This is a genomic window from Enterobacter sp. Ap-1006, assembly GCF_011752835.1.
Classification (GTDB): domain Bacteria; phylum Pseudomonadota; class Gammaproteobacteria; order Enterobacterales; family Enterobacteriaceae; genus Cedecea.
Genome location: NZ_VWWU01000004.1, coordinates 1 through 461,373, shown reverse-complemented (window position 1 = coordinate 461,373; position 461,373 = coordinate 1). Strand labels below are relative to the sequence as shown.

Annotated in this window: 422 protein-coding genes, 7 tRNA genes, 1 other RNA gene, 4 pseudogenes, 1 riboswitch and 1 other annotated feature (1 of these 436 only partly in view); of the genes and pseudogenes, 256 read left to right on the top strand and 178 right to left on the bottom strand. The window is 54.8% G+C overall.

All coding sequences use genetic code 11. The features are described 5' to 3' along the window. A protein-coding gene (gene frdA / locus F3J28_RS15060) for a fumarate reductase (quinol) flavoprotein subunit (protein WP_166877400.1) crosses the window boundary here: on the bottom strand, positions 1–1,031 show its 5' portion. The gene continues 763 nt to the left of window position 1, outside the view; 1,031 of the gene's 1,794 nt are visible here — the first part of the coding sequence; its start codon is at positions 1,029–1,031; the stop codon falls past the left edge of the window. A gap of 332 nt (positions 1,032–1,363) precedes the next feature. Here frdA and F3J28_RS15055 point away from each other — a divergent pair, with 332 nt between their 5' ends. The 3 genes from F3J28_RS15055 to epmA all read left to right on the top strand — a co-directional run bounded on the left by F3J28_RS15055 (position 1,364) and on the right by epmA (position 4,252). Next, positions 1,364–2,137, top strand: a complete 774-nt coding sequence (locus F3J28_RS15055) for an isocitrate lyase/PEP mutase family protein (protein ID WP_166877397.1) — start codon at positions 1,364–1,366, stop codon at positions 2,135–2,137. Beyond that, positions 2,124–3,170, top strand: coding sequence for a bifunctional transcriptional activator/DNA repair enzyme AdaA (locus F3J28_RS15050; RefSeq protein ID WP_166877394.1), 1,047 nt, complete (start codon positions 2,124–2,126; stop codon positions 3,168–3,170). The genes F3J28_RS15055 and F3J28_RS15050 overlap by 14 nt, the downstream gene beginning before the upstream one ends. 104 nt (positions 3,171–3,274) lie before the next feature. Continuing rightward, a complete protein-coding gene (gene epmA, locus F3J28_RS15045) occupies positions 3,275–4,252 on the top strand; it encodes an elongation factor P--(R)-beta-lysine ligase (RefSeq protein ID WP_045781084.1) in 978 nt (325 codons plus the stop codon). Between the two features lie 56 nt (positions 4,253–4,308). Here epmA and F3J28_RS15040 read toward each other — a convergent pair whose 3' ends face one another. Continuing rightward, the gene (locus F3J28_RS15040; protein WP_166877391.1) at positions 4,309–5,337 is read right to left on the bottom strand and encodes a threonine aldolase family protein; all 1,029 of its coding nucleotides are present in this window, start codon (positions 5,335–5,337) and stop codon (positions 4,309–4,311) included. Between the two features lie 193 nt (positions 5,338–5,530). Between F3J28_RS15040 and F3J28_RS15035 the strand changes: the two genes are divergently transcribed. Both F3J28_RS15035 and F3J28_RS15030 read left to right on the top strand, forming a co-directional pair. Continuing rightward, positions 5,531–6,061, top strand: a complete 531-nt coding sequence (locus tag F3J28_RS15035) for a GNAT family N-acetyltransferase (protein WP_166877388.1) — start codon at positions 5,531–5,533, stop codon at positions 6,059–6,061. 74 nt (positions 6,062–6,135) lie between these two features. Then, a complete protein-coding gene (locus F3J28_RS15030; RefSeq protein WP_008453726.1) occupies positions 6,136–6,765 on the top strand; it encodes a LysE family translocator in 630 nt (209 codons plus the stop codon). 57 nt (positions 6,766–6,822) lie between these two features. Here F3J28_RS15030 and yjgA read toward each other — a convergent pair whose 3' ends face one another. Continuing rightward, complete coding sequence (gene yjgA, locus F3J28_RS15025; protein WP_008453724.1) at positions 6,823–7,377, bottom strand: ribosome biogenesis factor YjgA; 555 nt, start codon at positions 7,375–7,377, stop codon at positions 6,823–6,825. A 99-nt stretch (positions 7,378–7,476) separates the two neighbouring features. Between yjgA and pmbA the strand changes: the two genes are divergently transcribed. Both pmbA and cybC read left to right on the top strand, forming a co-directional pair. Beyond that, a complete protein-coding gene (gene pmbA / locus F3J28_RS15020; protein WP_166877671.1) occupies positions 7,477–8,829 on the top strand; it encodes a metalloprotease PmbA in 1,353 nt (450 codons plus the stop codon). 58 nt (positions 8,830–8,887) lie between these two features. Next, on the top strand, positions 8,888–9,274 hold the full coding sequence (gene cybC, locus F3J28_RS15015; protein ID WP_008453720.1) for a cytochrome b562: 387 nt from the start codon (positions 8,888–8,890) through the stop codon (positions 9,272–9,274). Positions 9,275–9,311: 37 nt separating this feature from the next. On the opposite strand, the gene F3J28_RS15010 is transcribed toward cybC, so the two are convergent. Beyond that, the gene (locus tag F3J28_RS15010) at positions 9,312–9,944 is read right to left on the bottom strand and encodes a CatB-related O-acetyltransferase (RefSeq protein WP_166877386.1); all 633 of its coding nucleotides are present in this window, start codon (positions 9,942–9,944) and stop codon (positions 9,312–9,314) included. Positions 9,945–10,329: 385 nt separating this feature from the next. On the opposite strand from F3J28_RS15010, the gene mdcA reads away from it, so the two are divergent. From mdcA to mdcH, 8 genes are all read left to right on the top strand, one after another. Beyond that, a complete protein-coding gene (gene mdcA, locus F3J28_RS15005; protein WP_166877383.1) occupies positions 10,330–11,985 on the top strand; it encodes a malonate decarboxylase subunit alpha in 1,656 nt (551 codons plus the stop codon). Next, a complete protein-coding gene (locus F3J28_RS15000) occupies positions 11,985–12,854 on the top strand; it encodes a triphosphoribosyl-dephospho-CoA synthase (protein ID WP_166877380.1) in 870 nt (289 codons plus the stop codon). The genes mdcA and F3J28_RS15000 overlap by 1 nt, the downstream gene beginning before the upstream one ends. A 10-nt stretch (positions 12,855–12,864) precedes the next feature. Then, a complete protein-coding gene (mdcC, locus tag F3J28_RS14995; protein ID WP_166877377.1) occupies positions 12,865–13,164 on the top strand; it encodes a malonate decarboxylase acyl carrier protein in 300 nt (99 codons plus the stop codon). After that, positions 13,157–13,990 carry a biotin-independent malonate decarboxylase subunit beta gene (locus F3J28_RS14990; protein WP_166877374.1) on the top strand — a complete coding sequence of 278 codons (834 nt, stop codon included), beginning with the start codon at positions 13,157–13,159 and terminating at the stop codon, positions 13,988–13,990. The genes mdcC and F3J28_RS14990 overlap by 8 nt, the downstream gene beginning before the upstream one ends. Then, a complete protein-coding gene (gene mdcE / locus F3J28_RS14985; RefSeq protein WP_166877371.1) occupies positions 13,987–14,787 on the top strand; it encodes a biotin-independent malonate decarboxylase subunit gamma in 801 nt (266 codons plus the stop codon). The genes F3J28_RS14990 and mdcE overlap by 4 nt, the downstream gene beginning before the upstream one ends. Before the next feature lie 127 nt (positions 14,788–14,914). Next, positions 14,915–15,874 carry an AEC family transporter gene (locus tag F3J28_RS14980; protein WP_166877368.1) on the top strand — a complete coding sequence of 320 codons (960 nt, stop codon included), beginning with the start codon at positions 14,915–14,917 and terminating at the stop codon, positions 15,872–15,874. A gap of 3 nt (positions 15,875–15,877) precedes the next feature. Continuing rightward, the gene (locus F3J28_RS14975) at positions 15,878–16,498 is read left to right on the top strand and encodes a malonate decarboxylase holo-ACP synthase (protein WP_166877365.1); all 621 of its coding nucleotides are present in this window, start codon (positions 15,878–15,880) and stop codon (positions 16,496–16,498) included. After that, positions 16,495–17,403: a malonate decarboxylase subunit epsilon gene (gene mdcH, locus F3J28_RS14970; protein ID WP_166877361.1), complete on the top strand. Its 909-nt coding sequence runs from the start codon at positions 16,495–16,497 to the stop codon at positions 17,401–17,403. Before F3J28_RS14975 ends, mdcH begins: the two co-directional genes overlap by 4 nt. Here mdcH and F3J28_RS14965 read toward each other — a convergent pair. Next, positions 17,387–18,325, bottom strand: coding sequence for a LysR family transcriptional regulator (locus F3J28_RS14965; RefSeq protein ID WP_166877358.1), 939 nt, complete (start codon positions 18,323–18,325; stop codon positions 17,387–17,389). The genes mdcH and F3J28_RS14965 overlap by 17 nt on opposite strands. A gap of 402 nt (positions 18,326–18,727) precedes the next feature. On the opposite strand from F3J28_RS14965, the gene F3J28_RS14960 reads away from it, so the two are divergent. From F3J28_RS14960 to F3J28_RS14915, 10 genes are all read left to right on the top strand, one after another. Next, a complete protein-coding gene (locus F3J28_RS14960) occupies positions 18,728–19,030 on the top strand; it encodes a glycine dehydrogenase (protein ID WP_166877355.1) in 303 nt (100 codons plus the stop codon). 17 nt (positions 19,031–19,047) lie between these two features. Continuing rightward, entirely contained in the window at positions 19,048–19,410 is a 363-nt protein-coding gene (locus F3J28_RS14955; protein ID WP_008453696.1) for an SFCGS family glycine-rich protein, read from the top strand. Positions 19,411–19,412: 2 nt separating this feature from the next. Next, positions 19,413–19,709 carry a DUF4312 family protein gene (locus tag F3J28_RS14950; protein WP_039289594.1) on the top strand — a complete coding sequence of 99 codons (297 nt, stop codon included), beginning with the start codon at positions 19,413–19,415 and terminating at the stop codon, positions 19,707–19,709. Between the two features lie 149 nt (positions 19,710–19,858). Next, positions 19,859–20,635 carry a DUF4311 domain-containing protein gene (locus tag F3J28_RS14945; protein ID WP_008453692.1) on the top strand — a complete coding sequence of 259 codons (777 nt, stop codon included), beginning with the start codon at positions 19,859–19,861 and terminating at the stop codon, positions 20,633–20,635. A gap of 11 nt (positions 20,636–20,646) precedes the next feature. Beyond that, positions 20,647–21,288, top strand: coding sequence for a DUF4310 family protein (locus F3J28_RS14940; protein ID WP_008453690.1), 642 nt, complete (start codon positions 20,647–20,649; stop codon positions 21,286–21,288). Positions 21,289–21,343: 55 nt separating this feature from the next. After that, positions 21,344–22,477: an amidohydrolase/deacetylase family metallohydrolase gene (locus F3J28_RS14935; protein ID WP_166877352.1), complete on the top strand. Its 1,134-nt coding sequence runs from the start codon at positions 21,344–21,346 to the stop codon at positions 22,475–22,477. Next, on the top strand, positions 22,461–23,573 hold the full coding sequence (locus F3J28_RS14930; RefSeq protein ID WP_166877349.1) for a DgaE family pyridoxal phosphate-dependent ammonia lyase: 1,113 nt from the start codon (positions 22,461–22,463) through the stop codon (positions 23,571–23,573). Before F3J28_RS14935 ends, F3J28_RS14930 begins: the two co-directional genes overlap by 17 nt. 2 nt (positions 23,574–23,575) lie before the next feature. Beyond that, positions 23,576–24,316, top strand: a complete 741-nt coding sequence (gene dagF / locus F3J28_RS14925) for a 2-dehydro-3-deoxy-phosphogluconate aldolase (RefSeq protein WP_166877347.1) — start codon at positions 23,576–23,578, stop codon at positions 24,314–24,316. 267 nt (positions 24,317–24,583) lie between these two features. Further along, the gene (locus F3J28_RS14920) at positions 24,584–25,735 is read left to right on the top strand and encodes a lactonase family protein (RefSeq protein ID WP_166877344.1); all 1,152 of its coding nucleotides are present in this window, start codon (positions 24,584–24,586) and stop codon (positions 25,733–25,735) included. A gap of 46 nt (positions 25,736–25,781) precedes the next feature. Continuing rightward, the gene (locus F3J28_RS14915; RefSeq protein WP_166877341.1) at positions 25,782–27,692 is read left to right on the top strand and encodes a BglG family transcription antiterminator; all 1,911 of its coding nucleotides are present in this window, start codon (positions 25,782–25,784) and stop codon (positions 27,690–27,692) included. 145 nt (positions 27,693–27,837) lie between these two features. On the opposite strand, the gene dolP is transcribed toward F3J28_RS14915, so the two are convergent. Genes dolP through F3J28_RS14895 form a run of 4 tightly spaced genes read right to left on the bottom strand, consistent with a single transcriptional unit; the run spans position 27,838 to position 31,513 of the window. After that, entirely contained in the window at positions 27,838–28,413 is a 576-nt protein-coding gene (gene dolP / locus F3J28_RS14910) for a division/outer membrane stress-associated lipid-binding lipoprotein (RefSeq protein ID WP_008453679.1), read from the bottom strand. A gap of 32 nt (positions 28,414–28,445) precedes the next feature. Continuing rightward, entirely contained in the window at positions 28,446–29,036 is a 591-nt protein-coding gene (diaA, locus tag F3J28_RS14905) for a DnaA initiator-associating protein DiaA (protein ID WP_008453676.1), read from the bottom strand. A gap of 21 nt (positions 29,037–29,057) precedes the next feature. Then, positions 29,058–29,453, bottom strand: a complete 396-nt coding sequence (locus F3J28_RS14900) for a YraN family protein (protein WP_166877338.1) — start codon at positions 29,451–29,453, stop codon at positions 29,058–29,060. Further along, entirely contained in the window at positions 29,411–31,513 is a 2,103-nt protein-coding gene (locus F3J28_RS14895; protein ID WP_166877335.1) for a penicillin-binding protein activator, read from the bottom strand. The genes F3J28_RS14900 and F3J28_RS14895 overlap by 43 nt, the downstream gene beginning before the upstream one ends. Positions 31,514–31,574: 61 nt before the next feature. On the opposite strand from F3J28_RS14895, the gene rsmI reads away from it, so the two are divergent. Both rsmI and F3J28_RS14885 read left to right on the top strand, forming a co-directional pair. Then, positions 31,575–32,441 (top strand): 16S rRNA (cytidine(1402)-2'-O)-methyltransferase, encoded by an 867-nt coding sequence (gene rsmI, locus F3J28_RS14890; protein WP_166877331.1) that lies wholly within the window; start codon positions 31,575–31,577, stop codon positions 32,439–32,441. Positions 32,442–32,583: 142 nt separating this feature from the next. Then, a complete protein-coding gene (locus F3J28_RS14885; protein WP_286178235.1) occupies positions 32,584–33,201 on the top strand; it encodes a hypothetical protein in 618 nt (205 codons plus the stop codon). A gap of 50 nt (positions 33,202–33,251) precedes the next feature. Here the strand turns inward: F3J28_RS14885 and F3J28_RS14880 are convergent, their stop codons facing one another. From F3J28_RS14880 to kbaZ, 8 genes are all read right to left on the bottom strand, one after another. After that, positions 33,252–35,141 (bottom strand): alpha-galactosidase, encoded by a 1,890-nt coding sequence (locus F3J28_RS14880; RefSeq protein WP_166877325.1) that lies wholly within the window; start codon positions 35,139–35,141, stop codon positions 33,252–33,254. A 22-nt stretch (positions 35,142–35,163) separates the two neighbouring features. After that, complete coding sequence (gene kbaY / locus F3J28_RS14875) at positions 35,164–36,042, bottom strand: tagatose-bisphosphate aldolase subunit KbaY (RefSeq protein WP_166877322.1); 879 nt, start codon at positions 36,040–36,042, stop codon at positions 35,164–35,166. Between the two features lie 10 nt (positions 36,043–36,052). Next, positions 36,053–37,210: an SIS domain-containing protein gene (locus F3J28_RS14870; RefSeq protein ID WP_166877319.1), complete on the bottom strand. Its 1,158-nt coding sequence runs from the start codon at positions 37,208–37,210 to the stop codon at positions 36,053–36,055. Between the two features lie 348 nt (positions 37,211–37,558). Then, positions 37,559–37,993 (bottom strand): PTS galactosamine/N-acetylgalactosamine transporter subunit IIA, encoded by a 435-nt coding sequence (gene agaF / locus F3J28_RS14865; protein WP_008453658.1) that lies wholly within the window; start codon positions 37,991–37,993, stop codon positions 37,559–37,561. Positions 37,994–38,005: 12 nt separating this feature from the next. After that, positions 38,006–38,875: a PTS N-acetylgalactosamine transporter subunit IID gene (gene agaE, locus F3J28_RS14860; RefSeq protein ID WP_166877316.1), complete on the bottom strand. Its 870-nt coding sequence runs from the start codon at positions 38,873–38,875 to the stop codon at positions 38,006–38,008. Continuing rightward, positions 38,865–39,647 carry a PTS N-acetylgalactosamine transporter subunit IIC gene (agaW, locus tag F3J28_RS14855; protein ID WP_008453654.1) on the bottom strand — a complete coding sequence of 261 codons (783 nt, stop codon included), beginning with the start codon at positions 39,645–39,647 and terminating at the stop codon, positions 38,865–38,867. The genes agaE and agaW overlap by 11 nt, the downstream gene beginning before the upstream one ends. Before the next feature lie 10 nt (positions 39,648–39,657). Further along, a complete protein-coding gene (agaV, locus tag F3J28_RS14850; RefSeq protein ID WP_166877313.1) occupies positions 39,658–40,131 on the bottom strand; it encodes a PTS N-acetylgalactosamine transporter subunit IIB in 474 nt (157 codons plus the stop codon). A 24-nt stretch (positions 40,132–40,155) separates the two neighbouring features. Next, entirely contained in the window at positions 40,156–41,448 is a 1,293-nt protein-coding gene (kbaZ, locus tag F3J28_RS14845) for a tagatose-bisphosphate aldolase subunit KbaZ (protein WP_166877311.1), read from the bottom strand. A gap of 251 nt (positions 41,449–41,699) precedes the next feature. Between kbaZ and F3J28_RS14840 the strand changes: the two genes are divergently transcribed. Continuing rightward, positions 41,700–42,509, top strand: a complete 810-nt coding sequence (locus F3J28_RS14840) for a DeoR family transcriptional regulator (RefSeq protein WP_166877308.1) — start codon at positions 41,700–41,702, stop codon at positions 42,507–42,509. A gap of 59 nt (positions 42,510–42,568) precedes the next feature. Continuing rightward, positions 42,569–42,945: RNase P RNA component class A (gene rnpB / locus F3J28_RS14835), an RNA gene on the top strand. A gap of 548 nt (positions 42,946–43,493) precedes the next feature. Here rnpB and F3J28_RS14830 read toward each other — a convergent pair. Next, positions 43,494–44,420, bottom strand: a complete 927-nt coding sequence (locus F3J28_RS14830; RefSeq protein WP_166877305.1) for a bifunctional helix-turn-helix transcriptional regulator/GNAT family N-acetyltransferase — start codon at positions 44,418–44,420, stop codon at positions 43,494–43,496. Positions 44,421–44,700: 280 nt separating this feature from the next. Here F3J28_RS14830 and F3J28_RS14825 point away from each other — a divergent pair, with 280 nt between their 5' ends. Then, positions 44,701–45,798 carry an AAA family ATPase gene (locus tag F3J28_RS14825; RefSeq protein ID WP_166877302.1) on the top strand — a complete coding sequence of 366 codons (1,098 nt, stop codon included), beginning with the start codon at positions 44,701–44,703 and terminating at the stop codon, positions 45,796–45,798. 41 nt (positions 45,799–45,839) lie between these two features. Here the strand turns inward: F3J28_RS14825 and F3J28_RS14820 are convergent, their stop codons facing one another. From F3J28_RS14820 to F3J28_RS14795, 6 genes are all read right to left on the bottom strand, one after another. After that, positions 45,840–46,634 carry a hypothetical protein gene (locus F3J28_RS14820; RefSeq protein ID WP_166877299.1) on the bottom strand — a complete coding sequence of 265 codons (795 nt, stop codon included), beginning with the start codon at positions 46,632–46,634 and terminating at the stop codon, positions 45,840–45,842. A 16-nt stretch (positions 46,635–46,650) separates the two neighbouring features. Next, positions 46,651–47,814: an MFS transporter gene (locus F3J28_RS14815; RefSeq protein WP_008453640.1), complete on the bottom strand. Its 1,164-nt coding sequence runs from the start codon at positions 47,812–47,814 to the stop codon at positions 46,651–46,653. Positions 47,815–47,895: 81 nt separating this feature from the next. Continuing rightward, entirely contained in the window at positions 47,896–48,687 is a 792-nt protein-coding gene (locus F3J28_RS14810; RefSeq protein ID WP_166877297.1) for a hypothetical protein, read from the bottom strand. 3 nt (positions 48,688–48,690) lie between these two features. Beyond that, complete coding sequence (locus F3J28_RS14805) at positions 48,691–50,139, bottom strand: radical SAM protein (RefSeq protein WP_166877294.1); 1,449 nt, start codon at positions 50,137–50,139, stop codon at positions 48,691–48,693. After that, positions 50,139–52,778, bottom strand: a complete 2,640-nt coding sequence (locus F3J28_RS22500; protein ID WP_286178231.1) for a glycosyltransferase — start codon at positions 52,776–52,778, stop codon at positions 50,139–50,141. Before F3J28_RS22500 ends, F3J28_RS14805 begins: the two co-directional genes overlap by 1 nt. Positions 52,779–53,950: 1,172 nt before the next feature. Then, complete coding sequence (locus tag F3J28_RS14795; RefSeq protein ID WP_166877288.1) at positions 53,951–54,652, bottom strand: pirin family protein; 702 nt, start codon at positions 54,650–54,652, stop codon at positions 53,951–53,953. Positions 54,653–54,757: 105 nt separating this feature from the next. On the opposite strand from F3J28_RS14795, the gene F3J28_RS14790 reads away from it, so the two are divergent. Next, the gene (locus F3J28_RS14790; RefSeq protein ID WP_166877286.1) at positions 54,758–55,648 is read left to right on the top strand and encodes a LysR family transcriptional regulator; all 891 of its coding nucleotides are present in this window, start codon (positions 54,758–54,760) and stop codon (positions 55,646–55,648) included. A gap of 46 nt (positions 55,649–55,694) precedes the next feature. On the opposite strand, the gene mscM is transcribed toward F3J28_RS14790, so the two are convergent. From mscM to rsgA, 3 genes are all read right to left on the bottom strand, one after another. Then, entirely contained in the window at positions 55,695–59,033 is a 3,339-nt protein-coding gene (mscM, locus tag F3J28_RS14785) for a miniconductance mechanosensitive channel MscM (protein WP_166877283.1), read from the bottom strand. Between the two features lie 145 nt (positions 59,034–59,178). After that, positions 59,179–60,138 carry an archaetidylserine decarboxylase gene (asd, locus tag F3J28_RS14780; RefSeq protein WP_166877280.1) on the bottom strand — a complete coding sequence of 320 codons (960 nt, stop codon included), beginning with the start codon at positions 60,136–60,138 and terminating at the stop codon, positions 59,179–59,181. A 77-nt stretch (positions 60,139–60,215) separates the two neighbouring features. Continuing rightward, a complete protein-coding gene (gene rsgA, locus F3J28_RS14775) occupies positions 60,216–61,271 on the bottom strand; it encodes a small ribosomal subunit biogenesis GTPase RsgA (RefSeq protein ID WP_205247199.1) in 1,056 nt (351 codons plus the stop codon). 113 nt (positions 61,272–61,384) lie between these two features. On the opposite strand from rsgA, the gene orn reads away from it, so the two are divergent. From orn to F3J28_RS14755, 4 genes are all read left to right on the top strand, one after another. After that, positions 61,385–61,930 carry an oligoribonuclease gene (gene orn / locus F3J28_RS14770; RefSeq protein ID WP_166867206.1) on the top strand — a complete coding sequence of 182 codons (546 nt, stop codon included), beginning with the start codon at positions 61,385–61,387 and terminating at the stop codon, positions 61,928–61,930. A 185-nt stretch (positions 61,931–62,115) separates the two neighbouring features. Next, positions 62,116–62,191: transfer RNA gene (locus tag F3J28_RS14765), tRNA-Gly, on the top strand. Between the two features lie 37 nt (positions 62,192–62,228). Beyond that, positions 62,229–62,304, top strand: a tRNA-Gly gene (locus F3J28_RS14760). 36 nt (positions 62,305–62,340) lie between these two features. Next, positions 62,341–62,416, top strand: a tRNA-Gly gene (locus F3J28_RS14755). Between the two features lie 272 nt (positions 62,417–62,688). On the opposite strand, the gene queG is transcribed toward F3J28_RS14755, so the two are convergent. Continuing rightward, positions 62,689–63,828: a tRNA epoxyqueuosine(34) reductase QueG gene (gene queG, locus F3J28_RS14750; RefSeq protein ID WP_166877274.1), complete on the bottom strand. Its 1,140-nt coding sequence runs from the start codon at positions 63,826–63,828 to the stop codon at positions 62,689–62,691. Here queG and nnr point away from each other — a divergent pair. From nnr to F3J28_RS14675, 15 genes are all read left to right on the top strand, one after another. Further along, a complete protein-coding gene (gene nnr, locus F3J28_RS14745) occupies positions 63,827–65,338 on the top strand; it encodes a bifunctional ADP-dependent NAD(P)H-hydrate dehydratase/NAD(P)H-hydrate epimerase (protein ID WP_166877269.1) in 1,512 nt (503 codons plus the stop codon). The genes queG and nnr overlap by 2 nt on opposite strands. A gap of 4 nt (positions 65,339–65,342) precedes the next feature. Beyond that, positions 65,343–65,804, top strand: coding sequence for a tRNA (adenosine(37)-N6)-threonylcarbamoyltransferase complex ATPase subunit type 1 TsaE (gene tsaE / locus F3J28_RS14740; RefSeq protein WP_008453617.1), 462 nt, complete (start codon positions 65,343–65,345; stop codon positions 65,802–65,804). A gap of 13 nt (positions 65,805–65,817) precedes the next feature. Beyond that, the gene (gene amiB / locus F3J28_RS14735) at positions 65,818–67,143 is read left to right on the top strand and encodes an N-acetylmuramoyl-L-alanine amidase AmiB (RefSeq protein WP_166877267.1); all 1,326 of its coding nucleotides are present in this window, start codon (positions 65,818–65,820) and stop codon (positions 67,141–67,143) included. Positions 67,144–67,152: 9 nt separating this feature from the next. Beyond that, a complete protein-coding gene (gene mutL, locus F3J28_RS14730; RefSeq protein ID WP_166877264.1) occupies positions 67,153–69,030 on the top strand; it encodes a DNA mismatch repair endonuclease MutL in 1,878 nt (625 codons plus the stop codon). After that, positions 69,023–69,967 carry a tRNA (adenosine(37)-N6)-dimethylallyltransferase MiaA gene (gene miaA / locus F3J28_RS14725; protein ID WP_008453610.1) on the top strand — a complete coding sequence of 315 codons (945 nt, stop codon included), beginning with the start codon at positions 69,023–69,025 and terminating at the stop codon, positions 69,965–69,967. The genes mutL and miaA overlap by 8 nt, the downstream gene beginning before the upstream one ends. Before the next feature lie 101 nt (positions 69,968–70,068). Further along, a complete protein-coding gene (gene hfq / locus F3J28_RS14720; protein WP_008453608.1) occupies positions 70,069–70,380 on the top strand; it encodes an RNA chaperone Hfq in 312 nt (103 codons plus the stop codon). Positions 70,381–70,455: 75 nt separating this feature from the next. Continuing rightward, positions 70,456–71,736 carry a ribosome rescue GTPase HflX gene (hflX, locus tag F3J28_RS14715; protein ID WP_166877261.1) on the top strand — a complete coding sequence of 427 codons (1,281 nt, stop codon included), beginning with the start codon at positions 70,456–70,458 and terminating at the stop codon, positions 71,734–71,736. 210 nt (positions 71,737–71,946) lie between these two features. After that, the gene (gene hflK, locus F3J28_RS14710) at positions 71,947–73,206 is read left to right on the top strand and encodes an FtsH protease activity modulator HflK (RefSeq protein WP_166877258.1); all 1,260 of its coding nucleotides are present in this window, start codon (positions 71,947–71,949) and stop codon (positions 73,204–73,206) included. Positions 73,207–73,208: 2 nt separating this feature from the next. Further along, positions 73,209–74,213: a protease modulator HflC gene (gene hflC / locus F3J28_RS14705; RefSeq protein WP_166877255.1), complete on the top strand. Its 1,005-nt coding sequence runs from the start codon at positions 73,209–73,211 to the stop codon at positions 74,211–74,213. 62 nt (positions 74,214–74,275) lie between these two features. After that, positions 74,276–74,473 carry a DUF2065 domain-containing protein gene (locus F3J28_RS14700; RefSeq protein WP_008453600.1) on the top strand — a complete coding sequence of 66 codons (198 nt, stop codon included), beginning with the start codon at positions 74,276–74,278 and terminating at the stop codon, positions 74,471–74,473. A 102-nt stretch (positions 74,474–74,575) separates the two neighbouring features. Further along, complete coding sequence (locus tag F3J28_RS14695; RefSeq protein WP_008453598.1) at positions 74,576–75,874, top strand: adenylosuccinate synthase; 1,299 nt, start codon at positions 74,576–74,578, stop codon at positions 75,872–75,874. Positions 75,875–76,051: 177 nt separating this feature from the next. Then, complete coding sequence (gene nsrR, locus F3J28_RS14690; RefSeq protein WP_008460383.1) at positions 76,052–76,477, top strand: nitric oxide-sensing transcriptional repressor NsrR; 426 nt, start codon at positions 76,052–76,054, stop codon at positions 76,475–76,477. A 38-nt stretch (positions 76,478–76,515) separates the two neighbouring features. Then, positions 76,516–78,963 carry a ribonuclease R gene (rnr, locus tag F3J28_RS14685; protein WP_166877252.1) on the top strand — a complete coding sequence of 816 codons (2,448 nt, stop codon included), beginning with the start codon at positions 76,516–76,518 and terminating at the stop codon, positions 78,961–78,963. Positions 78,964–79,077: 114 nt separating this feature from the next. Further along, positions 79,078–79,809 carry a 23S rRNA (guanosine(2251)-2'-O)-methyltransferase RlmB gene (gene rlmB, locus F3J28_RS14680; RefSeq protein ID WP_008460387.1) on the top strand — a complete coding sequence of 244 codons (732 nt, stop codon included), beginning with the start codon at positions 79,078–79,080 and terminating at the stop codon, positions 79,807–79,809. Between the two features lie 108 nt (positions 79,810–79,917). Further along, positions 79,918–81,552: an isovaleryl-CoA dehydrogenase gene (locus tag F3J28_RS14675; RefSeq protein ID WP_166877249.1), complete on the top strand. Its 1,635-nt coding sequence runs from the start codon at positions 79,918–79,920 to the stop codon at positions 81,550–81,552. A 15-nt stretch (positions 81,553–81,567) separates the two neighbouring features. Here F3J28_RS14675 and yjfN read toward each other — a convergent pair whose 3' ends face one another. Next, positions 81,568–81,843 (bottom strand): DUF1471 family protease activator YjfN, encoded by a 276-nt coding sequence (yjfN, locus tag F3J28_RS14670; protein WP_039289719.1) that lies wholly within the window; start codon positions 81,841–81,843, stop codon positions 81,568–81,570. Positions 81,844–82,000: 157 nt separating this feature from the next. Continuing rightward, on the bottom strand, positions 82,001–82,330 hold the full coding sequence (gene bsmA / locus F3J28_RS14665) for a biofilm peroxide resistance protein BsmA (RefSeq protein ID WP_008460390.1): 330 nt from the start codon (positions 82,328–82,330) through the stop codon (positions 82,001–82,003). Positions 82,331–82,496: 166 nt separating this feature from the next. On the opposite strand from bsmA, the gene yjfP reads away from it, so the two are divergent. Then, complete coding sequence (yjfP, locus tag F3J28_RS14660) at positions 82,497–83,225, top strand: esterase (protein ID WP_166877246.1); 729 nt, start codon at positions 82,497–82,499, stop codon at positions 83,223–83,225. A gap of 3 nt (positions 83,226–83,228) precedes the next feature. Here the strand turns inward: yjfP and ulaR are convergent, their stop codons facing one another. Both ulaR and ulaG read right to left on the bottom strand, forming a co-directional pair. Next, positions 83,229–83,984, bottom strand: a complete 756-nt coding sequence (gene ulaR, locus F3J28_RS14655; RefSeq protein ID WP_166877243.1) for an HTH-type transcriptional regulator UlaR — start codon at positions 83,982–83,984, stop codon at positions 83,229–83,231. 118 nt (positions 83,985–84,102) lie between these two features. Then, a complete protein-coding gene (gene ulaG / locus F3J28_RS14650; protein ID WP_166877240.1) occupies positions 84,103–85,167 on the bottom strand; it encodes an L-ascorbate 6-phosphate lactonase in 1,065 nt (354 codons plus the stop codon). Between the two features lie 359 nt (positions 85,168–85,526). On the opposite strand from ulaG, the gene ulaA reads away from it, so the two are divergent. Genes ulaA through F3J28_RS14620 form a run of 6 tightly spaced genes read left to right on the top strand, consistent with a single transcriptional unit; the run spans position 85,527 to position 89,934 of the window. Beyond that, the gene (gene ulaA / locus F3J28_RS14645; RefSeq protein WP_008460399.1) at positions 85,527–86,927 is read left to right on the top strand and encodes a PTS ascorbate transporter subunit IIC; all 1,401 of its coding nucleotides are present in this window, start codon (positions 85,527–85,529) and stop codon (positions 86,925–86,927) included. Positions 86,928–86,939: 12 nt separating this feature from the next. Further along, entirely contained in the window at positions 86,940–87,254 is a 315-nt protein-coding gene (gene ulaB, locus F3J28_RS14640; protein ID WP_008460400.1) for a PTS ascorbate transporter subunit IIB, read from the top strand. Next, positions 87,254–87,721 carry a PTS ascorbate transporter subunit IIA gene (gene ulaC / locus F3J28_RS14635; protein WP_166877237.1) on the top strand — a complete coding sequence of 156 codons (468 nt, stop codon included), beginning with the start codon at positions 87,254–87,256 and terminating at the stop codon, positions 87,719–87,721. The genes ulaB and ulaC overlap by 1 nt, the downstream gene beginning before the upstream one ends. A 12-nt stretch (positions 87,722–87,733) precedes the next feature. Then, positions 87,734–88,384: a 3-keto-L-gulonate-6-phosphate decarboxylase UlaD gene (locus F3J28_RS14630; protein WP_166877234.1), complete on the top strand. Its 651-nt coding sequence runs from the start codon at positions 87,734–87,736 to the stop codon at positions 88,382–88,384. Positions 88,385–88,393: 9 nt separating this feature from the next. Further along, positions 88,394–89,248, top strand: coding sequence for an L-ribulose-5-phosphate 3-epimerase (locus tag F3J28_RS14625; RefSeq protein WP_166877231.1), 855 nt, complete (start codon positions 88,394–88,396; stop codon positions 89,246–89,248). Next, positions 89,248–89,934: an L-ribulose-5-phosphate 4-epimerase gene (locus tag F3J28_RS14620; RefSeq protein WP_166877228.1), complete on the top strand. Its 687-nt coding sequence runs from the start codon at positions 89,248–89,250 to the stop codon at positions 89,932–89,934. Before F3J28_RS14625 ends, F3J28_RS14620 begins: the two co-directional genes overlap by 1 nt. A gap of 139 nt (positions 89,935–90,073) precedes the next feature. Here F3J28_RS14620 and yjfY read toward each other — a convergent pair whose 3' ends face one another. After that, positions 90,074–90,349, bottom strand: coding sequence for a DUF1471 family protein YjfY (yjfY, locus tag F3J28_RS14615; protein ID WP_008460405.1), 276 nt, complete (start codon positions 90,347–90,349; stop codon positions 90,074–90,076). A 347-nt stretch (positions 90,350–90,696) separates the two neighbouring features. Here yjfY and rpsF point away from each other — a divergent pair, with 347 nt between their 5' ends. The 4 genes from rpsF to rplI are packed head-to-tail and all read left to right on the top strand — an operon-like array spanning position 90,697 to position 92,138. Continuing rightward, entirely contained in the window at positions 90,697–91,092 is a 396-nt protein-coding gene (gene rpsF, locus F3J28_RS14610) for a 30S ribosomal protein S6 (RefSeq protein WP_008460407.1), read from the top strand. An 8-nt stretch (positions 91,093–91,100) separates the two neighbouring features. After that, a complete protein-coding gene (priB, locus tag F3J28_RS14605; RefSeq protein ID WP_008460409.1) occupies positions 91,101–91,415 on the top strand; it encodes a primosomal replication protein N in 315 nt (104 codons plus the stop codon). Between the two features lie 4 nt (positions 91,416–91,419). Further along, entirely contained in the window at positions 91,420–91,647 is a 228-nt protein-coding gene (rpsR, locus tag F3J28_RS14600; RefSeq protein WP_000135199.1) for a 30S ribosomal protein S18, read from the top strand. A 41-nt stretch (positions 91,648–91,688) separates the two neighbouring features. Further along, positions 91,689–92,138, top strand: a complete 450-nt coding sequence (rplI, locus tag F3J28_RS14595; protein ID WP_008460412.1) for a 50S ribosomal protein L9 — start codon at positions 91,689–91,691, stop codon at positions 92,136–92,138. A gap of 69 nt (positions 92,139–92,207) precedes the next feature. On the opposite strand, the gene F3J28_RS14590 is transcribed toward rplI, so the two are convergent. Next, positions 92,208–92,801 carry an OapA family protein gene (locus F3J28_RS14590; protein ID WP_166877225.1) on the bottom strand — a complete coding sequence of 198 codons (594 nt, stop codon included), beginning with the start codon at positions 92,799–92,801 and terminating at the stop codon, positions 92,208–92,210. Positions 92,802–93,072: 271 nt separating this feature from the next. Between F3J28_RS14590 and bamJ the strand changes: the two genes are divergently transcribed. Both bamJ and cycA read left to right on the top strand, forming a co-directional pair. Beyond that, complete coding sequence (bamJ, locus tag F3J28_RS14585; protein ID WP_166877223.1) at positions 93,073–93,693, top strand: BamJ family beta-barrel-assembly machinery protein; 621 nt, start codon at positions 93,073–93,075, stop codon at positions 93,691–93,693. Positions 93,694–93,971: 278 nt separating this feature from the next. Next, positions 93,972–95,384, top strand: a complete 1,413-nt coding sequence (gene cycA / locus F3J28_RS14580; RefSeq protein WP_166877220.1) for a D-serine/D-alanine/glycine transporter — start codon at positions 93,972–93,974, stop codon at positions 95,382–95,384. 65 nt (positions 95,385–95,449) lie between these two features. On the opposite strand, the gene ytfE is transcribed toward cycA, so the two are convergent. Next, positions 95,450–96,115 (bottom strand): iron-sulfur cluster repair protein YtfE, encoded by a 666-nt coding sequence (ytfE, locus tag F3J28_RS14575; protein ID WP_166877217.1) that lies wholly within the window; start codon positions 96,113–96,115, stop codon positions 95,450–95,452. 245 nt (positions 96,116–96,360) lie between these two features. On the opposite strand from ytfE, the gene F3J28_RS14570 reads away from it, so the two are divergent. Continuing rightward, positions 96,361–98,016, top strand: a complete 1,656-nt coding sequence (locus F3J28_RS14570; protein ID WP_166877214.1) for a methyl-accepting chemotaxis protein — start codon at positions 96,361–96,363, stop codon at positions 98,014–98,016. 63 nt (positions 98,017–98,079) lie between these two features. Here F3J28_RS14570 and F3J28_RS14565 read toward each other — a convergent pair whose 3' ends face one another. The 3 genes from F3J28_RS14565 to F3J28_RS14555 form a co-directional block, all read right to left on the bottom strand. Further along, positions 98,080–99,045, bottom strand: coding sequence for a DMT family transporter (locus F3J28_RS14565; RefSeq protein ID WP_008460419.1), 966 nt, complete (start codon positions 99,043–99,045; stop codon positions 98,080–98,082). An 80-nt stretch (positions 99,046–99,125) separates the two neighbouring features. Further along, positions 99,126–99,947, bottom strand: coding sequence for an AraC family transcriptional regulator (locus tag F3J28_RS14560; RefSeq protein WP_166877211.1), 822 nt, complete (start codon positions 99,945–99,947; stop codon positions 99,126–99,128). 78 nt (positions 99,948–100,025) lie between these two features. Beyond that, complete coding sequence (locus F3J28_RS14555) at positions 100,026–100,874, bottom strand: SDR family oxidoreductase (protein ID WP_166877208.1); 849 nt, start codon at positions 100,872–100,874, stop codon at positions 100,026–100,028. Between the two features lie 92 nt (positions 100,875–100,966). On the opposite strand from F3J28_RS14555, the gene F3J28_RS14550 reads away from it, so the two are divergent. After that, the gene (locus F3J28_RS14550; RefSeq protein WP_008460422.1) at positions 100,967–101,362 is read left to right on the top strand and encodes a winged helix-turn-helix transcriptional regulator; all 396 of its coding nucleotides are present in this window, start codon (positions 100,967–100,969) and stop codon (positions 101,360–101,362) included. A gap of 5 nt (positions 101,363–101,367) precedes the next feature. On the opposite strand, the gene F3J28_RS14545 is transcribed toward F3J28_RS14550, so the two are convergent. Then, positions 101,368–103,299 carry a bifunctional 2',3'-cyclic-nucleotide 2'-phosphodiesterase/3'-nucleotidase gene (locus F3J28_RS14545; RefSeq protein ID WP_166877205.1) on the bottom strand — a complete coding sequence of 644 codons (1,932 nt, stop codon included), beginning with the start codon at positions 103,297–103,299 and terminating at the stop codon, positions 101,368–101,370. 201 nt (positions 103,300–103,500) lie between these two features. Between F3J28_RS14545 and cysQ the strand changes: the two genes are divergently transcribed. Further along, positions 103,501–104,247 carry a 3'(2'),5'-bisphosphate nucleotidase CysQ gene (gene cysQ / locus F3J28_RS14540; RefSeq protein ID WP_166877202.1) on the top strand — a complete coding sequence of 249 codons (747 nt, stop codon included), beginning with the start codon at positions 103,501–103,503 and terminating at the stop codon, positions 104,245–104,247. On the opposite strand, the gene F3J28_RS14535 is transcribed toward cysQ, so the two are convergent. Beyond that, on the bottom strand, positions 104,237–104,794 hold the full coding sequence (locus tag F3J28_RS14535; RefSeq protein ID WP_166877200.1) for a YtfJ family protein: 558 nt from the start codon (positions 104,792–104,794) through the stop codon (positions 104,237–104,239). The genes cysQ and F3J28_RS14535 overlap by 11 nt on opposite strands. Before the next feature lie 325 nt (positions 104,795–105,119). On the opposite strand from F3J28_RS14535, the gene F3J28_RS14530 reads away from it, so the two are divergent. After that, positions 105,120–105,326, top strand: coding sequence for a DUF1107 domain-containing protein (locus F3J28_RS14530; RefSeq protein ID WP_008460430.1), 207 nt, complete (start codon positions 105,120–105,122; stop codon positions 105,324–105,326). A gap of 58 nt (positions 105,327–105,384) precedes the next feature. Here F3J28_RS14530 and paeA read toward each other — a convergent pair whose 3' ends face one another. After that, positions 105,385–106,722, bottom strand: a complete 1,338-nt coding sequence (paeA, locus tag F3J28_RS14525; protein WP_008460431.1) for a polyamine export protein PaeA — start codon at positions 106,720–106,722, stop codon at positions 105,385–105,387. 317 nt (positions 106,723–107,039) lie between these two features. Here paeA and F3J28_RS14520 point away from each other — a divergent pair, with 317 nt between their 5' ends. Next, positions 107,040–108,374 carry a hypothetical protein gene (locus tag F3J28_RS14520; protein WP_166877198.1) on the top strand — a complete coding sequence of 445 codons (1,335 nt, stop codon included), beginning with the start codon at positions 107,040–107,042 and terminating at the stop codon, positions 108,372–108,374. 50 nt (positions 108,375–108,424) lie between these two features. On the opposite strand, the gene msrA is transcribed toward F3J28_RS14520, so the two are convergent. Next, the gene (msrA, locus tag F3J28_RS14515) at positions 108,425–109,060 is read right to left on the bottom strand and encodes a peptide-methionine (S)-S-oxide reductase MsrA (RefSeq protein WP_166877197.1); all 636 of its coding nucleotides are present in this window, start codon (positions 109,058–109,060) and stop codon (positions 108,425–108,427) included. A 214-nt stretch (positions 109,061–109,274) separates the two neighbouring features. Between msrA and tamA the strand changes: the two genes are divergently transcribed. From tamA to F3J28_RS14500, 3 genes are read left to right on the top strand one after another with little or no spacing between them, the layout of a single operon-like run. Further along, a complete protein-coding gene (gene tamA, locus F3J28_RS14510) occupies positions 109,275–111,011 on the top strand; it encodes an autotransporter assembly complex protein TamA (RefSeq protein WP_008460440.1) in 1,737 nt (578 codons plus the stop codon). Then, positions 111,008–114,784 carry an autotransporter assembly complex protein TamB gene (tamB, locus tag F3J28_RS14505; RefSeq protein WP_166877195.1) on the top strand — a complete coding sequence of 1,259 codons (3,777 nt, stop codon included), beginning with the start codon at positions 111,008–111,010 and terminating at the stop codon, positions 114,782–114,784. Before tamA ends, tamB begins: the two co-directional genes overlap by 4 nt. 2 nt (positions 114,785–114,786) lie before the next feature. Next, positions 114,787–115,131, top strand: coding sequence for a gamma-glutamylcyclotransferase family protein (locus tag F3J28_RS14500; RefSeq protein ID WP_008460443.1), 345 nt, complete (start codon positions 114,787–114,789; stop codon positions 115,129–115,131). A 119-nt stretch (positions 115,132–115,250) separates the two neighbouring features. On the opposite strand, the gene ppa is transcribed toward F3J28_RS14500, so the two are convergent. Continuing rightward, positions 115,251–115,781, bottom strand: coding sequence for an inorganic diphosphatase (gene ppa, locus F3J28_RS14495; RefSeq protein ID WP_008460444.1), 531 nt, complete (start codon positions 115,779–115,781; stop codon positions 115,251–115,253). 283 nt (positions 115,782–116,064) lie between these two features. Here ppa and F3J28_RS14490 point away from each other — a divergent pair, with 283 nt between their 5' ends. Next, on the top strand, positions 116,065–117,618 hold the full coding sequence (locus F3J28_RS14490; RefSeq protein ID WP_166877193.1) for a methyl-accepting chemotaxis protein: 1,554 nt from the start codon (positions 116,065–116,067) through the stop codon (positions 117,616–117,618). 48 nt (positions 117,619–117,666) lie between these two features. On the opposite strand, the gene fbp is transcribed toward F3J28_RS14490, so the two are convergent. Continuing rightward, positions 117,667–118,665 (bottom strand): class 1 fructose-bisphosphatase, encoded by a 999-nt coding sequence (fbp, locus tag F3J28_RS14485; protein WP_008460446.1) that lies wholly within the window; start codon positions 118,663–118,665, stop codon positions 117,667–117,669. Between the two features lie 175 nt (positions 118,666–118,840). Here fbp and mpl point away from each other — a divergent pair, with 175 nt between their 5' ends. Further along, on the top strand, positions 118,841–120,226 hold the full coding sequence (mpl, locus tag F3J28_RS14480; protein ID WP_166877191.1) for a UDP-N-acetylmuramate:L-alanyl-gamma-D-glutamyl-meso-diaminopimelate ligase: 1,386 nt from the start codon (positions 118,841–118,843) through the stop codon (positions 120,224–120,226). Between the two features lie 50 nt (positions 120,227–120,276). Here the strand turns inward: mpl and F3J28_RS14475 are convergent, their stop codons facing one another. The 11 genes from F3J28_RS14475 to F3J28_RS14425 all read right to left on the bottom strand — a co-directional run bounded on the left by F3J28_RS14475 (position 120,277) and on the right by F3J28_RS14425 (position 127,602). Then, a complete protein-coding gene (locus tag F3J28_RS14475; RefSeq protein WP_008460449.1) occupies positions 120,277–120,648 on the bottom strand; it encodes a DUF805 domain-containing protein in 372 nt (123 codons plus the stop codon). 104 nt (positions 120,649–120,752) lie between these two features. Next, positions 120,753–121,745 carry a glutathione S-transferase family protein gene (locus tag F3J28_RS14470; RefSeq protein ID WP_166877189.1) on the bottom strand — a complete coding sequence of 331 codons (993 nt, stop codon included), beginning with the start codon at positions 121,743–121,745 and terminating at the stop codon, positions 120,753–120,755. A 73-nt stretch (positions 121,746–121,818) separates the two neighbouring features. Continuing rightward, entirely contained in the window at positions 121,819–122,211 is a 393-nt protein-coding gene (locus tag F3J28_RS14465) for a DoxX family protein (RefSeq protein ID WP_166877187.1), read from the bottom strand. A gap of 247 nt (positions 122,212–122,458) precedes the next feature. Then, a complete protein-coding gene (locus F3J28_RS14460; protein WP_008460455.1) occupies positions 122,459–122,749 on the bottom strand; it encodes a YqjK-like family protein in 291 nt (96 codons plus the stop codon). Then, complete coding sequence (locus F3J28_RS14455) at positions 122,746–123,144, bottom strand: phage holin family protein (RefSeq protein WP_008460458.1); 399 nt, start codon at positions 123,142–123,144, stop codon at positions 122,746–122,748. Before F3J28_RS14455 ends, F3J28_RS14460 begins: the two co-directional genes overlap by 4 nt. Before the next feature lies 1 nt (position 123,145). After that, positions 123,146–123,451 (bottom strand): ElaB/YgaM/YqjD family protein, encoded by a 306-nt coding sequence (locus tag F3J28_RS14450; RefSeq protein WP_008460461.1) that lies wholly within the window; start codon positions 123,449–123,451, stop codon positions 123,146–123,148. Positions 123,452–123,501: 50 nt separating this feature from the next. Next, on the bottom strand, positions 123,502–123,870 hold the full coding sequence (locus tag F3J28_RS14445; RefSeq protein WP_166877184.1) for a DUF1090 domain-containing protein: 369 nt from the start codon (positions 123,868–123,870) through the stop codon (positions 123,502–123,504). Positions 123,871–124,044: 174 nt separating this feature from the next. Continuing rightward, positions 124,045–124,422 carry an EnvZ/OmpR regulon moderator MzrA gene (gene mzrA / locus F3J28_RS14440; RefSeq protein WP_166867124.1) on the bottom strand — a complete coding sequence of 126 codons (378 nt, stop codon included), beginning with the start codon at positions 124,420–124,422 and terminating at the stop codon, positions 124,045–124,047. 9 nt (positions 124,423–124,431) lie between these two features. Beyond that, a complete protein-coding gene (yqjA, locus tag F3J28_RS14435) occupies positions 124,432–125,094 on the bottom strand; it encodes a DedA family general envelope maintenance protein YqjA (RefSeq protein ID WP_166877181.1) in 663 nt (220 codons plus the stop codon). 319 nt (positions 125,095–125,413) lie between these two features. Then, positions 125,414–126,190 carry a transcriptional regulator ExuR gene (gene exuR / locus F3J28_RS14430; protein ID WP_166877178.1) on the bottom strand — a complete coding sequence of 259 codons (777 nt, stop codon included), beginning with the start codon at positions 126,188–126,190 and terminating at the stop codon, positions 125,414–125,416. Positions 126,191–126,300: 110 nt separating this feature from the next. Further along, entirely contained in the window at positions 126,301–127,602 is a 1,302-nt protein-coding gene (locus F3J28_RS14425; protein WP_166877176.1) for an MFS transporter, read from the bottom strand. 376 nt (positions 127,603–127,978) lie between these two features. Here F3J28_RS14425 and uxaC point away from each other — a divergent pair, with 376 nt between their 5' ends. Both uxaC and F3J28_RS14415 read left to right on the top strand, forming a co-directional pair. Beyond that, positions 127,979–129,391 (top strand): glucuronate isomerase, encoded by a 1,413-nt coding sequence (gene uxaC, locus F3J28_RS14420; RefSeq protein WP_166877173.1) that lies wholly within the window; start codon positions 127,979–127,981, stop codon positions 129,389–129,391. 7 nt (positions 129,392–129,398) lie between these two features. Then, on the top strand, positions 129,399–130,886 hold the full coding sequence (locus F3J28_RS14415) for a UxaA family hydrolase (RefSeq protein ID WP_166877170.1): 1,488 nt from the start codon (positions 129,399–129,401) through the stop codon (positions 130,884–130,886). A gap of 136 nt (positions 130,887–131,022) precedes the next feature. On the opposite strand, the gene sstT is transcribed toward F3J28_RS14415, so the two are convergent. From sstT to F3J28_RS14395, 4 genes are all read right to left on the bottom strand, one after another. Then, complete coding sequence (gene sstT, locus F3J28_RS14410; protein WP_166877167.1) at positions 131,023–132,267, bottom strand: serine/threonine transporter SstT; 1,245 nt, start codon at positions 132,265–132,267, stop codon at positions 131,023–131,025. A 266-nt stretch (positions 132,268–132,533) separates the two neighbouring features. Further along, positions 132,534–133,502 carry a TerC family protein gene (locus tag F3J28_RS14405; RefSeq protein ID WP_166877164.1) on the bottom strand — a complete coding sequence of 323 codons (969 nt, stop codon included), beginning with the start codon at positions 133,500–133,502 and terminating at the stop codon, positions 132,534–132,536. 243 nt (positions 133,503–133,745) lie between these two features. Then, positions 133,746–134,744, bottom strand: coding sequence for a Gfo/Idh/MocA family protein (locus F3J28_RS14400; protein ID WP_166877161.1), 999 nt, complete (start codon positions 134,742–134,744; stop codon positions 133,746–133,748). Positions 134,745–134,792: 48 nt separating this feature from the next. Beyond that, positions 134,793–135,293 (bottom strand): M48 metallopeptidase family protein, encoded by a 501-nt coding sequence (locus F3J28_RS14395; RefSeq protein ID WP_039289830.1) that lies wholly within the window; start codon positions 135,291–135,293, stop codon positions 134,793–134,795. Positions 135,294–135,377: 84 nt separating this feature from the next. On the opposite strand from F3J28_RS14395, the gene rlmG reads away from it, so the two are divergent. After that, positions 135,378–136,514 (top strand): 23S rRNA (guanine(1835)-N(2))-methyltransferase RlmG, encoded by a 1,137-nt coding sequence (gene rlmG, locus F3J28_RS14390; RefSeq protein ID WP_166877158.1) that lies wholly within the window; start codon positions 135,378–135,380, stop codon positions 136,512–136,514. On the opposite strand, the gene F3J28_RS14385 is transcribed toward rlmG, so the two are convergent. The 6 genes from F3J28_RS14385 to lsrK all read right to left on the bottom strand — a co-directional run bounded on the left by F3J28_RS14385 (position 136,511) and on the right by lsrK (position 145,114). Beyond that, a complete protein-coding gene (locus tag F3J28_RS14385) occupies positions 136,511–138,529 on the bottom strand; it encodes an NADPH-dependent 2,4-dienoyl-CoA reductase (RefSeq protein ID WP_166877155.1) in 2,019 nt (672 codons plus the stop codon). The two genes, rlmG and F3J28_RS14385, sit on opposite strands and share 4 nt — an antisense overlap. A gap of 132 nt (positions 138,530–138,661) precedes the next feature. Then, positions 138,662–139,852: a cytochrome c biogenesis protein DipZ gene (locus F3J28_RS14380; RefSeq protein ID WP_166877152.1), complete on the bottom strand. Its 1,191-nt coding sequence runs from the start codon at positions 139,850–139,852 to the stop codon at positions 138,662–138,664. Positions 139,853–139,980: 128 nt separating this feature from the next. Then, positions 139,981–141,294 (bottom strand): sensor histidine kinase, encoded by a 1,314-nt coding sequence (locus F3J28_RS14375; protein WP_166877149.1) that lies wholly within the window; start codon positions 141,292–141,294, stop codon positions 139,981–139,983. Continuing rightward, the gene (locus F3J28_RS14370) at positions 141,291–142,031 is read right to left on the bottom strand and encodes a response regulator (RefSeq protein WP_008460492.1); all 741 of its coding nucleotides are present in this window, start codon (positions 142,029–142,031) and stop codon (positions 141,291–141,293) included. The genes F3J28_RS14375 and F3J28_RS14370 overlap by 4 nt, the downstream gene beginning before the upstream one ends. An 80-nt stretch (positions 142,032–142,111) precedes the next feature. Then, positions 142,112–143,095: an alpha/beta fold hydrolase gene (locus F3J28_RS14365; RefSeq protein ID WP_008460493.1), complete on the bottom strand. Its 984-nt coding sequence runs from the start codon at positions 143,093–143,095 to the stop codon at positions 142,112–142,114. Between the two features lie 438 nt (positions 143,096–143,533). Beyond that, a complete protein-coding gene (gene lsrK, locus F3J28_RS14360) occupies positions 143,534–145,114 on the bottom strand; it encodes an autoinducer-2 kinase (protein WP_166877144.1) in 1,581 nt (526 codons plus the stop codon). A gap of 169 nt (positions 145,115–145,283) precedes the next feature. Between lsrK and lsrF the strand changes: the two genes are divergently transcribed. Both lsrF and lsrG read left to right on the top strand, forming a co-directional pair. Beyond that, a complete protein-coding gene (gene lsrF, locus F3J28_RS14355; protein WP_166877141.1) occupies positions 145,284–146,174 on the top strand; it encodes a 3-hydroxy-5-phosphonooxypentane-2,4-dione thiolase in 891 nt (296 codons plus the stop codon). Then, positions 146,171–146,461, top strand: a complete 291-nt coding sequence (lsrG, locus tag F3J28_RS14350; RefSeq protein WP_008460496.1) for a (4S)-4-hydroxy-5-phosphonooxypentane-2,3-dione isomerase — start codon at positions 146,171–146,173, stop codon at positions 146,459–146,461. The genes lsrF and lsrG overlap by 4 nt, the downstream gene beginning before the upstream one ends. Before the next feature lie 228 nt (positions 146,462–146,689). On the opposite strand, the gene ygjG is transcribed toward lsrG, so the two are convergent. Further along, positions 146,690–148,087 (bottom strand): putrescine aminotransferase, encoded by a 1,398-nt coding sequence (gene ygjG / locus F3J28_RS14345; protein WP_205247198.1) that lies wholly within the window; start codon positions 148,085–148,087, stop codon positions 146,690–146,692. Positions 148,088–148,562: 475 nt separating this feature from the next. On the opposite strand from ygjG, the gene F3J28_RS14340 reads away from it, so the two are divergent. Continuing rightward, on the top strand, positions 148,563–149,462 hold the full coding sequence (locus F3J28_RS14340; RefSeq protein ID WP_166877136.1) for a diguanylate cyclase: 900 nt from the start codon (positions 148,563–148,565) through the stop codon (positions 149,460–149,462). Positions 149,463–149,466: 4 nt separating this feature from the next. Here F3J28_RS14340 and F3J28_RS14335 read toward each other — a convergent pair whose 3' ends face one another. The 6 genes from F3J28_RS14335 to proP all read right to left on the bottom strand — a co-directional run bounded on the left by F3J28_RS14335 (position 149,467) and on the right by proP (position 156,502). After that, positions 149,467–150,189 (bottom strand): ABC transporter ATP-binding protein, encoded by a 723-nt coding sequence (locus tag F3J28_RS14335; protein WP_166877133.1) that lies wholly within the window; start codon positions 150,187–150,189, stop codon positions 149,467–149,469. Further along, positions 150,176–151,009 (bottom strand): ABC transporter ATP-binding protein, encoded by an 834-nt coding sequence (locus F3J28_RS14330; protein WP_166877130.1) that lies wholly within the window; start codon positions 151,007–151,009, stop codon positions 150,176–150,178. Before F3J28_RS14330 ends, F3J28_RS14335 begins: the two co-directional genes overlap by 14 nt. Then, on the bottom strand, positions 151,002–151,835 hold the full coding sequence (locus F3J28_RS14325; protein ID WP_166877127.1) for an ABC transporter permease: 834 nt from the start codon (positions 151,833–151,835) through the stop codon (positions 151,002–151,004). The genes F3J28_RS14330 and F3J28_RS14325 overlap by 8 nt, the downstream gene beginning before the upstream one ends. Beyond that, positions 151,835–152,878: an ABC transporter permease gene (locus tag F3J28_RS14320; RefSeq protein WP_166877124.1), complete on the bottom strand. Its 1,044-nt coding sequence runs from the start codon at positions 152,876–152,878 to the stop codon at positions 151,835–151,837. The genes F3J28_RS14325 and F3J28_RS14320 overlap by 1 nt, the downstream gene beginning before the upstream one ends. Before the next feature lie 85 nt (positions 152,879–152,963). Next, positions 152,964–154,532 carry an ABC transporter substrate-binding protein gene (locus F3J28_RS14315; RefSeq protein WP_166877121.1) on the bottom strand — a complete coding sequence of 523 codons (1,569 nt, stop codon included), beginning with the start codon at positions 154,530–154,532 and terminating at the stop codon, positions 152,964–152,966. A gap of 464 nt (positions 154,533–154,996) precedes the next feature. Further along, positions 154,997–156,502 (bottom strand): glycine betaine/L-proline transporter ProP, encoded by a 1,506-nt coding sequence (gene proP, locus F3J28_RS14310; RefSeq protein WP_008460508.1) that lies wholly within the window; start codon positions 156,500–156,502, stop codon positions 154,997–154,999. Positions 156,503–156,806: 304 nt separating this feature from the next. Here proP and F3J28_RS14305 point away from each other — a divergent pair, with 304 nt between their 5' ends. The 5 genes from F3J28_RS14305 to F3J28_RS14285 all read left to right on the top strand — a co-directional run bounded on the left by F3J28_RS14305 (position 156,807) and on the right by F3J28_RS14285 (position 161,791). Then, positions 156,807–158,327, top strand: a complete 1,521-nt coding sequence (locus tag F3J28_RS14305; protein ID WP_166877118.1) for a methyl-accepting chemotaxis protein — start codon at positions 156,807–156,809, stop codon at positions 158,325–158,327. A 223-nt stretch (positions 158,328–158,550) separates the two neighbouring features. Beyond that, positions 158,551–160,482 (top strand): PatA/PatG family cyanobactin maturation protease, encoded by a 1,932-nt coding sequence (locus tag F3J28_RS14300; RefSeq protein ID WP_166877115.1) that lies wholly within the window; start codon positions 158,551–158,553, stop codon positions 160,480–160,482. Positions 160,483–160,564: 82 nt separating this feature from the next. Then, positions 160,565–160,714: a hypothetical protein gene (locus F3J28_RS14295; RefSeq protein ID WP_166867083.1), complete on the top strand. Its 150-nt coding sequence runs from the start codon at positions 160,565–160,567 to the stop codon at positions 160,712–160,714. A 171-nt stretch (positions 160,715–160,885) separates the two neighbouring features. Beyond that, positions 160,886–161,224, top strand: a complete 339-nt coding sequence (locus tag F3J28_RS14290) for a hypothetical protein (protein WP_286178226.1) — start codon at positions 160,886–160,888, stop codon at positions 161,222–161,224. A gap of 72 nt (positions 161,225–161,296) precedes the next feature. After that, on the top strand, positions 161,297–161,791 hold the full coding sequence (locus tag F3J28_RS14285) for a hypothetical protein (protein ID WP_166877112.1): 495 nt from the start codon (positions 161,297–161,299) through the stop codon (positions 161,789–161,791). Between the two features lie 119 nt (positions 161,792–161,910). Here the strand turns inward: F3J28_RS14285 and F3J28_RS14280 are convergent, their stop codons facing one another. Beyond that, on the bottom strand, positions 161,911–162,600 hold the full coding sequence (locus tag F3J28_RS14280) for a response regulator (protein WP_166867080.1): 690 nt from the start codon (positions 162,598–162,600) through the stop codon (positions 161,911–161,913). Between the two features lie 11 nt (positions 162,601–162,611). Further along, the gene (locus F3J28_RS14275) at positions 162,612–164,228 is read right to left on the bottom strand and encodes an ATP-binding protein (protein WP_166877109.1); all 1,617 of its coding nucleotides are present in this window, start codon (positions 164,226–164,228) and stop codon (positions 162,612–162,614) included. Between the two features lie 305 nt (positions 164,229–164,533). On the opposite strand from F3J28_RS14275, the gene F3J28_RS14270 reads away from it, so the two are divergent. From F3J28_RS14270 to tssD, 15 genes and pseudogenes are all read left to right on the top strand, one after another. Beyond that, a complete protein-coding gene (locus F3J28_RS14270; protein WP_166877106.1) occupies positions 164,534–165,898 on the top strand; it encodes a 2-hydroxycarboxylate transporter family protein in 1,365 nt (454 codons plus the stop codon). Between the two features lie 23 nt (positions 165,899–165,921). After that, positions 165,922–166,791, top strand: coding sequence for a fumarylacetoacetate hydrolase family protein (locus tag F3J28_RS14265; RefSeq protein WP_166877103.1), 870 nt, complete (start codon positions 165,922–165,924; stop codon positions 166,789–166,791). 4 nt (positions 166,792–166,795) lie between these two features. Next, positions 166,796–167,848 (top strand): [citrate (pro-3S)-lyase] ligase, encoded by a 1,053-nt coding sequence (citC, locus tag F3J28_RS14260; protein ID WP_166877100.1) that lies wholly within the window; start codon positions 166,796–166,798, stop codon positions 167,846–167,848. 15 nt (positions 167,849–167,863) lie between these two features. Beyond that, positions 167,864–168,157: a citrate lyase acyl carrier protein gene (gene citD, locus F3J28_RS14255; protein WP_008460521.1), complete on the top strand. Its 294-nt coding sequence runs from the start codon at positions 167,864–167,866 to the stop codon at positions 168,155–168,157. Then, positions 168,154–169,029: a citrate (pro-3S)-lyase subunit beta gene (citE, locus tag F3J28_RS14250; RefSeq protein ID WP_166877097.1), complete on the top strand. Its 876-nt coding sequence runs from the start codon at positions 168,154–168,156 to the stop codon at positions 169,027–169,029. Before citD ends, citE begins: the two co-directional genes overlap by 4 nt. Before the next feature lie 10 nt (positions 169,030–169,039). After that, positions 169,040–170,572: a citrate lyase subunit alpha gene (gene citF / locus F3J28_RS14245; protein ID WP_166877094.1), complete on the top strand. Its 1,533-nt coding sequence runs from the start codon at positions 169,040–169,042 to the stop codon at positions 170,570–170,572. Further along, on the top strand, positions 170,569–171,108 hold the full coding sequence (citX, locus tag F3J28_RS14240; protein ID WP_166877091.1) for a citrate lyase holo-[acyl-carrier protein] synthase: 540 nt from the start codon (positions 170,569–170,571) through the stop codon (positions 171,106–171,108). Before citF ends, citX begins: the two co-directional genes overlap by 4 nt. Next, the gene (gene citG / locus F3J28_RS14235; protein ID WP_166877088.1) at positions 171,086–171,931 is read left to right on the top strand and encodes a triphosphoribosyl-dephospho-CoA synthase CitG; all 846 of its coding nucleotides are present in this window, start codon (positions 171,086–171,088) and stop codon (positions 171,929–171,931) included. The genes citX and citG overlap by 23 nt, the downstream gene beginning before the upstream one ends. A gap of 86 nt (positions 171,932–172,017) precedes the next feature. Then, positions 172,018–173,049: an NADPH-dependent curcumin/dihydrocurcumin reductase gene (gene curA / locus F3J28_RS14230; RefSeq protein ID WP_166877085.1), complete on the top strand. Its 1,032-nt coding sequence runs from the start codon at positions 172,018–172,020 to the stop codon at positions 173,047–173,049. A 363-nt stretch (positions 173,050–173,412) separates the two neighbouring features. Further along, positions 173,413–173,625, top strand: a complete 213-nt coding sequence (gene cspE / locus F3J28_RS14225; protein WP_008459989.1) for a transcription antiterminator/RNA stability regulator CspE — start codon at positions 173,413–173,415, stop codon at positions 173,623–173,625. 256 nt (positions 173,626–173,881) lie between these two features. Further along, the gene (gene uxuA, locus F3J28_RS14220; RefSeq protein WP_166877082.1) at positions 173,882–175,066 is read left to right on the top strand and encodes a mannonate dehydratase; all 1,185 of its coding nucleotides are present in this window, start codon (positions 173,882–173,884) and stop codon (positions 175,064–175,066) included. Positions 175,067–175,140: 74 nt separating this feature from the next. Beyond that, on the top strand, positions 175,141–175,923 hold the full coding sequence (gene uxuR / locus F3J28_RS14215) for a Uxu operon transcriptional regulator (protein WP_166877079.1): 783 nt from the start codon (positions 175,141–175,143) through the stop codon (positions 175,921–175,923). Positions 175,924–176,221: 298 nt separating this feature from the next. Continuing rightward, a pseudogene (locus F3J28_RS22495) lies at positions 176,222–176,353 on the top strand (DUF2778 domain-containing protein); the annotation flags it as partial. Positions 176,354–176,663: 310 nt separating this feature from the next. Then, positions 176,664–176,930: a hypothetical protein gene (locus F3J28_RS14210; protein ID WP_166877076.1), complete on the top strand. Its 267-nt coding sequence runs from the start codon at positions 176,664–176,666 to the stop codon at positions 176,928–176,930. A gap of 19 nt (positions 176,931–176,949) precedes the next feature. Continuing rightward, positions 176,950–177,316 (top strand): annotated as a pseudogene (gene tssD / locus F3J28_RS14205) (type VI secretion system tube protein TssD). A 38-nt stretch (positions 177,317–177,354) separates the two neighbouring features. Here tssD and F3J28_RS14200 read toward each other — a convergent pair. The 5 genes from F3J28_RS14200 to F3J28_RS14180 all read right to left on the bottom strand — a co-directional run bounded on the left by F3J28_RS14200 (position 177,355) and on the right by F3J28_RS14180 (position 181,036). Beyond that, positions 177,355–178,152, bottom strand: coding sequence for an anti-sigma factor family protein (locus F3J28_RS14200; RefSeq protein ID WP_166877073.1), 798 nt, complete (start codon positions 178,150–178,152; stop codon positions 177,355–177,357). Then, the gene (locus F3J28_RS14195; protein ID WP_166867057.1) at positions 178,149–178,697 is read right to left on the bottom strand and encodes a sigma-70 family RNA polymerase sigma factor; all 549 of its coding nucleotides are present in this window, start codon (positions 178,695–178,697) and stop codon (positions 178,149–178,151) included. Before F3J28_RS14195 ends, F3J28_RS14200 begins: the two co-directional genes overlap by 4 nt. Further along, entirely contained in the window at positions 178,675–179,211 is a 537-nt protein-coding gene (locus tag F3J28_RS14190) for a tetratricopeptide repeat protein (RefSeq protein ID WP_434082320.1), read from the bottom strand. The genes F3J28_RS14195 and F3J28_RS14190 overlap by 23 nt, the downstream gene beginning before the upstream one ends. 16 nt (positions 179,212–179,227) lie before the next feature. Further along, positions 179,228–179,818, bottom strand: coding sequence for a cytochrome b (locus F3J28_RS14185; RefSeq protein WP_205247197.1), 591 nt, complete (start codon positions 179,816–179,818; stop codon positions 179,228–179,230). Positions 179,819–179,941: 123 nt separating this feature from the next. Then, positions 179,942–181,036, bottom strand: coding sequence for an adenosylhomocysteinase (locus F3J28_RS14180; protein WP_166877660.1), 1,095 nt, complete (start codon positions 181,034–181,036; stop codon positions 179,942–179,944). 221 nt (positions 181,037–181,257) lie between these two features. Here F3J28_RS14180 and F3J28_RS14175 point away from each other — a divergent pair, with 221 nt between their 5' ends. Continuing rightward, on the top strand, positions 181,258–181,842 hold the full coding sequence (locus tag F3J28_RS14175) for a histidine phosphatase family protein (RefSeq protein WP_166877070.1): 585 nt from the start codon (positions 181,258–181,260) through the stop codon (positions 181,840–181,842). 57 nt (positions 181,843–181,899) lie between these two features. Here F3J28_RS14175 and F3J28_RS14170 read toward each other — a convergent pair whose 3' ends face one another. The 3 genes from F3J28_RS14170 to F3J28_RS14160 form a co-directional block, all read right to left on the bottom strand. After that, positions 181,900–183,573 (bottom strand): carbohydrate porin, encoded by a 1,674-nt coding sequence (locus F3J28_RS14170; protein ID WP_166877067.1) that lies wholly within the window; start codon positions 183,571–183,573, stop codon positions 181,900–181,902. An 89-nt stretch (positions 183,574–183,662) separates the two neighbouring features. Beyond that, a complete protein-coding gene (locus F3J28_RS14165) occupies positions 183,663–184,985 on the bottom strand; it encodes a PTS sugar transporter subunit IIC (RefSeq protein ID WP_008460011.1) in 1,323 nt (440 codons plus the stop codon). Positions 184,986–185,117: 132 nt separating this feature from the next. Next, the gene (locus F3J28_RS14160; protein ID WP_166877064.1) at positions 185,118–185,432 is read right to left on the bottom strand and encodes a PTS sugar transporter subunit IIB; all 315 of its coding nucleotides are present in this window, start codon (positions 185,430–185,432) and stop codon (positions 185,118–185,120) included. Between the two features lie 195 nt (positions 185,433–185,627). Here F3J28_RS14160 and F3J28_RS14155 point away from each other — a divergent pair, with 195 nt between their 5' ends. From F3J28_RS14155 to F3J28_RS14145, 3 genes are all read left to right on the top strand, one after another. Then, complete coding sequence (locus F3J28_RS14155) at positions 185,628–186,335, top strand: GntR family transcriptional regulator (RefSeq protein ID WP_166877061.1); 708 nt, start codon at positions 185,628–185,630, stop codon at positions 186,333–186,335. Between the two features lie 358 nt (positions 186,336–186,693). Beyond that, positions 186,694–187,587 (top strand): beta-glucoside kinase BglK, encoded by an 894-nt coding sequence (gene bglK, locus F3J28_RS14150; RefSeq protein ID WP_166877058.1) that lies wholly within the window; start codon positions 186,694–186,696, stop codon positions 187,585–187,587. 10 nt (positions 187,588–187,597) lie between these two features. Continuing rightward, on the top strand, positions 187,598–189,028 hold the full coding sequence (locus F3J28_RS14145) for a 6-phospho-beta-glucosidase (RefSeq protein ID WP_008460019.1): 1,431 nt from the start codon (positions 187,598–187,600) through the stop codon (positions 189,026–189,028). A gap of 50 nt (positions 189,029–189,078) precedes the next feature. On the opposite strand, the gene F3J28_RS14140 is transcribed toward F3J28_RS14145, so the two are convergent. The 6 genes from F3J28_RS14140 to F3J28_RS14115 are packed head-to-tail and all read right to left on the bottom strand — an operon-like array spanning position 189,079 to position 194,890. Beyond that, positions 189,079–189,843, bottom strand: a complete 765-nt coding sequence (locus F3J28_RS14140) for a cysteine hydrolase family protein (protein ID WP_166877056.1) — start codon at positions 189,841–189,843, stop codon at positions 189,079–189,081. Beyond that, positions 189,843–190,271, bottom strand: coding sequence for a cupin domain-containing protein (locus F3J28_RS14135; protein WP_166877052.1), 429 nt, complete (start codon positions 190,269–190,271; stop codon positions 189,843–189,845). Before F3J28_RS14135 ends, F3J28_RS14140 begins: the two co-directional genes overlap by 1 nt. Before the next feature lie 3 nt (positions 190,272–190,274). Further along, on the bottom strand, positions 190,275–191,216 hold the full coding sequence (locus tag F3J28_RS14130) for an ABC transporter permease (protein WP_166877050.1): 942 nt from the start codon (positions 191,214–191,216) through the stop codon (positions 190,275–190,277). Next, positions 191,213–192,328 (bottom strand): ABC transporter permease, encoded by a 1,116-nt coding sequence (locus F3J28_RS14125; RefSeq protein WP_166877047.1) that lies wholly within the window; start codon positions 192,326–192,328, stop codon positions 191,213–191,215. Before F3J28_RS14125 ends, F3J28_RS14130 begins: the two co-directional genes overlap by 4 nt. Beyond that, positions 192,312–193,868, bottom strand: coding sequence for an ABC transporter ATP-binding protein (locus F3J28_RS14120; protein ID WP_166877045.1), 1,557 nt, complete (start codon positions 193,866–193,868; stop codon positions 192,312–192,314). The genes F3J28_RS14125 and F3J28_RS14120 overlap by 17 nt, the downstream gene beginning before the upstream one ends. 14 nt (positions 193,869–193,882) lie before the next feature. Then, on the bottom strand, positions 193,883–194,890 hold the full coding sequence (locus tag F3J28_RS14115) for a BMP family protein (RefSeq protein ID WP_286178216.1): 1,008 nt from the start codon (positions 194,888–194,890) through the stop codon (positions 193,883–193,885). Between the two features lie 124 nt (positions 194,891–195,014). Here F3J28_RS14115 and F3J28_RS14110 point away from each other — a divergent pair, with 124 nt between their 5' ends. Next, positions 195,015–195,914, top strand: a complete 900-nt coding sequence (locus tag F3J28_RS14110) for a LysR family transcriptional regulator (protein ID WP_166877042.1) — start codon at positions 195,015–195,017, stop codon at positions 195,912–195,914. A gap of 27 nt (positions 195,915–195,941) precedes the next feature. Here the strand turns inward: F3J28_RS14110 and F3J28_RS14105 are convergent, their stop codons facing one another. Further along, entirely contained in the window at positions 195,942–196,760 is an 819-nt protein-coding gene (locus F3J28_RS14105) for a creatininase family protein (protein ID WP_166877039.1), read from the bottom strand. A 430-nt stretch (positions 196,761–197,190) separates the two neighbouring features. Here F3J28_RS14105 and F3J28_RS14100 point away from each other — a divergent pair, with 430 nt between their 5' ends. The 5 genes and pseudogenes from F3J28_RS14100 to F3J28_RS14080 all read left to right on the top strand — a co-directional run. Further along, positions 197,191–197,640, top strand: a complete 450-nt coding sequence (locus tag F3J28_RS14100; RefSeq protein ID WP_166877036.1) for a cupin domain-containing protein — start codon at positions 197,191–197,193, stop codon at positions 197,638–197,640. 296 nt (positions 197,641–197,936) lie between these two features. Then, on the top strand, positions 197,937–199,628 hold the full coding sequence (locus tag F3J28_RS14095) for a methyl-accepting chemotaxis protein (RefSeq protein ID WP_166877033.1): 1,692 nt from the start codon (positions 197,937–197,939) through the stop codon (positions 199,626–199,628). A gap of 154 nt (positions 199,629–199,782) precedes the next feature. Next, positions 199,783–200,592, top strand: a complete 810-nt coding sequence (locus tag F3J28_RS14090; protein WP_166877032.1) for a CatB-related O-acetyltransferase — start codon at positions 199,783–199,785, stop codon at positions 200,590–200,592. Positions 200,593–200,854: 262 nt separating this feature from the next. Beyond that, positions 200,855–201,177: pseudogene (locus tag F3J28_RS14085) on the top strand (DUF1889 family protein). A gap of 786 nt (positions 201,178–201,963) precedes the next feature. After that, positions 201,964–202,155, top strand: a pseudogene (locus tag F3J28_RS14080) (DNA-binding transcriptional regulator); the annotation flags it as partial. 143 nt (positions 202,156–202,298) lie between these two features. On the opposite strand, the gene F3J28_RS14075 reads toward F3J28_RS14080, so the two are convergent. Beyond that, a tRNA-Ile gene (locus F3J28_RS14075) sits at positions 202,299–202,374 on the bottom strand. A gap of 126 nt (positions 202,375–202,500) precedes the next feature. On the opposite strand from F3J28_RS14075, the gene mug reads away from it, so the two are divergent. Beyond that, positions 202,501–203,007: a G/U mismatch-specific DNA glycosylase gene (gene mug / locus F3J28_RS14070; RefSeq protein ID WP_166877025.1), complete on the top strand. Its 507-nt coding sequence runs from the start codon at positions 202,501–202,503 to the stop codon at positions 203,005–203,007. 234 nt (positions 203,008–203,241) lie between these two features. Here mug and rpoD read toward each other — a convergent pair whose 3' ends face one another. From rpoD to rpsU, 3 genes are all read right to left on the bottom strand, one after another. Next, positions 203,242–205,086, bottom strand: coding sequence for an RNA polymerase sigma factor RpoD (gene rpoD, locus F3J28_RS14065; protein WP_008460031.1), 1,845 nt, complete (start codon positions 205,084–205,086; stop codon positions 203,242–203,244). A gap of 150 nt (positions 205,087–205,236) precedes the next feature. After that, positions 205,237–206,982 carry a DNA primase gene (dnaG, locus tag F3J28_RS14060; RefSeq protein WP_008460032.1) on the bottom strand — a complete coding sequence of 582 codons (1,746 nt, stop codon included), beginning with the start codon at positions 206,980–206,982 and terminating at the stop codon, positions 205,237–205,239. Between the two features lie 153 nt (positions 206,983–207,135). After that, positions 207,136–207,351, bottom strand: a complete 216-nt coding sequence (gene rpsU, locus F3J28_RS14055; RefSeq protein ID WP_001144069.1) for a 30S ribosomal protein S21 — start codon at positions 207,349–207,351, stop codon at positions 207,136–207,138. Between the two features lie 376 nt (positions 207,352–207,727). Between rpsU and tsaD the strand changes: the two genes are divergently transcribed. Further along, positions 207,728–208,741, top strand: coding sequence for a tRNA (adenosine(37)-N6)-threonylcarbamoyltransferase complex transferase subunit TsaD (tsaD, locus tag F3J28_RS14050; protein WP_039300165.1), 1,014 nt, complete (start codon positions 207,728–207,730; stop codon positions 208,739–208,741). 44 nt (positions 208,742–208,785) lie between these two features. On the opposite strand, the gene F3J28_RS14045 is transcribed toward tsaD, so the two are convergent. Further along, positions 208,786–209,232 (bottom strand): cupin domain-containing protein, encoded by a 447-nt coding sequence (locus tag F3J28_RS14045; protein ID WP_166877022.1) that lies wholly within the window; start codon positions 209,230–209,232, stop codon positions 208,786–208,788. Positions 209,233–209,425: 193 nt separating this feature from the next. Between F3J28_RS14045 and trpC the strand changes: the two genes are divergently transcribed. Together trpC and F3J28_RS14035 are read left to right on the top strand one after the other, a co-directional pair. Then, complete coding sequence (trpC, locus tag F3J28_RS14040) at positions 209,426–210,220, top strand: indole-3-glycerol phosphate synthase TrpC (protein ID WP_166877019.1); 795 nt, start codon at positions 209,426–209,428, stop codon at positions 210,218–210,220. A gap of 149 nt (positions 210,221–210,369) precedes the next feature. Further along, a complete protein-coding gene (locus tag F3J28_RS14035; protein WP_166877015.1) occupies positions 210,370–210,600 on the top strand; it encodes a hexameric tyrosine-coordinated heme protein in 231 nt (76 codons plus the stop codon). 78 nt (positions 210,601–210,678) lie between these two features. Here the strand turns inward: F3J28_RS14035 and plsY are convergent, their stop codons facing one another. Beyond that, entirely contained in the window at positions 210,679–211,299 is a 621-nt protein-coding gene (gene plsY / locus F3J28_RS14030; protein ID WP_008460038.1) for a glycerol-3-phosphate 1-O-acyltransferase PlsY, read from the bottom strand. Between the two features lie 107 nt (positions 211,300–211,406). Between plsY and folB the strand changes: the two genes are divergently transcribed. After that, positions 211,407–211,775, top strand: coding sequence for a bifunctional dihydroneopterin aldolase/7,8-dihydroneopterin epimerase (gene folB, locus F3J28_RS14025; RefSeq protein WP_166877013.1), 369 nt, complete (start codon positions 211,407–211,409; stop codon positions 211,773–211,775). A 114-nt stretch (positions 211,776–211,889) separates the two neighbouring features. Then, entirely contained in the window at positions 211,890–212,711 is an 822-nt protein-coding gene (gene bacA, locus F3J28_RS14020) for an undecaprenyl-diphosphate phosphatase (protein ID WP_166877009.1), read from the top strand. A 12-nt stretch (positions 212,712–212,723) separates the two neighbouring features. Here bacA and F3J28_RS14015 read toward each other — a convergent pair whose 3' ends face one another. Together F3J28_RS14015 and F3J28_RS14010 are read right to left on the bottom strand one after the other, a co-directional pair. Continuing rightward, a complete protein-coding gene (locus F3J28_RS14015; protein ID WP_166877006.1) occupies positions 212,724–213,965 on the bottom strand; it encodes a multifunctional CCA addition/repair protein in 1,242 nt (413 codons plus the stop codon). Positions 213,966–214,046: 81 nt separating this feature from the next. Beyond that, the gene (locus F3J28_RS14010; RefSeq protein ID WP_008460042.1) at positions 214,047–214,667 is read right to left on the bottom strand and encodes a TIGR04211 family SH3 domain-containing protein; all 621 of its coding nucleotides are present in this window, start codon (positions 214,665–214,667) and stop codon (positions 214,047–214,049) included. A 235-nt stretch (positions 214,668–214,902) separates the two neighbouring features. Between F3J28_RS14010 and F3J28_RS14005 the strand changes: the two genes are divergently transcribed. From F3J28_RS14005 to hldE, 3 genes are read left to right on the top strand one after another with little or no spacing between them, the layout of a single operon-like run. Further along, positions 214,903–216,201, top strand: a complete 1,299-nt coding sequence (locus F3J28_RS14005; RefSeq protein ID WP_166877003.1) for a CYTH domain-containing protein — start codon at positions 214,903–214,905, stop codon at positions 216,199–216,201. A gap of 23 nt (positions 216,202–216,224) precedes the next feature. After that, a complete protein-coding gene (glnE, locus tag F3J28_RS14000) occupies positions 216,225–219,083 on the top strand; it encodes a bifunctional [glutamate--ammonia ligase]-adenylyl-L-tyrosine phosphorylase/[glutamate--ammonia-ligase] adenylyltransferase (RefSeq protein WP_166877000.1) in 2,859 nt (952 codons plus the stop codon). 49 nt (positions 219,084–219,132) lie between these two features. After that, on the top strand, positions 219,133–220,560 hold the full coding sequence (hldE, locus tag F3J28_RS13995) for a bifunctional D-glycero-beta-D-manno-heptose-7-phosphate kinase/D-glycero-beta-D-manno-heptose 1-phosphate adenylyltransferase HldE (RefSeq protein WP_166876997.1): 1,428 nt from the start codon (positions 219,133–219,135) through the stop codon (positions 220,558–220,560). A 47-nt stretch (positions 220,561–220,607) separates the two neighbouring features. On the opposite strand, the gene F3J28_RS13990 is transcribed toward hldE, so the two are convergent. Continuing rightward, the gene (locus tag F3J28_RS13990; RefSeq protein WP_008460050.1) at positions 220,608–221,951 is read right to left on the bottom strand and encodes an NCS2 family permease; all 1,344 of its coding nucleotides are present in this window, start codon (positions 221,949–221,951) and stop codon (positions 220,608–220,610) included. Positions 221,952–221,967: 16 nt separating this feature from the next. Continuing rightward, positions 221,968–223,755: an adenine deaminase gene (locus tag F3J28_RS13985; protein WP_166876994.1), complete on the bottom strand. Its 1,788-nt coding sequence runs from the start codon at positions 223,753–223,755 to the stop codon at positions 221,968–221,970. Between the two features lie 134 nt (positions 223,756–223,889). Here F3J28_RS13985 and F3J28_RS13980 point away from each other — a divergent pair, with 134 nt between their 5' ends. Together F3J28_RS13980 and F3J28_RS13975 are read left to right on the top strand one after the other, a co-directional pair. Beyond that, positions 223,890–224,816: a LysR family transcriptional regulator gene (locus F3J28_RS13980; RefSeq protein WP_166876992.1), complete on the top strand. Its 927-nt coding sequence runs from the start codon at positions 223,890–223,892 to the stop codon at positions 224,814–224,816. Between the two features lie 20 nt (positions 224,817–224,836). Continuing rightward, positions 224,837–225,577 (top strand): CDP-diacylglycerol diphosphatase, encoded by a 741-nt coding sequence (locus tag F3J28_RS13975; RefSeq protein WP_008460056.1) that lies wholly within the window; start codon positions 224,837–224,839, stop codon positions 225,575–225,577. A 209-nt stretch (positions 225,578–225,786) separates the two neighbouring features. On the opposite strand, the gene F3J28_RS13970 is transcribed toward F3J28_RS13975, so the two are convergent. The 6 genes from F3J28_RS13970 to F3J28_RS13945 form a co-directional block, all read right to left on the bottom strand. After that, positions 225,787–226,299: a YjjA family protein gene (locus F3J28_RS13970; RefSeq protein ID WP_166876989.1), complete on the bottom strand. Its 513-nt coding sequence runs from the start codon at positions 226,297–226,299 to the stop codon at positions 225,787–225,789. 139 nt (positions 226,300–226,438) lie between these two features. Continuing rightward, entirely contained in the window at positions 226,439–226,867 is a 429-nt protein-coding gene (locus F3J28_RS13965) for an organic hydroperoxide resistance protein (protein ID WP_166876986.1), read from the bottom strand. Positions 226,868–226,962: 95 nt separating this feature from the next. Beyond that, complete coding sequence (locus tag F3J28_RS13960; protein WP_166876983.1) at positions 226,963–227,409, bottom strand: MarR family winged helix-turn-helix transcriptional regulator; 447 nt, start codon at positions 227,407–227,409, stop codon at positions 226,963–226,965. Positions 227,410–227,476: 67 nt separating this feature from the next. Further along, complete coding sequence (locus tag F3J28_RS13955) at positions 227,477–227,950, bottom strand: threonine/serine exporter (protein WP_166876980.1); 474 nt, start codon at positions 227,948–227,950, stop codon at positions 227,477–227,479. Next, a complete protein-coding gene (locus F3J28_RS13950) occupies positions 227,941–228,717 on the bottom strand; it encodes a threonine/serine exporter family protein (protein WP_166876977.1) in 777 nt (258 codons plus the stop codon). The genes F3J28_RS13955 and F3J28_RS13950 overlap by 10 nt, the downstream gene beginning before the upstream one ends. A gap of 98 nt (positions 228,718–228,815) precedes the next feature. After that, positions 228,816–229,730, bottom strand: coding sequence for a DMT family transporter (locus F3J28_RS13945; RefSeq protein WP_166876974.1), 915 nt, complete (start codon positions 229,728–229,730; stop codon positions 228,816–228,818). A gap of 119 nt (positions 229,731–229,849) precedes the next feature. On the opposite strand from F3J28_RS13945, the gene F3J28_RS13940 reads away from it, so the two are divergent. Continuing rightward, the gene (locus F3J28_RS13940) at positions 229,850–230,650 is read left to right on the top strand and encodes an AraC family transcriptional regulator (RefSeq protein ID WP_205247196.1); all 801 of its coding nucleotides are present in this window, start codon (positions 229,850–229,852) and stop codon (positions 230,648–230,650) included. A gap of 37 nt (positions 230,651–230,687) precedes the next feature. On the opposite strand, the gene F3J28_RS13935 is transcribed toward F3J28_RS13940, so the two are convergent. Further along, positions 230,688–231,146 carry a YbaK/EbsC family protein gene (locus F3J28_RS13935; protein WP_166876971.1) on the bottom strand — a complete coding sequence of 153 codons (459 nt, stop codon included), beginning with the start codon at positions 231,144–231,146 and terminating at the stop codon, positions 230,688–230,690. A gap of 209 nt (positions 231,147–231,355) precedes the next feature. On the opposite strand from F3J28_RS13935, the gene F3J28_RS13930 reads away from it, so the two are divergent. Together F3J28_RS13930 and F3J28_RS13925 are read left to right on the top strand one after the other, a co-directional pair. Continuing rightward, entirely contained in the window at positions 231,356–231,661 is a 306-nt protein-coding gene (locus tag F3J28_RS13930; protein WP_039290026.1) for a PTS sugar transporter subunit IIB, read from the top strand. A gap of 13 nt (positions 231,662–231,674) precedes the next feature. Beyond that, a complete protein-coding gene (locus tag F3J28_RS13925) occupies positions 231,675–233,021 on the top strand; it encodes a PTS cellobiose transporter subunit IIC (protein WP_008460071.1) in 1,347 nt (448 codons plus the stop codon). 42 nt (positions 233,022–233,063) lie between these two features. On the opposite strand, the gene fhuF is transcribed toward F3J28_RS13925, so the two are convergent. Further along, complete coding sequence (gene fhuF / locus F3J28_RS13920; protein WP_166876968.1) at positions 233,064–233,855, bottom strand: siderophore-iron reductase FhuF; 792 nt, start codon at positions 233,853–233,855, stop codon at positions 233,064–233,066. Between the two features lie 129 nt (positions 233,856–233,984). Next, the gene (locus F3J28_RS13915) at positions 233,985–235,049 is read right to left on the bottom strand and encodes a GGDEF domain-containing protein (protein ID WP_166876965.1); all 1,065 of its coding nucleotides are present in this window, start codon (positions 235,047–235,049) and stop codon (positions 233,985–233,987) included. A gap of 228 nt (positions 235,050–235,277) precedes the next feature. On the opposite strand from F3J28_RS13915, the gene F3J28_RS13910 reads away from it, so the two are divergent. Further along, positions 235,278–235,553 carry a DUF1435 domain-containing protein gene (locus tag F3J28_RS13910; RefSeq protein ID WP_166876962.1) on the top strand — a complete coding sequence of 92 codons (276 nt, stop codon included), beginning with the start codon at positions 235,278–235,280 and terminating at the stop codon, positions 235,551–235,553. Positions 235,554–235,592: 39 nt separating this feature from the next. Here the strand turns inward: F3J28_RS13910 and F3J28_RS13905 are convergent. The 4 genes from F3J28_RS13905 to rsmC form a co-directional block, all read right to left on the bottom strand. Continuing rightward, positions 235,593–235,679 (bottom strand) — tRNA-Leu (locus F3J28_RS13905). A gap of 47 nt (positions 235,680–235,726) precedes the next feature. Further along, positions 235,727–235,813: transfer RNA gene (locus F3J28_RS13900), tRNA-Leu, on the bottom strand. Positions 235,814–235,844: 31 nt separating this feature from the next. After that, positions 235,845–235,931 (bottom strand) — tRNA-Leu (locus tag F3J28_RS13895). Positions 235,932–236,052: 121 nt separating this feature from the next. Then, positions 236,053–237,084, bottom strand: coding sequence for a 16S rRNA (guanine(1207)-N(2))-methyltransferase RsmC (rsmC, locus tag F3J28_RS13890; protein ID WP_166876960.1), 1,032 nt, complete (start codon positions 237,082–237,084; stop codon positions 236,053–236,055). A gap of 107 nt (positions 237,085–237,191) precedes the next feature. Here rsmC and F3J28_RS13885 point away from each other — a divergent pair, with 107 nt between their 5' ends. From F3J28_RS13885 to yjjJ, 14 genes are all read left to right on the top strand, one after another. After that, positions 237,192–237,611 (top strand): DNA polymerase III subunit psi, encoded by a 420-nt coding sequence (locus F3J28_RS13885; RefSeq protein WP_166876958.1) that lies wholly within the window; start codon positions 237,192–237,194, stop codon positions 237,609–237,611. Further along, a complete protein-coding gene (gene rimI / locus F3J28_RS13880; RefSeq protein WP_008460078.1) occupies positions 237,580–238,023 on the top strand; it encodes a ribosomal protein S18-alanine N-acetyltransferase in 444 nt (147 codons plus the stop codon). The genes F3J28_RS13885 and rimI overlap by 32 nt, the downstream gene beginning before the upstream one ends. A gap of 18 nt (positions 238,024–238,041) precedes the next feature. After that, entirely contained in the window at positions 238,042–238,719 is a 678-nt protein-coding gene (gene yjjG, locus F3J28_RS13875) for a pyrimidine 5'-nucleotidase (protein WP_039290052.1), read from the top strand. A 100-nt stretch (positions 238,720–238,819) separates the two neighbouring features. Beyond that, positions 238,820–240,409, top strand: coding sequence for a peptide chain release factor 3 (prfC, locus tag F3J28_RS13870; RefSeq protein ID WP_166876955.1), 1,590 nt, complete (start codon positions 238,820–238,822; stop codon positions 240,407–240,409). A 315-nt stretch (positions 240,410–240,724) separates the two neighbouring features. After that, entirely contained in the window at positions 240,725–241,336 is a 612-nt protein-coding gene (osmY, locus tag F3J28_RS13865) for a molecular chaperone OsmY (protein WP_008460085.1), read from the top strand. Between the two features lie 133 nt (positions 241,337–241,469). Next, positions 241,470–241,631, top strand: a complete 162-nt coding sequence (locus F3J28_RS13860) for a DUF1328 domain-containing protein (RefSeq protein ID WP_007373037.1) — start codon at positions 241,470–241,472, stop codon at positions 241,629–241,631. Positions 241,632–241,923: 292 nt separating this feature from the next. Continuing rightward, a complete protein-coding gene (locus tag F3J28_RS13855; RefSeq protein WP_166876952.1) occupies positions 241,924–242,997 on the top strand; it encodes a patatin-like phospholipase family protein in 1,074 nt (357 codons plus the stop codon). Further along, on the top strand, positions 242,994–243,770 hold the full coding sequence (locus F3J28_RS13850) for a TatD family hydrolase (protein ID WP_166876949.1): 777 nt from the start codon (positions 242,994–242,996) through the stop codon (positions 243,768–243,770). Before F3J28_RS13855 ends, F3J28_RS13850 begins: the two co-directional genes overlap by 4 nt. Before the next feature lie 171 nt (positions 243,771–243,941). Continuing rightward, positions 243,942–245,219 (top strand): NupC/NupG family nucleoside CNT transporter, encoded by a 1,278-nt coding sequence (locus tag F3J28_RS13845; RefSeq protein ID WP_166876946.1) that lies wholly within the window; start codon positions 243,942–243,944, stop codon positions 245,217–245,219. 345 nt (positions 245,220–245,564) lie between these two features. Further along, the gene (gene deoC, locus F3J28_RS13840) at positions 245,565–246,344 is read left to right on the top strand and encodes a deoxyribose-phosphate aldolase (RefSeq protein WP_166866954.1); all 780 of its coding nucleotides are present in this window, start codon (positions 245,565–245,567) and stop codon (positions 246,342–246,344) included. A gap of 182 nt (positions 246,345–246,526) precedes the next feature. Then, positions 246,527–247,849: a thymidine phosphorylase gene (deoA, locus tag F3J28_RS13835; protein WP_166876943.1), complete on the top strand. Its 1,323-nt coding sequence runs from the start codon at positions 246,527–246,529 to the stop codon at positions 247,847–247,849. A 52-nt stretch (positions 247,850–247,901) separates the two neighbouring features. Continuing rightward, positions 247,902–249,125, top strand: a complete 1,224-nt coding sequence (deoB, locus tag F3J28_RS13830; protein WP_008460097.1) for a phosphopentomutase — start codon at positions 247,902–247,904, stop codon at positions 249,123–249,125. 59 nt (positions 249,126–249,184) lie between these two features. Continuing rightward, a complete protein-coding gene (deoD, locus tag F3J28_RS13825; RefSeq protein ID WP_008460099.1) occupies positions 249,185–249,904 on the top strand; it encodes a purine-nucleoside phosphorylase in 720 nt (239 codons plus the stop codon). Between the two features lie 149 nt (positions 249,905–250,053). Then, a complete protein-coding gene (gene yjjJ, locus F3J28_RS13820; RefSeq protein WP_166876940.1) occupies positions 250,054–251,382 on the top strand; it encodes a type II toxin-antitoxin system HipA family toxin YjjJ in 1,329 nt (442 codons plus the stop codon). Here yjjJ and lplA read toward each other — a convergent pair. Together lplA and F3J28_RS13810 are read right to left on the bottom strand one after the other, a co-directional pair. Beyond that, the gene (gene lplA / locus F3J28_RS13815) at positions 251,379–252,395 is read right to left on the bottom strand and encodes a lipoate--protein ligase (RefSeq protein ID WP_166876937.1); all 1,017 of its coding nucleotides are present in this window, start codon (positions 252,393–252,395) and stop codon (positions 251,379–251,381) included. The genes yjjJ and lplA overlap by 4 nt on opposite strands. Positions 252,396–252,469: 74 nt before the next feature. Beyond that, complete coding sequence (locus F3J28_RS13810) at positions 252,470–253,105, bottom strand: YtjB family periplasmic protein (protein ID WP_166876934.1); 636 nt, start codon at positions 253,103–253,105, stop codon at positions 252,470–252,472. Positions 253,106–253,309: 204 nt separating this feature from the next. On the opposite strand from F3J28_RS13810, the gene serB reads away from it, so the two are divergent. From serB to F3J28_RS13790, 4 genes are all read left to right on the top strand, one after another. Continuing rightward, complete coding sequence (serB, locus tag F3J28_RS13805; protein WP_166876931.1) at positions 253,310–254,287, top strand: phosphoserine phosphatase; 978 nt, start codon at positions 253,310–253,312, stop codon at positions 254,285–254,287. Between the two features lie 14 nt (positions 254,288–254,301). Beyond that, positions 254,302–255,684, top strand: coding sequence for a DNA repair protein RadA (gene radA, locus F3J28_RS13800; protein WP_008460107.1), 1,383 nt, complete (start codon positions 254,302–254,304; stop codon positions 255,682–255,684). A 46-nt stretch (positions 255,685–255,730) separates the two neighbouring features. Then, positions 255,731–256,966 (top strand): multifunctional transcriptional regulator/nicotinamide-nucleotide adenylyltransferase/ribosylnicotinamide kinase NadR, encoded by a 1,236-nt coding sequence (nadR, locus tag F3J28_RS13795; protein ID WP_166876928.1) that lies wholly within the window; start codon positions 255,731–255,733, stop codon positions 256,964–256,966. Positions 256,967–257,202: 236 nt separating this feature from the next. Continuing rightward, the gene (locus F3J28_RS13790) at positions 257,203–257,589 is read left to right on the top strand and encodes a type II restriction endonuclease (protein ID WP_166876925.1); all 387 of its coding nucleotides are present in this window, start codon (positions 257,203–257,205) and stop codon (positions 257,587–257,589) included. Between the two features lie 30 nt (positions 257,590–257,619). Here the strand turns inward: F3J28_RS13790 and ettA are convergent, their stop codons facing one another. After that, positions 257,620–259,287 (bottom strand): energy-dependent translational throttle protein EttA, encoded by a 1,668-nt coding sequence (gene ettA / locus F3J28_RS13785; protein ID WP_008460109.1) that lies wholly within the window; start codon positions 259,285–259,287, stop codon positions 257,620–257,622. Between the two features lie 242 nt (positions 259,288–259,529). Here ettA and sltY point away from each other — a divergent pair, with 242 nt between their 5' ends. Both sltY and trpR read left to right on the top strand, forming a co-directional pair. Then, complete coding sequence (gene sltY / locus F3J28_RS13780) at positions 259,530–261,464, top strand: murein transglycosylase (RefSeq protein ID WP_166876923.1); 1,935 nt, start codon at positions 259,530–259,532, stop codon at positions 261,462–261,464. Positions 261,465–261,519: 55 nt separating this feature from the next. Then, positions 261,520–261,858: a trp operon repressor gene (gene trpR / locus F3J28_RS13775; protein WP_045781281.1), complete on the top strand. Its 339-nt coding sequence runs from the start codon at positions 261,520–261,522 to the stop codon at positions 261,856–261,858. On the opposite strand, the gene yjjX is transcribed toward trpR, so the two are convergent. Further along, positions 261,855–262,382: an inosine/xanthosine triphosphatase gene (gene yjjX / locus F3J28_RS13770; protein WP_166876920.1), complete on the bottom strand. Its 528-nt coding sequence runs from the start codon at positions 262,380–262,382 to the stop codon at positions 261,855–261,857. The genes trpR and yjjX overlap by 4 nt on opposite strands. A gap of 52 nt (positions 262,383–262,434) precedes the next feature. On the opposite strand from yjjX, the gene gpmB reads away from it, so the two are divergent. Next, positions 262,435–263,082 carry a 2,3-diphosphoglycerate-dependent phosphoglycerate mutase GpmB gene (gpmB, locus tag F3J28_RS13765; RefSeq protein WP_039290109.1) on the top strand — a complete coding sequence of 216 codons (648 nt, stop codon included), beginning with the start codon at positions 262,435–262,437 and terminating at the stop codon, positions 263,080–263,082. Here the strand turns inward: gpmB and robA are convergent. After that, positions 263,079–263,948 (bottom strand): MDR efflux pump AcrAB transcriptional activator RobA, encoded by an 870-nt coding sequence (gene robA, locus F3J28_RS13760; protein WP_008460114.1) that lies wholly within the window; start codon positions 263,946–263,948, stop codon positions 263,079–263,081. The two genes, gpmB and robA, sit on opposite strands and share 4 nt — an antisense overlap. 211 nt (positions 263,949–264,159) lie before the next feature. Here robA and creA point away from each other — a divergent pair, with 211 nt between their 5' ends. Both creA and F3J28_RS13750 read left to right on the top strand, forming a co-directional pair. After that, positions 264,160–264,633 carry a protein CreA gene (gene creA, locus F3J28_RS13755; RefSeq protein WP_008460116.1) on the top strand — a complete coding sequence of 158 codons (474 nt, stop codon included), beginning with the start codon at positions 264,160–264,162 and terminating at the stop codon, positions 264,631–264,633. A gap of 141 nt (positions 264,634–264,774) precedes the next feature. After that, on the top strand, positions 264,775–265,677 hold the full coding sequence (locus F3J28_RS13750) for a LysR substrate-binding domain-containing protein (RefSeq protein ID WP_166876917.1): 903 nt from the start codon (positions 264,775–264,777) through the stop codon (positions 265,675–265,677). A gap of 129 nt (positions 265,678–265,806) precedes the next feature. Here the strand turns inward: F3J28_RS13750 and F3J28_RS13745 are convergent, their stop codons facing one another. Then, positions 265,807–266,106 carry a CBU_0592 family membrane protein gene (locus F3J28_RS13745; protein WP_166876914.1) on the bottom strand — a complete coding sequence of 100 codons (300 nt, stop codon included), beginning with the start codon at positions 266,104–266,106 and terminating at the stop codon, positions 265,807–265,809. 192 nt (positions 266,107–266,298) lie between these two features. On the opposite strand from F3J28_RS13745, the gene F3J28_RS13740 reads away from it, so the two are divergent. The 5 genes from F3J28_RS13740 to F3J28_RS13720 are packed head-to-tail and all read left to right on the top strand — an operon-like array spanning position 266,299 to position 273,306. Beyond that, a complete protein-coding gene (locus F3J28_RS13740; protein WP_166876911.1) occupies positions 266,299–267,888 on the top strand; it encodes an ABC transporter substrate-binding protein in 1,590 nt (529 codons plus the stop codon). Then, complete coding sequence (locus F3J28_RS13735) at positions 267,888–268,835, top strand: ABC transporter permease (RefSeq protein WP_008460122.1); 948 nt, start codon at positions 267,888–267,890, stop codon at positions 268,833–268,835. The genes F3J28_RS13740 and F3J28_RS13735 overlap by 1 nt, the downstream gene beginning before the upstream one ends. A gap of 3 nt (positions 268,836–268,838) precedes the next feature. Next, positions 268,839–269,669, top strand: coding sequence for an ABC transporter permease (locus tag F3J28_RS13730; RefSeq protein ID WP_008460123.1), 831 nt, complete (start codon positions 268,839–268,841; stop codon positions 269,667–269,669). After that, positions 269,666–271,288 carry an ABC transporter ATP-binding protein gene (locus F3J28_RS13725; RefSeq protein WP_166876908.1) on the top strand — a complete coding sequence of 541 codons (1,623 nt, stop codon included), beginning with the start codon at positions 269,666–269,668 and terminating at the stop codon, positions 271,286–271,288. The genes F3J28_RS13730 and F3J28_RS13725 overlap by 4 nt, the downstream gene beginning before the upstream one ends. Next, the gene (locus F3J28_RS13720; protein WP_166876904.1) at positions 271,285–273,306 is read left to right on the top strand and encodes a CocE/NonD family hydrolase; all 2,022 of its coding nucleotides are present in this window, start codon (positions 271,285–271,287) and stop codon (positions 273,304–273,306) included. The genes F3J28_RS13725 and F3J28_RS13720 overlap by 4 nt, the downstream gene beginning before the upstream one ends. 57 nt (positions 273,307–273,363) lie before the next feature. On the opposite strand, the gene arcA is transcribed toward F3J28_RS13720, so the two are convergent. Further along, positions 273,364–274,080, bottom strand: coding sequence for a two-component system response regulator ArcA (gene arcA, locus F3J28_RS13715; protein ID WP_008461663.1), 717 nt, complete (start codon positions 274,078–274,080; stop codon positions 273,364–273,366). Positions 274,081–274,176: 96 nt separating this feature from the next. Between arcA and yjjY the strand changes: the two genes are divergently transcribed. From yjjY to F3J28_RS13680, 7 genes are all read left to right on the top strand, one after another. Beyond that, positions 274,177–274,317 (top strand): YjjY family protein, encoded by a 141-nt coding sequence (yjjY, locus tag F3J28_RS13710; RefSeq protein ID WP_001541509.1) that lies wholly within the window; start codon positions 274,177–274,179, stop codon positions 274,315–274,317. A 401-nt stretch (positions 274,318–274,718) separates the two neighbouring features. Beyond that, the gene (locus F3J28_RS13705; protein WP_166876901.1) at positions 274,719–275,405 is read left to right on the top strand and encodes a tRNA/rRNA methyltransferase; all 687 of its coding nucleotides are present in this window, start codon (positions 274,719–274,721) and stop codon (positions 275,403–275,405) included. Positions 275,406–275,601: 196 nt separating this feature from the next. Further along, positions 275,602–275,670 carry a thr operon leader peptide gene (gene thrL, locus F3J28_RS13700; protein WP_071530522.1) on the top strand — a complete coding sequence of 23 codons (69 nt, stop codon included), beginning with the start codon at positions 275,602–275,604 and terminating at the stop codon, positions 275,668–275,670. Then, positions 275,609–275,726: a sequence feature (Thr leader region), on the top strand. It overlaps the preceding gene by 62 nt. 25 nt (positions 275,727–275,751) lie before the next feature. Continuing rightward, on the top strand, positions 275,752–278,214 hold the full coding sequence (thrA, locus tag F3J28_RS13695) for a bifunctional aspartate kinase/homoserine dehydrogenase I (protein WP_166876899.1): 2,463 nt from the start codon (positions 275,752–275,754) through the stop codon (positions 278,212–278,214). Position 278,215: 1 nt separating this feature from the next. After that, positions 278,216–279,145 carry a homoserine kinase gene (gene thrB, locus F3J28_RS13690; protein WP_008461668.1) on the top strand — a complete coding sequence of 310 codons (930 nt, stop codon included), beginning with the start codon at positions 278,216–278,218 and terminating at the stop codon, positions 279,143–279,145. A 3-nt stretch (positions 279,146–279,148) separates the two neighbouring features. Next, the gene (thrC, locus tag F3J28_RS13685) at positions 279,149–280,435 is read left to right on the top strand and encodes a threonine synthase (RefSeq protein WP_008461670.1); all 1,287 of its coding nucleotides are present in this window, start codon (positions 279,149–279,151) and stop codon (positions 280,433–280,435) included. Positions 280,436–280,647: 212 nt separating this feature from the next. Beyond that, on the top strand, positions 280,648–280,908 hold the full coding sequence (locus F3J28_RS13680) for a DUF2502 domain-containing protein (protein WP_166876896.1): 261 nt from the start codon (positions 280,648–280,650) through the stop codon (positions 280,906–280,908). 46 nt (positions 280,909–280,954) lie between these two features. Here F3J28_RS13680 and yaaA read toward each other — a convergent pair whose 3' ends face one another. Both yaaA and F3J28_RS13670 read right to left on the bottom strand, forming a co-directional pair. Next, positions 280,955–281,728 carry a peroxide stress protein YaaA gene (yaaA, locus tag F3J28_RS13675; protein WP_166876893.1) on the bottom strand — a complete coding sequence of 258 codons (774 nt, stop codon included), beginning with the start codon at positions 281,726–281,728 and terminating at the stop codon, positions 280,955–280,957. Between the two features lie 72 nt (positions 281,729–281,800). Then, the gene (locus tag F3J28_RS13670; RefSeq protein ID WP_166876890.1) at positions 281,801–283,240 is read right to left on the bottom strand and encodes an alanine/glycine:cation symporter family protein; all 1,440 of its coding nucleotides are present in this window, start codon (positions 283,238–283,240) and stop codon (positions 281,801–281,803) included. 217 nt (positions 283,241–283,457) lie between these two features. On the opposite strand from F3J28_RS13670, the gene tal reads away from it, so the two are divergent. The 3 genes from tal to F3J28_RS13655 all read left to right on the top strand — a co-directional run bounded on the left by tal (position 283,458) and on the right by F3J28_RS13655 (position 286,544). Beyond that, the gene (gene tal / locus F3J28_RS13665) at positions 283,458–284,411 is read left to right on the top strand and encodes a transaldolase (RefSeq protein WP_008461680.1); all 954 of its coding nucleotides are present in this window, start codon (positions 283,458–283,460) and stop codon (positions 284,409–284,411) included. A 109-nt stretch (positions 284,412–284,520) separates the two neighbouring features. Then, positions 284,521–285,108 (top strand): molybdopterin adenylyltransferase, encoded by a 588-nt coding sequence (mog, locus tag F3J28_RS13660; protein ID WP_085541382.1) that lies wholly within the window; start codon positions 284,521–284,523, stop codon positions 285,106–285,108. A gap of 125 nt (positions 285,109–285,233) precedes the next feature. After that, complete coding sequence (locus tag F3J28_RS13655) at positions 285,234–286,544, top strand: MFS transporter (protein WP_166876887.1); 1,311 nt, start codon at positions 285,234–285,236, stop codon at positions 286,542–286,544. Between the two features lie 51 nt (positions 286,545–286,595). Here F3J28_RS13655 and satP read toward each other — a convergent pair whose 3' ends face one another. Then, positions 286,596–287,162, bottom strand: coding sequence for an acetate uptake transporter (satP, locus tag F3J28_RS13650; protein ID WP_166876884.1), 567 nt, complete (start codon positions 287,160–287,162; stop codon positions 286,596–286,598). A 297-nt stretch (positions 287,163–287,459) separates the two neighbouring features. Here satP and dnaK point away from each other — a divergent pair, with 297 nt between their 5' ends. The 4 genes from dnaK to nhaR all read left to right on the top strand — a co-directional run bounded on the left by dnaK (position 287,460) and on the right by nhaR (position 292,930). Next, positions 287,460–289,382: a molecular chaperone DnaK gene (gene dnaK, locus F3J28_RS13645; RefSeq protein WP_039300308.1), complete on the top strand. Its 1,923-nt coding sequence runs from the start codon at positions 287,460–287,462 to the stop codon at positions 289,380–289,382. 84 nt (positions 289,383–289,466) lie between these two features. Beyond that, positions 289,467–290,600: a molecular chaperone DnaJ gene (gene dnaJ / locus F3J28_RS13640; protein ID WP_008461691.1), complete on the top strand. Its 1,134-nt coding sequence runs from the start codon at positions 289,467–289,469 to the stop codon at positions 290,598–290,600. Positions 290,601–290,797: 197 nt separating this feature from the next. Beyond that, on the top strand, positions 290,798–291,970 hold the full coding sequence (gene nhaA, locus F3J28_RS13635) for a Na+/H+ antiporter NhaA (RefSeq protein WP_166876881.1): 1,173 nt from the start codon (positions 290,798–290,800) through the stop codon (positions 291,968–291,970). A gap of 66 nt (positions 291,971–292,036) precedes the next feature. Then, positions 292,037–292,930, top strand: a complete 894-nt coding sequence (gene nhaR, locus F3J28_RS13630; protein ID WP_166876878.1) for a transcriptional activator NhaR — start codon at positions 292,037–292,039, stop codon at positions 292,928–292,930. Between the two features lie 64 nt (positions 292,931–292,994). Here the strand turns inward: nhaR and rpsT are convergent, their stop codons facing one another. Beyond that, positions 292,995–293,258 (bottom strand): 30S ribosomal protein S20, encoded by a 264-nt coding sequence (gene rpsT, locus F3J28_RS13625; RefSeq protein WP_008461694.1) that lies wholly within the window; start codon positions 293,256–293,258, stop codon positions 292,995–292,997. A gap of 326 nt (positions 293,259–293,584) precedes the next feature. Between rpsT and ribF the strand changes: the two genes are divergently transcribed. The 13 genes from ribF (at position 293,585) to folA (ending at position 309,642) form a co-directional block, all read left to right on the top strand. Continuing rightward, the gene (gene ribF, locus F3J28_RS13615; protein ID WP_166876875.1) at positions 293,585–294,517 is read left to right on the top strand and encodes a bifunctional riboflavin kinase/FAD synthetase; all 933 of its coding nucleotides are present in this window, start codon (positions 293,585–293,587) and stop codon (positions 294,515–294,517) included. 32 nt (positions 294,518–294,549) lie between these two features. After that, on the top strand, positions 294,550–297,366 hold the full coding sequence (gene ileS, locus F3J28_RS13610) for an isoleucine--tRNA ligase (protein WP_166876872.1): 2,817 nt from the start codon (positions 294,550–294,552) through the stop codon (positions 297,364–297,366). Further along, complete coding sequence (lspA, locus tag F3J28_RS13605) at positions 297,363–297,869, top strand: signal peptidase II (protein ID WP_039290186.1); 507 nt, start codon at positions 297,363–297,365, stop codon at positions 297,867–297,869. The genes ileS and lspA overlap by 4 nt, the downstream gene beginning before the upstream one ends. A 3-nt stretch (positions 297,870–297,872) precedes the next feature. Further along, positions 297,873–298,343: an FKBP-type peptidyl-prolyl cis-trans isomerase gene (fkpB, locus tag F3J28_RS13600; protein ID WP_039300323.1), complete on the top strand. Its 471-nt coding sequence runs from the start codon at positions 297,873–297,875 to the stop codon at positions 298,341–298,343. Next, positions 298,324–299,274 (top strand): 4-hydroxy-3-methylbut-2-enyl diphosphate reductase, encoded by a 951-nt coding sequence (ispH, locus tag F3J28_RS13595; protein WP_166876868.1) that lies wholly within the window; start codon positions 298,324–298,326, stop codon positions 299,272–299,274. The genes fkpB and ispH overlap by 20 nt, the downstream gene beginning before the upstream one ends. A 71-nt stretch (positions 299,275–299,345) precedes the next feature. Beyond that, positions 299,346–300,263 (top strand): ribonucleoside hydrolase RihC, encoded by a 918-nt coding sequence (gene rihC, locus F3J28_RS13590; protein ID WP_166876866.1) that lies wholly within the window; start codon positions 299,346–299,348, stop codon positions 300,261–300,263. Between the two features lie 159 nt (positions 300,264–300,422). Then, positions 300,423–301,244, top strand: a complete 822-nt coding sequence (gene dapB / locus F3J28_RS13585; protein ID WP_166876863.1) for a 4-hydroxy-tetrahydrodipicolinate reductase — start codon at positions 300,423–300,425, stop codon at positions 301,242–301,244. Positions 301,245–301,702: 458 nt separating this feature from the next. Beyond that, positions 301,703–302,851 carry a glutamine-hydrolyzing carbamoyl-phosphate synthase small subunit gene (gene carA / locus F3J28_RS13580; protein WP_166876860.1) on the top strand — a complete coding sequence of 383 codons (1,149 nt, stop codon included), beginning with the start codon at positions 301,703–301,705 and terminating at the stop codon, positions 302,849–302,851. A gap of 18 nt (positions 302,852–302,869) precedes the next feature. Then, positions 302,870–306,094: a carbamoyl-phosphate synthase large subunit gene (gene carB, locus F3J28_RS13575; protein ID WP_008461705.1), complete on the top strand. Its 3,225-nt coding sequence runs from the start codon at positions 302,870–302,872 to the stop codon at positions 306,092–306,094. Between the two features lie 139 nt (positions 306,095–306,233). Beyond that, positions 306,234–306,467: a YgdI/YgdR family lipoprotein gene (locus tag F3J28_RS13570; RefSeq protein ID WP_166876857.1), complete on the top strand. Its 234-nt coding sequence runs from the start codon at positions 306,234–306,236 to the stop codon at positions 306,465–306,467. Between the two features lie 104 nt (positions 306,468–306,571). Next, entirely contained in the window at positions 306,572–307,102 is a 531-nt protein-coding gene (gene kefF / locus F3J28_RS13565) for a glutathione-regulated potassium-efflux system oxidoreductase KefF (protein ID WP_166876854.1), read from the top strand. After that, positions 307,095–308,957, top strand: a complete 1,863-nt coding sequence (gene kefC / locus F3J28_RS13560) for a glutathione-regulated potassium-efflux system protein KefC (protein ID WP_166876851.1) — start codon at positions 307,095–307,097, stop codon at positions 308,955–308,957. The genes kefF and kefC overlap by 8 nt, the downstream gene beginning before the upstream one ends. A 205-nt stretch (positions 308,958–309,162) precedes the next feature. Further along, complete coding sequence (gene folA, locus F3J28_RS13555; RefSeq protein ID WP_008461713.1) at positions 309,163–309,642, top strand: type 3 dihydrofolate reductase; 480 nt, start codon at positions 309,163–309,165, stop codon at positions 309,640–309,642. Between the two features lie 36 nt (positions 309,643–309,678). Here folA and apaH read toward each other — a convergent pair whose 3' ends face one another. From apaH to lptD, 6 genes are read right to left on the bottom strand one after another with little or no spacing between them, the layout of a single operon-like run. After that, the gene (gene apaH / locus F3J28_RS13550) at positions 309,679–310,530 is read right to left on the bottom strand and encodes a bis(5'-nucleosyl)-tetraphosphatase (symmetrical) ApaH (protein ID WP_166876848.1); all 852 of its coding nucleotides are present in this window, start codon (positions 310,528–310,530) and stop codon (positions 309,679–309,681) included. Between the two features lie 4 nt (positions 310,531–310,534). Continuing rightward, the gene (apaG, locus tag F3J28_RS13545; protein WP_008461718.1) at positions 310,535–310,912 is read right to left on the bottom strand and encodes a Co2+/Mg2+ efflux facilitator ApaG/CorD; all 378 of its coding nucleotides are present in this window, start codon (positions 310,910–310,912) and stop codon (positions 310,535–310,537) included. 3 nt (positions 310,913–310,915) lie between these two features. Beyond that, positions 310,916–311,740, bottom strand: coding sequence for a 16S rRNA (adenine(1518)-N(6)/adenine(1519)-N(6))-dimethyltransferase RsmA (gene rsmA / locus F3J28_RS13540; protein ID WP_166876845.1), 825 nt, complete (start codon positions 311,738–311,740; stop codon positions 310,916–310,918). Beyond that, entirely contained in the window at positions 311,737–312,726 is a 990-nt protein-coding gene (pdxA, locus tag F3J28_RS13535) for a 4-hydroxythreonine-4-phosphate dehydrogenase PdxA (RefSeq protein WP_008461723.1), read from the bottom strand. The genes rsmA and pdxA overlap by 4 nt, the downstream gene beginning before the upstream one ends. Beyond that, positions 312,719–314,011: a peptidylprolyl isomerase SurA gene (gene surA, locus F3J28_RS13530; RefSeq protein ID WP_008461725.1), complete on the bottom strand. Its 1,293-nt coding sequence runs from the start codon at positions 314,009–314,011 to the stop codon at positions 312,719–312,721. The genes pdxA and surA overlap by 8 nt, the downstream gene beginning before the upstream one ends. A 58-nt stretch (positions 314,012–314,069) precedes the next feature. Continuing rightward, complete coding sequence (gene lptD / locus F3J28_RS13525; RefSeq protein ID WP_166876842.1) at positions 314,070–316,484, bottom strand: LPS assembly protein LptD; 2,415 nt, start codon at positions 316,482–316,484, stop codon at positions 314,070–314,072. A gap of 181 nt (positions 316,485–316,665) precedes the next feature. Here lptD and djlA point away from each other — a divergent pair, with 181 nt between their 5' ends. Then, the gene (djlA, locus tag F3J28_RS13520; protein ID WP_008461730.1) at positions 316,666–317,484 is read left to right on the top strand and encodes a co-chaperone DjlA; all 819 of its coding nucleotides are present in this window, start codon (positions 316,666–316,668) and stop codon (positions 317,482–317,484) included. Between the two features lie 30 nt (positions 317,485–317,514). Here djlA and rluA read toward each other — a convergent pair whose 3' ends face one another. The 3 genes from rluA to polB all read right to left on the bottom strand — a co-directional run bounded on the left by rluA (position 317,515) and on the right by polB (position 323,800). Beyond that, positions 317,515–318,174, bottom strand: a complete 660-nt coding sequence (gene rluA, locus F3J28_RS13515) for a bifunctional tRNA pseudouridine(32) synthase/23S rRNA pseudouridine(746) synthase RluA (protein WP_166876839.1) — start codon at positions 318,172–318,174, stop codon at positions 317,515–317,517. A 136-nt stretch (positions 318,175–318,310) separates the two neighbouring features. After that, the gene (rapA, locus tag F3J28_RS13510; protein ID WP_166876836.1) at positions 318,311–321,217 is read right to left on the bottom strand and encodes an RNA polymerase-associated protein RapA; all 2,907 of its coding nucleotides are present in this window, start codon (positions 321,215–321,217) and stop codon (positions 318,311–318,313) included. A gap of 222 nt (positions 321,218–321,439) precedes the next feature. Further along, positions 321,440–323,800: a DNA polymerase II gene (gene polB, locus F3J28_RS13505; protein ID WP_166876833.1), complete on the bottom strand. Its 2,361-nt coding sequence runs from the start codon at positions 323,798–323,800 to the stop codon at positions 321,440–321,442. A 198-nt stretch (positions 323,801–323,998) separates the two neighbouring features. Between polB and F3J28_RS13500 the strand changes: the two genes are divergently transcribed. Further along, positions 323,999–324,766: a DedA family protein gene (locus F3J28_RS13500; RefSeq protein ID WP_166876831.1), complete on the top strand. Its 768-nt coding sequence runs from the start codon at positions 323,999–324,001 to the stop codon at positions 324,764–324,766. Here F3J28_RS13500 and thiQ read toward each other — a convergent pair. The 4 genes from thiQ to sgrR all read right to left on the bottom strand — a co-directional run bounded on the left by thiQ (position 324,763) and on the right by sgrR (position 329,855). Beyond that, on the bottom strand, positions 324,763–325,461 hold the full coding sequence (gene thiQ, locus F3J28_RS13495; protein ID WP_166876828.1) for a thiamine ABC transporter ATP-binding protein ThiQ: 699 nt from the start codon (positions 325,459–325,461) through the stop codon (positions 324,763–324,765). The genes F3J28_RS13500 and thiQ overlap by 4 nt on opposite strands. Continuing rightward, complete coding sequence (gene thiP / locus F3J28_RS13490; protein ID WP_166876825.1) at positions 325,445–327,055, bottom strand: thiamine/thiamine pyrophosphate ABC transporter permease ThiP; 1,611 nt, start codon at positions 327,053–327,055, stop codon at positions 325,445–325,447. Before thiP ends, thiQ begins: the two co-directional genes overlap by 17 nt. Continuing rightward, positions 327,031–328,014, bottom strand: a complete 984-nt coding sequence (gene thiB / locus F3J28_RS13485; RefSeq protein WP_166876822.1) for a thiamine ABC transporter substrate binding subunit — start codon at positions 328,012–328,014, stop codon at positions 327,031–327,033. Before thiB ends, thiP begins: the two co-directional genes overlap by 25 nt. 31 nt (positions 328,015–328,045) lie before the next feature. After that, positions 328,046–328,147: riboswitch (TPP riboswitch) on the bottom strand. Between the two features lie 49 nt (positions 328,148–328,196). Continuing rightward, a complete protein-coding gene (gene sgrR, locus F3J28_RS13480) occupies positions 328,197–329,855 on the bottom strand; it encodes an HTH-type transcriptional regulator SgrR (protein WP_008461747.1) in 1,659 nt (552 codons plus the stop codon). A gap of 87 nt (positions 329,856–329,942) precedes the next feature. Here sgrR and sgrT point away from each other — a divergent pair, with 87 nt between their 5' ends. Then, entirely contained in the window at positions 329,943–330,122 is a 180-nt protein-coding gene (gene sgrT / locus F3J28_RS13475) for a glucose uptake inhibitor SgrT (protein WP_008461749.1), read from the top strand. A gap of 112 nt (positions 330,123–330,234) precedes the next feature. After that, the gene (locus F3J28_RS13470) at positions 330,235–331,413 is read left to right on the top strand and encodes a sugar efflux transporter (RefSeq protein ID WP_166876819.1); all 1,179 of its coding nucleotides are present in this window, start codon (positions 330,235–330,237) and stop codon (positions 331,411–331,413) included. A 36-nt stretch (positions 331,414–331,449) separates the two neighbouring features. Here the strand turns inward: F3J28_RS13470 and leuD are convergent, their stop codons facing one another. The 5 genes from leuD to leuL form a co-directional block, all read right to left on the bottom strand. After that, entirely contained in the window at positions 331,450–332,055 is a 606-nt protein-coding gene (gene leuD, locus F3J28_RS13465; protein ID WP_166876816.1) for a 3-isopropylmalate dehydratase small subunit, read from the bottom strand. A gap of 11 nt (positions 332,056–332,066) precedes the next feature. Then, positions 332,067–333,467 carry a 3-isopropylmalate dehydratase large subunit gene (gene leuC, locus F3J28_RS13460; protein ID WP_166876813.1) on the bottom strand — a complete coding sequence of 467 codons (1,401 nt, stop codon included), beginning with the start codon at positions 333,465–333,467 and terminating at the stop codon, positions 332,067–332,069. Between the two features lie 2 nt (positions 333,468–333,469). Beyond that, positions 333,470–334,561: a 3-isopropylmalate dehydrogenase gene (leuB, locus tag F3J28_RS13455; RefSeq protein ID WP_166876809.1), complete on the bottom strand. Its 1,092-nt coding sequence runs from the start codon at positions 334,559–334,561 to the stop codon at positions 333,470–333,472. Then, a complete protein-coding gene (leuA, locus tag F3J28_RS13450) occupies positions 334,561–336,138 on the bottom strand; it encodes a 2-isopropylmalate synthase (RefSeq protein ID WP_008461762.1) in 1,578 nt (525 codons plus the stop codon). The genes leuB and leuA overlap by 1 nt, the downstream gene beginning before the upstream one ends. A 90-nt stretch (positions 336,139–336,228) precedes the next feature. Then, positions 336,229–336,312 carry a leu operon leader peptide gene (gene leuL, locus F3J28_RS22555; RefSeq protein WP_139827388.1) on the bottom strand — a complete coding sequence of 28 codons (84 nt, stop codon included), beginning with the start codon at positions 336,310–336,312 and terminating at the stop codon, positions 336,229–336,231. A gap of 428 nt (positions 336,313–336,740) precedes the next feature. On the opposite strand from leuL, the gene leuO reads away from it, so the two are divergent. The 20 genes from leuO to lpxC all read left to right on the top strand — a co-directional run bounded on the left by leuO (position 336,741) and on the right by lpxC (position 359,912). Beyond that, a complete protein-coding gene (gene leuO / locus F3J28_RS13440) occupies positions 336,741–337,685 on the top strand; it encodes a transcriptional regulator LeuO (RefSeq protein WP_166877648.1) in 945 nt (314 codons plus the stop codon). 405 nt (positions 337,686–338,090) lie between these two features. Then, complete coding sequence (ilvI, locus tag F3J28_RS13435) at positions 338,091–339,815, top strand: acetolactate synthase 3 large subunit (protein WP_166876806.1); 1,725 nt, start codon at positions 338,091–338,093, stop codon at positions 339,813–339,815. A gap of 2 nt (positions 339,816–339,817) precedes the next feature. Then, positions 339,818–340,309, top strand: coding sequence for an acetolactate synthase small subunit (ilvN, locus tag F3J28_RS13430; RefSeq protein ID WP_008461768.1), 492 nt, complete (start codon positions 339,818–339,820; stop codon positions 340,307–340,309). A gap of 176 nt (positions 340,310–340,485) precedes the next feature. After that, positions 340,486–341,490, top strand: coding sequence for a catabolite repressor/activator (gene cra, locus F3J28_RS13425; RefSeq protein ID WP_008461770.1), 1,005 nt, complete (start codon positions 340,486–340,488; stop codon positions 341,488–341,490). A gap of 562 nt (positions 341,491–342,052) precedes the next feature. Continuing rightward, positions 342,053–342,511 carry a division/cell wall cluster transcriptional repressor MraZ gene (gene mraZ, locus F3J28_RS13420; protein ID WP_008461772.1) on the top strand — a complete coding sequence of 153 codons (459 nt, stop codon included), beginning with the start codon at positions 342,053–342,055 and terminating at the stop codon, positions 342,509–342,511. A gap of 2 nt (positions 342,512–342,513) precedes the next feature. Then, positions 342,514–343,455, top strand: coding sequence for a 16S rRNA (cytosine(1402)-N(4))-methyltransferase RsmH (gene rsmH, locus F3J28_RS13415; protein ID WP_039300407.1), 942 nt, complete (start codon positions 342,514–342,516; stop codon positions 343,453–343,455). Beyond that, on the top strand, positions 343,452–343,814 hold the full coding sequence (gene ftsL, locus F3J28_RS13410) for a cell division protein FtsL (RefSeq protein WP_008461776.1): 363 nt from the start codon (positions 343,452–343,454) through the stop codon (positions 343,812–343,814). Before rsmH ends, ftsL begins: the two co-directional genes overlap by 4 nt. Before the next feature lie 15 nt (positions 343,815–343,829). Continuing rightward, complete coding sequence (gene ftsI, locus F3J28_RS13405; RefSeq protein WP_166876803.1) at positions 343,830–345,596, top strand: peptidoglycan DD-transpeptidase PBP3; 1,767 nt, start codon at positions 343,830–343,832, stop codon at positions 345,594–345,596. Beyond that, positions 345,583–347,070, top strand: coding sequence for a UDP-N-acetylmuramoyl-L-alanyl-D-glutamate--2,6-diaminopimelate ligase (gene murE, locus F3J28_RS13400; RefSeq protein WP_008461780.1), 1,488 nt, complete (start codon positions 345,583–345,585; stop codon positions 347,068–347,070). Before ftsI ends, murE begins: the two co-directional genes overlap by 14 nt. Next, entirely contained in the window at positions 347,067–348,425 is a 1,359-nt protein-coding gene (murF, locus tag F3J28_RS13395) for a UDP-N-acetylmuramoyl-tripeptide--D-alanyl-D-alanine ligase (RefSeq protein WP_166876800.1), read from the top strand. Before murE ends, murF begins: the two co-directional genes overlap by 4 nt. Continuing rightward, positions 348,419–349,501, top strand: a complete 1,083-nt coding sequence (gene mraY / locus F3J28_RS13390) for a phospho-N-acetylmuramoyl-pentapeptide-transferase (RefSeq protein ID WP_039290277.1) — start codon at positions 348,419–348,421, stop codon at positions 349,499–349,501. Before murF ends, mraY begins: the two co-directional genes overlap by 7 nt. A gap of 2 nt (positions 349,502–349,503) precedes the next feature. After that, entirely contained in the window at positions 349,504–350,820 is a 1,317-nt protein-coding gene (gene murD, locus F3J28_RS13385; protein WP_166876797.1) for a UDP-N-acetylmuramoyl-L-alanine--D-glutamate ligase, read from the top strand. Beyond that, entirely contained in the window at positions 350,820–352,064 is a 1,245-nt protein-coding gene (gene ftsW, locus F3J28_RS13380) for a cell division protein FtsW (RefSeq protein ID WP_039290282.1), read from the top strand. Before murD ends, ftsW begins: the two co-directional genes overlap by 1 nt. Further along, positions 352,061–353,128 carry an undecaprenyldiphospho-muramoylpentapeptide beta-N-acetylglucosaminyltransferase gene (murG, locus tag F3J28_RS13375; protein ID WP_166876795.1) on the top strand — a complete coding sequence of 356 codons (1,068 nt, stop codon included), beginning with the start codon at positions 352,061–352,063 and terminating at the stop codon, positions 353,126–353,128. The genes ftsW and murG overlap by 4 nt, the downstream gene beginning before the upstream one ends. Positions 353,129–353,198: 70 nt before the next feature. Next, on the top strand, positions 353,199–354,674 hold the full coding sequence (gene murC / locus F3J28_RS13370; RefSeq protein ID WP_166876792.1) for a UDP-N-acetylmuramate--L-alanine ligase: 1,476 nt from the start codon (positions 353,199–353,201) through the stop codon (positions 354,672–354,674). Then, positions 354,667–355,587 (top strand): D-alanine--D-alanine ligase, encoded by a 921-nt coding sequence (locus tag F3J28_RS13365; RefSeq protein ID WP_166876789.1) that lies wholly within the window; start codon positions 354,667–354,669, stop codon positions 355,585–355,587. The genes murC and F3J28_RS13365 overlap by 8 nt, the downstream gene beginning before the upstream one ends. A 1-nt stretch (position 355,588) precedes the next feature. Beyond that, entirely contained in the window at positions 355,589–356,425 is an 837-nt protein-coding gene (gene ftsQ, locus F3J28_RS13360; protein WP_166876787.1) for a cell division protein FtsQ, read from the top strand. After that, on the top strand, positions 356,422–357,678 hold the full coding sequence (gene ftsA / locus F3J28_RS13355; protein ID WP_008461798.1) for a cell division protein FtsA: 1,257 nt from the start codon (positions 356,422–356,424) through the stop codon (positions 357,676–357,678). Before ftsQ ends, ftsA begins: the two co-directional genes overlap by 4 nt. A 63-nt stretch (positions 357,679–357,741) precedes the next feature. After that, entirely contained in the window at positions 357,742–358,893 is a 1,152-nt protein-coding gene (gene ftsZ, locus F3J28_RS13350; protein WP_008461800.1) for a cell division protein FtsZ, read from the top strand. Positions 358,894–358,994: 101 nt separating this feature from the next. Continuing rightward, positions 358,995–359,912, top strand: a complete 918-nt coding sequence (gene lpxC, locus F3J28_RS13345; RefSeq protein ID WP_085541415.1) for a UDP-3-O-acyl-N-acetylglucosamine deacetylase — start codon at positions 358,995–358,997, stop codon at positions 359,910–359,912. 8 nt (positions 359,913–359,920) lie between these two features. On the opposite strand, the gene F3J28_RS13340 is transcribed toward lpxC, so the two are convergent. Beyond that, positions 359,921–360,436: a DUF721 domain-containing protein gene (locus F3J28_RS13340; protein ID WP_166876784.1), complete on the bottom strand. Its 516-nt coding sequence runs from the start codon at positions 360,434–360,436 to the stop codon at positions 359,921–359,923. A gap of 22 nt (positions 360,437–360,458) precedes the next feature. Between F3J28_RS13340 and secM the strand changes: the two genes are divergently transcribed. From secM to mutT, 3 genes are all read left to right on the top strand, one after another. Further along, the gene (gene secM, locus F3J28_RS13335) at positions 360,459–360,965 is read left to right on the top strand and encodes a secA translation cis-regulator SecM (RefSeq protein ID WP_166876782.1); all 507 of its coding nucleotides are present in this window, start codon (positions 360,459–360,461) and stop codon (positions 360,963–360,965) included. A 63-nt stretch (positions 360,966–361,028) separates the two neighbouring features. Then, complete coding sequence (secA, locus tag F3J28_RS13330) at positions 361,029–363,734, top strand: preprotein translocase subunit SecA (protein WP_008461809.1); 2,706 nt, start codon at positions 361,029–361,031, stop codon at positions 363,732–363,734. Between the two features lie 62 nt (positions 363,735–363,796). After that, positions 363,797–364,186, top strand: coding sequence for an 8-oxo-dGTP diphosphatase MutT (gene mutT / locus F3J28_RS13325; RefSeq protein ID WP_008461811.1), 390 nt, complete (start codon positions 363,797–363,799; stop codon positions 364,184–364,186). On the opposite strand, the gene yacG is transcribed toward mutT, so the two are convergent. Genes yacG through coaE form a run of 3 tightly spaced genes read right to left on the bottom strand, consistent with a single transcriptional unit; the run spans position 364,183 to position 365,753 of the window. Next, entirely contained in the window at positions 364,183–364,380 is a 198-nt protein-coding gene (yacG, locus tag F3J28_RS13320) for a DNA gyrase inhibitor YacG (RefSeq protein ID WP_008461812.1), read from the bottom strand. The genes mutT and yacG overlap by 4 nt on opposite strands. Positions 364,381–364,389: 9 nt before the next feature. Next, positions 364,390–365,133, bottom strand: a complete 744-nt coding sequence (zapD, locus tag F3J28_RS13315; protein WP_008461814.1) for a cell division protein ZapD — start codon at positions 365,131–365,133, stop codon at positions 364,390–364,392. After that, positions 365,133–365,753 carry a dephospho-CoA kinase gene (gene coaE, locus F3J28_RS13310; RefSeq protein WP_166876779.1) on the bottom strand — a complete coding sequence of 207 codons (621 nt, stop codon included), beginning with the start codon at positions 365,751–365,753 and terminating at the stop codon, positions 365,133–365,135. Before coaE ends, zapD begins: the two co-directional genes overlap by 1 nt. 387 nt (positions 365,754–366,140) lie before the next feature. Between coaE and F3J28_RS13305 the strand changes: the two genes are divergently transcribed. Then, positions 366,141–367,184: a GMP reductase gene (locus tag F3J28_RS13305; RefSeq protein ID WP_166876777.1), complete on the top strand. Its 1,044-nt coding sequence runs from the start codon at positions 366,141–366,143 to the stop codon at positions 367,182–367,184. 29 nt (positions 367,185–367,213) lie between these two features. Here the strand turns inward: F3J28_RS13305 and hofC are convergent, their stop codons facing one another. The 4 genes from hofC to nadC all read right to left on the bottom strand — a co-directional run bounded on the left by hofC (position 367,214) and on the right by nadC (position 371,322). Next, complete coding sequence (gene hofC / locus F3J28_RS13300) at positions 367,214–368,422, bottom strand: protein transport protein HofC (protein ID WP_166876774.1); 1,209 nt, start codon at positions 368,420–368,422, stop codon at positions 367,214–367,216. Beyond that, positions 368,415–369,794 (bottom strand): type II secretion system protein GspE, encoded by a 1,380-nt coding sequence (gspE, locus tag F3J28_RS13295; RefSeq protein ID WP_166876772.1) that lies wholly within the window; start codon positions 369,792–369,794, stop codon positions 368,415–368,417. Before gspE ends, hofC begins: the two co-directional genes overlap by 8 nt. Beyond that, positions 369,791–370,246, bottom strand: coding sequence for a prepilin peptidase-dependent pilin (gene ppdD, locus F3J28_RS13290; protein WP_166876769.1), 456 nt, complete (start codon positions 370,244–370,246; stop codon positions 369,791–369,793). Before ppdD ends, gspE begins: the two co-directional genes overlap by 4 nt. A 185-nt stretch (positions 370,247–370,431) precedes the next feature. Next, a complete protein-coding gene (gene nadC / locus F3J28_RS13285; protein WP_166876766.1) occupies positions 370,432–371,322 on the bottom strand; it encodes a carboxylating nicotinate-nucleotide diphosphorylase in 891 nt (296 codons plus the stop codon). Positions 371,323–371,405: 83 nt separating this feature from the next. Here nadC and ampD point away from each other — a divergent pair, with 83 nt between their 5' ends. Further along, positions 371,406–371,969 carry a 1,6-anhydro-N-acetylmuramyl-L-alanine amidase AmpD gene (ampD, locus tag F3J28_RS13280; protein WP_166876764.1) on the top strand — a complete coding sequence of 188 codons (564 nt, stop codon included), beginning with the start codon at positions 371,406–371,408 and terminating at the stop codon, positions 371,967–371,969. Further along, on the top strand, positions 371,966–372,820 hold the full coding sequence (ampE, locus tag F3J28_RS13275) for a beta-lactamase regulator AmpE (RefSeq protein WP_166876761.1): 855 nt from the start codon (positions 371,966–371,968) through the stop codon (positions 372,818–372,820). The genes ampD and ampE overlap by 4 nt, the downstream gene beginning before the upstream one ends. 49 nt (positions 372,821–372,869) lie before the next feature. Here ampE and aroP read toward each other — a convergent pair whose 3' ends face one another. Further along, a complete protein-coding gene (gene aroP / locus F3J28_RS13270; protein ID WP_166876758.1) occupies positions 372,870–374,240 on the bottom strand; it encodes an aromatic amino acid transporter AroP in 1,371 nt (456 codons plus the stop codon). Between the two features lie 537 nt (positions 374,241–374,777). On the opposite strand from aroP, the gene pdhR reads away from it, so the two are divergent. The 6 genes from pdhR (at position 374,778) to yacL (ending at position 385,790) form a co-directional block, all read left to right on the top strand. Next, on the top strand, positions 374,778–375,542 hold the full coding sequence (gene pdhR, locus F3J28_RS13265; protein WP_039290334.1) for a pyruvate dehydrogenase complex transcriptional repressor PdhR: 765 nt from the start codon (positions 374,778–374,780) through the stop codon (positions 375,540–375,542). Between the two features lie 145 nt (positions 375,543–375,687). After that, positions 375,688–378,351, top strand: a complete 2,664-nt coding sequence (gene aceE, locus F3J28_RS13260) for a pyruvate dehydrogenase (acetyl-transferring), homodimeric type (protein WP_008461826.1) — start codon at positions 375,688–375,690, stop codon at positions 378,349–378,351. 14 nt (positions 378,352–378,365) lie between these two features. Continuing rightward, positions 378,366–380,255 (top strand): pyruvate dehydrogenase complex dihydrolipoyllysine-residue acetyltransferase, encoded by a 1,890-nt coding sequence (aceF, locus tag F3J28_RS13255; RefSeq protein ID WP_085541982.1) that lies wholly within the window; start codon positions 378,366–378,368, stop codon positions 380,253–380,255. Between the two features lie 175 nt (positions 380,256–380,430). Then, entirely contained in the window at positions 380,431–381,855 is a 1,425-nt protein-coding gene (gene lpdA, locus F3J28_RS13250; RefSeq protein ID WP_008461828.1) for a dihydrolipoyl dehydrogenase, read from the top strand. A 781-nt stretch (positions 381,856–382,636) separates the two neighbouring features. Continuing rightward, positions 382,637–385,234, top strand: coding sequence for a bifunctional aconitate hydratase 2/2-methylisocitrate dehydratase (gene acnB / locus F3J28_RS13245; RefSeq protein ID WP_008461831.1), 2,598 nt, complete (start codon positions 382,637–382,639; stop codon positions 385,232–385,234). 193 nt (positions 385,235–385,427) lie between these two features. Continuing rightward, positions 385,428–385,790 (top strand): protein YacL, encoded by a 363-nt coding sequence (yacL, locus tag F3J28_RS13240; RefSeq protein WP_008461832.1) that lies wholly within the window; start codon positions 385,428–385,430, stop codon positions 385,788–385,790. Positions 385,791–385,883: 93 nt separating this feature from the next. Here yacL and F3J28_RS13235 read toward each other — a convergent pair whose 3' ends face one another. Beyond that, positions 385,884–386,231, bottom strand: coding sequence for a YacC family pilotin-like protein (locus F3J28_RS13235; RefSeq protein ID WP_008461833.1), 348 nt, complete (start codon positions 386,229–386,231; stop codon positions 385,884–385,886). 144 nt (positions 386,232–386,375) lie between these two features. Here F3J28_RS13235 and cueO point away from each other — a divergent pair, with 144 nt between their 5' ends. Then, positions 386,376–387,968 carry a multicopper oxidase CueO gene (gene cueO / locus F3J28_RS13230; RefSeq protein ID WP_166876756.1) on the top strand — a complete coding sequence of 531 codons (1,593 nt, stop codon included), beginning with the start codon at positions 386,376–386,378 and terminating at the stop codon, positions 387,966–387,968. 36 nt (positions 387,969–388,004) lie between these two features. Here the strand turns inward: cueO and F3J28_RS13225 are convergent, their stop codons facing one another. After that, positions 388,005–390,398, bottom strand: a complete 2,394-nt coding sequence (locus tag F3J28_RS13225; protein ID WP_353620579.1) for a glucose/quinate/shikimate family membrane-bound PQQ-dependent dehydrogenase — start codon at positions 390,396–390,398, stop codon at positions 388,005–388,007. Between the two features lie 193 nt (positions 390,399–390,591). Here F3J28_RS13225 and hpt point away from each other — a divergent pair, with 193 nt between their 5' ends. Beyond that, positions 390,592–391,128: a hypoxanthine phosphoribosyltransferase gene (gene hpt, locus F3J28_RS13220; RefSeq protein WP_008461837.1), complete on the top strand. Its 537-nt coding sequence runs from the start codon at positions 390,592–390,594 to the stop codon at positions 391,126–391,128. Between the two features lie 66 nt (positions 391,129–391,194). On the opposite strand, the gene can is transcribed toward hpt, so the two are convergent. Beyond that, positions 391,195–391,875, bottom strand: coding sequence for a carbonate dehydratase (can, locus tag F3J28_RS13215; protein WP_008461838.1), 681 nt, complete (start codon positions 391,873–391,875; stop codon positions 391,195–391,197). Positions 391,876–391,972: 97 nt separating this feature from the next. On the opposite strand from can, the gene F3J28_RS13210 reads away from it, so the two are divergent. The 4 genes from F3J28_RS13210 to F3J28_RS13195 all read left to right on the top strand — a co-directional run bounded on the left by F3J28_RS13210 (position 391,973) and on the right by F3J28_RS13195 (position 395,555). Next, positions 391,973–392,899 (top strand): ABC transporter ATP-binding protein, encoded by a 927-nt coding sequence (locus tag F3J28_RS13210; RefSeq protein WP_008461839.1) that lies wholly within the window; start codon positions 391,973–391,975, stop codon positions 392,897–392,899. After that, entirely contained in the window at positions 392,896–393,666 is a 771-nt protein-coding gene (locus tag F3J28_RS13205) for an ABC transporter permease (RefSeq protein ID WP_008461840.1), read from the top strand. The genes F3J28_RS13210 and F3J28_RS13205 overlap by 4 nt, the downstream gene beginning before the upstream one ends. Positions 393,667–393,781: 115 nt before the next feature. After that, entirely contained in the window at positions 393,782–394,213 is a 432-nt protein-coding gene (locus F3J28_RS13200) for a PTS sugar transporter subunit IIA (RefSeq protein WP_166876751.1), read from the top strand. 91 nt (positions 394,214–394,304) lie between these two features. Then, on the top strand, positions 394,305–395,555 hold the full coding sequence (locus tag F3J28_RS13195) for a polysaccharide deacetylase family protein (protein WP_166876749.1): 1,251 nt from the start codon (positions 394,305–394,307) through the stop codon (positions 395,553–395,555). A gap of 70 nt (positions 395,556–395,625) precedes the next feature. Here F3J28_RS13195 and panD read toward each other — a convergent pair whose 3' ends face one another. From panD to thpR, 9 genes are all read right to left on the bottom strand, one after another. After that, entirely contained in the window at positions 395,626–396,006 is a 381-nt protein-coding gene (gene panD, locus F3J28_RS13190; RefSeq protein ID WP_166876746.1) for an aspartate 1-decarboxylase, read from the bottom strand. A 92-nt stretch (positions 396,007–396,098) separates the two neighbouring features. After that, complete coding sequence (gene panC / locus F3J28_RS13185; protein WP_166876743.1) at positions 396,099–396,953, bottom strand: pantoate--beta-alanine ligase; 855 nt, start codon at positions 396,951–396,953, stop codon at positions 396,099–396,101. Positions 396,954–396,966: 13 nt separating this feature from the next. Then, the gene (gene panB / locus F3J28_RS13180; protein ID WP_166876740.1) at positions 396,967–397,761 is read right to left on the bottom strand and encodes a 3-methyl-2-oxobutanoate hydroxymethyltransferase; all 795 of its coding nucleotides are present in this window, start codon (positions 397,759–397,761) and stop codon (positions 396,967–396,969) included. 44 nt (positions 397,762–397,805) lie between these two features. Continuing rightward, complete coding sequence (folK, locus tag F3J28_RS13175; RefSeq protein ID WP_166876737.1) at positions 397,806–398,285, bottom strand: 2-amino-4-hydroxy-6-hydroxymethyldihydropteridine diphosphokinase; 480 nt, start codon at positions 398,283–398,285, stop codon at positions 397,806–397,808. After that, positions 398,282–399,682, bottom strand: a complete 1,401-nt coding sequence (pcnB, locus tag F3J28_RS13170; protein WP_353620578.1) for a polynucleotide adenylyltransferase PcnB — start codon at positions 399,680–399,682, stop codon at positions 398,282–398,284. Before pcnB ends, folK begins: the two co-directional genes overlap by 4 nt. A 56-nt stretch (positions 399,683–399,738) precedes the next feature. After that, a complete protein-coding gene (gene gluQRS / locus F3J28_RS13165) occupies positions 399,739–400,623 on the bottom strand; it encodes a tRNA glutamyl-Q(34) synthetase GluQRS (RefSeq protein WP_166876732.1) in 885 nt (294 codons plus the stop codon). A 71-nt stretch (positions 400,624–400,694) separates the two neighbouring features. After that, positions 400,695–401,150 (bottom strand): RNA polymerase-binding protein DksA, encoded by a 456-nt coding sequence (dksA, locus tag F3J28_RS13160; protein WP_008460361.1) that lies wholly within the window; start codon positions 401,148–401,150, stop codon positions 400,695–400,697. 191 nt (positions 401,151–401,341) lie between these two features. Then, on the bottom strand, positions 401,342–402,046 hold the full coding sequence (sfsA, locus tag F3J28_RS13155; RefSeq protein ID WP_166876729.1) for a DNA/RNA nuclease SfsA: 705 nt from the start codon (positions 402,044–402,046) through the stop codon (positions 401,342–401,344). Then, entirely contained in the window at positions 402,047–402,586 is a 540-nt protein-coding gene (thpR, locus tag F3J28_RS13150) for an RNA 2',3'-cyclic phosphodiesterase (protein ID WP_166876726.1), read from the bottom strand. It lies immediately after the preceding gene. A 73-nt stretch (positions 402,587–402,659) separates the two neighbouring features. Here thpR and hrpB point away from each other — a divergent pair, with 73 nt between their 5' ends. From hrpB to fhuB, 6 genes are all read left to right on the top strand, one after another. Continuing rightward, complete coding sequence (hrpB, locus tag F3J28_RS13145; RefSeq protein ID WP_166876723.1) at positions 402,660–405,095, top strand: ATP-dependent helicase HrpB; 2,436 nt, start codon at positions 402,660–402,662, stop codon at positions 405,093–405,095. Positions 405,096–405,242: 147 nt separating this feature from the next. Further along, the gene (gene mrcB / locus F3J28_RS13140) at positions 405,243–407,801 is read left to right on the top strand and encodes a bifunctional glycosyl transferase/transpeptidase (protein ID WP_008460368.1); all 2,559 of its coding nucleotides are present in this window, start codon (positions 405,243–405,245) and stop codon (positions 407,799–407,801) included. A 254-nt stretch (positions 407,802–408,055) separates the two neighbouring features. Beyond that, complete coding sequence (gene fhuA / locus F3J28_RS13135; RefSeq protein ID WP_166876720.1) at positions 408,056–410,293, top strand: ferrichrome porin FhuA; 2,238 nt, start codon at positions 408,056–408,058, stop codon at positions 410,291–410,293. Positions 410,294–410,341: 48 nt separating this feature from the next. Continuing rightward, complete coding sequence (gene fhuC / locus F3J28_RS13130; protein ID WP_166876717.1) at positions 410,342–411,139, top strand: Fe3+-hydroxamate ABC transporter ATP-binding protein FhuC; 798 nt, start codon at positions 410,342–410,344, stop codon at positions 411,137–411,139. Beyond that, positions 411,139–412,038, top strand: a complete 900-nt coding sequence (fhuD, locus tag F3J28_RS13125) for a Fe(3+)-hydroxamate ABC transporter substrate-binding protein FhuD (RefSeq protein ID WP_166876714.1) — start codon at positions 411,139–411,141, stop codon at positions 412,036–412,038. The genes fhuC and fhuD overlap by 1 nt, the downstream gene beginning before the upstream one ends. After that, complete coding sequence (fhuB, locus tag F3J28_RS13120) at positions 412,038–414,014, top strand: Fe(3+)-hydroxamate ABC transporter permease FhuB (protein ID WP_502706907.1); 1,977 nt, start codon at positions 412,038–412,040, stop codon at positions 414,012–414,014. The genes fhuD and fhuB overlap by 1 nt, the downstream gene beginning before the upstream one ends. 96 nt (positions 414,015–414,110) lie before the next feature. On the opposite strand, the gene hemL is transcribed toward fhuB, so the two are convergent. Further along, complete coding sequence (gene hemL, locus F3J28_RS13115; RefSeq protein ID WP_166876711.1) at positions 414,111–415,391, bottom strand: glutamate-1-semialdehyde 2,1-aminomutase; 1,281 nt, start codon at positions 415,389–415,391, stop codon at positions 414,111–414,113. 177 nt (positions 415,392–415,568) lie between these two features. On the opposite strand from hemL, the gene clcA reads away from it, so the two are divergent. Continuing rightward, positions 415,569–416,990: a H(+)/Cl(-) exchange transporter ClcA gene (gene clcA / locus F3J28_RS13110; protein ID WP_166876708.1), complete on the top strand. Its 1,422-nt coding sequence runs from the start codon at positions 415,569–415,571 to the stop codon at positions 416,988–416,990. A gap of 80 nt (positions 416,991–417,070) precedes the next feature. Continuing rightward, entirely contained in the window at positions 417,071–417,418 is a 348-nt protein-coding gene (gene erpA / locus F3J28_RS13105) for an iron-sulfur cluster insertion protein ErpA (RefSeq protein ID WP_008456903.1), read from the top strand. 50 nt (positions 417,419–417,468) lie between these two features. Here the strand turns inward: erpA and F3J28_RS13100 are convergent, their stop codons facing one another. Genes F3J28_RS13100 through mtnN form a run of 3 tightly spaced genes read right to left on the bottom strand, consistent with a single transcriptional unit; the run spans position 417,469 to position 419,603 of the window. Then, the gene (locus tag F3J28_RS13100) at positions 417,469–418,089 is read right to left on the bottom strand and encodes a TRIC cation channel family protein (protein WP_166876705.1); all 621 of its coding nucleotides are present in this window, start codon (positions 418,087–418,089) and stop codon (positions 417,469–417,471) included. Between the two features lie 22 nt (positions 418,090–418,111). Continuing rightward, positions 418,112–418,912, bottom strand: a complete 801-nt coding sequence (gene btuF, locus F3J28_RS13095; RefSeq protein ID WP_166876702.1) for a vitamin B12 ABC transporter substrate-binding protein BtuF — start codon at positions 418,910–418,912, stop codon at positions 418,112–418,114. Beyond that, the gene (gene mtnN / locus F3J28_RS13090; RefSeq protein WP_039296490.1) at positions 418,905–419,603 is read right to left on the bottom strand and encodes a 5'-methylthioadenosine/S-adenosylhomocysteine nucleosidase; all 699 of its coding nucleotides are present in this window, start codon (positions 419,601–419,603) and stop codon (positions 418,905–418,907) included. The genes btuF and mtnN overlap by 8 nt, the downstream gene beginning before the upstream one ends. Before the next feature lie 94 nt (positions 419,604–419,697). Here mtnN and dgt point away from each other — a divergent pair, with 94 nt between their 5' ends. Beyond that, positions 419,698–421,212, top strand: coding sequence for a dGTPase (gene dgt / locus F3J28_RS13085; RefSeq protein ID WP_166876699.1), 1,515 nt, complete (start codon positions 419,698–419,700; stop codon positions 421,210–421,212). 142 nt (positions 421,213–421,354) lie between these two features. Beyond that, positions 421,355–422,800, top strand: a complete 1,446-nt coding sequence (gene degP / locus F3J28_RS13080) for a serine endoprotease DegP (RefSeq protein ID WP_008456911.1) — start codon at positions 421,355–421,357, stop codon at positions 422,798–422,800. A gap of 57 nt (positions 422,801–422,857) precedes the next feature. Here the strand turns inward: degP and F3J28_RS13075 are convergent, their stop codons facing one another. From F3J28_RS13075 to map, 4 genes are all read right to left on the bottom strand, one after another. Continuing rightward, the gene (locus F3J28_RS13075) at positions 422,858–423,247 is read right to left on the bottom strand and encodes a DUF3461 family protein (RefSeq protein WP_008456913.1); all 390 of its coding nucleotides are present in this window, start codon (positions 423,245–423,247) and stop codon (positions 422,858–422,860) included. Between the two features lie 110 nt (positions 423,248–423,357). Next, a complete protein-coding gene (dapD, locus tag F3J28_RS13070; RefSeq protein WP_166876696.1) occupies positions 423,358–424,182 on the bottom strand; it encodes a 2,3,4,5-tetrahydropyridine-2,6-dicarboxylate N-succinyltransferase in 825 nt (274 codons plus the stop codon). Positions 424,183–424,279: 97 nt separating this feature from the next. After that, positions 424,280–426,952: a bifunctional uridylyltransferase/uridylyl-removing protein GlnD gene (glnD, locus tag F3J28_RS13065; RefSeq protein ID WP_034808526.1), complete on the bottom strand. Its 2,673-nt coding sequence runs from the start codon at positions 426,950–426,952 to the stop codon at positions 424,280–424,282. Between the two features lie 64 nt (positions 426,953–427,016). Beyond that, positions 427,017–427,811, bottom strand: a complete 795-nt coding sequence (map, locus tag F3J28_RS13060) for a type I methionyl aminopeptidase (protein ID WP_039300527.1) — start codon at positions 427,809–427,811, stop codon at positions 427,017–427,019. Between the two features lie 314 nt (positions 427,812–428,125). On the opposite strand from map, the gene rpsB reads away from it, so the two are divergent. The 21 genes from rpsB to F3J28_RS12955 all read left to right on the top strand — a co-directional run bounded on the left by rpsB (position 428,126) and on the right by F3J28_RS12955 (position 452,177). Further along, positions 428,126–428,851 (top strand): 30S ribosomal protein S2, encoded by a 726-nt coding sequence (rpsB, locus tag F3J28_RS13055; protein WP_008456923.1) that lies wholly within the window; start codon positions 428,126–428,128, stop codon positions 428,849–428,851. A gap of 256 nt (positions 428,852–429,107) precedes the next feature. After that, positions 429,108–429,959 (top strand): translation elongation factor Ts, encoded by an 852-nt coding sequence (gene tsf / locus F3J28_RS13050; protein WP_008456925.1) that lies wholly within the window; start codon positions 429,108–429,110, stop codon positions 429,957–429,959. Between the two features lie 147 nt (positions 429,960–430,106). Then, a complete protein-coding gene (gene pyrH / locus F3J28_RS13045) occupies positions 430,107–430,832 on the top strand; it encodes a UMP kinase (protein WP_008456928.1) in 726 nt (241 codons plus the stop codon). Positions 430,833–430,970: 138 nt separating this feature from the next. After that, a complete protein-coding gene (gene frr / locus F3J28_RS13040) occupies positions 430,971–431,528 on the top strand; it encodes a ribosome recycling factor (RefSeq protein WP_008456929.1) in 558 nt (185 codons plus the stop codon). A 170-nt stretch (positions 431,529–431,698) separates the two neighbouring features. Then, on the top strand, positions 431,699–432,898 hold the full coding sequence (gene ispC / locus F3J28_RS13035) for a 1-deoxy-D-xylulose-5-phosphate reductoisomerase (protein ID WP_166876693.1): 1,200 nt from the start codon (positions 431,699–431,701) through the stop codon (positions 432,896–432,898). Positions 432,899–433,084: 186 nt separating this feature from the next. Further along, the gene (gene ispU, locus F3J28_RS13030; protein WP_008456932.1) at positions 433,085–433,837 is read left to right on the top strand and encodes a (2E,6E)-farnesyl-diphosphate-specific ditrans,polycis-undecaprenyl-diphosphate synthase; all 753 of its coding nucleotides are present in this window, start codon (positions 433,085–433,087) and stop codon (positions 433,835–433,837) included. Positions 433,838–433,855: 18 nt separating this feature from the next. After that, a complete protein-coding gene (gene cdsA / locus F3J28_RS13025; RefSeq protein ID WP_008456935.1) occupies positions 433,856–434,713 on the top strand; it encodes a phosphatidate cytidylyltransferase in 858 nt (285 codons plus the stop codon). Positions 434,714–434,724: 11 nt separating this feature from the next. After that, positions 434,725–436,077, top strand: coding sequence for a sigma E protease regulator RseP (gene rseP / locus F3J28_RS13020; protein WP_008456937.1), 1,353 nt, complete (start codon positions 434,725–434,727; stop codon positions 436,075–436,077). Between the two features lie 33 nt (positions 436,078–436,110). After that, entirely contained in the window at positions 436,111–438,516 is a 2,406-nt protein-coding gene (bamA, locus tag F3J28_RS13015; RefSeq protein ID WP_166876690.1) for an outer membrane protein assembly factor BamA, read from the top strand. A 123-nt stretch (positions 438,517–438,639) separates the two neighbouring features. Further along, complete coding sequence (gene skp / locus F3J28_RS13010) at positions 438,640–439,140, top strand: molecular chaperone Skp (RefSeq protein WP_008456940.1); 501 nt, start codon at positions 438,640–438,642, stop codon at positions 439,138–439,140. Positions 439,141–439,143: 3 nt separating this feature from the next. Further along, entirely contained in the window at positions 439,144–440,169 is a 1,026-nt protein-coding gene (gene lpxD / locus F3J28_RS13005; RefSeq protein WP_008456942.1) for a UDP-3-O-(3-hydroxymyristoyl)glucosamine N-acyltransferase, read from the top strand. A gap of 148 nt (positions 440,170–440,317) precedes the next feature. Further along, on the top strand, positions 440,318–440,773 hold the full coding sequence (gene fabZ / locus F3J28_RS13000; protein ID WP_039290428.1) for a 3-hydroxyacyl-ACP dehydratase FabZ: 456 nt from the start codon (positions 440,318–440,320) through the stop codon (positions 440,771–440,773). Between the two features lie 3 nt (positions 440,774–440,776). Then, a complete protein-coding gene (lpxA, locus tag F3J28_RS12995) occupies positions 440,777–441,565 on the top strand; it encodes an acyl-ACP--UDP-N-acetylglucosamine O-acyltransferase (protein WP_008456945.1) in 789 nt (262 codons plus the stop codon). Further along, entirely contained in the window at positions 441,566–442,714 is a 1,149-nt protein-coding gene (gene lpxB, locus F3J28_RS12990; RefSeq protein WP_166876688.1) for a lipid-A-disaccharide synthase, read from the top strand. Continuing rightward, complete coding sequence (gene rnhB, locus F3J28_RS12985; protein ID WP_166876685.1) at positions 442,711–443,307, top strand: ribonuclease HII; 597 nt, start codon at positions 442,711–442,713, stop codon at positions 443,305–443,307. The genes lpxB and rnhB overlap by 4 nt, the downstream gene beginning before the upstream one ends. A gap of 34 nt (positions 443,308–443,341) precedes the next feature. Beyond that, the gene (gene dnaE, locus F3J28_RS12980; RefSeq protein ID WP_166876682.1) at positions 443,342–446,824 is read left to right on the top strand and encodes a DNA polymerase III subunit alpha; all 3,483 of its coding nucleotides are present in this window, start codon (positions 443,342–443,344) and stop codon (positions 446,822–446,824) included. A 12-nt stretch (positions 446,825–446,836) separates the two neighbouring features. Further along, complete coding sequence (gene accA / locus F3J28_RS12975) at positions 446,837–447,796, top strand: acetyl-CoA carboxylase carboxyl transferase subunit alpha (protein WP_008456951.1); 960 nt, start codon at positions 446,837–446,839, stop codon at positions 447,794–447,796. 115 nt (positions 447,797–447,911) lie between these two features. Then, positions 447,912–450,053 (top strand): lysine decarboxylase LdcC, encoded by a 2,142-nt coding sequence (locus F3J28_RS12970; RefSeq protein WP_166876679.1) that lies wholly within the window; start codon positions 447,912–447,914, stop codon positions 450,051–450,053. Positions 450,054–450,110: 57 nt separating this feature from the next. Further along, positions 450,111–450,500, top strand: a complete 390-nt coding sequence (locus F3J28_RS12965; protein WP_166876676.1) for a VOC family protein — start codon at positions 450,111–450,113, stop codon at positions 450,498–450,500. Between the two features lie 61 nt (positions 450,501–450,561). Beyond that, positions 450,562–451,869 (top strand): tRNA lysidine(34) synthetase TilS, encoded by a 1,308-nt coding sequence (tilS, locus tag F3J28_RS12960; RefSeq protein WP_166876674.1) that lies wholly within the window; start codon positions 450,562–450,564, stop codon positions 451,867–451,869. After that, complete coding sequence (locus tag F3J28_RS12955) at positions 451,866–452,177, top strand: c-type cytochrome (RefSeq protein ID WP_166876671.1); 312 nt, start codon at positions 451,866–451,868, stop codon at positions 452,175–452,177. The genes tilS and F3J28_RS12955 overlap by 4 nt, the downstream gene beginning before the upstream one ends. Before the next feature lie 55 nt (positions 452,178–452,232). On the opposite strand, the gene rof is transcribed toward F3J28_RS12955, so the two are convergent. Both rof and F3J28_RS12945 read right to left on the bottom strand, forming a co-directional pair. Next, positions 452,233–452,493, bottom strand: a complete 261-nt coding sequence (gene rof / locus F3J28_RS12950) for a Rho-binding antiterminator (RefSeq protein ID WP_008456962.1) — start codon at positions 452,491–452,493, stop codon at positions 452,233–452,235. Beyond that, entirely contained in the window at positions 452,480–452,680 is a 201-nt protein-coding gene (locus tag F3J28_RS12945) for a YaeP family protein (protein ID WP_008456963.1), read from the bottom strand. Before F3J28_RS12945 ends, rof begins: the two co-directional genes overlap by 14 nt. A 198-nt stretch (positions 452,681–452,878) precedes the next feature. Here F3J28_RS12945 and F3J28_RS12940 point away from each other — a divergent pair, with 198 nt between their 5' ends. The 3 genes from F3J28_RS12940 to nlpE are packed head-to-tail and all read left to right on the top strand — an operon-like array spanning position 452,879 to position 454,566. Continuing rightward, positions 452,879–453,421, top strand: a complete 543-nt coding sequence (locus F3J28_RS12940; RefSeq protein WP_008456965.1) for a YaeQ family protein — start codon at positions 452,879–452,881, stop codon at positions 453,419–453,421. Beyond that, positions 453,418–453,840: an alternative ribosome rescue aminoacyl-tRNA hydrolase ArfB gene (gene arfB / locus F3J28_RS12935; RefSeq protein WP_166876668.1), complete on the top strand. Its 423-nt coding sequence runs from the start codon at positions 453,418–453,420 to the stop codon at positions 453,838–453,840. Before F3J28_RS12940 ends, arfB begins: the two co-directional genes overlap by 4 nt. A 36-nt stretch (positions 453,841–453,876) precedes the next feature. Then, a complete protein-coding gene (gene nlpE / locus F3J28_RS12930) occupies positions 453,877–454,566 on the top strand; it encodes an envelope stress response activation lipoprotein NlpE (RefSeq protein ID WP_166876665.1) in 690 nt (229 codons plus the stop codon). A 49-nt stretch (positions 454,567–454,615) separates the two neighbouring features. Here the strand turns inward: nlpE and proS are convergent, their stop codons facing one another. The 6 genes from proS to metN all read right to left on the bottom strand — a co-directional run bounded on the left by proS (position 454,616) and on the right by metN (position 460,190). After that, entirely contained in the window at positions 454,616–456,334 is a 1,719-nt protein-coding gene (gene proS, locus F3J28_RS12925; protein WP_008456972.1) for a proline--tRNA ligase, read from the bottom strand. A gap of 110 nt (positions 456,335–456,444) precedes the next feature. Then, complete coding sequence (tsaA, locus tag F3J28_RS12920; RefSeq protein ID WP_166876662.1) at positions 456,445–457,152, bottom strand: tRNA (N6-threonylcarbamoyladenosine(37)-N6)-methyltransferase TrmO; 708 nt, start codon at positions 457,150–457,152, stop codon at positions 456,445–456,447. Continuing rightward, positions 457,149–457,553 (bottom strand): envelope stress sensor lipoprotein RcsF, encoded by a 405-nt coding sequence (rcsF, locus tag F3J28_RS12915; protein ID WP_008456976.1) that lies wholly within the window; start codon positions 457,551–457,553, stop codon positions 457,149–457,151. Before rcsF ends, tsaA begins: the two co-directional genes overlap by 4 nt. Positions 457,554–457,666: 113 nt before the next feature. Beyond that, positions 457,667–458,482 carry a MetQ/NlpA family lipoprotein gene (locus tag F3J28_RS12910; protein WP_008456978.1) on the bottom strand — a complete coding sequence of 272 codons (816 nt, stop codon included), beginning with the start codon at positions 458,480–458,482 and terminating at the stop codon, positions 457,667–457,669. Between the two features lie 30 nt (positions 458,483–458,512). Continuing rightward, complete coding sequence (locus F3J28_RS12905; RefSeq protein ID WP_008456980.1) at positions 458,513–459,166, bottom strand: methionine ABC transporter permease MetI; 654 nt, start codon at positions 459,164–459,166, stop codon at positions 458,513–458,515. Next, positions 459,159–460,190, bottom strand: a complete 1,032-nt coding sequence (gene metN / locus F3J28_RS12900; RefSeq protein ID WP_008456982.1) for a methionine ABC transporter ATP-binding protein MetN — start codon at positions 460,188–460,190, stop codon at positions 459,159–459,161. Before metN ends, F3J28_RS12905 begins: the two co-directional genes overlap by 8 nt. A gap of 188 nt (positions 460,191–460,378) precedes the next feature. Here metN and gmhB point away from each other — a divergent pair, with 188 nt between their 5' ends. After that, complete coding sequence (gene gmhB, locus F3J28_RS12895; RefSeq protein WP_166876659.1) at positions 460,379–460,945, top strand: D-glycero-beta-D-manno-heptose 1,7-bisphosphate 7-phosphatase; 567 nt, start codon at positions 460,379–460,381, stop codon at positions 460,943–460,945. Positions 460,946–461,373 lie beyond the last annotated feature (428 nt).

The window sequence follows — 461,373 nt, the reverse complement described above, 5'->3', positions numbered from 1 at the left end:
GGGTCAACGCCCACGTAGGCTTTGGCCAGTTCGCAGATGAACGGCAGGCGCTCGAGCAGTTTTTTCTCGCCGAGGTGGCGCAGGTCGAGGTACACCACGTCGCCGCGTGGGGTGGAGATCGTGTTGCCTTTGCGCCATTCGTGCCAGAAGGCCTGAGACACTTTGTCGCGCGGGCCGAGTTCCATGTATTTGTTCTTCGGCTCGCCGAGCGGGGTTTCCGGCCCCATGCCGTAATTCTGCAGGTAGCGATAGCCGTTTTTGTTCACCAGAATGCCGCCTTCACCGCGGCAGCCTTCGGTCATCAGGATGCCGGAACCCGGCAGCCCGGTTGGATGGTATTGCACAAACTCCATGTCGCGCAGCGGCACGCCGTGGCTCAGCGCCATGCCCATGCCGTCCCCGGTGACGATGCCGCCGTTGGTATTGTAGCGATAGACGCGCCCTGCGCCGCCGGTGGCCATCACCACCGCATTGGCGCGGATCTGCACCAGCTCGCCTTCCATCATATTCATAGCGACGACGCCGCGCGCCTGGCCGTCATCAACCAGAATATCGAGCACGAAATGTTCATCGAAGCGTTGAATTTGCGGGAACTGAAGGGAGGTCTGGAAGAGTGTGTGGAGCATATGGAAGCCGGTTTTGTCGGCGGCGAACCAGGTCCGTTCGATCTTCATCCCGCCGAAGCGCCTGACGTTGACGCTGCCGTCCGGGCGGCGGCTCCACGGGCAGCCCCACTGCTCAAGCTGGGTCATTTCGGTAGGGCAATGGTGAACGAAGTAGTCAACCACATCCTGCTCACACAGCCAGTCGCCTCCGGCAACGGTGTCGTGAAAATGGTAGTCGAAGCTGTCGTGATCCTGCGCGACGGCTGCGGAACCCCCTTCGGCAGCAACCGTGTGGCTGCGCATCGGGTAGACTTTGGAAATCAGAGCGATTTTTGCCTGTGGATTAGCCTGGGCCGCCGCAATGGCTGCTCGTAGGCCTGCTCCGCCGGCGCCTATAATGGCGAGATCGGCTTGAAAGGTTTGCACGACATTCCTCCAGATTTTAGTAATTCGCAAAGCTATACGACCAAAGGGTATTCACTGCCTGAAAGGCGGTGGCTGCGAAAGGTGTATCCCTGCTCCTTTTTAGGTAGGGAAAGTATAACCGGAGGGATTTTAGGGAAATTTGATTTGTTCGATTTTTTTGCTGTTCTACAGGTCGATTAATTACCGCTCTTAATGAATTGCGTCACAAAAATGAATGTTTAAATGGTGTAATGCGAACAAAAAGCGGCGAAAAATAGTCGTCTGTTTTTCGGTTGTTGCCTCCCCGGCTGGAGCTCAGAATCTTTTACATTCTATAAAAGCAGGGGATAAAAATGAGCTTCAGTCAGATGCATTATCAGAGCACGCCATTGCTGCTGGCTAACGTTTGGGATGTCAGCAGCGCTCAGGCGGCACAGGACGCGGGTTATCAGGCGCTGGGCACCTCAAGCGCGGCAATCGCCGATATGTTGGGCTACAAGGATGGCGAAGCGCTGCCATTTTCTGTACTTCTTGCTCTGGTGGCCCGCATACGTGAGCGCGTCAGCTTGCCGCTTTCCGTCGATATGGAAGCCGGGTATGGGGCAGACACCGAAACGGTTGTGAGCCAGGCCAGTCAGCTGGCACAGCTGGGCGTTGTCGGCATTAACCTTGAAGACAGCAAAGTTGAACAGGGAGCGCGTCGTTTACTGGATGCCAGACACTTTGCAGCCCGCCTGAGCGCGATCAAAGCAGGGCTGGATGCCGCGAAAACGCCGCTCTTTATCAATGCCAGAACCGATGGCTTCTTGCTTGGTGAGTTGGATGCGCTGAATCAAACGATCGCCCGCGGCAGGCTATATCAACAGGCGGGGGCTGACGGCTTCTTTGTGCCCTGCGTGACCTCACCTGAAGATATTCAGGCGATTGCCGGCGCAGTTGATCTGCCGCTGAATGTGATGTGCATGCCGGGTCTGCCCGATTTTGAACAACTGGCGACGCTGGGGGTGAAACGTATTTCAATGGGGAATTTCGTGCACGCCGCGCTGAACCGTAAGTTACAGCATCTGTTGTTTAGCCTCCGCCAACGGGGCGCATTTGACGAGATCTTTGCCAATGAAAATCCTTGATATCGAGCAGTGCAATACCTGGTACGAGGCGCTGGTGGCGCGCTCTTCCGAGCATGTCGGCGTTTTTTTCGTGGGCGTGAAAACCACCGGCGTGTTCTGCATTTCCAACTGTCGCGCCCGTAAGCCTAAGCGGGGTAACGTTGAGTTTTATGACGACTTCAAATCCGCGCTTCACGCGGGCTTTCGTCCCTGCAAGATCTGCCGCCCCACTGAAAACGCCTTCTCTGCGCCGCCCATAGTCGAGCAGGCGATTGCCCTTTTCAGGGCGAGCAGTGAGAACCGGGTCAGCGATGGTGAGCTGCGTGAGCACAACATCAGCCCTGAACGTCTCCGGCGCTGGTTTGTGCAACACCACGGGATGACTTTTCAGGCCTGGCAGAGAATGCTGCGTGTGAATGTGGCGTTGCAGGAGCTCAGGCGTGGGAAAAGTGCGACGGATGCGGCGTTTAGCAGCGGCTACGACTCGCTGAGTGGGTTTGGCTATACCTGCAAAAAGCTCACTGGCGATGCCCCCAGTCGGGCGGCAGATATCATCGTTATTCACCGTTTTACCACACCCATCGGGCCGATGTTTGTGTGCGCCACCGAGATGGGCGTCTGCCTGCTGGAATTTGTTGACCGACGTGCGCTGGAGCGGGAATTTGACGATCTGCAGTCGCGGCTCAATGCCCGTATCATCGCCGGGGAAAATGATCATACGCGGCAGGCGGAAAAAGAGATCGGGGAATACTTTGCTGGAAAAAGGCAGCAGTTCACTCTTGCACTGCATACACCGGGCAGCGCGTTTCAGCAAAAAGTCTGGCAGCAGCTCGATACCGTACCTTATGGGGCAACCTCTCACTATCAGGCGCTGGCGATAAAAATGGAGAATCCAGATGCCGTGCGTGCGGTGGCCGGAGCCAACGGCGCGAACCGGGTTGCCATCGTCATTCCGTGCCACAGAATCATCGGTAAAAACGGGACTATGACGGGATACGGTGGCGGCATTGCACGGAAAAAATGGCTGCTTGAGCACGAGAAAAAGTTTGCGTAACGCGGGCCATAAAACGCTCAGAACAAAATTCTCTGCACAAAATTTGTCTCCTTTCTGTGATGCGGGTAGACTTCTCGGCCTTGCATAAATACGGAGACTTTCTCATGAGCGAAACGGCCACCTGGCAGCCGAGCGCATCCATCCCCAATTTGTTAAAACGCGCCGCCATTATGGCGGAGATTCGGCGCTTCTTCGCCGACCGAGGCGTTCTGGAGGTGGAAACACCCTGCATGAGCCAGGCGACGGTAACCGATATTCATCTGGTGCCGTTTGAAACCCGTTTCGTCGGCCCTGGCCACTCTCAGGGCATGAATTTGTACCTGATGACCAGCCCGGAATACCACATGAAACGCCTGCTGGCGGCGGGCTGTGGCCCGGTGTTCCAGCTGTGTCGCAGTTTCCGTAATGAAGAGATGGGGCGCCACCACAACCCGGAATTCACCATGCTGGAGTGGTATCGCCCGCATTACGACATGTACCGCCTGATGAATGAGGTGGACGATCTCCTGCAGCAGGTGCTGGAATGCGGCGCCGCAGAAAGTTTGTCTTACCAGCAGGCCTTCCAGCGCCATCTGGATATCGACCCGCTGTCAGCGGACAAAGCGCAGCTGCGTGAAGCGGCGGCGAAGCTCGACCTAAGCAACATCGCCGACAAAGAAGAAGACCGGGACACGCTGTTGCAGCTGTTGTTCGCGATGGGCGTCGAGCCACAGATTGGTAAAGACAAACCGACCTTCGTGTATCACTTCCCGGCAAGCCAGGCCTCTCTGGCGCAGATCAGCACCGAAGATCACCGCGTGGCGGAGCGCTTTGAGGTTTACTTCAAAGGTATCGAGCTGGCGAATGGCTTCCATGAGCTGACCGACGCCCGCGAACAGCAGCAGCGTTTCGAGCAGGATAACCGCAAACGCGCGGCGCTTGGCCTGCCGCAGCAGCCGGTGGACATGAACCTGCTGGCGGCGCTGGAAGCCGGCATGCCGGACAGCTCCGGCGTAGCGCTGGGCGTTGACCGCCTGATTATGCTGGCGCTGGGGGCTGAAAGCCTCGCCGAGGTCTTAGCCTTTACGGTGGACCGCGCTTAACGCCCGAAGAAAAATGGCCCCTATGCGGGGCCATTTTTTTATCTGCTGGCGAACGGTTAGCGGCTCGCTTTAGCCATCAGTTGGTGGAACAAGTTTAAAACGGTCTCGTTGCCTATCGGCAGCATGTTGTCGCCTACATACCATTCCGTTTTACACCAGCCCGGTACTTCGGCCTCTTCCAGCGCATTGAACAGCCAGTATCCCTCCTGCCTGGCTATTTCATCCCTGGCGCTGAGTAATGTTTCTTTATCCGCATCGAAATAAACATGCAGCATGTTGACCTGAGGTCTGCGGGGCAGGATACGAATGCCCGGCACGGCCTCCAGGCTGGCGGCGAGACTGAGGGTGCGCTGATAGCAGCTCTCAAGGATGGCCAGCCGTTTTTCTAAGCGCATTGCCGTGGAAACCACCGCGGGACTTTGCGTCACCACGTTACCGCCTAATCGTCTGAGCCAGACGCGAGCCTGGCGGATAAAGTCTTCATCGCCAGCGAGTAACGAACCTGAAATACCCCCGAGGCCCTTGTAGACGGAAACATAGACTGAAGAAAAACCCTCAGCAATTTCAGCCCAGGTGCGCTGGTAATACGCCCGGCTCTCCCAGAGGCGAGCCCCGTCCATATGCAGCGGCGTGCCAGCTTCTGCGGCTGCGGCTTTCAGGGCTTCCAGCTCGTCCCACTCTGGGAGTTGCCCGCCAATCTCACGCGCGGGAAGTTCAACTACAAGGCAGCTTAAAGGCTCCGCTATGGCGGTAAAATCACTGGCAAGGATAGGCCGTAGTTTATGACCTACGACGACACCATGCATCTTCACCAGGGCCTGAAAAGTTTGCTGTTCATGAATCAGCAGGTGCGATGTCGCGTGCGCGCCAAAGCGAGGCAGGCGGTTACGTTCGCTCCAGATAATGACCGCTATCAGCTGCGCCATCACTCCGGTAGGAATAAATATTGCCGCTGGTTTACCCAGTAGCTGAGCGATTTTGCTCTCAAAACCCGCGATAAAATCCCCCACGCCGTAGCTGTCATGGGCGACTTCATTTTCCCTGGCCCAGTCGGCCATCTCCTGGAATTGCTCCGCAGGTGTCATTTCTTTAAATCCTCTCAGCTCGGTTTTACAGGCAAGCTTAAGAGCGCGTCGTTGGGCATCGATATCTGGCATCAAAGCAGAGAACCTCTATCTGGACGGGTTAAGTCAAAGGGGAACGTAGGGCATTAGCGCAATGTGAATAAGCTACCCGAAATGGCGTTCGTAAAGTGTATACATTTGATAAACTGCACTCATGCTAACGATAAAACGAATTACCGACCGCAGCTCCCCGTATTTTGAATGCGTGGACGAGCTGTATGAAAGCGCCTTTCCGCGGCATGAGAAACGCCAGCCTGCCGCAAAAATTAGCGCACTTTCTCACCCGAATTACAGCCTGCAGGCCTGGTTCGACGGCGAGCAGTTTGTCGGCATGATCGGCGCGTGGGATTTTGGTGATTATGCCTATATTGAGCACCTCGCCGTGAACGGCCAGCTGCGTGCGCAGGGCTACGGCAAGCGAATGCTGAGCCAGTTTTTGCGGCTTTACCCGCAAACTATCCTCGAAATCGATCCGCTGACCACCGAGATCGCCCATAAGCGGCTGCGTTTTTACCAAAGCCTCGGCTTCTGCGAAAACGACTATGTGCATCACCATCCGACTTACCATGCGGACATCCCCGATCATCAGCTGATAGTGTTGAGTTATCCGCAGCCCATCGATGACGCTCAGTATGGCCGCTTTTTTGACGATCTTTGCCGCGTCGTGATGGAACGCCCGTTTTAATCTAAACGTTTTAAAAGTACCCGGCAGGCAGTAGCCGCCGGGCGCTAATCTATTTTTTTACCAGGACTGAATAGATGGATATCACCACGCTGTTTCTTTACGTCATCGCCGTTAGCGCGGTCATGGTGACGCCAGGCCCGTCGATGCTTTTAGCGCTCAATAACGGAGCCACCTACGGGATGCGCATTGCGGGCTACGGCTTTCTCGGTGCGGTGCTGGCGGACCTGCTGCTGATTGGCGCGGTGGGCTGCGGCCTGGGCGCGTTGTTGCAGGCTTCTGAACAGCTGTTTGCAGTGGTGAAATGGGGCGGCGCGCTTTACCTGGTCTATCTGGCTTACGTGCTGTGGCGCGCACCTGCTAAGGCGCTAAGCGTGAGCGCTTCGGCTGCGGTGGCCACGGGCAAAACGGCGTTTCTGCGATCGCTGATGGTCGGCTTATCCAACCCCAAAGGGCTGCTGTTCTTCTCGGCATTTTTACCGCAGTTCATCCGCCCGCAGGAGCCGGTGGCGATGCAGTACATGATTCTGGCGCTGGTCAGCGCGATTATTGACTGCATCATGATGACGATTTACGCCTGGGGTGGCCGCCACGCGATGCGCAAATTCTCCGCCAACGTGATGCGCTGGGTGAACCGCAGCTGTGCGGGTATGCTCGCCGTGCTGGCGGTGGGCGTGGCGCTGTATCGACGCAGTAATTTGACCTGAGAAAGGTCAGAGGAAATTGGGCGCTGGCCGGGGAGAAAACAGGCCAGCGCTAACGTCTTAGCTTTCCTGCTCTTCGGCGAGTTCGCGAAGGTAAGAGAAGATCTGACGGTAGGACTTAGGCGGCTTATTGGCCGCTTTTTCTTTTTGCGCGTTACGGATCAACACGCGCAGCTGCTGGCGGTCCGCCTGCGGATAAAGTCTCAGGACTTCGCTCATCGCGTCATCGCCTTCTTCAACCAGACGGTCGCGCAGGGCTTCCAGCTTGTGGAACAGCGAAACCTGCTGGTTGTGGCGGTTCTTCAGCTTGTCGAGCGCCTGACGGATTGGATCCATGTCGCGGGAACGCATCATCTTGCCGATCAGCTGCACCTGGCGGCGGCGGCCTTCTTTCTTGATGCGCTGCGCCAGCTCAATAGCGGCACGTAAATCATCGTCGAGCGGGATTTTTTCCAGGGCATTTTTGCCCAGTTCCATCAGCTCAACGCCCAGGCGTTTTAGCTCTTCGGCGTCGCGCTTAATCTCACTTTTACTGACCCAGATAATTTCATCATCTTCGTCTTCATTTTCATCATCGGGCACGTCGTCGAGCCAGTCTTCGGGCTGCTTGGTCATATTAGGCTCCTTAAAAAGTTGACGCGGATATTACCAGCAATGGGCCTGCACTGCGAAATTGTTCTGATCCTGTTAGACTTGAACGACTCACCTTACATTATGGCAGTAGCGATGAAAGTAAACACGCAAGTAGCACAACAACGTCAGGTTCTGGAGCAGGCGGTTTCACAGGCGCTGGAGCTGGCAAAGGGCAAGTCAGACGGCGCGGAAGTGGCGGTCAGTAAAACCACCGGTATCAGCGTCAGCACCCGCTACGGTGAGGTGGAGAACGTCGAATTCAACAGCGATGGTGCGCTGGGCATCACCGTTTATCACCAAAACCGCAAAGGCAGCGCTTCGTCCACGGATCTGAGCCCGGACGCCATTGCCCGTACCGTACAGGCCGCGCTGGACATCGCTCGCTATACCTCGCCTGACCCTTATGCTGGCGTGGCGGATAAAGAACTGCTGGCCTTTGATGCACCCGATCTGGATCTCTTCCACCCAACTGAAATTGACCCGGAGCGTGCCATTGAGCTTGCCGCGCGAGCGGAAAACGCGTCCCTGAACGTGGATAAACGTATCACCAATACCGAAGGCGGCAGCTTTAACAGCCATTACGGCATCAAAGTATTCGGCAACAGCCACGGTATGCTGCAGAGCTACTGTTCCACCCGCCATTCCCTTTCGAGCTGCGTCATTGCCGAAGAAAACGGTGATATGGAGCGCGATTACGCCTACACCATCGGTCGCGCGATGGAAGACCTGAAATCACCCGAGTGGGTAGGAGCCGACTGCGCGCGCCGTACGCTGTCTCGCCTGTCTCCGCGTAAACTCTCTACGATGAAAGCACCGGTGATTTTCGCTAATGAAGTGGCGACCGGGCTGTTTGGTCACCTGGTTGGCGCGATTGCGGGCGGTGCGGTATACCGCAAATCAACTTTCCTGCTGGATTCCCTCGGCAAGCAAATTTTGCCGGACTGGATGACCATTGAAGAGCATCCGCACCTGCTGAAAGGCCTGGCTTCCACGCCGTTTGACAGCGAAGGTGTGCGCACTGAACGCCGCGATATCATCAAGGACGGCGTGCTGCAGCAGTGGCTGCTGACCAACTATTCCGCACGTAAGCTGGGGCTGAAAAGCACCGGTCACGCGGGCGGGATCCACAACTGGCGCATTGCTGGCCAGGGCCTGGGCTTTGAGGAAATGCTGAAACAGATGGGCACCGGGCTGGTGGTCACCGAGCTGATGGGGCAGGGCGTGAGCGGCATTACCGGCGACTATTCTCGCGGTGCGGCGGGCTTCTGGGTTGAAAATGGCGAGATCCAGTATCCGGTGAGCGAAATCACCATCGCCGGCAACCTGAAAGACATGTGGCGCGAGATAGTTACTATTGGCAACGATATAGAAACACGTAGCAACATTCAGTGTGGTTCAGTCTTACTTCCGGAGATGAAGATAGCCGGTCAGTAAAGCAATGTGGCGCGTCCTGCCGCGCCCGTTTCTCATATAAAAAAGATAAGGTGAGTAAATGCGTAAGCAACTGATTGCAATGTTAGCCGTATCATCCGTGTTACTGTCCGGCGCTGCGTTTGCCAAAGATGTCGGTGACGACATGGACATTATCGCGAAAAACTACAAGACCGTGCTGAGCACCAAAGATGCCGCCGAGCTGAAAACCTCACTGGGCAACATGCGTGAAGCGGCTCTGGATGCGCAGAAAGGCACCCCGCCTAAGCTGGAAAATGAGGCTGCCGACAGCGCCAACATGAAAGAGTACCGCCACGGGTTTGATATTCTCGTGGGCCAGATTGACGGTGCCCTGAAGCTGGCCAACGAAGGCAAAGTGACAGAAGCTCAGGCTGCTGCCGCAGACTTCAAAACCACTCGCGATACCTACCACAAGAAGTTTCGCTAAGATTTAACAACGGGCGGGTTATTCCCGCCCGCTTTCTTTACCGCAGTGATCCCACCGCTTGCTCCAGCGCAGCAATATTGTTATTGCTCAACAGGGGCCGAATAGCCTGAAAATGCTCGTCGCTTAGCTGGTAAATGTGCAGCTTCAGCAGCCGCTCAATCACCTCGGGTTCGAAACGCAGGGCGATTGGTTTGGCCGGGTTACCGCCGACGACGCTGTAAGGCGCGACGTCTTTTGTCACCACGCTGCCAGCGGCAATAATTGCGCCTTCACCGATGGTCACGCCGGGCATGATGATTGCCCTCATGCCTATCCAGCATCCGTCTCCGAGCGTGGTATCGCCTTTGGCGCGGTAGGCGTCTTTGATGGTTTCGATAAAGGGATAAAGAGAGAACCAGTCGCCTCGGTGCGTGTGGTTGCCGCCCATCAGGATCACCGCCTCGGCGGCGATACAGACGTAATCACCTATCCACAGCTGGTCAAGCTCGCCAATGGGTTCCCACTCCCGGCTCACCGCGTCACCCTGCAGGTAGCGCACCACGCTTCGCTCAAAACCGCTATCCCAGCAGTCGCTGTAATAACTGTGCTGGCCTTTGATATGAATATTGGGGTTGGTCACCGTTTCGTGCAGGTACTCGACCTGAGACCAGTGCTTTTCAGTCTTTGACATGTTTTTTCTCACAACAAAAGTGTGCCAACGGAACAAGGTTCCGTTTCAAATTGCAGACGGGAATGTGTGAGCGCGCTAAGCGATGCGCGGCTGTTTTAGCAGAGGATTGTTGAGTACGGCGACGAGCAGCATGACGTTAAAACCTGTATTTAAGACTCGACAACCTTAACATCGGGGGCAGCGGAGTACACCTTTTTCCTCCTTCATCCGTGTAGCGCACCCTGGTCATCTTCGCCTTCTACCCGGATCACAAAACGATAAACCCATTATTACTCTAAGGCTAATGATTAACGCCTGAGCTTAATTGATAGCCAACCCCGCGTGGCGCACACTTTTAACCAGACTAAAGCTAATCAAAATGATGCGCTGAATCAGGAGGTTAATAATGAGTGCTAGCCAAACGCCTGCCCGCGTCTGGAACACGCGTCGCACCGAGAAGCAGCGACGTATGGCGTCCAGTAACGTACAGGGCAAGGTGATCCCGACCGGGGACCTCGTCGAAGTGATGGAAAAGCTGATTGCACCGGGCGACCGGGTAGTGCTGGAAGGAAATAACCAAAAACAGGCCGATTTTCTCTCCCGCATGCTGGCAGAGGTCAGCCCGCAAAAAGTACACGATCTGCATATGATTATGCCGAGCGTCGGCCGCAGTGAACACCTTGATATTTTTGAAAAAGGTATCGCCCGCAAGCTTGACTTCTCTTTCTCCGGCACCCAAAGCCTGCGTATTTCTCAACTGCTGGAAGACGGGCTGTTAGAAATTGGCTCGATTCACACCTACATCGAGCTTTATGCGCGCTTGTACGTCGATCTTGCGCCTAACGTCGCGCTCATCGCCGGTTATAAAGCCGACCGCAAAGGAAACCTGTACACCGGGCCGAGCACTGAAGATACGCCTGCATTGGTTGAAGCTGCCGCCTTCCATGACGGGATTGTTATCGCCCAGGTTAATGAACTGGTGGACGATGACTGCGATTTGCCGCGCGTGGACATTCCCGGATCCTGGATTGACTACGTGGTGGTTGCCGACAAACCCTTCTTTATCGAACCGCTGTTTACCCGTGACCCGCGCCTGATCAAGCAGGAACACATCCTGATGGCGATGATGGCCATCAAAGGCATTTACGCCGAACACCAGGTTCAGTCGCTGAACCATGGGATTGGCTTTAACACCGCCGCCATTGAGCTGCTGCTGCCGACTTACGGCGAACAGCTCGGTCTGAAAGGTAAAATCTGCAAACACTGGACCCTGAACCCGCACCCGACGCTGATCCCGGCGATTGAAAGCGGCTGGGTCGAGAGCGTGCACTGCTTCGGCGGCGAGCTGGGCATGGAAGAGTACATTCGCGCTCGCCCGGATATCTTCTTTACCGGTGCCGACGGCTCTATGCGCTCCAACCGAGCCATGTGCCAACTGGCCGGGCAATACGCTGTGGATATGTTTATTGGTTCCACCCTGCAGGTTGATGGCCTGGCTAACTCTTCAACCGTGACGCGTGGCCGCTTATCGGGCTTCGGCGGCGCGCCAAATATGGGGCACGATCCGCACGGTCGTCGCCACGCCACGCCGGCGTGGCTGAACATGATCACCGAGCCCGATCCGATGCAGCGCGGTAAAAAGCTGGTGGTGCAGATGGTCGAAACCTTCCAGGCGGGCGTGAAGCCCACCTTCGTGGAAACCCTGGATGCCGTAGAGGTGGCCAAAACCTCCGGCATGCCGCTGGCCCCGGTAATGATTTACGGCGACGACGTCACCCACGTGCTCACCGAGGAAGGCATTGCGTATCTCTACCGTGCGGAGAGTCTGGAAGAACGCCGTGCGATGGTAGCGGCGGTCGCCGGTATCACCGACATCGGCCTGGGCGTGGACGCTAAACGTGTCGCCGCACTTCGCCAGAGCGGCAAAGTGGCTTACCCGGAAGATATGGGGATCCGCCGCAGCGAGGCGACCCGTTCTCTCCTGGCGGCAAGCAGCGTGGCCGATCTCGTCGAATGGTCCGGCGGTCTTTACAACCCGCCAGCGAAATTCCGGAGCTGGTAATGAAATTACATCCACAGAAAGGCGTCGAGGCCGAAGCGGGCTGGCTGGCAAGGGCTGCGACCCAAAGCCTGATCGAGGAAGCCCGCCTGAGCCCGAAACCCGGTCTGGTGGACAGCCGGGGGAATGGCGCCCATCACGACCTCAGCCTGGCGCTGATGGAGCGATCGGCCCTCAGCCTGACCCCGACATTTCATGCTCTGGCATTACAAAGCTGGGAACGTCCGGCAGACATCGCGCTGCGCCAGATGGTAGGGCGCCTGGGGCGCGAAGGTGAGCAACAGATGATGGCGGCAACCGGGGGAGTGAATACCCACCGGGGAGCCATCTGGGCGCTCGGCCTGCTGATTTCCGCCGCCGCTATGCACGGGATGAATGGCAGCAGCGTGGAGATCGCCGCTACGGCAGCGCGACTTGCAGCACTTCCTGATGAAGCCGCGCCAAAAAGCTTCAGTAAAGGGTTAAGAGCCACAAGACGCTATCGCGTGCCGGGTGCACGAGAAGAGGCCCAGCAGGGTTTCCCTCACGTGATGTGCCTTGCGCTGCCCCAGCTTCGCCGTAGCCGCCAGTCCGGGGCAACGGAAGGCGAGGCCAGGATTGACGCTTTGATGGCGATTATGACTTCACTTTCAGATACTTGTGTGCTTTCTCGTGCCGGTTTACCTGGTCTGGAAACCATGCAGAACGGTGCCCGCAGCGTGCTGATGAACGGGGGGATTTCGCGCAAAGAAGGCCGTGATGCGCTGGATTTGCTCGACCGCAATATGCTGGCGCTGAATGCCTCTCCGGGCGGCGCGGCTGATTTGCTCGCCGCCACGCTCCTGCTGGACCGCATCGATAACGATGCCACTCCGCTTCACTCACTTAATTAACGAGGGCGTTATGGAACACATTACGTTGTCATTTCCGGCAACCCGCACGGCCACAGGCAAAGCTCTGACTGGCGTGGTGGGCTCCGGCGATATGGAAGTCCTGTTTACTGCCGCACAGGGGCAGATTCTGACCATCGACATTACCACCTCCGTCGATAACAGCGAAAAACGCTGGAAAGCGCTTTTCGAGCGCCTGGCCGCGCTGAGTCACCTGCCTGCCGGGCAAATGCACATTCATGATTTTGGCGCGACGCCGGGCGTGGCGCGTATCCGCATTGAACAGGTTTTTGAGGAGGTGGCTCATGCGTGACGACAGCAGTTTTATTGAATTAAGAGCCCGCGAGCGTGCCCGTCTGCTGCTTGATGAAGGCAGCTACCGCGAACTGCTCGATCCTTTTGAGGGCATTATTTCGCCATGGCTGGGGCCTCAGGGCATTGTGCCTCAGTCCGACGACGGTATGGTCGTGGCCAAAGGTACGATCAACGGTGGTCCGGCAGTGGTGATTGCCATCGAAGGCGCATTCCAGGGCGGCAGTATGGGTGAAGTCTCCGGGGCGAAAATGGCCGCCGCGCTTGAGCTGGCGGCGGAAGACAACCGCAACGGTATTCCGACGCAGGCGGTGCTTTGCCTGGAAACCGGCGGCGTGCGCCTGCAGGAGGCTAACCTCGGCCTGGCGGCGATTGCCGATATTCACGCGGCGATTGTCGATCTGCGTCGCTATACCCCGGTGATTGGCGTTGTCGCTGGAACCGTGGGTTGCTTTGGGGGGATGTCGATTGCCGCTGCACTTTGCAGCTATCTGATTGTAACTCGCGAAGCGCGCCTGGGCCTCAATGGTCCTCAGGTTATCGAGCAAGAAGCGGGCATTGAGGAATACGATTCCCGGGATCGGCCGTTTATCTGGAGCATGACCGGTGGCGAAGTTCGCTACCAGAGCGGGCTGGTGGACGCGCTGGTTGGCGACGGCGTTCACGCAGTCAAGCAGGCTGTCAACGAAGCCATCGCCAAAGGCGTTCCGGTACGGCATCGCACCGATAACTACGCGTGGTATCTGGATCGCCTGACCCATTTCGACACCAGTCAACAGGCTGATGCCGAACAAATCAAACAGCTTTTTGGGGAGAAACGCTCATGAGCCAGAAACTGAATCGTGCCGCTGTTTGGCTGGACACTCTGGTCCCGGATGCACCACGTATGGCGGGGCTGTGCGCCTCCGTGCAGGTCGCCGACGGTAACGTTGACGGAAAACCTGCACGCTTTATCGCTGTGGTGCCCGATGCCAATAACCATTACCCCCGGGCTGCTGGCGGCGAAGTCGGGCTGTTAGAAGGCTGGACGCTGGCAAAAGTGGTCAGCGAAACCATCGCTGAAGATGCCGACAAAGCTGAAAAGCGAGCCATCATCGCCGTTATTGATGTCCCTAGTCAGGCCTATGGTCGCCGCGAAGAGGCATTCGGTATTCACCAGGCGCTGGCAGGTGCCGCAGGCGCTTACGCCAACGCTCGTCTGGCCGGGCACCCTGTTGTGGGCCTGATTGTCGGCAAGGCGATGTCCGGGGCCTTTCTCGCTCACGGCTACCAGGCTAACCGACTGATCGCTTTTAACGACCAGGGCGTAATGATTCACGCGATGGGGAAAGAGTCCGCCGCGCGGATCACCTTACGCACCGTCGAGGCGCTGGAAAAACTGGCCGCGACCATTCCTCCAATGGCCTATGACATCAGCAATTACGAAACCCTGGGTCTGCTCTCGACGCTGCTGGATATCCATAATCCGGATGAGCCGAAGAGTGACGATGTGACGAAAGTACAGGCTGCCCTGAGTACGGCAGTGAAAGAGGCGCGGAGCGATACTTCGCTGAAATGTCGTCTGTTGGCGAAAAATCGCCACAGTTCGGCGCTGGTTCGTGAACGTATGCGCGCCAGCTGGTAAGAAAAAAGACAGACCTGCCGGATGCTATAACCAGACACGGTGCGCCGTGTCTGAATAAAAAGACGTCCGAAAAAAATAATAAATATCGCGACCGTGCTAACTCTCTTTATTGACTCAAGGTGAAGTTATGACTTACGTGATCGTTCATGCTCTGGCCCCTATTTTTGTCATCATGCTGCTGGGATTTTTCGCCGGCAAAGCGAAAATGGTCGATAACAAAAATGTCTCGCTGCTTAATATTTTTGTCATGGACTTTGCTCTACCCGCCGCGCTGTTTAGCGCGACAGTACAAACGCCGTGGCTTGGCATTGTTCAGCAGTCACCGCTAATCGTGGTACTGGTGCTTTCGATGTGGATTACCTATGCGGCGATTTACTTCCTGGCGACCAGCGTATTTAAAAAGTCGCCGCAGGATGCCGCCGTGTTGACGCTTACCGTGGCGCTGCCTAACTATGCCGCGCTTGGCCTGCCGATTTTAGGCAGCGTGCTCGGGGAAGGCTCCTCGACTTCGCTTTCCGTCGCGGTGTCGATTGCCTGCGGCTCCGTCCTGATGACGCCGTTCTGCCTGCTGATTCTTGAACGTGAAAAAGCACGTGCGGCAGGGGAAAACACTGGTTCAACGCTGACAATGTTGCCTGTACTGATGTGGCGCTCGGTGAAAAAACCTATCGTGTGGGGACCGTTGCTGGGGGTTGTACTGTCGGCTGTCGGTGTCCGGATGCCTGACTTGCTGCTGGCTTCTATTAAACCGCTGGGCCTGGCCGCTACCGCAGCCGCATTGTTCCTGACCGGCGTGATCCTGTCTGCGCGTAAGCTGCAGATCAACACTATGGTTATCACCGCGACCGTTACCAAACTGCTTATCCAGCCGTTTATCGCCTGGGGCATCGTGCTGGCGCTCGGCCTGACTGGGCCGGTGGCCATTACCTCCATTCTGATGATTGCCCTGGCCGCCGGCTTCTTTGGCGTAGTTTTTGGCAACCGGTTTGGTGTGCAATCGCCGGATGCGGAAGCCGTGTTGTTGCTGAGCTCGGTACTCTCTATCCTGTCGCTACCGCTGTTTATTACGCTGACTTCAGGAATTTAACCTATGCCGACATTACGCCCCCACGATCTCCTTTGGCTCACCGACCGCGAAGCGCTGGAGGGGGTTAGCGAGGAGTGGATAGCCAGCCAGTGGCGTCCTGCGCTACCGGTAGTGGTACGGCGTGATGTCGAACGTGACGGACGTGTGCCTGTAGGCGTGCGGGGGATGCGACGCGACCAGCGAGCGGCGGGCTGGGTAAGTACGGCGAGCGTTAAACGCGTTGTTAGCCCTGAAGCGTTATCCAGCCGTGAACTGCTACTCAATTCCCCGTTTGTTTCCATGCCGCCGGTGCAGGGCGCTATTCAGCTGGCGAGCCGCCCGTGGGCATGGTGCTGGGGTATTACCGGGAGCGTAGGTTACGCGCTGGCAACAGAAGTGCCTGTGATGCATGCCGCGAGCGATCTGGATGTGCTTATTCGCAGCCCACAGCCGATATCAAAAGAGGCGCTGACAGAGTGGCAGAGCCTGACCGGGCGACTGCTGTGCAGGGTTGATACGCAAGTCGAAACGCCTTACGGCGCTTTTGCGCTGGCGGAATGGCTAAGAGAAAAACGCGTGTTGCTGAAAACGAATCAGGGGCCGCTGCTTGTGACCGACCCCTGGTTGCCGGAGAAAAACGGATGAAAATACTTTTTACTTTTCCCGGGCAGGGAACCCAGCGTGTGGGCATGCTACAGGATCTACCCGAGCGCGACGCCATCCTGACGCAGGTCAGGGCGGTCTTAGGGGACGAAGCAGGCCAGTTAGATAGTGCTGCTGCGCTGAGGCATACTCGTGCCGTACAGCTTTGCCTGCTAATCGCAGGTGTCGCCTGGGCGCAGGAGCTTGAGCGTAGCGGCGTAAAACCAGACATGGTCAGCGGACTGTCTATCGGCGCGTTTCCGGCAGCCGTAGTCGCCGGCGTTATTCCCTTTTCAGATGCGCTGCGGCTGGTGGCGCTTCGCGGCGATCTGATGGAGCAGGCTTATCCTGAAGGCTACGGCTTAACGGCTATCGTCGGGCTGCGTCTGGAACAGGTGGAACTCCTGGTGACGGGCAGCGGCACTTACATCGCGAATATTAATGCTGAACAGCAAATCGTCATCGCCGGTAGCGAGGAGGCTATGGCGAAGGTTGCGGGTAGGGCGCTTGAGCAGGGGGCTCAAAAAGCCCGGCAGCTGGCGGTTAGCGTGCCCTCTCACTGTGCCTTGCTGAATGCGCCTGCGCAGAAGTTAAAACAAGCATTTGCTGATGTGGCGCTAATTCGTCCCAACTGCGCTTATCTCAGCGGCAGCACGGGCCGGGTACTTTGGCAACCAGAGCTAATTGCGGAAGATCTGGCGCTGAATATGGCCCGCACGGTGCGGTGGCGAGAGGCGATGATTGCCGCCAACGAGCGCGACGTGCGGCTGGCGATTGAAATGCCGCCGGGTAGCGTGCTTTCAGGTCTGACGCGGCAGGCGTTTCGTGAGGGGATCACCGTTTGTCGCGAACAAAACAGCGTGGCGGCCATTCTCCACCTTGTGGAAAAAACTAGGGCGGCGCGTTAGGCGTATCGATGAACGTGCGGGCGTACATTCGCCCCTCGGCGGCCAGCGCCAGTAGGTTCGGGTCATGTTCACGGTTGCGGGCAAAGACGATAGCGATGGTTTGTTTCATCTGATATTGCTCGGCCAGCCTCAGCAGCTGCACTGAATTTTCATACACCTTCTTCATTCTTCCGGGCATCAAGGTTAGCCCTACACCCGCCTGTACCAGGCTGACCATTGAGAAAATGTCGTTTACCCGAGTAACGATTTCCGGCTCGAAACCGGCGACGTTAAAGGCTTCCTGAAATCCTGCATAGGTGGCAAAGCCTTCCGCCAGAGAAACGAATTTCTCGGCGTGGAACTCGCGCAGATCTGCCGGGTGTGAGGTGTCCAGCGGGAAGCTGGCCGGTGCTGCCAGGAAAATATCGTCTCTAAACATGGGCAGGACTTCCAGCCTCGAGCGATCCACTTCACCTTCAGAAATGGAAATCAAAATAGCGTCCAGTACGCCGTCTTCCAGCATATTTAGCAGCACCTGGTTTGAGCCCATGGTGAGATCCATTTCCAGCTCCGGCCGCCTGAGCTTCATGCCCATGATAAGTTTCGGAACGGTTTCGAGCGTCAGGGAATAGAGGGTGCCGATACGCAGTCGCCCCTGACCTACGCCTGCCGCCTGGCGGGTTTCATCGATGCCGCGCGCCATCAGCGCAACCACTTCTTTGCTGTGCTCCAGCAGGGTAAATGCCGATTCGAGCGGTACCAGGTTGCGCCCTTTATGAATAAACAGCGGGCAGCGCACACCTTCCTCCAGGGTATGCAACGCGCGGTGCACGCTAACCCCGCTAATACCCAGCGCTTCGGCGGTGCGCGCAATGTTCCCTTTCTCCATAAACTCCATGAATATCTCAAGCTTGCGGAAAGTGATTTCAGCGTCGATTTTCATTACCCGGCGATAACCCCAGTCGGAAAAATTATGCCATTAAGGTATAGCAAACGAGACCAGACGGCACTGATGAGCCGCAATAAGCAGCAGGATTTACCGTTGCGCCACGAACGTATCCATCATAAGCAACGCCAATGATGGCGCTAAAACGGTCCTTTCATCACACTTTCAAACAAAAAGCGCCGCTGGAAAAACGGCCTTTTATCACCCGGTTATGTGAGCCAATTCACGGTAAGCCAGCGGAAAAGCGCTATTCCGGCTCTTTATGTGGAACAGATCACTATTGCCGCCGCGATTTCCACTTCGAAGTGGAAAACAACTCGCTACAAACCTTTCCCCCCGCCAGGTAGCTTAAAAAACAGATTAGTTAACGAGGTACCCAGGGTGAATAACGGAGCGGTAATGGTTAATGAAGCCGAGGAGTTAACGGCGCGCATTCAGGGTTTTATTGACGCGCTGTTCAAAAGTAAGCACATCACGCCTAACGGGGTACAGGAACAAATGCTGGCCTCTCACGTGAAGGCGATGATTCATCGCTCTCTGACCGGAGAGCCGTTACCAGAAGTGGAAGAGAGCTTGTTCGAGGAGATCTCCGCGGAGTCGATGGAAATGGCGCAGGCGGTGGTCGATCAGTTCGGAAATCTGCCGGTAGAAGAAGCGTGGTTGCTGTCAGTGCATTTCGAAGTGGCGAAAGACAATCTTTGAATAATCAGGAGAAAACAATGGAACAAATTACCGTAGTCATTGGTGACCGTCTGGGCAAAGGCCAGAAAGTTGCAGCAGGGATCGAAAAAGCGGGCGGTCGCGCCGTGGTTATTCCAGGCGTCGCCGCCGACATGAAGCTGGGCGACGTGATGAAAGCGGAGAATGCCACCTTTGGTATCTCCTTCTGCGGCAGCGGCGGCGCAGGTGCTATCACCGCACAAACCAAACACGGCTACAAAGCTAAGTACGGCATGCGCTCCGTTGATGAAGGCGTGACGGCGATTAACGAAGGCAACAACGTGCTTGGCTTTGGCTTTATGGACAAAGAAGAGCTGGGTGAGCGCCTGGTACAGGCGTGGAACAAGAAGTACGGCAGTTAAGTATGAAAGAAAAATTCGCTACCACGGTGCGAGTTAGCGGGCGCGGCGATACCAAAGCCAAAGCCTTTTCCGACGCCCTGAATCACGTTCAGGGCACGGTGCTTAAATCCACCAACCACATTCTTCTGCGCATCGAGCCACAGGACGTGCAGGTTGTTCAGGCGCAGGTCAGGGTGCGCAAAGAAGCTTTTCTGTTCTTCTTCCTGCGCCGGGAAAGGCGGAGCTACAGCGTGGAGCTGGATGTTTCCGTCAACGTGACGGCTCTTAACCTCGATGAGGTGGATTTCGTCTCTAATTAATTCAAACATTTATACCCAATTAGCTGGTGTTGTAGCAAGGCAGCAAGGGAAGGTGGTCCGATGAGCTTACTTGGGTAAGTGATTCGGGTGACTGAGCGCAGCTCACGCGGCTACAGCGACAGATAAGCAGGGTAGAAAAGGGCAGATACATGTTCTTAATCATATTATTCAAATCACTCATTATCGGCGGCCTCGTCGGTGTGGGCGTTGGTGCCGGGGCCGCGCGTATGTTCCATGCGCCGACCTCCCAGGGCATGGGCGCATTTCGTACACTCGGCGAGCTGAACTCCTGTGAAGGGGACCCGGCTTCTCACTTCTCCTTTGGGCTTGGCTTCTTCTTTAACGCCTGGGCATCTTCCGTCGCGGCGGGGGCATTCACCCAGGACGTTGACCACCGCATCATCCCTAACTGGGGCGCGGCTGCTCTGATGGTGAAGAACCGTAACGTGGCGGAAACCCTCCACGACCCGAAAAAAATGGCTATCGCCTGCGGCATCATCGGCATGATCGTGGTGGCGTTCCTGAACTCTACGGCCTCTGCGGTGCCGGCGGCACTTCAGGTCACGGCAGTCAAAGTGCTGGTGCCTGCGGCTAACCTGCTGGTGAACACCGTGATGCCGGTTATTTTCTGGCTGGCGGCTATCGACGCGGGCAAAAAATCCGGCTTCTGGGCAACCATTTTCGGCGGCGCAGCGCAGCTGATCATGGGCAACGCCGTGCCGGGACTGGTGCTGGGTATCCTGATCGGTAAAGGCGTTGAAGAAAGCGGCTGGCACCGCGTCACCAAAGTGATGATGACGGCTATCGTGGCCCTGTTTGTGCTGAGCGCCTTCTTCCGCGGGTTCGACATGAAGATGATTGAGTCTTTCCACATGACCGTGCCGAACTGGCTGGATCTGCTGCATAACTCGCTGAGCGGCAAATAAGGGGATAACGCATGGAACAGAATAAAGGCTTTTGGTACGCGGACTGGTCATTCCCGATCTTTGTCGGCCTGCTCTCCTCCGGCGTGTTTGCCGGGACACACATGTACTACCTGTACGGCATCGGCGCGTTTAACGAAGTCGCCTTCGTGGCGATGCTGAAGTCCGGGATTGATACCGGCGTTTACGGCGCGGTGGCGGCGTTTGGCGCCAGCTTCCTGTTTGCCCGCATCATCGAAGGCTCTCTGGTCGGGATCCTGGATATCGGTGGGGCGATTCAAACCGGCGTAGGCCTCGGTGTTCCGGCGCTGCTGCTGGGCGCGGGCTTTGTCTTCCCGGTGGCAAACTTTGCCGCATCGCTGGTGACTGGCCTGGTGATTGGTCTCGCCATTGGCTACATCATCATCCTGGCACGTAAGTTCACCATCAATCAGAGCGACTCGACCTACGGGGCGGACGTCATGATGGGCGCGGGTAACGCCTCCGGCCGCTTCCTTGGGCCGTTGATTATCCTCAGCGCCATGACGGCTTCGATTCCCATCGGCATCGGCTCGTTGATCGGCTCTCTGCTGTTTTACCTCTGGGGCAAACCGATTACCGGCGGGGCAATCCTGGGCGCAATGATTTTAGGTTCCATTTTCCCGGTAGCGTTGTAAGCAGCATTTCCAGGGCGGACGGGCTGTGGCTCGCCCGCCAGTTAAGGAGAAAGATATGTTTGACCTGATCCTGCGCCAGGCGCGGCTGGTGGACGATACCGTGATCGATATCGCCCTGAAGGACGGCAAAATTGCCGCCTTAGGCAAAATAACCGGCGAGGCAACTGAAGAGCGCCAGCTGAGCGGCGAATACTACGTCAGCGCCGGCTGGATTGACTCCCACGTTCACTGTTACCCCAAGTCCCCTATTTACCACGACGAACCTGACAGCGTAGGGATTCATACCGGCGTGACAACCGTCGTTGATGCCGGAAGCACCGGGGCCGATGACGTCGACGATTTCTATCAAATCACCCGCAGCGCAGCGACCGAAGTTTATGCGCTGCTGAACATCTCCCGCGTGGGCCTGATTGCCCAAAACGAACTGTCCAATATGGCGAATATTGACGCTGACGCCGTGCGCGGCGCGGTGAAGCGCCACCCGGACTTTATCGTGGGCTTAAAAGCGCGCATGAGCAGCAGCGTGGTAGGTGACAACGGCATTACGCCGCTGGTGCGCGCCAAGGCTATCCAGAAAGAAAACGGTGATTTGCCGCTGATGGTGCACATCGGCAACAACCCGCCGGACCTCGATGAAGTGGCCGAGTTGCTGACCAGCGGCGATATCATCACCCACTGCTACAACGGCAAGCCGAACCGCATTCTCAATCCGGCCGGGCAACTGCGAGCCTCCGTGGCGCAGGCTATCCAGCGCGGCGTGCGTCTGGATGTTGGGCACGGCACCGCCAGCTTTAGTTTTGACGTGGCGCGTGTCGCTATCCAGCAGGGCATTCTGCCGCACAGCATCAGTTCGGACATTTACTGCCGCAACCGCATCAGCGGTCCGGTGCATTCACTCGGCGCAGTGATGTCGAAATTCCTCTCCATCGGCCTGTCATTGCCTCAGGTGATCGACTGTGTGACCGCGCACGCTGCGGATGGATTACGTCTGAAAAATAAAGGCCGCCTGGCCGTGGGGCTGGATGGCGATCTGACCGTCTTTGAACTGCGCCGCCAGCCAACGGTATTTACCGACGCAGAGCAGCAAACGCTGACGGGTGACCAGGCGCTGGTGGCGCTGGCCGCAGTGCGCGCCGGGAAATGGTTTGACTGCGAACAAGGGAAAGCTGAACATGTCTTCGATCTATGAAAAATACAATTTAAAACAGGTGATTAACGCATCTGGCCGCATGACCGCTCTCGGTGTGTCTACGCCTCGCCCGGAAGTGGTGGATGCGGTCACCACCGGCATGAATCACTACTTCGAAATGAAGGATCTGGTCAACAAGACCGGCGCCTACATTGCCGGGCTGCTCGATGTTGAAGCGGCGACCGTGGTGTCCTGCGCTTCTGCCGGTATTGCCCAGTCCGTAGCTGCGGTGCTGGTTAAAGACAATCAATGGCTGATCGAGAACCTACACGCGGCCCCATTGGAGAACAACGAGATCGTGCTGCCGAAGGGCCACAACGTTAACTTCGGCGCGCCGGTCGGCACGATGGTGAACCTGGGCGGCGGCAAAATCGTTGAAGCGGGCTACGCCAACGAATGTTCGGCGGACCAGCTGGCCGCAGCTATTTCTCCGCGCACGGCGGCCATTCTGTACATCAAATCCCACCATTCGGTACAAAAAAGCATGCTCAGCGTTGAGCAGGCCGTTGTCGTGGCGCGTAAGCACAATCTGCCGCTGATTGTTGACGCTGCGGCGGAAGAAGATTTGCAGTGCTACTACCGCGCCGGGGCAGACCTGGTGATTTACAGCGGGGCGAAAGCTATTGAAGGCCCAACCAGCGGGCTGGTGATCGGCAAAGAGCAGTACGTCGAGTGGGTTAAGCTGCAAACTGGCGGTATCGGCCGCGCGATGAAAGTCGGCAAAGAAGGCATTCTCGGTCTGACCTGCGCGATTGAACATTACCTGAGCGCGGCCAAAGAGAGTGGGGCCGAAATGGTCGCCAAAATGACACCGTTTATCGACAGCCTGAACACGCTGAATGGCGTTACCGCGCGCGTGGTGTGGGATGCCGCTGGCCGCGATATCGCCCGCAGCGAAATCAAGTTCGATGAAGCGACCGTCGGCATCAGCACCGGCGAGCTGGTCGGTAAGCTGAAGCAGGGCGAATACGCCATCTACTTCCGTGGCTACAAGGCCAACGAAGGCATTATTGAAGCGGATGTGCGCAGCGTAAGCGCGGCACAGCTGGAGATTATTTACCGCTGCATCAAAGCGCTGGTAAGCAAGGAGAAATAAGCATGAAACTGACCCCGAATTTTTACCGCGATCGCGTGTGCCTGAACGTCCTGGCTGGCTCCAAAGAAAACGCCAAAGAGATTTACCAGGCGGCGGAAGGCCACGTGCTGGTCGGCGTGTTATCCAAAAACTACCCGGATGTAGCAAGTGCGGTCGCCGACATGCGTGATTACGCGGCGCTGATCGACAACGCGCTGTCCGTTGGCCTTGGCGCAGGCGATCCCAATCAATCTGCCATGGTGAGCGAAATCTCCGGCCAGATTCAGCCCCAGCACGTCAATCAGGTGTTTACCGGTGTGGGCACCAGCCGCGCGCTGCTGGGCCAGACTGACAGCGTAGTTAACGGCCTGGTTTCGCCGACCGGCACCGTCGGGAGGGTAAAAATCTCCACCGGCCCGTTAAGCTCTGGCGCGCCGGACGGCATTGTACCCGTCGAAACAGCGATTGCGCTGCTGAAGGATATGGGCGGCAGCTCAATCAAATATTTCCCGATGGGCGGGCTGGACTGCCGCGAAGAGTACGAGGCGGTAGCGGAAGCCTGTGCGAAGCATGATTTCTGGCTGGAGCCGACCGGCGGCATCGATCTTGATAACTACGAGGAGATCCTGAAGATTGCGCTGGATGCCGGTGTCAGCAAAGTGATCCCGCATATTTACAGCTCAATTATCGACAAGGCCAGCGGCAATACGCGCCCGGCGGATGTTGCCACTCTGTTGGCGATGACGAAGAAGCTGGTGGGGTAAAGTGCTCGCTGTTTCCCCTCACCCCGGCCCTCTCCCCAAAGGGGAGAGGGGGAAAAGAAAGGCCGGTTCTCCTTCGAGGGAGAGATTGATGCGAAAAAGAAAAGTCCCCTCTCCCTTCGAGGGAGAAAGATTGATGCGAAAAAGAAAAGTCCCCTCTCCCTTCGAGGGAGAAAGACTGATGTGAAAAAGAAAGATCCCCTCTCCCTTTTAGGGAGAGGGTTAGGGTGAGGGTATAATCCTCATCAACCACTCTTCGAGGACAAACGCATGTCTGCACGCACTCTGCTTGTTGCTTCATTTGCCTTACTTGCCGCCGGCAACAGCGCGGCGCAAAGCCACTATGCCTGGGTTGGCACCTACAACCCCAACGGCGAAGGGCTTTACCGCTTCCAGGTTGACGCCAAAACCGGCGCGCTTAGCGAGAAAACGCTGGTCAGCTCGCTGCCGAATGCCGCACAGCTCACCGCGTCGCCGGATGGAAAAACGCTATACGTAGCCAGCGAAGCCGAGAAAGGCGTGGTAGCGGCATTGCGTGTGGGTGATAACGGAAGTGTGACCGAACTGAATCAGGTCTCTTCCGGGGGCGCTGGCCCGGTCTATCTGTCCCTGACGCCACAGGGTAAGCACCTGCTGGTGGCTAACTATGTGAGCGGTTCAATTACCGTATTGCCGATTAATGCAGACGGTAGCCTGCAGGAAGCCAGCGACAAGCATCAGGACAGCGGTGAGCCGGGCGCGGCAAAACCAGAAGCTGCGGTAGAAGGTAGCTTTGCCGCCAGCGATCATAACGGCCCGCATGCCCATATGATTGCCGCCGATCCGAGCGGCAAGTTTGTCTTCTCCACCGATCTTGGCCTGGATCGGATCTACCAGTATCGCTTCGATCAAAGCAAAGGCGTACTGGAGCCAAACGATCCGCCGTTTATCGCCGCCTCTTCAAAAGGCGCGGGGCCACGCCATTTTGTCTTTGCCGCAGACGGCGCGAGCCTGTGGTTGATTAACGAAGAAGCTTCTACGCTTACCCATTACAAGCTCGACCGTGAGAAAGGCACGCTGACAGAAGGAAAGACGATTTCTTCCCTGCCAAAAGGCTATAAGGGCACAAGCTTTGCCGCTGGCCTGGTACTCAGCCACGACGGTAAGCAACTGTATGTGGCCAACCGCCTGCATAACAGCATTGCGCATTTCAGCGTGGGCGCTAACGGCGAGCTTACGCATCAGGACGATATCTGGACCAGAGGCGACTATCCGCGAGGCCTGACGCTGGATAATACCGGCAAACATCTTTATGCCCTGAACCAGCGCAGCGACAACATTACTCGTTTTAGCGTGGCCCCGGGCAGCGGTAAATTAACTTTTATCGAGGATTATACGGCGGTGGGAAGCCCGTCACAGATGGTCTTCACCCCGTTTAAGTAAAGCAGGACGGGGCGCTTAAATGCCCCGATAACCAAAGGAAGCGGTAGTGAGATTCCCCAATCAAAGGCTGGCTCAGCTTTTTGAGATGCTGCAAAACGAAACGCTGCCCCAGGATGAACTGGCGCGGCGTTTGTCCGTTTCTACTCGTACGGTTCGGGCCGATATCACGGCGCTTAATGCGCTGATGTCAGGCTTCGGGGCTCAGTTTACGCTTACCCGCGGTGCGGGATATCAACTGAATATCGAGGATACTGAGCGTTACGGCGAGCTGGTGCAGCATCGTCCGCGTCAGCTTCGTATTCCTCGTACTTCGCCAGAACGCGTGCATTACCTTGTGGTGCGTTTTTTGACGGCGGCGTTTTCACTGAAGCTGGAAGATCTGGCCGAAGAGTGGTTTGTCAGCAGGGCCACGCTGCAAAGCGATATGGCCGAAGTACGGGAGTGGTTTAACCGCTATCATCTGACCATTGAGACACGCCCGCGCTACGGCATGAAGCTGTTCGGCAGCGAAACGGCTATACGCGCCTGCCTGACTGACCTGCTGTGGCAGTTAACCTTAGAGGACAGCGAAAATCCGTTATTGACGGAAGAAGCGCTGAACGCGGGTGTCCCGGAGTTGCTCGCCGGTTCGCTGCACGATTGTTTTACCCGCTGCCACATCCGCCTGACCGATGAAGGCGAGCAGTTTATTCGCCTCTATTGCTCGGTGGCGGTTCGTCGCATCAGCGAAGGCTATCCGCTACCGGAATTTACGGCCGATAGCGTTGATGTCCAGGTGAAAGAGGCAGCCAGACAGATTGCCGCTCTTCTTCAGCAACTGGCGGGGAAGCCGCTTTCCGAAGCTGAAGAGCAGTGGCTGCAGGTTCACATCGCCTCGCGGCAGGTGCAGGAAGTGGCGCCGAGCGCGATCAGCGCCGACGATGATGAGGCGCTGGTTAACTACATTCTGCGCTACATCAACACCCACTATAACTACAATCTTCTCAGCGACGAGCAGCTGCACGCCGACCTGCTGACCCATATCAAGACAATGATCACCCGGGTGCGCTACCAGATAAACATCCCGAATCCACTGCTGGCTAACATCAAACAGCATTACCCGCTGGCTTACGACATGACGCTGGCGGCGGTCTCAAGCTGGGGAAAATATACCCCTTACGCTATCAGCGAAAACGAAATTGGTTTTCTGGTGTTGCACATCGGTGTGGGTCTGGAGCGTCATTACAACATTGGCTACCAGCGCCATCCTCGCGTGCTGCTGGTTTGCGATACAGGGAATTCGACGGTGCGTATGCTGCAGGCCATGCTGCTGCGTAAATATCCGCAGGTGGAAGTGACCAACATTATCTCTCTGCGCGATTATGAGCAGCTTGAAACCGTGGATGAGGACTTTGTAATCAGCACGGCGCGCATAAATGAGAAAGAAAAGCCGGTGGTGGTGATGGCGCCGTTCCCGACGGATTATCAGCTCGAGCAGCTTGGTAAGCTGGTGCTGGTGGACAGAACAAGGCCTTACATGCTGGAGAAATTTTTCGATGCCAGCCATTTCCGCATTATCGACCAGCCTATGACTCAGCAGCAGCTGTTCCTGACGCTCTGCGAGCAGCTGGAGCGGGAAGGCGTGGTTGATGCAGACTTTCACCCGTCGGTGGTGGAGCGCGAGGCCATTGTCAGCACCATGCTGGGCGAAGGCATTGCGCTGCCGCACTCGCTGGGCCTGCTGGCGAAAAAAACGGTGGTTTACACCGTGCTGGCGCCGCACGGTATTAGCTGGGGGGATGAAACGGCGCACGTGATCTTCTTGCTGGCGATTAGCAAAAGCGAATACGAAGAGGCGATGGCGATTTACGACCTGTTTGTGACCTTCCTGCGTGAGCGAGCGATGGTTCGGCTGCGCGAGAGTAAGGATTTTGACAGTTTTAAAGCCGTGGCGATGGAGTGCCTGAGTAAGCTGTAATCACAGTTGACCCTCATCCAGGAAGGGAGAGGGGGAATTCTGTGGGCAACGTTTACTTCGCCAGAATGAAAACTGGCGGAAATTCAATCGACTGGCTGGTATTATCCCCTCTCCCTTGTGGGGAGAGGGTTAGGGTGAGGGGCCGTTATTTCAGGATCGTGAACGCGGTGGTGACGTGCTTCACGCCGCTAACCCGGCTGGCAATATCCGCCGCGGCTTTACCTTCACGTTCGGTTACCAGGCCGAGTAGGAATACCTCGCCATTCTCGGTGGTGACTTTCACGTTAGACGATTTTACCTGGTCGCTGGTGAGCAACTGAGAGCGAACTTTTGTGGTGATCCACGTATCGCTCGACGCTACGCCCAGGCCGACCGGAGCCATAATTCGAATCTCGTTATAGACTTCGGTTGCGCCGTCTACGCCCAACGCAATTTGCTTCGCACGAGAGGCGAGGTCTGGGTTAGGAGACTGACCAGCCAGCAGCACTTTGCCCTGGTAAGCCGTCACGTTAATACGCGCTTCTTTCTTGATCTGCTCATCCTTGTTGAGCGCGCTGTTCACGCGTAATTCAAGCGTGCCGTCATCAACCTGTGTCCCGACGGTGCGTGGGTCTGTCGCAGTTTTTGTCGCCACGGCGGCGCTTCCCACAACAACGGCACCGACGCAGCCCTGCAGCAACAGCGCGGAAATAAGAACTGCGACTGGCGTAATGGCCTTCATGTTCATTCCTTCTCCTTTCTCAAAATTAGCTATTAGCCATCCTGGTGGGGAAATAGCGTATTGTCGATCAGATCGCATAAACAGTTCACCGTCAGCATATGCATCTCCTGGATGCGGGCGCTGCGATGAGAAGGGATTCGGATTTCAACATCCTGTGGCCCCAACAGTCCTGCCAGTTCGCCGCCGTCATAGCCCGTCAGCGCGACGATGGTCATGTCGCGGGTGACAGCGGCCTCAACCGCTTTGACAATATCACGGCTATTGCCTCGGGTGGAAATCGCCAGCAAAACGTCCCCGGCGTGGCCCAGCGCACGAACCTGTTTGGCATAAACTTCTTCATGCAGACGGTCGTTAGCGATCGCGGTTAAGACCACATTATCTGCATTAAGTGCAATGGCCGGTAAACTAGGGCGCTCTGTTTCAAAACGGTTGATCATGCTGGCAGCAAAATGCTGTGCGTTGGCGGCGGAGGTGCCGTTGCCACAACAGAGGATTTTGTTGCCGTTCAGTAAAGACTGAACCAGCGTCATCGCTGCACGGGAGATGGCGTCCGGCAGGGCTTCCGCTGCGGCAATCTGAGTTTGAATACTTTCCGTGAAGCAGACTTTGATTCTTTCGAGCACGTTGATTCTACCTGGAGTTTTTTAGATATCGGCGGCAAACGCGTTGGTCAGCCACGCTATTTCATTGCCGGTGAAAGCTAACACATCGAAACGGCAATCTACAGTATCAAAACTTTGTCCTTTGCCGCTAAGCCAAACCTGAGCGGCATGCAGCAGGCGCAGCTGCTTGTTGCGCGTCACGCTGGCGGCGGCTCCGCCGAACTTATCGTTACGCCGAAAACGCACTTCCACAAAAACGATAACCTGCTGCTGTTGCATAATAAGGTCGATTTCGCCGCCGCGAACATGCACGTTCGCGGCCACAAAGCGCATTCCCTCGCGCTCAAGATAGCGACGCGCCTGCTGTTCATAGCGCGCGCCGCGTTGCTTGCGGTTCAGGAGACCGGAACGATCTGGCCCTGACTGAATTGCAGCCAATTTAACTTCCTGTTAATGACGCAGTCCTGGCTGGCGGTCAGCTGCCCGGTGTTGCCGTTTACCTGATAACCCGGCACCTGGCGTATCTGCGAGAAGTGGCTTGCCAGCGTCCAGGCATCAACGCCCATGGCATACAGACGCGCCAGCGAGTAGTCATTATTGACGCTGCTTAACGCCTGCTGCATCAGCTGTGGATTACCGCCGGAAAGCATCGGGATTTCGCTAAACTGCAGGCCTTCCATTTCCAGTCGGTAGTCCGGGCCGTTCACGCCCTGCGAGCTGCGCGAGCTGGCATACAGCTGAGCGCTGCCGCGGCTGCCGGTGCGCATCGCAATCATTGGTTTGATCAGCGCCACTTCTTCGGAGGTCGCAATAATGTAGACCGCGTCTACGTTGCCGCTGCTGCCTGCGGTAATTTGCGCATCCGTAGGTGCTGCCGGAATAGTCAGTCCGCCAATGGTGACGCCTGGCGGCGTATTGGACGGCGTACTTACCGGGGTGCCGGTCAGGGCGATGCCGGAGCCGCTGTTAATCCCGCGCTTCAGGTCGCTCACTGAACCAAATTTCTGCTGCAGTACCAGACCGCCGCCGAGTTTCTGCCATTCGGTGGCAAAGGCTTTCGCCACTCGGTCGCCCAGAGCGTTAGAAGGGATCAGCATCAGCGGATTACGGTGATTTTGCTGCCAGATGTGATCGGCGGCGTCACGGGCTTCGTCTTCTGGCGAAAGGGCGAAATAGCAGATGTTAGGGCGATTCTGCACGTTTTCAGGCTGGTTTAGCGCCAGAATATTTAACGGGCTGTTGGTGCTGGCTAACTGGTCAACATTGTTTTTTAGCAGCGGGCCAACGACCAGCGTGGCGCCGTCCTGCTGCGCCTGAGCCAGAACCTGAGAGAGCGGCTGGCTGCTGGTGTCGTAAATCTTAATTTCTGCCGAAGGGTTCGCGGCAACAGATGGCGCGGTTTGTGCGTCAGGCTGGGCAGACGGCGTTGCTGGGGCTGCGGTTTGCGGCGTTGCCGCCTGTGCCTTCTGGTCTGTTAAATCGCTGACGGACGCACTTGCCGGGCTCACTGCAGCATTAGGATCTGCGGGGGCCTGGGACGCTTGCGGCTGAGGCTCTTCTTGAGGCGGCGCCGCCTGTTGTTGCGCATTAGGATCTACGGGCTGGGCGGCAGGCTGAACTGTTGCAACCGGCGCGACGCCGTTGTTTTTCGCCGCTTCAAACCCTTGCTCAATCGCGCGGCCAAACACCGCAGCCTGGCCGTTGAGCGGCAGCAGAAGGGCGATTTTACCGGTTGAGGCTGGTTTGAAGTTTTGAACATTCACTAACTGAGTCGGCAACGTTTTTGAGCCTGGATTATTCGGGTAGCGCGTTTGCCAGTCCTGAATTCCGGCTTTCAACATGTTAGGATCGTTACGGTTATCGCTCCAGACGTGCTGCAGATCCAGCCAGCCCTGCAGGGTATTTTCGTCGGCGTTAATCACCAGGCTGTTCATTTGCTCTGGGGAGAACTGCGACAGAACCTGCCAGGTGCCATCAATGTTCTTTTGATGAGCATCGCCTTTCAGCAGCGGCTCCTGAGCAATGTACGCGCGCAGCAGCGCTAAAGACGGGCGTCCCTGAGAAGCGTCAATCACAGCCTGGTAATAACGGCTCTGTTGGCCCTTGTCGAGTGCGCTCGGGTCAATCTTTTCCAGCAGGGCAGAGGCGGCGCTGAAGTCTTTCTGTGCAATCTTCACTTCCGGCACCAGCAGCTGTTGCTCACGCGCTTGCGCATCGTTGAGCTGCTGCGGCAGTTGGTTATACAACGCCACGGCCTGTTGAGGTTTGCCTTCTTTTAGCAGGGAACGAATGGCGAGTAATTGCCAGTTGGTCTTGCTATCATCTGTACTTTGCTGCATTTGCTGCAGATAGTAAGCGGACCCGGCGGTGGTGTCGCCCTGCAGCAGCGTGGCGGACTGATCCGGCGCCTGGGTTGAACAGCCGGCAAAAATCAGCGCCGCAAGCAACACAGGCAGGCAGCGCCCGGCTTTTGAACGATTCAAGGTTGAGGGTAGCATTCTGTATCCAGTGGTTTTATTTCCCAATGTACAATATTAAATCGGCAATACGGATGAAACAATGAAACAACACGAAACGGCGGCGATTTCAGCCAGTACGCTTTACATCGTCCCGACGCCTATCGGCAACCTCGGGGATATCACCCAGCGGGCCCTCTCAGTGTTGCAAAGCGTTGATCTGATTGCCGCAGAAGATACCCGTCATACCGGACTTTTGCTGCAGCATTTTGCGATTAATGCGCGACTCTTCGCACTTCACGATCACAATGAGCAACAAAAAGCTGAAACGCTACTGGCGAAACTGCAGGAAGGCCAAAGCATTGCGCTGGTGTCCGACGCCGGTACGCCGCTGATTAACGATCCGGGTTACCACCTCGTGCGTACCTGCCGTGAGGCGGGGATTCGCGTCGTGCCGCTGCCTGGCCCATGCGCCGCTATCGCTGCACTCAGCGCAGCTGGCTTGCCGTCCGATCGTTTTTGCTATGAAGGTTTTCTGCCTGCAAAATCCAAAGGCCGTCGCGACGCGCTGAAGGCGATTGAGCAGGAACCGAGAACGCTGATTTTCTATGAATCCACTCACCGCCTGCTCGACAGTCTCGATGATATCTGCACTGTGCTTGGCGAATCCCGTTACGTGGTGCTGGCGCGCGAGCTGACCAAAACCTGGGAGTCGATTCACGGCGCGCCCGTAGGCGAGCTGCTGGCATGGGTGAAGGAAGATGAAAACCGCCGCAAAGGCGAAATGGTGCTGATTGTTGAGGGCTTTAAAGTCCAAAGCGATGATGAACTTCCCGCCGAAGCGCTGCGTACGCTGGCGTTGCTGCAGGCTGAGTTGCCGCTGAAAAAGGCTGCAGCGCTTGCCGCAGAAATTCACGGCGTGAAAAAGAATGCCTTGTACAAATATGCGTTAGAAAACAACGAGAAATAGTTTTCTCAAGCCGGCTCCTGGTTTTCATATCGCAACGCGGTTAGCGTTTAAAAAACGAACTCCCCGGTGTTAATTTATGCATGACTGAATGACTTTAAGGGAGTTAAAGTTTATGCCGGTATTGATACCAGGAGATTCGAATATGGTTGTGATGCCTTTTTCCTATAGCACGGCGTCGATAAAACGCTCGTTCGAGGTGATTGAAGAACTGACGTTTGCAGGTCAGCATTTCCTTATCATTTTTGACAGGTCTACCCCGAGGGCTGCAATCATTAAGGCCGAGCCTGAAGGAAATGAAAAAGATCGCCGGCACGCTGTCGTCGCCATGCTTGAGCTCAAAAATCAAAAAACGATTGGTGACAACGTTATTTCAGTAGATCGTTTTTGGGAGGATCAAAGCGTTCTGCAGGTTGAAGGCGTTTGCGTCGAGAAGCCGCTTCAGGAAGCTGGCTTAGCCACACAGCTATATGAGGCGCTGGTGCTCAAGTGTGGCGTGATTTTAATGAGCGATAATATTCACTATGCCGGGGGCAAGGCGCTTTGGCAGAAAATAGCCAGAAACTCCACTCAACTTGCGGTTTTTATTTCGGATTCAGATGATGGGCGATTCTATCCCTTTGACGGTACGAAGGCCGCATACGATGGTGTCAGCATTCCGGAAGAAAAAATCTGGAGCACGCACCCTGATAAAGAGCATTTTGGCATTATCCTGATTGCCGAAGATAAAAGGCGGGTTGCTGCGCTGACATCAGGTAGGTAAACGCTATTAAGAAGCGTAGAAAGAACGAGCCTTCTACGCTCCATTCTCGTTTAGTTGACCGGCGTGGCCTCAATCACCAGCGTTTCCAGCGGTTTCAGCGTCACAACCAGCGGTTTACTGTAGTCGTTGGCTACGGTCTCGTTCTTGCCGTAAACCTGCTTCAGCGTAAAGCGCGTGGTCTCGCCGTTCGGGACTTCAAAGCTTTTGCTCAGGTCGAGATAGTAGCTTTGTGATTTATCCGACGGGTTACGCAGGCCCAATATTGCTTTCTCTTTACTCCACGATGCCCAGCCGTAAACCTCCAGCTGCGTCGGATCGCCGCCAACCCAGTGGCTGTCAACCAGCACGTTGCTGTTCGTCCGTGACCATTTCGCCGCTTCGGCAAGCGTGTCCCATTTGGCGTTGTTCAGCATTGACGGCGTGATGTACAGCTCCTGCAATTGCGTGCCGGTGGCGAAGTAGCTCCAGGCCTGATCGGCAAAATCCTGGTCCGTTTGGACTTTCTCCAGCCCAAAGTAGGCATGTTCCGCGCTGACGATACCGTGGTACATCAGTGAGTTAATCGGGAAAAGCGGGCCTTTACGCACGATGGAGCGATAGGTTTCCGCGTCGCGATAGGTTATCCACTGCTGCACAGGCGAACCTTTGCCGTAAACGTTGATGTCATCGCCCTGGCGCCAGATTGAGTCGGCGTAGAACAGCCAGGACGGGCTGGCGTTGGTGCCGGTCGTCAGGTTGATAAACAGATCTTTGTTGGCGGCACGCATGTTTTTGATTAGCTCGATGGAGGCATCAAAATCAGAGGCATAGGGGCTGCCTTTGATGTACGAGTTGGCGTTGCCCATGCCATCGAGCTTAAACGAGGTGATATGTTCGTTTTTGATGAGCCCGATAATTTGCTGATTAAAATTGTGGAAGTAGTTGGGGCCTGAGAGCGCAAATTTGCCATCCACGGTTTCAAAGCCGTTCTCTTTGGCGTGTGAAACGCGCACGTCGCGTGGTTTGTTGTAGCCACCCCACGGTGAGAGCCACAGCCCCACGGAAGTATGCAAACTGTCCGCTTTTTCTTTGATAACACCAAAGCCATGCTTAAACGCCGGACTAAACAGCCACTTCCCGGTCAAATCGTCCCAGCCGTCATCCAGCAGGAAGCCGTCGAGCTTCACGCCCCGCTTGCTTATCAGTTCGCTGGCGTATTCATCCATGCGGGTCAGCACGTCCTTCTCGGTGTAGGGCGTAAAGAAACCGATGTCCATCCAGCTGTTGTAGTGCAGGTAAGGCTGGTAAGGGCGCGGGCGCATGGCGTTGATAAATTCATTAAAGCTACGGCGAAGCTGGTCTGTTGCTTCAAACGTGCCGAAGTAGACCGTATAGGTCACCGGGGCGTCGGTTTTAATCGGTGTTTTGAGCTCAACGTTCAGGTTGGTGGTGGTTTCGTAGGCGTAGGTATTCACGATCGGTTTTTGCGGCAGCATATAGAAACTGTCCGCCACGATGGGGGAACTGTTGATGGCGCCGTTGACATAAGGTGCCTGAGCCTGGCCTTTGGTCGGGAAGAAGGTGATCTTTGTGACATCACGAGGCTGGCCTTTTGCCTGCAGCGTATAGTCCACCGCCGCATACTTGCCCTTCAGCAGCTTCAGGGTAACATTGACCGAGAAGTCGTCTCGCTCGTAATCAATCTGAATGGCGTCTGCGGTTTTGCTGACGTTTTTGAGTTTAAAGTCGGCGGTATGGATAACTTTTTCGTCCGGCAGCGTCAGGAAAAACAGCTCGATGGGCGCCAGTTTGTGGTCGGATAGCCGGTCTTGCACCACCACCGCCGAGCCTGAATCGTCGAAAGAGACGGCAAGGTTGGTGTTTTCCAACTGGTACTGAGCCGCCAGCGCTGCGTTGCTCATGAACATAATAAGCAGGGAGCTTTTTATTATTGTCTTCATCAGATGTCCTTACACCAGGGGGTTAAAGCGCCGCTTCTGATTCCGGCAGCAACTTATTCGCCGAGCCGCATACAGCGACTTTGCTACGCACCACTTCTTTCATCGCGTCCATGCCGACGCGCATGTAAAAGCGTGGGTCGTTGCCTTCCGGGTTAGCGCCAAACCATTTTTTCACCGCGTCCGCGAAGGCGATTTTTAATTCCGTCGCGACATTCACTTTGCAGACGCCAAGCTCGATAGCACGGCGTACAAACTCGTCAGGCACGTCACTCGCGCCGTGCAGCACCAGCGGGACGCTGACGACGTTGCGGATCTCACCCAGCCGTTTGAAGTCTATTTTCGGGAGTTTGGTATACAGGCCGTGTGCGGTGCCAATGGCAACCGCCAGGCTATCGACGCCGGTGAGCTCAACAAAGCGGCGCGCTTCCTGCGGATCGGTCAGAAAAGCGCTTTCTTCATCCACATCCATATCGTCTTCCACGCCGCCGAGTCGGCCTAGTTCGGCCTCGACGCTGCAGTCGTTGCGGTGGCAAAACTCGACCACGGATCTCACCAGCTTCACGTTGTCAGCAAAGGGGAAGTGGCTGCCGTCAATCATGGCGCTGCGCACGCCAGCGTTAACTTTGCGGCTGATGTCCGCCAGGCTTTCGTGATGATCGAGGTGCAGCGCTAGCGGTATGCCGTAGCTTTCGGAATAGGCGTGACACAGTGCGTAAATCTCTTCGAAAGCGATATGTTTAAAGGTGCCCGGCGTGCCGGCAAGGATCACCGGGGAATGCATCTCTTTGCACACCTCAAGAATCGCCTGGATGGTTTCGGCATTGTGGATATTAAAAGCCGGTACCGCATAGCCTCTGGCCTGCGCGTCCTGAAGCAGATACTTCGTGGAGATAATGCTCATGATGAACCTCTCAGCCTTTCCAGGGATGAATAACGACGCCTTTAACTACGCGATTAACCGTGCCGCTGGCGGAAGGCGTGTCCGGCGTAATGCCTGCTTTAACGGAGGAGGTGAGGGCGAAAACCTGGGCATACATCAGGAAGCAAAACGCCTGCTCAACGTCGAGGAACGTCCGATCTGCCGCAGGCAGCAGGATATGCGGGCCTGATGCGATCTCGGGGCTGGAGGAGGCTGAAATGGCGATCGTTTGCATAGCCAGACTGTCCCGGCGCAGCTCCGCCAGCAGATCCAGATCGTACTGGCGAGTGTACGGATCGCTGGAGACCAGCACGATCGCCAGCGTCTTACTATTGACCAGGGATTTTGGGCCATGCCTGAAGCCGGTTGGTGTGTCATAAAACGCCGCCAGCTTGCCAGCCGTGAGTTCAAGCACCTTCAGAGAGGCTTCTCGCGCCACGCCCTGCAAGCCACCGCTGCCCAGGTAGACCACGCGTTCGTAGGGAAGATCGCCAAACGGAATTTCGCTGAAATCGCCCTGCGAATGAATAATTTGGGCACAGCGGTGAGCGACATCCTGAAATGACTGCGTATTGATGACATCCGGGGCGAAAACCGCAAGGCAGCTTGCCATCATGGTCGTGATGCTGCTCGTCATGGCAAAACCGCGATCGTGCGTTTCCGCAGGCATCAGCAGCGGCAGTGAGCGGTTGTCCTCCAGCGCGCTGCGGTAGAGGCTACCGCCCTCGTTACAGGTGATGGTGATGTGATAGCAGGATTTCACGAGCTGGTTGGCAAGTTCCACCGCAGCGACGCTCTCGGGGCTGTTACCGGAGCGAGCGAAGGAAACCAGCAGCGTGGGCTGTTCAGGGGAGAGATAGTCCAGCGGATTGGTCACCAGATCCGTGGTGGGCACGGCAACAAACTGTTTGCCGGTGTGGCGAGACAGCCACGGTGCAATGATGTCGCCGATAAACGCCGAGGTTCCAGCGCCAGTAAGGATAATTTTTAACTTGTCGTTCGCAAGTAGTGGATTCAGGAAGGCGGAGATCTCATCGCGCGCGCGGTCTATCTGTTGCAGGGAACGGATCCAGCTCACGGGCTGCTGACGGATCTCTTTTTCAGTCCAGGTCGTGTGGCTGCGATCTGTGGCCGTGGAAGTTTCACTCATGACTCAGTCCTTAGCATTACAGCGTCAGATGTCGGCTTTTTATCGCCCATAATCTTTCGTTTTGTTTCATTTAATGGTTTTTAGTGCTTTATGAAAATTTATAGAAAGGAATCGACAAGATCAATATGAAAAATGAAATAAAACGAAAATCATGATGTGGATCTTTGTTTATGCATAACACTTTGTTTTATTTGGTTTTCATTGAAAATAAAACAATTAAGAAAAGAAAAAGAAAGGCCCGTGGTGGATCTCGCCACAGGCCAAAGTGATGCATAATGAAAGCAGCAGGAGCCGCCGCCTGCATTAAACGGGGTTCGAAACTGGAGATAAGCAATCCAGTCTTTTACTTCAGATGCCTTCTTCGCTGGCTTCCGTTGCCCGGTGGCGCGCCATTTCGTCGACCAGGCTGGTCAGGCCGCGATGCCCGCATTCCAGCGCCATCTGGCGAAACTCGCTGCCGTTTAGCCCTTCGCGCTCGAGTACCATCTCCAGCAGTAGCTGCAGATTGACGCCAGTAACAACTTCGCGTCCCGGCTTCTCAAGCGCCAGCGTTGAGGCAACACGGAAAGGCGTACCGCCCAGTAAATCCGTCAGAAAAACTAAACCTTCGCATTCATCCAACTGGCCGATAGCGGCTTGAAATTGTTCCGTCAGCCGTGCCGTGGAGGAGGTTTCTGGAAAGTCGATGGCAATAATCTGCGGCTGCTCGCCGAGGATCTGTTTCATTGCCTGCTCCATCCCGCTGGCAAAACCTCCGTGGCCGCTCAAAATGATGCTCAACATCTGCTTTTCTCCTTAGAGGAAGTGAAGGAACTTCCCAACAACGGCTAAAACGACGGTGATGCAAATCAGGCGCAAGGGGCTCCAGCCACGGCGGACCAGGGCGAACATTGCCAAGGTATAGACCAGCGGCAAAAACGCAGGCATCAATTTGTCGATGACGTCAGCCTGAAGCTTAACCACCGCATCCCCGGCCGTAATTTCAAGCGTAGTGGACAGGCGAACATAGGTGGCAACGAGAGCGCCGATAACGGTCATCCCGACGATGGAAGCGGCATGCCCTACTTTACGTGTATTAGCCTTAATTAACGGAATAGCTGCCACGCCCATGCGGTAAGCGTAGTGCGCCAGGCCGAAACGCAGGCCCAGATGCACCACGTTAAATAGCACGATAAACACGATGGCACCGAGTATCGACCCCTGAAGCGCCAGGCTGGCGCCGATACCGCCGCAGATTGGCAGCAGCGTCAGCCAGAACATCGCATCCCCGATGCCACCGAGTGGGGCACCAACGGCAATTTTTGTGCTCTGGATACTGTTTACATCCTGCTTCGAACGTTCCATCGCCAGAATAATGCCGATCACAAAGGTGACCAGGAAAGGATGGGTATTGAAGAACCCCATGTGCCCCTGCATCGCCCGCGCCAAATCGCGTTTGTTGGTGTGGATCTTTTTCAGGGCGGGTAGCAGGCCATACAGCCAGCCGCAGGCCTGCATACGCTCGTAGTTAAATGAGGCCTGCAGCAACATCGAACGCCATGCTACACGGTTGATATCTTTTCGGGTTAGCTCTGCGCCAATGGTCTGATCTTCATAAATCGTATCATTGGCAATGATGTTCTCAGACTCAATGGCCTGTGAAAGCGTTTGGGTATCAGATGCCATCTTCGAATTCCTCTTTCTGGACGCGAGCGGGCTGCGGTGGAGTAGGGTCTTTACGCATCAAATCCATCAGGGCCAGCGCTAGCGCGGCGGCGGCAATTGCCAGCACCGGTAATTTCAACCAGGCTGCGCCAACAAAGCCGATGATGAAGTAGGGGATATAAACGTTTTTCATCATGATTTTCAGCAGTACGGCAAAACCGATAGCTGGCATGATGCCCCCGGCGACGCCCAGCCCGTCAATCAGTCGCGCTGGTAACATATCGATGGCTGTTTTGGCATGTTCGGCCCCAAAATAAATGGGTAAGAAGGCGCAGAGAAAATAGAAGATGCCGAGTGCGAGCATCGCCAGGTAGTTAATGCGCTCAATGCCATTGGTGTCGGCGTTCGCCGCCATGCGGTCGGCACGTGCCATGACGCCGGACATAACGGAGAACAAGAAGGTGATGCCCATCTGTACCGCAACCGCAAAAGGCACTGCGACGCCGACGGCGACTTCGGGCTTCACGCCGGTGGTAATGGCAAAAGTCGTGCCGACGATGGTGCCGATAATGACGTTAGGCGGCTGCGCGCCGGCGAGCGGAGCCAGGCCCATCCAAACCAGTTCCAGCGTGCCGCCGGTGAGAATACCGGTGTGTAAATCGCCAAGAATAAGGCCAACCAGCGGGCCAAGGACGACGGGGCGGTGCATATGGGTCAGGCCGTTGAACATATCCAGACCGGCGATAAAGGCCAGCAGGCCCAGGGCTATCGCTTGCAGTAAGCTGATTTCCATAGCAAATACCTCAGAGAAGTTTATAGAGATCCTTAGCTGATTCCGTCGGTACACCTTGCACAAAACATTCGACGCCGGCCTGTTTCAGGCCGGAGAAGGCGGCAATGTCTTGTTCATCAACCGACACGGTTTTAGCCACCTGCTTTTTGCCTTCGACGTAGTGCATGTTGCCCACGTTGATGCGCGTTACCGGCACGTTGCCGTTCACCAGGGTGAGGAAATCCCGCGGGTTTTTACAGACCAGCAGGATCTTCTGGCGATCCGCCGCGCGGTGAATGTTGTCGATGACTTTTTGCAGCGGCCAGAAGCGCACCGCAATTCCTTCTGCCAGCACCATCTCCATCAGGTTCTGTTGGATGGGATCTTCCGCCACCTCATCATTGGCGACCAGAACCAGGTTTGCGCCGGAAAACCCGACCCACTGCACGCCAACCTGACCGTGGATCAGGCGCTCATCAATGCGGCTTAAGACAATATTTGGCATGGTATTTCCCTTATTATCATTGTGTTAATGAGGAGATGACTCACCGTGACAGGCCGCGTGATACTGGCGCAGCACATCCTGAATATGGTCGATAATCAGCTCATGAGGTTTGGCTGCTAGCTGTGCTTCCCGCACTTTGGCGTACTGAAGCGGCAGGTACTGGCTGATTAACGGCAGTGGAATAGGTTCGTGGGCAAGGTTCCTGACCAGCACATCGTAAGCCTCATCGATATCGCGATCCGGCCAGTAGTAGCGCACCCGGTCAGAGTAGCTATAGCCGCGTGCCAGACGTAGCGCATCGCCGTTGCCGTGATAGTGCTGCTGCCAGTGCTCCGGGTGGTCAAGCATCACGCTTTCCAGGACGTCCCTCAGGCCGGAGCATTTGTGTGCCGGGAGCAGTTCTCGCTCAATGGCTGAGAGGGAAAAAAGGGCTTCACGCAGGGCAAAAGTCAGGGCCGGGCCGACTTTTAGTATCGCAAAGTGATCTTCCACTAACTGATGCAGCGCCTGCGTGGTCTGATAATCCGTTGAATGTGCTTCAAAAACCATCGTTGGCGAATCTGAAATAAGTTTGCTTAGCGCCCTGGCTTTTTCTGGCTGGTAGTCAATCACCTGGGTGTGGTCGAACTCGACGCCGGGTTGAACAACAAGGCCAATAATGCGCGGCCAGATTTCACTTAGCCCCTGTTCAGCAAAGGCCTGGCGGTGAGCTTCCAGCGTAGTATTTGCGGCCTGCGGCGTGGTGACGGCGAGCTCAGCGAGAGTTTCATGGGCACCGCCAGGGACCGGCACTTCGGTGCCGATGATGTACACCAGATCGGCATGGCCAAAGTGGTCGATACAGGTTTGCTCAGCAATCAGCGCCAGCCTGGCTGCTCGCCCGGCAACGACATGATCCGTGAGCGGCACGGGATCGTCCACACAAGACATACTGCAGTCGAGGTGTATTTTCTTGAAGCCTGCGGCGACATAGCTACGGATCAGCTCTTCGGCATGGGACATCGCCTCTTCGGCTGGTCGGGTTTGCCAGCGGTTTGGCCCAAGATGATCGCCGCCGAGTATCAGGTTGGCATAAGGAAAGCGGTGTTGTTCCGCGAGTTGATAAACGAAACCGCAGAAATCCGCAGGCGTCATTCCGGTATAGCCGCCGTACTGGTCCACCTGGTTAGAGGTCGCTTCAATAAGCAAGCTGGTGCCAGCTTCGCGAGCGTGGCGCATGGCGGCCTCAAGCACCAGCGGATGCGCGGAGCACACGGCAAAGATCCCGTACTGGTTGTTCCGTTTGTGGTTAGCGACAAATTCGATCAACTGTTTCACTTTCCTCTCCACGGCGATGGGTTAAAACATTTTCTTTCGATTCATTTCATTTAATCGTGCCTGAATGGCGTTTGAGAATAAAAAGAAAGATACTGGAATTGAGATCTGTTTCGCAAAAGAAACATAATGAAAGGCATTGGTGCGCTTACTGCGCCTTTTGAACGAAGATTCCTGGGGCTTGCTTTCTGCTAAAAGAAAGGTGTTAATAGGCAAATAGAAATGAAACGAAAGATATATTGAAAGGTTACCCTATGAGCAACAGCGATACCGCAACGGACAAACGTATTCCGGGTACCAGCGAAAGGCGCGAGCAGATTATTCAGCGCCTTCGCCAGCAGGGAAGCGTACAGGTTAATGATTTATCTTCTTTTTTCGGTGTTTCTACCGTCACCATCCGCAACGATCTCGCGTTTCTTGAAAAGCAGGGCATTGCGGTTCGTGCCTACGGCGGAGCGCTGATTTGTGAGCCCGGCAGCGTGGTAGCAGAGCCTTCGGTGGAGGATAAAAGCTCGCTGAATACTTCACTGAAGCGCAGCATCGCGCGCGTGGCTGCGGACTTGATCCAGCCCGGGGACAAGGTGATTCTGGACTCCGGCACCACAACGTATGAAATCGCCCGGCTTATGCGCCAGCATAAAGAAGTGATCGCCATGACCAACGGCATCAACGTGGCTAATGCATTGTTAGAAGCAGAAGGGGTCGAGGTGCTGATGACCGGCGGGCATTTGCGCCGTCAGTCGCTATCGTTTTACGGCGACAGCGCGGAACAGTCGCTGCAAAATTATCATTTCGACATGCTGTTCCTCGGGGTAGATGCTATCGATCCGGAACGCGGTGTGAGCACCCATAACGAGGATGAAGCGCGTCTCAACCGCAAAATGTGCGAAGTCGCCGAGCGCATTATCGTGGTGACAGATTCCAGTAAATTTAACCGCTCCAGCCTGCATAAAATCATCGATATCCAGCGCATTCACCGGGTAATCACCGATAAAGGCATTCCGGCAGATAGCCTGATCGCGCTGCGTAAGAGCGGGATTGAGGTTGTGCTGGTGGGCGACTAGCTTTTCGTTTCTGGCGGGCCCGCGTGACAGGGGAGATGAAACCCTCTATACTGCGCGCCGAAGCTGACCAGACAGTCGCCGCTTCGTCGTCGTCCTCTTCGGGGGAGACGGGCGAGGGGGAGGAAAGTCCGGGCTCCATAGGGCAGGGTGCCAGGTAACGCCTGGGGGGGAAACCCACGACCAGTGCAACAGAGAGCAAACCGCCGATGGCCCGCGCAAGCGGGATCAGGTAAGGGTGAAAGGGTGCGGTAAGAGCGCACCGCGCGGCTGGTAACAGTCCGTGGCACGGTAAACTCCACCCGGAGCAAGGCCAAATAGGGGTTCACATGGTACGGCCCGTACTGAACCCGGGTAGGCTGCTTGAGCCAGTGAGCGATTGCTGGCCTAGATGAATGACTGTCCACGACAGAACCCGGCTTATCGGTCAGCTTCAACTCATTCATATTGAAACGCCCCGCAGGTGCAAGCCTGTGGGGCGTTTTGCATTCAGAGACAGCAAGATGAATGACTGTCCACGACACTCTTCATGAAAAGAAAGCGGCTTATCGGTCAGCTTCAACTTCCTAATAAACGCCCCGCAGGTGCAAGTTTGCGGGGCGTTTTGCATTCAGAGACAGCAAGACGAATGACTGTCCACGACACTCTTCATGAAAAGAAAGCGGCTTATCGGTCAGCTTCAACTTCTTAATAAACGCCCCGCAGGTGCAAGTTTGCGGGGCGTTTTGCATTCAGAGACAGCAAGATGAATGACTGTCCACGACACTCTTCATGAAAAGAAAGCGGCTTATCGGTCAGCTTCAACTCATTCATATTGAAACGCCCCGCAGGTGCAAGCCTGTGGGGCGTTTTGCATTCAGAGACAGCAAGATGAATGACTGTCCACGACACTCTTCATGAAAAGAAAGCGGCTTATCGGTCAGCTTCAACTTCTTAATAAACGCCCCGCAGGTGCAAGTTTGCGGGGCGTTTTGCATTCAACACATACTATTCCAGCGTTTTAAGCATGCAGATCTCGCAGCTGTTGTGGCCGGTGTTGCCCAGGCTGCCATCCAGGTGTTTGAAACCGAATGCTTCGTAGAGTGAGACCGCCGAGCTAAGCTCATCGAGCGTTTCCAGGTAGCAGTAACGATAGCCGAATGCTTCGGCCTGTTGTATCGCCAGCGCCATTAGCCGTCTTCCCAGCCCTATGCCCGTCACGCTGCTGTCCAGATAGAGTTTCTGTAATTCACAATATTCTTCACCTGCGCCCTGCAGCGGGGCGATGCCAACGCCGCCTAAAATCTTGCCTTCGTGCTCAACTACCCAGTAGCCAGACCCGGGTTTTTGGTAGGCGCTGGTCAGGTCATTCAGCGCCGGATCGTGCAGGCTCACGCCTTCGAGATGATCGATTTTATTATCGCGGAAGCTTTGGCGGATCACGTCGGCAATAGCGAGATTGTCCCCTGGGTGAATAGGCCGGATCTGAACCTGAAGATCCCGTTGGCTACGGGCATTTACCAGCGCCCGGGTCAGCGATTTGACCGACTGATAGATCTGCTGCTTTTCGCTGTCTGATGCCAGAGAAAGGGCCTGGGCCGTGAAGTCGTTGGCGTGTTCGGTGAGATCTTTAAGCGCGACAACTCCCTCGTGGCTCAGGTTGAACACAGTGGCTCTCCCGTCGCTTTCATCCTGCGTTCTTGCCAGCAGATTGGCACTTTCAAGGCCGCGAAGCGTTCTGCTAATGCTGGATTTTTCCACGCACAGGCGGCGGGCAAGCTCCGTTACCCCGGCGGGTTCGCGATCGAGTTCGATCAAAATATGGCTTTGTAACGGCGACAGATCGGTCCCGCTGCTTTTCCTGTTCAGCATGCCCAGCTCGCGCACCATCTCGCGCAGCGCGGCGCGGAATTCTTCAATTTCGTTGGTCTGCATAGCAACTCACATCAATGAGGGAAATGTATTTGGTTAACACTGTTAACTAGTTTGTGTATCATACCGAAATTAAACAGGCAGGCAAGTGACCAGGAGGGCAGGATGCAAAGCAGAGAACCGGATACAACGGACAGAAGGATTGTGATCGGCACGATCGTTGCCGTGCTGTGCTTTTACATTGCGGTTGCGGTGGGATCGCTTTGAGCCTCTGGCGGCAAATAAGTGCGCTTTGGCGAGTATTTGCCATAATGGCCCACAAGTTTCACTGTGGCGAAAAATCATGATCAAATCCCTCTACATCGACAACTACCGTTCCGTGCGCAAGCTTTCCATTGATTTGGGCAGGCTGAACGTGGTGTTTGGGCCCAACGGGTGCGGTAAGTCTAATATTTATAAGGCGATCCATCTGATCCACGGTGCGGGGAGTGGGCAACTGTCTCACTGGCTTTCTGATGAAGGTGGGATCCAGAAAGCGATGTGGGCGGGCGATCGCGCCCGCGGCTACGCCAGCGCGCCGCGCAGGCTGACGCTGGCGGTAGAAACGGATACGTTTGAATATGAGCTGCAGGTGGGCTTTCCCGAGCCGCTGCCGTACCCGACAATGTTTGGCCTCGATCCCATTGTTAAAGAGGAGCAAATCTGGCTCAGCGGCTACCGGCGGCGCCCTTCGTCGTCGGTCATGCAGCGGCGTAATCAGACGGTTTTCCTTAATAACGTCAACGGCGAAAAGGTGACTCACGCCGCCACGCTGTACGAAAATGAATCCCTCTTCGGCCAGCTTGGCGAGCCGCATTTGTACCCGGAAGTCTCCAGCGCCAGGGAGACGCTGCGTAACTGGCGTTTCTACCACGAGTTCGATATTTCCAAAGGCGCTGGCCTGAGGCTGCCGCAGGTGGGCTACCGCTCCCCGGTGCTGTCTGGCGATGGCCTGAACCTGGCCGCCGCGTTTCAGACCATCGTCGAAATTGGCGACAGCGAGCTGATGTTTACCGTGCTGGAGCAGGCTTTCCCGGAATGCACGTTTTTCTGCGATAACAGCGGCGGGCGGTTCCAGATGATGATGAACCGACTGGGGATTAATCGCCCGCTGGAGTCCGCGGAGTTTTCAGACGGCACGCTGCGTTTTCTTTGCCTGACGGTGGCGCTGCTCAGCCCGAGACCGCCGCAGTTTATCGCCCTCAATGAGCCTGAAAATAGCCTGCATCCGCAAATGCTCCCGGCGCTTGCCCGCCTGATTGCTGAGGCAAGCCGCTACACCCAGATTTGGCTTACCAGCCATTCTCCTGAACTGGCTAACCTTATCGAAAAATATACGGCGTTTACGCTGTACGAGTTAGGTATTGAGAAAGGGGAAACCACGATGACCCAGCTGGCCTGACGCCGTTTTCCCTTCCCCGCGAGGAGAAGGGAAGCGTAAGGTTACAGGCTACCGGCAATGGTGATGTAGTCGGTATAAAGCTGCGGGGCGCCGGAGAACGAAGCCAGTTCGCGCCATTCGTCGTACATCCTTTCGCTTTCCTGATGCTCCTTCACAAACTGCAGCGATTTCTCCGTGGAGACGTCCAGTTCCGGGTGGAAAGAGTTCAGCGAGGCCAGGCTTTCTATCTCCAGCATCACCAGATATTGCTCGATGCGGTTGCCGCCGGTGCCTTTCAACATATGGAATTTCCAGCCCGGGTAGTCGTCGATACGGTGAACGTTGTCGCGGATAAACGTATCGAAAGTCTGCGGGGAAACACCTGAACGCAATGCCAGATTATGCAGCCCGACCACGCGTTTAATCGGTTCCTGCCCGTCTCGCAGCTGGTAGTTTGGCCCTTCTGCCAAAGAGCTATGTTCGTTTTCAGCGAGCTGCTGATAGGTGGAGAAAATCGTTGGCAGCTCGCCAAACGTCGCGAAGGTTTTCCAGGTGTTGATAAGCTCAATGCCTGCAGGATGATCGCGCCAAAAAGTACGCGCCTGCTCCGTTTGTTCCCCCTGGCTATCAATATAGCACGCGTAGCTGTCGGCATTTTCTGCTTCGTACAGCATCAGATATTGGTTCTGACGCTCGCCGCGCAGGCCTTTCAGCAAGGTCCAGCGCCAGCCCGGATAGGCCGGGATGTGCACGCCTTTGGCCTGCACAAAGGCTTCGAACGTCTCTTCGGTGACGCCCTTTTTCAGGTTAAGACCTACATAGTGAAGGCTGAATACTGCCGGTGATGAGTGACTCATACAAACTCCTGTTTCATTAACGCTGGCGAGAAATAAACGGCGAACCTGAAGCCACAAACAAAAGCAGCAACAGGGCACCGCTGAAGGTCAAACTGAGCCCAATGTGATGGGCGATAAAGCCAATCAGCGCAGGCCCCGCGAGCAGGCCGCTGTAGCCAAAAAGCGTGACGGCAGGGATCGCGAAATCCGCTGAAACCCCCGGCTGGTTACCGGCGGAGGTGAATAGAATGGGAATAATGTTGGCGAGCCCGGCTCCGGCCAGGATAAACCCCGGCAAGGTGCCCCAATGGGTGAAGACGAGCAGGATAATCCCGATGCCAGCAATAGCGCAGCCGAGGAGCAGCACGAGTTTGCCGCCCAGGGCACTGACCAGACGATCGCCGCTGAGGCGCCCAAGGGTGACGGTGATGGAATATAAGGTGTAGCCGAAGCCCGCGAGCGAAGCGCTCATGCCGCGTTCCGAGGTCATAAATACCGCCGACCAGTCCAGCATGGCGCCTTCAAGCATGAAGACGAAAAAGCAAAGTATCGCGATGGCCAGCACGGGCGGATGGCTAAGCACGCGTAACGTCTCGCCTTTGCTGCTCGTGGCTTTATTTTGTTTGGGCAAAATATTCCGGGCAGAGGCGGCGAGCAGTAAAGTCAGAAAAACAGTGATGGTGCACACGGCAAGCAACGGTGTAGCCCCCAGCCACAGAAAGAAGCTGACGAAGCCTGCGCCGGCAATGCTGCCGATACTGTAAAAGCCGTGAAAGCCGGACATTTTTGCCTGCTCGCTCTCCTGTTCGACGACCACGGCGTGAGCATTCATGGCGACGTCGAGCATGCCGTTGAAGGTGCCGAACAGCAGCAAAGCCAGCGCCATGGCTTCACGCTGGTCAAACAGCATTAGCAGCGGTAAATCCGCGGCAAGCCCCAGCACGCTGAGGATCATCAGGCGGCGGCAACCAAAGCGAGCGATCAGCCGGCCGGTAAACGGCATGACGAGCATCGAGCCTGCGGCGATGCAAAAGAGCAGCAGCCCTAAAGCGCCGTCGTTAATAGCCAGCCGCGCTTTAGCGAAAGGAATTAGCGGGGCCCAGGACGACATGGCTAAACCGGCCATAAAAAATATGGCGCGTGTGGCATGCTGTTCCCGCGACTGTACGTCCGCCAGGGTTGGGGTTGAGTTAATCGTCATAGTAATTTTGTGACTCAATGTGTGAATTCACTCGCGTGAATGCGTCGTGCCCGGTCCTTCGAGCACGCGCGGTGGTAAGCGTTAATTGAGGCTTTCTGCTACCGAGAGGTAATCGGTATAGATTTGTGGCGACCCGGAAAACGAGGCGAGTTTTTTCCATTCCTCGTACATTTGTTTGGTATCGCGGTGCGCCAGGGCGAATTTGGCCGCTTCGTCGGTAGCGATATCCGGTTCGGGGTAAAAGACATCCAGCGCCTCCAGGCTGGCGATTTCCATCAGCACCACATACTGATCGAGCCGGTTACCTCGCTCCCCTTTCAACAGCCGGAATTTCCAGTCCGGGTAATCTTCAATCCGGTGATGGTTGCCCTCGATAAAACGTTCAAACTGTTCGGCGCTGACGTTGGGGCGCAGCGCGAGGTTGTGAATACCAATCACCCGAGCAACCGGCGGTTGCTTCTGGTAGCGGGGACCCGGCTGGACGGTGCTTTTCTGATTTTCGGCCAGCAGGCGATAATCGGTGAACAGCGTTGGCAGTTCGCTGAAAGTGCCGTAGCTGCGCCATTCGGCCAGCAGCGCTCCCGCTTCAGGATGCTGCCGCCAGAACTCGCGCGCCTCTTCGGTCTGGTTGCCGTCTGCGGCCATATAGCGATCCCGCATTGCCGCATTTTCGATTTCAAACAGCATCAAATATTGCCCGGCACGTTCGCCGCGTAGTCCGCGAAGCAGCGTCCAGCGCCAGCCCGGATAGCAGGGAATATGTACGCCTTTATTTTGCACAAAGGTTTCAAACGCCTGCTGGGTGATGCCCGCTTCGGTGTCGATGGCGATGTAAAACAGGCTGAAAACCGGCGTGGTTGAAGAGTGGCTCATCAGTTACTCCTGCTCTGCGTCGGCTGAGATGAATTGGGTGTTAATGATGGCTTCAACCAGCGTGACGCCGATGGGCGTCAGCGTGACCACGCCTTGATCAATCACCACGAGTTCTTTTGCCTGCAGCTTTTCCAGCGTTGGTTTGATGATGCGGTTTTCAAAAAAGCTGTTGCCGTTGAAGCGTGCCGCGAACACGGTATCGTCAACCGGAATGAGCGTGGAGAGGGCCATTTTGAAGGCGTTAACTTCGCGCTGTTCCGGTGAAATGCCGTGGCTTTCTTCGATAGGCAGGCGGCCTTCATCGAGGAACTGCTTGTATTGTTTATAGCCGGTGATATTGATGGCTTCGGCGCGGGTGCATTTCGAACTGCCGCCCAGGCCGATGGCGACCTCGGGATATTGCTTGTCCAGATCGGTAATCAGCCCTTTCCACTTTTCCGCTTCCAGGTGGTTCTGGTGGAAATACATCGTAGGGTGTTCGCGATAGCCCTCGGTGAGGTATTTCTCCACCAGCTCGCGCATTTGATATTGCTTGCCCAGCCCAGGGAACGTCATGTTGTTCATGTTGATCAGCCCTTTTTTCTGCCACAGGCTTTCACGTTCGCCGGATACGCCGGTGCGCGTTTTCATGAACTCTTCCATGTGCAGCTTGGTGCAGACGACGTGGGAGAGATCCAGCTCCAGAGTGCGCTCCATGTCGTACTTCACGTCATCCACGGTTTGACCCAGCATGCCGTAGATAAGATCGACGCTGACCCAGTCAATGCCCTGTTCCCGCGCGCTGCGGATGGTTTCTTCACACTCGTCGGCGGTGTGCTGGCGGCCACAGGCGGCAATAATGGCGTCGTTAAAAGATTGGGTGCCGAAGCTGATTTTGCTGAAGCCCAGCTCTTTCAGAATGCCGATGTATTCGCGGTTTAATGTCCCTGGTTCGCCTTCAAAGCGAAGCGTTGCCGCCGAGAAGTTAAAGTGGGTGTAATAGAAGTCCATCAACCGACGCAGTTCCGGCTCCGGGAGCAGGGAAGGCGTGCCGCCAAAGATATTGAATTCTCCAATTTCCGCTTTTGACAGGCTCGGTACTTTTTCCAGCCACATCTTCGCTTCTTTGATGTTGTAGTCCACCAGATCCCGGAAGACGCCTTCCGCCGAAGGCGATTTCGGGTTGAGAATCACCGTTGGATACTGGCAGAAGTGGCAGCGGTAGCGGCAGGTGGGGATATAGGCCCACAGATGGATCTGTTTCGCGGCCCGAATGTCGTGCTCCATATCGGCAAAGAACGACGCCAGCGGGTAGTGCTCAATGTCACCGGGAAAAACATGGCAGCCAAAAGGATCTTTATGGACGTAGTCCAGAAAAGCCTCGTTCTCAGGCTGGGAGAGGAAGCCGTAAACTGCCGGAACCGGATAGGCCGGGTCGAGATCTTTTAAGGATGCGAGAGCTTCGGTATTCATCAGAAAACACCTCCGTTGGCAAAGTAGTTGTGGGCTTCACCGGACTCGCGATCTTCACAGAAGTACCAGACAAAGCGTTCGAAATCTTTTTCCGCGACGCTGTCAAAGCAGGCCGGAAGCGGCGGTGCAAAGCCAATGTCCTCCCCGACGGCGTTGCGCAGCGCGGTGAATATCTCGTGGCGGAACTCGAAATAGAGCCGGTAGGCTGGCGTTTTGTAGCTATGGATCGGCTTAAAGTCGATGATGCTCATTTCATGCTTAATGGCGTGAATGCGCTGGTAAAGCCGCTCTGCAACCTGCGGGGAGAAAAAGGCACGTACCCGCTCGTTCTCCAGCAAGATGTGCGGATTCAGCAAGGCTGGAAGCACGATGTTTTTCGGGATGTAGTCTTTGATGGAGTATTCCCAACCCTGCCGGGCCTGCTCTTCGGTGAGGTCAATCAGCGTGTTTTTTTGGATTGAGACGTCCGGGCGCACATCTTTCATGATGATGATGCCGTCGCTGCCGTAGGCGATGCCGCTGATAACATCGTCAATAATGGTGTCCACGCGGCGGCTGTTGATTTCCACAAAGGATTCTTTGGCGTAAACCGGCTTGCCGCCGCAGGCGATGATCTTGATGCCGAAATCCCAGTCGTCGGAAAGGTGTTCTACGAAGCGGCCTTTTTCCAGCTGGTAGAAGATCTCGATGCCGCCAATTTTTTCGTACAGGCCACGCTCCACGGCGAAGCCTTTTCCATCCGGGAAGCCGCCGAACAGCGAGAACGACACGTCGCGGCAGCGTAGGGTTTTTTGAATTTCACGGAAGAGGTTGGGGCGCTGCTGGAATGCTTCGCGGTCGTAATAGTAATTGCAGGTCCCGAGATCGCCGTCGTCGGCAATCATTTTTTCTATCAGGGTATGCAGCCAGTAAGGATCCACGGTGCAGTCGGCATCGGCGGAGACAATATAGTGTTTATTGCTTTTGCCCAAGCGGGCATCACGTGCCCTTGAGCGCAGGGCGGCGTAATCCATACCGCATTTACGGGCCGAAGAGACACCCTGAATCTTCTCCTGAATAATGTGCACATCCATCGCCGGATGTTTTTCTTTGAAGCGGTTTATCTTGGCCACGGAATCATCGCGGGAGTTGTTATCCACGATGATCACTTCATAAGCGTCATGGGTTACCAATCGGCCATGCGTTTGTTGGCCAAATAATGAGGCTAAAACTTCATCAATTCGGTCGCTTTCATTGTAAACAGGCAGCACTACCGAGACGAAAATGTTATCGCGCATATCTACTCCTGGGGCGGTGATATTCAGAATGTCCATCACGTTGTTAGAAAGGATGTTTTTGCCGATGGCGAAGTTCTTCGCGGCTATACGCTCCATCTCAGGTTTATTGGTAAGCAGTAAAAAAACTTCGTTGATGAAGGCTTCGTCAGGCAGGCCGTCTTGTCCGTCAGAAATAGGCATCACTGGGGCTTCAAAGCCGTGCTGGCCGTAGACTTCCGGATAATATTCGTAGCGGGTGGTGATGTAGCAGCGCTGGCTGCTGATCGCCTCCCCAATGGGGTTACCGTAGCTGTCGTAGTCCCATGAGGTCAGGAACGACACCAGGTCACAGGAATGGTAGAGATCCTCGATGGTGATTTTTCCCAGGCTTTTGGGCATGAAGTTATGGTGCAGCGGGCCAAGAAACTTCACATAGGGCGTAATGTCCAGCTCCTGTGCCAGTTGCTCCAGCTCGCCTGCATGCGTGGCGTGCTCACGGGTATCACCGGCGATCAAAAGCCAGACGGTTTTATCAATATTGTGCTTTCTGAACAGGTGGTTAAGGCGCTGTACCAGCAGTACGTCACGGTCCAGGCGCTTCTGTGGAATGATGCGCGTCGTTCGGGCAATAACTATGTCATCGGCGGAAATATCCAGGGATGACCGGATGTTTTTCAGCGCCTGTTGGCCGGTAAAGCTGTAGGTATTTTTTACTACGTGAATATCGACTTCCCGCTGGCACCAGTGTTCCAGCTTTTCTTTGAGATCGTTATTCAGCGTTACGTAGCTAATAAAAGGGGATTTGACCGGTTTAATGGCATGGTTGTACGGCGGTAAACCATACTTCATGATATTTTTCTCGCTGTTCCACATGAGGTCGTGATCGCGCCAGATAACAAAATTTCCTAACTGGTGACGGTGGCCGTATTGTTCTATAGCGAGATAAAGTGCGCGGGTATAAATTATATTCTCTGGCAGCGTACCGTTTTCGACAATCACGGTGCAAATTCGAAGCTGTTCCCATTGAAGTAAAATTCTTTCGGCCAGACTTTGGGCGGAATATTCAACGGCGCGGATTATTTCTGCTTTTTCTTCAAATGAAACAGAAAGCCTTTCGCTGATAAGTACGGCGTGTGCTTTTTCAATAAACTCTGGGGAGTAATGAGGTACAGATGTAATCCCACTGATGCGCGTTAAGGTAAAAGCATCGCGATAAATTTCGGGCTCATGATCGTAAGGCTTATTAAAATTGCCTTTGTCAACCTTAATATCGTACCCAAGATCGAGATAAGAGTTGATGCCTTTTTGTTTAAGGCTTTGTGAGACTTTTAATGCTTCTACCGTAATACCCGAGACGGCAACAGCATCAAAAGAGATAAACATGGCATATCTTTGACCATAAACATCCATGGCGACTACCCCTTTGAAGCGAAACTGCTACGCTTATTTGTTGTAAGCAATTGATACATCCTGAATGACTGAGCTTTCGATAACGCCCGAAGCCATTCGGAACCGGCAAAATCAGAAAACATCGTCAGCAGCCGTGCCGGTGCTGACTTTCAAGTGCTGTATGTATCAAAGTGCCTGCAAGAATAAGCTTGCGGGATAGGTAAACGCTTTGGCGTTTATCAGTATTATATTTTTTCTTTTTAGGTCGAGAGCGATTACCGGTTTTATTTAATTTTTCGGCTCGCTTTATCTGGCATTTTTCTGATTTTGTAATTATCAGTTTTTAATTTTTTTATTGATGTTTGTTGGCTTTCCAGAGTGGTTCAAAAGAGAGGCCAATCTTAAACATCTCCTTTTTTTTTCGTAAAGTGGGAACGTTCCAGTTGGTGAGCGTTATCACACATTCTTATTTTGTTTTTAAAGTTTAATTTTTAATAACCGGACGAGCATTAATATCCATTTTAGGACTTTGAAATAATGAATTGTGTAAACGTTCAGATACTGGTTTTAAAAAGTGGCAAGTGTTGGGAATGTTCCCAGTGTGGTGCGAGTTTACTCATTCTTTGCCTGCTGTTCCTACTTCAACAAGGCTAATATTTGCAGAATATAAAAGGTAATTTATCGCTTTATCCTAATAAAAGAGCGCTCTCAGGTATACTGAACCCTTAACTTTGGTATGGGAAGAGTAAAACTCACACCAGGTATTCGTAACTCATTATAAATATTAGGTTATTATTTAAGTCATGATAAATAGTAAGGGCTAGAGGAAACGCAGCCCTTAAATATTTACTTACTATATGGGGCTTTTACAGAAGCGGAACTGGTAGTCTACGCGCGCGCTGATTGCAAGATTGAATGATGATTTATCGAAATATTTGAATGAGTTAGCGGTTGCACCGACCATGCAGGTGAGCATTAATCAAAGTAATAAAGCACCAAAACCAACGAGAATATATCGGGGGATGTTATTCGTAGGCATGGCAATATTTGGCCGTATGCGGCTTGTGTCCTGGATGAGGCGGTTTTCTACAGAATGAATTTTGCGGAGAAATACCCAGGGATAGAAGGATGCTGCCCCTTTCAGGACGAAAGAGGCAGGCGGTAGGTTAGACCGGTAAGTCGATCAGCAGGCCGCGCAGCGGCGTATCGGCGACCAGGGTGATATTCGCCTCATCACGAATAAACGCGCCATCGCCGCATGTGAGCGCTTCTTTCTCTTCTGATGGCGTCACCGCATGCACCGTGCCGTGAATTGACTGCAGATAGGCCCGTGGGCCATGAAGCTGGAAGCTTAGCTGCTCGCCCTTTTGCATCTCAATATGGTGGATCCACACCTGCTGGCGGAGCTGCAGGCTGTGATTGCTGCCATCCGGCGAGGCAATCAGCTGATGAGATGTTCCCGCTAACGGGATCTTTTGTACCAGCGGATTTTCACGATCCGGGCAGGCATCCAGCCACAGCTGCATACGCGTCAGCGATTTCTCTTTACTGAGGTTGTGCTCGCTATAGCTGATCCCCGGCTGGGTGGAAAGCAGCAGGACCTCACCGGCGCTGGCCTGGATATGGTTGCCTTCGCTGTCGCGGTATTCCGCTTCCCCTTCCAGAATCAGGTTGAGGATGTCTACTTTCGGGTAGCCGCGCGGTTGAAACGAGGCTCCAGGGGCCAGAACTTCCTGGTTGAGCACGCGCAGAGAGGCGTAGCCCAGCAGTTTCGGGTCGAAGTAGTGTCCAAAAGAAAAGGTGTAGCGAGCCTGCAGCCATCCGTAGTCAGCTTTACCACACTGTTTGGCTGTTCTTGTCGTAATCATAATTCTTGACCTCTCTTTACACTAAACCCATGTTAAGGGTCTGGACGCTGCATTGTTAGCCAGTTAATCTGCTCGGTATGTTCAAATTTCCTGAATGAGAACGAAATGGCGAAAGAAAGGGCGTTGACGCTGGAAGCGTTAAGGGTCATGGATGCGATCGACAGGCGCGGGAGCTTTGCCGCTGCGGCCGACGAGCTGGGACGTGTACCGTCCGCGCTCAGCTACACCATGCAAAAACTGGAAGAAGAGTTAGATGTGGTGCTGTTTGACCGATCGGGCCACCGCACCAAATTTACCAACGTGGGGCGTATGCTGCTGGAACGAGGGCGCGTGCTGCTCGAAGCGGCGGATAAGTTGACCACTGACGCGGACGCGTTGGCGCGGGGCTGGGAGGCAAACCTGACCATCGTCACCGAAGCGCTGGTGCCGACGGAAAAACTGTTCCCGCTGGTGGATAAGCTGGCCGATAAAGCTGACACCCAATTATCTATTTTCACCGAAGTGCTGGCCGGGGCCTGGGAGCGCCTGGAGCAGGGCAGGGCGGATATTGTTATCGCGCCGGATATGCACTTCCGCAGTTCCTCGGAGATTAACTCCCGCAAGCTTTACAAAGTGATGAGCGTTTATGTTGCCGCGCCGGATCACCCGATTCATCAGGAGCCGGAGCCTCTTTCTGAGGTGACCCGCGTGAAGTATCGTGGCGTGGCGGTGGCCGATACCGCCCGTGAAAGGCCGGTGTTAACGGTGCGTCTGTTGGATAAACAGCCGCGCCTGACGGTGAGCTCTATCGAAGAGAAGCGGCTGGCGCTGCTGGCCGGGCTTGGCGTGGCGACGATGCCGTATCCGCTGGTTGAGCAGGATATTGCCGAAGGCCGCCTGCGGGTGGTTAGCCCGGAATATACCAACGAGATTGATATCATCATGGCGTGGCGGCGCGACAGCATGGGCGAGGCCAAAGCCTGGTGCCTGCGTGAACTGCCTAAACTGCTGAAATAAAAAAACGCGTTGGTTTTTTGCCAACGCGTTTTGCCCTTCCTTGAAATTACAGGCTGCCAGGCGTTCTGGCGGCTCTGCCCGCGGATTTAATCGTCTTACTGCTACGTTGCCCGCCGAGGCTCTCCAGACGCATCTGGAACGGTGGGAACGGCATCTCGATGTTGTGCTCGCGGAAGCCCTGCAGAATCAGCTGGTGGATTTCGTGGCGCAGCGGCATTCGATGGCCCATTTCCGCCGCGTGAATACGCAGTTCGAACATCTGGATACCTTGCTGGAGATCAACCAGGAAGGCTTCTGGCGCTGGCGTATCGAGCACCAGCGTGCAGCGATGTGCGGCTTCCAGCAGGACCTGGGTGACCTCTTCCGTATTTGCTTCTGACGGAGCAGGAATCGTGAGCACCACGCGCGTGACCGAGTCCGAAAGCGACCAGTTGATGAACTGTTCGGTAATAAAGGCCTGATTCGGCACGATTATTTCTTTGCGGTCCCAGTCGCTGATGGTTGTCGCGCGGGTGTTAATTCGCGTGATGGTGCCCGTCAGATCGCGGATGGTGACCGTGTCGCCGATGCGTATCGGCTTCTCGAACAGAATAATCAGGCCGGAGACGAAGTTGGCAAAGATTTGCTGTAAACCGAAACCTAAGCCTACGCTGAGCGCCGCCACCAGCCACTGCAGTTTGGACCACTCAATCCCCACCATCGAGAAGCCAACCAGCCCGCCGATCAGCAGCAGCAGGTACTTCGTGATGGTTGTGATCGCATAGCCGGTGCCGGGGGTTAAGTTCAGGTGCTGGAGAATCGCCAGCTCCAGCAGCGCGGGCAGGTTACGCACCAACTGGGTGGTAATAATCAGCACCAGAATGGCAATCAGTACCGCGCCAAGCGTTATCGGCTCGATGCTTTCCACACCCTGAACCGTGGAGGTGACATCCCACAGCGTGATGTTACCGAGGAAGCCAAACGCCGAGTGGATTTCCGACCACAGAACGATCACCGACAGCAGGGCGATCAGCGTCAAAATCGAGCGAACCAGGCGCAGGGACTGGGCGCTGATGGTATCCAGATCGACTTCCGGTTCGTCCACGGTTTCGGCCGATCCTTCAGTGCTGTTGGCATGCGCCGTCTCTTCTTCGCCACGCGCTCGCTGAGCAAGGATTTCAGCCCGACGGTGTTTGGCGCGGTCAAAGGCCAGGCGGCGGCGCTGAATCAGCATCCAGCGGCGAATAATGTGATAAATCACCAGCAGCAGGAACCAGATAGCCACGGAGGTTTCCAGACGCGCCAGTAGCGCCTGAGCCGTCGCCAGATAGCCGACGACAGCCGCCAGAATGGCCATCAGCGGCGCGCAGAGCAGCAGGTTCCACAGGATGGTATTGACGATGTTGTCGCCATTGCCCTGTTTGTCGAGGTAGAGCGGCAGCCCGGCGCGCTTAAGGCTAAGCGTCACGATAGCCAGCGCGCCGCAAATCATGATGAAGCAAAGCCTGCCCAGCGAGGCAGAAAACTCTCTGTCGTTGAGGTTATCGAACATAATCAGCGCCATGATCAGCGGCACAATCAGGCCGATGCTCATGATGTAGTAGCGCATGGCCCGGCCTACGCGCTCGCGCGGCCAGCCGAAATGCACCACAAACAGCCCGGTAGGGCGGGCGAAGGTCGCACAGATCATCACCCCCCAAAGCAGGGGAACCGTGGCGGTAACACCGTCGCCAATCGCCACTGCGATAGGGTAAGGCCATGCCTCCTGCAAACCATAGCCGAGCGTCGCCCACAGCACGGGGAGCGGAGAGGCGACCAGAATCGACCAGAACACGGTGCGTAGCGTCAGGCGGAAGTGATCCTGGGTCACTTTGCCGACTTTGGCGCTCGAACGTTCCAGGAAGGCGGTGAAGTGTCGGCGCGAGCTAATGCTAAACCCGACCAGAATCAGCGCGCCAAAGAGCGGCAGCAGCGTCTCTTTGCTGGTCACCATCATGATCGCGGCCTTGCCCAACTGGCTAAAGGTATCCAGCGACACCAGACGCCGCAAATCCTGGACGATTTCCAGCGGCCAACTGATGCCTATCGGGCTGACGTCCGATGTCCAGAAAAGGTAGCGGTGGGTCGCCTCGTTCACCTCTTTCAGGGCATCTTCCAGTTGGCTGTTGGCCACTTTCAGCTTGGTGAGTTCAAGGATCAGGGTATCGCCGCCCTGCAACAGCGAATTCAGCAGCTCTCGCTGGGTGCGAAGCTGGGCCTGCAGGATCTTATTTTGTTCCGGCGTTAACGGGCTGCCGTCTGCCTGGCGAACCTGTCGCAGTTGAGCATGCTTATTGAGCAAATCTTCATAGTGCAGGCGCTCTACGCGCAGCTGAGCCAGCTCGGTATCCAGCTGCTGCGGTTTGGGCATGTCCGGTAGCCGGGCGACCTGGGCACGAAGCGCTTCACCCAGCACGTTGGAAACGCCGAGCCACTGGGACTGTTCGCGGAGCGTATTCAGCGCCTGGCGGACCTCCAGCGTCTGGTTATTGGCCTGACGCTGCTGAGAGGCGACCAGATCCATACGCTGAGCTTGCTGATTGAGTGCCTGGGAAAGCTCGCGGTTATTTTTGAACTGCTCGACGATTTCCGGCGGCAGGTTAGCGCTGGTTTCCGCCAGCAGTTCGGTGCTTTCCAGCGCCTGTTCCGCCTCACGTTGGCGCTGGCTATTGAGCTGATTTCTCAACGCCTGGAGATAGGCATCCAATTGGGTGCTTTGCTTTTGCGCCAGTTCGGCGCGCATGCGCGAAAGCTCCTGGCGGTTGTTAGCGGAAAGCTGCGCCAGTTCGAGTTCATCAACCTGCGCTTTCAGGCGTGCGGATTCGGCCTGCAGCAGGAAGTGCTGGGCCTGGGCGAGCGGGGTACTGCCGCTTTGTTGGGCACCGGCGCGGCGCTCGATGTCGTTAAGCTGGCGGCGCGCATCCGTTTGCTGCTGAGGGAGCTGGCTTAACGAATCGCTGATATCCCGGGTTCTTTCCTGTTCCTGCTGAGCAAGGCGGCTTTTGTCCAGAAGCTGGCTGCTGACCTGCAGGATCTCCTGGTTCAGCGCGTCGCTGCTCATGCCCGGGGAAACTTCCTCGGGTTCATCGCGCAGGTTGGTCAGTTGCTTACGCAGGGTTTGCGACAGTTTAGGGAAATTATCAATGACTTGTTGGTATTGTTCGGCGCGTTCGAGCGAGGCTTTACGCTCGTCCAGCGCATTCAGTGCCGACTGGAGTGCTTCTACAATTTCCGCCTGGTTAGGCGTGTTTTTGGCGGCCTTAGCCTGCTCCAGTTCCTGCGAGATTTGTTTTGCATCGGGAGCTGTCGCTGCGTATGCCCCCAGGCTGAGGCACCAGGCCATCAGGAAAGTGATAATCAGGCGCACGTCAGTTACCTATAACGTTGCTGGAAAAGAGGGAAAACCATGTCTCCCTCTTGGATGTTTTAGCAGAAAATCAATGGGTTGATTTTCGTGGTTAAGTGCTGTGAGCTTGCAGGCTCCGGGGTGACCGGTCGCCTGATTTTAGACGTTATTCTGCGGTTTTTGGCGCTTCGGGTTCGTCTGCTTTGGTGTCCAGCACCTCGGCAGGAATTTCGCTCACCGGAACTTCAGGCTCAATGACGGGTTCGCTTGAGACTGCCAGCACTTCGCCGATTTTGGTGACGGACAGGTTTTTCAGCTGCTCTGCCAGGTTTACTTTACCCGGCGCAAAGAGGTTAATCACCGTGGAGCCCAGCTTGAAGCGACCCATTTCCTGGCCCTTAAGCAGTGCAACGGCACCTTCACTTTCGCCTGCAGGCCATGTCCAGCGTTTAATCACGCCTTCACGTGGTGGCGTAATGGTGCCAGCCCAGACAGTTTCAATGCTGCCAACAATGGTAGCACCAACCAGAATTTGCGCCATTGGGCCAAACTCGGTGTCGAACAGGCAGATCACGCGTTCATTACGGGCAAACAGGTTCGGGACGTTTTGCGCCGTCAGGTGATTGACGGAGAAAAGGTCACCCGGAACATAGATCATTTCACGCAGAATGCCGTTACACGGCATGTGCACGCGGTGGTAGTCGCGAGGTGAAAGATAAGTTGTGACGAAGCTGCCGTTGCGGAACAGGTCGGCCATCAGATAGTTACCTGCCAGCAGCGCTTCCAGGCTGTAGTTATGGCCTTTTGCCTGCAGGATTTTATCTTCTTCGATGCGGCCCAACTGGCTTATCACACCGTCGGCAGGCATCACCAGCACGTTAGGATCGGTATTTACCGGGCGTACGTCATCGCGCAGTGGACGCACAAAAAAGTCATTGAAGGTGCGGTAAGCGGCGGTGTCCGGCTTTTGCGCCTCATTCATGTCGACTTTGTAGTATTTGACGAACAGATCGATGACCAGTTTGGTCAGCCAGCAAGCACGTTTGCTCGCGCCCCAGCCCGCCAGGCGAGTCAGCCACAGTTTTGGCAGAATGTACTGCAGCGAAAGTTTAATGTTGTCTAACAAAATAGCCTCCTGGCTAAATGCCCTGCATGTGGGCCGATACAGAAAAGGGGCGATTCTAGCGGCGCCCAGCTTAATTGTCAGTTGTCAGTATCAGAAAAGCTTTTACGCGTTTTTACCTGCGCCATGCTTTCCAGAATGCGGTGGTAGTTTTCGAAACGTGTTTCAGCGATCTGGCCTTGTTCCACGGCTTCTCGCAGGGCACAGCCTGGGTCATTGTCGTGGCGGCAGTCGCGGTATTTACAACGGCCTAAGTAATCATGGAATTCGACAAACCCTTGGGTGATTTGTTCAGGCTCGAGGTGCCAGAGGCCAAATTCACGCACGCCGGGGGAGTCAATGACATCGCCGCCGCCCGGGAAGTGATACAGGCGGGAAGCCGTGGTGGTGTGCTGGCCAAGCCCGGAGACGTCGGAAACGTCATTCACCAGAATTTGTTTATCGGTGAAGCCTAACAGGTGATTCAGCAGGCTTGATTTACCCACACCGGACTGGCCCGCAAAGATGCTGATGCGGCCCACGAGCTCGGCTTCAAGCTCTTTAAGCCCTTCTGCTTTATAGCTGGAAACCATCAGCACGCGATAGCCAATTTTGCGATAGATATCCATCTGCTCGTTAACGAAGGCCCGGCCTTCATCGTCCAGCAGATCGGTTTTGTTCAGCACCAGCAGCGGCTCAACGTCGAGGGTTTCGCAGGCAACAAGATAGCGGTCGATAATATTCAACGACAGCTCCGGCAGAATGGCCGAAACGATAATGATTTGGTCAATGTTTGCCGCAATCGGTTTTACGCCGTCGTAAAAGTCCGGGCGGGTCAGAACGGAGGTACGCTCATGCACGGCCTCCACAATCCCTTTTTTCGAGACGCCTTCGGCGGCCTCTTTCGCCAGGCGCCAGACTACCTTGTCGCCGGTAACCAGCGAACGAATGGTGCGACGAATGTTGCAGCGATGTACCGTGCCTTCATGCGACTCGACGTCCGCATGCTGGCCAAAGCGGCTGATGACCGTGCCTTCGCGCGGTTCACCAAACTGGGCATCGTCATAGTCGGCTTTCTCCACGGTTTTTGTCAGACGACGCTGGTGGTTCGCGTTGACGCGGCGCTGCTGTCCTTTGGAGAGTTTATTTTTGCTCAAGCGTACTGGCTCCTGGTCGCCCCTGGGGGGCAAAACCTCTATGATACACACTATTTTATACGAATTAACCCATCGTCAAGGGTGGGCGACGCACAAGAAGGGTGGAAAATAGCATGAGTGGAAACGAAAACAATCTGATTTGGATTGATTTAGAAATGACCGGTCTGGATCCCGAGCGGGATCGCATTATTGAGATTGCTACCCTGGTGACTGATGCCAACCTGAACATTCTGGCAGAAGGGCCAACCATCGCGGTACATCAGTCTGATGCACAGCTAGCGCTAATGGATGACTGGAACGTTCGCACCCATACCGCAAGCGGGCTGGTTGAACGGGTGAAAGCAAGTCCGCTTGATGACCGTGCTGCGGAGCTGGCGACGCTGGCGTTCCTGAAGCAGTGGGTGCCTGCGAATACTTCCCCAATTTGCGGGAACAGCATCGGGCAGGATCGTCGCTTCCTGTTTAAATATATGCCTGAGCTGGAAGCCTACTTCCATTACCGTTACCTCGACGTGAGCACGCTGAAGGAGCTGGCGCGCCGCTGGAAGCCGGAAATTTTGCCAGGCTTTAAAAAACAGGGAACCCACCAGGCGATGGACGATATTCGCGAGTCGGTAGCGGAGCTGGCTTACTATCGTGAGAATTTTATTAAGCTTTAAAAACAGTCCCCTTGCCGAAAGGCGAGGGGAAAATAACCAAAGCAGACGATAAAATAATCATCATGGCGATTTAACCAGCAGTCAGACAAAAATCGCGAAAAAAAACGTTTGAGGGCTTGCGACAAAAACGAATTCTCGTATAATGCGCCTCCCGTACCGATGCAGAATTTGCAGCGTTACACAGAGCGGGAATAGCTCAGTTGGTAGAGCACGACCTTGCCAAGGTCGGGGTCGCGAGTTCGAGTCTCGTTTCCCGCTCCAAAATTTGATTTGGCTTTTACAGCCATGCACCACCCAAGCGGGAATAGCTCAGTTGGTAGAGCACGACCTTGCCAAGGTCGGGGTCGCGAGTTCGAGTCTCGTTTCCCGCTCCAAAATTTGATTGGCTTTTACAGCCACGCACCACCCAAGCGGGAATAGCTCAGTTGGTAGAGCACGACCTTGCCAAGGTCGGGGTCGCGAGTTCGAGTCTCGTTTCCCGCTCCAAATTTTCCTTTCAAGCATAAATTATCCACAACGTGCAGCAAGCGCTGTAGGTGATATTTTGCTATCTTGCAATACAACTATGAACAGACTTATCCACAGCCTTCTGTCGTTCCTCGCGTCTTCTACAAATGTAATATTTATTACACCAATATTTTAATGCATTGATAATTAAGAACTTAATTTAGTGTCGAAATATTAATGTAATGCTTGCAGAAATTTTGACACTTGAATGACAACGTGTTTTTGAATGTTATGCACACGCTGTGGACATATCACGCGTCGCGCGGAAGCCCTTTCTCAATCACCCTCACCAAACGCTGTTTCTTCGGTAACTGAACCTCAACGGCCTGCTCGCTTCGTCTGGCTAATTGTTGCGCAATCGCCCATTCAATGTGCTCATCCAGAAGTGGGTGCTCACCTTGCCTCTGTTCAAGCGCGACGAGGTTCGCCTCATTCCAGGGAGCATTGCCCAGCGCAACGGCGATATTACGCAGCCAGCGAAGGTGGCCGATGCGACGGATCGCTGAGCCTTCGGTCACGCGCAGGAAGTGCTGCTCACTCCAGGCAAACAGCTCGATCAACGGCGGAGAATGGAGTGCCTTACGAGGGCTGAAGTCATCTTCTTCGCTAAGCTGCGAGTAGCGGTTCCACGGGCAGATTAGCTGGCAGTCATCGCAGCCGTAGATGCGGTTGCCGATAAGCGGCCGTAATTCTTCCGGGATTGCGCCTTCAAGTTCTATGGTCAGATAGGAAATACACCGTCTTGCGTCCACCGTGTAGGGCTCGACGATGGCGTTGGTCGGGCAAATGGTCATGCAGGCTACGCAGCGGCCACAGCCTTCCTCAACCGGGGAATCAATCGGCAGCGGAATGTCGACCAGCAATTCGCCGAGGAAGAAGAACGAACCCGACTCGCGATTAAGGATAAGTGAGTGCTTACCTGTCCAGCCCAGCCCGGCTTTTTCGGCCAGTGGGCGCTCAAGAAGCGGCGCGGAGTCGACAAAAGGTCTAAAATTCAGCGTGGAGCAGTGGGACTGAATCATTTCCCCCAGCTTTTTTAAGCGGTTACGCAAGACTTTATGGTAATCACGGCCCAGCGCGTAGCGGCTGACGTAACCTAGCTGCGGGTTTTTCAGCGTTGAGGCGAAGGCGGCGTTGGTTGGAAGGTAATTCATGCGAACGCTAATGACCCTAAGCGTACCGGGCACCAGTTCGTGCGGGCGCGCGCGCATCATGCCGTGCCGGGCCATCCAGTCCATTTCACCGTGATATTGCTTGTCGAGCCATTCCTGCAGCTGCGGCTCGCTGGCGGTGAGATCGGTATCGGTAATACCGACCTGCTGGAAGCCAAGATCTTTGCCCCATTGTTTAATGCTTTGCGCTAACTGATTGTAATCGAGGGGCTGTGACATGACGGACCATAACCTGAAAAAGTACGTCAAAAGTATACCACATTCGGTCTGGCCGGCAGACTGGCTGCGTAATGCTGAAAAAGACGCAGCCGATAGCCTGGGTATTACGCTTTATGAACTGATGCAGCGTGCCGGTGAAGCGGCATTTCAGATTGCCCGCACGCGCTATCCTGACGCTCGCCACTGGCTGATTGTCTGTGGGCACGGAAATAACGGCGGGGACGGCTATGTCGTTGCCCGGCTGGCGCAGGCGGCTGGTTTTCAGACAACGTTGCTGGCGGTAGAAAGCGATAAGCCCTTACCCGAAGAAGCCGCTCAGGCGCGTGAAGCGTGGCTTAATGCGGGCGGCGTTCCATATAGCCTTGAACACGTCTGGCCTGCTGACGTTGATTTAATTGTCGATGCCTTGCTGGGCATTGGCTTAAACAGCGCGCCGCGCGAAAATATCGCGCAGCTTATCAAGCAGATGAATGATCACCCTGCACCGGTTGTTGCGTTGGATATTCCTTCTGGTCTGCTGGCAGAAACGGGTGCTGTGCCCGGGACGGTGGTTCAGGCGGCGGATACGGTGACGTTTATCGCACTTAAACCAGGTTTACTCACAGGGAAGGCGCGAGATGTGGTTGGCAGGTTGCACTATGCCGCTCTGGGGCTTGAACCCTGGCTCGAAAGGCAGATCGCGCCCATTTCCCGGTTTGATGTTCAGCAGCTTGCCGGGTGGATTAAACCGAGGCGGCCGACTTCGCATAAAGGGGATAACGGGCGGCTGGTACTGATTGGTGGCGACAGCGGCACTGCCGGAGCCATTCGTATGGCCGGCGAAGCTTCGCTTCGTGCAGGCGCTGGTCTTGTCCGGGTACTTACTCGTGCTGAAAACGTTGCGCCACTGCTTACTGCTTGCCCTGAATTAATGGTTCATGAGCTGACGCCACAATCGCTTGATGGGGCTCTGGAATGGGCGGATGTGGTGGCCATTGGGCCGGGGCTTGGGCAGCAGGAATGGGGCAAGAAAGCGCTGCAGAAAGTCGAAAACAGCCGTAAACCGATGCTTTGGGATGCGGACGCGCTTAACCTTCTGGCAATCAACCCGGATAAACGTCAGAATCGCGTGATTACGCCTCATCCCGGCGAAGCGGCACGGCTGCTAAATTGCGCTGTGTCACAAATTGAGAGTGACCGCTTACTTGCAGTAAGGCGTTTGGTCAAACGTTATGGCGGAACCGTGGTCTTAAAAGGTGCCGGCACGCTGGTTGCCAGCCACGATCGGCTGGGCGTTATCGACGTTGGCAATGCCGGGATGGGAAGCGGTGGAATGGGGGATGTGCTGTCGGGGATCATTGCCGCATTGCTGGCACAGAAGCTTACCCCTTATGATGCTGCCTGTGCAGGCTGCGTGGCCCACGGCGCGGCGGCTGATGTTTTAGCTCGCCAGCGAGGCATGCGCGGCATGCTGGCAAGCGACCTGCTTTCAACGCTTTACCTGTTTGTTAACCCGGATTTGAATACCTGAAGCCATGATGAATCGAGTTATTGCATTACCTGAAGAAGCGGCAACCTTAGCGTTGGGCGAACGCCTGGCACAGGCCTGTGAGGGCGCGACGGTGATTTACCTTTATGGCGACCTCGGCGCGGGCAAAACCACCTTTAGCCGTGGTTTTTTACAGGCCCTGGGGCACAAGGGCAACGTTAAAAGCCCAACCTATACATTGGTTGAGCCATATCAGCTTGATAACCTAATGGTTTATCACTTTGACTTGTATCGTCTGGCAGACCCCGAAGAGCTTGAATTTATGGGGATCCGTGACTACTTCACCAACGACGCAATTTGCCTGGTGGAATGGCCGCAGCAGGGGACAGGTGTTCTCCCGGACCCGGATGTCGAAATTCACCTGAGCTACGAGGCGCAAGGTCGCGAAGCGCGCATTGCCGCCGTTTCCTCATCTGGTGAAGCGTTACTGGCGCGGTTAGCCAAATAGCAAGGATGACGGGATGATCTATCGCGTGAAAGGTTGGTTGATGGCTGGATTCCTGCTGCTGTGCTGTGCACAAGCGGGGGCGGCGGCGCTGTCTGATATTCAGGTTTCCAACGGTGAAAATCAGGCACGTATCACTTTTAGTTTTATGGGCGACCCGGAATACACTTTTTCACAGGATAATAAGCGAAGCGTTGCGCTGGATATCAAACAAACCGGCGTGATTCGCGGGCTGCCTTTGCAGTTTAGCGGCAGTAATCTGGTGAAAAGCATTAGCGCCGGACAGCCAAAAGACGATCAATCTTTGCGCCTGGTCGTCGATTTAACCCAGCCTGGTAAAACCCGCGCGGTGAAACAGCAAAACGGTGCCAACTATACCGTTATCTTTACAATCAACGCTGATGCACCTCCACCACCGCCGCCGGTTGTGGCTAAGCGCGTTGAACCCGTTGCCCCCGTTCAGGTTCCAGATCCTGCCCGTAATCCCTTTAAGCCTCAGCAGGTCACCGGCGCGATAGGTTCTAATACCGTGACTCGCCCGGCGGCTCGTGCAAAAAACAGCGGCCCGTCGGATACCGTTGTGGTCGCCATTGATGCCGGTCACGGCGGTCAGGATCCCGGTGCGATTGGCCCTGGTGGTACGCAGGAAAAGAACGTCACTATTTCTATCGCGCGGAAGCTCAAAGCCCTGCTGAATGATGACCCGATGTTCCGCGGCGTACTGACTCGCGATGGGGATTACTTTATCTCGGTCATGGGGCGTTCAGACGTAGCGCGTAAGCAGAATGCAAACCTGCTGGTGTCTATTCATGCGGATGCAGCGCCGAATCGCGATGCCACTGGCGCATCCGTTTGGGTGCTTTCTAACCGCCGTGCAAACAGTGAAATGGCGGGCTGGCTGGAGCAGCACGAGAAACAATCTGAGTTGCTGGGCGGCGCGGGAGATGTGCTGGCAAATAGCCAGGCCGATCCCTACCTGAGCCAGGCTGTGCTGGATTTGCAGTTCGGTCATTCTCAGCGCGTCGGGTATGATGTAGCGACCAAAGTGCTGGCTCAGTTACAGCGCGTAGGCTCTTTGCATAAGCGCCGCCCGGAACACGCGAGCCTGGGCGTGCTGCGTTCACCGGATATTCCTTCTCTGTTGGTTGAAACGGGCTTCATCAGCAACAGTTCCGAAGAGCGCCTGCTTGGCAGCGACTCTTACCAGCAGCAAATAGCTCAGGCCATTTATGAGGGGCTGCGTAACTATTTCCGCGAGCACCCGCTGCAGTCTGCTCCATCGAATGAGCAAACTGCCCGTAGCCAACTGGGTTCGCCGCAGCAGGTCGCGGTGACCAACTAAGGAGATAACATGCCGATTCAGGTTCTGCCGCCGCAGCTTGCGAACCAGATCGCCGCTGGCGAGGTTGTAGAGCGCCCTGCGTCGGTAGTAAAGGAGCTGGTTGAGAACAGCCTTGATGCCGGGGCCACGCGCATAGATATCGACATTGAACGTGGTGGCGCGAAGCTCATTCGTATTCGGGACAACGGCTGCGGTATCAGGCAGGAAGAGCTGGCGCTGGCGCTGGCTCGCCACGCCACCAGTAAAATTGCTTCGCTTGACGATCTGGAGGCCATTATCAGCCTCGGGTTTCGCGGCGAAGCGCTGGCAAGTATCAGCTCCGTTTCCCGCCTGACCCTGACATCGCGTACCGCAGAACAAAATGAAGCCTGGCAGGCCTATGCCGAAGGGCGTGACCAGGCTGTGACGGTCAAACCAGCCGCGCACCCCGTTGGAACAACGCTCGAAGTGCTCGATCTGTTTTACAACACGCCTGCGCGCCGTAAGTTCATGCGCACCGAAAAAACCGAATTTAATCATATTGATGAAGTGGTGCGCCGCATTGCGCTGGCGCGGTTCGACGTTTCTATCACGCTTAATCACAACGGAAAAATGATCCGCCAGTACCGTGCCGTACAGGAAAGTGCGCCACGCGAGCGTCGCCTGGGGGCCATTTGCGGTACGCCGTTTCTTGAACAGGCGCTGGCCATTGAGTGGCAGCACGGTGACTTGACGCTACGTGGCTGGGTTGCTGAGCCTTCTGCCACCACCTCGGCCCTGGCGGAGATCCAATATTGTTATGTTAACGGGCGCATGATGCGCGACCGCTTAATTAACCATGCGATTCGCCAGGCCTGTGAAGACAAACTTGGCGTGGATCAGCAGCCAGCCTTTGTGCTGTATCTGGAGATCGACCCGCATCAGGTGGACGTTAACGTTCACCCTGCGAAGCATGAGGTGCGTTTCCATCAGTCACGGCTGGTGCATGACTTTATTTATCAGGGCGTGATCAGCGTACTTCAGCAGCAGGGTGAGAACGCCCTGGCGCTGGAAGAAACGGCGGAAACGCCCGTTGAGCGCTGGCAGCCGGAGAACCGTGTTGCCGCCGGGCGCAATCAGTTTGCCACGCCAGCCGTCGCGCGTGAGCCCCGTGAGGCTGCGACAAGGCAGATTTCGTCTACATCTGGCAGCGGTGGCCGTCCAGCCGGGGCCGGAGGCACGCCGCTTTGGCCACACGCAGCGCCTGGCTATCAAAAGCAGCAGGGTGCCCTTTATCATCAGTTGCTTGAGACACCCGACGTCGAGCCAAAACCTGCCGTTCGTGCTGAAGAGCCGGCTGCGTTAGAGGGCCACTCGCAAAGTTTTGGCCGGGTGTTAACGGTTTTACCTCCGGATAAAGCTTTGCTGGAGCGACAGGGCAAACTTTCGCTGCTTTCGCTGGTGGTGGCCGAACGGTGGCTAAAACAGGCGCAACTGGCGCCGGGGAGTGAAGGTCTGCGTGCTCAGCCGCTGCTGATTCCGCTCCGGCTGAAAGTCAGTCGCGAAGAACATGACGTATTGGTTAAATATCAGGCGCTTTTGAAAGAAATGGGCATTGAGTTTGATACTGATGCCCGGCAGATAACAATTCGCACGGTACCTTTACCTTTACGGAAACAAAATTTACAAATCTTGATTCACGAACTGCCAGGATACCTGGCGCAACAGGCGGACGTTTCGGCGGGCCAGCTGGCTTTGTGGATTGCTCGTCATTTGGCAAGCGATCACGAACAGTGGAGCCAGGCTCAGGCGATTACCCTGCTGGCAGACGTTGAACGTCTTTGCCCGCAGTTGGTGAAATCTCCACCCGGCGGTTTACTGCAACCTGTTGATTTACAATCGGCGATGAACGCCCTGAAAGATGACTGAAGATAAAAAAAGGCCACAGGCGATTTTTTTAATGGGGCCAACGGCCTCAGGTAAGACGGCACTTGCTATTAATTTGCGTAAAACTTTGCCGGTAGAGTTGATAAGCGTAGATTCGGCCCTCATCTATCGTGGAATGGATGTCGGTACCGCTAAGCCAACGGAACAAGAGCAAGCCCAGGCGCCTCACCGGTTACTGGACCTGCTTGACCCGGCTCAGGCGTACTCTGCGGCAGATTTTCGCCGCGATGCGCTGGCCGAGATGGCTGAAATTACCGCCGCCGGGCGTATTCCGCTGCTGGTCGGCGGCACTATGCTCTATTTTAAAGCGCTGCTGGAAGGGCTTTCGCCACTTCCGTCGGCGGACCCGGAAGTCAGGGCAAGAATAGAGCAACAGGCGGCAGAGCAAGGATGGAATGCGCTGCATCGTCAACTGGAGGAAATCGATCCGGTTGCCGCTGCCCGGATTCATCCAAATGATCCGCAAAGGCTTTCCCGGGCACTGGAAGTTTTTTTCATTTCGGGTAAAACTTTAACGGAACTGACGCAAACGTCAGGAGAAGCTCTGCCGTATCAGGTGCATCAGTTCGCCATCGCCCCGGCGAGCCGTGAACTGCTCCATCAGCGAATTGAGCAGCGTTTTCATCAGATGTTAGCTTCAGGTTTTGAAGCAGAAGTGCGGGCGCTTTTTGCTCGCGGAGATTTGCATACGGAGATGCCTTCCATCCGTTGTGTGGGCTACCGCCAGATGTGGTCTTATTTGGCCGGTGAAACGTCATACGATGAAATGGTTTATCGAGGTATTTGCGCGACGCGTCAATTGGCTAAGCGTCAGATGACCTGGCTGCGTGGTTGGGAAGGTGTTCACTGGTTAGACAGTGAAAAACCTGAGCAGGCATACAGCGAAGTGCTACAGGTTGTTAGTGCGAAGCATGGGTGAATGTGTACAATTGAATCGTCAGCGTGCGCAAATTTTTACGCAGTTTTTCAGAGCTAATCGCTCTTGAGTGACAAACAACAAACATATAAGGAAAAGATAGAATGGCTAAGGGGCAATCTTTACAAGATCCGTTCTTGAACGCACTGCGTCGTGAACGTGTTCCAGTTTCTATTTATTTGGTGAATGGTATTAAGCTGCAAGGTCAAATTGAGTCTTTCGATCAGTTCGTGATCCTGTTGAAAAACACGGTCAGCCAGATGGTCTATAAGCACGCGATTTCTACCGTTGTTCCGTCTCGTCCGGTTTCTCATCATAGCAATAACACCGGCACCGGCGGTTCTGGCGGCTACCATCACGGCGGCAGCGCGCAGGCTGGTTCTGCGCCGCAACAAGACAGCGAAGAAACCGAATAAGGTTGCTTGCTGTTTTCCCGGTCGGGGGACCAGTTCAGCTGCGTTCCCCGCTGGTCTTTTTGAGAGGTTATACGCTTGTTTGACCGTTATGATGCCGGTGAGCAGGCGGTACTGGTTCACATCTATTTTTCGCAAGACAAAGACATGGAAGACCTGGCGGAGTTTGAATCCCTGGTCTCTTCAGCCGGTGTCGAAGCGCTGCAGGTGGTAACCGGTAGCCGCAAGTCCCCGCACCCAAAGTATTTTGTTGGCGAAGGCAAAGCCGTTGAGATTGCCGAGGCCGTTAAGGCCACTGGGGCGTCGGTTGTGCTGTTTGATCATGCGTTATCGCCCGCCCAGGAACGTAACCTGGAAGCCCTGTGCCAGTGTCGTGTTATCGACCGCACCGGGTTAATTTTAGATATTTTTGCCCAACGTGCACGTACCCATGAGGGTAAATTGCAGGTAGAGCTGGCCCAGCTTCGCCATTTGGCTACGCGCCTGGTTCGCGGCTGGACTCACCTTGAGCGCCAGAAAGGCGGGATCGGTTTACGCGGTCCAGGGGAAACCCAGCTCGAGACGGACCGTCGTCTGCTGCGCAATCGTATTATGCTGATCCTTTCGCGTTTAGAACGTGTAGAAAAACAGCGCGAGCAGGGACGTCGTTCACGTAATAAAGCAGATGTGCCGACGATTTCATTGGTGGGCTACACCAACGCCGGTAAATCCACGCTATTTAATAGAATTACCGCGGCCGATGTTTATGCCGCGGATCAGCTATTTGCCACACTCGATCCTACACTGCGCCGTATTGACGTCGCCGATGTGGGCGAAACCGTGCTGGCAGATACTGTCGGTTTTATTCGTCACCTGCCTCACGATCTGGTAGCGGCGTTTAAGGCCACTTTGCAGGAGACACGTCAGGCCACGCTGTTGTTACACGTGATTGACGCGGCCGACTTCCGGATGCAGGAAAACATTGCAGCAGTCGATACCGTACTGGAAGAGATTGAGGCGAATGAAATCCCTACGCTGTTGGTCATGAATAAAATCGATGCGCTGGATGCGTTTGAGCCGCGTATCGACAGGAACGACGAGAATGTGCCGATCCGCGTCTGGCTTTCCGCACAGACCGGTGCCGGTGTCCCACTGCTTTTCCAGGCTCTGACGGAGCGTTTGTCTGGTGAAATTGCGCAGCATACGCTGCGTTTACCCCCTCAGGCAGGGCGTTTGCGGAGCCGTTTTTATCAGCTTCAGGCAATAGAAAAAGAGTGGACAGAGGAAGACGGATGCGTGGGGTTAGAAGTTCGTATGCCTATCGTGGACTGGCGTCGCCTCTGTAAACAAGAACCGGCACTCGCGGATTACATCGTTTAGATGTCATCAGACTGGTTCATATACCCTAAATAATTCGAGTTGCAGGTAAGCGACAAGGCCGAGAGTCCCCAGGGGCATAGTCTAACTATGTGACTGGGGTGAGCGGGCGCAGCCAACGCACCTGCGGCTTGAAGTATGACGGGTGTAAATGTCCTGAAGACTATTTCCCCCTCGGGGGATATCACCGCACAACAAATATGGAGCATAAACATGGCGTGGAATCAGCCCGGTAATAACGGACAGGACCGCGACCCGTGGGGAAGCAGCAAGCCTGGCGGCGACTCTGGGGGTAATAAAGGAGGGCGCGATCAGGGGCCACCTGATCTGGATGATATCTTCCGCAAGCTGAGTAAAAAACTCGGCGGCCTTGGCGGCGGGAAAAGCGGTGGCAGCGGCGGTGGTAATGCATCGCAGGGGCCGGGCAATCCTATTGGCGGTCGAGTGATCGGTATTGTGGCTGCAGCCGCGGTCATTATCTGGGCCGCAACCGGGTTCTATACCATTAAAGAAGCCGAACGCGGTGTTGTGACCCGCTTTGGTAAATTTAGCCATCTCGTTGAGCCGGGTCTGAACTGGAAACCGACGTTTATCGACAGCGTTCAGGCAGTGAACGTTGAGTCGGTACGTGAACTTGCGGCGTCCGGTGTGATGCTGACTTCTGACGAAAACGTCGTGCGCGTTGAGATGAACGTGCAGTACCGCGTGACCGATCCACAGCGCTATCTGTTCAGCGTGACCAGTGCGGATGACAGCCTGCGTCAGGCCACCGACAGCGCGCTGCGAGGCGTTATCGGTAAATACACCATGGATAAGATCCTCACCGAGGGTCGTACCGTAATTCGTAGCGATACCCAACGTGAGCTTGAAGAAACCATCAAGCCTTACAACATGGGTATCACGCTGCTGGACGTAAACTTCCAGACGGCACGTCCGCCAGAAGAAGTTAAGGCCGCCTTTGATGATGCGATTGCCGCTCGTGAGAACGAACAGCAGTACATTCGTGAGGCAGAAGCTTACAGCAACGAAGTACAGCCGCGTGCAAACGGCCAGGCTCAGCGTATTCTGGAAGAAGCGCGTGCTTATAAAGCACAAACCGTTCTGGAAGCGCAGGGGGAAGTGGCTCGCTTCGCTAAGATGCTGCCAGAATATAAAGCCGCACCGCAGATTACTCGCGAGCGTCTGTATATTGAAACCATGGAAAAAGTCCTTAGCCACACCCGTAAAGTGCTGGTTAACGATAAAGGTGGCAACCTGATGGTGCTGCCGTTGGATCAGATGTTGAAGGGCGGCGCTCAGCAGCCGGCCGCGAAGAGCGATAACAGCGCAGCGAACAATTTGCTGCGTCTGCCGCCAGCTTCCAGCTCAAGCAGCAGTGCCAGCACCTCTTCGTCCTCCTCGAGTGGCGATATCATGGATCAGCGCCGTGCCAACGCACTGCGCAACGATACCCAGCGCGTAGGGAGTGAATAACGATGCGTAAGTCTTTTGTGGCAGTAATTATCATCGTGCTGGTCGTGATCTACACCTCGCTGTTTGTGGTGCATGAGGGCGAGCGCGGCATTACATTACGCTTCGGCAAAGTCCTGCGTGATGATGAAAACAAACCGGTCGTGTATGAGCCAGGTCTGCATTTCAAGATCCCGTTCATTGAAACCGTGAAAACTCTGGATGCGCGTATCCAGACGATGGACAACCAGGCCGATCGCTTTGTAACCAAAGAGAAAAAAGACCTGATCGTTGACTCCTACATCAAGTGGCGCATCAGCGACTTCAGCCGTTACTACCTTGCCACCGGTGGCGGCGATGTTTCTCAGGCAGAAGTCCTGTTGAAGCGTAAGTTCAGTGACCGTCTGCGTTCTGAAATTGGTCGTCTGGATGTGAAAGACATCGTGACCGATTCACGTGGTCGCCTGACGTTGGACGTCCGTGACGCTCTGAACTCCGGTTCTGCGGGCACCGATGATGAAGTCGCAACGCCTGCAGCTGACGATGCCATTGCTTCCGCAGCGGCGCGTATTACTGAAGAGACCAACGGTAAAGTGCCGGTGATTAACCCGAATAGTATGGCTGCGCTGGGTATTGAAGTGGTGGATGTGCGTATCAAGCAGATCAACCTGCCGACAGAAGTGTCCGAGGCGATTTACAACCGTATGCGCGCAGAGCGTGAAGCGGTTGCCCGTCGTCACCGTTCACAGGGTCAGGAAGAAGCTGAGAAGCTGCGTGCAACCGCAGACTACGAAGTTACCCGTACGCTGGCAGAAGCCGAGCGTGAAGGGCGTATCTCTCGTGGTGAAGGTGATGCTGAAGCCGCGAAGCTGTTTGCTGATGCGTTTAGCCAGGATCCAGACTTCTACGCCTTTATCCGTAGCCTGCGTGCTTATGAAGCCAGCTTCCAGTCTAATCAGGACATCATGGTACTGAGCCCGGACAGCGACTTCTTCCGCTACATGAAAACGCCAGCCAATAGCTCACGCTAATCGCTGAATAATGTCTAAGAGCCGGTTTACCGGCTCTTTTTTTATGCCGGTAAAGGATGATTATGAATTCAACAATCTGGCTGGCGCTTGCGCTGGTTTTGGTACTCGAAGGCCTGGGACCGATGCTTTATCCGCGCATCTGGCGGCGAATGATTCTGGCTATGGCGCAATTACCGGACACGTTATTGCGCCGTTTTGGCGGCGGTCTTGTGGTTGCTGGCATCGTTATCTACTACATGTTGAGTCGCGCCAGTAGCTGAGTGAAATTTATCCGGCAGAAACTGATTTTGTATACTAAAAGGGCTGTTCATCTGAGAAACCGATGGTAGAATCCATTTTTAAGCAAACGGTGATTTTGAAAAATGGGTAACAACGTCGTCGTACTGGGCACCCAATGGGGTGACGAAGGTAAAGGAAAGATCGTCGATCTTCTGACTGAACGGGCTAAATATGTTGTGCGCTACCAGGGCGGTCACAACGCAGGTCACACTCTCGTAATCAACGGTGAAAAAACCGTTCTTCATCTTATTCCATCAGGCATTCTTCGCGAAAACGTCACCAGCATCATCGGTAACGGCGTTGTGCTGTCTCCAGCTGCGCTGATGAAAGAGATGAAAGGTCTGGAAGACCGCGGTATTCCAGTACGTGAGCGTCTGCTGCTGTCAGAAGCTTGCCCGCTGATCCTTGACTACCACGTTGCGCTGGACGTTGCGCGTGAAAAAGCTCGCGGCGCGAAAGCTATCGGTACTACCGGTCGCGGTATCGGGCCTGCTTACGAAGACAAAGTGGCCCGTCGTGGCCTGCGCGTTGGCGACCTGTTCGACAAAGCCACCTTTGCAGACAAGCTGAAAGAAGTGATGGAATACCATAACTTCCAGCTGGTGAACTTCTACAAAGTTGAAGCCGTTGACTACCAGAAAGTGCTGGACGATGCGATGGCGGTTGCCGACATCCTGACCAGCATGGTTGTGGATGTCTCTGACCTGCTGGATCAGGCGCGTCAACGCGGCGACTTCATCATGTTCGAAGGTGCTCAGGGTACGCTGCTGGACATCGACCACGGTACCTATCCGTACGTAACCTCCTCTAACACCACCGCAGGTGGCGTTGCGACCGGCTCCGGCATTGGTCCGCGCTATGTGGATTACGTTCTGGGTATTATCAAAGCTTACTCCACTCGCGTGGGTGCTGGTCCGTTCCCAACTGAACTGTTTGATGATATCGGCGAATTCCTGTGCAAACAGGGTAATGAATTCGGGGCTACTACCGGGCGTCGCCGTCGTACCGGCTGGCTGGATGCGGTTGCCGTGCGTCGTGCCGTGCAGATCAACTCCTTGTCCGGCTTCTGCCTGACCAAGCTTGACGTCCTGGACGGCCTGAAAGAAGTGAAAATCTGCGTAGGCTATCGTATGCCTGATGGTCGTGAAGTGACCACCACGCCAATGGCTGCGGATGACTGGGAAGGTATCGAACCGATTTATGAAGTGATGCCTGGCTGGTCTGAAACCACTTTCGGCGTGAAAGAGCGCAGCGGTCTGCCGCAGGCAGCGCTGAACTACATCAAACGCATTGAAGAAGTCACCGGCGTACCGATTGATATTATTTCAACCGGCCCGGACCGTACTGAAACCATGATTCTGCGCGATCCGTTCGACGCATAATGATGTCACGGGGTGTGGTTTCACACCCCGTATCGCTTTCTTCCCGCCGCTTTATTCATCATTCCAATCAAATAAATTAGCTGGCAACCATATGGCTGGTTTATCATCAATATGTACCTGCTTTAAGGTACAACTTGCCTTACGCAAAGCGTTTCCCCTCCCACCCATGAGGTTGATGTGCAGTTAACGAGTTTTACTGATTACGGTTTACGTGCTTTGATTTACATGGCTTCTCTTCCCGAAGGGAGAATGACCAATATCTCTGAAGTCACAGAGGTGTACGGCGTGTCCCGTAATCACATGGTGAAAATCATCAATCAACTCAGCCGCGCGGGCTATGTTATGGCCGTGCGAGGAAAAAATGGCGGCATTCGCCTTGGTAAGCCAGCGGAAACGATCCGCATTGGCGACGTGGTGCGCGAGCTGGAGCCGCTCTCATTGGTGAACTGTAGCAGTGAGTTTTGTCATATCACCCCCGCCTGCCGACTCAAACAGGCTTTGGCTGAGGCGGTGCAGAGTTTCCTTCAGGAACTGGACAAGCACACGCTGGCCGACCTGGTGGACCAAAACCAACCGCTCTACAAATTACTGCTGGTGGAATAATCACGATTCCATCTGCGGATGACAACGGAGGACCCGAAATGTCAAAAGATCCTTTCCAGGAACGAGAAGCCGAAAAATACGAAAACCCGATCCCAAGCCGGGAGTTTATTCTCGACCATCTCTCAAAACGTGAAAAACCGGCCAGCCGCGAAGAGCTGGCGGAAGAACTAAAAATCTCCGGTGAAGAACAGCTTGAAGCTTTGCGCCGCCGCCTCCGTGCGATGGAGCGTGATGGCCAACTGGTTTTCACCCGCCGCCAGTGTTACGCGCTGCCGGAACGCCTGGATCTACTGAAAGGTAAAGTGATCGGCCACCGCGACGGATTCGGTTTCCTGCGCGTTGAAGGGAGTAAAGACGATCTCTATCTTTCATCCGAGCAGATGAAAATGTGCATGCATGGCGATCTGGTGCTGGCGCAGCCGCTCGGCGCGGACCGTAAAGGCCGCCGCGAAGCGCGTATTGTGCGAGTGCTGGAGCCAAGAACCGGGCTGATTGTTGGCCGCTACTTTACCGACGCTGGCGTAGGTTTCGTGGTGCCGGACGACAGCCGCCTGAGCTTCGATATTCTGATCCCGCCGGAAGCGCTGATGGGCGCCCGTATGGGCTTTGTGGTGGTGGTCGAGCTGACCCAGCGTCCGACCCGTCGTACCAAAGCGATCGGTAAGATTGTTGAAGTGCTTGGCGATAACATGGATACCGGCATGGCCGTTGATATGGCGCTGCGTACCCACGAAATTCCGCACGTCTGGCCGAAAGAAGTTGAAGCCCAGGTTGCAAAACTGAAAGAAGAAGTGCCGGAAGAAGCCAAAATCGGCCGTGTTGATCTGCGCTCCCTGCCGCTGGTGACCATCGACGGCGAAGACGCGCGTGACTTTGACGATGCCGTATTCTGCGAGAAAAAACGCGGCGGTGGCTGGCGCCTGTGGGTCGCGATTGCCGACGTAAGTTACTACGTTCGCCCTCCTACGGCGCTGGATAACGAAGCTCGCAATCGCGGGACGTCAGTTTACTTCCCGTCGCAGGTAGTACCGATGCTGCCGGAAGTGCTTTCAAACGGCCTGTGTTCCCTCAACCCGCAGGTTGACCGCCTGTGTATGGTCTGCGAGATGACCATCTCTGCGGCAGGGCGTCTGACGGGCTATAAATTCTATGAAGCGGTGATGAGCTCCCATGCGCGCCTGACCTACACCAAGGTCTGGCATATGCTGCAGGGCGATCAGGAACTGCGCGAGCAATATGCGCCGCTGGTTAAGCACATCGAAGAGCTGCATAACCTCTACAAAGTGCTGGAAGTTTCTCGTGCTCAACGCGGCGGGATCTCGTTTGAAAGCGAAGAAGCGAAGTTTATCTTCAACGCCGAGCGCCGCATTGAGCGCGTCGAGCAGACCGTGCGTAACGATGCACACAAACTAATCGAAGAGTGCATGATCCTCGCTAACATCTCGGCGGCGCGTTTTGTCGAGAAGAATAACGAGCCAGCGCTGTTCCGCGATCACGATCGCCCAAGCAACGATGCGATCACCGCGTTCCGTTCGGTGCTGGCTGAGCTGGGCCTTGAGTTGCCAGGCGGGCAAAAACCAGAACCGCGTGATTACGCCGATCTGCTGGAATCTATCGCCGATCGCCCTGACCACGAAATGCTGCAAACCATGCTGCTGCGCTCGATGAAGCAGGCGATTTACGATCCGGAAAACCGGGGGCACTTTGGCCTGGCGCTGCAGTCCTACGCGCACTTTACTTCGCCAATTCGTCGCTACCCGGACTTGTCCCTGCACCGCGCCATTAAATACTTACTGGCAAAAGAGCAGGGGCATACCGGGAACAGCACCGAATCGGGCGGCTGGCACTACAGCATGGAAGAGATGCTGCAGTTGGGTCAGCACTGCTCGATGACCGAACGCCGCGCTGACGAAGCGACTCGCGACGTAGCGGACTGGCTGAAGTGCGACTTTATGCAGGATCAGGTCGGCCAGGTATTCAACGGCATTATTGCCAGCGTAACAGGCTTCGGTTTCTTCGTGCGTCTGGACGATTTGTTTATCGACGGCCTGGTTCACGTCTCGACGCTGGACAACGACTACTACCGCTTTGACCAGATTGGTCAGCGCCTGATTGGCGAATCCGGCGGGCAGACTTATCGTCTGGGCGACCGCGTTGAGGTTCGGGTGGAAGCCGTGCACATGGACGAGCGCAAGATCGACTTCGCGTTGATCTCAAGCTCGCGTGCGCCGCGTGGCGAAGGTAAAACGGCAAAAGACAAAGCGAAGCGAGGCGGAAAGGGTGGTGCGCCATCTAAGCGCCGTCAGGCAGGCAAGCGCGTAAACTTCGAGCCGGACAATGCTTTCCGTAAAGAGAAAGACGGAGCGAAAGCAAAGAAAGAGAAGGCTGGAAAGAAACCGAAGAAAGCCAAAGCGCCGTCTGACAAAACCCGTAAAATAGCCGCAGCAACGAAGGCGAAGCGCGCCGCGAAGAAGCAGGCGAGCTGATATTACCTTTATCCTAACCCTCTCTCTTAAGGGGAGAGGGCCGGCATGAGGGGCAAAATACAGATTATGAACAAACCAACACGGGCGAACCCTCGTCCGCAATGAGTGATATCGATGAGTGAAATTATTTACGGCATTCACGCCGTCCAGGCCCTGCTTGAACGTGCTCCGCAGCGTTTTCAGGAAGTCTTTATCCTGAAAGGTCGCGAAGACAAGCGCCTGTTGCCGCTGATCCACGCTATTGAAGCACAAGGGATCCCGGTGCAGGTGGCAAATCGCCAGTGGCTCGACGAGAAAGCCGAAGGCGCGGTACACCAGGGCATCATTGCCCGCGTGAAGCCGGGCCGCCAGTATCAGGAAAACGATCTGCCTGACCTGATCGCCGAACACGAACGTCCGTTCCTGCTGATCCTGGACGGTGTAACAGATCCGCATAACCTTGGTGCCTGCCTGCGTAGCGCAGACGCGGCCGGTGTGCATGCAGTTATCGTCCCGAAGGATCGTTCCGCGCAGCTGAATGCGACGGCAAAAAAAGTTGCCTGTGGTGCAGCGGAGAATGTGCCGTTGATCCGTGTCACCAACCTGGCCCGCACCATGCGTCTGCTGCAGGAAGAGAACGTCTGGATCGTCGGCACCGCCGGTGAAGCGGACCATACTCTGTTCCAGAGCAAATTCACTGGCCCGATGGCGCTGGTTATGGGCGCAGAAGGTGAAGGCATGCGTCGTCTGACTCGCGAGCACTGCGATGAGCTGGTCAGCATTCCAATGGCCGGGACCGTTTCTTCTCTGAACGTGTCCGTTGCCACCGGCGTTTGCCTGTTCGAAATCGTGCGTCAGCGCGGTTAAGCCGCATCATCTGAATGGGGTGGAAACACCCCGTTTGTGATCCCCCTCCGCGCAGAACCCGCATCTCCGTCCATACTTACTGGCATTGCCACAGATGGAGGGAACAGCATGCGCTGGCAAACTCACACCGTTTTTAATCAACCCAAACCCCTCAGCAACAGCAATCTTTTTCTTTCAGACATCCCGTTGCGAGAAGCTGTCGTCCGTGAAGGTGCTGGCTGGGATGTTGAACTGCTGGCCAGCATCGGCCAACAGTTGGGATCTGCAGAATCTCTGGAGCTGGGCCGGCTGGCAAACATCAATCCGCCGGAGCTGCTGCGCTTTGACGCCAGCGGAGAGCGCCTGGACGACGTGCGTTTTCACCCCGCCTGGCATTTGCTGATGCAAGGCCTGTTTGCTAATCGGGTTCACAACCTGGCCTGGCAAGAAGATGCTCGTCAGGGCGCTTTTGTTGCCCGTGCGGCTCGGTTTATCCAACATGCTCAGGTTGAAGCGGGCACGCTTTGCCCGATTACGATGACGTTTGGGGCAACGCCACTGCTGCTACAGCACTTACCCAAAGTATTTGAAGGCTGTCGCAAGCCCTTGCTGAGCGATCGCTATGACGCACATTTGCTGTCGGGTGAACAAAAACGTGGTTTGCTGATCGGTATGGGAATGACTGAAAAGCAGGGTGGATCTGACGTGTTGAGTAACACGACTCGCGCGGAACCGCTGGCTGGCCGAGGGGCCGGTGAGGCTTACCGGCTGGTGGGGCATAAATGGTTTTTCTCCGTGCCACAAAGCGATGCGCATCTGGTGCTTGCTCAGGCTAAGGACGGGCTATCGTGTTTCTTCTTGCCGCGTATTCTGCCGGACGGCCAGCGCAATGCCGTTCGTCTTGAACGGCTCAAGGACAAGCTGGGCAACCGTTCAAACGCCAGCAGTGAAGTCGAGTTCTGTGATGCCACGGCCTGGCTTATTGGTGAGGAAGGCGAAGGCATTCGTCATATTTTGAAGATGGGCGGATTTACCCGCTTCGACTGTGCGCTGGGGAGTCACGGTCTGATGCGGCGAGCACTCTCCGTGGCCTTGTGCCACGCCCTTCAGCGACAGGCCTTTGGCAAAACGCTTATCGAACAGCCGATGATGCGTCAGCTACTGGGAAAAATGGCGCTGCGGCTTGAAGGCCAGACGGCTTTTCTTTTCCGTCTGGCGCGAGCGTGGGAGTCGCCGGGCAATGCTCTACAGCTGGCCTACAGCCGTTTGTTTACCCCGGCCGCGAAATTCAGCATCTGTAAAGCAGGGATCCCTTTTGTGGCAGAAACGATGGAGGTTCTGGGTGGCGTGGGCTACTGCGAAGAGAGCGAGTTGCCTCGGTTATATCGTGAAATGCCTGTAAACAGCATCTGGGAAGGATCTGGCAATATTATGAGCCTTGATGTGCTGCGTGTGTTCGCAAAACAGCCTGCGGCAATGGAGATGCTGTGCAGCGAATTTGATGAGGTTAAAGGGCAAAACCGGCATTTCGATCGCAGCTGGCGGCAGTTACAGCAGCGTTTGCGGAAGCCTCAGGAGGAGAGAGGCAGAGAAATTACGCAGCAGCTGGCTAATCTCGCCTGTGGGGCACAATTACTTAAATCACTTTCACCCCCGACAGCGGAAGCCTGGTGCCGTATGATGCTGGATGAACGGGGAGAATCGCTTTTGCCCGAGCAGGTCATCAATGACGTGCTGCTGCGGGCAACGGGAGGCGTGGCTTAATAAGATCGCGGGCCTTTACGCGTAGAGAATGGCCTGCGCTCGCCAGCTATCGGCCAGAGAGTTTTCCTGCATCTGAATAATGCGGTACCAGGAAGCGCCTTGCTCGTCAGCTTTCAGCGCGATCATACGTTCGACGTCCTGCGGGCTGCCGGCAATGTCATTGACTGAAATTAATCCGATTTCATTGAGGCCCGTTACGCAGTCCGCGCTGGCAAACTCGGCGGACTGCGCCAGAGTCGGAATGAGGCCAACAGATAACAGCAGTGTCGTTAAGGCAAGGGATCGTTTCATTGTCAGTTCCTTATCATTTTACCCCGAAGTTACAGGGCAATCCTTCGCTTACTCAAAGCTGACCCCGCTTCCTGAGGGCGAGGTCCATTGTGCATAAGAAACGATCAAGCGGCGAAAAGCTGTGTAAATATCAATAAATAACGGCTATCGGCCTGGGCTATTTTCGATACAAAATAGCCTGTGAATACCACTGGCCTGGGATAACCGTCTCATCATTCATAATGATGAGATAATAATCGGCTTTTGCTGCTGCGGCTTTCTTCTTAATAATGGCTTCTGAGTCCATCGGAGAGCCACGTACCACGGCGGTCACGGTGCCTATTTTTGTTAATTCCGCAGTCTGAGTGCGCTGTACTTCCTGCGGATAATTCGTCGGCGACGGTGCTGGCTGCGGTGTACCCTGAAGCACGCTGCAGGCGCTGAGTAAGGCTGCCAAAAATAGTACGGATAGCCGTGGCATGATGGTTTCTCGTTTCTTGACGATCATAGTGTAGTTCCGGGTTTGGCCGTGCAAAGGGGGAATGTTCCCGATTTGTTATCTCAGGCGCGCTTTTGGCTGACTTTCGAATGAAAATCGATAGCTAGATCTCATCGTTACAATAATCCCTAATCTGCGTTACTTTCCCTGATATTTCGCCGGAGGAGAAGAGAAGATGATCGAAATTTATAATGAGCGGTTTGCCGATGTTGAAGTGCTGCACGCGGTACCTGCCAGAATGAAGCAGTCCCCGCTGCCGACGGTTATTTTCTATCACGGGTTCACCTCTTCAAAACTGGTCTATAGCTATTTCGCTGTGGCGCTGGCGCAGCGGGGATTTCGTGTTGTCATGCCTGATGCGCTCGATCATGGCGCTCGATACAGCGGTGACGCTCATGCTCGCCTGCAGAAGTTCTGGCCGATTTTAAAAAACAGTATTGATGAATTCCCGGCTCTCTATCAGGCATTAATCAACTCCGGCGGTGTTGCTGAGGGCAGACTTGCCGTGGGAGGGGCTTCTATGGGGGGGATGACGGCGCTGGGGATTATGGCGCGGCAGCCTGAAGTCCGCTGCGTTGCCTGCCTGATGGGGTCTGGCTATTTTACGACGCTCGCCCAGACGCTGTTTCCACCTTCGGTGGAGGTACGTGACAAGATTATCGTCAGCCTGAAGGATTACGATGTTGGCGAGCAGCTTGAAGCGCTAAGCAACAGGCCGCTGCTGCTCTGGCACGGTGAAGAAGATGATGTTGTGCCCGCCGTCGAAACGTTCAGGTTGCAGCAGGCGCTGGGGGCGAACAAGCTGGATAAAAACCTGACTTGCGTATGGGAAGCGGGCGTCAAACATCGTATTACGCCCGAAGCGTTAGATGCCACAAGCCAGTTTTTTGCCCGGTACCTGTAAGCACTAAACCAGGATGACTTTGATGCCACGTTCCTGAAGTTTTAGTACGACTTCAGGATCGGCCTGCTTGCCGGTAATGACCAAATCTATTTGATCTGTGCGGCTGAACAGCATTCCAGCCCGTTGCCCGACTTTGCTGCTGTCAACCAACACCACCAGTTTGCCTACCACTCCCAGCATCTTCTGCTCTGCCATTGCGGTTAGCATATCGGTTTTATACAAACCTTCGGCGGTCAGTCCCTTGCCACTGGTAAACATCCAGTGTCCGGCATACAGCGACGTTTCATTCTCCTGTGGCCCGAGGGTGATAGAGTGGCTTTTATTGTACTGCCCCCCCATGATAACCACGCTGTCATGCTCCTGTTCGATAAGATAATTTGCCAGCGGCAAGTAGTTGGTAATGATTTGTACCGGTTTACTACAAATCTGTTGGCCGAGCAGAAAGGCTGTGGAGCCGCAGTTGATAACAATGCTTTCACCTGGGCTGACCAGCTGAGAAGCCGCGCGGGCAATCCGTACTTTTTCATCATGGTTTTGAGCCTGATGAATGTTCATCGGCGACCAGCGCGGGCGCTGCTCACTAACGGCTTCCGCACCGTTGCGGACTTTTTTCAGTTTGCCGTTCTCGTCGAGTTTATTGATATCACGCCGAGCCGTTGCGGGAGAGATTTCCAGCCGGGATATCACTTGCTCCACGGTGACAAACCCCGTCTGTGCAAGCAAATCCAGTAAAATTTGATGTCTTTGCGCTTCCGTCATGAGCAAATCCGATTAAAAGTGATAAGCAAAGATAATATTTAAAATCAGATGAAAATACTAATGTGGACGGGAAGAATTTCCGACGAGCGGCTTGTATTGACCGCCCGCCGGAGACATCTTACAGGAAGGACTTAAAGGGCAGATCGGGTTCCAGGGTGAAGCAGTCATCGAACCCGCGTGGATAGTGGTATTCGTAGTTGTCTTTGTCCAACGGCCAGGTGAATTTCCCTCCAACCTGCCAGATGAAGGGCTTAAAGTGATATTTCAGCCGATCTTTCTTCATTTCCCACAGCACGCGGATTTCCTGTGGGTCGGCCTGGAAATTTGACCAGATATCGTGATGGAACGGGATGACCACGTTGGCGTTCAGTGATTCGGCCATACGCAGGATATCCGCGCTGGTCATTTTGTCGGTAATACCGCGTGGGTTCTCGCCATAGGAGCCCAGAGCCACATCGATTTGGTGCTCGTTACCGTGTTTTGCGTAGTAGTTGGAGTAGTGAGAATCACCGCTGTGGTACAGCGTGCCACCCGGCGTTTTGAATAAGTAGTTCACTGCGCGCTGGTCCATCCCGTCCGGCAGCACTCCCGCAGCTTTTTGATCGACCGGTAACGTGATAAGCGCGGTACGGTCAAACGCATCGAGCGCATGGATTTCAATATCTTTTATTTTTATAACGTCGCCAGGTTTTACCACGATGCAGCGTTCTTTCGGTACACCCCAGCCAATCCACAGATTAACGCAGGTTTGCGGGCCGATAAACGGTACGTCTTCAGCACAGTTCTGCATGACTGCGGCGGCAACGTTCACATCAATGTGATCATTATGATCGTGCGTGGACAGTACGGCATCGATCTGGCGAATGGCGAATGGATCCAGAACAAACGGTGTAGTACGTAGGTTGGGTTGGAGTTTCTTCACGCCCGCCATGCGTTGCATCTGATGGCCTGTTTTCATCAGCGGGTTGCCGTGACTTTGCTTACCTGTTCCGCACCAGAAATCGGTGCAAATATTGGCCCCGCCTTCTGATTTCAGCCAGATGCCTGTACAGCCTAGCCACCACATGGCAAAGGTGCCCGGCGCAACCTGCTCTTGTTCAATTTCTTCATTCAGCCAGCTACCCCATTCCGGAAAGGTACTCAGAACCCATGATTCACGGGTGATCGTGTTCACTTTATTCATCGTTTTCACTCCTTTTTAATTCAAAATAAATCACAATGTGAGTGTATTTGATTTAATGTGGCACTATTTGATTCGATTTGCAATAACACTGATAGTGATGTTTCGACTTGAAAACGGCAGGGGAAATCTATCTTTATGTTGTTTTGATATCATGGGTTTGTAATTATAACATTGAATTTAATAGTTTATTTTCTTAGTTATGAACAGTAGTGATAATCCATTCTCATCCTATGGAAATAATTTGCGTGATGTATCACAAATAATCAAATTTGATCTTTTTGTGATTATTTGTGATTGCTAGAGTGATGATACCCACCACGAAGGGATTGCCCCTCGCGTTCTTATTTCTGGAGAGAGTTATGGAGATCCTCTACAACGTCTTTACCGTGTTCTTTAATCAGGTCATGACTAACGCCCCACTGTTGCTGGGTATCGTGACGTGTCTGGGCTACATCCTTCTACGCAAAAGCGTCAGCGTCATCATTAAAGGCACCATCAAAACCATCATTGGTTTCATGTTGCTGCAGGCGGGTTCCGGCATTCTGACGAGCACTTTTAAGCCCGTGGTGGCAAAAATGTCGGAAGTGTATGGTATCAACGGCGCGATCTCTGACACCTATGCGTCAATGATGGCAACTATTGAGCGTATGGGTGATGCCTATAGTTGGGTGGGATATGCCGTACTACTCGCGCTGGCTCTGAACATCATTTACGTTCTGCTTCGCAGGATCACAGGCATTCGCACCATCATGTTGACCGGCCACATCATGTTCCAGCAGGCGGGGTTGATTGCCGTTGCTTTCTATATCTTCGGCTACCCAATGTTGACGACGATTATCTGTACTGCAGTGCTGGTGTCGCTCTACTGGGGCATTACTGCCAATATGATGTTTAAGCCGACGCAGGAAGTGACTGACGGCTGCGGTTTCTCCATTGGCCATCAACAGCAGTTTGCCTCCTGGGTTGCTTATAAAGTCGCGCCGTATCTTGGTAAAAAAGAGGAGAGCGTTGAAGACCTCAAGCTACCGGGCTGGCTGAATATTTTCCATGACAACATCGTCTCTACGGCGATTGTGATGACCCTCTTCTTCGGTGCCATTTTGCTCTCCTTTGGTATCGACGTTGTCCAGGCGATGGCGGGCAGCACCCACTGGACGGTCTATATCCTGCAAACCGGTTTCTCGTTCGCCGTGGCTATTTTCATCATCACTCAGGGCGTGCGTATGTTCGTCGCCGAGCTGTCCGAAGCGTTCAACGGTATTTCTCAGCGTTTGATTCCTGGCGCAGTGCTGGCAATTGATTGTGCCGCTATCTATAGCTTTGCCCCAAACGCTGTAGTTTGGGGCTTTTTGTGGGGCACTATCGGCCAGTTGATCGCCGTCGGTATTCTGGTGGGCCTCGGTTCTTCCATTCTGATTATTCCGGGCTTTATCCCGATGTTCTTCTCGAACGCCACCATCGGCGTCTTTGCTAATCACTTTGGCGGTTGGCGTGCTGCGCTGAAGATTTGTCTGGTGATGGGGATGATTGAAATCTTTGGCTGTGTCTGGGCGGTAAAACTCACCGGCATGAGCGCCTGGATGGGGATGGCAGACTGGTCAATTCTTGCACCGCCAATGATGCAGGGCTTCGCCTCTGTCGGACTGGTCTTTATGGCCGTCATCATTCTGATTGCTCTGGCTTATATGTTCTTCGCTGGCCGTTGTTTGCGAGCGGAAGAAGATGCGGAAAAACAAACAGCAGAAGTTTCTGCTCGCTAAGGAGTCTCGATTATGACCGTACGTATCCTGGCCGTGTGTGGCAATGGGCAAGGGAGTTCCATGATCATGAAGATGAAAGTGGACCAGTTTTTAACTCAGTCAAATATTGACCATACGGTAAACAGTTGCGCGGTGGGGGAATACAAAAGTGAACTCAACGGCGCGGACATCATCATCGCATCCACGCATATCGCGGGAGAAATCACCGTAACAGGCAATAAATATGTTGTGGGGGTGCGCAATATGCTCTCGCCAGCTGATTTTGGGCCAAAGCTGCTGGAGGTGATCAATGCGCACTTTCCACAGGATGTGAAGGAGGGCAGCTAATGAAACTACGTGATTCGCTGGCAGACAATAACACCATACTTTTACAGGCTGAGGCCCGTACCTGGCAGGAAGCGGTAAAGCTGAGTGTTGATCTGTTGGTTAAGGCTGACATTGTTGAGCCGCGTTATTACCAGGCCATTCTTGATGGTGTTGCGCAGCATGGTCCTTACTTTGTGATTGCGCCAGGGCTGGCGATGCCGCATGGCCGCCCGGAAGAGGGGGTCAAGAAAACCGGCTTCGCGCTGGTGACGCTAAAAACGCCTCTGATGTTCAACCATGAAGATAACGACCCGGTCGATATTCTTATCACCATGGCGGCCATTGACGCCAGCACCCATCAGGAGGTGGGCATCATGCAGATCGTCAATCTGTTTGAAAATGAGGCTAATTTTGACCGTTTACGTGCCTGCCGCACCACGCAGGAAGTACTCGATTTAATTGATAATGCCACTGCGGCGGCTGTTTAAAAGGAGCATCAAATGTCATTACCAATGTTGCAGGTTGCGCTGGATAATCAATCAATGTCTTCCGCATATGAAACAACCCGCCTGATTGCCGATGAAGTGGACATCATTGAAGTTGGTACCATTCTTTGTGTAGCTGAAGGTGTACGCTCCGTTCGCGATCTGAAGTCGCTCTATCCGCAAAAAATTGTGCTGGCTGATGCCAAAATTGCCGATGCCGGTAAAATTCTTTCCCGCATGTGTTTTGAAGCGAATGCCGACTGGGTAACCGTTATTTGCTGTGCGGATCTTAACACCGCCAAGGGCGCACTGGATGTGGCGAAAGAGTTTGACGGTGACATACAGATCGAACTGACAGGCTATTGGACGTGGTCGCAGGCGCAGGCGTGGCGTGATATGGGCATCGCGCAGGTGGTTTATCACCGTAGCCGTGATGCACAGGCGGCTGGTGTGGCGTGGGGCGAAGCAGATATCAATGCCATTAAACGTCTGTCTGATATGGGCTTTAAGGTCACCGTAACCGGCGGCCTGACGCTGGAAGATTTGCCGCTTTTCCAGGGGATTCCGATTCACGTCTTTATTGCCGGTCGCAGCATTCGCGATGCGGCTGCACCTGCGGAAGCGGCGCGGCAGTTTAAACGTTCTATTGCCCAGCTGTGGGGCTAAGGAGCGGCTATGCTGTCGAAACATATTCCGCTTGGCATCTATGAAAAAGCACTTCCCACCGGGGAGTGCTGGCTGGAACGCCTGCGGCTGGCGAAAACACTCCTTTTTGACTTCGTCGAGATGTCGGTTGATGAAACTGATGCCCGATTGGCTCGCCTGGACTGGCGCAAAGAACAGCGCCTCGCTTTGGTCAACGCGATTGCCGAAACCGGTGTGCGTGTCCCTTCTATGTGCCTCAGTGCTCATCGACGTTTTCCGCTCGGTAGCGAAGACGATGCGGTACGGAACCACGGTCTGGAGATCATGCACAAGGCGATTCAACTGGCACAGGATGTGGGCATTCGAGTTATCCAACTGGCGGGTTACGACGTTTATTATCAGGAGGCCAATGACGAGACGCGCCGTCGTTTTCGCGAGAGCCTTAAAGAGTGCGTCAAAATGGCAAGCCGCGCGCAGGTGATGCTGGCGATGGAAATCATGGATTACCCGCTGATGAATTCAGTCAGTAAGGCATTGGGCTATGTCCATTACCTGAATAATCCGTGGTTCCAGCTCTATCCTGATATTGGCAACTTGTCCGCGTGGGATAACGATGTGCAGATGGAGCTACAGGCCGGGATGGGGCATATCGTCGCAGTGCATGTGAAGGATGCAAGGCCGGGTGTGTTTAAAAACGTGCCGTTTGGTGAAGGCGTGGTTGATTTCGAAGGTTGTTTTGAGACTCTTCAACAGAGTGGCTATTGTGGCCCCTACCTGATTGAAATGTGGAGTGAAATGGCCGATGACCCGGCAGCAGAAGTGGCGCGCGCGCGCGATTGGGTGAGAGCGCGGATGGTGCGGGCTGGACTGGTGGAGACATCATAATGCAAAAGCTCAAACAGCAGGTTTTTGACGCTAACATGGATTTACCGCGCTATGGTCTGGTGACCTTCACCTGGGGCAACGTGAGTGCCATTGACCGCGAGCGTGGGCTGGTGGTCATTAAACCCAGCGGCATAGCCTACGAGATCATGAGTGTGGACGATATGGTGGTGGTGGATCTGGAGGGCAATGTGGTGGAAGGTAAGTTCCGTCCTTCTTCCGATACGGCTACGCATCTGGCGTTGTATCGCCACTATCCGCGTCTTGGCGGCGTGGTGCATACCCACTCGACGCATGCTACGGCCTGGGCGCAGGCCGGTCTTGCCATTCCTGCGCTGGGCACAACTCATGCGGACTACTTCTTTGGCGACATCCCGTGTACCAGAGTGTTAAGCGCCAGTGAAGTTGAAGAGGATTACGAGCTGAACACCGGACGGGTGATCATTGAAACGCTGGGCGTAATGGAGCCACTGCATACGCCGGGAATTGTGGTGTATCAACACGGGCCTTTTGCCTGGGGCAAAGATGCTCATGATGCGGTGCATAACGCGGTCGTTATGGAAGAAGTCGCCAGAATGGCGTGGATTGCTCGCGGCATTAACCCCCTCCTTGGCCGCATGGATGATTACCTGATAAACAAGCATTTCATGCGTAAGCATGGTCCGAATGCCTATTACGGGCAAAAGTGAACGCGTGTGTTGGATGTTAAAGCCGCTGTCACCAGCGGTATTGGGGCGTTATCCAAAAAAAGCCCCCGCAAGCGGGGGCAAGTCAAACATGGATTTTTAGGTCGTGGTGTCTTCTCTGGTGTTTACGCGTACTCTCAAGCTACCGGTAGATGTCAGCGCTGACGTGCATATTGCCGTTGCTGCCCGGTTCTCTCATGATTATCGTGTGATAAAACTTCGCGTTGTGCTGGTCAGCATCCTGTTGAATGGCCGATTCCGCTTCAGAAACGGTAGCGAAGTTGTGGTTGATATAAATAACGCCCAGGCTCTGAACGTCGTCCATATTTCTGGCCTGGCGGGCGTCGATTTTTATAGCTGCAGCCGCATTTGCGCTAAAGAGCAGTACAGCGGCAAGGGCAATAACGATATTTTTCATGATGCGCTCCACTACAACAAACCTGAAATCCGTGGTCGTCGCTCCTGTTAATGGCTGTGGCGGCCTGTTATCAATAAGTGTAATTCCTGATGGCTGAATAAAAAGTGACCATTTCTGATGGTCTCTTTCAAAATATTTTGACGATCAGCGGCTTTGTTTTGAAATTCACAGGCTTAGCCATTCCCCCTGTCATAAAGAGAATTTATTTGCCTACGGCCTTGAGTTTAGGTGCCTGGGTAAGTATGATTACGCGTCAATTTTTCAGCCGCAATTCAAACACGTTCCTTGCTTCCATGGGCCGCGGCTGACCCTGACAGGAGGCTGAATAATCCGTAAGGAGCAATTCGATGCGTCATTACGAAATCGTTTTTATGGTCCATCCTGACCAGAGCGAACAGGTTCCGGGCATGATCGAACGTTACACTGGTGCAATCACTGCAGCAGCAGGTACGATCCACCGTCTGGAAGACTGGGGCCGCCGTCAGCTGGCTTACCCGATCAACAAACTGCACAAAGCTCACTACGTTCTGCTGAACGTTGAAGCTCCGCAGGAAGCGATCGATGAGCTGGAAACTAACTTCCGCTTCAACGACGCCGTTATCCGCAGCATGGTTATGCGCGTTAAGCACGCGGTTACCGAAGCATCTCCAATGGTTAAAGCGAAAGACGAGCGCCGTGAGCGTCGCGATGATTTCGCTAACGAAACCGCTGATGATGCAGATGCTGGGGATTCTGAAGAGTAATTCTGATGATGGCCAACCGCCTGGCGTTGTCTGGCACAGTGTGCAAGACGCCCCTTCGCAAGGTCAGCCCCTCAGGAATTCCTCACTGCCAGTTCGTGCTTGAGCACCGTTCTGTGCAAGAGGAAGCCGGTCTTAACCGGCAGGCGTGGTGCCGAATGCCAGTGATTGTTAGCGGGCACGCGAACCAGGCCATTACTCACAGTATAACGGTCGGTACGCAAATCACGGTTCATGGGTTCATTACTTGTCATCAGATGAAAAATGGCCTGAACAAAGTGGTCTTGCATGCCGAGCAGATTGAATTGATAGATTCTGGAGACTAGCCATATGGCACGTTATTTCCGTCGTCGCAAGTTCTGCCGTTTCACCGCGGAAGGCGTTCAAGAGATCGACTATAAAGATATCGCTACGCTGAAAAACTACATCACCGAAAGCGGTAAGATTGTCCCAAGCCGTATCACCGGTACCCGTGCAAAATACCAGCGTCAGCTGGCTCGCGCTATCAAACGCGCTCGCTACCTGTCTCTGCTGCCGTACACTGATCGTCATCAGTAATCGGTCACGGTCCATTAATACGACTTTGAGAGGATAAGGTAATGCAAGTTATTCTGCTTGATAAAGTAGCAAACCTGGGTAGCCTGGGTGATCAGGTTAACGTTAAAGCGGGCTATGCTCGTAACTTCCTGGTACCACAGGGTAAAGCTGTTCCTGCTACCAAGAAAAACGTTGAGTTCTTCGAAGCACGCCGTGCAGAACTGGAAGCTAAACTGGCTGACGTTCTGGCTGCTGCTGCAGCTCGCGCTGAGAAAATCAACGCACTGGAAACCGTAACCATCGCGTCCAAAGCTGGCGACGAAGGTAAACTGTTCGGTTCCATCGGTACTCGCGACATCGCTGACGCTGTAACTGCAGCTGGCGTTGCTGTTGCTAAGAGCGAAGTTCGCCTGCCGAACGGCGTTCTGCGCACCACCGGTGAGCACGAAGTGGACTTCCAGGTTCACAGCGAAGTATTCGCTAAACTGACTGTAAACGTTGTAGCTGAATAAGTTTTTATTCACTGCTCGTAAAAACGCCAGCCTCGTGCTGGCGTTTTGCTTTTCTGAGGCTGGACGCGTTTACTGCGCGCGAATAAAGCTGCCGTTCGGCTGGCGGGTAAACAGCACCTGCTGATCGTTGCCGATATCGATGGTTAAGCCCGTCACCACACCGTTGGCATTCTGCCTGATCTGCACCATTTGCCCGGTCTGTAGGTTGCTCAGCGGCTTGCTGTCACCTTCTACCTGCGCCATGGCGTAAACGTCCGCTGGCGGTAAATTATGATCGCGGAACAGCTGGGCCATCGTCTGGCCAGCCGCTACGCGATAAGAGCGCCACTGCTGCTCAATATCATTGTTGTCATGGGGAACGGGAGCCTGGGTTTGCTCCTCCACGCGTGGAGGCTCAACCGGCGTCGCAGGAACATTGCTATTGGTTGAAGGCGTCAGTTCAGCCTGCATCGGTGACTGAGATTGTACGGAGAGCTGTGCATCGCGTGAGACCGGGCGACTATCGTTATCTGCCCCTGGCAGGAGAAAGCCGAGAATGACGCACGCGAAGCCAAGGATAATGCCTCGGCGGTGCAGGGGAGGTAACGGATCCAACAAGCGGATATGCTCAGGTGCATGCCAAATCCGCGTAAGCCATGGTTTAACAGCGAATTGCATGGGCAACCCTCCTCAAAAGAATACTTTCCAGTATAGACTCGTCCTGCTTCAAGCTGCCGATGTTGGCTGCAACTCGAATTATTTAGAGTGTAAACGCTAACTGTTTGATGCCTGTGGCAATCCCGGTTTCCGTGACGGTAAACCGCAGTTTTGCGCCCGCTTAAGCTATTGTTCCCGTTTCGTTTGCATTTGTCACCTTTCCTCCAATGTCATTTACCCTGTGGATTGACGCTGTTATGCTTCGGGCTTGCTTTTAAACATCATGAAAGGAAAATCCATGACAACCCCTTCTTTTGACAGCGTCGAAGCACAAGCAAGTTACGGTATTGGTCTGCAGGTAGGCCAGCAGCTGAGCGAGTCCGGCCTGCAAGGTTTACTGCCAGAAGCGCTGGTCGCTGGCCTCCGTGACGCGCTGGAAGGGAATGCCCCTGCCGTGCCTGTTGACGTTGTACACCGCGCTCTGCGTGAAGTTCACGAACGTGCGGACGAAGTGCGTCGCGAACGTCAGAAAGAGCTGGCGGTAGAAGGCCAGAAATACCTGGCTGAGAACGCAGAGAAAGAAGGCGTGAGCAGCACCGAATCTGGCCTGCAGTTCCGCGTTATCACTCAGGGCACTGGCCCAATTCCTGCCCGGAAAGATCACGTTCGCGTGCATTACACCGGTAAGCTGATCGACGGCACCGTTTTCGATAGCTCCATCCAGCGTGGCGAACCGGCAGAGTTCCCGGTAAGCGGCGTTATTGCTGGCTGGATCGAAGCGCTGACCCTGATGCCGGTTGGCTCCAAATGGGAACTGACCATTCCGCACAACCTCGCTTATGGTGAGCGCGGTGCCGGTGCGTCTATCCCACCATTCAGCACCCTGGTGTTTGAAGTCGAGCTGCTGGAAATTCTGTAAAGCGCTCAGAACCCCGCCAGGTGCGGGGTTTTGCATTGCCTAATAATAAACTAGCGTGATTTTATCTTGCATTAACCTGTTTTACGGGTATTTTTGTGAGCCATATCGCGCAGTGAATGCGATTTCACACTCAAATTAAACAAAAAATTAACATTACCCTTGTGCTTATTATTTATCCCACCGATTCTTACCTCGTATCACACAAAACAACATCACGTAAAAACAGTTCACGGGCCAGTAGAGCCTGAAAAAACAGACAGGTACAGGAAAATACAAACATGGTAGATCAGGTCAAAGTCGCGGACGACGCTCAGGCGCCGACCGAGCAGTCGCTGCGGCGTAATTTAACAAACCGCCATATTCAGCTTATTGCCATTGGGGGTGCCATCGGCACCGGCTTGTTCATGGGGTCAGGGAAAACCATCAGCCTTGCGGGGCCGTCCATCATCTTCGTCTACATGATCATCGGCTTTATGCTGTTCTTCGTGATGCGTGCGATGGGCGAGCTGCTGCTATCGAATCTGGAATATAAATCGTTCAGCGATTTTGCCGCAGATTTGCTGGGGCCGTGGGCGGGATATTTCACCGGTTGGACGTATTGGTTCTGCTGGGTGGTGACCGGTATGGCGGACGTCGTGGCGATAACCGCCTACGCCCAGTTCTGGTTCCCCGGGCTTTCCGACTGGATCGCCTCGCTGGCCGTTGTGCTGGTGCTGCTGAGCCTGAACCTGGCCACCGTGAAAATGTTCGGTGAGATGGAGTTCTGGTTCGCGATGATCAAAATCGTCGCTATTGTGGCGCTGATCGTCATCGGCCTGGTGATGGTGTTGACCAGCTTCCATTCCCCGTCTGGCGTTGAGGCCTCCTTCAACAACCTCTGGAACGACGGCGGCTGGTTCCCGAAAGGCATCAGCGGCTTCTTTGCCGGGTTCCAGATAGCGGTCTTTGCCTTTGTGGGCATCGAGCTGGTGGGCACCACGGCCGCGGAAACCAAAGATCCTGAAAAATCACTGCCGCGGGCGATTAACTCGATCCCGGTGCGTATCATTATGTTCTACGTCTTCTCGCTGATCATCATCATGTCGGTGACGCCGTGGAGCTCGGTGGTGCCGAACAAGAGCCCGTTCGTTGAGCTCTTCATGCTGGTCGGCCTGCCGGCTGCGGCAAGTATCATCAACTTTGTGGTGCTGACTTCTGCGGCTTCCTCCGCGAACAGCGGCGTGTTCTCCACCAGCCGTATGCTGTTCGGCCTGGCGCAGGACGGCGTGGCGCCTAAAGCGTTCGCTAAGCTTTCCAAACGTGCGGTACCGGCGAAAGGGTTAACCTTCTCCTGTATCTGTCTGCTGGGCGGCGTGGTAATGCTTTACGTGAACCCGAACGTAATTGCGGCTTTTACTATGATCACCACGGTTTCCGCGATTCTGTTCATGTTCGTCTGGACCATCATTCTTTGCTCGTATCTGGTGTACCGCAAACAGCGTCCTCATCTGCACGAGAAGTCCATCTATAAAATGCCGCTGGGCAAGCTGATGTGCTGGGTGTGCATGGCGTTCTTCGTCTTTGTGATTGTCCTGCTGACGCTGGAAGATGATACCCGTCAGGCGCTGATCGTGACGCCGCTGTGGTTCATTGTGCTGGGAGCTGGTTGGCTGTTCATCGGTAAGAAACGTCTGGCAAATATCGGTAAGTAAGCGCGCAGTATAAATGTTAAAAAACCTCTCCTTTCCTGGAGAGGTTTTTTTGTAAGGCGAACTACTTATTTTTCCCCGCTCAACGCGCGTGGAAACAGGACGTTATTCTCCAGACTGATGTGGTTCATCAAGTCTTCAATCAGTTCATTAATCCCGTTATACATCGCTTTCCACGTCGTGCAGGCTTCCGGCGGAGGCGTGACGTTATTGGTGGTGTGCTTAATCACCTCCAGCAGTTCGCCCGCATCATTATGCTCGCTTTCCATCACGCTAATCGGGCCGCCGGCCTGAGTGCCCATGCCTTGTTTAATCATCGGGAACAGGATTTGTTCCTCTTTCATCATGTGGCTGCTCAGTTCCTGATGCAGCATGGTGAGGTATTTCGCCAGCCCTTTCGGCACGTTGGGCTTATCGGCATGGACGCGCTCGACTTTGGTTGCCTGCAGAATCAGCTCCGGCAGCTGCTCACGGTGGCGGTCGTGGAAGCGCACAATAATGTGGTCGATGATTTCTGCCAGCGGCGCAGCGCGCCAGTCTTTCTCTATGGGTTGTTCAGCTAATGCGGCCAACTGAGCTTCAATCTTTTCGAGATCCAGCTCCTTGCGCGTTGCCGCCCGCAACAGCGTCTGTTTCCCGCCGCAGCAAAAATCCAAATCCAGTTTACGAAACAGCGCGGAAGCGCGTGGAATAGTCAGCGCCAGTTCACCTAAAGGTTGATCGCGGTAGGCCATAGCTTGATTCCTCATCATGAAATATAAGATGTATTTTAAATGCATCTTTATGTGGGCACTATAACCCTTTCGGGGCAGCGATCATAGCGAGATGTGGATCACAAAAAATGTTTTCTGCTTAACATACTGAATGATTACAAAAAATCCCCAAAAATGGTGGTTTATTGATAGACGAAGCATAAATAACCAGGAGGTACTGCCGATAGTTAGACGTCGGACAATATCTGCATAAGAAAAGGCTATACATGTTTAAAAGAATGAAAGTTATCACCTTACTGGTCACCGTGTTAATTGTGCTGGGGCTCATGCAGCTGCTGTCAGCCACGGTTTTCATCAATGCCCTCAATAACGATAAGAACAACTTCACCGTCTCCCAACTCTCCAGCCAGAACGTGGCTGAATTTACCGATGCCTGGATCGGCCTCAACCAGGCTCGCGTCACGCTGAACCGTGGCATGCTGCGAATTCAGGGCAGCATGGCGAATCAGATCAACGGTGGGCAGCTCCAGGAGTTAGTCGCCACGGCTAATTCACTGCTGGCGGAAGCGCAAAGCCATTTCGAAAAGTATCAGGCGTTACCCGATACCCCAGGTTTACGTCCACACCTGAGCGATGAGCTGGAAGCGCAATACCATAACTACGCTTCAACGCTTGCCAAAATGAACACCTTCCTGGCCCAGGGCAACCTCGAGCAAATGTTCAAGCAGAATGCGGAACAAAAGCAGGTGGCGATGCAGAAGGTCTACCGTGAATGGCGCGATGAGCAGGCCGAGCTGTCCAGCCAGGGCGTGCGCGATAATCAGGCCGACTACCAGCGGATTCTGTGGATCCTCTGCGTCGTCATGCTTGGCGTCATCGGCGTGATTGTTGTGAGCTGGGTTGCGATGCGTCGCGTCCTGCTGATGCCGCTGCGTGAAGTGATGGATCATATTCGTGCCATTGCCGCAGGTGACCTGACCAGGCCTATTGAGGCCGAAGGCAAAAACGAAATGGCCCTGCTGGCTAATAGCGTGAAAGAGATGCAAACCGCCCTGGCAAATACCGTCAGCGTAGTGCGCGACGGTGCCGACACTATTTATACCGGCGCCGGTGAAATCTCTGCCGGCAGCAACGATCTCTCTTCCCGTACCGAGCAGCAGGCGGCTTCGCTGGAAGAAACGGCGGCCAGCATGGAACAGCTGACGGCGACGGTGAAGCAAAACGCCGACAACGCACGGCAGGCTTCTCGTCTTGCGCTGGACGCTTCCACGACCGCGAAAAAAGGCGGCAACGTGGTCGAAGGCGTGGTGCGGACGATGGATGAAATTGCCACCAGTTCAAGCAAAATCGCCCAAATCACCAGCGTTATTGACGGTATTGCTTTCCAGACTAACATCCTGGCGCTTAACGCTGCGGTAGAAGCGGCCAGAGCGGGTGAGCAGGGGCGTGGGTTTGCCGTGGTCGCGGGTGAAGTGCGGACGCTTGCCCAGCGCAGTGCCCAGGCGGCAAAAGAGATTAAAGCGCTGATCGATGATTCCGGCGAGCGCGTTAACGCAGGCTCAGATCTGGTGAATGAAGCCGGTAAAACGATGGCGGAAATCGTCAGCGCCGTAACCCGGGTTACCGATATTATGGGTGAAATTGCGTCCGCGTCGGACGAGCAAAGCCGGGGTATCGACCAGGTCGGGCAGGCCGTGGCGGAGATGGACCGCGTAACCCAGCAGAATGCCTCGCTGGTCGAAGAGTCCGCGGCCGCAGCTGCTGCCCTTGAAGAGCAGGCTTCGCGTCTTAATGAAGCGGTAGCGGTGTTTAAAATCAGCCGTCGTACGCCGAGCCTCGCAAAAGCAGCTCACGTAAAAACGCCGCAATTGAAAACCAAACAGGTGATGCCGGTTTCGGACGCGAACTGGGAAACCTTCTAAAAAAATCCCGGCGATTTCAAGCCGGGATCTTCTTCTCGCTGGCCGGGCTAAACCCCGGCTTTTTTATGCCTCGGAAACCTGAACCACCGTTGCTTTCTCCGGTTTGGATCGCACCGCGAGCACCACGCCAATCGTCAGGCACAGCACCCCGCCTAGCGTCAGCAGCGGCGGCCAGCTCTGGCGAATCATAAAGGTATAAGCCAGGCCGGCTAAGGTCTCAAAGACGATCAGCGGGCCGACAATGACCGTCGGCAGGCGCTGGCAGGCAATGTTCCAGCACAGATTACCCAGCCACGAACAAAGAACGGCAATCGCCAGCATCAGGGTGATAAAGACTTCCGGGCGCGGGCCGAAGGGCAGGGTAAAGCCTGAATCATGACTGCCCATCCAAATGCACACGGCGACATAACCGATAAGCGAGAAGGGCAGCGTGGAAAGCCCCTGAACCGTGGCCCACATCATTGGGTTTTTATCCGGATTTTCCCGAAGCCAGCGGGCATTGCGCAGGGCATACCAGGCCCAACAGGCCACCGAAACAAAGGCCAGCAGAATACCGCTGGCGTAGCGCCACCAGCTGAAATCGGCCTGCTCACCGCGAAGCTCGGCGGTATTTACCATAATTAATCCGGCGGCAATCACCACCAGCGCCGGGGCAAGGCGTCGCCACGGCAGCTTGCCGTCTCTTTTGCTGTACAGCAGGTTAGCAAAAATGGGGATCACTACCGGCAGCGTGCCGATGATCATCGTCGCGATAGGCGCCCCGGTACGCTGAATGGCGCTTGCCAGGCAGACGTAATAAATCAGGTTCCCGACGCTCGAGAGCTTCAGGGCGGTAAACCAGTCCTGGCGGCTCAGCTCGCGCAGGCGCTTGCGCCCAAGCCAGGCAATGGGAATCGCAATCAGCCCAAGGGCCAGATAGCGCCCGGTCGACTGCAGGGCAGCCGGATAGTCCGGGACGATAATTGGCCCCACAAAAATTAATCCCCACATCAGCCCCGCCAGCAGGGCGTACAGCACACCACTTAACATCGTTATTTCCTGCAACAACACAATTTAGCGGCAGTGTAGGGGGATCGTGCTGAGGCGTATTGTACCAGGTTGCTGTCTTGTTAGCGGGCGACCTGCTTTTGGTAACGCCCGGGAGTAATGCCATAGCGCTGGGCAAAGGCGCGGGTCAGGTGCGCCTGGTCCGTCAGGCCGCTGGCGGCGGCAACCTGGGCCGCGGGCATGCCGTTAGTGAGGAATTTTTTGGCGTGCCACAGGCGAATCGCCATCAGCATCTGATGCGGGGTGACGTGATAACAGGCTTTGAACTGCCTTTGGAAATGGTAAGGACTAAGGGACACCAGCCCCGCTAAATCTTCAAGGGTGATGGTGTACATATAGTTGTCGTAAAGGTATTCGCGGACTAGGGTGAAGCGGTTTGCCGCCTCGTGAAGCCCTGGAAGATGGCGGGCATAGGGGCGAAATGCCTCAACAAGATTCAGCAACAGCCCCTGCTGAGTGAGCGTATCCTCGGCTTGCCAAAGGCCCGCAATAAATTGCGAAACCTGGCGGGCGCGGGCGGGATCGTGATTCACGGCGGCGTTAAACCACCAGCTTCTCTCCCCGGTCAGCGACTCCAGCAGGTTAGGATCCAGGTAAATCATGCGGTACTGCCAGCCGTCTTCGCTGGCGGCTTCGCCAGTATGCAGCTCATCCGGGTTCATCAGTACCAGCGAGTCCGTGGGGGCAACCAGTTGCTCGCCCCGGTAGCGGAAGCGCTCAGCACCCCAGGTGATGGCCCCGATACCGAAGGCTTCGTGGGTGTGTGGCTCAAAGGCGTACTTCGCAATATGGGCATGATAAAGCTCAACGCCCGGCAACTGCGGCAAATGCCGAAACTGGGCGCTGTCTCTCTCATCGCTGAACTGCTCGGGAACTCCCTGCACGCTTTCTCTCCACGCGGATCCTCCCGTTATTATAGAGATGTCCGCGTGCAGGGCTAGTTATTAACCAGCTTTTAACAATTAAAGAGCGCCTTTCACGCTGTCGCGAAGCGGTGTGGTTGGGCGGCCAATCAGCTTGCTAAGCTGGTGGCTGTCGTCAAAAAGACCGCCTTTTTCCGCGCCTGCATCGGAGTTTGCCAGCAGCGCGGCAAAGCCTTCCGGCAGGCCAGCGCCCTGAAGTGCCGCTTTAAAATCGGCCTCGTTCAGGTTCTGATAAACCACGGGTTTACCGCTTTGCTGGCTGACTTCCGCCGCCAGTTCTGCGAGCGTCCAGCCGCGATCTCCCGCCAGCTCATAAACCTTGCCTGCCTGGTTATCCAGCGTCAGCACTTTAGCGGCGGCTGCCGCATAATCAGCCCGCGTTGCCGAGGCGATTTTGCCTTCCCCGGCGCTGCCGATAAATACGCCGTGCTGAATCGCAGGCGGCACGCTGGCCAGGTAGTTTTCGGTATACCAGCCGTTACGCAGCAGCACGAACGGAACGCCGGACGCTTTGAGCTGTTGCTCCGTGACAATGTGTTCTTCGGCGAGGGCCAGTGGCGATTTGTCGGCATGCAGCAGGCTGGTATAGGCGATGAGTTTCACGCCTGCCTGTTTAGATGCGGCAATAATATTGCTGTGCTGGACTGCACGCTGGCCAACCTCGCTGGAGGAAATCAGCAGCACTTTTTCCACGCCCGAGAACGCTTTTGCCAGGGCTGACACATCCCCGTAATCCGCCTCGCGAACCTGCACGCCACGGCTGGCAAAATCGTTAACTTTTGCCGGGTTACGCACAACGGCCACGATCTCTTCGGCTTTCACCGTTTTCAATAAATCTTCAATAACAAGGCGGCCCAACTGGCCGGATGCGCCGGTAATCGCAATCATGATCAATCTCCTGAGTGATGTTTCGAACAAGTTGTGCCACACTAGCACCCTAACTAACTTTTAGTAAGTACGTACAAAAAGGTAAGTGTTAAATGAGTGAAATCATCGAAGCGCCCATGACGCTGAGCGAGCAGCTGCGCAACGGCAATCTGTTTAGCGACAAATGCCCCTCGCGGGATGTGCTGAAACACGTGACCAGCCGCTGGGGTGTCTTAATTTTAGTGGCATTACAGGACGGCACTCATCGTTTTAGCGATTTGAGGCGCAAGATGGGCGGCGTGAGCGAGAAAATGCTGGCGCAGACGCTGCAGTGGCTGGAGGCGGACGGCTTTGTGGATCGCAAATCTTACCCGGTTGTACCGCCGCACGTAGAGTACACGCTGACGCCGATGGGCCACGAAATTGCCGAGAAAGTGGCCGCGCTGGCCGACTGGATCGAGGGGAATTTGCCGCAGGTAATGGCGTCCCGGGAGAAACGGGACGCCTGAGGCACTTACTTGCTTAAATCAAGCTGATAGACAGCAAAACCAATGTCGTCGTTAGCGACTTTTTTCATTGGGTATTGACCTTTTTCTTTGATAAAGGCGGCGGCTTTGTCGGTCGGCGAGGTTTCAAAGCGGATGTCCAGCGGCTGCTTGCTGGCTATAGGCGCCAGACGCCAGTTGTTGTCCGCCGCAGGATGAATTTCGCCCTGAGCACCGATCCAGTTAGCCAGCACCGAGCGGTTCTCATCCGGGGAAGCAAACGCGATGTGGCTGTCGCCAGTTCCGGCAAACTTGCCGCCGTAAGCGCGGTAGTTATTGGTCGCCACCAGGAAGACGGCATTCGGGTCGATAGGTTTACCCTTGAAGGTGAGGTCTTTGATGCGCTCGGCCTTCGGGTTCACCATCTGGCATTCACCGTCGTAGCGAGCCGGCTGGCTGACGTCTATCTGGTAGTTCACGCCGTCGATGACGTCGAAGTTGTAGGTACGGAAGCCGTCCCAGTTGATCAGTTCCTGAGGCTTAGTGCTGTTCACGTCGATCTGGTTGAACTGCCCGGCAGAACACTCCAGCCACTCTTTAACTTCTTTCCCGGTCGCTTTAACCACCACCAGCGTGTTCGGGTAAAGGTAGAGATCGGCGGCGTTGCGGAAGGTCAGCTGGCCTTTTTCAACTTCAACAAAGCTGGCCGGATCGTTTTTACGCCCGCCCACTTTGAACGGAGCGGCGGCGGAAAGCACCGGCAGATTCGCAAGATCCGGGTCTCCCTGAATGTATTTCTCGACGTAGGCCTTCTGCGCGTTATTCACCACCTGAACGGTGGGATCGTCCTGCACCAGCGCCAGATAGCTGTACATGTTGTCAGCCGATTTACCCACCGGCTTGCTGACAAACTCGCGGGTTGCAGCGTGATCGTGCTCAAGCACTTTCTTCAGGTTCTGATCTTCTGCCGCCAGCGATTTTTTGGCTACGCTGTCATAAATTGGCCGCGCTTCCGCCTTGCTGCTGGTGACCTTCCAACTGCCAGAATCGTTGTTCAGCACCAGATCCACCACGCCGAGGTGGTCGCCCCACATGCCAGGCATCACGGCAGGCACGCCGTTCAGGGTGCCTTTTTCGATATCGGCCCCTTTAATATTGGCAAAGTCTTTTCCAGGGAATACGGCATGGGCATGGCCGAACATAATGGCGTCCACGCCTGGTACCTGGCTGAGGTAATAAACGGAGTTTTCTGCCATCGCCTGATAAGGCTCGCTGGACAGCCCCGAGTGGGCAATCACGACGACGACATCAGCGCCCTGTTGGCGCATTTCCGGCACGTATTTTTTGGCGGTTTCGGTAATGTCGTTCACCGTCACTTTGCCGCTCAGGTTGGCTTTATCCCAGGTCATGATTTGCGGCGGCACGAAGCCGATGTAGCCGATGCGCAGCGTCTGGGTTTTACCGTCTTTGTCTTTGACTTCGGTTTCTTTAATCAGGTACGGCGTGAACATTGGCTTCTGGGTTTTCACGTCGATGATATTGGCGTTCACGTACGGGAATTTCGCGCCAGCGAGGGCTTTGTGCAGGAAGTCGAGGCCGTAGTTGAATTCGTGGTTGCCCAGGTTGCCGACCGTATAGTCGAGCGTATTCAGCGCGTTATAAACCGGATGAATTTCCCCGGCTTTAAGCCCTTTTGCGGCCGCGTAATCACCGAGCGGGCTGCCCTGAATAATATCGCCATTATCCACCAGCACGCTGTTAGTGACTTCACCGCGCGCGGCATTGATCAAACTTGCTGTGCGTACCAGACCGAACTTCTCTGTCGGCGTATCTTTGTAGTAATCGAAGTCCATCATGTTGCTGTGCAGATCGGTCGTTTCCATGATCCGCAGGTCAACGGTGGCCGCATTGACGCTGGCGGCTATCAGCGTCGCCAGAAGCGTTGCGCTAAACTTAATCATGTTTAAATGTCCTTTTTAGAGGTACGCCACAAAGGGCAATGTATATACAGACTGTTGCTTACAATTTTGTGAAGTCTGCCAGAATTTAAGCCCGGTAAACCAGAAATGCTTCACAGATAGCGCATCGTGGTGCAATGAGATATAAGTAAAACAATAAGTTATTCGCTCGATGTAGCGCAGAGACACAACGCGAGGTGGAGAATGTTAGAACAAATTTGCCAGCTGGCCCGCGAGGCCGGGGCCGCTATCATGCAAGTTTATGAGGGAGAGAAACCGCTTCAGGCGATGCATAAGCTTGATGACTCTCCGGTAACGGCGGCGGATCTTGCCGCCCACGACATTATTCTGAAAGGGCTGAAAGCGTTGACGCCGGACATCCCTGTGCTGTCAGAAGAAGATCCCCAGTCGTGGGATACCCGCCAAAGCTGGCAGCGCTACTGGCTGGTCGATCCGCTGGACGGTACAAAAGAGTTTCTTAAGCGTAACGGCGAGTTCACCGTGAATATCGCGCTAATTGAAGGTGGAAAAGCGGTGATGGGCGTTGTCTACGCGCCGGTGCTGAAGATTATGTACAGCGCCGCAGAGGGGAAGGCCTGGAAAGAAGAGTGCGGCGTACGCAATCAGATTCATGTGCGGGATGCCCGCCCACCGCGCGTGGTGGTCAGCCGGTCTCATGCCGCCAACGATAGCGAGCTAAAAGAGTATCTCCAGCAGATGGGTGAGCACCAAACCACGGCCATTGGTTCGTCGCTGAAGTTCTGCCTGGTGGCAGACGGTCAGGCCCAGCTCTATCCTCGCTTTGGGCCAACCAATATCTGGGACACCGCAGCAGGGCACGCCGTGGCGGTCGCTGCCGGGGCGCACGTTCATGACTGGCAGGGTAAGCCGCTGGACTATACCCCGCGCGAGTCGTTCCTGAACCCCGGTTTCCGTGTTTCTATTTACTGAGTAACCCTTGCAGCAGGCTAATCACCTGCTGCACTTCCTGCTGGGTTAACGGACCATCTTTGGCGAACTGGATCCTGCCTTCTTTATCCAGTACCACGATAGCAGAGCCACCCTGTTGCAACTGCCACGCTTTCGCCGCTACGCCGTTACTGTCGACGATAAACTGCGACCACGGAAACTCTTTCTTGTTACTTTCGATGCTGCTGCGCACGAACATGCTGGTGCCAACAATTGCGTCGTCGGTATTCACGATGGTGGTGGTCTGGTACTTATCATGCGGGAATTTTGCCGCTTTGATGGCTTCAACCATGGCCGCATTTTCTTCTTTGGCACTTGAACGACCGGCAATATGCTGCAGGACTCTCACTTTCCCAGGCAGCTGCGCGCTATTCCAGTTTTTATAACTAAACTTATTGTTATCCAGTACCAGTTCGCCCTTATCGGTAATACCAATAGGGGACACTCGCTGATTATTTTCAAAGTTATGGGCTGAGGCCATGAACGGCAGCAGCAGAAGAGACAGCGCCAGCGTTTTGCGCAGGGTCATCGGTGACTCCTTATTGTTGTTAGCAGGTGATCCGACCACTTGGGCCGATGTTTTAAGCATATGTGCTGAATAAGCATCTGTCCCGCAAGCAAAGTGCCAGTTTGCGGGCTGACGCACATAACCCTGAAATTTGAAGGCTTACGCTGCCGTTTTTTACATTTAAAAATATTGTTCTGCAACTTTGTAATCTTTTAGTAAAAAAACTTCTACACACTAGGTGACCTTCGATATCTGGACTATAGTTTTCGAGCACCAAACTTTTTCGCCTCATTTTGTCGGGCCAAATGTAGCTCGCAGAGGCGTTAACATGCAGGAGTAAAGAACAATGAAAATTTTCCAACGTTACAACCCCCTTCAGGTGGCGAAGTACGTGAAGATCCTGTTCCGTGGACGGTTGTATATCAAGGACGTTGGCGCTTTCGAATTTGATAAGGGCAAAATCCTTGTCCCGAAAGTTAAGGATAAGCAGCACTACTCGGTGATGTCCGAGGTCAACCGCCAGGTGATGCGCTTACAGGCGGATATGGGCTAAGCCCAAAAATTGTAAAAAAAACGGCCCCGAAGGGGCCGTTAGTGTTTATAGAGCTTGCTTACTGCTCCTGAGGCTCTTCGCCATCAGGCAGCTTTGGCGACAGCGCGACAGGCTTATTGTCGATACGAGTTACCAGCAGCTGGTCGATGCGGTAGTTATCGATATCCACCACCTCGAACTTGTAGCCGGAGAACTTCACCGAGTCTGTGCGTTTCGGGATCTTACGCAGCATAAACATCATGAACCCGCCGATGGTTTCGTAGTTACCTGACTGCGGGAACTCATCAATATCCAGCACGCGCATCACGTCGTCAATTGGCGTGCCGCCTTCCACCAGCCATGAGTTTTCATCACGGGCAACGATTTGCTCCTCCATCCCCTGGCCGACCAGGTCGCCCATCAGCGTCGTCATCACGTCGTTCAGGGTAATGATACCCACCACCAGCGCGTATTCGTTCATGATAACCGCGAAGTCTTCCCCGGCGGTTTTAAAGCTTTCCAGCGCTTCGGAGAGCGTCAGGGTGTCCGGCACAATCAGGGCGTTACGCAGATGCACACCGCTGTTCAGCGCCATGCTTTGGTTGCCCAGCACGCGGTTCAGCAGCTCTTTGGAATCAACATAGCCAACGACGTGGTCGATATCGCCGTTACACACCAGGAACTTGGAATGCGGATGTTCAGCGATGGTGGACTTCAGGCTTTGCTCGTCGGCGTGCAGGTCGAACCAAATCACGTTTTCGCGCGAGGTCATGGAAGACGGCACGGTACGCGATTCCAGCTCAAAGACGTTTTCAATCAGTTCGTGTTCCTGCTTACGCAGCACGCCTGCCAGCGCGCCGGCTTCAAACACCGCGTAAACGTCGTCAGAAGTAATGTCGTCTTTACGAACCATCGGCAGCTTGAAGATGCGGAAAATAACGTTAGCCAGGCCGTTGAAGAACCACACTAAAGGTCTGAAAACAAACAGACAGAAGCGCATCGGGTTGATAATACGTAAAGCAACCGTTTCGGGAGAAATCATACCGATGCGTTTCGGGGTGAGGTCTGCGAACAGAATGAACAGGCTGGTGACGAGGGTGAATGAGATAATAAAGCTGAGCTGGTCGGCGAGTTCTGGAGCCAGAAAACGCTCCAACAGAATTTTAAACGCCGGTGAGAAAGCCGCATCGCCGACGATACCGCCGAGAATTGCCACGGCGTTAAGGCCAATTTGTACGACGGTAAAGAACATGCCCGGCGTTTCTTGCATCTTTAGCACGCGCTGGGCATTGACGTTGCCTTCATCGGCCAGCAGCTTAAGTTTGATTTTACGAGAGGCGGCAAGCGAGATCTCAGAGATTGAGAAAAAGGCACTAATAGCAATAAGGATAAGTATTATCAAAATACTGTTTAACATAATTTATCTGGCTGTTGTGGCCAGGTCCTCGGAAGGGAAAAGTGGATAAATCTCAGGGGTCAAACACAAGAAATGCTGGCCGCTTTTGTGAACGAGCCAGCAAATTCAAGGAGTAGTATAGCGTAAGGATGGGATGTGCTACCAGAGGCTGTAATTTGACCGGCGGAAAGCCGCGTTTTTATTGATCTGTTTTTTGATTAATGGGATTAACGTTTGGCGCATTGTATAAGCTGCTTTTCTTCTTTTTATCCCCGGAACTTTTCTTCTATTTTTGCCACTCACCTGACCGGTTAGCCCACTATCAGGAGAGCGTTCACATGGTCAATTCCGTTACTTCCGTGCACAGACATGCGGCGGAGCTTCCTCCCTTACCGGAACACAGCGGCCAGCGACCGGCGTCGATCGCTTCGGGTTCATCTGTGGCCACTTCTGCTGCCGTAAGCGCGCATGAAAGCCTGCATTTCGTGGGTAACAGCGTTTATGGCTCGGCCAATGAAGCCGCGATCCATCACCAGCTTGGCACGCTGTTTGGCAAACATATTAACGGCGATAACCATGCTGAAATGCATGCTCTGATTGAGTCGAGAACCCGTGAATTACACAAAATGGGGGAAACGCCTGCCTCTGTTGAAGCCGTGCTGACTAAAGGGCACCAACTGGACAGGCTAGGGCAAGTTGCGCGAGGTGCCGTGCGAGCTATTCCGTTTGCCGCCGCGTCTGTCGCCTACGATAAAGTCCCGCTGCTGAGCGCTTTTGCCCACACTGCGGCGGAAATTGGTCTCCATGCTGGCCTGCAGTCCAGCATCGCCGACACCATTGGCACCACGCTGCTTAACCGCGCCACGGCAACGAATCCCTGGCTGTCCGCCAGGGACAGCGACCTGCATCCTGTCATGCGTGAAGCGGTAAAAGAGGCAAAAGCGAGCTTGCTGACGACGGTGGCGGAAACCGGGGCAGCTATTCAAACCTATTCAGCACGTAACCTTGCGCGTCTGGCGACGGCAGCAACGCTGACGCATTTTGCCGGGGCGAAAGTCGCTGGTGAAGCCGATACGTGGCTGTCTGCAGCGGGCGGTCTGTTGGCGGGCGGTGCAATGAGCGCCATTTTGCATGCGGTGGACGAAAGCAAAGGCCGAACCGGGCCGGAGTATTTGCTGGGGCGCAACGACTGGCAGCAGCGGTTCACTGACTTGAAAAATACGCATGTGGTGAGCGATACGCTTAAAAACGCCGCTCAGCGCGTGGCGAAGCTTCCCCTGGACATTGCCACGGATAGCCTGAAAGCGACGGCAAGCGTTCTTTCTGCACCGAGCCTTGGGAAAACGGCGATGCTGGCCGGGGGCTTTGCCGGTGTGATTAGCCTGCGTAGCGCGATTGGCGCTGCTGTCGCCCACGCCTTCCCCAGAGTGAATGCTGCTTCGCTGAGCGCCATTAGCCATGCCACCAACGTCGTGGCCTCGGCCCCGGTGTTCTTCGCCGTACCTGCGGCTGAGATCCTCGCTGACGCCGTGGCGGACAACATGACGCAAACGCTGCAGGAAAAGGTCCCGGCGGCCGTGAACTCGGCGGCAGGCTGGATCGGGCATCAGCTGCAGGCTGCCTTAAATCGCCAGCCAGCAACTTCACTTAATGCCGCAGAGCAGCAGGTGTAACTGACAGGTATAAGAAAAAGCCAGTCGGTTGACTGGCTTTATCGCGAAGCTTACTGGGGCGGCAGACAAACACCGATGCCGCCAATGCCGCAGTAGCCGTGCGGATTCTTGTACAGATATTGCTGGTGGTCATCTTCCGCGTAGTAGAACGGGCCGGCGTTGGCGATTTCAGTGGTGACCTGACGTTTATCGCCTGCGGCACTCATCGCGGCCTGGAAACGTTCAAGGCTGGCGCGGGCGGCTTTGTCCTGTTCCGGCGTGAGCGGGTAAATGGCGGAGCGGTACTGAGTGCCGACGTCGCCACCCTGGCGCATTCCCTGAGCCGGGTCGTGGTTTTCCCAGAACACCTGCAAAAGCTGCTCGTAGCTCACGACTTTCGGATCATAAACCACGCGCACCGCTTCAGCATGGCCGGTCTGGCCGCTGCAAACTTCGCGATAGGTCGGGTTGGGCGTGTAGCCGCCGCTGTAGCCGGCCGCCGTACTGTAAACGCCAGGAATCTCCCAATACAGGCGCTCTACGCCCCAAAAACATCCCATCGCAAACAGCGCGATTTCCATCCCGTCTGGTACATTTGTCATCGAGTGTTCGTTAACCGCGTGAAGCGTGGCGACCGGCATCGGCGTGTTGCGGCCCGGCAGGGCATCGGCCTGCGCCACAGTGTGAGTTTTTTCGAAGAATGACATGGTGTTGGATCTCCCGAAAATCGGCAAAAAAGCGAGCGGTTGTCATCAGACCTGCAATTGCAGACAATACATCCGAGTTAAAGACTACATTACATATAAGAAAGATTTAGGCTAGTGAGTTATTTTCAACCCTCGATGTTAGGGTTTTGTTAATCCGCGGAGCGGGAATGACGTTTCCTTCCAGGGGTGGGAACAAGGATATTCAGGAGAAAACGTGCCAGTAATCCGTACTTTATGTATTACAAGCCTGTGTGTGGCGAGCGCATGGGCAAACGCCGCGAGCGTGCGTTTGCAGGTTGAGGGACTCAGCGGCGAACTGCAAAAAAACGTCCGCGCTCAGCTTTCAACCATCCAAAGCGATGAAGTGACGCCGGATCGTCGCTTCCAGGCACGCGTCGACGACGCCATTCGCGCAGGGCTAAAGGCGTTGGGCTACTACGAGCCCACCATCAATTTCACGCTTAAACCACCGCCGCAGAACGGGGGGCGTCAGGTTTTGCTGGCACAAGTTGACGCCGGGCAGCCCGTGTTAATCGGCGGCACTGATGTGATTTTGCGCGGCGGTGCGCGGACGGATAAAGACTATCTGGCATTGCTGCCCAAGCGGCCAAAAATAGGTACCGTGCTCGATCACGCTGACTACGATAACTTCAAAAAAAGCCTCTCCAGTATCGCGCTGCGTAAGGGCTACTTCGACAGCGATTTCCGTAAGAGCCAGCTAGGTGTCTCTCTCGAAAGGCATCAGGCATTCTGGGATATCGACTACGACAGCGGCGAGCGCTATCGCTTTGGGGCGGTGACCTTTCAGGGCTCCCAGATTCGCGAAGAGTATTTGCAAAACCTTGTGCCTTTCAAGCAAGGGGACTATTACCAGTCGAGCGATCTGGCCGAGCTTAACCGCCGCCTGTCCGCCACCGGCTGGTTTAACTCCGTAGTGGTGGCGCCCGAATTTGACAAATCACGCCAGACTAAAGTGCTGCCATTGCAGGGCGTGGTGACGCCGCGCACTGAAAACACAATTGAAACCGGGGTGGGTTACTCCACGGACGTAGGGCCGCGCGTGAAGGCCAGCTGGAAAAAACCGTGGATGAACTCCTACGGCCACAGCCTGACAACCAGCACCAGCCTTTCCGGCCCGGAGCAAACGCTCGATTTCAGCTACAAAGTTCCGCTGTTAAAAAGCCCGCTGGAGCAGTATTACCTGGTCCAGGGCGGTTTTAAGCGAACCGATCTCAACGACACAAAATCGGACTCCACCACCGTAGCGCTGTCCCGTTACTGGGATATGTCCAGCGGCTGGCAACGCGCCGTTAACCTGCGCTGGAGCCTCGACCACTTTACGCAGGCAGATGTCACCAACACGACCATGCTGCTTTACCCTGGAGTCAGCCTGAACCGTACCCGCTCACGCGGCGGCCTGATGCCCACGTGGGGTGACTCACAGCGTTACTCGATCGATGTCTCTAATACGGCCTGGGGTTCTGGCGTCGATTTCGGCGTGTTCCAGGCACAAAACGTTTGGATCCGTTCGCTGTATGAAAAACATCGCTTTGTCGTGCGCGGCAATGTGGGGTGGATCGAAACCAACGACTTCAAAAAAGTGCCGCCGGATCTGCGTTTCTTCGCCGGGGGCGACCGCAGTATTCGCGGCTATAAATACAAATCGATATCGCCAGAGGATAGCAACGGCAAGTTAACGGGGGCCTCCAAGCTGGCAACCGGCTCGCTGGAGTACCAGTACAACGTGACCGGCAAATGGTGGGGCGCGGCGTTCGTTGACTCCGGTGAAGCGGTGAATGACATCAAACGCAGCAACTTCAAAACCGGCGCGGGCGTTGGTGTGCGCTGGCAGTCCCCGGTTGGGCCTATCAAGCTCGACTTCGCGGTTCCGGTGGGTGACAAGGAAGAGCACGGTTTACAGTTTTACATCGGTTTGGGGCCTGAACTATGAGTCGCTGGAAGAAAATAAGCCTCGCGGTGCTGGCTGTGATTGTGCTGCTGATCGCGGCAGTCGGTTTCCTGGTGGGGACTACGCCTGGCCTGCATTTGCTGTTTAAAGGCGCTAATCGCTGGGTGCCGGGGCTGAATATCGCTCAGGTTGACGGCGGTTGGCGTAATCTGACGTTAAAGAACCTGCGCTATGAGCAGCCCGGGGTCGCGGTGCGTGCGGGCGAGGTTCACCTTGCGGTAAAGCTAAACTGCCTGTGGCACAGCAGCCTGTGCGTAAATGATTTCTCGCTGAAAGATGTGGATGTTGCGGTCGACACGAAAAAAATGCCGCCGTCTGCCCCGGTGCAGGAAGAGGACAGCGGCCCGCTGAACCTCTCCACGCCGTACCCGATTACCCTGAGCCGCGTGGCGTTGAATAACGTTAACGTGAAAATCGACGATACCACCGTCTCGGTGATGGACTTCACCAGCGGCCTGACCTGGGAGCAGCGCAACCTGACGCTGACCCCGACATCGCTGGAAGGCTTGCTGATTGCGTTGCCGAAGGCCGCGCAGGTGGCAAAAGAAGAGATTGTTGAGCCGAAAATTCAACACCCTCAGCCGGAAGAAGCGCCGCTCGGTGAAACGCTGAAGCAATTGTTTGAGAAGCCGCTGCTGCCGGAAATGACGGATGTGAATTTGCCGGTAAATCTGAATATTCAGGAGTTTCGCGGCGCGCGCCTGCGCCTGACCGGCGATACGGATTTGCTTGTCAACTCGCTGCTGCTGAAAGTGAGCAGCATCGACGGCAATCTCAAGCTGGATGCGTTGGATGTGGACTCTTCTCAGGGGCTGGTGAACGCCACCGGCAGCGCGCAGCTACGCGACAACTGGCCGGTTGACTTAACGCTCAACAGCACGCTGAACATCGACCCGCTGAAAGGCGAAAAGGTGAAGATGACCGTGGGCGGCGCCTTGCGCGACGAGCTCAAAGTGGGCGTCAACCTTTCAGGGCCGGTGGGGATGCAGTTGAATGCCAAAACCCGACTTGCCGAAGTCGGGCTGCCGCTCAACGTTGAATTGGACAGCAAGCAGCTTGCCTGGCCGCTGACCGGCGAGAAGCAGTACCAGGCCGACGATCTTAAACTGCGTCTGACCGGTAAAATGACCGACTACAAGCTGGCCTTTAGTACCGCCGTGAAGGGCGACCAGGTTCCGCCTGCCACCATCACGCTGGACGGCAAAGGCAACGAACAGCAGTTTAGCCTCGATAAGCTGCGCGTGGCTGCGCTACAGGGGAATACGGATCTGAAAGCGCTGGTGGACTGGAGCAAAGCCATCAGCTGGCAGGGGGAGTTAACGCTGGCCGGCATCAACACGGCGAAGCAGTTCCCGGACTGGCCCGCGAAGCTGGACGGTAAGATCAAAACCCGGGGCAGCCTGTATGGCGGCAGCTGGCAGCTGGATATTCCCGAGCTGAAGCTTGCCGGCAATGTGAAGCAGAATAAGGTCAATGTGGAAGGCACTCTGCAGGGTAACAGCTACATGCAGTGGAAGGTGCCGGGCCTGCATGTGGAGCTGGGCCGCAATACGGTGGACGTGAAAGGCGAACTGGGCGAAAAAGATCTCAACCTGGACGCAAATATCAATGCCCCAAATCTGGATAATGCCTTGCCTGGTTTAGGCGGAACGGCGAAAGGGATCGTGAAAGTTCGCGGCGACGTGAAAGCGCCACAATTGCTGGCTGACCTGACCGCTAACGGCCTGCGCTGGCAGGAGTTGACGATTGCCCGTGTTCTGCTTAAAGGCGATGTAAAATCGAGCGACCAAATTGCGGGGAACCTCAACCTGCGCGTAGAACGTGTTGCTCAGCCGGGCGTGAAGGTTGATCTGGTCACGCTGGACGCGAAAGGTGATGAGAAGCAGCACCAGCTTCAACTGCGCGTTCAGGGAGAGCCTGTTTCCGGGCGCCTCAATCTGAGCGGCAGCTTCGACCGTAACGAAGAGCGCTGGCGCGGCAAGTTAACGGATATCCGTTTTGATACGCCGGTAGGACCGTGGGCGCTCAACCGCGAGCTGACGCTGGACTTCCGCAATAAAGAACAGAAAATCGCCATTGGCCCGCACTGCTGGGTAAACCCGAATGCCGAACTGTGTGTGCCGCAAACTATCGACGCCGGGGCGAAAGGGCAGGCGCTGGTAAACCTCAACCGCTTCGATCTTGCCATGCTTAAACCAGTGATGCCGGCGGATACTCAGGCCAGCGGCGTGTTTACCGGTAGGGCCGACGTGAGCTGGGACAGCGAAGCTGGTGGCCTGCCGCAGGGCCAGGTGACGCTCAGCGGGCGCGGCGTGAAAGTGGCGCAGGTCGTGAACGGCAATACCTTGCCGGTTGCCTTCGACACGCTAAACCTCAACGCCGAACTGAAGAATAACCGCGCCCAGCTTGGCTGGCTGGTGAAGGTGGCGAATAACGGGCAGTTCGACGGCCAGGTTCAAATCACCGACCCACAGGGGCGGCGTAACCTTGGTGGCAACGTCAATATTCGCAACTTCTCCCTGGCGATTGCCAACGCCATCTTCTCGAAAGGTGAAAAAGCGGACGGTACGCTGAACGCGAACTTACGCCTCGGCGGCAACCTTGAGCGGCCGCAGATGTTCGGACAAATGCAGCTTAATGGCGTCGATGTCGAAGGCAACTTTATGCCGTTCGAGATGCAGCCGAGCCAGATTGCCATGAACTTTAACGGGATGAACTCCACGCTGCAGGGCGTGGTGCGCACGAAGCAGGGGCAGATTGTGTTAAGCGGTGACGCCGACTGGACGCAAATCGACAACTGGCGGGCGCGCATAGCCGCGAAGGGCAGCAAAGTGCGCATTACCGTGCCGCCGATGGTGCGCCTGGACGTTTCCCCGGATATTGAATTTGTGGCCACGCCAAGCCTGTTTACCCTCAACGGTAACGTTGATGTGCCGTGGGCGCGAATCGTGGTGCATGATGTGCCGGACAGCGCCGTGGGCGTATCCAGCGATGAAGTGATGCTGGATAAAGATCTGAAGCCGATTAACCCTAAATCTGCCGGGATCCCGATCAACAGCAACCTGACTATTCACGTCGGCAACAACGTGCGGCTGGACGCTTTCGGCCTGAAAGCACGTCTGACCGGCGACCTGAAAATGGTGCAGGACAAGCAGGGACTCGGCCTCAACGGCCAGATCAACATTCCTCAGGGCCGTTTCCATGCTTACGGGCAGGATCTTATCGTTCGCAAAGGCGAGCTGCTGTTCTCCGGCCCGCCGGACAACCCGTACCTGAATATTGAAGCCATCCGTAACCCGGACTCGACCGAAAACAGCGTGACGGCTGGCGTGCGTGTGACCGGCCCCGCAGATGAACCAAAAGCTGAAATATTCTCGGATCCGGCGATGTCCCAGCAGGAAGCCTTGTCCTACCTGCTTCGCGGCCAGGGCTTAGACACTTCCGGCAACGACGGCGACGCGATGACATCGATGCTTGTGGGTCTGGGGGTTGCACAAAGTGGTCAGGTTGTGGGTAAAATCGGCGAGACGTTTGGCGTAAGCAATCTGGCGCTCGACACCGCGGGGGTGGGTGATTCCTCTCAGGTGGTGGTTAGCGGCTATGTACTGCCGGGTCTACAGGTTAAATATGGCGTAGGTATTTTTGACTCTCTGGCGACGTTAACGTTACGTTATCGTCTGATGCCTAAGCTGTATCTGGAAGCGGTGTCTGGCGTAGATCAGGCACTAGATCTGCTCTATCAGTTTGAGTTTTAGCAATGCGAATATTTGTTTACGGCAGTTTACGACGCAAACAAGGCAACAGCCACTGGATGACCAACGCCCAGTGGCTGGGCGACCACACGCAGGAAAACTACGTGTTGTATAGCCTTGGGCATTATCCAGGCGCCGTGCCGGGTGATGGCGTGGTTTCCGGTGAAGTTTACCGGATAGACGCCTCTACGCTTTCTGAGCTGGACGCGCTTCGCACCAAAGGGGGAGAGTACAGCCGTCAGCTGATTCAGACCCCTTACGGCGGCGCGTGGATGTATGTCTATCAGCGTCCTGTCGAGGGGTTAACCCGTATCGACAGCGGGAACTGGCTGGATCGAGAAAAGTATTAATCACACCTAAGCGGCCTCGCCAACACGTGGCCGTTTTTTTGCCTGTCTGCCTGATGAGGTGGGCGGCAGAAACAAAAACACCGCCCATGGGCGGTGTTTTTTCTTTCTGGCGGGCTAACTTACTTCTTAGCTGCGCGTTCGAAAGAAGCGATGATTTCAGCTTTAGCTGCTTCGGCGTTATCCCAGCCGTCAACTTTCACCCATTTGCCTTTCTCGAGATCTTTGTAGTGCTCGAAGAAGTGAGTGATCTGCGCTTTCAGCAGTTCTGGCAGGTCGTTCACATCTTTGATGTGATCGTACTCTTTGCTCAGTTTGGTGTGCGGAACCGCAACCAGTTTTGCATCTTCGCCAGACTCGTCGGTCATTTTCAGAACGCCAACTGGACGGCAACGGATTACGCTACCTGGCTCCAGCGGGTATGGGGTTGGGACCAGCACGTCAACCGGGTCACCGTCCAGAGACAAGGTGTGGTTGATGTAACCGTAGTTGCACGGGTAGAACATCGCGGTAGACATGAAACGGTCAACAAACAGCGCGCCGCTCTCTTTGTCTACTTCGTATTTGATTGGATCGGCGTTAGCAGGGATTTCGATAACAACGTAGATGTCTTCCGGCAGATCTTTACCCGCAGGGACGTTGAGTAAGCTCATGTCTGTTTCCTTTAACCTGGTGTATTTCAAGTGCCCGATATTATAGCCAACTGCGGTTAAATGTCTTTTGCTGTTTTTTGACCGCGAACCCCCCGTTGGGGTAAATGCCCCGCTTCAGGCTACTCAAATCTTGAGTCATTTCATTGTCATAATTGAGTTAAACATCATAGCAACAAGCACTTAACGAACGTAAATAACGCAAATTGATTAAACATTTTCCGAAAATTGCCGATAACACGCTCACTACTTTATTCATGAGCCATCGTTAAACCGGGAATTAAGCATGTTGAGAAATTTGTCGATTCGCACGGGGCTGCTGACGCTGTTAGCGGTTATGACGTTCTTGCTGTTGGTTGTAAGCGGCATCGGCATTTATGCCCTGCAGCAAAGTTCCACTTCTCTTGAGCGCATCAACCGCCTGCAGGGTGAGCAAATGGTGCGCATTAGCGATGGCTATATTCTGCTGCTTCGCGCCAGAAACGAGGCAAGCCAGGCGGTACGCCAGATGGAAATTGGCATGCTGGACGACGCGACAAAAGCCACGCAGAAGATCGTGGGTGAAGTTGGGCTGGCGCAGAAAAACCTGAAGTCCGTCATCGACAGCGGCGTGAATGACGATCAGGGCAACGCTCTGCTTACAGGTCTGGCGCAAAGCTTTGGCACCTATCAGACGCAGGGCATAGCGCCGATGTTAGCTGCGCTGCAAAAGCAAAGCCCGGACGACTATTACGACCTGCTGGAAAAAAGTCTGATCCCGCTGGGGCTGAAGTTTGATACTGACGTGCAGGCTTTCCAGCGCTGGGGGGAAACGCGCGGAAACAGTGAAGTGGCTGCCGTTCAGCTGCACAAGACAATCGTTCTGGGCTTTATTATTCTTGCCGCACTGCTGACCGCTGCGATCATTGTGCTGGTCTGGCTGGCGCTGCGTCACCTGCTGCTGAAGCCGTTGGATGAAGCCATTCATCAGCTGGAGTTTGTGGCGGATGGCGACCTGACTCAGCCGCTCCCGCAAACGGGCAGCAATGAATTTGGCCGTCTTGCCAGCGCGATTGTGGCGATGAGAACCTCGCTGGTGGAGTCGGTCAGCCGCGTGCGGGATGCCTCTTCCCAGATTGATACCGGCAGCCGTGAACTGGCGGCCGGCAACCTCAATCTTTCCCAGCGCACGGAGTCCACGGCGACCTCGTTGGAAGAAACGGCGGCCAGCATGGAGCAAATTACCGCGACGGTGAAGCAAAACGCCGATAACGCCGAGCAGGCGCACAAGCTGGCGAAAGTCGTCTCCGATACCGCCGACCGCGGCAGCGAAATGGTGTGCTACGTCATTGAGAAAATGCGCGATATTTCCGGTAGCGCGGGGCGTATCGCCGACATCCTGAGCGTTATCGACGGCATCGCTTTCCAGACCAATATTCTGGCCCTTAACGCTTCGGTGGAAGCCGCCCGCGCGGGTGAGCAAGGCCGTGGTTTTGCCGTGGTCGCCGGTGAAGTTCGTACCCTGGCAAGCCGCAGCGCCGAGGCAGCAAAAGAGATCCGCACCTTGATTTCCGATTCGCAAACGCACGTGGGTGAGGGTAGCGAGCTGGCGCAGCAGGCCGGGGAAACCATGGACGAAATCGCCGAAGAAATTATGCGTATGACTAAACTGGTTCGCGAAATTGCCAACGCGTCTAACGAGCAAAGCCACGGTATTGAGCAGGTGAATATTGCGGTCAGCCAGATGGATGAAGCGGCACAGCAAAATGCGGCTTTAGTTGAGCAGTCCACTGCGGCAACGCATTCGCTTGAAGAGCAATCGCAGCACCTGGTCGCCGCGATGGCTTCGTTCCGTTATTGATTGAGTCACGCCTCTCCCTGGAAGGAGAGGCGCATTGTGCAGGGGAAATCAGGCGTCCGGGTATTCGCGAATAAAACGCTCTACGTCATCGACCATGTGTTTTGTGCCGACGAAGAACGGGCGGCGCTGGTGCAGCGTGGTTGGGATGATATCCAGAATTCTCTCTTTCCCGTCGCTGGCTTTCCCGCCGGCCTGTTCCGCGAGGAACGCCATTGGGTTGCCTTCATACAGCAAACGCAGCTTGCCTTCCGGGTGGCTGGCGGTGCTTGGGTAAAGATAAATCCCGCCTTTCAGCAGGTTGCGGTGGAAGTCCGCCACCAGTGAACCGATGTAGCGCGAGGTGTACGGGCGCTTGCTGGCGGCATCTTCTTCCTGGCAGAACTTGATGTACTTCTTCACGCCGGTCGGGAATTTAATGTAGTTGCCTTCGTTGATGGAGTAAGTGTTGCCTCTCTCCGGGAAGCGCATACGTTCCTGGCTCAGGCAGAACACGCCGAGAGAAGGATCGTAGGTGAAGGCGTGTACGCCGCAGCCGGTGGTGTAAACCAGCATCGTTGATGAGCCATAAACCACGTAACCGGCGGCAACCTGCTGATTACCCGGCTGGAGAAAGTCCTCCTCGGTGACCGGCGTGCCGACTGGCGTAATGCGGCGGTAAATAGAGAAAATAGTGCCAACGGACACGTTGACATCGATGTTAGAAGATCCGTCAAGCGGGTCCATCAGCACGACATATTTTGCCTGCTCGGCGCCTTCAAAGACCACGATCTCGTCTTCTTCTTCGGAGGCGATACCGGCCACAATACCGCGCGCTTTTAACGCTGCCTTCAGTTTTTCATTCGCGAACAGGTCGAGTTTTTGCTGCTCTTCGCCCTGCACGTTTTCGGCACCGCTCGCCCCCAGGATATCGACCAGACCGGCCTTATTGATATCGCGGTGGATGATTTTAGCGCCCAGCTTTATTGCCGACAGTAAAGCCGTGAGCTCACCGGTAGCATGGGAAAACTCATGCTGCTTTTCGACAATAAATTCACCTAACGTTTTCATAACACTTTCCCTGCATCATTATGTTGGATAAAGCGATCGCAACAATCTTAACAAATTTTCAAATTGTCGCGCACAGGTGAATCGCGCCAGCAAGATAAGGAATATCCTGAAATGCGTTTCGCCTCCGCAGCCATGCGGTTAGAATGTGCGCCAAACAAAGAAAGGATAGTTTCGTATGCGCATTCATATTCTAGGGATCTGTGGCACCTTTATGGGCGGCCTGGCGATGCTGGCACGCTCTTTAGGGCATGAAGTGACGGGCTCGGACGCCAATGTTTACCCACCGATGAGTACGCTGCTCGAAGAGCAGGGGATCTCGTTAATCGAAGGTTATGACGCAAGCCAGCTCGATCCGCACCCGGACCTGGTGATCATCGGCAACGCGATGACGCGCGGTAATCCGTGCGTGGAAGCCGTTCTTGAGCAGGGCATTCCGTATATGTCCGGCCCGCAGTGGCTGCATGGTTTTGTGCTGCGTGACCGCTGGGTGATTGCGGTGGCGGGGACGCACGGGAAAACCACCACCGCCGGCATGGCGACCTGGATCCTTGAAGCCTGCGGCTACAAGCCTGGCTTTGTTATCGGCGGCGTACCGGGTAACTTTGACGTCTCTGCGCGTCTGGGCGATAGCCCCTTCTTCGTTATTGAAGCCGATGAATATGACTGCGCGTTTTTCGACAAACGCTCCAAATTTGTCCATTACTGCCCGCGGACGCTGATCCTCAATAACCTTGAGTTCGATCACGCGGATATCTTTGACGATCTGAAAGCGATCCAGAAGCAGTTCCATCACCTGGTACGCATCGTCCCGGGGCAGGGTAAAATTATCTGGCCGGAAAACGACGCCAATCTGAAGCAAACCCTGGCGATGGGCTGCTGGAGTGAGCAGGAGCTGGTGGGCGATCAGGGCCACTGGCAGGCGAAGAAGCTGACGACCGATGCTTCTCAGTGGGAAGTTTACCTGGATGGCGAATGCGTTGGCACCGTGAACTGGCAGCTGGTCGGCGAACACAATATGCATAACGGCCTGATGGCCATTGCCGCTGCCCGTCATGTTGGCGTTACCCCAGCTGACGCAGCCCAGGCGCTGGGTAGTTTTGTGAACGCTCGTCGCCGCCTTGAACTGCGCGGTGAAGCGCATGGCGTCACCGTTTATGACGATTTTGCACATCACCCGACGGCGATTCTGGCTACGCTTGCTGCCCTGCGCGGGAAAGTGGGCGGCACCGCTCGCATTCTGGCCGTGCTGGAACCTCGTTCTAACACCATGAAAATGGGCGTCTGCAAAGACGATCTGGCTCCTTCGCTGGGGCGCGCGGACGAAGTGTTCCTGCTTCAGCCGCAGCACATTCCGTGGCAGGTTGCTGAAGTGGCGGAAGCGTGCGTGCAGCCAGCGCACTGGAGCGCAGACGTGGACACGCTCGCGGAGATGGTAGTGAAAACGGCCCAGCCTGGCGACCATATTCTGGTCATGAGCAACGGCGGCTTCGGCGGTATTCATCAGAAACTGCTGGATGGTCTGGCGAAGAAAGCTGAACAGCAGAGTGAGCAGGCGTTTTAAGCGCAGAGCATGATGAGAAAAGGGCGTGCCTTACGGGACGCCCTTTTTGTTTAGTAGAGTTCAGGGGCCTTAGAATCTGGCCCAAAGCGGTTAGTTCCCGGCGTGCCATCCTGGCAGTTGAATGCCAGAATTATCAGCCAGCCGACAATCGGGATTAACAGCAGCAACAGCCACCAGGCTGAGCGGTCGGTGTCGTGCAGGCGGCGAAACTGGACTGCCCAAAGCGGCAGTAAAACCAGAACGGTATAAATCGTGGTGAGTGCCCCTTCATCCTTGGCGATGTGCAGCCCAAGCATTTTATCCAGCACGCTCAGCACGCCCGCCAGGATGAAGTTCACCAGATGAAACATCCAGTACTCTTTGCGGCGAGCCCGCCCGCCAAACCCAATGTAATTTCTTAATGCTTTGAAATACCAATCCATCTAAGGCCTGCCTTGATTATCCGACAATCACCTGAACGGGAAGCGATCGATTCAAGAATAGTCGTGAATGCATAGGCCGTAAATCGTTGTTGTGCTGAATATTCTTAACTCTTCCTAAACCGCTCATCTCGCCCGTGCGGCTCGTCTAAATCTTGTGCAGGGCCGAGGGAAATGATGCCGGTTGGGTTGATAGTTTTATGGCTGCAATAATAGTGGGTACGGATATGCGGGAAACTTACCGTTTCACGGACGCCGGGTAACTGATAGATATCGCGCAGGAAGCCGTAAAGATTTGGGTAGTCGCTGATGCGGTATTTATCGCACTTGAAGTGGGTGACATACACCGGGTCAAAACGGACAAGGGTCGTCCACAGGCGAAGGTCTGCCTCGGTTAGCTGCGGGCCGGTTAAGTAGCGATGCTGACCAAGAATTTGCTCCAGACGCGCCAGGGAGATAAAAACTTTTTCAACGGCTTCATCGTAGGCTTCCTGAGAAGTGGCAAAGCCGGCTTTGTATACGCCGTTATTCACCGTGTCATAAATCCAGCCGTTCAGCTCATCAATCTCGCCTTTTAGCTCGTCGGGGTAATAGTTGCCGGGACGCGCACCCAGGGCATCAAAGGCCGTATTAAACATCCGAATGATTTCTGCGGACTCGTTGCTGACGATCGTCTGGTTTTTCTTATCCCAAAGTACGGGCACCGTCACGCGGCCCGTGTAATGAGGATCGGCCTGCAGATAAAGCTGGTAGAGGAACTCATGGTGGTAAAGCGTGTCGCCGGTTGCCTCCGGGAAATTTTCCGCGAACGTCCAGCCATTTTGCAGCATCAGCGGGTTAACGACGGAAACGGAAATAAAGGGCTCGAGGCCTTTTAACTTACGCACGATAAGCGTCCGGTGCGCCCAGGGGCAGGCGAGAGACACATAGAGATGATAGCGATCTTTCTCTGCGGCGAATCCTGCTTTGCCGGAGGGGCCCGCTGCGCCGTCGGCAGTCAGCCAGTTGCGGAAGACGGATTCAGAGCGTTTAAAGCGGCCGCCGGTCGATTTGGTGTCGTACCAGACGTCATGCCAGACGCCGTCGATGAGTTGTCCCATTTTTTCTCCTCCTCAATAGCAAAAAAGCGAAGACGGTGTCTTCGCTTTCTCGGTGTTCATCAGTATAGAACGCTTACCATTTTTTATTCAGGACGCGGTCAAGGCTGATTGCGCCTGGGCCGAAGACCGCCAGCAACAGGTAGCCACCTGCGATGGTGAGGTTTTTCATGAACATAATGGAGTTCACGCCTTCAGCAAAGTTGCTGTGGAACAGGAGCGCAGTCAGCACGGTAAACAGCGCGGTAATCAGCGCGGTTGTGCGGGTCAGGAAGCCGAACAGAATGGCCAGACCGCCGCCGAACTCAAGCAGGATGGTCAGCGGGAGCAGTGCACCCGGCACGCCCATGGCTTCCATGTACTGCTGTGTGCCTGCATAACCGGTGATTTTGCCCCAGCCAGCGGTAATAAACAGGATTGGCATCAGAATACGAGCAACCAGTACGCCAACATCTTCTAATTTTTTCATTTTTCTCTCCAGCGGTTCTTTTTTTCCGGCGTTTTCGGCCAGGGCTTAAAAGGTGCGCAAACTCCAGTGGTTACCGATGTTTGCTGTCGATGGGGAGGATAATAGACGGGGTGAAAAAAGATTGTTAGCAAGGAAAACTGTCTAAGTTCTTCAAATATCCTGAGGAAACTAAGTCAGGAAAGTAAAAATACGAGGTATGGAAGAGAAGGGGCAGAAATAAAAACACCGCCAGAGGCGGTGTTTAAGTTTAGCGCGAGGGCGTGTTAAGCGTGTTACGAATCAGCCGCCAGGTGCTCCAGGCGCCAAATCCTCGTTTGGCCCAGCGCATGAACTTACCTGGGTGCTTCACCGTCCAGATTGCCAACACGCTGCTGGCGATCATCGCGTAGCTCCGCAGGCTGACTAAGGTGTTCCAGCCGCGATCGTAGGGGCTGGTGACCTGCAGCCAGTCGCGTTTTGCGGCGCTGAGATCGAGCCGCTGTTGCTGAACCTGGCTGAGCAGATAGGCTTTACGTTTATCACGTTCTGCATCGCTCATCGCTTATCCTCTTCCAGCAGGGCCCTGTCGTTTTCCAGCTCGCGCCGGGTGTGGCGCAGCAGGGTTGATTGACGGGACTTCCGCAGCGTCCAGATACCGCCGATCAATGCCAGCGACAGCAGGACGACGGTGGTAGCAATCATGGCGTTAAGACGATACTGCGGATCAACGGCCCAGATAATCAGCACCATCAGGCTCATTAAGCCAAAGGCAGCGAACAGCATGGTCAGACCCAGCATCAGCAGCAGCTGAACGATGTGCGCTTTTTCCTCTTCCAGTTCGACGACGGCAAGACGCACGCGCGTTTCGACCATGCCGACCAGAATCGTCACCAGCCGCTGTCCAACGCCGAGTACGCTTTTGCCCGGCCCCTGGCTTTGGTGAGAATCCGCCATCTTAGCGACGTGCCAGCAGCACACCCAGCACGACGCCTACCGCCGCACCAATGCCTACGCCGGTCCACGGGTTCTCGCGAACATAATCATCCGCTTTGGCGGCCGCTTCACGGGTTTGTTTGGCGATGGCTTCGCTGGTTTCACCCAGGCGATCCCGGCTCTCTTTTAGCGTTTTTTCCGCTTTGGCACGCAGTTTGTCCAGTTCAGTTTTTGACTTGTCCGTGGACGCACTCAGGACTTCTTCAAGCGTATCTGCCAGGGATTTCAACTCAGCGCGTAAATGTTCTGACGTAGTATCTTTTGACATAGTTCTCTCCGAGTGTTTGAGATGGATCCTTAAAGTCTGCGACTACACAATCAGTAATCACGCTTCTCTAAAGCTTTGAGGCTATCTTCTGCTTCCGCAAGTTTCTTCTCGCGTTTGCTGATTTTGTCCGGGTCACCCTTCTGACGGGCTTCGATGAGATCGGCTTTACGCTCTTCGACTTCCGCTTTTTGTTTGGCTATCTTCTTTTGGTGCTCCGCACGCAGGCTAGTGTCGCTGCAGTTGGCGCGCACTTCACTCAGGGCCTTTTTCAGGCCATCAATACGGTGCTGATTATTATGTTTTTCCGCATAGCCAATCTCGCGTTGAATATCCTGCTCTTTCTCGTTGCACAAGGTATTTGCCTGTGCGGCAGAGGTTAGCGTGAGTAAAGCAAGAGCCAGTACGGTGCGGTAATTCATGGTTAAACCTTCCATTGTAAGACGAATCATAAAAGTATCAGACGATCATACTCCATGCGTCGTTCCAGAGTGTCGAAAAAGCGCAGATAAAGGGTGTTAAAAACAGCTAAAGCATAGTCATGAATCTGCTAAAAACCCAGAAGATGATAGCAAATTCAGACTGAGAGAAGGGGATCAGCCGAGGTGGTTGTGGTCAGGACGCAGAATAGAGAGCCAGGCAAGCGCGTCTTTATCACCGTCCTGCTGGGCAATGACATATCCCTGGGGCAGCGTGCGGTTGAGCACTTCTTTTGCCGCCTCACTCTGCGCGCTGGAATCAAACGTGACCAATAGCGTGTTATTGAGCGGCGTAATGCTTTTAAAGCGGATACCGTTGGCATCCAGGTGATGCCAGACATAAAAGCCGTCGGGAATACTCCCGCCCTGCCGCGAGGCACGAATTTCGAGGGTGGAATCCTTATTCTGCATGCCGGACCACACCATCAGCGATGCAATCGCCAGGGCCCCAACAAGCAGCGCCGCCTTCAGGCGGCGTGTGAATGCTAATTTCATCGAATCCCTCTAACTGCTCTGGCCGCGTTTTTTACGCCAAAGCACGATTAACGAACCGACCAGACCGATGACCAGAAGCACCACCGGGATCAGCATCAGGCATGACATCAGGGCGTCTTCGTACTTCAGGAAGACAGGCGTTTTGCCCAGCAGATAACCCAGGGTGGTCAGAATCAATATCCACAGCAGGCCGCTCATCCAGTTGAAGAACTGAAAACGTGCGCTACTAAGACCTGATAATCCGGCAATAGTTGGCAGCAGGGTACGAACAAAAGCAATAAAGCGGCCAATGAGCAGCGCAGACAGCCCGTGCTTATGGAAAAGCTGATGTGAGCGCTGGTGATAATGGGCCGGCAGGTGCGACAGCCAGTTTTGTACAATACGGGTATTTCCCAACCAGCGCCCCTGGATATAGCCCAGCCAGCTGCCGAGGCTTGCGGCAATGGTCAGCAATGCGATGGTTTCTGGAAAACCCATCGCCCCTTTGGCGATAAGAACGCCAACCAGCACGAGCAAACTGTCGCCGGGTAAGAACGCAGCCGGAAGTATGCCGTTCTCAAGAAATATAATCATGAACAGCACAAAATAGAGCATGCCAATCATCGATGGATTGGCAAGCGTTTCAAAATCCTGGCTCCAGAGAGCGGAAAGCAGTTGAGTCAGTAGTTCCATTCAGGGTTCCTGGCACTTCGTTTAGGCCGCCGGTGAAACGGATGAGCAGAATGCAGCATGGTTTTTATTCTTATTTGCTGACAACAACCCACTGCCTGTGCTGCGGTGTCGGACTAATATCACGTGAAACGACAGCGGGATGGCGCTGAGCCCACACAGGCGGTGAAATTGCATCTAATTGTAACAAAACTACGCGTTATACGTCACAGTATTTGCAGTTTGTTGAGGAATGATTTTGCTTACTGGGGGAGAGGCTGGCGAGGGTATTTACAAACGCTGACACTATTTATGGTTTGCTTACCCTCGACCGGAAAAATGACTATTTTTGACCGTTTGTGGCTGTATCAAGGTGAATGACCGGGTTTTCTGCAAAGAAATAGCGGTCGGCATTGAATTCAAAATCATCGCTGGTGGCGTTAAACAGCATTTGACGGGTGTTTTCCAGATGCTGCCACATCGCCAGTTTTGCAGCATGTGGATCTTTACGAATCAGGGCCTTAAGAATTTGATCGTGATCATCACACCAGTTGTCTACCGGGCGCATATCGATGTGTTCGTGCAGTTTCTTCCAGTACGGGTTGTGGATGCGGTGACTCCACATTTTTTCGACGATGGTCGCCAGCGCGCCGTTTTGCGTAGCCAGTGCAACCTGGACGTGAAACTGCAGATCCCACTCAGAATCACGATAAGTTTGCTCTTTTCGCGCTTTTTCCTGGATCTCCATCAATTTCACAATATCTTGCTTGGTGACCTGGGTGGCGGCGAACTCCGCGATATTACTTTCAATAAGCTGCCTCGCCTGCAGCAGCTCGAAAGGGCCATAATTGGCAAACTCAAAACGCTCATCCGGCACGGTCATGTATTTTGCCTGGTTAGACATGACGTGAATGCCCGAGCCCTTGCGAACCTCAACGTAGCCTTCCACTTCCAGCATGATGATTGCTTCGCGGACGACGGTGCGGCTGACGTTTTTCTCTTCGGCGATAAACCGCTCCGCAGGCAGTTTTTCCCCGACCTGATAAACACCGGTTTCAATGCGTTGTTTTAATTCGGCGGCAAGCTGCTGATAAAGGCGGCGGGGTTCTACGGCATCCATAAGTTGCTCCGGGAGAAGGCGGTATGTGAATAAATTTGTTATACCACTTTTCCCGGTGACGCTCTAGCAACCAACGTGAGAATTGCCGCCCGAAGGCGGCGGTTTTTACATCAAGACTGTGTCACGGCCTCCGGGGCGGGAGCAGTGGCTGCGAGTTCACTGGCAGACTGGTTTTTCAGCACCGTCCAGATAACAATCGCGCCGAGAAGATCGAACACGGCAAGCGCTGCGAAAAGCGGACTGAATCCCATTGTGTCGGCCAGCGCGCCGACGACCAGAGCAAACAAGGTGCTGGCGGTCCAGGCTGCCATGCCCGTCAGGCCGTTCGCCGTGGCGACTTCGTTCCGGCCAAAAACGTCGGACGACAGGGTGATTAACGCTCCGGACAGCGCCTGATGAGCAAATCCACCCACGCAGAGCAAGGCAATCGCCACGTAAGGGCTGGTAAACAGGCCTATCGTGCCAGGCCCAATCATCAGGATGGCCCCCATAGTGACCACCAGCTTGCGCGAAACAATCAGGTTAACGCCAAACCAGCGCTGGAACAGCGGCGGTAAATAGCCCCCAAGAATGCAGCCAAAATCGGCGAACAGCATGGGCATCCACGCGAACATCGCGATCTCTTTCAGGTTGAAGCCATAGGCTTTAAACATGAACAGCGGTATCCAGGCATTGAACGTGCCCCACGCGGGCTCAGCGAGGAAGCGCGGTAAGGCGATACCCCAGAACTGGCGGTTACGCAGGATTTTCCACGCCGACATCTTTTTCGTGTTATCGGTCTGGTGCTGGGCTTCCTGGCCGCTAATGATGTACTCGCGTTCTTCGCTGGTGAGTTTTTTCTGGTCGCGGGGGTTTTTGTAGAACCACAGCCAGATCATGGCCCAGATAAAGCTCAGTGCGCCGGTTATCATGAACGCCATCTGCCAGCTGTGCATCACAATGGCCCAGACTACCAGCGGCGGGGCAATCATTGCCCCAATGGAAGAGCCGACGTTGAAATACCCCACCGCAATAGAGCGCTCTTTGGCGGGGAACCACTCGCTGCTGGCCTTTAGCCCTGCGGGGATCATCGCCGCTTCGGCGGCACCGACTGCGCCACGGGCAAGAGCGAGACCTCCCCAGCTGCCCGCCAGTGCGGTTGCGCCACAGAAAATAGCCCAGGCGACGGCGAACACCGCGTAGCCTACTTTGGTGCCCAGCACGTCAAGCAGGTAGCCCGCGACAGGCTGCATAACGGTATAACAAGCTGAATAGGCGGCGATGATCCACGAGTATTGCTGCGTGGTGATATTCAGTTCGCTCATCAGCGTGGGAGCCGCGACGGCCACCGTGTTGCGGGTCAGATAGCCCAGCACGGTGCCCAGCGTCACCAGCGCTATCATGTACCAGCGTAAACCTTTTATTTTTCGCATTTCTAACCCCATCCCGTCTTTATTGTGAACGTTGTTCCCGATAAATCGGCTTCCGTTCCTGCTCTTGTCACCCATGGGCCGCGGCAAGCGTTGCCCGGCAAGAGGTACTGCGACGGTTTGAACGATAACTTGTCATACACCTTTATAAGTTGAGTGATATCACAAAAGCATTTTCGCGTAATGTTGGGCTATACCTTGCTCTCAGGTCAGTATCGGCGCGGGGTTTAGTCGGTTTTATGCACATAAAGACGGAAATTATGTGTTTGTTTTGTGACTATTGACGCAAATTTGAGGTCGTTGCATAAAAATTGGTGTGATAACTTTGTGCCATCATGATGCGAATACATAGCACCGTTATCTGCAGAGGAAATCTCCTATGACCCCTTTTATGACTGATGACTTTCTCCTTGATACTGAAGTTTCCCGCCGTCTGTACCATGACTACGCGAGATCGCAGCCCATTTTTGACTACCACTGTCATCTGCCGCCGCAGCAAATTGCTGACAACTATCGCTTTAAAAACCTGTATGACATCTGGCTGAAAGGGGATCACTACAAGTGGCGTGCGATGCGGACTAACGGCGTGGCTGAGCGGCTTTGCACCGGTGATGCCAGCGACCGTGAAAAGTTTGACGCCTGGGCTGCCACCGTGCCGCACACCCTCGGCAACCCTCTTTATCACTGGACGCACCTGGAGCTGCGACGCCCGTTTGGCATTACCGGCAAGTTACTCTCGCCGGCAACGGGCGAGGAAATCTGGCAGCAATGCAACGCTTTGCTGGAGCAAGATACGTTTACCGCCCGCGGCATCATGCAGCAGATGAACGTGAAAATGGTCGGCACCACTGACGATCCGGTGGACTCTCTGGAACACCACGCCGCCGTGGCCAAGGACGGCAGCTTCGACATCAAAGTGCTGCCGAGCTGGCGGCCGGACAAAGCCTTTAATATCGAACAGGCGACGTTTACCGACTACATCTCGACGCTGGCCGCCGTGTCCGACACCGATATTCGTCGCTTTAGCGACCTCCAGGCGGCTCTGAGCAAAAGGCTCGATCATTTTGCTGCCCACGGTTGTAAGGTAGCCGATCACGCTCTGGACGTGGTGGTCTTTGCCGAAGCGGATGAAGCTACGCTGGATGCTATTCTTGCCCGTCGTCTGGCTGGTGGCGCGGTTAACGACACCGAAGTCGCGCAATTTAAAACGGCGGTGCTGGCCTGGCTTGGCACCGAATACGCCCGTCGCGGCTGGGTGCAGCAGTACCATATCGGCGCGCTGCGCAACAATAACCAGCGGCAGTTCCGCCTGCTGGGGCCGGATGTAGGCTTTGATTCGATAAACGATCGCCCGCTGGCCGAGCCGCTGTCGAAACTGTTAAGCAAGCAAAATGAAGAAAACCTGCTGCCGAAAACTATTCTCTACTGCCTCAATCCTCGGGATAACGAGGTGATTGGCACGATGGTCGGTAACTTCCAGGGGGAAGGGATGCCAGGCAAAATGCAGTTCGGCTCCGGCTGGTGGTTTAACGATCAGAAAGACGGCATGGAGCGGCAGATGACCCAGCTTGCCCAGCTTGGGCTGCTGAGCCGCTTCGTTGGTATGCTAACCGACAGCCGCAGTTTCCTCTCCTACACGCGCCACGAATACTTCCGCCGTATTCTGTGCCGCATGCTTGGCCACTGGGTCCAGGCGGGGGAAGTGCCTGAAGATATGCCGCTGCTGGGGGAGATGGTGAAAAACATCTGTTTCAACAACGCCCGCGACTACTTTGCCATTGAGCTGAACTGAGGCCGCGATGCGATATATCAGGATCCATGCGCTGGATAACGTTGCTGTCGCGTTGGTGGACCTGCCGGAAGGCGAAGAGATAGGTACTCCGCCGGAAGCTTTCAGGCTGCGCCAGCCGATCGCGCGCGGCCATAAGTTTGCGCTCCAGCCAATTGCCGAAGGGGCAAACGTCGTGAAGTACGGTTTGCCTATTGGCCACGCACTTTGCCATGTCGCCGCAGGTGAGCATCTGCATTCCCATAACCTGCGCACCAACCTTAATGACGTCGATGAATACCGCTATCAGCCGGAAGTCGTGCCAGCGGCGGAGCCTTTTGGCGACCGGAACGTCAACATCTATCGCCGCAGCAACGGCGCGGTCGGCGTTCGTAACGAGCTATGGATCCTGCCGACCGTTGGCTGCGTGAACGGCATGGCTCGCCAGATGCTGAGCCGTTTCCTGCAGGAAACCAATAACGCCCCGGATATCGACGGTGCCTGGCTGTTCAGCCATCAGTTTGGCTGCTCCCAACTGGGGGACGACCATCTCAACACCCGCACCATGCTGCAAAACATGGTGCATCACCCAAACGCGGGCGCGGTGCTGGTGGTGGGGCTGGGCTGCGAGAACAATCAGATCGCTGCTTTCCGCGAAACCTTAGGTGAATACGACCCAGAACGCGTTCATTTCATGGCGCTTCAGCAGCAGGACGATGAGGTTGAGGCGGGGCTGGAGCATCTCCACGCTTTGTATGAGGTCATGCGCCACGACAGGCGCGAACCAGGTAAACTGAGCGAGCTGAAATTCGGGCTGGAATGCGGCGGTTCGGACGGCCTCTCCGGTATTACCGCCAACCCGATGCTGGGCCGGTTCTCGGACTATATGGTGGCGAACGGCGGCACCACGGTACTGACGGAAGTGCCGGAAATGTTCGGCGCGGAGCGGCTGCTGATGAGCCATTGCCGTGACGAAGCCACGTTTGAGAAAACCGTGGCGATGGTCAACGACTTCAAGCGCTACTTCATTGCACACCAGCAGCCCATCTACGAGAATCCGTCGCCGGGGAATAAAGCGGGCGGGATCACCACGCTTGAGGAGAAATCCCTCGGCTGTACGCAAAAAGCCGGCGAAAGCCAGGTGGTTGATGTTCTTCGCTATGGTGAAAGGCTAAAACAGGCTGGTTTAAATCTGTTGAGTGCACCCGGCAACGACGCGGTCGCCACAAGCGCTTTGGCGGGAGCAGGCTGCCATATGGTGCTGTTCAGTACCGGGCGAGGGACGCCCTACGGCGGCTTTGTGCCGACGCTAAAAATCGCCACTAACAGCGAACTGGCCGCGAAAAAACCGCACTGGATAGACTTTGACGCAGGCAGGCTGCTGCATGGCAGCACGATGCCCGAGCTGCTGGCGCAGTTTATTGAGACGATAGTTGAGAAAGTGAACGGCGCGCCAACCTGCAACGAGAAAAATGATTTTCGCGAGCTGGCGCTGTTTAAAAGCGGCGTCACGCTATGAATTCCCGATCCTCCCCTCACCCCGGCCCTCTCCCCAAAGGGGCGAGGGAGAAAACAAGCTGTGGGAGACAGGTTTTTTTCCCTCTCCCTTTTAGGGAGAGGGTTAGGGTGAGGGTAAAAAGCTGGAAGTGTCGGAATTAGCCGCGTAACAAATCGGCCTTCGCCAGACGAGCATCTTCTGCCTGGCAAACGGCGGCAGTAAAGATAACGTCGGTCGAAGAGTTCAACGCGGTTTCGCAGGAATCCTGCAATACGCCGATGATAAAGCCGACCGCCACCACCTGCATGGCAATCTCGTTCGGTATGCCAAACATGCCGCAGGCCAGTGGGATCAGCAGCAGCGAACCGCCCGCCACGCCTGAAGCCCCGCAGGCGCAAAGTGAAGCCACCACGCTCAGCAGCAGCGCGGTCGGCAGATCCACCGACACGCCCAGCGTATGCACTGCCGCCAGCGTCAGTACCGTAATCGTGATGGCCGCCCCGGCCATATTGATCGTTGCCCCCAGGGGAATCGACACCGAATAAGTATCGCGATCCAGGTTCATCTTCTGGCACATGTTCATGTTAACCGGAATATTCGCCGCCGAGCTGCGGGTAAAGAACGCGGTCACCCCGCTTTCGCGCAGGCAGGCCAGCACCAGCGGATACGGGTTACGGCGAGTGGTCATAAACACCAGCAGCGGATTGATGATCAGCGCCACGCCGAACATACAGCCCAGCAGCACCAGCAGTAGCTGGGCATAGCTCCAGAGCGTGGAGAAACCTGTGGTGGCAAGCGTGGAGGCGACCAGGCCAAAGATCCCGATAGGGGCGAAGCGGATCACCACCTTCACGATAAACGTCACCGCGTCAGACAGGTCGTTCACCAGGTTTTTGGTCGTTTCGTTTCCGTGGCGCAGCGCAAAGCCCAGGCCGACCGCCCACACCAGAATACCGATGTAGTTAGCGTTCAGCAGGGCGTGTATCGGGTTGGCAATCACGCTCATCAGTAAACCGTGAACCACCTCGACGATCCCGGAAGGCGGCGTAATGTCCGTGGCGCTGCTGGTCAGATGGAGCGTGGAAGGGAACATAAAGCTAACGACGACGGCGGTCAGCGCGGCGGAGAAGGTGCCCAGTAAATAGAGCACCAGGATAGGGCGAATATTGGTTTTTTGGCCCTGCTGATGATTCGCGATGGACGCCATTACCAGCGTGAGCACCAGCACCGGCGCCACGGCTTTCAATGCGCCGACGAACAGCGTGCCGAGCAGGCCGGTTGCGATAGCGGCAGGTTTTGAGACCAGTGCGAGCAGAATGCCCAGCACCAGGCCAACAAGAATTTGTTTTACGAGGCTGCCGCGGGCAAAGCGCTGCAGTAGTCCAGAAGCTTGCGAACTCATGAATACCTTCCTGTGTTTCAGTGATGTCGTGCTGTACCGCGTGCGTAGTGCGCTACGTCTGTGCGGTTGTAAGAAAATGTGTTTGCCCGGTGAGTATAAGGAAAAGCGGTGAAGGAAAAAGCATTTCAAGCTGGAATTGCGCTCAGCGTTAGATTTTGCAACTAATTATTAACATGTGCGTCACATATTCAGTAGTTTGATGCGATAGCGGATTGCCAGAATGAAAAAGGGGCATTACGCCCCTTAATTTGTGATGAGAAGCTGGTCTATTTGACCGGCGTCTTTTGGTCGTTACGGTGGTTGACCCACGCATTGATAATCAGCGTTCCCGCCAGAATCCCACCCACCACGCCGAGCGAAACGGCGACAGGAATATGGTAGAAATCGACGATCAGCATCTTAATGCCGATAAATACCAGGATCACCGACAGGCCATATTTCAGCATCGAGAAACGCTCCGCCACGCCAGCCAGCAGGAAGTACATGGCACGCAGGCCGAGAATCGCGAACAGGTTAGAGGTCAGCACGATAAACGGGTCGGTGGTCACTGCGAAGATCGCCGGAATGCTATCTACCGCGAAAATCACGTCGCTCAGCTCGACCAGAATCAGCACCAGCAGCAGTGGGGTGGCGTACAGGAGGCCGTTCTGGCGCACGAAGAAGCGCTCGTTCTCAATTTTGTCCGTCATGCGCAGATGACTGCGCAACCAGCGAACCAGCGGTTTATCGCCGATGCCACTATCGTCCTCTTTTGCCAGCGCCATTTTCACACCGGTGAAGAGCAGGAAAGCGCCGAAGACATACAGCAGCCATTCGAACTGGGTAATCAGCCAGCTGCCGCCGAAGATCATGATGGTCCTGAGGATTATTGCGCCCAGTACGCCGTAGACCAGCACACGCCGCTGCAGCGCAGCAGGCACGGCAAAGTAGCTGAACAGCATCAGCCAGACGAAGACGTTATCGACCGCCAGAGCTTTTTCAATCAGATAACCGGTGAGGAAGGCCAGCGCCTGAGTATCGGCGACTTCACGCCCGGCAGTGCCGCTGAGATACCACCAGAAAGCGAGGTTAAACAGCAGGGAAAGTGAAACCCAGACTAGCGACCAGACGGCCGCCTGTTTCATCGACATGGTTTGCGAGCCACGGCGGCCCTGAACCAGCAGATCGATCGCCAGCATGATGGCAACCACGACGGCGAAGCTGCCCCAGAGCAGCGGAGTACCGACAGTATGCATAATAAGATTCCTTGAAAACAAAAACGGCCAACATCAGAAGACGCCAGCCGCTTTCGCTTGCAACAGGGATCTCGCCTTCCGGCAAGGTCTCACTTACGACGTTTTCACGTCGCCCGGCAACCGGATGCTTGCGCATCGTAATGACGATTAACCGGCAATGAAGTTACTCCCCTTTGCAGGTAACAAAATATGACAAGCCATGGCTTTGGTCAATATTTGATACCCACTTTTATATGAAATACTTTACGCCGTGGCCTGCTGGTCCACATCGTCCGCCGGGAACTTCACCCCGGTCTGGCGGCGGATTTCCGTCGCCAGCGCTGAGGTGATGCGCGATGTTACCAGTCCGGCGTGATTAACCTCGTTCGCTTCCACCAGGCGCGCGAACGTTTCTGCTTCATAAAGCATGGTGTTGATATGCTGCGGCAGGCTCAGATCCTGCGGTTTGCCGCCGCGTGGGATAAACGTCACCCGCTGGCATTCAGAGATTTTTTCGACAACCAGTGCTCCGGCTTCGCCCTGAATTTCGCTTGGGATCGTCGAGTCGCTCACTTTGGAATGCAGCAGGGTCACGTCAAAATCACCGTAGTTCAGCTGCACGGTGCCGTGTGCGTCTACGCCGCTGTCCAGCAGGGAAGCCGTGGCGTGAACGGCTTGCGGCTCGCCCCACAATGCCGCCGCCGAGGCCAGCACGTAGAAACCGATGTCCATGATCGAGCCGTTAGAAAATGCCGGATTAAAGGTGTTCGGATTTTCACCGTCCAGGTAGCGCTGGTAGCGGGAAGAGTACTGGCAGTAGTTGAGCAGCACCTTGCGAATTTTCCCCACCTTCGGCAGCGCCTGCTGCAGGGCAATAAAGTTCGGCAGGCTGGCGGTTTTAAACGCCTCGAACAGCACCACCTGATTTTCGCGGGCGCAGGCGATAGCCGCTTCAACTTCGGCCAGATTAGACGCCAGCGGCTTCTCGCAAATAACGTGTTTTTTGTGGCTAAGGAACAGCAGGCTCTGCGGGCCGTGCAGCGAGTTCGGGCTGGCGATATACACCGCGTCGATAACATCGCTCTTCGCCAGCTCATCCAGCGAAGTAAACAGATGCTCCACCGGGTAATCGTTGGCGAAGCTTTGCGCCTGTTCGAGGCTGCGGGAGTACACCGCAGTCAGCTTATATTTGCCGCTCTCATGGGCGGCATCCACGAACTGGCGGGTGATCCAGTTGGTTCCAATCACAGCGAAACGTATCATAAACGGGTGCGTTCTCCGGAAGTCGATAGTCAATAAATCGGGGCTTTATCAAGCCGCGCCGCTAAGCGCCAGCTGGGTAAGCCAAAGTCGTGTATCGAATTCTAACTGGTGATACTGCGGTTCCATATGACAGCACAAGGAGTAAAACGCTTTGTTGTGATCCTTCTCCTTAAGATGCGCCAGTTCGTGAACCACAATCATGCGTAAAAAAGCTTCAGGGGCGGTGCGAAACACGGTCGCCACGCGAATTTCCGCCTTGGCTTTTAATTTGTTGCCCTGCACGCGGGAAATCGCGGTATGCAGCCCCAGCGCGTTGTTCAGCACGTGGATCTTGTTGTCATAGGCGACTTTATTTATCGGGGGCGCATTGCGCAGAAACTGGTTTTTCAACTCCTGAGTGTAAGCATAAAGCGCTTTATCGGTCGCGATGTTGTGCCCCTGCGGGTAGCGTTTTTCCAGCACCGCGCCGAGGCGCTGCTCGCTAATCAGGGTGCGCACCTGCGAGAGCAAATGCTCCGGATAGCCGCTTAAATAAATCAGTTCGCTCATGCTTGTCTCAGGTTGAAGGAAAAAAAGGTATACTCTCGCCCCCGCTATGGGGATATCACCAAACTTTACCATCCAGGAGGGCCGATGAGCCAATTAGACAACGGTTTTCGTTCACTGACGCTGAAGCGTTTTCCGGAAACGGACGACGTAAACCCGCTGCAGGCGTGGGAAGCGGCAGATGACTACCTGTTGCAGCAGGTAGACGAACTTGAGCCAGTCGGCCCCGTTCTTGTTTTTAACGATACCTTCGGCGCGCTGGCCTGCGTGCTGGCCGAACACAAGCCATACAGCATTGGCGACTCGTACTTAAGCGAGCTGGCCACGCGTGAAAACCTGCGCGAGAACGACATCCCGGAAAACAGCGTCACCTTCCTCGACAGCACCGCGGCTTACCCGCAGGCGCCGGGGCTGGTGCTGATTAAAATTCCTAAGACGCTGGCCCTGCTCGAGCAGCAGCTGCGTGCGCTGCGCAAAGTCGTGACGCCGGAAACCCGCATTATTGCGGGCGCGAAAGCGCGGGACATTCACAACTCCACGCTGGAGCTGTTTGAAAAAATTTTAGGGCCAACCACCACCACGCTGGCGTGGAAAAAAGCGCGTCTGATTAACCCGACCTTCACCAAACCGGAACTGGCGGACGTGCCGGAAACGCTGAGCTGGAAGCTGGAGGGCACCGAGTGGACGATTCACAACCACGCCAACGTCTTTTCCCGCACCGGGCTGGATATCGGCGCGCGTTTCTTCCTCGAAAGTTTGCCGTCGGACCTGGAAGGCGAGATTGTCGATCTGGGCTGCGGTAACGGCGTGATTGGCCTGACGCTGCTGGAGAAAAACCCGCTGGCGCAGGTGGTGTTTGTGGATGAATCGCCGATGGCGGTGGCTTCCGCGCGCCTGAACGTTGAAACCAACCTGCCGGGCGATATCGACCGCTGTGAGTTTATGATCAACAACGCGCTGTCCGGCGTGGAGCCTTTCCGCTTTAACGCCGTACTGTGCAACCCGCCGTTCCACCAGCAGCATGCCCTGACGGATCAGATCGCGTGGGAAATGTTCCACCACGCTCGCCGCTGCCTGAAAATCAACGGCGAGCTGTACATTGTGGCCAACCGCCACCTCGACTACTTCCGTAAGCTGAAGAAGATCTTCGGCAACTGCACCACGGTGGCAACGAACAACAAGTTCGTGGTGCTGAAAGCGGTGAAGTTAGGCCGTCGCCGCTAAATCTCCAGCGCTAAACGGGTGCCCTGCGCGATAGCGCGCCGGGCATCCAGCTCCAGAGCCACATCGGCCCCGCCAATCAAATGCACGGGTTTACCCATCGCCTGTAAAGGCTCAGCCAGCTCGCGGCGCGGATTCTGCCCGGCACAAATAATCACGTTATCCACTTCCAACAGCTGTGGCTCCCCGCCGACGGTGATATGCAGCCCGGCATCGTCAATACGCTCGTAGCTCACGCCAGCCATCATTTTCACGCCTCGCGCGGCAAGCGTAGTGCGGTGGATCCAGCCCGTCGTTTTGCCCAGACCTTCGCCCGGTTTGCTGGTTTTACGCTGCAGCAGGAAGATACTGCGCGGGCTTTTGTGCAGATGAGGCCCTTCCGGGCGCAGGCCGCCTGACGTTTGCAGGCTGGTATCAATCCCCCATTCCACGCAGAACTCGGCGATGCTCTGGCTGGTGGATGCCCCTTCCTGGCTCAGGTACATCGAAGTATCAAACCCGATACCGCCCGCGCCAATCACCGCCACGCGTTTGCCCACAGGGGCTTTGTCGCGCAGCACATCGACATAGCTCAGCACCTTCGGATGCCCGATGCCGTCAATCTCCGGCAGGCGCGGCGCAATCCCGGAGGCCAGAATAACCTCGTCGTAGTCGTGCAGCATCTCAGAGGTAACGTACTGATTCAGGCGAACGTCCACGCCGGTGAGGGCCAGCTTCCGACGGTAGTAGCGCAGCGTTTCGAAAAACTCCTCTTTGCCGGGGATCTGTTTAGCGATATTAAACTGCCCGCCAATCTCCGCCGCAGCGTCAAACAGCGTGACGCTATGGCCGCGCCCGGCGGCGTTGACCGCAAAGGCTAGCCCGGCGGGGCCAGCACCTACCACCGCAAGGCGCTTCGGTTGTGAAACAGGCACAACCGTCATTTTGGTTTCATGGCAGGCGCGCGGGTTGACGAGGCAAGAGGTGACTTTGCCCACGAAGATCTGATCCAGACAGGCCTGATTGCAGCCGATGCAGGTATTGATTTCATCGGCGCGATTCGCAGCGGCCTTAGAAACAAACTCGGCGTCAGCCAGGAAAGGGCGCGCCATCGACACCATATCCGCATCGCCGTCGGCCAGGATCTGCTCTGCGGTTTCCGGGGTGTTGATTCGGTTGGTGGTCACCAGCGGCAGCGCGACATGGCCTCTCAGTTTTTTGGTTACCCAGCTAAACGCGCCGCGTGGCACGGAGGTCGCGATGGTAGGAATACGGGCTTCGTGCCAGCCGATACCGGTATTAATCAGCGTCGCACCCGCATTTTCTATCGCTTTGGCGAGGGTGACGGCCTGCTCAAAATTGCCGCCGCCTTCGACGAGGTCGAGCAGCGACAGGCGGTAAATAATAATAAATTCTTTGCCAACGCGTTCTCTCACAGTACGCACGACTTCAACGGCAAAACGCATTCTGCGTTCGTAGTCTCCGCCCCATTCATCGTCGCGCTGGTTGGTGCGGGCGGCCAAAAACTGGTTAATCAGGTAGCCTTCCGAGCCCATGATCTCCACGCCGTCATACCCGGCTTCACGCGCCAGGCTGGCGCAGTGGGCAAAGTCCTCAATCAGCGTTAACACTTCTTCGTGGCTGAGCTCATGGGGTTTAAACGGGTTGATCGGCGCCTGAATGGCCGACGGAGCGACCAGCTTAGGCTGGTAGCTGTAGCGCCCGGTGTGCAGGATCTGCAGGGCAATCTTGCCGCCTTCGCGGTGCACCGCCCCGGTTACAATGTGGTGATGCGCCAGCTGGCTTTTGTCGTTCAGCACCGCGCCGTGGGCAACGGTCACCCCTGAGGCCGACGGGGCGATCCCGCCGGTGACAATCAGCGCCACGCCGTGCCGGGCGCGCTCGGCATAGAAAGCGGCAAGGCGCTCAGCGCCGTCCGGCAGCTCTTCCAGCCCGGTGTGCATCGAGCCCATCAGCACGCGGTTTTTCAAAGTGGTGAAGCCAAGATCCAGCGGGGCAAGCAGCGACGAGTAGCTCATAATAAATCCCAATTTGTAACATTATTGTTATGTGGTCGGATGAGTTCTAATTTAGCCGTCGCGGGGCAAAAGGGAAAAGGGGAGTGCGGTGAATGTGATGAGAGTCATATTCCCGCCTCCCCGAAAGCCAAATCAGGCGCGAGCCTCTTTCAGCAGCTTCTGAATAACCTGCTCCTGCTGCTTGTAATTCCCCTCGCCGAAAGAGACATTGCGCAGCTGTCCGCGAGCGTCGAAGTAATAATGCGCTGGCCAGTACTGGTTTCCGAAGGCATTCCAGATCTGGTAGTTATTGTCGGTGACGACCGGGTACGGCAGCTGCCACTTGGCTACTGCCTTTTTCACCGAATCCAGATCTTTCTCCCACGGGTACTCCGGCGTATGCACGCCAATCACCACCAGGCCCTGATCTTTATACTTGTTGGCCCATTCCCGGACGTGCGGCAGCGCGTGCTGGCAGTTAATGCAATCGAAGGTCCAAAAATCGATCAGCACGACTTTGCCTTTCAGTGCCTCTGGCGTCAGCGGCGGGCTATTGATCCATGCGGTTCCCCCGGAAAGCGGCGGCATTGCGCTGGTGGGCGCGGGATCCACAATAGGCTGCAGCTTAGGCGCTGGCGTGGTGGCGGGGGAGAAGGCCAGCAGGCGCTGCTCCAGCTTCGCGCCGAAACCGTTGGCGTTTTGCAGCACCGCCGTGGTGCCGGAGGCGATAAACGCCACCGTGGCAAGCATAGCCACGCCAGCCGCTCGACGCAGCTGGGCCATCAGCGCCATTTTCTCACGCAGGCGAGCCAGCAGCCGGTGACCGCAGAACCACAGCAGCGCCAGCATCAGCGCGCAGCCGCTGCCGTAGGTCGCCAGCAGCAGGCCGGTGGTGACAGTCGAAGAGCCGGACAAGCCGAGGCCGAGAATGGCCCCCAAAATCGGCCCCGCGCAGGGCGACCAAAGCAGCCCCACCGCCAGTCCGGCCAGAAAAGCCGACAGCGTGCCGCGAGCGCGGTAGCTTTGGTTGTTGATGGCATTCCCCATCTGCACCGCCGGGCGCATCAGCCGTTCGGCAAGCGCGGGGAAGATGAGCGTGAGCGCGGCAAGCGCCAGCATCGCCAGCGCTACCCAGCGGCCAGCCAGCGTGGCGCGCACGATCCACTCCCCGGCAGCGCCGACCAGCAAAGCCACGGCGGTGAACATGGCCACCATGCCAGCAAGCAGGGCGATGATTTGGCGTTTTTTGCCGCGAAATGCAGCGAAAAGCAGAGGAATAACGGGCAGCGTACAGGGGCTTAATAAACTGAGCATACCGCCAAGAAAGGCAATCAGAACGGGCATAACACACCTCACGGTTACAGGATGATTTCGGGGTATTTAACCCGCCTGATGTGTTCGTGATGTGTGGGAAAACCGTCCTGATTGTCAGTTTGTTTGTCGGCGACTCGGCGGCATACAGAGCGATACAATCAGGCTACAGGCAGCGTGATGCAGGCCTGTAAACCGCCCTGTGGCCGGTTAGTCAGCGTTAATTTCCCCCCTAACTGGCCGACAAGCTGGGCGGCTATCGCCAGCCCAAGCCCGGTGCCGCCGGTGTCGCGATTTCTGGAACTTTCCACGCGGTAAAAAGGCTGCAACACGGCGTCCAGCTCCTCCTCGGGGATCCCCGGCCCGTTATCGCACACAGCCAGCGTGACCTGGCTGGCTCCCGCCGTCAGGCTGACTTCAGCGGCGGTGCCGAACTTCAGCGCATTATCCAGCAGGTTGGTCAGAATACGGCGCAGCGCCTGGGGGCGGGTCGAAAGCGGGAGTGACACTTCCGGCGCGGCAAACGTCACGGCAAACGTCACGGCTTTGCCAACGTCCTGATAATCGCAGGCAATGCTGTCCACAAACGCCCTCAATTCAATCCGCTGGGGAGCCTCTTCCAGACTTTCCGACGACCTTGCATAGGCGATGCCCTCGCGGACGAGATGCGTCATGTTGTCCAGATCCTGCATTAGTTTGTCGCGCAGTTCCGGCTCGTCGCTCATCTCCAGACGCAGCTTCATGCGGGTAATCGGCGTCTGTAAATCATGCGAAATGGACGCCAGAATTTGCGTGCGTTCTTTCAGATGCCCCTGGATTCTGGCCTGCATCGCGTTAAACGCTTTGGCCGCGTGTTCCACTTCCAGCGGGCCGCTTTCCTGCATGTCCACGGGGCTTGAGCTGGCGGGTTCCAGCGCTTCAACGGCGCGGGTAAAACGGGTAAACGGCAACACCACCTGGCGCACGGCAAACCACGCGCAAAGCGCCAGCAGGACAAGCTGGATGGCAATCACCACCGGCAGCCAGGTTTCAATCGGCGGCATACGCGGCGTAAGATCGATGGTCAGCGGCGAGCCGTCGGCCAGCGTCAAATGCGCCTGAATATGGGAACGCATACCGGGAATGGCGGTGAAATCGAGCTGATAATGCTCGCCCAGCGCCTCTTTCAGAGACGCAATAGCGTCTTTAGAACGTTCGTCGGTGGGTGGTTTGCCCGGTGTCCCTGGTCCAAGAATGTAGTGGTAATTTTCCCGGGCGAGCCGGTCCAGCCAGGCCGGTCGCTCATTGGCCGGTAGCTTGTCGAGGATCGCGACGCTGGTGGCAACGTTGTTTTGCAGGTTATCCAGCATCACGCTGCGGGCGCTGTTCATTCTCTCGAGTGTGGTTAGCGCCAGAGTCAGGCCGTTAGCCAGCAGCAGACCGACAAGAACGATAAGAAACAGCCGGGACAGCAGAGTTCGGGGCCAAAGCCTCATTCTCGCGCCTCGACGATCGTCACGGGAACGGAAAGCACATAGCCTTCGCTACGCACGGTTTTGATATAGGCCGGAGTGCGGGCATCTTCGTTCAGGCGCTGGCGAACGCGGCTGACCAGTAAATCGATGGAGCGTTCAAACAGCTCGGCGTCGCGGCCTTGAGTCAGGTTCAGCAGCTGATCGCGCGTCAAAACCCGCTGTGGATGATCCAAAAACACGCGCAGCAGGCGATATTCCGCCCCGCTCAGGGCAACGATCGTACCTTGTAAATCAATCAGATGCCGGGCCGAAGTATCAAGCTGCCACTCGCCAAAAGCGATGATCCTGCCCGCTTCGGTCACCTGCAAATTGGGCGGGAGCGCGCGGAAGCGACGAAGGATCGCCTTGATCCGCGCCAGCAGTTCGCGGGCGACAAAAGGTTTTACCACGTAGTCGTCCGCGCCCATTTCGAGGCCGAGGATCCGGTCACTGTCTTCGTTTCTGGCGGTCAGCATTAAAATAGGCAGATCTTTGTGCTTATCGCTGCGCAGCTGGCGGCAGAGCGTCAGCCCGTCGTCGCCGGGCATCATCACGTCCAGCACCACTAAATCGACGTGCTGCTTATCCAGAACGGAACGCATCTCTTTGCCGTTGGCCGCGCCGCTGGCCCGGTAGCCGGATTTTTCCAGATAGCTGACGATTAACTCGCGAATGTCGCGGTCGTCGTCCACCACGAGAATATGATCGATATGTTCCACCTGGGGCTCCCGGCGCTAAAAGTGAAGGCTAAAACTAGCATAGCCGCCCGGTAGTGAACGGCTATGTTTTTCTTTTTTTACTACAACTTACCGGCATCTACCACTGCCTTCACAAACGCCTCTGGCGCTTCTTGCGGTGGGTTATGGCCGATGTTTCCACTGAAGGTTCGGTGTTCATATTTGCCGGTAAATTTCGCCGCATAGGCCGCCGGTGCAGGATGTGGTGCGCCGTTGTTGTCGCCTTCAATGGTGATGGTTGGCACGGTGATATTCGGCAGCGCAGCCAGCTTTTTCTCATCAGCCGCGTACTTCTGCTCGCCGTTTTCCAGCCCCTGGCGCCAGCGATAGTTGCTCAGGGTAATCGCAACGTGGTCCGGGTTATCCAGTGATTTGGCGCTGGTGTTAAAGGTTTCATCGCTGAACTTCCAGCCCGGCGAAGCCTGCTGCCAGATCAGTCTGGCGAAGTCATGGGTGTTTTTCTCATATCCTGCCGCGCCGCGTGGAGTCGCGAAATAAAACTGATACCACCACTGCAGCTCGGCCTGCGGCGGCAGCGGTTTTTTCCCTGCTTCCTGGCTGCTAATCAGATAGCCGCTGACCGACACCAGCGCTTTCACCCGTTCAGGGTGCAGCGCCGCTACGATATCCGCCGTGCGTGCGCCCCAGTCGTAGCCAGCGAAAATGGCCTGTTTGATATGCAACGCATCCATTAGCGCAACGGTATCCTGAGCCAGCGCCGCCGGTTCACCATTACGAGGAGTGGAAGGGGAAAGGAACCGGGTGCTGCCGAAGCCGCGCAGATTTGGCACGATAACCCGATAGCCCTGCTTTGCCAGCTCAGGCGCTACCGTATCAAAGCTGTTGATGTCGTAGGGCCAGCCGTGCAGCAGAATTACCGGCTGCCCGTCTTTCGGGCCGAGATCGACATAGCCGACGTTCAGCACGCCCGCGTTAATCTGTTTTATTTGTCCGGCATCGAAGCCCGCGGCTTCCGCCTGGCAGGCGAAGACGACCGAGAGAGAAAGAGGGGCAATCAGCGCAGACAGGGTCAGTTTGTTGAACATGATGTTTTCTCCAAAGCCATTAGAAAATGTTCGGTTATCACATCACGAGATTGTAGGCGGTGTGTTTTTCAAACCGCCCTTTTTGCATGGCGGCGTATCTGGCGGGGTCGTGGATACAGTGTGATACAAAGTGTTTTTACCCTCACCCTGGCCCTCTCCCTGGAAGGGAGAGGGGATAAAAATATCCTACGCTGTTTGTTTCCCCCTCGCCCCTCTGGGGAGAGGGCCGGGGTGAGGGGATGAAAATATTCTGTGTTGTTTGTTTTCCCCCTCTCCCCTGTGGGGAGAGGGCCGGGGTGAGGGGATGAAATTATTCTGCGTTGTTTGTTTCCCCCTCGCCCCTCTGGGGAGAGGGTCGGGGTGAGGGGATGAAAATATTCTGTGTTGTTTGTTTTCCCCCTCGCCCCTCTGGGGAGAGGGCCGGGGAGAGGGGGAAAATTATCCTGCCACTCTCGGCACAAGCCCCGGCGCCTGCCACATCGACGTCGTCAGGCCGCTGTCCACCAGCGTTAACTGGTCGGCATACACTTTTTGCCATTTGCGCTTCATCTCGTCGTAAAGCTCGCGGTGCGCCGGATTTGGCGTGAACTCTCGCTGCCACTGCACCAGACGCTCACCTGTACTGGCTAGCGAATCAAAAAGCCCGGCGCCTACGCCAGCGGCAATCGCGCAGCCCAGCGCCGTGGCCTCTTTGACCACAGGCACGCGCACCGGCAGGCCGGTGACATCGCTCAGGATCTGGCTCCACAGCGCGCCTTTTGAACCACCTCCGGCGAAGACAAGCGAGTCGAACCTCACGCCAGAAAAGCCGGAAATCTGCTCCAGATTACAGGCGGAGACAATCGCCGCGTTCTCCTCTAAGGCGCGGAATAGCGTCGCTTTGTTGCACTTCTCAGGGTCGATGGAGAGGTTAATGAACGACGGCGCGGCGTGGTACCACTGCTTGAAATGCATGGCATCAGAGAAAATGGGCATCACCCCGTGGGAGCCCGCAGGTACCCGGCCCGCCATCTCTTCCATTAGCGAATAGGTATCCACGCCGAGGCGCTCGGCCAGCAGCTTTTCTTCCGCGCAGAAGGCGTCCCGGAACCAGCGCATCGTCAGGCCGGTGAAAAAGCTAATGGACTCCGCCTGCACCATGTTGTGGATGACGTGCGGGTTAATGCGGATGTTCATGTCGGGGTCGGTTTTGATGGCCGGCAGGTTCACCACCTGCTGCCAGAATGTGCCGCCCAGCACCGCCGTCTGCCCAGGCCGGACGATGCCCAGCCCCAGGCAGCCAAGCTGGACGTCGCCGCCGCCCATCACCACCGGCGTGCCTTTTAGCAACCCGCTTTCTTCAGCCGCCTGTGGGGTTATGCCGCCCAGCACGGTGCCGGTTTCTTTGACCGGGGAAAGTATGTCGGCGCGCAGCCCGGCCATATCCAGCAGGGCAGGCCGCCAGTCGCGGGTCGATAGATCCAACATCCCGGTCGTACCGGCGTTAGAAGGGTCAACTGCCAGCTCACCGGAGAGTTTGGCCGCCAGCCAGTCGCTGATCATGGTGATGGTGGCGGCTTTGCGGTAGATATCCGGGCGATGGTGTGCCAGCCAAAGCAGGCGGGGCATGGCGCTCAGCGCCAGCGTCTGGCCTGAAACCTGGTACACCTCGGATTCAAACTGGAAGTCGTGGATCTCTTTCAGCTCGCTGACTTCGCGGCTGGCGCGAGCATCCACGTTTGCGCAGGCCCAGATTGGCTCGCCGTGGCGATCGTACAGCACAATCCCTTCCCTCATAGAGCAACAGGCAACGGCACTTATCGCCGAAGAGGAGAGGTTAGCGTTGTGCAGGGCCTCTCGGATGCAGCGGCAGGCCAGCTGCCAGTTAACGGCGAGATCGAACTCCATCGATCCCGGCACATCTGTCACGCTCAAGTGCTTCCATTCGGCCTGGCCAACGGCTATTTGCTGGCCAGAAGTATCGAAGATCACGGCGCGGATACTGCCCGTTCCGGCGTCCAGTGCAAGTAGATAACTCATTCACAGACCTCTTCCGTCGCTCGTTCAATAAATAAACTCTTATCCATCGCGGGCGATCTGACCGATCTATTTGGATGTTTTGTGATCGCTGCACGGTTGCGATGGGCGATCCCTGACTAAGTTTTTGAACACTATCTCTTATTCACTGATGGATCCGGGAGAGAACTTGATGGCAGATCTGGATGATATTAAAGATGGAAAAGACTTCGGTATTGGCCAGCCGCAGGAGAACCGGGCGTTTTACCTGAAGGGAAGCGGGGCGCTGGACTGGGGCATGCAGTCGCGGCTGGCGAGGATTTTTAACCCCGGCACCGGGCGCACCGTGATGTTGGCTTTCGATCACGGCTATTTTCAGGGGCCGACAACCGGCCTGGAGCGTATTGACCTCTCCATTGCGCCGCTGTTCCCTGAAACCGACGTACTGATGTGTACCCGCGGCATTCTGCGCAGCGTGGTCCCGCCTGCCACCAACAAACCTGTTGTGCTGCGCGCCTCCGGCGGCAATTCGATCCTCAGCGAACTCTCGCGCGAAAGCGTCGCCGTGACGATGGAGGATGCTTTGCGCCTCAACGCCTGCGCGGTGGCCGCGCAGATTTATATCGGCAGCGAGTATGAGCATCAGTCGATCAACAACATCATCAAGCTGGTGGACGAGGGAACGCGCTACGGCATTCCTACGCTGGCGGTTACCGGCGTGGGCAAAGAAATGGCCCGTGACGCGCGCTACTTCTCGCTGTCTAGCCGCATTGCCGCCGAGCTTGGGGCGCAGTTTGTAAAAACCTACTTCGTTGAGGAAGGTTTTGAGAAAGTCGCCGCCAGCTGCCCGGTGCCGATCGTTATCGCCGGAGGTAAAAAACTGCCCGAGCAGGAGGCGCTGGAGATGTGCTTTAAGGCGATAGACCAGGGCGCATCCGGTGTGGATATGGGGCGCAATATCTTCCAGTCTGAAGCACCCCTGGCGATGCTGCAGGCGGTGAAGAAGGTGGTGCACGAGAAAGCATCTGCCCGCGAAGCCTATCAGTTCTGGCTTGAAGCGAAGCATCAGGGAGGTAAGGCATGAACGTCACGCTGGTGGAGATCAACATTAAGCCAGAGCGGGTCGACGAGTTTCTGGACGTGTTTCGGGCGAATCACGAAGGCGCCATCAAAGAGCCCGGTAATTTACGCTTTGATGTGCTGCAGGACCCGGAGGTTTCAACGCGATTTTATATCTACGAGGCCTATCAGGATGAGGCCGCGGTGCTGGCGCATAAGAAGACCCCGCACTATCTCGCCTGCGTTGAGAAGCTGGATGAGATGATGTCTGAGCCGCGTAAGAAGCAGAGCTTTATTGGGCTGCTGCCGTAGGGAATGCCCCCTCACCCTGGCCCTCTCCCCATGGGGGAGAGGGGAAAAAACAAAGGGAGTGGGTGGTACAGGCAAAACGCCCTCGCCTCAAGGGGAAGAGGATAAGAAAGCGATTCAGCAGACACGGAAAAATCCCTCTCCTTAATGGGGGGAGAGGGGATAAAAAACGGTTAGCAGACGCGGAAAACACCCTCTCCCTGTTAGGGAGAGGGTTGGGGTGAGGGTCACTCAGCTTTCCTGCGCCTCTGCCGTCTCATCCTGCGTCACTCTCAGCCTGTAAAGCGCGCGCTTCGCGCACTCAAGCACATGCTCGCACTGCTCAATGGTCAGCGTTAGCGGCGGTTCGACCCGAATGGTTTTGGAATTATTCAGCGTCCCGGCCACCAGCACCTGCTGGCGGAACATCTGGCTGGCAAACTCGTAGCCGATGTCGTTGTCGCAGAACTCAATCGCCATTAACAGCCCCTGGCCGCGTGCCTCAACAACCAGATCGGGGAACTCACGGGCCAGCGCCCGGAAGCCATCCAGCAGCAGTTGCCCTTTCTGAGCCGCCTGAGCAGGCAGATTCTCTTCCAATAGGTAGTGAATAGTCGCCAGCGCCGCAGCGCAGGCCAGCGGGTTGCCGCCAAACGTGGTGGTGTGCAGGAACGGGTTATCAAACAGCACGGAAAACACCTCTTCTGTCGCAACCGTGGCACCAATCGGCATCACGCCGCCGCCCAACGCTTTTGCAAGGCATAGAATGTCCGGCTGCACGTTTTCGTGTTCGCAGGCAAACATCCTGCCGGTGCGGCCCATCCCGGTTTGCACTTCATCCAGAATCAGCAGCACGCCGTACTCGTCGCAAAGTTGACGCACCGCAGGCAAATAGCCTGGCGGCGGCAGAATCACCCCGCCTTCGCCCTGGATGGGCTCAAGGATCAGCGCGGCTACATCATCACCGGTTTTGCGACATTCGCTGAACTGCGTGCGTAATGCCTCGATATTGCCAAATGGCACGTGGCGGAATCCCGGCAGCAGCGGCATAAATGGTTTACGGAAAGTGGATTTCGCCGTGGCCGAAAGTGCGCCCAGAGACTTGCCGTGGAACGCGCCGCTGGTAGCAATAAAGGTAAATTTCCCTCGTGGTGACTGGTACGCTTTGGCCAGTTTTATTGCGGCTTCCACGGATTCTGTGCCGCTGTTGCTAAAGAAGCTGTATTTGAGTTTACCCGGAGTCAGTGTGGCAAGCGTTTTAGCGAGCATCGCCCTCAGAGGGTCGAGCAGTTCCTGGCTGTGCAGGGGCTGCTTTTCAAGCTGATGCTGGACGGCGGAAACAACGACTGGATTACGGTGCCCCACGTTAAAGATGCCGAACCCACCCAGGCAATCGATATACTCTTTGCCCTGGGTGTCGACAAGCGTATTCAGGCTGCTCGCTTGCCACTCTACGGCTCCGTAATCCCCGCCGGCGGTAACGGACTTGCGGTACTCAAGAAAACCCGGATTAACGTGCTGCTGGAAGCTATCAATCACCTCCCGGTTTAGCGCCTTCATCTCCTCATGGCTAAGTGACTTCTTTTCAATAATGTTCAGTGCGTGCGCCGTACAGGCAAGGGCCGAGGCGCTGGAAGGTAACCTGTTCAAAATGTGCTCCTGGGTGTGGCGTATCACGCGATACACAAAATAAGTATTGCAGGGATTGCGCCAGGTAGCGCGCCGTAAGTGAAATCGGGATAAACGCCCGCAGGAGTACATCTGTGCAATAATTAATCACAATAGATTACATTTTGCGTGTTTTTAATGCTGAAGGCCGATTGAATGAGCATGACCTTGCTGAGAAGAGATTCGCACCATTTTGGGGCGACATGTTTCCGTATGGCGCAAAAGGAAAATAAAGATCGGGCTTGTTATTGTTTAGCATTTCTTAATGGTTAATAGAGGCTTATTTATTCTGAAATACCGTATAACAATAAATGTCCTTATTCGTAAAGTTTTTAATTTGGATTGGCCGTTTAGGATTTGTTTAAGTTATGATTCGGCGTGAAAATTAACCCGCGATATTCGTTATCATCAGGTGGTGGATATTAACTTGACCCGTTAAACACAAGGTGTGCATAGCGTGACCATCAATATAAAGGACATCGACAGCTCTTTATCAGAGCTAAATATTGCCATTCGCGATCATTATAACTGGGCAAATAAGTGCCTGCGCCTCAGCCTGCTGGGCGGTGAATCCGATAAAGAAATCAACGATCTGCATTCCCATCAGCATTGTCGTTTCAGCCGCTGGCTGGGGCAGCGTTTGCAGGGGGGGAGTCTGGACCGGGAGTTGATTTTGCTGATTGATAAGCACCACACCGATATGCACGATGCTGCCCGGGTACTCATGTTATCTATTATCGGCAGACAGGTTAGTGAAGAATTGCTGAATCATTACAATGAAGCGCAGCAAAATTTTATTTCCAGTATCGACCAGTATAAAGAATATCTTTTCTCCTACCGCAATTTGTACGACGCGTTAACCGGCCTGCCGCTACGCCATTTAATGTATCAGGAATTTCCGCTGATACGCTCTCGCTGCGAGCGTGCGGAGCACAGCCTTTATTTGCTGATCATGGATATTGACCGTTTTAAAACGATCAATGACACCTGGGGACATAACGCCGGAGATGATGTGTTGCGCAGCGTCGCGTCCATTCTTAAAGGGGCTACGCGTAGCGAAGAGCGCATTTATCGCTTTGGCGGCGAGGAGTTTATTATGCTGCTGGAAGCGACCAGTCGTGAGCAGGCAGAGCAGGCCGGGCAGCGCATTTGCCAGCACTTAGCCAGCCAGCCCATCAGCGTGGATGACCAGTCAATCCGCGTGACGGTAACCGGGGGGCTGACCCTCGTCAGTGCGAATGATTCCCTGCACAGCGCCATTGGTCGGGCAGACAAAGCCATGTATTACGGCAAAAACACGGGCCGCAATCGCTGTATTCTGGCTTTGCCTGACGAAGAAATGGTCACGCTGGAATAATGCGTTACGCGTTCGCCATCCTGTGTTCCCCGTTCACCAGCGCAGCACGATCGAAGCTGCGCTCAATCACCCCGTTGGCCATAAACGCCGCCCGGTCGGACATATGCGCAATCACGTCGGCATCGTGGCTGACCAGCAGATAGGTCATGCCGTGCTGCTGCTTCAGACGATTGAGCAGGTTGAGGATCTCCGCCTGGACCGACATATCCAGCGCGGAAGTGGGTTCGTCGAGCAGCAGAATTTTGGGGCGAAGCAGCAGCGCACGGGCAATCGCCACGCGCTGGCGCTGGCCGCCGGAAAGCTGGTGCGGGTAGCGTTTTGCCGCCTCGGACGGCAGGCCGACCTGCTCTAATGCTTCCGCCACTCGGGCTTCAATCTCGCTTTCACCGTGGATTTTCAGCGGCTCGGCCAGCGTGCGCCAAATCGTGTGGTTGGGGTGCAGCGAGGCATACGGATCCTGGAACACCATTTGCACTTCGCGACGCAGCGCGCCCTGGAAGCGTTTCCCTGCCGCAATGCGGTTACCCATCAGCTCCACATCTCCCTTCCAGTCACGCTGTAGCCCGGCCAGCACGCGCAGAATGGTAGATTTCCCGCAGCCGGAAGCGCCAATCAGGCTAAATGTCTCGCCCTGTTCAAGAGAGAAACTGGCTCCGGCGACGGCGGTTTTGATCCCGCCTTTGGCGGCGAACTGCACGCTTAGATTATCAACCTTAACGATCGCCATAGGTTTCTCCTGGCTGGAATTCGATGCGGTTCAGCGTCGGTAGCATCTGCCCGTAGGTGTCGGCATTTGGACGGCAGGTCCAGAGCGTGCGCGTGTAAGGATGCGTGGCCTGCGGCAGCTCGCTTGCCGCCATTTCATCGACTTTTTGGCCCTGGTACATCACCAGCACGCGGTGGCAGTGTTCAGCCACCAGCGGCAGATCGTGGCTGATCAACAGCAGCGCCATTTGCCGCTGTTCGCACTGGGCTACCAGCAGCTCAAGGATTTGGTTGCGCAGACGGGCGTCGAGCGCCGACGTAGGTTCGTCAGCGATCAGCACTTTGGGATTATTGGCGAGCGCAATGGCGATCATCACGCGCTGGCCCATGCCGCCGGACAGTTCGCCGGGGTAACGCATCAGAACCGCATCCGGCAAGCCAACGGATTGCACCAGTTCGCGACAGCGATCGCGGCGTTCGGCAGTGGACAGCTTCTGGTGCAATCGTAGCGCTTCGTCAATTTGCTGCTGCACGCTTTTGACCGGGTTCAGCGCATAGCGCGGGTCCTGCAGCACCATGGCGATGTCACTGCCGCGCAGCTGGTTCCAGTTCCGGGCATTCATGTCGAGCAGGTTGTGCCCCATCACGCTGAGCTGCTCTGCACTCACTTTGCCTGGTTTACGCACCAGCCCCATCAGCGCGCGAGCCGTCATGGATTTGCCTGAGCCGGATTCGCCGACCAGCGCCAGGCGTTCATTGCCCAGCGTGAAGGAGAGGTTGCTGACTACCCGGCTGCCGGGATAGTCGATATTCAGCCCGGAAACGGTAATTCTGTTAGTCATGTTGCGGCTCCAGCACGTCGCGCAGGCCATCGCCCAGCAGGTTAAACGCCAGGCTGCTCAGCAGAATGGCGGTGCCCGGAATGGCGGCAATCCACCATTGGTCGAAAATGACCTGCATTCCGTCGGCAATCATCGCGCCCCATTCAGACATCGGCGGGCGGGCGCCTAAGCCGAGGAAACCCAGACCGGCGGCGGCAAGAATAATCCCGGCCAGATCCAGCGCCAGGCGCACGATGGCGGAAGGCAGGCACAGCGGCAGAATATGGCCTACCAGCAGCCGCAAGCCTTTGATGCCCATCATTTCTGCGGCCGCAAGATAATCGCTATGGCGCAGGCGCTGTATTTCACTTCTTGCCTGGCGGGCATAGGCGGGCCAGGTGGTCAAAGCCAGCGCCAGCGCGCCGTTAACCAGTCCTGGGCCGAGCATTGCCACAAAGGCAAAGGCCAAAATCAGGCGGGGCATCGACATGACTACATCGGTAAAGCGCATCAAGATACGCTCCAGCCAGCCGCCGTAATAGCCGGACAGAATGCCAATTAGCAGCCCAACCGGCAGGGTAATAATGGTCACCAGCAGCACCAGGCCCAGCGCCGGGCGAGTGCCGTAGAGCAGGCGAGAAAGCAGGTCGCGGCCATAGCTGTCGGTGCCCAGCAGATGTTGGGCGTTGGGCGCCTGCAGGCGCGCGGCGGCATCCTGCCAGTTGGGATCGAACGGAGCCAGCCACGGCGCAAACAGCGCGATAAGCACCAGCCCGGCAATGATAATCAGCCCGCTAAGGGCCGCCGGGGAGCGCAGCATGCGTCGCAGAAAAAGAGAAGACGGCATCAGCGGATCCTCGGGTCGGTGGCGCGCACCAGAATGTCGGTCAGGTTATTGATCAGCACAAACGACACGCCAATCAGCAGCGTCCCGCCCATGATGGCGGTGGTATCCCCGGCAAAAAGCGCGGTGGTGAGATAGCGGCCAATACCCGGCCAGGAGAAGACGGTTTCCGTCAGCACCGCACCTTCGAGCATGCTGGTGTAAGCCAGAGCGATCACGGTGAACAGCGTGCCGCGAATATTGGGCAAAACATGGCGCAGCAGAATCGCCATGTCGCCTGCGCCCTTCGCGCGGGCGAGCGTAATGTACTCTTTGTTCATTTCGCTCAGGCAGGCCGTGCGGGTCAGGCGGGTGATGCTGGCGAGAGAATAATAGGCCAACAGCAGTACCGGCAGAATCAGGTGGTTAATGGCGTTGAGAAACGCGCCTTTATCGCCGGAAAGCCAGGTGTCGATCAGCACGAAGCCCGTTTTGGCCTCGACGCTGTACTGGTAAATATCGTCCAGCCGCCCGGGTCCGGCGCTCCACTGCAGGCGTGCATAAAAGAGCGCCAGCATCAGCAGACCCAGCCAGAAAATAGGCACGGAGTTGCCCAGCAGGGTAAAAGTGCGCACCACGAGATCCAGCGGTGAACCGGCGAACCGTGCGCAAAGCACACCAAAAAGTACGCCAAGTATGCTGCCGACGATAAGCGCCAGGGTGGCGAGTTCCAGGGTGGCGGGGAAAGCTGAAAGCAAATCATGCAGCACCGGCTGGCCGGTTGAGCTGGCTATGCCTAAATCGCCGTGGGCGAGATTGACCAGATAATGCCAGAACTGCACGGGCAGCGACTGATCCAGCCCCAACTGGTGGCGAACCTGATCGTAAGTTGACTGGCTGGCGTGGTCGCCGACGATTTGCAGCACTCTGTCCACCGGGGACAGCGCAGACAACGCGAAGGTAATCAGCAGCAGGCCAATCAGGGTCAGAGCAAGGGTAAATATTCCCTGAAGCAGGGTGAGCAGCGGACGCCGCAGGCGATGCGACGAAGGCGAGACTTCGGACATGGGTAACTCTTTTATGCGCTAATGGTGATTGACCCCTCGACCGGCCTCTTTCACGACGGAAAGGGCGGGGCGAGGGGCCGTTCAGTTATTTCGTGACGTTATCGTAATACACCATATCCGCATTCAGGCCCTGCTGGTAGCCTTTGATGTTATCTCGCACCACAACCTGAGTTTTACCCTGGTCAATAAACACGTACGGGGAGCTACGCTGCAGCTCTTCCTGCAGTTTGGTATAGAGATCTTTGCGCTTGGCCGGATCGGCCTCTGCTACGGCAGCCAGCGTTTGTTTATTCAGCTCCGGGATCTGCCAACCGTTCAGCCCGGCCACGGTGCTGGCTTTGCCGTCGTTAAAGGCGAAAGCGCTGGCGTTGGAGTGGGCGTCGAAGTAATCCGGGATCCACAGGCGAATGGCCGCCTGGTGCTGTTTCGCGCGTACGCGGGCATACACCTGACTACCGGCGGCTGGCAGTAGATCAACCTTCACGCCGCCCTGGGCAAAGCTTGCCTGCATGGACTGAGCGATGGTGATAAACGGCGGTTTGTTTTCCACATCCAGCGAGAAATGTGCGTCTTTGATGCCCGCTTTCGCCAGAATTTCTTTCGCTTTCGCCGGGTCAAATTTGAACGGGGTATTTTCCAGCGCACCCGCGAAGCCGACCGGCAGGAAGCTTTGGTGAACGAAGTACTGGCCTTTCAGCAGATCTTTAGTAATGCCCTGGTAATCCACCAGGTAGCGAGCCGCTTCCCACAGCGCCGGGTTTTTCAGCAGCGGGTTGGCATTGTTGCCGACGTTAAACACTAAATAGTTCTGCTCGGCTGAAGGAATGCTCAGCACTTTCACGCCCGGCTTGCCTTCCAGCGCGCTGGTCTGGTCAGACCCCAAATCACGGGCGATATCGGCGTCACCCTGCTGAATCAGCAGGCGGCGAGCGGCCGGATCGGGCACGTTTTTAATAATAATGTTCTTCACTTTTGGCGCATCGCCCGGAGAAGTCGGGTTGGCATCCAGCACGATAGCCTGATGTGGCTGATAAACGCGCATTTTGAACGGGCCGCTGCCGGCAGAGTGCATTTTCAGCCATTCGTTGCCGAAGTCACCGGCTTTCACGTTTGGCTCAACCGCTTTTTCATCCACGATAGAGGCTATAGGCGTGGAAAGAATATTCAGCGCAACCGCCGGGCTGACGTCCGCTGTCCAGTGCACTTCCAGCGTGTGGTCATCCACTTTCTTCAACTGGCTGGCAATGTTGTCCGGCTGCCAGCCCAGTACGTTCAGAATAAAGGCCGGGGATTTGTTCAGCGTGACCGCGCGGGTGTAGGAGAAGATCACGTCTTCCGGGCGCAGCGGGTTGCCGGAGGCAAATTTAGCGTCCGGGCGCAGCTTGATGGTCAGTTTCTTATTGGCCGCATCGCCTTGCCAGCTGGCGGCCAGAATCGGCACGACTTTGGCCGGGTCCGTGCGGTCTGCCTGCACCAGGCGCTGATAAAGGCTCGGCACGGTCTGAATACTTGAGAGTTCGTTGGCTTCAGCCGGATCAAGGCTGACGATGTCATCCAGCCCTTGAGCAACCACCAGGGTATCCGGTGGCGTTGCAGCGTGGGAAGCCGCAGACAGCGCAGCCAGTAGCAGTAATGGCAGAACTTTTTTTTGCATGTGTGTACCCTGTAATTGTGTTTTTTATCGACTTTTCTCAGTGTATTTACGTTAGGTGAGTTATCTCAATTCACAAAGTCAAAATTGCGCTTTGCATATAAATATACGATATATCAAATGCGATAAAGTGCTGAAAACCTGACGGCCACTTGCTGTAAGGGAGCGTCAATATCGACGATGATGAAGGTTCGGTTAAGCTTCCGTTCACCGTACCTGTTTTCTCCCTCGCCCCTTTGGGGAGAGGGCCGGAATGAGGGGCGTGGCGTAATGCCACCTGAGACATTCACATGCCCGGTAGCGGAAGATAAAACTGAACGGACCCCAATCCGCCCCAGCACAATCGCTTGTGTGTGACGAAGAGGCGAAACAGAAAAAAGGCCAAAAAAAAGCCCCCACGCGCTGGTGAGGGCTTCTCTATTCATCCCCTCTCCCGCAAGGGGAGAGGGTCAGGGTGAGGGGAAAAACTACTCGTTAATCCTCGGATGCTGATCCACCAGCAGAGCACGTTTCGCCTGCAGCGTTTCGATTTCCTTATCCAGGTCCTCAATTTTCTGCTCGATATTGTCGTGATGCTCCTGCACGATTTCACGCGCTTCGGCAATATCAGACGCCGCAGGCGTGGCGCCTTTCAGCGGCTTATTGGCGGTCTCTTTCATGGTGATCGCGGTAATCAAGCCGATAATCGCCACCACCATCAGGTAGTAAGCCGGCATCATCAGATTTTGCGTACTTTCGACCAGCCATGCGGCAAGCGTTGGCGTCAGGCCGGCAATCAGCACCGAAATGTTAAAGGCGCTCGCCAGGGCGCTGTAGCGGATGTGGGTCGGGAACATCGCCGGTAAGGTCGAGGCCATCACCCCAATAAAGAAGTTCAGCACCACCGCCAGCACCAGCAACCCGGCAAAAATCAGCCCAATGGCGCCGCTGTTAATCAGCATAAAGGCCGGGATAGCGAACGCGAACAGGCCAATACTGCCGAGGAAGACAAACGGGCGACGACCAAAACGGTCGCTCAGCAGGCCGATCATTGGCTGCACGAACAGCATCCCCACCATAATGGCGATGATGATCAGCACCCCGTGCTCTTCCGAGTAATGCAGGTTGTGGGACAGATAGCTCGGCATGTAGGTCAGCAGCATGTAATAGGTCACGTTGGTTGAAATCACCAGACCAATACAGACCAGCAGACTGCGCCAGTGCTTAGTAGCAATCTCTTTGAACGAGACTTTTGGCCCTTCGGCCAGGCCTTCGCGATCGCCTTGCTCCATTTTCTCAACGTGCTGCTGGAATGCCGGGGTCTCTTCCAGCGCATGGCGCAGATAAAGCCCGATAATACCTAACGGCAACGCGAGGAAGAACGGAATACGCCAGCCCCAGTCGAGGAAGTTTTCTTCGCCAACGATAGCGGTAATCAGCACAACCACTCCCGCGCCGCAGACGAACCCGGCAATCGAACCGAAGTCCAGCCAGCTGCCCATAAAGCCGCGTTTACGGTCGGGAGAGTATTCGGCCACGAAAATAGACGCGCCGGTATATTCCCCGCCGACCGAGAAGCCCTGGGCCATTTTTGCCAACAGCAGCAGGATAGGTGCCCAGATGCCGATAGTGGCGTAAGACGGGATAAGCCCGATGGCAAACGTACTGAGCGACATGATGACAATGGTGATAGCCAGGATTTTCTGACGACCGTATTTATCCCCTAGCATCCCGAAGAACAGTCCACCTAGCGGGCGAATCAGGAAAGGAACAGAGAAGGTCCCCAGGGCGGCAATCATCTGCACGCTAGGGCTGGCGTCCGGGAAGAAGACTTTACCCAGAGCGTAAGCAACAAAACCGTAAACACCGAAATCAAACCATTCCATCGCGTTGCCCAGTGAAGCGGCAGTGATGGCTTTTTTCAGACGCGCATCGTCAATGATGGTGACGTCACTGACCTTGATCGGTCTGACTTTCTTTTTCCTTTTTAGCATTCTTTATCCTCGTGTTTTCCTTGCGGGGGTAAAAATTCCCTCTGTAAGTGTAGTGCGCCGCGCAATAAGCGCTGGCGAAAACTGCAGCACTCAGATGAGGCGGCAATAAAGCGAAGTGAAAAGTAATAACCTATTGAAACTATGTGAAATGCAACGCTTAAACTAGTCTCATAAATTATGTGGCTAATACTTAGAACTGTGATCAATATCAAATTTTTTAACTAAAGTAAAATTTCGCTACGCCGAAATAACATGCATACCACCAAAGAATTAACATCTGGATAACCTCTCAAAGGGAGTTGCTATGTCCGCCCATGTGCCGGTCACCCAGCGTGAATACACGCTTGATGACGATACGACCCTGATGTCCACCACCGATCTGAAAAGTTACATTACGCACGCGAACGATACCTTCGTGCAGGTCAGTGGCTACTCGCTACATGAGCTAAGCGGCGCCGCGCACAACCTCGTGCGACATCCCGATATGCCTAAAGCGGCCTTTGCCGATATGTGGTTCACCCTGCAGCAGGGCGAGCCGTGGACGGGCATCGTGAAAAACCGCCGTAAAAACGGTGACCATTACTGGGTACGTGCCAATGCGGTGCCGGTGGTGCGTCACGGCAAAACCACAGGCTATATGTCTATTCGTACCAAAGCCTCGCCGGAAGAGATTGCAGCTGCGGAGCCGCTCTACAAGGCGCTGAACGAAGGCCGCAGCAACAAGACTGTTTATAAAGGCCTGGTGCTGCGCAAAGGTTTGTTCGGCAAGTTGCCAACCCTGTCGTTGCGCTGGCGTATTCGCGGGTTAATGAGCGGTTTGTTCGTTCTGCTGCTGGCCTCGGCGTTTGCCCTCGGGCAAAGCCCGCTGCAAATGTTAGCTATTGCAGCGTTTACCGCCTTCACTTGCGTATTACTGGAGTGGCAAATTGCTCGCCCGCTGGAAAACGTGGCTCGCCAGGCGCTGGAAGTAGCCACCGGCAACAGCCACCGCGTGAAGCACCTCCAGCGCAGCGATGAAATCGGGGTGATTTTGCGTTCCATTGGCCAGCTTGGGCTGATGTGCCGCTGGCTTATCAACGATGTCAGCAGCCAGGTGGCGAACGTGCGCAGCGGCAGCGAGGCGATGGCGAAAGGGAACGACGATCTGAATGAACGTACCCGCCAGACGGTGGTTAACGTGCAGCAAACGGTGGCGACCATGAACCAGATGGCGGCGTCGGTGCAGACCAACTCGGAAACCGCCTCGGCGGCAGACAAACTTTCCAGCTCCGCCAGCGACGCGGCGGCGCAGGGCGGGCAGGCGATGGAAACCGTGGTCACCACCATGGACGACATTGCCGACAGCACCCAGCGCATCGGCTCCATCACCAGCCTGATTAACGACATCGCCTTCCAGACCAATATCCTGGCGCTTAACGCGGCGGTAGAGGCGGCTCGCGCCGGTGAGCAGGGCAAAGGGTTTGCCGTGGTGGCCGGGGAAGTGCGTAACCTGGCGCAGCGTAGCGCCAGTGCGGCCAACGATATCCGCAAGCTGATTGACGCCAGCGCCAGCAAGGTACAGTCCGGCACGGTGCAGGTGCATGAAGCGGGGCGTACCATGCAGGATATTGTGGCTCAGGTGCAGAACGTCACTCAGCTTCTCGGGCAGATAAGCCACGCCACGTCAGAGCAGGCGGATGGCCTGGCGGACATTACCCGCGCGGTGGCCGAGCTGAACGCCATCACGCAGAAAAACGCTGCGCTGGTAGAAGAGAGCGCGCAGGTCTCGGCGATGGTGAAGCATCGCGCCACCCGCCTGCAGGATGCGGTCACGGTGCTGGGGTAGGGCTTTTCAGCAAATATTAACCAGATAAACCCGCTTGTTAAACAGCGGGTTTTTTTATATATATTGCTGGCATTATTTAATATATTCTCCCTTCTCTTTATTAATACATAATATATTTCACATCAAAAGACCGTTTTAAACTGATACCAAACTGATACCAACAAATAAATTCAATGCGTTTATATTCATTTCAAGACGCCGGGGATTTATTTGAGGTATTAATATGAAGCTATCTTTCGATAATAAAAATAACCGCACTACAATTAATCATCTTGATTATCTAAAACAGCTCGGCTTGCAGGGTGAAAAGATAAAGGTTGCGGTGATTGACAGCGTTATCGATACCCGCCATGAATTGCTTAGTCATTTAATAATTGATAGCAATGAAAATTATAAAGCAGATAATATGGGGCACGGAACGGCCGTTTGCAGCATTATTTCTGGGCGTGGTGTAGGTTTTGCGGAAAAGTGCCACATCATCAATATTCCGGTTTTTCATGAAGACCATCAGGGAAATTTAAAGGGTTGCTCCGAACTCACCCTTGCCAAAGCGATAAATGAAGCGAAGCGGCAGGGATGCCAGATCGTTAACATCAGCGGGGCGTCATTGTCCGTAAACGGTCGCGGTAGCGATCAGCTCCGCCAGGCTGTAGAAGCCTGCCAGCAAGAAGGTATTTTGATTGTGGCTGCGGTGGGGAATGAAGGCGTTGATCAAGAGTCCCTACCGGCAGCGCTTGAGTCGGTGTTAGCCGTCGGTGCGTGCGATAGCAACGGTATGCCTTCAGCATTCAATAATTACGGCTGGTTATTGCGTAAAAAAATGATACTGGCATCGGGTGTGGATATTCCTGCTGCTATTTCAAATAACCACTTTTCTTTTGTTTCCGGGAGTAGTTTTGCCGCACCAGTGATAACGGGAATAGCAGCGTTACTTTTCAATGCACTTTCACTGCATGGAAAGCAACAAGCGGCGGAGATAATTAAGAATATGCTTTTTGATTCGGCAACAACGCTTCAGCCTGCCGCATCCGAAAAACCGTTCTTTAAATTACACCGCCTGAATATTGCATCTTTATTACAGCATCTCGCGCGTGAATTAATTTCACCTAAACACAACAGGATACCTATTATGTCAACCGAAGAAAATAATATCACTCCGGCGGCCGACATTGTCAGCAGCCTTCAAACCGAAATTGCACTGCCATTTATTGAGTCAGCAGAGATTGTTAGCGCTGGGCTGGCGGATGCACCGCAGAACGTCAGCTTATCTTTACCTCAGATTACTGATTCAGCGGCACATAATTATGTTCATGCCCCGGTCAAGAGTGTCGTTCCTCAGTCCAGTGCAGATGCTCGCAGCGTTCGACACCAGGAAAAAGTTTTCCTGATTGGCACGCTTGGCTATGACTTTGGCACCGAGGCCCGGCTCGACTACTTCACGCAGGTGATGGGTAACCAAAAGGGGCATCCTTTTGATCCCACCCAAATGGCGACCCATTTAACTGAAAATGACAATATTGAGCAGTCGGATGCGCTGATTTGGACGCTAAAAGTTGACGGTATTCCGGTCTATGCGATTAAGCCCGATTCTCAGTTCTCGGTGCTGGAATATGCACGCATTGTTGAGTTTCTTCACGATCAGGAAACCAAGGGCGTGGAGCGAGTGTCCGTCGCAGGGATTGTCTCCGGCGAAACCAGGCTGTTTAACGGGCAGCATGTTCCTACCGTAACCCCGGTGCTGCGGGGTATGTTCAACTGGAAATCACGCGATCTGACAAAGCTGATTATGGGTGATGATGCCGTAGGCACGCCGAGGGCAGATGAGTTGTTGAACTTCATTAACCGTATTTATTACGAGCTGCGTAATCGGGGTTATTCCTCGCACGAACGTGCAATTAACTACGCGGCAACGAATGCCTATCAAATGCGTGAGATTTTTGATGATGCCTTTAATGAAGATCTCTTCCTGAATCAAATTAGCGCGGTGGTCAGCCCGGTTAGCAGGCCAGAATCTGATTGCTGGGATGTCGTTCTTGAATTCTTTAACCCTAAAGAACGTTTGACAAAGGCACGTAAGTTATATCGTTACACTATTGATGTCAGCGATCTTATGCCAGTCACCATTGGCACATTACGTAGCTGGTATGCCTATTAATTAATTTAAAGTTTGCCATCAGCCGATGGCAATAAACCAGGTGGATAAACCACTACTCTGTAAATATATAAAGGATATTAAAATGAAACTTCCAACTCAAGCACAAAGCGTTGATCGTTCTAATCGTATTGCTGAAGCTAAAATGTCTGGCGTTAACCCAGCCTTTTGGGACTCGGTACTGAGCGTGCTGAAAAAAGCAGGCCAGGGTGCTCTTCAGGGCGTACTGAGCTAATAAAAAGGGCGTGCATATTTGTAATGCACGCCCTTCTTTTTTTTGTTTTTTTACTGCACACAATAATAATGATGAGGATAAATAAATGTCACAAAATGGGGTCAAAATTAATGCGTTAGTGCTAAGGCGATTAAGACTAAAAAAAAATTAAGTCAGGAAAAACTTTCAGAGTTGAGTTTGAATAGCAAGTGTTATATTTCAATTGCAACGCTCAAGCGTGCTGAACTCGGTAAACCCGTTTCCCGAAGAACATTGAACAAGTTGCTCACTTTCTTCGACATTGAACCAGAAGCGCTGCTGGAGGCAGATGGATTGCCTGGCTGCAAAGCAGCTTTAGATTTTACGCCGATGTTGCAACCCATTGTGATTAACTGGGATTTGCTGAGGACGTTGCCCGCTACCCAGGAACATGAATATTTGAATTATATTTGCAGTGAACTCCATGAATCCTTATTGAAACTGAAAAGCGATGAGATGCTCTGTAAGATTTTTTCGCATCAGGTGAAATAATATTTCTCATGAGATGATGAGAAATCCAGCAGGTTCACTGATTTTTACTTACACCATCAAAGAGGAAAGGTTATGCCAACAGAAACTATTGGTACATTTGAAATAGAATACAAACTTATTACTCGGCACGAACATCATGAGGGAGATTACCAGTTTGGTATGGACTTTAAATTATCTAACCGAGCGGGTCGTCCAATGTGTCAGTTAATCTATCCCGCCACGCCAGTAGGTAATAATCATGCCGGGCAATGGAATATCGACAATCATCAGCAACCGGGGGATATTACATCACTGTATTATCATGGTTCAGAAAAGGGAACCATTGTTGATACGCCACGCGAGCTTAGCCATTTTGGTCAGGGTGTTAAAAAAACGAAATTTACAGTTTATGCTATCGACCCAGGCAAAGCTGAGCTGCTCGGAAATGGTGTTACTTTTGGTTATTACATTAATACCAGTCAACACGGTGAAGTGACAGCGTTCCTGGAAATGAAAAGCCATGTTATTACTAACGAAGAAATAGTGTTAATTAAACAGGCCTGCAATTTTATTAAGATCATTAAATAGTTAATTGTTATTCAGTAAATAGCCAAAGGGGACAGCAGTGACGATCGCCAACGCTATTGTTAGCGCCCAGTTATGCCTGCATTTTCCCGATGCAGGCTTTTTTTATTTTGGCGATGGATTTAGCTCCGCTTATACAGGCGGCGAGGGTGACCAATCTTGCCGTAAAGCATTTCGACGCTGAGAAAGCCTTTTTCCACGCAGTGTTCCAGGTAGCGGCGGGCGGTGGTTTTGCTGAGTTTGGTTTCGCTGACCACGTCGTCTACTGAGAAACAGCGCTGAGCTTCGGCTTCGCGAAACAGGCGCTGGACCAGCTCCAGCGTATTCTCCTCGATACCTTTACTGCCCGCATCCAGCGGGGCGTTGCGCGCCTGCAGCTCGTAAAGCTTATCGACGTTCTGCTGATCCACCACCTTCCACTCGCGCTGCTGCTGACTGAACTGGACGAAGCGCTCCAGCGAGTGGCTCAGGCGCTTCCAGGATACCGGCTTGAGGATGTAGTCAAACGCGCCGCTGCGAATCGCCTGGCTGCAGGTGTCCATATCGCTGGCGGCGGTGATGAAGATCACCGAGCAGGCGTGCTGTTTTAAAAGGTCGCTGCCAAATAGCGTGATGCCTTTCCCGTCGGGCAGATAGTTGTCCAGCAGGATGAGCTGCGGCTGCTTTTCCAGCATCAGGCGCCTGGCGGCCGCCAGACTGTTGGCTATCCCCACCAGGTGCAGGTGGGGGTGCTTATCAATCAGCTCCGCATGAAGCTCGGCCAGCTCGCTCTCATCCTCCACGATAAGCACGTTAATCATTTCATTTTGCATACTCAAAAGCCTTACGTTGGGCTGAGGTCGCTCCCCGGAACGACAACATCTGGAATAAATACTGAGAACACGGTGCCGCTCGGCAGGTTATCGGAAACCTCCACGGTGCCCTTCGCCAGCGCGACGTAGCTGGCAATAAGGTGCAGGCCGAGCCCGTGGTCGCCGTGGGTTTTGGTGGTGACGCCCGGCGTGAAAATGTGGTCACGCAGTTCAGGCGCAATGCCGACGCCGTGGTCGGCCACCTCGATGACCAGCTCCCGGTCGTTTATCACGATATAGACTTCCACCGGCTGGTGCTCGCCTTCGGCGCGCTGGGTGGCCTCGATGGCGTTATCCAGCAGGTTACCAATAATCGAAATCAGCTCGGATTCCGGCACGTTGGTCGGCATCCTCGGCATACTGCAGGCCGGATCGAACGCCAGCGACACGCCTTTCTCACGCGCTCTGGCGTATTTGCCCAACAGCAGGCCGCACAGCGTGGCGGAACAGAAGCGCGCGGAGACAAAATCCAGCACTTCCTGGGCGTGCTCGGACTGCGCCTTGATATAGCGTTTGGCGTCCTCGTAGCGGGCCATGTGCAGCAGCCCGGCGAGCGTTGCCATGCGGTTAAGCTGCTCGTGCCGCATGATGCGTAGGTTGTCCACGTAGCGTTTCACCTGGCTGAGCTGGAAGCTCAGGCTATCAATATCTTTGCGGTCACGGAAGGTGATCACCCAGCCCTGCAGCACGCCCTCAAGCTCGATACGAACCCGGCTGGCAAGCACGCTGAGATCGTTAAAGGCGCAGATTTCATCGTGGGTATCTCGCGCCAGCATTACCTGCGGATCAAAGAAGGTCACCGGCTGGATCACCTCGGCAATCTGCTTGCCGCGGATCTCGCGCGAAGGCTGCTCCAGGCCCAGCAGTTTCTTCGCCGCCTTGTTGATCACCTCGATCTGCGAATGACTGTCAATGGCGATCACGCCTTCGTAGATCGACTCCATCATCGCTTTTTGCTGGCGCACCAGCAGGCTTATCTGCCGCGGCTCCAGCGAGAACATCTGCCTTTTGATACTGCGGGTGAAATACCAGGAAAAAATAAACAGCGCCAGCAGCAAAATGATCGCCGCCAGCAGGATGTTGATCACCTTGCCGGACGTGACGTCATCGAGGTAGCTCTTCAGGTAGCCCACCGACACGATGCCAATCACCTTGCCGTGCTGGTCGAAGATTGGGGCTTTGCTGCGCAGCGACAGGCCGAGGCCGCCTTTGCGCAGCGTGGTGATGCTTTTGCCCTGCAGCACTTCCTCGTTATCGCCGCCGACCAGCGTTTTGCCCACGCGGTCGGCATGCACGGAATGATAGAGATGAATGCCGTGCTCATCGCCGATGACGATAAAGCTGGCATCGCTATGCACGACCAGCTTTTGCATAAAGTTGTGTATTGCCGGAATATCCTTTTTTTCCACCGACTCCTGCAGGGTAGGAATTAAGGCAATCTCTTCCGCCTGAATTCTCGCCCGGGTGCTCATTTCCTGATAAAGCTGGCGACCTACATCGAAATAGTAATAGGTTCCGAGCATGGCAAAGAGCACGGAAAAAAAGGCAACCAGGTAGATAAACAAACGTATCTGAAAGGAAACTTTCATAGGCCAGGCGTGTATTCAGTGAGGCAAAACGGCAGCTTAACACCGATGCACCGCCGGCTGCGCGGCTTTGAACGAAAGTTTGAACAACCTCACGCAACGGCACTTTTCGTTAATTTCAGCGAATTTTTTTGCACTCTCTTAAGGTTTGTCTAAGCCGGGAATAAAAACCATAAAAACCACGAAGAAATAAAAACCATTAACGCCATAGATGCCTTTAAATTAACGGTTTTAATCTGCTACCCCTCACATTACAGGGGTATTTAATCTTTTAGTCTGCCCCGACAAATTAAAAAAAGGGGCTTGATATGAGCACGACCGATGATTCCTACAACATCATTCCTGAATCCATTGATATTAATAAGCCGACGCTCAAAGAGCGCTGGTGGCATATTCTCGACAGCTGGAAAGTGGGGATTATCCCGCTGCCGCTGTTTGTGCTGGCAGGGGCGCTGATCGCCATCGACTGCCTCGGCGGTAAACTGCCGAGCGATATCGTGGTGATGGTGGCGACGCTGGCCTTCTTCGGCTTTGCCTGCGGCGAATTTGGTAAACGCCTGCCGGTGATCGGCAAAATGGGCGCCGCCGCTATCTGCGCCACCTTCATCCCTTCCGCGCTGGTGTACTACGGCCTGCTGCCGGACGTGGTGGTGGAGTCCACCACCAAATTCTATAAATCCACCAACATCCTTTACCTCTACATCTGCTGCATCATCGTCGGCAGCATCATGAGTATGAACCGCACCACGTTGATTCAGGGCTTCCTGCGTATTTTCTTCCCGATGCTGTGTGGCGAAGTCGTGGGCATGATTGTTGGCATGGGCGTTGGCCTGGCGCTGGGTCTTGAGCCGTTCCAGATCTTCTTCTTCCTGATCCTGCCGATCATGGCCGGGGGCGTCGGGGAAGGGGCGATCCCGCTTTCCATCGGCTACGCCACGCTGCTGCATATGGATCAGGGCGTGGCGCTGGGCCGCATTCTGCCTATCGTGATGCTGGGCAGCCTGACGGCGATCGTTATCTCCGGCTGCCTGAATCAGCTGGGAAAACGCTTCCCGCACCTGACCGGCGAAGGCGAACTGATGCCGGGTAAAACCAACGGCGGTGAAAAAGAGCAAACCGCCGCCTTGTTCAGCGGCAAAGCAGACGTGACCACTATCGCTTCCGGCGCGCTGCTGGCGGTGCTGCTCTACATGGTGGGTATGCTGCTGCACAAACTGATTGGCCTGCCGGCTCCGGTCGGGATGCTGTTTGTCGCGGTGCTGATCAAACTTTGCCACGGCGTTTCCCCACGCATGCTGGCGGGCTCGCAGGTGGTTTATAAATTCTTCCAGACCGCCGTGACCTATCCAATTCTGTTTGCCGTGGGCGTCGCCATTACGCCGTGGAATGAGCTGGTTGACGCTTTCACTATTACCAACCTGCTGGTCATCGTCAGTACCGTCAGCGCGCTGGTGGCGACCGGTTTCTTCGTCGGTAAAAAAATCGGTATGCATCCTATCGACGTGGCCATTGTGTCCTGTTGCCAGAGCGGGCAGGGCGGGACCGGCGACGTCGCCATTCTGACCGCCGGTAACCGCATGTCGCTGATGCCGTTCGCCCAGATTGCAACCCGCATTGGCGGGGCGATCAACGTCTCGGTGGCGCTGCTGGTGCTTGGCAACTTTCTTGTCTGACTTTTGATTAACCAGGAACTGTTATGAAACTCGCAAGTTATGTACTTCAGGGCCAGCGGAGCTACGGCGTGGTAACGCCGGAAGGCATCGTTGACCTGGGCCGCCGTTTAGGCTCGCGTTTTGCGGATTTAAAGGCTTTGCTGGCGGCAGACGCGGTGCATGAAGCGCTGGCGTTTGCCGGGCTGAAGGCCGATGTGGCGGCGTCAGACGTTCGCTGGCTGCCGGTCATCGAACGCCCGGAGAAAATTCTCTGCGTCGGCATGAACTACGCTGACAAGCGCAAAGAGTTCGACCAGCATAACCCGGCTCCAACCCTGTTTGTGCGCTTTGCCGACTCCCAGACCGGGCATGATTCCCCAGTGGTGAAACCGCATCACTCCAGCGAGTTCGACTATGAAGGCGAGCTGGCGGTGATCATCGGCAAAGGCGGAGTGAACATTTCTGCGGCGGATGCCCTGAACCACGTCGCGGGCTACAGCTGCTATATGGACGGGTCGGCGCGCGACTGGCAGCACACCTGGTTTACCGCCGGGAAAAACTGGCCGCAGACCGGGGCTTTTGGCCCGTGGATGACCACCTCGGATGAAATTCGCGATCCGCACGATCTGTCGATCCGCACCTGGCTGAACGGGCGCATGGTACAGGAAGACAACACCAGCAGCATGATCCACAAGGTTGCCGAGCTTATCGAATATATCTCGACTTTTACCTCGCTCAGCGCGGGGGACGTGATCATCACTGGTTCTCCCGGTGGCGTCGGCAAAAAGCGCACGCCGCCGCTGTTCATGCAGCCGGGCGACCGCATTGAGGTTGAAATTGAGCGCATTGGCCATCTCAGCAACGTGATCGTTGCAGCCCGCGAGCCTCTGGCTTCCGGGGCGGTGGCGCACTAACGCTATGTTCCAGCCCAACCCCATCGAGTTCAGTACCGTCGATCCGCTGCGCCAGCCGCAGGCGCTGGCCGCTATCCGGGAGCTGCTGGGGCGGAACCAGCTCGGGCTGGACGGCGACATTCAGCTGTTCGTCGTCGCCCTTGCAGGGGCAAAAATCGTCGGCTGCGCCGGGCTGGCGTGGCGCACCATCAAATGTGTGGCGGTGGATGAAGCCTGGCGTGGGGATAACCTTAGCGTGCGTTTGTTGGGGGAAATTCAGCATATCGCGATGGAGCGTGGGCAGGCGCATTTGTTCCTGTTCACCCGCCCCTACAACCTCGACCGGTTTCGCCAGAGCGGCTTCTGGCCGCTGGTGCAGGTGGATGAGGCGGCGGTGCTGATGGAAAACACGCCCGCCGGCATCAGCCGCTACTGCGCCGGGTTGGAGAAACTGCGGCAACCGGGCAACCGGATCGGCACCATTGTGATGAACGCTAACCCGTTCACTCTCGGCCACCGCTATCTGGCCGAGCAGGCGGCGCAGCGCTGCGACTGGCTGCATCTGTTTGTGGTACGCGAGGACGCTTCGTTTTTTCCGTTCGAGGAACGGTGGGAGATGGTTCGCCAGGGAGTGGCCCACTTGTCTAACGTGGTTGTACATCCGGGATCCGACTACCTGATCTCCCGCGCCACTTTTCCGGGGTATTTCCTGAAAGAGAGCGGGCTTATCGACAAAACCTGGAGCGCAATGGACCTGATGATTTTCCGCGACTACGTAGCGCCGGCGCTGGGCGTGACGCACCGCTTTGTCGGCAATGAACCGTTCTGCGCGGTGACCCGGGAATACAACCAGGCCATGCGCTACTGGCTGGAAGTGCATCGTCACCACAGCGCGGCGTCGATTCAGGTGATCGAGCTGCCGCGAAAATGCCATGCCGCCGGACGAGAGATTTCCGCCTCTGAAGTGCGAGCCTTACTCAAGAGCCAGCAAATGGCCCGCATCCGGGACATTGTCCCGGACAGTACCTTTAGCCATCTCCAGCGGCACTACGCGCGGGATGTGGCCAGAATTTTTTAACCAGGACAAAGCCTTATGAGAATCGTAAAGCAAGCCTTAGCCGGGACGCTGGAGTCCAGCGATCTGCTGGTGAGAGTCGCCCCCGCCGAAGGTGAGTTCAGCCTGATGATACACAGCGAAGTACAAAAGCAGTTCGGGGAGCAAATTCGTCGTGTGGCGGAGCAGACGCTCGCTCAGCTCGGCGTGAAAGAGGGGATTTTTATTCTGGAAGACAAGGGGGCACTGGACTGCGTGATCCGCGCCCGTTTGCAAAGCGCGGTGCTCCGTGCCGCCGATGCCGAACAGATTGACTGGGGAAAACTACAATGAAAAAACTCCGTCGCAGCATGTTGTTCCTCCCCGGCGCTAACGCCGCCATGCTCTCCACCGCTTTTATTTACCGCCCGGATTCGATCATGTTCGACCTGGAAGACGCCGTGGCGCTGCGTGAGAAAGACACCGCCCGCGTGCTGGTGTTTCACGCTCTGCAGCACCCGATGTACCGCGACATCGAAACCGTGGTTCGTATTAACCCGCTTAACACCCCGTTTGGCCTGGCCGATCTCGAGGCCGTCGTGCGCGCCGGAGTGGACGTGGTGCGCCTGCCAAAAACCGACACGCCGGAAGATATCTTCCTGCTGGAATCTCACCTCGAGCGCATTGAGCGTGAGTGCGGCCGAGAGCCTGGCTCCACCAAACTGATGGCGGCGATTGAATCCGCCGTCGGCGTGATCAACGCCGTCGCCATCGCACGTTCTTCCCCGCGTCTGATTGGTATTGCGCTGGCGGCGTTTGATTACGTGATGGATATGCAAACCGAGCGCGGCGACGGCACGGAGCTGTTCTATGCCCGCTGCGCGGTGCTGCATGCCGCGCGCGCCGCCGGGATTGACGCGTTCGACGTGGTTTGGTCTGACGTGAATAACGAAGTCGGGTTCCTGCGGGAAGTCGAGCTAATTCGCAAAATGGGCTTCAACGGTAAATCGCTGATCAACCCCCGGCAGATTGAGCTGCTGCATAACGCCTACGCGCCAACTCAGGACGAAGTCGATTATGCCCGCCGGGTGATTGCCGCCGCCGACGAAGGGGAGCGCAACGGCCTGGGCGTGGTGTCGCTCAACGGCAAGATGATCGACGCGCCAATCATTAACCATGCGCAGGTGGTGCTTGAGCGCGCCGCGGCTTCCGGCGTGCGCCGTTAAGGACAAAACAATGAGCAATATGACCGAACTTTTACACCTTGAGTATCCACCTCTGGCCCATCTGCGAAGCTTCGACGGGGCGCATCAAACCACGCCGTGGCTGGCGGATGCCGAAGCGAAGAAAACCCGCAAGCTTTGCGACACGCTGGAGCAGGCGATTGCCCAAAGCGGGCTGAAGGACGGCATGACCATCTCTTTCCATCACGCCTTCCGGGAAGGCGATCGGGTGATTAATCACGTGGTTGCCACGCTGGCTCGCCTTGGATTTAAAGATCTGACGCTGGCCTCAAGTTCGCTGATGACCTGCAACGAAGCGCTGATTGAGCCCATTCGTAACGGCGTGATTACCCGCATTTACACCTCGGGGATGCGCGGCAAGCTGGCGGAAGCGATCTCTCATGGCCTGATGGCCGAGCCGGTACAAATCCACTCCCACGGCGGACGCGTGAAGCTGCTGCAGGACGGCGAGCTAAAAATCGACGTGGCGTTTCTCGGCGTGCCGTGCAGCGACGAATACGGCAATGCCAACGGCACCCACGGTAAATCCTGCTGCGGCTCGCTGGGCTACGCCAAAGTAGACGCCCATTTTGCCCGCAAAGTCGTGCTGTTAACCGAAGAGCTGGTGCCGTTCCCCAATATGCCCGCGAGCCTGATGCAGGATGAGGTGGACTACATCGTTCAGGTCGACACCGTGGGCGATCCGGCCAAAATCAGCGTCGGGGCAGCACGTGTCACCAGCAACCCCCGCGAGCTGATGATTGCCCGCACCGCAGCGGAAGTGATTGAACATTCGGGTTACTTCCGCCCCGGCTTCTCAATGCAGACCGGCTCCGGCGCGGCGGCCACCGCCTGCACGCGCTTTATGGAAGAAAAAATGGAGCGTAATGGCGTCGTCGCTCGCTTTGCCCTCGGTGGGATCACCGGCAGCCTGGTGGATCTCCATGAGAAAGGGCTGATCGAAAAACTGCTCGATACCCAGTGTTTTGACGGCCAGGCCGCCGCTTCTCTGGCGCGTAACCCGAACCACGTTGAGATCTCCACCAACGTTTATGCCAACCCCGGAGCGAAGGCCGCGAGCTGCGATCAGCTTGATGTGGTGATCCTCAGCGCGCTGGAGATCGATATCGACTATAACGTCAATGTGATCACCGGATCTGACGGCGTTATGCGCGGCGCATCCGGCGGACACTGCGACGTGGCGAGCGCGGCAAACCTGACTATCGTGGTTGCTCCGCTGCTGCGCACGCGCATTCCTACCGTTGTTAAACGGGTGACCACGCGCGTTACGCCAGGTGAAAGCATTGATGTGCTGGTGACGGATCACGGCGTGGCGGTTAATCCGGCCCGGCCGGAGATCCGTGAACGGCTTGAGGGTGCGGGGATGAAGATCGTGAGCATAGAAGATCTTTACCAGCGCGCTATTTCCCTGACCGGCGAGCCGAAGCCGTTCGAATTTACGTCGCGCATCGTCGGCGTGATCCGCTACCGCGACGGCAGCGTGATCGACGTGGTGCGCCAGGTCAAAGAGGAGTCAGCCCAATGAGTGAAACGCTTGTGGAAGCGGAAGGCGTTACCCTTGCAGCCCTGCTTGAGGCGAAAGAGCGGCGGGCGCACTGGCAGCAAGAGTGGCTGGTTAAGCACCGGCAGCCGGTGCTTTCCCTGACGCTGGTGACGCCTGGCCAGGTAAAGGACAGCATTCGCTACCGCAACTGCATGGCGGTAGCGCTGCAGGCCTGTGACCAGCTGCTGTGGGGCAACCGCTGGCCGGTGCTCGAGCGGCAGGTACTGTGGCTGCCGACCGGGGCCGAAGCGATGTGGAGCGTGGCGCATTCGGCCAGCGAACTTAAGGCGGCAACTGTCGGGCTGGAGCAAACCCATCCGCTCGGCAGGCTGTGGGATGCGGATGTGATTTGCCCCGACAATGGCCCGGTCGGGCGGACTTCGCTGGATTTGGCGGGCCGGTGCTGCCTGGTGTGCAACGAGCCCGCGCATGCCTGCGCACGTTCCCGCCGCCACCCCATGGATGAAGTGACCGCGTGCGTCGAGAGGCTGATAGATGGCTGGTTTGCCAGGGATTAAATCAAGTACTGCCGCCGTCCCGGATGTGCCAGCCCTGGCGCGGCAGGCGCTGCTGGACGAGGTGTGGTTAACGCCAAAGCCGGGGCTGGTGGATGCCGCCAACAACGGCTCGCACCGGGATATGGATTTGCCGATGTTTCTCGGCAGCATTGCGGCCATTGGCCCTTGGTTCAGCACGTTCCACGCTTTAGGGCGTGAACATGCCGGGCGAGGTGCCAGTGAGATGCTGCGGCTCATCCGTCCGGCGGGCATCGCCTGCGAACAGGCGATGTATCAGGCTACTCAGGGCGTGAATACGCACAAAGGTGGCGTGTTTTCGCTGGGGCTGCTTTCTACCGCCGCTGGCCGTCTGCAGGGGCAGGGCAAAGCGCTAACTGCATCGGCGGTGTGTTCCACCGTGAGCGAGATCTGCAGCGGGATTGTGGAAAGAGAACTGGTCGCGGCCCGGAAGGCTTCTTCAGTTGGCGAAAGGCTTTATCAGCAGTTTGGCCTGACCGGCGCACGCGGCGAGGCGGAAAGCGGATTCCTTACTGTGCGCCAGCATGTGCTGCCTTACTGGCAGGCGGAAAGCTGCCCGAAGCGCCGCCTGCTTGCGGCGATGTTGCGTCTGATGGCTGCTAACCCAGACACCAATCTTGTGTCGCGCGGCGGGCTAAACGGACTGCGCTATGTGCAGCGTTACGCTGCGCGCCTGATTCAGCAAGGCTGGCACGAGGACGATCTTCGGCAAATGGATGCCGACCTTATTGCCCGCAACCTCAGTCCCGGCGGGAGCGCGGATCTGCTGGCCGTCAGCGCTGTTTTAGCGGAAATTGCGGTGTGAAGGCAACGCAGCACGAATTTCATGCTAATGAGACCCGTTTTTGTCTAGTCTGAGGTTTTCACTCTTGATAATAAAAGGAGTACCTCATGGCTCAGACCGCAGAGAAAAACCGTCGCTTTGTGCTGGCGAAGCGTCCGCAGGGGATGCCGACCCGCGAAGATATCCATCTGGAAGAAGTGGCTGTTCCGACGCCGGGAAAAGGTGAAGTGCTGCTACGCACGCTTTTCCTCTCCCTCGACCCGTATATGCGCGGGCGCATGAGCGACGCCAAATCCTACTCGGCGCCGATTGCCATCGGTGAAGTTATTGTGGGGGGAACCGTCAGCCGCGTGGAAAGCTCTCAGCATCCTGATTACCAGCCGGGCGACCTGGTTCTGGCCGACTCTGGCTGGCAGGATTATTCACTTTCCAACGGGGAAGGCCTGCAGAAGCTGGAGAAAAACATGTCTCACCCTTCCTGGGCGCTGGGGCTGCTTGGGATGCCGGGCTTTACCGGCTATATGGGGCTGACGGACATCGGTAACCCGCAGCCGGGTGAAACCGTGGTGGTTGCGGCAGCCAGCGGCGCGGTGGGTTCGGTGGTGGGGCAAACGGCTCGCCTGCTCGGGGCGAGAGTTATCGGCATTGCCGGCGGGGAAGATAAGTGCCGCTATGTGAAGGACACGCTGAAGTTTGATGAGTGCCTCGATCACCGTGCCAGTGATTTCGCTGAACGGCTCGCCAAAGCCTGCCCGAACGGCATCGACGTTTATTTTGAAAACGTCGGCGGGGCGGTGTTTGACGCCGTCTTCCCGCTGCTGAATACTAAAGCGCGTATCCCGGTTTGTGGCATGATCAGCCAGTACAACGGCAACAACAGCGCCTTTGAGCACGATCGTCTGCCGGAGCTAATGGCGACTATCCTGAAAAAACGTATGCGCGTGGAAGGGTTTATCATTAGCCAGGATTACGGCCATCGTTACCCGGAATTCTACAAGCAGATGAGCGAGTGGATCGCCGCCGGAGAGATTGAGTTCCGCGAGGATATCGTGGACGGGCTGGAAAACACCGTGGAGGCGTTCCAGGGGCTGCTGGCCGGGAAAAACTTCGGCAAGCTGATTGTGAAGGTGGCGGAATAAGATTGACCCTCACCCCGGCTCTCTCCCTGGAAGGGAGAGAGGGGAATCAAACGTTCTTTGTATGAATTCCCTCTCCCCCGTGGGGAGAGGGTTAGGGTGAGGGGAAGCCTCGTGCCCTTAAATGAGAATTTTTTTTATTTCCCTGCTGTACTTGCTAAATGACGGCGGACGTGAGAGATTAGCACCCGGTTTGGAACACAGACCTTATGAAAGCAGTTTTAGTAAAGCAGTCCTCAGTTCAAGCGCTATCTTAGATATCCCTTCTTCTCGAGTCTCCTCCTAAGTGCCCGAATAAGTCCAACTCTGCTGAACAGACCATGTTCGCCGCGTTTAGTGGCTCAAGAAATTGAAAAGGTAATATCTATGTCTAACAAAATGACTGGTTTAGTAAAATGGTTCAACGCTGAGAAAGGTTTCGGCTTCATCTCTCCTACCGATGGCAGCAAAGATGTATTCGTACACTTCTCTGCAATCCAGAGCGACAGCTTCAAAACCCTCGACGAAGGCCAGAAAGTTGAGTTCTCTATCGAGAACGGCGCTAAAGGCCCAGCTGCTGCTAACGTTGTTGCGCTGTAATCCAGCCTGACGTTTCAGAAGTGAAGAAACCCGCTACGGCGGGTTTTTTTGTGCCCGCAGTTTGTAGATGTCTGATATCTTTTGCCCTCTCCTGCCTAATGTTGTGTGTTAAATTGTGATTTTGGTTAACCAATTATCCCTTCCTGATTGACACGCTTGCCGAATTGGCCGAACTTAGACGCTATATCACGCACCTAAAGAGGTGCTTAATCATCAGTGTTTACTGGTCAACCAATTTGAGTTGTGAGGGGATATTATGAAGCAAACCTGGCGCTGGTATGGTCCAAACGATCCGGTTAGTCTGGCCGACGCCCGGCAGGCGGGGGCGACAGGGATCGTCACCGCGCTGCACCACATTCCGAACGGTGAAGTCTGGCCGGTCGAAGAAATACTGAAACGCAAAGCCGTAGTGGAGGCCGCCGGGCTGGTCTGGTCGGTGGTGGAAAGCGTGCCTATCCACGAAGAGATCAAAACCCATCGCGGGCAGTACGATTTGTGGATCGACAATTACTGCCAAAGTCTGCGTAACCTGGCGGAATGCGGCATCTACACCGTGTGCTACAACTTTATGCCGGTGCTGGACTGGACGCGCACCGATCTCGAATACCCGCTGCCGGACGGCTCCAGGGCGCTGCGCTTTGACCAAATCGAATTCGCTGCGTTTGAGCTGCATATTCTGAAGCGCAAAGGGGCTGAAGCTGACTACAGCGCGGAAGAAATTGAACAGGCAAACCGACGCTTCGCGGAAATGCGAGAGGATGAAAAAGCGCGGCTGACCCGCAACATCATCGCTGGCCTGCCCGGCGCGGAAGAGGGCTACACGCTCGATCGGTTCCGCGCCCAGTTGGACACTTACAAAGATATCGACAAAGCGAAGCTGCGCGAAAACTTTGCCTACTTCCTTGAGGCCATTATCCCCGTTGCGGAGCAGGTTGGCATCAAAATGGCGGTTCACCCGGACGATCCTCCGCGTCCCATCCTTGGCCTGCCGCGCATTGTTTCCACCGTGGAGGATATGCAGTGGATGGTGGAGGCGGTGAACAGTCCGGCGAATGGCTTTACGATGTGTACCGGCTCTTACGGCGTGCGGGCCGATAACGACCTGGTCGGCATGATTAAACGCTTCGGGCCTCGTATCTACTTCACGCACCTGCGCTCAACGCTGCGGGAAGAAAACCCTAAAACCTTCCACGAGGCCGCACACCTTTATGGTGACGTGGATATGTATGAAGTGGTGAAAGCCATTGTGGAAGAGGAGCAGCGCCGGAAAGAAGCAGGGCAAAGTGAACTGATTCCGATGCGCCCGGATCACGGCCATCAAATGCTGGATGACCTGAATAAAAAGGTGAATCCAGGCTATTCGGCGATTGGCCGTCTGAAAGGGCTGGCAGAAGTGCGTGGCGTTGAGATGGCCATCCAGCGCGCGTTCTTTGGTAAATAGCCCTCGTCGGGCCAGGGAATGGGTCAACCAGTTATGCTATAGTCCGGCTCATTCCCTACCTGCCGTGAGTAAAGATGAAACCGCAAATCCAGGACAAACCTGCCGTGCAGCCGCAGCGGCCTTATCAGGAAGTGGGCGTGATGCTGCGCGACATGATTGCGCGACAGCAATATGCCCTGGGGGATCGTCTTCCGCCCGAGCGTGAAATCGCGGCGCTGCTGTCGGTGAGCCGGACCGTGGTGCGTGAAGCGCTGATCATGCTGGAGATTGAAGGGCTGGTGGAAGTCCGCCGTGGGGCGGGTATTTTTGTGGATGCCATGCCGGATAAACTCGCTAGCCCTCCAGTTAGCACGAGCCAGTGCAACGATGCCGGGCCGTTTGAGCTATTGCAGGCGCGCCAGCTGCTGGAAAGCAATATTGCGGAGTTTGCCGCCCAGCAGGCCACACGGGAAGATATTCTGAAAATGCGCCAGGCCTTGCAGATAGAAGAACAGGAACTGGCTGCCGGGGATAACGAAAGCGGCGACAGGCAGTTCCATCTTGCCGTGGCCGAGGCCACCCACAACAGCATGCTGGTGGAGTTGTTTAAACAATCCTGGCAGTGGCGTGAAAACAACCCGATGTGGATCCAGCTGCACAGCCATCTGGAGAATAACCACTATCGGCAAGAGTGGCTCGCCGACCATAAACACATCCTTGCGGCGCTGATCAAGAAAGACGCCAAAGCGGCCAAACACGCGATGTGGCAGCACCTGGAAAACGTCAAAAACCGGCTGCTGGAGCTGTCCGACGTCGATGATATTAACTTCGACGGTTATTTGTTCGAGTCCTGGCCGCTGAACGAGCCCGGGCGTTAATTCTCGACAAGGCCAGCTATTTCGCTGGCTTTTTTTGCTCTGTATATCCTTTCTTTTTTAGAACGGCAGTTTAGCTGGATTGCATTTATATTCATTTAATGAATGATCTGGCGTGGATGATTTATTGAATGAATAGCTTGTGATGTTCTTTTCATTTTAAATGAGAAGAGTGTCATAAATAATGAACTCTTTGAGAGGTAAGTCTAGTTTATTTTATAAAATATAATTATTATCCATAAATCTTATTGTACTAAAAAATGGATGACTTATGGCTTTACATGGAAAGATGCTGCTGAATAATTCATATTATGCAATGATAAGAAATGCGTTGCTGAGCACAACACCTATTCGTGTGCCTTGTATGAAGTTTTTGATGGCGCGTGGTTGGATTGAGGTCGTGGTCTATGGCGATAACAACACGTGTCCGTAATGTTGGAAAAATACTCTATTTTTTAATCTTATCACTGATTGTAGGTCGTACAATTGGCAATCCTGAAATATGGTTCGATCATGACCTGGCCACTCAGCCAGGCAACATACTGTATGGTCCCGGAGAGATTGGTGCTGATAATTTTTATGATCTCTATTTTTATATCTCTATCATTACTGATTTATCTGTAACAATATTGATTTATTTTATAACTGTGAAGTTATTCAGATCTATCAGGAGTAAGTTCTAATGCTAAATACTCAATGTATGAAGTTACCCATCGCTCTCGGATAGATTGAGGTGGTTGCCAGTGGTATTGCCAACGCTTGCCCGTAGATTGCTTAAAGCAGGGTTATTCCTGTTTGTTGGTGCAATGGTAATGATACATTTAGATAATCCAGGAATCTATGTTAACCATCAAGTTGCGAACAAGAACGCCCTGTTTATAGCGGGGGATATCAACGCAGAGTCAATTTATGACACTTACTTTTATATTGATATTATCTGCGTAGTAGCCATTACCATTGCAGCTTACCTGATAGCAATTAATTTAATAATCAAAATAAGGAAATACTAAAACGCCAATTTCTCCCAATATGTGGCTTAAAGATGATGGTGGTGCAGATATAAAAGGTTCTGTAGACATTGAAGATGGCGAAGGTAGTTGATAGCTCAACACCTTACCTTTATAAAGCCGCAGCCGCAGGGCAGACACTGAGAAATGCTGAGGTCTGGTTTTACCGGATAAACGATGCGGGGCAGGAGGTTTGCTACTACACGGTATATATGGAGAATGCAAAAATCACGGGCGTTAACTGTGGTGTTCCAAATGTGAAATTGGCTGGAAACGATAAAATAAAGCATAACGAAAGCGCCAGCCTGCACTATGAAAAAATTATCTGTCGTATTGTTGATGGAAATATTCAGTATACGGACGCCTGGAACGAACGTCCTGGCGCTTAAACGCTTCACTGTAAATGGCCGCGGGTGCGGCCCTTATTTCACGCGAGCTGCCGCTGCAGCAGCTCGCCGCTTTGTTGTAAATCCTGCGTCGGGTTGCGGCCTATCAGCACATATTCATACCCCTTACTGCGCCACCAGACGAGGTTAAGGCCGCGGCGAACTTCGTGTTTCAGCGCGGGGCTGTCGGCTGCCTTGCTGCGGGAAATACACAGCGCCATCGGCCCGTAGCTGGCGTGCAGGTAGGCCATCTGCGCGATAGAGGTGCTGTCGTAGCGCAGCATCCTCACGCTTTTTAGCTCGGCTTCCGGCAGCTCAACTTCACCTTGCTGAAGCCTGAGGCCGATATCCTGCTGCATACGGTTCAGGCCGTTTTGCAGCGCCTGAGGCGTGACGTTGATATCTGCCAGCGTTTCGGCGCTGTAGAGCGACATGTACTGCGCAATCAGGTCGCGAATTTCTGGCTCGCCGCTAAGTTTTTGCTCGCCGGGGCGAATAAAGCGCCCGGCCAGTACGCCGACGGCGAGGAAGCTGAGGGAGGCGGCGATCAGGCTGCGGCGGCTAACGCCTTGTGTTCGCGGCTTCATGTTCACCGGCTGATGCAGCAGCACGTTGAGTTTGGCCTGCATTCTATCGACTGGCGCTTCTTCCAAAAGTGGGGCAAAAGCCTGTTCCAGCGGCAGATGACTTTGCATGAGCGGCTCAACGCGGGCGGCCAGAGCGGCGTCGTTATTCAACTGCTGCTCAAAGGCGTGGCGTTCATCCTCGCGCATTTCGCCGTCCAGCCAGGCCACGATAGCCTCATCGCTCCACGGAGCGGAGAAGGATTGACGCGTCATTTGAGCTCCTTCTTCATCGTCGGCATCAGGTGCCTGGCCAGCGCCAGGCGCGCGGCGGCCAGGCGGCTCATCACGGTGCCGATGGGAATGGCCAGCGTGTCGGCCGCTTCCTGATAGGTAAAGCCTTCGACATACACTAAAAACACGGTATTGCGCTGGGCTTCAGGCAGCTCGCTAACCTGCTGCAGCAGCGCGTGATACTGGTGCTTGTCTTCGGTATTTTCGCTGTCTGCCAGCTGGCTCAGTTCGTCGCTGTCGACAAAGCCCTGGCCCTGGCGAACGCGCAGGGCGCGAATTTCGTTGATCCAGATAGAGTACAAAATCGCAAACAGCCAGCGGTCTATCCGCGTCCCGGACTGAAACTGACTGCAGCGCTCTAAAGCGCGCACGCAGGTGGACTGAACCAAATCTTCAGCCACATCACGATTGCGGGACAGCACCATGCCGTAACGCCAGAGGCGGGCAAGGTGCTGGGCCAGCTGTAAACGAACTTCGTTGACGGTGATTTTTATGCCCTCAGCCTTAGGACTCCGGGTGCCCGTCAATGGCGGCTTTTAAATCGCGATACTCCTCGCAGCCGGTTCCGCAGAGCGTTTTAATGGTCGCTAACTGGGCTTTCGCCAGGTCAGGGCGGCCCTTAATCATCCACGCTTCGCCGAGATATTCGCGCACTTTGGCATAGTGCGGATCCAGGGCGATGGAACGCTGATAATAGCCGATTCCTTCATCGGTGCGCCCCAATTTTCTTGTGGCGTAGCCCCGGTAGTTCCAGGCTTCACGCGTGTTGGGCTGCTGCAGGGTATCCAGCAGGTTTAACGCCTCCTGATACCGGCCTGATTTTGCCAGATGGTAAGCATATTGCGTCTTGTCGCTGTCGCTTAACATGCTGCTTTTTTCCACGGTACAAGTTTTGGTTTTGCTGTCGTACACCTGGCCTTTCGGGCAGTCCGGCGTTTTGGAATCATCGTCGCCCATGGCGCTGGCGGCGGCGGAATAGAAAAGCCCGCTGGCAACCAGGCACAGCAAAGGCAGCAGTTTACGAGTTGATGGCATGTTCATGATGTCGTCCTGTAGGTTAGCGAGAGTGGCCTTTGCAGGCGGGGAGCATGCGGCGCAGCGTGCCGTCACGCAGAACATAATGATGAAGCAGGGCGGCGGCAGCATGCGCCCCCGCCAGCAGGATCAGCGCCCAGGCCACATTGTTGTGCAGCATCGCCAGGGTATGGCGCAGTGTCGGATCGAGGTTAAACACGTCCGGAACTTCAAAGAGGTTGAAGAACCAGAACGGCTCGCCCTGAGCCCAGCGGAACAGGAAGCCAAGCATGACCTGAGTCAGCAACAGGATGTAAAGCACGCCGTGCGTGGCATGAGCGGCGATGCGAAACGCGCCTGGCATCGGCACTTTCTCCAGCTTTCGCGACGGCGAAAAAGCGGCGCTGATGCGCCAGATTAGCCGGACGACCATCACCGCCCCAAGCAAAATGCCGAACGAAATGTGTAGCGATTGCAGGCCCTTGCGCAGGGGCGTGCCGCGCTCAAGGGCTTCCCAGACGTGCGCGCTGGCGAACAGGAATATCACGCAGAAGGCGGTGACCCAGTGGAGGGCCATGCTAAAGGCGTCGTAGCGCTTGCGAGGTGGCGTAGCTTCGGGGGGCAGGTAACTCATGATTGTCTCTTCCTCAGGTTCTTGTAAGGAGTAAACAATCGGGGAGGGGAAATTATTCGGTGAAAACGAAAAAAAAGTCAGGCACTCCGCAGAGACCTGACTTGATAAGAGCTGGAGGGCAGCTTAAAGGGCTTTTTCCCACACGGACTGCGGCAGTAAATAAACCGCTTTTTCAGCGTGCTGGCCGTCGGTCACGATGTGTTTGATGCCGCTTGCCATTACGGCCAGCGTCACGTCGAAGGCGTTCAGGCTGTCGCCAAAGCCGGCGGTCAGGTTCAGCATTGAGCCGTTCGCCATCAGGTAAAGCGTTTTGCCGTTAAGCTGGTACGCGTTGATAAACGGCATCACTTCTTCGGTCGGATATTGCTGCAGGTAGCCGCAGTCGATCTCTTCCGCAACGTGGCCCACGTTCAGCACAAACACGCCGTCTTTGGCTTTATCCAGTACCGCTGCGCTGACGACTTTTTTCGCGCCGGTGGCGGTGGCGACAACGTCAGTGGTGGCAATCACGTCATGAATATCAACCACGTGCCAGCCGTCATAGGCGGCCTGCAGGCGGCGGGCCGGATCTAACTCGGCAACCATCACCTGGCCTCCGTAGGCTTTGGCGGCGGCGGCAACGCCCTGGCCCACCAGGCCATAGCCAATCACCAGCACTTTCTTTTCGTGCAGGGTGAGGTGGGTTGTCTGGAAGAAGGTTTGCCAGGCGGTGAGGCCAACCATGTGGCGGTTATGCAGGCCTTCTTTTACCGGCAGATCGTCCCAGTTAAAGATCGGGTAGCCAGGGCGGAGATCCGCGAGGCGGTTGACCCCGGAGCCGGTTGCTTCCAGGCAGGCAACCACGTCGCCAAACTCGCCACGCTGATGCAGCAGCGTGGTGATGTCCGCGCCCATTTCGCACAGATGCGTTGGGCGCCAGGCGATGGCTTTTTCCCACGAGTCGCGCCAGTCGGCGTCGTTCATATTGCGCCATGCGCTGGCTTCCGCTCCGGCGGCGACCAGGTAAGCGACAACGTCATCCTGTACGGTGGTTGGGTTGCAGGTGGTGAGGAAGACTTTGGCGTTTTTCTTCAGCAGGCCTTCAACCAGCGGGATCATTTTCAGGTCGAGATGCATATTGCAGGCGATGCGAACGTGGCTTAAGTCGGGCAGCGCCTGAACCTGTTTGAGGGTGCGAACCATGTGGCGAGTAGACCACGCAATCTCTTTGTTAAACATCTCGTTCTGGGTGCTCACGTCTTTTCCTTATTAATTGTTTTTACTGGTTTTTATAGAATATATCATCACGTTAACGGACATCAGAATAGCAAAACGATGGCCGGTTGTTAATCGCTGAACCCGGCGCGGCAGGCGTGACGTCTGCTTACCAATGTTTTGTTTTTTTCCTCGGTTTCTTCTCTATAGTAAAAGTTTCATTCCCTGATAAAAACGAGAAAAACATGATCAAAAAAGCGCTTGTTGTGTTGCTGAGCGGTGCCTTATTGACCCCGATGATAGCGAATGCCGACAGCACGATAGTCTTCCTGCGTCACGGTGAGAAACCGGCTAACAATAGCGGGCAGCTCACCTGCAAAGGGCTGAATCGCGCGCTGCAATTGCCGTCGGTTCTGCTGAGCCAGTACGGCAAACCGGATGCCATCTACGCCGCCGCGCCGAAAGAGAACAAAACCGGCAGCTCGCTGCGCCCGTTAACCACCATCACGCCGACCGCGATCCGCCTTTCTCAGGCCATCGACCTGCATTACCACGCGGAGCAGACGGATGAGCTGGCGGATGATTTACTGAAAACTCAAAGCAGCGGCCGCCTGACGTTTGTCTCGTGGGAGCACAAAAACCTGGTGATAGCGGCGCAAAAGCTGGTGAAGGCAACCGGCGGCGACCCAACCGTGGTGCCAAAATGGCCGGGCAGCGATTTTGATTCGCTGTACATCATCAAACTGGACGATCAAAAGCGATTTAAATCTTTCACCCACGGTGCTGAAGGGCTGAATAACGTGCCGGACAGCTGCGCGGGAGCGAGCTGACAGAAAAGAAAAACCCGTCTGGAAGACGGGTTTTTTTATGCACTTAGCAAAAGAGGATTACCACCACACTTCAGCCTGAACGCCAGCCATAAACTCGTTCTTGCTGTTTTCGTTAAAACGGAAGTTTGACAGCTCGTTGTCCAGAATATTCAGGTATGTGCCGTAGAAACGAATTTCAGGACGCGAGCCGAGCAGGCTTGGGCCAACCTTCAGAGCGTGATAGAGCGTGGTTTTGTAACCCGACTCTTTCAGGTTTACGCCCTGTTCGGTTTTGTTTTTCTGGGTAAACCAGCTCAGCTCCAGGCCGGTCTGGTTCCAGGTATCCCAAATCCACGCCGGGCGAATCACGGCCCGAATGCTGCTGAAGTCGCTGTGGGCACCGCTCTCATAGCTATAAACATCGCTACCCTGGGAGTAAACCAGTGCGTTAGCCATAATGATCCTGTCCGCGAGGTACATTTCCCCCTGCGAAATCAGACGCCAGGCCACGCCGTCCGTCTGGTCGCCGTAGTAATATCGGCCCGGTGCCATGGAGTTGCTGGCTCCCGAGAAGTTCGCGAAGCTGCTGGCATAAGAGTTATTGGCCACCTGCAGGGTAAACTCGTTGAAGGTGTCGCGCGGCAGATCCTGGCGCACAATGGCCGTCGCCATCCAGGTATCCTTCAGTTTAAAGAAGGAGCCGTTATTTTCGTTGTCCTTCTGGTCGTCAGTTTTATTGGCAAAGGCGTATTTGCCCATCAGCGACAGTGAACCTTTTTCCCACAGCGGAATGTTGCGGTAGCGCAGGTCAACCGAGTTGGTGTTCATCTGCGTGGTGTGGCTGAAGTCGCGGGAATAAACGTCGACGTCGTTACGGCTGAGGGAGGCGTCAAGCTGGCCGACGCCCAGGTTCCAGTTTTGGATCCCGACGGCCGCCGCCACCTGGGTGGTTAATGATTTCCAGTCGAGCATCTGGATTTCGTACTCAGGCAGCTTGTGCTTCCCGACCCAGAAGTCTGCTTCCGGCGCAAACGGCAGGAAGCCTCTGGTGGTCAGGAAAATATCGCTAAACTGCATGATGTTTTCGTTGCCGTCGTTGTCGCCAAACCAGGCGTCGTTATACTGCTCCCCGACGTTACCGTCGTAGGTCACGATGGCGTTGGCGGTTTTGCCGTCCTGGTTGTAGACGCGCTGGTTCAGCGTTAAGTCGAACCAGCCGCTCATTTCGTTGCCGAAACGACCCAGCGACCCGGCGGCGTAGGTTTGAGCCGACCCGCGATTGGCCGCTGCCCAGCCGGAACGGAAATAACCTTCGTAGCTAAAGCCAATATCATCTTTAATGTATTTGCTGATGTCTTTCAGGGTAACGCTTTCTACGGTAGTCTTGCCGCCTTCGTTATTGACCACGGCCACTTTTTGCGTGCCTTTCACCGGCGTTGGCGCCGGCTTAGTATCGAGATGATTATTTTCATTCTCGATGTTGTCGGCTACCGGAGAATAAACCGTCTGATTGACCGGTGCCGGGCCAGACTGCACGTTGTTACCGGCTGGCTGCAGTTGGGCGACCTTGTCTTTATATATGGCCAGCTCTTTCTGCGTTTTATTTAATTCTGATTTGTTTTCTGATAATTGCCTTTCAAGTAATTCCAGACGCTGCTCGACCGTTAATTTGGCTGCCATTACGTGGGTTGAGGATAACGCCAGAAGGATGGATGAAGACAATAAGCTAACCTTCAATAAATTTGAATTCATAGAATGTCCCAGAAGTATAATTATTATTTGCCTCCGGTTTTAATAACCGAAGGCGGGTGGAAATTAAATTGCTATCATCGGTTTATTTATTACTGCGCCGCCTGTGCTGCATTTACCTTATTGGCGGCCATAACGAACGGTAAATAAATTAGCGTGGAGATGGCCAGGCATAGCAGCCCGACAATCAATGCCATCCAGTTCCCCCCGGTGCCGAAGAAGGCGATGAGCGGCCCCGGCGTTGTCCACGGTACGGCATAGGCAATGGGTGGAATAATCTCCAGAGTGACGAAGGTGTAGCCCACCAAAGAATTGACGAACGGCACCATGATAAACGGAATGATCAGGATCGGGTTCAGCACGATGGGCAGGCCGAAAATCACCGGTTCGTTGATGTTAAACAGGCCCGGCACGAAGGCCATTTTCGCCAGATCGCGGTAGTCGGCACGGCGGGAGGCAATAAAAATAGCCAGCAGCAGGCCGAGCGTCATTCCCGAGCCACCGTAGTTGGCGAAGGCGTCGTTGATGCTCCCCCAGGTGATAGGGTATGGCGCCCCCCACGTAGTGCCGTTGGATGCGGCAAAAGAGAGGTTTTCGAGGTTAGCTTCGGAGAAAATAGTTTCGCGAATCGCCGCCGTGGTGTTCGGCCCGTGAATGCCCAGCACCCACAGGAAGTTGGTGACCACGCCAAGCACCAGCACCGCGACGATATTGGTGCCCATGTTTTTCAGCGGGGCCTGAATCAGGGTATAAATCAGTTCGTTCAGGCCATTCGGGGAGATTTTCGTCAGGCAGTAGTTCAGCACCGAGAAGAAGATCATCACGAAGAAGATAGGAATTAAAACTTTAAATGAGCGTGCAACCGCCGGCGGTACGGCGTCTGGCATGGTGATGGTGATCTTCGGGTTGCGCGCCAGGCGGCAGAAGATTTCCCCGGTAATCAGTGCGACAATCACCGCCACAAAAAGCCCCTGCGGCCCCAGATATTGCGTGGTCAGATACGACTGCCCGCCCATCATTTGATAAGGGGTATAGACCACGAAGAACGCGCCGATAGCGGTCAGACCGCACAGCAAGTCGTCCTGCTGATAGCTGATAGCGATATTACGTGCGACCAGGAAGGCAATCATGATCGACATGATATTCACCGACCCATTCATCACCGGGGAGAATATGTTTTGAGCTTCGGCTAAGTTAGGGAATAACACGCCGAGATGCAGCAGTGAAGCAATAAAACCATCCGGTGAAAGGATGGCAAAGTTAATCAGTACGATCAGCGAGCTGGCCATAACGATGGGGAACGACAAAATAAAAGCATCGCGGATGGCCGAGACGTGTATCTGAGAGTTTAATTTAATCGCAATAGGAACAAGGAGCTTTTCCATACCGCGCTCAAAGGCATTCATAATACTCATGATGCGCCCTTTATCATTAGAGAGATATTGACTGATGATATAAGTTTATTGGCGAAGCCTCTGCTTAATAGCAGGTCGCGTAACGATAAACCTAATCAATTACCCATTGGGTTGTTATTTTGGCTGGAAAGCTTAGCGTTCACCGAGTAAATTCAGTGCGGAATCAAGAACTGATTTGCCATCCATTTGCCCGTAATACTTCATATCGATTACCGCGACCGGAATTTTCCCCTGGGCGATTTCCTCTATTTCACTTTTTTGGAAACGAACCTGAGGCCCGAGCAGGACAACATCTGCTTCATTTCTTTTAATTCTTTCTTTCGCCTCGGCAATCGCCAGTGCATTAATATTGACCGAAATATTTCCCGCGCTGGCGTGATCCTGCATTCTTTTAACCAGCATGCTGGTAGACATCCCGGCCGCACAAACCAATAATATATTCTTCATTTTTTCCCTTAACGCTTCGTAGATAATCAACCAGCGGCTAACTTAATGAATATCAATGCGTTCATCTGCCATTTCGATCACAGTTAGTCATGCCCGAGTGGTGCAGAAAGCAAAGTGAAAATGAACCTATGTTGCGCTTTTATTATGACTCGAATGGTAATTGACTGTTTTTAAATAAGTTGAGGAGGTTCAAAAGTGGTGTACAAAGATGTTGTTAACTTACTAAAAAGCAGGATCAGCAGCCCGACCTATCATATCGGCGACGCCCTCCCTTCGGAAAAAGAGCTGGCAGAGTTTTATAATGTGTCACGCAATACTTTGCGTAAGGCATTGAAAGTGCTGGAAGATGAGGCGCTGATTGAGCGTCGGCACGGCTCCGGCACCTATGTGAGAAATAAACATTTTCAGGCTTCTGTTACGCATCTGGACAGCTTCACCGAGATAGCCAGAAGTGAAGGAAAAAAACCGTCCAGCCAGGTACTGAGATTTGAGCTGCAGCAGGCCTCGGAAGAGATTGCCAGCCGCCTGTTGCTGGCCATTGGCGAGCCGGTCTATTACGCCAAACGACTGCGTCACATCGACAACGTGCCGATGCAGCTGGAAGAGACCTGGCTGTCGGTGAATCGCTTCCCCGACCTGACGGTCAACCACATGAAGCGTTCGAAATTTTCCTATATCGAAGATGAATGTGGGGTCAAAATTCACGGCTGCTATGAGGCGTTTCAGCCTGTTTTGCCGTCAACCGAGATTGCCAAAATGCTGCATATCAGCATCCGGGATCCGATTATTCGCATGGAAACTCAGTCCGTTGACGCCAGCCATAGCCCGATTGATTACTCGATCCTCTACACCAACGTGTTCGAGTTCCAGGTGAAGTACTTTTTGCCCCGTAAGGGAGACTAGCCGCTGAGGCAGGCCGCGCATTCGCAATGTCTGTCACAGTTCTGGTTTAAAAAGAGGTTCAATAATAGTTCTAAAAGTGAACCTGTAGGTGCTCAAAGGCGAATAACGACGTTAACTAACTGTATAGCCTACCTTTTGACAGGTTCAAAAGTTGTTCATTTGATTATTCTGCTTCTATTGCCTGGTAGGCTTCCCATTGATTAATATTTTCTTCGTCATCAAAACTGATAATTAAAAATTGAAACCCATCAATTTTATTTTTCCTTTTACCAGGCATGAATATGGCCGGTGCGAAATAATTTCTATATTGCATAAGAAATAAATAGTGTGCCGGAAATATGCAGGAGGAATTAACCGTATGAATATCGCCGCATTTGATATCGGGGGTACTGCATTAAAAATGGGGATCGTCAGTTCGCAGGGCGAGATCCTTGCCAAAGGTAAAGAGACGATCGGCGACAGCGATGGCGAGCAAATTTTACAGGCCATTTTAGCCTGGATCGCCGCGCACCCCGGCTGTGAAGGCGTGGCGATCAGCGCCCCAGGCTATGTTAATCCCCATACCGGTTTTATCGAAATGGGTGGGGCCATCCGCCGCTTCGACAACTTTGCCATCAAAGAATGGCTGGAAGAACGCACGCAGCTGCCCGTAGCCATTGAAAATGACGCCAACTGCGTCCTGCTGGCTGAACACTGGCAGGGGAAAGCGGCGGGGATGAGCAACTTCCTCGTACTGACCATCGGCACCGGCATCGGCGGAGCGATTTTCTGCAATAACCAACTGGTACACGGCGCGCGCTTCCGGGCGGGAGAATTCGGTTACATGCTGACCGAACGCCCTGGCCCACGCGATGTTCGCCGCTACACCATGAACGATACCTGCACCCTGAGAACCCTGCGCAAAGACTACGCGGAGTATGTCGGCAAGCCGCTTGAGGCCGTCAGCGGGGAAGAGATTTTCGACCGCTTTGATGCCGGCGACGTGGCCTGCCAGCGTATGGTGAACGCGTTCTTCAACGATCTCGGCACCGGCCTTTATAACCTCGTCAATCTGTTCGACCCGGAAAAAATCCTGCTCGGCGGCGGCATTGTGGAACGCCCAGGCTTCCTTGCGCTGCTGCGCGAACATCTGGCCTGGTTCACCATCGACGACTATATCGACACCGTCAGTCACGGCAACGATGCCGGACTCATTGGCGCGGTCTACCATTTTAATCAGCACTATCGGTCGCAGCATGCGATCTCTAATTAAGGGAGAGAATATGTCTGGATTCAAAGAAGGTTTTCTGTGGGGTGGCGCGGTTGCGGCGCACCAGCTGGAAGGTGGCTGGAAAGAGGGCGGCAAAGGCGTTAGCGTTGCGGATGTGATGACAGCCGGCGCCCACGGCGTCCCGCGTGAAATTACCGATGGCGTGCTGCAGGGAAAAAACTACCCTAACCATGAAGCGATCGACTTCTACCACCGCTACAAAGAAGACATCCAGCTGTTTGCCGAGATGGGCTTCAAATGTTTCCGTACCTCCATTGCCTGGACGCGTATTTTCCCGCTGGGCGACGAGCTGGAGCCGAACGAAGCCGGTCTGCAGTTCTATGACGACCTGTTTGACGAATGCCTGAAGCACGGCATTGAGCCGGTGATTACGCTGTCGCACTTCGAAATGCCTTACCATCTGGTCACCGAATACGGCGGCTGGCGTAACCGTAAGCTGATTGATTTCTTCCTGCGCTTCTCGAAAGTGGTCTTCACTCGCTATCAGCACAAAGTGAAGTACTGGATGACCTTCAACGAGATCAACAACCAGGCCAACTACCACGAAGACTTCGCGCCGTTCACCAACTCGGGCCTGAAGTATCAGCCGGGTGAAGATCGCGAGCCGGTGATGTACCAGGCGTCGCACTATGAGCTGGTTGCCAGCGCTCTGGCGGTGCGTGCAGCCCGTGAAATCAACCCTGCGCTGCAGGTTGGCTGCATGATTGCCATGTGCCCAATTTACCCGCTGACCTGTGCGCCAGGCGATATGATGATGGCGATGAATGCGATGCACCGCCGCTACTGGTTTACCGACGTGCACGTGCGCGGCAAGTACCCGCAGCACCTGCTGAACTACTTCGAGCGCCGTGGTTTTGAGCTGGATATTACCGACGAAGATCTCGCGGCGCTGGCCGAAGGCTGCGTCGATTACATTGGCTTCAGCTACTACATGTCGTTTGCGACCAAAGCCAGCGCCGACAACCCGCAGTTTGACTACGACGAATCAAAAAGCCTCGTTTCTAACCCGTACGTGCAAAAATCCGACTGGGGCTGGCAGATTGACCCGGTGGGCCTGCGTTACTCTCTGAACTGGTTCTGGGATCACTATCAGCTGCCGCTGTTTATTGTGGAAAACGGCTTCGGGGCGATTGACGTGGCGCAGGCCGACGGCTTCGTGGACGACCAGTACCGCATCGATTATCTTTCGGCGCACGTCGCAGAAATGAAAAAAGCGGTAGTGGAAGACGGCGTTGACCTGATGGGCTACACCCCGTGGGGCTGTATCGACCTGGTCTCCGCCGGGACGGGCGAAATGAAAAAACGCTACGGCTTTATCTACGTCGATAAAGATAACGAAGGCCACGGCAGCCTGAGCCGCAGCCGTAAGAAATCCTTCCAGTGGTACAAAGACGTGATTGAGAGCAACGGCGAAAAGCTCTGATAAGACTTGTGGTTAACTGAGTGAACGCTGGTTTTTAAACCAGCGTTTTTTTATTTCAGCTTACCCAGCAACTCGCCGGAGTTGACCACAAAGCCGAAGCATTGCTGCACGTTATACAGGCTGGCCTCCACGCAGTATTTCGGCGACGTTGTGGCGCTGCAATCCTCCAGCAGCAGGCAGTCGTAACCGTGGAAGTTGGCATCCTGCAGCGTACACAGCACGCACTGGTCAAGGTTCACGCCTGCAAACAGCAGGGTCGTGACGCCGAGGTTCCTCAATACGCTGTCCAGCACCGTGTCCTGAAAGCCAGACATCCGGTATTTATCAATGCGAATGTCCTCGGCATCGGGCGTGAGCTCTTCCACGACTTCTGCAGACCAGCTGCCCGCCTGGAGCACCGGCGCGCCGGACTCAGGCAGCGGATCGCCCAGGCCCGTTTGGGTGCCATCCGGGTTATAAACGTGCAGTAGCGCAGGGCTGAGATTAAGCCTGTCCGGGCGGTTACCCCAGTTGAGCCAAATCACCGGCACATTGGCCATGCGCAGCGGCGGCAACAGTTTGCTCAGGGGGGCGATCGGCGCTCGAGCTGGCGTCACGTCCACACCAATGTGCGCCAGCCAGCCTTCGGGGTGGCAGAAATCATTTTGCATATCGATGACGATCAGCGCGCTGTGTGCCAGATCGAACGAGATCTCGCGCCCACGGCTTTCCAGAGAGAGCGGCCTTGAAGCGCGGCCAGTGCGCACCATATTCACGCTTTTCCTTGTCACCCGCCATTGATTATGTGGGGCGCTGCCGAGGGGATAACCAGCCATTAGCTCGCTTCCCCCTGCAGCACCCGGAGGTCTTCCTCATCCAGCGTAACGGGGATACCGCGGCGGATCAGTTCGGCGAAACCTTCGTTGGGCGTCATCACCGTCAGCGTATACAGCTTGCCTGCACCGGTATTGCGGATAGCGTGTTCGTTGCCCGGATGCAGTAGAAGAGCATCGCCTTTGCGAATAGCCGTTTCTTCATCGTTGCAGCGGGCGATACCTTCCCCGGAAAGCACGTAGAAAAACTCGTGTGCCTCGGCGTGAGCGTTAGGTGGCGTAGCACCGCCGGGGGTAAAAATTTCAACCACAAACACGTTTTCGATGCCGTCCTGATGCTTGTCGAACAGCACGGCGAAATAGTTAGTGTCCGTCGGGCTGATGCGAAAAGCCTGGGCGCTGGACACGTCGGTAAGGCGGAAATGATTCATCGGTTATGACTCCTTGCGGTAAGGCTGCGTCAGGGCGCGAGGCTGAATGGTTCGCCCCACCACGCCGGACATCGCCAAAATAGTGAGCAGGTACGGCAGCGCCAGCAGAACCTGCGGCGGCAGCGAACTTTCGAAGACCTGCAAAGAGAGCTGCAGCGCATCGGCAGCGCCAAAAATAAAGGCGGCTAGCAGGGCTTTCAGCGGACTCCAGCGGCCAAAAATCACGATAGCTAAGGCGATAAAGCCCTGGCCGCTAACAACGTTGTCGCGGAACAGGCCGATTTGCGCGGTGACCAGATAGCTGCCGGCAAGCCCCGCCCCGAGGCAGGAAAACAGCACGCCCCAGGTGCGCAGTTTGAGTACGTTAAGCCCGGCGGCATGGGCCGCTTTCGGGTTTTCACCCACGGCGCGCAGCGCCAGGCCAAAGCGGGTATGGAACAGGCCAAACTGAGCGACAAACACCAGGGTGAGGGTGAGATAGAGTGGCCAGGGTTGGGTAAAAAGTACCGGGCCGATAAACGGCAGGGATGACAGCAGCGGCACCGGCCAGGCAGCAAACATCGGGATCGCCGCCGTACCGCTAGCCCCGATGGTCAGGGAATAAAGCCAGGAGGCCAGGCCCGCCGCCAGGATATTAAAGACAATCCCCACCACAATCTGGCTGGCGTGGGCGCGTAAATACAGGGCGGCCAGTAATACGCCGACCAGCAGGCCGCCCACGCCGCCCGCAAAGAAGCCAACCAGCGTTGAGCCGGTATAGGCGGCTGCAAGATAGCTGCTGAGCGCACCCAGCAAAATAGTGCCTTCCAGCCCGATGTTAAGGACGCCTGCGCGTTCGGCGTAGATCTCGCCGAGAGCCGCAAGTAAGACCGGGCCTGCAAGGCGAATAGCCGCGGCCAGCCAGCCGATGAAAAAGGCGGTATCAAGGTGCGTCATGGCGCTCATGATTTTTTCTCCACTAAAGCATCCTGCGTGACGGGGCGGCTCGGCAGGCGAAGGCGGTAATAGCGCAGAACGTCGCCCGCCAGGATCATCAGCACCACCAGGCTTTGCAGAATCAGCACCACCGAAGTGGGCAGGCCGGTTTCTCGCTGCATGGCGCCGCCACCCACCTGTAACCCGCCGTACAAGATTGCGGTAGGGATCACCAGCAGCGGATTCAGCCTCGCCAGCAGAGCGACCACGACACCGATAAAGCCGACGCCGCCGGAAATACCGTCCATCAGGCGGTGCTGTACGCCAAGTACCGCACACAGCCCGGCAAGTGCCGCAAAGCCGCCGCCAAGATAAACCGCGCTCATCTGGCGACGGGCAACGTCTACGCCGCCGTAACGGGCCGCTTTTGGATTCAGTCCGGCCAGGCTGATTTCGTAGCCTGCAGGCGTGCTACGCATCAGCCAGCAGGTGAACAGAGTGGCAATAATGGCGATGGCGATGCCCCAGTGGGTTTTCATCCCGCTGAGCACAAACGGCAGCCAGGTGTCCTGCGGCAGGCGGGGCGTTTGCGGCAGGTCGCCCGGCGCGCGCATTGGGCCGGACACCAGGTACTGCACTAAAAAAATGGCGACATAATTTGCCATCAGCGAAATCAGGACATCGTTACCGCCAAAGCGAACGCGCAGGGCGCCAACCCAGCCTGCCCAGAGAGCGCCAGCGACAAACGTCACCAGCAGGACAAGCGGCCAGTAAAGTTCGACCGGCAGTTTCCAGGGAAGGCCCTGCGGCGTGCCGGAAAGCGCTATCCAGCTTGCCGCCGCTGCGCCGACCAGGAAGCAGCCTTCAAAGCCGATGTAGCCCAGCCCCGCTCGCCAGATGACCAGCGTGGCCAACGCGATAAGCATCAGCGGCGTGGCCTGCACCAGGCTCAGGCCAAAGCCGCGCATGGAGCCAAAGGCCTCGCTAAACAGGAAGCCATAAGCGTTCAGGGGATTCGCGCCGAAGGGCAAAAACAGCAGACCGCCGACGATAAACGCCGCGAGAATGCCGCCGAAGCTGGTTATCGCCAGCGCCGAGGGGGATTGTGCTGGAGAAAGGCGTCGTTCAAGCCACTTTGTCATGCTGCGGTTCCGCGTGAGTCGGGCTGCCACCGGCCATCAGTTCAGAAAGGAGGGCTGGCGTGGCGTGTGCCGCCTCCATCTCGCCCGCGATTTGGCCGTTGTACATCACGGCAATGCGGTCGGAGAGGTTGAGAATTTCTTCGAGTTCGGCGGAGATCAGCACAATCGCGCAGCCGCTATCCCGCGCTGCCAGCAGGCCCGCCCAAACGGCTTCAACGGCGCCGACGTCCAGCCCGCGCGTAGGCTGTTCAACAATCAGTAATTTGGGGTTCTGCGCAACTTCGCGCCCGAGGATAAGCTTTTGCAGGTTGCCGCCTGACAGCTTGCCCGCTTCGAACTGGGCGTCCGGGGCGCGAACGTCAAAACGGGCAATGATCGCTTTGGCGTGGCGGGCGATCTTCAGGCGATTCAGCAGCCAGCCTTTGGCTTTGGTGAAGCTGCGCTGGGAGCCCAGCATGGCGTTTTCTTCCAGCGAAAGCGTGATAAACGAGCCAACTTCCCGGCGGTCAGCGGGAATAAAACCGATGCCTTTTTGGCGGCGTTGGGCGGGCGTAGCGTCGGAGATATCTTCCCCTTCCAGCAGAATACGCCCGGCTTCGATCGGCATCAGGTTGAGCAGGGCACTTGCCAGCTCCGACTGGCCGTTACCTTCCACGCCAGCAATGCCCAGAATCTCGCCCGCCGCGACCTTAAGCGATGCGCGCCAGATTTTTTGCTGCCCGGTTTCGTCGCGCAGGGCGATGCTGTCCACGTGCAGCACGTTGCGGCCAGGCTTGCAGTGCGTTTTCTCTACGCGCAGCACAACATCTCGGCCAACCATGCGGCGAGCCAGATCGGTTTCAGAGGTGTCAGACACCGACACGGTTTCCACCATTTTTCCCGCCCGCATGACGGAAACACGGCGGGCAATCGCCATGATTTCATAGAGCTTATGGGTTACGATCACCACGGATCGTCCTTCAGCACAGAGAGATTTCAGCGTGGCAAACAGGCCTTCTTTTTCTTTCGGCGTGAGCACCGCCGTAGGCTCATCCAGAATTAGCACCTGTGCGTCACGGTAGAGCAGCTTGAGGATCTCCACCCGCTGCTGCACGCCAACGGAAAGGTGCTGCACCTGCGCCCAGGGGTCAATGGCCAGGCCGTGCTTGTCCGACAGCGCCTGTAGCCTGGCGGCGGCGGCCTTGAGATTGAGCACGCCGCTGGCGTTTTCTTTCAGGCCGAGCACTACGTTTTCGACCACCGTCATCGGCTGCACTAGCATAAATTCCTGATGAACCATACCGATGCCGCAGGCGATGGCGTCACTCGGGTCGCGAAACTTCACGCTTTTGCCCGCCACCACAATATCGCCCTCATCGGCCTTATAAAGGCCGTAGAGGATTTGCATCAGGGTACTTTTTCCTGCGCCGTTTTCGCCCAGCAGGGCGTGGATCTCACCGGCTTCGATGGTCATCGAGACGTTGTCGTTGGCGGTGACGCGGGCAAACCTCTTGGTGATGCGATTTAACGCCACCCGTACCTCTGGCGCAGCTATGTTCATCTGTTGGCTCCGGGTCAGGCGGTGGCGGATAACGCGCCGGTATCAAGCTGTTGCCAGATTTTCTGGAAGGCTTGCCAGGCGCTGTCGCTCACTAAGATGGCGTTGTGGGAGGCATCGCCGTAAATTACCGACCAGGCTTTGGCGACGCTGGGCGCCCACTCTTCACCGCCTTTAAAGGCATGGCCTGCCGCCGCGCTGCCGACCTGTTCCACCACCCAGTCCACGTTTTGCTTGAAGCTGCAGGCGATGTGGGCCGGGGAGACCGCTTTTTGGTCGGTGTAACAGCCGATGGCTTTAACATTCGCGGCAATCGCCCCCTGAAGCGCACCGAGGCCGGTGACGTCAGCGGCATGCCAGATAACGTCTGCGCCATTGGTGATCATGGCCGTAGCGGCCTCTCGCCCTTTTGCCGCGTTACCGTAATCGCCGGTCACAACGCCAAGGCCCTTGATGCCAGAACGTGTTTTTTCCGCTCCGAGAATGAAGGCGCGCATCATGCCCTGCTGGGTTGGGTTATCGCCGCCGCCCACAAAACCCACGGCTTTGCCTTTGTCAGAAATCAACGCGGCCAGCGCGCCTGCGGCATACGCGGCCTGGATATAGGCCAGATTGATGTACTCGACGTTCTTTGGCGCTGCCTCTGCGGGTTTAAAGGTGGAGGCAAAAAAATCGGTATCGGGGTAGTCCGGCGCAATTTCAGTGAACGCCGCGCCGTACTCAAAGCTATGGCCGATAATCAGGTTGTAGCCATCGTCCGCATAGCCGCGGATCGATTGTTCCATTTGTGCCTGCGGCACGCTTTCGCTCCAGGCCACTTTGATGCCGGATTTTTTCAGGCTTTGCAGGCCCTGGTACGCCAGAGAGTTCCAGCCGCCGTCTGAAATGGTGCCCGGCAGCAGCAGCGCCACTTTGAATTCTTTCGTCGCCGCCAGGGCAGAGCGTGACATGACGGGGGCGAGGACCGGTAATACCACGGCGCCTGCCAGCATTTTTGCGAAGTTTCTGCGGGTGATGCCTGCCATTATTTCTCTCCCAAAAGGGTTGATGGAGAAGTGCTGATGGCTTCAGTTATGCCGCGCTTAGCGATATCTTAAAAGCACGTATTTTCGTACTCACCGATGCCTTTTAGGCAACGCAGGAGCCCTGATGCTGAAATATCGTTTACTGGTTTATCTTGATGAGGTGGCGCGCAGCGGTTCGATCCGTAAGGCCGCAGAACGCCTGCATATTTCCGCGTCGGCGATCAACCGCCAACTGCTGGCGCTGGAGGAAGAGCTGGGCACGCCGTTGTTCCAGCGTCTACCGCGTAAAATGATCCTCACGGCCGCGGGTGAAACGCTGATTCACCATGTCCGCCAGAGCTTTAAAGAGCTTGAATGGGCGCAGATTAAAATTGAGGAGCTAAAGGGGCTGCGGCGTGGCGAAGTGACGGTGGCGATGATGAGCGGGCTGGCGGCTAACCTGATCCCGAGGGCGGCCGCTGATTTCCGCCGCGCTAACCCACGAGTAAAGCTGCGCCTGCAGCAGATGACTCGCGGCGAGGACATTACCGGTGCGGTGGCATCTGGCGACGTAGATTTGGGGCTTGGCTTTGATTTTGAAATGCGTTCGGCGCTGCGCAGTATTGCCAGCGTGACGGGCAGGCTTGGCGCGGTCGTTGCACCGGGGCATCCGCTGGCGGACAGAAGCAGCCTGCGGTTAAGCGATTGCATGCCGCACCCCATGGTCATCGCTGATGATTCAACGGTGATTCGGCCTTACCTGAACGACGTATTCGCCCGCGCGATGGTGGCGCTGCAGCCGGTGATTGAAACCAACTCCATTGAGGTTATGCGGCAGTCGGCGATGATGGACCAGGCGTTGACGTTCCTGACGCCGTTTGATATCGAAACCGATTTGCGGAGCGGACGGCTGGTCTATATTCCGGTGCGTGAGCTGGGGCAGCAAACGCAAACGCTGATGCTCATTGGCCACGATCGGGGCACCAGCGCCATCGGTAGCGTGCTGGCCGAAACGCTAAAAGGCATGATGCTGCAGATGGCGTAGCGCCCAACGGGAAGTCGGGCGGAGTATTTAGCGACTAAAAGCGGTGTGTGGGGTCAGCAGGTTGAGATCGGCCTGGCTGACCTCGTCGATTAGCTGAAGTAGCGCGCGGGCGGCACGGTCTACTTCAATGTCACCTCGTACAGCATCGGCGCCGACGGCGTTCCCCGTGGTGCCCGATGGGTGCAGATCCTGGGCCATCCAGCCGAAGCTGATGCCGCCTTCCGGCGTGAGGATGCCGCCTTTGGCTTCCATCGCGACCGAAGCCGAGACAAAATTATCGGCATGCTGCATGTGCACTAAATCAGGATGGAGGTGTAGCATCACGCTGGTTTCGGATTCCCCACCATGAATGCCGTGCTGGCGCTCTGCTTCGCTGTAAAGATCGGCCGTATCAATGGTGCGAAACCAGCTGGCACCCACGGCCAACATCCCTAGCTCCACACGTAGCTTACGGCAGATGATTTCCATTAGCTGAGGCTGCCCGCCGTGGGAATTCCAGAAAATGATTTTGCGGACGCCCGCGCGCCATGCGCTTTTGGCCACTTCAAACCACACCTGACCCAGCACTTCGTAAGGCAGCGTGAGCGTGCCGGGGTAAGCCAGATGTTCGTCAGACTTGCCGATGGGTAACGCGGGCATGAACAGCACGGGCAGGCCTGCGGGGCGATGTTCTACCGCTCGCTGGATAATACCGGCATTGATAGCGGCATCGACCCGCACCGGAAGGTGGGGGCCATGCTGTTCCACGGCGCCAACGGGCAACACCGCGACAATATTGTGCATCTCCAGCTCGCTGAATTCGCGGGTGGAAAGATCCCACCACCAGGGGGAAGAGGGCAGTTTCATAGGGTGTCTCCTTTTCCTTCAAGCTGCCATACTCAGCGGTATCGTTAAAGCAGCAAAAATGGCGCGTTGCGTTGCCTTTTTGAGAACGGAATTTTGAACAGTCATAACGACGAAGGCTATTTTTCCCTGTCCGTAAGCTAAATTGGGGGTATCACGGGCTGTATTTAGCTTATTTAGTTCTTAATCATTCTTTTTTAGCTTAAAGGGAAGTTATTTTGTGTTCGATTTAAATAAATAATTAAGGAACAGTGAGGTGTTTACACATAATTATTTTCTTTATGTATGTTTAATTTATTAACTAAATAAACTTGCCGTACATGATATTGACGAAGTTGATTACCTCTGATGTACTAGCCTGGAATTTTGTTTTTTTGCCACGGTGATTTAATCACCGAAAAAGTGCTGGCTGAAATTAACCCTGGACACGATCATGAAAAAAATAACACGGCTTATGTTGGCCACCACAGGTTTACTTGTTTCAATGTTTGGATATGCCGAAACCACAAAGACAGATGCCAGCGAACACCGTATTCCAGCGATAAAATTAATTAACACGGCTGATAATAACTCTGCGTTTGTAAAAGGTTCAATTCCCTCTCTGGCGAAGCTCTCTTCTGAAAATCTCTATTTCAGTAATACCTTTGAAGAGTGGCAGAAAGGGGTGCATCCGGCACCGAAAAAGCAGTACGTGGTTACCCTGAAAGGCAAGCTGAAGTTTAAGGTTAGCGACGGCTCCACGTTCATCATCGAACCAGGCACAGTGCTGCTTGCGGCGGATACTGCAGGCGAAGGCCACAGCTGGGATATCGTTGATGGGAAGGAATGGGTGCGCGTTTATATCCCGGTGGGTGACGACGATCGCTTCATCGCAGATAAATAATTCCGGCACAGATAAAGCACTAATTTCAGCCCCGTTAACCATAGAATGGACGGGGCTGCTACGCCTAAAAATAGTAGTTTTAATTCAGTTTTAGAATATTAATTCGTTCATTGTTTGTCATCTCCTTGTCATTATTTTATGTAGCCAGACCATTATAAATAATGGCTAAAGAAGTCTCTCAGGCTGCCGATAAAAAATCGATAATTCAAAAAACACCGTCGCAACCGTTGATGTGATTTCTACCAATTACCTCCTCTTATTGCCTGCGATATAACCACTAAAGCTCAGAGGGATTTATGAACAAACTGAAGAATATGCGCCTTAGTACCATGCTGGGGGCTGGCTTTGCGCTGGTCATCGCTATTGGATTCTTTGTCGCATTATTTGCCAGAATGCAGTTGGTTTCTGTTGGAAATAACCTTAATTATGCAGCCAATGTCCGGCTGGTGAATTTGCTGCTGATCGTAAAGATTAAGGATAATATTACGGACAATGCCCACGATATTCGTGATATGGCGTTGTTCACCACGCTGCCGCATACCGAAGCCGAGAGTCGGGACTACATTACAAAAACCAACCTGGTGCTCGAAAAGCGTATCGCGGACAACAACGTTCTCTTGAAGCAGCTGGATAAGGCGCTGAGGCTTAAGCATTCTCGCGAGCTGTTCGACAACCTGAACAATGTTCGCCCGGCATACTCTCAGGCGCTTCGTAAGGTGATGAGCGTCAGCGCGGCGGGGCAGTATGATGCCGCCCGCGCGTTAGTCATCAGCGAAGTGGTTGGCCCCCAGGCCAGAGTACTCGATGCGCTCAGCGAGATGATTAGCGATCATTCCGGTAGCACGGTGGGTATGGCCCGTGGCTATGTGGAGGAGGCTCATTTTGCCGGTAACTTGTTGTTGATTATTACGATTATCAGTGCCGTGATTGGCTCTTTGATTGCCTGGAGCATCGGGCGAGCGGTGAAAGGCCAGCTTGGCGGCGAGCCCGTTTATGCCGTCTCCGTGGCAAAACAAGTTTCTGAGGGGCAGCTCAATACCGCCGTTGAACTGAAGCAAGGGGACACCAGAAGTCTGCTCGCGGCTATGGATGAGATGCGTAGCCGTCTGCTCGGGGTTGTGCGTGAAGTGCGAGACAGCAGCCATTCTATCTCCGTGGGTGCCAGCGAGATTGCGGCTGGCAGCACCGATCTCAGCCAGCGCACTGAAGAGCAAGCGGCCAGCCTGCAGGAAACGGCCGCTTCGATGGAGCAAATGAGCCAGACAATTCAGCAGAATGCTGAGACGGTGCGCACTGCGACTCGCCTGGCCAACTCTGCCAGCGAAACGGCCACGCAAAGCGGGAATGCCGTTAATAATCTGGTGCTGACGATGCGTGAAATTAGCGAAAGCTCACAGAAAATTGGCGACATTATTAGCGTTATTGACGGCATCGCATTCCAGACTAACATTCTGGCGCTGAATGCTGCCGTGGAAGCCGCTCGTGCAGGGGAATCCGGGCGCGGTTTTGCAGTAGTTGCCGGGGAGGTTCGCTCGCTGGCGCAGCGTTCTGCTTCGGCGGCCAGTGAGATCAAAGCCCTGATTGAGGACAGCATGCGTACGGTAACAAAAGGATCGGATATGGTGAGTTCGGCGGGAACGACGATCGATGACCTGGTGCAACAGTCGCACCGCGTGGCCGGGCTTATTTCTGAAATTGGCGTGACGACGGAAGAGCAGGGGCAGGGGATTGCGCAGATCAACGTGGCGATCACTCAACTGGATCAGGTTACGCAGCAGAACGCTGCGCTGGTGGAGGAGTCTGCCAGCGCCGCTGAGAGCCTCAGCGATCAGGCTACTCGGCTGGTGCAGCTGATGAGTATCTTCAATACCGGGCAGGTCATTGCCGCAGCCAACGCCCGCCAGGCTAAACCCGCACCGGCTTCTACCACTCGCAGGCCAGAGCTTGCCGCGAACGGTGGCAGTTTAGATAACTGGGAGCAATTCTAAAATCTGCCGTAAGCTGTTTTAAAACTAAGGCCTGAGTTTACTCGGGCCTTACTGTTTTTAGGTTAAATTCACCTCGTTCTGCAAAGTTGATAAAAACAGGTGGGTGGGATATCTTTATTTTTAACATAGTGCCAATCTTATAAATGTTGAGAATATGAAAAGCGAATTATTTAAATTTACTGAAGAAAATAATAATGGTTATACCTTTAGATGGACAAAAAGACATTATGAGTACTGTGCGGATAATAAGATATTTTTAGGTCACAAAGGCAGGAAGGTTTATAAAGAGAGAAGTTTATTGCGTTTCGTCAAAGGCGATAAAATAAAAATTGATGATAATGTTATCGCCGAAGAGTATTCCACTATGCCGATACGTAATTTTTCCAGCGTGGGCGCGTTTTCATTTCCAAGTTGCCATTTTTCAGGCAATACTGTCATCGGCAGATTCTGCAGTATTGCTGGGAATGTGAAGGTGATGGGAGGCAATCATCCCATGGACAGATTTACCACACATATGCTGACCTACAACGGGGGATTTGATAAATATGCCAGGGCTGAATTTAATCAGGAGTGGGTATTAAAACCGTTTGATACGACGCAAAAAAATCCTGTAATAGGCAACGATGTCTGGATCGGCAATGATGTGGTTTTAAAAGGGGGAATTACCATCGGTGATGGCGCAGTTATTGCTGCAAACGCTGTGGTGACAAAGGATGTGCCTCCTTATGCCGTTGTTGCAGGTGTGCCAGCCAGGGTAATTAAATACCGTTTTAATGCTGATGTAATTAATGAGTTATTACATTTGAAATGGTGGGAATATAACTACCCAGAACTTCCTGATAATAATAAATGTGACGATATCGATTATTTTATTAAAGAGATTAGTGATGGGATTGCCAGTGGAAGATTGAAGGTAAAAGAGTATAAGAAATTCGATCTTTCTAAAGACTTTAAGACGCTTTAATTTTGCGACTGCTCATTGTCGTGAGGCTTTATTTTTCGTTTCTGCGACCCTCTGGGAACGTTTATCAATCATTGCCTTTCCCGCTCGATATTACAGGCTGGCATGTTCTTCACCATGCCGGCTTTGAGTGATAAAACAACGGAAATAGGGCTGGCGGGAAGGAAAGAACCCTTTGTACTGGTCATAAACGTGACTGACCCTGAAAAAATGAAGTTTGATTAATGTTACATTTGATCTCGCTTGTCACAGTCTTATTGATTAAGTGGTTAATTTTAAGGATAAATTATGCCAACAGCGATTGATAAAGCGTTAGACTTCATTGGTGGTATGAACACCTCGGCCTCCGTGCCACACCCTATGGATGAGAGCACCGCGAAGGGAATGTTTAGGTATCTGAAGCAATTGGGCGTCCCGGCAAGTGCTGCCGACGTTACGGCTCGTGGTGTTCAGGAGGGATGGAATACCGACTTCACGAAAAAAGTTGCTGGTTGGGCGGATAAGGTTGAGTCCGGTAACCGCCTCGTGATTAAAAACCCTGAATACTTTTCTGCCTACATGAAGGAAGAGCTCCGGGCGCTGGTGTGAGCTGACGACTTTGTTGTCCGAAGCAGCAAAAAGTTGCCGAAATACGTTAGGCGTTGAACAGGGTTGACATCTCCAAAGTACCGGATACCAAGTAGCCGGTTAAACCGGAATAAAACAAGGCGGGCGGATGCCCGTCTTTTTTCTAGTTTGGAGGAAATATATGAATGCGTGAGTAGTTCTTTTGTTAGGTTTATGATGATTATTTACATTCGTGGTATTAATAATTCGTTGTATCTAACCCTCCTGTAATATTAGCGCTACTTCTCGAAGCTCTCCCATCACTATAGTTAGTGTCATATCCTCCTGTGATATTAGAACTGCTTCTCGATGTTGTTCCATCGCTATAAGTCGTGTCATACCCTCCTGTGATATTAGAGCTACTTCTCGATGTTGTTCCATCGCTATAAGTCGTATCGTACCCTCCTGTGATATTAGAACTACTTCTCGATGTTCTTCCATCGCTATAAGTCGTGTCATACCCTCCTGTGATATTAGAACTGCTGGTTGAGGTTGTTCCATCATCATAGGTGCAGTCCTGCCCGCCAGTTATATTTGCTTGACAGCGATCCGCAACAGCATCTCCAGCCACTAATATTATTAAAATGGAACATATTTGTAACATTTTCATGGTATGCAATCTCTCGGTGATTTGGATTTCAGATATTTTAATTATAGTTGTTCAATATTGTACACATAAGGTGCTAACTCAATTTTTTGTAATATGGCATGAGATAAAAACACCGGTGGTGTAGATTGGTAGCGAGTTAATTAACGGGCAACAGGTCAGCAGCGCACGCTCGCACTAGTCGTTATCTGAGTGAAAACACTAAAGAGCGTTATCACCAATGCACTAACATCAATTGCAGTTGTACCTTTGTGACGATGGAGTCAGTAGAAAGATTTATTGTGACCCCTGGCAATATAAACCACGCTCCACCCCACCTATCACCAGGCGGCCAGGACCTGCTCTGGATGTAGAAGAACCCGCCGAGTGCGGGTTCTTTGTTGTCTGTTAGGGCGATCATGCGTGATATCCATCGCCATTTTATCGCCACTGAAAAATACAAATAAAAAAGCCACTCGCTAGAGTGGCTTAATCATATGCTTTTAAAGCTAAAATTTGGTGGCCCCTGCTGGACTTGAACCAGCGACCAAGCGATTATGAGTCGCCTGCTCTAACCACTGAGCTAAGGGGCCGTGGCGCTGAATTATAATGTAACTGTCGATGGCGATCCAGCGCTTAAGTGGCGTGTGCTTATTTTATAAACAATGGCTAATCAATCCCTTATACTTCCCATTCGATTCATTCAGCTGAGAAATACAATGGTTAGCGATATCCTTCAGCCGGACCTTCGGGTCGTGTTTTGCGGCATTAATCCGGGAAAATCATCCGCTCATCTCGGGCTGCCTTTTGCTCATCCTGCCAACCGTTTCTGGAAGGTGCTCCATCTTGCGGGTTTTACTGACCGCCAGCTCAAGCCTGAAGAGGCGCAGCTGTTGCTTTCCTACGGCTGCGGCGTGACGAAACTGGTGGAGCGGCCAACCGTGCAGGCAAACGAAGTGGCACTGCAGGAGCTGCGTGCTGGCGGGCGAGAGCTGATTACAAAGATGCAGGAGTACCAGCCGGGAGCATTGGCGATTCTGGGCAAGCAGGCGTTTGAGCAGGCGTTCAGGCAGCGCGACGCGAAGTGGGGCAGGCAGGAGGTTACTCTGGGTGATACCGAGGTGTGGATTTTGCCTAATCCAAGCGGCTTGAGCCGCATCACGGTGGATAATCTGGCTGAGGCTTATAGAGAGCTGAATGAGTCGCTGGCGGCTCGTGGGCGGTAGGGTCTGGTGTTGCCGTTTTCCCTCACCCCGGCCCTCTCCCGGAGGGAGAGGGGGAATTAAAAGAGGCTCCCTGAGTGAGAGGGAATGAAAATAATCTCCCAGAGGGAAAAGGGGAATTAAAAGCTGTGTACGGAGAGCGAAGTGAAAAAGAGGTGCCTGCGGGAGACGGGAGAAACCGCAAATTCAAGGCAAAAAAAAGCTCCCATGCGGGAGCTTTTCAATTTTTGACACCGATTAATCGTCCAGGAAGCTACGCAGGACTTCAGAGCGGCTTGGGTGGCGCAGTTTGCGCAGCGCCTTCGCTTCGATCTGACGGATACGTTCGCGGGTAACGTCGAACTGTTTACCCACTTCTTCCAGCGTGTGGTCGGTGTTCATGTCGATACCGAAGCGCATACGCAGGACTTTCGCCTCACGCGCTGTCAGGCCAGCCAGAACATCGTGCGTTGCGGAACGCAGACTTTCGGAGGTGGCAGAATCCAGCGGCAGCTCGAGGGTGGTGTCCTCGATGAAATCACCCAGATGCGAATCTTCATCGTCGCCGATTGGCGTTTCCATGGAGATAGGCTCTTTGGCAATTTTCAGCACTTTACGGATTTTGTCTTCCGGCATCAGCATACGCTCGGCTAACTCTTCCGGCGTTGGCTCACGGCCCATCTCCTGCAGCATCTGGCGCGAAATACGGTTGAGCTTGTTGATGGTCTCAATCATGTGCACCGGAATACGGATGGTACGCGCCTGGTCGGCGATGGAGCGGGTGATAGCCTGACGGATCCACCAGGTTGCATAAGTCGAGAACTTATAGCCACGGCGGTATTCAAACTTATCAACGGCTTTCATCAAGCCGATGTTGCCTTCCTGAATCAGGTCGAGGAACTGCAGGCCACGGTTGGTGTATTTCTTCGCGATAGAAATAACCAGACGCAAGTTGGCTTCAACCATCTCTTTCTTCGCACGGCGCGCTTTCGCTTCACCAATGGACATGCGACGGTTGATGTCTTTTACCTGCTCGATGGTCAGGCCGGTCTCTTCTTCGATCTGCTGCAGTTTCTGCAGGCTGCGGTGAACGTCTTCGGAGACTTCATGCAGTTTCTCAGACCACGGCTTGTTCATCGCAATGGCCGCGTTGAACCAGGTTTCGCTGGTTTCGTTGCCGGTGAACAGCGTGATGAAGTTTTTCTTCGGCATTTTGCACTGCTCAACGCACAGCTTCATGATGATACGTTCTTGGGTACGAACGCGGTCCATCATGACACGCATGCTGTTGACCAGGTAGTCGAACTGTTTCGGCACCAGGCGGAACTGTTTGAACACTTCAGACAGTTGCAGGATCTCCGCGGCGGCGTCAGCGTGGCTGCGGCCCTTCGCTTTGATGGTGTCGCGAGTCAGTTCGTACTGCTTGCGCAGCTCACCAAATTTTTCGCGCGCCAGTTCCGGGTCGATGCTGTTGTCATCGTCGGAGCTGTCGTCGTCAGACTCTTCGTCTTCGTCCTCATCGTCGTCCATCTCTTCCTGAGAGAGTTCGGAGCCGACGTGGGTTGCGGTTGGCGCGAGATCTTCTTCCGCGTTAGGGTCAACAAAGCCGGTGATGAGGTCGGACAGGCGTGCTTCTTCAGCTTCAACGCGATCGTACTGCTCCAGCAGATAGGTGATCGCTTCTGGGTACTCGGCAACCGAGCACTGTACCTGGTTGATACCGTCTTCGATACGCTTCGCGATATCGATCTCACCCTCACGGGTTAACAGTTCAACGGTCCCCATTTCGCGCATGTACATACGCACGGGATCGGTGGTACGTCCAATTTCGGACTCCACGCTGGATAGCACCTGGGCAGCCGCTTCTTCCGCGTCTTCATCGGTGCTGTTAGAGTTTTCAGCAAGCAAAAGATCATCGGCATCAGGGGCTTCTTCCATCACCTGAATGCCCATGTCGTTGATCATTTGGATGATGTCTTCGATCTGATCGGAGTCGACGATATCTTCCGGCAGATGGTCATTGACCTCGGCATAGGTCAGATAGCCTTGCTCCTTACCACGTTGGACAAGAAGCTTGAGCTGTGACTGCGGGTTTTGCTCCATAAGACGGTATCCACACTTCAGTATTAGGGTTGTGTCGGTAGGCGTTGCCGCCAACAATAACGTACGAGGGCTGATTTATTTTTATGCCGCAGCCCGTCCGTGCGGCGTTCGGGGGTGACCCGATCAATGTTCGGCAGTTAAGCCGCGAATCTATTTTTTGGCGCGTGATTGCGTGATCACGCGAACTTCTTCACGTTCCGCGGGGGTCAGCCCCGTCGTTCTGGAACGTGCCATTAATTCTTCAAACCTCAGCTCCAGCGCCGACTCAAAAAGATGGTCCAGCGAGTCGGTGAACGTTTTTTCAGCAATGTCCTTATCTGCTATATCGTCCCACGCCGAGAGTTTTTCAAGGGTTGTGGCCTCATTTGTGCCACGATATTGTTCCAGTAGCTGCCCGGTGGTCAGCCCCGGATGCGCCAGGCAAGCGTCAACCAGGTCGCTAAACAGCGTTAAACCCGGCAGCTTTGCGGCATCCAGCCCGCTTAGTGGCGGGACCAGCGGAGCCAGTTCCGGATTCTGCACCAATAACCCTATCAGTATACGCATGGTTGTGCGTTTTAGCTGAGGCGCCGGACGAGGTGTTGCCCCCTCGACCTGTTTGGGCATCAGCTTTTCAAGCTGGCTGTCGTCCAGAATACCGAGCTTGTTGCCCAGCTCCTGGCGCAGATAGATACGCAGCGTTTCGCCGGGTACCTGGCTAATCAGCGGTAGAGCCAGCGTGCTTAGCCGCGCTCTTCCGTCTGGCGTACTCAAATCAACCTGCGGCAGCAGGCTGTTAAACAGGAACGTGGAGAGCGGCTGAGCCTGCTCCATCCGCGCTTCAAACGCGTCCTTTCCTTCTTTGCGCACCAGCGTATCCGGGTCTTCACCGTCGGGCAGGAACATAAACCGCAGCTGACGACCGTCCGTCATATAAGGTAGCGCAGTTTCCAGCGCTCGCCATGCCGCGTCTCGTCCTGCGCGATCGCCGTCATAACAGCAGACGACATTATCTGTCACCCGGAACAGCAACTGAATATGATCGGCGGTGGTGGAGGTACCCAGGGAAGCAACGGCGTAGGAAATGCCGTACTGCGCCAGCGCCACCACATCCATATATCCTTCGACTACCAGAAGGCGTGCCGGTTCCGGCTGGCTCTGCTGGGCTTCATACAGGCCATACAGCTGGCGGCCCTTGTGAAAAATGTCGGTTTCCGGGGAGTTCAGGTATTTCGGCAGGGCATCGCCCAGCACGCGTCCACCAAACCCGATGACCCGGCCGCGTTTATCGCGAATCGGGAACATGACCCGCTCGCGAAAACGGTCGTAACTGCGGCCCTGGTCGTTGGTGACCAGCATGCCTGCATCCGTCAGCGCCTGGCGGTTTTCGCTGTTGCCGCCAAAGCGTTTAAGCGCATTATCCCAGCCGGGTGGCGCATAGCCGATGGCGAAATGGCTAATGACCTCATCGCTCAGGCCACGCTTGCCCAGATACTGACGCGCCGGTTCTGCGGCGGGCTGCTTCAGGGACTGCTGATAAAAGGCGTTCAGGCCGTCCATCAGTTGATACAGGCTTTGGCGCTGGTGCCGTTCGATCTGGCTTGGGCCATTGCCCGCTTCGTACGGCACTTCAAGGTTGTGCATGGTCGCCAGCTCTTCAACGCTTTCAACAAACTCGAGCTTGTCGTAGTTCATCAGGAAGTCGAGGGCGTTACCGTGTGCGCCACAGCCAAAGCAGTGGTAAAACTGTTTATCACCGTTCACGGTGAAAGAGGGGGTTTTCTCGTTATGGAATGGACAACATGCGTGGTAGTTCTTGCCCTGCTTTTTCAGCTTCACGCGAGCATCGATCAGGTCGACGATGTCGGTGCGAGCGATCAGGTCATTGATAAAAACACGCGGGATTCGTCCAGCCATAGGCCCCATGCTATATCCGTCATCTCTCAGGCGGTGGCCTAAAAGCTCAGGGATATGTCAGTTTATAAACGAGAATAAGCCGCGCATTCCTTTCGGAAGCACGGCCTTATAACTACTACTCAGTCTGATGTTGAGGAGTGAATCCTCAGAAGATTAGTACAGACGAGTGCGGCGTGCGTTTTCGCGAGCCAGTTTCTTCGCGTGGCGTTTCACAGCAGAAGCTTTAGCGCGCTTACGTTCGGTCGTTGGTTTTTCATAGAACTCACGACGACGGACTTCCGCCAGAACGCCTGCTTTCTCGCAGGAACGCTTGAAGCGACGCAGTGCTACGTCGAACGGCTCGTTTTCACGTACTTTAATTACCGGCATGTAACTCTCACCTTTAATAATTCGGTTTGCCGCTGGCATACAGGCCAGCTTAATTCAAAATGGTGCGGAATTTTACTGCAACTCTTGCTGCTTTGTAAAGCACCGAACGACCAGAAACCTGGCTTTTAGGGCCGGTATCTTCCAGGGCCGCAGATTATACACCATTAGTCCCGTCCAGGGGCAGCAAAGTTTTACTCCCCCGTCATCCTTTGAGCCGCAACTGCACCGTCTGCACTCCCTTACCCCAGTCACTTACATCAGTAAGCTCCTGGGGATTCAGTCCCTGGCCGTCTTGCTGCAACTCAAATGCTATAGGGTATACAAAGGAAGCCACCGGGATTAAACTTCGCGCCGGGCCAAAGAGGTAAAACAAGCCATGCGTGTACTGGGAATCGAAACATCCTGTGATGAAACCGGCATCGCCATTTATGACGATGAGAAAGGGTTATTAGCCAACCAATTGTATAGTCAGGTGAAACTGCACGCTGACTACGGCGGCGTGGTGCCGGAGCTGGCCTCCCGCGATCACGTTCGCAAGACCGTGCCGCTTATCCAGGCTGCCCTAAAAGAGGCTGGATTAACCGCCAAAGATATCGACGGCGTGGCGTACACAGCCGGACCGGGTCTGGTTGGCGCGCTGCTGGTTGGCGCAACCATTGGCCGCTCGCTGGCGTTTGCCTGGGACGTGCCTGCCGTGCCGGTCCACCACATGGAAGGCCACCTGCTGGCGCCGATGCTGGAAGACAATCCGCCCGAGTTCCCGTTCGTCGCGCTGCTGGTTTCCGGCGGCCATACCCAATTGATCAGCGTCACCGGCATCGGTAAATATGAACTGCTGGGTGAGTCTATCGATGATGCGGCAGGCGAAGCGTTCGATAAAACCGCTAAGCTGCTGGGGCTTGACTACCCCGGCGGGCCGCTGCTTTCTAAAATGGCGGCCCAGGGCACGCCGGGACGTTTCACCTTCCCACGTCCGATGACCGACCGCCCGGGCATGGATTTCAGCTTCTCTGGCCTGAAAACCTTCGCGGCAAACACTATTCGCGATAACGACGCGGACGATCAAACTCGCGCGGATATCGCTCGCGCTTTTGAAGATGCGGTGGTGGATACGCTGGCCATTAAATGTAAACGTGCGCTCGAACATACCGGCTTTAAACGCCTTGTAATGGCGGGCGGTGTGAGCGCCAACCGTACTCTGCGCGCTAAGCTGGCCGAGATGATGACCAAACGCCGGGGCGAAGTGTTTTACGCGCGGCCGGAGTTTTGCACCGATAATGGCGCCATGATTGCTTATGCCGGGATGATTCGCCTCAAAGCAGGTACTTCCGGCGAACTGAGCGTTAGCGTTCGCCCGCGCTGGCCGCTGGCAGAGCTACCCGCCGCCTGATAAACGAGAAAAAAAGAGTGGGAACCACTCCTTTTTTATTTGGGCTAGAAAGGCGTTGGGCCCAGCACGGTCACTGCGAGTTGTTCGGCAATGGCCATCAGCTGGTCCATATCCTGAGCAGCAATCAGCCGCAGCGCCTGCTCAACGCCTCCGGGTGTACAGGTCATTAGCAGCCGCATGGGCTTATCGGTTCTGTTGGCCCATGCGTGTGGAATACCTCTTTTTAACAGCAGCGATTCGCCGGCGCTGGCATCAATAACCTTTTCCCCGTAGGCAATCCGGGCTGTGCCCTCGAGGACGAGGGCATACTCATCTTCGTTGGCATGAACGTGAAGCGGCGTTCCGTCGCCCGGCTGTGAAACGATCTCCACCACCGAGTAAAGTCCACCGGTCTGCTCCGCAGAGACGCGAATCAGGCAAGCTTCGCCCGGCCGCGTTTGCAGCCACTGTGACGATGCTTCCAGCGCCGTTGAGTGCGATGTTGTATTCAAGATGTTGGCCTCAGTAAAAGTGTTTTGCAGGTGAAACTGTTTTTTTTGTTCCTCTCCACTTTAAGCTCCCCACATCCCGCGCTGCATCTCTGGAGTGTAATAATATGCAACAAACGAAAGCGGCCTTAGCCCGGTACTTTCAGCTCAGGATCCGGCACTCTAAGGTAATACCCGACTGAACCTGGAGAACGTTGTGTCCGATATCCTCAGCAAAATTATCGCCGTTAAACATGAAGAAATTGCCGCCGCCAAAAAAGCGATTTCCCTGAGTCAGCTTGCCGAACAGGCCGCTGCACAGAACCACCGTGATTTTGTTGCCGCGCTGCGTCGTAAGCGTGATGCAGGCCTGGCGGGTGTGATTGCCGAAGTGAAAAAGGCCAGCCCGTCAAAAGGGTTAATTCGTGAGAATTTCAATCCCGCAGAGATCGCAGCCTCCTACCAGCAGGGTGGGGCAGCATGTTTGTCGGTGCTAACCGACGAACAGTTCTTCCAGGGAAGCGCGGCCTATCTGCAGCAGGCGCGAGCTGCCTGCGACCTGCCGGTTTTACGCAAAGATTTTATGATCGATCCGTGGCAGGTTGTGGAAGCCCGGGCGATGGGGGCGGATTGCATCCTGCTTATTGTTTCTGCGCTTGAAGATGGCCAAATGCAGGAGCTTGAGGCGCAGGCCCACGAGCTGGGCATGGCGGTGCTGGTAGAGGTGCATGATGCCGATGAGCTGGAACGTTCGCTCCGGTTGACCACGCCGCTTATCGGTGTCAATAACCGTAATTTGCGCACCTTTGAGACCACGATAGAAACCACCATCAGCCTGTTGGCACAGCTGCCGGCGGATCGCATGGTTGTGACCGAGTCAGGCATCGCTACGCGCGAGCATGTTATTCGTCTGCGCGAAGCTAACGTGAATAATTTCCTTGTGGGGGAAGCTTTTATGCGGGCAGAAGAGCCGGGTAAAGAACTGGCCGCGATGTTTTTCCCCGAGCGCTAAACGGCTGAGCGTTTGTTAAACCACGCCTAAAGCCCGCTGAGATAGCGGGCTTTTTTATTGATTTTTGCCAGGATTATGTTGATAAATGTCGTGCACTTAAAGTGCATAATAAATGCAATTTATACAATAACGATAATGAGTGGGACAATATGAGCGATAAATGGTTAACAACGCTGATAACGAGCGATCCGCAGGCAGGATATGAACTGGCGGTGACGCTGAGCCGTCGGGGAGTCAAAACCGTACAGCCGGACCCGGAAGTGCTGAAAAAGCTGCGTCCGGTCTACGCGAATGATGCCGATGCGCTGATTGCGTCATCTCAGGTCATCGCGATTCATTTCCAGACGATTGCTGCGGCGAATAATTACTGGACGGCTTAGTGCTTAGCTGATTTGCCTAAAAAAAAGGAGTGATTTATCACTCCTTTGTTGTTTCTGCAGGGCTCGAATAATCCTGTCTTATTCAGACTCGTCTTTTTTCTTTTTCTTTTTAAATCGCGCCCAGATTTTCGTTTCCTGGCCTCGCCACAGGCGCTGAATATTGTCGTGATGGCGCATCAGGATCAGGCAGGAGAGCATTGCCACCGGGAAGGTAAACTGCGGTTTGAACCACCAGACATAAAACGGGGCTATCAGCGCGCTGATAATGGCACCGAGGGAAGAATAGCCGCTCAGAAGTACGCTTAGCAGCCAAGTTCCCGCCATCACGCCGGTTAAATCCCAGCCGATAGGTGCAATGGCGCCAAACGCCGTGGCGACGCCTTTACCGCCTTGAAACTTAAAGAATACTGGCCAAATATGGCCCATGCAGGCGGCAATAGCAATCAGGCCAAGCCAGAAGGGCGTCACACCCAAGGCCCAGGCCGCCCAGACCGGCAGCATGCCTTTCAGCACATCAAAAATTAGTACCGCTACGGCTGCACCTTTGCCGCCAATGCGTAACACATTGGTTGCTCCTGGGTTACCGGAGCCGCTCTCGCGTGGATCGGGGAGACCGGCAATGCGGCACACCAGAATGGCGCTAGAAATCGAGCCGCAAAGATACGCGAGGAGAATCATACCAGGCGCGATTGCACTCATAACGCTGTTCCATGTTGAAAGTGTCGAAGTCTTCTTTGCATCTGTGGATAATACGCATATTTCGCCGGAAGTGGTATCCGGCATGACTAAAAACCGGGCAGGGCGTGATGGACATTGTATTTATAGAGCAACTTTCGGTAATCACCACTATCGGTGTTTACGACTGGGAACAAACCATTGAACAGAAGCTGGTGTTCGATATCGAAATGGCCTGGGATAACCGCAAAGCCGCGGGCAGTGACGACGTTAAGGATTGCCTCAGCTATGCTGATGTCAGCGAAGCCGTTTTGCAGCACGTCGGCGGTGGGCGTTTTGCGCTGGTGGAGCGCGTGGCTGAAGAGGTGGCGGAACTGCTGCTGGCCCGCTTTAATTCACCGTGGATTAGACTGAAGGTGAGTAAGCCTGGTGCCGTCGCGCAGGCCACCAACGTTGGGGTCATCATCGAGCGTGGCAGTAATCTGAAATCAGGCAAATAATGGCCTGAAAGTTAAACCAAACGGCGACCCACTGGTCTTATCAACGTATCTTTTGCGGCAGGCGTCAAACGTGTGCCGTTTTTTGTGTTCGTTTTTCGGGATGAGGGGTAAGTGATGAGCGATTTACCAACGTTGGCGATTGCCGCCATTCTTGGCGTTGTGGAAGGGTTAACGGAGTTTCTACCGGTATCGTCTACCGGGCACATGATCATCGTAGGGCATCTTTTAGGCTTCGAGGGGCAAACGGCGGAAACCTTTGAAGTGGTTATTCAACTGGGTTCTATTCTCGCCGTGGTGGTGATGTTCTGGCGCCGTCTGTTTGGTCTGATTGGTATCCACTTTGGCCGTCCTCCTGAGCATGAAGGGGTAGGTACTGGCCGTCTTTCTCTGATCCACATTTTACTGGGCATGATCCCGGCGGTAGTGCTGGGCCTTGTCCTTCACGATGCCATTAAATCGCTGTTTAACCCTGTTAACGTGATGTATGCCCTGGTGGTTGGCGGCGTGCTGCTGATTGCCGCCGAGTGCCTGAAACCAAAGGTGCCGCGTGCCGTAGGCGTGGACGATATCACCTGGCGTCAGGCGTTTATGATTGGCTGCTTCCAGTGTCTGGCGCTTTGGCCGGGGTTCTCTCGTTCCGGGGCAACGATTTCCGGTGGGATGCTGATGGGCGTTAGTCGCTATGCGGCTTCTGAGTTCTCATTCCTGCTGGCGGTGCCAATGATGATGGGGGCGACGGCGCTTGATCTCTACAAGAGCATCGGCTTCCTGACGATGGGTGATCTGCCGATGTTTGCCGTGGGCTTTGTCACGGCGTTTATCGTGGCGCTTGTCGCTATCAAAACCTTCCTGCAACTCATCAAGCGTATTTCGTTTATTCCGTTTGCGATTTACCGTTTTATTGTTGCCGCCGTGGTGTTCTTTATCTTCACCTAGTGGCAGCGGCCCTCAGCCTTGCGGCTGGGGGCAATTCGCTTCCTTCCAGGCCGCAACGGCCTTAATTCTCCGCTTCGTTAATTCTTCACGAATCGCCGGGCCGCTGAAGCCTGCTTCGATCACTTCTTTATTGGTTACGCTCTGCGCTGCAATCCAGGCCGCGCGTAGCATTCTGCCCTGCGGATAATCGCTGGCCTCAAAGCCGGTGCGCCCGCGAGCATCTGCTTCGCTGGTTAAGGCGATTTGCTCCACGCGCTGCGGCTTGCGCCAGGCGTCAATAGAGTCGAACAGCTTGATCACCGTTTTGGGCTGCAAAATCGGGAAGGTATGGATCAGGTCGTGGAATTCGGCGACCAGTTTGGCAAGATCACGAATCTCGTTTGGTACGCGCAGGCGAGCACAAAGTTGTTCCACAAGCTTAACGCCCGCCGGGCCGTGGCCGTGGTGGCTGGGCCATTTTTCCTTTGGCGTCAGCCCTTTTCCGAGATCGTGACACAGCGTGGCGAAACGCACGTCTACCGCCGGGCTAAGCTGCGCGGCAATAGACAGCGTCATCAGCGTATGAATACCGGTGTCGATCTCCGGATGCCATTTGGCCGGCGCGGGGACACCGTAAAGCGCGTCGATTTCCGGGAACAGAACTTTCAGGGCGCCGCATTCGCGTAGTACGGCAAAAAAGACCTGCGGATTGCGGCTGGTCAGCGCATTTTCCGTCTCTTTCCACACGCGTTCGGCGGTGAGATGCGCAATTTCGCCGTTGTCCGTCATGGAGCGCATCAGGACGAGTGTTTCTGGCGCTATCTGGAAATTAAGATGGGCATAACGTGCAGCAAAACGCGCCACGCGCAGCACGCGCAGCGGGTCTTCATTGAACGCCGGTGAAACATGGCGAAGCAGGCGACGCTCGATATCGGCAAGGCCGTTATACGGGTCGATAAGCTCGCCATTCTCATCCTGGGCAATAGCGTTGATCGTCAGGTCGCGACGCAGGAGATCCTGTTCAAGCGTGACGTCCGGGGCCGAATAGCAGGTAAAGCCGGTATAACCCTGGCCCGATTTCCTTTCGGTACGGGCCAGCGCATACTCTTCGTGGGATTGCGGATGCAGAAACACCGGGAAGTCTTTTCCGACCTGCTCGTAGCCTTCGTCCAGCATTTGCTGAGGCGTCGCCCCAACCACAACCCAGTCTTTATCCTTAACCGGCAGTTTTAATAACCCGTCACGAACCGCACCACCGACAAGATAAATCTTCACGCTTTACACCCCAGGCACCGTTATTGAACCACGAATGGTAAGTGTAGATGCGAGGGGGAATCAACGGCTAATGTGCCGTCGTTAGTTCATCCAGCGGTCTTTCTTCTTGCGGCTTGGGATCATGTGCGGAAGCAGCAGGCCAATCAGCAGGCCAAACCCTGCCACGCCGCCGCCGTACATAAACCATTGCATGATGATGGCACGCTGTTTGTCGTCAAGCTGGACGTTGGCGGCATCCACCTTTTTCTTGGCGACGATAAGCTGGTTTTTGAGCTGCTGATTCTCGTCCTTCAGGCCATTAATCACGGTGTCGCTCTGGGCCACTTTCTGCTGCATTTCAGCGGTACGCTGGTTCCAGGTCGTGTCGATGTTGTTCAGCTTGTCGGTCAGCGTTTTGACCTGGTTTTCCAAATCGGGAACGCGGGTACGCAGGCTTGGGGTGGTGCTTAGCTGCGCGAGGGGGATCCAGGAGGTACGCCCGTTGCTGTCACGTACCTGGCCGTATTTGGTTTCTTCGTTGCTTTGCAGCAGCGTGACTTGTTCCCCTGCGTTGACGGTGCCAACCAGGCGGTAGTTATCGCCCGGGCCGCTGCGGACCCAGGTGTTTAATTCATCAGAGACATAACGTTTTTCTTCGGCATGAGCCACGACGGAAACGCTAAGGGAGAGCAAAGTGAGGCAAATCAGGCGTAATTTCTGCATTATTTCGTCGTTATTTTCATAAAGTGTGAAACGATAGTAGTGGCAACAGTCTGACGGCGCAATCCGTAAACCTGAATGAGAATCATCCTGATGTCAATTTGACCACCCGGCGTTCCCGCCCTACCGCAAATTCGCTACCCGACAGGGTATTTTGTCGTACTATTACAGACCTAATCGACGCTATTTAGTTCGCCGGGCGATCGCCTGGTGTGACGTAAACATAAGTAAAGAAGACATGGCCCAGGAAATCGAACTTAAATTCATCGTTAATCCTGCAGCGCTTGACGCGCTGCGCGACAAATTAAATGCCCTGCCGGGCGAGCACAGCGACCCGCGTCAGTTGCTCAATATTTATTATGAAACGGCGGATAACCTGCTGCGCCGCCACGACATGGGGCTGCGTATTCGCGGTGATGCGGGGCAATACGAAATGACGATGAAAATCGCCGGGCGAGTGACCGGCGGGCTGCATCAGCGTCCTGAATACAACGTGGCGCTAAGCAAGCCAGAGCTGGACCTTGCTTTACTGCCAGCAGAAGTTTGGCCGGAAGGGCTGGATGTGGCGACTTTACAGGCCGACGTGAAGCCGCTGTTCAGTACGGATTTTGCGCGCGAAAAGTGGGTAGTTACTCACGGTGAAAGCCGCATTGAACTGGCGTTGGATCTGGGTGAAGTGAAAGCCGGTGAGCACCAGACGCCCATCTGCGAGCTTGAACTCGAGCTGCTGAGCGGTGAGACGGCGGATTTACTGGCACTGGCGGAAAGTCTGGTCACCGAATCTGGCCTGCGCCAGGGCAGCCTGAGCAAGGCGGCACGGGGCTATCACCTGGCCCAGGGCGATGCGGTGCGCGAAGTGAAACCGCTGGGCGTGCTGTATCCGCCGGCTAAAGCCAACGTTGAGCAGGGGCTGGAAGGTGCTCTGGAGCTGGCGCTCGCCCACTGGCTGTACCATGAAGAATTATGGCTTAGCGGCGTGAAAGCGGCTAAGCAGCAGGTGATTGACGCCGTGGGCCTGGTGCGCCATGCCCTCGCGCTTTTTGGCGGCATCATTCCAAGAAAAGCGAGCACCCACTTACGTGAGCAGCTGATTGCGCTCGAAGCACGCTTTGCCGGTGACGAAAAAGCCGAAGTGATTGTCTATAGCGCGCAGGCGAGCAGCGCTAAGCTGGCGCTGACCCGCTGGCTGGTGGAGCGCCAGTGGCAGCCGTTCATTGATGAGAAAGGCCGCACGAAGCTGGATAGTTCCTTTAAACGTTTCGCGGATACGCATCTTTCCCGCCATGCGGCTGAGTTAAAAGAGGCGTTCCAGCGCCCGCTGGGGGATGCATACGCAGACCAGTTACCGCGTCTGGCGCGTGAAACGGATGCAATCCGCCTGCTGGCCGGGGTGTACAGCGATGCACAAACCCAGCCGTGGCTGGAAAACTGGCAGGGGTTGCGTCACGCCATTGTTACCCGCCAGCGCATAGAAATTGAGCATTACCGAAACGAAGCGATCTCGCAGGCGCCTTTCTGGCTGCACAGCGGGAAATAATAGACTGGTAACGGATACCCACCATGATGGCGCTGACCCCTTTATTACAGCAGCACCTGCAGGCGTTTTTGCCGCGCCTGCCGCAAGAGATTGACTCCCTGACACTGAGCGAAGAAGCTCGCGCGGTGCTGGCGATAAGTGATTTTGTTGGTGACAGCGTGGTGGCGTATCCCGCCTGGCTGCAAATCCTGCAGCAGGACGCCCCTACGGCTGACGAATGGCAACATTATGCCGCCTGGCTGCAGCAGGATCTGCAGGATGTGCACGACGAAGCGGCATTGATGAAAGCGCTGCGGTTTTTCCGTCGCCGTATCATGGTGCGTATCGCCTGGGCGCAGGCGCTGGAGCAGGTGGATACGCAAAGCACGCTGCAGCAGCTGAGCGCGCTGGCGGAAACGCTGATTGTTGCCGCCCGTGACTGGCTTTATGCCGCCTGCTGCCGCGAATGGGGCACGCCTTGCAACGCCGCCGATGAGCAGCAGCCGCTGCTGATCCTTGGCATGGGTAAGCTGGGCGGAGGCGAACTGAATTTCTCTTCCGATATCGACCTGATTTTTGCCTGGCCGGAAAACGGCTCCACCCAGGGCGGGCGCCGTGAACTGGATAACGCCCAGTTCTTCACCCGCATGGGGCAGCGCCTGATTAAAGTCCTCGACCAGCCAACGCAGGACGGCTTTGTGTACCGCGTGGATATGCGCCTGCGTCCGTTTGGCGACAGCGGTCCGCTGGTGCTGAGCTTTGCCGCGCTGGAAGATTATTACCAAGAGCAGGGGCGCGACTGGGAACGCTACGCGATGGTTAAAGCGCGGATTATGGGCGACAACGACGATGTCTGGAGCCAGGAGCTACGCAACATGCTGCGGCCATTTGTGTTCCGCCGCTACATCGACTTCAGCGTGATTCAGTCCCTGCGAAACATGAAGGGCATGATTGCCCGTGAAGTCCGTCGCCGTGGGCTAACGGACAATATTAAGCTCGGCGCCGGCGGCATTCGCGAAACCGAGTTTATCGTGCAGGTCTTCCAGCTCATCCGCGGTGGCCGGGAGCCTTCTCTGCAGTCCCGTTCGCTGCTGCCTACCCTGGAAGCCATTCAACAGCTTCATCTGCTGCCGGAAGAAGACGCCCGGAAACTGCGTGCGGCTTACCTCTACCTGCGTCGGCTGGAAAACTTACTGCAAAGCATCAACGACGAGCAGACGCAGACCTTGCCCGGTGACGATCTAAACCGTGCCCGGCTGGCCTGGGCGATGCAGGCGACTGACTGGGAAGCCCTGCAGCAAACGCTGCAGCTGCATATGAACGACGTGCGTCAGGTCTTTAACGATCTGATTGGCGACGATGAGCCGGAAGCCGGTGAAGATAAAGTTGCTGAAGGCTGGCGCGAGCTGTGGATCGACGCCCTGGACGCCGATGAAAACACGGCGGTGCTGAGTCATTTGAGCGCTGAGGCGCGGGCAGAGTTACTGAAGCAAGTTAGCCATTTCCGGCAGGAGATCGACAGGCGCACCATTGGCCCGCGTGGCCGCCAGGTGCTGGATCAACTTCTGCCGAACTTGCTGAGCGAAGTCTGTTCCCGGGCCGACGCGCCGCTGACGTTTTCCCGCCTGACTCCGCTGCTGTTTGGGATCCTCACCCGCACAACTTATCTGGAACTGTTAAGTGAATTCCCCGGCGCGCTTAAACACCTGATTACGCTCTGTGCGGCCTCGCCGATGATTGCCGCGCAGCTTGCCAGCTATCCGCTACTGCTGGATGAACTGCTCGACCCCAATACGCTGTATCAGCCCACGGCAATGGACGCCTATCGCGACGAACTGCGTCAATATCTGCTGCGCGTGCCGGACGAAGACGAAGAGCAGCAGCTGGAAGCGTTGCGTCAGTTCAAGCAGGCGCAGATGCTGCGCGTGGCGGCGGCCGATATCGCTGGCACCTTGCCGGTAATGAAGGTCAGCGACCATCTGACCTGGCTTGCGGAAGCGATTCTTGATGCGGTGGTGCAGCGTGCCTGGGCGCAAATGGTGGCGCGCTACGGCCAGCCTCGTCATTTGCAGGACAGAGAAGGGCGCGGCTTTGCCGTGCTGGGCTATGGCAAACTGGGCGGCTGGGAGCTGGGCTACAGTTCCGATCTGGACCTGGTTTTCCTGCATGATTGCCCGATGGAAGTGATGACGGACGGCGAGCGTGAAATCGATGGCCGTCAGTTCTATCTGCGCCTGGCGCAGCGCATCATGCATCTGTTTAGCACGCGTACCTCGACCGGGATTTTGTACGAAGTTGACGCTCGCCTCAGGCCGTCCGGTGCGGCAGGTATGCTGGTCACCACCGCAGAATCGTTTGCTGATTATCAGAAGAATGAAGCCTGGACCTGGGAACATCAGGCGCTGGTTCGCGCCCGCGTGGTGTACGGCGATCCGGCGCTTAACCGCCAGTTTGATGCCATCCGCCGCGAGATCCTGTGCACGCCGCGTGAAGGGGAAGCCCTGCAGGTTGAAGTGCGCGAGATGCGTGAAAAAATGCGGGCTCATTTGGGCAATAAGCACCGCGATCGCTTTGATATTAAAGCCGATGAAGGCGGGATCACCGACATCGAATTTATTACGCAATATCTGGTGCTGCGCTATGCCAGCGAAGCGCCGAAGCTAACCCGCTGGTCCGATAACGTGCGCATCCTGGAACTGATGGCGCAGAACGACATCATGGATGAAGCCGAGGCCAAAGCGTTGACGCATGCCTATGTCACGCTGCGGGATGAATTGCACCATCTGGCGCTGCAGGAATTGCCGGGCCACGTTGCGCTGGACGCCTTTGTGAAAGAGCGTGAGCAGGTGCGCCGGAGCTGGCAAACCTGGCTTGGCGAGCCGCAAACGCACGCGGAAGAGTAATTATGTTATCATCCCGCGCAAAATTTTATCCCTCGCTGGAGAGTCAGGAATGAAAGTAACGCTGCCCGAATACAGCCGTGCAGGCGTCATGGTGGTTGGTGATGTGATGCTGGATCGCTACTGGTACGGCCCAACCAGCCGTATTTCGCCGGAAGCCCCGGTGCCGGTGGTGAAAGTCGATACCATCGAAGAACGCCCTGGTGGCGCGGCTAACGTGGCGATGAACATTGCCTCGCTGGGCGCGAATTCTCGCCTGGTTGGCCTGACCGGCATTGACGATGCGGCGCGCGCGCTCAGCCAGAGCCTGGCCGGGGTCAACGTGAAGTGCGACTTCGTTTCTGTTCCGACTCACCCGACGATTACCAAGCTGCGCGTGCTGTCCCGCAACCAGCAGCTGATTCGCCTCGACTTCGAAGAAGGGTTTGAGGGCGTCGATCCTGAGCCGCTGCACGAACGTATCAGCCAGGCGCTGCCGCAGATTGGCGCGCTGGTGCTTTCCGACTACGCAAAAGGCGCTCTGGCGACCGTACAGCAGATGATTCGCCTGGCACGTGTTGCCAAAGTTCCGGTGCTCATCGACCCGAAAGGGACCGACTTTGAGCGCTACCGTGGCGCAACGCTGCTGACCCCGAACCTGTCAGAATTTGAGGCCGTGGTTGGCAAGTGCAAAACCGAAGCCGAGCTGGTGGAACGTGGCATGAAGCTTATCGCCGATTATGAACTGTCGGCGCTGCTGGTGACGCGTTCAGAACAAGGCATGACGCTTCTGCAGCCGGGCATTGAACCTTTCCATCTGCCGACTCAGGCGCAGGAAGTCTATGACGTGACCGGGGCCGGTGACACGGTGATCGGCGTACTGGCGGCAACGCTTGCGGCGGGGAACTCGCTGGAAGAAGCCTGTTACTTCGCGAATGCCGCAGCTGGCGTGGTGGTTGGCAAGCTGGGGACGTCAACCGTTTCTCCGGTCGAGCTGGAAAACGCGGTGCGCGGTCGCGCGGAAACGGGTTTTGGCGTGATGACCGAAGCCGAGCTGAAAGTTGCGGTTGCCGCTGCCCGCAAGCGCGGTGAGCGCGTGGTGATGACCAACGGCGTGTTCGATATTCTGCATGCGGGCCATGTTTCCTATCTGGCCAACGCGCGTAAGCTGGGCGACCGCCTGATTGTCGCGGTTAACAGCGACGCGTCAACCAAACGCCTGAAAGGGGAAACCCGGCCAGTTAACCCGCAGGATCAGCGCATGATCGTGTTGGCTGCGCTGGAAGCGGTGGACTGGGTTGTGTTGTTTGAAGAAGACACGCCGCAGCGCCTGATTGGTGAAGTCCTGCCTGATCGTTTAGTGAAGGGCGGCGACTACAAACCAGAACAGATTGCCGGGAGCAAAGAGGTTTGGGCCAACGGCGGGGAAGTGATGGTACTGAACTTCGAAGATGGCTGCTCCACCACCAATATCATCAAGAAGATCCAGAATAACGGCTAAATTGGCCGCCGAGAAAAAAGCCTCTCGTTTGAGAGGCTTTTCTGTTTCTAGTGCTTCACCAACGTGGCGAAGTAGTACGCCAGCGGAATGGCCAGCAGGTACAGCCCCACCGGGATTTCACGCCATTTACCTGCAATCACCTTAATGATGATATAGAACAGCAGGCCGCCAGCGATCCCGGTCCCGAAGCTGTTGGCGATAAGCGTGATCATCACCATCATCAGCACCGGCAGACCTTCGGTGAAGTTGCCCAGATCCACTTTGCGCAGGCCGCTGAACATGTTCAGGCCGATAAGGATCAGCGCGGGCGCGGTTGCCTCTTTCGGGATCATCAATGCTACCGGGGTAAACAGCAGCATCAGCAGGAACATTACCGCTGCCGCCAGCGCGGTGAGGCCGGTTTTACCGCCCGCTTCTGCCGCCGCTGAAGACTCAATCAGCGCGGTAGCCGCCGGAATGCCGACCCACGGGCCTAGCGCGGCGGCAATGGAATCCACCATAAACGGGCGGTTGATGTGCGGCATGTTGCCATGTTCGTCCAGCAGGCCAGCCTCGCCACCCACCGCCAGCGTCGTGCCCATGGTGGAGAAAAACTCTGAGGCAAAGAAGACAAACAGGAACGGCAGGAAGGCGATATTCAGCGCGCCGAGCATATCCACGTGCCCCAGCACCGGCGTCAGCGAGTGCGGCATGGCGATAAAGCTCTGCGGCAGGTGAGTGACGCCCAGCGGAATACCGACCAGAGTGGCAAACAGAATCGCCCATAAAATGGCTCCCGGCACGCGGCGAGCCTGAAGCGCAATCGCCAGGAACAGGCCGCACAACGCCACGACAGCGCCAGCAGAAGTGAAGTCACCGAGCGCCAGCGCGTTGGTTTTGGCGTTGGCAAGCACCAGCCCGGCGTTGCGGAAGCCCAGCACCGCAACAAACAGGCCGATGGAGGCCGTCAGCCCAAGCTTGATCGACTGCGGTACCGAGCGCGTGACCACTTCACGCAGGCCAAGACGGGTAAGCGCAAAGAACAGAATGCCTGACCAGCAGGCGATGCCGAGGCCAATCTGCCAGCCAATATGCTCGCTCCCGGCAAGCGTCACGCCGACCAGCACCGAACCGCCGATGCCCGGCCCGACAATAAACGGCAGGTTGCCGTAAAACGCCATCAGCAGCGTGCCGAGGACAAAAACAACGATCGTCCCGGTGGTTGCCGCGCCTTTATCCATCCCGCCCACGGCCAGCAGGCCAGGGATAACAACCAGCAAATAGGCGGCGGCGAGAAAGCCAGTGATGCCCGCGAGGCATTCGGTTTTCACTTTGCTTTGGCGGCTGCGAAGCTGGAATCGCCGCTCCAGCCAGCTTTCGCTGGCGGCCTGAGACACTGAATTTTCGGCCATTACTTGGCTCTCCGGATTAATGTGTTGTGTGTGCGTCTGCCGGGTATTCGTGGCATTCAATAAGCGGGTCGACGATCTGGCGAGTACTGCCGTCCGTCAATCCCAGGTCGGTCAAATGTGGCCCGGCGTTACAGGCCAGGCAGGTGCCTTCGATGGCCTTGAACACCCGGTACGGTGGCTCCCAGTCGGCGACTTTATTGCTCAATTCACGGAGTTGAGCAAACTGCTGCGCCAGCTCGGCGGCGGGCAGGTCGGAGAGCATTCCGGCAATTGGCATTTCTACCTTCGCCAGCATCTGCCCGTTCTGGCTAAGCGCCATCCCACCTCCGCAGGCGATCAGCGCGTTGGCGGCGAGCGCCATGTCCTGCGGATCTCTGCCGAGGACAACGAGGTTGTGCGAGTCGTGCGAATAGGTGGTGGCAATCGCGCCGCGCAGTTCACCCCAGCCTTCGAGCAGCGCCAGCTGTGGTTTCGCCTCGTGGCGGCCGTGGCGGTGCTGAACCCAAATCAGGCTGAAGCCGTCCGGGATTTGAACTTCACCGCGCCGGACTTCTACCTCAACTTCGCTCCACTGGGTAAAGCGAGCGCCCTTGATGTGGCGCAGACGCGCGCGCCCATTATTCACTGGCACCTTGAGAACAAAATCGTTCGGGCTGAGCGACTGCAGCCGAACGGTGTCTCGCGGGGGAACGATGGACGGTGCCGCGACGGGCTCCAACATTTTTCCCTGTTCGGCGACGAGCTTCCCGGCGACATAAACGGTTTGAGCGTTTAGTTTTTCCAGCGTATCGAAGACCACCAGGTCGGCAGTGCGGCCCGCGGCAATCAGACCGAGATCCGGGCGTTGCAGGCGCAGCGAGGCGTTCAGCGTGGCCAGGCGCAAAGCATCTTCGGCCTTCATGCCGTGCTCGATGAGCAAGTTCAGCAGGGCAACGATACCGCCTTTCGCCAGCAGCATGTCCGGCGGCACGTCGTCGGTGCAGACGGTGACCTGTGAGGAAAGATGCGGCAGGCCGTTCAGCGCGGCGACGATCTCTGGCAGCAAATACGGATGTGACCCGCGTATCTCCAGGGTCAGCCCGGCACGCAGTTTTTCCAGCGCGTCGGCTGCGGAGGTCAGTTCATGATCTGACGTCACGCCAGCGGCAAGGTAGGCCTGCAATCCTGCGCCGTTCAGGCCGCGGGCGTGTCCTTCAATCAGTTTGCCGCTTTCCAGGCCAGCGTTAAGAATCTCCAGCATTCTTTCGCTGCCGTTCAGCACGCCGTGCATATCCATCACTTCGGCTACGCCCGCCACTTCCGGCCATGAAAGCAGCGTTTCCATCTCTTTCCCGGCAAAATCAGCGCCGGACATTTCCAGGCCCGGCGTTGAAGGCACGCTGGACGGGGCCGCGCAGATCACGCGCAGCGGCAGGTTGCGGCTGGCATCAACGGCGTAACGTACGCCCTCAATACCGAGCACGTTCGCCAGCTCGTGCGGATCCCAAAAAATCGTTGTGGTGCCCTGGGCGACGACAATTTCCGCATAGCGCGCAGGCGGCAGGTGGGAGCTTTCAACGTGGACGTGGGTATCCATCAGCCCTGGGCTGAGATAGTTTCCGGCGAGATCGTGAGTCTGGGCGGCATCTTCGCGGCTGCCGCGTGGATGTACGCTGGCGATGAGCGTACCGACGATACCGACATCCGCCTCACGGATTTCACCGGTGGCCATATCCACGATCCGGCCATTGATGAGCAGCAGGTCGAAAGGCGTTTCGCCGAGAGCGGCTTTCACCGCGCGGCGACGTAAATCAGCAGGAGTCATGACTGGTTCCAAAACAGGGGCTCTGACGGCTACTCTAGGCAGGGGAATACGCTTTGCCCAGATGATTTAATTTATCAGCCGATAAGAAACGTTTATCCTGTGGCAAACGTTTACCTGGCAACCCTGATACTCCAATGGCTGAACCCTGGCAGCGCCTTCCCGCACTCTCGTTAAAACAGATCCAGTATTTTGTGACGCTGGCCAAACTTCGTCATTTCACCGATACCGCCAACCGGCTGGCCATTAGCCAGCCCGCGCTAAGCAGCGCGTTACGGCAGATTGAGTCCGTGTTGGGCGGGAAGCTGGTTAACAGAACCGCTGCGGCAGTGACGCTGACGGACCTGGGTTCAGCGCTACTGCCCCATGCCGAACGCGTGCTCAACGTCGCGCAGCGCGCTTTTGACGACATGCAGCGCATTGTCCAGGACGGCGGTGATGGCACGCTTCGCATAGGCCTGGTGCCCTCGGTCGGCAGCCTTTTATTTCCCGATATTCCTCAACGTATTGCAGAGGCTTTTCCTCGCCTGCGGGTGGAGTTTCACGACCGCACCAATGATGCGCTGATTGCCCAGCTTGAAAGCGGCCAGCTGGACTTTGGCCTGGGGGCGCTGGACAGCTCTGTGCCCAAAACGCTGGAGATCCATCCGCTGCAGGAAGATCCCTTCGTGGCGGTAGTCAACTGTCACGATCCTCTGGCAGAATCCAGCCACGCGCCGTGGCGAAGCCTGGTGAAGCGGGACATCGCGGTGTTTTCAAAAGGGAATATCAGCCGGCTGGTCGCGGCGATGGCGGAAAGCCAGCGCCTGACGCTGAATGCGCGCTATCAGGTTGATTTTATTGAAACCCTTTATGGACTGGTGCGCTCGCAGCTGGCGGTGGCGATTTTACCGCAGCTTTACACCACCTTTTTGCAGGACCCCGAGCTGAAAGTGATTCATTTGCAGCAGCCTTCGCTGAGCCGCACCGTGGCATTGATGCGCAGCACTGAGCCGTTCGCGCCGCAAATAGAAGCCTGCTTCCAGCTTATTGTCCGCCTATTACAACAACGAAAAGTACTCTGACTTTACAAGGAAAACCTGACATGAAAAAGATCCTGCGCGTGGTGGTTGTGCTGCTGATTTTGCTGGTGGCCGCCGTCGCAATCCGCCTGTGGCTGCTGCATCGCCACAGTGATGCTCTGTGGAATATCATCAGCCAGCAGTGCATTCCCAATCAGCAGCAGAACCACTCACCAGCGCCTTGCCTGAAAGTCGATCTGGCCGGGCGCTACCTGGTATTTAAAGATGCCAAAGGCCCGCTGCATAATTTGCTGATGCCGACGGACAAAATCACCGGTATCGAGAGCCCGAAGATCCTTGAAAACGGTGCGCCAAATTACTTCCTGGATGCGTGGGAGAATCGCCACTATCTGCTGGATGAAACCACAAAAGCGGTTCGGGACGATGATTTGGTGTTAGCGATCAACTCTCGCTACGGACGTTCTCAGAACCAGCTGCACATTCACCTGTCCTGCCTGCGCCCTGAGGTGTATCAATCCATTAACCAGCTTGCCGACAAAGTCGGTGACCAGTGGCAGCCGTTTGGTGCGGAGATCCTTGGCCATAAATATCTGGCGAGAAAAGTCCCGGCAGAGGCGAATCCGTTTACCGTGCTGGCGGAGTACGTGAAGGCTCAGGGCGATGAGATGGAAAACTTTGGCCTGGCGCGAGTGGTGACAACGAAGGGGGATGTGGTGCTGTTGGCTAATCCTCGTCAGCTGTTGGGCGGGAACCAGGGCTCGGCGGAAGAGATGCTGGACTACAGCTGCTCGCTGGCAAACTAAAACAAAATGGCCTCTTAGCAAGAGGCCATTTCAGACTGATGACTAACTCCAGGCGGATAAAATTCTGCAATGTGTCGCCATAAAAATAAAATGGAAAATCAATGCATTGATTTTCGGCTGATAACCACAAAGAGGGAAAAACCACGCTTTTTCCCTCTTTGTCAGCAACCTCAAATGGCCTCTTGGCAAGAGGCCATTTTTTTGTGCCGTTACGACAGGTAATTCATGCCCTGTTTGAGCACCAGATCGCAGGCTTTGGTTTTCACCTTTTCAGCCAGCGGCGAGTTGCCGATGCTGTTCAGATCCAGCTTCTGGCCGTTGGCCGTGTTCAGTAAGCCCATCAGGCCCTGATTGTAGTCCTGCTTGTCGGCAGGCTTGGTGCTGCTTTCCAGCCCCAGCTTGGTCATCAGCTGGTTTTTAATGTTGTCGGTATTGGTGACGGAAGCCAGTTTATTCTTCGCGCAGTACTCCATCACGCCAGCCGCATTGGTCATCGTACTTGAGCTGAGAGATTTGCTGTTGCCGTTCAGCAGGCTGGTCAGTGAAGAGAGAGAGAGACCGCCGGTCTGAGCGCCATTGCTGGTGGTAGTGGCATTGCCGCTTTTAGTCAGTTCATTGGCGGCGCTGGAAAGTTGTTCCTGCCAGTTTGCAGCAGTTGCCTGGCTCGCGAAAAAGGCTGCTGCCAGCGCCATTGCGCAGAGCGTTTTATTCCTTGCTTTCATCTTGTGATACTCGCTTTGTTTGCCTGCGGTGCAGGAGATTTCAGGCGTGAGTATAGCGCTTTGGCCGGAAGCAGGGGGATTGAGAGTTGTCTTAAACCGTGGGGGCAGGTGAAAAAGCCGGGTTTCCCCGGCTGTAGCATCAGTTGATGATGTTCAGGGTCACATCAATGTTGCCGCGGGTTGCGTTGGAGTATGGGCAAACAATGTGTGCCGCATCGACCAGTTTTTTCGCTTCAGCAGCATCCATGCCCGGCAGGTGAATGTTCAGCTTCGCTTCGATACCAAAGCCGGTTGGCAGTGGCCCGATGCCGACTTCGCCTTCGATGAAAGCATCAGCCGGCATGGAGATTTTGTCGCGGCCGGAAACGAACTTCATCGCGCCCAGGAAGCATGCGGAGTAGCCCGCCGCGAACAGCTGCTCAGGGTTGGTGACTTCGCCACCCGCGCCGCCCATCTCTTTTGGCAGGCCCAGTTTGACGTCCAGTACGCCGTCGGAAGAGGTTGCACGACCTTCACGGCCACCGGTGGCTTTGGCTTTTGCGGTGTAAACGACTTTTTCTAAAGACATGGCAGGTTCCTCACCTTACATTTAGTATGCGCTATAAAATAGCGTGCGATTTACATGGTGTTTTAAAAATCGCCGACAGTATCGACGATTAATTATTACGTATTTAAATTACTGCGCAAAGTTTCCAGCTGCGCTTTCAGCGCCAGCATGCTGTCTACGCTACAGGCTGAAGCACAGCGCACGGAGTCTGGAATACCCAGCGCTTTTTCCTGCAACGCTTTCCCTTCCTGGGTCAGCGTGACTGCCACCTGACGCTCATCTTCGCGGGAGCGCTGACGTAGCAGCAGCCCTGCGCTTTCAAGCCGTTTTAGCAGCGGCGTTAAGGTGGCTGAGTCTAAAAACAGACGCTCGCCGATTTGCGACACCGTGACATCGTCCTGCTCCCACAGCACCAGCATCACCAGGTATTGCGGATAGGTGAGCTGCAGCGGCGCAAGCAGCTGGCGGTAGAGCTTGTTCACCGCCAGATTGGCGGAGTAGAGCGCGAAGCAAAGCTGGTTGTCCAGCAGCAGGGCGTTCGTTTCTGTGGGTGTCTTCTTCATGCTTCTCAATATAGATAGTGCGCGATTAAATAGCAAATTTTATTTTACGGCGATTTTGTCTGTGCGATCAGACCCGGGGCTTTTTGCGATAAAGCCACAGTCCCGGCAGAGAGAGCCCGATGGACAGCGCCCCGACGATAAATGACGCTTTCAAGAAGTTGGTCACCAGTTGGATCATCAGCGGATCGCTGTAGCCAAAGTGCGTCAATTTTACCGCCGAGATCATCGCGGTATAGGCGTAGATCCCCGGAAACATAGGAATGACGGCCGCAACGGTAAAGACTTTCGGATGAGCAAGATACCAGCGTGACCACTGAATACCAATGATGCCGACCAGAATCGACGCCAGAAAAGTGCTCCACTCGATGTTTAAACCCGCCGTCATCATCGCCATACGCGAGCCGTGGCCGATGGCGCCGAGCAGGCCACACCAGGGCAGGGCGCGCTGAGGCACGTTAAAAACTAACGCAAAGCCCACCGCCGGCACGGCAGACAGCGCCATATCCTGAAGCAGGGCCAGAAGAAATTCGATTATGCCCATCCTCTTAGCCCCCATATCGCCATTGCCATCACCACGCCAATACAGGTTGCCAGCGTGAGCAGGCTGGCCATCGCCCAGCGAGCAAGCCCGGTATTAACGTGGCCTTTAAACATGTCAGCCACGGCGTTAATCAGCGGAAAACCGGGGACGAGTAATAACACGCTCGCGGCCATCGCAATATTGGAAGTGGCGGCAAACGGGCCTTTGGCGATAAGCAGACCCGAAACGGTAGTGGCGACAAACGCGGTAATGCAGAAGTTGATCTGCGGATGAAGCTGGCGGTGGGTGAGCAGCTGGCGGACATACATCGCCAGTGAGCTGGCGATAAAGGCGACAAACGCCCCGTCCCAGCCACCGTTGTTCAGTTTACAGAAGCAGCCGCAGGAAAGACCCACCATCAGGACGACCAGCCAGCGTGGGTAACGCAGCGGTTTGATGTGTTCGAAGCGTTTGAGAACGTCCCTGGCATCCAGCAGCTTGTGTTCGGTGAGGATCACGATGTGCTGCACTTCGGTGACGACGTGCATGTTGATCCCGCGATCGTTATTTTTGCGGGTAGTCGTCAGGCACTGATTGTCTTTAATGGTGCTAAGTACAATGGCGTTAGCGGAGATTGAGCTTTCCACGCTGTCCATTCCCAGCGCTTTGCCAAGGCGGGTTGAAAGCTCCTCGACCAGTGCGCTTTCTGCCCCGTGCTGCAGTAAAAAGAGCGCACATTGAATACATAAACGAGTGACGTCCCGCTGGGAAGCAACATCTGGCTGCATGCTTGATCCTGACCAAAGAGAAGGAAATACGCTTAACGTTGATCCATTTAACATGAGCGCATCGCTTTATTAGCCGCGTCAGATCAAGCTTTGCGTCACTATCTCCGGCGATGAAACGTGATTATTTTTTCCAGCCATTGGTTGCAGCTCACGCAGACAATGCCGCCGATGACGAAAACCGATCCCAGCAGAAAACCAGCGTTTATCTTTTCATTCAGTAACCAGGCGCCAAACACGACCCCGAGCAGAGGCGTGACAAAAGAAAAGGCGCCGAGCGCAGAAGCCTGGTAGCGGCGCAGTAAAGCAAACCAGATAAGCAAGCTCAGGAAGGAAACAATCACAGACTGAAAGACCATATTGGCCAGCAGAAGCGGTGTGGGGTTAAAGTGGGTTTGCCCCAGGAGGTACGACGCTGCAAGCAGCACAATAAAAGCCCCCGCAAGCTGAAACAGCGTCGTTTGGGCGGCGGAAACCTGGGCCAGGCGGGAGGTGCGAACCAGCACGGTGGTCGCGCCCCATGATGCGCCGGAAAGCAGGCAAAAGAGATCCCCGAAAAACGATGAGTGCCCACCATCTGGCGCTGAAAATGTGACGATGACGCCAATAAATGCCAATACGATCCCGATCCACTGTACCGGCGTCAGGCGCTCAGAGAGCAGGGTAAAGTGCAGGCCTACTGCGGCAAACAGCGGTGCGGTATACAGAAAAACTACGCCGTGCGCGGCGCTGGTATAACGCAGGCCGATGCCAAGAAACAAATACTCGATTGCAAACAGAACCCCAGCTCCCGCGCCAGCAAGCCAGGGCAGGGAGGCGTACTGAATTTTCTCTTTTCTCAACAGCATATAAAGTGCGACCAGCCCCGCGCCTATACCAGAACGTAAGGCGATCTGTAGGATGGGGCTGGCGTCTTCAGCCGTGGCCTTCAGGCCGGGCTGCTGCAGGCTCCATATCATGCAGAGGGTGATCATCCCGGCGACGGCCAGGCGGTCTATGGTCTTGTATCTGGACATGCGTTTTCTCCCGAAAAACGCATTATCAACTGGGGTGATATGCTTGATATAGTGAGAAACCGCCATGCCATCGTGCGTTTCGGTCAATGTTTTCTCTACGACTTTGAAGGTGGATATCCGTGCCAAAGAAAACGCCCAGCATCCTTATCGCGCCTTTTACCGGCGAACTTCCGGCCACGCTGTACTTTCGTAGCGCGCCGATGCCTGCGCACGGTTTGTACCTGGAACACAGTCATCCCTGGGGAGAATTTGTTTCAGCGGTAAGCGGCGTCGTGGAGGTGCAATATGCCGGAGGACACTTTGTGGTGCCGTCCCAATACGGTATCTGGCTGCCGCCGGACACCCAGCATCTTGCGCAAAACCGGATGGAGGCGTGGCACAGCTCCGTATATGTCAGCCTCGCGGAGTGCGCAGCGTTTCCGCAGCAGGTGACCGTTATGGCTATCACGCCTCTCGTCCGGGCGATGCTCGAGCATTTACACCTTAACCCGCCGGGTATTCCTCCTTCTGAAGAGGAGTCGCGATTCCTGCGCGTGCTGGTTGACAGGCTGATTAAGGCCGAAAGGGTGGGGAACTATCTACCAGGATCGGACGATCCTGTGGTTCAGCGGGTGCTTAATATCCTGGAACAAAACCCTGGGGATAGCCGCTCCGTGGCGGCGTTGGCGGCTTTGGCCAATACCAGTGAGCGAACGTTGATGAGACGTTGCCAGCGCGAGTTGGGTATGACGCTGGCGGAGTGGCGGCAGAGGCTAAGAATTGTGAAAGCGATGCCTTTGCTGGCCGAGGGATGGACCGTCGAGAATATCGCTTTTGAGCTGGGTTACGGCAGTTCATCGGCGTTTATTACGATGTTCCGCCGCTTAACCCAGGAAACGCCGGATGAGTATCGCAAGCGTGTCATCGGGCTGGAGCGTTAACTGAGCCGAAAGTCTTTTGCCTTCGGCTGCAGCAAACTTACTGGCAGACGTCCACCCATTTGGCGTGGGTGAGTTCAGCCATACGATCAGGTGAAATGCGGACGGCGCTGTGAATGGCCCCTGCGGCGGGCAGCACTTCATCGTACTGGCGGAGTGAGATATCGCAGAATACCGCCAGCGGGTTTTCCAGCCCGAAAGGGCAAACGCCACCGACCGGATGCCCGGTCCAGTTCACCACTTCATCGCTGCTGAGCATGCGCGCTTTAGAGCCAAATGCTTCTTTAAGTTTCTTATTATCAAGACGAGCATCGCCCTTTGCGACGATCAGGATTATGTCGTTTTTGACCTTTAATGAGAGCGTTTTGGCTATTTGTCCGGGTGCCACATTGTGGGCGGCGGCGGCAAGCGCGACGGTAGCGGTGCTTTGGTTTAGCTCGATGATATCTATATCGGGGGCATGGTCGGCGAAGAATTGCCGCACGGACTGCAAACTCATGATTTTCTCCTGATCCAGGTGGCAAATAATTTCGCATAAGCTTGTGCTTTCTGTAAACCGCTTATACTTATCTCATACCCGCCTTGTCAGAAATTTCTGGATCTCCTTCACAATCAATGAAACCGGTTGCAGTAACCGGTTGCAGTAATAAATTCCGCGAGGAATACTGAACCCTGTAACCCCCCTGTACCTAATAATAAGAGTCGTCTATGAAACGTATCCTTTTATGCTGTGCCGCTGGTATGTCTACCAGTATGGTCGTGAACAGGATGAAACAGGCCGCCCAGGATCAACAGATTGAGGTTGAGATCAAGGCGGTAGGTATCGAAGAGTTCACGGATGTTATGCCTGAATTTGATTGCTGTTTACTCGGTCCGCAGATCAAATACCGTCTGGAAGATTTTAAGGCTCAGGCCGCGCCCAAACGGATCCCGGTCACGGTCATTAACTCTATGGATTACGGAATGATGCGCGGCGACAGAATTCTCGCCGACGCACTCGCGTTGATAGCCTGACAGGAGAGCCACTATGTCTTCCAACCATGCTGCTTTTAATTTAATTTTTCGGTTTGTTGAGAACTACGTTAGCCCGATAGCTGGCCGCATTTCTTCCCAGCGTCACGTGATGGCCATTCGCGACGGCTTTATTTCTGCGATGCCATTTATGATTGTCGGCTCGTTCCTGCTGGTTTTTGCTTATCCCCCGTTTTCGCCCACCACGACATGGGGCTTTGCTCGCGCCTGGCTCGACCTGGCGAAGCAGTTTGAAGGGCAGATTTTAACGCCGTTTGATATGACGATGGGCATCATGTCTATCTACATTTGTGCGGCGATCGCCTACAACCTGGGTAAACACTACGTTAAATCGCACGGGCTCGATCCTTTCATGTGCGCCATGCTGTCGCTGATGGCTTTCCTGGTGGTTGCGGCCCCGAAAACCAAAGGTACGCTGCCGGTGGACAGCCTTGGCGGCACCGGGATCTTCACCGCAATCCTGGTGGCGATTTACTGCGTAGAGATGATGCGTTTCCTGAAGGCGCATAACATCGGCATCAAGCTGCCGGACCAGGTGCCGCCGATGATCAAAAACTCTTTTGATCTGCTGATCCCGGTGCTGGTTGTGGTGCTGACGCTGTATCCGCTGAGCCTGTTTATTCAGTCCCAGTTCGATATGCTGATCCCTCAGGCCATTATGGCGCTGTTCAAACCGCTGGTGTCCGCGGCGGATTCTCTGCCGGCGATTCTCCTTGCCGTACTGATTGCTCACCTGTTGTGGTTTGCGGGTATCCACGGGGCGGCGATTGTCTCCGGGATGCTGCAGATGTTCTGGCTGACCAACCTGGGCCTTAACCAGGGCGCGCTGGCTGCCGGTGCACCTCTGCCGCATATCTTTATGGAAGCGTTCTGGACCTTCTTCATCGTGGTCGGCGGTTCCGGGGCAACGATGGGGCTGGTTATCTGCTATCTGCGCAGTAAATCTGCCCACCTGCGTTCCATTGGCCGCCTGAGCATCGTGCCAACCTGCTTTAACATTAACGAACCGGTGATCTTCGGGACGCCGATTGTGATGAACCCGGTGTTCTTTATTCCGTTCCTGCTGGCGCCAATGGTCAACGCCGTGCTGGCCTGGGGCGCGATGAAGCTGGATCTGATTGGCCGCGTGATTTCCGTTGTGCCGTGGACGGCTCCTGCCCCAATTGGCGCAGCCTGGGCGCTGGGCTGGGACTTCCGTGCGGCTATCCTGGTGATTCTGCTGGCCTGCGTGTCGTCCATCATCTACTTCCCGTTCTTCAAAGTGTACGAGAAGCAACTGCTGGAGCAGGAGAAAGAAGAAGCCCAGAGAGCGAGCGAGGAAGGGAGCCAACAGCTGGCTTAATGGTTTAGCGGAATGAAGAACGGCGGGGAAACCCGCCGTTTGCTATTTCAGGGTACAGTCCCCGCAGCGCTGCACGTCAGGCAGCTTATAGCGCTGGCAGCAGGTGCGTCTGACCAGAATGCCTTCACGCGGGATGACCGTGCGATAAAGCGGATTCTCCCGGCCGCATGAAAGCTGTTTTTCAAAGAAACAGGTCTGCACCAGCGCCGCCAGGCTCTGTTCATCCAGCAGTGGTTTTAGCTCGCCGAAGAACCAGTTCACCAGGTAGCCGGTGTTGCTCCAGATAAGCCGGGCGTTGATCTCTTCGCTGGCTTCCAGCGCCGCCACGACGGGCATCAAACCTTCAACGATGAACTTCTCCAGTCGCAAAGTGAGCGGCTGCTCGCTTGCCCGGCAATCTTCAGTCACGTCAATCCAGAAGCATTTTGCCCGGCCCGTTTCGTGGAACTCGGCCCGCACATGCTGAGGGGCAATATTCAGCGCTTTGGGCTGAGTCAGCAGCGCCATCATTATCGGGGGCACCAGCAGGCCGATGTACCATTGCGCCCACAAAGACTTCAGCGGTTTGTGCTCGCGGGTAAGTTCAGGCTGGTGACGATAGATATGGTCGCCGTAGGCCGCCATCAGAGAGGTTAGCGTGGTGGGACGCTGCCACTCGCTTAGCGTCATTGCTGTGGCGGGAACCTGTTCGTTTAATTTGATGATGTCGTTGAAGTACGGGCGGTGCGCGGCAAAATACTCCCGCAGCGAATCCGCCTGCGGGCTTGCCGCGGGGGACCAGGGTAGAACAAAGCAACCGCTGTCATCGCTGAGCTGGAGGGAGTGAAGCGCCATACTTTCGTCAGGGAGTAATCTAAATGATAATGATTAGCAATACTAACGGTGAGCGAAATCTCTGGCAAGGTGAATTCACCGCCACCGCTGGGTGATGGCTGTTTTTGCGATCTGGCGCGTCTCGCCGGGCTAATTCACGGCAATCATTTCGTTTGTCAGGATGCTGTTTCTTCCTCGGTTTTTGGCCTGATAAAGCGCTTTATCCGCGAGGCTCAGCGCATCGTCTATGCTGCCTTCAGTGAATGGCGCAAGCCCGATACTGACGGTAACGTTGGTCGCGACCTGGGTATTAAACATATGCGGGATGTCCAAATCGAAAACGCGCTGGCGGATCCTTTCCGCCGACTGCATCGCACGTTCCGCGTCGATGTTGGTGAGCATAATCATGAACTCTTCCCCGCCGTAGCGCGTGACAAGATCCCTTGAACGCACGGCATCGCGAATCGCTGCTGAGACCCGGATCAACGCCTGGTCGCCCATCGCATGGCCGTAGTGGTCGTTGTACGACTTGAAGTGGTCGATATCCAGCAGCAAAACGTAATGGCTGCCGCTGCCGGAGGCCTGAATGTGCTCGAGGCGGTTTTGAAAGCCGCGGCGGTTGTACAGGCCGGTTAAAGGATCGAGCATGCTGAGATCGGTCAGCGTCTCTTTTTCTTCGAGCAGTTTATTCATCAGCCGCTGGGTGAAACGGTCATTACGTTTCTGAATAATATGCTGAATAGCGATTCCGATAGCGGGCAGCGCAATGGAATAAATTACCCTCAGCCATTGGTCAACATTACCCAGCCAAAGTACGACCAGCGCCACGGGCAGGCTGTGCAGCAGGAAAGCCACAATATTATTAATAAATGCAATAGCGCCAATAAAAAGCACCGACATCAGGCTAATCACCAGAAATGAGGTGTCCAGATCCCCGATAGCCGCGTTTTTAATGAAAATATGCACCGCCCATAATAACCCGAGAAATAGCGAGATAATATTCAGGTTAATCAGCTGCTTATTATTCCACATCTGCCAGGCAAGCAAGGCCAGGCTAATCAGCAGAATGGCGGCAACGGGCGTCGTTATGCGCATTGTCGAATGGATTGGAAAGAGCATAGCAAAAGCGGCTGCCAGGGCGTTGAGCAGCAAAAATAAACGTAAAGAAAGCAGCTGCTTTGCTTTGAGTAAGGCTCGCCAGGTTTGGGCTGTCATAGAACGATTGTGTCTTGGGTAAGCGCGTCAGGTGTTGTGTGTGTCGTATTAATGAAAAGCGAGTTATCGACTTTTCTGGCAACTATTGGAATTTTTATAAGGCAAACTAAAGCCGGCGCTCAATCTATCACCTTACTGAAAATCTGTCATTAAATGACACGTCAACCCTGGCTATTTCAGCTATAGGTCGCGCACGTTTTTACGCTGACAGTTGAGAAAATTTATCATATGATATTGGTTATCATTATCATGATGGGGCGTAAAATGCTGCAACGACGACTCGAAAGTGGCTGGAGTGTAATGGTGGCGGGGCTTGCCGTGGCGCTGCTTGCCTGCCTGGATCTCAGTTTCAGTCAGTGGCGCGTGCTGGTGGTTATCGGGCTGCTTGCCACGGCATTGATGCTCTACCATAAAACGTTAAGACACTTTGTTTTACTGCCATCGTGCGTAGCATTTGCCAGCGGATTGCTGTTGATTGTGATGAATTTGGGATCGATGAGATAAACAAGCTGGAGGAGAGAAAGCGGGTCACTTCATAAGAAGTGGTGCGAAGAGAGGGACTTGAACCCTCACGTCCGTAAGGACACTAACACCTGAAGCTAGCGCGTCTACCAATTCCGCCACCTTCGCACAGTTTTCAGATTTGCATCTGAAGAGTTTTGATATCGCCTTCGCATTGGTGCGAAGAGAGGGACTTGAACCCTCACGTCCGTAAGAACACTAACACCTGAAGCTAGCGCGTCTACCAATTCCGCCACCTTCGCGCAGTGCGAACGATATCTTTCGTGGTTGTGTTGGTGCGAAGAGAGGGACTTGAACCCTCACGTCCGTAAGAACACTAACACCTGAAGCTAGCGCGTCTACCAATTCCGCCACCTTCGCATACCTGTAATACCGAAGTATCACAACCACGGAGGCGCATTCTAGATGTTTTCTGAGCTTCGTCAACACTTAATTTGATGCCGCTTTTCCGACTGATGCAAAAAGCGGCACCTTAACGCGTTTAGCGCTTTTTACCCGCCCGGGTCAGCACGGCGCGGTAAACTTTGAAGCGGCCGGTTTGAGCAATAACTTCATGACTACCAAACACTTCGTCCAGCACGTTCGGGTAGGCAAGGAAGGCGTTCGCCACGATGCGCAATTCGCCACCCATATTCAGATGGCGAGCTGCACCGCGAATAAGCTGGTGCGCTGCATCGAGGCTGGTTTGCATCCCGTCGTGGAATGGCGGGTTGGAGATGATCATGTCGAAACGGCCGTTGATTTCCGAGTAGACGTTACTGGCGATCACTTCCCCTTCAATGCCGTTAGCGGCAAGTGTTGCGCGGCTGGCGGCGACCGCCGGTGCGCTAACGTCGCTCAGCGTGAGGCGGACTTTTGGCGAGTGGCTGGCGAGAGTAATCGCCAGTACGCCCGCGCCGCAGCCAACATCCAGCACTTTGCCTTTGGTGTGCGGCGTCAGCGTGGAAAGCAGCAGTTTGCTGCCGGTATCCAGACCGTCACGGCTAAAGACGCCCGGCAGGGTTTTCACGGCCATCCCTTCATGAGGGTATTCACCCCACCAGCTGTTTTCATCAAACGCAGGTTGCTGCTCAAGGCGGCCATGATACAGACCGCAGCGGCGCGCGCTGTCGATTTTTGTCAGTGGGCAAATTTCAGCCAGCATTTGCTCTGCGCTACGCACGCCAGAGCGGTTTTCGCCGACGACAAAAACATCGGTGCCAACCGGCATCAGCGACAGAATATTCATCAGCTGGAACTGAGCTTCTGGCTTGTTTTTCGGCCAGTAGTAGATAAGCGTATTGCTGTCGGCAACGTCATCCGCACTGACCACCAGGCCATATTGTGCGTTCTCACCCATCTGCGCGCTTAATACCTGCCAGTGGTGGAATTGCTGGGTGTGGGCGCGGCTGGCGGCGGTGTCGAAACGCGCCGGCAGGTCGTCTTGCATGTCACCGGCAAACAACACACGGCTCTCGGTAAAATCATCGCTGTGGCGCAGCAGTACTTCACTCGCCGGGGTAAACGCACTCATCAAATAGCTCCTGGAAAATCAGAGCGTGGATTATAGAGCTTTAATGGCGTGGATTCGATGAATTTGCTATATTTGCCGCCCGAATTACGCTCTCAACAGGTTTCGCTATGACTTCCCCTTCCCGACGCGACTGGCAGTTACAGCAACTGGGTATTACCCAGTGGGTGCTGCGGCGTCCGACGGCGTTACAGGGCGAAATTGCGGTTTCTTTGCCCGCGGGCGTGCGTTTAGTGATGGTGGCTGAGACGCTACCAGCCTTGAGCGATCCGCTGGTGAAGGACATTTTACGCAGTATGGCGTTAAGCCCTGAGCAAGTGATGCAGCTGACCCCAGAGCGCGTTGCGATGATGCCGCCTGACAGCCGCTGCAATAGCTGGCGTCTGGGCGTTGAGCAGCCGCTGACGCTCAGCGGCGCGCAGCTTGCGTCCCCTGCGCTTGACGAGCTTTATCACAATGGCAACGCGCGACAGGCGCTGTGGCAACAGATTTGCGAACATGAACACGATTTCTTCCCTGACGCCGAATGATTTGGCGGACGCGTATGCCATTGAGCTGCGCAGTCATGCTTTTCCCTGGAGTGAAAAAACCTTTGCCAGCAATCAGGGCGAACGCTATTTCAATTTGCGGCTGGACGTTGACGGCAAACTTGCCGCTTTTGCGGTGACGCAGGTCATTCTCGATGAAGCCACGCTGTTCAACATTGCGGTTGATCCAGCGTATCAGCGGCAAGGGCTTGGGAAAGCGCTGCTTGAGCATCTTATTGCCGAGCTTGAAAAACGGGATGTGTTTACGCTGTGGCTGGAGGTGCGCGCCTCTAACGTTGCGGCGAGAACCTTGTACGAAAGCCTGGGCTTTAACGAAGCGACGGTGCGTCGCAATTATTATCCTGCAAAAGAAGGTCGGGAAGATGCGATCGTGATGGCGCTCCCCCTTGGTTAATTTTTAAAAGGTGTGTGGATGAACTGGGACTGGATTTTATTTGATGCGGACGAAACGCTGTTTACCTTTGACGCGTTCGGCGGCTTGCAGCGCATGTTTCTCGATTACAGCGTGACCTTTACCGCAGATGATTTCCAGGAGTACCAGGCGGTAAACAAGCCGCTGTGGGTAGACTACCAGAACGGGGCGATTACCGCGCTGCAGCTGCAGCTCAGGCGTTTTGAGGACTGGGCAGGGCGGCTGAATGTGCCGTCAGCGGAGCTGAACGATGCCTTTTTATCCGCCATGGCTGAAATTTGCGCCCCTCTACCTGGCGCGGTTTCTCTCCTGAATGCGCTGAAGGGCAAGGCTAAACTTGGCATCATCACCAACGGCTTTACCGCATTGCAGCAGATCCGCCTTGAACGTACAGGCCTGCGTGACTATTTCGATCTGCTGGTGATTTCCGAGCAGGTGGGGGTCGCTAAGCCAGACCGCCGTATTTTCGACTATACCTTTGAGCAGATGAAACAGCCGCCGCGCGACCGCGTTTTGATGGTCGGTGACACGGCAGAATCCGACATTCTGGGCGGTATCAACGCCGGGATAGCAACCTGCTGGCTGAACGCCCACGGGCGCACCGCGCCGGAAGGGATTGAACCGACCTGGCAGGTCACCTCGCTAAGTGAACTGGAGCAACTGCTGTGTAAGCCATGATTGTTGATTGTTAAACCCGCAATGATGGGTAAAATAGCCGCCAAATAACGTTCACTCGCCGCGTGGCTCAAGGCCGCGCGCACTTACAGAAGATGTAATTATGACTTTGTCTCCTTATTTGCAAGAGGTGGCTAAACGCCGCACTTTTGCCATTATTTCTCACCCGGATGCCGGTAAAACGACCATCACCGAAAAGGTGCTGCTGTTCGGACAGGCTATCCAGACCGCCGGGACGGTAAAAGGCCGTGGCTCAAGCCAGCACGCCAAATCCGACTGGATGGAGATGGAAAAACAGCGTGGGATCTCGATCACCACCTCGGTGATGCAGTTCCCGTATCGCGACAGCCTGGTCAACCTGCTGGACACCCCGGGGCACGAAGACTTCTCCGAAGATACCTACCGTACCCTGACCGCCGTTGACTGCTGCCTGATGGTTATTGATGCCGCAAAAGGCGTAGAAGATCGTACCCGTAAGCTGATGGAAGTTACCCGTCTGCGCGACACGCCGATCATCACCTTCATGAACAAACTGGACCGCGACATTCGCGATCCAATGGAAGTGCTGGATGAAGTTGAGCGCGAGCTGAAGATTGGCTGCGCGCCAGTCACCTGGCCAATCGGCTGCGGCAAGCTGTTCAAAGGGGTTTACCATCTTTATAAAGATGAAACCTACCTCTACCAGACCGGTAAAGGCCACACTATCCAGGAAGTGCGCATCGTGAAAGGGTTGAGCAACCCGGAACTCGACGCAGCCGTCGGGGAGGATCTTGCTCTGCAGCTGCGTGAGGAGCTGGAGCTGGTGCAGGGGGCTTCTAACGAATTCGACCATGAACTGTTCCTGTCCGGTGAAATTACCCCGGTATTCTTCGGCACCGCGCTGGGTAACTTCGGCGTCGACCACATGCTGGATGGTCTGGTTGAGTGGGCGCCGGCCCCAATGCCGCGTAAAACCGACACGCGTCTGGTGGATGCGGCGGACGAGAAGTTCACCGGTTTTGTCTTTAAGATCCAGGCCAACATGGACCCAAAACACCGTGACCGCGTCGCCTTTATGCGCGTGGTGTCCGGTAAGTATGAAAAAGGCATGAAGCTGCGCCAGGTGCGTATCGGGAAAGACGTCATTATTTCTGACGCGCTGACCTTTATGGCCGGGGATCGTTCTCACGTGGAAGAAGCGTATCCGGGCGATATTATCGGCCTGCACAACCACGGCACGATTCAGATCGGCGACACCTTTACCCAGGGCGAAATGATGAAGTTCACCGGCATTCCGAACTTTGCCCCGGAGCTGTTCCGCCGTATTCGCCTGCGCGATCCGCTTAAGCAGAAGCAGTTGCTTAAAGGCCTGGTTCAGTTGTCTGAAGAAGGCGCGGTACAGGTGTTCCGTCCTATTGCCAACAACGACCTTATTGTTGGTGCGGTTGGGGTTCTGCAGTTCGACGTGGTCGTTGCTCGTCTGAAAAGCGAGTACAACGTGGAAGCGATTTACGAATCGGTCAACGTGGCGACGGCGCGTTGGGTTGAAGGGAATGACGTTAAGAAGTTTGAAGAATTCAAACGTAAAAACGAAGTTCAGCTGGCGCTGGATGGCGGCGACAACCTGACCTATATCGCCCCAACGATGGTAAACCTGAACATTACCCAGGAACGTTACCCTGACGTGACCTTCCGAAAAACGCGCGAGCACTAATTATCAGCCAGAGCGCGGCGTTCGCCGCGCTCTTCTCACTTTCCCTGTCTTTTTAATCCCTTGCAGAATCCTCTTAATTTCCCGCGAATCCTGCGTCATTGCTGATTTTTCCATCAACACGTCATGCACTTTTATGATTGTGATCTATATTTAACAAAGTGATGACAATTTTATTGGATGAAAGCTCCGGGAATTAATCATTTTCTGGTGTCTTGTTGGCGTTTCTCATGTCATCTCAATATTAATAGCTGATTTTTTTCAGCTTACGGGAAGCGAGAAAGCTCAAATGATGAGCAAACCTACAGGAATTAATCGATGACTACGACTAAGATTTCAAAAACTCTGCTGGCGGTTGTGTTGGGTTCTGTACTGGCAAGCACCAGCGCCTTTGCGGAAGACACTCTGCTTAATAAAACGGAATCTACCGCCGATAGTGCAGGGAAAAAAATCGATAGCTCCATGACGAAAGTCGGTAATTTCATGGACGACAGCGGCATCACAGCGAAAGTCAAAGCAGCCCTGGTTGACGATAAAAACATCAAAAGTACCGATATTTCGGTCAAAACCGACAATAAAGTGGTCACCCTGAGCGGTTTTGTTGAGAGCCAGGCTCAGGCCGAGCAGGCCGTCGCCACGGCGAAAAAAGTGGAAGGCGTAACCTCGGTGAGCGACAAACTTCACGTTCGCGATGTGAAAACACAGTCGGTGAAAGGCTATGCCGGTGATGCGGCCACGACCAGCGAGATCAAAGCGAAATTGTTGGCCGACAGCATTGTGCCGTCGCGCCATATAAAAGTAGAAACCACTGACGGCGTGGTTCAGCTGTCCGGCGAGGTGAAATCCGCCGCTCAGTCTGAGAAGGCTGAAAGCATTGCCAAAGCTGTTGAAGGCGTGAAAAGCGTTAAAAACGATCTGAAAGTAAAGTAAAGCAGCACCCGAAATGGCTTCCAGGGCTCATGCCGGGAAGCCATAAGCACCACCCTTACACATTATCGCCTGCGGGTTAGCCATTCGGCGCCCGTGAAGAAGCGATAAGATTCACTATGGTTAAGGAGAGTCTATGTTTCGTTGGGGCATTATTTTTCTGGTAATAGCGTTGATCGCTGCGGCCCTGGGCTTCGGTGGTCTGGCGGGTACCGCAGCAGGTGCTGCAAAAATTGTCTTTATCGTCGGGATCATTCTGTTCCTGGTCAGCCTGTTTATGGGGCGCAGACGTCCTTAGCAACGCTTATTGAGTAACATGCCGATACAAAAGAAAAGCCAGTCCTCGTGACTGGCTTTATACTGTCGACAAACCGCTGTCGGCAGAAAAGAAATGCCAGACGGCTCGTTAAAAAAAACAGGAAAATCAATTCATTGATTTTCGGCTGCTCACCACAAAGAGGGAAAAACTACGCCTTTTCCCGCTTTGTCAGCAACCTTAAGCCAGTCCTCGTGACTGGCTTTCGCCGTTTTACTTAGCGCGCTATGGGTATAGGGTAGAAATTCACAACAACAGCAATTCAGGAAAGCAGGTGGGAAATCGTATACCCGTAACGCTCGGCAATATTGCGCCGCTGGCGACTAAACCTTTTCGTCCTGGAAAACTCGCTCTGATTTGTGAAGGGGGCGGGCAGCGCGGGATCTTTACGGCTGGGGTTCTGGACGAATTTATGCGCGCGGAATTCAACCCTTTTGATCTGTTCCTGGGTACCTCTGCCGGGGCGCAGAATCTTTCCGCTTACGTTTGTAACCAGCCGGGATACGCGCGTCGCGTCATCACGCGCTTTACGACGACGAGGGATTTCTTCAATCCGCTCCGCTTTGCGCGCGGAGGGCATCTGATCGATCTCGACTGGCTGATTGAGTCGACCGCCGCCAGACTGCCGCTGTCGATGTCCAGCGCCGACCCGCTGTTTGAACAGGGAAAAGAGTTCTTTATGTGCGCCTGCCGCAGTGATGACTATGCGGCGAATTACTTTTCGCCGACCACGGATACCTGGCTAAATTTGCTGAAAGCCTCCAGCGCCATTCCCGGTTTTTACCGCTCAGGCGTGGATATTGACGGCGTCAGCTATCAGGACGGCGGCATCAGCGATGCGGTGCCGGTGCGGGAAGCGGTTAATCGCGGGGCAGATACGCTGGTGGTCATTCGCACCGTACCTTCACAGATGTACTACACGCCGCAGTGGTTCAAACATATGGAACGCTGGCTGGGCGACAGCAGCCTGCAGCCGCTGTTGAATCTGGTGCAGCACCACGAGGAAAGCTACCGTGAAATCCAAAGCTTCATTGAGAAGCCGCCCGGTAAACTGCGAATCTTCGAGATTTACCCTCCGAAAGCGCTATTAAGCAGCGCGCTCGGCAGCCGCCTGCCTTCATTGACGGCGGATTATCAAACGGGGCGCTTGTGCGGGCGCTATTTCCTGGCCACCATTGGCAAACTGCTGGTGGCTAAGCCGCCGTTAAGGCGTCATTTGCCGCGCATTAATACGCCTGGCCCGCTGGTGATTCCTCCTGCTGTGGCGGCAAACGAATCGCTGGTCAAGCCGATTAGCCCTGGCCTGCAGGCGAATGATGCGGCGTTTGATAATGAGGATCTTGCGTGAGTTTTACGTTCTACGACACCCATTGCCACTTTGATTTTCCCCCCTTCACCGGGGATGAAGAGCACAGCCTCGCCCTGGCCGCTGAGGCCGGGGTTCGTAAAATCATTGTGCCAGCAATAGAAGCGGGGCGTTTCAATCGCGTACTCGCGCTGGCGCAGAATTATCCGGCGCTTTATGCCGCCCTGGGTATGCACCCGATTGTGATTGAAAAGCATGATGATACGGGGCTGGCCGCGCTGGAGGATCTTTTGCGGCAAAAGCCGGAGAAGCTGATCGCCATCGGCGAGATTGGGCTGGATCTTTATCGCGAAGATCCGCAGCTCGACAGGCAGGAGTTTATCCTCAGCGAGCAGCTGAAGCTGGCGAAGCGTTACGATCTGCCGGTGCTGCTCCACTCCCGCCGTACCCACGACAAGCTGGCGCTGCACCTGAAGCGCCACAACTTGCCCAGAACCGGCGTGGTGCATGGTTTTGCCGGCAGCTTACAGCAGGCGGAACGGTTTATTGCAATGGGCTATCGCATTGGCGTCGGTGGCACCATCACCTATCCGCGAGCCAGCAAAACCCGGGATGTGATGGCCCGTTTGCCGCTTTCATCGCTGTTGCTGGAAACCGATGCGCCGGATATGCCGCTGAACGGCTGGCAGGGGCAGCCCAACCGGCCGGAACGTGTCGCCAGGGTCTTCGATGCGCTGTGTGAATTACGCCCGGAGCCCGCAGAAATCATTGCTAACGCCTTGAAAAACAACGCAGACGAATTATTCGCTTTCTAATGAGTCACGCTCAAAGTGTGATGCTTCTCACCTTGCTATGTAAATGTTTCTATACATTTCGTCCTACACGTGATTACTCCGGCACTTTTCTCGCCCCTGTGGTTATAATCCGCGCGCTTAAAAGGGGCTGCTAAAGCCCGAATCTTTCCAGTTGATACACAGGGATACTGTATGCAAATACTCATGGGATTGATCGGCATGATGGCACTGCTGCTGATCGCCGTTTTACTTTCCAGCAACCGCAAAGCGATCAACCTGCGTACCGTCATTGGCGCGTGGCTTATCCAGATCGGTATTGGGGCGCTGATCCTTTATGTCCCGGTCGGGCGTAAAGTCCTGCTCGCGATGTCTGAAGGGGTGGCTAACGTCATCGCCTACGGCAATTCAGGGATTTCCTTCCTGTTTGGTGGGCTGGTTTCTGACAAAATGTTCGAAGTTTTTGGCGGCGGCGGCTTTATTTTTGCCCTGCGAGTCCTGCCGATTATTGTCTTCTTCTCCTCGCTTATCGCCGTGCTTTACTACCTCGGCGTGATGCAGTTAGTGATCCGTATTCTCGGCGGCGGCCTGCGTAAGGTATTGAAAACCTCGCGCACTGAATCCTTGTCGGCGACGGCGAATATTTTCGTTGGCCAAACCGAAGCGCCGCTTGTGGTTCGCCCTTACATCTCGACCATGACTCGCTCTGAGCTGTTTGCCGTGATGTGCGGTGGCCTTGCCTCCGTGGCGGGCTCCGTGCTGGCGGGCTACGCGCAGATGGGCGTGCCGCTGGAATACCTGATTGCCGCATCCTTTATGGCTGCGCCGGGCGGGCTGCTGTTTGCCAAGATAATGCTGCCTGAAACGGAAACCCCGAACGACACGCCTGAGCTGGAGTCGATGAAAAACGACCCAGATCGCCCGGCTAACGTGCTGGATGCGGCGGCCTCGGGCGCAGCCTCCGGGATGCAGCTGGCGCTGAACGTCGGGGCGATGCTGCTGGCGTTTGTGGCGCTGATTGCCCTGCTGAACGGGATGCTTTCCGGTATCGGCGGCTGGTTCAACTATCCACAGCTTTCGCTGGAGCTGATGCTGGGCTGGGTGTTCTCCCCGGTAGCCTGGCTGATTGGCGTGCCGTGGAGCGAGGCGATGGTGGCCGGATCGTTTATCGGCCAGAAGCTGATCATCAACGAGTTCGTAGCTTACCTGAACTTCGGCGCTTACCTGAAGGATGATGCCGAAGTGGCTGCGGCGGGCCTGCAGGTGCTGTCCGGCCATACCAAAGCAATTATCTCCTTCGCGCTGTGCGGATTTGCTAACCTTTCTTCTATCGCCATTCTGATCGGTGGCCTGGGCAGCATGGCGCCAAACCGTCGGCACGATGTGGCTCAACTGGGCATGAAGGCCGTGGCGGCGGGGACGTTGTCTAACCTGATGAGTGCCACCATCGCCGGGCTTTTCCTGGCGCTGTAAACTGCAACAGAAATGTTATAATTATAACATTAAGCGGTAACCGATGGCTGGCGCCCTGCCAGCCATTTTCTTGTGTCCCGGCGCAATTTAGCGCGTTATTTTGTTCCTTTAATCACATATACTCTATGAAAGCTTGCAATTCATGCTTTGGCTTTTGTGAGGCGAGACACAAAATTGTATCGGTGGTGGGTGTTAGAATTCTAACATTGCAACCGGCAATGTGCGGTGAGAAGGATCTCAACGTGAGGGTGACCCAGGTGACCACTCTTCTTCAAGGAACCAAGTCCGCTCCAACGTGTTGAGTTTCCAGGCCGGAGACTTATTTCCCTTTTGTTGGAGAGCGTTATGACCGATTTAACCCAAAGCAGCCTGCGTGCGCTGAAACTGATGGATCTGACTACCCTGAACGACGATGACACTAACGAGAAAGTCATCGCTCTGTGCCATCAGGCAAAAACCCCAGTCGGCAACACCGCTGCGATTTGTATCTACCCGCGCTTTATCCCTGTTGCCCGTAAAACCCTGAAAGAGCAGGGCACCCCGGACATCCGCATTGCGACCGTGACCAACTTCCCGCACGGTAACGACGATATCGACATCGCGCTGGCAGAAACTCGCGCCGCTATCGCTTACGGTGCAGACGAAGTGGACGTGGTGTTCCCATACCGGGCGCTGATTGCCGGTAACGAGCAGGTTGGCTTTGATCTGGTGAAAGCGTGTAAGGACGCCTGTGCCAGCGCTAACGTACTGCTGAAAGTGATCATCGAAACCGGCGAGTTGAAGACCGAAGAGCTGATTCGCAAAGCGTCTACTATCGCGATTAAAGCCGGTGCCGACTTTATCAAAACCTCGACCGGTAAAGTGCCGGTTAACGCCACGCCGGAAAGCGCTCGCATCATGATGGAAGTGATCCGCGATATGGGCGTGGAAAAAACTGTAGGCTTCAAACCAGCCGGTGGCGTTCGCTCCGCTGAAGATGCTGCGCAGTTCCTGGCTATCGCGGACGATCTGTTCGGCGCCGATTGGGCCGACTCCCGTCATTACCGCTTCGGGGCGTCCAGCCTGTTAGCCAGCCTGCTGAAAGCGCTGGGCCATGGGGACGGCAAAAGCGCCAGCAGCTACTAATTACTCGTCATGCTTCAAGCCGCAGGTGCGTTAGCTGCACTCCCTCACCCCAATCACTTACTTCAGTAAGTTCCTGGGGATGAGCTCTTTTGCCTTCTGCCTGCGGCTCGAATTATCCAGAGTAATCTTTAATTGCGGCGGGTTTTCCGCCGCTCTTTACCCGCATTTCCCAGGGGGTTGCCGTGTTTCTCGCACAAGAAATTATTCGTAAAAAACGTGATGGCCTGGTACTGAGCGACGAAGAGATTCGCTTCTTTATCAACGGTATTCGCGACAACACCGTCTCTGAAGGGCAAATTGCTGCTCTGGCGATGACCATTTTCTTCCACGACATGACAATGCCGGAAAGGGTGTCGCTGACAATGGCGATGCGGGATTCCGGCACCGTGCTGGACTGGAAAAGCCTTAACCTCAACGGCCCGATTGTGGATAAACATTCCACCGGCGGCGTGGGGGATGTCACTTCGCTGATGCTTGGCCCAATGGTGGCGGCCTGCGGAGGCTATGTGCCGATGATTTCAGGCCGCGGTCTGGGGCATACCGGCGGGACGCTGGACAAGCTGGAGGCGATTCCGGGCTTCGATATCTTCCCGGACGATAACCGCTTCCGCGACATTATTAAGGACGTCGGCGTGGCCATCATCGGCCAGACCAGCTCGCTGGCACCGGCGGACAAACGTTTTTATGCCACCCGCGACATTACCGCGACGGTGGATTCTATCCCGCTTATTACCGCTTCCATTCTGGCGAAAAAACTGGCCGAAGGGCTGGACGCGCTGGTGATGGACGTGAAAGTAGGCAGCGGCGCATTTATGCCGACTTACGAGCTGTCAGCCCAGCTGGCAGAGGCTATCGTTGGCGTTTCCAACGGCGCAGGCGTGAAGACCACCGCGCTGCTGACAGACATGAACCAGGTGCTGGCTTCCAGCGCGGGTAACGCCGTGGAAGTCCGTGAAGCGGTACAGTTCCTCACGGGTGAATACCGCAACCCGCGTCTGTTCGATGTGACAATGGCGCTGTGCGTGGAGATGCTGATTTCCGGCAAGCTTGCCAAGGACGAAATTGAAGCACGCGCGAAGCTTCAGGCGGTGCTGGACAACGGCAAAGCAGCCGAAGTGTTTGGCCGCATGGTTGCCGCGCAGAAAGGCCCGAGTGACTTCGTTGAAAATTATGCGAAGTACCTGCCGACGGCAATGCTGAGCAAGGCAGTGTATGCCGAAGCGTCCGGGTTTGTTTCTGCGATGGATACTCGCGCGCTGGGCATGGCGGTGGTGTCGATGGGCGGCGGTCGCCGTCAGGCTTCCGACACCATTGATTACAGCGTCGGCTTTACCGACATGGCGCGTCTGGGAGAATCTATCGACGGCGAACGTCCGCTGGCGGTGATCCACGCCAAAGACGAAGCCAGCTGGCAGGAAGCCGCGAAGGCGGTGAAAGCGGCAATCAGCATTGACGAAAAAGCACCGCAGGAAACACCAACGGTCTATCGCCGAGTCACCGAATAACGGTATACTGATCTGATCCCTATTTTATAGAGCACAAGGTACGGAGAATAATATGAAACGTGCGTTTATTATGGTGCTGGACTCGTTCGGCATCGGTGCTACCGAAGACGCAGAGCGCTTCGGAGATGTCGGCTCTGATACCCTCGGTCACATCGCGGAGGCTTGCGCTAAAGGCGAAGCTGACAAAGGCCGTAAAGGCCCCCTGAACCTGCCTAACCTGACTCGTCTTGGGCTGGTAAAAGCTCATGAAGGCTCCACCGGCAAAGTGGCAGCAGGCATGGACGGTAACGCAGAAGTTATCGGCGCTTACGGCTGGGCACACGAGCTTTCTTCCGGCAAAGACACTCCGTCTGGCCACTGGGAAATCGCCGGCGTGCCGGTTCTGTTTGACTGGGGCTATTTCAGCGACCACGACAACAGCTTCCCGCAGGAGCTGCTGGACAAACTGGTCAAGCGTGCCAACCTGCCGGGCTACCTCGGCAACTGCCACTCTTCCGGGACCGTGATCCTGGACGAGCTGGGCGAAGAGCATATGAAAACCGGGAAACCGATTTTCTATACCTCCGCTGACTCCGTGTTCCAGATTGCCTGCCACGAAGAAACCTACGGCCTGGATAAGCTTTATGAGCTGTGCGAAATTGCGCGTGAAGAGCTGACCGAAGGCGGCTACAACATTGGCCGCGTTATCGCGCGTCCGTTTGTTGGCGATAAAGCGGGTAACTTCCAGCGTACCGGCAACCGTCACGACTTAGCGGTCGAGCCACCTGCCGCCACCGTGCTGCAGAAGCTGGTTGATGAGAAGCAGGGCCAGGTTGTTTCCGTAGGTAAAATTGCGGACATCTACGCCAACTGCGGCATCACTAAAAAAGTGAAGGCAACCGGTCTGGATGCGCTGTTCGACGCCACCATCAAAGAGATGAAAGAAGCCGGCGACGACACCATCGTGTTCACCAACTTCGTCGACTTTGACTCCTCCTGGGGCCACCGTCGCGACGTAGCCGGCTACGCGGGCGGCCTTGAGCTGTTCGACCGTCGCCTGCCAGAGCTGATGGCGCTGCTGAAAGAGGACGATATTCTGATCCTTACCGCGGACCACGGCTGTGACCCAACCTGGCAGGGTACCGACCATACTCGCGAGCACATTCCGGTGCTGATCTACGGCCCGAAAGTGAAAGCCGGTTCTCTTGGCCACCGCGAAACCTTCGCGGATATCGGCCAGACGGTAGCGAAGTACTTCGGTCTTTCCGACATGGACTACGGCAAAAACATGCTGTGATCCCTTTGGGCGGGCGGTTGCCCGTCTGATTGCTAACTTTTAAAATCAAGGAATACACAATGGCTACGCCACACATTAACGCAGAAATGGGCGATTTCGCTGACGTAGTACTGATGCCGGGCGACCCGCTGCGCGCTAAGCACATCGCGGAAACCTTCCTGGAAGACGTGCGTGAAGTGAACAACGTGCGCGGCATGCTCGGTTTCACCGGGACTTACAAAGGCCGTAAGATCTCCGTTATGGGCCATGGTATGGGCATCCCATCCTGCTCCATCTACGCGAAAGAGCTAATCACCGACTTCGGCGTGAAGAAAATCATTCGCGTGGGTTCCTGCGGCGCGGTTCGTGCAGACGTTAAGCTGCGCGACGTGGTGATCGGTATGGGCGCGTGTACTGACTCTAAAGTTAACCGCCTGCGCTTCAAGGATCACGACTTCGCGGCTATCGCGGACTTCGATATGGTTCGTAACGCGGTTGATGCTGCAAAAGCGCTGGGCGTTGACGCTCGCGTGGGCAACATCTTCTCTGCAGACCTGTTCTACACGCCGGATCCGTCCATGTTCGACGTGATGGAAAAATACGGCATTCTGGGTGTGGAAATGGAAGCGGCCGGGATCTACGGCGTAGCGGCTGAGTTCGGTGCAAAAGCGCTGACTATCTGTACCGTGTCTGACCACATCCGTACTCACGAGCAGACCACCGCCGCTGAGCGTCAGACTACCTTCAACGACATGATCAAAATTGCTCTGGAATCCGTCCTGCTGGGCGACAAAGAGTAAGTTTTTTTCTCGTTTAAAGGGCGCCTTAGGGCGCCTTTTTTATGCTATTTATCTATTCATTTTATTTCTTATTTTGGGTTAATCACCTTTACCTGTCTGCCATTCAAGGCTATAAATCAATTCAAGTATCTATTCATTTATCTATTCACATGAGCGAACTAGCGGACCTTCTTCTTACCGGGCCTCTTTCAGCCAGAACACTGGCCCAACGGCTGGGTATCAGCCAGGCGACTTTCTCTCGCCGGGTAGCGCTTGAGCCTGACGTTATCAAATTCGGTTCAGCGCGTGCGACGCTGTACGGATTAAAGCATCCGGTAAGGCAGCACCGCGAGTTTCAGCTCTGGCAGATTGACGACGTCGGTAAAGCCTGGGTATTTGGTGTGCTTTATCCCGTGTGGCCGAAAGGCAGTTGCCTCGTGGTGCATCACAACGGCGACAGCCGCTGGTTTGACGGGCTGCCCTGGTACCTGACCGATCTCCGGCCGCAGGGATTTTTGGGGCGAGCCTGGGGGCGTGAGTTAGCTAAAGACAGCGATTTGCCGGAAGATATTCGGCTGTGGCGAGAAGAGGATGTGCTTCTGGCGCTCTCTGTGCAGCGGCAGGAAAATCTGGGCGGCTGGCTGGTGGGCGAAGAGAGTTATCGCCTGTGGACAGAGAAAGACGTTCCCGAAGCCATTCCTCATAATGAACGCCTGAAGGTTTACGCTGAGCTTGCTCACAGGGCGATAGACGGTGAAATTGTCGGCTCATCCGCCGGAGGCGAGCAGCCTAAATTCACCTGCTACAGTGAAACGCTTCGCGGGCCACGACATGCTCTTGTGAAGTTCACCCCGGCTATGCGGAACGATAACCAGCGTCGATGGGCGGATCTACTGGCCGCTGAGGCCAGCGCTTTAACGCTGCTAAATGATGTTGGGATTGCTGCCGCACGGTGTGATCTACTTTCGACGGTCAGCGGGCAGGTCTTTCTCGAAGTTGAGCGCTTTGACTGCGTGGGCGTTTTCGGGCGGCGCAGTATTGTCTCTCTTGAAAGCGTGCAAAGTGAATATGCGGCGGGCGTGCTTAGCTGGCCTAAAGCCGTGACGCGTCTAAAAGAAGAGGGGATGGTTGAGGCCGCCACGCTTCGGCAGGTGCAGCGCATTTGGGTGTTTGGCCGACTGATTGGTAACAGCGATATGCATGCCGGGAACCTCTCTTTCTTTCTCTCTGACCGTCCGCTTGAGCTCACACCGGTCTACGATATGCTGCCTATGGCCTGGGCTCCGGGCAGTTCAGGCAATATGCGAACAGGCTGCATTGAGGTTAATATCGATGCCGACATCCCCGGCGAAGTGTGGCTCGAGATGCAGCCCTGGGCGCAGCGCTACTGGCAGGAGCTTAGCCTGAATGTGATGCTGAGCGAGCCATTCCGGCAAATTGCGGCGGGAATGGCTGAGCAAGTCGAGCGGTTAAGCGAGAGACTTCGGCGGCTGGCTTAACGAACCGCCTGAGCAATCCAGGCTGAAAGATCTCTCAGTTCGGCTTCCTGTTCCGGGAAGCTGTAAATCAGCGTTTCGCACTCCTGCTGCAGCAAAATACTGCGGTACAGGCAGCCTTTTAATCGGCTGGCCAGCGCTTCAAGCGGGGCAGGGTTCAGGCTATCGGTGAACACCTGGGCGCGGGTGATATGCCCTTTTTCGACGTCAAAATGTAGCTCAACGCCCCCCCAGGTAAAGCGGTTGTCCAGCAGGTGCGTAAAGGCCGGAGCCTGGCCAAAATTCCACTCCCAGCTGCTTTGGCGGGCAAAGGTGTCGGCAAACCCTGGCAGATCGGGGAGCGCTTCCGGGGAGATATGCTCGGCTTCCACACGCTCGCCGTAGTGAGCGAAAAATGCTGCCGTAATTGCGTCGGCTATCTGCTCGTGGGTCAGGCCTGGCTTGATGTCGCTGAGGTTGGCGACCCGGCTTCTTACGGAGGTAATGCCTTTGGCCTGGAGCTTTTTCGGATCGGGATTGAGGTAGTTTGCCAGGCGGCTCAGATCGGCATTCAGCAGCAAAGTGCCGTGATGAAACCCACGATCCAGGGTTTCCCGGTAGGCGGAACCTGAAATCTTGCGCGTACCTTCGGCGGTTTCGACCTCAAGGTCGTTGCGCCCGGATGCGGTGGCTTCCAGCCCAAGGCTCGCCAGGGCGTTCAGTACGATAGCCGTGGAAATACTCTTGTCGTATTCGGGTTTGCCGGCCATAAAAGTGAAGCAGGTGTTGCCCAGGTCGTGGAACACCGCGCCACCGCCGCTGCTGCGCCTTGCCAGCCGAACGTTATCTTGCTCCATGCGCCCGGTATTGCACTCTTTCCACGGGTTCTGGGCGCGGCCAATCACTACCGTATCTGCATTACGCCATAGAAACAGAACCCGCTGAGTGGCGGGCATCTGCCGAAAAATAGTCTCTTCAACGGCCAGGTTAAACCAAGGGTCGTAAGAGTCAGAGATAAGCAAACGCAAAGTCGACATAACAAAGATCCTTTTCCCAGAAGAATGGCGTCATCTTAGCATGACGCCATCTCGGCGAATTTACTGAGGGAGCTTTACTTAGGCTCGTCTTCCTCTTTTACTTTCGTATTGGCGGTAAGCAGGAACGGTGACTGCTGCCAGCGGGTGCGCTTGCCGTGCAGGAGCGTGCGGGTCAGCACAATACCGATCGCGACGGCGAGCAGCAGCATCAGGCGCAGAATATTGGTGGTGTTGTCCACTTGCTTAGCTTCGGTGGCAAGCGTGTGGGTGTCCAGGGTAATGCGCAGGTAGCCGATAGGCCCGTTTTTATCGGTGATAGGTTCGACGATTTGTTGGTTGAAGTAGCTGCCAGCTTTTTGGCCGTCCAGCGCCAGGCGATCGCGAACCTCAATGTTTTCCCCCGCCCGCGCAATTTGGTCACCTTCGCTGTCGTACACGGCGGCATCCAGAATACGGCTATCCTTAGTCAAAAGGTTAAGCACGGTGGAGATGCGTTTTTCATCCGGATTCTCAGTTTTCATGACGGGAACCAGATTAAACGCGACCTGACGGGAGAGGGTGCGGGCCAGCTCCTCTAACTGAACGTTTCGCGCCTGCTGGCTGCCCCGGCTGAACCAGGACGCGCCCTGCATTAGTGCCACCAAAAGTGCGAGGCAGAACAGCACAATCACTGCGCGGTGGAGCCGAAATTTAAATTTTACCCGAACCATGATGCACCTTTGGAAAATTGCTTACTTTAATGTTGCCAGAAGCAAGGCGGACAAGGTAGCCTCATGCGTTGTTTTTACCCGGATACCCTGCATCCTTCAAAGGGCAGAAGCTCAGGCTTTACGCCAGCGCGAGGAGAAAAATCCCTTGCCATCAGCCCGCAATCCGACTGCAAAAGGGTATGTTTACTTGATTCTGGAGCCGCAATGCCAAACAGTTTGACCTGGTGCGATTTGCCTAACGATGTTTCACTTTGGCCTGGGTTGCCGCTTTCCCTGAGCGGCGACGAAGTGATGCCGCTGGACTACCGCGCTGGCCGCAGTGGCTGGCTCCTGTACGGGCGTAATCTGGACAAGCAGTGTCTGACCAAATACCAGCGCAAGCTGGGGGCGGCGATGGTGATTGTGACCGCCTGGTGCGTGGAAGATTATCAGGTTATTCGCCTGGCCGGCTCTTTAACGCCGCGCGCGACCAAGCTTGCGCATGAAGCCGGGCTGGACGTGGCGCCGCTGGGCAAAATCCCACATTTGAAAACGCCTGGTCTGCTGGTCATGGACATGGACTCCACAGCCATTCAGATCGAGTGTATCGACGAGATCGCCAAACTGGCGGGAACGGGTGAAATGGTGGCTGAAGTCACCGAACGCGCAATGCGCGGCGAGCTGGATTTTACCGCCAGCCTTCGCCAGCGTGTGGCGACCCTGAAGGGCGCGGATGCTAATATTTTACGCCAGGTTCGCGACGAGCTACCGCTGATGCCGGGGCTAAAATCTCTGGTACAAAATCTCGATACGCTGGGTTGGAAAGTGGCGATTGCCTCTGGCGGGTTTACCTTCTTCGCCGAATACCTGCGCGACACATTAAACCTGACGGCGGTGGTCGCTAACGAACTTGAAATTTGCGACGGTAAGCTGACCGGCGAAGTGCTGGGGCAGATTGTGGACGCGAAGTTCAAAGCGGTCACTTTGAAGCGCCTGGCCGAAAAATATGAAATCCCCGCCGCGCAAACCGTTGCGATTGGCGACGGGGCCAATGATTTACCGATGATCCACGCCGCAGGCCTGGGGATTGCCTATCACGCTAAGCCGAAGGTCAACGAGAAGAGCGAAGTCAGTATCCGTCATGCGGATCTGATGGGCGTGTTCTGCATCCTTTCCGGCAGCCTGATTCAGGAAGAACGTTAACAAGAGGTATAAAGGTGGCGAAAGCTCCAAAACGCGCATTTGTTTGTAACGAGTGTGGTGCGGATTACCCGCGCTGGCAGGGGCAGTGCAGCGCCTGTCACGCGTGGAATACCATTACCGAAGTGCGCATCGCCGCTTCTCCACAGGTTGCCCGCAACGAGCGCCTTTCCGGCTATGCCGGGAGCGCGGGCGTCAGCCGCGTACAAAAGCTTTCGGACATCAGCCTGGAAGAATTGCCGCGCTTTTCTACCGGTTTTAAAGAGTTTGACCGGGTGCTGGGTGGCGGCGTAGTGCCGGGCAGCGCCATTCTGATCGGCGGTAACCCTGGCGCAGGGAAATCAACGTTGCTGCTGCAAACGCTTTGCAAGCTGAGCGAGCAAATGAAAACCCTGTACGTCACTGGCGAAGAGTCACTTCAGCAGGTGGCGATGCGCGCGCATCGGTTAGGCCTGCCGACGCAAAACCTCAATATGCTGTCGGAAACCAGCATCGAACAGATCTGTATGATCGCCGAGGAAGAACAGCCGAAGCTGATGGTGATCGACTCGATCCAGGTCATGCACATGGCGGACGTGCAGTCTTCGCCGGGCAGTGTGGCCCAGGTGCGTGAAACTGCAGCCTACCTGACGCGTTTTGCGAAGACGAAAGGCGTGGCGATCGTGATGGTCGGGCACGTCACGAAAGACGGTTCTCTTGCGGGGCCAAAAGTCCTCGAACACTGTATCGACTGTTCAGTCATGCTAGATGGTGACGCCGATTCCCGCTTCCGTACCCTGCGCAGCCATAAAAACCGCTTTGGGGCGGTGAACGAGCTGGGCGTGTTCGCGATGACCGAGCAGGGACTGCGTGAAGTCAGCAACCCATCGGCTATTTTCCTTAGCCGGGGCGATGAAGTGACGCCGGGCAGTTCGGTGATGGTGGTTTGGGAAGGAACTCGTCCGCTGCTGGTTGAGATTCAGGCGCTGGTGGATCAGTCGATGATGTCCAACCCTCGCCGCGTGGCCGTTGGCCTGGAGCAAAACCGCCTGGCGATTCTGCTGGCCGTACTCCACCGTCACGGCGGCCTGCAAATGGCCGATCAGGATGTGTTTGTGAATGTGGTGGGCGGCGTAAAGGTTACCGAAACCAGCGCCGACCTGGCGCTGCTGCTGGCGATGGTTTCCAGCCTGCGCGACAGAGCCTTGCCGCAGGATTTAGTCGTATTTGGGGAAGTCGGGCTGGCGGGTGAAATCCGCCCGGTACCCAGCGGCCAGGAGCGTATTTCCGAAGCGGCGAAACATGGCTTTAAGCGCGCAATTGTGCCCCAGGCCAACGTACCGAAAAAAATTCCTGAAGGGATGCAGGTCTTCGGCGTGAAAAAACTTGCTGATGCGCTTTCTGTATTCGACGACTTATAATTGAGTAACTTGCGGGAACCGTTCCCGCTCCGGCAGGAGGCAGCGCGTGTCGTCATTCGACTATATTAAAACGGCTATTCGCCAACAGGGCTGTACCTTACAGCAGGTGGCGGACGCCAGCGGCATGACTAAAGGCTACCTGAGCCAGTTACTGAACGCGAAAATCAAAAGCCCCAGCGCGCAAAAACTGGAGGCGTTGCACCGCTTCCTTGGGCTGGAATTCCCGCGTCGCGAAAAGAAAGTCGGCGTGGTGTTCGGTAAGTTTTATCCGTTGCATACCGGGCATATCTACTTGATCCAGCGCGCCTGTAGCCAGGTGGACGAGCTGCATATCATCATGGGCTATGATGAGCCCCGCGACCGCGCGCTGTTTGACGATAGCGCGATGTCCCAGCAGCCAACCACCGGTGACCGCCTGCGCTGGCTGCTGCAAACTTTTAAATATCAGAAGAATATCCGCATTCACTCCTTTAACGAGGAGGGGATGGAGCCTTATCCCCACGGCTGGGACGTCTGGAGCCGGGGGATTAAAGCGTTTATGGACAGCAAAGGTATTTCGCCAGACCGGATCTATACCTCGGAAGAAGGGGACGCCGCGAAGTTTACCGAACACCTCGGGATCGAAACGGTGGTGGTCGATCCAAAGCGAACCTTTATGAACATCAGCGGCACACAAATCCGTGAAAACCCGTTCCGCTACTGGGAATACATTCCTACTGAGGTAAAACCGTTCTTTGTGCGCACGGTGGCGATACTTGGCGGCGAGTCGAGCGGGAAGTCGTGGATGGTGAACAAGCTTGCCAACATCTTCAATACCACCAGCGCCTGGGAATACGGGCGGGATTACGTTTTCTCGCACCTGGGCGGTGACGAAATGGCGCTGCAATATTCCGACTACGACAAAATTGCCATCGGCCATGCGCAGTACGTCGATTTTGCGGTGAAGTACGCCAATAAAGTGGCGTTTATCGACACCGACTTTGTGACCACTCAGGCCTTCTGCAAGAAGTATGAAGGCCGCGAGCACCCGTTTGTACAGGCGCTGATCGACGAGTACCGCTTTGATCTGGTTATCCTGCTGGAAAATAATACGCCGTGGGTGGCCGACGGTTTACGCAGCCTTGGCAGCGATGTGGACAGAAAATCGTTCCAGAACCTGCTGGTGGAGATGCTCCAAGAGAACAACATCGAGTTTATTCACGTCGAAGAGTCCGACTATGACTCGCGCTTCCTGCGCTGCGTGGATCTGGTGAAAGAGATGATGGGTGAGCAGCGGGAATAATATTTCCAAAGGTTTATTATTTAATTCATGATAATTGCGAGAGAGTTTTCTCGCAATTATTAAGTGATTAATGATGTAGTTTTTATTTAAAATTAAATCAATTATTTCTTGTTGTTTCTTATTGTTTTTTTAAGCTCATTTTTATTCGCATGCGTGGGTTAACGTTTTATATTCCCTATGTAGAGTAATGTTCTCTTTCATCCATAGTCGTTCAATGTTTATATGAAGGAGAAAATATGTCTGGACGTCGTGCTCAAGAGTTGGATTTAGCTTGTATTAAAACATTGTCAAAGAGCGAGCTCGTTGATCAGAAAGAATTTAATGGTGTTATTGCATTAAAGAATATTTTCGGAGCTGATAAAAGAGAGCTAACGGCTTCTTTTTCAATCAGAGGCAGCGATGTTAAGGCTGATGTTGATGTGACGTGGTATGAAGCACGCGCAAGTAATGAATCTCGCTCTGAGTTTCGTTTCTACTATGAGCCTAATTACATAATGAATAATGCACAACCTGGAGATAACATTGTTATAGGTTTTAATCGTTCAGGGAAGTTACAGTGCATTTTATTTAAAAATGGAAGTGAGGAGCATCAGGGAGAATATTTGTCCTGGGCAACCTATTAAACTTAGGGCCGCAATTGCGGCCCTATATTTTTACTTGGTCACACGCTTGTACTTGATGCGTTTTGGCTCCAGGGCATCTGAGCCGAGGGTACGCTTCTTGTACTCTTCGTATTCGGTGAAGTTCCCTTCGAAGAATTCGACTTTACCTTCATCCTGGTAATCCAGAATGTGGGTAGCGATGCGGTCCAGGAACCAGCGGTCGTGCGAGATAACCATCGCGCAGCCCGGGAACTCCAGCAGGGCGTTTTCCAGCGCGCGCAGGGTTTCGATATCCAGGTCGTTGGTTGGTTCATCGAGCAGCAGTACGTTACCGCCAACCTGCAGCAGCTTCGCCAGATGCAGACGACCGCGCTCACCACCGGACAGCTCGCCCACGCGTTTGCCCTGGTCAACGCCTTTGAAGTTAAAGCGGCCCACGTAGGCACGGCTTGGCATCTCGGTGTTGCCGATACGCATAATATCCTGGCCGCCGGAGACTTCTTCCCACACGGTTTTGCTGTTATCCATGGCGTCACGGAACTGGTCAACGGAGGCCAGTTTCACGGTCTCGCCGAGGGTGATAGAGCCGCTGTCAGGCTGTTCCTGACCGGACATCATGCGGAACAGGGTGGATTTACCCGCGCCGTTCGGGCCGATGATGCCGACGATGGCGCCTTTCGGGACGGAGAAGCTCAGATCGTCAATCAGCAGGCGGTCGCCGTAAGATTTACGCAGGTTGTTAACTTCCACCACTTTATCCCCCAGACGTGCGCCAGGTGGAATAAACAGTTCGTTGGTTTCGTTACGTTTCTGGTATTCGGTGTTGTTCAGCTCTTCGAAGCGTGCCAGACGGGCTTTGCCCTTAGACTGACGGCCTTTAGCGCCCTGACGAACCCACTCCAGCTCTTTCTCAATGGATTTACGGCGAGCCGCTTCCGTTGAGGCTTCCTGCGCCAGGCGCTGATCTTTCTGCTCCAGCCAGGAGGAGTAGTTACCTTCCCATGGAATACCTTCCCCACGGTCAAGCTCGAGGATCCAGCCGGCGACGTTGTCGAGGAAGTAACGGTCGTGGGTGATCGCCACCACGGTGCCCTCGAAGTCGTGCAGGAAGCGTTCCAGCCATGCCACGGATTCTGCATCCAGGTGGTTGGTTGGTTCGTCGAGCAACAGCATGTCTGGTTTTTCCAGCAGCAGGCGGCAAAGCGCAACGCGGCGGCGTTCACCCCCGGACAGCTTCTCGATTTTTGCATCCCAGTCCGGCAGGCGCAGGGCATCGGCGGCGCGCTCCAGCTGCACGTTCAGGTTATGACCGTCGTGCGCCTGGATGATTTCTTCATACTTGCCTTGCTGCGCGGCCAGCTTATCGAAGTCCGCGTCCGGCTCGGCGTATTTGGCGTAGACTTCGTCCAGGCCTTTCAGCGCGTTAACCACTTCGGAAACCGCTTCTTCTACGGACTCACGTACGGTGTGTTCCGGGTTCAGCTTAGGTTCCTGCGGCAGGTAGCCGATCTTGATGCCTGGCTGTGGACGGGCTTCGCCTTCGATATCGGTATCGATGCCGGCCATGATGCGCAGCAGGGTGGATTTACCGGCACCGTTCAGACCCAGTACGCCGATTTTGGCGCCAGGGAAGAAGCTGAGCGAAATATTTTTCAGAATATGTCGTTTCGGCGGGACAACTTTGCCGACACGATGCATGGTATAAACGAATTGAGCCACAGTGCGACTTTGCCTCTTTTATCGTGATGTAAGATGGTACTTAACAAAGGCGAAGTGTAGCGGTTTTCACGGTCTAATCCCAGCGGGGTATCGTGCTTCTGCCGCGCAGGGCGTCTTTATACGTTTCATGACCAAAATATCCCTTCCGGACGTGGCGTATTGCGTCTCCCCTGGTTAGCATGAATGCATTCGCTTATTGCAGCGCAGGCATGATGCCGTCAGGAAAATAATGAGGAGAAGGTGTGGTAAAAGCCAAACAAGTCGTATGGCAGTTGCTTGCCGCGGGCGTTAGCCTGGTGATGTTAAACGGTGCGGTACGTGCAGATTCTCTCGATGAGCAGCGCAACCGCTACGCGCAAATTAAACAGGCCTGGGATAACAAGCAAATGGACGTGGTGCAGCAGCTCATGCCCACGCTGCAGACCTATCCTCTTTATCCTTATCTTGAATACCGTCAGCTCACCGACGACCTGATGAACGAGCCGACCGTGGCGGTGGCCCAATTTATCCAGGCGAACCCAACTTTGCCTCCGGCGCGTACCTTAAGCTCCCGGTTTGTTAACGAGCTGGCAAGGCGGCAGGACTGGCAAGGTTTGCTGGCCTTTAGCCCCGAGCCGCCTGCCACTAACGAAGCAAAATGTAATTACTACTTTGCCAAATGGAATACCGGGCAAGCGGATGCCGCCTGGGCCGGTGCGAAAGAACTTTGGCTGACGGGAAAGAGCCAGCCGTCGAGCTGTGATGCGCTGTTTTCGGCGTGGCGAGCTTCCGGCACGCAGGATCCGCTGGCTTACCTTGAGCGAATCCGCCTGGCGATGAAAGAGGGGAATACCTCGCTGGTGAACGTGCTGGCGAACCAGATGCCAGCGGAATATCAGACCATCTCCAGCGCCCTGGTCAGCCTGCAAAATAATCCTGGCACGGTGCTGACCTTCGCTAATACGGTGGGGGCGACGGATTTCACTCGTCAGGCGGCCGCTATCGCCTTCGCAAGCGTTGCCCGTCAGGATGTAGAGAATGCTCGCCTGATGATCCCGTCCCTGGCTCAGGCACAGAAATTGACCGATGAACAGGTGCAGGAATTGCGTGACGTTGTGGCCTGGCGATTGATGGGCAGCGACGTGACGGATGAACAGGCTCGCTGGCGGGATGACGCTATTATGCGTTCCCAGTCTACCTCGCTGATTGAGCGGCGCGTGCGTATGGCGCTGGGCGCCGGAGACCGAACTGGGCTGAATACCTGGCTGGCCCGTTTGCCGATGGAAGCCAAAGAGAAAGACGAATGGCGCTACTGGCAGGCTGATTTACTGCTGGAGCGGGGACGTGAAGACGAAGCGAAAGGTATTCTTCGTGCCCTGATGCAGCAGCGCGGCTTCTACCCGATGGTTGCCGCCCAGCGGCTTGGGGAGGAATACCCCCTGCGCGTGGATAAAGCCGAGCCTGTTAATCCTGCGCTGGTGCAGGGGCCTGAAATGGCCCGTGTCCGCGAGCTGATGTACTGGAATATGGACAACACCGCGCGGAGCGAATGGGCAAACCTGGTCACCAGCCGCAGCAAGCAGGAGCAGGCCGGGCTGGCGCGCTATGCTTTTGAGCAGGACTGGTGGGATCTCAGCGTGCAGGCAACTATTGCCGGCAAGCTTTGGGATAATCTCGAAGAGCGCTTCCCGCTGGCTTATAAAGGCACCTTTGCCCGCTACGTTAGCGGCAAAACTGTGCCACAAAGTTATGCCATGGCGATTGCCCGCCAGGAAAGTGCCTGGAATCCGAAAGTGCGTTCCCCGGTGGGGGCAAGCGGCCTGATGCAGATCATGCCGGGCACCGCCACCCATACGGTGAAAATGTTCAGTATTCCAGGCTACAGCAGCCCGGTGCAGCTTCTGGATCCTGACACCAACATCAATATCGGTACCAGCTACCTGCAGTATGTGTTCCAGCAGTTTGAGAACAACCGTATCTTTGCTTCCGCCGCCTATAACGCAGGGCCGGGGCGCGTGCGGACCTGGCTGGGTAACAGCGCGGGGCGGATTGACGCCATCGCATTCGTGGAAAGCATTCCGTTCTCTGAGACGCGTGGCTATGTGAAAAACGTGCTGGCCTACGATGCCTATTACCGCTATTTCATGGGGCAGCCGGACAAGATTCTGTCTGACAGCGAGTGGCAGCGGCGTTACTGATTGCGCGGAGAGTATGTTATGCTGCCGTACTAGTTAAAGAGTATGGTGGCCTGACATGACTCAGCTCTCTCAGTATTCGGCGGAACAGGCCGAGCAAAGTAATAAAGAGTGGCTCCGCTTTGTGGGGCTGTTACAGCAAGCTTTTGGGCAGGAGCTTCACATGCCCCTGCTGACGCTGCTGTTGACGCCGGATGAGCGTACGGCGTTAGGCACGCGAGTACGCATTATCGAAGAGTTGTTGCGCGGTGAGCTAAGCCAGCGTGAGCTGAAGAATGAACTGGGCGCGGGGATTGCAACCATCACCCGCGGCTCTAACAGCCTGAAAGCTGCGCCGACGGAGTTACGGGCGTGGCTGGAAAAAGAGCTGCTGCAGAGTGGCAGCTCAAACCGCTAAATATTTTCCCGGCAGTAAATCTCGTTATGAAATGGACTTAGCGCCAGAATCACCGCCTGATGGTAAACGCTAGTACGCGTGAGCTTTCCGGCGGTGAACACCCCAATCGCTCCCTCTTTACGCCCAATCTCATTGATACCCGTATAGTCGGACATCACCGGCCCCAGAGCGTGGCCTGCGCTGACTTTTTGCAGAATGATGTCTGGCAGCGGCAGGGTTGCCGAACGGGCTTCACCGCGCTGCTGCCGATTCTCGATCACCACCCAACTGAAGGTACTCCCTTCGTCAATACCGGCCTCGATGGCGACCCAGAAGTCGGCATCTGGTCTGATCTCCCGGGCATTCGCTACTCTGCATCGTGCGCCAGTTCGCGTTTCCTGACTACCAAAGGGCTGCTCCGGCACGCCACTATCGACGACCACGGGCTCAATATGGCAGGATCCTTCGCCATAAATCTCGCTAAACGCCTGCAGAATCGCCTGAATTTTGGCGGGATTGGTTGTTGCAGCTACGACATGGTTCATAATAAGTCAGAACTCTCGATATTTCGTGACCGGAGTATAACGGAAAAAACGCATGTTACAGGTATACCTTGTTCGTCATGGCGAAACGCAGTGGAATGCTGAGCGCCGCATTCAGGGGCAGTCAGACAGCGCGCTGACTGAAAACGGAGAACGTCAGGCCTGGCAAGTGGCCGAACGAGCCAGAGCCCTTGGCATCACCCACATTATCAGCAGCGATTTAGGCCGTACTCGCCGCACCGCAGAGATCATCGCCGAAGCCTGCGGCTGCGAGATTATCCTGGATGCCCGCCTGCGCGAGCTCAATATGGGCGTGCTTGAACGCCGCAAAATGGACTCGCTGACCGAAGAGGAAGAGGGCTGGCGTCGGCGCTTAGTTGACGGCACGCCGGACGGACGTATTCCTGAAGGCGAAAGCATGCTGGAACTGAGTAACCGCATGCACGAAGCCCTGAATGCCTGCCGGGAACTGCCGGCCGGAAGCCGACCGCTGCTGGTGAGTCACGGTATGGCACTGGGCGGACTGGTGAGTACGATTCTTGGCTTACCGGCGTGGGCGGAACGTCGACTGCGTCTGCGCAACTGCTCGATTTCCCGCGTGGATTATCAGCACAGCCCGTGGCTGGCGTCTGGATGGGTGGTTGAAACAGCAGGAGACATCTCGCACCTTGATGCCCCTGCTCTGGATGAAATCCAGCGTTAACGGCGAACAGGGATCAGGTATTCACAGCGGATATGCATCGGCACATCCTGATCCCGCGTTTCATCCTGAGGGTAGAAACGTTCGATGTCCTGACCTTTACGGCGCGTCAGGTTGAGTGACGGCATGCAGGTGCCATAAACCGTCAGGATAAAGTCCTGCAGCCCGGTGCCCAGCCCTTCGTAGTTAAATTGAACATAATCCCCCCCTTCCAGCACTACCGGATGTGAATCCGGCAGGAAACCATTCGCCAGCTCAGGCGTGAGCGCCGTGGTGTAGAAGACTTCCTGCTCGTCGTCTTTTTCCGAGCTTGGGCGAGGCTCATGCAGGCCGTATAACACCCGCGGGATCGTCGGTGAGTTGCCGAGGAACTGTGTCCAGAACTGGATGCGCATCTCATTACGGAAGTCGGAGATTTGCTCCAGCGTGCAGCTGTAGCTTTGCGTCACCCCAACAAGATGCGTTTCCGGCATCGTGATGAAGTGGGCCTGCGGCGGCGTGAACTCGCCGAGACGCAGCGGTGGGCGCATACCGAAGGCGCTCCAGTCAGGAGAACGACGATAGAGCGCCGGCGTTTGAGCAAACTGCTTTTTAAACGCACGAGTAAACGTCTGCTGCGAGTCAAAGCGGTACTGAAGCGCAATGTCGAGAATAGGGCGCGCAGTCAGGCGCAGAGCAACGGCGGATTTGGAGAGTCGGCGGGCGCGAATATAGGCACCAATAGCGTGCCCGGTAACCTCTTTAAACATCCGTTGTAAATGCCACTTGGAATAACCTGCCTTTGCCGCCACATTATCAAGGGCGAGAGGCTGGTCGAGGTGGCCCTCCAGCCAGCTAAGAAGATCGCGAATGATCCCAGCCTGATCCATAAAATATCCTCATCCATACAAGCGAATGCCTGTTTACTAAGGTAGCGGATAATAGCATTTTTGTAGTTTATGCATTCACCGTTTTTATTTAACAAGTTGTGCCAAATTTGCCGATTATGGAGGCAGGTTTTGCTAATAATGTGATATTCAACGGTTTTTTGTCCAATTGTTGAATAGTCCCGTAGGGCAATTTTTATACAATGGTAACAATATGAAATATAAAGCTTTAGCACTTTGCAGTGCGCTTCTGGCCGTAAGCTACGGTGCGAGCGCGGAGCAGATCGGATCGGTGGACACTGTGTTTAAAGTCTTTGGTCCCGACCACAAGATTGTCGTCGAGGCGTTTGACGATCCTGATGTGAAGAATGTGACCTGTTATATCAGTCGTGCAAAAACCGGGGGTATCAAGGGCGGTCTCGGATTAGCTGAAGACACGTCTGATGCGGCCATTTCCTGCCAGCAGGTAGGCCCGGTTGAGCTCAGCGACAAGATCAAAGCGGGTAAAGCGCAGGGCGATGTGGTGTTCCAGAAGCGAACTTCGCTGGTGTTTAAAAAGCTGCAGGTGGTGCGTTTCTATGATGCGAAGCGTAATGCCCTGGCCTACCTTGCCTACTCTGATCGGGTCGTAGAAGGCTCTCCTAAGAACGCCATCAGCGCGGTGCCGATTATTCCGTGGAGTAAATAATCTGCGCACTGGCGATGAGCGGATGCATTCACGCATGGCCGCATGAGAAGCCTGATGTATTTCTAATGCATCAGGCTTGTCAGTTCTTACCTTCCTTATTAGTGTGTTATGACCGTGCCGTTGCCTTCTAAGGCTTCTTTGATGCAGATCGAGCCTCTACCGCCCCTGAATACCCTTATCGCCTTCGAATGCGTGGCCCGCTATGGCAACATTTCTCGTGCGGCGGAGGAGCTAAACCTGACGCAAAGCGCTACCAGCCGGCAAATTCTGCAGCTGGAAGAGATGCTCGGCTGCAAGCTCTTTACCCGAACCCAGCGGCGAGTGCTGCTTACGCCACGCGGTGAAGCTTATGCCGAGCGGGTCAGGCAGCAGCTTGCGGCGCTGTCGCATGCCACGGCAGAAGTGATGGGCTGGACCGGGTTGCCACAGGTCACGATCGCCTGTACCAGTGCTATGAGTTCGCTGTGGCTGTCATCCCGGTTGTCTGCCTTGCATCGTGAGCTGCCAGATTTGCAGATTCGCATGAAAATTACCGACAACTTCTCGGAGCTGCGCTCATCGGAATTTGATCTGGCTATTTTTTACCTGCGAAGCGTGCCCGTCGGCTTTCACGCCACGCCGCTCTTCGATGAAGTCTGTTATCCCATGTGCTCCCCGGCTTTTCTGTCCCGCATTGGTTCAGACGCACCGGCGGAAGCGCTGCTGCAGCACACGCTGCTGATTCAGGACGATCCCCAGCGGGAGTGGACCGGGTGGAGCGACTGGTTTGCTTCGCAAAATGTTTTGAGCTTTGTGCCAGGGCAAACCTGGCGAGCCAATAACTATCCGTTTTTAGTCGAGACGGCGGTCCGCGGCGACGGGATATTACTCGGCTGGGAAGGGCTGGTGCAGGATTATCTTAACCGAGGCGAGCTTGTCGCGGCGCACTCTGGCAAGCTGGCCGCCGCCAGTAAATGTTTCCTGCTTATCCCCCAGGATCGCTACATGAAGCCGGTTGTTCGCCATGTGATGAGCTGGCTGCAGCGCCAACCTTTGGCGGAATAATCAGAAAATAGATGTAAATCACAAAAGACGATTATTTTAATATTTTGGTCATCAATAAATTATCTGCTTATTTTATTAGCCATAACGTTTTCTTATGTAATGCGAAGGGAAATAAGTGATGAATCACATTTAATCCTTTGGTTTATTTATCGTCTCTAAATCCAAAGGCACTATTTTATTTTTCATCTCTGCGCGTCGACGATAAGAAGTATGCATACCTACAAGTGTGAAAACCAGCCACATCGACTGCGATATTACCGACGCTAAATTAAAATCATGGCTGAGAGAATACAGCCCGCCCACGCAGCCTGCGATGTTAAGACACGCATAACCATTTGAATCTATTGATAGCCTTCGCATTTGGACCAGGGCGTATGCCAGCAGGTAACAAAACACGCCAATTAAACCTACAAGGGTATGCAGTTCCACTTTTTCTTTCCTGATGTGACTCCGTGAACGGGAAATTATCTTTTTTGTCGTGGCTCTGCCGTGCATTTTTTTCATAGTCTGATACGAAAAACTCATGCCTCAGTGTTTAGCTGTTTTGATATAAATCATAAATAGATGTGCTATGGCATCTGGCCGGTGGTCAGACAAACAAATAATAACGGAGAAAAATAAATGAAAGACGATCGTTCAGACGAAAAAAAATACCTGCAAGGCGTGAGCATGAGCCGCCGTTCATTTATCAATACGGCGGCGCTGATTGGTATGGGCAGTGCGTTATCGCTGTCGCCGCTGGCGGGTTTTGCTGCCGAAGCGACGCCTAAAAAAGGGGGCGTGCTGAAGCTGGGCATGTCGGGCGGCAATACCAGCGATTCTCTGGATCCTACACTCTTTAGCGACTGGGTGCCGCTTAACCAGGCGTATATGTTGATGAACGGCCTGGTGGAAATTGATGAGAATAACCAGGCCACACCGGAACTGCTGGAAAGCTGGGAAGCGAAGCCGGGCGCGCAGGAGTGGACCTTTAAAGTGCGTCAGGGCGTGACCTTCCACAACGGCAAGGCGCTTACCGTGGAAGACATTCTTTACTCGATTAATCTCCACCGCGGTGACCAGTCACGCAGCGCCATTAAAACGCAGCTGGCGGCCATCAAAGATCTGAAGAAGAGCGGTGAGAACGAAATTACCCTGACGCTGGACAGCGGCAACGCCGACTTGCCGTTCCTGCTGGCGGACTATCATCTCGTTGTGGTGCCGGACGGCTTTACCGACTGGAAACACCCGATTGGCACCGGTGGCTTCGTCTTTGATCAGTACCAGCCGGGCGTGCGCTCCTACTTCAAACGTAATCCTAATTACTGGAAGCCAAACCGCGCGTTTGTGGACGCCGTTGAAGTGCTGGTGATCAACGATGCGACCGCGCGTACCAACGCCCTTATTTCGGGCCAGGTACACGCCATCAACCGCGTGGACTTTAAAACCGTCGATTTCCTGAAGCGTAGCCCGGCGCTGAACATCGTGCGGGCGGCCGGCGGGCAGCATTTCACCTTCCTGATGGACTGCCGCGTAGCGCCGTTCAACAACAATGACGTTCGGACGGCGATTAAATACGGCATCGATCGCGAGAAATTACTGGCTACCGTGCTGCGGGGGTACGGCACGCTGGGCAACGATCATCCGATCCCGAAAACCGATCGCTTCTTCAATAAAAGCCTGGAACAGCGCGCCTACGATCCTGACAAGGCTAAGTTCTTCCTGAAAAAAGCCGGACTAAGCGCGCTGCCGCTCGAGCTGTCGTCCTCTGATGCTGCCTTTGCCGGGGCGCTGGATGCCGCCGCATTGTTCCAGGGGGAAGCCGCTGCAGCGGGGATTCAGGTCAGCATCAAACGCCAGCCGGCTGACAGCTACTGGGATGACGTCTGGATGAAAGCGCCGTTTAGCATGGGCTACTGGGGCGGCCGCCCAACCGCAGATCAGATGTTCTCCACCGCCTGGCAGTCCACCGCTAAATGGAACGATACCCACTGGAAGAACGACAAGTTCGACAGCCTGCTGATTCAGGCGCGATCGCTGCTTGATGACCAAAAGCGGGCAGAGATCTACGGGGAGCTGCAAAGCATTGCCCGGGATGACGGCGGCGCGATGATCCCGCTGTTTGGCGACTATCTGGACGCCACCAGCAAAAAAGTCGGCGGCGTGAAACCTCATCCGCTCTTCAACTTTATGGGTGGCCGCCTGGCTGAACGCGTCTGGCTGGAGTCGTAATGAAAAAACAGATCCTTCATCGCTTATTGCTGGGCGTGCTGACGCTGTGGCTGGTTTCGGTTCTGATCTTCGTCGGCACCGAGCTGTTGCCCGGCGACGTGGCGAGCGCCATCCTCGGCCAAAACGGCACGCCGGAAACCATCGCCGCGCTGCGTCTCCAGCTTGGGCTGGATCAGCCGGCGGTTTATCGCTATCTGCATTGGCTGTCCGGCGTCTTGCACGGTGATTTAGGCACTTCGCTTGCCAACAACCAGCCTATTGGCGCCGAGCTGCTGCCTCGCCTGGCGAACACGCTGTTTCTTGCGCTATATGCCGCGCTGATCGCGATTCCGTTGGCGGTCGTATTGGGGATTGCTTCTGCGGTGTGGCGCGGTTCCTGGTTTGACCGCCTGGCGAATACGCTGACGCTGATGAGCATTTCGGTGCCGGAGTTTTTTGTCGGCTACGTGCTGGTGATCTTCTTTGCGATTCGCCTGGCCTGGTTCCCCAGCCTCGCGCTGGTCGACCCGGATGCCAGCCTGCTCGACAGGCTCTATGCCTGTACGTTGCCGATGCTGACGCTGGTGCTGGTGGTGCTGGCGCACATGCTGCGCATGACGCGCGCTTCAGTCGGCGCGGTGATGTCCAGCAGCTACATCGAAACGGCGCTGCTAAAAGGGCTTTCCCGCTGGCGCATTGTGCTCAGCCACGCGCTGCCCAACGCGCTCGCGCCAATCATCAACGTGATTGCTTTTAACCTGGCCTATCTGGTGGTGGGCGTCATCCTGGTTGAGGTGGTCTTTGTTTATCCGGGCATCGGGCAACTGATGGTGGATGCGGTGACAAAACGAGATTTGCCGGTGGTGCAGGCCTGCGGGCTGCTTTTTGGCGGGACTTATATCCTGCTGAATACGGCGGCAGATCTGCTGGCCATTTGGTGTAACCCACGACTGCGGCATGCGAGGTAGGCCATGAAAAATATCAAAATTCGCACGGTGCCGCTGTCGGCAATATTGGGGTTGACCATCATCGCCGTCAATTTGATTGCCGCGCTTTTTGCGCCCTGGCTGGCGCCGCACAGCGAAACGGCTCAGGTGGGTGACATCTGGATGCTGCCGTCGAGTTCGATGCCGTTCGGCACCGACAGTCTGGGGCGTGACATGCTGTCGCGTATTCTGTTTGGCGCCCGAACCACCATTGCGATTGCGCTGGCGATCACCGCTATTTCGTTTGTGGTGGGCATTATTACCGGTTTTACCGCCGCGATTTACGGGCGCTGGGTGGACGTCGTGCTCACCCGCATCGTCGATACGCTGATGTCGATCCCGGTGCTGATCCTGGCGCTGATCGTCCTGTCCGTGCTGGGGACCTCTATTCCGGTGCTGGTCGGAACCATTGCGCTGTTAGACGCGACTCGCGTTTTCCGTCTTGCTCGTCTGGTCGCGCAGGGGATCGTTTGCCTTGAATATGTTGAGGCGGCGCGCCTGCGTGGGGAAGGGCTGTGGTGGATCGTCCGTAAAGAGTTTCTGCCTAACGCCATGCCGCCGCTGCTGGCGGAATTCGGCATGCGCTTCTGCTTTACCTTCCTGTTTATTGCCGGGCTGAGTTTCCTTGGGCTGGGCATTCAGCCGCCGTGGGCGGACTGGGGCAGCATGGTGCGCGACAACGCGCAGGCCATTAATTTTGGCCAGTTTGCTCCGCTGTACCCCGCTGCGGCGATTGCCCTGCTGACGATCGGCGTCAACCTGGTGGTCGACTGGCTGCTGGTGCGTAACAACCTTTCGCTGGGAGAAGAGGGATGACACAACCGATTTTACAGATGCGTGATTTACGCATTGAAACCGAGCAGGGGCTGCCGCTGGTGAAAGGCGTCTCTCTCAGCCTGATGCCTGGCGAAGTTCTGGGGCTGATTGGCGAGTCCGGCGCGGGGAAATCAACTATCGGTCTTGCGGCCCTGGGCTATGCCCGACCTGGCTGCCGGATTGCGGGCGGTGAAGTGCTGGTGGCCGGGCAAAATATTGTGGCGCTATCCAGCAAAGAGAAACGTGAGTTTCGCGGTAAGCGCGTGGCCTATGTGGCGCAGAGCGCCGCCGCCGCGTTCAACCCGGCGCTGACCATCGGCAAGCAGGTTTGTGAAGGGCCGCTTCGCCATGGCCTGATGAGCCCGGAAGAAGCCCAGGACTGGGCCGTGACGCTGTTTAAAGCGCTTGATCTCCCGGAGCCTGAAACTATCGGCCAGCGCTATCCACATCAGCTCTCGGGCGGGCAGCTGCAGCGGGCGATGGCGGCGATGGCGATGTCCTGCAAGCCTGATGTCCTGGTCCTGGATGAACCGACCACCGCGCTGGATGTAACGACGCAAATCGAAGTGCTGGTGATGCTGCGCAAACTGGTCAGAGAGTTTAATACCGCCGCGTTATATATCACCCACGATCTGGCCGTTGTCGCACAGATTGCCGACCGCATTATGGTGCTGCGTCAGGGGAGCGAAGTGGAATGCGGCAGCACCGTCGATATTTTGCAGAATCCAACAGAAAGCTACACGCAGCGGCTGGTGTCCGAACGCGCCCACGCTTTAACGCCGGTGCATGCCGAAAGTAAACCTGAAGGGCAGCTACTGGCGCTGAACAATCTCTCTACGGGCTACAACGGTAAAGCGGTCGTCCACAACGTTTCCCTCAGCATTGCCAAAGGAGAAACGATGGCCATTATCGGCGAGTCCGGGAGCGGGAAGAGTACGCTTGCCCGGGCGCTCTGCGGCCTGCTGACTGACACAAAAGGCAGCGTTACCTTTGCTGACAAGGTGCTGGCCAACCGCTACCAGCAGCGTGATAAAGAGACGCTGCGCCGTATCCAGATGATCTATCAGTTGCCCGATGTGGCGCTTAACCCAAGGCAAACCGTGCTGGAGGCGATTGGCCGCCCGGTAGCGTTCTATTTTGGCCTTGATAAACAGCAGGTTCGCGCGCGGGTTCTGGAACTCCTGAAACTGACTGAACTCCCTGATTATCTGATTGATCGCTATCCTGGCTCGCTTTCCGGGGGGCAGAAGCAGCGCGTGTGTATTGCGCGAGCGCTGGCCGCGAAGCCCGATCTTATCATCTGCGATGAAGCAACCTCCGCCCTTGACCCACTGGTGGCGGAAGAAGTGCTGAAATTGCTGAGAAACCTGCAGGAACAGCTGGGGCTGTCTTATCTGTTTATCACCCACGACCTGAGCACGGTAAAACGCATTGCTCAGCAGGTTGCCGTGATGTATCAGGGCAACGTCGTCGCACAGGGCCCAACCGAGCAGGTATTCAGCGCACCAATGCACAGTTACACCGAAAAACTGCTGACTTCCGTGCCAGAAATGCGCCCTTCCTGGCTGGATGAGGTGCTGGGTCAGCGTCAGTTAAATGCGATGGCAGGAGCTTCATGAAAACTCTTATTACGCAATTCCCTCACAGCGTGAGCGTGACGGAACATTTGTGGATTGTTTTGAAAGACGGAACTCGGCTGGCGGCGCGTATGTGGCTACCTTTGTCGGCTTCGCAGCAGCCGGTGCCCGCTATTCTGGAGTACATTCCCTACCGCAAGCGCGACGGAACGCGTACCCGGGATGAGCCGATGCACGGCTATTTTGCCGGGAATGGCTATGCGGTGCTGCGGGTAGACATGCGCGGCAGCGGTGATTCTGATGGGCTGATGGCCGATGAATATCTTTTGCAGGAGCAAGAGGATGCGCTGGAGGTGATCGACTGGATCAGCCGTCAGGGCTGGTGCAACGGCGCCGTGGGCATGATGGGTAAATCCTGGGGCGGCTTTAACTGCCTGCAGCTGGCGGCTCGCCGCCCTCCGGCACTGAAAGCCATTATCACCGTTTGCTCGACGGACGATCGTTACAACGACGATATCCACTACAAAGGCGGCTGCCTGCTGAATGACAATTTGTGGTGGGGCGGCATTATGCTGGCCTACCAAAGCCGCCCGCAGGATCCGGAGCTGGTCGGGGAGGGCTGGTATCAGGCATGGCTGAACCGCCTTGAAAATATGCCTTTCTTCCCGGCGCTGTGGATGGAACATCCGCTGAAAGATGATTACTGGAAGCACGGCTCTGTGGGGGAAGACTGGCAGGCCATTACCTGCCCGGTGATGGCGGTGGGCGGCTGGGCGGATTCCTACAGCAACGCGGTTTTCCGCCTGATGGATAATCTTAACGTCCCGCGCAAGGCGATCCTCGGCCCGTGGGCGCATATTTATCCTCAGGATGGCTCGCCTACGCCGGCCATCGGTTTTCTGCAGGAGGCTGTGAGCTGGTGGGACCGCTGGTTGAAACAGATCGATAACGACGTGCTGGATGGCCCTCGCGTTCAGGCCTGGCTCAACGACAGCCAGCGACCTGATTCGCAGCGGCCGCGGGCCTTTGGAGAGTGGATTGCCATTGAGAACGATACCAACGCTGAAACCTTCCCTCAGCGCTGGCATCTGCAGCCTGGCCGGCTGGCGACATCGCCTTTAGTCGATGAATACCGGCAGGACATCCGTAGCGTGCAGAATCACGGGTTGTTCGCCGGAGAGTGGATGGGCGCGGGTGTGCTGGGGGAAAGCCCGAGCGATCAGCGAATGGATGATGGACTGGCCGAAAGTTTCGACAGCGCCCCGCTGAGCGAAAGCCTGGCGATTTACGGTTTCCCGCAGTTTGACGTCACGCTTTCCAGCGATAAACCTGCGGCCATGCTGTATGTCCGCCTGTCAGACATTGCACCTGACGGAGCATCAACCCGCGTCAGCCACGGCTGGGTGAATCTGAGTCATTTGCAGGGGCAGGAGCAGAACGTCGCGCTGGTGCCGGGCGAAAAGGTCAATGTTACCGTGCAGCTGGACGGCATCGCCTGGCGCTTTGCTGCCGGGCATCGGCTACGGGTTTCTCTCGCGACTACCTTCTGGCCGATGATCTGGCCGATGGCTGAAAATGCGACGCTTAGCGTTGATCTGGCCAGCGCTCAGCTGCAATTGCCGGTTTGCAGGGAAGTGAAGCCGATTGCTGGCCCGAATCCGCATCCTGAAACGGCAGCCAATACGCCGCTGACAATCCTCTCTCCTGGGCGGGTCGATCGCGAACTGCGCTATGACGTAGTGAAGGACAGCTGGCAGAGCATCACTCAGGGCGTGGGCGGCGTTTTTGGCGAGGGCGTGTATCGGTTTGATGATATTAATACCACCGTCGATCATAGCCTTAGGCGTCAGCTGACTGTGCAAAACAGCGATCCTCTCTCGGCGCATTACCTGCTGACTCAGAACATGAAAATCGGCCGGGAAGGCTGGTGGACGGACACAGATATTGTGCTGGAGATGCGCAGTGACCTGACGCATTTTATCGTCAGTGGAAAGATGACGGTTCAACACAATGGGGACGTGGTCTTTACCCGGGACTGGAATGAGCGCATTTCCCGCTGAAAGACAGGCATAAAAAAGGGCTGACAGATGTCAGCCCTTTTCGTTATTTCTAACCGCTTATTCCTGCAGATCGCCGCAGAAACGGTAGCCTTCGCCGTGGATGGTGGCGATAATTTCAGGCGTATCCGGCGTGGATTCGAAATGTTTACGAATGCGGCGAATGGTCACATCGACGGTACGGTCATGCGGCTTCAGCTCGCGACCGGTCATTTTTTTCAGCAGCTCGGCACGAGACTGAATTTTGCCCGGGTTTTCACAGAAGTGCAGCATTGCACGGAATTCACTGCGCGGCAGCTTATACTGTTCACCGTTCGGGCTAACCAGAGAGCGGCTGTTGATGTCCAGCTCCCAGCCGTTGAATTTGTAACTTTCAACGGAACGACGTTCTTCGCTGATGGCTCCTAAATTCATGGTGCGGGACAGCAGGTTACGTGCACGAATAGTCAGTTCACGCGGGTTGAAAGGTTTGGTGATGTAGTCATCCGCACCGATTTCAAGACCGAGAATCTTGTCTACTTCGTTGTCACGACCCGTCAGGAACATCAGCGCCACGTTAGCCTGCTCGCGCAATTCACGCGCCAGCAGCAGGCCGTTTTTACCCGGCAGGTTGATGTCCATAATGACGAGGTTGATGTCATTATCGGCAAGGATTTGATGCATCTCTGCGCCATCGGTCGCTTCAAAAACATCATAGCCTTCCGCTTCAAAAATGCTTTTAAGCGTGTTGCGTGTTACTAATTCGTCTTCGACGATAAGAATGTGCGGGGTCTGCATGTTTGCTACCTAAAATTGCCAACTAAATCGAAACAGGAAGTACAAAAGTCCCTGACCTGCCTGTTACATGCCATAAATTAACATGCCGGGCTTAACATGACTAAAGTACGTAATTGCGTTCTTGATGCACTTTCCATCAACGTCAACAACATCATTAGCTTGGTCGTGGGTACGTTCCCTTTGGACCCGACGGTGTCAAAAACGGCTGTTATCCTAACCATTTTAACAGCAACATAACAGGCTAGCGCTGCTTAGACACCTGATAAAACTACGCTTCGTTGACATATATCAATTTCAATTGTAGCACGTTAACAGTTTCATTAAATCATCGTAGCTCAATGCTAGCTTTTGTCACAACTTTTTAATAATCAAGATCGTAAAGCGTTAAAAAAGTAAGCTGAATCTGGCCTGTGGTGGTAATGAGCTTACGGAAGGATAAACCATGTTAAACAAGTGGATATAGCCGGTGTTTACCCCATTTTCATGGTATATAATCACGTAAAAGCATAAGCTTAAGTTATAAGTCCATCAGAAGTCATAGCCACAATATATGTTGCAACAAAGTAAATTTGCGATGCGTATTATCCAAATTTGTGCATCACTTCGCACGTTTTAACGAATTTTAGAAGAGAGTTCCAATGCGTTTGCCAATTATCCTGGTTTCACCGGCCAGAGCAGAGAACGTCGGGGCCGCTGCCCGGGCGATGAAGACCATGGGGTTTACGGAGATGAGGATCGTTGCCAGTGACGCGCATCTCCAACCCGCCGCGCGTTGGGTGGCGCATGGCGCGGGCGATATTCTTGATGGAATTCGCCACTTTGACACGCTCGCAGATGCCCTGAGTGACGTGGATTTTTCCATCGCCACAACGGCCCGCAGTCGGGCGAAGTTTCATTACTATGCGACGCCACAGCAGCTGCTGCCAATGCTCGAAGAGAAACGTCAGTGGGTAGGATGTGCGGCGCTGATTTTTGGCCGTGAAGATTCCGGACTGACCAACGAAGAGCTGGAGTTGGCGGATGTGCTAACCGGCGTGCCGATGGTCGCGGATTATCCGTCGCTTAACCTGGGGCAGGCCGTGATGGTTTATTGCTACCAGCTTTCCGCTTTGATGCAGCAACCGCCTGTGGAAAACGTGGCCGGTGACGGGCAGCAGTTGAATGCGCTGCGTTTGCGAATGGCGGCGCTTTTGCATCGTCTTGAGGTCGCGGACGACCAAAAAATGGTCGATTGGGTCCAGCAGCGTTTGGGGCTACTGGAGCAGAGAGACACGGCAATGCTTCACCGTTTGCTTCATGACATCGAAAAAAAATTACCAGAATGAAATGTTTTTGAATGACTCTTTTTGAGACGTTCATCTAACTTATTGCGCTATTTACGCGCTTTTACTCCCATTTTTGGTGGGTTTTTCAGCTCGACCGGGCAAGGCGATTTTTTGTGACAGAACTAAAAAAAATTGACTTGGTAAAGGGATTGCTTTAACCAATAGAGCTATTACAAATTTAGAGCACACAACATCCATGTTTCGCTTCAGCCTGATTACCACAATTATCACAACCACCATTACCACAGGTAACGGTGCGGGCTGACGCATACAGGTAAAAATGAAAAAAGCCCGCACCTAAACAGTGCGGGCTTTTTTTTCGGGAAAAAATCAAGGGGTCACAACAATGCGAGTGTTGAAATTCGGCGGTACTTCGGTGGCAAATGCGGAGCGTTTCCTTCGCGTTGCCGATATCCTGGAAAGTAATGCCAAACAGGGGCAGGTGGCGACCGTGTTGTCTGCTCCGGCAAAAATTACTAACCACCTTGTGGCGATGATTGAGAAAACCATCGGGGGCCAGGACGCTGTGCCGAATATCAGCGACGCAGAGCGTATTTTTGCTGAACTGCTGAATGGTCTGGCAGAGGCGCAGCCTGGCTTTCCGCTGGCTGAACTGAAAGGGTTAGTGAATCAGGAGTTTGCTCAGCTTAAACATGTTCTGCACGGGATCAGCCTGCTGGGCCAGTGCCCGGACAGCATCAATGCGGCGATTATTTGCCGGGGCGAGAAGCTGTCTATCGCTATTATGTCGGGCGTGTTGCAGGCTCGCGGCTACCAGGTGACCGTGATCGATCCGGTCGAGAAGCTGCTGGCGGTGGGGCATTACCTGGATTCCAGCGTGGATATCGCAGAGTCAACTCGCCGCATTGCCGCCAGCCGCATTCCTGAAGATCACATGATCCTGATGGCTGGGTTTACCGCCGGGAACGACAAAGGCGAGCTGGTTGTTCTGGGCCGCAACGGTTCCGACTATTCTGCCGCCGTGCTGGCTGCCTGTCTGCGAGCCGACTGTTGTGAAATCTGGACTGACGTCGACGGCGTTTATACCTGCGACCCACGCCAGGTCCCTGATGCCCGACTGCTGAAGTCGATGTCTTACCAGGAAGCGATGGAGCTTTCCTACTTCGGCGCCAAAGTACTTCACCCTCGCACCATCACCCCGATAGCTCAGTTCCAGATCCCTTGCCTGATTAAAAATACCGGAAACCCGCAGGCGCCAGGTACGCTCATTGGCGACAAGAGCGATGACGAAGGGCTGCCGGTGAAAGGCATCACCAACCTGAATAACATGGCGATGTTTAGCGTTTCAGGCCCGGGTATGAAAGGCATGGTCGGCATGGCTGCACGCGTGTTTGCCGCGATGTCCCGTGCCGGGATCTCCGTGGTGCTGATCACCCAGTCCTCCTCCGAGTACAGCATCAGCTTCTGCGTTCCGCAGGCCGATTGCGGCCGCGCTCGCAAGGCGATGGAAGACGAATTCTATCTCGAACTGAAAGAGGAACTGCTGGAGCCGCTGGCGGTCACCGAACGCCTGGCGGTTATCTCCGTCGTGGGCGACGGCATGAAAACGCTGCGCGGTATCTCCGCCAAGTTCTTTGCTGCCCTGGCTCGCGCGAATATCAACATTATCGCTATCGCACAGGGCTCTTCCGAGCGCTCTATCTCCGTTGTGGTCAATAACGACGATGCCGTGACCGGCGTGCGTGTGACTCACCAGATGCTGTTTAACACCGATCAGGTTATTGAGCTGTTCCTGGTAGGCGTTGGCGGCGTGGGCGCGGCTCTGCTGGAGCAGGTTAAACGCCAGCAGGCGTGGCTGAAGGAAAAGCATATCGACCTGCGCGTTTGCGGCGTGGCGAATTCTAAAGCCCTGCTGACTAACGTGCATGGCCTGGATCTCGAGAACTGGCAGCAGGCGCTGGAGCAGGCCAAAGAGCCGTTCAATCTTGGCCGCCTGATCCGCCTGGTGAAAGAGTATCATCTGCTGAATCCGGTGATTGTGGACTGTACTTCCAGCCAGGCCGTGGCGGATCAGTACGCTGATTTCCTGAGCGAAGGTTTCCACGTGGTGACGCCAAACAAAAAGGCCAACACCTCGAGCATGAATTATTACCACCAGTTGCGTAATGCCGCGGAGAGTTCTCGCCGGAAGTTCCTCTACGACACCAACGTGGGGGCGGGCTTGCCGGTGATCGAAAACCTGCAAAACCTGCTGAATGCGGGCGATGAGCTGCAGCGTTTCTCCGGCATTCTTTCCGGGTCGCTTTCTTACATCTTCGGGAAGCTGGATGAGGGAATGAGCTTCTCGCTGGCGACCAGCACTGCACGTGAAATGGGCTATACCGAACCGGATCCGCGTGACGATCTTTCTGGTATGGATGTCGCGCGTAAGCTGTTGATCCTGGCACGTGAGACCGGGAGCAGTCTGGAACTTTCGGATATCGAGATCGAATCCGTACTTCCGGAAAATTTTGATGCAAGCGGAGACGTCGAGTCTTTTATGGCACGCCTTCCTCAGTTGGATGATGAGTTTACGGCTCGTGTGAGGAAGGCGCGTGACGATGGGAAAGTGCTACGTTACGTCGGCATTATTGAAGAAGACGGCAGCTGCAAAGTGAAAATCGACGCCGTAGACGGCAACGATCCGCTGTATAAGGTGAAGAACGGCGAAAATGCCCTGGCCTTCTACAGCCACTATTATCAACCGCTGCCGCTGGTACTGCGTGGCTACGGGGCGGGTAACGACGTTACCGCCGCCGGCGTGTTCGCGGATCTGCTTCGCACCCTGTCATGGAAGTTAGGAGTTTAAGATGGTTAAAGTATATGCCCCGGCTTCCAGCGCCAATATGAGCGTCGGTTTTGATGTGCTGGGTGCGGCGGTGTCGCCGGTTGATGGCTCACATTTGGGTGATTACGTCACGGTTGAAGCGGCAGACAGCTTCAGCCTGACCAACCTTGGGCGGTTCGCCAGCAAGCTGCCGGATGAACCGCGCGAGAACATTGTTTATCAGTGCTGGGAGCGTTTCTGCCAGGAAATTGGCAAGACGATTCCCGTGGCGATGACGCTTGAGAAAAACATGCCCATCGGCTCCGGGCTGGGATCCAGCGCCTGTTCGGTGGTGGCTGGCCTGATGGCGATGAATGAATTTTGCGGTAAGCCTTTGAGCGACACACGCTTGCTGGCGCTAATGGGCGAGCTGGAAGGGCGTATTTCCGGCAGCATTCATTACGATAACGTCGCGCCTTGTTTCCTCGGCGGCATGCAGTTAATGATCGAAGAAAACGGCATCATCAGCCAGCAGGTGCCAGGCTTTGATGAGTGGCTTTGGGTGCTGGCGTACCCAGGGATTAAGGTTTCAACCGCCGAAGCGCGTGCGATTTTACCCGCCCAGTATCGCCGCCAGGACTGCATCAGCCACGGTCGTCATCTGGCCGGTTTTATTCATGCCTGTCATACCCGCCAGCCTGCACTCGCGGCGAAGCTGATGAAGGATGTGATTGCTGAACCTTACCGCGCCAAACTGCTGCCGAAGTTTGATGAGTCCCGTAAAGCCGTGGCGGATATCGGCGCCTTGGCGAGCGGGATTTCGGGTTCTGGCCCGACCTTATTTGCACTGTGCGATAACACCGATACCGCGCAGCGCGTGGCTGACTGGCTCAGCCAACATTATTTGCAGAACCAGGAAGGTTTTGTACATATTTGCCGTCTGGATACGGCTGGCGCACGAGTTTTGGGATAAGACATGAAACTGTACAACCTTAAAGATCACAACGAGCAGGTCTCCTTTGCACAGGCGGTTACCCAGGGCCTGGGCAAACAGCAGGGCCTGTTTTTCCCGCATGACCTGCCTGAGTTTGAACTGACTGAAATCGACGCCATGCTGGAGATGGATTTTGTCAGCCGTAGCAGCAAAATTTTGTCCGCATTTATCGGGGATGAGATCCCGCAGGAGATTCTGGAAGAGCGCGTGCGTGCGGCCTTCGCGTTTCCTGCACCAGTGAACATGGTTGAGCCGGACGTGGGCTGCCTGGAACTGTTCCACGGCCCGACGCTGGCGTTTAAAGACTTTGGCGGGCGTTTTATGGCGCAGATGCTGACCCACATCAGCGGCGACAAGCCTGTAACCATTCTGACTGCAACATCCGGCGATACCGGTGCGGCGGTGGCCCATGCGTTCTACGGCCTTAAGAATGTGCGCGTCGTTATTCTTTATCCGCGTGGGAAAATCAGCCCGCTGCAGGAAAAACTGTTCTGTACCCTCGGTGGAAATATCGAAACCGTGGCGATTGACGGCGATTTTGATGCCTGCCAGGCGCTGGTCAAACAGGCATTTGATGATGAAGAACTGAAGGTGGCGCTGGGGTTAAACTCGGCAAACTCCATCAACATTAGCCGCCTGCTGGCGCAGATCTGCTATTACTTCGAAGCGGTGGCCCAGCTGCCGCAGGAAGCCCGTAATCAGCTTGTGGTCTCCGTGCCGAGCGGTAACTTTGGCGATCTGACGGCTGGCCTGCTGGCAAAATCCCTCGGCCTGCCGATTAAGCGCTTTATTGCGGCGACTAATGCCAACGACACCGTTCCGCGTTTCCTGGCTGAAGGCCAGTGGGCACCTAAAGCGACCGTGGCCACGCTGTCCAACGCCATGGATGTTAGCCAGCCGAACAACTGGCCGCGAGTGGAAGAGCTTTTCCGCCGCAAAATTTGGCGTCTGACCGACCTTGGCTATGCTGCCGTGACCGACGAAACCACCAAAGACACGATGCGCGAGCTGAAGGCGATTGGCTACGTTTCTGAACCACACGCGGCGATTGCTTACCGTGCTCTGCGCGACCAGCTGCAGCCAGGTGAGTTTGGGCTGTTCCTGGGGACCGCGCATCCGGCGAAGTTTAAAGAGAGCGTGGAAGAGATTCTGGGCGAAGCGCTGCCGCTGCCGGAGGAGCTGGCCTCCCGCGCCGATCTGCCGCTGCTGTCCCACAACCTCCCGGCTGATTTTGCTGAACTGCGTAAATTCATGATGGTTAAAGCGTAATTCTGAAGCCCCATTTTGCTTGTCAGACTGGGGCGTTTTTCCCTGTAAATCAGGGAGAAAATAAGCAGGCATTTAGCAGGAAAAAAGGAGAAATTCCCATAAAATGCGGATGCTTAGATATTAGGATTGCGGAGAATAACGCGGGTGTGATTTCCGACATAAGCTCATCTTAACGGGCCCACTGGGCCGGCTTGAGAAGTAAGGAGCAAGTTATGTTGAAATCCATTTTTCTGGCGTTGTCCCTGCTGGTGGTGACGCCGCTGGCGGTACAGGCGGGAGAAATCACGCTGGTGCCTGCCGTGACGCTGCACTTCGGCGATCAGGATAACCACGGGCGCTACTGGGACGGCCATTACTGGCGAGACCACGACTGGTGGGTAAGACACTATGAGTGGCGTGAACATCGCTGGCAGCGGCATGCAAGATTCGATGGCCCACCGCCATATCACCATGATAATCGCTGGGACAGATAACCGGCGCGAGTTCAAAGTAAAACGCCAGCTTAACGCTGGCGTTTTTTTATTGCTCGTGGCGCTTAAACACCAGTTCGTTTTGCTGGGACGCTTCTTCATCAAAGAAATAGCCGTCGGTATTAAACGCTTTGAGTTGTTCTGGCTTTGTCAGGCGATTCTCAATGATGTAGCGGCTCATCAGCCCGCGCGCTTTTTTCGCGTAGAAGCTGATGACTTTAAACTTGCCGTTCTTCTCATCGAGGAAGACGGGCTTGACGATCTCCGCGTTCAGCTTCTTCGGCTTCACCGCTTTAAAGTATTCATCAGACGCCAGATTGACCACGATATTGTCGCCCTGGGTGGCCAGCACCTGGTTCAGCTTCTCGGTAATCGTCTCGCCCCAGAAGTGATACAGATCTTTGCCTTTCGGGTTTTCCAGGCGGATGCCCATTTCCAGCCGGTAAGGCTGCATTAAGTCCAGCGGACGCAGCACACCGTACAGCCCGGAAAGCATCCGCAGGTGCTGCTGGGCGAAATCAAAGTCTGCTTCACTAAACTCTTCGGCCTGCAGGCCGGTATAAACGTCACCTTTAAAGGCGAGAATAGCCGGACGCGCGTTTTGTGGCGTAAATGCCGGGTGCCAGTCATGGAAACGAGTTTCGTTCAGAGAAGCCAGCTTATCGCTGATGCTCATCAGGGAGGCAATTTGCGGCGCGCTAAGCTTGCGGGCAACGCTAATTAACTGTTGTGAGTATTCCAGCAGCTCCGGCTGTGTATAGCGGTCCGTCGGCAGCTCGCTTTGGTAATCCAGCGTCTTGGCAGGTGAGATAAGAATTAGCATGTCCACTCCTTGCATAGTTTGGCCGTTACTTTAGCAAATTTCCCGCCTGTCGCGGCCTATGGCTGCAATCAGCTAAGGTTTTTTTTCCACGTCTCTGTCCCAAACGCCGGGGGCAAGCTGGGTCTTAATCTCCGGGAAACGGTTGGGGTTGAAAATAGGCGATATGCCCAGCTTTTGCTGGCGCAGATAATCTGCCGCTATCGTTTTCACCACAGGAGAAAGCAGCAGGATCGCCGTGATATTGGTTAACGCCATAATAGCCATCGCCACGTCTGCCAGCTGCCAGACCAGTGGCAGCGCGGCCTGCGTACCGAACATCACCATAGTGAGCACCATAAAGCGCAGTAAAAATTTCAGCGCGCGGCTGTCCTGGTTCAGGAACAGCAAATTGTTCTCTGCGTAGGTGTAATTCGCCATGATAGACGTGAAGGCGAACAGGAAAACGATAACCACGATAAAACCGCTGCCCCAGCTGCCTACGGCTGAGCTGAGCGCTTGCTGAACCAGAATAATGCCGCTGCGTGACGTTTCTATGCCATCCATCATGCCGGACATCAGCACAATGGCGGCAGTCGCGGTGCAGATGATCACTGTATCAATTAATACCCCAAACATTTGCACCACGCCCTGAGTGGCCGGGTGTGGGGGCCATGCGGCCGCCGCTGCGGCTGCGTTAGGCGTGGAGCCCATGCCAGCTTCGTTAGAAAACATCCCGCGCTGGAAGCCATTGGTGATGGCCTGGCTGACGGTATAACCCAGTGCGCCCGAAGCGGCTTCGTGCCAGCCGAAGGCGTGGCTGAAAATCAGCCTGATGACATCGGGGAAACGTTCAATGTGCAGCCCCACAACATACAGGCTCATGCATACCCAGAGTAATGCCATTAGCGGCACCAGCCACTGTGAGAGGTGAGCAATGGTCCGCATTCCTCGCCAAATGACCAGCGCGGTAACCGTAACCAGGAAAAGGCCCACCCAGATTTTTGGCACGTCAAATGCGTAGTGAGTGGCAATCGCGATGGAGTTGGCCTGTACGGCGTTGAACACCATGCCGAAGGCAACGATCAAAAAGACGGAAAACAGCACCCCCATCCAGCGCATGCCAAGCCCACGCTCCATATACCAGGCCGGGCCGCCGCGGTAGTTTCCTTCTTTGTCGCGGGTTTTATAGAGTTGGGCGAGGGAGCACTCTGCGAAGGCGGTGGCCATGCTGAGCACGGCGGCAACCCACATCCAGAACACCGAACCGGGGCCACCTGCTGAGATGGCCAGCGCAATGCCCGCAAGGTTACCGCTGCCGACGCGCGCGGCAAGGCTGGTGCAAAGTGCCTGGAATGAGGATATTCCGGAAGGATCCGGCGAGTCGCTGTTGCGCAGGAAAAGGCGCAGCCGGGTAAAGTAACGGAACTGGACGAAGCCGCTGCGGAAGGTGAACCAGATGCCCGCGCCAATAAGCAGCCAAAGTAGGACCGAGCCCCAAAGCACCTCATTGATAAAAAATAAAAAATCTGTCATTAACGTCCCTCTTGTTAATGCGTGATGGCGGCGAGGTTGACGGGCCCGGGCCATGCAATCCATTACGTTACAGATAAAATGGCGGTCGAGTTTACCATATTCTCGTCCACTGGACGGACAGCACTTGTCGCGGTTGCACCTGATGGGCGGCGTGATATCATCAAGCCAGACCGGTTACATCTCCCTAACAAGCTACACCTGAAGAGAAACACTCATTATGACGGATAAATTGACTTCTTTGCGTCAACTGACCACCGTGGTTGCTGACACCGGAGATATCGCGGCGATGAAGCTGTACCAGCCGCAAGATGCTACTACCAACCCTTCTCTGATCCTTAACGCTGCACAGATCCCTGAGTACCGTAAACTGATCGACGAAGCGATTACCTGGGCTCGTAGCCAGAGCAACGATCGCGCTCAGCAGGTGGTTGACGCTTCCGACAAGCTGGCTGTAAACATCGGCCTGGAAATTCTGAAGCTGATCCCTGGCCGTATCTCTACCGAAGTGGATGCTCGCCTTTCCTATGACACCGAAGCCAGCATCGCGAAAGCCAAGCACCTGATCAAACTCTACAACGACGCGGGCATCAGCAACGATCGCATCCTGATTAAACTGGCTTCTACCTGGCAGGGCATCCGCGCTGCAGAGCAGCTGGAAAAAGAAGGCATCAACTGTAACCTGACCCTGCTGTTCTCCTTCGCTCAGGCCCGTGCCTGTGCTGAAGCTGGCGTGTTCCTGATCTCTCCGTTCGTTGGCCGTATCCTTGACTGGTACAAAGCTAACACCGATAAGAAAGAGTACGCACCGCAGGAAGATCCAGGCGTGGTTTCTGTGACTGAAATCTACCAGTACTACAAGCAGCACGGGTATGAAACCGTGGTGATGGGTGCAAGCTTCCGTAACGTCGGTGAAATCGTCGAGCTGGCTGGCTGTGACCGCCTGACTATCGCACCTGCCCTGCTGAAAGAGCTGGCAGAAAGCGAAGGCGCAATCGAGCGTAAGCTGAGCTACACCGGGGAAGTGAAAGCGCGTCCTGAGCGCATCACCGAGTCCCAGTTCCTGTGGCAGCACAACCAGGATCCAATGGCCGTAGACAAACTGGCGGACGGTATCCGTAAGTTTGCTATCGACCAGGAAAAACTGGAAAAAATGATCGGCGACCTGCTGTAATCATTCTCGTGGCCGGCTTCTGTCGGCCACGCTTTTCACCGCTTTCCCTGTCTGCAACGCCTTTCCCCGTGTATCATTCCTCTCAGACTTGCTGATTTCCGGGATTGATATGAATACCTTACGCATTGGACTCGTGTCCATTTCAGACCGCGCTTCTAGCGGCGTTTATCAGGATAAAGGCATCCCTGCGCTGCAAGAGTGGCTTGAGCAGACGTTGACGACGCCGTTTAAAATAGAAACCCGTCTGATCCCTGACGAGCAATCCATCATTGAACAAGCACTTTGCGAGCTGGTGGATGAAATGGCCTGCCATTTGGTGCTGACCACCGGCGGAACCGGGCCGGCGCGTCGTGACGTAACGCCGGACGCTACGCTCGCCGTCGCCGATCGTTTAATGCCCGGCTTTGGCGAACAGATGCGTCAGATCAGCCTGCATTTTGTCCCGACAGCGATCCTCTCGCGTCAGGTGGGCGTCATTCGCAAACAGGCCTTGATCCTCAACCTTCCGGGGCAGCCAAAATCTATTCAGGAAACGCTCGAAGGCGTGAAAGATGAAACCGGCAAGGTTGTGGTGCCGGGAATTTTTGCGAGTGTACCGTATTGTATACAGCTGCTGGATGGGCCTTATGTTGAAACGCATGACCATGTGGTAGCAGCTTTCCGCCCTAAAAGCGCTCGGCGCGAGACAAAACCCTGAATAATTAGCTTTTGTGACATAAGATCGAATTGATATGGAGTGTGAACATTTTATCGTTATAGTAACTCTGGCTTTACAGCTAAACGGAAAAAATAATTAACACTCCTCTTTACAAGCGGTCCCCTATGTCAAAACAGCACGCCAGACCTCTTAACCGGCAGGATTACAAAACCCTGACGCTTGCAGCCCTCGGTGGCGCCCTCGAATTCTACGACTTCATTATCTTCGTCTTCTTTGCGGCGGCGCTGGGAGAGCTTTTCTTCCCGGCCGATATCCCGGAGTGGCTGCGCCAGGTGCAGACATTCGCTATTTTCGCGGCCGGTTATCTTGTGCGTCCGCTGGGCGGGGTTGTGATGGCGCACTTTGGCGATCTGGTTGGCCGCAAAAAGATGTTTACCCTCAGTATACTGCTGATGGCGGTACCGACGCTGGCCATAGGTTTGTTGCCAACGTACGCTTCATTAGGCATTGCGGCTCCTCTGTTGCTGTTGCTGATGCGTATTCTGCAGGGGGCGGCAATCGGCGGCGAAGTGCCGGGCGCCTGGGTGTTTGTCTCTGAGCATGTGCCGGATAAGCGGATTGGTATTGCCTGCGGCATTTTGACGATGGGGCTGACCGTCGGGATTCTGTTGGGCTCCGTGGTGGCAACCATTATTAATACTTCCATGACCCAGCAGGCGATTCATGACGGCGGCTGGCGCATTCCTTTCTTCCTTGGCGGGATTTTTGGTCTGGTGGCGATGTACCTTCGCCGCTGGCTGCGTGAAACGCCGATCTTCCTCGAAATGCAGCAGCGTAAAGCGCTGGCCGAGGAGATGCCGCTTAAGTCAGTCGTGGTTGGGCATAAAAAAGCGGTGGTTGTTTCTATGCTGCTGACCTGGCTGCTCTCCGCCTGCATCGTGGTGGTGATATTGATGTCGCCGATCTGGCTGCAAAAACAGCATGGGATCGCGCCTGCCTTAACGTTGCAGGCAAACAGTATTGCCACGATTATGCTGTGCGTGGGCTGCCTGCTGGCAGGGCTGTCGGCTGACCGCTTTGGCTCAGGGAAAACCTTTACCGTCGGCAGCGTCTTGCTCGCCATCTGTAGCTGGATGTTTTATCACCTGAGTGGGACGCATCCAGAACATCTCTTCTTGCTGTATGGCCTGGTCGGGCTGAGCGTGGGCGTGGTTGGCGCGGTGCCATTTGTTATGGTGCGAGCCTTCCCGGCGCAGGTACGATTCACCGGAATTTCGTTTTCTTACAATCTGTCCTATGCCATTTTTGGCGGCCTGACGCCGATTGCGGTCACCATGTTAATGGGCGTGTCGCCAATGGCTCCGGCCTGGTACGTGCTGGCGCTTGCCGTTGTGGGTTTGGCGATGGGGATTTGGCTAAGAAAGGATATTCATCATCAGGACAAGATAGAGAAAAGGGCGCTGACGCCTTCCTGAATAAAAAAACGCGGAGCAGGGCTCCGCGTTTTGCTTTCCGCTAAAGGAATATTAGTGCTTTTCGCCGATAGGCAGCACGGTGCGGCCAAACTGCTCGTTCAGCACTTCACCCATCGCCAGGTAGATAGCGCTGGCGCCACACACCAGGCCAATCCAGCCCGCGACTTTCACCATACCTTCGTTATCTGCCAGGTGGCCAATCGCCAGCAAGGCAAACAGCACGGTCAGGCTGGCAAACACGAACTGCAGCATACGTGGGGCCTTCAGGGTGCCGAAGAACATGAACAGGGTGAAGACACCCCACAGGCTCAGGTACGCGCCAAGGAAGTGGCCGTTGGCCGCATCGCTGAGGCCCATTTTAGGCATCAGCAGAATCGCTACCAGCGTCAGCCAGAAAGAGCCGTAAGAAGTGAAGGCGGTTAAACCGAAAGTGTTCCCTTTTTTAAACTCCAGCAGGCCCGCGAAGATTTGCGCGATACCGCCGTAGAAAATCCCCATCGCGAGGATAGTAACGTCAAAACCAAAAATACCTGCGTTATGCAGGTTGAGCAAAATGGTGGTCATGCCGAAGCCCATTAAGCCCAGGGGAGCTGGATTAGCCAACTTAGTGTTGCCCATAGTTCCTCTGAAAAATTCATCTGAAATGTAGTGTTAATTAAGGCCCCGCAGCCGGGAGTCCGGTTGCGGGCGCGGCATAATAATCAGGCAGCACGTCGGCGTCTATGATCTGAGCGGGGGGAAAGCAGAAAATTTTTTTTCACCTGCCCCTTGATGGCAAGCGTTGCGACCCCATCTTGTATGCAACCGCAGTTGGCGGACCTGAAAAAAAACGCTTCGGGCAGTTGAAACAGACGCTTTTGCCCGCATAACAGGTTCACAACCACATGATGACGAATTTTTAGTGGAGACGTTTAGATGGGTAAAATTATTGGTATCGACCTGGGGACTACTAACTCTTGTGTCGCGATTATGGATGGTACAACTGCTCGTGTGCTGGAGAACGCCGAGGGCGACCGCACCACGCCTTCTATCATTGCTTACACGCAGGACGGCGAAATCCTGGTAGGTCAGCCGGCTAAACGTCAGGCAGTGACTAACCCGCAAAACACTCTGTTTGCGATTAAACGCCTGATTGGCCGTCGCTTCCAGGACGAAGAAGTGCAGCGTGATGAAGCCATCATGCCTTACAAAATCATCGGCGCTGACAACGGCGACGCATGGATTGACGTAAAAGGTCAGAAAATGGCACCGCCGCAGATCTCTGCTGAAGTGCTGAAGAAAATGAAGAAAACCGCTGAAGATTACCTGGGTGAGCCGGTAACCGAAGCTGTTATCACCGTACCTGCATACTTTAACGATGCTCAGCGTCAGGCAACCAAAGACGCTGGCCGTATCGCAGGTCTGGAAGTGAAACGTATCATCAACGAACCAACCGCTGCCGCTCTGGCTTACGGCCTGGATAAAGAAGTCGGCAACCGTACTATCGCGGTTTACGACCTCGGTGGTGGTACTTTCGATATCTCTATTATCGAAATCGACGAAGTTGACGGCGAGAAAACCTTCGAAGTTCTGGCAACCAACGGTGATACCCACTTGGGTGGTGAAGACTTCGACAGCCGTATGATCAACTACCTCGTTGACGAGTTTAAGAAAGATCAGGGCATTGACCTGCGTAACGATCCGCTGGCAATGCAGCGCCTGAAAGAAGCGGCAGAAAAAGCCAAAATCGAGCTTTCTTCTGCACAGCAGACCGACGTGAACCTGCCGTACATCACTGCAGACGCGACCGGTCCAAAGCATATGAACATCAAAGTGACCCGTGCGAAACTGGAATCCCTGGTCGAAGACCTGGTCAACCGTTCTATCGAGCCGCTGAAAGTTGCCCTGCAGGATGCTGGCCTGTCCGTTTCCGATATTCAGGACGTTATCCTGGTCGGCGGCCAGACTCGTATGCCAATGGTGCAGAAAAAAGTTGCTGAGTTCTTCGGTAAAGAGCCGCGTAAAGACGTTAACCCGGACGAAGCTGTTGCTATCGGTGCAGCGGTTCAGGGTGGTGTTCTGACGGGTGAAGTGAAAGACGTACTGCTGCTGGACGTTACCCCGCTGTCTCTGGGTATCGAAACCATGGGCGGCGTGATGACTGCACTCATCAACAAAAACACCACTATCCCGACCAAGCACAGCCAGGTGTTCTCTACTGCGGAAGACAACCAGTCTGCGGTAACCATCCATGTGCTGCAGGGTGAGCGTAAACGTGCTGCGGATAACAAAGATCTGGGCCAGTTTAACCTTGACGGTATTAGCCCGGCACCGCGCGGTATGCCACAGATCGAAGTCACCTTCGACATCGATGCTGACGGTATTCTGCACGTCTCCGCGAAAGACAAAAACAGCGGCAAAGAGCAGAAGATCACCATCAAAGCATCTTCTGGCCTGAACGAAGACGAAATCCAGAAAATGGTTCGTGATGCAGAAGCTAACGCCGAAGCTGACCGCAAGTTCGAAGAGCTGGTTCAGACCCGTAACCAGGGTGACCATCTGCTGCACAGCACCCGTAAGCAGGTTGAAGAAGCAGGCGACAAACTGCCGGCCGACGACAAAACTGCTATTGAGTCTGCGCTGACCGCGCTGGAAGCGTCCCTGAAGGGCGAAGACAAAGCGGACATCGAAGCTAAAATCCAGGCTCTGGCTGAAGTTTCCCAGAAGCTGATGGAACTGGCTCAGCAGCAGCACGCTGAGCAGCAGGCTGGCAATGCCGCAGATGCAGGCCACGCTAACGCCGGCAAAGACGACGATGTTGTTGATGCTGAGTTCGAAGAAGTTAAAGATAAAAAATAATCGCCCTGATGCAGGGTAATTAACCGGCACGGGCGCGGAGTTTACTCCACGCCCGTGCTCGTATGTTAAGGGCAGAAAAAAGAGATGGCGAAGAGAGACTATTACGAGGTTTTAGGCGTTCCGAAGTCAGCGGAAGAGCGTGAAATCAAAAAGGCTTACAAGCGCCTGGCGATGAAGTTCCATCCGGACCGTAACCAGGGCGATAAAGAGGCCGAGGCGAAGTTCAAAGAGATCAAAGAAGCCTACGAAATCCTTACCGACGATCAAAAACGTGCGGCCTACGATCAGTACGGTCACGCTGCGTTTGAACAAGGTGGTATGGGCGGCGGTGGCGGCTTTGGCGGCGGCGGTGCCGACTTCAGCGATATCTTTGGCGACGTATTCGGCGACATTTTTGGTGGCGGACGCCGCCAGCGTGCGTCCCGCGGTGCAGACCTGCGCTACAACATGGACTTAACGCTTGAGGAAGCGGTTCGTGGCGTCACCAAAGAGATCCGTATCCCGACGCTCGAAGAGTGTGAAGTTTGCCACGGCAGCGGCGCGAAGAAAGGGTCTTCCCCGCAGACCTGTCCAACCTGTCACGGCCAGGGCCAGGTGCAAATGCGCCAGGGCTTCTTTACCGTGCAGCAAAGCTGCCCGCACTGTCAGGGCCGCGGCACTATCATTAAAGATCCGTGCAACAGCTGCCACGGCCACGGCCGCGTAGAGAAAACCAAAACGCTGTCGGTGAAAATCCCGGCAGGCGTGGATACCGGTGACCGTATTCGTCTGTCTGGCGAAGGCGAAGCGGGCGAACACGGCGCGCCATCAGGCGATCTGTACGTTCAGGTTCAGGTGAAACAGCACCCAATCTTCGAACGTGAAGGCAACAATCTGTACTGCGAAGTGCCGATCAACTTTGCGATGGCTGCGCTGGGTGGGGAAATTGAAGTCCCAACCCTGGACGGTCGGGTTAACTTGAAGGTTCCGGGTGAAACGCAAACCGGCAAGCTGTTCAGAATGCGCGGTAAAGGCGTGAAGTCCGTACGCGGCGGTGCGCAGGGCGATCTGCTGTGCCGTGTCGTTGTAGAGACGCCGGTGAGCCTCAATGAAAAACAGAAAAAGCTGCTGCGCGATTTAGAAGAGAGCTTCGGTGGCCCCACCGGGGCGAATAACAGCCCGCGTTCGAAGAGCTTCTTCGACGGGGTGAAGAAATTCTTTGATGATTTAACTCGGTAATTTCTTCCTGTTGGTATGTTTCAAAAAACCTGAACTGCTTCATTCGGTTCAGGTTTTTTTATGCTTTTTGATATAAGTCGGTTTTTCCGATCGTTTTTTGTCATATAAGCTGTTTTTAACGATGTGTCATTGTCGCTATTCTGGCTACCCTATTAGTGTTCAGGATGAATACGCTACTTAGAGAGTTGGGTGAAATAATGACTAAAAATCTGCAACATTTTTTTCAGAATGATGCCGCCGGCGGTATTTTTTTGATTGTTGCCGCCGCGCTGGCAATGCTGCTGGCAAATATGGGATCGACCAGCGCCGGCTATGAGGCTTTTCTTGCCACACCTGTTGAAGTGAGAATTGGGCCGCTGGATATCAGTAAAAATCTGCTGCTGTGGGTGAATGACGCCCTGATGGCGATTTTCTTCCTGATGATTGGCCTTGAGGTGAAGCGGGAAATGGTTATCGGCTCACTGGCCGATCGCCGCCAGGCTTCATTCCCGGTCATTGCCGCCCTCGGCGGGATGGTCGTGCCGGCTCTGCTTTATCTGGTTTTCAACTATGCTGATCCTGTAACGCGTGAAGGCTGGGCCATCCCTGCGGCAACGGATATCGCGTTTGCTTTGGGGATCCTGGCGCTTTTGGGTAACCGTGTTCCGCTGGCACTGAAGGTTTTCCTGATGGCGCTGGCAATTATTGATGATCTTGGCGCAATTGTGATTATCGCGCTGTTTTATACCAGCGATCTTTCGGTGATGTCGCTCGGTGTCGCTGCCGTGGCCATTGTGGCACTGGCATTGCTGAACCTGTTTAACGTGCGTCGTACCGGAGTCTACATTCTGGTGGGCGTAATATTGTGGACTGCGGTACTGAAATCAGGCGTGCATGCCACGCTTGCAGGCGTGATTATTGGCTTCTTCATTCCACTGAAAGAAGAAAAGGGACGCTCGCCAGCTCAGGACCTGGAGCATGTGCTGCATCCGTGGGTCGCCTTCCTGATCCTGCCGCTGTTTGCTTTTGCTAATGCAGGGGTTTCCCTCAGCGGAGTGACCATGCAGGGGCTAACGTCGCTTCTGCCGCTGGGTATTATGGCCGGGTTGTTCATCGGTAAGCCGCTGGGCATCAGCCTGTTTTGCTGGCTGGCGCTGAAGTTTAAACTTGCCTCACTGCCAGAGGGAACAAGCTTCAGGGATATTATGGCGGTAGGCGTGCTGTGCGGCATAGGGTTTACGATGTCCATCTTCATCGCTTCGCTGGCCTTTGGTGACGTTGACGCGGAGCTGATCACTTGGGCGAAGCTGGGAATTCTGCTGGGCTCGTTGCTCTCTGCCGTCGTCGGTTTCATGATGCTAAAAGCACGATTGCCTAAGGCGACTTCATGACGTTACTGGCTGCCGGGTCATCGTCAGATGACCCGATAATGGATTAATTCTCAGGGAGTGAAGGGCATGTCCCATATCAATTACAATCATCTTTATTATTTCTGGCACGTTTGCAAAGAAGGGTCGGTTGTCGGTGCCGCTGAGGCATTGTTCCTGACCCCACAAACGATCACCGGGCAAATCAAAGCGCTTGAAGAGCGCCTGCAGGGCAAACTATTCCGCCGTCAGGGCAGGGGACTTGTCCCTTCGGAGCTGGGGCAACTGGTGTTCCGCTACGCCGACAGAATGTTTACCCTGAGCCAGGAAATGCTGGATATCGTTAACTACCGTAAAGAAGCTAACATTTTGTTTGATGTTGGCGTGGCGGATGCGTTATCCAAGCGTCTGGTTAGCGGCGTGCTGGATGCGGCCGTGGTCGAGGATGAGCAGATCCACCTGCGCTGTTTTGAATCTACCCATGAAATGCTGCTGGAGCAGCTTAGCCAGCATAAGCTGGATATGATCATTTCGGACTGCCCGATTGATTCTACTCAGCAGGAAGGGCTGTTCTCGGTGAAGCTCGGTGAATGCGGTATCAGTTTCTGGTGCCAGGGACCGAAGCCTGAACTGCCTTTCCCCGCCTGTCTGGAAACCAGACGTCTGCTTATTCCCGGGCGTCGCTCAATGCTGGGGCGCAAACTGCTTAACTGGATTAACATCCAGGGACTGAAGATTGAGATTCTGGGCGAGTTTGATGATGCCGCGCTGATGAAGGCGTTTGGCGCCGCACATAACGCTATCTTTGTGGCACCGACGCTGTATGCGCAGGATATCTATAACGATGACGATATCGTTGAGATAGGCAGAATGGATAACGTGCTGGAGGAGTACCATGCCATTTTTGCCGAACGAATGATTCAGCATCCTGCGGTGCAGCGTATCTGCAGCAAGGATTACTCAGCGTTGTTTAAAGTTGACTGAATGACAGGCATAAAAAAACCGGCGTTAGCCGGTTTTTTTATCAAAGCTCACAGCAAAAAGGCGATTAAGCCAGTTTGTTGATTTGCGCAGTCAGGTTTGCTTTATGACGCGCAGCTTTGTTTTTGTGGATCAGACCTTTAGCAGCCTGACGGTCCACGATTGGTTGCATTTCGTTAAATGCTTTCTGTGCAGCAGCTTTATCGCCAGTTTCAATCGCTGCGTATACTTTCTTGATGAAAGTACGCATCATAGAGCGACGGCTTGCGTTGTGCTTACGAGCCTTTTCAGACTGTACAGCACGTTTCTTAGCTGATTTGATATTAGCCAAGGTCCAACTCCCAAATATGATCTATGTGGACAATTCAAAGGCCGAGGAATATGCCCCGTTAGCCTTCTTTTGTCAATGGATTTGTGCAAATAAGCGTCGTTAAATTTCCGACACCTCTTACGTGTGATGGCGCGGATTCTACCAGCATCAGGCTTCGGAATACAGTCTTTCGCATCAAAATTCGTCAAGACAAATGCGAAGTCTGCGCAAAGCCCTTCCCAGTACAATGAATTCATTCAAGCTTTACGTTAAAGGCGCTAATCGCCGGTTAACCTTAATCGCGGTAGTTGGTATAATCCGCCAATTTCCACTGTTTTGAGCCAGCCATGAAGCTGATACGCGGTATACATAATCTGCGCCGGGAGCACCACGGGTGTGTACTCACCATTGGTAATTTCGACGGCGTGCATCGTGGCCACCAGGCGCTATTAAAGGGTCTGTGCGAAGAGGGGCGTGCGCGCAACCTTCCAGTAATGGTCATGATTTTTGAGCCTCAACCGCTCGAATTGTTTGCACCGGAAAAAGCCCCTGCACGGCTGACTCGCCTGCGAGAAAAGCTGCGCTACCTGGCCGAATGTGGCGTGGACTACGTGCTGTGCGTGCGCTTTGATCGCCGCTTCGCCGCGCTGAGCGCACAAAACTTTGTGAGCGACCTTCTGGTTGACCGGCTCGGGGTGCAATTCCTCGCGGTGGGTGATGATTTCCGCTTTGGCGCTGGTCGCCAGGGGGATTTCTTGTTATTACAGAAGGCTGGCCGCGAATACGGTTTTGATATCGCCAGCACCCAAACGTTTTGTGACGATGGGGTGCGTATCAGCAGTACCGCGGTGCGCCAGGCGCTGGCCGATGATGACCTGCAGCAGGCAGAAAACCTGTTAGGGCATCCGTTTATGATCTCCGGCCGCGTTGTGCATGGGGATGAACTGGGTCGTACTATTGGCTTCCCGACGGCAAACCTGCCGCTGCGTCGCCATGTTTCCCCGGTAAAAGGGGTTTATGCGGTGGAAGTCTCAGGCCTTGGTGAAAAGCCGATTGCCGGCGTGGCAAACATCGGTACTCGCCCTACGGTGGCGGGAATACGCCAGCAGCTTGAAGTCCATTTACTGGACGTTGTAATGGACCTTTATGGTCGCCATATAGAAGTAGTGCTGCGTAAAAAGATACGTAATGAGCAGCGATTTGCTTCACTCGATGAGCTGAAGGCGCAAATCGCCAGAGATGTGGTGTCAGCCCGAGAATTTTTTGAGTCAAATGCCTGAAAGGCTAACCGAAATACGGAACCGAGAATCTAATGAGTGACTTTAAATCTACCCTAAATTTGCCTGAAACAGGGTTCCCGATGCGCGGCGACTTAGCCAAGCGCGAACCGGGTATGCTGGCGCGTTGGAATGATGACGATCTGTACGGCATCATCCGTAATGCGAAAAAAGGCAAAAAAACCTTTATTTTGCATGATGGCCCTCCTTATGCGAACGGTAGCATTCACATTGGTCACTCAGTTAACAAGATTCTGAAAGATATTATTATCAAATCTAAAGGGCTTTCCGGCTTCGACTCGCCGTACGTGCCGGGCTGGGACTGTCACGGTCTGCCAATCGAGCTTAAGGTTGAGCAGGAATTTGGCAAGCCGGGCGAGAAATTCACCGCAGCAGAATTCCGTGCAAAATGCCGCGAATACGCCGCTAATCAGGTTAACGGTCAGCGCGAAGACTTCATCCGTCTGGGCGTGCTGGGCGACTGGTCGCATCCTTATCTGACCATGGACTTCAATACTGAAGCCAACATCATTCGTGCGCTGGGCAAAATCATCGGCAATGGCCACCTGCACAAAGGTGCTAAGCCGGTTCACTGGTGCGTGGACTGCCGTTCTGCGCTGGCGGAGGCCGAAGTTGAGTATTACGACAAAACATCCCCGTCCATTGACGTAACGTTCAATGCCGTTGATGCCGATGCGGTGAAAGCTAAGTTTGGTGCTTCTGCCGTTGATGGCCCGGTCTCTCTGCTTATCTGGACCACAACGCCGTGGACGCTGCCAGCTAACCGCGCTATCTCTCTGGGCGCCGAGTTCGATTACGTGCTGGTGCAGATTGAAGGCCAGGCGCTGATCGTGGCGAAAGACCTGCTGGAAAGCGTGCTGAAGCGCGCTGGCGTAACTGATTACCAGGTTCTCGGTACCGTAAAAGGCGCTGAGCTTGAGCTGCTGCGCTTTAAGCACCCGTTTATGGGCTTTGACGTCCCGGCTATTCTGGGCGATCACGTTACCCTGGACGCGGGTACCGGTGCGGTTCACACCGCCGGTGGTCACGGCCCGGACGACTACACCATCAGCCAGAAATACGGCCTGGAAATCGCGAACCCGGTTGGCCCGGACGGGAGCTATCTGCCGGGAACCTATGAAGGTCTGGACGGTGTTCAGGTGTTCAAAGCGAACGACCTGATCGTTAACATCCTGCGTGATAAAGGTGCTCTGCTGCACGTTGAAAAACTGCTGCACAGCTACCCACACTGCTGGCGCCACAAAACGCCGATCATTTTCCGTGCAACGCCACAGTGGTTTATCAGCATGGATCAGAAAGGCCTGCGCGCGCAGTCCCTGAAAGAGATCAAAGGCGTACAGTGGATCCCTGACTGGGGCCAGGCGCGTATCGAATCCATGGTGGCAAATCGCCCTGACTGGTGTATCTCGCGTCAGCGTACCTGGGGCGTGCCGATGTCCCTGTTCGTGCATAAAGAGACCGAAGAACTGCACCCACGTTCGCTCGAGCTGATGGAAGAAGTCGCTAAGCGCGTTGAGCAAGATGGCATCCAGGCGTGGTGGGATCTCGATCCGCGCGACATCATGGGTGATGACGCAGACAACTACGTTAAAGTGCCTGATACCCTGGACGTATGGTTCGATTCAGGATCTACTCACTCTTCCGTTGTCGACGTGCGCCCAGAGTTCCACGGTCACGCGGCGGATATGTACCTGGAAGGTTCGGATCAGCATCGCGGCTGGTTCATGTCTTCCCTGATGATCTCCACGGCGATGAAAGGCAAAGCGCCTTACCGTCAGGTACTGACCCACGGCTTTACCGTGGATGGTCAGGGCCGCAAGATGTCCAAATCTATCGGCAACACCGTTAGCCCACAGGACGTGATGAACAAACTCGGCGCGGACATTCTGCGTCTGTGGGTGGCATCTACCGATTACACCGGCGAGATGGCCGTTTCCGACGAGATCCTGAAACGCTCCGCTGACGCTTACCGCCGTATCCGTAACACCGCCCGTTTCCTGCTGGCCAACCTGAACGGCTTCAATCCAGAAACCGATATGGTGAAACCGGAAGAAATGGTGGTGCTGGATCGCTGGGCCGTTGGCTGTGCGCAAGAGGCGCAGGCGGATATCATCGCCTCTTACGAAAACTACGATTTCCACGAAGTTGTGCAGCGCCTGATGCGCTTCTGCTCCGTGGAAATGGGCTCGTTCTACCTCGACATCATCAAAGACCGTCAGTACACCGCGAAAGCGGACAGCGTGGCGCGTCGCAGCTGCCAGACCGCGCTGTACCACATTGCTGAAGCGCTGGTCCGCTGGATGGCGCCGATCATGTCCTTCACCGCCGATGAAATCTGGGGCTACCTGCCAGGTTCTCGCGAGAAGTATGTGTTCACCGGTGAATGGTACGAAGGTCTGTTTGGCCTGGCGGAAAGCGAAGCGATGAACGGTGAGTTCTGGGACACGCTGCTGACCGTTCGTGGTGAAGTGAACAAGGTTATCGAGCAGGCTCGTGCTGATAAGCGCATCGGTGGTTCTCTGGAAGCGGCAGTGACGCTGTACGCTGACGCAGAGCTGGCGGCCAAGCTGAACAGCCTGAGCGATGAATTACGATTTGTCCTGTTGACCTCCGGGGCTGCGGTTGCCGATTATGCGCAGGCGAGTGAAGACGCTCAGCAGAGCGAAATCCTCAAAGGGCTGAAAGTGGCTCTGCGTAAAGCCGACGGTGAGAAGTGCCCGCGCTGCTGGCATTACACCACCGATATCGGTCAGGTAGCGGAACACGCAGAAATCTGCGGCCGCTGTGTCAGCAACGTAGCCGGTGACGGCGAACAACGTAAGTTTGCTTGATGAAACCCATTTTCTCTACCGGATTGCGCTGGCTGTGGCTGGTGGTGGTAGTGCTGATTGTGGACCTGGGCAGTAAATATCTGATCCTCCAGCATTTCATGCTGGGGGATACGGTATCCCTGTTCCCGTCCCTGAATTTGCACTATGCGCGTAACTATGGCGCGGCGTTTAGCTTCCTGGCCGACAAAGGCGGCTGGCAGCGCTGGTTCTTCGCGGGTATCGCTATCGGTATCTGTGTGGCGTTGGTGTGGATGATGTATCGCGCTAAAGCCAGCCAGAAACTGAATAACATCGCCTATGCGTTAATCATTGGCGGTGCGCTCGGGAATCTGTTCGATCGCCTGTGGCACGGTTTTGTCGTCGACATGATCGATTTCTACGTTGGCGACTGGCATTTTGCCACCTTCAATCTGGCCGATACCGCAATTTGTATCGGTGCGGCGCTGATTGTGCTGGAGGGATTCTTTGTTTCCTCCGACAAGCCCGCGAAGCAAAAAGGGTAATCCATGGCTGAATCCGTACAAACCAACAGCGCGGTGCTGGTGCACTTTACGCTTAAGCTTGAGGATGGCTCCACCGCGGAGTCAACCCGCGCTAACGGTAAGCCTGCGCTATTCCGCCTTGGGGATGAAACATTGTCGCCAGGCCTGGAAGACCAACTGGTTGGCCTGAAAGCTGGAGACAAAAAAGCATTCTCGCTGGCGCCAGAAGCAGCTTTTGGCATTCCAAGCCCGGATATGATCCAGTACTTCTCTCGCCGTGAGTTTGTCGAAGCGGGCGAACCGGAGCCGGGCGCTATCATGCTCTTTACCGCAATGGATGGCAGCGAAATGCCGGGCGTGGTGCGTGAAGTTAACGGTGATTCTATCACCGTAGACTTTAACCATCCGCTGGCCGGGCAGACTATCCATTTTGATATTGAAGTGCTGGAAGTTGATCCGGTCCTGGAGGCGTTGAATGCAGATCCTGTTGGCTAATCCCAGAGGCTTTTGCGCTGGGGTCGACCGCGCTATCAGCATTGTGGAAAACGCGCTGCAGATTTACGGCGCGCCTATCTACGTTCGTCATGAAGTGGTGCATAACCGCTATGTGGTGGACAGCCTGCGCGAGCGCGGAGCGATTTTTATCGAGCAAATTAGCGAAGTGCCGGACGGCGCTATCCTGATTTTCTCCGCGCACGGTGTTTCTCAGGCGGTGCGTAACGAAGCGAAGAGCCGTGAGCTGACAGTTTTCGATGCCACCTGTCCGTTAGTGACTAAAGTGCATATGGAAGTGGCGCGTGCCAGCCGCCGAGGTGAAGAGTCTATTCTGATTGGCCATGCTGGCCACCCGGAAGTGGAAGGCACCATGGGCCAGTACAGCAACCCGAAAGGGGGCATGTACCTGGTGGAGTCACCGGACGATGTCTGGACGCTTGAAGTCAAAGACGAAAGCAATCTGTCGTTTATGACCCAAACTACGCTTTCCGTGGACGATACCTCGGATGTGATTGACGCCCTGCGTCAGCGCTTCCCGAAAATTATCGGCCCGCGTAAAGACGACATTTGTTATGCCACGACCAACCGTCAGGAAGCGGTTCGGGCGCTGGCCACGGAAGCTGATGTTGTGCTGGTGGTAGGCTCCAAAAACTCCTCAAACTCCAACCGTCTTGCCGAACTGGCGCAGCGGATGGGGAAAGCCGCCTGGCTTATTGATGATGCTTCTGATATTCAGGAGTCCTGGCTAAAAGACGTGAATTGCGTCGGTGTTACCGCCGGGGCCTCTGCGCCTGATGTATTGGTGCAAAACGTCATTGCTCGCCTGCGCGAACTTGGCGGGAGCGAAGCTCAGGAACTGACAGGGCGCGAAGAGAACATCGTCTTTGAAGTGCCGCGTGAACTGCGCGTGGACATCCGTGAAGTGGATTAGCGTCGCAGATTTCCGTTTATGAGAAGATGCCAGCTGGTGTATGCCCGCTGGCATTTTTTATGGAGAACAGCATGACCAGAACCCCGATTATTCTTGATACTGACCCCGGTATCGACGATGCGGTTGCCCTTGCCGCGGCTTTATTTGCACCCCAGCTAGATTTGAAACTCATCACCACCGTGGCTGGAAATGTCTCGGTGGACAAAACCACGCGTAATGCCCTTCAACTGCTGGAATTTTGGCAGAAAGAGACGCCCGTAGCGAAAGGGGCTTCTGTCCCGCTGCTGCGCCCGCTGCGGGATGCAGCTTACGTGCACGGCGAGTCGGGAATGGAAGGGTATGTCTTCACCGAAACATCTCGTCGTGAACTACCAATTCCCGCATTCCAGGCCATGTACGATTGTCTGAAAAGCAGCGATGAGCCGGTGACTCTGGTTACCATTGGTCCACTGACTAACGTTGCCATGTTGCTGACGCAGTACCCTGAATGTAAGACGCGTATTAAACGCGTGGTCATGATGGGCGGCTCTGCGGGGCGGGGTAACTTTACGCCGACGGCTGAATTTAATATGGCCATTGATCCCGAGGCGGCAGCACGCGTCTTTGACAGCGGGCTGGATATCGTCATGTGTGGGCTGGATGTGACAAATCGTGCAATGCTTGCGCCTGAATTTCTGGCCCATCTGCCAGCCTTGAATCGCACCGGGAAGATGCTGCATGCGCTATTCAGTCATTACCGCAGCGGCAGCATGGATACCGGCCTGCGAATGCATGATTTAACAGCGATTGCGTGGCTGGTGAAGCCCGAGCTGTTCCAGACATTCCCCTGCTTTGTCGCGGTAGAAACGCACGGCACTTATACCAGCGGAACGACAGTGGTGGATCTCGAACATCGTCTCGAACGTCCGGCCAATGCACAGGTTGCGCTGGATATTGATATCCCAGGTTTTCAGGCGTGGGTTGCTGAAGTTCTGGCGTTGGCACCGTGAATAATTATCCCATTAAAAACAGGGGTATTATCTGCGTTATTGATAACTGCCGGGCCATGACAGTAAATTCTAATTATGGGTGTTTTCGGCTGGCGGCCTGCTAGAGGGCTGGTTAACCTGATAACGTTTTTAAGAATTATTTAACCAAAGAGTAATGATATGCATGATGCACAGATTCGCGTAGCCATCGCTGGCGCGGGCGGCCGTATGGGACGCCAGTTAATTCAGGCGGCTTTACAGCTGGATGGCGTTCAGCTTGGGGCGGCGCTTGAGCGTCCTGGCTCTTCCCTGGTCGGTAGCGATGCGGGTGAGCTGGCCGGCGTGGCAAAAACAGGGGTGCTGGTAAGCGATAACCTGGATGCGGTCGCTAACGATTTCGACGTTTTTATTGATTTTACCCGCCCTGAGGGAACGCTGGCTCACCTGGCATTTTGCCTCAAGCATGGCAAAGGCATGGTCATCGGCACGACGGGTTTTGATGAAGCCGGCAAGCAGGCCATTAACGATGCGGCGCGTGAGATCCCGATTGTTTTCGCGGCAAACTTTAGCGTGGGCGTGAACGTCATGCTGAAGCTGCTGGAGAAAGCGGCAAAAGTCATGGGCGATTACACCGATATCGAAATCATCGAAGCGCACCACCGCTACAAGGTGGATGCCCCGTCAGGCACCGCGTTGGCGATGGGTGAAGCGATTGCTCAGGCGATGGACAAAGATCTTAAAGATTGTGCTGTTTATACCCGCGAGGGCCATACCGGTGAACGTGTGCCTGGCACCATCGGTTTTGCCACCGTGCGTGCGGGCGATATCGTCGGGGAGCATACCGCGATGTTTGCAGATATTGGCGAGCGGGTTGAGATTACCCATAAGGCTTCCAGCCGCATGACGTTTGCTAACGGGGCAGTTCGCTCAGCTTTATGGCTTAAAGGTAAAAAGAACGGTATTTTTGATATGCGAGATGTACTGTATCTCAATAATTTGTAGTTAAATGCATCCTTATAAATGTGGTTGTTTGTTTTTAATTGATTGATTTTAGGGTGATTTATTTCACCCTTTTATTTTTTTGAGTGTTTGATACTAATTTATCTGTGTGAGTCATTAAATTGGTGGTCATCCTCTGTTTTTGTGTTGTTGTAATGTTAATTTTGACCACCTGGTCCACTTTTTCACTGTCCTCTCTCCACTTTTCCAGTATTTATGGTCGGCAACCGATTACTTTCCCCAGGTTAGTTGGCTATTTTGACCTTCAAATCAGATATTTTTACTCTGAGCGGCAAAAGAGACATAAAAACTTCGTCTTGAGGTAGACTTTTCCCCGGCTTGTCTCTAGAATGCCGCCGTTTGCCAAAAATCCGTAGGGCAGACGCTTTTTGCATTTGATTCAGGCGTTAGTTTTGAATTAATATGCGAATAAATTGAATGTTTATTCCCTGGAGGACGTTTTGATTAAGTCAGCGCTGTTGGTTCTGGAAGACGGAACCCAATTCCACGGTCGGGCCATTGGGGCATCGGGTACGGCAGTGGGTGAAGTCGTTTTCAATACCTCATTGACCGGTTATCAAGAAATCCTCACTGATCCTTCCTACTCCCGCCAGATCGTCACTCTTACTTATCCTCATATCGGTAATGTCGGCACCAATGAAGCCGACGAAGAATCCTCCCAGGTTCATGCGCAAGGCCTCGTCATTCGTGACCTGCCGCTGATTGCCAGTAACTTCAGAAGTCAGGAAGACCTTTCTTCATACCTTAAGCGCCATAACATCGTGGCGATTGCCGATATTGATACCCGTAAGCTGACCCGCCTGCTGCGTGAAAACGGTGCCCAGAACGGCTGCATCATCGCGGGCGATAACGTAGACGCGGCCCTGGCGCTGGAAAAAGCGAAAGCATTCCCTGGCCTGAACGGCATGGACCTCGCTAAAGAAGTCACCACGAAAGAAGCTTACACCTGGCAGCAGGGGAGCTGGACGCTGGAAGGCGACCTGCCAGAAGCGGCGAAAACCGAAGAGTTACCTTTCCACGTAGTGGCTTATGACTACGGCGCGAAACGCAATATTCTGCGTATGTTGGTGGACAGAGGCTGTCGCCTGACGGTGGTGCCTGCTCAAACGCCAGCGGAAGACGTGCTGAAGATGAACCCGGATGGCATCTTCCTTTCTAACGGCCCTGGCGACCCGGCACCTTGCGACTACGCCATCAGCGCAATCAAATCCTTCCTGGAGACAGAAATTCCTGTCTTTGGTATCTGCCTTGGCCACCAGCTGTTGGCGCTGGCCAGCGGTGCCAACACCGTAAAAATGAAGTTTGGTCACCACGGCGGCAACCACCCGGTAAAAGACCTGGACAAAGACTGCGTGATGATCACCGCGCAGAACCACGGTTTCGCGGTTGATGAAACCACGTTGCCTGCTAACCTGCGCGTAACCCACAAATCACTGTTCGATGGCACCCTGCAGGGGATTCATCGTACCGATAAAGCCGCGTTCAGCTTCCAGGGGCACCCTGAGGCGAGCCCGGGGCCGCACGACGCTGCACCGCTGTTTGACCACTTTATCGATTTGATTAAGCAATACCGTTCTACCGCTAAATAATCAGGAGCCGAGAAGACCATGCCAAAACGTACAGATATAAAAAGCATCCTGATCCTCGGTGCGGGCCCGATTGTTATCGGCCAGGCCTGTGAGTTTGACTACTCTGGTGCGCAGGCTTGTAAGGCGCTGCGTGAAGAGGGTTACCGCGTTATTCTGGTGAACTCCAACCCGGCCACCATCATGACCGACCCGGAAATGGCGGATGCAACCTACATCGAGCCAATTCACTGGGAAGTGGTACGCAAAATCATCGAAAAAGAGCGTCCGGATGCGGTACTGCCAACCATGGGCGGCCAGACCGCGCTGAACTGCGCGCTGGAGCTTGAGCGTCAGGGCGTACTGGAAGAGTTCGGCGTCACCATGATCGGCGCTACCGCCGATGCTATCGACAAGGCTGAAGACCGTCGTCGCTTCGACATTGCGATGAAAAAAATCGGTCTCGACACCGCTCGTTCCGGTATCGCGCACAATATGGAAGAAGCGCTGGCGGTTGCGGCAGACGTGGGTTATCCGTGCATCATTCGTCCATCCTTTACCATGGGCGGTACCGGCGGCGGCATCGCTTATAACCGCGAAGAGTTTGAAGAGATTTGCGAGCGCGGCCTGGATCTCTCCCCAACCAAAGAGCTGCTGATTGATGAGTCGCTGATTGGCTGGAAAGAGTACGAGATGGAAGTTGTGCGTGATAAGAACGACAACTGCATCATCGTCTGCTCTATCGAAAACTTCGACCCGATGGGGATTCATACCGGGGACTCCATCACCGTGGCACCAGCGCAAACGCTGACCGATAAAGAATACCAAATCATGCGTAACGCCTCGATGGCGGTACTGCGTGAAATCGGCGTGGAAACCGGCGGCTCAAACGTTCAGTTCTCCGTGAACCCAAAAACGGGCCGCCTGATTATCATCGAGATGAACCCGCGTGTGTCCCGTTCCTCAGCGCTGGCGTCTAAAGCTACGGGCTTCCCGATTGCTAAAGTTGCCGCGAAGCTGGCAGTCGGTTACACCCTTGATGAGCTGATGAACGACATCACCGGTGGCCGTACTCCGGCATCCTTCGAACCGTCCATCGACTACGTTGTGACGAAAATTCCTCGCTTTAACTTCGAGAAATTTGCTGGCGCAAATGACCGTCTGACCACCCAGATGAAATCCGTGGGTGAAGTCATGGCTATCGGTCGTACTCAGCAGGAATCACTGCAGAAAGCGCTGCGTGGCCTGGAAGTGGGCGCTACCGGCTTTGACCCGAAAGTCAGCCTTGATGACCCGGAAGCGCTGACAAAAATCCGCCGCGAGCTGAAAGACGCTGGCGCAGAGCGTATCTGGTATGTGGCTGACGCATTCCGCGCGGGCCTGTCCGTAGATGGTGTGTTCAATCTGACCAACATCGACCGCTGGTTCCTGGTGCAGATTGAAGAGCTGGTGCGTCTGGAGGAGCAGGTGGCTGAAGTGGGCATCACCGGCCTGAACCATGACTTCCTGCGTATGCTGAAGCGTAAAGGTTTTGCGGATGCACGCCTGGCTAAACTGGCTGGCGTTCGTGAAGCTGAAATTCGCAAACTGCGCGAGCAATATAACCTGCACCCTGTCTACAAACGCGTAGACACCTGTGCGGCAGAATTCGCTACCGACACCGCTTATATGTACTCCACGTATGAAGAAGAGTGTGAAGCGAACCCGAACCATGACCGTGACAAAATCATGGTGCTGGGCGGCGGACCAAACCGTATCGGCCAGGGCATCGAGTTCGACTATTGCTGCGTACACGCCTCGCTGGCGCTGCGTGAAGATGGTTACGAAACCATTATGGTTAACTGTAACCCGGAAACCGTGTCTACCGACTACGACACCTCCGACCGCCTCTACTTTGAGCCTGTCACCTTTGAAGACGTGCTGGAAATCGTCCGCGTTGAGAAACCAAAAGGTGTCATTGTACAGTACGGCGGGCAGACTCCGCTGAAACTGGCTCGTGCCCTGGAAGCGGCTGGTGTGCCGGTTATCGGTACCAGCCCGGATGCTATCGACCGTGCAGAAGACCGTGAGCGTTTCCAGCACGCCGTTGAGCGCCTGAAGCTGAAACAGCCTGCTAACGCCACCGTAACGGCTATCGAGCAGGCGGTAGAGAAAGCCGTCCAGATTGGCTATCCGCTGGTGGTTCGCCCTTCCTATGTGCTGGGCGGCCGCGCGATGGAAATCGTCTACGACGAAGCAGACCTTCGCCGTTACTTCCAGACCGCGGTTAGCGTTTCCAACGACGCGCCGGTGCTGCTTGACCGCTTCCTTGACGATGCGGTCGAAGTGGACGTGGATGCCATTTGCGACGGTGAAACCGTGCTGATTGGCGGCATCATGGAACACATCGAGCAGGCGGGCGTTCACTCCGGTGACTCCGCATGTTCTCTGCCGGCTTACACTTTGAGCCAGGAAATTCAGGATGTGATGCGCCAGCAGGTGCAGAAACTGGCCTTTGAGCTCCAGGTGCGTGGCCTGATGAACGTGCAGTTTGCGGTGAAGGACAACGAAGTTTACCTGATTGAAGTGAACCCACGTGCCGCGCGTACCGTACCGTTCGTTTCTAAAGCGACGGGCGTGCCGCTGGCGAAAGTTGCCGCTCGCGTTATGGCAGGCAAAACGCTGGTTGAGCAGGGCGTCACCAAAGAAATCATCCCGCCTTATTACTCGGTGAAAGAAGTGGTGCTGCCGTTCAACAAATTCCCGGGCGTTGACCCGCTGTTAGGGCCAGAAATGCGCTCTACCGGGGAAGTGATGGGCGTGGGTCGTACTTTCGCAGAAGCTTTCTCTAAAGCGATGCTGGGCAGCCAGTCCACCATGCGTAAGCCAGGCCGCGCGCTTCTCTCCGTGCGTGAAGGTGACAAAGAGCGCGTAGTTGACCTGGCCGCGAAGCTGCTGAAACAGGGCTTCGAGCTGGATGCGACCCACGGTACAGCGATTGTGCTGGGCGAAGCGGGTATTAACCCACGCCTGGTGAACAAGGTGCATGAAGGGCGTCCGCACATTCAGGACCGTATCAAGAATGGCGAATACACCTACATCATCAACACCACCGCGGGCCGCCAGGCGATTGAAGACTCCAAGCTGATTCGCCGCAGCGCGCTGCAGTACAAGGTGCATTATGACACCACGCTGAACGGCGGTTTCGCCACGGCGATGGCGCTGAATGCCGATGCTACCGAGAAGGTGATTTCGGTGCAGGAAATGCATGCCCAAATTAAGGGCTAAGCTTTCTCGTCCTGAAAGAATGTTCCGAAAATAACGCCAACGGCCTCTGAAAAGAGGCCGTTTTATTTTATACCCAGCGAGATAGTCTACAGTTAACCAGCACACAACTGAAAATGACTAAACACGCTGGGAGAACACCATGCAGAAACGAACTTTACTTGCTTCCCTCTTCACTGCCGCAACGCTGCTGACCGTGGCGGGCTGCTCGTCCAATCAGGCAGTTAAAACCAACGATGGCAAAACGATCGTGACCGACGGCAAACCGCAGGTCGACAAAGATACGGGGCTGGTGTCGTATAAAAATGCCGAAACGGGAAAAACCGAGCAGATCAACCGCGATCGGGTGAAAGAGATGAGCGAGCTGGATAACTAGTTAAGAAATATCCAACAACACGCTCAGCAATATTGACTGTTAGCCTGTCGATTAACTGACTAAACTCACTGTCATTAAAGGCAGTAGTGAAGACAGGCTTAACAATGATTCTTATAATTTATGCGCATCCCTATCCCCAGCATTCCCATGCCAACCGGCAAATGCTCGAGCGAGCCAAAGCGCTTCCGGGGGTAGAGATTCGCTCCCTCTATGAACTTTATCCCGACTTTAATATCGATATTGCCGCTGAGCAGCAGGCGTTAAGCCGCGCTGATTTGGTTATCTGGCAGCATCCGATGCAGTGGTACAGCATGCCGCCGCTGATGAAATTGTGGATAGACAAAGTGCTTTCGCACGGCTGGGCATACGGCAAAGGCGGGAATGCCCTGCACGGTAAAGAAGTGATGTGGGCCGTGACAACCGGCGGCAGCGAAAAACATTTTGAACTGGGCGATCACCCTGGATTTGACGTTCTCGCCCAGCCTCTGCAGGCCACGGCGCTCTACTGCGGAATGCGGTGGCTGCCGGCCTTCGCGATTCATTTCACCTTTGTTTGCGATGAATTGACGCTTGCCCGCCAGGCGGATGACTATAAGCAACGCTTAATTGACTGGCAGGAGGCTCATCGTGGATAGCCACAGCTTAATTCAGGCATTGATTTACCTCGGTTCTGCCGCGCTGATCGTGCCTATCGCCGTGCGGCTCGGATTAGGGTCCGTGCTGGGCTACCTGATTGCCGGCTGCATTATTGGGCCATGGGGGCTGGGGCTGGTTACCGACGCCGAAACTATTCTGCACTTTGCTGAAATTGGCGTGGTGCTGATGCTCTTTGTTATCGGGCTTGAGCTTGATCCTCAGCGGCTATGGACGCTTCGCGCCTCGGTGTTTGGCGGCGGTTTTCTGCAAATGGCGGCCTGCGGGCTGGCGCTCGGCGCGTTTTGTATCGTGATGGGGCTCAACTGGAAGATCGCCTTGCTTATTGGCCTGACGCTGGCGCTCTCATCCACCGCGATTGCTATGCAGGCGATGAACGAACGCAACCTGACCGTCACGCCGATGGGGCGAGGCGCGTTTGCCGTGCTGCTGTTCCAGGATATCGCGGCGATCCCTCTGGTGGCGATGATCCCGCTGCTGGCGAGCAGCGGCGGGACGATGACCTTTGCGACGTTTTTAATTTCCGCGCTTAAGGTAGCGGCGGCGCTGGCTCTGGTTGTACTGCTTGGGCGCTATGTCACCCGGCCAGTGCTGCGATTTGTGGCGCGCTCGGGGTTACGTGAAGTGTTCAGCGCCGTAGCGCTATTCCTGGTGTTTGGCTTTGGCCTGCTGCTTGAAGAGGCCGGGCTTTCGATGGCGATGGGGGCGTTTCTTGCCGGGGTGCTGTTAGCCAGCTCCGAATATCGTCACGCGCTGGAAAGCGATATTGAGCCGTTCAAGGGCCTGCTGCTGGGGCTGTTCTTTATCGGGGTTGGGATGTCTATCGACTTCGGGACTTTGCTCGACAACCCGCTGCGTATTCTCGTCCTGCTGGTCGGTTTTCTGGTCATCAAAACGCTGATGCTCTGGCTGGTCGCTAAGCCTTTAAAAGTGCCGCATAAGCAGCGACGCTGGTTCGCCGTTTTGCTGGGGCAGGGAAGTGAATTTGCTTTTGTTATCTTCGGCGCGGCTCATATGGCTCAGGTGCTGGACGATGACTGGTCGAAGTCGCTGACGCTTGCCGTGGCGCTATCCATGGCGGCCACGCCTCTGTTGCTGGTGCTGCTGAACAGGCTCGAGAAAACGGGCAGCGAGCAGGCCGGAGAGGCCGACGAAATTGATGAAGAGCAGCCCCGGGTTATCATCGCGGGCTTCGGACGCTTTGGGCAGATTGCCGGTCGTCTGTTACTGAGCAGCGGAGTGAACGTGGTTATTCTGGATCACGATCCTGACCATATAGAGACGCTGAGAAAATTTGGCACCAAGGTCTTTTATGGGGACGCCACCCGCGTTGACCTGCTTGAGTCAGCCGGGGCCGCAGGAGCTGAAGTGCTGATTAACGCCATTGACGATCCTGAAGCCAGCATGCAGCTCACTGAACTGGCGAAGGAGCACTTCCCGCATCTGCAGATCCTTGCCCGCGCGCGCGATATTAATCACTACATCCGCCTGCGCCAGGCGGGGGTCGAGATGCCGGAACGTGAAACGTTTGAAAGCTCGCTGAAGATTGGCCGTCGTGCGCTGGAGGGATTGGGCGTCGGCAAATACGAAGCGCGAGAGCGGGCTGACCACTTCCGCCGCTTTAACCTGCAAATGCTTGAAGAAATGGTGCCGACTGATGATAAGACCGCCGAGCGCGCGGATGTCTTTAAGCGCAACAGCGCGATGCTGACAGAGGTTATTAACGAGGATCGTGCGCACCTGCACGTTATCCAACGTGATGGCTGGCAGGGAACAAAAGAGGGTCTTCACAGCGGTAAACTTTCCGATGAACCCCCGGTCAGGCCAGCAGAGTGAACTTGCTGAAAAATATTTACTTTTCCTTATAGTGAACGGGGGTTAACGCTAACCCCTTGTTCCATATCCCGCAGTTGAAAATCAGGGCGCGATGGCCGCAGCAGAATAAAAAAAATTCTCGTTACGCCCATCGCCTGCTGTCGACGAAAGATTGCGCTTTCCGTATAGTGGCGGCAATTTTTTTCATCATCCTTAGGTTATATAAATGATCAGTCTGATTGCTGCTTTGGCGGTGGATCGCGTTATCGGCATGGAAAACGCCATGCCATGGGATTTGCCTGCCGACCTGGCCTGGTTCAAGCGCAATACGCTCAATAAACCTGTTGTTATGGGGCGCCTGACCTGGGAGTCTATTGGCCGCCCGCTGCCGGGACGTAAAAACATCGTTATTAGCAGCCAGGCCGGAAATGACGATCGCGTTGAGTGGGTGAAATCGGTGGAAGAGGCTATTAAAGCCTGCGGTGATGCCGAAGAAATCATGGTGATTGGCGGGGGGCGCGTATACGAGCAGTTCCTGCCCAAGGCGCAGCGTCTTTACCTGACCCATATTGATGCGGAAGTGGAAGGGGACACGCATTTCCCGGATTACGATCCGGATGAGTGGCAGTCAACCTTCAGTGAATTCCACGATGCCGACGAGAATAACTCCCACGGTTATTGCTTCGAAATTCTGGAGCGTCGTTAAGTTTTACCCCTCTCTCGACAGAGAGAGGGGTAACTTCTAAGAGGCGGCAGCGGTTTGATCTTCGCCGCTATCCTGCTGACGATTTGAAGGCTGTACGAACCAGGCTTTATCTTCCCAGCGCAGGCAGGTGAGTTCTCCCCCCCAGCAGCAACCCGTATCCAGCGCATAGATCCCTTCCGGCGTGCCTTTCCCTTCCAGCGATGCCCAGTGACCAAAAGCCACAGAATATTCGGCGGTAACGGGGCCAGGAATCGCAAACCAGGGCTTCAGCGGCGAAGGCGCTTTTTCCGGCGTGTCTTTGCAGTACATATCCAGCTGGCCGTTAGGGAAGCAATAGCGCATGCGGGTGAGCGAGTTAGTGATGAAACGCAGGCGTGCCAGCCCGGAGAGATCGCTGGACCAGTTGTTGGGCATATCGCCATACATTGCATCCAGGAAAAGCGGGTAGCTGTCGCTGGAAAGAACGGCTTCGACATCACGCGCGCAGGCCAGCGCGGTATTGATATCCCACTGCGGCGTGATCCCCGCATGAGACATAACAAGCTTTTTCTCTTCATCCACCTGAACGAGCGGCTGGCGACGAAGCCAATTGAGAAGCTCGTCGGCATCAGGCGCTTCCAGCAGTGGCGTAACGCGGTCTTTAGGTTTGTTGCGGCTGATGCCCGCAAAGACGGCTAAAAGATGCAGGTCATGGTTACCGAGTACCACTCGTACGCTGTCACCGAGACTGCGAACATAGCGCAGCACTTCCAGAGAAGCTGGCCCACGAGCCACCAGATCGCCCGTCAGCCACAGCGTATCTTCTTCAGGGTTGAAATTAACCTGCTGCAGCAACGCGATCAGTTCATCGTAGCAGCCGTGAACATCGCCAATCAGATATGTAGACATGGTATCAGTGAATAAAAGTTGGAATGGCCAGACGGAAAACGGGGATCTCGACCCTGAAGGCCTCTCCTTGCGCATCGACCATTTCATAATGGCCCTGCATGGTACCGAGGGGCGTTTCGATAACCGCTCCGCTGGTGTACTGGTAGTCGTTGCCCGGTTCAATATGCGGCTGTTCGCCGACGACACCTTCGCCCTGAACCTCGGTTTCGCGGCCGTTACCGTTGGTTATTAGCCAGTAACGGCCAAGTAGCTGAACTGCTGTTCGCCCCAGATTGCGAATAGTGACTGTGTACGCAAATACGAAACGCTCATCCTCAGGCGAGGACTGCGACTCAATATAAAAGCTTTGTACCTGCACGCATACGCGGGGCGAATCAAGCATAGTTTAGCTCTCCGACGGCTGTTGTGGGTTGTCAGCCAGATAGTTTGCAAGCTTACAGTACTGCTCAACGGAAATGTTTTCCGCACGCAGCGTCGCATCGACGCCCAGCTCCGCCAGCACGTCGGCACTGAACAGATGACCAAGGCTGTTACGGATAGTTTTACGACGCTTGTTAAAGGCTTCCGTGGTGATACGGCTCAGCACGCGCAGATCTTTCACCGGGTACGGTAAAGTCGCGTGTGGTACCAGACGCACAACGGCAGAGTCCACTTTTGGCGCAGGCGTAAACGCCGTTGGCGGGACTTCAAGCACAGGAATAACGTTGCAGTAGTACTGTGCCATCACCGACAGGCGTCCATAGGCTTTACTGTTTGGCCCGGCGACTAAGCGGTTAACCACCTCTTTTTGCAGCATGAAGTGCATGTCTGCAATGGCATCAGTATAGCTAAAGAGATGGAACATCAGCGGGGTGGAGATGTTATATGGCAGGTTACCGAAGACGCGTAACGGCTGGCCGATTTTCTGCGAAAGATCGCCGAAATCCATGGTCATGGCATCCTGCTGATAAATTGTCAGCTTGGGGGCCAGGAACGGGTGCGTTTGCAAACGTGCGGCAAGATCGCGGTCCAGTTCGATAACGGTCATTTTATCCATGCGTTCACCCACGGGCTCGGTCAGTGCGCCAAGGCCTGGACCAATTTCGACCATTGCCTGGCCTGGCTGTGGGTTAATAGCGGAGACAATACTGTCGATAACGAACTGGTCATTAAGGAAGTTTTGTCCAAAACGTTTGCGGGCAAGGTGGCCCTGGTGGACTCGAGTATTCATTGACTATTTACAATCATTTTAATGGCGAGATTAAGCGCCGTAATAAAACTGCCGACGTCGGCTTTCCCCTGGCCTGCCAGCTCAAGAGCCGTGCCGTGGTCAACCGAGGTACGGATAAAAGGTAACCCCAACGTGATATTTACCGCGCGGCCGAAGCCCTGATATTTCAACACGGGCAGACCCTGATCGTGATACATCGCCAGTACGGCGTCAGCACTATCGAGGTATTTAGGCTGGAATAGCGTATCTGCCGGTAACGGGCCAGAAAGGTGCATCCCCAGAGCGCGCATCTCATTTAACACCGGGATAATAGTGTCTATCTCTTCGGTGCCCATATGGCCACCTTCCCCGGCGTGCGGATTGAGACCGCAAACCAGTACATGCGGCTGCGGGATACCAAATTTGGTTTGCAGGTCATGATACAGGATGGTGACAATCTGGCGTAGTAAATCCGGCGTAATGGCGTCAGAAATTGCTTTCAGCGGCAGATGCGTTGTGGCCAGCGCAACGCGCAGCTCTTCCGTGGCCAGCATCATCACCACTTTTTCGCTGTGTGAGCGCTCTTCGAAGAACTCCGTGTGACCAATAAACGGAATCCCGGCATCGTTGATAATGCCTTTGTGTACCGGCCCGGTAATCAGCGCGGCGAATTCTCCGTTCAGGCAGCCATCGCATGCCCGAGCGAGCGTCTCGACGACGTAAGCACTGTTACGTACATCCAGTTGCCCTGGAATGACCGGCGCACGTAGCTCAACGGGCAGCACGGTTAATGTACCTGCAGCCTGTGGTTTTGCCGGTTGATTTGCCTCGAAAGGCTGGAGCGTCAGGGGGAGACCGAGCAGAGAGGCTCTGGCAAGTAGCAATTCTGGAGAAGCGCAGACGACCAGTTCAACGGGCCAGTCGCGTTGCGCTAACGCGACGACCAGGTCGGGACCAATCCCGGCGGGTTCGCCGGGAGTGATGGTCACACGAAAGATGTTAGCCATTGCTGCCTATGATTTTCACGTAAGCGCTGGCACGCTGTTCCTGCATCCAGGTTTGCGCTTCTTCGGAGAACTTGCGGTTGAACAGCATGCGGTAGGCACGGTCTTTTTGCGCCGCATCGGTTCTGTCGACTTTACGCGTGTCCAGCAGTTCGATCAGGTGCCAGCCGAAGGAAGAGTGCACCGGGGCGCTCATCTGGCCTTTGTTCAGCTTCTGCAGTGCATCGCGGAAAGCAGGATCATAAATATCCGTTGCCGCCCAGCCCAGATCGCCACCCTGGTTCGCTGAACCTGGATCGTCCGAGAAGGATTTCGCTGCTGCGGCAAAAGTGGTTTTCCCGCTCTTAATGTCAGCGGCAATTTGCTCCAGCTTCTGGCGCGCCTGAGTATCGTTCATGATAGGCGACGTTTTCAGCAGAATGTGGCGGGCGTGAACTTCGGTCACAGAAATATTCTGGTTCTGACCGCGCATATCGTTAACTTTCAGGATGTGGAAACCAACGCCTGAACGAATAGGCCCGATAATGTCGCCCTTCTTCGCCGTGCTCAATGCCTGGGCAAAAATAGAAGGCAGTTCCTGGATGCGACCCCAACCCATTTGGCCGCCTTTCAGCGCCTGCTGGTCGGCAGAATAGCTGATCGCTAACTTGCCGAAGTCTGCCCCGTTGCGTGCCTGATCGACAACGTTACGTGCCTGTTTTTCTGCGTCATCAACCTGAGCAGAGCTTGGGTTTTCAGGCAGCGCAATCAGGATGTGGCTCAGGTTCAGTTCCGTACTGCTGTCGTTCTGGTTGCCGACCTGTTGTGCCAGGGCATCAACTTCCTGCGGCAGGATTGAGACGCGACGACGGACTTCATTGTTACGCACTTCCGAAATCGTCATCTCTTTACGGATCTGACTGCGGTAGGTGTTGTAGTTCACGCCATCATAGGCCAGACGGCTGCGCATCTGATCCATGGTCATGTTGTTCTGTTTTGCGATGTTGGCGATGGCCTGATCGAGTTCATCGTCGGTGATCTTCACGCCCATCTTCTGGCCCATCTGCAGGATGATTTGATCCATGATCAGACGTTCAATGATTTGATGGCGAAGCGTCGCGTCGTCGGGAAGCTGTTGCCCCGCGTCGCGTGAGTTCATTTTGACGGACTGCATTAAGCCGTCAACATCACTTTCAAGGACTACGCCGTTATTGACTACGGCAGCTACTTTGTCGACAACCTGCGGGGCTGCAAAAGTCGTGTTCGCCACAAGTGCGACACCAAGAAGCAGCGTTCTCCAGTTCTTCATACTTTTTCCATTTTACTTAGCCGCAAAGCGGATTATTTAGAGAATTCGTCAAAGTGAATTACATCGAGCTCTGGTACGGCAGAATGTTAGAACGCAGCATCTGCGGAATACCCAGGCCATAGTTGGAACTCAGGCCGCGTAACTCGATGTTAAAGCCGATTACGTTATCGTATTTGCTTTGGTTATTTTCCCAGCCGTTGATTTTACGTTCGACGCCTACGCGAATGGCATAACAGCAAGAGCTGTACTGCACGGCGAACATAGAGTCAGCGGACTGTCGGGCATTGGTATCGTAGTAGTAGGCCCCGACAACTGACCAGCGATCCACGATTGGCCAGCTGGCGACCATACCGATCTGCGAAATCCCTTCTTTATACTGTTCGTAAGTCGAGTATGTCGGCAATGTTGCCTGAATATACTCCGGACTCGCATAACGATAGGTCAACTGCGCAATACGATCGGCATCACGGCGGTATTCAATGGCACCGTTACCGTTAGCCACGCTGCCCAGGCGAGCATCATACTGAACGCCGCCACGCAGGCCCCAACGGTCAGTCATACGCCAGTAAGTATCGCCAGCCCAAAGCATAGAGCCCGTTTTCTTATCTTTCTCCCAGTTAATATTGTCATCCCCGGTACGGGACTGGGTGAAATAGTAGATTTGACCCGCGGATACGTTAAAACGTTCAACCGAAGCGTCATCATAAACGCGAGAAGTTACGCCCGTCGTTACCTGATTGGCGGAAGCAATACGGTCAAGGCCGCCGTAAGTACGGTCGCGGAAGAGCCCGTTGTAGTCAGACTGCAGCAGCGATGAGTCGTAGTTGTTGATAGCACTTTGGTTGCGATATGGCACGTACAGGTACTGGGCGCGTGGCTCCAGGGTCTGCGTCCAGCCGGCAACGGAGTCCATATCACGATCGAAGATCAGCTTTCCATCCACTTTAAACTGCGGCAGCGTGCGGTTGACCGATGATTCGAGGCCGTTAGCTGAATCTCTAGCCTGCTGATAAGGGGTATATGTTGGATTATTGCTGGCTAAATTAGCCGTGTAATTTTTGTACGCTTCCAGATTATCCTGCTGATAATGGGTCATCATCAGCTTGGCTTCGGTATTCAGACTTGCCCAGCCGTTAGACAGTGGCAGGTTGATGACAGGTTCCAAATGGAGACGAGTTGCACTTGGGTAGTCAGAATTCACGTTAGTGAATTTCACCGCCTGACCATAAATTCGGGTATCAAATGGGCCAACGTCATTCTGGTAGAAGTTGACGTCCAGCTGTGGTTCCGCACGGTAAGAGCTCGCACCGCTGTTTAGCTGGTTAGCGAACACCTGAAACTGTTTAGTTGATAATGTGGCGTCGAAGTTTTCAACTGCGTAGCCGACGCTAAATTTTTGCGTGGCGTAGCCGTCGGTACTGTTGCCGTACTGCGAGCTGAAGTCGTTGAAGTAGCGTGAGTCGCTAACCTTGGTGTAATCGACGTTGAAGCGCCACACCTGATCCATGACCCCGCTGTGGTTCCAGTAGAACAGCCAGCGGCGATCTTTTTCGCCCGGCGAAACGCCCGACTCGTTTTTGTATTCGTCATCCGATGGGAGATAGTCAAACTCCATCAGGCCTGAACCTGCCTGGGTCAGGTAGCGGAATTCGTTCTGCCACTGGATACCGCCACGCTTATCAATATAGTGAGGCGTGATAGTGGCATCGAAGTTAGGCGCAATGTTCCAGTAATAGGGCAACGCGAACTCAATGCCGCTGTTGGTGCTGTATTTAGCGCTAGGGATCAGGAAGCCCGAACGGCGTTTATCACCAATCGGAAGCTGCAGATAAGGGCTGTAGAAGACCGGCACGGGGCCCAGTTTAAAGCGGGCATTCCAAATCTCTGCCACTTCTTCCTGCCTGTCCTGGATCACTTCACTGCCGACCACGCTCCAGGTATTGGAACCCGGCAGGCAGGAGGTAAACGTCCCGTTCTCAAGAATCGTGTAGCGGTTGTCGCCGCGCTGTTTCATGAGGTCTGCGGTACCGCGCCCTTGGCGGCCAACCATCTGGTAATCACCGTTCCAGACGTTAGTATCTTTGGTGTTTAAATTTGACCAGGCTTTAGGACCTTTCAGGATGACCTGATTGTCGTCGTAATGCACATTACCTAAGGCATCCACGGTGCGGACGGGATCCGTTTGACCTTCGACCAGCTTCTGGTGAAGCTGAACTTCGTCTGACTGCAGGCGGCTGTTGCCCTGCTGAACGTCAACATTCCCGGTAAAAACGGCATTGTCCGGGTAGTCACCTTTGGCGTGATCGGCCTGGATTGTTACCGGCTGGCTATTGCCGTCGTCCTTAACCAATGGGCGATTGTAGCTTGGAATACCCAGCATACACTGCGAGGCAAGGTCGGCAGCCATACCTTGTTGGCTATAAAGGGCTGAACCAATCAGTGTGGCCAGCAAGGTGGGAATACGTTTTTTCATACGTGTTATTTGTTGTTCCGTCATCAGGGTATAGCGAAGGCAAACGGTCAGAGACTAACGTACTCATCACCACAGCGCTAGTGTTAATCCAGCCCATTAGCAGTATGCCGTTAGGCAGCGCTATCAATGGCGGGTATGATAAAGCAAATTCTAGACGACAGCATGACGATTTGGGGAGTATATGCAGTATTGGGGAAAAGTACTCGGTGTTGCTTTGGGTTTAATCTCGGGCGGCGGCTTTTGGGGTGTGGTGATAGGTTTTCTTATCGGCCATATGTTTGATAAGGCACGCAGCCGTCGCGGGGCCTGGTTTGCTAACCAACAGCAGCGCCAGGCGATCTTTTTTTCTACCACTTTTGAAGTGATGGGGCACCTCACCAAATCGAAAGGTCGGGTAACGGAAGCTGATATTCAAATAGCGTCTTTATTGATGGACCGAATGCAGCTTCATGGTGAGGCGCGAGCCGCCGCTCAGCGAGCATTTCGCGCGGGGAAAGAAAATAACTATCCGCTCAGAGAAAAGATGGGGCAGATGCGAAGCGTCTGTTTTGGCCGCTCTGACTTAATTCGGATGTTTCTGGAAATACAAATCCAGGCTGCGTTTGCGGATGGCTCGCTGCACCCAAATGAGCGTCAGGTGCTGTATGTGATTGCCGAAGAACTGGGGATCTCGCGTGCCCAGTTCGATCAGTTCTTGCGCATGATGGAAGGCGGCCAGCAGTTCGGTGGTGGCCAGTACCAATACCAGCAATCGCAAGGCGGCTTCGCGCAGCAACAAAGAGGCCCGACGCTGGAAGATGCCTGCAAGGTGCTTGGGGTAAAAAGCAGCGATGAGCCAACGGTTATCAAGCGCGCGTATCGTAAGTTAATGAGTGAGCACCACCCTGACAAGCTGGTGGCAAAAGGCCTGCCGCCGGAAATGATGCAGATGGCGAAGCAAAAGGCCCAGGAGATTCAGGGCGCTTACGACCTGATTAAAACCGCAAAAGGGTTTAAATAGAAAAAAGCCTCTCAAATGAGAGGCTTTTCTTTAGAACTCCGCCGGCGCTTTAAACGTCATTGGTGTGCCGTAGCTCGGGTGCGTGATGGTGAGCATCTCGGCATGGAGCTGAAGACGCGGCGCCATGGCAAGCGCTTCTGGCGTGGCATAGAAGCGATCGCCTAGAATCGGATGCCCCAGCGCCTGCATATGGACGCGAAGCTGGTGTGAACGCCCGGTAATCGGCTTGAGCTGTATACGCGCGGTATTATCCGCCGCATATTCCAGCACCTGATACTCGGTTTGCGCAGATTTCCCTGTCTCGTAGCATACCTTCTGCTTTGGTCTGTTAGGCCAGTCGCAAATCAGCGGCAGATCCACCAAACCTTCTTCCGATTGTGGATGGCCCCAAACGCGAGCCACATACTGCTTTTTCGGCTCGCGTTCACGGAACTGACGCTTCAGCTCGCGCTCTGCCGCTTTGGTCAGCGCCACCACGATCACGCCGCTGGTTGCCATATCAAGCCGATGGACCGATTCCGCCAGCGGGAAGTCGCGCTGAATGCGCGTCATCACGCTGTCTTTGTGCTCGTCAAGACGTCCCGGAACGGACAGCAGGCCGCTGGGCTTGTTAACCACCATGATGTGCTCATCCTGGTACAGGATAACCAGCCAGGGATCGAGAGGCGGATTGTAGGGTTCCATCAGCATTTACTCTGCATCCTTCAAGCTGCAGCCGCGTTGGCTGCTCTCACTTATCCCAGTCACTGACTTTAGTCAGCTCCTGGGAATTCTCTCTTTTGCCGCCTTGCTACAACTCGAATGATTTGAGTAAAGCGACGCATATTTACTGGTGCGTCACAACGATCAAACGCAGGGCATCAAGACGCCAGTTAGCCTGGCTCAACGCTTCCATCACCTGCTGGCGATTGGTTTCGATAGCCGCAAGCTCGTCGTCACGAATGTTTGGGTTAACGGCTTTCAACGCTTCCAGACGGGACAGCTCAGCGCTCAGCTTCTCATCGGCTTCTTCACGAGCTGCGTCGATCAGCGCCTGTGCCGCATCGGCAACTTTCTCTTCCGCCACCTGCAGAATAGCGTGCACGTCGGACTGCACCGCATTCACCAGTTTGCTGCCGGTATGGCGGTTAACCGCGCTGAGCTGGCGGTTGAAGCTTTCAAACTCCACCTGCGCCGCGAGGTTAGTGCCGTTCTTATCCACCAGCATGCGCACCGGCGTCGGCGGCAGGAAGCGATTGAGCTGCAGCTGTTTAGGCGCTTTGGCCTCAACAACGTAAACCAGCTCCAGCAGCAGCGTGCCCACCGGCAACGCTTTGTTTTTCAGCAGAGACAGGGCACAGCTACCGGTATCGCCTGACAGGATCAAATCCAGGCCGTTGCGGATGATCGGGTGTTCCCAGGTCACAAACTGCGCGTCTTCGCGGGACAAGGCGACGTCACGCTCGAAGGTGATTGTGCAGCCGTCTTCCGGCAGGCCCGGGAAGTCAGGGACCAGCATATGGTCGGACGGCGTAATAACGACCATGTTGTCGCCTCGATCGTCCTGGTTAATGCCGACGATATCAAACAGGTTCATGGCAAAGCTAACGAGGTTAGTGTCGTTATCTTGCTCGGAAATGGCTTCTGCCAGCGCCTGCGCTTTTTCACCGCCGTTGGAATGAATTTCCAGCAGACGGTCGCGGCCCTGCTCAAGCTGCTGCTTCAGGGCATCGTGCTGCTCGCGGCACTGCTTGATCAGCGCGTCAAAGCCTTCGGTATTTTCCGGGGCGGCGAGATATTCGATCAGCTGCGGATAGACGCTGTCATAAATGGTGCGGCCGGTCGGGCAGGTATGCTCGAAGGCGTCCAGACCGGCGTGATACCAGTCCACCAGGACCGACTGAGCGGTTTTTTCCAGGTACGGAACGTGGATCTGGATGTCGTGCGCCTGGCCAATACGGTCGAGACGGCCAATACGCTGCTCCAGCAGGTCCGGGTTAAACGGCAGGTCAAACATCACCAGCTGGCTGGCGAACTGGAAATTACGGCCTTCTGAGCCAATCTCGGAGCACAGCAGGACCTGAGCGCCGGTATCTTCTTCCGCAAACCAGGCTGCAGCGCGGTCTCGTTCGATGATGGACATGCCTTCATGGAAGACGGCTGCGCGGATGCCTTCGCGCTCACGCAGAACCTGCTCAAGCTGGAGTGCCGTCGCGGCCTTGGCGCAGATCACCAGCACTTTCTGCGAACGGTGGCTGGTCAGGTAGCCCATCAGCCATTCAACGCGTGGGTCGAAGTTCCACCAGGTGCCGGTGTCGCCTTCGAACTCCTGATAAATCTGCTCCGGATACAGCATATCCCGGGCGCGATCCTCCACGGACTTACGCGCGGCCATAATACCGGAGACTTTAATCGCCGTCTGGTACTGGGTTGGCAGCGGCAGGCGAATGGTGTGCAGTTCGCGTTTCGGGAAACCTTTCACGCCGTTACGGGTGTTACGGAACAGCACGCGGCTGGTGCCGTGCCTGTCCATCAGCATGGAGACCAACTCCTCGCGCGCGGCTTCACTGCCTTCGCGATCGCTGTTGGCGGTTTGCAGCAGTGGCTCGATATCCTGCTCGCCAATCAGCTCACCCATGGTATTCAGCTGCTCATCGGTTAAGCGATCTCCTGCCAGCAGCAAGGCGACGGCGTCTGCAACCGGGCGGTAATTTTGCTGCTCGTCGACGAACATGGCGAAATCATGGAAGCGATTTGGGTCCAGCAGGCGTAAGCGCGCGAAGTGGCTTTCCATGCCCAGCTGTTCAGGCGTGGCGGTCAGCAACAGGACGCCAGGAACATGTTCGGCCAGCTGTTCAATGGCCTGGTATTCACGGCTGGGCGCATCTTCGCTCCACACCAGATGGTGAGCTTCATCGACAACCAGCAGATCCCACTCCGCTTCGCAGAGGTTTTCCAGGCGCTGTTTATTGCGGCGCACGAAGTCCAGCGAGCAAATGACCAATTGTTCGGTGTCAAACGGGTTGCTGCTGTCGTGCTGGGCTTCCGCGTAACGTTCATCGTCAAACAGCGCGAAGCGCAGGTTAAAGCGGCGAAGCATTTCGACCAGCCACTGATGCTGCAGTGTTTCCGGTACTACAATCAACACGCGCTCGGCGCTACCGGCCAGCAGCTGCTGGTGGATGATCATCCCGGCTTCAATGGTTTTACCCAGGCCAACCTCATCCGCGAGCAATACGCGCGGCGCATGGCGGCGGCCAACATCATGAGCGATGTTCAGCTGGTGAGGGATCAGGCTGGTGCGCATCCCGCGCAGGCCGCTCCAAATCTGGCGCGACTGTTCGCTCTGATATTTGCGGGCGCGGAAACGCAGCGCAAAGCGGTCCATACGGTCGATTTGCCCGGCAAACAGGCGATCCTGTGGTTTGCTGAAGACCAATTTGCTGTCGAGAAACACTTCGCGCAGCAGGACGTCAGACTCTTCGGTATCGAGACGGGTGCCGAGGTAGGCGAGTAAACCCTTTTCTTCCTTAACTTCATCAACTTTCAGCTGCCAGCCTTCATGGCTGGTAATCACATCGCCTGGGTTAAACATCACGCGGGTGATCGGGGAGTCATTTCTGGCGTACAGACGATTTTCACCCGTTGCCGGGAAGAGCAGGGTAACCATACGCGCATCCAGCGCCACCACGGTTCCCAGTCCCAGTTCGCTTTCGGTATCGCTGATCCAACGTTGACCAAGTGTAAAAGGCATAAGTTTTCGGCTCTATTTCAGTGACTTAAATTTGCAGGCAATAGCATGGCAACCGCGCACAGGCGGCGCAGTTGTTTAAAATTGGGTCTAAGGATTCGAAGAAAGGGCGCTATGGTACTGGATGGCAACGGATTCGTCACGCACTCGTCATGCTTCAAATTACGGCGGCGCTGGCTGTACGCTCTTAGCGCCTCGCCGTAAGCTGAGTTATGTAGAGTATTTTTAAAATAGCCCCATCTGCCCCGTCATCAGTGTAGCAAAGTCGTCTTCAAGGAAGGGCAAAATCCCCTCGGCGACGGGCTGCAGCTGGCGAGTCAGGTAGTGGTCATAATCCAGCGGAGATTGCTGATAATCAACCGGCTCCGGGCCGCTCAGGGTCATGACATATTTTATCGTGCCGCGATTCTGGTATTGCGCCGGCCTGCCCAGACGTTGGTTATGTTCATCGGCAAGCCTGGCCGCACGAACGTGAGGCGGCACGTTTTTCTGGTACTCGCTTAACGGGCGGCGCAGGCGTTTGCGATAGATCAGCTGTGAATCCAGCTCACCCGACATCAGGCTAGCAATGGTCTCACGGATGTAGTCCTGATAGGGCTCACCGCGGAAAATTCGCCAATAGAGCGTTTGCTGGAACTGTTGGGCGAGGGGCGTCCAGTCGGTGCGCACTGTTTCAAGCCCTTTAAATACCATGCGCTGTTCGTCGCCCTCCTGAATAAGCCCGGCGTAGCGCTTTTTACTGCCCTGGTCCGTTCCCCGGATGGTGGGCATCAGGAAGCGGCAGAAGTGCGTTTCGTACTCCAGCTCAAGGGCGCAGTCGAGATTCAGCGTGGTTTTCAGATGCCGTTGCCACCAGGTGTTGACGTACTCAACCAGCTTCCTGCCAATCTGTGCGGCGTCCTTTTCGCTGTGGGCCTGTTTCAGCCAGACAAAGGTTGAATCCGTATCGCCGTAGATAACGTCATAGCCCTGGGATTCAATCAGCGCTTTTGTCTGGCGCATGATCTCGTGACCGCGCATGGTGATCGACGAAGCAAGGCGGGGATCGAAAAAGCGACAGGCACTGGTACCCAGCACGCCGTAAAAAGCATTCATGATGATCTTGAGTGCCTGGGAGAGCGGCTTGTTGCCGTGGCATTTTGCCTCGTCCCGGCCATGCCAGATCTGGCTCACGATCTCGGGCAGGCAGTGTTTGTCGCGGGAGAACCAGCCGCCAATAAACCCTTCAACGGAGTGCGTCACGTTCGGCTGGGCTGTACCTTCGACGAGGCCGACCGGATCGATTAAGAAGGTACGGATAATCGACGGATACAGGCTTTTATAATCGAGCACCAGCACCGAGTCATAGAGTCCAGGACTAGAATCCATCACATAGCCGCCGGGGCTTGCCTGCGGCGGAACCTCGCCCAGATTGGGGGCGACATAGCCTGCACGATGCATACGCGGGAAATAAAGGTGGCTGAAAGCCGCTACCGAGCCGCCGTGTTTATCCAGGGGGAGCCCGTTGACCGTCGCCCGCTCCAGCAGGAAAGGCATCAGCTCAGTCTTGTGGAAAATACGCGTGACCAGCTCGCAGTCTTTGAGGTTATAGGTAGCCAGCGCGGGTTTGTCTTCGGCAAAGCGGCGGTCGATCTCATCCATACGATCCCAGGGGTTATCAATCGACTTCCCTTCACCCAGAAGTTCACGGGAGACCGTTTCCAGCGAAAACGAAGAGAAATTCCAGAACGCCGATTTTAGCGCTTCGATGCCGTCGATAATCACCCGGCCCGCAAGTTGGGCAAAGAAAACGCCCTGCTTAAAGCCGTGCTCACGCCATTCTAGCGGGCTGTTGCCGCGGCCCAGGCGGAGCGGAACCTGGTAGCGTTCGGCCATTTTTTGCAGCACGCGCAGGTCAAACTGCACGACGTTCCAGCCGATCAGGACGTCGGGATCGTGCTCGGCAAACCAGCTATTCAGCTTATCCAGCAGCAAAGGGCGGCTGGCGACATATTCCAGCGTAAAGTCCAGGTCAGCAGCATCGCCGTTTTCAGGCCCCAGCATATAGACGTGGCGCTGCCCGCAGCCTTCAAGGCCGATGCAGTACAGCTCACCGTGCCGATTCGTTTCGATATCCAGCGAGACCCATTTCAACGGCGGACGGTATTCCGGGGCGGGTTTCAGGCGGGTATCCAGCAGTACATCGCCCTGAGGATGGCCGCTAAACCAAACCGGCGCGGTAATAAAGCGTTCCATCAGGAAGCGCTCCGGGGGGCGAATATCCGCCTCATAGACCGTCACGCCGCCATCGCGCAGGAGTTTCTCCAGCCGCATTAGCTGGCGGTGCTGCTGGCAATACAGGCCCGCCACCGGCTGGCGATGGAAGTCTTTGAGTTCGAGCGGCGTAAGGCGGAATTGGTTTTCACCGGCTAGCAGACGCTGCGCCTGGGCTAACTGCGCCTGGGGAATAAAGGCCACGGATTCCTGTGGCGGCAGGCGCACCTTAAGCGGGCCATCGTCCGTGGCCAGCCAGAAATCGACTTCGGTACCGCGCGGGGTGTCTCGCCAGTGCCTGGTCAGCAGAAACCCCTGACGAGCTTGAGACACGCTGCATTCTCTCTCAGGAAAAGTGTTTCGATTATAGCGCAAACAACCGTTACTTACTGCATTTATATACAGTATTGTTTGCCGGGTGTGCGAATTGTCCGGAACTTTACCGTCTATTCTTTATTCATAGAAATGAGACCTTGACGCCTGTCACGTTAATTCTGGAGAATCGCCCGCTCGCTCATCGACGGAAAGCTTATGGAAGCCTTACTGGAACACTTTATTACACAGTCAGTTGCATATTCGCTTATCGCGGTGATGCTGGTGGCCTTTTTTGAGTCGCTGGCGCTGGTGGGACTGATCCTGCCGGGCACGGTAATGATGGCCGGACTGGGGGCGCTGATCGGCAGTGGCCAGGTGAATTTCTATTATGCCTGGGGCGCCGGGATCGTCGGCTGTCTGCTGGGGGACTGGATCTCGTTCTGGCTTGGGCAGCGTTTCAAAGGGCCGCTGCACCGCTGGTCATTTATGAAGAAGAATAAGGCCCTGCTGGATAAAACCGAACACGCGCTGCATCAGCACAGTATGTTTACGATCCTGGTTGGGCGCTTTGTTGGCCCTACGCGCCCGCTGGTGCCGATGGTTGCTGGCATGCTGGATTTACCGCTGGCGAAGTTTTTGCCGCCGAATATCATCGGCTGCCTGCTTTGGCCGCCGCTCTATTTTTTGCCGGGGATCCTCGCCGGAGCGGCCATTGATATTCCTGCGGACATGAAAAGCGCCAGCTTCAAGTGGCTGCTTTTGGCGGTGGCTTTACTGCTTTGGCTGGCTGCATGGCTGTGCTGGCGTTGGTATCGCAGCGGTAAGCGTGGCTCAGATCGCCTGGCCCGCTATTTAACGCAGGCCCGACTAAACTGGCTGGCTCCGTTGATGCTGGTGGCGGGCATTGGCAGTTTTGTCGCCTTGCTGCAGCATCCCTTGATGCCGGTTTACTGGGACATCCTGCGGAAGGTGCTGTCGCACTAATTACCGATACCCAACAGCGCGGAGGCGCTTGCCTCGCCGCTGAGCAACATGCCCGTTTCACCGTCCCATGCAATGCGCCCGTCTTTTATCACGATGCTGCGGCTGGCGATGCGGGCGGCATCTTCAATACTGTGGGAGACCATCAGCAGCGCCAGCTGCTGCTCCCGGCACAGATCGTCGAGCAGCTGCAGCATCTCTTTGCGCAGCGCCGGATCCAGCGCCGAGAAAGGTTCGTCCAGCAGTAAAACGGGCTGCTGACGAACCAGGCAGCGGGCCAGGGCGACGCGCTGCCGCTGTCCGCCGGAAAGCTGAGACGGCAGACGGTCCAGCATGTCAGTTAACCCCACGCGTTCCGTTATTTCCCGCAGTCGCCGCTTCTGGGCTTCATTAAGTTTCATTCCCGGATGCATGCCCAGGGCGATATTTTGCCGGACGGTCAAATGGCTAAACAGATTATTTTCCTGGAAAAGCATGGACACCGGGCGGACTGAAGGCGGTGTCCGGGTGTGATCCACTCCGTCGATGACGATGCTGCCGCTGGCAGGCACCAGGAACCCGGCAACCAGGCCCAGCAACGTACTTTTCCCCGCCCCGCTTGGCCCCAGGATGGCGATTCGTTCCCCCGCCGCAACCTTCAGGGAAAAGCGCATGGGTAAGTGCTGGTACAGCCAGGTTACATCAGTCAGAGTTAGCATCTTGCCCCGGAAGTTTTTCAATCAAGGTAAACAGCATAAAACAAAGCAGCAGCAGAAGTAGCGCTGTGACCGCGCCGTCCTGGCTGCGGTAAGAGCCGATCTGCTGATACAGCCAGAAGGGCAGGGTTCTAAAGTCTTCGTTACCGAACAGTGCCACGACGCCGAAATCGCCAATCGACAACACGCAGGCAAATGCCAGCGCCTGGGCTATTGGGCGTTTCAGCGCTTTTAACTCAATAAATCGCAGGCGATTAAAGCCGCTGATATCCAGCGACTGGCAAAGCTGAGAGTAACGCTCCGCCACGTCTCGCATGGGGTTTTCGAGCACCTTTAAGGCGTAAGGAATCGCCATCAGCGCATTGGTAAAAATAACAATGCCGTCGGCGGATTGCGGCAGGCCCACGGTATTGTTTAACAGCAAGAAGAAGCCGGTGGCGAGGACGATGCCCGGCATGGCCAGAATCAACATGCCACTAAGTTCAATGGCCTGCCCGGCGAAGCGTTGGTTACGCAGCCGAAGTTCACGCGAACTCCAGAGCAGCATCAGCGTCAGCGTCACGCTGACAAGTCCGGCGGCAATGGCAATTCTCAGTGAAGTCCAGAGCGCGTTCCAGAGCGCTGGCTGGCGCAGCACGCTGCCCATGCTGCCGTTAATCCCGTCGACCATCACCGCCAGCAGCGGTGGGAGAAGCAGCAGCAGGGCGAGCATAATAAGCAGGCCATCGCTAAGTTTTCGGCGCAGAGAATCCTGCGGATCGCGCCAGCCCTGAAGCTGGCTGACGCCGACGGGAATCGCCTTGCTTAACTTCTGGCTCAGCAACACCAGTCCCAGGCAGCACGCCATTTGCAGCAGAGCCAGCAATGCCGCTTTGGCGGGATCGTAGTCGTAGCTTAATGCCTGAAAGATGGCCAGCTCGATGGTGGTTGCCTGCGGACCGCCGCCCAGAGAAAGCACGGTGGCGAAGCTGGCGAAGCAAAGCATAAAAATCAGGGCGCCAACCGGAAGTATCTGGCGGCGCAGCCAGGGCCACTCGACGAAACGGAAGAAATGCCAGCCCTGCATCCCCAGCTGTGCCGCCAGCTGACGCTGTTCCGAAGGGATAGTGTTCAGCGCCTGCAGCAGAAGACGGGTCGCCATCGGCATATTAAAGAAGACGTGCGCCAGCAGAATGCCCTGCAGGCCATAAGGGGAAAAGTGCCATTCAAAGCCCAGCCAGCCGCAGAGCGTGGCCAGCCAGCCTTCTCGCCCATAAACGGAAAGAATACCGAAAACGGCGACCAGCACCGGCAGTACCAGCGTCATGGCGCACAGCCTCAGCAGCGCCAGTCGGCCAGGAAAGCGGCGGCGGTAGAGCGCGCGGGCTAAAAAGATGGCCGGAAAAACGGAAAGTGCGGCGGAAAGAAAGGCCTGCCAGAAGGAAAAGCGCAGGACGTGCCAAAGATAGTCGTCCTGTAAGATGGCAAAGACATCCGTCTGTGGAGCGTTAAGCCACAGCGCCAGAAAAGCCGCCAGGGCTACCGCCACGACCAGCGTTGCGGCAAAGAGCCCTGGATACAGCCAGCCTGGTATTAGCGGCTGACGGCGCGTTGCCATTCATTGATCCATTCTGCGCGCTGGGTGGCCACCTGCTGAGGGGAGAATTCCAGCGTGGTTTGCGGCTTCACCAGGCTGTCGAAGCCAGCAGGTAATGCCACGTTGGTCACCGGATACATCCAGTTGCCGGTAGCAATGGTGTTCTGGAAACCTGGCGTGGTGATGAATTTGATAAATTTCTCGGCGAGTTCAGGCTGCTTACTGTTCGCCAGTCGGCCCGCAACTTCAACCTGCAGGTAATGTCCTTCGCTAAAGTCCGCGGCGGCGTAGTTGTCTTTCTTCTCTTCGATGATGTGGTAGGCCGGGGAGGTGGTGTAGCTCAGTACCAGGTCGGCTTCCCCTTTCAGGAATAAGCCGTAAGCTTCGCTCCAGCCTTTGGTGACGGTGACGGTTTTTTTCGCCAGCTTTTGCCAGGCTTCCGGGGCTTTATTGCCGTACACTTTTTGCATCCACAGCAGCAGGCCAAGCCCTGGGGTACTGGTGCGCGGATCTTCGTAAATGACCTTCCATTTTTGATCGCTTTCAACCAGCTCTTTCAGGCTTTTGGGCGGGTTTTTTAGCTTGTTCTTGTCGTATACGAAAGCAAAGTAGCCGTAATCGTAAGGCACGAAGGTGCTGTTCTTCCAGCCGCCTGGCACCTGAAGGACGCCGCTTTCAATATTAGAAGGCGCAAACAGTTTGGTTTGCGTGGCGGCCTCTACCAGGTTGTTGTCCAGCCCCAGCACGACATCCGCTTTGCTGTTCTTGCCTTCCATGCGCACGCGGTTCAGCAGAGAAACGCCGTCTTCCAGCGCCACAAATTTCAGCTCGCAGTTACAGTCGGCCTCAAAGGCTTTTTTCACCGCCGGGCCAGGGCCCCAGTCGGCGGCGAACGAGTCGTAGGTGTAAACGGTTAATACAGGTTTAGCGAAAACAGGCATGGCGGCCAGCGCCAGCAGCGGCAGAAATTTTTTGAACACTTTGCACCTCAGTAAAAGGGGGCAAAGGAATTGAGTTGAGTGTCTCAAATCCCTTCGCCGGCGTTATCCGGATCAGGTTCGACGGGTATTATCTCAGCGCGGACAAACTGTCCTGGCACCCCGTTGAGCAGGGAGGATTCTACTGATTTCCTTTGGGTTACGGAAGTAATGTTACGAAAGCGTTATGGGCCCGGTGGGGCAAACCAGGCTGACTTGAAATCAAACCAGCCTAGCGTGTTCATCCTCACCCCGCGCATACTGCGCTGGCCTTCAATGCGCAACCAGTGGTGAATCAATGGGATAACGTCATTGCGCTCCAGCATTTGCTTGCACCACTCAGGCAGAGCCAGCGTTTTGCTGTGCCAGCGGCGGGCATCGCCCTGCCAGTCGCCAGGGATGCATTTTTGAATCAGCGGGACTTCGTAAAGCTGGGCAAACAGAGAGTATTCCAGCGGCATGGTGAAGTTCACGCTGTTCAGCCAGATGTCGCTTTCGGCCTCGCCCTGATGCCACTCAGCATAGTCTATCTCCTGCACAACCAGCTTCACGCCCTGCTCTGCCAGTAATTCGGTCATGATGCTACTGATCACCCGGTGCTCTACGTGGTCGCGGTAGTAGGTGAGCGTTATGCTCTCCAGGCCGGCAGGTTTAGGGAGCAACGGCCCGGGCCTCGAATGGTGCCAGCGGGGGAGCAAACCATAAGCCGGGAACCAGTACTGCTGATACTGCTCTGTAGCGCGGTAGATAAGGTTAACCGGGGAGAGAATATGCCCAATCCACTGGCGTACGCTTTCGTCAACGCCAAGGCTGGATCGGCTGTCGAACAGCAGGTAATAGCAACCTTCTTCCGGACGGCTTTCGACGGCTTTTTCGCTGTCCGGCATGCCCTGCAGCTGCACGCCGCAGCTGGACTCCTCGCCAACTTCCGGCAGTACCCAAAAGTTGACCTCGTCAATGAGCGCCCGGAAGCCAAAGTAATCATCAAAGGCGTGGATCTTCAGCTGGTTGCGGTTGTTCCGTGCCACGGAATAGGGGCCCGTGCCGATGGGCTGGCTGGCGAAATTTGTCATCGTTGTCCATTCGCGCGGCAGGATCATGGCGTTCACGCTGCCCAACAGCCACGGCAGCCAGTCATCCGGCTGACTAAGGTGGATATCCAGTGTCCAGATAGTCGGCGAGGTGATTTGCGTGATATGGGCAAAAAGCGGCAGAGCGTTGATGCGCTGCAGGGAAGAGATGATATCGAGCATGTCCAGCTCGCGACCGTGATGGAAATGGATGCCTGGGCGCAGGAAGAAGCGCCAGCGTAAAGGGGAAATTTGCTGCCAGTGGTGAGCAATATCCGCTTCGAGTTCCCCATTTTCCTCATTTATTCGCGTCAGGCCGCTAAAAATCTGGCGGGCGATGTGGGTTTCAGAGCGACGCAGCGCCGAGCCAGGCAGCAGATTTAGCAGCGGGCGATAGTAAAGGACACGCAGAATATGTCGGCCCTGGCGAAAACTACGGCCAAGATGAGAAATCAGCATCTGGCGGACAGCGGCTTTGTCGCCGACGATTTGGACCAGCTGATCGATGCGATCCTGCTCCAGCAGATCTTCCGCCCGCTGCTGCTGAAGCGCCAGCCCGGTATAGAGGAAAGTGAGCTGTGAGCGCTTGCCTCGTCCGGCTTCCGCCTGCCAGCTTAGCCAGCCCTTTTCCTGCATAGCATTAAGCAGCGTACGCATATGGCGGCGGGAACAGCTCAGCAAATCCGCTAAATCATTCAGCGTGGTTTCCTGAGGTTTGCCTTCGCAGCATTGCCACAGGCGGATGAATTGTTGTTGCAGGCGTGACGAAGACATAAAAGAGGAACTCCTGGCGGAAACTCATCAATTTAACTCTCCCTATATTACGTCAATAATGACTGTCGATGAAGCGAGGAGGTGTTTATGAAGCGGTCATCACCTGCGAAGTTTTTCCAACAGTACTTTGCCGCAACACAGTTTGTTTGCTCTGGATGGCTGGCTCGCCTGACGGTGGAGCAAAGACTAAGGATGCTCGAAGACTTGATGCAGTGGGAGGTTACAACCCCGATGCCCGAGAACGCCAACGCGCCGACTCATGTGTGACTGAGTATTGGTGCTTTTCACCGGCCAGCAGCTGTTTACTGCTGGCTTTTTTCGTTTAATCTTTACGCATTTAACAAATACCCCTGACGACATCTCCTTTTAAGGACATTCCATGCTCTGGTTTTTGACCCGCGCACGCCGTTTTAACCCTGTTTACGCTGCCTTCATGGCCGTCTCTTTTATGATTGGCGTGGCCGGGGCGTTGCAGGCACCGACGCTTAGCCTCTTTTTAACGCGTGAAGTTGAAGTCAGGCCGTTTTGGGTCGGCCTGTTTTACACCGTTAACGCGATTGCCGGGATTGGCGTCAGTTTGCTGTTGGCCAAAAGGTCGGACAGCCGGGGCGACCGGCGAAAACTGATTATGGTTTGCTGTGCGATGGCGGTGGCGAACTGCGTTCTGTTTGCCTTTAATCGTCATTATCTGACGCTGATTACGCTTGGCGTGATGTTTGCCTCAATAGCCAATACCGCCATGCCGCAGATTTTTGCCCTGGCGCGTGAATACGCTGACCGTTCCGCCCGCGAAGTGGTGATGTTCAGCTCGATCATGCGGGCGCAGCTTTCTCTGGCGTGGGTTATCGGGCCGCCACTCTCTTTTATGCTGGCGCTGAAATATGGCTTTACCACGATGTTTCTTATCGCTGCCGGGATATTCGTTATTTCACTGGCGCTGATTATTTTCGCGCTGCCGTCCGTGCCGAGGGTTGAGCAGCCCGCAGAGGTGGCAATAACGCAGGTCAGCGGCTGGAAAGACAGTAACGTGCGGATGTTGTTTATCGCTTCGATGCTGATGTGGACCTGCAACACCATGTACATCATCGATATGCCGCTGTGGATAAGCCAGGATCTTGGGCTGCCGGATGAGCTGGCGGGGTTATTAATGGGCACGGCGGCAGGGATTGAGATCCCCGCGATGATCCTCGCCGGCTACTACGTGAAGCGCTTTGGAAAACGTAACATGATGCTGGCGGCGGTTGCTGCGGGCGTGCTGTTTTATGTTGGGCTGATCCTGTTTCACTCTAAAACGGCATTGGTGATCTTACAGCTGTTTAATGCGGTGTTTATCGGGATCATTGCGGGGATAGGCATGCTGTGGTTCCAGGATTTGATGCCGGGAAGGCCGGGATCTGCAACGACGCTATTCACCAACAGTATTTCAACGGGCGTGATTCTGGCTGGGATACTGCAGGGCGCGCTAGCGGAAGGTTTTGGTCACTATTCTGTTTACTGGCTGATGGCGGTGCTGGCGCTGGTCGCGCTGTTCCTGACTAGCCGGGTTAAGAACGTTTAAAATTTTCCCCTCTCATGAGCGAGAGGGGAAAATGAATTACCGCATAAACGCTGGCAGTTTTTGCTCGTAGCCAGAAATAGCGGTTTCGTGCTGCAGCGTCAGGCCGATGCTGTCCAGGCCGTTCAACATGCAGTGACGGCGGAAGCTATCCAGCTCGAACGAATAGCTTTTCTCACCCGCCTGAACCGTCTGGGCTTCAAGGTCGACGACAAACTTAATGCCGGGCTGGGCATCGACCAGCTTGAACAGCTCATCAACCTGCTCATCGCTCAAGATAACCGGCAACAGCTGGTTGTTAAACGAGTTGCCATAGAAGATGTCCGCGAAGCTTGGCGCAATGACCACTTTGAAACCGTAGTCGGTTAATGCCCACGGGGCGTGCTCGCGCGAAGAGCCGCAGCCGAAGTTTTCACGCGCCAGCAAAATAGAGGCGCCTTTAAATTCCGGGTAGTTCAGCACGAACTCCGGGTTAGGCACTTGCCCGGCATCGTCCAGAAAACGCCAGTCGTTAAACAGGTGGGCGCCAAAACCGGTGCGGGTGACCTTCTGCAAAAACTGCTTCGGGATAATGGCATCGGTATCGACGTTCGCCGCGTCCAGCGGAACGACCAGGCCGGTATGTTGGATAAATTTCTCTGCCATGGTAGTTCCCCTTATTTCAGTGTACGAATATCGGCAAAATGACCGGAAACAGCGGCGGCTGCTGCCATCGCCGGGCTGACCAGATGAGTACGTCCGCCGCGGCCCTGACGACCTTCGAAGTTACGGTTGCTGGTGGAGGCGCAACGCTCGCCCGGATTCAGGCGGTCGTTGTTCATGGCCAGGCACATGGAACACCCAGGCAAACGCCACTCAAAACCGGCTTCAATGAAGATCTTATCCAGCCCTTCAGACTCGGCCTGAGCTTTAACCGGACCTGAGCCTGGCACAACCATGGCCAAAACGCCTGGTGCGACTTTGCGACCTTTGGCGACTTCGGCTGCTGCGCGCAGGTCTTCGATACGCGAGTTGGTGCAGGAACCGATAAAGACTTTATCAATAGCCACTTCGGTCAGGGGAATACCCGGCTTCAGGCCCATATAGGCCAGCGCTTTTTCTGCCGAGGCACGCTCTACCGGATCGCTGAAGGACTCCGGAGCAGGAATATTATCGGTGACGGAAATCACCTGGCCTGGGTTGGTTCCCCAGGTAACTTGTGGAGCAATGTCGGCGGCGTCTAAGGTGACGATAGTGTCAAATTTCGCGCCATCGTCGGTGCTGAAGGTTTTCCAGTACTCGACGGCTTCATCCCAGTCCGCGCCTTTAGGGGCGTGCAGACGACCTTTCACATAGTTGAAGGTGGTTTCATCCGGCGCAACAATCCCGGCTTTGGCCCCCATTTCGATAGCCATGTTGCACAGCGTCATGCGACCTTCCATGCTCAGCGCACGAATAGCGTCGCCGCAGAATTCAACCACGTGACCGGTGCCGCCGGCGCTGCCGGTTTTGCCGATGATAGCCAGCACGATATCTTTGGCCGTGATCCCCGGAGCCGCTTTGCCCTGGACTTCAATTTTCATGGTTTTCGCACGACCCTGTTTCAGAGTCTGCGTTGCCAGGACATGCTCAACTTCGGAAGTCCCAATCCCAAAAGCCAGCGCGCCGAATGCGCCGTGAGTGGCAGTATGGGAGTCGCCGCACACGATGGTCATGCCCGGCAGGGTGATCCCTTGTTCTGGCCCCATAACGTGAACGATGCCCTGATAAGGGTGGTTCAGATCGTACAGCTCAACGCCAAACTCTTTGCAGTTCTTCATCAGCTCCTGCATCTGAATGCGGGCCATCTCGCCGGAGGCATTGATGTCCTTTGTTTGGGTCGACACATTGTGGTCCATTGTGGCGAAGGTTTTCCCCGGCTGACGAACCGGGCGGCCATGGGCGCGCAATCCGTCAAAGGCCTGCGGGGAAGTCACTTCATGCACCAGGTGGCGATCGATATACAGCAGCGGTGTCTCTTCCGGGGCTTCATACACGACGTGGGCGTCGTACAACTTCTGATATAAGGTCCTGGCCATGATTATTTCCCCTGAGCGATGTAGCGGGCAATGATATCGCCCATTTCGTCGGTGCTGACTGCTTGACCATCGCGGGCTAAATCCCCGGTACGGTGGCCTTCTTCTAACGCGCGATTGATGGCGCTTTCGATAGCCTGCGCGGCTTCTTCGGCATCCAGGCTATAGCGCAGCAGCAGCGCCAGCGACAGGATCTGCGCGATAGGGTTGGCAATGTTCTTCCCGGCGATATCCGGTGCTGAACCGCCCGCAGGTTCGTATAAGCCAAAGCCTTGTTCGTTGAGGCTGGCAGAAGGCAGCATGCCCATAGATCCGGTGATCATGGCGCACTCGTCGGACAGGATGTCTCCGAACAAGTTGGAGCAAAGCAGAACGTCGAACTGCGATGGATCTTTAATTAACTGCATGGTGGCGTTGTCGATATACATGTGGGACAGCGACACATCCGGGTATTCTTTAGCGATTTCGTTGACGATTTCACGCCACAACAGTGAGGTTTGCAGCACGTTTGCTTTATCAATGGAGGTCACTTTGCTGCGGCGTTTGCGGGCAGATTCAAAGGCGATGCGTGCAATGCGCTCGATCTCAAAGCGGTGGTAAACCTCGGTATCGAAGGCTTTCTCGTGCATACCGCTACCTTCACGGCCTTTCGGCTGTCCGAAGTAAATCCCGCCGGTCAGTTCGCGAACGCACAGAATATCGAAGCCGTTAGCTGCGATGTCGGCGCGCAGCGGGCAAAACTCTTCCAGCCCCTGATACAGACGCGCAGGGCGCAGGTTGCTGAAGAGTTTAAAATGTTTACGCAACGGCAGCAGGGCACCGCGTTCAGGCTGTTCTGCTGGTGGCAGATGTTCCCATTTCGGGCCACCTACAGAGCCGAACAGAATCGCATCGGCCTGCTCACAACCTTCGACCGTGGCCTGCGGCAGCGGGCTGCCGTGGCGATCAATCGCGGCACCACCGACGTCATAGGAGCTGGTGCTGATGCGGATATCAAAGCGATTGCGAACTGCATCCAGTACTTTCAAGGCCTGAGCCATCACTTCCGGGCCAATACCGTCACCCGGCAAAACTGCAATATGGTAATTTTTCGACATTACACGGTTTCCTGATTTTGTTCTTTATTCTGATGTTGAGCTTTGCGTTGCAATTCTTTTTCGACTTCACCGGCACGCCAGATGTTGTTCAGCACGTGGACCATGGCTTTGGCTGATGATTCGACGATATCGGTTGTCAGCCCTACGCCGTGGAAGCGGCGGCCGTTGTAATCCACCACGATATCTACCTGGCCCAGAGCGTCTTTGCCTTGCCCTTTGGCGGTTAAGCTGTATTTCACCAGCTCAATGTTGTAATCGGTGATGCGGTTAATTGCCTGATAGACCGCATCCACCGGGCCGTTACCGTTTGCTGCTTCAGCTTTGACCTCTTCGCCGCAAACCAGCTTCACGGATGCCGTCGCGATACCGTTAGAACCCGACTGCACGCTGAAATAATCCAGGCTGAAGTGCTCAGGCTCTTCCTGCTGCTTGTTGATGAAGGCCAAAGCTTCCAGGTCGTAGTCAAATACCTGGCCTTTTTTATCTGCCAGCTTCAGGAAGGCGTCGTACAGGTTATCCAGGTTGTAATCAGCCTCTTTGTAACCCATCTCGTCCATGCGGTGCTTAACCGCGGCACGGCCGGAGCGTGAGGTCAGGTTCAGCTGTACCTGATTCAGGCCGATGGATTCCGGCGTCATGATTTCGTAGTTTTCGCGATTTTTCAGCACGCCGTCCTGGTGAATACCGGAGGAGTGGGCGAAGGCGCCGGTACCGACGATAGCTTTGTTGGCCGGAATTGGCATGTTGCAGATTTGGCTAACCATCTGGCTGGTGCGCCAGATTTCCTGATGATTGATATTGGTGTGCAGGTTCATGATGTCCTTGCGCACCTTGATAGCCATGATGACTTCTTCCAGTGAACAGTTACCCGCACGTTCGCCGATACCGTTCATCGCGCCTTCAACCTGGCGAGCTCCCGCGTGAACTGCCGCCATGGCATTACCTACGGCCAGCCCCAAATCGTCGTGGGTATGTACGGAAATAATCGCTTTATCAATGTTTGGCACGCGCTCATACAAACCGGTGATGATGTTGGAGAACTCAAACGGCATGGTGTAGCCGACGGTATCAGGAATATTAATGGTTGTAGCACCTGCATTGATCGCGGCTTCGACTACGCGAGCCAGGTCTGCAATCGGCGTACGGCCAGCATCTTCACAGGAAAATTCTACGTCATCGGTGTAGTTACGGGCGCGTTTCACCATATAAATAGCGCGCTCAATGACTTCATCCAGCGTACTGCGCAGCTTGGTGGCGATGTGCATTGGAGAAGTGGCGATGAAAGTATGAATACGGAAGGCTTCAGCGACTTTTAAGGATTCAGCGGCAACATCTATGTCTTTCTCAACGCAGCGAGCGAGGCCACAAACGCGGCTGTTTTTGATATTGCGGGCAATAGTCTGTACGGACTCGAAATCACCGGGGGAAGAGACAGGGAAGCCGACTTCCATGACGTCGACGCCCATACGTTCCAGCGCCATAGCGATCTGCAATTTCTCTTTTACGCTCAGGCTTGCCTGTAAAGCCTGTTCGCCGTCGCGCAATGTTGTATCAAAAATAATGACTTGCTGGCTCATGGTTCGGTCCTTTATCTCTTTGGGTGCCTTCGCGACGAGCATAAAAAAACCCGCGCATTGGCGCGGGTTTTTTCTGTCTGAAGGCTTGAATCAACGCTGATTGTCGCCCACCAGTCTACCGCGCAAATAAGATGCGTTTAGTAGTAGACCAAGTAGGCGGACGGTGCGATTCATGTTTCAAGCCCTGTGCAATTTCGTGATGTATTTATTGGTACTTGATCTCAACGCAGGTGTCAACCTTTAGGCTGGCTGTGGGATCGCTGGGCCGATGAGTTCGTCGTGTTTGCTCAGTGAAAGATACCGAGAAAATGTCTTTTCTTAATATATTAATTAAGATTAAAAGGCGTAATATCGTCTGAGAACAGGGCTGAGTTTAAATAATTCATCTTATGAATATGATGGAACTGATGTATTGTTCATGGGCTGACAGATTTATTATTATCCATCCGATGACTTACTGGTTTTTATTGAGTGGTTTCATTGCTTCAGTAATAACGGTTCTGGTTAATTGAGTCGTTATAAATTCTTGTCAGAAAGATATTAAAATGAAATTTCCAACTTATGCATTGTGGAATGGTAATCAATTTATTACTGGAGTAGAAATGGATTCTAAAATACATAAGAGTCGGGAGACTCTGGATGCAATAAGACCTCTGTTACGTAATGTAGACTTAAACCTGCTGACTGTTTTTGACACGGTAATGAGAGCACAAAGTATTACCGGTGCAGCCAGGTTGCTGGGGATGTCTCAGCCTGCCGTCAGCAACGCCGTGTCCCGGTTGAAAACCACCTTCAAGGATGAGTTATTTGTTCGCAATGGGCGGACGATACAAGCAACAGCCAGAGCTTTTCAGCTTTATGACGTGATTCGTGACGCCTTACAGATGGTCCAGAATGAGCTACCGGAAGGGGACTTTGATCCTCTGAGGAGCAAGCGGCAGTTTACGCTTTGCGTTGCCAGTCCTTTAGACAGTAAAATAATGTCAAGTATTTTAGATATGATGAAATATAAGGCGCCAAACGTTCAATTAATTTTTAAATCTTCTTTTAATGAAGATATTGAGCGGCAGCTACGCTATCAGGAAGTTGATTTTTTGATTTGTTATGATCAAATCTCTCGGCCTGAGTTTAAAAGAATTCCACTGTTTGAGGATGAAATCGTTTTAGTTACTGGCCAGGAGCATCCTGGTTTTTGTTCTCCGCTAACGACGCGTGATTTCTATAATCAGCAGCATGCGGTGGCTTCTCCAGAATGTTATGGCTCCTTCAGTTCGCCGTGGTATGACACGTTGAATAAGCAAAATGCGATTGCCTATCAGGGAATGGCAATGACCTGTGTATTAAATGTGGTTTCGCAAACACGGCTTGTGGCAGTTGCACCACTCTGGTTGGTTGATAGTGCCCCTAATGAATTGAATCTAAGAGTGTTTCCTGTGCCTTTTATCAAAAGAAAGCGTACTTGTTATTTATCCTGGTATGGCTCAGCCGGACAAGACAAGGGGCATTTGTGGATGAAAAATCAGATAGCAAAAAGCTTATGTCAATAACGTTACCAGTATTATGGATGTTCGGGCCTGAACAGCCCGTTTCCACTTTTTTATGTTAGAAAGGCAGTATTTTGTACTTTAGCATTTTCTGGCGGCCTCTTCCTCACAGCTTAATAATGCTAAATTAATACATAACGCACTGTGTTTTCCCGCATCTTTGGCATATTCGTCATTAGTCACCCTCTCTATTTAGTCGATCGCTCCGTTATGCCTGATTTTTATAGAGGTGAGTGCAATTTCTTCTCTTCAGGTTGCTCTGGCGGGTAATTGCCTGACGGATCTTGAGCGGTTATGTTAATGGGCTAAACCTATAAAAATGATACAGGCAGAGACAAAACCTGTCGCAACGACGGTGCGGAAATGACTTCTGCATGCAGTCAAAAACGTGAGCCTGGAGGCAAAACCATGGAGATGTTGTCAGGAGCCGAGATGGTCGTCCGGTCGTTAATCGATCAGGGCGTAAAACAAGTATTCGGCTATCCGGGAGGCGCAGTACTCGATATTTACGATGCGCTTCATACTATGGGGGGGATCGATCATGTGCTGGTACGCCATGAACAGGCTGCAGTGCATATGGCCGACGGCCTGGCGCGTGCTACGGGGGAAACCGGCGTTGTGCTGGTGACTTCAGGGCCTGGCGCTACAAATGCTATTACCGGCATTGCAACCGCCTACATGGACTCCATTCCGATGGTTGTGTTGTCCGGGCAGGTCGCAACCTCATTGATTGGTTACGATGCCTTTCAGGAATGTGACATGGTCGGTATCTCCCGACCAGTCGTTAAACATAGCTTCCTGGTAAAACAGGTCGAGGACATACCAGGGATCATCAAAAAGGCATTCTGGCTTGCTTCCAGCGGCCGCCCAGGGCCGGTGGTCGTTGATTTACCCAAAGACATCATGAGTCCGCTGAATAAGCTGCCGTATGCCTGGCCAGACGCCGTTAGTATGCGCTCTTATAACCCAACGACGCAGGGCCACAAAGGGCAGATCAAGCGCGCCCTGCAGACGCTGATTGCGGCTAAAAAACCGGTGATGTACGTAGGCGGTGGGGCGATCAATTCAGCCTGCGAGGCAGAATTGTTGACGATTGCCGAAAAGCTCAATATTCCGGTTGTCTCATCGCTGATGGGGCTAGGTGCATTCCCGGCTACACATCGGCAGTCGCTGGGTATGCTGGGCATGCACGGCACTTACGAAGCCAACATGACGATGCATCATTCGGACGTTATCTTTGCCGTTGGCGTTCGCTTTGATGACCGAACCACTAACAATCTCGCTAAATACTGCCCGAATGCGACGGTGTTGCATATTGATATCGACCCTACGTCTATCTCCAAAACAGTTGCGGCGGATATCCCAATTGTGGGGGATGCGCGTCAAGCTCTGACACAAATGCTGGACTTGCTTACTCAGGAAGACATTCAGCAATCCGGGGATGATATTCGGGACTGGTGGCAACAGATTGAACAGTGGCGCGCTCGTCACTGCCTTGAGTTCGATCGCCATAGCCAGGCTATCAAGCCGCAGGCTGTTATTGAAACCGCTTATCGCCTGACGAACGGTGATGCTTATGTCACCTCCGATGTGGGCCAGCACCAAATGTTTGCCGCGCTCTATTATCCGTTCGATAAGCCACGCCGTTGGATAAATTCCGGTGGTTTAGGCACGATGGGCTTTGGTCTTCCTGCCGCGCTTGGCGTGAAGATGGCGTTGCCGGATGAAACGGTCATTTGCGTCACCGGCGATGGCAGTATCCAGATGAATATCCAGGAGCTTTCTACCGCGCTACAGTACGGCTTGTCGGTTCTGGTTTTGAACCTTAACAACCGTTACCTCGGCATGGTGAAACAGTGGCAGGACATGATTTATTCGGGCCGCCACTCTCAGTCTTATATGGAGTCGCTCCCGGACTTTGTTCGCCTGGCTGAAGCTTATGGCCATGTGGGGATTAGTATCACTAAGCCAGAAGAACTGGAAAGTAAACTTGCCGAAGCGCTGGAAACCGTGCGCGGTGGGCGACTGGTGTTTGTAGATGTCACAGTTGATGGTACTGAACACGTTTATCCGATGCAGATTCGCGGTGGCGGTATGGATGAAATGTGGCTAAGCAAAACGGAGAGAACCTGATTATGCGCCGGATATTATCTGTATTACTGGAAAATGAATCAGGTGCGCTGTCCCGGGTCATTGGTCTGTTTTCCCAGCGTGGTTACAACATTGAAAGCCTTACCGTAGCGCCTACGGACGATCCCACGCTTTCTCGTATGACGATCCAAACCGTGGGTGACGAGAAGGTGCTGGAACAGATTGAGAAACAGCTGCACAAGCTAGTGGATGTGTTACGCGTCAGTGAGCTGGGGCAGGGGGCCTACGTTGAGCGTGAAATCATGCTGGTGAAGGTACAGGCCAGCGGATACGGGCGGGAAGAGGTGAAGCGCAGCACGGAAATTTTCCGTGGGCAAATCATTGATGTGACACCAACGCTTTACACCGTCCAGCTTGCCGGGACCAGCGATAAACTCAATGCGTTCCTTGATACGATCCGTGATGTTGCGAAAATCGTTGAAGTGGCCCGTTCGGGTATTGTTGGCGTTTCGCGTGGCGATAAGATCATGCGTTAGCCCCGAATGTGATCTAATTCACATGCCCGGTAATCACTGCCGGGCTTTTTTTTGCAAATAAGAAAACAAGCGCCTGCAAAAGCGGTTGCCGGAGTTATTATTCTGCGCTTAGATGTGAATGTCGTTAACCATAACCAGAGCATGGGTATGGATCACCTGGAGAGTAAGGGGCTACAGTGAAATTGGATGAAATCGCGCGTCTGGCTGGCGTGTCGCGCACCACGGCAAGCTATGTAATCAACGGAAAAGCAAAACAGTATCGCGTCAGCGATAAAACCGTTGAGAAAGTCATGGCGGTGGTACGCGAGCATAATTACCACCCTAATGCGGTAGCCGCTGGGCTACGTGCAGGACGCACGCGTTCTATTGGGCTGGTGATCCCAGACCTGGAAAACACCAGCTACACCCGTATAGCAAATTACCTTGAGCGTCAGGCTCGCCAGCGCGGCTATCAGTTGCTGATCGCTTGCTCTGAGGATCAACCCGACAACGAAATGCGCTGTATTGAACATCTTCTGCAGCGGCAGGTTGATGCCATTATTGTGTCTACCTCTTTGCCGCCGGAACATCCTTTTTATCAGCGTTGGGCAAACGATTCGTTCCCGATTATTGCGCTCGACCGTGCGTTAGACCGTGAACACTTCACCAGCGTTGTCGGCGCCGATCAGGACGATGCAGAAATGCTGGCCGAAGAGCTGCGGAAATTCCCTGGTGAAAATATCCTTTACCTTGGTGCATTACCTGAACTGTCCGTGAGTTTCCTGCGCGAGCAAGGGTTCCGTACTGCCTGGAAAGACGATCCTCGTACCGTCAATTATCTCTACGCTAACAGCTATGAGCGTGAGGCTGCCGCTCAGCTTTTTGAAAAGTGGCTGGAAACTCACGAGATGCCTGATGCGCTGTACACAACGTCCTTCGCACTGCTGCAGGGCGTGATGGATGTCACGCTGCGCCGTCAGGGGCGGCTGCCTTCGGAGTTGGCGATCGCCACCTTCGGCGATCATGAGCTGCTGGATTTCCTGCAGTGTCCGGTATTGGCGGTCGCACAGCGTCACCGCGATGTTGCCGAGCGCGTACTGGAACTGGTGCTGGCAAGCCTTGATGAGCCACGTAAGCCGAAGCCTGGGTTGACCCGAATTCGCCGCAATCTTTATCGTCGGGGTAGCTTAAGTCGTTACTGATAAAGAGATCATTATCAGCCACTTAAAGTTAATTAAGATTTTTCCCGTATATTTACCCTTATTTTTTAAGGCAATTAATTAGGCGGGAAAAATCGGGTAAAAAAATCTCTATCGAGAAATAAATCTCTTCCTTGTATTATTTTGTTACACACCAACAGCTAAGAAATGTTGGATTATTAATCATTAGCAACCTCTCTTTACTTCTGTCTCGCGCAGAGCCAGCGCCAGACGGGCATCTGGCGCTGTTCACTCGCTTTGAAATACCTTAAAATGCCGCCCGCGTCGCAAACTGAGTACTTAATATTTCTCCAGACAAGTATTCGGTCGTTTTAACGCTGTTGATGTTTATTGGTCTTTTTCTTTCAAATATTCATAACGTTAATTTTGCCTCGCTATTGCGGGCTTTTTCACGCCAGCCATTTATCAATCGCTTAGGCGCGGGAATTTATTCCCGTAAGCGGCCTGGCTGGCTTGACAAGGTTTTCCTCCCCTCCGTAAACTCCTTTATGTGGGAATTTGTGGGTTAAAGTGGTGAAATGGGTCATTAAAGGGTGAGGCTGGCATGTTCCGTGGGGCAACGTTAGTCAATCTCGACAGCAAGGGGCGGCTCGCCGTACCTACCCGTTATAGGGAAAAGCTGATCGAAACCTCAGAAGGTCAGATGGTTTGTACCATCGACATCCACCACCCCTGCCTGCTGCTTTATACCGTTCCTGAGTGGGAAATCATTGAACAAAAGCTTGCCCGTCTGTCGAGCATGAACCCCGCAGAACGCCGCGTACAGCGTCTGTTATTGGGGCATGCCAGTGAATGTCAGATGGATAACGCCGGGCGATTGCTGTTGGCGCCCGTTTTACGGCAGCACGCCGGGCTTACCAAAGAAGTCATGCTGGTCGGCCAGTTCAATAAGTTTGAGCTGTGGGATGAAGCGACCTGGCATCAACAGGTCAAGGAAGATATCGACGCTGAGCAGGGTTCGACAAACACCTTGTCGGATCGTCTGCAGGACTTGTCACTTTAGAAATGATGGAAAATTTTAAACACACTACGGTGCTGCTGGACGAGGCCGTGAACGGCCTGAATATTCGTCCCGACGGCATCTACATTGATGGCACTTTTGGTCGCGGTGGCCATTCACGCCTGATTCTGTCCCAGCTCGGTGAGCAAGGACGGCTGCTGGCGATCGACCGCGATCCGCAGGCGATTGCTGCGGCTGCCGCTATCGATGACCCACGCTTCTCCATCATTCATGGCCCATTCTCTGCGCTTGCAGATTACGCACGTGAGCGCGAACTGGACGGCAAGATCGACGGCATTTTGCTGGATCTTGGCGTCTCTTCTCCTCAACTGGATGATGCAGAACGCGGTTTCTCGTTTATGCGTGATGGGCCGCTGGATATGCGTATGGACCCAACGCGAGGTCAATCCGCTGCCCAATGGTTGATGACGGCGGAAGAGGCCGATATTGCCTGGGTTATTAAAACCTTTGGTGAAGAACGTTTTGGTAAGCGCATTGCACGCGCCATCGTTGAGCGTAACCGGGAAGAGCCGATGACGCGTACCAAAGAGCTGGCGGCCGTCGTCTCTGCCGCTATGCCGGTTAAAGATAAGTTTAAGCACCCGGCTACCCGAACATTTCAGGCTATCCGGATCTGGATCAACAGCGAGCTGGATGAAATTGAAAAAGCGCTGAATGGCTCGCTGGAGGCGTTATCTCCCGGTGGCCGTTTATCGATCATCAGCTTCCATTCTCTGGAAGATCGTATTGTTAAACGCTTCATGCGTGAAAACAGCCGTGGGCCACAGGTCCCAGCCGGTTTACCGATGACGGAAGCACAGCTGAATAAGCTGGGTGGCCGCCAGTTGAAAGCGCTAGGTAAGCTGATGCCAGGTGAAGAAGAAGTGGCGGAAAATCCACGTGCCCGTAGTTCTGTATTGCGGATTGCGGAGAGGACTAACGCATGATCAATCGGGTGACAGAAACCCTCAGCAGAGTGACGCAGCTCGGCAGCAATGAGCGTCATGCGCTGCCTGCCGTGATTGGTGGCGATCTTCTGCGCCATGGGAAACTGGCACTTTGCTTGTTCGTTGCCATTATTGTGACCGCGGTTTCCGTGGTCACGACGGCGCACCATACACGTCTGCTCACTGCACAGCGCGAGCAGATGGTACTCGAACGTGATGCGCTGGATATTGAATGGCGAAACCTGATTCTTGAAGAAAATGCGCTCGGCGATCATAGCCGGGTAGAACGGATCGCGACGGAAAAGCTGCAGCTGCAGCATGTCGATCCTTCACAGGAAAACATCGTAGTTCAGCAATAAGGAACAGTGCGGCAGATGAGAGCAGCGGCAAAAACGCTTAAACCAAAACGTCAGGAAGAACAGGCCAACTTTGTGAGTTGGCGTTTTGCGTTGCTCTGCGGTTGCATTCTGTTGGCGCTGACTTTTCTTCTGGGCCGTGTTGCCTGGCTGCAGATAATCAACCCAGACATGCTGGTACGTCAGGGTGACATGCGTTCATTGCGCGTGCAGGAAGTGTCTACTTCCCGAGGGATGATAAGCGATCGCGCGGGACGCCCTCTTGCGGTTAGCGTACCGGTAAATGCCGTCTGGGCCGACCCGAAAGAATTGCATGACGCTGGCGGAGTCACGCTGGACAACCGCTGGAAAGCGCTAGCCGATGCACTAAAAATGCCTCTCGACCAGCTTTCATCCCGCGTGAACAGCAACCCCAATGGGCGGTTTATTTATCTTGCGCGTCAGGTTAACCCGGATATTGGCGACTACATCAAAAAGCTTAAGCTTCCGGGCATTCACCTTCGCCAGGAATCTCGTCGCTACTACCCATCCGGCGAAGTGACTGCTCACCTCATCGGCTTCACCAACGTGGACAGCGAAGGGATCGAGGGGGTGGAAAAAAGCTTTGATAAATGGCTCACCGGTCAGCCTGGCGAGCGCATTGTGCGTAAAGACCGCTACGGGCGCGTTATCGAAGACATTTCCTCTACCGACAGCCAGGCCGCCCATAACCTGGCTTTGAGCATTGATGAACGCCTGCAGGCGCTGGTTTATCGTGAACTGAATAACGCCGTTGCTTTCAACAAAGCCGAATCGGGCAGTGCCGTTTTGGTTGATGTTAATACAGGTGAAGTTCTGGCGATGGCGAACAGCCCGTCCTACAACCCGAACAATCTAACCGGCACGGCAAAAGACGTAATGCGTAACCGCACCATCACTGACGTCTTCGAGCCGGGTTCCACCGTTAAGCCGATGGTGGTGATGACCGCGTTGCAGCGTGGCGTAGTGAATGAAAATAGCGTACTGAATACGATTCCGTACCGCATTAATGGTCATGAGATCAAAGATGTGGCGCGGTACAGCGAATTGACCCTTACCGGGGTATTACAGAAGTCGAGTAACGTCGGTGTTTCTAAGCTGGCGTTAGCGATGCCCTCCTCAGCGTTAGTAGATACTTACTCACGTTTTGGACTGGGAAAAGCGACCAATTTGGGGTTGGTCGGGGAACGCAGTGGCTTATATCCTCAAAAACAACGGTGGTCTGACATAGAGAGGGCCACCTTCTCTTTCGGCTATGGGCTAATGGTAACCCCGTTACAGTTAGCGCGAGTCTACGCAACGATTGGCAGCTACGGCATTTATCGCCCGCTGTCGATAACCAAAGTTGACCCGCCGGTTCCCGGCGAGCGTATCTTTGCTGAATCAACCGTTCGCACCGTGGTTCACATGATGGAAAGCGTGGCGCTTCCCGGCGGCGGCGGCGTGAAGGCGGCCATTAAGGGCTACCGTATTGCGATTAAAACCGGTACTGCGAAAAAAGTCGGGCCGGACGGTAAATACATAAACAAATACATTGCTTACACCGCAGGCGTTGCGCCAGCCAGCCAGCCGCGATTTGCGCTGGTGGTAGTTATCAATGACCCGCAGGGCGGTAAGTATTACGGCGGTGCCGTATCTGCACCTGTGTTCGGTGCCATCATGGGCGGCGTACTGCGCACCATGAACATCGAGCCGGATGCGCTGGCAACCGGTGAGAAAAGCGAATTTGTAATTAATCAGAAAGAGGCATCAGGTGGCAGATCGTAATTTGAGCGACCTTCTTGCTCCGTGGGTAGCCGGGCTACCTGCGAGAGCGCTGCGAGAGATGACACTCGACAGTCGCGTGGCGGCTGCGGGCGATCTTTTTGTGGCCGTGGTCGGTCATCAGGCGGACGGGCGTCGTTATATCCCGCAGGCGATAGCACAGGGTGTGGCTGCCGTGATCGCAGAAGCGGACGGTGAAGCGGCGGATGGCGAAGTTCGAGAGATGCACGGCGTACCGGTCATTTACCTGAGCCAGCTGCATCAACGCCTGTCTGCATTGGCTGGCCGTTTCTATCATCAACCTTCTGAATCCTTACGTCTGGTTGGTGTCACCGGCACCAACGGCAAAACGACAACGACTCAACTGTTGGCGCAGTGGGCGCAGCTGTTGGGTGAAACCGGCGCAGTGATGGGGACCGTGGGCAATGGCCTGCTCGGGCAGGTTGTGCCGACAGAAAATACCACGGGTTCTGCGGTAGACGTGCAGCACGTGCTGGCGAGCCTGAAGGCTCAAGGTGCAACCTTTGGTGCCATGGAAGTTTCATCCCATGGTCTGGTTCAGCATCGCGTGGCGGCGCTGAAGTTTGCTGCGTCGGTATTTACCAATTTAAGCCGCGATCACCTTGATTATCACGGTGATATGGCGAATTACGAAGCCGCTAAGTGGCTGTTGTTTTCCGAGCATGACTGCGGTCAGGCGATCATCAACGCCGATGACGAAGTGGGTCATCGCTGGTTGGCGCGCCTGCCGGATGCCGTGGCGGTCACCATGGAAAATAACCTTGAGCCGGGGGCGCATGGGCGCTGGCTGAAAGCTGATGAAGTGGTTTATCACGATGGTGGAGCGACGATTCACTTCAGTTCATCGTGGGGCAATGGCGAAATTGAAAGCCGCCTGATGGGCGCGTTTAACGTCAGCAACCTGCTGTTGGCTTTAGCCACGCTGTTGGCGCTGGGTTATCCGCTCGAAGCATTAATTGCCACAGGCCCGCGTCTGCAACCTGTTTGTGGGCGAATGGAAGTGTTCAGCACTACCGGCAAACCTACCGTGGTTGTGGATTATGCCCACACGCCGGATGCGTTGGAAAAAGCGCTACAGGCAGCTCGTCTGCACTGTTCCGGCAAACTGTGGTGTGTATTCGGCTGTGGTGGCGATCGCGATAAAGGTAAACGGCCAATTATGGGCGGTATTGCCGAACAATATGCCGATGTGGTGGTGGTGACCGATGACAACCCACGCACCGAAGAACCGAAGGCCATCGTCGACGATATCCTGACCGGTATGCTGGATGCAGGCCGTGCGCACGTTGTGCTGGGCCGCGCAGAAGCGGTGACTAACGCGATTATGCAGGCCAAAGAAAATGATGTGGTTCTGCTGGCGGGCAAAGGCCACGAGGACTATCAGATTGTTGGCAACCGTCGTCTGGATTACTCCGATCGCGTTACCGCAGCGCGCCTGCTGGGGGTTGTGGCATGATTCGCGTCTCCCTGAAGCAACTGGCATCCATTCTTAATGGGCAGCTCCATGGCGCAGACGCCGACATTATTGATGTCACAACGGATACCCGTAAGCTGACAGCTGGCTGTCTGTTTGTTGCGCTGAAAGGCGAGCGTTTTGATGCCCACGACTTTGCCGCCGATGCGGTGAAAGGCGGGGCAGGCGCATTATTGGTTAACCGTAAGCTGGATATTGATGTTCCCCAACTGGTTGTGGCCGATACCCGCCTTGCATTTGGCGAACTAGGTGCGTGGGTTCGCCAGCAGGTGCCTACTCGCGTTGTGGCACTAACCGGCTCTTCCGGCAAAACCTCCGTGAAGGAAATGGCGGCATCTATTCTGCGCCAGTGCGGCAACACGCTTTATACAGCTGGCAACCTGAATAACGATATTGGCGTGCCGATGACGCTGCTGCGCCTGACGCCGGAATACGATTATGCCGTTATTGAGCTGGGTGCAAACCACCAGGGGGAAATCGCCTGGACCGTAGGGTTAACCCGCCCGGAAGCGGCTCTGGTAAACAACCTGGCGGCTGCGCATCTTGAAGGGTTTGGTTCTCTGGCGGGCGTAGCGAAAGCTAAAGGCGAGATCTTTACCGGCCTTGCGGCAAACGGTACGGCGATCCTTAATGCCGATAACAACGACTGGCTGAACTGGCAGGCGATCATTGGCGATCGTAAAACCTGGCGCTTCTCACCAAACGCGGCAGGCAGCGATTTCACCGCAACGAATATCCATATCACCTCCCACGGTACCGAATTTACTCTGCATACGCCGCAGGGCGATGTTGATGTCATTCTGCCGCTGCCGGGTCGTCACAATATTGCTAACTCGCTGGCGGCTACCGCGCTGGCAATGGCCGTTGGTGCGACGCTCGAATCCGTAAAAGCGGGGCTTGCTGAGCTTAAAGCCGTGCCGGGCCGCCTGTTCCCTATCCAGCTTGCAGAGAATCAACTGCTGCTGGACGACAGCTACAACGCTAACGTGGGTTCAATGACCGCGGCGGCACAGGTTCTGTCAGAAATGCCGGGTTACCGTGTGATGGTAGTTGGCGATATGGGCGAGCTGGGTGAGGAAGCCGAAGCTTGCCATCGTCAGGTTGGCGAAGCGGCAAAAGCCGCAGGTATTGACCGTGTTTTGAGCGTTGGCGTGTTAAGCAAAACGCTGAGTGACGCATCAGAAGTTGGTGAACATTTTGCCGATAAACAGGCCGTGGTGGCGCGTTTGAAAGCGCTTATCGCGGAACATTCAATTTTAACCATTTTGGTGAAAGGTTCACGTAGTGCGGCCATGGAAGAGGTGGTTCGCGCATTACAGGAGAAACAAGCATGCTAGTTTGGCTGGCCGAACATTTGGTCAAATATTATTCCGGCTTTAACGTCTTTTCCTATCTGACGTTTCGCGCCATCGTCAGCCTGCTGACCGCTCTGTTTATCTCCCTGTGGATGGGACCGCGGATGATCGCGCGTTTACAGCAACTCTCCTTCGGGCAGGTTGTACGTAACGATGGTCCAGAGTCGCACTTTAGCAAGAAAGGGACGCCAACCATGGGCGGGATCATGATCCTGACCGCCATTGTGGTGTCCGTGCTGATGTGGGCTTATCCCTCGAACCCTTACGTCTGGTGCGTGCTGTTCGTACTGATCGGCTTCGGGATTGTTGGCTTTGTCGATGACTACCGCAAAGTGGTTCGTAAGGACACCAAAGGTCTGATTGCTCGCTGGAAATACTTCTGGATGTCGGTGATTGCACTGGTCGTTGCTTTCACAATGTATGCAGCCGGGAAAGGGACGCCAGCAACTGAACTTGTTGTGCCGTTCTTCAAAGACGTGATGCCGCAGCTTGGTTTGTTCTATGTGCTGCTGGCGTATTTTGTGATTGTTGGTACCGGTAATGCGGTAAACCTGACGGATGGTCTTGATGGCCTGGCGATTATGCCTACCGTGTTTGTCGCTGCAGGTTTTGCGCTGGTGGCATGGGCTACGGGGAACATGAATTTTGCGGGCTACCTGCACATTCCTTACCTGCGCCATGCGGGTGAACTGGTTATCGTCTGTACGGCGATTGTCGGCGCAGGCCTGGGCTTCCTGTGGTTCAACACATACCCGGCTCAGGTCTTCATGGGCGATGTAGGCTCGTTGGCTCTTGGCGGGGCGCTGGGGACTATCGCGGTACTGCTGCGTCAGGAGTTCCTGCTGGTGATTATGGGTGGCGTGTTCGTCGTTGAAACGCTATCGGTGATCCTGCAGGTGGGCTCGTTCAAGCTCAGAGGGCAGCGTATCTTCCGTATGGCGCCCATTCACCATCACTATGAATTGAAAGGCTGGCCGGAGCCACGCGTGATTGTGCGCTTCTGGATTATTTCGCTGATGCTGGTGCTTATTGGCCTGGCTACGCTGAAGGTTCGCTAAATATGGCAGATTACCAGGGTAAAAATGTTGTCATCATTGGACTGGGCCTGACGGGCCTGTCCTGCGTGGATTTCTTTATTGCGCGCGGCATTACGCCTCGCGTAATGGATTCCCGTATCTCCCCTCCTGGTCTTGATAAGCTGCCTGAGAACGTTGATCGTCATACCGGTTCGCTGAATGAGGACTGGTTGCTGGCGGCGGATTTGATTATTGCCAGCCCTGGCGTGGCGCTGGCAACTCCAGCCTTGAGCGCGGCGGTGGATGCCGGGGTCGAGGTCATTGGTGATATAGAGCTGTTTTGCCGCGAGGCCCAGGCTCCGATTGTCGCGATTACCGGCTCCAACGGTAAAAGTACCGTCACCACCCTGGTGGGAGAGATGGCGAAAGCCGCTGGTGTGAACGTGGGCGTTGGCGGAAATATTGGTCTGCCGGCGTTGATGCTGCTGGACAAAGGCTGTGAGCTTTATGTTCTTGAGCTATCAAGCTTCCAGTTGGAAACCACCCATAGCCTGAAGGCCGCGGCGGCGACCGTTCTGAACGTGACGGAAGATCATATGGATCGCTATCCGTTCGGGATGCAGCAATATCGTGCGGCAAAACTGAGCATCTATGAAAATGCCAAAGTTTGCGTGGTCAACGCAGATGACGCGTTAACGATGCCGGTACGCGGCGCGGACGAGCGCTGTATCAGCTTCGGTGTGGACGTCGGCGATTATCATCTTAATCGTCAGCAGGGTGACACCTGGCTGCGGGTGAAAGGGGAGAAAATCCTCAACACCAAAGAAATGAAACTGGTTGGGCAGCATAACTATACTAACGCGCTGGCAGCGCTGGCGCTGGCGGATGCGGTGAATCTGCCTCGTTCCAGCAGCCTGAAAGCATTGACCACCTATACTGGCCTGGCTCATCGTTTCCAACTGGCCTGGGAACGGAATGGTGTTCGCTGGATTAATGACTCTAAAGCCACCAACGTCGGCAGTACTGAAGCCGCGTTAAACGGTCTGCACGTTGAAGGAACTCTGCATCTTTTGTTAGGCGGTGACGGCAAGTCTGCCGACTTCTCACCTTTAGCTCGCTACCTGCAGGGTGATCGCGTACGCCTTTACTGCTTTGGCCGTGACGGTGCTGAACTGGCTGAGTTACGCCCGGATATTGCCGAGCGTACAGAAACCATGGAGCAGGCGATGAAGCTTGCCGCGGCCCGTGTGGAATCTGGCGATATGGTGCTGCTCTCTCCAGCCTGCGCGAGTCTCGATCAGTTTAAAAACTTTGAACAACGCGGCGACATGTTTACTCAATTAGCGAAGGAGCTAGGCTGATGCGTTTATCTCTCCCTCGCCTTCGCGTCCCCCGTATTCCAGGGTTTGGTATCCTGGCCTGGGTCGCTTCGGCGTTAAAAGGGTGGGTAATGGGCTCCCGTGAGGCCGACGCCAACAGCATGGTGCTGTATGACCGCACGCTGCTTTGGCTGACCTTAGGCCTTGCTGCGATCGGTTTTATTATGGTGACCTCGGCGTCGATGCCGGTTGGCCAGCGCCTGGCAAACGATCCATTCCTGTTTGCCAAACGCGACGGGCTCTACATCATCGTTGCGTTTGTGCTGGCGATGGTGACGTTGCGCTTGCCGATGGATTTCTGGCAGCGTCACAGCACGGCCATGCTGCTGGCTTCGATCGTGATGCTGCTAATTGTACTGGTCGTCGGTAGCTCGGTTAATGGGGCATCACGCTGGATTGCTTTCGGCCCGCTGCGTATTCAGCCCGCAGAGTTTTCCAAGCTGTCACTGTTCTGTTATCTCGCCAATTACCTTGTGCGCAAGGTGGATGAAGTTCGAAATAACCTGCGCGGCTTCCTGAAGCCAATGGGCGTGATTCTGGTGATGGCCGTTCTGCTGCTAGCCCAGCCTGACCTCGGTACCGTAGTTGTGCTGTTTGTCACTACGCTGGCGATGTTGTTCCTCGCAGGAGCAAAGCTGTGGCAGTTTATCGCGATCATCGGGATGGGGATCTCGGCAGTTATCCTGTTGATCCTCGCCGAGCCTTACCGTATTCGCCGCGTAACGTCGTTCTGGAACCCGTGGGAAGATCCATTCGGCAGCGGCTACCAGTTAACGCAATCACTGATGGCTTTTGGGCGCGGTGAATTGTGGGGACAAGGGCTTGGGAACTCGGTTCAGAAGCTGGAATATCTGCCCGAAGCGCACACTGACTTTATCTTCTCGATCATCGGCGAGGAGCTGGGATATATCGGTGTGGTGCTTGCACTTTTGATGGTATTCTTCGTCGCTTTTCGCGCGATGTCCATCGGCAAGCGCGCGCTGGAATTGGATCAGCGTTTCTCCGGTTTCCTGGCGTGTTCTATCGGGATCTGGTTTAGCTTCCAGGCGCTGGTTAACGTTGGCGCTGCGGCGGGGATGTTGCCCACGAAAGGCCTGACGTTGCCGCTTATCAGTTACGGCGGTTCCAGCCTGTTGATTATGTCCACGGCAATCATGCTGTTGTTGAGAATAGATTATGAAACGCGTCTGGCTAAGGCTCAGGCGTTTACACGGAGTGCCAAATGACGGGCAAAGCGAAGCGATTGATGGTGATGGCGGGTGGTACAGGTGGGCATGTTTTCCCAGGCCTGGCCGTTGCCCATCACCTTCGGGCGGAAGGATGGGATATTCGCTGGCTTGGTACTGCGGACCGTATGGAAGCCGATCTGGTGCCGAAAAACGGGATTGAGATCGATTTTATTCGCATTTCTGGCCTGCGCGGCAAAGGCGTAAAGGCCTTGTTGATGGCTCCTGTACGTATTTTTAACGCGTGGCGCCAGGCTCGCGCCATCATGAAAGCGTGGAAGCCGGATGTTGTACTGGGCATGGGCGGGTATGTTTCCGGACCAGGTGGCCTGGCAGCCTGGTCTCTTGGCATTCCGGTTGTCTTGCATGAGCAGAACGGCATTGCCGGTCTGACGAATAAATGGTTGGCAAAGATCGCCACCAAGGTAATGCAAGCCTTTCCCGGCGCATTCCCTAAAGCGGACGTTGTTGGCAATCCGGTGCGGACAGATGTGCTTGCTTTACCGCTTCCGCAAGTGCGTTTTGCCGGAAGAGAAGGCCCGGTTCGCGTGCTGGTTGTCGGCGGTTCTCAGGGCGCTCGAGTCTTGAACCAAACCATGCCGCAGGTAGCGGGGCGCTTAGGTGACTCCGTGACTATCTGGCACCAAACCGGAAAAGGCGGTCAGGCGGTTGTGCAGCAGGCTTACGCTGAAGCAGGGCAGCCTCAGCACAAGGTCACCGAGTTTATTGATGATATGGCAGCAGCCTACGAATGGGCTGATGTTGTGGTTTGTCGCTCCGGGGCGTTAACCGTGAGTGAAATCGCGGCTGCAGGGTTACCAGCCTTGTTCGTTCCTTTCCAGCACAAAGATCGGCAGCAGTACTGGAATGCACTGCCGCTGGAAAAAGCGGGAGCCGCGAAAATACTGGAGCAACCGCAGTTTACCGTGGATGCCGTTACCCGTACCCTGACCGGATGGGACAGAGCAACGCTGCTGGCAATGGCCGAGCGAGCGCGCGCTGCCTCCATTCCTGATGCAACAGAACGTGTAGCAAACGAAGTCAGCGCCGCAGCACGCGCGTAATACTTGTGGGTGGCAAATTGTCGCCCGTAAATTTGATGTAATGGCGGCATGCCGCTTGCAGGTTTAGAGAATGAATACACAACAACTGGCGAAACTGCGTTCAATTGTGCCTGAGATGCGTCGCGTCCGGCACATTCACTTTGTTGGCATCGGCGGCGCCGGTATGGGCGGTATTGCTGAAGTATTGGCTAACGAAGGTTACCAGATCAGCGGTTCCGATTTGGCGCCGAACCCGGTCACGCAGCAGTTGTCGGCACTGGGTGCCACGATTTATTTCAACCATCGCCCTGAAAATGTGCGCGATGCAAGCGTGGTTGTTGTTTCTACGGCAATTTCTGCGGATAACCCAGAAATTGTTGCTGCCCACGAAGCGCGTATTCCGGTCATCCGTCGTGCTGAAATGCTGGCTGAACTGATGCGTTTCCGTCACGGCATTGCGATTGCGGGGACGCATGGCAAAACCACGACAACGGCGATGGTATCGAGCATTTATGCTGAAGCGGGCCTGGATCCAACGTTTGTAAATGGTGGTCTGGTGAAAGCCGCCGGCGTCCATGCTCGCCTGGGCAACAGCCGCTACCTGATTGCAGAGGCTGACGAAAGCGATGCTTCGTTCCTGCACCTGCAGCCGATGGTCTCTATTGTGACCAATATCGAAGCCGACCACATGGATACTTACCAGGGCGACTTCGAAAATTTAAAACAGACGTTTATTAATTTCCTGCACAACTTGCCGTTTTATGGGCGTGCAGTGATGTGCGTAGACGATCCGGTGATTCGCGAGCTTCTGCCGCGCGTGGGGCGTCAAATCACCACATATGGCTTTAGCGACGACGCGGATGTACGCGTTGAAAATTATCAGCAAAAAGGTGCTCAGGGCTTTTTCACCATTGTGCGTCAGGACAAGCCTGAGGTGCATGTGGTGTTGAATGCACCGGGCCGCCATAACGCGCTGAATGCGGCTGCTGCAGTTGCCGTTGCGACGGAAGAGGGCATCGAAGACGGCGCTATTTTGCGTGCGCTCGAAAGCTTCCAGGGAACGGGGCGTCGTTTCGATTTCCTGGGCGAATATCCTCTGGCTCCGGTAAATGGTAAAGCGGGCACGGCTATGCTGGTGGATGACTATGGTCACCACCCAACGGAAGTGGATGCCACCATTAAGGCGGCGCGCGCAGGCTGGCCGGATAAAAATCTGGTGATGATTTTCCAGCCACACCGCTATACGCGTACGCGTGATTTGTATGATGACTTTGCTGGGGTGCTGTCCCAGGTTGACTCCCTGGTGATGTTGGAAGTTTATCCTGCAGGTGAAGCCCCCATTCCTGGTGCGGATAGCCGTTCTTTATGCCGCACCATTCGCGGTCGTGGCAAAGTTGACCCTATTTTGGTTTCTGATCATGCGGAAGTGGCGGAAATTTTAGCCCCTGTTTTGACGGGAAATGATTTGATTCTCGTTCAAGGTGCCGGGAATATCGGCAAAATCGCCCGAAATCTGGCTGAAATCAAATTGCAGCCTCAAACTAAAGAGGAAGGGCGTCATGGCTGATAAGATCGCCGTTCTTCTCGGAGGAACCTCTGCCGAGCGCGAGGTTTCTCTGCAATCCGGCAGCGCGGTGCTGGCGGGATTAAAAGAAGCGGGTATTGATGCACATGCTTTTGATCCACAAAGCGAGTCTGTACTTGAGCTGAAGGCTCAGGGTTTTGACAAGGTTTTTATCGCGCTGCACGGTCGCGGTGGTGAAGACGGGACTTTGCAAGGGCTGTTGGAGTTCCTTCAACTGCCTTATACCGGCAGCGGCGTTATGGCTTCGGCGATAACGATGGATAAGGTGCGCAGCAAACTGCTGTGGCAGGGGGCAGGTTTACCCGTTGCGCCATGGGTTGCCGTCAACCGTCAGGATTTTGCAGCAGGCCTGAGCACAGCGCTGGTTGAGCGTGTTGCTGCATTAGGTTTACCGGTTATCGTCAAGCCGAGCCGTGAAGGTTCCAGCGTAGGTATGTCTAAGGTGGACAGCGTAGATGCGCTGCCAGCCGCGCTTGAGCTGGCCTTCGAGCATGACGAAGAAGTGCTGATTGAAAAATGGTTGAGTGGCCCGGAGTATACGGTTGCGATTTTAGGCGAGGAAATTTTACCGTCTATTCGCATCCAACCCGCTGGAACCTTCTATGATTATGAAGCGAAGTATCTCTCTGATGAAACTCAATATTTCTGCCCTGGTGGATTAATTGAACAAAGAGAGCAGGAATTGCAGGCATTAGTTCTGCAGGCCTGGCAGATTCTCGGCTGTAGCGGCTGGGGCCGGGTCGATGTGATGCTGGATAGCGATGGTCAGTTTTACCTGTTAGAAGTGAATACTTCTCCGGGGATGACCAGCCACAGCCTGGTGCCGATGGCGGCTCGCCAGGCGGGGATGAGCTTCTCACAATTAGTTGTACGTATTTTGGAACTGGCGGACTGATATGTCGCAGGCTGCACTGAATGCGCGTAATCGTGCCGAGGAAAATGCCAGCGCTCGGCGCAGCAACGGCTCCCGTCTGGCAGGGATGATTTTCCTGGGTGCGGTATTGTTGAGCGTGTTTATCGGCGGTTGGATTGTGGTGGGCTGGATGGAAGATGCCCAGCGTTTACCACTCTCCAGGCTGGTGGTAACCGGGGAGCGGCACTACACACGTAATGATGATATACGCCAGTCTATTCTGGCCCTGGGGCCTCCGGGTACTTTTATGACCCAGGATGTGAATATCATCCAACAGCAGATAGAGCGCTTGCCCTGGATCAAGCAGGCAAGCGTTAGAAAGCAGTGGCCGGACGAATTGAAGATTCATCTGGTTGAATATGTGCCGATAGCACGTTGGAATGACCAGCATATGGTTGACGCAGAGGGGAATTCCTTCAGCGTACCAGCAGAGCGTACCAGCAAGCAGACTTTACCGATGCTTTCCGGCCCGGAAGGCAGCGAAAACGAAGTTCTGCAAGGTTACCGTGACATGGGCGTGGTGCTGGCAAAGGATAAATTTACGTTGAAACAAGCGGCTATGACCGCTCGTCGCTCCTGGCAGTTGACGCTGAATAACGGAATTAAGCTCAACCTTGGTCGGGGCGACACGATGAAACGTCTGGATCGTTTTGTAGAACTGTACCCGGTTCTGCAGCAGCAGGCGCAGGCTGATAACAAACGGATCAGTTATGTCGACCTGCGATACGATTCAGGCGCCGCGGTAGGTTGGGAGGCACTTCCTCCTCCGGTACCTAATCCGAATCAGCAACAGAATCAGGCACAGGCAAAACAACAATGATCAAGGCGACGGACAGAAAACTGGTAGTTGGACTGGAGATTGGCACCGCGAAGGTTGCCGCTTTAGTAGGGGAAGTTCTGCCCGACGGTATGGTCAATATTATTGGCGTGGGCAGTTGCCCTTCGCGTGGTATGGACAAAGGCGGGGTAAACGACCTTGAGTCGGTGGTTAAATGCGTTCAACGGGCGATTGACCAGGCTGAATTGATGGCAGACTGCCAGATATCTTCAGTTTACCTGGCGCTGTCCGGCAAGCATATCAGCTGCCAAAACGAGATAGGCATGGTGCCGATTTCGGAAGAGGAAGTGACGCAGGAAGATGTTGAAAATGTGGTGCATACGGCAAAATCAGTGCGTGTTCGCGATGAACACCGCGTTCTGCATGTGATTCCGCAGGAATACGCTATTGATTACCAGGAAGGGATCAAAAATCCGGTAGGCCTGTCCGGCGTCCGTATGCAGGCGAAAGTGCATCTGATTACCTGCCATAACGATATGGCAAAAAACATCGTTAAAGCGGTTGAACGTTGTGGTTTGAAAGTTGACCAATTAATTTTCGCCGGTCTGGCCGCAAGCTACGCGGTACTGACCGAAGATGAACGCGAGCTGGGTGTCTGTGTTGTGGACATCGGCGGTGGTACCATGGATATGGCGGTGTATACCGGCGGTGCGCTGCGTCACACCAAAGTTATCCCTTATGCAGGGAACGTAGTTACCAGCGATATCGCCTATGCGTTCGGAACGCCACCGAGCGATGCTGAGGCGATTAAAGTTCGCCATGGTTGTGCCCTGGGATCTATCGTCGGCAAAGACGAGAACGTTGAGGTTCCGAGCGTGGGTGGACGCCCACCACGCAGTCTTCAGCGTCAGACGCTGGCTGAAGTGATTGAGCCTCGTTACACCGAGCTGCTCAACCTGGTCAATGAAGAGATTTTGCAGTTACAGGAGCAGCTTCGCCAGCAGGGTGTGAAACATCATCTGGCGGCGGGGATTGTGTTAACCGGCGGCGCGGCACAAATAGAAGGCCTGGCAGCCTGTGCTCAGCGTGTGTTCCATACGCAGGTGCGTATCGGTCAGCCGTTGAATATTACTGGCCTTACTGATTATGCCCAGGAGTCGTATTACTCGACCGCAGTAGGGTTGCTGCACTACGGGAAAGAGTCACATCTCAGTGGTGAAGCAGAAGTGGAAAAAAGGACCTCTGTTGGCTCATGGTTTAAGCGACTGAACAGCTGGCTGAGAAAAGAATTTTAATTTTTATAAGAGACCGGAGACAATTAGCGGTCTCAGGCGACAGGCACAAAACGGAGAGAAACTATGTTTGAACCTATGGAACTGACCAACGACGCGGTGATTAAAGTCATCGGCGTCGGTGGCGGCGGCGGTAACGCCGTTGAACACATGGTGCGTGAACGCATCGAAGGCGTTGAATTCTTTGCGGTTAACACTGACGCTCAGGCACTGCGTAAAACCGCTGTCGGCCAGACGATCCAGATCGGTAATGGGATCACTAAAGGTCTGGGTGCAGGCGCAAATCCAGAAGTGGGTCGTAACGCTGCGGAAGAAGACCGCGAAGCTTTACGCGCTGCGCTGGACGGGGCAGACATGGTGTTCATCGCTGCTGGCATGGGCGGTGGTACCGGTACGGGTGCTGCTCCTGTTGTTGCCGAAGTAGCTAAAGATTTGGGTATCCTGACCGTTGCCGTCGTGACTAAGCCTTTCAACTTTGAAGGCAAGAAGCGTATGGCTTTCGCGGAGCAGGGTATCGCCGAGCTGTCTAAGCACGTTGACTCTTTGATCACTATCCCGAATGACAAGCTGCTGAAAGTGCTGGGGCGCGGCATTTCTCTGCTTGACGCATTTGGTGCAGCAAACGACGTACTGAAAGGCGCCGTGCAGGGTATTGCCGAACTGATTACTCGTCCGGGCCTGATGAACGTTGACTTCGCGGACGTGCGTACTGTTATGTCCGAAATGGGCTATGCCATGATGGGCTCTGGCGTGGCCAGCGGCGAAGACCGTGCTGAAGAAGCGGCAGAAATGGCTATCTCCAGCCCGCTGCTGGAAGATATCGACCTGTCTGGCGCTCGTGGCGTGTTGGTTAACATCACCGCTGGCTTCGACCTGCGTCTGGATGAGTTCGAAACCGTGGGTAACACCATTCGTGCGTTCGCATCTGACAACGCAACTGTGGTTATCGGTACTTCTCTGGATCCAGAGATGAACGACGAACTGCGCGTAACTGTTGTTGCTACTGGGATCGGCATGGACAAACGTCCTGAGATTACCCTGGTGACTAACAAGCAGGTACAGCAGCCAGTGATGGATCGCTACCAGCAGCACGGTATGGCTCCGCTGACGCAAGAGCAAAAGCCGGCCGCTAAAGTGGTTAACGACAATACACCGCAGACGGCGAAAGAGCCTGATTATCTGGATATTCCAGCGTTCCTGCGTAAGCAAGCTGATTAAGAATAAACCGGAAGTTGGGAATATTCGCTCTTTGTGCTAAACTGGCCTGCCGTTAGTGATATACACTCTCGGCTAGCTTAGTAATTTGGCGGGATTATACGATGATCAAACAAAGGACACTTAAACGTATCGTTCAGGCGACTGGCGTCGGTTTACATACCGGCAAGAAAGTCACACTGACGCTGCGCCCTGCGCCGGCAAATACCGGGGTCATCTATCGTCGCACCGACTTGAATCCTCCGGTAGATTTTCCGGCTGATGCCAAATCCGTGCGGGATACCATGCTCTGTACTTGTCTGGTCAACGAGCATGATGTACGGATTTCTACCGTAGAGCACCTCAACGCTGCCCTGGCAGGGCTGGGTATCGACAACATTATTGTTGAAGTCGATGCGCCAGAAATCCCTATTATGGACGGCAGTGCGGCGCCGTTTGTCTATCTGCTGCTTGATGCAGGGATTGACGAACTGAACTCGGCCAAGAAATTTATACGTCTGAAAGAGACGGTTCGCGTGGAAGATGGCGATAAATGGGCTGAAATGTCACCGTTTAATGGTTTCTCGTTGGACTTTACCATCGACTTCAACCATCCGGCGATTGATGCAAGCACCCAGCGCTACACCATGAACTTCTCTGCTGAAGCATTTATGCGTCAGATTAGCCGTGCGCGTACCTTCGGTTTTATGCGTGATATCGAATATCTGCAGTCCCGCGGCCTGTGCCTGGGCGGCAGCTTCGATTGTGCCATCGTTGTTGACGATTATCGCGTATTGAACGAAGACGGCCTGCGTTTTGAAGATGAATTCGTTCGTCACAAAATGCTGGATGCTATCGGCGATCTGTTCATGTGTGGCCACAACATTATCGGCGCGTTTACCGCCTATAAGTCTGGTCATGCCCTGAACAACAAACTGCTGCAGGCTGTTTTGGCTAAACAGGAAGCCTGGGAATGGGCGACCTTCGAAGACGAAGCCGAACTTCCGCTGGCGTTTAAAGCACCTAAACTGGTGCTGGCGTAACGCTTAAATTAGCGATTACGACTGGTTTTGCTGGTACCCTCTCCGGCCAGTGAAGCCAGTCGTTCTATTGTTGCTCTTAATTTCTCCGGGCTACGTTTAGCCACCTCTCTCAACACTTCTGCACTCTGCTTACTCAGTTGACGATTTACTTCGTATTTCTCAGTCTCTGTCTGAGTGGTGTTTTCTTGAACAAATTCCTGCCCTTTTACCGCCAGTGAAGGATTAATCCTGATGTCGATTGATGTCAATGATGGTAAGATTTGGGCGCGTAATGCACTCAGCAGCGTGGCTTGTTCATAGCGTAAGCGCATCAGCCAGCTGGCATTTGCGGTTTCAAGGACGAGAATGCCCTGACGGAAGTTGGCCACCCGGCACCAGGGATGCAGTGGAGCAGGCAAAATGCCTTTCACTGCCCGGTTAAGACGCAGCAGAGCGACGGCACGTTGCTGTACGCTCTGTAGCATGCTTTCCTGACCGGCTTCGTCAAACAGATTTTCTAAAGATTGCGGGCGACTGTCGCGCATACATTAAGCTCCGGCGGAAAAAGTGATTGGTATTCTAAATCGTTGGCGACAATTTGGCAGACGTTATTTCTGGCCGCATCTCCTGTTGGGGATGGTCGCGGCGAGTTTTGGCATGCCTGCACTCAACGGTAACACAGAAACCGGTGTGCCCGCTGAAGCTTCCGCCAGCCGTCACGATTCGGCGCGGCAGCTGCGTTTCGATAGCCTTGTTCAACTGCAAGAAAGCACTCGCCGTCCTTCCTTTAGTGTGGACTACTGGCACCAGCATGCAATCCGCACCGTTATCCGTCATCTTTCCTTTGCTATGGCACCTCAGGCTTTGCCTGTGGCACAGGAAAGCGTGCCGCTTCAGGCACAGCACCTTGCCCTGCTGGACACGCTTAGCGCGCTGTTAACGCAGGAAAGTAAACCTCCCGTTATTGTTCGCCAGACTGCGTTTAGGTCATCTCCTGTAGGAGACGTTTTCAGTACCGTGACGTGGATCCGTCAGGTACAGGGCATCCGCGCAGGCCCGCTTTGCCTCAGCTAATTCATCTTCCAAACTAACAACAATTTATTGACCGTACTGACGGCAGGCGTTTGAGAATTTATTATGCTAATCAAATTATTAACTAAAGTTTTCGGTAGTCGTAACGATCGTACACTGCGCCGTATGCGCAAAGTGGTTTCCGTAATCAACAGCATGGAACCGCAGATGGAAAAGCTCACGGATGATGAGCTGAAGGCTAAAACCGGTGAGTTCCGCGCGCGTCTGGAAAAAGGTGAAGTGCTGGAAACGCTAATCCCGGAAGCTTTCGCCGTTGTTCGTGAAGCAAGTAAGCGCGTCTTCGGTATGCGTCACTTCGACGTGCAGCTGCTGGGCGGCATGGTCCTGAACGATCGCTGCATCGCGGAAATGCGTACTGGTGAAGGTAAAACCCTGACGGCAACGCTGCCAGCTTATCTGAATGCACTGAGCGGCAAAGGTGTGCACGTTGTTACCGTGAACGACTACCTGGCCCAGCGTGACGCCGAAAACAACCGTCCTCTGTTTGAATATCTGGGCCTGAGCGTAGGAATTAACCTGCCAGGCATGCCAGCGCCAGCTAAGCGTGAGGCTTACGCAGCAGACATCACCTACGGTACCAATAACGAATACGGTTTCGACTACCTCCGCGACAATATGGCTTTCAGCCCTGAAGAGCGCGTGCAGCGCAAGCTTCACTATGCGCTGGTGGATGAAGTCGACTCCATCCTGATCGATGAAGCGCGTACGCCGCTGATCATCTCCGGCCCTGCGGAAGACAGCTCTGAGCTGTACAAACGCGTGAACAAAATCATTCCGCACCTGATGCGTCAGGAAAAAGAAGACTCTGACACCTTCCAGGGTGAAGGCCACTTCTCCGTGGATGAAAAATCTCGCCAGGTTAACCTGACCGAACGTGGTCTGGTACTGATTGAAGAGCTGCTTGTGCAAGAAGGCATGATGGAAGAGGGCGAGTCGCTGTACTCACCAGCCAACATCATGCTAATGCATCATGTGACCGCGGCACTTCGCGCCCATGCGCTGTTCACCCGCGACGTTGACTACATCGTTAAAGATGGCGAAGTCATCATCGTTGATGAACACACGGGCCGTACTATGCAGGGGCGTCGTTGGTCAGATGGTCTTCACCAGGCCGTTGAAGCCAAAGAAGGCGTCGAAATTCAGAATGAAAACCAGACGTTGGCGTCCATCACCTTCCAGAACTACTTCCGTCTTTACGAGAAGCTGGCAGGGATGACCGGTACTGCAGACACCGAAGCGTTTGAATTTAGCTCTATTTATAAGCTCGACACCATCGTTGTGCCGACCAACCGTCCAATGATCCGTAAAGATATGCCGGATCTGGTTTACATGACCGAACTGGATAAAATTGGCGCGATTATCGAAGACATTAAAGAGCGTACCGCGAACGGCCAGCCTGTGCTGGTGGGGACCATCTCCATTGAGAAATCTGAAGTGGTTTCCAATGAGTTGACCAAGGCCGGTATCAAACACAATGTTCTGAATGCCAAGTTCCACGCCAACGAAGCGGCTATCGTTGCTCAGGCGGGTTACCCAGCCGCGGTAACTATCGCGACTAACATGGCGGGTCGTGGTACGGATATCGTGTTGGGCGGGAGCTGGCAGGAAGAGATTGCTGAGCTGGATGAGCCAACGCCAGAGCAAATTGCTCAGATCAAAGCGGACTGGAAAGTTCGCCACGATGCGGTACTGGCTTCAGGTGGTCTGCATATCATCGGCACCGAGCGTCATGAATCCCGCCGTATCGATAACCAGCTGCGTGGCCGTTCTGGCCGTCAGGGTGATGCTGGTTCTTCCCGCTTCTACCTGTCGATGGAAGATGCCCTGATGCGTATCTTCGCCTCGGATCGCGTATCCAATATGATGCGTAAACTGGGTATGAAGCCGGGCGAAGCCATTGAACACCCTTGGGTAACCAAGGCGATTGCCAACGCACAGCGTAAAGTCGAAAGCCGTAACTTTGATATTCGTAAGCAGCTGCTGGAATACGATGACGTCGCAAACGATCAGCGCCGCGCTATTTATACCCAGCGTAATGAGCTGCTCGACGTTACCGACGTGAGCGAAACCATCGCCAGCATTCGTGAAGACGTCTTCAAAGTCACCATCGATGCGCATATTCCGCCTCAGTCTCTGGAAGAAATGTGGGATGTAGAAGGTCTGGAAGAGCGTCTGAAAAACGACTTTGATCTCGAGATGCCAATCAAAGAGTGGCTGGATAAAGAACCTGAGCTGCACGAAGAAACGCTGCGTGAGCGTATTCTGCAGACGGCGATTGAGCTTTATCAACGTAAAGAAGAAGTCGTGGGTGCAGAAATGATGCGCCACTTCGAAAAAGGCGTGATGCTGCAAACGCTGGATTCCCTGTGGAAAGAGCATCTGGCCGCAATGGATTACCTGCGTCAGGGGATCCACCTGCGCGGTTATGCGCAGAAAGATCCGAAGCAGGAATACAAGCGTGAATCCTTCTCTATGTTTGCCGCGATGCTGGAGTCACTGAAATATGAAGTGATCAGCACCCTGAGCAAAGTCCAGGTCCGCCTGCCGGAAGAAGTTGAAGCGATGGAACAACAGCGTCGTGAAGAAGCCGAGCGTCTGGCACGTATGCAGCAGCTTAGTCATGTGGATGATGAAACTCAGGCCGCACAGGCGCTGGCAGCAGAAACTGGCGATCGTAAAGTGGGTCGCAACGATCCTTGCCCTTGCGGTTCCGGTAAAAAATACAAACAGTGCCATGGCCGTCTGAGCTAAGGTCTGACAAAATCGAAAAGGCGCAGCTTGCTGCGCCTTTTTTACGCATGGAGTTTGAGAATATGAAGCAACTGCAAATCGCTGTCGGCATTATCCGTAATCAACAGGGTGAAATTTTTATCACGCAGCGCGCAGCCGATGCGCACATGGCGAACAAATGGGAATTTCCCGGCGGGAAGATTGAGGCAGGTGAATCCCCGGAACAGGCCGTTATCCGGGAACTACAGGAAGAAACCGGTATTGTGGTGCAAAGTGCCAGCCTGTTTGAAACCCTGGAGTACCAGTTCCCGGATCGTCATATTTCCCTGTGGTTCTATCTGATAGAAAGTTGGGAAGGTGAACCCTGGGGCAAAGAAGGGCAACCCGGGCGTTGGGTTGCTCAAGGGGAACTCATCGCCGACGAGTTTCCGCCAGCCAATGAGCCCGTCATTTTAAAGCTGCTAAACGATTAGCGTTCCTGTTCTTCGCTCCAGCCTTCGCTTTCAGAGAGGTCGCCGCTGCTGGGAATACGTTTTTCCTCAGCGGCCCACTCGCCCAGGTCGATTAGCTGGCAGCGCTTGCTGCAAAATGGTCGGTATGGGCTGCTTTCGTTCCAGATAACCGCTTTGCCGCAGCCAGGACAATTAACGATGGTTTCTTCGTTCATGTTTTTTCCTTAGCAGCAGGCCAGCTCAAAGTCGAGGCGTTCAGGCACCAGGCCATTTTCTGAATCCAGCGGCATAAAACGAATCGCAAAGCGGCTTTTGTGGCCGGAAATCTGTGGATAAAGCTGATCGCCGAGAGTGAGATGAAGACGAAGCAGGTCGGCATCGTCGCCATTGTCCTGGTAGAATCCATTGAGGCTGGTTTGTTTCCGGAATGGCGCAGAATTGCGGATGATGTCCAGCAGAAGATCGAGCGACTGTTTCACTGGTTCGAGACTGTTTAGCCAAAAATGAACCTGAGCATCGCGTTGTTCCTGCGGCAGATAAAGCCAAATGTGCAGGGTAGGCAGGTCGAAGCTACAGCAGCCGCCTGGGATGCTAAGCCGCTGGCGTACCAGCGCAATAAGGCGATCTTCTCGCAGAATTTGCCCGATGCGCGGCGCGGCCATCAACACGCTGCCGCAGCTCTCCAACTGGCTTCGCAGCGAGTCGATGCGCTGCATATCAACCCCCGGGACTTCTGACCAGCTCAGCAGTTTACGCTGCTGACGGCTTATCTCTTTGAGAATATCGGTGCGAATTTCGCCCCTTTCAAACACATCCAGTAAGTCACCGACGTTACGAAAAAAATGCAGCGCCTTTGCGCTGTCATTGATAGGAAGTGCTGACTGCATCTGTTGGATCAAAAACTCAATACGCAGCCATGTGCGCATTTTCTCATTCAATGGGTGTTCGAAAAGAACCTGAGTGTTCATCATTCTGCTTCCTGTTGTGCGGCCAGACTAGCCAGTTTCAGGTACTGGCGATGCAGGCGGTCAACATGCACGACAACGTCCTGGGGACTGCCGTCATTATTAATTACATCATCTGCTACGGCGAGGCGAGCTTCCCGGGACGCCTGAGCGTCCAGAATCTGTTGGGCGTGTTCGCGGGAAACATTGTCCCGCAGCATAGTACGCGCAATCTGGGTCTCGGGGGAAACATCCACCACTAAAATCCGGTCTGCCTTTTGTTGCAGATTGTTTTCTACCAGCAGAGGGACTACCCACAACACGTAAGGTGAGGTAGCACGAGCAATCTCATCACGAGTTTGCTGCTGGATAATAGGATGTAGCAGGTTATTAACCCATTGCTTTTGCTGCGGGGAGCTGAAGATCGTTTCTCTCAACGCTCGACGGTTTAAAGAACCATCTTCCAGAAGGATCTTTGGGCCAAAATGTTGAGAAATGAGAGCTAACGCACGTTGACCTGGCTCAACAACCTGACGGGCAATTACATCTGCATCTATGACGGTGACTCCAGCGCGGGAAAAGGCTTCGGCGATGGTACTTTTACCACTGCCAATGCCGCCCGTAAGTGCAACCGTGTAAACCATAAATAACCGATCCTGATGCTATATTTATCAATAAGATAAAAAGTCTTTAGTGGCGTGATTTTAGGTGATTTTATTTCACGTAAAAATCGGGTATTCGCCGTCTGCGGGCTTTTTACCGTTTACCAGGTAAATTTAAACGATTGTAGCGTAAAAAAGTCGGTTTTCGCAGTCTTGCGGAGTCATTATTACTGCGTATGATAGCGTCACTGGAGTTGGCTGTTGTTTGCTCGTTTTACTTTAAGCCACAGGTACGTTTTCCGTGCTTGCTCACCCCAGCGTCTGATTTCTGTATATCTGGGTTCCGGGCTTGCCGTTGTTCTCTGTCTTGAGTAATGAAGAGCCTACCGCCGATCGCGTTCATCGCCATTCGACCCAGGGATCTGCATCATGCGTATTGAAGAAGATTTGAAGTTAGGTTTTAAAGACGTTTTAATTCGCCCAAAACGCTCCACCCTCAAAAGCCGTTCAGACGTTGAGCTGGAACGTCAATTCACATTTAAGCATTCCGGTATCACCTGGTCTGGCGTCCCTATTATTGCTGCGAATATGGACACCGTAGGCACTTTCGCGATGGCGCAGGCGCTGGCCTCATTCGATATTCTTACCGCCGTGCACAAACACTACTCTGTAGAAGAGTGGAGCAATTTTATTCGTTCCGTGCCTGAAAACCTGTTACGCCATATCATGGTCTCAACCGGCACTTCTGATGCAGATTTTGCCAAAACTAAGCAGATTCTGGCTCTGACTCCTGCACTGAAATTTATCTGCATCGACGTGGCGAACGGCTACTCTGAGCACTTCACCCAGTTCGTCAGCAAAGCCCGCGAAGCTTGGCCTGATAAAGTTATCTGTGCGGGTAACGTGGTTACCGGTGAAATGTGTGAAGAATTGATTCTGTCCGGGGCCGATATCGTGAAAGTGGGCATTGGCCCAGGCTCTGTATGCACCACGCGCGTTAAAACCGGCGTGGGGTATCCTCAGCTTTCCGCCGTGATTGAATGTGCTGATGCAGCTCACGGCTTAGGAGGCCAGATCGTCAGCGACGGTGGCTGCACTGTGCCGGGCGATGTGGCTAAAGCCTTTGGTGGTGGAGCTGACTTCGTTATGCTGGGCGGTATGCTGGCAGGGCATGAAGAAAGCGGTGGTACCGTTGTTGAGCAGGATGGCGAGAAGTTTATGTTGTTCTACGGCATGAGCTCCGAGTCTGCCATGACCCGCCACGTAGGCGGTGTCGCGCAGTACCGCGCTGCAGAAGGAAAAACCGTTAAGTTGCCTCTGCGAGGGCCGGTGGAAATTACCGCTCGCGATATCCTTGGCGGCCTGCGTTCTGCCTGTACCTATGTAGGTGCCTCTCGCCTTAAAGAGCTGACTAAACGCACAACTTTCATCCGCGTAGCGGAACAGGAAAACCGCGTTTTCAATAGCCTCTGATGAGCATCGATGACGCAGTTCAGACTGCGTCATCCTCCTCCTCCCATGGCATCCCCCATCTGGAAAATAGGTAGATACATGGCTATCACCAGCGTGCCAATAATCAAGCCAATGACCAGCATCATGACTGGCTCCAGCGTGGCGGCAAGATTTTCAGCCAGCTCCTGCGTTTTCTCATAATGCCAGCGCGCCAGGCGCTCAAGCATCAGATCCAGAGAACCGGATTCTTCACCAATTCGAACCAACTGTTGGCAAAGTGGTGTGAAATACCCCGACTGCTCCAACGCCTGCCAGAGGGGCTTTCCCTCGGAAACCCGATCGCGTATATCAGTAATTTGCCGTTGCCAGAACGTCTGGGTCAGCGTTTTTTCAACCGCTTCAAGACCCTGTAACAGGGGGACGCCAGAGTGCTGAGACAGCGTTAGTACGGTAAATATCTGGCTGAGTAGCTGGCCTCGCCTCAAGGGAGCAATGACCGGTATTTTTAACAGCAGTAATTGTTCTTTTTCTCGAATGGCGGGTTGGGTGCGGCGAAGCCACCAACCTATAACGGCTAAGAGCATAGCGGTTAAAATCCACCATCCTCCTTGAGACGTTGCCCACTCTGAAATACTCATAACGGCCTGGGTGATCGCGGGCAGAGGCGCGTTAAAAGAACGATAGATATTGGCAAACTCAGGCAGAACAAACCCAACCATGCCTGCGGTTACCAGCAGTGCAACAATCAAAATAAAGAGCGGATAACGCAGGGCTTTTACGACCTTTTTGCTGAGTTGGTAGTGTTGTTCTTGTTGTTCTGCCAGCCGCTGGCAGCAATCTGCAAGCCTTCCCGTCAGCTCTCCGGTATGCAGTAATGCAATAAACAGGGGCGGGAAGATATGGGGCCATTGCTTAAGCGCTTCGGAAAACGGTATGCCCTGCGCTACCTGTCGTTCTATGTGCTGTAATAATGCCGACCATGCAGGTTTGGGATGCTGTCGGGCTATGAGCAACAGCGCGTCAGTTAAGGCGATACCGGCATGGATCAGCGCTGCAAGTTGCCGGACAAAGTCAATTTTGTGCTGAATATGCCAACAGGATCTTCCTGACAGCGATGATTTTTTAACGGACAGGAGCTGAAGCTGCTGCTGAGCAAGCTCCTCCTCAAGAGAAGTGCGCTCGACGGCAAGCGATTCACCATTTTTTAATTGGCCTTCGTGGTCTATGGCTTCCCATCGCCAAAGCAGAGGTTTAGGCATGTGGCACACCTAGCACGCGGTAAACCTCTTCCAGTGTCGTATGGCCTTGTGCTACGGCAACGCAGCCATTTTCGAAAAGCGTACTCATCCCTTGCTCTCTGGCGAGTCTTTCAATGTTACTTGCGGATTCGCCTTGCGTGATGGCTTGTCTTAGAGCGGCGGATAGCGGCAGGATTTCAAATAACGCTGTTCGCCCATAATATCCTCCGTAGCAACGTTCACATCCTGTCGGATGCCAATTGGGCAGCGCGGAAGGCCAAATGTGTCCCGGTAATGTTATGGCTGGTTCGTGGTGTGTTTTGCAGTGAGGGCAAAGCTTTCTCACCAGCCTTTGAGCCACGATGATATTCAAGGCAGACGCGATCATCCAGCGAGGAATGGCCATTTGCTCCAGGCGGACAAGCGTTTCAACGGTGGAGTTGGTGTGCAATGTCGATAAAACCAGGTGCCCGGTCTGGGCAGCTTTGATGGCAATTTCTGCTGTTTCACCATCCCTGATTTCACCGACCATAATGACGTCTGGATCCTGCCTCAGTAATGCGCGCAGGACGTGCTGAAAGGTGAGACCAGCCTTAGGGTTTATCTGCGTCTGGTTCAGCCCTTCCTGAGGAATTTCTATTGGATCTTCTACGCTGCAGACGTTGATACCCGATTGGTTAAGCGCCGCCAGGGCACTATACAGCGTAATGGTTTTTCCGCTCCCTGTAGGACCGGTTACCAGAATCATCCCCTGCGGGGCCAGGAGTGATTGCTGAAGTTGTTTTTTTTCATCCACTGACATCCCCAGAGAATGAATGTCCATATGCTGTTTGCCCTGCTGAAGAAGCCGTAAAACGACCTTCTCGCCGTATCGGCAAGGCAGCGTCGAGACGCGAAATGACGCTTTCACCTCCTCGGCGAGGTAGTCCATTTGTCCGTCCTGAGGCAGCCGCTTTTCCGCGATATCCAGGTTAGCCAGAATTTTGAGCCTTGCAGTGACGGACGCTGCCATTGCCTGAGGTAGTAGTGGTTGACATTGCAGCACGCCATCAATGCGAAGCCGAATTCGATAGGCATTTTCGAAGGGCTCAAAATGGATATCGGATGCACGCTGCTGTACGGCGGTGGCAAGTGTTGTATTCAAAAGTGCGACCACTGAACTGCTGCGGTCGTGCTCCGAAGGCTGAGAGGGCTCCAGGGTTTGCCATTTCTCGAGCCGTTCAATGGGCCAGATCTCTACATCAATGTGTTTATCACAAAGAAAGCGGAGCGCCTCGTACATTTGCTCGTTTGGGGCTTCAACCGCAGCAATTCGTACCGCGTCAGGCGTTTCCTCTATCAGTATGGCGTTGTAGTGCTGGCATAGGGAGTTAAGCTGTTCTTTTGTGCTCATTTATCAGCCCCCGCTTGCGTTTCGTTAAAGCGGAAAACATCTTCACAGGCTTGTTTCAGCGGCGATCCGTTTTCAGCACTGCAGACCCTTGCCCAGCCGGTTACGCCGTTAGCGTCGCTCCACTGAGGGGTGAACGTAACCGCCAGCCCGTTCAGGGATTCCTGGCCGTTGAGCGTCACAATCCCGCTGGCAACGCTCATTGAACTGATGTAGCGCGTCGTTTTGGTTTCAGCGATGCCGTTACTGCCTGCATTGCAACCGGAGATCCCTCCACGCTCGATGGCACAAAGTTCGACGGCGGTACGATAGGGCAGGAAGGTTTGCAGCATATCGGTCAATGCTGCTTTACGAAGGTAGTTTTGATATCCAGGAATGCCGATGGCGCTCAGAATGGCGATGATGCCTATCACCACCATTAGCTCAATTAGCGTAAATCCTTTTTGCTTGTTCATCTGTCGCTCCTTTTGGTTAGAGAGCAACACTGTGCTGAACAGGCTAAGCAATAGCGAACAGGGAAACGGACATTCGGGAAATGCCTTCCGAGTTATTTAATGCAGTTGTATGTATCGACAATAAAAATGGAAGTCAGTACGCAAAAAAGCGGGCGCGGTAATGGCCGGCCCGCCGTGGTGTTGCATTAGCGGAAGCGCATAGACAAGTCGAGGGCGCGTATGTGCTTAGTCAGAGCGCCTACGGAGATGTAGTCCACGCCGGTATCAGCGAATGTTCTCAGCGTCTCTTTGGTCACGTTGCCAGAGACTTCCAGGCGCGCTTTCCCTTGGGTGAGTGCCACGGCTTCACGCATTTGCTCAACGGTAAAGTTGTCCAGCATGATGATGTCAGCCCCAGCTTTGAGCGCTTGTTCCAATTCATCCAGTGACTCAACTTCCACTTCTACCGGCACGTCAGGGTGCATCCAGAATGCTTTCTCCACTGCCTGACGAATAGAGCCGGAAGCAATAATGTGATTTTCTTTGATCAGGAAAGCATCGGAAAGGCCGAGGCGATGGTTGCTGCCCCCGCCGCATAGCACGGCATATTTCAGCGCGGTGCGCAGGCCCGGAAGCGTTTTACGGGTATCCAGCAACTGCGTTTTAGTGCCCTCAAGCAGCGCCACGTAACTGTTAACTTCGCTGGCTACGCCTGAGAGCGTTTGTACGAAGTTCAGCGCCGTTCTTTCTCCGGTCAAGAGAATACGGGCCGGGCCATTAAGCTCAAAAAGTGGCTGATTGATGGTGACTTCAGCGCCATCTTCGACATGCCAGGTCACCGTCACCTCGCCGCCAAGCTGAATAAAGACTTCTTCTACCCAGCGTTTACCGCAAAAAATGCCATTTTCGCGGGTGATAACAACCGCATGCGACGTGTTTTCTGGGGGTAATAATTGTGCCGTGATGTCGTTGTTTGGGTCGACTTCACCGCCCAGATCTTCCCGCAGCGCCTGGGCTACGGCGAGAGGGATATCGAGGGTAATTCGTTCGAGCAGCTCGTCACGTCGGCGGTCAGGATTATAACGGCGGGGCGGCATGATTAAACTCCAGAATGAATAAGTTAATATTGTTTCATGCTACTCTGAAGCGACTTCAAGTACCACTCTAAGGAGAACCTCTCATGCAGCTTAAAGACGGCTGGCTGGTGGGGGTAAAACATCTGCCATCCCCGCATTGTGACGGCCGACCGGAAGAGGAAAACCCCTCATTGCTGGTGGTGCACAATATCAGTTTGCCGCCGGGGGAGTTTGGCGGCCCCTGGATTGATGCGTTATTTGCCGGAACGCTCGATCCTGCAGCGCACCCTTACTTTGCCGGTATTTCGCATTTGCGCGTGTCAGCCCATTGTCTGATTCGCCGGGACGGCGAAATTGTTCAGTACGTCCCTTTCGATAAACGAGCCTGGCATGCGGGCGTCTCGAGCTATCAGGGAAGAGAAAAGTGCAACGACTTTTCTATCGGTATTGAGCTGGAAGGTACCGATACGCTGGCCTATACCGACGCTCAATATGAACAACTCACAGCCTTAGCTAACTTACTGATTCAACACTATCCTGATATGGCGAAAAACATCACGGGCCACAGCGATATAGCACCTGGTCGGAAGACCGATCCAGGCCCTTCGTTTGACTGGCCGCGCTTTTTGGGTGCGGTTGAAGAGGCAACTGACAAGGAGAGCACATGACCCTGTTTACCCTGCTGTTAGTCCTGATGGGCGAGCGATTGTTCAAAATGGGCGAACACTGGCAGTTAGATCATCGTCTTGAAGTCCTGTTTGGACGGGTTAAGCATTTTTCTCTGTTAAGAACGCTGTTAATGACCGCTGCATTTATGGCCGTGGTTTTCCTGATTCTTCGTGCTTTGCATGGGCTACTATTCAACGTCCCACTGCTGGTGTTCTGGATTGCGCTGGGTGTGCTTTGCATCGGGGCCGGGCAGGTCAGGCTGCATTACCATTCGTATCTTAAAGCCGCCAGCCATGATGATGAACATGCCCGTGATGCAATGGCTGCAGAGCTTACATTGATTCATGGTGTTCCGCCTGAGTGCAGCGAGCGTGAATACCTGCGCGAGCTACAAAACGCGCTGCTGTGGATTAACTTCCGTTTCTATCTCGCGCCGCTGTTTTGGTTTGTGGTGGGCGGAACATGGGGGCCGGTTACGCTCGCAGGGTATGCTTTCCTGCGCGCATGGCAGACATGGCTTGCCCGGCACCATACGGCACACGAGCGCTTGCTCTCGGGAATTGACGGCATTCTTCATATTCTTGACTGGGTGCCCGTGCGTTTGGTGGGTGTCGCTTATGCTCTGTTGGGTCACGGTGAGCGAGCGCTGCCGGCCTGGTTTGCATCCCTTGCCGACAGGCATACCTCTCAATACCAGGTTCTCACACAACTGGCACAGTACTCGCTGGCGAGAGAACCCCATCAGGATAAGATGAAAACACCGAAAGCTGCGGTATCGCTGGCGAAGAAGATTTCATTGGTGATTGTGGTCGTGGTGGCGTTACTGACGATTTACGGCACTTTGGTTTAGGGCCGGAAGGTTGTAATAAAACGCCCCGCATTGCGGGGCGTTTTATTTATCAGGCTTTCACTGCCTTCAGGTTTTTCTGCTTCAGGAAATAACCGACGCCCAGAATCGCAATCCACACTGGGATCAGGTAAACCGAGATGGCCATGCCTGGCGTTATCAGCATGATGACCAACACGCCAACCATAAACAGCAGGCAGACCCAGTTTCCTAACGGATAGAACAGGGCAGGGAAGCGGGTTTTCACCCCTTGCTGCTGCTTAGCACGGCGGAACTTCATGTGAGCCAGGCTGATCATCGCCCAGTTGATCACCAGGGCTGAGACAACCAGCGCCATCAGCAGGCCGAAAGCGGATTCCGGTGCCAGGTAGTTAATCAGCACGCAAAGGGCGGTAAAGCCTGCGGAAACCAGAATCGTGTTCACCGGTACACCGCGCTTATCGACGCTTTTCAACATCTTCGGCGCGTTCCCCTGCTGTGCCAGACCGAACAGCATACGGCTGTTGCAGTAAACGCAGCTGTTGTAAACCGACAGGGCGGCGGTGAGCACCACGATATTCAGAGCGTTAGCCACGAAAGTGTCGCCCAGCTCATGGAAGATCAGCACGAACGGGCTGGTGTCTGCGGTCACGCGCGTCCACGGCAGCAGGGACAGCAGAATCGCCAGCGAACCCACATAGAAAATCAGAATACGGTAGATAACCTGGTTGGTCGCTTTTGGAATGCTCACTTCCGGGTTGTCTGCTTCAGCGGCGGTAATACCGACCAGCTCAAGACCGCCGAAGGAAAACATAATGATAGCCATCATCATGACCAGGCCGGTGATGCCGTGCGGCAGGAAGCCACCCTGATCCCAGAGGTTGCTGACGGACGCCTGTGGGCCACCGTTGCCGCTAAAGAGTAACCAGCCGCCGAACAGAATCATGGCGATAACCGCTACTACTTTGATGATAGCGAACCAAAACTCCATCTCACCAAAGACTTTAACGTTAGTTAAGTTGATGGCGTTGATAGCAACGAAGAACACCGCCGCCGTAGCCCAGGTTGGGATCTCCGGCCACCAGAATTGGATGTATTTGCCGACGGCCGTCAGTTCAGCCATGGCGACCAGGACATAGAGTACCCAGTAATTCCAGCCTGATGCGAAGCCTGCAAAACCACCCCAGTATTTATAAGCGAAGTGGCTGAATGAACCGGCTACCGGCTCCTCAACGACCATTTCACCCAGCTGGCGCATAATTAAAAATGCGATAAACCCGGCGATAGCATAGCCGAGAATAATTGCCGGACCTGCCGACTGGATGACGGATGCGCTGCCCAGAAACAGGCCCGTCCCGATAGCTCCACCCAGCGCGATAAGCTGAATGTGGCGGTTTTTAAGACCGCGCTTCAGCGTGTCGCCGTGCTGTTGACCTTCCATCATGTAACCTCGTAGTGGTTAATGTCTGCGCTACATTGACGCGGATGTAATTGTTGTATTCCGTAATGTGTAGTCTTTTTTTTACGGTTATCAATTATGAATTTTGCGGATAGGGCTACCGCATCGCAAAGAATAATGTTAAGCGCAGGCCTTTGCACCTGCTTTCTGCCACTGCTCTGACGAGTTGGGCAAAAAGAAACCATTTGTAAAAAAGAGGGGAGGAGAAGGTGAGTCGGGAATACTTCTTGAGCGGCCGTTTTGCGTCACAAAAATGACATACATTCACCGCGTCTTTCGGTTGTTTTTGAAAAATATATCGTTTCAGAAACGTTAACTTACCGCTTTGTGGGTAAACGCGAGTTAGTGCCCAGGTTATGGTTTTGAAAAGCCCTTCTTTTGTTATTGTTAAAATGTGCCTGCTTTCATGATTTCAATCAAAACCAATATGGACAGAAGGTGAATACTTTGTTACTTTTAGCCTCACGAACGTGAAATTGGTCTTACCAATTGACTCCGGGCTAATGGCAGAGATAGGGAACGATGGCCTACAGCAAAATCCGCCAACCAAAATTATCCGATGTGATAGAGCAGCAGCTGGAGTTTCTCATCCTTGAGGGCACTCTACGCCCGGGCGAAAAACTTCCACCTGAACGCGAACTGGCGAAACAATTTGATGTTTCCCGTCCTTCGCTGCGCGAGGCCATCCAGCGTCTCGAAGCCAAGGGTTTGCTGCTTCGTCGCCAGGGCGGCGGTACTTTTGTCCAGAACAGCCTTTGGCAGAGCCTGAGCGACCCGCTGGTCGAACTGCTCTCAGACCATCCCGAATCCCAGTTTGATCTACTTGAAACCCGCCATGCGCTTGAAGGTATTGCTGCTTATTACGCGGCGCTGCGCGGAACCGAAGAAGATCTCTCGCGCATTGGTGATTGCCATATTGCCATCCAGCAGGCTCAGGAGTCCGGTGATTTAGACGCCGAAGCCGATGCCGTCATGCAGTATCAAATTGCCGTAACCGAAGCCGCGCATAATGTTGTGCTTCTTCATTTATTGCGCTGCATGGAGCCTATGCTCGAACAGAACGTTCGCCAGAATTTTGAATTGCTCTACGCGCGCCGCGAGATGTTGGCGCAAGTGAGCAGCCATCGCGCCAGCATTTTTGCGGCGATTATGGCTCGCCAGCCGGAGCAGGCGCGAGAAGCGTCGCACCGTCACCTGGCGTTTATTGAGGAAATATTGCTGGATCGCAGCCGCGAGCAGAGCCGTCGTGAGCGCTCTCTCCGTCTCCTTCAGCAACGTAAGGATTAAGCGCCAAACTTTTAGCGCGCGGCAACTAAACACAGAACCTGTCTTATTGCGTTCTTTTCTTCAGTTGCCCGAATTCATTCGGGCAAGAGCGCAATGGGACAGGTTCCAGATAAATCAACGTATTAGACAGATAAGGAATACCCCCATGTCAGAACGTTTCCCAAATGACGTGGATCCGATTGAAACTCGCGACTGGCTACAGGCGATCGAATCGGTTATCCGTGAAGAAGGTGTTGAGCGTGCACAGTATCTGATCGATCAGCTGCTGTCCGAAGCCAGCAAAGGCGGTGTGAAAGTCGCTGCTTCTGCAGGTGCTCGCAACTATGTGAACACCATTGCCGTTGAAGACGAACCGGAATACCCGGGCAATCTGGATCTGGAACGCCGTATCCGTTCTGCTATCCGCTGGAACGCCATCATGACCGTTCTGCGCGCATCCAAGAAAGATCTGGAACTGGGTGGCCACATGGCATCCTTCCAGTCTTCTGCGACCGTTTACGAAGTGTGCTTCAACCACTTCTTCCGTGCAGCCAACGAGAAAGACGGCGGCGATCTGGTGTACTTCCAGGGCCACATCTCTCCGGGCATCTATGCACGTGCTTTCCTTGAAGGCCGCCTGACCGAAGAGCAGATGAACAATTTCCGTCAGGAAGTTCACGGTAAAGGTCTGTCTTCTTATCCGCACCCTAAACTGATGCCAGAATTCTGGCAGTTCCCGACCGTTTCCATGGGTCTGGGCCCAATCGGTGCGATCTACCAGGCTAAATTCCTGAAATATCTGGAACACCGTGGCCTGAAAGACACCTCTGAGCAAACCGTTTATGCCTTCCTGGGCGACGGTGAAATGGATGAGCCAGAATCTAAAGGCGCGATCACCATCGCGACCCGTGAGAAGCTGGACAACCTGTGCTTCATCATCAACTGTAACCTGCAGCGTCTGGATGGTCCGGTCACCGGTAACGGCAAGATCATCAACGAACTGGAAGGCATCTTCAGCGGTGCTGGCTGGAACGTTATCAAAGTGATGTGGGGCGGTCGTTGGGATGAGCTGCTGCGTAAAGACACCAGCGGTAAACTGATCCAACTGATGAACGAAACCGTTGACGGTGACTACCAGACCTTCAAATCCAAAGACGGTGCCTACGTTCGTGAGCACTTCTTCGGCAAATACCCTGAAACCGCAGCGCTGGTTGCAGACTGGACTGATGAGCAGATCTGGGCCCTGAACCGCGGTGGTCACGATCCGAAGAAAGTCTACGCTGCACTGAAAAAAGCGCAGGAAACCAAAGGTAAAGCGACCGTTATCCTGGCCCACACCATCAAAGGTTACGGCATGGGCGATACCGCAGAAGGTAAAAACATCGCTCACCAGGTGAAGAAAATGAACATGGACGGCGTGCGTTACATCCGCGACCGTTTCAACGTGCCAGTGACCGATGAGCAGGTAGAAAACCTGTCTTACATCACCTTCCCAGAAGGCACTGAAGAGCACAAGTACCTGCACGAACGTCGTCAGGCGCTGAAAGGCTACCTGCCTGCTCGTCAGCCTAACTTCTCCGAAAAACTGGAATTGCCTGCGCTGGAAGACTTCTCTCAGCTGCTGGAAGAGCAGAACAAAGAGATCTCCACCACCATCGCCTTCGTTCGTGCCCTGAACGTGATGCTGAAGAACCCGTCTATCAAAGACCGTCTGGTTCCAATCATCGCCGATGAAGCGCGTACCTTTGGTATGGAAGGTCTGTTCCGTCAGATCGGTATCTACAGCCCGAACGGCCAGCAGTACACCCCGCAGGACCGCGAGCAGGTTGCATACTACAAAGAAGACGAGAAAGGCCAGATTCTGCAGGAAGGGATCAACGAACTGGGTGCTGGCGCATCCTGGCTGGCGGCTGCGACCTCTTACAGCACCAACAACCTGCCGATGATTCCGTTCTACATCTACTACTCGATGTTCGGTTTCCAGCGTATCGGTGACCTGTGCTGGCAGGCTGGCGACCAACAGGCTCGCGGCTTCCTGGTCGGCGGGACTTCCGGTCGTACTACGCTGAACGGTGAAGGTCTGCAGCACGAAGATGGCCACAGCCACATTCAGTCTCTGACTATTCCTAACTGTATCTCTTACGATCCGTCTTACGCGTACGAAGTGGCTGTCATCATGCACGACGGTCTGACCCGTATGTACGGTGAAGCACAAGAGAACATTTATTACTACATCACCACCCTGAACGAAAACTACCACATGCCGGCTATGCCAGCAGGTGCCGAGGAAGGTATCCGTAAAGGTATCTACAAACTCGAAACCGTTGCAGGTAGCAAAGGTAAAGTTCAGCTGCTGGGCTCCGGTTCTATCCTGCGTCACGTGCGTGAAGCAGCACAGATCCTGGCGAACGACTACGGCGTGGGCTCTGACGTGTACAGCGTAACCTCCTTCACCGAACTGGCTCGTGATGGCCAGGATTGTGAGCGCTGGAACATGCTGCACCCAATGGAAACTCCGCGCGTACCTTACATCGCTCAGGTGATGAACGACGCTCCAGCGGTTGCTTCTACTGACTATATGAAACTGTTCGCTGAGCAGGTTCGTACTTACGTACCAGCTGATGATTATCGCGTACTGGGCACAGACGGCTTCGGTCGTTCTGACAGCCGCGAAAACCTGCGTCACCACTTCGAAGTTGATGCTTCTTACGTGGTCGTAGCAGCCCTGGGCGAACTGGCTAAACGTGGCGAAATCGATAAGAAAGTGGTTGCTGACGCAATTACTAAATTCAACATCGATGCAGAAAAAGTTAACCCGCGTCTGGCGTAAGAGGTAAAGAGACAATGGCTATCGAAATCAAAGTACCAGACATCGGCGCTGATGAAGTTGAAATCACCGAGATTCTGGTCAAAGTTGGCGACAAAGTTGAAGCTGAACAGTCGCTGATCACTGTAGAAGGCGATAAAGCCTCTATGGAAGTTCCGTCTCCACAGGCTGGCGTCGTGAAAGAGATCAAAGTCTCTGTCGGCGACAAAACCGAGACCGGCAAACTGATCATGATTTTCGATTCCGCCGAAGGTGCAGCAGCCGCTGCACCTGCTAAGGCAGAAGAGAAGAAAGAAGCCGCTCCGGCCGCAGCACCTGCTGCCGCGAGCGCAAAAGACGTTAACGTGCCAGACATCGGCGGTGACGAAGTAGAAGTTACCGAGATCATGGTGAAAGTGGGCGACACCGTTGCCGCTGAACAGTCTCTGATCACCGTAGAAGGCGACAAAGCTTCTATGGAAGTCCCTGCTCCGTTCGCGGGCGTGGTGAAAGAGATCAAAATCAGCACCGGCGACAAAGTGTCTACCGGCTCTCTGATCATGGTCTTCGAAGTGGCGGGTGCCGCACCTGCCGCCGCTCCAGCACAGGCTGCTGCTCCGGCTGCTGCCGCAGCACCTGCGGCTTCCGGCTCTAAAGAAGTTAACGTCCCGGACATCGGCGGTGATGAAGTTGAAGTCACTGAAGTGATGGTGAAAGTGGGCGACAAAGTTGCCGCTGAGCAGTCACTTATCACCGTAGAAGGCGACAAAGCTTCCATGGAAGTGCCTGCACCATTCGCCGGCACCGTGAAAGAAATCAAAATCAGCACCGGCGACAAAGTGTCCACCGGCTCCCTGATCATGGTCTTCGAAGTAGAAGGCGCTGCACCTGCTGCGGCTCCAACTGCTGCTGCACCAGCTCCAGCCGCTGCGGCACCAGCCCCGGCAGCCAAAGCCGCTGCACCTGCTGCTAAAGCAGAAGGTAAATCTGAATTCGCTGAAAACGACGCGTACGTTCATGCGACTCCGCTGATCCGCCGCCTGGCTCGCGAGTTCGGCGTTAACCTGGCGAAAGTGAAAGGCACCGGCCGTAAAGGTCGTATCCTGCGTGAAGACGTTCAGGCTTACGTGAAAGACGCTGTTAAACGCGCTGAAGCGGCTCCGGCTGCGACCGGCGGTGGTCTGCCAGGCATGCTGCCATGGCCGAAAGTTGACTTCAGCAAGTTCGGTGAAATCGAAGAAGTGGAAATGGGCCGCATCCAGAAAATCTCTGGTGCTAACCTGAGCCGTAACTGGGTGATGATCCCGCACGTTACCCACTTCGACAAAACCGATATCACCGATCTGGAAGCGTTCCGTAAGCAGCAGAACGACGAAGCCGCTAAGCGTAAGCTGGACGTGAAGTTCACTCCTGTAGTGTTCATCATGAAAGCCGTTGCGGCCGCGCTGGAGCAGATGCCTCGCTTCAACAGCTCCCTGTCCGAAGATGGCCAGAAGCTGACGCTGAAAAAATACATCAACATCGGTGTGGCGGTTGATACCCCGAATGGTCTGGTTGTTCCAGTCTTCAAAGACGTGAACAAGAAGAGCATCACCGAGCTGTCTCGCGAACTGATGGCTATCTCCAAGAAAGCTCGCGACGGCAAGCTGACCGCTGGCGAAATGCAGGGCGGCTGCTTCACCATCTCCAGCCTGGGCGGTATCGGGACAACTCACTTCGCGCCGATCGTTAACGCGCCAGAAGTGGCTATCCTGGGTGTCTCCAAGTCTGCGATGGAGCCGGTCTGGAACGGTAAAGAGTTCACGCCGCGTCTGATGATGCCGATGTCTCTTTCCTTCGACCACCGCGTAATCGACGGCGCTGATGGAGCTCGCTTCATCACCATCATCAACAACATGTTGTCTGATATTCGCCGCCTGGTGATGTAATTGAAAAGCCGGCCAATCGGCCGGCTTTTTTCTGGTAATCTCATGGTGTTTGTGAGGTTATTGGCGAAAGCGACAATTCGTGAGCCGTTTGTTGTTTCAAAATTGTTAACAATTTTGTAAACTGCGGGCGGATAGAACGACCCGGTGGACGACGGGTATAAATTAAGAGGTCATGATGAGCACAGAAATCAAAACTCAGGTCGTAGTACTTGGGGCAGGCCCGGCAGGTTACTCCGCAGCATTCCGCGCCGCGGATTTAGGTCTGGAAACCGTCATCGTAGAGCGTTACAGCACCCTTGGTGGTGTTTGTCTGAACGTCGGCTGTATCCCTTCTAAAGCGCTGCTGCACGTTGCTAAAGTTATCGAAGAAGCAAAAGCACTGGCCGAACACGGCATCGTTTTCGGTGAGCCGAAAACCGATATCGACAAAATTCGTACCTGGAAAGAGAAAGTTATCACTCAGCTGACCGGCGGCCTGGCGGGTATGGCCAAAGGCCGTAAAGTGAAAGTGGTAAACGGTCTGGGTAAATTCACCGGGGCTAACACCCTGGAAGTGGAAGGCGAAAACGGTAAAACCGTGATCAACTTCGACAACGCTATCATCGCGGCGGGTTCCCGTCCGATCGAGCTGCCGTTCATTCCTCATGAAGATCCACGCGTGTGGGATTCCACGGATGCGCTGGAGCTCAAATCCGTACCTAAACGCCTGCTGGTAATGGGTGGCGGTATCATCGGCCTGGAAATGGGCACAGTATACCATGCGCTGGGTTCAGACATTGACGTGGTTGAAATGTTCGACCAGGTTATCCCTGCCGCAGACAAAGACATCGTTAAAGTCTTCACCAAACGCATCAGCAAGAAATTCAATCTGATGCTGGAAACCAAAGTGACTGCCGTTGAAGCGAAAGAAGACGGCATCTATGTTTCCATGGAAGGCAAAAAAGCCCCAGCAGAACCGCAGCGTTACGACGCGGTTCTGGTGGCTATCGGCCGCGTGCCGAACGGTAAAAACCTCGATGCAGGCAAAGCCGGCGTTGAAGTGGACGACCGTGGCTTTATCCGCGTTGACAAACAGCTGCGCACCAACGTGCCACACATCTTTGCTATCGGCGACATCGTCGGTCAGCCAATGCTGGCACACAAAGGTGTTCATGAAGGCCACGTTGCCGCAGAAGTTATCGCCGGGATGAAGCACTACTTCGATCCGAAAGTGATCCCATCCATCGCTTACACCGAGCCAGAAGTTGCATGGGTTGGTCTGACTGAGAAAGAAGCGAAAGAGAAAGGCATCAGCTACGAAACCGCCACCTTCCCGTGGGCTGCTTCTGGCCGTGCTATCGCTTCCGATTGCGCAGACGGTATGACCAAGCTTATTTTCGACAAAGAGACTCACCGCGTTATCGGTGGGGCGATTGTCGGGACCAACGGCGGCGAGCTGCTGGGCGAAATCGGTCTGGCTATCGAGATGGGTTGTGACGCAGAAGACATCGCGCTCACCATCCACGCTCACCCGACGCTGCACGAATCCGTTGGCCTGGCGGCTGAAGTCTTCGAAGGCAGCATCACCGACCTGCCTAACGCGAAAGCGAAGAAAAAGTAACTTTCAGCGTCTGATAAAGCGGCCCTTTGGGGCCGTTTTTTTTGCCCGTAAAAGGCCGCCCTTGCGAGCGGCCAGTAGCTTAATTGCCCAGGTTCAAAACGAACTGAACGGTAATGTCTGAAATATTCCAGCCACCCTGGCTCAGCAAAAGCAGTGAACCTAACAACAGAAGCAGCGCGTACAGCAAACGCATTTCCATTGCGTGTATACCCTTTGGGCTACGGCGATTCCTTCTTCACCGGGAAAGGCAGAATCAGGCAAGTGTACAGGACTTACCACGTAGAGCGGTTAAACTGCTCCCGAACCCGATGACTGGCTGCTACACCAGCGAAGCAGGCCATCGTCGAATTTAGGGTAAAAGAGGGGGATCGGATATGGAGATTTTAAGCTTGCAGTGGCTTACATCCTCTTTTAGATGTCAGCTCGCAAAATGAGCAATATGCCTTGCAACCATATACTGATAAGGGCATTATCGTCCTCGTACTGGACTTGCCACAAAACATTTCCTTTCATCGTGTGCTACCACTTTGTCAGGGCAAACGAACCGCCGAAAGGCGGTTTTTTTGTGTCTGAGGGTCATATCAAAAAGTAATCTATTCCCCCTTAACGATTCAGCAACGTTTTAATGTTGCTTTTTTGTAAACAGATTAACACCCCCTGAAAATCCTGCTATGCTGCCCGACGCGGTACCGGGCATTTACCCTACAAACTGCTGTCTCACAGGAGCGTGAAGAGAGAGATCCGGTAGCGCCAAATGACAATGAGAGCGAGGAGAACCGTCGTGCTAGAAGAATACCGTAAGCACGTAGCTGAACGTGCCGCAGAAGGGATTGTTCCAAAACCCTTAGATGCCACCCAAATGGCCGCACTGGTTGAGCTGCTGAAAACCCCACCAGCAGGTGAAGAAGCATTCCTGTTAGATCTGATTACTAACCGTGTACCGCCGGGCGTTGATGAAGCCGCCTACGTGAAAGCCGGTTTCCTTGCTGCCATTGCCAAAGGCGATGCCACTTCCCCGCTGATCTCCCCTGAAAAAGCCGTTGAACTGCTGGGCACCATGCAGGGTGGCTACAACATTCATCCGCTGATTGACGCGCTGGATAACGAAAAGCTGGCGCCGATTGCCGCCAAAGCGCTGTCCCACACGCTGCTGATGTTTGATAACTTCTACGACGTAGAAGAGAAAGCCAAAGCGGGCAACACCTACGCTCAGCAAGTGCTGAAGTCCTGGTCCGAAGCCGAATGGTTCCTGTCTCGCCCTAAACTGGCCGAGAAAATCACCGTTACCGTCTTTAAAGTCACCGGCGAAACCAATACCGACGATCTGTCCCCGGCCCCGGACGCATGGTCCCGCCCGGACATCCCGCTGCACGCCCTGGCGATGCTGAAAAACGCCCGCGAAGGCATTGAGCCGGATCAGGCTGGCGTAATTGGCCCTATCAAACAGATCGAAGCGCTGCAGAAAAAAGGTTTCCCTCTGGCCTACGTGGGCGACGTTGTGGGCACCGGTTCTTCCCGTAAATCTGCCACTAACTCCGTGCTGTGGTTCATGGGTGACGATATTCCGAACGTGCCGAACAAGCGCGGCGGCGGCGTTGTGCTGGGCGGCAAAATCGCCCCCATCTTCTTCAACACCATGGAAGATGCTGGCGCACTGCCGATCGAAGTTGACGTTAACGATCTGAATATGGGCGATGTGATCGACATTTACCCGTACAAAGGCGAAGTGCGTAACCACGAAACCAATGCGGTGATCGCCAACTTTGAATTGAAAACCGACGTGCTGCTGGATGAAGTCCGCGCCGGCGGCCGTATCCCGCTGATCATCGGCCGTGGCCTGACCACCAAAGCGCGCGAAGCACTGAGCCTGCCGCATAGCGACGTATTTGTTCAGGCGAAAGACGTTGCCGCCAGCACCCGCGGTTACTCGCTGGCGCAGAAAATGGTTGGCCGTGCCTGTGGCGTGGAAGGTATCCGCCCTGGCGCTTATTGCGAACCGAAGATGACTTCCGTCGGTTCACAGGACACCACCGGGCCAATGACCCGTGATGAGCTGAAAGACCTTGCCTGTCTTGGCTTCTCTGCGGATCTGGTGATGCAGTCCTTCTGCCACACCGCGGCTTATCCTAAGCCGGTGGACGTGACGACTCACCACACGCTGCCTGACTTCATCATGAACCGTGGCGGCGTCTCTCTGCGTCCGGGCGATGGCGTTATTCACTCGTGGCTGAACCGCATGCTGCTGCCGGATACCGTTGGTACGGGAGGTGACTCCCATACCCGTTTCCCAATCGGGATTTCTTTCCCGGCGGGTTCTGGTCTGGTGGCGTTTGCTGCGGCGACCGGCGTTATGCCGCTGGATATGCCTGAGTCCGTGCTGGTTCGCTTCAAAGGCGAAATGCAGCCGGGTATTACCCTGCGTGATTTGGTACACGCGATCCCGCTGTACGCGATCAAACAGGGCCTGCTGACCGTGGAGAAGAAAGGCAAGAAAAACATCTTCTCTGGCCGTATCCTGGAAATCGAAGGTCTGCCGACGCTGAAAGTTGAGCAGGCGTTTGAGCTGACCGATGCTTCCGCGGAGCGTTCTGCCGCAGGTTGCACCATTAAACTGGATCGCGAGCCGATCGAAGAGTACCTGAATTCCAACATCGTGCTGCTGAAGTGGATGATTGCCGAAGGTTACGGCGATCGTCGTACGCTTGAGCGCCGTATTCAGGGCATGGAAAAATGGCTGGCAGATCCACAACTGATGGAAGCCGACGCTGATGCAGAATATGCGGCAGTGATCGACATCGATCTGAACGATATCAAAGAGCCAATCCTCTGCGCGCCAAACGACCCGGACGATGCTCGTCTGCTGTCCGACGTGGCCGGGGAGAAGATCGACGAAGTATTTATCGGTTCCTGTATGACCAACATCGGTCACTTCCGTGCGGCCGGTAAACTGCTGGACAGCCACAAAGGTCAGCTGCCAACTCGCCTGTGGGTGGCGCCGCCAACCCGTATGGACGCGGCTCAGCTGACGGAAGAAGGCTATTACAGCGTGTTCGGTAAGAGCGGGGCCCGTATCGAAATTCCAGGCTGCTCCCTGTGCATGGGTAACCAGGCTCGTGTGGCAGATGGCGCGACGGTCGTGTCGACGTCAACCCGTAACTTCCCGAACCGTTTGGGAACCGGGGCGAATGTCTTCCTGGCTTCTGCTGAGCTGGCGGCCGTGGCTTCCCTGTTGGGTAAACTGCCAACTCCTGACGAATATCAGACCTTCATGACTCAGGTTGATAAAACGGCGGTAGACACTTACCGCTACCTGAACTTTGACCAGCTGTCTCAGTACACCGAGAAAGCGGACGGCGTCATCTTCCAGACCGCCGTTTAAAGGCTAAATACCCTCACACTGTGCTCTCTCTCCCTGTGGGAGAGGGCCGGGGTGAGGGCACCAGACCACTCTGCGTTTCTCCTTTTTATTTCTCGTCCTTCTACTCGCCACGCTGTTTTCCCCTGACTTTGCTGCGATAATTAAGCCTATAGGCGTGGGTGAGGATTTCCCCCGCGATGTAGAGGAAACAGCGATGGACTATGAATTTCTGCGTGACATCACCGGTATGGTGAAGGTGCGTATGTCAATGGGGCACGAGGTTGTCGGCCACTGGTTTAATGAGGAAGTGAAGGGTAACCTGGCGCTTCTGGATGAAGTCGAGCAGGCCGTGCTTTCCGTGAAAGGCAGCGAGCGGCAGTGGCAGCGGGCCGGGCACGAATATACGCTGTGGCTGGACGAGGAGGAGGTCATCGTCCGCGCTAACCAGCTGGAAATTTCCGGGGATGAGATGGAAGAGGGAATGAGCTACTACGACGAAGAGAGCCTCTCTTTTTGCGGCGTAGAGGACTTCCTGCAGGTGGTACACGCTTACCGGGAATTCCTGCAGCAGCGTTAACGCGCTGGGGCTGATACCGCCCCCACGTTGTTTGGTCTTAGAGCCAATGACCGTGGTTACACGGTCATTATTTCAGCCTCGGTGGGGAAAGCGTTATTTAACGTAGGCCAGCAGGCTTAAGGAATCGCGTGCCAGAGATTTGCATTTTGTTGCCGTGGGGATGGCAATACCGCTCAAATCTTTGTAGCTGTCTTCACCTAATGCTTTCATGTTCCAGCTATCGTAGTTGCTGAGATCCCATTGATTTTGTTGGGCAAAAAATACCAGCGCGCGTCGGATCTGGCCGTTAGGGAGGTTTTGGTAGCCACAATCATTTTTTAAGAACACAAATACCGCAGTCAGATCGGCCATATCTTCTGCTTCAGACTCACTCAGCGCCAGGCTGCTGGTAGAAAAAGCCAGCAAAATGCCCAGTAATAACGCCCTAACTCCCATCTTCATCACGTCTACCACTTTTTCTCAGATACGAAACGTTAACACAGTTAAATGGGCGTCGACGATATTTATTATGAGCTTAAAACTTGACCTTACCGTTAGGGAAAGGTTTATGCTCGCCGACAAGTATGCCAACTAAAGGAACTGACTATGCATCGCCGTAATTTTCTAAAATATACCGCGGCGCTGGGGGCTTTCAGCGCGCTGCCACTCTGGAGCCGTGCCGCGCTGGCGGCCGATCGTCCGGCGTTGCCTGTCCCACCTTTGCTTGCCCCGGATGCCAAAAATAGCATTCGCCTCACCGTAAACGCAGGAAAGAGCATTTTTGCCGGGAAATCTGCCACGACCTGGGGCTATAACGGCGCTTTGCTTGGCCCGGCGTTAAAGCTAACGCAAGGGGAAGCGGTCACGGTCGATATCTATAATAACCTGGCAGAAGAAACCACGCTGCACTGGCATGGGCTTGAGGTCGACGGCGAAGTCGATGGCGGCCCGCAGGGCGTTATTGCCGCCGGTGCAAAACGCAGTGTCACCTTTACGCCGCAGCAGCGTGCGGCGACCTGTTGGTTCCACCCGCATCAGCATGGTAAAACCGGGCATCAGGTGGCCATGGGGCTTGGTGGCCTCGTATTGATTGAAGATAACGAAAGTGCCCAACTGATGCTGCCGAAGCAGTGGGGCATCGATGATATTCCGCTGATTATCCAGGATAAACGTTTCGGTAAGGACGGAGAGATTGACTACCAGCTGGACGTCATGAGCGCGGCCGTAGGCTGGTTTGGCGACACGCTGCTATGCAACGGCGCCGTTTATCCCCAGCACACCAATCCGCGCGGCTGGCTGCGCCTGCGTTTGCTTAACGGCTGTAATGCCCGCTCGTTGAACATTGCTGCCAGCGACAATCGCCCGCTCTATGTCATAGCCAGCGACGGCGGACTGCTGGCAGAGCCAGTCAAAGTCACGGAGCTGGAAATTCTGATGGGGGAACGGTTCGAGGTGCTGGTCGATACCCGTGACGGCAAGCCTTTTGATATTGTCACGCTGCCGGTGAAGCAAATGGGCATGACCGTGGCACCTTTCGACAAACCTGCTCCGGTGGTTCGCATTCAGCCGCTGATTATCGCAGCCTCTGGCACGTTGCCGGACAAACTGGTCAACGTGCCTGCGCTCCCGTCGCTGGAAGGTGTAACCGAGCGCTGGCTGCAACTGATGATGGATCCGATGCTCGACATGATGGGCATGCAGGCGCTGATGGATAAATATGGCATGCAGGCGATGGCGGGCATGTCGATGGACGGCCACGGTGATATGGGCGGTATGAGCCATGGCAGCATGAAGAACATGGACCACGGCAGTATGGGGAAGATGAATCACGGCGGCATGGGCCACGGATTTGATTTCCACAATGCCAACAAAATCAACGGCAAAGCTTTCGATATGGCGAGCACGGCGTTTGCTGCGCAAAAAGGGAAATACGAGAAGTGGACGATATCCGGGGAAGGCGACATGATGCTGCACCCGTTCCATATTCACGGTACTCAGTTCCGTATCCTGTCCGAAAACGGCAAACCGGTGGCGGCGCATCGCCAGGGCTGGAAAGACACGGTGAAGGTGGAAGGTGCGCGCAGCGAAGTGCTGGTGAAGTTTGAGCATGCAGCACCCAAGGAAGCGGCCTATATGGCGCACTGCCATCTGCTGGAGCATGAAGATACCGGGATGATGCTCGGTTTTACCGTCGCATAAACGAAAGAGCGGGTGGCCTGAGCCACCCGCAGTGTTTTATTTTGCGTCGTCCGGCAGAGCGTACGCCACAATATAATCCCCCATCTTCGTGCCGAAGGAACCGTGGCCGCCTGCGGAAATCACCACATACTGCTTACCGTTCACTTCATACGTCATCGGCGTAGCCTGTCCACCGGCTGGCAGACGCGCTTCCCACAGCTGTTTCCCGTCACGCATATCAAACGCGCGCAGGTAGTTATCTGCGGTAGCACCAATGAACATCACGTTACCGGCGGTGGAGATTGGGCCACCCAGCATTGGCATCCCCATGCGGAATTTCATTGGAATACCGGTTGGGAACGGCATGCTGTCTTCCACGGTACCAATACGTTTCTTCCACACGATTTCGTTGGTTTTCAGATCAACGCCAGAGATGTAGCCCCAGGCCGGCTGTTTACACGGCAGGCCGAACGGCGACAGGAACGGGTTCAGCGTGACGCCATACGGCACGCCGTACTGCGGCTGAACGCCGGATTCCGTGCCTGAGCCTTTCGCGTCCTTTGGTGGTTCCATTGGGTTACCCGGCCCGCGTGGAATCAGCTTAGACACGAACGGCAGCGCCATTGGGTTGGTCATCGCGACCTGATTATTTGGGTCAACGGAGATCCCGCCCCACTCGAACATGCCCAGGTTGCCTGGGAACACCAGCGTCCCTTTCTCTGAAGGTGGGGTAAAGATGCCTTCATAGCGCATGCTGTGGAACATCACGCGGCAGACCAACTGATCGAACATGGTCGCGCCCCACATATCCGCTCCGCTCAGATCTTTCTTCGGACGGAAGGTCAGTTCGGAGAATGGTTGGGTAGGGGAAACATGGTCGCCTTTGGCGGCACCCTGTGGAACAGGCTGCTCCGGGGCTGGCACCACCAATTTGCCGTCGCGGCGGTCCAGCACAAAGATGTTGCCGGTTTTAGCCGGGGCGTACACCACCGGCACCTTGTTGCCGTTCTTGTCGGTGATATCCGCCAGCGTTGGCTGGGCAGGCATGTCCATATCCCACAGGTCGTGGTGGACGGTCTGATAGGACCAGGCCAGCTTACCTGTGGTGGCATTCAGCGCCACGATGCTGCTGGCGTAGCGTTCCTGCTCAGGCGTGCGGTTGCCGCCCCAGATGTCCGGCGTGGTCACGCCCATCGGCAGGTAAACCAGATCCAGTTTTGCATCATATGCCGCCGGAGCCCACGAGTTCGGCGAGTTCAGCGTGTAATGATGTTCGTCATCCGGGATAGCGTTTGGATCTTTCGCGCCCGGGTCAAACGCCCACAGCAGTTTACCGGTATTAACGTCAAAACCACGGATGACGCCGGAAGGCTCACGGGTAGAGAAGTTGTCGGTCACTGCCCCGGCAATCACAATCACCTTGTCGGTCACGATAGGCGGTGAAGTCGGCTCGTACATACCTGGCGTAGTCACCGGCTGGTTGGTCTGCAGGTTCAGAATACCTTTGTTCGCAAAGCTCTCACACAGCTTGCCGGTATCGGCGTTGAGCGCGAACAGGCGGCCATCGTTCACCGGCAGAAGGATGCGGCGAGGACAGTCGGCCACTACATCCGCGGGGGCGTTATCCGCGGTGGCTTCGTGGTAAGAAACGCCACGGCAGGTCACGTGCTGGAACGAAGGGTCGGTATTTAACTGAGGGTCAAACTTCCACTTTTCTTTCCCGGTGGAGGCATCCAGTGCAAACAGCTGCTGGTGGGCGGTACACAGGTAAAGCATATCGCGGATTTTGATCGGGGTGACTTCGTTGGTGATTTCACCCGGGTCGGTAGCACGCTTCACGTCGCCGGTCTGGAAACGCCAGGCTTCCTTCAACTGGCCCACGTTCTGCGTGGTGATCTGCTTGAGCGGAGAGAAACGCTGCCCTTCCTGATTGCGGCCATAAGCTGGCCAGTCGGCATCAGGAATGGAAGACTCAGCGGTAGCTGCGGCATTATCCAGATTCAGCGTGCCGTTGATCTCTTGCGGGTCGTTAAAGCCCGCCCAGACCAGCACAACGGCGGTAATCAGCAGGGAAACCACCAGCGATGCTGCCGCGCCGCTTGCTGGAATCACCAGGCGGCGATACACAAACGGCAGCAGAAGCCAGACGCCGAAGAACACCAGCACGTCGCAGCGCGGCGTCAGCGCCCAGAAGTCGAAGCCGACTTCCCAGACGCCCCAGGCCATCGTACACAGCAGCAGGGCCGCGTAGAGCCAAAGCGCGGAGGCTTTGCTCTTCCACAGCAGCCAGGCGACGCCGAGCATCACCAGGCCGGCGATCGGGTAATACCACGACCCGCCTATAGCCACTAACCATATCCCGCCAAAGAGTAAATAGAGCCCGCAAAGCACAGCAAAGAGGGCCGAGAGGGTCACAAATAGTTGCGATCCGGTTTTATTTATTTTCACAATTATCACACTCGTAAAGGTTTGATAGCATTTAATTATAGTTATTAACAAGTGTGATGGTTGTCACATTTATGGCTTTTTTTTGAAGTGGGGATGTGAAGGCGATTTGCTGGTATACTCCACGCCTCACTATTTTGTGTTGGCTGCAGGTGAACCAGCATTAAATGATTTGTTTTTAAATCATATGGTTAGAGATATGAAACATACTGTTGAAGTGATGATCCCGGAAGCGGAGATCAAAGCCCGTGTCGCTGAACTGGGTCGTCAAATCACCGAACACTATCGCGACAGCGGCAGTGACATGGTGCTGGTGGGTCTGCTGCGTGGTTCATTTATGTTTATGGCGGATCTGTGCCGTGAAGTTCAGGTTTCCCATGAAGTCGATTTTATGACCGCTTCAAGCTACGGCAGCGGCATGTCCACCACTCGCGACGTGAAGATCCTGAAAGATCTGGACGAAGATATCCGTGGGAAAGATGTGCTGATCGTGGAAGATATCATCGACTCCGGCAACACCCTGAGTAAAGTGCGCGAGATCCTGAGCCTGCGCGAACCAAAATCTCTGGCCATCTGTACGCTACTGGACAAACCGACTCGCCGCGAAGTGAATGTTAACGTTGAATATGTTGGCTTCTCTATCCCAGACGAATTCGTCGTTGGCTACGGCATCGACTATGCCCAGCGCTATCGCCACCTGCCGTTCGTTGGCAAAGTGGTGATGCTGGACGAGTAATCAATCGTCGTAAGCTAACAAAAAAGGGCCTTAAAAGGCCCTTTTTGCTATCCACATTTCACCTAATTATTGCGAAGCTGCGCGATTCCGGTGGCTATGGTGGGTATTCTTCAGGTTGGCTATGCCGCTGCGGTAGCCCTGCTCGAGTGACTCGCGGCTGGTGGCCGTCACTTCAAGGTCGCGCAGGCGCCCGTCGTGAATACCGTAGACCCAGCCGTGAACCGTGACTTTCTGGCCGCGCTTCCAGGCAGACTGCATGATGGTGGAATGGCCGATGTTGTATACCTGCTCCATGACGTTCAATTCACAGAGCGTGTCCATCCGCTGTTCCGGTGCCAGTTCCCCTAAGAGCGAACTATGCTTGAACCACAGGTCGCGAATGTGCAGCAGCCAGTTGTTAATTAGGCCCAGCTCCGGGTTTTCTACTGCAGCCTGAACGCCACCGCAGCCGTAGTGACCGCAGATAATAATGTGCTCAACTTCAAGGACGTCTACAGCGTACTGCACAACGGAAAGGCAATTCAGATCGGTATGAACAACGAGGTTTGCCACGTTACGGTGAACAAAGAGTTCGCCTGGCTCCAGGCCGGTAAGTCGTTCGGCGGGAACACGGCTGTCGGAGCAGCCAATCCAGAGAAAGCGGGGTTTTTGTGCCTGGGCAAGTCTTTCGAAGAAACCGGGGTCTTCCTCAACCAGCATTTTTGACCAAAGTTCATTATTGCTGATAAGGGAATCAATGTCTTTCATGTGAGGTTAACGCCTGTCACCCGAGAAGTGCGATGGGGTAATATAGGGTAACTCAACGAATTTTCAAACAAGTACCGAATAAGGTAAGCGAATATCCATGACAATTGCATTGGAACTGGAACAGTTAACGAAAACCTATCCCGGTGGCGTCCAGGCGCTACGTGGCATAGATCTTCGCGTTGAAGCGGGTGATTTCTATGCGCTGCTCGGCCCTAACGGTGCGGGAAAATCCACCACTATCGGCATTATCAGTTCGTTGGTGAATAAAACCTCCGGCCGCGTGCGGGTGTTTGGCTACGATCTGCAAAAAGACGTGGTCAACGCCAAACGCCAGCTTGGCCTGGTTCCCCAGGAATTCAACTTCAACCCGTTTGAAACGGTGCAGCAGATCGTCGTGCACCAGGCTGGCTACTACGGCGTTGAGCGCAGCGAAGCGATAGCGCGCAGCGAAAAGTATTTAAAACAGCTTGATCTGTGGGAAAAACGCAACGAACGTGCGCGGATGTTATCGGGAGGGATGAAGCGTCGCCTGATGATTGCCCGTGCGTTAATGCACGAACCTAAGTTGCTGATTCTGGACGAGCCTACCGCCGGCGTAGACATCGAGCTGCGCCGCTCTATGTGGGGCTTCCTGAAAGATCTCAACGACAAAGGCACTACCATTATTCTGACTACTCACTATCTGGAAGAAGCCGAAATGCTGTGCCGCAACATCGGCATTATCCAGCGTGGTGAATTGGTAGAGAACACCTCGATGAAATCGCTGCTTTCCAAGCTGAAATCAGAAACTTTCATCCTGGATCTGGCCCCTAAAAGTCCACTGCCTAAGCTCGACGGTTACCAGTATCGGCTGGTGGACACGTCCACGCTGGAAGTCGAAGTTTTGCGTGAACAGGGGATTAACAGCGTGTTTAGCCAGCTAAGCGCGCAGGGGATTCAGGTACAGAGTATGCGTAACAAAGCTAACCGTCTCGAAGAGTTGTTCGTGACGCTGGTAAACGGTAAACAAGGGGATCAGGCATGATGCAGCTGTACTGGGTGGCGCTGAAAAGCATCTGGACCAAAGAAGTTCACCGCTTTGCCCGTATCTGGATCCAGACCCTGGTTCCGCCGGTCATCACCATGACCCTGTATTTCATTATCTTTGGTAACCTGATTGGCTCGCGTATCGGCGAAATGCACGGCTTCACCTATATGCAGTTCATCGTGCCGGGCCTGATCATGATGGCGGTGATCACCAACGCCTACGCCAACGTCGCTTCCTCATTCTTCAGCGCGAAGTTCCAGCGCAATATCGAAGAGCTGCTGGTGGCACCGGTACCCACGCACGTGATCATCGCGGGCTATGTTGGTGGCGGCGTCGCGCGCGGTCTGTGCGTGGGGATCCTGGTCACGGCGGTGTCGTTGTTCTTCGTCCCGTTCCAGGTGCATTCCTGGCTGTTCGTGGCGTTGACGCTGGTACTGACGGCTATTCTGTTCTCGCTGGCCGGTCTGCTGAATGCCGTCTTTGCCAAAACGTTCGATGATATCAGCCTGATCCCGACCTTCGTGCTGACGCCGCTGACCTATCTGGGCGGGGTGTTTTATTCCCTGACCCTGCTGCCTCCGTTCTGGCAGGCGCTCTCGCATCTGAACCCCATCGTCTACATGATTAGCGGCTTCCGTTTTGGTTTCCTGGGCATTACCGATGTGCCATTGGTGACCACCGTCGGTGTGCTGGCAATCTTTATCGTCGTGTTTTACTTGTTGTGCTGGTATCTCATCCAGCGCGGTCGCGGGCTCCGAACCTAATAGTTCCTGATTAAATCCCCCTCTTTAGGGGGATTTTTTTACGCCAAATTGATACGCATCAGGCTACTTATTCAGCGTTCTGGCACACTGTCGCTCCATAAACAGGAGAGACTTTATGCTTGGCTGGGTCATTGCCGGACACGACGACTACGCACAAAAGATACTGGATGCTCTCGAGCAGCGCTTTGGGCCGCAGCCTCAGTGCTGTGCGGTGAATTTCTGGCACGGGTTAAGCACCAATATGCTTAGCCGGATGATGTGCGATGCTCTTCACCACTGCGATTCGGGCGACGGCGTTATCTTTCTGACCGATCTCACCGGGGCGGAACCTTACCGGGCAGCGGCATTGATGAACCATAAGCATGAGCATTGCGAAGTTATCGCCGGGGTAACGCTGCCGCTGCTTTTAGCGATGCGTGAGCAGCGGGAAAATATCTCCAGCGAAGCCTTTCGGCAGCTTATTGTGGAGCAGGGCGGGGAGGCGGTGACCAGCCTTTGGCACCAGCAGCAAAAGAATCCGCCGTTCGTATTGTTGCACAGCTATTAAGGGTATTCATTTATTCGGGTTGGTATTCACAGGTCTTTTGCTAAACTAATGACTTCCTTCCGTCTTTCCGACAAAAACTGACTAATTTGCCATGTTAACTCGCCTTGTTTATTGCGTCATGCTGGTCATCAGCATCGGAACTGCTCAGGCTAGCCTGCTCAGTAGCCATGACACCCCCGCCCAATATATGCAAACCACCGAAGATGCCGATATCTGGGCGCAGGTTGGTGATAATGTGATTTCCGTCGGCCGTATCGGCCAGGGGCAAATCCTGGCGGTGGTGCCGACGCCCGCAGATTACTACGAGTTCAATTTCGGCTTCGGTACCGGGTTTATCGACAAGGCGCATCTTGGCCCGGTAAAAGGCAAGCAGCGAGTGGAAGACCGGCTGGGGGATCTCAACAATCCGTTGAGTAACCAAAACTTGATCACCTTCCGAGACGTGGCTATCTATAGCGAGCCGGCTACCTCGTCAGCGGTGTTCGGCACGCTGGCAGATAACCTGCGTTACCCCATCATTGGCAAGCTCAAAGATCGCCTGAACCAGACCTGGTACCAAATCCGCATTGGCAATCGCCTGGGCTACATCAGCAGCCTGGACGCGCAGCCGGATAACGGCATTCCGGTTCTGACCTATCACCACATTCTGCGTGATGAGGAAAATACGCGTTTCCGCCATACGTCGACGACCACCTCGGTGGTTGCGTTCAGCAACCAGATGACCTGGCTGCGTGACATGGGTTACACCACGCTGACGATGTATCAGTTGGAAGGTTATCTGCGTAACCGTATGAATCTCCCGGCTCGCTCGGTGGTGATCACCTTTGATGACGGCTTGAAATCAGTCTACCGCTACGCGTTCCCGATTCTGAAACAGTACGGCTTTAAAGCGACGGCTTACATTATCTCGTCACGCATTAAGCGCCATCCACAGCCGTGGAATCCAAAGTCTCTGCAGTTTATGAGTATTTCTGAGCTGGAGGCGATTCAAAGCGTGTTCGATATTCAGTCGCACACGCATTTCCTGCATCGCGTGGATAACTACCGCCGCCCGATTCTTCTGAGCCGTAGCTACCACAATATCCTGTTTGATTTTGAGCACTCGCGCCGTGCGCTGTCGCAGTTCAATCCGCACGTGCTTTATCTCTCTTATCCGTTTGGCGGCTATAACGATATTGCGGTAAAAGCGGCGAACGATGCAGGGTTCCATATGGCGGTAACCACCGTGCGTGGGAAGGTGAAACCGGGCGACAACCCGTTCTTGCTGAAGCGGCTTTATATTATGAGGACGGATTCGCTGGAGACGATGTCGAGGACGATTACCAATCAGCCTGAATCGTGAGTACCTGAGCTAAACTGGGGTTGTTCGATCCCTCTCCCGCGTAGGGAGAGGGTTAGGGCGAAGGAGGTTGTTACGCGACCTGAACCGGCACGGCTTTCGCGAGACGCTTCATCTCATTCTCACCGTCAAAGTAGGCCACTTTTGGCTGCCAGCTGCGCGCCTGCTCATCTGGCATAGTAACGTAGCTGGCGATAATCAGGATGTCACCGACGTTGGCGCAGTGTGCCGCCGCGCCGTTAACGGAGATGATTTTAGAGCCGCGTTCACCGGCGATAGCGTAGGTAGAAAAACGCTTCCCGTTGGTGACGTTGTAGATGTCGATGGCTTCATATTCCAGAATGCCTGCCGCCTCAAGGAAGTCCTGATCGATGGCGCAGGAGCCTTCGTAATGCAAGTCCGCCTGAGTCACTTTGACGCGGTGTAACTTGCCTTGCAGCATGGTGCGAATCATAAACTTGAACCTTTGTTACTGGGCTTAAAAAGCGCGGATATCACCCGCGCCGTGGATATTCGAGGCAGTATTGCCCTTTTTATTTAGGCTGTCTACTGTGCCAGATCGACGGTGACGTTATCAATCAGTCGGGCCTGACCGAGCCAGGCCGCCATCAGGACCACCGCACGTTTGCTTTCCGCTGACAGCTCCAGCAAAGTGTCCGCATCGCGGATTTGCAGGTCATCAGAACGGAAACCTTTTTCGTTCAGTTCTGTTGCCGCGAGAATCAGCATCTCTTCGGTATCACGGTCGTCGCCGCGCAGTTTTTCCGCCAGACCGTTCATGACCTTGCTCAGTCCTGGGGCGATTTTACGCTGATCTGCAGTCAGGTAGCCATTACGTGAGCTGAGCGCCAGGCCGTCTTTAGCGCGCACGGTCGGTACGCCAATAATCTCAATGTCGTAGCCCATATCGGCGACCATTTTGCGGATCAGCGCTAGCTGCTGATAATCCTTTTGGCCAAAGCAGGCAACGTCGGGTTGAACGAGGTTGAACAGTTTGCTGACAATGGTGGAAACACCACGGAAATGCCCTGGGCGGCTGGCGCCTTCCAGCATGGTGGAGATGCCCGGCACATCCACAAATGTCTGTGTGTCGAGGCCCTGAGGGTAAACATCAACCGGCGCCGGGGCAAAGACCATATCCACCTTGCGGCGGTTCAGCTTTTCGCAATCTTCCTGCAGGGTGCGCGGGTAGCGGGCTAAGTCGTCCGGTCTGTCAAACTGCATCGGGTTCACGAAAATACTGACCACGACCACATCAGCCACGGCTTTGGCTTCTTCCACCAGCGTCATGTGCCCATCGTGCAGGTTGCCCATGGTCGGCACCAGGGCGATGCGTTTTCCTTCCTGGCGCCAGCGGCGAATCTGCTGACGCAGCAGCGGTAACGTTTCGATAATCAGCACAACCTATCTCCTGTCAGTAAAAACTGTGTTCGTTGCCCGGATAACTGCCGGATTCGACTTCACTAATGTACTGGCGCACCGCGGTGCGAATATCGGCGGTCTCAGCAAGGAAATTCTTCGCAAACTTAGGAATATGGCCGCCGGTAATCCCAAAGGCATCATGCATCACCAGAATCTGCCCGTCCGTGACGTTGCCCGCGCCAATGCCAATCACCGGGATAGAAAGCGCTTCGGTTACGCGTTTAGCCAGCTCAACGGGAACGCACTCCAGCACCAGCAGCTGGGCGCCAGCGGCTTCCAGCGCCAGAGCGTCATCCAGCAGCGTTTGCGCGGCCTGTTCGTCGCGGCCCTGAACTTTATACCCGCCAAAAATATTGACCGACTGCGGCGTTAATCCCAAATGACCACATACCGGAACGGCGCGCTCCGTCAGCATTTTCACCGTGTCAGCCAGCCAGCGTCCACCTTCGATTTTCACCATGTTAGCCCCGGCGCGCATGACCTCTGCGGAGTTGGCAAACGCCTGCTCCGGCGTGGCGTAGGCCATAAACGGCAGGTCAGCCAGCAGCAGGCAGTTTGGTGCACCGCGGCGAACCGCACGAGTGTGGTAGGCAATGTCTGCCACCGTGACCGGCAGCGTAGAGTCGTGGCCCTGAACCGTCATGCCCAGCGAATCGCCAACCAGCAAAACGCCGACGCCTTCGTCAGCAAACAGCTTAGCGAAGCTAAAGTCATAGGCGGTAAGGGTGGCGAATTTCTTGTTATCCTGCTTGAGCTTACGCAGGGTGGAGGTGGTAGTGGGTTTCATCATCATCCCCGGAGAAAGGTTAGAACAGGATACGGGCGCGCTGTTTACCAGCGGGTGATGCCCTCCTGGGAGAGGCTAGCCAGTATCGCGGCAACAGACTGCCCGTCGGGAAAGCGGCATTCCGGTGCTATTTCCAGCAGAGGAACCAGCATAAACGCGCGGTTCTTCATGTCGTAATGAGGCACAGTCAGGCGTTCGGTGTGCATCACCTCATCGCCAAACAGCATAAGATCGAGATCTAACGTCCGCGGCCCCCAGCGCTCTGCTTTGCGCACCCGGCCATGCTCCAGTTCAATACGTTGGGTATGGTCCAGAAGGGTTTCGGCAGACAGGTCGGTGTCCAGCACCACGGCAGCATTCAGATAATCTGGCTGATCCTGCGGGCCGAGCGGGGGGGTACGGTAAAACGAAGAAGTGGCCACCATTCGGCTTTGTGGAATGGCGGCCAGGGCGTCAAGGGCAGATGAAACCTGCTCCAGCGGCGACGCCTGGTTACTGCCCAGCGCGATATACGCGAGGGTCATGAATTACCTTCGCGACGTGGCGCGCGTTTGCGTGGGCGACGCGTGCGGCGGCGAGCTGCAGGCTCATCGCCAAGGTCGTTCAGCATATCTTTTTGCATTGGCGGCGCAGCGACCTGGAACTCGCCCCACCATTTGGTCAGACGCAGCAGTTCCTGGTTGTTCTCGACTTCCGCGCGCAGCGCCAGCAGGTCGTAAGACGCCCGGAATTTAGGATGCTCCATCAGCTTCCAGGCGCGTTTACCCTGGCGGCGGGACAGACGAAGCTGCAGGCCCCAGATGTCACGCACCAGCGTAGTAATGCGTTTTGGAATCGCCAGCGCACGGCAGGCTTCATCCAGCACTTCATTCATTGCCAGCGCAAAGGCGTCGTAGTAGGCGAGACCGCTTTCCTGGGCAATCTTTTGCGCCATTTCCAGCTGTGGATACCAGAACATCGCCGCAAACAGGAACGCCGGATTTACGCGCATATCGTTGTGAATGCGGGTATCGGTGTTCTTCAGCACCAGCGTAATAATGCGTTCCATCGGGCTGTCGCCCTGCTCGGTGAAATAGCGGGTGATGATCGGGAACAACGGCTGGAAGAGCTGATATTCACGCAGCAGTTGGTAGGTTTCAAACCCGTATCCGGCCTGCAGAAGTTTGAGCGATTCTTCAAAGAGACGCGCCGGGGGCACATCGTTCAGCAGCGTGGCAAGGCGCGGAATCGGCTCGCCGGTTTCCGGGCTGATGGTCATATTCAGCTTGGCGGCAAAGCGCACGGCGCGCAGCATTCGCACTGGATCTTCGCGGTAACGCGTTTCCGGGTCGCCAATCAGGCGAATAATGCCTTTGTTCAGATCGTTCAGGCCGCCGACGTAATCCCGCACGGAGAAATCGGCCACGCTGTAGTAAAGACTGTTGATAGTGAAGTCGCGGCGTTGAGCATCTTCTTCGATAGAACCAAAGATGTTATCACGCAGCAGCATGCCGTTCTGGCCACGCTGCGAGGTCTGACGGTCAGCAGACTGCTGCTCTTCGTGATGGCCGCGGAAGGTGGCCACTTCGATGATTTCTGGCCCGAACATCACGTGAGCCAGGCGGAAACGGCGGCCAACCAGGCGGCAGTTACGGAACAGTTTGCGAACTTGTTCTGGCGTCGCGCTGGTGGTGACGTCGAAATCTTTCGGTTTTTTGCCCAGCAGCAGGTCGCGGACGCCGCCGCCGACGAGGTAAGCCTCGTAGCCTGCTTTGTTTAAACGGTAGAGCACCTTGAGGGCATTTTCACTGATATCTTTGCGGGAAATAGCGTGCTGATCGCGCGGGATAACAGTAATGTGCGGGAGAGTTTCGGTCTCCTCGACCACGACGTCATCGCGGTTAAGCACCTTGCGGCAAAAATTAGCGACTCGGGTAAAAATAGTCCACCTCGGCAGTGTCAATCATAGGGACAAAAAAAACAGCGGCTAATCATAGCTCAGTGTGGGGCATTTGAGAATGATGTATTCACCGGCACACTATTAAGCGACCAGTTCATTACGGCTTGCTCCAGCAGCCTTTCCTGCGTCAGATCTTGCCAGCCGTCCGCTACTTGTTGATTTAAAAAGCGCAACGCTTCCACCAGCAGCGGGCGAGGATCGCCCTGCGGCAGCGCGGGCGCGTGATTCTGCTTCGAAAGCTTAGAGCCCTGCTCGTTGAGCGCCAGTGGCAGATGAATATAGCCGGGAGCGGGCCAGCCAAACTGCTGGTATAGCGAGATTTGCCGCACCGTCGGCTCTATTAAATCTGCACCGCGCACGATCTCCGTCACGCCCTGGAAGTGGTCATCCACCACGACAGCAAGATTATAGGCGAACAGACCGTCACGACGGTGAATGATGAAATCTTCCCGCGCCAAAGACTCATCGGCATGCAATTGCCCGCGCAGGCCGTCCTGGAAGCTCAGCACCGGGTTGTTTTGCACCAGGCGCATTGCGGCGTTTTGTGGCCCGTTGCCAAGGGTTCTGCAATGCCCATCGTAGAAACCGCCGATCTGCTGAATACGGCTGCGGGTGCAGGTGCAGTAATAGCTCAGCCCTTGCTGCCGGAGCCAGTTCAGCGCGGCGCGATAGGCCTCATGGCGGTGGGACTGCCATAGCACATCGCCATCCCAGTGCAGGCCGTAATGCTCAAGCTGCTTGAGGATGGTGTCGGCGGCGCCGGGAACTTCGCGAGGAGGATCGATATCTTCGATGCGTACCAGCCAGCGACCCTGTTGGGCGCGAGCCTGAAGGTAGCTGCCAAGAGCGGCAATGAGTGAGCCAAAATGCAGTTCCCCGGAAGGTGAGGGGGCAAAACGGCCAATGTAGAGTTGAGCTGACATTTTTTGGGGTGCAATAAAGTAATATGGCGGGAGAGTCTCCCGCCATAGAGGTTTGGCATTTCCGAGGGCCGTTAGCCGGCCATCTGTTTTTCGCGGATTTCTGCCAACGTTTTGCAGTCGATACACAAATCAGCGGTCGGACGTGCTTCAAGGCGACGAATGCCGATTTCTACACCGCAGGATTCGCAGTAGCCGAAATCTTCGTCTTCCACTTTCTTGAGCGTTTTTTCGATCTTTTTGATCAGTTTGCGTTCACGATCGCGGTTACGCAGTTCGAGGCTGAACTCTTCTTCCTGGGCCGCACGGTCTACCGGGTCCGGGAAGTTAGCCGCTTCATCCTGCATGTGCGAAACGGTGCGATCTACCTCGTCCCTGAGCTGATTACGCCATGCTTCAAGAATAAGCTTGAAGTGCGACAGCTGGGCTTCGTTCATGTACTCTTCGCCCGTTTTCTCCTGGTATGGCTCCACCCCAGCGATGGCGAGAATACTCAGGGACGACGTTTTACGCTTTTGCCCTTCTTGCATGTTGCTTCTCCTTAACACGCACTTATCGGTCCCCTGTCGGGGTAAAATCAGGCCGCTATAAATAGCAGATGCTTTTCAGGTTGGCAATTATATAAACTCCTCTCTTGACAACCGTGTGAAGAAAAGCTTATTTGCGAAACGACCCGACTATAAAAAAGACAATACGTTATCTGTCCTTAACCAGATGCTGATTATAAATAGACAGGCAACGGCGTAGTTAGAGTGATCCTCTCGGCAGAAAGTTCTGCTTTCCAGGCGATAATTTCAACCCCACACTGCTGTGCCTCGGTTAACAGCCGCGCATATTTCTCATCAATGTGGCGGGCTGGCGAGACGCTATTTATAGCAGAATGTAAAACCGCAAACAGTAGCACCGCGCGCTCTCCTTGCTGAACCACATTCATCAACTCTCTTAAATGCTTCTGGCCCCGCAGGCTAACAGCATCGGGAAAATAGCCTTTATCCTGCTCGAGCAACGTGACTGATTTCACTTCAATATAGCAGTTAACCTTGTTACTCGCTTGTAACATAAAGTCAATTCTGCTGCGTTCTTCACCGTATTTTACTTCGGCCTGAAGGCTGTCATAGCCCGCCAGTTCTGTCGGAGGATATGTCGTCAGCATCTCTCTGACCAGAGTGTTTGCTCGTAACGTATTGACGCAAATTATCTCACCCTTTTGTGTTTGAGTAAGCTCCCATGTATGGGGGTATTTGCGCGTTGGGCTGGCCGATGTGGAATACCAGACCGTGTCGCCCGGCGTGGCGCAGCCTGTCATTGCTCCGGTATTGGGGCAGTGCAACGTCATGGTTTCGCCGTTGGCGGTTACAACGTCCGCCAGAAATCGTTTATAGCGTTTAATTAGCGTGGCGGGCTGCAGCGCGGGTGAAAACTCCATCTACTCTTCCTTATTAGTCAGCGACCAGCGCTCCAGCGCCTGATAGCGGGTTCTGCCCTGTTCAAAAACGGACTCGTACAGCGAAAATTCATTCACCTGAAATTGCCAGCTAAAGCCCGGGGCGGGGATCGCCACGGAGCGTATGGCATTGCGATAAAGCGTCACGTGGGGATGAAACGGCTGCGGAGACTGATAGCAGCCGCTGCGAGCGGCCTGGGAGCGTAGCATATTGGCCAGTTGCAGCAGGCCGCGCGGAGCCTGGCGTGGCCCCAGCCATACGACGCTTGAGCGCAGCCATTGCCCGGCATCGTCCAGGCGCAGCGTAAAGCCGGGCTGGTTAATTCTTCCGGCGAGGCGACACAGTGCCTGGCGTTTTTCTTCGGAGACATCCCCCAAAAACGCCAGCGTGAGGTGCAGATTGGCTGCGGCTACCGGTCGGCCAGCATCCGCCGGGAACTTGGCGGCTCGCCAGTGAATGATTTGCTGCTGAACCTCGGGCGGTAACGTCAGGGCAAAAAACAGGCGTCGATTTTCGGCCATGCTTGTCTCTCGGTTATGGTTTGGCGGGATGCTACAATGCGCGACTGCCGATGTTAACCCTTTGGAGCCGTTTGTGTCCTCATTACCGGTTGCGGCCGTACTGCCAGAAGTGCTGAAAGCGCTCGAGTACGCCCCGCAAGTTTTGCTCAATGCCCCTACCGGCGCAGGTAAATCTACCTGGCTCCCGCTGCAAATCCTTCAGCAGAGTAAGCTGGGAGGCCGCATTCTGCTGCTTGAACCTCGTCGCCTTGCCGCCCGCAATGTTGCTCAGCGGCTGGCCGAATTATTGGGTGAAAAACCGGGCGAAACCGTTGGCTACCGGATGCGCGCTGACAGCTGCGTGGGGCCAAACACCCGGCTTGAGGTGGTGACCGAAGGGATTCTAACGCGGCTTATCCAACAGGATCCCGAGCTCAACGGTATTGGGCTTGTGATCCTCGATGAATTTCACGAGCGCAGTTTACAGGCCGATCTCGCCCTGGCGCTGCTGCTGGACGTGCAGGCCGGGCTTCGCGATGACCTTAAAATTCTGATTATGTCGGCGACGCTGGACAACCAGCGTCTGCAGCAATGCCTGCCGGATGCACCGGTGATTACCTCTGAAGGTCGTGCTTTCCCGGTTGAGCGCCGCTACATGGCTTTGCCAGCGCATCAGCGCTTTGATGACGCAGTTGCCGCCGCCGTGGCCGGGCTGCTGCGTGAAGAGTCAGGATCGCTGCTGCTGTTTTTACCCGGCGTGGGTGAAATTCAGCGTGTACAGGAACAACTCAAAGAGCGAGTGCCGAGCGATGTTCAGCTTTGCCCGCTGTACGGCGCTTTACCTTTGAGCGAGCAGCGTAAAGCGATTCTGCCCGCCGCGGCGGGAACCCGGAAGGTCGTACTGGCGACTAACATTGCCGAGACCAGTTTGACCATTGAAGGCATTCGCCTGGTAGTGGATGCGGCGCAGGAGCGCGTCGCTCGCTTTGACGCTCGTACCGGGCTGACCCGGCTGGTCACTCAGCGTGTGAGTCAAGCCTCAATGACCCAGCGGGCCGGACGCGCCGGGCGTCTGGAGCCGGGTATATGCCTGCATCTGATCGCCGCCGACCAGGCCGAACGTGCGGCGGCCCAGAGCGAACCGGAAATATTACAAAGTGATTTATCCGGCCTGCTGCTGGAGCTATTGCAATGGGGCTGCCAGGACGTGCGCCAGCTAACCTGGCTTGATGTGCCGCCGGAGGTCAACCTGGCGGCAGCTCAACGTCTGCTAGGTCAGCTAGGGGCCGTTGACGAGCAGCAACGCCTGACGGCAGAAGGGCAAAAAATGGCGAAAATGGGTAACGACCCGCGCCTTGCCTCAATGCTGGTGACGGCCAAAACGCCGGATGAGCAGGCCACAGCCGCGTGGCTGGCAGCAATCCTGGAGGAACCGCCGCGTACTCAGGGCGGCGGCGATTTGCGGTCACTTTTCGACAGTAGAAACGGTAACTGGCGGCAGCGCGCCGCTCAGCTGCTGAAAAGAATAAATGCCCGAAGCGGGGAGCCGGATATCTCGCTAGCCATGCCGCTGCTGGCAAGCGGGTTTGGCGACCGTATCGCCCGGCGGCGCGGGGCAGAAGGTCGCTATCAGTTAGCCAACGGCATGGGTGCGATGCTGGAGCAGGATGACGCCATGACGCGGCATGAATGGCTAATAGCGCCGCTTTTGCTGCAGGGCAGCCAGTCGCCGGATGCCCGCATCCTGCTGGCGCTGCCGCTGGATGTTGAAGAGCTTGTCGTTCGTATCCCGCATCTGCTGACGGAAAGTGATTCGGTGGAGTGGGATGAAGAGCGGGGGGCGTTAAAAGCCTGGCGGCGGCGTCAGATCGGCAAATTAGTGGTGAAAACTCAGCTGTTAGCGAAGCCTTCCGAAGAGGAAATGCAGCAGGCGATTTTAAACGGCATTCGTGAACGCGGGCTGGGCCTGCTGGAGTGGTCCGTTCCAGCCCAGCAGCTGCGGTTGCGCCTGAGCTGCGCGGCTCGCTGGCTGCCGGAGCAGAAATGGCCTGCGGTGGACGATGACTCCCTGCTGGCAAAGCTCGAAGACTGGCTGCTGCCAGAAATGCGCGGCGTGCATTCGCTACGTGCGTTGAAAAATATCGACCTTAGCCGGGCGCTGGGCAACTTGCTTGACTGGGCAATGCGTCAACGGCTGGATAGTGCCCTGCCAACTCATTACACTGTGCCGACCGGAAGCCAGATTGCGATTCGCTATGACAGCGAAAATCCGCCGGTACTGGCGGTGCGTATTCAGGAAATGTTTGGTGAAGCACAGACGCCTTGCATCGCCGAGGGGCGCGTTCCGCTGGTGCTTGAGCTATTATCTCCGGCGCAGCGGCCGTTGCAGATCACCCGCGATTTAACGGCGTTCTGGAACGGGGCCTGGCGCGAAGTGCAAAAAGAGATGAAGGGACGTTATCCGAAGCACGTCTGGCCGGACGATCCGGCGAATACTGCCCCGACGCGCCGGACGAAAAAGTATTCCTGATGCTCTCCCCAATGGGATAGCTAGCGAGCATGAAAAGGCATTCTTAAAAAGAATGTCCGGCTGTTTTTTTGAGAGATTTCTTCTTTCGCATTGCGCGGAAGAACGGAGAATCGGGCCTTTGCGCCTGAACTTTTGTGGAGAAGATGCATGGCGGGGAATGACCGCGAGCCTATTGGACGTAAAGGAAAACCAACGCGTCCGGCGAAAGAGAAGGTGAGCCGTCGTCGACTCAAGGAAGAGGAGTATGACGACGAGTACGAAGACGATGATTACGAGGACGAAGAACCTATGCCGCCGCGGAAAGGAAAAGGTAAGGGGAAAGGCTCGGGCCGCCCGTCGAAAAAACGCCGTTTCTTCTGGCTGTTGGTGAAGCTGGCGATCATCTTCTTTGTGGTGCTGGTTATTTACGGCGTGTACCTCGATCAGCAGATCCGTAGCCGCATTGACGGCAAAGTCTGGCAGCTTCCGGCGGCGGTCTATGGCCGCATGGTAAACCTTGAGCCAGATATGCCTTACAGCAAAGCGGAGATGGTGAAGCTGCTGGAAGCGACGCAGTACCGGCAGGTGTCGAGCATGACGCGCCCGGGCGAGTTCACCGTGCAGGGGAACAACATCGAGCTGATTCGCCGCCCGTTTGACTTCCCGGACGGTAAAGAAGGGCAGATTCGCGCTCGCCTGGTGTTCGACGGTGGCCATCTGGAATCTATCCAGAACATGGATAATAACCGCAGCTTCGGTATCTTCCGCCTCGACCCGCGGCTGATCACCATGCTTTCTTCGCCAAACGGCGAGCAGCGCCTGTTCGTGCCGCGTTCCGGCTTCCCGGATCTGCTGGTGGACACGCTGATTGCTACCGAAGACCGCCATTTCTATGAGCACGACGGGATCAGCATTTACTCTATTGGCCGCGCCGTTGTCGCTAACCTGACGGCCGGGCGAGCGGTGCAGGGCGGCAGTACGCTGACTCAGCAGCTGGTGAAAAACCTCTTCCTGAGCAACCAGCGTACGCTGTGGCGTAAAGCCAACGAAGCCTACATGGCGCTGATCATGGATGCTCGCTACGACAAAGATCGCATTCTTGAACTGTATCTGAACGAGGTTTACCTCGGCCAGAGCGGCGACGATCAGATTCGTGGCTTCCCGCTGGCCAGCCTGTATTACTTCGGCCGCCCGGTGGAAGAGCTTAGCCTCGACCAGCAGGCGCTGTTGGTAGGTATGGTGAAAGGGGCATCGCTGTATAACCCATGGCGAAATCCGAAGCTGGCGCTTGAACGTCGTAACCTGGTCCTGCGCCTGCTGCAGGAACAGAAAGTTATCGATCAGGAGCTGTACGACATGTTGAGCGCGCGTCCTCTGGGCGTGCAACCTCGCGGCGGCGTGATTTCGCCACAGCCAGCCTTTATGCAGATGGTGCGTCAGGAGCTTCAGGATAAGCTGGGCGACAAGGTAAAAGACCTGTCCGGCGTGAAGATCTTCACCACCTTTGATTCCGTGTCTCAGGATGCGGCAGAAAAAGCAGTGACCGAAGGCGTTCCGGTGCTGCGTGCTTCCCGTAAGCTGAACGACCTGGAAGCGGCGATGGTCATTGTTGACCGCTTTACCGGTGAAGTTCGCGCGGTCGTCGGCGGCGCGGAACCGCAGTTTGCGGGCTTTAACCGTGCGCTGCAGGCTCGTCGCTCCATTGGCTCGCTGGCAAAACCAGCCACTTATCTGACGGCGTTGAGCCAGCCGGATAAGTTCCGCCTGAACACCTGGCTTGCCGATGCCCCGATTGGCATCAAACTGTCGAATGGCCAGGTCTGGTCGCCGCAGAACGATAACCACCAGTACAGCGGGCAAGTGATGCTGGTGGATGCGCTGACGCGTTCGATGAACGTGCCAACCGTAAACCTGGGGATGACGCTGGGCCTGCCGGCCATTACCGATACCTGGACCAAGCTTGGGGTACCCAAAGACCAGCTTAATCCGGTGCCAGCGATGATTCTGGGGGCGTTGAACCTGACGCCTATTCAGGTTGCGCAGGCGTTCCAGACGATTGCCAGCGGCGGGAACCGCGCCACGCTTTCCGCGCTGCGGTCGGTGATTGCTGAAGACGGCACCGTGCTGTATCAGAGCTTCCCACAGGCGGAGCAGGCGGTACCTGCGCAGGCCGCTTATCTGACGCTGTTTGGGATGCAGCAGGTGGTGGCTCGCGGTACGGGCCGTGCGCTGGGCGGGAAATACCCGAACCTGCATCTGGCCGGGAAAACCGGGACCACCAACAACAACGTGGACACCTGGTTTGCCGGCGTTGATGGCCGCGAAGTGACCATTACCTGGGTAGGGCGTGATAACAACCAGCCAACCAAGCTGTACGGTGCCAGCGGCGCAATGTCGCTGTATCAGCGTTATCTGTCAAACCAGTCGCCGATCCCGCTGGATCTGACCCAGCCGGAAGATATCGTGGACATGGGCGTCAACGGCGCGGGTTACTTCATGTGTAGCGGCGGTGGTGACCGTGTGCTGCCGGTCTGGACGACGAACCCGAGCGCGCTTTGCCAGCAAAGTCAGCAGGAAGAGCAGTCGGCTAATCCATTCAGCCAGGCGCCAGCAGGCCAGCAGCCGCAGCAACAACCGCAGCAGCAGCCTCAGCAGCAACAGCCCGCTCAGGAACAGAAGAGCGACGGCGTTGCCGGCTGGATTAAGGACATGTTCGGCAGTAATTAAGCCTCGCTTCACTTACAAACCTCTCCCTAACCGGGGGAGGTTTTTTTTGCTTTTTTGTCCGCCATAACGTGTTTTTTATCTTAAATTTCACGCCCAATTAACACCGCGCAAACTATATGGTTATTTCTTATTCCCTTAATAAGCCTGAGGGTGTGAGGCGCTTGCTATGCAGCCAGCGTTTCGTCTATTATCCTGCGGGCATAATAATAATTATCGTTTACGTTATCATTTACCACTTCACCAGAGAAAATATCATGGCGCGTTCACTCCCAGGTTTGCCAGCCAAAAACCCTGTCCGTAAGCTTGCCCTGTTTGTGGCGGCGGCGATGGGCACCGTCAGCGTTAATAGCTTCGCGGCGGACACCGGCACGACCAAAAAAGAAGACACTATCACCGTTTCAGCCGCCGCAGTGCCTGCCGAAAGCGCATGGGGGCCATCGCCAACCATCGCCGCTAAACGCAGCGCCACGGCGACCAAAACCGACACCCCCATTGAAAAGACCCCGCAGTCTATTTCGGTGGTGACCAGCGAAGAGATGCAGATGCATCAATTCCAGTCCGTGAAAGAAGCCCTGGGCTACACGCCGGGCGTAACGGTTAGCAGCCGTGGTGCTTCCAATACCTACGATTTTGTCATTATCCGTGGTTTTTCATCCGTGGGCCTGAATCAGAATAACTATCTGGATGGCCTGAAAATGCAGGGTGATTTCTATAACGACGCGGTCATTGACCCTTATATGCTGGAGCGCGTGGAGCTGATGCGCGGTCCAACTTCCGTGCTGTACGGCAAAAGCAGCCCGGGCGGTATTGTGAATATGGTCAGCAAGCGACCGACTACCGAGCCGCTGCATGAAATTCAGTTCAAAATGGGCACGGACAACCTGTATCAGACAGGCTTTGACTTCAGCGATGCCCTGGATGATGCGGGTGTTTATTCTTATCGCCTGACCGGCGTTGCGCGCTCTAATAACGAGCAGCAGGATAATGCCAAACAGAAGCGTTATGCCATTGCACCCTCTTTCTCATGGCGTCCTGACGACAAGACAAACTTCACCTTCCTGTCTTACTTCCAGAATGAGCCTGATACAGGCTATTACGGCTGGCTGCCGAAAGAAGGTACCGTTCAACCGTTGCCAAACGGTGGGCGTCTGTCTACCAGCTTCAACGAAGCGGCAACTAACAATAGCTATTCCCGTAACCAGAAAATGGTGGGCTATAGCTTTGAACATGGTTTCGACGACACCTTTACCGTGCGTCAAAACCTGCGTTTCTCTGAAATGAAAGTTGCTCAACAAAGCGCTTATGGTACCGGGCTGTGCAACAACAGCATGAATGCTTTCAATGTCTACTGTCAGGCACTGACTGCAGAGCAAAAAGCTCACTATTTAGGGCGTGGTACCGTTGTTGATAATGAACGTCTGCAAAACTTTAGCGTAGATACTCAGCTACAGAGTAAATTTGCAACCGGAGCTATCGATCACACGCTGTTAACCGGTGTGGATTATATGCGCATGCGTAATGACATTAGCGCTCTGTTTGGTAATGCACCTGCCCTCGATCTAAACAATCTGCCCTCAATGAGCGATGTCGATTTTGGCAGCGCTGTGCCTTACCAGATGAACGAAAGTAAGCAAACGGGTCTTTACGTGCAGGATCAGGCGGAGTGGAACAAGTGGGTGATGACGCTGGGTGGACGCTATGACTGGTCTAAACAGGCAACCACAGTTCGCAGTGATAACGGTTATATAGACCGTAATGATCACCAGTTTACCTGGCGCGGTGGAGTTAACTACCTGTTCGACAACGGAATCTCTCCGTACTTCAGCTACAGCCAATCCTTTGAGCCGAACGCGTTCAGTCTCTACAGCACACCTCGTGTGGCCTATCAGCCATCCAAAGGTGAGCAGTATGAAGCTGGTGTGAAATATGTGCCTAAGGATATGCCGATCGTTGTGACGGGTGCAGTTTATCAGTTGACGAAAACCGATACCCTGATGACTGATCCGACGAACGCTCTGAATCAGGTTCCGGCGGGCGAAGTCCGTGCGCGTGGCGTAGAGCTGGAAGCGAAGGCGGCGTTGAACGCCAACATTAACGTGACGGCTTCCTACACATACACCGATGCGCAGTACACTAAAGACACGACCCTGCAGGGCAATAGCCCGGTTCAGGTTCCTAAACATATGGCTTCCCTGTGGGGGGATTACACCTTCAACAGCGGCATCCTGAGTGGCCTGACTCTGGGGACTGGTGGACGCTTTATCGGCTCCAGCTACGGTGACCCGGCTAACACCTTCAAGGTGGGCAGCGCTGCGGTTATGGATGCGGTCGTGAAGTATGACCTCGGTCGCTTCGGCCTGAACGGCTCCAGCATTGCGGTCAACGTGAATAACCTGCTTGACCGTGAATACGTTGCCAGTTGCTTCGACACCTACGGTTGCTTCTGGGGCGCTGAGCGTCAGGTGGTTGCTACCGCGACCTTCCGCTTCTAACTTGTCTCCCGGGCACGGTTCGCCGTGCCCTTCACTAAGATGGCTACCATGCAGGATAAACAGCTTCATCCCGACACGACTTTTAGCCTCACTGATGTCACGTTCCGCGTGCCTGGCCGCACGCTACTCCATCCGCTGTCTATCACCTTCCCGGTGGGCAAAGTCACTGGCCTGATTGGCCATAACGGCTCCGGTAAATCGACGCTGCTGAAAATGCTGGGTCGCCATCAGAAACCTTCTGAGGGTGAAATTCTGCTGAACTCACAGCCGCTGGACAGCTGGGGCAGCAAAGCTTTTGCCCGGCAGGTGGCCTATCTTCCCCAGCAGCTTCCTGCCGCTGAGGGTATGACGGTGCGTGAGCTGGTGGCGATTGGACGTTACCCGTGGCATGGGGCGTTAGGGCGCTTTGGCGTGGCTGACCGTGAGCTGGTGGATGAGGCAATCAGTCTGGTAGGGCTGAAGCCGCTCGCGCATCGCCTGGTGGACAGCCTGTCCGGCGGCGAGCGCCAGCGGGCATGGATCGCCATGCTGGTGGCGCAGGATAGCCGCTGCCTGCTGCTGGATGAGCCAACGTCTGCGCTGGATATCGCTCATCAGGTGGACGTGCTGGCGCTGATCCATCGTCTTAGCCAGGAGCGCGGCCTGACCGTGGTTGCCGTTCTACACGACATTAATATGGCTGCGCGGTACTGCGACAATCTGGTGGCGCTACGCGGTGGCGAAATGATCGCGCAAGGGACGCCGGAAGCCTTAATGCAAAGTGATACGCTGGAGCATATCTACGGTATTCCGATGGGCATCCTGCCGCACCCGGCGGGGGCTGCGCCGGTCAGTTTTGTTTATTGATGAGCCGTATGAATGACTTTATTTTAACCCGTCGCCGCCTTTTGGCGGCGATGGCGCTTTCACCGCTGCTGCTAAAATTACCTGCCGCGCAGGCGGCGGTGCCGGATGCAAAACGCATCATCGCCCTGGAATGGCTGCCCGTTGAGCTGATGATGGCGCTCGGCGTCACGCCGATGGCCGTCGCCGACATCCCTAATTACCAAATCTGGGTGAACGAACCTAAGCTGCCGGAAGGTGTGATTGATGTTGGCCTGCGCACCGAACCTAACCTCGAGCTGATGGCGCAGCTAAAACCATCGCTGATTCTCTATTCTGCGGGCTACGGCCCTTCGCCGGAAAAAATAACCCGTATCGCCCCTGGGCTTGGGTTCAATTTTAACGATGGCTCCGGCAAGCCGCTGGAGATTGCGCGTAAATCGCTCATTCAACTGGGGGATACGCTGGGTATGCAGCAGGCCGCCAGTCGGCATCTGGCCGAATTTGATGCGTTTATTGCCAGCATGAAGCCTCGCTTTGCCGCGCGCGGCAACCGTCCAGTGCTGCTGATGTCATTTTTGGATAATCGCCATGCGCTGGTGGTGGGCAAGCACAGCTTATTCGAGCAGGTGATGGATTTGCTGGGGGTGAAGAATGCCTGGCAAGAAGAGACGAACTTCTGGGGGACGGCGGTCGTTGGGATTGAACGTCTGGCGGCGATAAAAGACGCCGATGTGCTGTGCTTCGACCATAAAAACGAAGCGATGGCCCGCCAGGTGACGGCCACGCCGCTGTGGAAAGCGATGCCGTTTATCCGCCAGAACCGTTTTCAGCAAGTTCCCGCCGTCTGGCTTTATGGCACGACCATGTCGGCTATGCACTTTGCCCGCGTGCTGGACGACGGCCTGAGGAGCCTGGCCTGATGAGACGTCACGTTATTTTCCCCGCCAGCCTGCTGCTGGTGCTGTTTGTTTGTGCGCTCTGGCTGACGCTGCATAACATGCATGGCGTCTTACCCTCTTCGCAGTGGCGCAGTGCTTTTATCCAGCCGGACATCGACAATGTTCAACAGATGCTGTTTCACTTCAGCCTGCTGCCGCGTCTCGCAATATCGCTGTTGGTTGGTGCCGGGCTGGGTCTCGTCGGCGTGCTGTTCCAGCAGGTGCTGCGCAATCCTCTGGCGGAGCCGACAACGCTTGGTGTAGCCAGCGGGGCTCAGCTTGGCGTCACGGTTGCTACGCTTTGGGTGCTGCCGCTGGCTGCCCAGCCGTTTGCGGCGCTGATTGGTGCGGCGGTCGTTGGCCTGCTTGTTTTTGGCGTCGCCTGGGGCAAGCGGATGTCGCCGGTCACGCTGATTCTTGCGGGCCTGGTGCTGAGTCTTTATTGCGGGGCGGTCAACCAACTGCTGGCAATCTTCCACCATGACCAGCTGCAGAATATGTTCCTGTGGAGCACTGGATCGCTCAATCAACAGGACTGGAGCAGCGTTGAGAGTCTGTGGCCACGCCTGCTGGGCGGCCTGCTGCTAACGCTGCTGTTGCTGCGTCCGTTGACGCTGATGGGACTGGATGATGGCGTGGCGCGTAATCTGGGCCTGGCGCTTTCGCTGGTCAGGCTGGTGACGCTGGCGCTGGCGATTGTGATCAGTGCTCAGTTGGTTAATGCGGTCGGGATCGTTGGTTTTATCGGGCTGTTTGCGCCGCTGCTGGCAAAAATGCTGGGTGCTCGGCGCCTGGTTGCTCGTTTGTGCCTGGCTCCGCTTATTGGGGCGCTGATTCTCTGGCTGTCTGACCAGGTGGTGGTTTGGCTTTCCAGCGTGTGGGGTGAAGTCTCTACCGGGACGGTCACTGCGCTGATTGGCGCACCTATCCTGCTGTGGCTGCTGCCGCGTCTGCGTACCAGCGGTGCACCGTCCATGAGCGCCGGAGATCATGTTCAGGCTGAACGCCAGCGTGTGCTGCTTTGGGTGGCCACGGGACTTGGCATTCTGCTGCTGGTGATTGCCGCCGCGCTGGCACTGGGGCGTGACGCACACGGCTGGCGATGGTTAAGTGGTGCGCTCTTTGACGATGTGCTGCCGTGGCGCTGGCCGCGCGTTATGGCGGCTTTGACCGCAGGCGTGATGCTGGCGGTTGCGGGCTGCCTTATCCAGCGGCTAACCGGCAACGCGATGGCAAGTCCGGAAGTCTTGGGTATTAGCTCCGGCGCGGCCTTCGGCGTGGTATTGATGCTGTTTATTGTGCCGGGGAATGCGTTTGTCTGGCTGTTGCCGGCGGGCAGCCTTGGTGCGGCGGTAACGCTGCTGATCATCATGATGGCTGCCGGACGAGGCGGTTTTTCTCCTCAGCGTATGCTGTTGGCCGGGATGGCGCTCAGCACCGCCTTTACCATGCTGCTGATGATGCTGATGGCAAGCGGCGATCCGCGTATGGCGACGCTGCTGACCTGGATTTCTGGCTCGACGTATAACGTTACAGGCGAGCAGGCGGTCAGAACGCTGGTTGTCATGGTTGGGCTGTTAGCCATCACGCCGCTACTGCGCCGCTGGCTGATGATTTTACCACTGGGCGGTGCCACCGCACGGGCGGTGGGAATGGCGTTAACACCATCGCGCTTTGCGCTGCTGTTGCTGGCGGCAACGCTTACCGCCACGGCGACGTTAATCGTCGGCCCGCTGAGTTTTGTCGGGCTGATGGCGCCACATATTGCTCGCATGCTTGGCTTCCGCAGGGCAATGCCGCAGATAGCGATGGCCGGGATTTTTGGCGGGATGTTAATGATTCTGGCGGACTGGTGCGGCAGGATGATTCTGTTCCCAAATCAGGTGCCGGCGGGGCTGCTGGCGACGTTTATCGGTGCGCCTTATTTCGTTTATTTGCTGAGAAAGCAGGGGCGGTAACCCCTCACCCTAACCCTCTCCCCAAAGGGGAGAGGGAACTGAAAAGAGCATAAATCTGCTGTTTTTCCCCCTCGCCCTTCCAGGGAGAGGGTAAAATTACAGCTTCGCAAACACGCGGCGTGCCGCGTCGATGGTCCGCTGAATATCTTCTTTGCTATGCGCCACGGACATAAAGCCCGCCTCAAACGCTGACGGCGCAAGGTATACACCTTCTTCCAGCATCAGGTGGAAGAAGCGCTTGAAGCGCTCTACATCGCAGGCAACCACGTCTTTATAGCTGGTGACGGTTTCGGCATCGGTGAAGAACAGGCCGAACATGCCGCCGACGTTATTCACCACCAGTGGGATATTTTCTGCTTTAGCCGCATTCAACAGGCCATTAGCCAGCATTTCCGTCAGCTCGGTCAGGGTCTGGTGAACGCCGGGCTGCGACACTTCTGTCAGGCAGGCGAAGCCCGCCGCCATGGCGATAGGGTTCCCGGAGAGCGTGCCCGCCTGGTAAACCGGGCCCGTTGGAGCCAGCGCGTCCATGATTTCGCGACGGCCACCGAAGGCGCCGACTGGCATCCCGCCGCCGATGATTTTGCCGAGGCAGGTCAGGTCTGGTTCGACGTCGTAGTAAGACTGAGCGCCCGCCAGCGCCACGCGGAAGCCGGTCATCACTTCATCAATAATCAGCAGTGCACCAAATTCGTCGCACAGCGCTCGCAGGCCCGGCAGGAAGTCCGCATGCGGAGGAATACAGTTCATGTTGCCCGCGACGGGTTCAACGATGATGCAGGCCACGTCCTGAGGATATTGCTCAAAGGCTTCGCGCACGGAGGCCAGATCGTTATAGGTGCAGGTCAGGGTGTGCTTCGCAAAGTCAGCCGGCACGCCCGGAGAGTTTGGTTGGCCGAGCGTCAGAGCGCCGGAACCGGCTTTCACCAGCAGGCAATCAGCGTGGCCGTGGTAGCAGCCTTCGAATTTGATGATTTTATCCCGGCCAGTGTAGCCGCGAGCGAGGCGGATAGCGCTCATGGTGGCTTCGGTGCCGGAGTTCACCATACGAACCATGTCCATGGTCGGCACCAGCTCACAAACCAGCTCCGCCATTTTCACTTCCATTTCGGTTGGCGCCCCAAAGCTCAGGCCGCGCTCAACGGCTTCAATGACAGCGTTGCGGATCGCCGGGTGGTTGTGGCCGAGCACCATTGGGCCCCATGAGCCAACGTAATCGATATAGGCTTTACCGTCTGCGTCATACAGGTAAGCCCCGTCCGCACGCTCGATAAACAGAGGCACTCCGCCTACGCCAGTAAAGGCGCGTACCGGAGAGTTAACGCCGCCGGGAATGACCTGGCGGGCTGCGGCGTACAGGTTTTCAGACTTACTCATGAATCGGCTCCTGATTCGTGGAAATGGTGACAGCGGGCTATTCTATGTGAAACCTGCCTCGCGTTGAAATATTTGCCCAAATCAAACGTTACGGTTTATTAGCTAATTTAATAAGACGAAGGTCTTTTCTGTGGGTAAAATGCCCGCCTTATTTGTATGACTAACCGGTTCGGAACCATGAATTTAGCCCATAACTCTCTCGATCAGGCGCAAAGCGTCCAACAGCGTCGCGGGGCGATTCTGCGTCGTCTGATTGGCCAGGATAAAATGCCGCTAATGATTTTGCTGATGGCCGCGGTGGTTGGCACGCTGGCGGGCCTGGTCGGCGTGGCGTTTGAGAAGTCGGTTAACTGGGTGCTTCAGCACCGTATCGGTATGCTGGTGCAGGTCGCGGACAGCGCCTGGCTGGTGTGGCCGCTGGCGTTTATCAGCTCGGCGCTGCTGGCGATGGTGGGCTATTTTCTGGTGCGTCGTTTCGCGCCTGAAGCCGGTGGGTCGGGCATTCCTGAAATCGAAGGGGCACTGGAGGATTTGCGGCCGGTGCGCTGGTGGCGCGTGATCCCGGTGAAATTCATCGGCGGGATGGGCACGCTCGGCGCGGGTATGGTGCTGGGGCGCGAAGGTCCGACCGTACAGCTTGGCGGTAACATCGGGCGTATGGTGACGGACATCTTCCGCATGAAAAGTGCGGAAGCTCGTCATTCGCTGCTGGCAACCGGCGCTGCTGCCGGGCTGTCTGCGGCATTTAATGCGCCGCTGGCCGGGATCCTGTTTATCATCGAAGAGATGCGTACCCAGTTCCGCTATAACCTGATTTCGATAAAAGCGGTGTTTATCGGCGTGATTATGTCGAGCATCGTGTTCCGGATCTTTAATACCGAAACCACGGTGATTCAGGTGGGCAAACTTGCGGATGCGCCGGTCAACACGCTCTGGCTGTATCTGATCCTCGGCATGATTTTTGGCATTGTCGGCGTGGTGTTTAACCGGCTGGTGATCGGCGCTCAGGATATGTTCCAGCGCATTCACGGCGGCAACATTAAGAAGTGGGTGCTGATCGGCGGGCTTATTGGTGGGCTTTGCGGTGTGCTGGGGCTTATTCAGCAGGCGGCGTCCGGCGGCGGGTTTAGTCTTATCCCGATTGCGGCCGTGGGGAATTACACCATCGGGATGCTGCTGTTCCTGTTCATCGCTCGGGTCATCACTACTTTGCTCTGTTTCTCCTCCGGTGCACCGGGCGGTATTTTTGCCCCGATGCTGGCGCTGGGCACGCTGCTTGGCACCGCGTTTGGCACGGCTTGTGCCGCCTGGTTCCCCGCGTATCATCTTGATATGGGCACTTTTGCGATTGCCGGAATGGGAGCGTTACTCGCCGCCTCACTGCGTGCACCGCTCACCGCTATCGTGCTGGTGCTTGAGATGACGGATAATTACCAGCTCATTCTGCCAATGATTATCACCTGTCTTGGGGCGACACTGTTGGCACAATTTTTGGGCGGGAAACCGCTATACTCGGTGATTCTGGCAAGAACTCTGGCAAAACAAGAAGCTGAGAAAGCGCGAGCGGGCGAGCAGGCTTCCGTCGGGCAGAATACTTGAACGAATTACTCGGGTATTAGATAATGCCGCAAAAGTGCGGGTTGTTTTCTGCCCGACTTGTTAATTGTTGGGAGCAAAAAATGAGTGATGACGTAGTAGCGCTGCCGCTGCAGTTTACCGAAGCCGCAGCCAATAAAGTGAAAAGTCTGATTGCAGACGAAGAGAACCCGAATCTGAAACTTCGCGTCTATATCACCGGTGGTGGTTGCAGCGGCTTCCAGTATGGCTTTACCTTTGACGACCAGATCAACGACGGCGATATGACCATCGAGAAGCAGGGCGTTGCCCTGGTTGTGGATCCAATGAGCCTGCAATACCTGGTCGGTGGCGCGGTGGATTACAGCGAAGGCCTGGAAGGCTCCCGCTTCGTGGTGACTAACCCGAACGCGAAAAGCACCTGCGGGTGTGGTTCCTCCTTCAGCATCTGATAAGTTGCTGAAATAAAAAAGCCGCGTATCAAACGCGGCTTTTTTTATCGCTATTGTCGGTCATTTAGCGCAAAGGTCGGCAGTTTAAGGTGCCAGTAGATGGCCGCCAGGCGAATCGTCAGCGTGACCACCATGCCAATCATACTGGCCTGCTCCAGCGGGACGTTAAAGGTGTGGTAAGCCGTGGCGTGGACGATACCGCCAATAATACAGGCGGTGGCATAAATCTCGGTGCGCAGAATCATCGGGACTTCACGGGCCAATACGTCGCGGATGATCCCGCCGCCTACGCCAGTGATTACGCCCATGCAGATTGCAACCAGCGGGCTGGCATGGGCCAGAAACGCTTTATTGACGCCGATGCCAACAAACACGGCCAGGCCGACGGCATCCAGCACGGGAAGTACCCACTTAGGCAGACGTCGCGGCTGGCGAACCAGGACGATTGTCAGCATACAGGTCACCATGGCGACGACAAGGTCAGTGGGATCTTTCACCCAGAATACCGGGCCGTTGGCTAATGCCATATCGCGAATGGTTCCCCCGCCTACCGCGGTAACCACCCCGAGCACCAGCACGCCAAAGGGATCCATCCGCAGCTTCCCGGCCAACAAAACGCCGGAAATAGCGAACACGGCGGTACCGACAATATCCAGCCAATAGACCAGCATTTATGACCCTCAGAGCATGACGTTAAGCTTTCGCCAGCTCTTCGCAGAGCTGTTTTGCGGCGAGGATAATACGCGGGCCTGAGCGAGTAAACCAGTCATCATTCACGGCAATAACCGGAACTTTCAACTGATTACTCCAGAACTGCTGCACCGACGGAATATTGCTCGCATCGTCTGAGATAATAATAGCCTGCGGCTGGCGCGTCAGAACCTGCTCGCGACTGACCTGCGGCCAGGGAACCCGGCTGTCGGCGAAAATATTGCGCCCACCGCAAAGCTCAACGACTTCGTTCTGAATGGAATCTTTGCTGGTGGTAAACAGCGGCTGCTGGCTGAACTGCAGGAACACTTTTTTGCTTTGGGTATGGCCGTAGCGAGTTTTTAGCTCTGCAAACTGCCGGGATAGCGTCTCTGCGGCTTTGATTGCCTTTTCTGGTGTTGGACTGAGCGGGGCTAGCTGACGCAGCGCGGCCTCAACGTCAGCAACGCTTTTAGGATCCAGCCAGATGACCTTAATGCCCAGCGAAACCAGTTGGTTTACCTGCCTGTCCGGGTTACCACCTCGCCAGGCGAGGACTGCGTCCGGTTTCAGGGCAACGATGCGCTCGAAGTTCACGCCCTGCCAGTTGGCTAACTGTTCAATCTGCTTTGCCTGAGGTGGGTAATCAGAATAAGCACTCACCGCAATAGGGGTGATACCGGCGGCGAAGGCCAGTTCTGTATTAGCGGGAGAGAGGGAGATGACCCGAGGCGCCGCAAACAGCAGCGCCGGGAGGCAAAGGAGCAGGGCGGTCGCCCCGCGCCAAAGGATGAGCTTAGCCACGAGCCAGGTGCTGAACCAGTTTTTCCACCATCAGAGTGGATTGCTTGGCGGCGACGGCCAGGAATTCTTCGAAGCTCAGGTGGGACTGCTGATCGGCCACGTCGGAGATGGCGCGTACAACTACAAACGGCGTGTTGAAGTTATGGCAAACGTGGCCGATGGCCGTCGCTTCCATTTCTACCGCCACGGCCTGCGGGAAGTTGTGGCGAATTTTTGCCAGCGCCACTGAGCCGTTAATAAACGCGTCGCCGCTGACGATCAGGCCGCGAACCGCGTGCAGATCCAGCTCTTTAATGCAGGTTTCTGCTGCCTCAATAAGCTTTTTATCGGCAATGAAAGCTGCCGGACAGCCCGCCATCTGGCCATATTCGTAACCGAAAGCAGTGACGTCAGCATCGTGGTAACGCACTTCGTCAGATACCACGATATCGCCCACTTTCAGCGTCGGCGCCAGGCCGCCTGCGGAACCGGTGTTGATGATCACGTCTGGCTTGCAGTGTTCCAGCAGCAGCGTAGCACCCATGGCCGCAGAAACTTTGCCGATGCCGGACTTCAGCAGCGCCACTTCAACGCCGTTCAGCGTCCCGGTATAAATTTCGCAACCGGCGATGCTCAGAGTGTGACGGTTTTCGATTTTGTCACGCAGCAGCGTAACTTCTTCTTCCATTGCACCAATAATGCCTGCTTTCATAGAGATACTCGCTAATGTGGTGGAACATGACTCAATTTTCGGGGCATAGTCTATCATGGCAAACAGTCTCCTTATCAACGGAACAGGAGTGGGCATGAGCGAAATAGACTTCCGCAAAAAAATTAACTGGCACCGACGCTTCCGCTCGCCCGAAGGAGAGAAGAGCGAACTTGAGATCCTGCGTATCTTCGAAAGCGATCGCGGCAGGATCATTAATTCTCCCGCAATTCGCCGCCTGCAGCAGAAAACGCAGGTCTTCCCGCTGGAGCGTAATGCTGCCGTGCGCACCCGTCTTACCCATTCGCTGGAGGTGCAGCAGGTCGGGCGCTACATTGCCAAAGAGATCCTTAGCCGCCTGAAAGAGCAGAAGGCGCTGGAGAAATATGGGCTGGATGAGCTAACTGGCCCGTTTGAAAGCATAGTGGAAATGGCCTGCCTGATGCATGACATCGGCAATCCGCCGTTCGGGCATTTTGGCGAGTCGGCGATTAACGACTGGTTCCGCCAGCGTCTGCAGCCGAAAGACAGCGGCGGGCAGCCACGCAGTGACGATCGCTGCAAGGTGGATGTGCTCCGGCTGCGCGAAGGCGAAGAGGGATTAAATACGTTACGCAGCAAAGTTCGCCAGGACTTGTGCCATTTTGAAGGGAATGCGCAAGGCATCCGGCTGGTGCACAGCCTGCTGCGGATGAACCTAACCTGGGCGCAGGTCGGCTGCATTCTCAAATACACCCGCCCGGCCTGGTTTGCCCAAAAGCCACCAGCAAGCCACGCTTATTTGATGAAGAAGCCGGGTTTTTATTTGTCGGAAGAAGGATACATCGAGCGCCTGCGCAAAGAGTTGAACCTGGGCGAGTACAGCCGTTTTCCGCTGACCTGGATCATGGAGGCTGCGGACGATATTTCTTACTGCGTGGCGGATCTCGAAGATGCCGTTGAGAAACGTATTTTCAGCGTCGAGCAGCTTTATCAGCATCTGAGCGAGTCCTGGGGCGAGCAGAAGAAAGGCGATCTCTTTGAGCTGGTAGTCAAAGATGCCTGGGAGAAATCCCGCACCAACCAAATGCGCCGCAGTGCGGAAGATCAGTTCTTTATGTACCTGCGCGTCAATACGCTAAACAAACTGGCGCCGTATGCCGCCCAGCGTTTTATCGACAATTTGCCTGAGATTTATTCCGGCGAGTTCAATCATGCGCTGCTGGAGGACGACAGCCCGTATGCCCGACTGCTGGAGCTGTACAAGCAGGTGGCCGTGCGGCAGGTCTTCAGCCACCCGGATATTGAGCAACTGGAGCTGCAGGGGTATCGGGTTATCAGCGGTTTACTGGATATTTACAGTCCCTTACTCGAGCTTTCAACGGAGGACTTCACGGAGCTGGTGAGCAAGGAAAGCCTGCGTCGTCTGCCTATTGAATCAAGACTTTTCCACAAACTTTCAACTAAACATAGGCTTGCCTATGTAGAAGCGGTGAGCGCTTTGCATCCGGCAAGCCTTGATTTTTCCGTGTGGGAATACTATTTCCGTGCAAGGCTTATTCAGGATTACATCAGTGGAATGACCGATTTATATGCCTGGGATGAGTATCGACGCCTGATGGCGGTGGAGTGAGTTTTCTCGGGAGTTTTGTAAAGATAGAGAATAAATTTTTACTTTTTCCATGCACTTAAGCGCTGAACTTAGCGCGTAAACTTCACTCTGAATGGTGTACCAACACAGCAATTTTGCGTTATTTGAAAGTTGAGATGATTCCATGAAAAAAACCACGTTAGCAATGAGTGCGCTGGCTCTTAGTCTGGGTTTGGCGCTGAGTCCGATGTCTGCCTCCGCCGCTGAGACGGCCTCTTCCGCATCTGCTGCGCAGCCGCTGCCAAGCCTTGCGCCGATGCTGGAGCAGGTGATGCCTTCAGTGGTGAGTATCAACGTTGAAGGGAGCACAACGGTAAATACTCCGCGTATGGGGCGTAATTTCCAGCAATTCTTCGGCGACAATTCCCCGTTCTGCCAGGACGGTTCGCCGTTCCAAAGCTCACCTTTCTGCCAGGGCGGTGGCGCTCAGGGCGGTGGTGGTGACGGAGGCAGCCAGCAGCAGAAATTTATGGCCCTGGGCTCTGGGGTAATTATTGATGCGGCGAAAGGCTATGTCGTGACCAACAACCACGTGGTGGATAACGCCACCGTGATTAAAGTTCAGCTAAGCGATGGCCGTAAGTTTGACGCCAAAGTGGTGGGTAAAGACCCACGCTCCGATATCGCGCTGATTCAGCTGCAGGATCCTAAAAACCTGACGGCGATTAAAATTGCCGACTCCGACGCGCTGCGCGTAGGTGATTACACCGTAGCCATCGGTAACCCATATGGCCTGGGCGAAACCGTGACCTCCGGTATCGTTTCTGCGCTGGGCCGTAGCGGCCTGAACGTGGAAAACTACGAAAACTTTATCCAGACCGATGCGGCGATCAACCGCGGTAACTCCGGCGGGGCGCTGGTTAACCTGAACGGCGAGCTTATCGGTATCAACACGGCGATTCTGGCTCCGGACGGCGGCAACATCGGTATCGGCTTTGCTATCCCGAGTAACATGGTGAAAAACCTGACCGCTCAGATGGTGCAGTACGGTCAGGTTCGTCGTGGCGAGCTGGGGATTATGGGCACTGAGCTGAACTCCGAGCTGGCGAAAGCGATGAAAGTCGACGCTCAGCGTGGTGCGTTTGTCAGCCAGGTCATGCCGAACTCTTCCGCGGCTAAAGCAGGAATCAAAGCAGGGGATGTGATCACCACGCTGAACGGCAAGGCGATCAGTAGTTTTGCCGCACTGCGCGCAGAAGTGGGTTCTATGCCAGTGGGCAGCAAAATCTCGCTGGGTCTGCTGCGTGATGGTAAGCCAGTGACGGTGAGTCTGGAGCTGCAGCAAAGCACTCAGAATCAGGTTGATGCCGCCACTATCTTCACCGGTATTGAAGGTGCGGAGATGAGCAACCGCGGCGGTAAAGACCAGAAAGGCGTGCAGGTCACCAGCGTGAAGCCAAATACGCCGGCCGCGCGTATTGGCCTGAAAAAAGGTGACATTATCGTCGGCGTGAACCAGCAGGCGGTGAATAATATCGCTGAGCTGCGTAAAGTGATGGACAGCAAGCCGTCGGTGATGGCGCTGAGCATTCAGCGCGGTGATGCGCAGATTTACCTTCTGATGCAGTAATCTTCGTGTAGAGCTGAAAAGGGCCGCGTTTGCGGCCCTTTTTTATGAGGTTCTGAACTACTTGTTGCGAGTCAGTTTTTCCAGATCGGATTCAATTTCGCTGATCTTGTTGGTCACCACGGATTCGAGGTGGCGCAGATCGTCGAGGATCTTACGCTTAAGATCGACTTCGGTGCGGTCACGCTGGCAAAGCTGATCGAGTTCATCGATGACATAGCGCAGGTTGGGGCTGATCTCCTGCACTTCTTTGTAGCCCTGGCCTACGCCATCGGCCACCACGGTTTTGCGCTGGCGTGGGTATTTAAACTTCACGCTTTTGGCAAAAAACTCGCCCTTATCCTTCTGGAAATAGACTTTCAGGATATCGTTGTTGGCTTCCTGCCGGAGGCTGTAACGATCGATTTCATCAGGATTGGTAATACCCAGACTTTTTAAATTATCGTACATAAGCGGTACCCTTCAATATCAATAACCATTAGAGAGTTAACGGAAAATTCCTTTTCCGCTAGTGCCAGATGCAAAAAAGGCGGGATAACCCGCCTTTTAATGCAAAAAACTTAGTCGATGGTACGCAGCAGTTCGTTGATGCCCACTTTACCGCGGGTTTTGGCGTCAACTTTCTTCACAATCACCGCACAGTACAGGCTGTAAGAGCCGTCTTTAGAAGGCAGGTTGCCGGAAACGACAACGGAGCCTGCTGGCACGCGGCCGTAGTGGACTTCACCGGTTTCACGGTCATAGATGCGGGTGCTTTGGCCGATGTAAACGCCCATGGAGATCACGGAACCTTCTTCAACGATCACGCCTTCAACCACTTCGGAACGCGCGCCGATGAAGCAGTTGTCTTCGATGATGGTTGGGTTAGCCTGCAGTGGTTCCAGTACGCCACCGATGCCGACACCGCCGGACAGGTGAACGTTTTTACCGATCTGCGCGCAAGAGCCCACGGTTGCCCAGGTGTCGACCATGGTGCCTTCATCAACATAAGCACCGATATTGACGTAGGATGGCATCAGCACGGTGTTACGTGCGATGAACGCGCCCTGGCGTACTGCCGCCGGTGGCACAACGCGGAAACCTTCTTTCTGGAAACGCGCTTCGTCGTAGTCGGCGAATTTCATCGGGACTTTATCGAAATAGCGGCTTTCTGCACCTTCGATAACTTTGTTGTCGTTAATGCGGAAAGAAAGCAGTACCGCCTTTTTCAGCCACTGGTGGGTAACCCACTGGCCATCAATTTTTTCAGCAACGCGCAGCGCACCGCTGTCGAGCAGGGCAATCACCTGATTTACCGCTTCGCGGGTCACGGGATCAACATTTGCCGGGGTGATCTCGGCGCGACGCTCGAAAGCGGTTTCGATTACATTTTGTAGCTGCTGCATGATGAACATTTCCTGATTGTGACTTACCTTTCAACTTTTGAGCGACAATCAACTTGACTGTCGCTTTCGGGCTAAAAAGGTAAAAAATAAAAGACCGTTATTTATCGTTTGGATTAAGGGCCGCTGTCAACCGTTGCTGCACTTCCTGCTGGAGCACATTATTAAGTGCACGCCGGTCTGCGGTGGCGATTATAAATAAATCTTCTACTCGCTCACCAATTGTCGTAATTCTCGCCCCGTAGAGCGAAATACCGAGGTCGGCGAACACTTCACCCACCCTGGCCAAAAGACCCGGCTGATCGAGCGCAATCAGCTCAAGGAACGTACGCCGGTCGGTGTGCGTTGGCAGGAAATTGACTTCGGTATCGACGGTAAAGTGACGCAGTTTTGCCGACTGACGGCGTGGCTGCGGTGGCTGCCAGGTCGTCTGGGTGATCGCCTGTTCGAGGCTGTGGCGAATAATATTGTGTCGGTCAATGGACAGCGGGCTGCCGTCGGGCTCGAGCACGATAAAGGTGTCCATCGCCATACCGTCGCGGGTAGTGAAGATCTGCGCGTCGTGAACGCTGAGATTACGGCGGTCGAGTTCGGCGCAGACGGCGGCAAACAGATAAGGCCTGTCCGGGCTCCAGATAAAGATCTCCGTGCCGCCGCGCGTTGCCTGCGGGCTCAGCAGGATCATCGGCTGACTAAGATCGTGCTTCAGCAAATGCCGGGCATGCCACGCGATCTGGTTTGGCGTATGGCGAACAAAGTAGTTTGCCCGGCAGCGCGCCCAGATGTGATGCAGCGCTTCCTCATTAATGTTGTCCATCCGCAGCAGTGCAAGCGCCTGAAGCTGGTGGTGACGAACGCGTTCGCGCATATCCGGGCTGTTCTGCATCCCGCGGCGCAGCTGTTTCTCGGTGGCGAAGTACAGCTCACGCAGCAGGCTTTGCTTCCAGCTGTTCCACAGCGTTTCGTTGGTTGCGCAGATATCCGCCACCGTCAGGCAGACCAGATAGCGCAGGCGGTTTTCGGTCTGCACCTCTTCGGCAAACTGTTTAATGACTTCAGGATCTTGAATATCACGGCGCTGAGCGGTGACGGACATCAGTAGATGCTGACGGACCAGCCACGCAACCAACTGAGTTTCCCGGGAGTTAAGGCCATGAAGCTCGGCAAATTTCAGCACGTCCTGCGCGCCCAGCACGGAATGATCGCCGCCTCGCCCTTTGGCGATATCGTGGAAGAGAGCGGCGATTAAAATCAGCTCAGGATGGGAAAGGCGCGGCCAAAGGTCGACGCACAGCGGGTGCTTAGAGCGAGTTTCTTCTTTCGCGAAGCTTTCCAGCTTTTGCAGGACGCGAATGGTGTGTTCATCCACGGTGTAGGCGTGGAACAGGTCGAACTGCATCTGGCCGACAATATGCGACCACTGCGGCATATAGGCCCACAGCACGCTATGACGATGCATTGGCACCAGCGCACGGCTTACCGCGCCAGGATGACGCAGCATCACCAGAAACAGCTCGCGCGCTTCCGGGATGTAGCAGAGCGGCTGGGTCAGGTGACGGCGGGCGTGACGAAGGTGGCGCAGCGTCGTGGAGTAAATGCCGGTGATGTCGCGGTTACGCACCATCATGTAAAACATGCGCAGAATAGCCTGCGGCTCGCGCATAAACAGGGTTTCATCCCGCAGATCGATAAGCGTGCCGCGAAGCTGGAAGTCATCATCCAGCGGGCGCGGTTTTTCGCTGGCATCGAGCGCCAGAATGGCTTCATCGAACAGTTGCAAAAGCATCTGGTTCAATTCGCCCACGCGGCGAGTGACGCGGTAGAAGTCCTTCATCATGTGTTCGACCGGCTCGTTGCCTTCGCCGCTGTAGTGCAGGCGCTGGGCCACGCTAAGCTGGCGGTCAAACAGTAGCCGGTTGTCGTAGCGATTGACTTCCAGATGCAGGGCAAAACGAATGCGCCACAGCAAATGCTGGCATTCATCCAGCTCTTTACGCTCTGCTTCAGTCAGGAAACCAAAGTCCACCATTTCTCCCATGGAGGTGGCGCCGAAGTGACGGCGGGCAACCCACTGCAGCGTGTGAATGTCACGCAGGCCGCCAGGGCTGCTTTTGATGTCGGGCTCAAGGTTGTAGCTGGTGCCGTGATAGCGCTGGTGACGCTCGTTTTGCTCTTCGACTTTGGCGGCAAAGAATTTGGCCGACGGCCAGAAACCTTCGCTGAAAATGTGTTTCTGAAGCTCAAGGAACAGGGCGACATCGCCAATTAACAAGCGAGATTCGATGAGGTTAGTGGCGACCGTCAGATCGGACAAGCCTTCCAGCAGGCACTCTTCTAGCGTACGTACGCTGTGGCCCACTTCCAGCTTCACGTCCCAAAGCAGGGTCAGCAACTCGCCGATACTCTGCGCCTGGGCGTCCGTTAGCCGTTTTCTGCTCAGAATCAGGAGATCGATATCCGACAGCGGGTGAAGCTCGGCGCGGCCATAGCCGCCCACGGCAACCAGCGCGGCTTCGGGAACATCGGCAAAGCCGTAGGCAATCCACAGCCGCTGCAGCAGCTGATCGATAAATTCGGTGCGGGCATCTATAAGCCGTTCAGCGGAAACGCCGCTATCGAAGGCTTTACCCAGCCATTTCTGGAAAGTGTCTAAGTGCGACTTGATGTCTGCGCAGTTAAGTTCGGCTTCCTGCCAGCTGTTTGGATAGTCCGGCTGGCCGGCGATCTCGGGTTCGGTGGTGTTGGCAAACTGCTCTGGCAAAGCTGGACTCATTGTGCGCTACCCATAAAAAAAGCCGGCTCAGGGCCGGCTTAGATTGCTGACTGACGTCAGGGCATCATTCGTTATGCGAAATCACTGCCGGGATGGTGTCATCTTTACGCAGGGTCATAATCTCGCAGCCGTTCTCCGTCACCACAATAGTATGCTCGTATTGAGCAGACAAGCTGCGATCTTTGGTTTTCACCGTCCAGCCGTCTTTCATAGTGCGAATGCGGTAATCACCGGCGTTAACCATCGGTTCAATGGTGAAGGTCATGCCCGGCTGAAGCACTACGCCGCCGTCATCTGCGTCATAGTGAAGTACCTGAGGTTCTTCATGGAACACGCGACCAATGCCGTGGCCACAATACTCACGTACGACAGAGAAACCTTCTGCTTCAACAAACTTCTGGATTGCCGCGCCGAGCGTGCGCAGGCGTATGCCCGGTTTTACCATGCGCAGTGCGAGATACAGGCTTTCCTGCGTGATGCGGCACAGGCGTTCGCCGAGAATCGTCGGCTTGCCCACGATGAACATCTTAGAGGTGTCGCCGTGGTATTCGTCTTTGATAACGGTCACGTCGATATTGACGATATCGCCGTCTTTCAGCACTTTTTCGTCATCTGGAATGCCGTGGCAAACCACTTCGTTGATAGAGATACAGACGGATTTTGGGAAGCCGTGATAGCCCAGACAAGCGGAAATAGCCTGCTGTTCATTCACGATGTAATCATTACAGATGCGATCCAGCTCGCCGGTGGTAATGCCCGGTTTAACGTGGGATTCGATCATTTCCAGCACTTCGGCAGCCAGGCGGCCAGCGACGCGCATTTTTTCGATTTCTTCAGGTGTCTTAATTGAGATAGCCATATCAGATCCGCAGATGTCGATAACGTCGACATGAAATGAGCAGGGAAGTTGCTGTAATGGTATCAGGGGGGGCGTCTCCCTGCAAAATTGAGAATCATCAAGTGCGTATCATGGCAACAACTATTGGAGTCTGGGGGCCATTTATGGTATAAAGCGCGCCGGACTTGTATTCCGATTTTTCGGGTACAGCCAAATACGCTCACTTTGTGTAAATAACACACACGTATCGACACATATTCCGGGGTGCCCTTTGGGGTCGGCAATATGGGATACGTGGAGGCATAACCCCATACTTTATATAGAGGTTTTAAAACATGGCTACTGTTTCCATGCGCGACATGCTCAAGGCTGGTGTTCACTTCGGTCACCAGACCCGTTACTGGAACCCGAAAATGAAGCCTTTCATCTTCGGCGCACGTAACAAAGTTCACATCATCAACCTTGAGAAAACTGTACCAATGTTCAACGAAGCTCTGGCTGAACTGAACAAGATTTCTTCTCGCAAAGGCAAAATCCTTTTCGTTGGTACTAAACGCGCTGCAAGCGAAGCGGTGAAAGACGCTGCTAACAGCTGCGATCAGTTCTTCGTGAACCATCGCTGGTTGGGCGGCATGCTGACTAACTGGAAAACCGTTCGTCAGTCCATCAAACGTCTGAAAGACCTGGAAACTCAGGCTCAAGACGGTACTTTCGACAAGCTGACTAAGAAAGAAGCGCTGATGCGCACTCGTGAGCTGGACAAGCTGGAAAACAGCCTGGGCGGTATCAAAGACATGGGCGGCCTGCCGGACGCACTGTTTGTTATCGATGCCGATCACGAGCACATCGCTATCAAAGAAGCAAACAACCTGGGTATCCCAGTATTTGCTATCGTTGATACCAACTCTGATCCGGACGGTGTTGATTTCGTTATCCCTGGTAACGACGATGCTATCCGTGCTGTTAGCCTGTACCTGGGCGCTGTAGCTGCAACCGTTCGTGAAGGCCGTTCTCAGGATCTGGCTTCCCAGGCGGAAGAAAGCTTCGTAGAAGCAGAATAATAAGGTTTGATGATTCCCCAAGAGATTTCGAGTTGCTGGAAGGCGGCAAACTCGAGAATTCCTGGGAGCTTACATCAGTAAGTGACCAGGATGAGCGAGTGAAGGTAACGCACCTGCGGCTCGAAATATAAAGGGGAAAGCCCTTATTTAACCAGGTAGTATCTCGTTTGGTTAGGGGCCTTTTTATGGCCCCTTTTTCACTTTTAAGCCCGTCTGGCCAATGCGCCGGGCAGGCAACATCTCCGAGGATTTTAGAATGGCTGAAATTACCGCATCCCTGGTAAAAGAGCTGCGTGAGCGTACTGGCGCTGGCATGATGGATTGTAAAAAAGCGCTGACCGAAGCCAACGGCGACATCGAGCTGGCAATCGAGAACATGCGTAAATCCGGTGCGATCAAAGCGGCTAAAAAAGCAGGCAACGTTGCTGCTGACGGCGTGATCATCACTAAGATCGACGGCAACTACGGCGTGATTCTGGAAGTTAACTGCCAGACTGACTTCGTTGCTAAAGACGGCGGTTTCCAGGCATTTGCTAACAAAGTTCTGGATGCAGCAGTCGCGGGTAAAATCACCGACGTTGAAGTTCTGAAAGCGCAGTTTGAAGAAGAGCGCGTTGCACTGGTTGCTAAAATCGGTGAGAACATCAACATCCGTCGCGTTTCTTCCCTGGAAGGCGAAGTTCTGGGTTCTTACCAGCACGGCGCACGTATCGGTGTTCTGGTTGCCGCTAAAGGTGCTGATGAAGAGCTGGTTAAACAGCTGGCCATGCACATCGCTGCAAGCAAGCCAGAGTTCGTTAAGCCTGAAGACGTTTCTGCAGAAGTTGTAGAGAAAGAGTACCAGGTTCAGCTGGACATCGCGATGCAGTCCGGTAAACCAAAAGAAATCGCAGAGAAAATGGTTGAAGGCCGCATGAAGAAATTCACCGGTGAAGTTTCTCTGACTGGTCAGCCGTTCGTTATGGACCCAAGCAAAACTGTTGCTCAGCTGCTGAAAGAGCACAATGCTGACGTAACTAACTTCATCCGCTTCGAAGTGGGTGAAGGTATCGAGAAAGTTGAGACTGACTTTGCAGCAGAAGTTGCTGCCATGTCCAAGCAGTCTTAATGGTTTAAAAGGAACCGCCAACCGGCGGTTCCTTTTTGTCCAGCCTTACAATTTCAGAGCGCTCCGTTAGGCGAGCGGGCTGAAATGCGACAGAATGTCGCCAGAATTAACCATCCCCCATTCGTTGACTGTTCTCAGGAAAGAAACATGGCTACCAATGCAAAACCCGTCTACAAACGTATTCTGCTCAAACTGAGCGGCGAAGCTCTGCAAGGCACAGAAGGCTTTGGTATTGACGCGAGTATTCTGGACCGTATGGCTCAGGAAATTAAAGAGCTGGTGGAACTTGGCATTCAGGTCGGGGTGGTAATCGGCGGTGGCAATTTATTCCGTGGTGCGGGCCTGGCTAAAGCCGGCATGAACCGCGTCGTGGGCGACCACATGGGCATGCTGGCGACCGTAATGAATGGCCTGGCGATGCGCGATGCGCTCCACCGCGCCTATGTGAACGCCCGCCTGATGTCCGCTATTCCATTGAATGGCGTTTGTGATAACTACAGCTGGGCTGAAGCGATCAGCCTGCTGCGCGCTAACCGCGTAGTTATCCTGTCTGCCGGTACCGGTAACCCGTTCTTTACCACTGACTCTGCGGCCTGCCTGCGTGGAATCGAAATCGAAGCAGACGTGGTACTGAAAGCCACTAAAGTGGATGGCGTGTTTACCGCCGATCCGGCAAAAGATCCTGCTGCAACCATGTACGATCAGCTGACCTACAGTGAAGTGCTGGATAAAGAGCTGAAAGTGATGGATCTTGCCGCGTTCACCCTTGCTCGTGACCACAAATTGCCGATCCGCGTGTTCAACATGAACAAGCCGGGTGCGCTGCGTCGTGTGGTAATGGGTGAGAAAGAAGGCACTTTAATTACTGAATAATTTCAGTTGCCCGGTAATCAGGGTAAGATTTGGCTTTATCTACAGCCAGGAATAAACAGGGCTATACTTAGCCTGCGGCGTTGCAGCTGCAGAGAATAAGCGTGGTCTGCCTTAAACCAGTTTTCAAGGATTCGTAACGTGATTAGCGATATCAGAAAAGATGCTGAAGTGCGTATGGATAAATGCGTCGAAGCGTTTAAAAACCAAATCAGCAAAATCCGTACCGGCCGTGCTTCTCCAAGCCTGCTGGACGGCATCGTCGTAGAATACTACGGCACACCAACGCCGCTCCGCCAGCTGGCCAGCGTCACCGTTGAAGATACCCGTACTCTGAAGATCAACGTCTTCGATCGTTCTATGGGCCCGGCGGTAGAGAAAGCGATCATGGCTTCTGACCTTGGTCTGAACCCAAGCTCTGCGGGCACCGATATCCGTGTTCCACTGCCTCCGCTGACCGAAGAGCGTCGTAAAGACCTGATCAAAGTGGTACGTGGCGAAGCCGAAGGCGCACGCGTGGCTGTTCGTAACGTTCGCCGCGACGCTAACGATAAAGTTAAAGCGCTGTTGAAAGACAAAGAGATCAGTGAAGATGACGATCGCCGTTCTCAGGACGACGTGCAGAAGCTGACTGATGCTGCTATCAAGAAAGTGGATGCGGCTCTGTCTGAAAAAGAAACCGAGCTGATGCAGTTCTAATCCACAATTTCTGTGGAAAATTCGCCGCCCAGTAAGCCCTCGCGCACCGCGAAGCGTTTACGGGCGGCGTTTTGCTTTATAAAAACGTCAAGTAAAGGCGTAGACAATGGGCGTCCCGCGCCGCAAACTATTGCGCCATTAATCCTTCATTTTACGACCCCGAGTACCTCATGAAGCAGCTCACTATTCTTGGTTCCACCGGCTCTATTGGCGTCAGCACGCTTAGCGTCGTTCGTCACAATCCTGAAAAATTTGCCGTTGCGGCTCTGGTTGCGGGCACTAATGTCGGGAAAATGGTGGAGCAGTGCCTGGCGTTCTCGCCGAAGTATGCGGTCATGGCCAGTGAGTCTGCGGCGGCGGAAGTCCGTCGTGCCCTGAAAGAGCAGGGGAGTAAAACTGAAGTCATGGCCGGTGAGCAGGCCGCTTGCGAAGTTGCTACGCTTGACGAAGTGGATCAGGTGATGGCTGCTATTGTGGGCGTGGCAGGGCTGTCTTCAACGCTTGCCGCTATCTCCGCCGGCAAGCAGGTTCTGCTGGCGAACAAAGAGTCGCTGATTACCTGCGGGCGTTTGTTTATGGAAGCTGTTGCTCGTAGCAAAGCACAGTTGTTGCCTATCGACAGCGAACATAACGCCATTTTTCAGAGTATGCCGGAAACAATCCAGCGTAACCTGGGATACGCTAGCCTCGAAGATAATGGCGTGTCGTCTATTATCCTCACCGGATCGGGTGGCCCGTTCCGGGAAACGGCTTATGCAGACCTGGCGGCGATGACGCCGGATCAGGCATGCAGCCACCCGAACTGGTCGATGGGGCGTAAGATTTCCGTCGACTCTGCCACTATGATGAACAAAGGTCTCGAATACATTGAAGCTCGTTGGTTGTTCAACGCTTCAGCTGCACAAATGGAAGTGCTGATTCATCCTCAGTCTGTCATTCATTCTATGGTTCGTTACCGCGATGGCAGCGTGCTGGCTCAGCTTGGTGAGCCCGACATGCGCACGCCTATTGCCCATGCGATGGCTTACCCCGCACGCGTAGAATCTGGTGTTACACCACTCGATTTCTGCAAAATCGGTTCGCTGACTTTCATGGAACCTGACTTTGAGCGCTATCCATGCCTTAAGTTGGCCATTGATGCCAGCGCACAAGGGCAGGCGGCGACAACTGCGCTAAATGCGGCAAACGAAGTGGTTGTAGAGGCGTTTCTGAATCGGCAAGTCAGATTTACCGATATCGCCGTGCTGAACCGCTGCGTGCTGGATCAAATGAATTTAACTGATCCACAAAGTGTGGATGAAGTGCTTAGTGTGGATGCTGTTGCTCGTGAAATCGCCAGAAAACAAGTGATGCGTATCGCAAGCCGGTGATAATTCATCCGGCTGAAGTGCCGCCATTTGTTCGCTTTGTGCTTCAGTGATATAGTCTGCGCCACTTAATCGCCAGATGTGACTGAGCGTTAAGTGGAAAGCCGTGTCACAACACGGCTTTTTTATGCACCAGGCTTCAATATTCCTGAGTACCGCTTAATTTTTTTCAGGGAATCATTACGCGTTATGTTGTCTGCTAATCAACAATTAAGCGAATCCTTAACTACGCATGGCGCCCGCCATGTTGCCATCATTATGGATGGTAACGGCCGATGGGCTAAGCGTCAGGGGAAAATGAGGGTTTTCGGTCATAAAGCTGGAGCAAAATCGGTACGCCGCGCTGTGACTTTTGCAGCAAATAACGGTATCGATGCGCTGACGCTTTACGCTTTTAGCAGCGAGAACTGGAACCGCCCCGCTCAGGAAGTGACCGCGTTGATGGAGCTGTTCGTCTGGGCATTAGACAGTGAGGTGAAAAGCCTGCACCGTCATAATGTTCGCTTGCGTATTATCGGCGATACCAGCCGATTTAATCTCCGCCTGCAGGAAAGAATCAAAAAAGCTGAAGCATTAACCAGTGAGAATACTGGGCTGACGCTCAATATCGCTGCGAATTATGGCGGGCGTTGGGATATCATTCAGGGAGTGCGACAGCTTGCGTCGCAGGTGCAGGAAGGCTTATTGCGCCCGGATCAGATAGATGAAGAACTGCTCGGTCAGCAGATCTGCATGCATGAACTGGCTCCCGTAGATTTAGTAATTAGGACAGGAGGAGAGCATCGCATCAGTAACTTCCTCATCTGGCAAATTGCCTATGCGGAACTTTATTTTACCGATGTTCTTTGGCCTGATTTCGATGAACAAGACTTTGAAGGTGCGCTAAATGCTTTTGCAAACCGAGAGCGTCGTTTTGGTGGCACAGCACCTGGTGGTGAATAAGCCTGTTGGGGGTCACTTTTGCTGAAGTATCGCCTGATTTCCGCGTTTATTATGATTCCCGTTGTCATCGCGGCGCTGTTTTGGCTTCCGCCAGTAGGATTTGCGATTGCTACGCTGGTGATTTGTATGCTGGCCGCATGGGAATGGGGGCAACTCGCCGGTTTTGTTGCGCGTTCGCAACGTGTCTGGCTGGCGGTGCTATGTGGTCTGTTGCTTGCCGTCATGCTGATTTCGTTGCCGGAGTATCGGCATTCGGTGCATTTGCCGATAATCGAATTCTCACTCTGGGCATCGCTAGTGTGGTGGGTAGCGGCGCTGTTGCTGGTTCTGTTCTATCCGGCTTCTGCGGCGCTGTGGCGTAATTCCAAACCGCTTCGCCTGGTCTTTGGCCTGCTAACCATTGTTCCCTTCTTCTGGGGCATGGTAGCGTTGCGCAGCTGGCATTATGATATTAACCACTACAGCGGCTCTGTTTGGTTACTGTATGTGATGTTCCTGGTCTGGGGCGCAGACTCTGGCGCTTATGTCTTCGGAAAGATGTTTGGCAAGCATAAACTTGCGCCAAAGGTTTCTCCTGGCAAGACCTGGCAAGGGTTTATTGGTGGCCTTGCGACTTCTGCCGTCATCTCGTTGCTGTTCGGCATGTGGGCGAATTTGAACGTGGCGCCCGTTGTTCTGCTAACCTGTTCCATTGTTGCCGCGCTGGCTTCCGTTTTAGGTGATTTGACCGAAAGTATGTTCAAACGCGAAGCGGGGATTAAAGATAGTGGTCACCTTATCCCGGGACATGGTGGTATTCTTGACCGTATTGACAGCCTGACAGCGGCGGTGCCGGTGTTTGCCTGTCTGCTGCTTCTGGTATTCAGGACGATTTAACGGAAGGTTTTATGTTGAGCATACTCTGGAATTTGGCTGCGTTTATCGTTGCACTGGGTGTTTTAATTACCGTGCACGAGTTCGGCCATTTTTGGGTTGCTCGCCGCTGTGGCGTTCGTGTGGAGCGCTTCTCCATCGGGTTTGGTAAGGCGCTTTGGCGTCGTACTGACCGTCAGGGAACCGAATTTGTTATCGCGCTGATCCCGCTGGGTGGTTACGTTAAAATGCTGGATGAACGCGTTGAGCCGGTGCTGCCGGAGATGCGTCATGCTGCCTTTAACAATAAAACGGTTTCTCAGCGAGCGGCGATTATCGCCGCTGGCCCAATCGCTAACTTCATCTTCGCTATCTTTGCCTATTGGCTGGTGTTTATCATTGGCATTCCCAGCCTGCGTCCAGTGATCGGTGAAATAACCCCCAACTCTATCGCGGCGGAAGCACAAATTAGCGCCGGCATGGAACTAAAAGCGATAGATGGTATCGAAACGCCTGATTGGGATGCGGTTCGTTTAGCTTTAATCGGTAAGATTGGCGATGCGAGTGCGAGAGTTTCTTATGCGCCGTTTGGGACAAATCAAACGCGTGATGTCACCCTTGATCTAAGCCATTGGCAGTTTGAGCCTGATAAGCAGGATCCGGTCGTATCACTTGGATTCAGGCCCCGTGGTCCGCAGATTGAAAACGTGCTGGACGAAGTTCAGCCGCAGTCCGCGGCCAATAAGGCAGGTTTGCAAGCGGGGGACAGGATCGTTAAAGTCAACGGTCAGCCACTCCTTCAATGGAGTGAGTTTGTTAACCTGGTGCGTGACAATCCAGGTCAGCCGCTAGCCTTAGAGATTGAAAGACAGGGGAGCCCCTTGTCTTTGACGCTGATACCGGATACAAAACCGGGTAAAGCGAAGGCAGAAGGGTTTGCAGGGGTAGTACCTAAAATTATCCCGCTGCCCGACGAGTACAAAACAGTGCGTCAGTATGGGCCGTTTACTGCTGTAGCAGAAGCCACGGATAAAACCTGGCAACTGATGAAGCTGACGGTCAACATGCTGGGGAAATTAATAACCGGTGATGTAAAACTGAACAACCTCAGTGGGCCAATCTCCATAGCTCAAGGGGCAGGCATGTCGGCGGAATATGGGTTAATTTACTTCCTGATGTTCCTGGCGCTTATCAGCGTCAACTTAGGGATCATTAACCTGTTTCCTCTTCCCGTCCTTGACGGCGGGCACCTGCTCTTTTTGGCGGTTGAGAAACTGAAAGGCACTCCGGTTTCCGAGCGAGTTCAGGACTTCAGTTATCGCATTGGCTCTATCTTGCTGGTGCTATTAATGGGGCTTGCACTTTTCAATGATTTCTCTCGTTTATAGAGAGAATTAGGTTAGGAAGAACGCATAACAACGATGGCGATGAAAAAGCTCCTCATAGCGACGCTGCTGTTTAGCAGCGCCACCGTATACGGTGCAGACGGGTTCGTGGTGAAAGACATTCATTTCGAAGGCCTGCAGCGAGTCGCCGTCGGTGCGGCCCTCCTCAGTATGCCGGTTCGCGTAGGCGACACCGTCTCTGACGAGGATATCAGTAATACAATCCGCTCACTGTTTGCCACCGGCAACTTTGATGATGTACGAGTCCTGCGTGACGGTAATACGCTGCTTGTGCAGGTCAAAGAGCGTCCAACCATTGCCAGCATCACCTTCTCCGGCAACAAGTCGGTGAAAGATGACATGCTGAAGCAAAACCTCGAAGCTTCCGGCGTACGCGTAGGGGAATCCCTCGACCGCACGACGCTTGGTGACATCGAGAAAGGGCTGGAAGATTTCTACTACAGCGTCGGGAAATACAGCGCCAGCGTCAAAGCTGTCGTCACGCCGCTGCCGCGTAACCGTGTTGACCTGAAACTGGTGTTTCAGGAAGGCGTCTCCGCAAAAATCCAGCAGATCAACATCGTCGGTAACCACGCGTTTACCACGGATGAGCTGATCTCCCGTTTCCAACTGCGTGATGAAGTGCCGTGGTGGAACGTTGTCGGCGATCGTAAATACCAGAAGCAAAAGCTGGCGGGGGACCTCGAAACCCTGCGTAGCTACTATCTGGATCGCGGCTATGCGCGTTTCAATATTGACTCCACGCAGGTTAGCCTGACGCCGGATAAGAAAAGCATTTATGTGACCATCAACATCACCGAAGGCGAGCAGTACAAGATCGCTGGCGTGGATGTGAAAGGCAATCTGGCCGGGCATTCTGCGGAAATCGAAAGCCTGACTAAGATGCAGCCGGGTGAGCTGTATAACGGTACCAAAGTCACCAAAATGGAAGACGACATTAAGAAACTGCTGGGTCGCTATGGTTACGCCTATCCGCGCGTACAGACTCAGCCTGAAATTAATGACGCTGACAAAACCGTGAAGCTGCACGTTAACGTCGATTCCGGTAACCGTTACTACGTGCGTAAGATCCGCTTTGAAGGCAACGACACCAGTAAAGATGCCGTTCTGCGCCGTGAAATGCGCCAGATGGAAGGGGCGTGGCTGGGCAGCAACCTTGTTGATGCCGGTAAAGAACGTCTGAACCGCTTGGGTTACTTCGAGACTGTCGATGTGGACACCCAGCGTGTATCCGGCAGTCCGGATCAGGTTGACGTTGTCTATAAAGTTAAAGAGCGTAACACCGGTAGCTTCAACTTCGGTGTTGGCTACGGTACCGAAAGCGGCGTGAGCTTCCAGGTCGGCGTGCAGCAGGATAACTGGCTGGGTACGGGTTATTCGGTAGGTATCAGCGGCACCAAAAACGACTACCAGACTTACGCGGAACTGTCAGCGACCGATCCGTACTTCACGGTGGATGGCGTTAGCCTTGGTGGTCGTATCTTCTTCAACGACTTTAAAGCTGATGACGCGGACCTGTCTGACTACACCAACAAGAGCTACGGGCTGGATACAACACTGGGCTTCCCGGTGAATGAATACAACACGCTGCGCCTTGGTTTGGGTTACGTGCATAACGATCTGTCGAACATGCAGCCGCAGATAGCTATGTGGCGCTACCTGGATTCTGTGGGTCAGCACCCAACTATGAATGCCAACGACAACAGTTTCTCGGCAGATGACTTCACTCTGAACTATGGTTGGACATACAGCAACCTTGACCGCGGTTACTTCCCGACGGATGGTTCTCGCGTCAACCTGAATGGTAAAGTCACCATTCCGGGTTCCGATAACGAGTTCTACAAAGTGACATTAGATACGGCGAGTTATTTCCCGATCAATGACAATCATACGTGGGTTGTGCTGGGTCGTACCCGTTGGGGTTACGGCGATGGTCTGGGTGGTAAAGAACTGCCGTTCTACGAGAACTTCTATGCCGGTGGTTCCAGCACCGTGCGTGGTTTCCAGTCAAACAACATTGGTCCAAAAGCCGCTTATTTCGGCCCGAACCAGCGTAACTGTGGCACCGGCACTGTGTGTAACTCTAACGATGCGGTGGGCGGCAACGCCATGGGTGTGGCCAGCCTTGAGCTGATTACCCCGACGCCGTTCCTGAGTGAGAAGTACGCAAACTCTGTTCGTACTTCCCTGTTTGTCGATGCAGGTACCGTTTGGGATACCAAATGGGAGAACACCGACGCGACCAGAGCGGCAGGTATACCTGATTACAGCACGCCAAGTAACATCCGTATGTCTGCAGGTATTGCGCTGCAGTGGATGTCGCCTCTGGGGCCGCTGGTCTTCTCTTATGCTCAGCCGTATAAGAAATATGATGGAGACAAGGCAGAACAGTTCCAGTTTAACATTGGTAAAACCTGGTAATTTGTTCTGCGCGATGGAACGCAACAGCAGTGAGGCGCTGCACCTGTTAGCCGTTTAGTCAGTTGGCAGGTGCCCGCAAAAAACAGTGTCTTCGGACGCCTATGGGATGGTAAGGAGTTTATAGTGAAAAAGTGGTTAGTTGCCGCAGGTCTCGGGATTGCTATGGTTGCTTCAGCCGGCGCTCAGGCTGCCTCCAGCATCGCAGTAGTTAATATGGGCAACCTGTTCCAACAGGTCGCACAAAACACCGGTGTTTCTAAAACCCTGGAAAATGAGTTCAAAGGCCGCGCCAGCGAACTGCAGGGGATGGAAAACGATCTGCAATCCAAAATGCAGCGCCTGCAGCGCGATGGTTCAACCATGAAAGCTTCAGATCGCAGCAAAATGGAAAAAGACGTCATGGCTCAGCGCCAGTCGTTCTCCGAAAAAGCACAGGCTTTTGAGCAGGATCGTAACCGTCGTTCCAACGAAGAGCGCAGCAAACTGGTTACTCGTATCCAGGCTGCTGTGAAGAAAGTTGCAGACGATAAAGGTTATGATGTTGTTCTGGATGCAAACACCGTTGCTTACGCAGGTAACGACGTTAAAGACATCACTGCAGACGTACTGAAACAGGTTAAATAAGTAATGTCTTCAATTCGACTGGCTGAATTAGCCCAGCAGTTGGATGCAGAATTGCACGGTGATGGCGATATCGTCATCACCGGCGTCGCATCTATGCAAACTGCCCAGTCTGGCCACATTACGTTCATGGTTAACCCTCGCTATCGTGAACAGCTGGCTGTCTGCCAGGCTTCTGCCGTCGTGATGACCGAAGCCGACCTTCCATACGCTAAGAGCGCGGCGCTGGTAGTGAAGAATCCCTACCTGACCTATGCCCGTATGGCTCAAATTCTTGATACCACGCCTCAGCCTGCAAGCAATATTGCGCCAAGCGCAGCTGTTGATGCGACCGCGAGGCTTGGTCAAAATGTTTCTATCGGCGCAAATGCCGTTATCGAATCGGGCGTTGAGCTGGGCGATAACGTGGTGATCGGCGCTGGCTGCTTTGTAGGTAAAAATACCAAAATCGGCGCGGGTAGCCGTTTATGGGCCAATGTCTCCATCTATCACAACATCGAAATCGGTGCTCAGTGCTTGATTCAGTCCAGCACGGTGATTGGGTCAGATGGTTTTGGCTACGCTAACGATCGCGGTAACTGGGTGAAAATTCCTCAGCTAGGCCGGGTAATTATTGGCGATCGCGTTGAAATCGGCGCCTGTACAACAATCGATCGCGGCGCCCTGGATGACACGATCATCGGCAATGGTGTTATCATTGATAACCAGTGCCAGATTGCACATAACGTTGTGATTGGCGACAATACTGCGGTTGCGGGTGGTGTTATCATGGCGGGCAGCCTTAAAATTGGCCGCTATTGCATGATTGGTGGTGCCAGCGTAATCAACGGCCATATGGAAATCTGTGACAAGGTGACCGTGACAGGAATGGGAATGGTGATGCGTCCAATCACTGAACCGGGAGTTTACTCTTCGGGGATCCCGCTCCAACCGAACAAAGCGTGGCGTAAAACCGCCGCCCTGGTGATGAACATCGATGAGATGAGCAAACGCTTAAAAGCCATCGAACGTAAGGTCAATCAACAAGACTGATCGTCGCCTGCTCCCTGCGCTGCCGTGTTTCCGGCCATTAGGGCTGGAGCGTAAGCCGCGCTTTTTGATTTGCGGCCTGCTGGCATTCTTTGATTGCCGCAGGCCGTGTTATTATTGTCATTTAGAATATTTAGACAGGAAGAGTATTTTGACAACTGACACTCATACTCTGCACATTGAAGAGATTTTAGAGCTTCTGCCGCACCGTTATCCGTTCTTGCTGGTTGATCGCGTGCTGGATTTTGAAGAAGGTCGTTTTCTGCGCGCAGTAAAAAATGTCTCTGTAAATGAGCCGTTTTTCCAGGGGCACTTCCCTGGTAAGCCGATTTTCCCGGGCGTATTGATCCTGGAAGCGATGGCGCAGGCTACCGGTATTCTTGCGTTTAAAAGCGTGGGTAAACTTGAGCCGGGTGAACTGTATTACTTTGCTGGCATCGATGAAGCGCGCTTTAAGCGCCCTGTTGTGCCTGGCGATCAGATGATTATGGAAGTGACCTTTGAGAAAACTCGTCGTGGTTTGACGCGTTTCAAAGGCGTCGCAATTGTTGACGGCAAGATTGTCTGCGAAGCGACCATGATGTGTGCACGCAGCCGGGAGGCATAATACGTGATTGATAAGTCCGCCTTTATTCATCCAACCGCTATTGTGGAAGAAGGTGCCGTTATTGGCGCTAACGTTCACATTGGCCCGTTTTGTCTCGTAGGTCCAAACGTTGAAATCGGCGAAGGCACGGTTCTGAAATCTCATGTTGTCGTCAATGGTCATACCAAAATTGGCCGTGACAATGAGATCTACCAGTTCGCGTCTATCGGTGAAGTTAACCAGGATCTGAAATATGCGGGTGAGCCAACTCGCGTGGAAATTGGCGACCGCAACCGCATTCGCGAAAGCGTCACCATCCATCGCGGCACGGTGCAAGATGCTGGATTAACGAAGGTGGGAAGCGACAACCTGCTGATGATCAATGCGCACGTTGCGCATGATTGCCAGATTGGCGATCGCGTTATCCTCGCGAACAACGCAACGCTTGCGGGTCACGTACAAATCGGGGATCACGCCATCATCGGTGGAATGACTGCGGTGCATCAGTTCTGCATCATCGGTGCCCACGTGATGGTTGGCGGCTGTTCCGGCGTTGCTCAGGACGTTCCACCTTACGTTATCGCACAGGGCAACCATGCGACGCCGTTTGGTGTGAACATTGAAGGCCTGAAGCGTCGCGGTTTCAGCAAAGAAGCGCTGCACGCTATTCGCAACGCCTACAAGATCCTCTATCGCAGCGGCAAGACGCTTGAAGAGGCGAAGCCGGAAATTGCTGAAATTGCAGCTCAGCATCCGGAAGTGAATGCATTTATTGAATTCTTTGCCCGCTCCACGCGCGGTTTGATTCGTTAAATGAAGCCTGGTCGTCCCCTTACGATTGCCCTGGTCGCCGGAGAAACCTCCGGCGATATTCTTGGTGCCGGACTTATTCGCGAACTGAAAGCTCGCGTGCCTGATGCTCGCTTTGTTGGCGTGGCCGGGCCGCTTATGCAGGCTGAAGGTTGTGAAGCCTGGTATGAAATGGAAGAGCTTGCGGTCATGGGCATCGTTGAAGTGCTTGGCCGTTTACGTCGCCTGCTGCAGATCCGCAGCGATCTCACGAAGCGCTTCACCGAGCTGCAGCCCGACGTCTTTGTCGGCATTGATGCGCCGGATTTCAATATCACGCTTGAAGGCAACCTCAAGAAACAAGGGATCCGTACGATCCACTACGTCAGTCCGTCCGTTTGGGCATGGCGACAAAAACGCGTTTTCAAAATTGGCAGAGCGACCGATCTGGTATTGGCTTTTCTGCCTTTCGAAAAAGCGTTTTACGACCGGTTTAATGTACCGTGTCGCTTCATCGGGCATACCATGGCGGATGCCATGCCGCTCGATCCGGATAAAAACGCTGCTCGTGCGACGCTAGGCATTGCGGCAGATGCAAAATGCCTGGCGTTGTTGCCCGGCAGTCGCGGCGCTGAAGTCGAAATGCTTAGCGCAGATTTCCTCAGAACAGCGCAACTACTTCGTAAGCGTTGGCCTGCGCTGGAAGTCGTGGTGCCACTGGTGAATGCAAAGCGTCGAGAGCAGTTCGAAAAGATTAAAGCTGAGATTGCCCCCGAACTGCATGTACATCTGCTGGACGGAAAAGCACGTGAAGCGATGATTGCCAGTGATGCGGCGCTTCTGGCCTCCGGCACGGCTGCGCTTGAATGTATGTTGGCCAAATGCCCGATGGTGGTTGGCTACCGCATGAAGCCGTTTACGTTCTGGCTGGCAAAGCGGCTGGTGAAAACCGATTACGTTTCTCTGCCAAATTTACTGGCAGGATGCGAGCTGGTTAAAGAGCTGCTGCAAAACGAATGTGAGCCTATCGGGCTTGCCTGTGCGCTGGAGCCGTTGCTGGAAGACGGTGCCGTCAGCCATCAGATGCATGACACCTTCCGGGATTTGCATCAGCAGATCCGTTGTAATGCGGACAAGCAGGCGGCGGACGCCGTGCTGGAGCTGGCTCAATGATCGAATTTGTTTACCCGCATACGCACCTTGTCGCCGGCGTGGATGAAGTAGGGCGCGGGCCTTTGGTCGGAGCCGTTGTTACTGCAGCTGTGATCCTCGATCCGGCAAAGCAGATTATAGGGCTGGCGGACTCGAAAAAATTATCTGAAAAACGCCGTCTGGCGCTGTATGACGAAATTGTCGAAAAGGCATTAAGCTGGAGCCTGGGCCGTGCCGAGCCGCACGAGATCGACAATATCAACATTTTGCATGCCACGATGCTGGCCATGCAGCGTGCAGTTGCGGGCCTGAATGTTGTGCCTGAATATGTGTTGATTGACGGCAACCGTTGCCCGGCATTGCCTATGCCGTCGCTGGCGGTTGTTAAGGGCGACAGCCGGGTGGCAGAAATCAGTGCGGCGTCAATACTTGCCAAAGTCACGCGCGATCGTGAAATGGCCGAACTGGATCTCAGCTTCCCGCAGTACGGTTTTGCTCAGCACAAGGGCTACCCAACCGCTTTTCATCTCGAAAAGCTGGCCGAGCATGGTGCCACCGAGCACCATCGCCGCAGCTTTGGCCCCGTCAAACGCGCGCTTGGGCTCGTCTCCTGAGCCTTAGTAGCTGATACAGAGTAATTGGTGAGAGATGGCTGAACCACGTTTCATTCACCTTCGGGTGCACAGCGACTATTCCATGATTGATGGGCTGGCGAAGACCGGGCCGCTGGTAAAAAAAGCCGCGGCGCTGGGAATGCCTGCTCTCGCTATCACCGATTTCACCAACCTATGTGGGTTGGTCAAATTCTATGGTTCCGGCCATGGAGCCGGTATTAAGCCGATCATCGGTGCGGACTTTAACGTTGCCAACGAGCTGTTAGGCGATGAGCTTAGTCATTTGACGGTGCTGGCTGCAAACAATGAAGGCTATCAAAACCTTACCTTACTGATCTCTCGTGCCTACCAGCGTGGCTACGGCGCAGCGGGCCCAATTATTGACCGAGAGTGGCTGGTAGAGTTAAACGAAGGGCTAATTCTGCTCTCCGGTGGGCGCATGGGAGATATTGGCAAAAGCCTGCTTCGCGGAAACCAGCCGCTGGTCGATCAGTGCCTGGAATTCTGGCAGCAGCATTTTGCCGATCGCTTCTATCTGGAACTGATTCGCACCGGTCGGGTGGATGAAGAAAACTATCTTCACGCCGCCGTGGCACTGGCTGACGAACGCGGCTTGCCGGTGGTTGCCACCAATGATGTCCGCTTTATTGATGCCGGCGACTTTGATGCCCACGAGATCCGAGTGGCGATCCACGATGGCTTCACGCTGGACGATCCTAAGCGCCCGCGTAACTACTCCGCCCAGCAATATATGCGTAGCGAAGAAGAGATGTGCGAGCTGTTTTCGGACATCCCGGAAGCGCTGGAAAACAGCGTTGAGATTGCCAAGCGCTGTAACGTGACCGTGCGCCTGGGTGAGTACTTCCTGCCGCAATTCCCGACGGGAGAGATGACCACCGAAGACTTCCTGGTCATGAAATCTAAAGAGGGGCTGGAGGAACGTCTTGAGTTCCTGTTCCCGGACCCGGAAGTGCGTGCGCAGAAACGCCCTGAATACGACGAGCGCCTGGATATCGAGCTGCAGGTTATCAACCAGATGGGCTTTCCCGGTTACTTCCTGATCGTAATGGAGTTTATCCAGTGGTCGAAGGATAACGGCGTGCCGGTCGGGCCTGGCCGTGGTTCAGGTGCAGGTTCGCTGGTGGCCTATGCGCTGAAGATCACCGACCTCGACCCGCTTGAGTTTGACCTGCTGTTCGAACGTTTCCTTAACCCGGAACGTGTTTCGATGCCTGACTTCGACGTTGATTTCTGCATGGAGAAACGCGACCAGGTGATCGACCACGTTTCCGAGATGTATGGGCGTGAAGCCGTTTCGCAGATCATTACCTTTGGTACGATGGCGGCGAAGGCGGTTATTCGCGACGTAGGTCGCGTACTCGGTCACCCTTACGGTTTTGTCGATCGCATTTCCAAACTGGTGCCACCGGATCCCGGCATGACGCTGGCGAAAGCCTTTGAGGCGGAGCCGCAGCTGCCGGAGATCTACGAAGCTGACGAAGAAGTTAAAGCCCTGATCGACATGGCGCGCAAGCTGGAAGGCGTCACGCGTAACGCCGGTAAGCATGCCGGGGGCGTGGTTATCGCCCCAACCAAAATTACCGATTTTGCGCCGCTTTATTGTGACGACCAGGGGCAGCATCCGGTTACCCAGTTCGACAAGAACGACGTTGAATATGCGGGCCTGGTGAAGTTTGACTTCCTGGGGCTGCGTACGCTGACGATCATCGACTGGGCGCTGAAAATGATCAACCCGCGTCGGGCAAAACAGGGACTGGAGCCGATTGATATCGCCGCCATTCCGCTCGACGATAAGAAAAGCTTCGACATGCTGCAGCGCTCGGAAACCACCGCGGTCTTCCAGCTTGAATCCCGCGGCATGAAAGACCTGATTAAGCGTCTGCAGCCTGACTGCTTCGAAGACATGATCGCCCTTGTGGCACTTTTCCGTCCGGGCCCGCTGCAGTCGGGGATGGTAGATAACTTCATCGACCGTAAACATGGCCGCGAAGCGATTTCTTATCCGGACGTGGAATGGCAGCACGAAAGCCTGAAGCCGGTACTGGAGCCTACCTACGGCATTATCCTGTATCAGGAACAGGTTATGCAGATTGCCCAGGTGCTTTCCGGTTATACCCTCGGCGGCGCGGATATGCTGCGTCGTGCGATGGGTAAAAAGAAACCGGAAGAGATGGCCAAGCAGCGCGGCACTTTTGAAGAGGGCGCAATCAAAAACGGCGTCGACGGCGAGCTGTCGATGAAAATCTTTGACCTGGTAGAGAAATTTGCCGGGTACGGATTTAACAAATCTCACTCCGCCGCCTATGCTTTGGTTTCGTATCAGACGCTGTGGCTGAAGGCGCACTACCCGGCAGAGTTTATGGCGGCCGTAATGACCGCCGATATGGATAACACCGAGAAAGTGGTGGGCCTGGTGGATGAGTGCTGGCGCATGGGGCTGAAAGTCCTGTCGCCGGACATTAACTCTGGCCTTTACCATTTCCACGTTAACGATGACGGGGAAATTGTTTACGGCATCGGCGCGATAAAAGGCGTGGGTGAAGGCCCGATTGAAGCCATTATCGAAGCGCGTAATCAGGGCGGGCATTTCCTCGATCTCTTTGATTTGTGCGCGCGTTCCGATATCAAAAAGCTTAACCGCAGGGTGCTGGAAAAACTCATTATGTCCGGGGCTTTTGACCGCCTTGGGCCTCACCGCGCGGCGCTGATGAATGCGCTGGGTGATGCGTTAAAAGCAGCTGACCAGCACGCGAAAGCGGAAGCTATTGGCCAGGCAGATATGTTCGGCGTTCTGGCCGAAGAGCCTGAGCAGGTCGAAAAGTCCTACGCCAGCGTGATTCCCTGGCCTGAACAAGTGGTGCTGGAAGGGGAGCGTGAAACGCTTGGGCTGTATCTAACCGGTCACCCGATTAACCAGTACCTGAAAGAAATCGAGCGCTATGTCGGTGGCATGCGCCTGAAAGAGATGCACCCGACGGAACGTGGTAAAATGACCACGGCTGCGGGTCTGGTGATTGCTTCGCGGGTTATGGTCACCAAGCGAGGTAATCGCATCGGCATCTGTACGCTGGATGACCGCTCCGGTCGTCTGGAAGTGATGTTATTCACAGATGCGCTAGAAAAATACCAGCATCTGCTGGAAAAAGACCGTATCCTGATCGTTAGCGGACAGGTCAGCTTTGATGACTTCAGCGGAGGGCTTAAAATGACGGCCCGCGAGCTGATGGACATCGACGAAGCCCGTGAAAAGTACGCGCGCGGGCTTGCTATCTCGCTGACGGACAGGCAAATTGATGACCAGCTTTTAAACCGTCTCCGTCAGTCTCTGGAACCCCATCGTTCGGGGACAATTCCAGTACATCTCTACTATCAGAGGGTGGATGCACGAGCCCGGTTGCGCTTCGGTGCGACATGGCGTGTTTCCCCTAGCGATCGTTTACTTAACGATCTGCGAACGCTGATTGGTTCGGAGCAGGTGGAACTGGAGTTTGACTAAAACAGGAATATTATGAGTCTGAATTTCCTTGATTTCGAACAGCCGATTGCAGAGCTGGAAGCGAAAATCGATTCCCTGACGGCCGTTAGCCGCCAGGATGAAAAACTGGATATTAATCTGGACGAAGAAGTGCAGCGTCTGCGCGAGAAAAGCGTTGAGCTGACCCGCAAGATCTTCGCTGATTTAGGTGCATGGCAGATTGCGCAGCTGGCGCGCCATCCGCAGCGTCCGTACACCCTGGATTACGTTCGTCTGGCTTTTGATGAGTTCGACGAACTGGCCGGCGATCGTGCCTATGCCGACGATAAAGCTATCGTGGGCGGTATTGCTCGTCTGGAAGGTCGTCCGGTGATGATCATTGGTCATCAGAAAGGGCGCGAAACCAAAGAGAAAATCCGTCGTAACTTCGGTATGCCGGCACCAGAAGGCTACCGTAAAGCGCTGCGTCTGATGGAAATGGCTGAACGTTTTAACATGCCGATCATTACCTTCATCGACACGCCGGGTGCTTATCCGGGCGTTGGCGCCGAAGAACGTGGTCAGTCTGAAGCGATCGCCCGCAACCTGCGTGAAATGTCCCGTCTGAAAGTTCCGGTCATCTGTACCGTTATCGGTGAAGGTGGTTCCGGTGGTGCACTGGCCATTGGCGTGGGTGACAAAGTGAACATGCTGCAGTACAGCACTTATTCCGTTATTTCCCCGGAAGGCTGTGCGTCAATCCTGTGGAAGAGCGCGGATAAAGCCCCGCTGGCCGCAGAAGCGATGGGGATCATTGCTCCTCGCCTGAAAGAGCTGAAGCTGATTGATACCGTGATCCCTGAGCCGTTGGGCGGCGCGCACCGCAATCCAGAAGTGATGGCCGCTTCCCTGCGTGCACAGCTGCTGGCCGATCTGGCGGATCTCGACGTGTTGAATAAAGACGAATTGTTAAACCGTCGTTATCAGCGCCTGATGAGCTACGGCTACGCCTGATTTTGAGTTGTAAAATAGCGATAAGGGTCGGATTTTCCGGCCCTTTTTGCATTTATCGCTTCATGGAAAATCCCTTTGCGCTATGCTTAGCCAGGTGATTTCCAGGAGGTGAACATTGAATACCATTGCGATTATGGGGCCGCACGGCGTTTTCTACAAAGACGAGCCTATTAAGGAACTGCATCGCGCGCTGGAGCTGCAGGGCTTTCAGCTCATCTACCCCACCAACAGCACTGACCTGCTTAAGCTGATTGAGCACAACCCTCGTATCTGCGGCGTGGTCTTTGACTGGGACGAATACAGCCTCGACTTGTGCAGCGAAATTAACCTGCTGAATGAAGATCTGCCGCTGTATGCATTCATCAATACACATTCCTCTCTAAACGTTAGCGTGAATGAAATGCGCATGGCGCTGTGGTTCTTCGAGTATGCGCTGAGCGCGGCCGACGACATCGCCCTGCGTATTCGCCAGTACACCGACGAGTATCTGGATACGATTACGCCGCCGCTGACCAAAGCGCTGTTCACTTATGTGAAAGAGGGAAAATACACTTTCTGTACGCCAGGGCATATGGCCGGTACCGCCTACCAGAAAAGCCCGGTCGGCTGCTTGTTTTACGACTTTTTTGGCGGCAACACGCTGAAGGCCGACGTGTCGATTTCGGTTACGGAGCTGGGTTCGCTGCTAGATCATACCGGCCCTCATCTGGAGGCGGAGGAGTACATTGCCCGCACCTTCGGCGCCGAACAAAGCTATATGGTGACTAACGGGACTTCGACGTCGAACAAGATAGTCGGCATGTATGCCGCGCCATCCGGCAGCACAATTCTGGTCGATCGTAACTGCCATAAATCGCTGACCCATTTGCTGATGATGACCAGGCTGGTGCCAATCTGGCTGAAGCCAACGCGTAACGCGCTGGGGATCCTGGGCGGTATTCCGCAGCGTGAATTTACTCGTGAAAATATCGAGAAAAAGGTCGCTGAAACCCCGAATGCGCAGTGGCCGGTGCACGCGGTTATCACCAACTCGACCTACGACGGGCTGCTGTACAACACCGATTTCATCAAGAAAACCCTCGATGTGCCGTCGATTCACTTTGACTCCGCCTGGGTGCCTTATACCAACTTTCATCCGATTTATCAGGGAAAAAGCGGCATGAGCGGTGATCGAGTACCGGGGAAAATTATCTATGAAACCCAGTCGACCCATAAGCTGCTGGCGGCGTTCTCCCAGGCTTCGCTGATTCACATTAAAGGTGATTACGATGAAGATACCTTTAACGAAGCCTACATGATGCATACCACCACTTCCCCGAGCTATCCGCTGGTGGCCTCGATTGAAACTGCCGCGGCGATGCTGCGCGGTAATACGGGGAAACGGCTGATCAACCGTTCCGTTGAGCGTGCTCTGCATTTCCGCCGTGAAGTGCAGCGTCTGCGTGAAGAGTCAGAAGACTGGTTCTTCGATATCTGGCAGCCCGATCATGTTGATGAGGCCGAGTGCTGGCCCATTGCCCCCGGAGAGGAAGACTGGCATGGCTTCAGGGATGCCGATGCCGAGCACATGTACCTCGATCCGATCAAAGTCACTATTTTGACGCCGGGCATGAGTGAGTTGGGCGAAATGGCAGAAGAGGGGATCCCGGCGGCACTGGTGGCCAAGTTTCTCGACGAGCGGGGCGTTGTTGTTGAGAAGACCGGTCCGTACAACCTGCTGTTCCTGTTCAGTATCGGTATTGATAAGACAAAAGCGCTAAGCCTGCTGCGCGGGCTGACGGAGTTTAAGCGCTCTTACGATCTTAATTTGCGCGTGAAGAACATGCTGCCGGATCTTTATGCGGAGGATCCGGACTTTTATCGCAACATGCGCATTCAGACGCTGGCGCAGGGGATCCACAAACTGATTAAGCAACATAACCTGCCCGATCTAATGTTGCGCGCTTTTGATGTCCTGCCTGAAATGCGTATGACGCCGCATGAGGCTTATCAGCAGCAGGTGAAAGGCAACGTAGAAACGGTAGAAATAGAGGAACTGTTGGGCAGAGTTTCAGCCAATATGATCCTGCCTTATCCGCCAGGCGTGCCGGTGGTGATGCCGGGAGAAGTGATCACCAAAGAGAGTCGGGCGGTGCTCGACTTCCTTCTGATGCTGTGCTCTGTGGGGGAACATTATCCGGGCTTTGAAACGGATATTCACGGGGCTAAACTCGGTGAGGACGGCGTCTACAGAGTACGAGTCTTAAAAGAGGCTTGAGCGCTTGCTTTGCAGGGAAGCGATGATTACCTTGCCTGAAGTGACTAAGGAGATTTTATGCTGGGTTTAAAGCAAATTCATCACGTCGCGATTATCGCGTCGGACTACGAACGCAGTAAGCAATTCTATTGCGATGTGCTGGAGTTTACGCTGGAAGCGGAAGTTTACCGCAAAGAGCGGGACTCCTGGAAAGGCGATCTGGCGCTGAACGGCCAGTACGTTATTGAGCTATTCTCTTTTCCGTTTCCGCCAGTACGCCCAAGTCGCCCGGAGGCCTGCGGGCTTCGTCACCTGGCATTCAGCGTGGAAAACATTGACCGGGCGATTACGCACCTGGAAAGCCACGGCGTGAAATGCGAACCCATTCGCGTCGATCCCTATACCAACAAACGATTCACCTTCTTCAGCGATCCCGACGGCCTGCCGCTGGAACTTTATCAGCAGTAAACCTTGCCAGCGCCGCGAATGCCCGGTAATTTGCCGGGCAAACCCCTCGTAACGACAAACTATGACTAGCCGCGAACTTCAGTCTTTTCTGCATCCTCACCGCCAACTGCTGGTGGCGTTTAGCGGTGGGCTGGATTCGACGGTTCTGCTGCATCAAGTCGTTACCCTGCGAGATACTCTGCAACCTGGCCTGCATATCAGGGCAATGCATATCCACCATGGACTCAGCCCGAGAGCAGACAGCTGGGTGGAACATTGCCGGGCAATTTGTGAGAAGTGGAACGTGCCCTTCGAAGTGGCTTATGTTCAGCTTCCCTCCGGCGGCCAGGGGATTGAAGGGGAGGCGAGGGCGGCTCGCTACCAGGCGCTTTCTGACTCGCTTTTGGCAGGTGAAGTGCTGCTGACGGCACAGCATTTGGACGACCAGTGTGAGACTTTCCTGTTGGCGCTTAAACGCGGCAGCGGCCCGGCCGGGCTGGCGTCGATGCCTGCGATTTTGCCTTTTAGCGACACATTATTATTGCGCCCGTTGCTGACGACTTCACGAACACAGCTTGAGGAGTGGGCCGGCGTTCACCGGCTAAGCTGGATTGAGGACGAAAGTAATCAGGACGATAAGTATGACCGGAATTTCCTGCGTCTGAGAGTCGTTCCTCTGCTGCGGGAAAGATGGCCCCATTTTTCCCGCAGCGTTGCCCGTAGTGCGGATTTATGCGGTGAGCAGGAGCAACTGCTTGATGAACTGCTTGCCGAACAGCTGGATAACTTGATGTCACCCGAGGGCGCGCTGCATATTGAGTCGATGCTGACGATGAGCGAGGCACGGCGATTTGCCCTGCTGCGGCGCTGGCTCTCCTGGCATCGGGCTGCGATGCCGTCCCGGGCTTCTCTTCAGCGTTTATGGCAGGAAGTCGCTTTAAGTCGGGAAGATGCCAATCCTCGCCTTCGCCTGGGCGAACATGAAATCAGGCGTTTTCAGGGGGAACTGTATTGGGTTCCGCTGCTGACCATCGATCGGGAAAAAAGCTATTTATGGCCGGCACCTTATCACCCCCAGAATCTCCCTGGGCTGGGAATGATTTTACTCAGCGAGAAGGGAATGCCGGTGCGTGCGCCAGCAGAGGACGAAATTGTTAGCCTGCGTTTTAAGGCTTCAGGTTTGCTGCATATTGTCGGCCGTAATAAAGGGCGAACGCTGAAGAAAATCTGGCAGGAATTGCGCATTCCGCCATGGGAACGTGACGCCACGCCGCTGCTGTTTTATGGCGAGCAACTTATCGCTGCGCCGGGTATTTTTGTCACTCGTGAAGGACAAGCTACGGAACATTCATGCTGGCACATAGACTGGCAAAAGGGAGTTGAGCAATGAAAAAAGTCGTATTGCTGCTTGGGCTGATAGCCTGCAGTTTACCTGCTCTGGCGAAAGGCGATCCCCAGGCCGGGGAAGCGAAGGCCATGACCTGCGTTGCCTGCCATGGCATGAGTGGGAAAGCTTCTGCGCCGCTATACCCAAACATTGTCGGGCAGAGCGAAGCTTATCTGGAGCATTCGCTTCAGGCTTATAAAAAAGGGGAGCGCAGCGGTGGGCAGGCAGAAATCATGAAGGCTTACGTCAGCGGGCTTTCAGACGAGGATATCTCTGATTTAGCGGCCTACTACGCCTCAATGAAGCCGTAAACAAAACGGGCAGCCTCGATAGCTGCCCGTTTTGTTTGAGATGGGGTGATCAGATTTATTCGACGCTCACCACGATAGTGCCGATTTCGGGGTGGCTAAAGCTGTTAATTTTATCGAGGCGTAACTCACGCGTAGCGCCAGCGTTATCGACAACCAGGTATTCGACGTTTTTACGAGAAACCAGATCGCTCGCTTTGGCTTTCAAAACCTCCCCGTCTTTTAACTCCAGCGTCAGTAACAAATGATGCTGGCAGGCGAGCTCGAGATTGTCATAATCATCACAGTTGATGGGTTGATACGCATCATTCATTGACATAATCGCTCACCAGTAAGTTCGCGGCAGCATAAGCCGCCTGTTCCCTGACCGACTCCGATACGGCCTCGCTGGAGGCAACTTCGTTCAGAGCCTTCAATACGCATCCTAAGGCATCAGGAATATAGCCTAAATCGCCGCTGGCAATTTCCGCATAGCGTTGCCGAACTAATTCACAATACTTTTCCACATACCCTCCTCTCAGAGTCCCGACTTCAGACCTACTCGTGGGGTCAAGTCTAAGCCTACGAAGATAAACTCTGTTTAGCAAGGTGACTATACCACAGCAATGTAACCGATATCAGCCACGCAAATATACCCGTCATACTCAGAGCCGAAGGAGTGTTATTTCGCTACAATAGCGCGCAATTGTGTATGGAGAAGTGTGATGGCGTTAAAAGCGACAATTTATAAGGCGACGGTGAATGTGGCCGATCTCGATCGTAATCGGTTTCTGGACAGCAGCCTGACGCTGGCGCGTCATCCTTCGGAAACGCAGGAACGCATGATGCTGCGCCTGCTGGCATGGATTAAATATGCGGATGAGCGTCTGGAATTTACCCGTGGCCTCAGCGCAGAAGACGAGCCGGAAATCTGGCGTAAAAACGATCACCTTGGCATTGATTTGTGGGTTGAACTAGGGTTACCGGAAGAACGTCGGGTCAAAAAAGCCTGCAGCCAGTCGGCTGAGGTGGCATTGTTTACCTATAATAGTCGGGCGGCGGAAATTTGGTGGCAGCAAAACCAGACCCGCCTGAGCCAGTTTAAAAACCTGTCCATCTGGTATCTGGATGACGCACAGCTGGCGAAGCTAAGTGAGTTTGGTACGCGCACCATGAACCTGCAGGCGACGATTCAGGATGGCGCAATCTGGCTGTCCGACAGCGAGAATAATCTGGAAATTCACTTTACGGCCTGGCTGCAGCAATGATTTTCGTGTCGCGAACGGTCGTTATCCCGGACAATGAAGTCACGATTACCGCGATTCGCGCCCAGGGGGCGGGTGGGCAGCATGTGAATAAAACCTCAACGGCGATTCATTTGCGCTTTGATATCCCTGCCTCTAGCCTGCCGGAGTCGTATAAGATACGTCTGCTGGCAGTAAGTCACCATTTGATCACGCCTGAGGGCGTGGTGGTGATTAAAGCCCAGGAATACCGAAGCCAGGAGATGAACCGCGAAGCGGCGGTGGCTCGCCTGGTTTCACTGATACAAGAACTCACCGTAGTGCAGAAGAGCCGCCGTGCCACAAAGCCGACGCGGGCTTCTAAAGAGCGGCGTCTGGCCTCAAAGGCGCAGAAATCGACAACCAAAGCACTACGCGGCAAAGTTCGTCGTCATCCGGAATAGCGGCGAACGTTAGGACAACGGCATAAGGAATAAAGCATGAAGAAGAGTCTTCTGGCTGCGCTGGCAGCGCTCAGCCTGTTCACGCTATTTGGCTGTAATAATCGTACGGAAACGCAAACTTTGATCCCGGCTCAGGCAGCGGAATTGAAACCGATGCAGCAGAGCTATCGCGGCGTAGTGCCGTGTGCGGACTGTGAAGGGATTGAAACCTCGCTGTTCCTGGAAAAGGACGGCACTTGGGTGATGAACCAGACTTACCAGGGTAAAGGAGCCTCATTTGCCAGCTATGGTACATGGGCGCGGACTGCCGATAAACTGGTCCTAACCGACAGCGAAGGCGAGAAGCAGTATTACCACCCTAAGGGCGACAGCCTGGTGATGCTGGATCGTGAAGGCAATCCGATTGATTCGCAGTTCAACTACACGCTAAAGGCGGTGGATGCGAAGCTGCCGTCAACGCCAATGCCGATGAAAGGCAAGTATAAATACATGGCTGACGCGGCGGTATTCCAGGACTGTGCGACCGGTAAAACCTTTGCCGTTGCGGATAATGCCGAGCTGGAAAGAGCCTATGCGGCAGCGCGCGGCAAGAACAGCTCGCCAATCCTGCTGGTGGTAGAAGGGCACTTTACGCTGCAGGCTTCTCCAGACAGTGGGGAGTTACAAAAAGCGCTGGTTGCCGATAAGGGCGCGAAGTTTAAGCCCGGCAAAGAGTGTAACGACTAAAACGAAAAAAGCCCTGCAAATGCAGGGCTTTTTTATGCTCAGCGGCTAATTAGCCTTTGATCTGCTTCACCAGGAAATCAACGATCTCGTTGGTTTTGATCATCTGCTTCTCACCAGCACGGCGATGTTTGTATTCGATCTCTTCGTTGTCGAGATTGCGGTCGCCGATAACGATAGTGTGAGGAATACCAATCAGCTCCATGTCGGCAAACATCACGCCTGGACGCTCTTTACGATCGTCCAGCAGCACGTCGATGCCCTGCGCGCGCAGCGTGGTATAAAGCTCTTCAGCCAGCTGCTGCACGCGGAATGACTTGTGCATGTTCATTGGCAGAATCGCAACGTGGAACGGGGCGATAGCGTCCGGCCACAGAATACCGCGATCGTCAAAGTTCTGTTCAATCGCAGCCGCGACCACGCGGGTAACACCGATACCATAGCAACCCATAGTCAGGGTCTGGTTACGGCCATCTTCACCCTGAACCGCGGCTTTCAGCGCTTCAGAGTACTTGGTACCCAACTGGAAGATGTGACCCACTTCGATGCCGCGCTTGATCATCAAGGTGCCTTTGCCGTCCGGGCTTGGATCGCCGGCCACAACGTTACGGATATCCGCAACTTCTGGCAGCGCAACATCGCGTTCCCAGTTAATGCCGATAAAGTGTTTGCCGTCGATGTTTGCGCCAGCGGCGAAATCACTCATTGCCGCAACGCTGCGGTCAATCACAACTGGAACAGGCAGATTGATTGGACCCAGGGAACCAGGACCGGCTTTCACGATGTCGCGAATTTCTTGTTCGGTGGCGAATGTTAGCGGACTTGCTACCTGCGGCAGTTTCTCAGCCTTCACTTCGTTCAGCTCGTGATCGCCACGAACCAGCAAAGCAACCAGCGGGTAAGCGCTGCCTTCGGTGGCTTTCACCAGCAGAGTCTTAACCGTTTTCTCTATTGGCAGGTTGAACTGCTCAACCAGCTCGGCGATAGTTTTTGCGTTCGGGGTGTCGATTTGGCTCATTTCAGCGGTTGGCGCTGCGCGGCCTGCTGCCGGTGCTAAAGCTTCAGCGAATTCGATGTTTGCCGCATAGTCTGAGCTGTCAGAGAAGATTACATCGTCTTCACCGCTTTGGGCCAGCACCTGGAACTCATGGGAAGCGCTGCCGCCAATAGAGCCGGTATCTGCCTGAACGGCACGGAAATCCAGACCCATACGAGAGAAAATCTTGCTGTAAGCCTCATACATCTTGTCGTAGGTTTCCTGCAGGGATTCCTGAGACGTATGGAACGAGTAGGCGTCTTTCATCAGGAATTCGCGGGAACGCATTACGCCAAAGCGTGGGCGCACTTCGTCACGGAATTTAGTCTGGATCTGGAACAGATTCAGCGGCAGCTGCTTGTAAGAGCTCAGTTCGTTGCGAATCAGGTCGGTGATCACTTCTTCGTGGGTTGGACCCAGCACGAAAGGACGTTCGCCACGGTCAACAAAGCGCAGCAGCTCCGGGCCGTATTGCTCCCAACGTCCACTCTCCTGCCACAGGTCGGCGGGTTGAACCACCGGCATGCACATTTCGATAGCACCGGCGTTGTTCATTTCTTCACGCACGATGTTTTCGACTTTCTTCAGGACGCGCAAACCGGTCGGCAGCCAGGTGTATAAACCGGAGGCCAGCTTGCGGATCATCCCGGCGCGCAGCATCAGCTGGTGGCTGACTACTTCAGCGTCGGCAGGTGTCTCCTTCAGAGTGGAGAGCAGATATTGGCTAGTACGCATGTTGTTACGGTTCCATTTGAACGGCAGAGCGCAGGCCAGCGGCGGCCTGCTTCAAAAAAAGTGGTTTAGTTTACCAGTGTGGCAGAGATGTCAAAAGAGAGAGGGCTAAATTAACTCGTTTCGAGAGCGAACACTTCAAAACCGTGTTCTGTGACGCGCCAGCGAACGTTAAAGTCCAGCAGCAGAACGGCGTAAGTTTTCCCGACATCTTCACCTTTTCGATAGGCAGGACGAGGGTCCTGAGCAAGCACCTGACTGATAAAACGCGCAAGATGCGGATAGCGTTTTTCCAGCCCGGTCAACTGATGCTGCACTTCTGGTGTAAACATCACAGGCATGTCCGCCTGCGGAGCCTGCTGTGCGTAGCCAGCACGTGCGTCCGGCACGGCTTCTGCAAATGGCAGGTACGGTTTGATATCTACAATGGGCGTGCCATCCACCAAATCCAGACTGCCGAGCTGTAAGATCACTTCATCTTTTTGGCAACGAATACCTTTAAGCTCAACCAGCGACATGCCGATTGGATTCGGGCGAAACGTGGAACGCGTAGCAAACACGCCCATTCGCGCGTTTCCGCCAAGTCGGGGAGGACGTACGGTTGGGCGCCAGCCGCCTTCCATCGTTTGGTGAAAGACAAACAATAGCCACAGGTGGCTAAACTCTTCCAGCCCACGAACGGCATCGGCCTGGTTGTAAGGCGCAAGCAGACGCAGTTCACCGCCGCCGTCTTTGACCAGACCGGGCTGACGCGGGACGGCGAACTTTTCTTTATAAGGGGAGCGAATAACGCCTATTTGTGCAAATTGAAATGGGGTCATTGCGCCGAAACTTGCAGCGCGGAGCCAACGCAAACAGCCTGACGGTAGCACCCTGGCGTGCCGGTGGTGATGTCGCAGCTGTGCTGCAGGACCGCATTGGCTTTCATTTTGGAGGCATTAATCTGCATGCGTTTACGTGCTGTCGGGATATTCGGGGGAGAATCCTGATTGCTTGCCTGGCAAGACTCGCCGCTGACTTCGCCTAAATCACGGAACGGTTTACCCACCAAGTCTTCTGCGTTGGTGTAGATTCTGACCGGAACAGGGCGAGGCGCTTTCGGTTTCTCTGTTTCTGTCTTCGGCGCAGCTGCCGTGCTTTGAACGGGTTCTACTGGGGATCTGCTTAGCATTGAACAGCCGCTCAGCGCGAAGGCTAATAAACAGATCGGTAAAGCACGCATAATATTTCCTCAATGAATGTAAAACGGGGAACATTGAAGCAAGCTCGAACCAAAATAACAAGGCGGGCTTGCGCCCGCCTTTAATTATTTACGTAAAACTGAAGAATGGAAACTTACCAGCCTTTAACCGCGCCGCCGTTAAAGACTTTGTTAGCCGCTTCGTTCACTTCGTCAGACTGATAGGCCTGAACGAACTTCTTCACGTTTTCTGCATCTTTGTTGTCTTCACGAGAAACGATCAGGTTCACGTAAGGCGAGTTTTTGTCTTCAACGAAGATACCGTCTTTCGCTGGTGTCAGGCCAATCTGGCTAGCGTAAGTGGTGTTGATGATGGCCAGAGCAATCTGCGCATCGTCAAGAGAGCGCGGCAGTTGCGGTGCTTCCAGCTCAACCAGTTTCAGATTTTTTGGGTTCTCGGTGACATCCAGCACGGTTGGCAGCAGACCAACGCCGTCTTTCAGTTTGATCAGACCTTCTTTCTGCAGCAGCAGCAGAGAACGGCCGAGGTTAGTTGGGTCGTTTGGCAGTGCTACCTGAGAACCCGGCTGCAGTTCAGCCAGTGATTTGATTTTTTTGGAGTAGCCGGCAATTGGATAAACAAAGGTATTGCCTACGGAAACCAGCTTATAACCACGATCTTTGATCTGCTGATCCAGGTAAGGTTTGTGCTGGAAGGCGTTAACGTCGATATCGCCTTTGCTGAGTGCTTCGTTTGGCAGGACATAGTCGGTAAAGGTCACCAGCTCAACATCGAGGCCATACTTCTCTTTAGCCACTTTCTGAGCCACTTCCGCAACCTGCTGCTCAGCGCCAGCAATCACGCCGACTTTAATGTGGTTTGGATCTTTCTCTTCCTGACCGCAACCCACCAGGGCCAGAGAGCCAATCAGAGCGCCGACCGCGGCGAACGTTTTAAAGTTAAAAGCCATGTCCTTTTCCTTGTATGAATGCAGTTGTGTTTATTTGTGTGTAACAGCCCGGACGATACGATCGCCAGAGAATTGAATTAAGTAAACCAGCACGACCAGCAGAACCAGTACGGTATTCATTACGGTAGCGTTGTAGCCGATGTACCCGTACTGATAGCCAATCTGCCCCAGACCACCGGCACCGACGGCACCACCCATAGCAGAATAGCCCACTAAAGTGATAAGGGTAATCGTCGCGGCATTGACCAGGCCTGGAAGCGCTTCTGGAAGCAGTACTTTACGGATGATTTGCAGCGGCGTGGCGCCCATCGCGCGTGAAGCTTCAATCAGGCCGGTTGGAATTTCCAGCAGGGCATTTTCAACCATACGCGCAATAAACGGCGCGGCACCAACGGTCAACGGAACGATAGCAGCTTGCAGGCCGATAGACGTTCCTACGATGACGCGAGTAAACGGAATCATCCAGACAAGCAGGATAATGAATGGAATAGAACGGAAAATGTTAACTATCGCCGAGAGGCTGCGGTAAAGCTTCGCATTGGCGCTGATTTGCCCAGGACGAGTGATGTAAAGCAGCACGCCGACTGGCAGACCGAGCACAAATCCGAAGAAACCGGAAACAAAGGTCATGGCCAACGTTTCATATACGCCGCGAGCCAGTAACCAAATCATTGCTTCAGACATAACCCAGCACCTCTACTTTCACGTGTTGCTCCTGCAGCCAGGCAATAGCCGCTTGCGTATCTTTTGGCTCGCCGTGCATTTCACACAGCATGATGCCGAACTTCACGCCACCGGCATAATCCATCTGCGCGCTAATAATGTTGCTGTTCACGTTGAAGGTACGTGCTGTTTCTGAGAGCAGTGGGGCATCGACCGACTGGCCAGTGAACTCCAGGCGTAATAAAGGTACCGCATTTTCTTTATGCTCTGCGTTCAGACGCTGCGCGTAATCTTCCGGCACGTCGAGGTGCAGTGTGGACTGAATAAACTGCTGCGCCAGAGGCGTTTTCGGATGGGAGAACACTTCGCTCACCGTATCCTGCTCAATAAGCTCGCCGTTGCTGATCACGGCCACGCAGTCACAAATACGTTTGACCACATCCATCTCGTGGGTGATAAGCAGAATGGTCAGGCCCAGGCGGCGGTTAATGTCTTTCAGCAGCTCCAGAATAGAGCGGGTCGTGGCTGGGTCCAACGCGCTGGTAGCTTCGTCACACAGCAGGACCTTTGGGTTGCTGGCAAGCGCACGAGCAATCGCGACGCGCTGCTTCTGACCGCCGGAAAGGTTTGCAGGCCAGGCATCGTGCTTTTCACCTAAACCAACTAAGTCCAGTAGCTCGGTAACGCGACGTTTAATCTCTTCTTTTGGCGTGTTATCCAACTCGAGCGGCAGAGCGACGTTACCAAAAACGGTACGGGAAGAAAGCAGATTAAAGTGCTGGAAGATCATACCGATCTGGCGGCGGGCTTTGGTTAACTGGGTTTCAGAAAGCGTTGTCAGGTCCTGACCGTCAACCAGAACTGAACCTTCGGTTGGACGTTCAAGCAGGTTTACACAGCGGATAAGGGTGCTTTTCCCCGCACCGGACGCGCCAATCACGCCATAAATTTGCCCGGCAGGTACGTGCAGACTGACATTGTTCAATGCCTGTATGCTGCGGTTTCCCTGCTGGAACACCTTGGTGATATTTGAAAGTTTAATCATTGAGTTATTTATTATCGTATCTGTATTAGCCGTGGAATTTTCTGCTACCAGTAACCAAAGTTACCGTAATCGATATGGATGTTAAGGCATCCAGACGTCTAAATCAATCAGCGAGTGAAGGACTGTTCTCTCCTTATTACTAAATCATGCGATACTAAACGTCATTAACCCGTTTCAGGAGTTCTCAAGTGGCACAGTCCGTACCCGCTATTTTTCTCGACCGCGATGGCACCATTAATGTCGATCATGGCTATGTATATGAAGTTGACCGATTCGAGTTTATTGATGGTGTTATAGAAGCAATGCGCGAATTAAAAGAGATGGGCTTTGCTCTGGTGCTGGTGACTAACCAGTCCGGCATTGCGCGCGGGATGTTCACCGAGGCTGACTTTGAAAACCTGACCGAATGGATGGACTGGTCGCTGGCGGATCGCGGCGTCGATCTCGACGGCATCTATTATTGCCCTCATCATCCGGATGGGAGTGTGAAAGAGTTTAGCCAGACTTGTGACTGTCGTAAGCCGCAGCCTGGCATGCTGATTTCTGCCCGTGACTTCCTGCACATTGATATGGCTTCTTCTTATATGGTCGGCGATAAAATTGAAGATATGCAGGCCGGTGCTGCCGCAATGGTGGGGACTAAAGTGCTGGTTCGCACCGGAAAACCAGTGACAGAAGCAGGTGAGGCGGCCGCAGATTTGGTCATTAATAGCCTCGCAGACCTGCCAAAACTCATCAAACAGCGCCAAAAATAAGCGTTTCGATTAAAAAACACGCTATCAGAAAGTTTTTTCAAATTAGGGGTTGTCAGACTCTGAGAACTCCCTATAATGCGCCTCCACTGACACGGCGAAGCGGCTTCGAAAGCGGCTTCACAACCCGGTAGTCAGTCAGACGAAAGCGAAAATAAACGCTTGACTCTGAAAGAGGAAAGCGTATTATACGCCACCTCGAGTTAGCAAGCGAAAGCGACTGACTCACTGCTCTTTAACAATTTATCAGACAATCTGTGTGGGCACTCGCAGGATTGATATCTCAGCATCTTCGGATGCAAACAAATATCAAGTCTTGAAGAGTGACTACTGATTTTATAAACAGTTTTAATTCTTTGAGCATCAAACACTTTTAAATTGAAGAGTTTGATCATGGCTCAGATTGAACGCTGGCGGCAGGCCTAACACAT

Bases quoted from the DNA above. Each gene is read 5' to 3' on its own strand.
- F3J28_RS15055 (WP_166877397.1), top strand. From the start codon at position 1,364: ATGAGCTTCAGTCAGATGCATTATCAGAGCACGCCATTGCTGCTGGCT.
- F3J28_RS15050 (WP_166877394.1), top strand. From the start codon at position 2,124: ATGAAAATCCTTGATATCGAGCAGTGCAATACCTGGTACGAGGCGCTG.
- epmA (WP_045781084.1), top strand. From the start codon at position 3,275: ATGAGCGAAACGGCCACCTGGCAGCCGAGCGCATCCATCCCCAATTTG.
- F3J28_RS15040 (WP_166877391.1), bottom strand. From the start codon at position 5,337: ATGACACCTGCGGAGCAATTCCAGGAGATGGCCGACTGGGCCAGGGAA.
- F3J28_RS15035 (WP_166877388.1), top strand. From the start codon at position 5,531: ATGCTAACGATAAAACGAATTACCGACCGCAGCTCCCCGTATTTTGAA.
- F3J28_RS15030 (WP_008453726.1), top strand. From the start codon at position 6,136: ATGGATATCACCACGCTGTTTCTTTACGTCATCGCCGTTAGCGCGGTC.
- yjgA (WP_008453724.1), bottom strand. From the start codon at position 7,377: ATGACCAAGCAGCCCGAAGACTGGCTCGACGACGTGCCCGATGATGAA.
- pmbA (WP_166877671.1), top strand. From the start codon at position 7,477: ATGGCAGTAGCGATGAAAGTAAACACGCAAGTAGCACAACAACGTCAG.
- cybC (WP_008453720.1), top strand. From the start codon at position 8,888: ATGCGTAAGCAACTGATTGCAATGTTAGCCGTATCATCCGTGTTACTG.
- F3J28_RS15010 (WP_166877386.1), bottom strand. From the start codon at position 9,944: ATGTCAAAGACTGAAAAGCACTGGTCTCAGGTCGAGTACCTGCACGAA.
- mdcA (WP_166877383.1), top strand. From the start codon at position 10,330: ATGAGTGCTAGCCAAACGCCTGCCCGCGTCTGGAACACGCGTCGCACC.
- F3J28_RS15000 (WP_166877380.1), top strand. From the start codon at position 11,985: ATGAAATTACATCCACAGAAAGGCGTCGAGGCCGAAGCGGGCTGGCTG.
- mdcC (WP_166877377.1), top strand. From the start codon at position 12,865: ATGGAACACATTACGTTGTCATTTCCGGCAACCCGCACGGCCACAGGC.
- F3J28_RS14990 (WP_166877374.1), top strand. From the start codon at position 13,157: ATGCGTGACGACAGCAGTTTTATTGAATTAAGAGCCCGCGAGCGTGCC.
- mdcE (WP_166877371.1), top strand. From the start codon at position 13,987: ATGAGCCAGAAACTGAATCGTGCCGCTGTTTGGCTGGACACTCTGGTC.
- F3J28_RS14980 (WP_166877368.1), top strand. From the start codon at position 14,915: ATGACTTACGTGATCGTTCATGCTCTGGCCCCTATTTTTGTCATCATG.
- F3J28_RS14975 (WP_166877365.1), top strand. From the start codon at position 15,878: ATGCCGACATTACGCCCCCACGATCTCCTTTGGCTCACCGACCGCGAA.
- mdcH (WP_166877361.1), top strand. From the start codon at position 16,495: ATGAAAATACTTTTTACTTTTCCCGGGCAGGGAACCCAGCGTGTGGGC.
- F3J28_RS14965 (WP_166877358.1), bottom strand. From the start codon at position 18,325: ATGAAAATCGACGCTGAAATCACTTTCCGCAAGCTTGAGATATTCATG.
- F3J28_RS14960 (WP_166877355.1), top strand. From the start codon at position 18,728: ATGGTTAATGAAGCCGAGGAGTTAACGGCGCGCATTCAGGGTTTTATT.
- F3J28_RS14955 (WP_008453696.1), top strand. From the start codon at position 19,048: ATGGAACAAATTACCGTAGTCATTGGTGACCGTCTGGGCAAAGGCCAG.
- F3J28_RS14950 (WP_039289594.1), top strand. From the start codon at position 19,413: ATGAAAGAAAAATTCGCTACCACGGTGCGAGTTAGCGGGCGCGGCGAT.
- F3J28_RS14945 (WP_008453692.1), top strand. From the start codon at position 19,859: ATGTTCTTAATCATATTATTCAAATCACTCATTATCGGCGGCCTCGTC.
- F3J28_RS14940 (WP_008453690.1), top strand. From the start codon at position 20,647: ATGGAACAGAATAAAGGCTTTTGGTACGCGGACTGGTCATTCCCGATC.
- F3J28_RS14935 (WP_166877352.1), top strand. From the start codon at position 21,344: ATGTTTGACCTGATCCTGCGCCAGGCGCGGCTGGTGGACGATACCGTG.
- F3J28_RS14930 (WP_166877349.1), top strand. From the start codon at position 22,461: ATGTCTTCGATCTATGAAAAATACAATTTAAAACAGGTGATTAACGCA.
- dagF (WP_166877347.1), top strand. From the start codon at position 23,576: ATGAAACTGACCCCGAATTTTTACCGCGATCGCGTGTGCCTGAACGTC.
- F3J28_RS14920 (WP_166877344.1), top strand. From the start codon at position 24,584: ATGTCTGCACGCACTCTGCTTGTTGCTTCATTTGCCTTACTTGCCGCC.
- dolP (WP_008453679.1), bottom strand. From the start codon at position 28,413: ATGAAGGCCATTACGCCAGTCGCAGTTCTTATTTCCGCGCTGTTGCTG.
- F3J28_RS14895 (WP_166877335.1), bottom strand. From the start codon at position 31,513: ATGCTACCCTCAACCTTGAATCGTTCAAAAGCCGGGCGCTGCCTGCCT.
- rsmI (WP_166877331.1), top strand. From the start codon at position 31,575: ATGAAACAACACGAAACGGCGGCGATTTCAGCCAGTACGCTTTACATC.
- F3J28_RS14885 (WP_286178235.1), top strand. From the start codon at position 32,584: ATGGTTGTGATGCCTTTTTCCTATAGCACGGCGTCGATAAAACGCTCG.
- F3J28_RS14880 (WP_166877325.1), bottom strand. From the start codon at position 35,141: ATGAAGACAATAATAAAAAGCTCCCTGCTTATTATGTTCATGAGCAAC.
- kbaY (WP_166877322.1), bottom strand. From the start codon at position 36,042: ATGAGCATTATCTCCACGAAGTATCTGCTTCAGGACGCGCAGGCCAGA.
- F3J28_RS14870 (WP_166877319.1), bottom strand. From the start codon at position 37,210: ATGAGTGAAACTTCCACGGCCACAGATCGCAGCCACACGACCTGGACT.
- agaF (WP_008453658.1), bottom strand. From the start codon at position 37,993: ATGTTGAGCATCATTTTGAGCGGCCACGGAGGTTTTGCCAGCGGGATG.
- agaE (WP_166877316.1), bottom strand. From the start codon at position 38,875: ATGGCATCTGATACCCAAACGCTTTCACAGGCCATTGAGTCTGAGAAC.
- agaW (WP_008453654.1), bottom strand. From the start codon at position 39,647: ATGGAAATCAGCTTACTGCAAGCGATAGCCCTGGGCCTGCTGGCCTTT.
- agaV (WP_166877313.1), bottom strand. From the start codon at position 40,131: ATGCCAAATATTGTCTTAAGCCGCATTGATGAGCGCCTGATCCACGGT.
- F3J28_RS14840 (WP_166877308.1), top strand. From the start codon at position 41,700: ATGAGCAACAGCGATACCGCAACGGACAAACGTATTCCGGGTACCAGC.
- F3J28_RS14830 (WP_166877305.1), bottom strand. From the start codon at position 44,420: ATGCAGACCAACGAAATTGAAGAATTCCGCGCCGCGCTGCGCGAGATG.
- F3J28_RS14825 (WP_166877302.1), top strand. From the start codon at position 44,701: ATGATCAAATCCCTCTACATCGACAACTACCGTTCCGTGCGCAAGCTT.
- F3J28_RS14820 (WP_166877299.1), bottom strand. From the start codon at position 46,634: ATGAGTCACTCATCACCGGCAGTATTCAGCCTTCACTATGTAGGTCTT.
- F3J28_RS14815 (WP_008453640.1), bottom strand. From the start codon at position 47,814: ATGACGATTAACTCAACCCCAACCCTGGCGGACGTACAGTCGCGGGAA.
- F3J28_RS14810 (WP_166877297.1), bottom strand. From the start codon at position 48,687: ATGAGCCACTCTTCAACCACGCCGGTTTTCAGCCTGTTTTACATCGCC.
- F3J28_RS14805 (WP_166877294.1), bottom strand. From the start codon at position 50,139: ATGAATACCGAAGCTCTCGCATCCTTAAAAGATCTCGACCCGGCCTAT.
- F3J28_RS22500 (WP_286178231.1), bottom strand. From the start codon at position 52,778: ATGTTTATCTCTTTTGATGCTGTTGCCGTCTCGGGTATTACGGTAGAA.
- F3J28_RS14795 (WP_166877288.1), bottom strand. From the start codon at position 54,652: ATGATTACGACAAGAACAGCCAAACAGTGTGGTAAAGCTGACTACGGA.
- F3J28_RS14790 (WP_166877286.1), top strand. From the start codon at position 54,758: ATGGCGAAAGAAAGGGCGTTGACGCTGGAAGCGTTAAGGGTCATGGAT.
- orn (WP_166867206.1), top strand. From the start codon at position 61,385: ATGAGTGGAAACGAAAACAATCTGATTTGGATTGATTTAGAAATGACC.
- nnr (WP_166877269.1), top strand. From the start codon at position 63,827: ATGACGGACCATAACCTGAAAAAGTACGTCAAAAGTATACCACATTCG.
- queG (WP_166877274.1), bottom strand. From the start codon at position 63,828: ATGTCACAGCCCCTCGATTACAATCAGTTAGCGCAAAGCATTAAACAA.
- tsaE (WP_008453617.1), top strand. From the start codon at position 65,343: ATGATGAATCGAGTTATTGCATTACCTGAAGAAGCGGCAACCTTAGCG.
- amiB (WP_166877267.1), top strand. From the start codon at position 65,818: ATGATCTATCGCGTGAAAGGTTGGTTGATGGCTGGATTCCTGCTGCTG.
- mutL (WP_166877264.1), top strand. From the start codon at position 67,153: ATGCCGATTCAGGTTCTGCCGCCGCAGCTTGCGAACCAGATCGCCGCT.
- miaA (WP_008453610.1), top strand. From the start codon at position 69,023: ATGACTGAAGATAAAAAAAGGCCACAGGCGATTTTTTTAATGGGGCCA.
- hfq (WP_008453608.1), top strand. From the start codon at position 70,069: ATGGCTAAGGGGCAATCTTTACAAGATCCGTTCTTGAACGCACTGCGT.
- hflK (WP_166877258.1), top strand. From the start codon at position 71,947: ATGGCGTGGAATCAGCCCGGTAATAACGGACAGGACCGCGACCCGTGG.
- hflC (WP_166877255.1), top strand. From the start codon at position 73,209: ATGCGTAAGTCTTTTGTGGCAGTAATTATCATCGTGCTGGTCGTGATC.
- F3J28_RS14700 (WP_008453600.1), top strand. From the start codon at position 74,276: ATGAATTCAACAATCTGGCTGGCGCTTGCGCTGGTTTTGGTACTCGAA.
- F3J28_RS14695 (WP_008453598.1), top strand. From the start codon at position 74,576: ATGGGTAACAACGTCGTCGTACTGGGCACCCAATGGGGTGACGAAGGT.
- rnr (WP_166877252.1), top strand. From the start codon at position 76,516: ATGTCAAAAGATCCTTTCCAGGAACGAGAAGCCGAAAAATACGAAAAC.
- rlmB (WP_008460387.1), top strand. From the start codon at position 79,078: ATGAGTGAAATTATTTACGGCATTCACGCCGTCCAGGCCCTGCTTGAA.
- F3J28_RS14675 (WP_166877249.1), top strand. From the start codon at position 79,918: ATGCGCTGGCAAACTCACACCGTTTTTAATCAACCCAAACCCCTCAGC.
- yjfN (WP_039289719.1), bottom strand. From the start codon at position 81,843: ATGAAACGATCCCTTGCCTTAACGACACTGCTGTTATCTGTTGGCCTC.
- bsmA (WP_008460390.1), bottom strand. From the start codon at position 82,330: ATGATCGTCAAGAAACGAGAAACCATCATGCCACGGCTATCCGTACTA.
- yjfP (WP_166877246.1), top strand. From the start codon at position 82,497: ATGATCGAAATTTATAATGAGCGGTTTGCCGATGTTGAAGTGCTGCAC.
- ulaR (WP_166877243.1), bottom strand. From the start codon at position 83,984: ATGACGGAAGCGCAAAGACATCAAATTTTACTGGATTTGCTTGCACAG.
- ulaG (WP_166877240.1), bottom strand. From the start codon at position 85,167: ATGAATAAAGTGAACACGATCACCCGTGAATCATGGGTTCTGAGTACC.
- ulaA (WP_008460399.1), top strand. From the start codon at position 85,527: ATGGAGATCCTCTACAACGTCTTTACCGTGTTCTTTAATCAGGTCATG.
- ulaB (WP_008460400.1), top strand. From the start codon at position 86,940: ATGACCGTACGTATCCTGGCCGTGTGTGGCAATGGGCAAGGGAGTTCC.
- ulaC (WP_166877237.1), top strand. From the start codon at position 87,254: ATGAAACTACGTGATTCGCTGGCAGACAATAACACCATACTTTTACAG.
- F3J28_RS14630 (WP_166877234.1), top strand. From the start codon at position 87,734: ATGTCATTACCAATGTTGCAGGTTGCGCTGGATAATCAATCAATGTCT.
- F3J28_RS14625 (WP_166877231.1), top strand. From the start codon at position 88,394: ATGCTGTCGAAACATATTCCGCTTGGCATCTATGAAAAAGCACTTCCC.
- F3J28_RS14620 (WP_166877228.1), top strand. From the start codon at position 89,248: ATGCAAAAGCTCAAACAGCAGGTTTTTGACGCTAACATGGATTTACCG.
- yjfY (WP_008460405.1), bottom strand. From the start codon at position 90,349: ATGAAAAATATCGTTATTGCCCTTGCCGCTGTACTGCTCTTTAGCGCA.
- rpsF (WP_008460407.1), top strand. From the start codon at position 90,697: ATGCGTCATTACGAAATCGTTTTTATGGTCCATCCTGACCAGAGCGAA.
- priB (WP_008460409.1), top strand. From the start codon at position 91,101: ATGGCCAACCGCCTGGCGTTGTCTGGCACAGTGTGCAAGACGCCCCTT.
- rpsR (WP_000135199.1), top strand. From the start codon at position 91,420: ATGGCACGTTATTTCCGTCGTCGCAAGTTCTGCCGTTTCACCGCGGAA.
- rplI (WP_008460412.1), top strand. From the start codon at position 91,689: ATGCAAGTTATTCTGCTTGATAAAGTAGCAAACCTGGGTAGCCTGGGT.
- bamJ (WP_166877223.1), top strand. From the start codon at position 93,073: ATGACAACCCCTTCTTTTGACAGCGTCGAAGCACAAGCAAGTTACGGT.
- cycA (WP_166877220.1), top strand. From the start codon at position 93,972: ATGGTAGATCAGGTCAAAGTCGCGGACGACGCTCAGGCGCCGACCGAG.
- ytfE (WP_166877217.1), bottom strand. From the start codon at position 96,115: ATGGCCTACCGCGATCAACCTTTAGGTGAACTGGCGCTGACTATTCCA.
- F3J28_RS14570 (WP_166877214.1), top strand. From the start codon at position 96,361: ATGTTTAAAAGAATGAAAGTTATCACCTTACTGGTCACCGTGTTAATT.
- F3J28_RS14565 (WP_008460419.1), bottom strand. From the start codon at position 99,045: ATGTTAAGTGGTGTGCTGTACGCCCTGCTGGCGGGGCTGATGTGGGGA.
- F3J28_RS14555 (WP_166877208.1), bottom strand. From the start codon at position 100,874: ATGATTGCGATTACCGGCGCATCCGGCCAGTTGGGCCGCCTTGTTATT.
- F3J28_RS14550 (WP_008460422.1), top strand. From the start codon at position 100,967: ATGAGTGAAATCATCGAAGCGCCCATGACGCTGAGCGAGCAGCTGCGC.
- F3J28_RS14545 (WP_166877205.1), bottom strand. From the start codon at position 103,299: ATGATTAAGTTTAGCGCAACGCTTCTGGCGACGCTGATAGCCGCCAGC.
- cysQ (WP_166877202.1), top strand. From the start codon at position 103,501: ATGTTAGAACAAATTTGCCAGCTGGCCCGCGAGGCCGGGGCCGCTATC.
- F3J28_RS14535 (WP_166877200.1), bottom strand. From the start codon at position 104,794: ATGACCCTGCGCAAAACGCTGGCGCTGTCTCTTCTGCTGCTGCCGTTC.
- F3J28_RS14530 (WP_008460430.1), top strand. From the start codon at position 105,120: ATGAAAATTTTCCAACGTTACAACCCCCTTCAGGTGGCGAAGTACGTG.
- paeA (WP_008460431.1), bottom strand. From the start codon at position 106,722: ATGTTAAACAGTATTTTGATAATACTTATCCTTATTGCTATTAGTGCC.
- F3J28_RS14520 (WP_166877198.1), top strand. From the start codon at position 107,040: ATGGTCAATTCCGTTACTTCCGTGCACAGACATGCGGCGGAGCTTCCT.
- msrA (WP_166877197.1), bottom strand. From the start codon at position 109,060: ATGTCATTCTTCGAAAAAACTCACACTGTGGCGCAGGCCGATGCCCTG.
- tamB (WP_166877195.1), top strand. From the start codon at position 111,008: ATGAGTCGCTGGAAGAAAATAAGCCTCGCGGTGCTGGCTGTGATTGTG.
- F3J28_RS14500 (WP_008460443.1), top strand. From the start codon at position 114,787: ATGCGAATATTTGTTTACGGCAGTTTACGACGCAAACAAGGCAACAGC.
- ppa (WP_008460444.1), bottom strand. From the start codon at position 115,781: ATGAGCTTACTCAACGTCCCTGCGGGTAAAGATCTGCCGGAAGACATC.
- F3J28_RS14490 (WP_166877193.1), top strand. From the start codon at position 116,065: ATGTTGAGAAATTTGTCGATTCGCACGGGGCTGCTGACGCTGTTAGCG.
- fbp (WP_008460446.1), bottom strand. From the start codon at position 118,665: ATGAAAACGTTAGGTGAATTTATTGTCGAAAAGCAGCATGAGTTTTCC.
- mpl (WP_166877191.1), top strand. From the start codon at position 118,841: ATGCGCATTCATATTCTAGGGATCTGTGGCACCTTTATGGGCGGCCTG.
- F3J28_RS14475 (WP_008460449.1), bottom strand. From the start codon at position 120,648: ATGGATTGGTATTTCAAAGCATTAAGAAATTACATTGGGTTTGGCGGG.
- F3J28_RS14470 (WP_166877189.1), bottom strand. From the start codon at position 121,745: ATGGGACAACTCATCGACGGCGTCTGGCATGACGTCTGGTACGACACC.
- F3J28_RS14465 (WP_166877187.1), bottom strand. From the start codon at position 122,211: ATGAAAAAATTAGAAGATGTTGGCGTACTGGTTGCTCGTATTCTGATG.
- F3J28_RS14460 (WP_008460455.1), bottom strand. From the start codon at position 122,749: ATGAGCGATGCAGAACGTGATAAACGTAAAGCCTATCTGCTCAGCCAG.
- F3J28_RS14455 (WP_008460458.1), bottom strand. From the start codon at position 123,144: ATGGCGGATTCTCACCAAAGCCAGGGGCCGGGCAAAAGCGTACTCGGC.
- F3J28_RS14450 (WP_008460461.1), bottom strand. From the start codon at position 123,451: ATGTCAAAAGATACTACGTCAGAACATTTACGCGCTGAGTTGAAATCC.
- F3J28_RS14445 (WP_166877184.1), bottom strand. From the start codon at position 123,870: ATGAATTACCGCACCGTACTGGCTCTTGCTTTACTCACGCTAACCTCT.
- mzrA (WP_166867124.1), bottom strand. From the start codon at position 124,422: ATGAAATTAGCATTCACACGCCGCCTGAAGGCGGCGCTGCTTGTTGGG.
- yqjA (WP_166877181.1), bottom strand. From the start codon at position 125,094: ATGGAACTACTGACTCAACTGCTTTCCGCTCTCTGGAGCCAGGATTTT.
- exuR (WP_166877178.1), bottom strand. From the start codon at position 126,190: ATGGATGCCGTAGAACCCCGCCGCCTTTATCAGCAGCTTGCCGCCGAA.
- F3J28_RS14425 (WP_166877176.1), bottom strand. From the start codon at position 127,602: ATGCGAAAAATAAAAGGTTTACGCTGGTACATGATAGCGCTGGTGACG.
- uxaC (WP_166877173.1), top strand. From the start codon at position 127,979: ATGACCCCTTTTATGACTGATGACTTTCTCCTTGATACTGAAGTTTCC.
- F3J28_RS14415 (WP_166877170.1), top strand. From the start codon at position 129,399: ATGCGATATATCAGGATCCATGCGCTGGATAACGTTGCTGTCGCGTTG.
- sstT (WP_166877167.1), bottom strand. From the start codon at position 132,267: ATGAGTTCGCAAGCTTCTGGACTACTGCAGCGCTTTGCCCGCGGCAGC.
- F3J28_RS14405 (WP_166877164.1), bottom strand. From the start codon at position 133,502: ATGCATACTGTCGGTACTCCGCTGCTCTGGGGCAGCTTCGCCGTCGTG.
- F3J28_RS14400 (WP_166877161.1), bottom strand. From the start codon at position 134,744: ATGATACGTTTCGCTGTGATTGGAACCAACTGGATCACCCGCCAGTTC.
- F3J28_RS14395 (WP_039289830.1), bottom strand. From the start codon at position 135,293: ATGAGCGAACTGATTTATTTAAGCGGCTATCCGGAGCATTTGCTCTCG.
- rlmG (WP_166877158.1), top strand. From the start codon at position 135,378: ATGAGCCAATTAGACAACGGTTTTCGTTCACTGACGCTGAAGCGTTTT.
- F3J28_RS14385 (WP_166877155.1), bottom strand. From the start codon at position 138,529: ATGAGCTACTCGTCGCTGCTTGCCCCGCTGGATCTTGGCTTCACCACT.
- F3J28_RS14380 (WP_166877152.1), bottom strand. From the start codon at position 139,852: ATGCCCGTTCTGATTGCCTTTCTTGGCGGTATGCTCAGTTTATTAAGC.
- F3J28_RS14375 (WP_166877149.1), bottom strand. From the start codon at position 141,294: ATGAGGCTTTGGCCCCGAACTCTGCTGTCCCGGCTGTTTCTTATCGTT.
- F3J28_RS14365 (WP_008460493.1), bottom strand. From the start codon at position 143,095: ATGTTCAACAAACTGACCCTGTCTGCGCTGATTGCCCCTCTTTCTCTC.
- lsrK (WP_166877144.1), bottom strand. From the start codon at position 145,114: ATGAGTTATCTACTTGCACTGGACGCCGGAACGGGCAGTATCCGCGCC.
- lsrF (WP_166877141.1), top strand. From the start codon at position 145,284: ATGGCAGATCTGGATGATATTAAAGATGGAAAAGACTTCGGTATTGGC.
- lsrG (WP_008460496.1), top strand. From the start codon at position 146,171: ATGAACGTCACGCTGGTGGAGATCAACATTAAGCCAGAGCGGGTCGAC.
- F3J28_RS14335 (WP_166877133.1), bottom strand. From the start codon at position 150,189: ATGGCGATCGTTAAGGTTGATAATCTAAGCGTGCAGTTCGCCGCCAAA.
- F3J28_RS14330 (WP_166877130.1), bottom strand. From the start codon at position 151,009: ATGACTAACAGAATTACCGTTTCCGGGCTGAATATCGACTATCCCGGC.
- F3J28_RS14325 (WP_166877127.1), bottom strand. From the start codon at position 151,835: ATGCCGTCTTCTCTTTTTCTGCGACGCATGCTGCGCTCCCCGGCGGCC.
- F3J28_RS14320 (WP_166877124.1), bottom strand. From the start codon at position 152,878: ATGTCCGAAGTCTCGCCTTCGTCGCATCGCCTGCGGCGTCCGCTGCTC.
- F3J28_RS14315 (WP_166877121.1), bottom strand. From the start codon at position 154,532: ATGCAAAAAAAAGTTCTGCCATTACTGCTACTGGCTGCGCTGTCTGCG.
- proP (WP_008460508.1), bottom strand. From the start codon at position 156,502: ATGCTAAAAAGGAAAAAGAAAGTCAGACCGATCAAGGTCAGTGACGTC.
- F3J28_RS14305 (WP_166877118.1), top strand. From the start codon at position 156,807: ATGTCCGCCCATGTGCCGGTCACCCAGCGTGAATACACGCTTGATGAC.
- F3J28_RS14300 (WP_166877115.1), top strand. From the start codon at position 158,551: ATGAAGCTATCTTTCGATAATAAAAATAACCGCACTACAATTAATCAT.
- F3J28_RS14295 (WP_166867083.1), top strand. From the start codon at position 160,565: ATGAAACTTCCAACTCAAGCACAAAGCGTTGATCGTTCTAATCGTATT.
- F3J28_RS14285 (WP_166877112.1), top strand. From the start codon at position 161,297: ATGCCAACAGAAACTATTGGTACATTTGAAATAGAATACAAACTTATT.
- F3J28_RS14280 (WP_166867080.1), bottom strand. From the start codon at position 162,600: ATGCAAAATGAAATGATTAACGTGCTTATCGTGGAGGATGAGAGCGAG.
- F3J28_RS14275 (WP_166877109.1), bottom strand. From the start codon at position 164,228: ATGAAAGTTTCCTTTCAGATACGTTTGTTTATCTACCTGGTTGCCTTT.
- F3J28_RS14270 (WP_166877106.1), top strand. From the start codon at position 164,534: ATGAGCACGACCGATGATTCCTACAACATCATTCCTGAATCCATTGAT.
- F3J28_RS14265 (WP_166877103.1), top strand. From the start codon at position 165,922: ATGAAACTCGCAAGTTATGTACTTCAGGGCCAGCGGAGCTACGGCGTG.
- citC (WP_166877100.1), top strand. From the start codon at position 166,796: ATGTTCCAGCCCAACCCCATCGAGTTCAGTACCGTCGATCCGCTGCGC.
- citD (WP_008460521.1), top strand. From the start codon at position 167,864: ATGAGAATCGTAAAGCAAGCCTTAGCCGGGACGCTGGAGTCCAGCGAT.
- citE (WP_166877097.1), top strand. From the start codon at position 168,154: ATGAAAAAACTCCGTCGCAGCATGTTGTTCCTCCCCGGCGCTAACGCC.
- citF (WP_166877094.1), top strand. From the start codon at position 169,040: ATGAGCAATATGACCGAACTTTTACACCTTGAGTATCCACCTCTGGCC.
- citX (WP_166877091.1), top strand. From the start codon at position 170,569: ATGAGTGAAACGCTTGTGGAAGCGGAAGGCGTTACCCTTGCAGCCCTG.
- citG (WP_166877088.1), top strand. From the start codon at position 171,086: ATGGCTGGTTTGCCAGGGATTAAATCAAGTACTGCCGCCGTCCCGGAT.
- curA (WP_166877085.1), top strand. From the start codon at position 172,018: ATGGCTCAGACCGCAGAGAAAAACCGTCGCTTTGTGCTGGCGAAGCGT.
- cspE (WP_008459989.1), top strand. From the start codon at position 173,413: ATGTCTAACAAAATGACTGGTTTAGTAAAATGGTTCAACGCTGAGAAA.
- uxuA (WP_166877082.1), top strand. From the start codon at position 173,882: ATGAAGCAAACCTGGCGCTGGTATGGTCCAAACGATCCGGTTAGTCTG.
- uxuR (WP_166877079.1), top strand. From the start codon at position 175,141: ATGAAACCGCAAATCCAGGACAAACCTGCCGTGCAGCCGCAGCGGCCT.
- F3J28_RS14200 (WP_166877073.1), bottom strand. From the start codon at position 178,152: ATGACGCGTCAATCCTTCTCCGCTCCGTGGAGCGATGAGGCTATCGTG.
- F3J28_RS14190 (WP_434082320.1), bottom strand. From the start codon at position 179,211: ATGAACATGCCATCAACTCGTAAACTGCTGCCTTTGCTGTGCCTGGTT.
- F3J28_RS14185 (WP_205247197.1), bottom strand. From the start codon at position 179,818: ATGAGTTACCTGCCCCCCGAAGCTACGCCACCTCGCAAGCGCTACGAC.
- F3J28_RS14180 (WP_166877660.1), bottom strand. From the start codon at position 181,036: ATGTTTAACAAAGAGATTGCGTGGTCTACTCGCCACATGGTTCGCACC.
- F3J28_RS14175 (WP_166877070.1), top strand. From the start codon at position 181,258: ATGATCAAAAAAGCGCTTGTTGTGTTGCTGAGCGGTGCCTTATTGACC.
- F3J28_RS14170 (WP_166877067.1), bottom strand. From the start codon at position 183,573: ATGAATTCAAATTTATTGAAGGTTAGCTTATTGTCTTCATCCATCCTT.
- F3J28_RS14165 (WP_008460011.1), bottom strand. From the start codon at position 184,985: ATGAGTATTATGAATGCCTTTGAGCGCGGTATGGAAAAGCTCCTTGTT.
- F3J28_RS14160 (WP_166877064.1), bottom strand. From the start codon at position 185,432: ATGAAGAATATATTATTGGTTTGTGCGGCCGGGATGTCTACCAGCATG.
- bglK (WP_166877058.1), top strand. From the start codon at position 186,694: ATGAATATCGCCGCATTTGATATCGGGGGTACTGCATTAAAAATGGGG.
- F3J28_RS14145 (WP_008460019.1), top strand. From the start codon at position 187,598: ATGTCTGGATTCAAAGAAGGTTTTCTGTGGGGTGGCGCGGTTGCGGCG.
- F3J28_RS14140 (WP_166877056.1), bottom strand. From the start codon at position 189,843: ATGGCTGGTTATCCCCTCGGCAGCGCCCCACATAATCAATGGCGGGTG.
- F3J28_RS14135 (WP_166877052.1), bottom strand. From the start codon at position 190,271: ATGAATCATTTCCGCCTTACCGACGTGTCCAGCGCCCAGGCTTTTCGC.
- F3J28_RS14130 (WP_166877050.1), bottom strand. From the start codon at position 191,216: ATGAGCGCCATGACGCACCTTGATACCGCCTTTTTCATCGGCTGGCTG.
- F3J28_RS14125 (WP_166877047.1), bottom strand. From the start codon at position 192,328: ATGACAAAGTGGCTTGAACGACGCCTTTCTCCAGCACAATCCCCCTCG.
- F3J28_RS14120 (WP_166877045.1), bottom strand. From the start codon at position 193,868: ATGAACATAGCTGCGCCAGAGGTACGGGTGGCGTTAAATCGCATCACC.
- F3J28_RS14115 (WP_286178216.1), bottom strand. From the start codon at position 194,890: ATGGCAGGCATCACCCGCAGAAACTTCGCAAAAATGCTGGCAGGCGCC.
- F3J28_RS14110 (WP_166877042.1), top strand. From the start codon at position 195,015: ATGCTGAAATATCGTTTACTGGTTTATCTTGATGAGGTGGCGCGCAGC.
- F3J28_RS14105 (WP_166877039.1), bottom strand. From the start codon at position 196,760: ATGAAACTGCCCTCTTCCCCCTGGTGGTGGGATCTTTCCACCCGCGAA.
- F3J28_RS14100 (WP_166877036.1), top strand. From the start codon at position 197,191: ATGAAAAAAATAACACGGCTTATGTTGGCCACCACAGGTTTACTTGTT.
- F3J28_RS14095 (WP_166877033.1), top strand. From the start codon at position 197,937: ATGAACAAACTGAAGAATATGCGCCTTAGTACCATGCTGGGGGCTGGC.
- F3J28_RS14090 (WP_166877032.1), top strand. From the start codon at position 199,783: ATGAAAAGCGAATTATTTAAATTTACTGAAGAAAATAATAATGGTTAT.
- mug (WP_166877025.1), top strand. From the start codon at position 202,501: ATGGTTAGCGATATCCTTCAGCCGGACCTTCGGGTCGTGTTTTGCGGC.
- rpoD (WP_008460031.1), bottom strand. From the start codon at position 205,086: ATGGAGCAAAACCCGCAGTCACAGCTCAAGCTTCTTGTCCAACGTGGT.
- dnaG (WP_008460032.1), bottom strand. From the start codon at position 206,982: ATGGCTGGACGAATCCCGCGTGTTTTTATCAATGACCTGATCGCTCGC.
- rpsU (WP_001144069.1), bottom strand. From the start codon at position 207,351: ATGCCGGTAATTAAAGTACGTGAAAACGAGCCGTTCGACGTAGCACTG.
- tsaD (WP_039300165.1), top strand. From the start codon at position 207,728: ATGCGTGTACTGGGAATCGAAACATCCTGTGATGAAACCGGCATCGCC.
- F3J28_RS14035 (WP_166877015.1), top strand. From the start codon at position 210,370: ATGAGCGATAAATGGTTAACAACGCTGATAACGAGCGATCCGCAGGCA.
- plsY (WP_008460038.1), bottom strand. From the start codon at position 211,299: ATGAGTGCAATCGCGCCTGGTATGATTCTCCTCGCGTATCTTTGCGGC.
- folB (WP_166877013.1), top strand. From the start codon at position 211,407: ATGGACATTGTATTTATAGAGCAACTTTCGGTAATCACCACTATCGGT.
- bacA (WP_166877009.1), top strand. From the start codon at position 211,890: ATGAGCGATTTACCAACGTTGGCGATTGCCGCCATTCTTGGCGTTGTG.
- F3J28_RS14010 (WP_008460042.1), bottom strand. From the start codon at position 214,667: ATGCAGAAATTACGCCTGATTTGCCTCACTTTGCTCTCCCTTAGCGTT.
- F3J28_RS14005 (WP_166877003.1), top strand. From the start codon at position 214,903: ATGGCCCAGGAAATCGAACTTAAATTCATCGTTAATCCTGCAGCGCTT.
- glnE (WP_166877000.1), top strand. From the start codon at position 216,225: ATGATGGCGCTGACCCCTTTATTACAGCAGCACCTGCAGGCGTTTTTG.
- hldE (WP_166876997.1), top strand. From the start codon at position 219,133: ATGAAAGTAACGCTGCCCGAATACAGCCGTGCAGGCGTCATGGTGGTT.
- F3J28_RS13990 (WP_008460050.1), bottom strand. From the start codon at position 221,951: ATGGCCGAAAATTCAGTGTCTCAGGCCGCCAGCGAAAGCTGGCTGGAG.
- F3J28_RS13985 (WP_166876994.1), bottom strand. From the start codon at position 223,755: ATGACTCCTGCTGATTTACGTCGCCGCGCGGTGAAAGCCGCTCTCGGC.
- F3J28_RS13980 (WP_166876992.1), top strand. From the start codon at position 223,890: ATGGCTGAACCCTGGCAGCGCCTTCCCGCACTCTCGTTAAAACAGATC.
- F3J28_RS13975 (WP_008460056.1), top strand. From the start codon at position 224,837: ATGAAAAAGATCCTGCGCGTGGTGGTTGTGCTGCTGATTTTGCTGGTG.
- F3J28_RS13970 (WP_166876989.1), bottom strand. From the start codon at position 226,299: ATGAAAGCAAGGAATAAAACGCTCTGCGCAATGGCGCTGGCAGCAGCC.
- F3J28_RS13965 (WP_166876986.1), bottom strand. From the start codon at position 226,867: ATGTCTTTAGAAAAAGTCGTTTACACCGCAAAAGCCAAAGCCACCGGT.
- F3J28_RS13960 (WP_166876983.1), bottom strand. From the start codon at position 227,409: ATGAAGAAGACACCCACAGAAACGAACGCCCTGCTGCTGGACAACCAG.
- F3J28_RS13955 (WP_166876980.1), bottom strand. From the start codon at position 227,950: ATGGGCATAATCGAATTTCTTCTGGCCCTGCTTCAGGATATGGCGCTG.
- F3J28_RS13950 (WP_166876977.1), bottom strand. From the start codon at position 228,717: ATGCAGCCAGATGTTGCTTCCCAGCGGGACGTCACTCGTTTATGTATT.
- F3J28_RS13945 (WP_166876974.1), bottom strand. From the start codon at position 229,730: ATGTCCAGATACAAGACCATAGACCGCCTGGCCGTCGCCGGGATGATC.
- F3J28_RS13935 (WP_166876971.1), bottom strand. From the start codon at position 231,146: ATGAGTTTGCAGTCCGTGCGGCAATTCTTCGCCGACCATGCCCCCGAT.
- F3J28_RS13930 (WP_039290026.1), top strand. From the start codon at position 231,356: ATGAAACGTATCCTTTTATGCTGTGCCGCTGGTATGTCTACCAGTATG.
- F3J28_RS13925 (WP_008460071.1), top strand. From the start codon at position 231,675: ATGTCTTCCAACCATGCTGCTTTTAATTTAATTTTTCGGTTTGTTGAG.
- fhuF (WP_166876968.1), bottom strand. From the start codon at position 233,855: ATGGCGCTTCACTCCCTCCAGCTCAGCGATGACAGCGGTTGCTTTGTT.
- F3J28_RS13915 (WP_166876965.1), bottom strand. From the start codon at position 235,049: ATGACAGCCCAAACCTGGCGAGCCTTACTCAAAGCAAAGCAGCTGCTT.
- F3J28_RS13910 (WP_166876962.1), top strand. From the start codon at position 235,278: ATGATATTGGTTATCATTATCATGATGGGGCGTAAAATGCTGCAACGA.
- rsmC (WP_166876960.1), bottom strand. From the start codon at position 237,084: ATGAGTGCGTTTACCCCGGCGAGTGAAGTACTGCTGCGCCACAGCGAT.
- F3J28_RS13885 (WP_166876958.1), top strand. From the start codon at position 237,192: ATGACTTCCCCTTCCCGACGCGACTGGCAGTTACAGCAACTGGGTATT.
- rimI (WP_008460078.1), top strand. From the start codon at position 237,580: ATGAACACGATTTCTTCCCTGACGCCGAATGATTTGGCGGACGCGTAT.
- yjjG (WP_039290052.1), top strand. From the start codon at position 238,042: ATGAACTGGGACTGGATTTTATTTGATGCGGACGAAACGCTGTTTACC.
- prfC (WP_166876955.1), top strand. From the start codon at position 238,820: ATGACTTTGTCTCCTTATTTGCAAGAGGTGGCTAAACGCCGCACTTTT.
- osmY (WP_008460085.1), top strand. From the start codon at position 240,725: ATGACTACGACTAAGATTTCAAAAACTCTGCTGGCGGTTGTGTTGGGT.
- F3J28_RS13860 (WP_007373037.1), top strand. From the start codon at position 241,470: ATGTTTCGTTGGGGCATTATTTTTCTGGTAATAGCGTTGATCGCTGCG.
- F3J28_RS13845 (WP_166876946.1), top strand. From the start codon at position 243,942: ATGCAAATACTCATGGGATTGATCGGCATGATGGCACTGCTGCTGATC.
- deoC (WP_166866954.1), top strand. From the start codon at position 245,565: ATGACCGATTTAACCCAAAGCAGCCTGCGTGCGCTGAAACTGATGGAT.
- deoB (WP_008460097.1), top strand. From the start codon at position 247,902: ATGAAACGTGCGTTTATTATGGTGCTGGACTCGTTCGGCATCGGTGCT.
- deoD (WP_008460099.1), top strand. From the start codon at position 249,185: ATGGCTACGCCACACATTAACGCAGAAATGGGCGATTTCGCTGACGTA.
- yjjJ (WP_166876940.1), top strand. From the start codon at position 250,054: ATGAGCGAACTAGCGGACCTTCTTCTTACCGGGCCTCTTTCAGCCAGA.
- lplA (WP_166876937.1), bottom strand. From the start codon at position 252,395: ATGTCGACTTTGCGTTTGCTTATCTCTGACTCTTACGACCCTTGGTTT.
- F3J28_RS13810 (WP_166876934.1), bottom strand. From the start codon at position 253,105: ATGGTTCGGGTAAAATTTAAATTTCGGCTCCACCGCGCAGTGATTGTG.
- serB (WP_166876931.1), top strand. From the start codon at position 253,310: ATGCCAAACAGTTTGACCTGGTGCGATTTGCCTAACGATGTTTCACTT.
- F3J28_RS13790 (WP_166876925.1), top strand. From the start codon at position 257,203: ATGTCTGGACGTCGTGCTCAAGAGTTGGATTTAGCTTGTATTAAAACA.
- trpR (WP_045781281.1), top strand. From the start codon at position 261,520: ATGACTCAGCTCTCTCAGTATTCGGCGGAACAGGCCGAGCAAAGTAAT.
- yjjX (WP_166876920.1), bottom strand. From the start codon at position 262,382: ATGAACCATGTCGTAGCTGCAACAACCAATCCCGCCAAAATTCAGGCG.
- gpmB (WP_039290109.1), top strand. From the start codon at position 262,435: ATGTTACAGGTATACCTTGTTCGTCATGGCGAAACGCAGTGGAATGCT.
- robA (WP_008460114.1), bottom strand. From the start codon at position 263,948: ATGGATCAGGCTGGGATCATTCGCGATCTTCTTAGCTGGCTGGAGGGC.
- creA (WP_008460116.1), top strand. From the start codon at position 264,160: ATGAAATATAAAGCTTTAGCACTTTGCAGTGCGCTTCTGGCCGTAAGC.
- F3J28_RS13750 (WP_166876917.1), top strand. From the start codon at position 264,775: ATGCAGATCGAGCCTCTACCGCCCCTGAATACCCTTATCGCCTTCGAA.
- F3J28_RS13740 (WP_166876911.1), top strand. From the start codon at position 266,299: ATGAAAGACGATCGTTCAGACGAAAAAAAATACCTGCAAGGCGTGAGC.
- F3J28_RS13735 (WP_008460122.1), top strand. From the start codon at position 267,888: ATGAAAAAACAGATCCTTCATCGCTTATTGCTGGGCGTGCTGACGCTG.
- F3J28_RS13730 (WP_008460123.1), top strand. From the start codon at position 268,839: ATGAAAAATATCAAAATTCGCACGGTGCCGCTGTCGGCAATATTGGGG.
- F3J28_RS13725 (WP_166876908.1), top strand. From the start codon at position 269,666: ATGACACAACCGATTTTACAGATGCGTGATTTACGCATTGAAACCGAG.
- F3J28_RS13720 (WP_166876904.1), top strand. From the start codon at position 271,285: ATGAAAACTCTTATTACGCAATTCCCTCACAGCGTGAGCGTGACGGAA.
- arcA (WP_008461663.1), bottom strand. From the start codon at position 274,080: ATGCAGACCCCGCACATTCTTATCGTCGAAGACGAATTAGTAACACGC.
- yjjY (WP_001541509.1), top strand. From the start codon at position 274,177: ATGACTAAAGTACGTAATTGCGTTCTTGATGCACTTTCCATCAACGTC.
- F3J28_RS13705 (WP_166876901.1), top strand. From the start codon at position 274,719: ATGCGTTTGCCAATTATCCTGGTTTCACCGGCCAGAGCAGAGAACGTC.
- thrA (WP_166876899.1), top strand. From the start codon at position 275,752: ATGCGAGTGTTGAAATTCGGCGGTACTTCGGTGGCAAATGCGGAGCGT.
- thrB (WP_008461668.1), top strand. From the start codon at position 278,216: ATGGTTAAAGTATATGCCCCGGCTTCCAGCGCCAATATGAGCGTCGGT.
- thrC (WP_008461670.1), top strand. From the start codon at position 279,149: ATGAAACTGTACAACCTTAAAGATCACAACGAGCAGGTCTCCTTTGCA.
- F3J28_RS13680 (WP_166876896.1), top strand. From the start codon at position 280,648: ATGTTGAAATCCATTTTTCTGGCGTTGTCCCTGCTGGTGGTGACGCCG.
- yaaA (WP_166876893.1), bottom strand. From the start codon at position 281,728: ATGCTAATTCTTATCTCACCTGCCAAGACGCTGGATTACCAAAGCGAG.
- F3J28_RS13670 (WP_166876890.1), bottom strand. From the start codon at position 283,240: ATGACAGATTTTTTATTTTTTATCAATGAGGTGCTTTGGGGCTCGGTC.
- tal (WP_008461680.1), top strand. From the start codon at position 283,458: ATGACGGATAAATTGACTTCTTTGCGTCAACTGACCACCGTGGTTGCT.
- mog (WP_085541382.1), top strand. From the start codon at position 284,521: ATGAATACCTTACGCATTGGACTCGTGTCCATTTCAGACCGCGCTTCT.
- F3J28_RS13655 (WP_166876887.1), top strand. From the start codon at position 285,234: ATGTCAAAACAGCACGCCAGACCTCTTAACCGGCAGGATTACAAAACC.
- satP (WP_166876884.1), bottom strand. From the start codon at position 287,162: ATGGGCAACACTAAGTTGGCTAATCCAGCTCCCCTGGGCTTAATGGGC.
- dnaK (WP_039300308.1), top strand. From the start codon at position 287,460: ATGGGTAAAATTATTGGTATCGACCTGGGGACTACTAACTCTTGTGTC.
- dnaJ (WP_008461691.1), top strand. From the start codon at position 289,467: ATGGCGAAGAGAGACTATTACGAGGTTTTAGGCGTTCCGAAGTCAGCG.
- nhaA (WP_166876881.1), top strand. From the start codon at position 290,798: ATGACTAAAAATCTGCAACATTTTTTTCAGAATGATGCCGCCGGCGGT.
- nhaR (WP_166876878.1), top strand. From the start codon at position 292,037: ATGTCCCATATCAATTACAATCATCTTTATTATTTCTGGCACGTTTGC.
- ribF (WP_166876875.1), top strand. From the start codon at position 293,585: ATGAAGCTGATACGCGGTATACATAATCTGCGCCGGGAGCACCACGGG.
- ileS (WP_166876872.1), top strand. From the start codon at position 294,550: ATGAGTGACTTTAAATCTACCCTAAATTTGCCTGAAACAGGGTTCCCG.
- fkpB (WP_039300323.1), top strand. From the start codon at position 297,873: ATGGCTGAATCCGTACAAACCAACAGCGCGGTGCTGGTGCACTTTACG.
- ispH (WP_166876868.1), top strand. From the start codon at position 298,324: ATGCAGATCCTGTTGGCTAATCCCAGAGGCTTTTGCGCTGGGGTCGAC.
- rihC (WP_166876866.1), top strand. From the start codon at position 299,346: ATGACCAGAACCCCGATTATTCTTGATACTGACCCCGGTATCGACGAT.
- dapB (WP_166876863.1), top strand. From the start codon at position 300,423: ATGCATGATGCACAGATTCGCGTAGCCATCGCTGGCGCGGGCGGCCGT.
- carB (WP_008461705.1), top strand. From the start codon at position 302,870: ATGCCAAAACGTACAGATATAAAAAGCATCCTGATCCTCGGTGCGGGC.
- F3J28_RS13570 (WP_166876857.1), top strand. From the start codon at position 306,234: ATGCAGAAACGAACTTTACTTGCTTCCCTCTTCACTGCCGCAACGCTG.
- kefF (WP_166876854.1), top strand. From the start codon at position 306,572: ATGATTCTTATAATTTATGCGCATCCCTATCCCCAGCATTCCCATGCC.
- folA (WP_008461713.1), top strand. From the start codon at position 309,163: ATGATCAGTCTGATTGCTGCTTTGGCGGTGGATCGCGTTATCGGCATG.
- apaH (WP_166876848.1), bottom strand. From the start codon at position 310,530: ATGTCTACATATCTGATTGGCGATGTTCACGGCTGCTACGATGAACTG.
- apaG (WP_008461718.1), bottom strand. From the start codon at position 310,912: ATGCTTGATTCGCCCCGCGTATGCGTGCAGGTACAAAGCTTTTATATT.
- rsmA (WP_166876845.1), bottom strand. From the start codon at position 311,740: ATGAATACTCGAGTCCACCAGGGCCACCTTGCCCGCAAACGTTTTGGA.
- pdxA (WP_008461723.1), bottom strand. From the start codon at position 312,726: ATGGCTAACATCTTTCGTGTGACCATCACTCCCGGCGAACCCGCCGGG.
- surA (WP_008461725.1), bottom strand. From the start codon at position 314,011: ATGAAGAACTGGAGAACGCTGCTTCTTGGTGTCGCACTTGTGGCGAAC.
- lptD (WP_166876842.1), bottom strand. From the start codon at position 316,484: ATGAAAAAACGTATTCCCACCTTGCTGGCCACACTGATTGGTTCAGCC.
- djlA (WP_008461730.1), top strand. From the start codon at position 316,666: ATGCAGTATTGGGGAAAAGTACTCGGTGTTGCTTTGGGTTTAATCTCG.
- rluA (WP_166876839.1), bottom strand. From the start codon at position 318,174: ATGCTGATGGAACCCTACAATCCGCCTCTCGATCCCTGGCTGGTTATC.
- rapA (WP_166876836.1), bottom strand. From the start codon at position 321,217: ATGCCTTTTACACTTGGTCAACGTTGGATCAGCGATACCGAAAGCGAA.
- F3J28_RS13500 (WP_166876831.1), top strand. From the start codon at position 323,999: ATGGAAGCCTTACTGGAACACTTTATTACACAGTCAGTTGCATATTCG.
- thiQ (WP_166876828.1), bottom strand. From the start codon at position 325,461: ATGCTAACTCTGACTGATGTAACCTGGCTGTACCAGCACTTACCCATG.
- thiP (WP_166876825.1), bottom strand. From the start codon at position 327,055: ATGGCAACGCGCCGTCAGCCGCTAATACCAGGCTGGCTGTATCCAGGG.
- sgrR (WP_008461747.1), bottom strand. From the start codon at position 329,855: ATGTCTTCGTCACGCCTGCAACAACAATTCATCCGCCTGTGGCAATGC.
- sgrT (WP_008461749.1), top strand. From the start codon at position 329,943: ATGAAGCGGTCATCACCTGCGAAGTTTTTCCAACAGTACTTTGCCGCA.
- F3J28_RS13470 (WP_166876819.1), top strand. From the start codon at position 330,235: ATGCTCTGGTTTTTGACCCGCGCACGCCGTTTTAACCCTGTTTACGCT.
- leuD (WP_166876816.1), bottom strand. From the start codon at position 332,055: ATGGCAGAGAAATTTATCCAACATACCGGCCTGGTCGTTCCGCTGGAC.
- leuC (WP_166876813.1), bottom strand. From the start codon at position 333,467: ATGGCCAGGACCTTATATCAGAAGTTGTACGACGCCCACGTCGTGTAT.
- leuB (WP_166876809.1), bottom strand. From the start codon at position 334,561: ATGTCGAAAAATTACCATATTGCAGTTTTGCCGGGTGACGGTATTGGC.
- leuA (WP_008461762.1), bottom strand. From the start codon at position 336,138: ATGAGCCAGCAAGTCATTATTTTTGATACAACATTGCGCGACGGCGAA.
- leuL (WP_139827388.1), bottom strand. From the start codon at position 336,312: ATGAATCGCACCGTCCGCCTACTTGGTCTACTACTAAACGCATCTTAT.
- leuO (WP_166877648.1), top strand. From the start codon at position 336,741: ATGGATTCTAAAATACATAAGAGTCGGGAGACTCTGGATGCAATAAGA.
- ilvI (WP_166876806.1), top strand. From the start codon at position 338,091: ATGGAGATGTTGTCAGGAGCCGAGATGGTCGTCCGGTCGTTAATCGAT.
- ilvN (WP_008461768.1), top strand. From the start codon at position 339,818: ATGCGCCGGATATTATCTGTATTACTGGAAAATGAATCAGGTGCGCTG.
- mraZ (WP_008461772.1), top strand. From the start codon at position 342,053: ATGTTCCGTGGGGCAACGTTAGTCAATCTCGACAGCAAGGGGCGGCTC.
- rsmH (WP_039300407.1), top strand. From the start codon at position 342,514: ATGATGGAAAATTTTAAACACACTACGGTGCTGCTGGACGAGGCCGTG.
- ftsL (WP_008461776.1), top strand. From the start codon at position 343,452: ATGATCAATCGGGTGACAGAAACCCTCAGCAGAGTGACGCAGCTCGGC.
- ftsI (WP_166876803.1), top strand. From the start codon at position 343,830: ATGAGAGCAGCGGCAAAAACGCTTAAACCAAAACGTCAGGAAGAACAG.
- murF (WP_166876800.1), top strand. From the start codon at position 347,067: ATGATTCGCGTCTCCCTGAAGCAACTGGCATCCATTCTTAATGGGCAG.
- mraY (WP_039290277.1), top strand. From the start codon at position 348,419: ATGCTAGTTTGGCTGGCCGAACATTTGGTCAAATATTATTCCGGCTTT.
- murD (WP_166876797.1), top strand. From the start codon at position 349,504: ATGGCAGATTACCAGGGTAAAAATGTTGTCATCATTGGACTGGGCCTG.
- ftsW (WP_039290282.1), top strand. From the start codon at position 350,820: ATGCGTTTATCTCTCCCTCGCCTTCGCGTCCCCCGTATTCCAGGGTTT.
- murG (WP_166876795.1), top strand. From the start codon at position 352,061: ATGACGGGCAAAGCGAAGCGATTGATGGTGATGGCGGGTGGTACAGGT.
- murC (WP_166876792.1), top strand. From the start codon at position 353,199: ATGAATACACAACAACTGGCGAAACTGCGTTCAATTGTGCCTGAGATG.
- F3J28_RS13365 (WP_166876789.1), top strand. From the start codon at position 354,667: ATGGCTGATAAGATCGCCGTTCTTCTCGGAGGAACCTCTGCCGAGCGC.
- ftsQ (WP_166876787.1), top strand. From the start codon at position 355,589: ATGTCGCAGGCTGCACTGAATGCGCGTAATCGTGCCGAGGAAAATGCC.
- ftsA (WP_008461798.1), top strand. From the start codon at position 356,422: ATGATCAAGGCGACGGACAGAAAACTGGTAGTTGGACTGGAGATTGGC.
- ftsZ (WP_008461800.1), top strand. From the start codon at position 357,742: ATGTTTGAACCTATGGAACTGACCAACGACGCGGTGATTAAAGTCATC.
- lpxC (WP_085541415.1), top strand. From the start codon at position 358,995: ATGATCAAACAAAGGACACTTAAACGTATCGTTCAGGCGACTGGCGTC.
- F3J28_RS13340 (WP_166876784.1), bottom strand. From the start codon at position 360,436: ATGCGCGACAGTCGCCCGCAATCTTTAGAAAATCTGTTTGACGAAGCC.
- secA (WP_008461809.1), top strand. From the start codon at position 361,029: ATGCTAATCAAATTATTAACTAAAGTTTTCGGTAGTCGTAACGATCGT.
- mutT (WP_008461811.1), top strand. From the start codon at position 363,797: ATGAAGCAACTGCAAATCGCTGTCGGCATTATCCGTAATCAACAGGGT.
- yacG (WP_008461812.1), bottom strand. From the start codon at position 364,380: ATGAACGAAGAAACCATCGTTAATTGTCCTGGCTGCGGCAAAGCGGTT.
- zapD (WP_008461814.1), bottom strand. From the start codon at position 365,133: ATGAACACTCAGGTTCTTTTCGAACACCCATTGAATGAGAAAATGCGC.
- coaE (WP_166876779.1), bottom strand. From the start codon at position 365,753: ATGGTTTACACGGTTGCACTTACGGGCGGCATTGGCAGTGGTAAAAGT.
- F3J28_RS13305 (WP_166876777.1), top strand. From the start codon at position 366,141: ATGCGTATTGAAGAAGATTTGAAGTTAGGTTTTAAAGACGTTTTAATT.
- hofC (WP_166876774.1), bottom strand. From the start codon at position 368,422: ATGCCTAAACCTCTGCTTTGGCGATGGGAAGCCATAGACCACGAAGGC.
- gspE (WP_166876772.1), bottom strand. From the start codon at position 369,794: ATGAGCACAAAAGAACAGCTTAACTCCCTATGCCAGCACTACAACGCC.
- ppdD (WP_166876769.1), bottom strand. From the start codon at position 370,246: ATGAACAAGCAAAAAGGATTTACGCTAATTGAGCTAATGGTGGTGATA.
- nadC (WP_166876766.1), bottom strand. From the start codon at position 371,322: ATGCCGCCCCGCCGTTATAATCCTGACCGCCGACGTGACGAGCTGCTC.
- ampD (WP_166876764.1), top strand. From the start codon at position 371,406: ATGCAGCTTAAAGACGGCTGGCTGGTGGGGGTAAAACATCTGCCATCC.
- ampE (WP_166876761.1), top strand. From the start codon at position 371,966: ATGACCCTGTTTACCCTGCTGTTAGTCCTGATGGGCGAGCGATTGTTC.
- aroP (WP_166876758.1), bottom strand. From the start codon at position 374,240: ATGATGGAAGGTCAACAGCACGGCGACACGCTGAAGCGCGGTCTTAAA.
- pdhR (WP_039290334.1), top strand. From the start codon at position 374,778: ATGGCCTACAGCAAAATCCGCCAACCAAAATTATCCGATGTGATAGAG.
- aceE (WP_008461826.1), top strand. From the start codon at position 375,688: ATGTCAGAACGTTTCCCAAATGACGTGGATCCGATTGAAACTCGCGAC.
- aceF (WP_085541982.1), top strand. From the start codon at position 378,366: ATGGCTATCGAAATCAAAGTACCAGACATCGGCGCTGATGAAGTTGAA.
- lpdA (WP_008461828.1), top strand. From the start codon at position 380,431: ATGAGCACAGAAATCAAAACTCAGGTCGTAGTACTTGGGGCAGGCCCG.
- yacL (WP_008461832.1), top strand. From the start codon at position 385,428: ATGGACTATGAATTTCTGCGTGACATCACCGGTATGGTGAAGGTGCGT.
- F3J28_RS13235 (WP_008461833.1), bottom strand. From the start codon at position 386,231: ATGAAGATGGGAGTTAGGGCGTTATTACTGGGCATTTTGCTGGCTTTT.
- cueO (WP_166876756.1), top strand. From the start codon at position 386,376: ATGCATCGCCGTAATTTTCTAAAATATACCGCGGCGCTGGGGGCTTTC.
- hpt (WP_008461837.1), top strand. From the start codon at position 390,592: ATGAAACATACTGTTGAAGTGATGATCCCGGAAGCGGAGATCAAAGCC.
- can (WP_008461838.1), bottom strand. From the start codon at position 391,875: ATGAAAGACATTGATTCCCTTATCAGCAATAATGAACTTTGGTCAAAA.
- F3J28_RS13210 (WP_008461839.1), top strand. From the start codon at position 391,973: ATGACAATTGCATTGGAACTGGAACAGTTAACGAAAACCTATCCCGGT.
- F3J28_RS13205 (WP_008461840.1), top strand. From the start codon at position 392,896: ATGATGCAGCTGTACTGGGTGGCGCTGAAAAGCATCTGGACCAAAGAA.
- F3J28_RS13200 (WP_166876751.1), top strand. From the start codon at position 393,782: ATGCTTGGCTGGGTCATTGCCGGACACGACGACTACGCACAAAAGATA.
- F3J28_RS13195 (WP_166876749.1), top strand. From the start codon at position 394,305: ATGTTAACTCGCCTTGTTTATTGCGTCATGCTGGTCATCAGCATCGGA.
- panD (WP_166876746.1), bottom strand. From the start codon at position 396,006: ATGATTCGCACCATGCTGCAAGGCAAGTTACACCGCGTCAAAGTGACT.
- panB (WP_166876740.1), bottom strand. From the start codon at position 397,761: ATGAAACCCACTACCACCTCCACCCTGCGTAAGCTCAAGCAGGATAAC.
- folK (WP_166876737.1), bottom strand. From the start codon at position 398,285: ATGACCCTCGCGTATATCGCGCTGGGCAGTAACCAGGCGTCGCCGCTG.
- gluQRS (WP_166876732.1), bottom strand. From the start codon at position 400,623: ATGTCAGCTCAACTCTACATTGGCCGTTTTGCCCCCTCACCTTCCGGG.
- dksA (WP_008460361.1), bottom strand. From the start codon at position 401,150: ATGCAAGAAGGGCAAAAGCGTAAAACGTCGTCCCTGAGTATTCTCGCC.
- sfsA (WP_166876729.1), bottom strand. From the start codon at position 402,046: ATGGAGTTTTCACCCGCGCTGCAGCCCGCCACGCTAATTAAACGCTAT.
- thpR (WP_166876726.1), bottom strand. From the start codon at position 402,586: ATGGCCGAAAATCGACGCCTGTTTTTTGCCCTGACGTTACCGCCCGAG.
- mrcB (WP_008460368.1), top strand. From the start codon at position 405,243: ATGGCGGGGAATGACCGCGAGCCTATTGGACGTAAAGGAAAACCAACG.
- fhuA (WP_166876720.1), top strand. From the start codon at position 408,056: ATGGCGCGTTCACTCCCAGGTTTGCCAGCCAAAAACCCTGTCCGTAAG.
- fhuC (WP_166876717.1), top strand. From the start codon at position 410,342: ATGCAGGATAAACAGCTTCATCCCGACACGACTTTTAGCCTCACTGAT.
- fhuD (WP_166876714.1), top strand. From the start codon at position 411,139: ATGAGCCGTATGAATGACTTTATTTTAACCCGTCGCCGCCTTTTGGCG.
- fhuB (WP_502706907.1), top strand. From the start codon at position 412,038: ATGAGACGTCACGTTATTTTCCCCGCCAGCCTGCTGCTGGTGCTGTTT.
- hemL (WP_166876711.1), bottom strand. From the start codon at position 415,391: ATGAGTAAGTCTGAAAACCTGTACGCCGCAGCCCGCCAGGTCATTCCC.
- clcA (WP_166876708.1), top strand. From the start codon at position 415,569: ATGAATTTAGCCCATAACTCTCTCGATCAGGCGCAAAGCGTCCAACAG.
- erpA (WP_008456903.1), top strand. From the start codon at position 417,071: ATGAGTGATGACGTAGTAGCGCTGCCGCTGCAGTTTACCGAAGCCGCA.
- F3J28_RS13100 (WP_166876705.1), bottom strand. From the start codon at position 418,089: ATGCTGGTCTATTGGCTGGATATTGTCGGTACCGCCGTGTTCGCTATT.
- mtnN (WP_039296490.1), bottom strand. From the start codon at position 419,603: ATGAAAGCAGGCATTATTGGTGCAATGGAAGAAGAAGTTACGCTGCTG.
- dgt (WP_166876699.1), top strand. From the start codon at position 419,698: ATGAGCGAAATAGACTTCCGCAAAAAAATTAACTGGCACCGACGCTTC.
- degP (WP_008456911.1), top strand. From the start codon at position 421,355: ATGAAAAAAACCACGTTAGCAATGAGTGCGCTGGCTCTTAGTCTGGGT.
- F3J28_RS13075 (WP_008456913.1), bottom strand. From the start codon at position 423,247: ATGTACGATAATTTAAAAAGTCTGGGTATTACCAATCCTGATGAAATC.
- dapD (WP_166876696.1), bottom strand. From the start codon at position 424,182: ATGCAGCAGCTACAAAATGTAATCGAAACCGCTTTCGAGCGTCGCGCC.
- glnD (WP_034808526.1), bottom strand. From the start codon at position 426,952: ATGAGTCCAGCTTTGCCAGAGCAGTTTGCCAACACCACCGAACCCGAG.
- map (WP_039300527.1), bottom strand. From the start codon at position 427,811: ATGGCTATCTCAATTAAGACACCTGAAGAAATCGAAAAAATGCGCGTC.
- rpsB (WP_008456923.1), top strand. From the start codon at position 428,126: ATGGCTACTGTTTCCATGCGCGACATGCTCAAGGCTGGTGTTCACTTC.
- tsf (WP_008456925.1), top strand. From the start codon at position 429,108: ATGGCTGAAATTACCGCATCCCTGGTAAAAGAGCTGCGTGAGCGTACT.
- pyrH (WP_008456928.1), top strand. From the start codon at position 430,107: ATGGCTACCAATGCAAAACCCGTCTACAAACGTATTCTGCTCAAACTG.
- ispC (WP_166876693.1), top strand. From the start codon at position 431,699: ATGAAGCAGCTCACTATTCTTGGTTCCACCGGCTCTATTGGCGTCAGC.
- ispU (WP_008456932.1), top strand. From the start codon at position 433,085: ATGTTGTCTGCTAATCAACAATTAAGCGAATCCTTAACTACGCATGGC.
- rseP (WP_008456937.1), top strand. From the start codon at position 434,725: ATGTTGAGCATACTCTGGAATTTGGCTGCGTTTATCGTTGCACTGGGT.
- bamA (WP_166876690.1), top strand. From the start codon at position 436,111: ATGGCGATGAAAAAGCTCCTCATAGCGACGCTGCTGTTTAGCAGCGCC.
- lpxD (WP_008456942.1), top strand. From the start codon at position 439,144: ATGTCTTCAATTCGACTGGCTGAATTAGCCCAGCAGTTGGATGCAGAA.
- lpxB (WP_166876688.1), top strand. From the start codon at position 441,566: ATGAAGCCTGGTCGTCCCCTTACGATTGCCCTGGTCGCCGGAGAAACC.
- rnhB (WP_166876685.1), top strand. From the start codon at position 442,711: ATGATCGAATTTGTTTACCCGCATACGCACCTTGTCGCCGGCGTGGAT.
- dnaE (WP_166876682.1), top strand. From the start codon at position 443,342: ATGGCTGAACCACGTTTCATTCACCTTCGGGTGCACAGCGACTATTCC.
- accA (WP_008456951.1), top strand. From the start codon at position 446,837: ATGAGTCTGAATTTCCTTGATTTCGAACAGCCGATTGCAGAGCTGGAA.
- F3J28_RS12965 (WP_166876676.1), top strand. From the start codon at position 450,111: ATGCTGGGTTTAAAGCAAATTCATCACGTCGCGATTATCGCGTCGGAC.
- tilS (WP_166876674.1), top strand. From the start codon at position 450,562: ATGACTAGCCGCGAACTTCAGTCTTTTCTGCATCCTCACCGCCAACTG.
- F3J28_RS12955 (WP_166876671.1), top strand. From the start codon at position 451,866: ATGAAAAAAGTCGTATTGCTGCTTGGGCTGATAGCCTGCAGTTTACCT.
- rof (WP_008456962.1), bottom strand. From the start codon at position 452,493: ATGTCAATGAATGATGCGTATCAACCCATCAACTGTGATGATTATGAC.
- F3J28_RS12940 (WP_008456965.1), top strand. From the start codon at position 452,879: ATGGCGTTAAAAGCGACAATTTATAAGGCGACGGTGAATGTGGCCGAT.
- arfB (WP_166876668.1), top strand. From the start codon at position 453,418: ATGATTTTCGTGTCGCGAACGGTCGTTATCCCGGACAATGAAGTCACG.
- nlpE (WP_166876665.1), top strand. From the start codon at position 453,877: ATGAAGAAGAGTCTTCTGGCTGCGCTGGCAGCGCTCAGCCTGTTCACG.
- proS (WP_008456972.1), bottom strand. From the start codon at position 456,334: ATGCGTACTAGCCAATATCTGCTCTCCACTCTGAAGGAGACACCTGCC.
- tsaA (WP_166876662.1), bottom strand. From the start codon at position 457,152: ATGACCCCATTTCAATTTGCACAAATAGGCGTTATTCGCTCCCCTTAT.
- rcsF (WP_008456976.1), bottom strand. From the start codon at position 457,553: ATGCGTGCTTTACCGATCTGTTTATTAGCCTTCGCGCTGAGCGGCTGT.
- F3J28_RS12910 (WP_008456978.1), bottom strand. From the start codon at position 458,482: ATGGCTTTTAACTTTAAAACGTTCGCCGCGGTCGGCGCTCTGATTGGC.
- F3J28_RS12905 (WP_008456980.1), bottom strand. From the start codon at position 459,166: ATGTCTGAAGCAATGATTTGGTTACTGGCTCGCGGCGTATATGAAACG.
- metN (WP_008456982.1), bottom strand. From the start codon at position 460,190: ATGATTAAACTTTCAAATATCACCAAGGTGTTCCAGCAGGGAAACCGC.